We start from the raw sequence: 346,538 nt of genomic DNA, 5'->3' as shown, positions 1-346,538 counted from the left end.
CCGCCGAGCCGATGGTACTGCGGTCACACGCGGGAGAGTAGGTCGCCGCCAACCCCCCTTTATAAAGACGCCCCCCTTCAGAAACGAAGAGGGGCGCTCTGCGTTTAGGGGTCCTTGGAATTACAATTTGTATTTTATATTCCTTTGTGTTTATGGGCTATTTTGGTAAAATCATCTATAAACTAGTTTTCATGAAGGTTGATTATTGTCCCTGAGCTGAATGCTAAACGAATGCTGTAATAATAGATACTGCCTATTGCCATAGCTAGTAAAATTGATCAAGCCCTGAAACAAAAAAGGGAGAGCTAAACTGGCTCTCCCTTTTTTGTTTCAGGGCTTGATTATTAGTAAAGGTCTACACCTGTGTAAGTAGACGGAGTAATTACACGGAGCTCGGCTTTTATCTCTTCGCTCACATTCAAGGTTTCTATAAAGTCCTTAATAGATTCTGCGGTAATGTGTGTATTGGTACGTGTGAGGCTCTTTAACGCTTCATAGGGTGAAGGGTATGCCTCTCGTCTCAAGATTGTTTGGATTGCCTCTGCAACTACTGCCCAGTTCTCTTCTAAGTGTTTGTTTAGGGCATGTTGGTTAAGTTGGAGCTTACCGATTCCTTTCTGCAGTGATTTTGTCGCTAGCAAGGTATGAGACAGAGGTACACCAAGGTTTCTAAGCACTGTTGAATCTGTTAAGTCTCTTTGTAGCCTTGAAACCGGAAGCTTCTCTGATAAGAAATGTAAAAGAGCATTCGCCATCCCTAAGTTACCCTCTGCATTCTCAAAGTCAATTGGGTTTACTTTATGCGGCATGGCAGAAGATCCTACCTCTCCTTCTTTGATCTTCTGTTTGAAATAACCCATTGAGATGTATTGCCACACGTCTCTCGCAAAATCAATCAGAATAGTGTTTAGGCGTTTGATATTGTCAAACAATGCTGCTAAATGATCATAATGCTCTATTTGTGTGGTGACCTGGCTTCTGGTAAGACCAAGTTTCTCACTTAGGAACCTGTTACCGAAGGCAACCCAGTCCAACGGTGGATACGCCACATGGTGCGCGTTGAAATTACCCGTGGCTCCCCCAAACTTTCCTGCATAAGGCACCTGGTTCAGTAAGAGTAACTGCTGCTCTAATCTTTCCACAAAAACCTGTACTTCTTTCCCCAATTTAGTGGGTGAAGCTGGCTGGCCATGGGTATGGGCAAGCATGGGAATATCTTTCCAGGTTTGAGCCAGGTCAGAAAGGGTATTCTTCAATCCTTCAAAGGCAGGTACAATGTGGTTCTGTACAGCTTCTTTTAAAGACAGTGGAATAGCTGTATTGTTTATGTCTTGAGAAGTCAATCCAAAGTGGATAAACTCCTTCTGTTTACTTAAACCTAAAGCATCAAATTTATCCTTAAGAAAATACTCAACTGCTTTTACATCATGATTGGTAACCTTCTCAATTTCCTTTATAGCTTGGGCGTCTGCTTCTGTGAAGGCTTCATAGATGTTTCTCATAGAGGAGAATAAAGAAGCATCTACGCTGGTTAATTGAGGTAAGGGGAGTTCGCAAAGCGCAATAAAGTATTCAACTTCTACCAGAACCCGGTAGCGTATCAAACCAAATTCAGAGAAATAAGGAGCCAGTTCCTGTACTTGTGAACGGTATCTTCCGTCTATAGGTGAAATAGCTGTAAGCGCAGATAAATTCATAGAAATAGATTTTACTCAAAGATATAAAGGAACTTCATATCCTCTAGGAAAGCGAACTTAAACCCAGTTTTCTTGTGTTTGATAGGTTGAACTTTACTTTATACTTCACGTATTTACCCAGTTGCATTCCCCGCTGTTTTTATGTGTCAGGGAATGCATTACTTTTGCAAGTTGGAGTAAAGTTATCAACAGGCTCCATGTTACAACTAACATAGAATTGTACCTTGTCTAAGTTCACAGATTTCTTTGTAAGGAATAAAAAGAAGTTTTTTATCGGGGGGGGAGTGTTTGCTACCCTGCTGGTAATTGGTTTCGTTGCTTTCCTGCTTAACCGCGAGCGAATACTTAAATATGCGGTAGCAAAAGTCATTAAGAAGGTAGAAACTAAGTATCCGGCTAAACTGCAGATTGGAAATGCTCAGTTTGTTGACCTGAATACTGTTCTGGTGACCAATATTGCTCTACAGCCAATTGACCAACCTAAACTGTTGCAGATTGATACTGTAGAAGCAACCGTGAGTTTCCGGTCTCTTTTCCTAGGAAGAATGGTTTTTAAGCAGTTTGACATGGCTAATGGCTCCATCACTGCTTTCAAACAAGACAGTACCGATAACTTTTCCTTTCTGTACCGGAAGAAGGCCAGTGACGAACCTGCCGACACAACAGCTGAAAAGCCTAACTATGGTACTCTGCTGAACCGTTTGATTGAAACTGCTTTTGAGAATGTACCCGATGGGGTAAACTTCCGGGATCTTGGAATCGTGTTCAAGAGCGATGGTCGTCTTATTGACATGCAGTTACCCACCATGGTAATGGAGGATGGGGAAATAGATGCCCGTATGACCATTACCACCGAAGCGGTCACTAACACCATGTTTGTAAAAGGCTTGATTGATCCAGACGAGTATTTGTTATCGGCTAAGATGTATGGTGATGGCAAGTCTGCGGGCATAGAGGTACCCTACATTGAGCAGAAGTTTGGAGCCACCATGCGGTTTGATACGCTTAGCCTCAGTATCACCGATAAAGAGTACAAGAACAATCAACTTACCATCAAAGGGGAGTCTAGCGCCTATGGCCTAGTTTTGAATCACCCTAAAATCGCTGATGAGAATGTTACCGTTCAGAACGGGGCAATGAAGTATAAAATCACCTTGGGGGATCATTATTATGCACTTGAGCCTGAATCTGAGGTGCGCATTAATAAAGCGGTATTCTATCCCCAACTGACGTACGAAACTCGGCCAAATCGGAAAATAGGGATAAAAATTGACTCACCTGAGATTCCGGCAAATGACCTGTTTGCCTCCATGCCTCCAGGCCTATTTGACACGTTCCAGGGAGTGAAGGCAACCGGTAGCTTTAAGTACCACATGAATTTCTATGTGGATATGGCGCAGGTAGACAGCCTGAGGTTTGAATCAGATCTGGATGCCACTAATTTCAACATCACTGATTTCGGACCGAATGACCTGCGTAAACTGAACCAGGAATTCACGCACTCGGTGTACGAAAAGGGAAAAGTGGTAAGAACCTTCCAGGTGGGTCCTTCTAACCCTAATTTCACTCCGTACAACCAGATACCTGACCATCTGAAATATGCTATCATGACCGCCGAGGACCCTCGGTTCCTTACCCACAAAGGGTTCCATGACGGGGCGTTCAGGCATTCGCTTATCACCAACATCAAAGAGAATTCCTTTGTACGGGGTGGTAGTACCATTTCCATGCAGCTGGTGAAGAATGCGTTCCTGACCAGAAAGAAAACCATCACCAGAAAGGTGGAGGAAGCCCTGATTGTATGGATTATTGAGAACCTGCGGCTCACGCCGAAAGAACGGATGTACGAGGTATACCTGAACATCATTGAGTGGGGACCAAACGTCTACGGGGTTAAGGAAGCGGCCAGGTTCTATTTCTCAAAAGAGCCAAGTGAGCTTACGTTTGAAGAAAGCCTCTTCTTGGCGAGTATTGTACCTAAACCAAAGCAGTATAGAACTTACTTCAACTCCTACGGTGAACTCAGAGCCTATCCGCGCTACTTCTTTAAGCTGATCAGCGGGAATATGTTGAAGCGGGGCTTGATTTCTCCATCTGAGCATGCCAGCGTGTCGCCGTATGTTAATCTGAACGGTAGAGCAGGAAGCTTCATCATCCCTAAACCGGATACCACTACCCAGGTTGCCGATACCATGGAAATGCTCGCTCCTATAGATTTACTTGATTTTTAAAAAATAGCATAAAAACAGAAAAGGCCGCCTTTGTAAAAAGGCGGCCTTTTTCTTTATAGCGTGAATGGATTCAAGGTGATGATAAGATACTTCACCTTCTCTACTCAATGAGGGATAAACCTTACCAATTATCTAAAGCCTTTAAAGCGAATTATTGAAGTAGATTTAAAAGTATAGCTACTAGATAGGCTAACCCATTTCTATTGAAACTAATTAGCCAGTTAAAAAAGAACGCCTCCCTTGTTTTAGGTCTGTTTTCATGAAACGAGCCTTAAAACAAGGGAGGCGTTCTGTTGAGTGCTAGAACTAAGCCTGGGTTTCTTCTTCCTGGCCTGGTAAAGGAAGTACCTTAGAGTCTTTCTTAGGAAAGACAAGAGACAGAATTACAGAAGCCGTGAGAATAAAGGCAACCACTCCCAGAGCAAGGAGCATGTTCATGTGGTAGAATTCTGAGATAACCAGCTTCACGCCAATAAACACCAGAATCAGGGAAAGGCCATAATGCAGGTAATGGAATAACTGCATGATACCAGCCAAGGCAAAATAGAGTGCCCGTAAGCCCAGCAAAGCAAACACGTTGGACGTGTACACAATGAACGGGTCTTTTGAAATGGCCAGAATTGCTGGGATAGAGTCAGCGGCAAATACAATATCGGTGGTTTCCACCATGATAAGCACCAGGAAGAGAGGAGTTGCAAAAACTGTTTTATCCAGTTTCACGAAGAACTTGTCTTCATGATGCTTGTTGGTGATGGGCATGTAACGGCTCACGAATTTCACCACCGGGTTCGCCTCCGGGTCAATTTCATCATCTCCAGAGGAAGTAGCCATCTTAATACCGGTGAAGATCAGAAACCCTCCCAGGATATACACAATGAAGTGGAATTTGGCTAGTAGCGCAACCCCCACCAAAATGAATACCGCCCTGAAGAACAAAGCCCCCAGTACTCCCCAAAACAGAATTTTATGCTGGTATTTGGAAGGTACCTTGAAGTAGCTGAAGATCATGATAAACACGAAGAGGTTATCAACGCTCAGCGACTTCTCAATAAGATAAGCGGTAAGGAATTCCAGGGCTGGTCCGCTGCCTCTCCAATAGTAGATAAAAACGTTGAAGACCAAAGACAGCGCGATCCAGAAGCAGCTCCAAAGAAGCGCTTCTTTTATTTTAACTACGTGCGTTTTACGGTGGAACACAAAGAGATCCAACGCCAGCAGGATCAGGACGAAGGCGTTGAAACCCACCCAGAACATGATATCTGTTTTCACTATGCTTACGGAATTTTTAGGTGTTAGCAGTACTTGATTGCTGCAGTTGTTTTCATGCAAAACCTACGTACTGCCTTGAAGTAAAAGTTGAAAGATACACCTAAACAACCGCAAAACCATGAAAAAGCTGGGGAACTGAGTCCCCGTTTTGCCGCTATTCTCCTGAAAGTAGCTCAGAAACAGGAGCTAAGCCTTAGCGGGAAAACTGACGGAAATAGCTTCCCAGTTTCATCTGAATCACGCCCAGAAAAGCTTCTTTGATGATTCCTTTGCTCATCTTGGATTGGCCTTTGGTCCGGTCAGTGAAGATGATGGGAACTTCCTTGATCCTGAACCCATATTTAAAAGTCAGGAACTTCATCTCAATCTGGAAAGCATAGCCAATGAACCGAATCCTATCCAGGTTGATGGTTTCCAGAACCCGACGGGTATAGCACTTGAATCCGGCGGTGGCATCATGGATAGGCATGCCCGTAATCAGGCGTACGTACCGGCTGGCAAAGTAGGAGAGGAGCACCCGGCTCATGGGCCAGTTCACCACGTTCACCCCGCTGCTGTACCGGCTCCCAATAGCCAGGTCATAGCCTTCATCCGCGCAGGCATGGTACAAGTGCATCAGGTCATTGGGGTTGTGGGAGAAATCGGCGTCCATCTCAAAGATGTATTGATAGCCGTTACGCAGGGCGTATTTGAAACCGTGTATGTAGGCAGTGCCTAGTCCTAGTTTGCCTTTACGTTGCTCCAGAAAAAGACGATCGGTGAATTCGGTCTGCAGACGCATTACTTCCTGGGCAGTGCCGTCTGGGGAGTTATCGTCAACAATAAGAAGGTGGAAAGGGTGTGGAAGGGAGAAAACAGCTCTAATAATTGCTTCAATGTTTTCTATTTCATTGTAGGTCGGGATGACCACCACAGACTCTTTCATCCCCCAAATATAACCGATAAGGCTTTAAAGGAGAGAAATCCGCCTCGAATATATTTTTTGCGCAAGTTGTTTGGCGTACTTCACACAGTCTGGCACAGAGGTGCCGGCAATCCAGTTGGAGCAGGAGTAGAGACAGTCCTCTTCCACAATTTCGGCCAGTTGATGCACATCGGTGATGAACATATCTGCCTGTGGCAACCCGGTGGGCCACCGGTAGCAATGCTGAAACACCGGCATATTGGAAGAAATGGAATAGTTCTCTTTCAGTTCCTGGTGCACCTGAAGGAAAATGTCGGCATCAGGTAGGTTGGCCAGTTCCGGGGCCTGGCTTCCTCCCACAAAGGAGGAAAACAGCACCTCGTCATCCGGGCAGGTTCTGGGGAAAAGAGAACTGTTCCAGATGTTGCCAGAACTGAAAGGCTGATCTTTCTGCGGATGCAAAGCGCCAAACCCATCCAACGGGAACCCTACCGAATGCTTCCTGTAAGCCGTATGCACAACGGTCAAAGGCGCGTAAGTCACGTTCTGGAGAGCAGCCGCAAAACCAGGCATGGTGTAGTCCAATAATTCTGCAGCAGCGTGGGCAGGTAGAGCGACAACTACGGCATCAAATTCCACATCGGCCAAGCCTTCCACGTCATGCTGGATGCTCAGCAGGTATTTGCCTTTGGTTTTGTGGATCATCTCCACCTTATGGTCAAGGTGCAGGGAAATGAGCTTGGATCCAATGGCTTTAGGAAGCGACTGTAAGCCCTGTTCTAAGGAAAAGATCTGCCCGCGGGGAATATCCTTATGCAGGTCCAGCCCTTTCAGTACCGAGCCGTGCGTTCGCTCCAGTTCTTTCAACGCCGGAAAGGTTTTCTCCAGCAGCAGCTTGTCTGGGTCACCGGCGCAGATTCCGGCCACCATGGGCTTTACCAGGTAATCCACTACTTCCTGCCCAAACCTTCGCTTGAAAAAATGGCTGACCGTTTCCTCGGGGATTTCCTGGGGCGGCAGAGTGGTTTCCTGAGTTATTTTAAGTTTGGTACGCCAATGGAAAAAATCGTTCAGGAGCAGCCGGCGGGGAGAAGAGGGGATGCAGTAATATTCTCCGTCTTTCCTGATGTAACGGTCCTGGCTTTTGGTGGCAGGCCTGATGACCTGGTCCTCTAGTTTGAGTTCCTCTATCAGTTCCTGCAGTTCCTCGTTCATTTGCAGCGAGTGCGGACCAAACTCCAGTTGGTAGGCTCCCTGGCGTCTGCTTTTGATCACCCCGCCCACTTCGGTGTTACATTCAAAAAGGTCATAGCGTACCCCTAGCTTCTGGAGATAGTAAGCCAATGCCAATCCTGAAATACCTGCTCCAATAATGGCTACGCGCATGGGGGGGACAATATGTGTGATGAAACTAGTACGCAGAACAAGCCAACTCGTTTTACACCTGTTCAGGAGAAAATAGGTAAAAAACACTTTTAGGTGCATTGCCTGTCTCTTTCTACGTATTTTTGAACAATGCAAAGCCAAAACTCACTTATAAAAAACAAGGCGGTTTTCCTGGACCGCGATGGGGTATTGAATGTGGAAAGAGGGGATTACACCTGGAAAACCCTGGATTTTGAGGTGTGCCCCGGTGTACCAGAAGCGTTGAAGCTCCTGAAGCAGCATGGCTATCACCTGATTGTAGTCACCAACCAGGCGGGCATCACAAAAGGATTGTACACCAAAGCAGATGTCCTGGCCTGTCATGAGAAACTGCAGGCCGCCTGCGGAAACGCCCTAGATGCCCTCTACATGGCTCCCGGTCATCCCTCGCATTCAGAGTCGCTCTCAAGAAAACCTAACAGCCTGATGCTGGAAAGGGCCATTGCAAGATTTAACCTGGAACCTGCTGCCTGTTGGCTGGTAGGTGATCAACCCCGCGATATTGAAGCAGCGGCTAAATGCGGTGTTACGGGAGTTTTGGTGGGGCCTCACCCAGCAGGAACGTATATTCACCAACAACAAGATCTTTTGGCCGCCGCCGAGTGGATTATTAACAGCCAGGTAAAAGTCTAGGGCGTGGTTGCTTTCAAAAGAAAACCAAAAGCTGTTTTCTGGCTCTTTTACCCAAAACACCACCGAAACGGAGGAGAAACCCTCTTTCAGTTGCTTATCTGAAACGCTGCTGAAAGCGCAAAAAAAGAACCGGAAGTAAGCTTCCGGTTCCCAAGGTAGGTTTTTATGGTTCAGAAGAACGTTATCCGTTCACTCTGCTGGCTGCAGGAGCATTGGCATCAGCTTTCACCATTACTTTTTGCTCCGCCGAGCGGTCAGATTTTTGTGAGTACGCAGGGCAAGTAGAGGATTTACAGGATGCAAAGCCCAACATACAAATAGAAGCTAGTAGGAATAGGTTCTTCATATAATTATTGTACAACATTTGAGGTATTCTACTTCAAATCTACGGTTTTTGTTTAGGATTGATGAATATTTAGAAAAATATTTCTTAACCCTTGTACCCTAGTATTTGTAGCATAGATTCCACGTCCTGTTCTTCGGCAAATACCCAAGATTTCAGGGAACCATCTTCCTCACGGTCAATAATCACATGCTTAGGCGCCGGAATAAGGCAGTGCTTGATTCCGCCGTATCCGCTTAAGCTTTCCTGGTACGCTCCTGTATGGAAGAACCCAATGTACTGCGGCTCTTCCTGCTCTTTCTGGATCTTGGGCAAGAACACCTGGAACGAGTGCATCTCAGAGTTATAGTAGTCCTGGCTGTCGCAGGTGAGACCGCCCAGGTTCAAACGCTGGTAGTTCTTGTCCCAGTTATTCAAAGCCAACAGAATATACCGCTGGTTCAGAGCCCAGGTATCTGGCAGGTTGGTGATGAACGAACCGTCAATCATGTACCACAGCTCTTTGTCGTTCTGCAGCTTGGTGTCCAGAATAGAGTAGATGTGTGCGCCACTTTCACCCACGGTGTAGATCCCGAACTCGGTGAAGATGTTGGGCTCCTGCACGCCTTCCTCCTTACAGATACGTTGGATGGTGCGCAGAATCTCCTCAATCATGTACCGGTAGTTGTAATCAAACTGGATAGACGTTTTGATTGGGAAACCGCCCCCAATATCAATGGTATCCAGCTCAGGGCACAGCTTCTTCACTTCGCAGTACTTGTGCACAAAACGGCTCAGTTCAGACCAGTAGTAAGAAGTATCCTTGATACCCGTGTTAATGAAGTAGTGAAGCATCTTCAGCTTGAACTTAGGATTGTTCTTGATCCGGTTCTCGTAAAGACTTACTACATCATTGTAGTTCACGCCCAGACGGGAGGTGTAGAACTGGAATTTAGGCTCTTCGTCAGACGCTAACCTGATTCCAACCTGGCACTCGCCGTTCACAAATTGCTCGTAGTGGTCAATCTCACCCAAGTGATCCAAAACCGGTGTCACGTTTCTGAAACCGTCATTGATCATGGAGGTGATATGGTCACGGTACAATTCCCGCTTGAACCCGTTGCACACCACAAATACATCTTTGTCTACCTTGCCTTTTTCGTATAAAGCCCTGATGATAGGCATGTCATACGAAGACGAGGTTTCTATATGGATGTCATTCTTGAGCGCCTCTTCCAGTACAAAAGAGAAGTGGGAAGATTTGGTGCAGTAGCAATACGTATATGTGCCCTGGTAATTCAGCTTCTCCATTGACTCCTTGAACAGGATCTTGGCTTTCTGAATCTGGGAGCTGATTTTAGGAAGGTAGGTAAGGCGCAACGGAGTTCCGTATTGCTTTACCAGGTCCATCATGGGGATGCCGTTGAAAAAGAGTTCGTTGTTTACTACGTTGAATTCCTCGGTTGGGAAATCAAAGGTTTGGTGAATGAGATCGGTGTATTTATCCATTAGAATGTAAAGGCTTACCCAAAGCGGGTAACGTGCAATATTGCTTGTATTTTACCATCTTTGCAAAAACTAGTTTCCGTTTCGCATGAAAAAGATCCGACTGATAGAAGTAAAATCCGAGCTAGGGGCAGGTAAGCGAGGAGCTAGTTTGGGCGTGGACGCCCTCAAGATCGCATGCCTGAACAAAGGTTCAGACTACTTCAAACGCTTCACCTCTGTAGAAGTGCCTAATTTCAATGACGTTATGTTTGAGAAGAACCTCTTCCCACATGCCAAGTACATTGACAGCATTCTGCAGACGTATAAACGCATCAGCAACACTGTTGAACAAACATTAGAGCTAGGAATGTTCCCGTTGGTGTTAGCAGGAGATCATTCTAATGCCGGGGGCACTATTGCGGGCATCAAGGCCATGTACCCAGACAAAACGCTGGGTGTTATTTGGGTAGACGCGCACGCCGATATCCACTCGCCCTACACTACCCCGTCTGGGAACATGCACGGTATGCCGCTGGCAGCTTCCCTGGCCGAGGACAATCTGGACTGCAAAACCAACGATCCGGACCCCGAAACCATTTTCTTCTGGGAAGCCCTCAAACGCGTGGGTACCGATGAACCCAAAATCACCCACAACCACATTGTCTATATTGTAACCCGCAGCTACGAGAAGCCTGAGGTGTACCTGTTTGACAAGCACAATATCAAGAACTTCACGTACCCCGAGGTGCTTGCCAAAGGAGTGGAGCAGGTAGCAGAAGAAGCCCTTTACCGCCTGCGTGACTGCGATATCATATATGTGTCCTTTGACGTGGACAGCCTGGACTCCAAGTTCTCTATGGGAACTGGCACCCCGGTAGAAGTGGGCTTGAACGTAGAACAGGCCAGGCAGCTGTGCTACCACCTGGTAAGCAGCCCCAAAGTAGTGTGCTTTGAGATGGTAGAAATCAACCCTACCCTGGATGCGGAGAACACCATGGCGCAAAACGCCTTTGATATATTAGAATACACCACTGAAGCTATTCAGAACCGTTTGGCCCAGGAGGCTCAGACGGCGCCTACTGCTTAATTACAGATGAAACAACTTGAATCCCAGATAGCCCAGGCGCTGAGCCAGGCCTTACAAGATACTTTTCAGCATGCCCTCCCGGCAGAACAGATAAACCTGCAGCCAACCCGCAAGGAGTTTGCCGGTACCTTTACGTTTGTCACTTTCCCGCTGACCAAAGCCCTGGGCAAAGGTCCTGAGCAGATTGGCCAGGCCATTGGGGAGTCTTTGGTGCAGAATGCGCCGCAGGTAGCGGGCTTTAACGTGGTAAAAGGCTTCCTGAACATTGAGATCAAAGACAGCGTGTGGCTGCAGCAGTTCGCGGAGCAGGTTTCTGGTTCTGCGGCTGATTTGGCAGAAACAGGCCAGAAACAGCGCGTGGTGGTGGAGTACTCTTCCCCCAACACAAACAAACCCCTGCACCTGGGTCACCTGCGGAACAACTTCTTAGGTTTCTCGGTGGCCGAGATCCTGAAAGCAGCCGGGTACGATGTGGTTAAAGCCAACCTGGTGAACGACCGCGGTATCCATATCTGTAAGTCCATGATTGCTTACGAGAAGTTTGGGAACGGCGAAACCCCGGAAAGCTCCGGCGTCAAAGGCGACCATTTGGTGGGCAAGTACTACGTGGAGTTTGACAAAGCCTATAAGCAGGAGATTGACCAACTGGTAGCCCAGGGCGTGGACAAAGAGCAGGCGAAAAAGCAGGCCCCGCTTATGCTGGAAGCCCAGGAGATGCTCCAGAAATGGGAGCAGCATGACCCGGTTACCATCGCGCTGTGGGAGAAAATGAACGGCTGGGTGTACGAGGGCTTCAACGCCACCTATAAAAACATAGGCGTAGACTTTGACAAGTTCTACTATGAGTCAGGCACCTATCTGCTAGGCAAGGACCGCGTGGAGGAAGGCCTGGAAAAAGGCGTGTTTTTCAAAAAGCCTGACGGATCAATTTGGATTGACCTCACAGAGGAAGGCCTGGACGAGAAACTGGTGCTCCGCGCCGATGGAACCTCGGTGTACATCACGCAAGACTTAGGCACCGCCGAACTCAAATACCAGGATTTCCACTACGATCAGTCTGTTTACGTGGTGGCCGATGAACAGAATTACCATTTCCAGGTGCTTAAAGCCATCCTGAAGAAGCTGCAGAAACCGTACGCCGACGGCATTTACCACTTGTCTTATGGCATGGTAGACCTGCCCAGCGGCAAAATGAAATCGCGGGAGGGAACGGTGGTGGACGCCGATGAACTGGTGGACGAGATGATTGACACCGCCCACCAGAAAACAGATGAACTGGGTAAGATTGAAGGCTTTACACCGGAAGAGGCGCAGAAACTCTACCATACCCTGGCTATGGGCGCGTTGAAGTACTTCCTGTTGAAAGTGGATCCAAAGAAACGGATGCTTTTCAATCCCGAGGAGTCCATCGATTTCAAAGGCAACACCGGTCCTTTCATTCAGTACACCCACGCCCGGATTGCGGCCATTCTGCGGAAAGCCAATGAATTGAACATCGGTTCTACCGTAGAAACCTTTGCCGGAGTGGAGAACCTGCACGAGACAGAGCGCGAGGCATTGGTTCTGCTCAACTATGCAGACACTATTATTGCCGATGCGGCCCGTAACTATGCTCCGTCTATCATTGCGCAGTATGCTTTTGACGTGGCGAAAGCCTACAACCGTTTCTACACCGAGGTGCCCATATTCCAGGAGGCAAATCCACAGGTATTGAGCTTCCGGATTGCCTTGTCGGCGCAGGTAGCCAGAACCCTGAAGCTGATGATGGGCTTGCTGGGCATTGAGGTTCCGGAAAGAATGTAGGCAAACAGGTTTCTGAGTAGAAGGAAAAGCACGTGAGAGAGGATTGTTTTTAGGCTGGTTTTCAGTAAACTGGCCTAAATCGCTTTCCGAAGTTGCTTTGGAAGTAAAGTAAAAACAAAAAAAGTAAAACGCGGTTAAGAAAGATCTAACCTCTTATAAGTATGCTACAGCTCTTTACCTATTGCTCTTTGTCCTTGTTACTGGCCTGCTCTACACCGGCAGCCCCCACAAAAGACACTCAAACTTCTACCACCATGGAAACAGCTACCGCCTCTTCTATCTATGACATTCCGTTGAAAACCATTGACGGAAAAGATACCAGTCTCCAGAAATTCAAAGGCAAGAAACTGCTTATTGTGAACGTGGCGTCTGAGTGCGGCTACACGCCGCAGTACGCAGACCTGGAGAAACTCCACAAACTGCACGGCGACAAAGTAGTGGTGTTGGGTTTCCCGGCCAACGACTTCGGGAACCAGGAAAAAGGCTCCAATGAAGAGATCGCGCAATTCTGCCAGAAGAATTTTGGGGTAACCTTCCCGCTGTTCCAGAAAGCATCAGTGATAGGGGCAGAGCAGCAACCTTTGTACAAGTGGCTCACCAGCAAAGAAAACAACGGAACCAACACCCAGGCACCCACCTGGAATTTCTGCAAATACCTGATCAGCGAAGACGGAAAACTCCTGAAGTTCTATCCTTCTAAAGTTTCTCCTCTGGGCGAGGAGTTGCTGCGTGACATTAATAGCTAATAGTTGTAAGTGAATCTAAAAGTAACGGCTCAGAAAAAGCCAACAGCGGGCACGTGGGTATCGACTTTCCGGTTACGCACGCTGCCCCTTTCTTTGTCTTGCATAGGCATGGGCGGTTTCCTGGCCGCCGCCGATCATCTTTCCCGGTGGCCGGTGCTGCTGCTCTGCGTACTCACCACCCTGTTCCTGCAAATCCTTTCTAACCTGGCCAACGATTACGGCGACAGCAAGCACGGCGCCGACAGTCAGCACCGCGAAGGACCCAAACGTGCCGTGCAGGCCGGGCAGATCTCGCCGGGGCAGATGCGGGCCGCCATCATCGTTTTCAGCCTCCTTTCTCTCATTTCAGGCATAAGCCTGCTGTGGATAGCCTTGGGTACCTCGGGGCTGTACCTGTTTCTGTTTTTCCTGGCGTTAGGAATTGGAGCCATCTGGGCAGCCATTGGCTATACCAACGGAAGCAAACCCTACGGGTACGCCGGCCTAGGCGATATCTCGGTGTTCTTTTTCTTTGGTTGGGTTGGCGTTTTAGGTACTTATTTCCTGCAAACGGAGCGTGTCTTCTCTGAATTGCTGCTGCCGGCATCCAGCCTGGGTTTCTTCTCAGCGGCAGTATTGAACGTGAACAACATCCGGGACATGAAATCTGATGAACTGGCCGGAAAACGCTCAGTTCCCGTGCGCCTGGGTGCGCTCAGAGCCCGCAGGTACCATTGGTTACTGCTGCTCTCGGGGATAGCCTGCACGGTGGTGTTTGTCTGGGTGCGCGAGAATGCCACCTATTGGCCCTGGCTTTTCCTGGGCTCCGCGCCTTTGCTGTTCTTCAACGGCAAGGAAGTGAAGCGCCGCCAAACCCCCGCTGAGCTGGACCCTCTCCTAAAGCAAATGGCACTTTCTACGCTGTGCTTTGTTCTGCTACTGGGAATAGGCCTTTTGTTGGATAGATAATTCTCTAAAGCCATCCTGTAGGTTTCCTGAATTCTCCGGATAAAAGACGAAAGCCGTTTTCAAGTTAGTTTCTCTGAAACAGCTTGAAAACGGCTTTCGTCTTTTCTGCCCTAGTTGGAAGAAGGAGTCAAGGGTAGGGGCGGAAGGGAAGTAGGGGCGGCAATTGTCTCCCTGAACTGTTTGTATTTCTTCCAGTTGAACGCTCTCAGGAAATCGGCGGCGCCCTGCACCCCAATCTCAAAAAGCCTGATCTTATCGGTCTTGCTCATGTTGAAATCCAGCCAATTGAAGCCTCCGGTGGGTAAGAACTGGACCAACTGCCTGTAATCTGGGTGGCGCAGGATAAAATCAAAGTCATGTACCTGCCGGGTAGAGCCCATAAGGGCAGAGACAAAATCGGTTACCTTGTGGATGACCTGGGGAGAATTGCGGTCTACGCCTGGCTTAACTCCAAAAGTGGGCGCCACGGGGACTTTGCCGTGCTCATGGAAGAGATCAATGGGAAAAGCTGACATCATGCTTCCATCTACCATGATGACTTCATCTGGCACGTTGCCGTAGTAACCAACCTTTCGCCATCGTTCCAGGGCCTTGTCACCAAAAGGAAGTTGCCTTACCCGGAAGGGCTCAAAGAAGAGGGGAGCCGACATGGAAGCCCGCACAAAATCGGCTGGGTTTACTTCCTCTGGGTTAGCCCAGTACAGATCGGCCATTTCAGGGAACACCGCTTTAGTTTGGGTTGTCACCTCAAAAGCAATGAACGCGAGCCGCTCAGCCTTCAATTTCTTGTACGGGCGGGTTGAGTTCCGGAGATGTAGATCAGCTACCCCTTCCTTGCGGCGCTCTTTTAGTTTCTTCAGCGAATCTATTTTCTTCTTGGCGAGTAACGATTTGAGCCACTGGTGCAAGGCATTGCCGGGATTCAGCCCGAAATCTTCCCGGATACTTTCCAGCAACTGGGGAGTTTTGAGCAGTTGCGTGTACCAGTTTCTATTCTGAGCAAGAGATGCCAGAAAGTCTTTGGCCTCAGAGTCGCCGTCAATGAGTTGGCAGAAGTCAAAATTGGCTATTTCCTCCAGTATCCAGGTGCTTGTTTTCTCGCTTCGGTGACAGGCCGCGGCCATCAGGAGCGCCTGCATGGCCCCAACTGAGGTGCCGCCTAGTTGCAGAAACCGGATACCCATCTCTTCCAAAGCATACACATACCCAAGCAGCACTATGCCCTGCAGGCCGCTTCCTTCCATGACTAGGTCTACATATTGCAGGCCCTGGCTATCTACCACATCAGAGAATTCTTTGCCCTCTATGTTTTCTTTCAGTTGAGCCAGAATAGCTCGTATCCGGTTGTTTCCGGTAGTGAATTCACGTGCATTGACAGTTGTTCGGTTTCCGGGCATGGTATCTTTTCGTTAAGTATCAAACAAACATTGCAACCAGGGTGGTGTTGGTTTACTGGCGATTGTTGATGCGTGTATGCTGTCTTCAGGTTTCTACACAAATACAATGGGTTAGCAGTTGAGTCGATTGCCTTTATGCAGGTAATTTGCCTGCATGCTATGTCAGAGAAAGCCTAAACACAAAGTCCCTTCAGGTGAAAGGAAAGTAGGTTAGCTAAGTGTTTTTTATGAACAGACTCCATAGATAAGGTTGGTTCGTGGCACAACAAACGCAAGCAGCCGAGATGCAAACTGGTTGGAAGCCAGTACCTGTGGAGTAGGAAAGAGGGAGTTGTTCTAAAATACTTTTTTTAATTCAGTTATCAAATTTTAGTAAAAACTGTAGGTGGTGGCATAGAACGTACTCAGGTAGTTCCTTAAGCCCGTAAGAATGTGGACTTTTCCTGTTTTAGGTCCGGTTTTGGAAAACAGGGCAGAAAATAGATATGCCTCGCAGTTGAGGAGGCAAAGCAGCCGTAAGCAGGCTGAAGGCCATAATAGCTTGTTTTTAGTTTTCTGAAGGATGTGTAGTGTTTCCCTTGATGCTTCTTTAAGGGATGTGATAGGTGAAGTTTTGTATCGAGAGGTGCAGAAAACTTGAGGGCCGTTTTGAGGCTACTTATTGTAAAGTAGCTTCAAAACGGCCCTCAAGCTTAAGAATTGATGTTTAGTTACTCAGCAGGGGAAGCAGCTGCGGCTGGTTGGCTCCCTTCGGAAGGCTTTCTGTTAGTCGGTTTTTTGCGGCGTTTCTTTTTCCGCTTTACTTCTCCGTCTGGGGCTGAGGTAGCTTGGGGCTGACCTTCCGTTCTGGGTGGGCGAGGAGCGGTAGCTGCCTCCGGGGAAGTACCCTCTTGATTTTCGCCACGGGGTTTATCGCTTCTTCTCCTGTTTCGGTCTTTGCTGCGGGTGCCTTCTTTTTTGCGGCCTTCGGTTCTTTCACCGCCTGGTCGGCCTCCTCTGCCGGAGGAGGCGCCACCCCGGTTACGGCCACCTCTGCGGCTATTGGCAACAGGATCAAACGCCGGGCCTTCTCCTATTCCTTCGGGTAAAGGGAGTTTGGGCAGTTCGCGCTCAATCAGTTTCTCTATTTTCACCAAGCGCTCCTGGTCCTGCTCGTTCACAAAGGTGATAGCGGTACCTGAGGTAGCGGCGCGGGCGGTACGTCCAATGCGGTGCACGTAGTCTTCGGCGTCTTGTGGCACGTCAAAGTTTACCACGTGACTGATGCCCTCTACATCAATCCCGCGGGACATCACATCTGTGGCAACCAATACCTGTAATTGTTTGTTCCGGAACCGCTGCAGGGTGGCTTCGCGCTCTTCCTGGGTGCGGTCAGAGCTGATTCCTTCGGCCTCAAATCCCATTTTCTGCAGTGCCCGCACAATCTCGTTTACGGCGTTTTTGCGGGAGGTGAACAGAATCATAGACTGTACCTGGGCATCCTTGAGAATGTATTGCAGCACTTTCAGCTTCTGGTTATCATACACCAGGTAAATGCGCTGGTCTATGTTGGCGGCAGGCTTGGAGATAGAAAGGCTTATTTCTTCGGGTTCCTGCAGGATCTGCTTGGCAAATGTCCGGATCTTGGGCGGCATGGTAGCCGAGAACAAAAGCGTTTGCCGCTCTTTAGGGAGTTGCGAGATGATCTTCATGAGATCATCCATGAAACCCATGTCCAGCATTTTGTCTGCCTCGTCCAGGATCAGGTATTTCAGTTTATCCAGCTTTACGTAGCCCATCTGCATGTGAGCAATCAAACGGCCGGGAGTTGCAATAATGATATCGGCCCCGCTGGTGAGCGCTTTTTTCTGCTGGTCCCAGTTTTGGGCGTTGTTACCGCCATAGATTGCAATGGAAGTGGCGCCGGTAAAATAGCTGAGCCCTTCTACCTGGTCATCAATCTGCTTCGCCAATTCACGGGTAGGTACCAGAATAAGAGTGCTGGTGAAGTCATACCTGGCCTCGGCAATCTTACTAAGGGTAGGAACCAGAAAAGCCGCGGTTTTACCTGTACCGGTTTGGGCGCAGGCAATCAAATCTTTTGACTCTAGAATATGTGGAATGGCCTGAGACTGAATTGGGGTAGCTTGCTTATAACCCATAGACCGGATTCCGTCTAGCAAGTCGGGCTGCAGGTTAAAATCGTCAAATGTAACGCTCATTGTTATAAATTCTTCTTAGAGTGTAAACCAGTGAAAATTAGTTACTGGCTTTCGCACATGGGTTTGTAAAGATAGGCTTTTATGCCAAACTATCTCTTTTGTAGGGGGCATCACTCCCCTTAAAACATGGTTTTCCTATAAATAAGTATCTATATTCTTGCTTATATAAATTGCACTATATATTAATCTTTGATAGAATATTAGATTGAATGTAGTAGTAAAAATGCAATATAGTAAAACGGCTAAATTGATAGTAAAAGCTATATAAACGCAGATTTGATACAAAAACAAGCTTGTTTATTGTATTTATAAAGGAATATGTTTGTAACTTTTTTCTAAAATACAATTGCGTGAAACCGCAAAGTAGGTGCCTCGTTAAAGCCTATAGAAACAGAAATTGAAATTAACTAAGTTGTTGAACTGAAAACAAGATAAGAAACTATGAAGCTAACTATACTACCTGTCTTCCTTGAGAAAGTTTAGCCAAAGCGCTAAATAAGCTAATTACCAAGCTTACATTCTTCTTCCAAACCTAATCCCTGCGTGCGGGGACCCGGGCAAAATACGCCCAAACTCAATCCAATTACCTTAAAATAATCCTATCATGAAAAAATCTGTACTTTCATGGGCTGGCACCCTTATGCTCATACTTTTCGCATTCATAAGTCAGGCACAGGCGCAATGTGCTGGTACTAAGTCAGATGAGTGCTTTGATTTCAACTTCAAAGGCGTAACCCGTAACGGCAATGGTACAGTTACTCTTGCCTTCGCCATCAAGGTAAACTGCAACCGAGACCTGAGCCATGCTTCCTTTGAGTTGCCAAGCGGCGCCAAGGCTATCTCTGCTACTGGCCCGTCTGGGTACGAGAACGGCACCAACAATCCGTTCTACTCCATTAAGTTCAATACCGGGTCTGGCTACAAAAACGGCAAAACTGCAGAGTTTTCCTACACTATCACAGAGGCTGATTTTAATAGAATGACCACCCTCAGAGCAGAAGCCAAAGCTTCTACCACGGTAGGAATGGTGTCTTTTGATCCTAAAGCCTGTGGCACTACAGACGGCGGAAACAACGGCGGAGGAAACGACAATGACAACGGCGGTGGTAACAATGGTGGAGGAAACAACGGCGGAGGCAACAACGGTGGCGGAAATAATGGCGGTTCTAACTGCAGTGATTCCCAGCCAAGACCAATCTCAGGAAACGCCAATCCTTGCCCTGGTTCAGTAGAGACCTACTGCATTTCTAATGACCGCAACTACACTTCCTTTGAGTGGGATGTACCAAGAGCACAAGCAGGTGAGCCGCCAGTAGGCTGGGTGATTTTATCAGGACAAGGTACAAACTGTGTAACCGTATTGGTGGGTCAGAAAAGCGGTACCATGAAAGTGAAAGTGAATGATCCGGTGTGCGGCACCAAAGTAGCAACACTGCCGGTGAAACCAGGAAAAGACCTTGCGGTATCTATTGAAGGAGATTCTAAGTTCTGCGCCGGAGATGTACTTGTTTTCAAGGCGAAAGTTGGAAAAAACAACGGAAACGGAAACGGTAAAAACAACGGAAACGGCAATAACAAATCGTATGACTTCGCCTGGGCTGTACCAACCGGCTGGACCATTGTATCAGGACAAGGCACCAGCACAATGATTGTAAAAGCAGGATCAGCAACCGGAAACGTATCTGTGGTAGTTGCCAGCAATCCTAAAAAGAACAAAGCCCTATGCGAAGCAGGTGAAGCCACCTTGCCGGTGACTCAAAAACCAAACTGCAGCCCATGCGCTAAGCCTGACCTGAATGTAGACGCGCCATCTGTTGTTTGTGATGCCAGCGATAAGGTCTACAAATTCGCGGTGAGAAAGCCAGATCCATCCGGAAGAGTGAAATATCAGTTCTTCCTGCCAGAAGAGTTCCAGATTGTTTCTCAAGGCTATGGCTACGTGAACATCAAAGTGAACAACGCGAAACCAGATTCAACCCTGTATGTGACAGTGGTAGCGGTAAATGGAAACAATTGCGGTGCCGAGGCGGTTTGCCTGCCAGTTAAAGTGGAAGATTGCCCAACTGGTCCTTGTGAATTGCCAACCGTAAGACTGATTGCTCCTGACACCGTGTGTAACCTGGCCGATGAGCCTACCACCTTTAGAGTAGAGAATATGCAGGAAGGAGTGACGTACACCTTTGACGTACCAGAGAGTTTCATAGTACTGGAAGAAGGCCCTGGATACGTGACCGTGGTAGCAGTGTTTGAGGAAGAGCAACTTGGCCAGCCACAAACCATCAGAGTAACTGCTTCTAATAATTGCGGAAGCCAAAGTGCCGAAGCCAGAGTAGTAGTAGCTGACTGTGGACCAGGTAACCCGCTTCCGGTAACATTGACCAGATTTGAAGGCGCGTCACGCAACGGTTCTGTAGAGTTAGCCTGGAGTACTGCCTCAGAAATCAACAACGACCGCTTTGAGATTGAGCGCAGCGCTAACGGTAAGACCTTTACCAAAGTAGGAGAAGTGAAAGGAGCCGGTAACTCTTCTGCCCTGATTGACTACGCTTACACAGACCGCACCGCAGTATCAGGAACCGTGTACTACCGCCTGAAACAAGTTGACACCGATAACACTTCTGAGTACTCTAAAGTGATCGCGGTGAACCACAGTGCCGCCGCCAGCAGTAACGCGGCAGCCATGAGTGTGTACCCTAACCCGGTGACAGATGGAAACGTGACAATTCGCTTCCAGAAACAAATAGAAGGTCCGGCAACCATTAAGCTGGTTGACATGAGCGGAAGAGTGCTACATGCACAGGATTTGAGCAGCGTGAACTCTGAAGTAAGCATGAACCTGAACGGTCTGGGTCTGAGAGCAGGGGTGTACATGATCTCAGTATCTGCAAACGGACAAAACACTACCCAGCGGGTAATGGTAAGATAAAAAAGAGTTGGATTGATAGGAGGATGACAGGGGGCACCAGATTGGTGCTCCCTGTTTCCTTTTATATAAAACCTGAAGTATATAAAATGTTGGTTAAGAGCCTTGGTTGTTTAGGTGCTTCGGGTAAGCCGGTAACCAGGTTAGTCTTCAACTCCCAGGAAACAGGAGTGGTAAATCTTGTTGATCTCAACTCCTGCAGAATGAAACAGTTCTACGCTTTAGAATTGAACGTATAGAATAGACAAACACCTGATAGGTGGCCTAAGTCTGAGAAGCGGATTATTAGATGAATTATATATTCTGAAAGCCTTATCTAAGAAAAAGATGGACTCAGGCCGAAGAAAACCAAGAATTATGTGAGAAGTATGGTATTAAAACAAGATTGTTCTTGTGTTGTATTTTGAAAGTGCAATTTATGTGAAACCGGCCAAAATTGCTGTCGTTAAATAAAGTATAGTAAGAAAAAGGAACTTACTAAGGTTGTAAACAGCAAATAACCAGTATCATATGACAAGAATTATACTAACTCTTCTCTTACAGTCGGGATAATAAGATTACCACAATCGCTTTGTAGTTCATCCCACTTCATCTCACTCCCTCCCGGCCTGTATTCTCCATTACAGGATAGTTGCATCTTATTTCAATCCAAATCTGCCTAAATAATCCTGTCATCATGAAAAGACCTATACTTTCATGGGGTGTCACCCTTGTGCTTATACTTTTGAGTTTCTCACAAATAGTGCAAGCTCAAAACAAGAATAAAAATAAAATAGCAACTGCAGACGGTTGCTTTGAAGTTGAGTTCTTCGGGGCTAAAAGCAAAGCTAAAGGTACTGTAAGCCTTAGCTTTGATGTCAAATCAATCTGTGCTCCTAACATTGAAGCAGTTTACTTTGAGCTTCCTGCTAAAGCAGGAGCCCTTTCCCCAGTCAGGTACTTTAACTCCCGCGATAAGAAATATACCGTAGAAGCTGCCGTGAAAAAGCCTTTCCATGCAGTGGAGTTTGTTGGAATAGGGGGAAATAAAGAAAAAAGTAAAAAGAAAGTTAATGAAGAGACATTTACATATGAGATAAGTGAAGCAGAGTTTGCTTCCATGAAAAGTCTGAAAGTAAATGTAAAAGCGGGCGGTAAATCTGGGGAAGTAACGTTCGCACTTGATAAAATTTCAGATTCAAAATCAGTATCTGCCTTAGCTGAATGTTCTACTCCACTTCCGGTGATCAGCGGTAGCCCAGATCTGTGCGCCGGTGAAATTGTGAAGTTTGCCATCCAGCAAGACATGGACTACAGCGACATTACCTGGCAGGTGCCTACTGTTGGGTCAGATGGAAAACCCTCCAACTGGCAAATTTTGTCTGGCCAGAATACCAATGTGGTAGAAGTGAGAGTAGGAGATGTGTCTGGTACTGTATCGGCCAGTGTGAATGTGGCAGATTGCGGAACCAAGGTAGTGAGTATGGCTACTTACATTGGTGATGAAATTCCTGTCACTATTACTACGGTAAACGGAGATGGCGGCAATGAAGAAGTGTATGAGCCTAAAGACATCATGATCTTCAATGCGCATGCCAACCAGGGCCGTGATAAAAGAGAATATGTGTACAACTGGGAAGTTCCAGCAGGCTGGACCATCTACTCCGGACAAGGAACCAGTCAGTTGATCGTGATTGCCGGATCTCAGGAAGGTTTTGTTGAGCTGCACGTAAAAACCAAAGCCGACAGAGAATTCAGATACTGCGGTCTTGGATACGCATACGTAGAAGTAATCCAAGAGCAGGATGGTTGTACACCTCCAAACTTTGATGAAGACGAGGTAGCTACCCCAGATGAGATTTGTACCACAGGTGGTCAGACCTACCGGTACTCCATCAAGAACCCTAAACCAAATATCAAATATGCCTTCTTCCTGCCAGATGAATTCCAGGAAGTGGCCAAAGGCAATGACTACATTGATTTCAAAGTGGTAGCCGGTACAAAACCAGGTCCGCTGTTTGTAACTGTGGTAGCCGTGAACGAGAACAACTGTGGTGCTGAAACAGTGTGCATCCCGGCGGAAGTGGTAGATTGCCAGGAAGGGCCTTGCGACAAGCCAGTAGTTGCCCTGGTAGCCCCAGATACCGTCTGCAACCTGGCAGACGAGCCAACAACCTTCAGAGTGGCGCAATTGCAGGAGGGTGTTACCTACACTTTCCAACTGCCAGAAGGACTCCTGGTACTGGATGAGGGCCCTGGATACGTAACCGTGGTGGCCGTGTTTGAGGAAGATCAACTGGGGCAAGCTGCTGCTATCAGTGTAACCGCCACTAATGATTGTGGCACCACTACCGCCCAGGAGTCTGTAGTAGTGACTGAGTGTGGTCCTGGTAACCCGCTACCGGTAACATTGACCAGGTTTGACGGAGTGTCCCGTAACGGAGCCGTGGAACTGACCTGGAGTACTGCCTCAGAAATCAACAACGACCGCTTTGAGATTGAGCGCAGCACCAACGGTAAGGCCTTTGCCAAAGTAGGGGAAGTGAAAGGAGCCGGTAACTCTTCTGCCCTGATCGACTACGCTTACACAGACCGCACTGCAGCCGCCGGAACCGTGTACTACCGCCTGAAACAAGTTGACACTGATAACACTTCTGAGTACTCTAAAGTGATTGCGGTGAACCACAGTGCCACCGCCAGCAATGCCGCCTCAGTGAGTGTGTACCCTAACCCGGTAACCAACGGCAATGTGAGCATCAGATTCCAGGAGCAGGTAAAAGGGAATGCCACTATTCGCCTGGTAGACTTGAATGGTAGAGTGCTTCACACCCAGGAACTGAGCAGTGCAGACTCTGAAGTTAGCATGAACCTGAATGGTCTGGGCTTGAGAGCAGGGGTGTACATGATCTCAGTAACCGCTAATGGCCGCAATACTAACCAAAGAATCATGGTTAGATAAAAAGAAATGGATTGATAGGATGCCGAGCAGGCAGCGACCATTGGTTGCTGCCTGCTTTTTTATGCGGCTATGATGAAACCTACCAAGTTTTCATTTCTCTGTTTTTTGCCCATTTTTGAGAAAACTGCTAGAAAACAAATGACAGAAGAAAAAGGGTTGTTCCATGATTTGTTGGTAATTGAGTTGGCAAGCGTTTTGGCCGGGCCAAGCGTAGGGCAGTTCTTTGCCGAAATGGGTGCCCGGGTCCTTAAGATAGAGAACCTGAAAACAGCCGGTGATGTGACGCGCCGCTGGAAACTAGCCTCCGAGGAATCAACTCAAACCGTTTCAGCGTACTTTGCCTCTGCTAACTGGGGAAAGCAGTCTGTTTGCGTTGACCTATCCTCTGAGGAGGTCCAGCAACTGGTGTACCGCATGGTGAAGAAAGCCGATGTGGTGCTGGCCAGTTTCAAGCCCGGCGACGCCGAGAAACTGAAAATGGATTATGCCGCGCTTTCCTCCGTGAACCCAAGATTGCTCTACGGCCAGATTACTGGCTATGGGAGCGATGTGCCCCGCGCCGGGTATGATGCCGTCTTGCAGGCCGAGGCCGGGTTTATGTACCTGAACGGCGAGAAAGGTGGCCCGCCCGTTAAAATGCCGGTTGCCCTGATTGATCTCATGGCGGCTCATCAGTTAAAGGAAGGTTTGTTGGCAGCCTTGTACGCCCGGGAAAAGTACGGGAAAGGTCAGTACGTGGAGGTTTCCTTGCTGCAGGCGGCCATTTCTTCATTGGCCAACCAGGCTACCAACTATCTGGTGGCTGGTGTGGCTCCGCAGCGCATAGGGTCAGAACACCCCAATATTGTGCCTTACGGAACGGTGTTCAAGACCGCAGACCAGAAAGAAATAGTGCTAGCCATCGGCGATGATCGGCAGTTCAGATCCTTGTGCAGCATCTTAGGCCATCCGGAACTGGCCCATCAACCCCAATACGTCACCAATGCCCAGCGCGTACAGCACAGGGAGAGCCTGAACAAAAAGCTGGCTGACCTGATCAGGAATCACCCTCGGGCAGATCTGCTGCATGCTTTGATTGAGCAGCATGTGCCGGCTGGCGCGGTGAATGATATCCCCGAGGCACTATCCCAACCCCTTGTGCAGCCGCGGTTATTGCCAGATGAAACGGGTGAGCCCAGGGGAGTACGGCAGGTGGCGTTTACCGGTAACGGTTTTCCGGCCCTGTCACTTACCACACCACCAGCGTTGGGCGTGCATACCTGGCAGGTCTTGCAGGAGTGGGCCGATGCCTCAGCAGAAGAGTTAGAGAAAATGGCCTCCTATGGCGTGGTTTTTAAGCCTAATTTTTAAAAATGATAACCAAAACGCCTTGGGGTGGGTACTAATAAAGTTATCTCCTGCCACTGGCGCAGAAAGCATGTTTTACGAAACAGTGAATTATGGAAGATAGAATTGAGTCAATCTTTGAGGGGTTACGGCAAAAGTCTACCACTAAACAAGAGATCTTCAGGAATACCAAAGATACCTTTGAGAAGCTCAGAGCCTGCTCCGTTGAGTTAGTAAAGAACCTGAAGAACCGCATTACCGAGGTAGACGAAAACGTGGTGATTGAATACCGGAGCGTGAATGAGTTTGAATTCCATGTCAAGTTCTCCGGAGATTTGCTCATTTTTGTCATGCACTCCAACGTGATCACCCTGCCGGAAGACCATGAACTGATGAAAAGCCGGTACGTGGAAGAAGACTTCCGGAGACGCTTCTTCGGGCATATCATGGCCTACAACTTCATGGCCGATTCCATCAAGTACAATCGCCTGAACGATCCCGGGTACCTGTTGGGCCGGGTGCTCATCAACATAGACAACCATTTTTACCTGGAAGGGGTGAAACAGCTGGATTTGACTTACCATGACATGGCCAAAAACAAAATCACGGAGAAAACCCTGAAGTTGTTTGTGGAAAGCGCCATGGTGGCCTCGGTGAACAATGACCTGGTGGCGCCAGACGTAGACGAAATCCGGAAAATCACCGTGAAGCAGAAATTGGAGGAGCAGCAGGTAAGTACGCCACAGAAAGTAGGGTTTACCTTCAGTTACCAGCGCAAACCAAACGTGTACTAAGGCTTAAAGCAGCATGGAATGGCAGAATGAGCTAACCCGGCTTCTAAGAGTAACTTACCCCATCATTCAAGCCCCCTGCTGGGCGTTACCACGCCTGCCATGGTAGCGGCAGTTTCCAGCGCGGGTGGGCTGGGTTCCTTGCCGGTGGGTGGCCAAAGCCCTGACCGTACCAGAACCTTGATCAGGGAAGTGAAAGCCCTTACCTCAAAGCCCTTTGCGGTTAACCTGTTCGCGCACCAGCTCCCGGCCCAGGTAGATCCCGGGCAATTTGCCAGGATGCACCAGATACTCCGGCAGATAGGCGCTGCATACGGGATGCAATGGGAGCAGCCTTCGCTGGAAAACCTGAAGTTCTTTTTGGCCCAGGACCAGATTCCTGTTTTGTTAGAGGAAAAGATACCCGTTGTGAGCTTCACATTCGGGGCGTTGGGCAGTGAGGTGATCCAGGCTTTCAGCAATGAAGGAATCGTTACGATTGGTACTTCAACTTGCCTGGAAGAGGCACTTTTCCTGCAGGGGCAAGGCGTTTCTGCCGTGGTGGCACAAGGGATTGAAGCCGGTGGACATCGTGGTACCTTTCTTACACCTGAGCAGCCCCCGCAGATTGGTCTTGCCGCGTTGGTGAGAGGAATAGCAAAACAAGTGCAGATTCCGGTAATCGCGGCCGGTGGTATTATGGATGGTGCCGGTATTTCAGCGACCTTTTCTTTAGGGGCCCAGGGAGTGCAATTAGGGAGTGCTTTTCTCCGCTGCGCAGAAAGCGCGGGTGCTCCCGGTTATAAAGCCGCTGTAGCGGCAAGTGCCGATACCTCTACGGTGTTGACCAGAGCTTTTACCGGTCGATGGGCCCGGGGCATCCGGAATGAGTTTATCCAGAAGATGGAAGAGCATACTGCTGCTGTTTGCCCGTACCCCCGTTCAGGAAAGCCTGACAAGACCCATGCGGGAGCAGGTGAAACCAGAAAATGCGCATCGGTTATACCCGTTGTGGGCAGGCCAGGCAGCCTACCTTGCCCGCGAATTGCCCGCAGAGCAAATTGTGCAGAAACTGATTCAGGAAACAGAACTATCTGGAAGCACTGAGGATTTGTAAGGGCTTAATAATCGAAAAGGTCCGTTTCCGGGCTGATTCTTTGAAATCAGCTCAGAAACGGACCTTTTTTATGGGAGTGCCTTGCTTAAACGATTTCGGCCAATTCCAGCCAGCGTTCGGTTTTGGTTTCCACGGCATCGTTTATTTCCTGGATACGCTGAGCCAGCTCCGCCAGGCGTACGTGGTTGGCTGTGCCGCCGTTCATTTCAGTCACTAGGATTTCTTTTTCGGCTTCCAGGTCTTCAATCTCTTTTTCCAGACGCTCGTATTCCTGCTTTTCCTTGAAGGAGGCCTTACGCTTGTTGCCAGCCTCTGCGGTTGCGGCGGTGGCTGGAGTAGGAGCGGGAGCAGTTGCGACTGTGGCTTGTTTTACAGAACCCTTCGCTTCTTCCTCAGCTTTCAGGCTTTCCTGTTCTTTGGCCCACTCACGGTAATCTGTGTAATTTCCGGGGAAATCGCGCAGGTTGCCCTCGCCTTCAAAAACAAACAGGTGGTCTACCAGTCGGTCCATGAAGTACCGGTCGTGCGAAACGATCAGCAAAGAGCCACCGAAGTTCAGCAGGAAATCTTCCAGGATGTTGAGCGTGGGGATGTCCAGATCGTTGGTGGGCTCATCCAGGATCAGGAAGTTAGGGTTCTTGATCAGGACGCGCAGTAGTTGTAGGCGTCTTTTCTCGCCGCCGCTCAGTTTGCTCACAAAGGTGTATTGCTGCGCCGGCGGGAACTGGAAGTGCTGCAAAAACTGGCTGGCAGTGATCACCTCGCCATCGCCGGTTTCCACTACCTCGGCCACCTCTTTTACCACGTCAATTACCCGCTGGTCATCATTGAAGGTGAGTTCGCTCTGGGTATAGTAGCCAAAAACGGTGGTCTGACCCGGAATGATTTGGCCGCTGTCTGGCGCAAGTTTGCCGGTAAGCATGTTCAGGAAGGTGGTCTTTCCCGCGCCGTTCGGCCCCACAATACCAACGCGGTCTTTCTTCCGGAACACGTAGCTGAAATCGTTCAGCACCACTTTATCCCCGAAGCGCTTGCTCAGGTGGTCAATCTCCAGGATCTGGTTTCCCTGGCGGGTGCTTTTCACCGATAGCTCCAGCTGGGTGCGGGTGTCTTTCTGGGTAGCCTTATCCTTGAGGTCATAAAACGCATCAATGCGGGATTTGGACTTGGTGCCCCGGGCTTTGGGTTGGCGGCGCATCCATTCCAGTTCCTTGCGCATAAGGTTGCGGGCTTTCTCCGTTTCCGCCACCATGGCCTCCTCGCGCTCGGCTTTCTTTTCTACGTAGTAGCTGTAATTGCCTTTGTAGGTATAGATCTGGCCCCGGTCCAGTTCGGATATTTCGTTGGCTACCTGGTCCAGGAAGTAACGGTCGTGCGTGACCATCAGGAGCGTGGTTTGCTCTGTGGTGAGCAGGCTTTCAAACCATTCAATGGTTTCCAGGTCCAGGTGGTTGGTAGGTTCGTCCAGAATGAGCAGGTCTGGTTCTTCAATGAGCACGCGGGCCATGGCCACGCGCTTTTTCTGCCCGCCAGAAAGGTGCTCTACCTTTACATCCAGGTTCTGAATGTCCAATCGGCCCAGAATCTGCTTTGTGCGCACTTCATACTCCCAGGCGTGCAGGGTCTCCATGCGTTCCATTACCTGTTGCATTCTGGCATCTGAGGTGTTGGGGTCTGCCACGCAGGCTTCGTATTCTCTAATGGCATCCAGTACTTCGGTTTGGCCCGAGAAAATAGCCTCCTGCACCGTGGCACCCGCCGGGAATTCCGGTTGCTGCCACAAATACCCTACCCTGATGCCGCGGCGTAAACTTACGGTGCCGTTGTCTGGCGGAATAGAGCCTGCCAGTACTTGCAACAAGGTGGTTTTACCGGCTCCGTTGGCGCCAATAAGGGCCACGCGTTGCCCGCGGTTAATGCCAAAGGTAAGGTTCTGGAAAAGCCAGCGATCGCCGAAGCTTTTGGAGATAGAATCTGCTGAAAGGTAATTCATAGGGCAAAGGTACGCAAACAGAAAGGCGTATGCCAGAAGGGCTGGCAAAAACAAGAGGGCACAAAAAAAGGCCGGGGAGTACCCGGCCTTCTTTCTTTGTCTTTAACTCAAAGTGATGGTTACCCTTAGTGGGTATGACCATGGTTCATGGTACCTCTGTTATAGGGCTGACGAGTGGCAGCACCGTGCTCGGGCACAACACGAGTAATCATGGCTTCCAGAATAAGGGCAATACCAGCAATTAAGTGAGGTAAATACACATATTCATCAAAATTGAAGATCCATGGAGACACGGCTAAGAACGCACCAATTAAATAGTCCATGTTCAAGTGCATGTTCATAGACATCACGCGGAACATACCAACCTCAAAGTTGGTCATCAGAGCCTGAAGCAAGATCACGATACCTACAATCACAGGTACCCATGTTTCAGCTCCACCTCTGTCAAAACCTAAGATAAATGGAGCTGCGATTAACAATACACCCGCAAGATAATCTAATATCCCGTGGGCACGGGTTGATAATACTTTCATTTTTTTTCCTCCTATTTTAGTATCAACTTGTAGGGTCTTTTACGCCCCCTGAAAAGCGGATGTTGCGGAAAAGTGCATTTTAATTTTGTATTTTAAGAATATAGGTGTTTTTACGGATGGTGCCTGAGGTCTCCTTCCTGAGAACTAATAGAGAGATGAGACAGGCTGATAAACGGGAACGGCCCATTGGGGTGTTTGATAGTGGAATTGGCGGTTTAACCGTTGCTAAGGCCATAAAAGCGCATTTGCCGGAAGAACAACTAATCTATTTCGGGGATACCGCGCACCTGCCGTACGGCGATAAATCTACCGCTGCCATTCAGGCGTACTCGGTTAAAATATGCGATCTGTTAATAAGGCAGAATTGTAAAATAATTTTGATAGCATGCAATTCTGCCTCGGCGGCGGCCTATGAGTTGGTGCGGGAGTATGTAGGCAGCAAAGCGCACGTCCTGAACGTGATTGATCCGGTGGTGGCCCATGTGGCAGACCGCTATGCCGGTAAAACGGTGGGCCTCATAGGAACCAAGCAAACGGTTAATTCCAATGTCTATAAAAAGAAGATAGATGCCCTGGACCAGGGGATTGAACTGAGGTCTCTGGCCACGCCTTTGCTGGCTCCCATGATTGAGGAAGGCTTCTTTAATAATACCATTTCTGAGAGCGTTATCCAGACCTACCTTTCAGATCCCACGTTAGAGAACATTGAGGCGCTTATTTTAGGCTGTACCCATTACCCCTTGATCAAAGAGCAGATTGCCAGGTTTTACCAGGGCAGGGTAGAAGTGCTGGACGCCTCAGAACTGGTGGCGCGGCACGTAGGCAAAGTGCTTACGCAATTAGAGATAGCCGCGGAGCGTTTAAAAGGAGCGCCCCACTTCTATGTTTCTGATTACACGGCTTCGTTTGAGGCCTCTACTCAGCTCTTCTTCCACCAGAAAGTAAACCTGGAGCATTATCCGCTTTGGGAGTAAGAAACTGGATGGTTCAGCGACTAATCCTTTGGTTTGGCTTTAGGCTTACTTTTATAAAAACAAGCCAGAAATGGCTTTCGTATCTCATATCATGAAAAAGCGTTACTTCCTCATTGGTGATTTCTCACGCAACGTTTTGTTGGTGAGCGCCGCCGCCTGTCTTGGCCTCACTTCCTGTTCAGATAACCGCTCTGCCCAAAACGAAACGTCCACTGAGTGGAACGCTGGTGCTTCTGCTCCCGGCTACAGCCAGGGAGTGATCACGGAGATGACTGAGGTTAGCCCCGATAACTGGAAAATCACAGATGAGCGCCCAGCCCCCGCAGGACAGGTAATGGCCATTCTGCGCCATAACAACGGCAAGGTAGATACCCTGCAAGGCCTGGAGTTGGAGCGGCAGGTGCAGCAATACACGCAGGCCAATCCGCATAACGGTTCGGGTTTCGGGCTGATGAATGTGCTCATGTGGAGCGGTATCGGGTACATGGCGGGCCGCATGATGTCACCCAACCCGGCTTATTACGCCAATCCAAGCACCATGCAGCGCACCGAGGCCTGGCGTCAGCAGACAGCCGTGGAGCGGAGCCGGGGAGCCCAGGCTTTTAGAGGTGCCACCGGTACCTACAGCCGTCCTGCCGCCTCAGGCAACGTCCGTTCTTCCCGGCCAAGCAACAGCCGTTCCGGTACCTTCGGGAGCAGCAGATCAGGTGGCTTCAGCGGCCGTAGCGGCTTCGGAAGCTAATCTTTCTGATAGGCCAGCAGATAGTTTCCTGAGAAGCAGTATAATAGAAAAGAAGACTTACCCTTTTGCCATTCGGCAGAAGGGGCATACCATGCGGTGCGCCGTTTCTGGTCTTGTTTTCTGAAATTCATTTGAAAAACACCTTTCACCCAATCAATCTACCAACCCTCTCAAACCTGACGTTTCTATGCCAGATCAAACGCTACCAGTAAAATTGATGCCGCATCACGGCGATGTTACCAGAATGGTTCACCAAATGGGTTGGGAGTGGGTAGTGGAAGAAGAATGCCAGACATACCTGTCGGGCGAAGCGGTGGTGTTGAACCAGGATGCCGCCGATGATCTGATTGAGGCTGCCTCTACGCTGTACCAGATGATGGTGGAAGCCGTGCCCGAGGATGTGCCCGATGATTTCCTGCGCAAAATAGGCATCCCAGAGAAACTGTGGCGGGCCGTGCGCCATTCCTGGAACGATGAGCGCCACTGGCACATCTACGGCCGGTTTGATTTTGCGCAGACCCCGGAAGGAGTGAAGTTGCTGGAATTCAACGCCGATACCGCTACGTCCATCCCCGAGACGGCTGTGGTGCAGTGGGCCAGCCTGGCCGCTGCCGGGAAAAACGAGAGCCAGCAGGCTAACGGTTTGTACGAGGCCCTGGTAGAGCAGTTCCGTACCTGGAAAGGCCTGAACCCCGAGCTGGAGCCCGCCTTGCTGTTGGTTTACCTGGGCGAAAGCCGCGAAGACTACACCAACTGCGAGGTGCTGGCCGAAGCCGCCCGCGAGGCTGGTTTTGATACCCACCTTTGCCCCGCCGAGGAGATGCAGGTTTCTACCCTGGGTGCTGAGCGCGGCATCTGGGCCCAGGTAGGATCAGAGCAGTGGCGCCGGTTCCCGTTCCTGTTCAAGCTGGTACCCTGGGAGCTGTTCCTGCAACTGGAACCAGATCTCTGCGCCGATGTCATTGACCTGCAGTTCAGCCGTACGGTAGTTATCGCCAACCCGGCGTATTCGCTCATCTTCCAGAGCAAAGGCTTCCTGGCCTGGCTGTGGCAGCAGTTCCCGTACCATCCGCTGTTGCTGCGTACCGAGTTTGAGGCTTTTTCTGGAAAAGCAGTGGAAAAACCGTTCTTCGGGCGGGAAGGGCAAAACATCCAGGTGCGGGAAACCTCAGACGTTTCCTCCACCCACGGCGAGTACGGAAACCAGCCGCACGTGTACCAGGCCTGGGCCGAGTTACCGCAGGATACCAAAGGCTACCGCTACCAGGCAGGCGTTTTCTGGGCGGGCGAAGGTTGCGCCATTGGGTTCCGGCGGGAGCGGGGCATCATCACTAACTTGTCTCAGTTTGTAGCTCACGTGGTAGAATAGGCCAACAGGTATGAAAAAGAAGTCTTTGGGCCTGCTTTCGTTTGCGGTGCTGCTGACCTCAGGGATCTGGAGCTGTGAACAGCAGATTCAGGAAAAACAGCCCGTAAACCAAACCACGGCAGAAAACGCATCGGAGCAAACGGTGGCCGTAACCCCGGCCAGTTTGGAGAAGGCAGAAAGCAAACCTGCCACTCCGCCTAAGTGGGCACTCACCCAATTCCAGGACCTGGATCTTGATGCATTGTACCAGTTTTCGGCGTTCACCAAACCCGCCTTCCTGGAGGGAGATTTTAATGGCGATACCCTTTCTGATGTTGCGTTTTTAGTGCAGAATTTGAAAACGGAGGAGAAAGGCTTGTTGATTCTGCACCAAAAGCTGCCCAAGGAGTATTTCGTTCTGGGTGCCGGCTCAGAGGTAGACGGAATGACGAATTTAGACTGGATTGAAATATTTGAGAAAATACCCAAAGGGGAGTCTGTAACCAGCACCTTGGTAGATGAAGAAACCGGCGACATCATTGGCCCTGATTCCTTGCATGCCGTGACGTTGAAAGGCGAGGGGATTTACACCCACCTGGCCGAGGCTTGTGGCGGCGGAATTGCGTACTGGAACAAGAACCGCTATGAATGGTTGCACCTGGAGTAGAGTAGATTCTTAATTCCCATGAACCAGCATCCTTTAATCCTTCTGGCCAGCTCCCGCAGAGAAAGCGATACCCGGCTGTTTGTCCAGAGGGTATTCCAGGATACGCCCCACCAGATCCTGGATCTGCTGGATCATACCATCAGCCCTTATTCGTACGAAAACGACTACCCACCCGAGGACGAATTCCAGGCAGTGATAGAAAAGGTACTGCAACACCAGGTGCTGGTGATGGCCACGCCGGTGTATTGGTACGCCATGAGCGGCCTGCTGAAAACATTCTTTGACCGCCTCACCGATCTGGTGACGGTGCACAAACCCTTGGGCAGGAAACTGAAAGGCAAAAGCCTGTTTCTTCTGGCGGTAGGCGCAGATTCTGAGCTGCCCGATGGCTTTGAGGTGCCGTTTAAGCTGACGGCCAAGTACCTGGACATGGTCTTTGGCCGCAGCCTTTATGCCTCCACCGAGGAAGTGGAAACCGATATTAACCACCTGGGCGACCACCGGGAGTTCCTGCGCGAAATCAGGGACAGCTACCAGAAAGATTAACTGAATTTCTTGCCCTCGGCAACGCGCTCCACGGTTTTCTGGATGCGGTTTTCCCGGGTTTCTGTGCGTTTGGCCTCGTTCACCCAGCGCACATATTCTTTCCGGTGCGTGTACGCCAGCTTCTCAAATTTCTCCAGTTGCTGCCCCTCGGCCAGGGCTTGTTTCAGGTCTTCGGGGATTTCAATCACATCGCGCTCAGCAGATTTGGCAACGGTGCCGGCCTTTATCTGCGTGGCGGCTCTAATGTATTCTGCCAACACGTCTTCGTTCACCTCCTCTGCTTTTGTGAACTTGATGCTGCGCATGGCTTTGGCGTCCTGGCTGCTTGTGAGCAAACCGTGGGGGTCTTCCAACAAGGCGCCCTGAAAGAAAGCCAGGTTCACGTGCTGCTTGAAATAGGCCAACGCACACACCAGACCCGGACCTGCTTTCTCGTACACCGTAGCGCTCCATTTCCAGGTGGCTTTCAGCTCCGGATCAGCGTTGGCAATGGCCGTCCTGATTTTCTCGCAGATGGGTTGGGCAAAGGCAGGCGCATTGCTGAAGTAAGTGTCTATTTTCAGGTCAATCTGCTCGGATGTCAGTTTAGCGGTGGCCATTGGGTTGTTTGTTGGTGGATAAGGGTCAATGAAAGTAATTATCTGTTTTAAACCTCTTTTCAGGAAATCTGCCGGAAAATGTACTACCAGCGCGAGGTCTTGAAGCCGGCTACGGTAAAGATTTCTGCCGGAAGTGTTTTAGGGAATTTCATGTTGTAGTACACCTCGTGCAGGGTTTTTCTGTTATCCTGAAAGAAAGTTAGATCGGTGGCAATCCAGTTGCCCTGCACGTTTTTATAGCCATTCAGGTCTACTACGCTCTGGCGCTCCCCGTCTTGCCGCACAGATTGTAGCAGCCAAAGTTTCTCGCGGTCAATAATGAAGTGGCTGGCTTTTTCTTCCAGGGAAGTGACGCCCACTACGTACACTTTCCGGTTGTTCCAGGTAGTTTCCAGTACTTTGGAAAGATCAATGCCTGCTTCCTGTAACTGCGCCACGGTGCGGTCTACGGGTTGGTGGTACACGTCAAACCCCAGCACCAGCACCTCATGGATGCGCCGGCGGCGGTTTTGCAAGGTATGGTCTTTGAACACGTATTGGCTGTCCTGGGCGTAAATGGCCCCGTTGCCAGCCGCAAAATCATCGAACTTAATGGTCAGTTTACCCGGGAACGCAATGGCCTCGTGCCACACCTGCACCGTGGAGTCAGTAGAGGATTTATACAGCACGGCGGTTTGGTCAAAGGTAAAGTAAGGGTTAAACTTTCCTTTGTACTTTTGGTGCATCTTCTGCAAGACCTCTTTCCCGGTTAAGGAAAGCGCTGGGGCAAATAAGTGGGACCAGGATAAAAGAAGTGGCCAAAGAAGGTGCAACAACATAGGGTTCTGGGTAAATTGGAGGCCTAAAATAGAGAGATATTCTGATTCCTGAAATGGGGAGTATCTCTCGGGCTGCAGACCGTCCTGGTAAACCGGAAAGAACCAGCCCGATGGGCATATTTCTTGCTGGACCTTGGGTGAGCAGAGCGTTAGATGAAAGTAAACTATGAAAGTAGAACAGATTTATACCGGCTGCCTGGCGCAGGGAGCGTATTACATTGAAAGCAACGGCGAAGCAGCCATTATTGACCCGCTCCGCGAGATAAAACCGTACCTGCAGAAGGCCGAAAAAGATCAGGCCCAAATCAAATACGTGCTGGAAACCCACTTCCACGCCGATTTTGTCTCGGGCCACGTAGATTTAGCCAAGGCCACCGGGGCGCAGATTGTGTACGGGGCCGCTGCCCAACCCAACTTTGCCGCTTACCTGGCGAAAGACGGAGAAGTGCTAACAGTAGGCAACGTGACCTTTCAGGTGCTGCACACGCCCGGTCACACACTGGAATCTGTCACTTACCTGCTCAAAGACGAAACCGGAAAAGACTTCGCCATTTTCACCGGCGATACGCTCTTCATCGGTGATGTCGGTCGTCCTGATCTGGCCGCTAAATCTGATCTCACCCAGGAACAACTGGCCGGCATGCTCTATGATTCGCTGCGGAACAAGATCATGCCCTTGGCCGATGAGGTGCTGGTGTACCCTGCGCACGGAGCCGGATCTGCCTGCGGAAAGAACATGAGCAAAGAGACCTTTGACACGTTGGGGCACCAGAAACAAACGAACTACGCCCTGCGCGCTGATATGACCAAAGAGGAGTTCATCAAAGAAGTGACCGACGGGTTACTTCCGCCCCCGGGTTATTTCCCCCTGAATGTGCAGTTGAACAAGCAAGGCTACGCCAGCATTGAAAACGTGCTGACCCAAGGCCTGCAGGGGCTTTCCCCGGGTGCATTAGAAGCCCTTGTGAACGAAACCGGTGCCTTGGTGCTGGATACCCGCAAAGCCGTGGACTTCTCCGCGGGGCACATCCCCAATGCCATCAACATTGGCATAGACGGCAGCTTTGCCCCTTGGGTGGGTGAACTCATTCCAGACATCCAGCAGCCCATTGTCTTCATTTCTGATGCCGCCCGCGAGGAAGAGGTAGTCACCAGATTAGCCCGCGTAGGCTATGACAACACCTTGGGATACCTGCAAGGCGGAATGGAAGCCTGGCAAGCTGCCGGAAAAGAATTGGAGACCCTGGCATCAATCTCCGCCCAGGAGTTTGCGCAGCGTGTGAAAGAAACCTCAGGTGTGATAGTAGACGTGCGCAAACCCAGCGAATTCGACGCCGAGCACCTGGAAGGAGCCGTCAACATGCCGCTGAGCAACCTGAACGAGTACCTGGCTGAGATCCCCCGCGATAAAACCGTCTTCATCCACTGCGCCGGTGGTTACCGCTCCATGGTGGCGGCCTCCATCCTGAAAGCGCGGGGCTTTGATAACCTGGTAGACGTAGCGGGTGGCTTTAAGGCCATTGCAGAAACTGATCTTCCCAGAACAACCTTTGCGTGTTCCAAAGCATAATCTGCAACATTATCTGATCCCTCGCTCGCCTCTGGCGAGTGTGAGAAATAGGGCGGCCTCTGGCCGCTATGCGGGAATTTTGTTTAATGTAGTAAAATGTGCCTAGCGGCGAGACGCCGCCCAATAACTCACACTCGCCAGAGGCGAGCGAGGAAAATGTGAAAAGTAAATCTGATATGAGATGCGTTTCAGGGCAGTTTTGTTTAGAATAGCCCTGAAACTGCTCACTGGCTTTGCCGGTATTCTTTCCTCGCTAAAAAGTAGCCTGCTCCTAAACCGGCCAGCATCAGCAGCGAGAAGGGCCCTTCGTTCAGTTTGAGTTTGCCGATGGAGGGTATCTTTTCGGGGAATTCCGCATCCATGCCTTTGGCTCCAGGGAAGGCGAAACTTCCCGCCTGGGCGGCAAAAAAGAAGGCAGGCAGTAGGGCACCGGCTTTCAGTTGCAAATCCTGATCTCCGTTCTTTCTGTTGAGCAGATACAGGCTGCTTCCTCCCAGCATGGTGCCCAGTAGAATGGTCATGGCATCATGGAATTTGGCGTGCGGCGTCCAGTTGGGGTTGAAGAGGTGCGTTTTGTTCCAATCCATCAGGTAGCCGCCTACCGTGGTGAAACCGGCAATTGACGTGAGAATAACCCGGCCTGCGTTTGTCTTTTGCATCTGATCAGGAAGTTAAGAAGGTTCTTTCCTAAGGCGTACGCACAGGTTTTTGCGGTAGTTGGGAAAAACAGGGCTAAAACCAACACCGGGACTTTCCCGAAGGGAACCAAGCGCTTCGGTGTTTTGGGCCCAGTTTCAGGAAAACAGTCAGAAAACAATGCCGGAAAGAAAGTAAATTAGCCTTTTGTTTCAGCCTCGGCAGAACCGAAGGCTTTCCTCAGAAACCAGCGTACCATGTTCCAGTCAACTAAGGCTCCGCTACCGGAGCGCATGCGTCCCAACAACTTAGACCAATACGCCGGCCAGCAGCACCTGGTGGGCCCCAAAGGCGTGCTCAGGCGGTACATTGAAGCCGGCATGGTGCCTTCCATGATCTTCTGGGGACCGCCGGGCGTAGGTAAAACCACCCTGGCCAACATCATTGCCGGTCAACTGAAAGTGCCGTTTGTAGCGCTCAGCGCCATCAATGCCGGGGTGAAAGACGTGCGCGAGGTGATTGAACACGCCCGCAAGCGGCAGGGAACGGTCTTGTTCATTGACGAGATCCACCGGTTCAACAAATCACAGCAGGATGCTTTGTTAGGGGCCGTGGAGAAAGGGATTGTTACCCTGATTGGCGCCACCACCGAGAACCCTTCTTTTGAGGTGATTCCCGCTCTGTTGTCCCGCTGCCAGGTGTACATTCTTAAATCGCTGGAAAAGCAGGAACTCATTGACCTGGTTCAGAAGGCGCTCACGGAGGATGAGATACTTAAAAAGCGCGACATTGAGGTGCAGGAGTACGAGGCGCTGCTCACCATCTCGGGCGGCGATGCCCGCAAACTGCTCAACCTGCTGGAGATTGTGATTGACGGCAGCGGCCAGGCCAACGGCAAAGTGGTTATCACCAATGACGTGGTAAAGCAGATTGCCCAGCAGAACCTGGCCCTGTACGACAAAGGCGGTGAGGCGCATTATGACATCATCTCGGCGTTCATCAAATCCATGCGCGGCTCAGATCCTAATGCCACGGTGTACTGGCTGGCCCGCATGATTGAAGGCGGGGAAGATCCCAAGTTCATCGCCCGCCGGATGTTGATTATGGCCTCGGAGGACATAGGCAACGCCAACCCTACCGCCATGATCATGGCCAGTGAGTGTTTCCAGGCGGTGCAGGTGATTGGGTACCCAGAGTGTGATATCATTCTCTCGCAAACGGCCATTTACCTGGCTACTTCACCCAAGAGCAATGCCGCTTACAAGGCAATCAGGGCAGCCAGAGCGTATGTGCGGGAGCAGGGCAGTCCGCCGGTGCCGCTGCACTTGCGCAATGCGCCAACCAAGCTCATGAAGGAGATTGGGTACGGCCAGGAGTACAAATACGCGCATGACTACGAAGGAAACTTCGTGCCCCAGAACTTCCTCCCTGATGAGCTGAAAGGCACCATGTTCTTCAATCCGGGCAACAACGCCCGCGAGAACGAGATGCGCAAGAACCTGCGTAACCAGTGGGAAGGGTGGTACCGGTACTAGAACAGCAATCATCATTTAGTTCCTAAAGAAATCCGTTTTGAGGTTCGTTTGCTAAAAGCGACCATAAAACGGATTTTTCTGTTTGTCCCTCCCTGATTGTATTAAGCCTGTACACCCCGCCTATGAGGGTGTCCTGCCCATTGGTTTAAGGTAAATCTCTGAGGGAAGGCTCCTTTTTATAGTTCTAAAATTGCTGAAGAAGCTCTGGTTTAAGGTACCTAACCTTTCTTTGAAATTTTCCTCTTCAACGGAAATCCGGAAAACCAGCTTAATCTCAATTGAGTTTAGAAGGAGTAAGTCTCTCTAAATCAGATTACAGGCAGCGAGTACCTGTAGTTTATCAAAAAAGTTAAAAATACCTATCAAATTCAGCTTAACTACGGGGTGTTTTATAGATAAGTACTATTTCTTTGGTGTAGATACTTGAATTCTTCCAGTTTCTAAACTATGCCTCTACCTACCCGTAATTTTTTCAACCAGTACTTAATTACAATCTAAGACTGGGAAAAAATCTTATTAATTCTACAACCAGCTTTGACTGATTGCCCGGTGGGTAGATAGGAATTGTACCATAATCCTTCACGCATCAGGCAAAGACAAGTTTATAATTGGCTAATAGTAAACCTGTCAGGAGCTCAGAGCCTAACACTACAGATATGGAGAAAAGTGATAACCTGAACCCCGCTTACCCCGAAGTGTGGGCCGGTCTGGAATGTACCGTGAACCGGGTGGGCGATGAGTACATGGACCAAATGCAGCTCAATGGCCACGCCATCCGTGAAGAAGACATCGCCCTTTTTGCCTCCATTGGCGTTAGTAAAATGCGCTACCCGTTGCTGTGGGAACTAACGGCTCCCAATGGGCCTGCCACCGCTGACTGGTCTTGGGGAGACAGACGGCTGAAACTGCTGCAGGAACATAACATCACCCCGATTCTTGGCCTGGTGCATCACGGCAGCGGACCGCGCCACACCAACCTGGCAGACCCTAAATTCCCCGAGGGAGTGGCCGAGTACGCTCGCGCCGTGGCGGAAAGATATCCCTGGCTGGAATACTTCACGCCGGTAAATGAACCTTTGACAACCGCCCGGTTCAGCGGGTTGTACGGCGTCTGGTACCCACACGGCCGCGATGGCTACACTTTCGGTTTAACCTTGCTGCACCAGTGCAAAGCCACGGTTCTGGCCATGCGCGCCATTAGGGAGGTGATCCCCCATGCCAAACTGGTGCAGACCGAAGACCTGGGCAAAACCTATAGCACGCCTTTGTTGGCTTACCAGGCCGCCGCCGATAACGAGCGCCGCTGGGTGAGCCTGGATTTGCTTACCGGGAACCTGTCGTCGGAAGATTCCATGTGGAAGTACTTTGTAGACAGCGGCATTCCGGAAGAGGACCTGCAGTGGTTCCGGGATAATCCCTGCCCGCCAGATATCATTGGCATCAACCATTACCCTACCAGCGAGCGCTACTTGGATGAGAAGATGGAAGGTTTTCCGGAGTGGTCGCACGGCGGAAACGGTATTCACCAGTACGCCGATGTGGAGGCCCTGCGGGTAAAGACAGATGATCCGGCTGGTTTCTACTCGGGCCACAAGGTACTGCTGCGCGAGACCTGGGAACGCTACGGACTGCCTATTTCCGTGACCGAGGTGCATATCTGCGGAGCCCGTGAAGAGCAGATCCAGTGGTTCAAGCACGTGTGGGATTCCTGTACTGAGCTGAAGAAGAACGGAGTGAACATAGTGGGCGTGGCTGCCTGGTCTTTGCTGGGCACTTTTGACTGGGTGAACCTGGTTACCCGTGCCGATGGCTTCTACGAACCGGGCGTGTTTGACGTGCGCGGGCCTAAACCAAGGCCTACCGCCCTGGCTAAGATGTTGACCCAACTTGCCCAGGGCAAAAACTACGAGCACCCACTCTTTCAACTGCCGGGTTGGTGGCAGCGGCCCGACCGGTATTTCTATCCGTTCACCCCAGAAAACCTGGAGGAACACTCCCAGATTTTCCTGCGGCGCGAGGAAAGCCGATTCGGGCGGGGCACCAAAGCCTACTGGCGCCTGAACTGGAACCCCATCTATGAAACCGAGACCATACCAGACGGTACCGGCCTCACCGAGGAACAGGTACACCACCTGGAAAACACTACCCGTCCCATTCTCATCACCGGGGCAACCGGCACGTTAGGCAGTGCATTTGCCCGTTTGTGCGGAGACAGGCACATCCCGTACCGGTTGGTAGGCCGCAAGCAGATGAACATCACCGATCCGTTTTCTATTGAGCGGGCCATCAACTACTACCAGCCCTGGGCAGTGATCAACGCGGCCGGCTACGTGAAAGTGGATGACGCCGAGGACAATGCCGAAGCCTGCGATCTGGTAAACTCGCACGGGGCTATGCTGCTGGCGGCCACCTGCCAGAAGCGGGGCATCCAGTACCTGACCTTCTCCTCTGACCTGGTGTTTGATGGCCTCAAACAGCAGCCGTACCTGGAAAGTGACGCCGTGAACCCCCTGAACGTGTATGGCAAAAGCAAAGCTTTGTCTGAGAAGTACGTGCTGGACATGCACCCCAAGGCTTTGGTGGTACGCACCAGTTCTTTCTTCGGGCCGTGGGACGAATCCAACTTCCTGACCTTAATGCTCCAGCAACTGCTGGCAGGTAATTCCTTCCTGGCGCCGGAAGACATCATCATATCACCCACCTACGTGCCTGATTTGGTGAACGCCTGCCTGGATTTGCTGGTAGACGAAGAATCTGGTATCTGGCACCTGACCAACGAGGGCGAGCTCTCCTGGGCAGATTTCGCCCGGAAAGGAGCAGAACTGGCAGGACTCAACCCAAGCCTTATCCAGGGTTTTTCAGCCAATGAATTGCAAGGGCAACAGGCACCCAGACCGCGCTACAGCGCCTTAAGCAGTGAGCGGGGCCAATTGCTACCGTCCTTGGAAGACGCGCTCATGCGCTATGCCAACCGGATGAAGCTCTCCCGCCGCATAGCGCTGAAGACAGCCTAGGCTTGTACCCAAGAAAATAGCGTTTGTATATATCCCCCGCGGATGAGGCACCCCTTCACTAAAAGAAGGGGTGTTTCTTTTGCCGGGTAAAGCGTACGGAAAATGCCCGGTGTTTTTATGCCTGTTTAACAGAATTAGACCTGAAAACAGAAAGGAACAAGGTGTTACTCTTTTTCTTTCAGCCAGTACCGTACCCCAAAAGACAAGCTCATGATATTAGGATAGCCCGGCACAAATGCGGTGGAGAAGTCCACGCGGTCAGAGAGTTGGTAGTTGTATTCAAATTCGCCGGCGTACCAGATCATGCGGTATTGCCATTTGTCGTCTGGGTCGCCACCAAAAAAGGAGGTAGACAGGTTATAGCCTTCCAGCTCAGACCAATTGCGGCGGTACACCAGGGTGGGGCCCAGGCCACCGTTTAAAGAGTGCCGCCCAATGTTGAAAATAACGGCCCGTACGCCAAAATGAGTGAACCCGGCAAACCGCATGGCGCAATCGGCATAGAAGGCTTGTATGGCTTTGAAGGAGAATTTATCCGGTACAAAGAACTGCTCGTAGCCCACGCTGGCGCCTACGTTAACCACAAAGTAGCCCTTGCCGTCTGGGTTCAGCGGCATCAGGTCGGCGTTGTCATCTCCTTTGGGGTGCAGCGTCAGGCCAAAATACTTAATGTTAAGATTCCGCCTGTGCTGCGCCGGGGCGGTGAATGAACCAAGAACCAGGAGCGCTAATACTATCCATTTATTCATGTAAGCCTATATACGGCAGCTTTTTCATTTGGCTATCTTTCTGGCAAACCTTTGTCTTTGAGCAAGAACGCGGTTTTAAAGGTAAATATGGGAAAATAGCCAGGAAATAGGTGCTAATCGGCAGCAGGAATAAAAGTTATGTGGCGGGTTGGGGTGCGCTACCCGTTCTGCGTTAGAGAAGACAAAGAAGTTTGTTTAATTGTAAGTATTCTCACTACATTACGACTAATGTACCAACAGGGCTGGCAAACGCCCAGGCTGTGTTTTGATTAACATTATCTATGCGTCAATTTTTTAAGTTCGTACTGGCCACCGTGGTGGGCCTGATTGTATTTTCAGTGGTGGGCTTCCTGATTTTGTTAGGGATAGCCGCGGCGGTTTCATCGGAGGATACCGTCACCATTGCCGAGGGTTCTGTGCTGGAAATCAAACTGAGCCAGCCGGTAGTAGAGCGTTCGCCGCGTGATCCGTTCTCAGAGCTTGGTTTCGGCGGGATGTTCGGGGAGCAGGGAATAGGGTTGGATGAAATCAAAGCCTCCATCCGGAAGGCCAAAGCCGATGACAACATCAAAGGGATTTTCCTGAACCTGGATTACCTGCAAGCCGGGATGGCCTCGGTGGAGGAAATCCGCGATGCGCTGCTGGATTTCAAGAAGTCTAAGAAATTTGTGGTAGCGTACAGTGAGTTCTGCACTGAGAAGTCGTATTACCTGGCCTCGGTAGCCGATCGGTTTTACCTGAATCCGCAGGGAACGCTGGAACTGAACGGCCTCAGTTCTGAGGTGATGTTCTTCAAAGGAGCGTTGGAGAAGCTGGATCTGCAGCCGTATATCTTCAAGGTAGGAGAGTATAAGAGCGCGGTTGAGCCCTTCATCCTGGACAAAATGAGTGATCCTAGCCGGGAGCAAACCCAATCGTTCCTGAACTCTATTAATGACTTCATGCTCAAGAACATTGCCACTGCCCGCAAGAAGGATTTTGCCTACCTCAAGAACGTGTCTGACTCTATGCTGGTGCATAATGCCCAGGATGCGCTGCGCTTAGGCATTGTTACCCACCTGGGATACTTTGACGAAGCCAATGACTTCATGAAGAGCAAAACCGGCGTGAAGAAAGACAAAGAACTGAAACTGGTGAACCTGGGCACGTACCGCAAAGCCGCAGACCCAGAGAAAAAAGAAGGTTCTTCCTCAAACAAAATTGCCGTGATCTACGCCACCGGCGACATTGTGACCGGCAAAGGCGACAACGAAACCATTGGCGGCCAAAGCATGTCAGAAGCCATCCGTAAGGCCCGTCTGGATAAGAACGTGAAAGCCGTGGTACTTCGCATCAACTCCCCAGGCGGCAGCTCGCTGGCCTCAGATGTGATCTGGCGCGAAGTCATGCTCACCAAGAAAGTAAAACCCATTATTGCCTCCATGTCTGATGTGGCAGCTTCTGGGGGGTACTACATTGCCATGGCCTGCGATACCATTGTGGCGCACCCTAACACCATTACCGGTAGCATTGGCGTCTTTGGCATGATGGTAAACTCTGAGAACTTCCTGAAAAACAAACTGGGCATTACCACAGACCGCGTGAAAACCGGTAAGTTCTCTGATATCCCATCGGTGACCAGAGCCATGACGCCGTACGAGAAAATGCACATCCAACGCGAGGTGGAGCGTATCTATGAGGACTTTACCACCAAAGCCGCTAAATCCAGAAGAATGCCATTAGCCGAACTGAAGAAAATAGCCTCGGGTAGAGTGTGGTCTGGTATTGAGGCCAAGCAGCGCGGCCTGGTAGACGTGCTGGGCGGCATGGAAGATGCCATTGCCCTTGCCGCTAAAAGAGCGAAACTCAAGGAAGGCGATTACCGCCTGCGCCAGCTGCCGGCCCAGAAAACGTTCATGGAAGAACTGCTTTCAGATACCCAGACCCAGATGAAAACCTACACGCTGCGCCAGGAACTGGGCGATCTGTTCCCGTATTACCAGCAGTACAACCGCCTTATGCAGTTGCAGGGAATCCAGGCGCGTCTGCCATTTGAATTGGATATTCAGTAAACACATCAAAAGCGTATTTCCGGAAGGACTGCCCCACGGCAGTCCTTTTTTGTTTTAGCCCACAGCACTTTCCCGCTTTTGCTGATTTTTTCCGACCTTGGGGCCGCCTTCGGGTACCCTGTTTTTGGGTTGATTTCCGTACAACAGGCCTGAAAACCGTATTTAACAGAAACCATCATGATGCAAACCCTGCAAGAAGCCTCCGCCTACATCCGTGAACAAATAAATTCCTATACCCCAGATTTCGGGATTGTACTGGGTACCGGCCTGGGTGCCCTGGTGCAAGACCTCCAGATCGCCTATAGCCTGAACTATTCAGACATTCCGCATTTCCCGGTTTCTACCGTGGAGAGCCACTCAGGCAAGCTGATTTTTGGGGAGCTAGGTGGCCGTAAGGTGGTGGTCATGCAGGGCCGCTTCCACTACTATGAGGGCTATTCCATGGAACAGGTGGTATTCCCCATCAGGGTGATGAAGCTGTTGGGCGTGCAGAAGCTGTTTGTTTCTAATGCCGCCGGCGGTCTGGATCCTGAGTTCAATACCTCTGAACTGATGGTGATCACAGATCACATTAACCTGCAGCCTACCAATCCGCTCATCGGGAAAAACCTGGATGAACTGGGGCCGCGCTTCCCGGATATGAGCGAGCCGTATGACGAGCAAATGATTGAGCAGGCGCTGGAGATTTCCAGCCAGCATGGTTTGAACGTGCGCACCGGCGTGTACGCCAGCGTGCCCGGCCCCATGCTGGAAACCAAAGCCGAGTACCACTACATCAGAATCATTGGTGCCGATGCCGTGGGCATGAGCACCGTACCCGAGGTGATTGCCGCCGTACACATGAACCTGCCCGTTTTCGCGGTTTCCGTGATCACCGATCTGTGTGTGCCCGGCAAGATCAAGAAAGTAGTGTTGAAAGACATCCTGGACGCGGCCGCCAAAGCAGAGCCTAACATGACCTTATTGATCAAAGAACTGATCAAGCGCCAATAGGTAGTTTAACGAAAGAAGATAAAAAAGCCTGTGCCCCGGAAGTATTTTCCGGGGCACAGGCTTTTTAGGCATAGCTCTGAATCTGGCCTGAATTCTGGAAAACAGGCCTGAAACAAAACCAGACCTTACTTAATGATAAGTTCTTTGGGGGCGTAGTTCAAATGCGTGAAAACCCCAAAACCTCCCACCACGGTAGACTTAATAGTGACAGGTTGGGCAAACGGGTTTCCGTTTGCGCGGCGGGCATCTTCTACGCTGGAGATAAAGTTATAGTACGCTTCATCAACGTGGTAGAGTTTGAGGGTTAATGTATCGCCGCGGTCAAAGCGGTAGGTGGTGGTGTAGGTGATTTTCTGCCCGTTGCGCAGGCGGTCGTTTACCTCGGCATCTAATTGGCTGTCAACGCCCACGCTGTCTTTTTTGTGGGCCAACAGGCGGTAAAAGTTTCTGACGCTGGCATCATCCTGCCAGCGGGCCATGAGGTAGGCTTCCTGGTTTTCCTCGGGCTTGTCGTTGAATTTATAGCCAACACTGTCAAACGGAACGGTTTTCAAAACAGTGGTGGTGCCGGTGAGCCGGCGGCCTTTGGTGTCGGTAATCACCAGGGTGAAAACATCGCCGGGTTTGGTGCTCACGTTGGTGCGGTTGTAATGGGTGTACACCTTCTCGTTTTCCTCGTCTACCACTACGCTGTCCTTTAAGACAATAGGCGTTTCATTGTTCTTGGTGATGGTCACGGTGGCGCCCGTCACAATAGGAGCCTCTGGCGGCGAAAAGTATCCCGCCGACTCTGACAGGGCCAACCGGTAAGGCTTGCCGTCTTCCAGGTAGCACTCCACCACCAATTGCGGAGGAATAGTGGGCAGTTCCACCTCAATTTCCTGCTCCATGTCACAGGAAGAAACCATGGCCCCCAGCAGGAGCAACAGCATCAAAGGCTTGGAAAGTACTTTATGAATGGGCATTAGAATTTGAAGTTATATGTCACCGAAGGAATAACCGGGAACAAAGACACCTGTTTAGCCACAAAGCCGGTGATCTGGTCAGATTCTTCGTCCCGGATGGTTTCAAAGAACACGAAGTACGGGTTACGGCGGTTGTACACGTTATACACGCTGAACGTTAAGTCTGAGCTGCCGCGCTTAGGCCGAAGCTTGTATACCAAGCCCAGATCCAAGCGGTGGTAGGCTGCCAACCGGAAAGAATTTCGTTCTGGATACACCGGAATAACCGTATAGTCTTCGCCTTCCACATCCTGGAAAATGAACCGCTGAACCGGCAAAGAATAGGCGTTTCCGGTACCGTACACAAACGTGGCGGTGGCGTTGATGCGCTTATTGAGCTGATGGATGGCCACCACCGATAAGTCATGCCGGCGGTCAAAGCGGGTAGGGAAGGTTTTCCCGTTATTAATGTCTGGGAAGGTGCGGTTGCTCCAGGAAAGCGTGTAGCCAATCCAGCCGGTGGTTTTGCCGTCTTTCTTCTCCACGTAGAATTCCTGGCCGTAGCTGTCGCCGGTACCAAACACAAATTCCTTTTCCAGTTCCGTATTGGCGAAAATCTCGGCCCCGTCCCGCAAATCTAATTGGCGGGTCATCTTTTTGTAATAAGCCTCGGTGCTCAGCAGGTACTTGTCTTTGATGAGTTTAGTAAGGCCTAAGGCGAACTGGTCTGAACGCTGCGGATTCACCCCGGGCGTAGACGGATACCAGATATCGGTAGGCAGGGAGGCCCCGGAGTTGGAGATCAGGTGCACGTACTGGTACATGCGGGTGAAGTTGCCCTTGAGGGTGAGCGACTCTGAGAACCGGTAGCTGGCCGCGGCCCGGGGCTCCAGGCCCAGAAAGTTCTTGCCGCTGTTCAGGAAGCCAGACAGGCGCAGGCCGTAGCTTACCGTAAACACCGGGCTGAGGGTCCAGTCATCTGAGGCGTACACGCCGTATTCCTGGCCGCGGTACGTATTGCCGGTTCCCACATTCACAGATCCATCCTGGCTGTTGGCTTCTATGCGGCCCACCACAAAACGGTGATCGGTTACGGCAGCCCCAAACCGCAGGTGGTGCTTTTCTGAGGTAATGTACTCAAAGTCTGTTTTAGCCGTGAGATCGGTGATGTTGGAGGTCAGGTTGAAGGTGTAGATGTCCAGTTCGTTTTTGATCTGGTATTCATAATTTGACGCCGAAAACGTGGTGTTCACAAAGAAACGCGGCGAGAACTGGTGCATCCAGCGGGCCGAGGCCACCCGGTTGCCCCAGTTGAAATTGAAATCAAAGTTCTCGTCATAGAACTTGAAGAAATCGCGGCCATAGTACCCGCTGATGAACAGCCTGTCATTCTCGCTCAGGTCAAAGCTGGCTTTGGCGTTGAAATCATAGAAGTAATAGTCGGGGATGGGGCTCCAGTCTGGGTCGCTTTCCTTGGCTTTGTTGATCATGCGGGTGAAAACATCCACGTAGGTGCGCCGCCCCGATACCAGGTAAGAAGATTTCCCTTTCTGAATGGGTCCCTCCAGGGTAAGCCGCGAGGCAATGAGCCCTACACCGCCGCTCACGTCGTTTTCGTTTCGGTTGCCTTCCCGCAATTTCACGTCTAAAACGCTGGACAGCCTGCCCCCGAACTGCGCCGGAAAACCGCCTTTGTACAGTTCCACGCCGCGCACCGCGTCTGGGTTGAACACACTGAAAAACCCGAACAAGTGGCTGGGGTTGTACACCAGGGCATCGTCTAGCAACACCAGGTTCTGGTCATTGCTACCGCCCCGCACAAAAAGACCGCTGCTGCCCTCGCCACCAGACTGGATACCGGGTTTCAACTGCAGGGTTTTAATGATGTCCACCTCACCAAACAAGGCAGGCAACAGCTTTGCCTCGCGGGTGGTAAGGGTTTCCATGCTCATCTGCGGCGTGGTCAGGCGCTCCTGGAAGGAATTCCGCTGCGATTCTACCACTACCTCGTTCAGCCTGTTGGTGGTTTCCTGTAACTGCACGTTCAGGCGGGTGTTCTTTTTGAGGGTGATCTCGCGGGTGAGCGTTTCAAAGCCCAGGTAGGAAAACTGGATTTGGTGGGTACCGGCCGCCACTCTCAGCATGTAAGCCCCGTTCACGTCGGTTTCAACTCCCGTGGTGGTACCCGCCACCGAAACACTGGCCCCAATCAAAGGCTCTCCACTGGCGGCAGACCGCAGCGTGCCCGTTAGCGTGACCCGGTTCTGGGCCTCAGCCGGCAGAGCCAGGGACAGGATGAACAAAAAGAAAAGAGTGAAAGGCCAGGCGAACGGCCGCGGAAGCTCACTATGTCTGGTATGAGGATGCACGCTTGCTGTTATCAGATTTGAAACATAACGCCTGAACCGCCAATATGTTTTTCTTGATAGTACTTATAAATGTCTTGGTACTATTCAGATAAGCGTATTGGGCAGACGAAGGAGATAGTCTTAAAGATAGTGCAAAAAATAGTTTCAGGCACCTGGCAGACCCGTAATTCTGCACCGCTTGGGTATTCTGCTTCAGAGTTGATTCTGAATACAGGCTCTTTTGTAAGAAAAAGAGGAAAAGTGAGAACGCGTAACTCCAAAGGTTGCCGGCTTAGGATAAGCTGAAATTACGTACTTCCATCAGCGCGAAACCCAATAAGTTTAACCCTCGCCAGTGATAAGGGTTTTCAATCTGGCCATAATCCTTAGGCAGGCCAATGCCCCAAATGAAGTCTACCGGGCTGGCTTCCACCAGTATTCTGGATTTGGTAGACAGCAGGTATTCTTTCAGGGCTGGGTGCTGGCTGAACTTATGCAGGTTGCCTTCCTTCACAATCTCAAACCTGTTCTCCTCCCAAACCTCCTGGTCAAAGTTTTTGACCATTCTGCCTAATTCCTTTGCCTCGCCGGGTGAAGCACAAGAGATAATGGATTCATAGGTTTCTACGTCCTCAAACAGCAGAGCTTTATGCGCCATCATCCAGTGCTCGGTGGTTTTATACTCAATTCCGTCTACCTTGAACGGAGCCACATACCATTGGCTGAAGCAGTGTTTACCAACGGGCTGGTTAATGGCACCTTTCTGCCCCCAAAAGAAAATGTATTTCAGAGAATCGCCTGCTTCGTATTTCTCCAGCAGCCAATCAAGGTGGTATTCCATTGTTCTGATTCTAATTGCAAGCCTGAATTTTATATGGGTGAACTTAAAAAGAAAAACCCGTTTCAGAGCCATTTCCTGAGAAACAGCCCTAAAACGGGTGACAGGTTCTAGAAACCAATTACAGGTTAGAATACAACCAGGCCTGTCTTAAGGCAAGTTGCTCTGGCGTGGCATTGGGGTCTGGGGTGAGCAGGTGAGACACCGTTTCGTCTGAGGCTACCAACTTCGCTTTCAGTTCTACGGGTTTCACGGTGCTATTGGCGTCTTTGCGCCCCACGGTAACGGTAAGCTGGCTGCCTTCTTTGCCGTTGATTACGTGTTTGTTGAACAGTTCTGTGGCGTTGCGCAGGTTCAGGTCTTCGCCGTTGATTTGCCAGATCTGGTCACCGGCTTTCCAGCCCAACTGCTTCCCGAAGGCGTTCAGGTTCTCGGTGCTGGCTACAATCAAGTGCCCCGAGGCCTGGTCATACCCCAGGGTAGGTTTCCCCAGCGACAGGCGTTTCATGGTACCCGATGGCTGGTAGGTGATGCCCACTTTCCTGAAAAGCTCGGCATAGGGCAGACGCTCGGTTCCTTCCACGTATCTGCTGAAGAAATCCCGGATCTGGGGGTAGGTCAACGACGTGATTTTGTCAAACAGCTCCTCGTCTTTGAACGACTTGTCTTTGCCGTAGGTCTGGCTAAGGTCCTTCATCATGTTCCGGATGCCGTACTTGCCACCGGAAAGCTCCCGCAGCCTGATGTCCAGAGCCATGCCAATGAGGGCGCCTTTCTGGTACACGTTGCCGTACTCTTTCTCGTGCTTGTCCAGGGCACCCAGGCTCAGCTCAGTGAACGCCAGGGCATCGTTGTACTGCTGCTGCGAGGCAATGATCTTGTTTCTGATCTCGGTCAGGAAGTCCGGCAGTTCAATCAAGCGTTGATTTACCTGCACGTGGTGCGCAAAGTATTCGGTAACACCCTCGTACATCCAGAGGTGCTTAGACATCTTAGGGTTGCTGAAGTCAAAGTTCCCGATCTCCTCAGAGTGGATGTTGAGCGGCGTCACAATATGGAAGAACTCGTGGGCCGAGATGTTCCGGACCTGCTCAGCCAGCATGGGCGGTGGCATCTCCGGGAAATAATACACAGATGAGTAAGAATGCTCCAGCGCGCCGTAGGCTCCCGTACGGTTTGGTTTGTTGTCAATGTAAATCAGGAACGCGTATTTGTCTACCGGCAAGGTTCCGCCCAGGTAGTTCTTCTGCGCCTCCAGTATGGTTCTGATGTTCTCGGCCAGGTTTTTGGAGCGGGCTCCGCCACCGGCCGCGTAAGTAGAGATCAGCACATCGGCGTTGCCTACTTTGAGCATGGCCGTGTCTGGGCGGCTGTAGAGCATGGGCGCATCTACCAGGTCATTGTAGTTCTGCAGCAGGTACGTGTCTGAGGTAGGCGTTGAACTGGCGGCTCTAAGCGCTGTGGCGCCGTAGAAATCCTGCGGTTTGTTAATGGTGATCTGGTACGGGGCCTTGGTCATGTTGGCGAAGTACCCAAAGAACCCGTGGGTGTTGATCAGGAACACCTTGCCTTCCTCAATGTCTGTGGCGGCGGGCTCAAACACGATGTCTTCTTTCTTTGGCGTGTCCCAGGTGTCATCTACCAGGTACTCAAGGCGGGCCAGTTTATCTGCTTTCTTGATCTTCCAGGTATTCTGGTCCAGGCGCTCTACCGGCAGGGCACGGCCTTTTTTGTCTAAGGCTTTGAACGTTGAAACAAACTTTCCGAAATCATAGACCGCATAGGTGCCCGGTACCATTTTAGGCAAATGGTACAGAACTTCGTCTTCTTTGAAGTTGGGGGTAAGGAGGGTCACCTGCAATTTATCATCTTTCGCTTGGCCCAGATCAACCGAGAACCGGTACGTTGGTGTCTGGTTGTTCTGTGCCAGCAGGGGAAAATGCAGGGAAGCGGCAAAAGCCAGGGCCGCCAGGGATTTTTTAAGCATAGTTTTATTTTATCTGAGAATGCTAAGAAAACGAAAGTTATTGGGTTTAGGTGCTTATACGGGAAGATTGTCTTGGTTGCTTTTCTGCCCAGGGTACTTCCGGTTTCTACTTCTTTGTCGAAAAGTAAGCCGAAAACTTACAACCAGCCGCTCTCCGGATTGTCATTTAACTTTCAAACCTTGGTTTTTTGGCCTCTTTTCCTTAAAACTGCCTTAAAACAGCTACTCACTCCGCAGAGCTTTCACCGGATTCAGCAGGGCCACTTTGGCGGCCTGGAAACTCACCGTGGCAATTGCAATGACCAAGGAGGTCAGGCCCGCCAGGCAGAAAAGCCACGGACTCAGGTTCACGCGGTAAGCAAAGTCCTGCAGCCAGTTTTTCATGCCGTACCAGGCCAGCGGCGAAGCAATCAGAATAGCCACTACCACCAGCAGCGCAAAGTCTTTGGAAAGCAACAGCACAATCTCCATCACCGAGGAGCCCAGCACTTTCCTGATCCCAATCTCTTTGGTGCGCTGCTCAGCGGTATAAGACGCCAACCCAAACAGACCCAGACAGGCAATCAGGATGGTCAAGGCAGCGAAGTAGCCAAACACGGCCAGCATTTTCTCCTCGGCCTGGTACTGCTTGTTGAAGTAATCGTCCAGGAAAAAGTACTCCATGGGGTGTTTGGGGTCAAAGGCGCGCCAGTTCTGTTCCAGAAAATGCAGGGTGCTTTCCAGATTCTGGGTGCTGACCTTGGCCAGTACGTAACCGTTGGAATGCTGAACCGGCACAATCATGAGCGGTTCCACGGCGCTGTGCAAAGAAGCATAGTTGAAATTCTGGGTAACCCCAATCACTTTAGTGTCATAGTCCAGGAACTGCACGCGCTTGCCCAGGGGTTTGCTCCAGCCCAGCCAGTTGGCAGCGGCTTCGTTCACCAGCACAGCACCTTTGACGTCTGTGGGAATGCTTTTCTGGAACGTCCGGCCTTCTTTCAGGTGTACGCCCATTACCTCCAGCGCGCCGGCCTCCACAAACAGCACATTCATGGTTTTGTCTTTCTCACCACCTGCTTCCTCCTCCACAATCATGAACAGGCGGGACAACGGTTCCCCGGGAATATTGCCGGTGGCGGCCACCTCCAGAATGGCGGGGTTCCCCCTAAGTTCCTGCATGACCACCGGTAACCTTCGGGTAAGGGTAGAATCGGCGGTGGGGATGTCAATGGCCACCACCTGCTCTTTGTTGAAACCCAGGTTCTTGTTTTTCAGGAACTGCAGCTGGCTGTACACCACGGCCGTGCCGATGATCAAAACCAGGGAAATGGTGAACTGCACCACCACCAGGCTTCGGCGCAGCCAGGCATTGGAGCCCCTGGGGTTGTTATCAGATTTGAGGACCTCCACCGGTTTAAAGCCAGAAAGGAAAAACGCCGGATAACTGCCCGCCGCCACTCCTACAAACAACAGAATGGCCAACAGGGCCAGCACAAAAGGCCCCGTAAAGAACGAGCCAGATTCAAATTCTTTCCCCGTCAGGGAATTGAAAAGCGGCAAAGACAGCTCCACCAGCGCCAGAGCCAGCACCAACGCCAAGCCCGTAATCAACACCGATTCGCTCAGGAACTGGCGGATGATCTGCAGCCGGTGCGCGCCTACCACTTTGCGCAAGCCCACCTCACGGGCCCGTTTGGCCGAGCGGGCCGTAGCCAGGTTCATGTAGTTGATACAGGCAATGACCAGAATAAAAATGGCCACCAGGCTGAAAATGTACACGTAGGATTTATTGCCGGGCGGGCTCACGTCATGCTGGAACTCGGCGTTCAGGTGAATGTCTGAAAGGGGTTGCACAATCAGGTCCAGAGCCCCGCTGACCTGGTTTTCCTTCATCCAGGGCACAGCCCGGCGGTTGATCAGGTCCGTTAGTTTCTGCTGGAAAGCATGCCGCGCCTCAGGATGGTAGAGCGTGAAATACGTGTAATAACTGAAATTGAGCCATTCGTTTGCCCGCTCGGCGTAAGTAGAGTCGCCTAGCCTTTCTTTCTCCATTTGCTCGCGGGTAACCATGGAAAGAAACGCATCGGCTTTGAGGTGAGAATGCTTCTCGGCTTGGTAGACGCCCGTTACCTTGTGCTGATTTTTGGTGAAGGCAACCACCTGGCCCAGGGCTTTCTCGGGGCTTCCGAAGTATTTCCGGGCCAGTTCTTCAGAAATCACGATGGTCTTGGGCTCACGAAGGGCAGTGACCGGGTTGCCCGCCAGGAACTGATAAGGAATGACTTCAAAAAAGGTGCTATCGGCAAAGAAAAGGTTTTCTTCCAGAAAGGATTGCCGCTCTATCCAGACGGTTTGCTTACCGGCGGCGGCAATGCGGGCAATCTTTTTCACCTCCGGGATCTCCCGCCGGACATAATCGGCCAGCGGCCGGGGCGAAAGCGAGAATCTGTCTTCCTTGCCGTGGAAGTTCAATCTGCCCACCACCCTGAAAATGCTCTCTGCCTGAGGGTAATGCCGGTCATAGGTGAGCTCATGCGATACAAACAGAAAAATGAGCAGGCACGCCGAGATACCGGTAGCCAGCCCAATGATGTTGATAGCCGAGTACGCCTTGTGCCGCAGCAGATTTCGCCACGCTATTTTAAAATAGTTCTTCAGCATTCGCCAGAAATATGCTCTCTCCTGAGAGGTAAAAATGTTGATCTGTTTTGGGTTTCGGGGCTGATTTACAGAAAACAGCCCCGAAACCCAAACCAGTGTTATTCAGTTCTGAGGGCTTTGACCGGGTTCAGTAAAGCCGCCTTGGCCGCGTGGAAGCTGACCGTGAGCATGGCAATGGTCATGGCAATGAGGCCCGTCAGGAAGAAGGTGCTCCAATTCAGCGGTACGCGGTAGGCAAAATCCTGCAGCCATTTGTTCATGCCGTACCAGGCAATGGGCGAGGCCAGCACAATGGAAATCACCACCAGCCAGGCAAAGTCTTTGGATAGCAGCAACACAATCTCCTGCACCGAGGAGCCCAGCACTTTCCGGATGCCGATCTCTTTGGTGCGCTGCTCGGCGGTGTAAGAAGCCAACCCAAACAAGCCCAGGCAGGCAATGAAAATTGCGATGGCCGAGAAGATGGTGAAGATGCGCTGCTTCAGGACCTCAGACTCATAGAGCTGCCCAAACATATCATCCATGAACTGGTACTCAAACGGTTTGTTGGGCAGGAATTTCTTCCAGGTGGCCTGCAGGTGCGCCAGGGCCTCCTGCGGATCACCGGTGAATTTCACCGAGATCTTGCTGTATTGATCGCCGGACGGCAGCAAGTACACCATGGGTGAGATCTCCTCGTGCATGGATTCAAAGTGAAAGTCTTTCACTACGCCAATCACGCGGCCTTTTCTGCCGCCGTACTGAAACGGTTGCCCCAAGGCTTCCTGCGCGTTCTTCCAGCCAATCATCTTCACCGATGACTCATTCAGGACATAACTTGCAGTATCAGTGGGGTGGTCTTTCAGGAAATTTCGGCCCGCGGCCAGTTGCACGCCATACGTGGAGAACAGGTCGTGGTCAACGTTCACAAACCGGATGGGCAAACTGGTCTGCTCCATGGAATCGCCTTTCTGTACGGCCGCGCCCATAGAGTTGAGCAGACGCTCAGAAGGCACCAGCAGGGACCGGCCTACTTTCTGGATGCTGGCCGATGAAAGCAATTCATTTCTGTAGGCTTCAAACTGGTCAGACAAGTCATTATCATAATCAAACACCACCAGGCGTTCTTTGTCAAAACCCAGTGATTTGGTTTGCATGTAGTCTAACTGCTGCGAGATTACCCCGGTGGCAATGATGAGCACAATGGAAATGGAGAACTGTGTTACCACCAGCGTTTTGCGCAGGAACGGATTGCGCGCGCCGCTGCTCAAAGAGCCTTTGAGTACCAGCACCGGCCGGAATTTGGAGAGGTACAGCGCCGGATACAACCCTGCCAGTCCGCCCACCACCAGCGGTAACAGCAGCACCAGCACCAGTAAAGAAGGCTGTGAAATCAGGTCAAGGTCCATGGCTTTGCCGGTGAAGGTGTTAAGCCAGGGCAGCAGTACCTCGGCCAGGCCCAGCGCCAGCACCGTTGACAAGACCGCCACCAGAACGGATTCCATCAGGAACTGCCCCACCAGGGTTTGCTGGTACGCGCCCACCACTTTCCTGATGCCTATTTCCTTGGCGCGGCTGGTAGACCGGGCGGTGCACAGGTTGATATAGTTGATGCAGGCAATGAGCAGGATGAACACGGCTACCGCACCCAGAATCATCACGGAGGTAATATCACCGTTGGGTTCCTCCTCAGAGTCCAGGTGGGAGCGCAGGTGAATGTCGGTGAGCTTTTGCAGGTACAGGTGCGTAAAATCAGAGGGCTTACGGCCCCGGGCGTGGTCAGAGCCGCCCAAATGCCGGTCCAGAAAGGCCGGGAACTGGGCCTGAAGTTTATCTGCGGGGTAGTTTTCTGGCAACAGCAAATACGTGCCAAAGGAGTTGTTTCCGAAGTTGGTGGCCAGTGCCTCGGCTCCATACACGGCCGTATCGGCGAGGGAAGCGAATGACATCAGAAAGTCTGGGTGAAAGTGAGAATTGGCAGGCAAGGGTTCAAAAACGCCCGCTACTTTCACCGGAAACTGGTTGTAGACCTGCAGCACCTTGCCCACCGGATCGGCCCCGGGGAAATATTTCTCGGCCATGTCTTCGCTCAAGAGCATGGTGAACGGCTCAGATAAGGCCTTTTTCCCGTCGCCTTTGGTCACTGGAATGGTGAAAATATCCAGCAACTCCGGCTCCGCGAAGTACAGGTTCTGCTCGTTAAAGGCTTTCTGCTGCTCTTTGTCCTCTACCAGCAGCTCGGTGTTCAGGGTGCGGGCCACCTTTTCAATATCTGGGAAGTCCTGCTCAATCAAAGGACCGAATGGCGGGGCCACGTGGCCCAGGTGCAAGCTCACGGTGCCGTCTTGGGCCGTGAAATCGCGGGTGACACGGTAAATGCGGTCTGCGTTGGCGTGGAAGCGGTCATAGCTGAGCTCGTCCACCACGTACAGCGAGATGAGGATACAGGCCGTTAACCCAATGGTAAGCCCCGCAATGTTGATGGAAGAGTAAACCTTCTGCCGGATCAGGTTCCGCCAGGCCACTTTCAAATAGTTCTTGAACATGGTAGTATAGTTCTATGTCTGGAGTTCTGAGTCTTGAGTTATGAGTCCTGAGTCAGGGAAAGCACGGGTATTTTTAGCTCGATTTTCTAAAAATAGGCGCTAAACAGCCCGTTCGAAATTCTAAAAGAGAGCGCTTCTAAGCAATTCTGAGATGGTTAATTCTCTTTGTTCCGCTGGCGCGAGCGTCCCGCTCGTGCCACACGCATTCTGGATGATTCTCACTCCTCTCTGTCATCTTGGAAAGATCTTGTGGGCGAACTAGAAAGGCGTTGAAGAAACGACGCTACCGTTGGTCCACAAGATCCTTTCAGGATGACAAAATAAATAAGAGCGTTCGGCAATTTGCGCGGACACGAGCGGGACGCTCGCGCCAGCGGCATCATTTCTTATCGTCTACAATTCGTTTACCAGCACTTTCTCGCTTTGCCGTTGGGTAATGCTCTCCGTTACAATCTGGCCGTCTAGCAGGCGGATGATGCGGTGGGCGTAATCGGCATCGGAAGGGGAGTGGGTCACCATTACTACGGTAGTACCGGCTTCGTTCAGGGCGCTGAGCAGTTCCATCACTTCGCGGCCGTGGGCCGAGTCCAGGTTACCAGTGGGCTCATCGGCCAGGAGCAAAGCCGGTTTTCCTACTACTGCCCGGGCAATGGCCACGCGCTGCTGCTGCCCGCCCGAAAGCTGCTGCGGGAAGTGGTTGCGGCGGTGGGCAATCTGCATCTGTTCCATCACCTGTTCCACCCTTGCTTTCACCTCAGAAGAAGGTAATTTCTGGTACAGCAGCGGCAGTTCAATGTTTTCCTGCACGGTGAGCTCGTCAATCAGGTTAAAGCTCTGAAATACAAACCCGATGTGCTTTTTCCGCAGATCGGCGCGCTGGCGCTCGGTGCACCGTGAAACTTCCTGGTCCAGAAACCAGAACTCGCCGCCGTTGGGGTTGTCCAGCAGCCCTATGATGTTCAGGAGCGTGGATTTGCCGCAGCCCGAGGGACCCATAATGGCCACAAACTCACCTGCTTTGATCTCAAAGGAAAGGCCGTTCAAAGCCGTGGTTTCCACTTCATCGGTGGTGTATTTCTTCTGGAGTTGTACAGTTTTCAGCATAGGATTCAAGGAGTGAATGTCTGATTGAGTGACTGAGTGAATGAAGTACTAAATGGATTTCCTGTTTATAGGCCGATTTTCTGGAAATCAGCCCGGAAACAGGTAGCTCATCGCTGTGTAGCTCTCCAAACGGAATGCCAAAATTGGTAAATTGCTGTAAGATAGGTTTTTACCAAGGTGGCGTGGTCTGAACTTGTGCCAAAGTGCACGGTTTCGTACATTTATTCGTCTGCAAGCGTACACCGCGGTTTTGAGCCAGTTTTCCCGGTTTTTCCTAAGTTTTTGGAAAACAGGCAGTAAACGGCGGTTTCTGTGCGGTTCCGGACAACTGGCACCTTCCTTGTAGACCATCGGCGTAGCCAACCCTCAATTACTTTGCCTTATGAGCAAAATGAACTGCCGCATTCTCATTGTGGACGACCAAGAAGACATTCTCACGGCCGGACGTATCTTCCTGAAGCAGCACTTCTCGCATGTGCGCACGGAGATTAACCCGCAGAAACTCCCCGATCTGCTCCTGAAAGAGCCCTATGACGTGATTTTGCTGGACATGAACTACACGGCCGGGGCCACCTCCAGCCGCGAGGGTCTGGAACTGTTGCAGAAGATTCTGGAAGTAGACCCGCAGGCCGTAGTGGTGATGATGACCGCCTACGGCGATATTGACCTGGCCGTGCAGGCTCTGAAACTGGGCGCGATGGATTTTGTGGTGAAGCCCTGGCATAATGAGAAATTGCTGGCTACCATGATCTCGGCGTGTAAGCTCAAGGAGTCTACCAATGAGGTGCAAAACCTGCGATCCAAGCAACAGCAGTTGAGCCAGGTCCTGAACCAGGCGGGCGTGGAACTGATTGGCAACTCGCCGGCCATGCAGCGCGTGTACCAGACCCTGGAGAAAGTAGCCGCCACCGATGCCAACGTGCTTATTCTGGGCGAAAACGGCACCGGCAAGGAAGTTGCCGCCCGTCTGCTGCACCGGCTCTCCTTGCGGGCCAAAGAGGTGTTCATTCCCGTAGATCTTGGCGCCGTAACCGAGACCTTGTTTGAGAGCGAACTGTTTGGGCACGTGAAAGGCGCCTTCACCGATGCCAAGGAAGACCGTGCCGGCCGCTTTGAGGTAGCCTCCGGCGGTACGCTGTTCCTGGACGAGATAGGCAACCTGAGTTTGCCGCTGCAGGCCAAACTGCTTACCGCCCTCCAAAGCCGCCAGGTAACGCCGGTAGGCTCCAATCGGCCGCGGCCGGTGAACATCCGGTTGGTGAGCGCCACCAACATGCCGCTGTACGAGATGGTGAAACAAGGCCGCTTCCGGCAGGATTTGCTCTACCGCATCAATACCGTAGAGATTCAATTGCCGCCGCTGCGCGAACGCAAAGAAGACATTCAGCCGCTGGCCGAGCACTTTCTGGCTTCTTTTTCCAAAAAGTACCAGAAACCGAATCTGAAGCTGGACAAGCAGGTCTTGCAGAAACTCATGGGCTATTCCTGGCCGGGCAACATCCGGGAACTGGAGCACACCATGGAACGGGCGGTGATCATGTCTGAGCCCGGCAAGCTGCTGCCTTCAGATGTATATTTGGCCGAGCCATCGGCGGGGGCTTCGGTCTCGCTGGATGTGGAGCCTACGTTAGGCAACGTGGAGAAAACGCTGGTGCAGCAGGCGCTGCTCAAACACAACGGCAACATCACGCACGCCTCCAAAGAACTGGGAATCACGCGCACTGCTTTGTACCGTCGCATAGAAAAGCATGGTCTATAACTACTTCAATGTACGGGTAGCCCTGCGGGTGCTGCTGCTGGCGCTTACGTTGTTGGCGGCGGTGTACGTGGGGTTTGTGCACCGCTGGTATATTTCGTTGTTCTGCCTTTTGGTGCTGGCCACAGGTCAGGTGCTGGAGCTGATTGAATACGTGCAACGCACTAACCGTGACCTCATCCGGTTTTTGCTGGCCATCCGGCACTCAGATTTCACCCAACGCTTTACCGTGGAAGGCGCTCCGCCCCAGTACCGGGAGCTGCACCGCATGTTCAACGACATCACCGGGGCGTTCGGGCGCATCAAAGCCGAAAAAGAAGCCCATCACCAGTACCTGCAGGGCGTGGTGGAGCACCTTCGCATTGGCCTGATCACCTTTGATGCCGATGGCCACATCCAGCTCATGAACAAAGCTGCCCACCGGTTGCTGGATCTGCCGTTTCTGCAGAACATCCACACCGTGGAACGTTTGTATCCGGCCCTGGCCGAGGTGGCTTTCGCGGAGCCTACCAATGAAGCCAAATTGATCCGTCTGCGGCAACTCACCGAAGAAGTCTTGCTCACGGTGCACGTGACCAGTCTGCGTCTGCAGAACCAGGAAGTCAGGATTATGTCTTTCCAGAACATCCGGTCAGAGATGGAAGCGCAGGAGCTGGAATCTTGGAAAAAGCTCATCAGCGTGCTCACCCACGAGATTATGAACTCCGTGACGCCCATTATCTCGCTCACCTCCTCTATCAGTGATCTGGTGAAAGCCGAGCTAGCCCCCGTCACCGAGGCCGGAAACCTGGACGAAGACACCATGGAAGACCTGCAACTGGGGCTGCGCACCATTGAAAACCGTACCCGGGGCATGCAGCGCTTCGTGGAAAATTACCGCCGCTTAACACGGGTTCCGCCCCCGCACGTAGAAGAACTTTCTTTGCAGGCACTCTGCGGACACGTAGGCCGCTTGATGGAGGCCCAGGTGAAAAACACCAATATCTCGTTTACCCTGCAGTTACCGGATGAACAACTCTGGCTTTCCGCCGATGCAGAGCAGTTGGAGCAGGTTTTGTTGAATTTGCTGAAAAACGCCATGGAATCCTGCGCCACAGTAGCCGAGCCCAAAATGATTTTGCGCGCTTTGCAGGACCATAAACAGCCGCACACCGTCAGGATAGAAGTTTCAGACAACGGGCCAGGAATACCACAGGAATTGCAGGAGCAGATCTTCATCCCGTTCTACACCACCAAACCCGATGGTTCCGGTATCGGGCTAAGCTTATCCCGGCAGATCATCCGGCAGCACGGCGGCGCTTTGCACGCCACCTCCACGCCCTTCGTGCAAACCACCTTCTATCTGACTTTGCCCCTGGTAAAGGAAGAGAAGCAGGATTAACCAGTAGCAGGATTGCCCAGGATTGAAAGGATGAACAGGATTGTAAGTACAATTCTTAACCAGAAGGATTGTGCAAGATTCTGGAATGTTAGTGGGGATTTAGAGCTAAACTGGTTGTATAAAGAGGATTTAACCGCTTAATACAAAAAGATATAAAAAGATGGCGCGAGTCTCCAGACTCGTGCCTATGGATGTGGGTAGTCTCCAGACTACCCTCGCTGCTTTTGCAGCGAAAACGGATTTGCTAATCCTCACTTTTTAGTTGAGGTTCCCGCGAGTCTGGAGACTCGCCTCATCCGCAGGGCACGAGTTTGGAGACTCGCGCCAGAAATACCAGAAATCTCTAAAGTGGGCCTGTTTACATCCTGTTTTCAGAAAAACAAGCCGTAAATCTCTCTTTACCGTAAATGCTGTTGCACTACCTGACTGAGCATGTGCGCGGGAACTACCCCAGACTGACGCCAGAGTTGCTTGCCCTGGTGGAAAAGTAACAGCGTAGGAATGCCTTGGATGCGATATTGCTGGGCCACGGCTGGGTTCTTGTCTACATCAATCTTAATCACTTTCAGTTTTCCGGCGTACTGCTGGGCTACCTGCTGCAGAATGGGAGCCATGGTTTTGCAGGGCCCGCACCAATCGGCGTAAAAGTCTACCAGAACCGGCATGCCCGGGCTACTAATCAGTTCCTGAAATGATTTCTTGGCCATAGTCTTGCAAAGATGTTGGATGGTTGCAAGCAAGTATACGGAAAAGGACAATTCCGGGTGGGCACCTGCCCGTATAATCAAATTCGTTTCAGTTGTGTTTAAGAGAAAACAAGCTGAAAACGTGTGGGTTAATCGGAACTTTAGCACATCCCAGAACCTTTCTATTTATATCTTACCAATGACAATCAACGCTTTGAAAACTATATTTTTTTCTGTCTTACTAGCTTTTACCTCCTGGTTCTCTTCCTGCAAAGAGTCTGAGGTATTAGAGGAAAAACAGATACAAGCTCCCGAGAAAGACTTGCTGGTGTCGGTGGAGAAACTGACCATCATTCCGGCAGCCGGTCTTCAGGAGATTGCCAATACCAACGGCCGGTCTGAGCTGGCCGCCCTCATCAAATATGACGTGGATGTATACCGGATGGTGTACCTCACGCAATACAACGGGCAGGAAATCCAGGCCTCGGGGCTGATGGTGGTGCCGTTGAACATGTCGGCTCCGGGGCCAATCCTGAGTGCCCATCACGGAACCACGTTTGATCAGAAATACGCTCCCAGCAACTTCCAGATCAATTCCCTAACCGGTTTTGAGCCTTTTGGCGCGGCCGGTTACCTAACCCTGGTGCCAGACTTTATTGGCTATGGCGTTTCCCGGCAGATACTGCACCCGTACTATGACCTGAAACACTCCGGCACCGCCGTGGTAGACATGATCAAAGCGGGTAAATCGTTTTTCTCGAAAAACAACATCAAAACTACTGGTCAGTTGTTCCTGGCGGGTTACTCAGAGGGTGGCTATGTAACCTTGGCGGCCCAGAAAGAGATTGAGGAGAATCCGGATCATGGCTTAACGGTGACGGCTTCTGGCGCGGGAGCCGGGGGTTATGACCTGGAAGGCATGTTGAGCCGGGTAATAGGTGGGCAGCCGTATGAATACCCGGCTAACCTAGCGTTCATTCTACAGGCGTATAATACCACCTACGGCTGGAACCGCCCGCTCACCGATTTCTTCCAGGAGCCTTATGCCACCCGTATTCAGGAACTCATTGACGGAACCCGCACCAGTAGCTCTATCAACAGCGCGCTGGCCAAAGATCCGGCGAAGTTGTTCAATCCGGCTTTCCTGACCGCTCTGCGCGGAAACGGCGAGCAAGCCCTGAAAGAAGCCCTGAAACGCAACAGCCTGAAGAACTTCGTGCCCAAGAGCCCAACCCGTCTGTACCACGGTACCGCGGATATCATGGTGCCGTATGACAACACCGTGAGCACCTACAATGCCATGAAAGCGGCGGGTGCCCCTGACCTGAAGTTCATTTCCATACCGGGTGGTGGCCACGGCAGCAGTCTGGAGCCTATGATCAGGGATTTGATTCCCTGGATTGAAGGCTTCAGGAACCAATAAAATACTTTTTCTTACCCAAAGAAGTTATTATAAACCCAGCCTCTGAGGAGGCTGGGTTATTTTTTCTTTTACTCCTGAGCACCCTCTTTTCAGCAACATTTTTTACAGTCTTACTGGGCAGGTGCAACTCCCTGGCAGGGAGAGGAATCACTAGTATAGACAAGCACTGAAGAGAAGGTAAAAGGGCAGACCAAATATTTTTCATCTTTCACCCTAATGCTTCGTAGAAAGAACCATGGAACACTTACAAACAACAATCAAAGAAGCACTTACTCTTCAATACATAGATTACCAAATCAAAGATCGGGTTGGGTTTATCACGTTGAACAGGCCAGAGAAACGGAATGCGCTGAACGCCCAGATGGTATCTGAGCTGAAACTGGCCTTTGATCATGCAGAGAACGAGGAGGAATGTAAGGTAATAGTGCTCAGGGCAGCCGGACCGGTATTCTGCTCCGGCGTAGACCTGGAATACCTGCACGAACTGCACCATGATTCTTACCACGAGAACCTGGAAGACTCTGCCCACCTCATGCAGCTTTTCTACCTCATTTACACCCTCAAGAAAGTAGTCATTGCCGAGGTTCAGGGGCACGCCATTGCGGGCGGCTGCGGGTTGGCCACGGTGTGTGATTTTGCCTACACGGTGAATTCGGCCAAATTTGGCTATACCGAGGTGAAAATAGGTTTTCTGCCTGCTTTGGTAAAAGTGTTCCTGCTGCGCAAGATAGGGGAGGCCCGGGCCAAAGAACTGCTCTTGACCGGCGACTTGATCTCGGCCGAAAAAGCTAAATCTTTTGGGTTGGTGAACGAGGTGGTGCCAGAAGAGCAGTTAAGCGAGCGCGTTGCTGCCTTAGCCCAGCGGCTTTGCGTGGAAAACTCTGGCAACGCCATGGAAGTAACCAAGGAAATGATTGCCCATGTGCAGGAACTGCCTTTAAGAGATGCCCTGGAGTACGCCACGGAGCGGAACGCCCTGGCCCGTGCCACCGGTGACAGCCAGCGTGGCATCCAGTCGTTTCTTGCCAAGCAACCCATTACCTGGTAAAAGAGAGGAAAACTGTGCGGGAGGTGCTTCCGTTTAAAAGTGCTGTTAGCGGAAAGCGCCAGAAAGTAGTAGATTTCTGGCGCTTTTTGTAAGCTGCAACCCCTACGTAAGGAGTTCTTACACCACTTTTCTGATTTCTTAAAAAACAATTAGCCAACCTGTTGGTTGAGAGAATATGCTGACGAACGCGGCGATAGTAATAGGAACCTTTGTTACCATGGAGCTGGTGGCGTGGAGTGTGCACAAATACGTGTTGCACGGTTTCTTGTGGAGCATCCATAAGTCACACCACACCAAGCACAACCACATCTTTGAGCTGAACGATGTCTCGTTCATGTTCTACGGCGTGATTGCTGCTCTGTGCTTCATTTATGGGACGGAGACGCTGGACTATCGGTTCTGGATTGGCGTAGGTATCTCGCTGTACGGCGCGGCTTACTTCCTGGTGCATGATTTGTTTATCCATCGGCGGCTCAAGCTGTTCGGGAAAACAAAGAACACCTACTTCAGGGCCTTAGACATAGCGCACAAAGTCCACCATAAAACCAAAGGGAAAGACGGCTCAGAGTCATTTGGCATGCTCTGGGTGCATCCTAAGTTCTTTCGTATTGCCCGGAAGCGTTAACTTTACGTTTCGTTTCTAAACTCTCTCCTGTGGCGCATTACTCTATTAAAGAGTTAGAGCATTTGTCGGGTATAAAGGCCCACACTATTCGTATTTGGGAGCAACGGTACCAACTGTTGGCCCCAAAGCGGACTACTACCAATATCCGGTACTACGATGATGCAGACCTGAAGAACCTGCTCAACGTGGCTTTGCTGTACCAGGAAGGATATAAGATCTCCAAAATAGCCAGATTGATGCCCGAGCAGGTGGCCCGTGAGGTCCTGAAACTGACCGAGGCCGATCTGGGCAAGGACCAGTTCATCAGTCAGTTGATTGTGGCCATGGTGGAGATGGACGAAGGGCTCTTTGAGCGGGTGTTGGGCAGAGCCGTGCTGCAACTGGGGTTTCCCGCCTCGGTAAAACAGATCATCTATCCTTTCCTGAACAAAATTGGCTTGCTGTGGCAGACCGGAAACATTACGCCGGCCCATGAGCATTTCATCAGCCAGCTGATCCGGCAGAAAATGCTGGTGGCTATTGACGGGCAGGTTCTCAGCCGCACGTCAGACGCTCCCAAAGTGCTGTTGTATTTGCCAGAGGGTGAGTTGCATGAGCTTTCGCTGCTCTATTCGCATTACCAGTTTAGGGCAGCGGGCTGCCGTACCTTATACCTTGGCCAGCATTTGCCCTTGTCTGATCTGGTGAAAGCTGCCCAGCAGTTCAACCCAGATTATATCTGCTCTGCCTTTACCACCACGCCGCCCCGCTCAGAAGTAGAAGAATACCTGCAGCAGTTACTCAAAGAAGTACCAGGCACAGAGTTATTGATAAGCGGCTATATTTTGCATAGCATGAAAGATAGCTTGCCTAAGCGGGTTATGTATTTTGAGAAGATGGAGGAATTTGAAAAGTGGCTGGCCCGTTTCAACACCGCCCATGCTTAAACCAGGTAATCGTTTTGTTTCAATTTTCCTGCGCAATCCTTCAACAGTCAACGCTATTTAATCTTCCATAAACTGGTTATGGATTGTTTTTAAGGTGTTTCCCTGAAAACAGCCTCAAAACCGCCGCTGGGTGAATCTCATTCTTTAAGTTGCTCTGCAAAAAGCAGCTATCCTTTCCTAAAATCCTGTTTAAAACGCCTGCAGGTGGTTCCTGCCTCATTTTTGTCCTCTCGCCCAAACTTTTACAGGTGGTGCTTGGGGGTGAGCGCTTCTGCTATGGCTTCTTAATTCAGCCTTGTTTCAGCTTAGAATATTAATATGCTTCTTTAGGAGTGTTTATTCTTAAGAAAAAAAGTTTGAACAAAGATGGCTTTAATAAATTTGTTTGCGTAAAATTGTTTAACGTTTGATATTAAAGGTTAAACAAAATGACTGCACTAGAATTTACCTCCGTAGTAGAGCGCATGGCGCCCACCCTCCGTCCGGCCGCGTACAACCTGACTCGTGATAGTGATGATGCGAAGGATTTAGTGCAGGAAACCCTGCTGAAGGCTTTCGTGAACAGAGACAAGTTCAAGGCAGGGACAAACCTGAAAGCGTGGTTGTACACCATCATGCGCAACACGTTCATCAACCATTACAACAAAATCACCAAGCGTAGCAGCAATGTGGATACAACTGAGTATATTCAGTTCCACCCTTCAGATGAGCGCATGATCGCTGTGAATGGTGCCGCTGGTGAGTTCGCCTTGAAAGACATCAATGATGCCATTGAGAAGCTGCCCGAGGAATTGCGTTCGCCTTTCATGATGTACTATGTGGGCTACAAGTACTTGGAGATTGCTGATCAATTGAAACTGCCCATTGGAACCGTGAAAAACCGGATTCACCTGGCCCGCAAAGAATTGAAACAGGAACTGAAGGTGTACGCCTTCGCTGACTAGTTCCTGAACCTATACCTTAAAGCCTTGCCGCCCAACAGGGGAAGCTTGCTTTAGACAGAAACCGGAGAAATTCTAGTATTTAGTTTCTACTATATTCTAGTTTTTACGTATCTGTACTGACCTCTACAATTTGACACACCTTTACCATGCATGATTCTCCCAAAACCAAAGCAATTGTCATAGGAGCCGGATTCGCCGGGTTAGCCGCCGCTGCAAGTCTGGCCCAGGCAGGTTATGCCGTGACACTGCTGGAGAAAAATGACGTGGCCGGGGGAAGAGCTCGGGTGTTTCAAGCCGAGGGGTTCACCTTTGACATGGGCCCCAGTTGGTACTGGATGCCAGACGTTTTTGAGCAGTTTTTCCAGAAATTCGGGAAAAGCACCTCAGATTACTACCAGTTGCTTCGGCTAGATCCATCGTACCAGGTGCTGTATGGCAAGGGAGATGCCATTGAACTGCCCGCCAGCATGCCAGAACTGGAGGCCCTGTTTGAGTCTTTAGAGCCTGGTTCTGCCGAGAAACTAAGGTTATTCCTGAAACAAGCGGCCTATAAATATGAAGTGGGCATCAATAACCTGGTTTACAAACCCAGCCGGTCGTTCACGGAGTTTATAGATGTAAAGCTGCTGGTAGACGTTCTGCGCCTAGACGTGTTTCAGTCTATGCACAAGCACGTGCGCAAGTACTTCAAGCATCCGCGGCTCATCCAGTTGATGGAGTTTCCCATTCTGTTTCTGGGGGCTTTGCCCGAAAATACGCCGGCCCTGTACAGCCTTATGAACTACGCAGACATGGCCTTGGGCACCTGGTACCCCATGGGAGGCATGCACAAGATTGTGGAGGGCATGGTAGCCTTGGCAAAGGAGCAAGGGGTAGACATTAGGCTGGGGGAGGAGGTGCAGAAGTTGGAACTACAGAACGGACTTATCTCTAAGGTAGTGACGGCCAAAGGCACCTACGAGCCAGAAGTGGTGATTGGCGGATCAGATTACCACCACGTAGAAACACAACTGTTACCCGCCGAAGCGCGTAGTTATACGGAAAAATACTGGGATACCCGTGTGATGGCACCTTCGTCGCTCATTTATTACCTGGGCGTAGACAAAAAGCTACAGGGCCTTCGCCACCACAACCTGTTTTTTGACGAGGATTTTGGGCCGCACGCCCATGAGATTTACACCCAACCTGCCTGGCCCAAGAAACCCTTGTTTTACGTGTCTGCCCCTTCTATAACAGATGCCTCTGTGGCGCCTGAAGGAAAAGAAAATTTGTTTATCTTAATACCCGTTGCCCCTGACCTTCAAGACACTGAAGAGATGCGGGAACATTATTACCAGATGGTGATGGAGCGACTGGAGCGAATCATGGGGCAGGACATCCGGCGCCATGTTGTCTTTAAGCGTTCTTACGCCCACCAGGATTTCATGAAAGATTACCATGCGTTCAAAGGGAATGCGTACGGGCTGGCCAATACCTTGCTGCAAACGGCAATGCTTAAGCCCAGCCTTAAAAGCAAAAAAGTACGCAACCTGTTTTACACCGGGCAATTAACCGTACCGGGCCCCGGGGTGCCGCCTTCCCTTATCTCCGGGCAGGTAGTGGCCTCAGAAGTCCAGAAAGAGTTTGCCCCGCAGGAAACCACTTTAACCGTTTGAAGATGACGCAGTCGCCCATGAACTTGTTTGATACCACCACCCTGGAGTGCAGTAAGCTTATTACGCAGCGGTACAGCACTTCCTTCACGCTGGGGATCAAAACCATGCATCCGCGCTTTCATGACCCCATTTACGCCATTTATGGGTTTGTGCGCTTCGCCGATGAGATAGTGGATACCTTCCACACCCATGACAAGGCCGCCCTGCTGGAGCGTTTCAGACAAGAAACCTACCAGGCCATTGAAGAAAGAATCAGCCTGAACCCGGTACTGCATGCCTTTCAGATAGTGGTGAACCAGTATGGCATTGATTTGGAGTACATAGATGCCTTTCTGCACAGTATGGAAATGGACCTGCTGGACCACAAATATGACTGCGATTTGTATGATGAGTACATCTACGGCTCGGCCGAAGTAGTAGGGCTGATGTGTTTGCGGGTGTTCTGTGAAGGCGACGAGGCGATGTTTGAGCGTTTGAAAGCCCCCGCCTGTTCTTTGGGTGCTGCATTCCAGAAAGTGAACTTCCTGCGCGACATCCGCAGTGATTTCCATGACCGGGGCCGTGTGTATTTTCCGCAGGTAGATTTCATCTCCTTCTGTAACAAAGACAAAGAAGAGATTGAAGCCGATATTCAGAAAGACTTTGACGATGCCTACCAAGGCATTCTAGGCCTGCCGAAGGGCGCACGATTGGGAGTTTACCTGGCGTACATCTACTATTTGAAGTTATTTAAAAAAATTAAGGAACTCCCGGCTGCCCATATTATGGCAGAACGCGTAAGAGTGCCTGATAATACGAAACTAGCCCTATTGCTGGGTTCGTACATTAGGTACCAGTTTAATACAATCTAATGCAGATACTCGCTACTCTTATATCGCTTTGCCTTGTATTTGTTCCGTTTTCCCAAAAAACGGATCCGTACGCCCATTCAACTCTGTTGAATTATTACCAGACAGCAGCCAAGGACGAAGCAATTGCCAAGAAGTTTATCAGCCTCATGGACAAGTACCAGGGGAATGATCCACTCAAACTGGGCTATAAGGCTGTATCACATGCTATTATGGCCAAGCACGTCTGGAGCCCAATCAATAAAATCAAATACCTGCGGCAAAGCGCAGCGGTTTTTGAGCAGGCCGTGGCCCTGGACAAACAAGACCCTGAGGTACGCTTTCTGCGGTTTTCCATTGAAAATTACATTCCGCGCTACCTGAACATGAGCCCGAACCTGGAAGAGGATAAAAAGGTGTTCATGGCCGCCATCCTGAAACACCCACGCTCAGGAATCTCTTCTGAGACCGTTAAAATCATGCGAGACTTCCTGTTACGCAAAGACCTGCTTACGGAGCAGGAGCAAAAGCAGGTGGCTAAATTGAATTTATGAGCTATCTCCTTTTGGACTTGTGTTTCATGGTTTGACCGTTGATATCTTTTGGCAAACTAGGGTATGCCATGCTAACTGGCAGTACTTGTGTTAGGAAAATCTGAGCAGGCGGTAAGTGGCGTATGTTGCAGTGCCCATGAGCTTACAGTTGAATATCATTCTGTTGGGTGAATATTTTAAGCAAAAATCACAAGTGCGTGCAAACAAACCGATGAGGGAATTTGTTTAACAGATATGCGTCAGCTACAGGTACATATTGATTCAAATTCGGGCTTCTGCTTTGGGGTGATCTACGCCATCCAGATGGCCGAGGACTTGCTGGAAGAACAGGATTACCTGTACTGCCTGGGCGATATTGTACATAATGACGAAGAGGTGGAACGCCTCCAGAAAAAAGGCTTGCGCATCATCACCCACGACACGCTGAAAACGCTCCAAAACGAATCGGTGTTGATCAGGGCCCACGGGGAGCCGCCCTCCACCTACCAGACCGCCCTGGAGAACAATCTGACCTTGGTTGATGCTTCCTGCCCGGTGGTACTGAAACTTCAGAATCGCATCAAAACCTCCTTCGACAAAAAAGACAAGATTTTTATCTACGGAAAGCATGGCCACGCTGAGGTGGTGGGTTTGTTGGGCCAGACCAACAATGAGGCAGTAGTGTTTGAGAACCTGGACGAACTGCTCCGCCATGAGTTACCCCAAAACATCACGCTCTACAGCCAAACCACCAAAAGCACCGATAATTTCTACCGTATCAAAGGCGAGTTGGAAAGCCGTGGGTACTCAGTAGACGCCAATGATACCATTTGCCGGCAGGTTTCTAACCGTGACAAGGAATTGCGCTTGTTTGCCCGCAGGTTTGACAAGGTGGTGTTTGTGTCCGGTACCAAATCCTCTAACGGCAGGGTGTTGTACCAGGTCTGCAAAGACACCAATCCTAACACGTACTTCGTATCAAAAGTAGAAGAACTGAATCCAGAGTGGTTTTCTGAGGGAGATACCATTGGGGTTTGCGGGGCCACTTCTACGCCCATGTGGCTGATGGAAGAAGTACGGGAGGCGCTTTTGACCTTTTAAGGGCACCCGGTACTTTCCGTTCAGCCTTCCCTTCGGTCCACACCAAAAGATTCGATACCTTCGTAATCAGAGAGCACACCAAGTAGTATCCGTTTTGAGCCAGTTTTTTAGAAAACACACCGGAATCATCATCGCGCTGGTTATCCTGCTGGCTTGGAGTAGTACGCTGTGGGTTCTGCTGCACTGGAAGGTGGATTTTGCTTCGCCGTTCACTTATCTGGCCGTGCTGGTGATGATGCATTTGTACACCGGCCTTTTCATTACGGCCCATGATGCCATGCATGGGGTAGTAGCGCCCGGAAACAAAAAGCTCAATACCATCATCGGTACCATTACCGCCGGGCTTTTCGCGTACAATTATTACGGACGCCTTTACCCCAAACACCACCTGCACCATCGGCACGTCGCCACCGAGGAGGACCCCGATTACCACGGCGGCAACTTCTTTCTTTGGTTCTTCAGTTTTGCCAGCCAGTACATAACAGTATTTCAGGTGCTTTTGATGGCGGGCACGTATCACTTGCTGCAACTGTGGTTTCCGGTGGAGAACATCATCCTTTTCTGGATGGTCCCCTCGGTATTGGCTACGTTCCAGTTGTTTTACTTCGGGACCTATCTTCCGCACCGCGGAGAGCATGAGCCTGACAACAAACACAAATCCGGCACCCAGAGCCGAAACCATCTTTGGGCCTTCCTGAGCTGCTACTTCTTCGGGTACCATTATGAGCACCATGACAAGCCCTATCTTCCCTGGTGGAAGCTCTACCAGGAGAAAGACCGGCTGGTGAAAGGGAAGTAGAGATTTTGGTCTGGTTTCTGAGAAACAGGCCAAAAACAAAAATCGGGGTAAGAGAGCGTCTTTTCTCTTACCCCGATTTTGTTTTGAAGCGGATTGACTGCGATCTTCTTGAATTGACATCGATCTTCCTTTTCTGTCATCCTGGAAGGATCTTGTGGGCGAACTAGAAAGGCTCTGAATTAGCGCTACTAAGGTTTGTTCACAAGATCTTTCCAAGATGACAAGGTGAGGGTGTATAAAGTTGAGGGTGTATAATAATCCTTATTTCACCACATACACATTATCAGCGCGGTTGGCGTCTGAGGTGTGGGTGTGTTTCAGTTCCAGCTTTTTCACCGGCTTCTGGGCTGTAAATTCCAGTTGAGTGGTTTTAACGCCGGTTTCCCAAACGGCAATGGTTTTGTGCACGGTGGAGGTGGAATTATCGGCGTAGGTGATGACCAAATCCACCGGTACGGGTTTGGTGCCCTTGGATTCCACGGTGACCTGATACGCGCCGTTCTGCTGCTGTACGTTGGCGATGGCCAGATCGGGAACTCCGTTGTCAAAGAACCAGCGCTGCCAGAACCAATTCAGGTCTCGGCCGGCCCCGGCGTTCATGGCGTTGAAGAAATCCCAGGGCAGCGGGTGCTTGCCGTTCCATTGGGTGATGTAGTGGTGCAGCGCCTTGGTGAACAATTCATCGCCCAACAGGTCTTTCACATACAAATACCCAAAGGCCGGTTTAGGATACGAATTCAAAAAGAACGCCGTGCCGGATTGCTGGGTGGAAAGCGTGGTGATGGGTAAGTCAATCTCGGTGCCGGCCATCATGGAGTAAGGCTCCACGCCGTAATCGTCTACCATCTTGGGCTCGATCATGGGCGAGATAAGCCATTCCCCGATGGTGGCCCAGCCTTCGTCCATCCAGCCGTACTTGGTCTCGTTGGTGCCCATGTAGAAGGGGAACATGGTATGGAAGATCTCGTGGTCGGTGAGGGTGATGGCGTCTTCGCGGGTTTCCACGGGGTTGTCGTTCACCATCATGGGGTATTCCATCTGGTCCAACCCATCGAACACGGTTTCATGCGAGTAGGGGAAAGGCCACTTAGGGAACGAGTAGCTCATGGCTTCCACCGTTTTCCGGGCGAAGTGAATCACCTCATAGAAATCTCTGTGCGCCGGATTGAAGGCCACATCTACCCGGGTGCGGCGTTTGGTTTTTGGGTCTACTACCAGGCTGGTGGAGTTCCAGAGATAATGATTAGAGGTGGCGAAGGCGAAATCCACCACGTTATCGGCCTCAAACTTCCAGGTGTTGCGGGCGTTCTGGGCGGTGATGTTGCCGCGCTTCAGATCCACGCTGTCAATGATGGCCACAATGGCGTCTTTCTTCTCCGCGTCCTGCAGGCGCTTCGCGAATTTCTTCGTGAATACCTCGGAGGCATTTCTAAGGTCGCCGGTAGCCCACACCACGAAGTCTTTGGGAACGGTGATCTCAGTGTTGAAACGGCAGAAATCGTTGTAAAACTCCTGCGGACCCAGGTACGGAATGCGGTTCCAGCCTTCCACATCGTCATACACGGCAATGCGGGGGAAGAAGTAAGCCACAAACGCGGCGCCCTGCGGATCTACCTGCCCGGTGCGCATGTGCGAGCCCTCGTTCAAGGTGTAGTGATAGGCAATATTGAATCTGGCTTTCTGCTTGGGTGCCAGCGGTTTGATGCGCATGGTCAGGTTGGTGGCGTCTATCCTGAGTTTCTGCACGTCCTGGCCTTCGCCGTTCACGCTCAGGCGCTCAATCTGCACGCCTTCGCTCACGTCTTTGGAGTCAATGCTGCTAGCCCGCGGCGCACCTTTCTGGTACAGGTTGGGGTACAGTTTGAAGACAATCTGCTTGAGCGTGTCTGGGCTGTTGTTGGTGTAGTCAATGTCCACGGTACCGGCCAGGAGGCGGGAGGTGGGGTTGTAGTCAATCTTGATGGTGTAATCGGCGGTGTTCTGCCAGTAGTTCTGGCCGGGTGCGCCGCTCATGCTGCGGGTGCCTTTCTGGTAGGCGGCGGCAATGTTGCGGGGCATGGGCAATTGCTGTTGGGCAAATGTACTACTGCTCAACGCCAGCAACGCCAGCGCAATGAGTGGTTTCGGGAATCGCATTAAGAATAAGGTCAGAAGCTGATGATTTTCTATTCGCTTCTAAAAGTAATGCTTTCCGCGGTTTGTTGAAGGCTTGGCTGAAATTATAGGGCTATAAAAAGAAATGAGAGGCGTTTTGGGGCTATTTTCCAAAAACTCGCACCAAACGCCTCTCCAATTGATAGGTCAGACTACAGCGCGATGTTACCACCGGCCGTGTAGGAAGCCTGGGTGACGCCAGTAGTGTTGGTCTGGAGCCACTGGTAAACGGTTTCGGCTACTTCTTCCCAGCCGGGTTCGCCGCAGATGAAGTGGCTCCGGTTCGGGAATTCTTTGAGGTCTACCACGCCGGTCTCCTGGTCATAGGCTTTCACGTTTTTGCTGATGAGGTCGGCAGGACAGATTTTGTCTTCCGAGCCCGAGATGAACAGCAGCGGAACGTGGGGTTTGTCCAGGACCACTCTTCCGGCCGAGCCCATGCAGTCGCGGAAAACGTTGCGGCTGTCGTGGGTGGCAGTGCGTTCGTAGGCCTCACGTACTTCTGCTTCGCTCAGGGTATTGGCAAAGGAGGCATGGAAAGTCTCCAAATCCATGAACACGGGCTCGTCGCCTTTCAGCGGATTGGCAATGGTGGCGCTGTTCTTGAAAAATGCCAGGTCAAAATCGATCATGCCGTTAGGAGCCACCGAGCTGATGGGTACTCCGGCCTCAATCAGGCCCCGGTTGGCGAACACCTGGGTCAGCAACCCGCCCACCGAGTGGCCGATCACAATGGGTTTGGTGCCTTGGTTCAGGATAAGGGTTTCAATGGCCGTGGTTACCTCGTCTAGCCCCAACTCACCTAACCCCGCCGGCGGGTTGGCGCGCAGTTGCGCTGGTTCGCCTTCGTGCAGGGGCCAGGAAGGCGCTAAACAGTTGTAGCCACGTTGGGTGAAGTACGCCACCCAGTTATCCCAGCTTTTGGAGTTCTGGAACATGCCGTGGATAAAAATGATTGTTTTCATAGTGTGAGTATTTGTACGGATTGTACTTACGGGGTAAATACTGGATTAGATTTCCTGAAAAGTAAATCAGTGAAAAAACAAATAGTTCAGCATCAGGATGTTTAAATCAGAAGCAGCCCGTAAGTGCAAAGTTTTACCTGGGTTCAGTTTTCAAGCAGCGCTGGATTGAAACAAAAAAAGCCCGCTCAGGAGCGGGCTTTTCAAGGAAGGTCTGATATTCTTATTTGTGGTTTCCAGCGTCTTTTTTGCAGCAGGCATCTAAACGGTCATAGGCCCGCGGAGTGGCTGGAGCGTCATCGGCGTCATAGCCTAATTCGTTCACGGCTTTTTTCAGCTTGTCCACAGACGTTTTCTGCGGATTGTATGTAACCGTCAGGATTTTGCTGTCCACATCCAGGGTGGCTTTCTCTACGCCTTTCTCATAGGCCATGCCTTTTTCAATGGTGGCTTTGCACATGCCGCACACCGCCGAGGTTTTGATTTTCACTTCCTCGCCTTTTTTGCCGCCCTGGGCAAACCCGAAAGAAGCTACACTGATCAGCATGAAAGAAAGCATCCAGATTTTGAGGGTTTTCATATGTTTTGGTTTGAGGTTGATGGTATTCGTTAAAAGTTAATTTCTGTTTTAAGGCTGATTTACCAAAATCAGGCCAAAATGGGTGGGTTGTTGATTGTTCGTTGCTAATTGTTTGCTCTAAAATCAGATTGAATCTTAAAACCAGCAATCAACAATGAACAACCAACAATCAAATTATTTAATGGTAAACCGCATGCCGGCGTAAATCACGCGCCCAATGACCGGAGCCCACACCATGCTGGCGTCAAAGTTCTGGCTGAAGGGTTGGTCAGCGGCAATAATCGGGTCTTTTTGCTTGTAATCCAACAGGTTTTCGCCGCCCAGGTACACCTCCCAGCGTTTGAAAGCGCGGGTGATCTGTCCATTAAACACCGCGTAGGGGTGAACAGTTCTGGTCATGATGGAGCTTTCGTGCTGGTTCATGTCATGCTCCATGGAAGGAACTTCGCGCTTCCCAAACCATTGGGCGGTCAGGTCGGCGCGCCACTTGTCAAAAGGTGTCGCGAAACCCAGGTTCAGGAACGCCCGGTGGTTGGGGATGAACGGCCGACGCAGCAATTGGTCATTGTAGGTAGTGCGCACGTCAAAATACTTGTAGGCCGCCTTGATGTCCAGCATGGAGGTGAGTTCATACTGCAGCTCGGCCTGGAAGCTTTTGGAGAACGAGCGGCCGTTCAGGTTGGTAAACGCTACCTGGTACGGGCTGCTGTACATATCGGGCACAATCTGGTTCTGGAACGTGGTGTAGTAGTAGTCTGTGATGAAAGCGCCTTTGCGCTCGCCCACCTCAAAGTACTGCGTAAAGCTTCCGCCCAGGTTCCAGGCTTTCTCGGGCTGCAGATCGTTCTGGAAGTAGAAAGCCCGGTTACTGATGAGGGAGGCCACGTTCTCGGCAATCGGGTTAGCAACCCTGAAGCCTTTCCCAGCCGCTAAACGCAGAATAGAGTTCGGGTTTAAATCGTACTTCACGTTGAACCGTGGCGTGTACACCCAGCCGTACAGGTTGTGATGATCGGCGCGGATGCCGCCCACCAACGTCAGATTGGCGCTGTTTTGGTAAATGTACTCGAAAAACGCCCCCGGCACGCGCTCTTTGCGGCTCAGTTTCTGTCCGGCCAGGTTCTCTTTGTAATCTTCGTACTGGTAGCTCAAGCCGGTTTTGTAGGTGTGGGCCGTGTTCCCAAACGCCGACTGGAAGATTAAGTTAGCCAAGCCGCTGTTCTGGTGCCCGTCATAGTTCCGGACGCCATAATGCGAGTCAAACACGTGCCGCGTCCCGGATAAAATCAGCCCGATGCTCTGGTACGGTTTGTTTTTGAACGTGTAAGAAGTCTTGGAAAAGCCGCTCACCCGGTCGGTCTCTGACTCAGTGCCGTAGAAACTGCCTTCGCGCTGCGGCATGCCAGAACGGTAGCCCACCTGCCCACCGGTGCGGGTTTCGCGGAGGGCCTGGAAGCCAATTTCCGCCACCCACTGCTTGCCGGTATTGTACTTCCATTTGTTGAACACATTGTAGTGCTTGCCCAGCGGAAGGTCCAGGAAGCCGTCATTGTTGCGGTCCACGCGGTTGCTGATCTGGTCGGTGTGCAGCATGAGCACGGTGCTCAGTTTTGGGGTGAGCGTGAATGAGGTGTTCACGTTGGCGTCCCACTTGGCCAGGCTGTTGCCGTACAGGTTCACGTACAAACGATCCGATTTCTCGGGATCTTTCAGCCGCACGTTCACCTGACCCGAGATAGACTCATAGCCGTTCAGCACCGAGCCGGTTCCTTTAATAATGTCAATGGCCTCAATATACGTACCAGACAGGTAGTTCAACCGGTAAGGTGTAGCCAAACCGCGCAGAGCCGGTACGTTGTCGGTGGTCATGAGGGTGTAGGCGCCATCCAGTCCCAGCATCTGGATCTGCTTGGCCCCGGAAACCGCATCGGAGGTAGAAACCTCCACGGAGGCGTTCGTCTCGAAGCTTTCGGCCAGGTTACAGCACGCGGATTTGGTCAGGTCCTTGGCCGTGATCACCTGCGAGTTGGTGGGTGTAAGGGCTGAGTAGCGGTCTTGCTTGCCGGTTACGGTCACTTCCTGCAAGGCGGTGAGGGCTTTCAGCTTCACCACCGGGTTTTCATGGCCTTGTACCTGGACGGTATCAGATTTGTACCCAATGTAACTGACCACCACCGCGGTTTGGCCCGCGGGAGCAGGTTTAAGGGAAAAGAAGCCGGTACCATCGGTGCTGGTGGCCTGGCTGGTGCCTAGCCACACCACAGAGGCGCCAATCAAAGGAGTTGCGTTGGCGGCGTCTACCACGCGGCCCGAGAGGTTCTGGGCCCAACCCAGGAAAGGAGTGAGGAGCCCTAGAAGAGTCAATGCCCAGAAAGCACGACTATTATAAGAAGACATAAGTTGAATTCATTTAGGTATAACATCTTTTCTGGAAAAGCGGAAGCGCAGGTAATGCTGCTTCAACTCTATAGAGCGAAGAGACGGGTAGCCTAAATGTTAAGGATGTGCAGACGGTGCAGGAGTTCTCTTCCGGCAACCGGCGGAGACGTGTCAGAATAGAGTGGCCACGCCTTGGTTTGGATTGAAGTGGGAGTTGGTGGGAGGAGGAACGTATTGACCAGCATGGGCGGCAGCGCCACCATTTCCACCTTGTCAAACTTAAGGGCAGACTGAACGTCCAGCTTATGGTGCGTCACAGAAATGGAGCAGCATTTGGCTTTGTCCACTTTAGCCGTGGTTTCAGGGCAGGCGGGTTTCTGCTTTTTGGTGCAGCAGTTCATTTTCTGCCCCTTTTCCCCAGAATCCGGCGAAACGGGCATGCCCAGCATGGCGCAGAAACGCTGAGTGGCCGCCACCCCAACGGAGCCCGTCAGGAGGCAAAATGCCAAGGCTAGCAGCACAATATTTCTGGTTTTCCACGCCATGCTGCAAAGTTACGGAATTTTGCTCCACTTTCCTCCACTTTCCCTCCATCAGTGAAGTTGTAGCTGTGTTTAAGGATTAAAAATGATGTAAGTATTTGTTTATCAAATCATTGCTTAAGTATTCACGTGTTATTTAGCAAATATTTTTGAATGGTTTTCCAAAAGTTATCCCAAAGTGGCAGAGGAAAAATGTGGATAATGTGTATAAGTGGGGTGGATAACCATGATTTATCCACAATGTGGGAAAAAGTGGGAGACCGTGGTTGACTTTGCCTCACCCTTTAGTACTTTTGTTTTGTACCAAAGACTGTAGTCGCTGCTTGTACCGTCATGAACTTCCTCTCCGGCGAATATGAATGTAAGCTAGACCCGAAGGGGAGGTTGGTACTGCCTGCCAAAATCAAGGCGAATCTGCCTGATGAGTGCGGCAACCAGGTGGTGCTGACACGTGGTTTTGAACCTTGCCTGGTGTTATACCCCAGAACCGAGTGGAAAGCCATCTATGACAAAGTAGCCAGTCTGAATGAGTTCAATGAGGAGTACCGCCATTTCCAGCGGAACTTCTTTAGGGGTAACACCGAGATTGAGCTTGACAATGCCGGCCGTTTCATCTTACCGCGCACCATGGTGCGCTACGCCGAGATTGAGAAGGAGGCCATTGTGGTAGGATTGGGGAACCGGGTGGAAATCTGGAACCCGGAAAAGTATGACGCATTTTTGATTAAGGACCAGCAAAACTTCTCCCAATTGGCGCAGAAGTACCTCGGGGACCAACCGAGTGCAACTAACTTAGAATAGAAGCCTATGCAGTACCACCAGCCCGTTTTGCTACAGGAATCGGTAGATGCGTTGGCCATTAAACCCGGCGGCATTTACGTAGACGTCACCTTTGGGGGAGGCGGCCACTCTGCGTACATCTTAGAGAAAATGCAAGGCGGGCAGCTTTATTCCTTTGACCAGGATACCGATGCCGAGAAGCAATCGGAGAAGCTCATCTCAGACAAATTCACGTTCGTGAAGGCCAATTTCCGCTACCTTAAAAAGTACCTGCGTCTGTACGGCGTGCGTCAGGTAGACGGCATTCTGGCCGATTTAGGTGTTTCTTCCCACCAGTTCAATACCGCTGAGCGCGGTTTTTCCACCCGCTTTGACGGCCCGCTGGACATGCGCATGGACAACGAAAGCCCATTGACTGCGCGGGAGGTGGTGAACACCTACCCAGAAGAGCAACTGCATAAAATCTTTGGGCTGTACGGCGAGGTGAAGAACGCCAAAACCCTTGCCCGAGAGCTGGTGTCTGCCCGCAATGTGCAGCCCATCGAAACCATCGCTGATTTTAAGCAGGCCATCGCCGGCTGTACCCCCAAAGGGAAAGAGAACAAGTACCTGGCGCAGGTGTTCCAGGCACTTCGCATTGAGGTGAACGATGAGCTCAAAGCCCTGGAGGAAATGCTGGAGCAAGCGGTGGAGGTTCTGAAGCCGGGCGGAAGATTGTCTGTCATCTCTTACCATTCTTTGGAGGACCGCCTGGTAAAAAACTACATCGCCAAAGGCAAGTTCTTTGGGGAAGTGGAGAAAGACTTCTTCGGGAATGAGATCAAGCCCCTGGATTCTGTCACGCGCAAGCCTATTGTGCCCACCGCGCAGGAATTGCAGGAAAACAACCGCTCACGCAGCGCCAAGTTGCGGGTGGCAGAGAAACGAAAGACGCAGGAATCGTCAAAATAAAAAGAGAAAAGAGAGAGAAGGGAGAGGTTTAACTTTTTACGATTTTGATTATGGCAGTTAACACTGTACGTCCGCAAGTGAATCGACCTAAGGCCAACACCGTACGGGAGGTGCCTCAGGTAGAGAAACCGCGTCCGGCAAGACCGCCGCGTCAGAAGGGGACCAGCTTGTTTGAGCTGCTGGACCGCTATACCAAAGTAGACTGGTTTTTCGCCGAGGGGCTGCCGGTGCGTTACCTGCCCAAGGTGTTGTTCCTGATGGCAGTAGTGCTGTTTTACATCGGCAACACGCATTACGCAGAGCGCACGCTTCGGCAGATTGACAAAACCAAGGCAGAAACGGAAGACCTGCGGGCCGATTACACCACCCTGAAATCTGATTACATGGAGGCCAGTAAGCAGTCTGAAGTAGCCCGCAATGTGGCTCCTTACGGCATTGTTGAAAGCTCCACCCCACCTATTCAAGTAGTTCTGAAAAAAGATGAATATTAAGAGGTCCATCGTCACGCGAGTGCGGCTGGCCTTTTTGGCTATCTGTCTTTTTGCATTCGCCATTATTTACAAGGTAGGTTACATCCAGTTTAAGGATGGGGATCGTTGGCGCGAGATCGCCAATGAGAAGCGTTTCCATTATCAGCCTGTTTTCGCCACCCGGGGCAATATCTACTCCAACGATGACCGCATCATGGCCACGTCATTGCCGTTCTACCGCGTGGCCTTTGACCCTACCATTACCCCAGACGATGTGTTCGCCAAGGGAATAGACTCCTTGAGTATCCTGTTGTCTCGATTCTACGGTGACCGTTCGCCGGACTATTACAAGCGCAAGATCAAAAACGCCCGTAGCGCAGACCGCAAATACGTGCGCCTGAACAGCCGACTGATCAACTACCAGGACAAAAAAATGATGGCCAGGTGGCCTATTTTCAGAGCCGGTAAAAACCGCGGAGGCGTGATCTTTGAAAAACTGGACCGCAGGTTCTTGCCGTTCGGGTCATTGGCGCGCCGTACCATCGGGTTCATCAACGAGGATAAGAAAGGAGCGGGCCTTGAATACAGCTTCAATCGGCACCTGGCGGGTAAAGACGGCGAGGCCTTGTTTGAGCGCATGGCCGGCGGTAACAAGCCCATCAACGACGGCACTGAGGTAAAACCGATGCCTGGCTTCGATATCCAGACCACCATTGACATTAACCTGCAAGACGTGGCGGAGAGTGCCCTGAGAAAGGCGCTTACCCTGAATGATGCCCACCACGGCTGCGTGATCCTGATGGAAGTAAGCACCGGCCACATCAAAGCCATTGCTAACCTGGGGAAAGCGGGAGAAGGCGTGTATGTGGAGGATTACAATTATGCCGTAGGTAACCAGGGCCGCACTGAGCCGGGCTCCACCTTTAAGCTGGCCTCCATGATGGCCCTGCTGGAAGAAACGAACATGCAACTAACCGATACCGTGGATACCGGAGTAGGATCTGAGCGCATTGGGGGAGCGGTGAAGACAGATACCCACGGTTACGGTAGAATCACGCTGCAGCAGGTGTTTGAGAAGTCTTCTAACGTGGGGGTTGCCAAGCTCATTCAGCAGACCTTTGAGAAAAATCCGCAGAAGTACGTGGATTACCTGCACAAATTTGGATTGCACAAGCCCTTGGGCTTTCAGATGAACGGGGAGGCCGTTCCTTACATCAAAACCCCTAAAGACCGCAGCTGGAGCCGTCCATCTCTTTCTACCATGTCCATCGGGTATGAGCTGAAGATCTCACCTTTGCAGACATTGGCGTTCTACAACGCGGTGGCTAACAACGGCGTGAAAGTGCAGCCCATGATTGTGAAGAGCATCAAACGGGCCGACCATATTCTGGAGTCTTTTGAAACCAAGGTGCTGAACCCGAAAATCTGCTCAGACGCTACGTTGGCGCAGTTAAAGCAAATGATGGAGGGCGTGGTGGAAAACGGAACCGGTAAGAACGTGCGCAGCACAGACTACAAAGTGGCCGGCAAAACCGGTACGGCCCGTAAGGTGATCAACGGCCAGTACACCAGAAAATACTCTACTTCCTTTGTGGGGTACTTCCCCGCCAACCGGCCTAAGTACAGCTGCATTGTGATCATTGACAGTCCGCAGAAAGGTGCCCAGTACGGGGGCGATGTGGCGGCACCGGTATTCCGGGAACTGGCCGACAAAGCCTACGCCCAGGACTTAGCCATCCATGCGCCAATGGTACGCCGGGCGCCTAACGTCCAGCCCAAATTGCCGGTTCTGCACGCGGGCAGTCAGGAAGAACTCACCGTGCTTTGCAACAAATTAGGAATCAGTGCCCATCCGCTCAGCCCCGAGGAAGACTGGGTGCGGGTAGATACGCAGAAACACTCAGTAGCCCTGAAACCGGTGCCGGTTAAAATGGGCCGGGTGCCCGACGTCACCGACATGACCATGAAAGATGCCCTCTACCTGCTGGGGAACCACGGGTTGAAGGTGCGGGCCATCGGCCTCGGTCGGGTTGAAAGCCAGAGCCTTCCACCCGGAGAGCCCGTGGCGAAAGGAACAATCATTACCATTACATTGACAAGACATGGCGCAACTAGAACACCTGCTACAGGTACTCCAGCCAACGCAATTGCTCGGGCCCACTAACCCCGAGCTTTCTGCGTTAACAATGGATTCTCGTCAGGCAGGACCTGGCGTGGCTTTCTTTGCTATCAGGGGAACCCTCCGGGACGGCCATGATTTCATTGAGGCTGCCGTTGGGCAGGGCGTTTCGGTGGTGTTTTGCGAGAAACTGCCCCAAAACACCCCGGAGAACGTGACGTTTGTGCAGGTGCCTAACGCCGCTGAGGCCATGGGCTACGTGGCCGCTGAGTTCTACGGCAATCCTTCTAAAAAACTGAAACTGGTGGGTGTCACCGGTACCAACGGCAAAACCACCTGCGTTACCCTGCTGCACAAACTTTACCGTGACTTGGGCTACAATGCCGGGTTGCTCTCTACCGTGCAGAACCAGATCAACGAGACGGTTATCCCGGCTTCGCATACCACCCCAGATGCCATCACGCTGCAGAGCCTGTTGGCGCAGATGGTGAAAGCCGGCTGTACGCACGCGTTCATGGAAGTGAGTTCGCACGCGTTGGTGCAGCACCGCGTTACTGGGGTGCAGTTCACCGGCGCCGTTTTCACCAACATCACCCATGACCACCTGGACTACCACGGCACCTTTGACGAGTACATCCGGGCCAAGAAGCTGTTTTTTGACAACCTGAGCAAGAAAGCCTTCGCCCTGGTGAACGCCGATGACAAGCGCGCCATGGTAATGCTGCAGAATACCAAAGCCACTAAATACACCTACGCCCTCCGCAAAGAAGCCGATTTCAAAGCCCGTTTGCTGGATAACTCCATTCAGGGCTTGCAACTGGAGCTGGAAGGGCAGGAGGTGTGGTTTAGATTAATCGGGACGTTTAACGCCTACAATTTGCTGGCCGTGTACGGCGCAGCTACGCTTCTGGGCGAGGACAAGCAGGAAGTGCTGGCCAGCCTTTCTAGCCTCACCTCAGCGGCCGGCCGGTTCGATTACGTGGTGTCGCCGGGGCAGATCACCGGGATTGTGGATTATGCCCACACGCCGGATGCCCTGGAGAACGTACTGCAAACCATTCAGCAGATCCGGAAACCGGAGCAGAAAGTCATCACCATTGTGGGCTGCGGCGGAAACCGCGATGCGGCCAAGCGCCCCGTGATGGCCGACATTGCCGCCCGCATGAGCGACCGAGTGATTCTGACCTCAGACAACCCGCGCGACGAAGATCCGCAGGATATCCTGAACCAGATGCAGACCGGCCTGAAAGCCACTGATCTGAAAAAGGCGTTATCGGTGGTGGACCGGCGGGAGGCCATCAAAACCGCGGTATTGTTAGCTGAAGCCGATGACATCATTCTGGTAGCGGGCAAAGGCCACGAAACCTACCAGGAGGTGAAGGGCGTGCGCTCGCCGTTTGATGATAAGCAGGTGCTCCAGGAATCGTTTGCCCTGCTGCAGAAATAACACAGGGCTTTAAAAGAATTGAAGTTGAATTGAAGAGGGCTTGAGTTCAGGCTTTCTTCTCTCGATAAAAAGAAACGAATGCTTTATTACCTTTTTGACTTTTTAGACAGACAATTTGACCTGTACGGCGCCGGCGTAATGCGCTATATCTCGTTTAGGGCGGGATTGGCCGCGCTGTTGTCGCTGTTGATTGCCATGATCTTTGGAGGGCGCCTGATCCGGTTGCTGCACCGCAAGCAAGTGGGCGAGACCATCCGGGATCTGGGCTTGGAAGGGCAGTTGGAGAAAAAAGGAACGCCTACCATGGGCGGGCTTATCATCTTGCTGGCCATTCTGCTTCCTACGGTGCTGTTTGCCCGCCTGAACAACGTGTACATCATCCTGATGATCGTGTCTACGGTTTGGTTGGGGGCCATCGGGTTCCTGGATGACTATATCAAGGTGTTCCGCAAAAACAAAGAAGGGCTGGCCGGGAAGTTCAAGGTGATGGGGCAAATTGGATTGGGCTTGTTTGTGGGGTTGACCCTGTTTTTCTCTGAGGATGTGGTGGTGCGCCAATACCTGACCGCCAAAGGACTCACGGCCATTGACGTGTCCAGCACCTTCACCGATGTGCGCAAAATGATCACCACGGTGCCTTTTACCAAGAACAACGAGCTGGATTACCACCACTTCTTCAGCTTCGCGAGTCCGCTTTTGGGTTCGTATGCGCGCTTCCTGTACATCCCGCTGGTGATCATCATCATCACAGCGGTATCCAACGGGGCCAACATCACCGACGGTATCGACGGATTAGCGGCTGGTACTTCGGCCATCATCGGGACTACTTTGGCCGTGTTCGCCTGGGTGTCTGGTAACTCCATCTTCGCCGATTACTTTGATATTATGTACATCCCTAATACCGGGGAGCTGGTGATTTTCTGTACCGCCTTTGTGGGGGCTTGTGTGGGCTTTTTGTGGTACAACTCCTACCCGGCGCAGGTGTTCATGGGCGATACGGGCAGCTTGTCTATTGGCGGGATTATTGCCGTTTTAGCCCTCATTTTGAGAAAAGAGCTCTTAATCCCCATCCTGTGCGGGATCTTCCTGGTGGAGAACCTCTCGGTGATGCTGCAGGTGAGCTACTTCAAATACACCAAAAAGAAATACGGCGAGGGCCGACGCATCTTCAAAATGTCGCCGCTGCACCACCACTACCAGAAACTGGGCTACCATGAATCCAAGATCGTGTCAAGGTTCTGGACCGTGGGCATCATGCTGGCCATTCTGACGCTGGTGACCTTGAAATTGAGATAATATGTTTCGGGTCTCTTTTTTAAAAAACTGACTTGAAACGAAGCACATAAAAACCAAAGCAATGCAGAAAATAGCCATACTAGGAGCAGGGGAGAGCGGCGTGGGAGCAGCCTTGTTGGCGCAGGCCAAGGGCTATGACGTGTTCGTCTCAGACCGCGGTTCCATTGCCGAGAAGTACCGGCAGCAACTGACCCAGGCGCAGATTCCTTTTGAGGAAGGCACGCACACGCTGGAGCAGATCTATGCCGCCCAGGAAATTATCAAGAGTCCGGGTATCCCGGACAAGGCGCCGGTGATCCAAGGTGCGGTGGAAAGAAACATCCCCGTGATCTCGGAGATTGAGTTTGCGGGGCGGTACGCCTCGGGCAAGTTCATCTGCATCACAGGCACCAACGGCAAAACCACCACTACTCTGCTGACTTACCACCTGTTGAAAAGCGCAGGCTTGAACGTGGCGCTGGCCGGAAACGTGGGCGAAAGCCTGGCCGGAAAAGTCATGGAAGATGCCTATGACTACTACGTGGTGGAGCTGAGCAGCTTTCAGCTGGACAACATGTACCAGTTCAAGGCGCACGTGGGCATTCTGCTGAACATCACCCCCGACCACCTGGACCGCTACGAGTACCAGATGGAAAAGTATGCCGCCTCTAAGTTCCGGATTGCCCAGAACATGACGGCTGGCGATTTCTTCCTGTTCAACCAGGATGATGCCGAGATCCAGAAATACCGGGCTTCGCACGAAGTGCCTGGGATGCAACTGGCATTCGGGTTGAGAGAGGCAGAAGGCTTGGCTCTGAAATTTGAAGGACAAGCGATTCTGGCTTCTTTCTCAGGAAACACCACTAAAATAGATACCTCGGCTTCGCCGCTCATCGGGCAGCACAACCAGTACAACACCATGGCCGCGGTGGGAGCTGCGTTGCTGGCAGGCATTGCGCCGAGCCAGATAGAAGAAGCTCTGGGCACGTTCCGGAACGCCGATCATCGCCTGCAACCAGTAGGGGAAATTGATGGCGTTCGGTTCATCAATGACTCCAAGGCGACTAACGTGGAAGCGGTGTGGTACGCGCTGGACGGAATCAACGAACCCATTGTGTGGGTAGTAGGCGGCACCGACAAAGGCAATGACTATACCCCATTGCTCCCCTTGGTGCGCCAGAAGGTGAAAGCCATTGTGTGCCTGGGCGTGGACAACAGCAAGATTTTGGCCGCTTTTCCAGATTTCGGCCCAAAAATGGTGGAGACGCAGGATGTGAACGAGGCGGTGCAACTGGCCAAAGATTTCGCGGAGGCGGGAGATGTGGTGTTGCTTTCCCCGGCCTGTGCCAGCTTTGACTTATTCAACAATTATGAACACCGGGGTAGGGCATTTGCCCAGGCAGTCGCCGCCCTTAAAAGTATCGTAGCATGACACCTATCAAGAACTGGCTTCGCGACAATCTGAAAGGCGACCCGATCTTGTGGGGGATTGTCTTGTCTTTCGGGCTCATTAGTATTGCCGTGGTGTATTCGGCCACGGGTACGCTGGCGTACAAAAAAATGGGCGGTAACACAGAGTACTACCTGTTCAAGCACTCCAGCCTCATCTTTATTGGTCTGGCCTTTGTGTGGCTGGCGCACAAAATCAATTACCGCTATTACGCTAAGTTAAGCCTGGTGGCTTTGATTTTCTCGGTGCCGCTGTTGATCTATACCTACCTCAAAGGGTCTAACATCAACGAGGCTTCCCGTTGGCTGACCATTCCCATTATCAACCAGACATTCCAGCCTTCGGATTTGGCTAAACTGGCTTTGATCTCGTATCTGGCCAGCATTCTGAGTAAGCGCCAGATGGAAATTGATTCCAAGCAGACGCTGATTCCGCTGTTCCTGTGGAGTGGTTTGATCTGCGGACTCATTGCCATGAGTAATATTTCCACTGGGTTGCTCCTGTTTCTGACGTGTCTGTTGCTGATGTTCATCGGCCGTATTCCTATGAAGTCCATCGTAACTATGATTGCGATCGGTGTTCTTTTCGGGGGCATCGGGATTACGTTTGGGCAAAGGGCAGAGACCGCAATGAGCCGGATCAGGAACTTTATGGATGAAGAACAGACGGTTTTCCAGTTGGAGCAGTCGTACATCGCCATTGCTACGGGTGGGGTGCTGGGCAAAGGTCCGGGTAACTCAGACCAGCGGAATGTGCTGCCGCACCCGTACTCAGACTTTATCTACGCCATCATCATTGAAGAATACGGCATGGTGGGCGGAGCCGTGATTCTGTTCCTGTACTTGGCCTTCCTGTACCGGGGCATGATGGCGGTGACCAACAGTTTAGGGGCCTTCGGGGGCTTGCTCTCCGCGGGGCTGAGTTTCAGTCTGGTCATTCAGGCCATGGTGAACATGGGGGTGGCTGTTGGGCTGGGGCCTATCACCGGTTTGCCGTTGCCCCTGCTGAGTATGGGAGGTACCTCTTTGATTTTTACCGGTATTTCCATTGGAATTATTTTGAGTGTGAGCCGCAGTGAGCATGAGGCCAAGCAAGCCTCGGCGCCGGCGGTGAACAAACCCGTAAATGTAGCTGCGCATGCCTAACAAGGAGTATAGATTCATCATCAGCGGAGGTGGCACCGGCGGACACATTTATCCGGCTATTGCCATTGCAAACGAGATTAAGCGCTTGCACCCCAAGGCAGAGATCCTGTTTGTGGGGGCGCAGGGCCGCATGGAGATGACGCGCGTTCCTGAGGCTGGTTACAAAATCATTGGTCTCTGGATCAGTGGTTTGCAGCGCCGGCTCACCATGGACAACCTGTCTTTCCCGCTGAAGGTGATTTCCAGCATCCGGAAATCTTATAAAATCATCAAAGACTTTAAGCCCGATGCCGTGGTGGGTGTGGGCGGTTATGCCAGCGGGCCTTTGCTCTACGCCGCTACCAAGCTGGAGATTCCATCTCTCATTCAGGAGCAGAACTCGCACGCAGGTATTACCAATAAGCTGCTGGCCGACAAAGTGGACAAAGTCTGCGTGGCCTATGACAGCATGTACAAGTATTTTCCCAGTTCCAAAATTGTGCTCACCGGTAACCCCGTGCGGCGCGATATCACCGAACTGGACGGAAAACGCGAGGAGGCCATGACGCACTTCGGGTTGAACCCTAATCGGTTGACTTTCCTGGTGATTGGCGGAAGTTTAGGCGCCCGTACCTTGAACCAGAGCACTGAACTGGCCTTGCAGAAGATTCAGCAGGCAGGCTATAACCTCATCTGGCAAACCGGGAAGGCCTATTTCCCTACTGCTGAAGCGGCAGTGAAAGGGTTTCCCATCGATCAGATCAAAGCCTCTGATTTTATAAAACGCATGGACCTGGCCTACGCCGCCGCCGATGTGGTGATTTCCCGCGCCGGGGCGCTGTCTATCTCGGAGCTGTGTCTGGCTAAAAAGCCGTCTATTCTGGTGCCTTCGCCCAATGTGGCTGAGGACCACCAGACCAAAAACGCGATGGCGCTGGTGCAGAAAGAGGCCGCCGTTCTGGTGAAAGACATTGAAGCCTCCCAGAAATTGTGGGATGCTGCGTTTGAGTTGGCTAATGACCCGGCTAAGCAAAAAACACTGAGTGTAAATATTGGGCAGTTGGGGAAACCGCAGGCCGCCGAAGCAATTGTACAAGAACTATTGAAGTTGATCAAATGAACCTGAGTCAGTACCGTCATATCTACTTTCTAGGCATTGGAGGCATTGGAATGAGTGCCTTGGCCCGTTGGTTTTTGGCCAAAGGCTTTGCCGTGGCCGGGTATGACCGTACACCCACCCCGCTCACCCAACGGTTAGGAGAGGAGGGAGCCAGCATCCATTTTGAGGATGACGTGCAGCTAATTCCGGCTTCTTTTCGGGAAAACAAGGCAGAAACGCTGGTGGTGTTGACTCCGGCCGTTCCGGCTACCCATGCTGAGCGGCAGTACCTGGAGCGGGAAGGGTTTACCATCATGAAAAGGTCTCAGGTGCTGGGCCTGTTAACCCAGGACCAGTACCTCATTGCGGTGGCGGGCACCCACGGTAAAACCACCACTTCCAGCATGGTAGCGCACTTGTTGCATCATGCCGGCGTATCCACTTCCGCTTTCCTGGGAGGCATCTCTACTGATTTGGGCTCTAACCTGCTGTTGCCGCACCAGGAAGAAGACCGGGCTTTGTGCGTAGTAGAGGCCGATGAATATGACCGCTCTTTTCTGACCCTGCACCCAGACATTGCCATTGTCACTTCTACAGATCCCGACCATCTGGATATTTATGGTCAGAAAGAAGCCTTGGTAGAGTCGTTCCGGCAGTTTGTGAGTCAGATCAAACCCAATGGATACTTGATTTTGAATCATACCGCTGACCAGAGTATTGCAGAGGCGGTGCATGAAACCGTGCAAGTAATCAGGTACGGGCTGGAAGAAGAGGAGCTGATTGCTTCTGAAGTGAGGATTGCAGAGGGGGCCATGAAATTTTCAGCCAAGGGCCGGAACTTACTTCTCCCCGAGACTGCTTTGCAGGTGCCTGGCTTCCACAACGTAGAGAATGCGTTGGCGGCGGCCCAAGCTGTATCCTTGGTAGACGTTCCGGGGGAGACCATCAGGTCCGGAATTGAAAAATATACCGGGGTAAAAAGACGGTTTGAGAAGGTATTTATTTCAGAAAATAAAGTATATTTAGATGATTATGCGCATCACCCCCGTGAGATTGAAGCTTTCCTTCGTTCGGTTAGGGCATTGTACCCGGGGAAAACGTTACGCGTAATTTTCCAACCCCATTTATTCACCCGCACCCGCGACTTTTTAGATGGATTTTCCCAAAGCCTGAGCATCGCAGATGACGTCTGGCTTTTAGATATCTACCCCGCCCGTGAGTTACCCCTTCCCGGAGTTACTTCGGCACTGCTATATGACCTGTTGCCGGGTCAGAGAAAGCGCCTGATGGCCAAGGAAGAGGTACTGGAAGCTTTAAGTAAAGATTTGGATTTTAATGTGTTAGCCACGGTAGGGGCTGGAGACATTGATACGTTGGTTCCGGAGATAAAAAGAATATTGGATAAAAAGAGCCATGTATTGGAATAGAAAGGTAAAAGCGCTTCTTTTTGCGGCTTTTTGTATTGGAGGATTTGTTTTTTTGGCAGGATTTTCTAAAGCTAGACAGGAGGAAAAAATATGCAAAAAAGTCAATATTAAAATTGATAATGAGTATAACAATTACTTTCTTAGTGAATCGGAAGTGATGGCATTGCTGACCCGTAATGGAAGTCGGCCGCTCGCAGGTACGAAAACGGAAGAGATTGATCTCAAGCGACTGGAAATGCGGATTAAATCGCATAAATTTGTGCGCGAAGCGGAGGTCTCTCGTGATCTGGAAGGAAATATAAATGTCACCATAAAGCAGAACAGGCCAATTGCCCGGCTGCTTAGTACTGAGAAGGACGTGTATTTAGACGAGGAAGGCAATCAACTTCCCTTGTCTTCCCTTTATACGGCCCATGTCATTCCTGTGACAAACTCATTGGTGGCCCCCTCCAGAGCAAACTCCTTTTTCCAGGACTCAGTAGGCACAGCGTATCTGTCTTTGCTGCGGTACATAGAGAAAGATCCCTTTTGGAACGCCCAGCTTGCCCACATGGACATTGACCAGAAAGGCAAAGTAAGCTTTCTGACACAGGTGGGAGACCAACAGATAGAATTTGGGAAGCCGGTTTACGTGGAGGAGAAATTCAGGAAGCTTTTCATTTTCTACAAAGAAGTAATGCCAGTGGTAGGCTGGGATAAGTACAGTAGAGTGAACGTAGAGTACAAGGATCAGATTATTTGTGAATAGTTATTGATATGACGCAGAACGACAAAATTGTTGTAGGCTTAGACATTGGGACAACCAAAATTTGCGCGCTGGTAGGTAGAAAGAATGAGTACGGCAAGCTAGAGATCCTTGGCTTAGGCAAAGCTGTTTCTGAGGGGGTAGTGAGAGGCATGGTCAGCAACATTGACAAAACTGTTGAAGCCATTCGCAAAGCAATAAGACAAGCAGAAGAGCAGTCTGGTATTGACATCAAGGTTGTGAACGTGGGTATTGCCGGGCAGCATATCAAAAGCTTGCAGCACAATGGCAGCATCACCCGCACTTCCCTGGACAGCGAGATCACGGTAGAGGACGTAAACCGGCTCACCAATGACATGTACCGTCTGGTGACCCCTCCGGGCAGCGAGATCATCCACGTAATGCCACAAGACTACAAAGTGGACTACGAAGATGGCATCATGGACCCTGTGGGTATGTCTGGCGTGCGGCTGGAAGGAAACTTCCACATCATCACGGCCCAATCTAATGCGGTGAACAACATCACCAAATGTATCTCCCGCGCCGGTCTTGAAATTGACCAACTCATTCTGGAGCCGTTGGCTTCCTGCATGTCTGTGCTGAGCGAAGAAGAGCGCGAAGCCGGAGTAGCCCTGATTGACATTGGAGGCGGAACCACAGACCTGGCTATCTTCAAAGACAATATTATCCGCCATACGGCAGTTCTTCCATTCGGGGGGAACATTATCACCTCAGACATCAAGCAGGGCTGCATGGTAATGCAAAACCAGGCAGAACAGCTGAAGGTGCGGTTTGGGAAAGCAATTGCGGACGAAGCCTCTGAAAATGAGATCGTTTCTATCCCGGGATTGCGTGACCGGACCCCTAAAGAGATTTCCTTGAAGAACCTTGCTTTCATTATTGAAGCAAGAATGGAGGAAATTGTTGAACTCGTTTACTCAGAAATTGTTAGAAGCGGGTATGCCAACCAATTGGCGGCAGGCGTTGTGATCACCGGAGGCGGTGCGCAACTGCAGAATCTGGTGCAATTAGTAGAGTACTTGACAGGCCTTGATGCCCGTATCGGATACCCGAACGAGCATTTGGGTAAGAGCAAGATAGACTCTGTGAAAAGCCCGATGTATGCAACTACCGTTGGTTTAGTTTTGGCAGGTTACCAGGCGCTGGATGAGCGGATCAACCGTTACACCCAGATGGCGGCTAACAATACTACTGTAGAAAACAGGGTGATAAATGAAGTCAAACCAGTACAGAAATCTAGCGGCGGCAGCGACTTCTTCAAGAGGATCTTTGAACGCACCAAAGGTATGCTGATCGATGATTTTGACGACAAGCAACAAAACTATTAACGCGTAATTTCAGGAGAGATAACATGAGTGTTTCATCGTACAAGTTTGATGTGCCATCGCACTCTAAGTCCATCATCAAAGTGATTGGTGTTGGCGGAGGAGGAAGTAATGCCGTGAACCACATGTTCAACCAAGGCATTAAGGACGTGGAGTTTGTGGTGTGCAATACCGATGAACAAGCCCTAAAAAGCAGCAGCGTTCCTAACAAGCTCCAGATTGGTACTAACCTGACCGAAGGTCTGGGAGCCGGTGCTAACCCCGAGCGTGGAAAGCAGGCTGCCTTGGAAAGCAAAGAGGAGATCAGAGAGTTACTTGGTGCCCATACCAAAATGGTGTTCATCACCGCGGGGATGGGTGGTGGTACCGGTACTGGTGCTGCTCCGGTAATTGCCAAAGTAGCCAAGGAACTAGACATCCTTACCGTAGGAATTGTAACTGCGCCTTTTGCTTTTGAAGGAAAGAAAAAGCGGGTTGCTGCTGACAACGGGATCAAGGAACTCAGCGAGAACTGTGACACCGTTCTTGTTATCTTGAATGACAGGCTGCGCGAGATGTTCGGGAACCTGCCAATCAGAGCTGCGTTTGCCAAAGCTGATAACGTGTTGACCACTGCCGCTAAGAGTATCGCCGAGATCATCACGGTAACCTCAGACGTGAACGTGGACTTTGAAGACGTGAAAACGGTAATGAAAGATTCTGGTGTTGCCGTGATGGGTTCTGCTATCACAGAAGGCGAGAACCGTGCCTTGCGTGCCGCCGAAGAATCACTATCTTCTCCATTGCTGAACAACACCGATATTCACGGAGCGCAGAAAATCCTTCTTTCCATCATGTCTGGTGATCAGGCTGAGTTGGAGATGGACGAACTGACCGAGATTACGGAGTACATCCAGGATAAAGCGGGTGACGAAGCCGAAGTAATCTTTGGTCACGGTATTGACTCTTCTCTGGGTGCCAGCATTAGAGTAACCGTTATCGCTACTGGTTTTGCACGGGAAATAGTAACCTTGCCCCCTGCAAAAAAGTCTATTGAGGCCGGACCCGTTGGAGCAACTGCGCCTCAGGCAGTAACTGAAGTAGTTGCCGAACCAGTCGCTCCAGTTGCTACTTATTCTGTGACTCCTCCAGCCAGTGCTACGCAATTGGTTGCCAATGACCCAGTGCGTAAGCCAGCACCAGCAGCTCCTGTAGCAGAGAACAACAAGATCATCTTCGATCTGGATTCCAGCAATGAGATTTTCACTCCGTCAGTAGAGGAAGAGACCGTTGAGGCCCCAGCCGTTCAGGACCCAAGACCATACTCTCTGCATGACAAGATGAGCGAGCGCAGAGAGCGCCTCCGCAAACTGAGCGCTGATGCGTACACAGACGCTTCCATCAAAGAGAAATTAGAAGTACCTGCTTATTTACGCAGAAATGTTCAGTTAGAGAATGTATCCCCATCTGCCGAGCAGAAAATCTCCCGCTTCAACCTGAACGATGACAATGAGTTACTAGGAGACAACCGTTTCCTGCACGATAATGTAGACTAGTCAGTTTTGACCTGTTTACCAAAAAGAAGCCCGAAAACGGATTGCGTTTTCGGGCTTCTTTTTTCAATTCATTTTCTATTCAAGAGTTGTTATTACCAAATCAGCTTGATCAAAAGACAAGCAGTTCGTCAATCTGCTCTTCCAGAAGTTGTTTGTACAAGGGATTGGTGAACTGCCCTTCCTGCATGTGTTTGTGGATGTAGGGAAACCGGGGCTTTTGGGCCAACACGTGCAGTCCGCAATAGTGCAGTACATCGGTTAAGTGGCTTAAAGCAATGTTACCGCCCTGGCTTCCTGTGGAAAGACCTACCAAAGCTCCCTTTTTCCGGCGCAACGCTTCTGGGTACTCCAATCCATCAATAAACGCTTTCAGAACGCCAGGGTAGGAGCAGTTATATTCCGGCACAATAAACACCATCTTCTGGGCTTCCGCTACCCGCTTACGCAATTCTAGGAATTCCTGTGAGTAGAGCTCGCTTTTGTATAAAGAAGGAGAAGCAAAATCAATGGGAAGATCTTGTAAATCCAAGATGTCAGAGGCCTGGCCCCGGGTTTCAAGCAACTGCTGGTACAGTTTCGCAACTTTAAGGGTGATAGAGTTAGGACGGTTGGTGCCGGAAATGATCAGAATCATCAGAGACTAGTTTTAGCCAGTGAAACAGGTAAGTGCGGTTAAAGTTACGGGTATTTAGCTTCAAAGGGTATGGGTGAAGCTCTTTTGGGCTGTTCTAAGCTTGATTTCAGCAAAGCAGGCCTAAAACAAAAAAGCGAAGCCTCTTGTAAGAAGCTTCGCTTTCTGCTGGTTTAAGCTTACTTATACGTTTTCTGACGTGAAAGTAGCGTTGATGTACTCGCGGTTCAACATAGCGATGTTCTCCAAAGAGATCCCAACCGGGCACTCAGCGGCGCAGGAACCAATGTTGGTGCAAGCTCCAAAGCCTTCTTTGTCCATTTGGGCCACCATGTTTTCCACGCGGGTTTTGCGCTCTACTTTCCCCTGAGGCAACATGGCCAACTGAGAAACCTTCGCACTCACGAACAACATGGCAGAACCGTTTTTACAAGCCGCCACGCAGGCCCCGCACTGGATACAGGTTGCCGCGTCAAACGCTTTGTCAGCGATTGCTTTAGGAATTGGAATCTCGTTCGCGTCTGGAACCCCACCGGTGTTCACTGAGATGTAACCACCTGCTTGTTGGATACGGTCCATGGCAGAACGGTCCACGCAAAGGTCTTTCAGAACCGGGAACGGACCCGCTCTCCAAGGCTCAATGGTGATGGTGTCGCCATCGTTGAATTTGCGCATGTGTAGCTGGCAAGTGGTAGTGCCACGCTCAGGACCGTGGGCCCGACCGTTGATGTACAAGCTGCACATACCGCAAATACCTTCGCGGCAGTCATGGTCAAATGCAACGGGGTCAATGCCTTGGCGGAGAAGATCTTCGTTCAACACGTCCATCATCTCCAGGAAAGACATCTCCGGGGATATATCTTTTACTTGGTAGGTCTCCATTTTACCTGCTGATTGGAAGTTCTTCTGTCTCCAAATCTTCAGCGTCAGGTTCATTGGTTTGCTGTTAGGATTATTACCAGCCATTATCTTTTCAATTAAGAATTTAGAATTTAGAATCAGGAATTGAAGAAAGAAGCGGCTTGCAGTAATTCACTGGGCTTGCTCAACCATTCTTAATTCCTAATTCTCAATTATTCATTATTTATAGCTTCGCTGCGTCAATTTCACGTTCTCGAACTTCAGTTCCTCTTTGTGCAGCACGGCTGGTTGGTTAGCACCAGTATATTCCCAAGCGGCAACGTAGGTATAGTTCTCATCGTCACGAAGGGCCTCGTTCTCTGGGGTTTGGTATTCTTCCCGGAAGTGACCACCGCAAGACTCGTTACGGTTAAGAGCGTCGTCTACCATCAGTTCACCCAACTCCAGGAAGTCTGCCACGCGGGCGGCTTTCTCCAGGGTCACGTTCAGTTCTTCGTTCACGCCCACAATTTTCACGTCTTTCCAGAACTCCTCGCGCAGCTTTCTGATTTCCTGCTTGGCAAACTGCAGACCTTCGGCGTTACGGGCCATTCCACAGTAATCCCACATGATGTGACCTAGCGCTTTGTGGAAATCATCCACGGTACGGGAACCGTTGATGTTCAACAAACGATCCACATCGGCGCGAACCGCAGTTTCAGCTTCTTTGAAGGCAGGGTGGGTGGTTTCCACTCTGGCGGCTGGCATTTGCGCCAGGTAATCACCAATGGTGTAAGGAATCACAAAGTAACCATCGGCCAGACCTTGCATCAGGGCAGAAGCACCCAAACGGTTAGCGCCGTGGTCTGAGAAGTTACACTCGCCGGTGGCGTACAGACCAGGAATAGTAGTCATGAGGTTGTAGTCCACCCACAGACCGCCCATGGTATAGTGCACCGCCGGGTAGATGCGCATTGGTTGCGTGTACGGGTTCTCACCGGTGATCTTCTCGTACATCTCAAACAGGTTCCCGTATTTCTGGCTCACCGTGTTCACTCCGTCGCGTTTGATCACATCGGCGAAGTCAAGGTAAACGGCCAGTTTAGTGGTTCCTACGCCGCGTCCTTCATCGCAGGCCAGTTTGGCGTTACGGGAAGCCACGTCACGAGGTACCAGGTTACCGAAAGATGGGTATTTACGTTCCAGGAAGTAATCACGCTCGTCTTCCGGAATGTCGTTCGGGTTACGGTTATCGCCAACAGCTTTCGGTACCCAAACGCGTCCGTCGTTACGGAGCGACTCAGACATCAACGTCAGTTTAGACTGATACCCGCCGGAAACCGGAATACAGGTAGGGTGAATCTGAGTGAAGCATGGGTTGGCGAACAACGCCCCTTTCTTGTGGGCTCTCCAAGCAGCGGTAGCGTTAGAGCCCATGGCGTTGGTAGAAAGGTAGAACACGTTACCGTAACCACCGGTGGCCAGAATCACTGCGTGGGCGCTGTGCGATTCAATTTTACCAGTTACCAGGTGACGGGTGATGATACCGCGGGCTTTGCCGTCTACCATTACCAGGTCCAGCATCTCGGTGCGTGGGTACATCTTCACTTTACCGTACGCAATTTGGCGGTTCAGGGCAGAGTAGGCACCCAGCAACAGCTGCTGTCCGGTTTGGCCACGGGCGTAGAACGTACGGCTTACCTGCGCACCCCCGAAGGAACGGTTCGCCAGCAATCCACCGTACTCACGCGCGAAAGGAACCCCTTGCGCGACGCACTGGTCAATGATGTTCACACTGACCTGGGCCAGGCGGTACACGTTTGCCTCACGGGCACGGTAGTCACCTCCTTTGATGGTGTCATAGAACAGACGGAACACGCTGTCACCGTCGTTCTGGTAGTTTTTAGCGGCGTTGATACCCCCCTGAGCAGCGATGGAGTGCGCACGACGCGGGCTGTCCTGGTAGCAGAACGCCTTTACGTTGTAGCCCAACTCCGCCAGAGTGGCGGCGGCAGAAGCACCGGCCAAACCGGTTCCCACCACAATGATATCGTATTTACGCTTGTTGGCTGGGTTCACCAGCTTCACATTGAATTTATGCCTGTCCCATTTTTCGGCCAATGGCCCGTCAGGAATTTTTGAATCTAGAATCATATTGATCAGCTTAGCTCAAAACAACGTCTTTGATAAAAAAGTAAAGTGGCATTGCGGCAAAACCGGCAGGTACCACAATGGAAAAGAAGGCGCCAAACTTCTGGATGGCAGGAGTGTACTTTTTGTGGTTCAGACCCAGTGTATGGAAAGCGCTGGAGAACCCATGGTACAAGTGGTACCCCAGGGCAATCTGGCCCAATACATAGATCAGCACATACCACCACAAATGGAAAGACTGGACTACTACTGAGTACAGGTCATCGTACTCGGTGCCTTCAATTGGAATCATGTTAGGCTCCCCAAACCGGGCACGCCAGAAGAAATTGTACAAGTGAATAATCAGGAACACTAAAATAACGGTTCCCAGCAGTCCCATATTGCGGGAAGACCAGTTGCTGTTGTCTTGCGGACGGTTGTACGCATAAGCCACCGGACGCACGCTTTTGTTACGGCGGGTAAGCACCACTGCCTCATAGATGTGGAAGATGAAGCCTAAAGCCAGCACAATCTCCATGGTACGGATGATGGGATTGGTAGCCATAAAGTGGGAGTAGATGTTGAAGGATGCCCCTCCATCACCTTTGAACAATTGCAAGTTGCCCACCAGGTGCACCACTAAAAAAGAGCAGAGAAACAAACCAGTGACGGCTACCAGAAGTTTCCGGCCGATGCTACTGGAAAACGTTTTAGAAAACCAACTCATTTTGTTGTGTTAAGGTTGATAAATAAGGTGTGTAAAGGTTTGGTAAAATCTTTCCAAAGGTACATGCCGCGCCTTTCTCAAACAATTCAAGAAGCTATTTTGATTGAATCTAAATTGGAAGATTAGAGGGGCTTTTTCCTGAGGCATTGGGTACAGTTTTGGGGCTGTTTCTCTGAAAATACTCTAAAAACAGCAAATGGTTCTAAAGACTACAACAGTAGAACAGGTATTTCGTTATAGCCATAAACCCGTTCTACTATACCCATGGTACAATAGATTTGTTGTAATTGTCCATGGTCAAGCATCAGATTCTTCTATATTTGTTTTTGCATGCAAAACGCTACTATATGCCTCTAGTTTTACAGAAAGTGAGAGCCTTGCTATTTGTGCTCTGTGGGGTGTTATTGTTCTCTTTGGTAAATACTCAGCAGGCGCAGGCCACACACTTGCGCGCCGGGAATATTTTCATTAAAAGTGATACCACTGCCGCCCGCAATCCCCTGCGGTTCTTTTTCACGTTGATCACCTACAGTGTTGCCCCGCCACCTTTTGAGGACCTGGAGGCAACCCTTTATTTTGGTGATTGTACGAGCCAGAAAGTGCCGCGCGAATCCAGAACTCTGCTCAATAACGGCCAGAATAACACATTCGTAAACATTTACCGGTTTGAGCACATCTACTCAGGGCCGGGCACGTTCACCGTGACATTTGTGGGCGAGAACCGGAACGGTGGAGTAGTGAACATATCCTCTTCTGTACAGCAAACCTTCTTCCTGCAAAGTACCCTTACGGTAGATCCCTTCCTGGGCATCAACCGTTCTCCCGTTTTGCAGTATGCCCCCGTTGACGTAGCCGTGCGAAACCAGGTGTTTGTGCATAACCCTGGAGGCTATGACCCAGACGGAGACAGCCTTTCTTATAAGCTTTTGGAGTCTAGGGTAGCAAATGGCTTTGATGCCTGTGGAAACCCCCTGGGTAGAACTGCTCCGGGGTTCCGGGGATTAGAGAATTACCTGGGAGTAAACCTTCCTCCTGATCCTGCGGGGTTGACACTGGACCGTTTCACCGGTCAATTGACCTGGAACACTCCTGGGGTATTAGGGGAGTTCAACATGGCCATTGTGGTTGAAGAGTGGCGGAATGGACGCCTCATAGGGCAGGTGATCCGGGATATGCAGATTTTCGTGCGGGAAGATCCCAACAAACCGCCGGTGCTCATTGTACCCCGGGATACCTGTATAGTAGCGGGAACGCTTTTGCGGGATACCATCAGAGCCACAGACCCCAACCGGGACCCTATCCTGATTTCAGCCATCGGGAGCATGCTTCCACCGGCTACTTTCCCAAAACTTAATGATACCACCCATATCTTCAACTGGCAGACTAGTTGTAATGATGTTCGCCGGGAGCCGTACCAGGTATTGTTCAGGGCAGAGGACCAACCGCCTGCGGGGAGAATCAAACTGGTAGACTTGCAGCCCTGGCGGATCACCGTAGTGGGGCCACCTCCGGTATTGGTATCAGCGGTGCCGCAGTCCAGCAGTAGTATTCGGCTAACCTGGAATCCCTATACCTGCCCTAATGCCAACAAGATGTACATCTACCGTAAGGAGGGCCCTTCAGATTTTGTGCCGGATACCTGTGAAACCGGTATTCCCAGCTCTGCGGGCTATGTTTTAGTTGGGGAGGTGAGCGCCGGGGTAATCACGTTCCTGGACAACAACAACGGACAGGGCCTGGAGCGCAACAAAACCTACTGCTATAGAATCTACGCTGGTTTCCCTGAGCCTGGCGGGGGAGAGAGTATTGCCTCTAATGAAGTGTGCGCTACCCTGGAATCTATTTCCATTACCAAGGTGAGCGTTACTGAGACTAACCCAACTACCGGTAAAATACGGGTGGAATGGAGCAAACCAAGACCTGCTAACCTGGCGAACCTGACAGCTCCGTTCCAATACAGATTGTTCCGGGCGCAAGGCCAGGCAAGAAGTAACAACACCTTCAGCCCGGTGACCACCTACAATTTCACTAGCCTGAACGATACTGTCTTCACCGATAATAACCTGAACACAGAGGATACCTCTTACACCTACCGGGTGGAGTTCTATCATGCAGGTAACACCGGATCGCCTACGGTGCTGGTAGATTCATCTTCGGCTTCCAGCGTCTTCTTAAGAGGAAGGGCCAATGGGCCGACTATGGAGTTGAACTGGACCTATAATGTGCCCTGGAACAATGCCAGCGTCGCCAATGATCCGCAGTGGCACATTATCTTCCTGGATGAGAACGGAGGTAGGAACTTTGTGCGCTATGACAGCGTGCAGGCAACCGCTACCTCAGGTACGTATACCAAGAACATCCCCTTAGAGCCGGGCAGAAATTACAGGGTTTATGTGCAGACCGAAGGCTCATTCAACAACCCATTCCTGCCTGACCCAATACTGAACAACAGCCAGGAAGTAACCATCAACCGCTTGTGCGTTCCTATCCTAGCCATTGACCAGTTGCCATGCGATGAGAGCTTTGTGCCAACTCCGCCTCCGTTCTCTAACAGGCTCACCTGGACCTTGCCTACCGGATGCAATCCAAGCGCCATTGATTTCTTCACCCTGTACTACCGCGAGACAGATGACGGGGAGTTTGTGCAGGTTGCCACGATTGATAACACCGGGCAAGCCGTTTATGAATACACCCATCAGGGGCTTCCGTCTTATGCGGGCTGTTACCTGGTAACTGCCACAGATTTCACCGGACAGGAAGGCGAGCAAAGCAACATTGTCTGCAACGAGAACTGTATTGTGTTCATGTTGCCTAACATCTTCACGCCTAACAATGACGGTAAGAATGATGTGTTTACGCCAAAGCAGGGAGCCACTTTCATCCGCAGGGCTACCCTCAAAGTGTACAACCGGTGGGGCAACAAGGTGTTTGAAGGCAGCGGAGATCCTGCTTTGAACTGGGCCGGAGTTGACAACAATGGCAAAGCGCTTTCAGACGCTACCTACTTCTACCAGGTGGAAGTTGAGTTCTACGGTAGAACCCCAGACGTACGTACCTTTAAAGGCTGGGTAGAAATTGTCCGCTAGAATTGGACTGATATTCCTATAAGTTTAGAAGTGTAAGATGGTGCCTGTTCTAAGAATGGGCACCATTTTTATATATTTGCCATCACCTTAAAACTAACCGTACGTTTTGGGCTTGTTTTTCCTGAATCAGGCCTGAAACGGAACTCAACACGCAACGAATGAAAGCATATGTATTTCCAGGCCAGGGCTCTCAGTTTGTAGGCATGGGCAAAGACCTGTATGAGCAGCACCAGACCGCCAAAGACATGTTTGAGAAAGCCAATGAGATCCTGGGCTTCCGCATCACAGACATCATGTTCAGTGGCACCGATGAAGAATTAAAGCAAACCAAAGTTACCCAGCCGGCAATTTTCCTGCATTCAGTGATCCAGGCTGACGTAGCTAAGGATTTCGCGCCGGAGATGGTGGCGGGGCACTCCTTGGGCGAGTTCTCGGCATTAGTAGCCAACAAAGTATTGGCGTTTGAAGATGCGCTGCGCCTGGTGTCTAAACGTGCCTTGGCCATGCAGAAAGCCTGTGAGGAACAGCCTTCTACCATGGCCGCCATTTTAGGCCTGGAAGATGAAAAAGTGGAGCAAATCTGCGCCGAGGTAGAAGATGTGGTGGTAGCCGCCAATTACAACTGCCCGGGCCAGCTGGTAATCTCCGGTTCCATTGCGGGCGTTGAGGAAGCCTGTGAGCGCATGAAAGCCGCCGGGGCCAAGCGTGCCTTGGTATTGCCGGTAGGGGGCGCTTTTCACTCACCGCTCATGAAATCAGCCGAAGCCGAACTGGAAGAAGCCATCAAGCAAACCGAGTTCAAGCAAGGCATCTGCCCGGTGTACCAGAACGTAGATGCCAAGCCGCACACTGATCCTCAGGAAATCCAACAGAACCTGATCAAACAATTGACGGCTCCTGTTCGTTGGACTCAGTCAGTACAGCAAATGATTGCCGATGGTGCCACTATCTTTATTGAGTGTGGTCCGGGCAAAGTGTTGCAAGGCTTGGTGAAGAAGATTGACAAAACCGCCGAGGTAGGCCAGGTAAGCTAATCCGGTTTCCGGGCTTCTTTTTCAGATTTTGATTTACCACGTAGATGGGGCACATGCAACAGTTTTTTAATCAGAAAATGCCAAAACAGCTTGTTTTTGGGATTGATCTCTGTTTGTGTGCCCTGTCTTTTCTGATGGCTTATTCGCTCAGGTTCAATTTTGACCTGCGTAAATACACTGAACTTTCCGTGGCCCAGATGCTGCCCATTGTGCTGGCAGTGCGGGCCACGGCTTTTTTTTACACCAGAACCTATGCCGGTATTCTGCACTATACCAGTTTAGATGACCTGCGTAAACTGTTTGTAGCCCTGTCGTCCAGCTCTCTACTGCTGGTGCTGGCCCAGCTTTTTTACAACAAGGTGCTTGGCTATCAGAACTTCATTCCTATCTCGGTTCTGTTGATTGATTATTTCCTGTGTATGGTCGTGCTGTCATTGGTGCGCGGTTGGGCAAAGATTGTGCATTATGAATGGGGCCATACTTCCTCCCAGAAGGTGAACGTAGTCATATTTGGGGCAGGGGAGGTAGGTAGTATCACCCTCCGCACCTTGCAACAAGACATGGGAACTTACTATCGGTTTGTCTCATTCCTGGACGATGATCCCAATAAACAGAACCGGGAAATCAACGGCGTTCCTATTACGCTACCGAGCGACGATGTGGTTAATCAGCTGAAGGCATTAGAGGCAGATCTGCTTATTGTGGCCGTACAGCAACTTCCTCTCTTAAGAAGAAGGCAATTGGTGGAAGCATGTCTGGCCGCCGGCGTGCAGGTACTGGTAGTGCCCCCCATGTACAAGTGGATTAACGGAGAGCTGAGTTTTAAGCAGATCAGGGAAGTCAGAATTGAAGATATCTTGGGCAGACCTGCTGCTGAGATAGACTCGCCTTTGCTGCATACAGAACTGCAGAACCGCACCATTCTGGTCACGGGAGCGGCTGGTTCTATTGGCAGTGAATTGGTGAGGCAATTGATTCAGTTCAAGCCCAAACAATTGGTTCTGCTAGATCAAGCCGAGTCTGCGCTGTATGATCTGGAGCTGGAACTGACGGAGTTGTACGTAAAACTGAACTTTGAGGTAGTGCTGGGCGACATCTGCAATAAAGACCGGATGGAGGCGGTGTTCCGTACCTTCCAACCCGAGCTGGTGTTCCATTGCGCGGCCTACAAGCACGTACCCGTAATGGAGGAAAACCCTTCTGAGTCGCTGAATACCAATATTCTTGGAACCAAGGTGCTGGCAGATCTGGCAGTGAAGTACCAGGTACAGAAATTTGTGCTTCTTTCAACGGATAAAGCCGTAAACCCCACCAGTGTGATGGGGGCTTCCAAAAGGCTCTGCGAAATGTACGTGCAGGCCATGGACCATTACCTCAGAGATTCCGGGAAGATGCGTACCCGCTTTATCACCACTAGGTTCGGGAATGTGCTAGGAAGTACTGGTTCAGTGATTCCGCGCTTCCGGAAACAGATTGCGGAGGGAGGACCAGTCACGGTTACTCATCCTGATATCTCCCGTTATTTCATGTCCATCATAGAAGCTTGCCAACTGGTGCTGGAAGCCGCTGCCATGGGAAATGGCGGCGAGATCTACATTTTTGACATGGGCGATTCCATCAAGATTGTAGACCTGGCCAAGAAGATGATCAAACTCTCTGGCTTAACTTTAGGCAAAGACATCCAACTGGTGTATACCGGCTTGCGCCCCGGCGAAAAGCTGGAGGAAGAACTGTTCCATGAAAACGAAGCCGTGCAAGCCACTGATCACCCGAAGATTAGATTAGCCAACGTACCTTCTCCCCACAGTGAACAAATTCTGAAAGAGATTCAGGTTCTGATTGACCTGTTCGTTACTCAGGACAATGCAGCGGTGATCAAGAAAATGAAGCAGTTGGTGCCAGAGTACGTAAGCCAGAACTCGGTTTACCAGAAATTTGACGTGCGCCCCTAGGAGCATATTTCAGAAGCAGGATTTTCTGGATTAAATTAATTTTCAGGATTTGAAATGTTGGGCCAATGACTATGTGGACAGCTTCATCCTAGCTTCCCGGTTTTTGGGTGAGACCAAAGTTAACTAGTGCCGTTTTACGTCTATTTTCATGAAAGCAGACCCAAAACCCACTTCCTAATCATCAGTTTTCCTCCTCTAATCCAATCCTGAAAATCGACCTAATCCTGATAATTCTGCTTCAGGAACTCCTTCACCTCCAATGGATCAGGACATTCTTCTAGTAATTGAGAAATGGTTTTCTGGAGTACCGGATGCACTAGCTCAGGAGCAACTTCTGCCAGGGGAGCTAAGGTAAACCGCCGGAGATGCAGTTGCGGGTGGGGCAGGTGCAGTAGATCGGTTTCGATGACCTGCGGCCCGTAGAAAAGTATATCAATATCAATGACGCGGGCGCCCCAACGCTCTTTTCTGATGCGGCCCAGTTCCTGCTCTATGCGTTGGGTAAGTGCCAGTACTACCCGAGGAGAAAATCCGGTACGGTAAACCAGCACTTGGTTCAGGAACGAAGGTTGGTCTTCCAAGCCCCACGCGGCGGTTTCGTAGAGCTTCGATTTTTGGATTGTTTTCCCGAAAAGAGCCGATAAACGGCGTTCCGCTTCAGTTAGGTAGAAGACGCGGTCGCCCAGGTTGCTGCCCAGAAGAAGATAAAGGTTATTCATCAGAGGCGTTCCAGGGTGGCTTGAAAGAATTGGATGGTTTTATCGGCGGCGGCTTTGGCCAGGGCGGGCAGTTCCTGGTGCTCGTACGGATGCCGTCCGCCGAAGGAATGATCACCGTTGGGCAACAGGTACAGCTCCGCGTACGGGTTTCGGGCGTGCAGGTCATGGGCCATCTGCACAGGCAGGGTTTCATCGCTCTCGCCGTGCAGAATAAGCAGCGGTATCTGGAGTTTCTCTACTGCTTTAGGAATGTTCAGCCTTTCTTTATTGGCCAGATAATTCTCCGCTAATTGATAATAAAGCGGCATCTGCTGACCGGTGCGCGCGTTAGGAATGTATTGCACGCCGTCTTGCTTCCACTTCTCCATCGCCTCCGGTGACCAGCGCTGGTCTATGTCACTGATGGCTGACCAGGTGGCAATGCCCGTTACGTGTGCGTTCTCTGCGGCTTTCAGCAACACCAATCCGCCACCTCGGCTGTGCCCGATGAGGAAAATGTACTCAGCATCCATTTCCTGGGCGGGAATCTCTGCGGGGGAGTTTTTCAGGTGCGAGAGCAGGGTTTCCACATCGTCCAGCTCAATGCAGAAATTGTTGTTCCCGAAGGCCTCCATGTTGGTGAGGTCATGGCCGTCTGGCTCCACGCCGTTGTGGGAGAGGTTGAGTTTCACGAACACAAAGCCGTGTTGGGCAAAGTAATCGGCGAGCAGATTGAAGTGCCCCCAGTCCTTAAAGCCTTTGAACCCATGCACAAATACAACCACTGGCTTAGCCTGCGCATCTTGCAACCAGCGAGCGTCCACGGCAAAGTCGCGGCCGTGCGGAGAGGAGAGAAGGAAGTCTGTACGTTGTAGCATAGGCACTATTATCTGAAAAGCCGACGAAGTAACGCCTCATTAACGGGAATTCCAAACCCAGCGTTTGCTTCTGAGGGCGCAGGCTCGTAATATTGCGCCCGAGAGATGAGCAGCCCCTTAAACCAGATACAGGCCCCGATTGCAGTGGAGATGCAGGAGTTCGAGAAGAAGTTCCGCCAGTCTATGCAATCCAACGTTTTGCTCCTGGACAAGATCATGGGCTACATTGTGAAACGCAAGGGGAAGCAGATGCGCCCCATGTTCGTGTTTTTCATGGCCAAACTCATCCAGGAGCAGATTCCCGATGCCACTTACCGCGGCGCCGCTCTCATTGAACTGCTCCACACCGCCACCCTGGTGCACGATGACGTGGTAGATGACTCCAACTACCGCCGTGGCTTCTTCTCGGTGAACGCCCTCTGGAAAAACAAAATAGCGGTGTTGGTGGGCGATTACCTGCTCTCCAAAGGCTTGCTGCTGTCTTTGAACCATGATGATTTCGGGCTGCTGAAGATTGTGAGCAACGCCGTGCGCGAGATGAGCGAAGGCGAACTCCTGCAGATGGAAAAAGCCCGCCGCCTGGACATCACTGAGGACGTCTATTTCGAGATCATCCGCCAGAAAACGGCTTCTTTGATTGCCTCGTGCTGCGCCGTAGGCGTGGCCTCCGTGGGTGCCGATGCTGAAACCGTGGAGCGCGCCCGCCTGTTCGGCGAGAAAGTGGGCCTGGCTTTCCAGATCAAAGACGATTTGTTTGACTACGGCACCGCTGAGATTGGCAAACCCGTGGGCATTGACATCAAGGAAAAGAAGATGACGCTGCCCCTCATCTACGCCTTGCAGCAAGCCGATTGGCTCACCAAACGCCGTCTCATCTACAACGTCAAAAACAACAACGGCAAAGCCGATAAAATCAACGCGGTTATTGACTTCGTGAAAAAGTCCGGCGGATTGGAATACTCCATCAACTGCATGAACAACCTCCACGCCGAGGCCCTGAAACTGCTGCACACCTTTCCCGCCTCACCCTCAAGAGACTCCCTGGAGCAACTCATCCGCTATACCATTGAGCGGGAGAAATAGCTTCTTCCTGTTTTAGGCTTGTTTTGGTGAAAATAGATTGAAAAATTGCTTTAATTAGTATATTAATGCCTGCTTAATTAGGCAGGCGTCTGGAAGGTGCTTTTATCGTCTATTGGTTATAATTAGATTGCATCATAAGGCATTCAATTTCCTTATTTAATATTTTTTTGATACATTCTTAAATGAATAAGAAGGTAATAGCTCTGTTTCTGATCATACTATTATCTACCCTAATTGCTAGCATATATGGTGTAATCCATAATCAGATCACGTATTCTGTTTCTTCCGAGTTCTTTACTAAGGATCTGTTTTATCGATTCGGGTTAGATGAATATTTCATGGAGGCCCCACGCCTGGGAGCTGCCATCATTGGGGTTTGGTCTAGTTGGTGGATGGGGCTACTAATTGGGATAATGTTTGGTATTGTTGGTTGCTTGTATCAGAGTACTAAAATGATGCTTCGGCAAACACTTAAAGCGATTTCCATAGCAATTGTGGTTGCCTTTTTTACTCCATTTATAGTAGTGTCTTATCTATTTCTACCAGAATATTTGAACTCTACATCACTTATGCAATACGAGGTAATGCGATCAAGTGAAGTGCCTCAAAATATGCTTATCCAAAATGACTATCTATTTTACTTAGCTGCTCAAATTCATAATTATAGCTATATAGGTGGATTGTTGGGGTTAATTGCTGGAGTGGCTTCCATGATTTGGAAATACAAGAAAAGTGAGATCACCATGAAATTAGCGAATAATTAGTTAAGGCTTAAATTTAATTTTGTACGAAGTTTTAACATGTCAATTCTCTTCTTTGATTCAAGGCTATTTTCTCAAAAACAGCCATAAAACAGAAGCGGCGCTGATTAAAAAATCAGCGCCGCTTCTGTTTTATGGCTATACGTAGTCTATTTCTCTGCTACTAACTCATCAATAGTTTTGTTGAACTCCTGCACAAACTCTTCATAATATTTGCCGGTACCTGGGCCGGAAAACCCGGTATGGATTTTTCTTACTTTGCCCTGCTTGTCAATGAAGATGGTGGTAGGGAAAGAGAGTACATGGTTCAACGCCGGCAGTGATTTTGCCACCAGTTCTTTGTCTTTGGTGCCACCAATTAATAAGGTGTAGGGTACGTTAAGGCGGTCGCGCATTTTCTGTACGCGTTCTTTGGCTTTGTCAATCTCGGGGCTTACTTCGTAGCCAAGGCCTACTACCTCTACGCCGCGGCTCTTGTTTTTCTCGTACCAGGGCGCCAGGAATTTGGTCTCGTCCATGCAGTTGGGGCACCAGGACCCAAAGATCTGCGCCACCACTACTTTGCCCTTGAACTGCGGATCTGAGAGCGATACTTTCTTGCCGTTCAGGTCAGGGAAAGAGAAATCCAGGCGCTCATAGCCGGGTTTCAGATAGGTGAGGGTATCGGCGGAGGCTAGTTTGAAAGCATCGTTGCGTTTGGCGGTCCAGGTTTCGTGACCAGATTGGCCGGCGTAGAAATCACCCGCCAGGGTGCCGTCCTCTTTGCCGGTGGCGGTGAAAAGAAACGCGTGGGCGCCGTCAAAGGCAGACAACTTGAGTTCGTTGCCGTTTACTTCGCCTTGCAGATAGCGGTAGTCTCCGGTGGTGGTCAGGAAAGTGCCGGTCAGTTGATTGCCTTTCTGCACAAACTCGCCAATGGCGGGGTAGGTTTTGCCTTCTTCCTCTGTGAAATGCACTTCCCATTTGCCAGTTACCTCCAACGCTGGTTTGGCCGGGTTTTGCGAAAAACGGCTTGTATTCCCAAGCTCGGCGCGGAAAGGTAGGCTGTACGGCTGGGCCTGGTCTTTACGCTCCCAACGTCCAGAAAGCTTGTCGCCTTCTACTTTGGCAATGAGTGCCGCATCAAAAATATGCATCTGCAGGCGCACACTGTCCTGAGAATGAGAAATTTCATTAATCAAAATTTTCTCTTCTCCGTTAATTAAATGCGCCACCTGTTTTCCGCCTTGTTCAGAGACGGTGAAATTGAAGGGCATCTCCTGGCCACTTACCTCAATGATACCACGCCAGGTGCCAGGTTTCAATTCTCCGGACGTTGAAGAAGAGGAGCAGGCTTGCAAGCCCCCGGCTACTGAGAAAAGGGATAAAAGGGAATATCTGAAAAAGGCATTTTTGATCATGCGGCAAAAGTAAGTGACGCCTCTTGAATTTCCCTTCTCGGCCTGGTAAAAACCTTTAGGAAGGGTAACATTTTAAAAGTTTGTGTAAAAGTGTTCTGTTTGCGACATTTGTGCGCGACGTTAGCACTGAACTTAAATAATACAAAGCAGATCTATGGCATTTGATGTAGACATGATCAAGGCGGTGTATGCGCAACTGGGCGACCGGATTGCGGCAGCACGTACGGCGGTAGGCCGGCCTTTAACTCAGACTGAGAAAATTCTTTACGCTCACTTATACAACGGTCCCGCCACTGAGGGGTATGAGCGGGGTAAATCTTACGTAGACTTCGCGCCAGACCGTGTAGCTATGCAGGATGCAACAGCTCAGATGGCTTTGCTTCAGTTCATGCAGGCGGGCCGTCCTACGGTAGCCGTACCTTCTTCTGTTCACTGCGACCACTTGATCCAGGCCCGCGTGGGTGCTGACCAGGATTTGGCCGAGGCGTATGCCGAGAACAAAGAAGTGTATGATTTCTTAGCTTCTGTTTCAAATAAATATGGTATCGGGTTCTGGAAGCCAGGTGCGGGTATTATCCACACCGTGGTGTTTGAGAACTACGCCTTCCCGGGTGGTATGATGATTGGTACCGACTCTCACACGCCTAACGCGGGTGGTTTGGGTATGATCGCCATTGGGGTTGGTGGTGCCGATGCCGTTGACGTAATGGCCGGTATGGCGTGGGAACTGAAATTCCCTAGAGTAATCGGGGTGAAACTGACCGGTAAAATGAGCGGTTGGACTGCACCTAAAGACGTGATCCTGAAAGTGGCTGGTATCCTTACCGTAAAAGGCGGTACAGGTGCTATTGTTGAATACTTTGGCGAAGGTGCCAAAACGATCTCTTGCTCTGGTAAATCTACCATCTGTAACATGGGTGCCGAAATTGGGGCTACTACCTCGGTTTTCGCCTATGATGACACCATGGCTGACTACCTGAGAGGCACTGAGCGCGGCGAGATTGCTGACCTGGCGAGCGGCGTGGCCGAGCACCTGCGTGCCGATGATGAAGTGTATGCTAACCCAGAGGCTTTCTATGATCAATTGATCGAGATCAACCTGAGCGAGTTGGAGCCGCACGTAAACGGTCCTTTCACACCAGATGCTGCCTGGCCAATTTCTCAGTTTGCTGCGGCAGTGCGTGAGCACGGCTGGCCTTCTAAACTGGAAGTAGGTCTGATCGGGTCTTGTACCAACTCTTCTTACGAAGATCTTACCCGCGCCGCTTCTTTGGCGAAACAAGCCGTTGACAAAGGCCTGGTGGTAAATGCGGAATACACCATCACCCCAGGTTCTGAGGTTGTGCGTTACACCGCTGAGCGCGATGGTATCCTGGAGACTTTCTCTGAGATTGGTGGCGTGGTACTGGCGAATGCTTGCGGTCCCTGCATCGGGCAGTGGGCGCGTCATACAGATGATCCAAAACGCAAAAACTCCATCATCACTTCGTTCAATCGTAACTTCGCCAAGCGTAACGATGGTAACCCGAACACCCACGCTTTCGTGGCTTCGCCTGAGATCGTAACAGCGTTCGCAATTGCCGGTGATTTAACGTTCAACCCTCTGACTGACACCCTTACCAACAAAAACGGTGAGCAGGTGAAACTGGATGAGCCGCAAGGTATCCAATTCCCGGCTAACGGTTTCGCGGTAGAAGATGCCGGTTATGTAGCGCCTGCAGTAGATGGCAGCGCAGTTGAAGTGGTGGTAGACCCAACTTCAGACCGTCTGCAGTTGTTGGCTGGTTTTGAGCCTTGGAACGGTGAAGACTTCAAAGGACTGAGACTGTTGATCAAAGCCCAGGGTAAGTGTACTACTGACCATATCTCTATGGCTGGTCCTTGGTTGAGATACCGTGGTCACTTGGACAACATCTCTAATAACATGCTGATTGGTGCCGTGAACGCTTTCAACGGCGAGACCAATAAAGTGAAAAACCACCTGGTAGTTGGCGAAGGATACGACGAAGTGCCTAAAGTAGCCCGTACTTACAAAGCTGCCGGTATTGGTTCAGTAGTTGTGGGTGATGAGAACTACGGTGAAGGTTCTTCCCGTGAGCACGCCGCTATGGAGCCTCGTCACTTAGGGGTGAAAGTGGTATTGGTGAAGTCTTTTGCCCGTATTCACGAAACCAACCTGAAAAAACAAGGTATGTTGGCCCTTACCTTCGCGAACAAAGAAGACTACGATCGCGTGGAAGAGGACGATGTAATCGACGTAATTGGGTTGACGAGCTTCGCTCCTGGTGTTCCGTTGCAAGTGGTGCTGCACCACAAAGATGGTACTTCCTACACCTTAGAAGCTAACCATACCTACAACCAAGGCCAGATTGAGTGGTTCAAAGCCGGTTCTGCCCTGAACTTGATTCGCTTCCAGCAAAATGCGTAATCACTAATTTAATTTCCTATAAACAGCAGCGGCGGCCCTTGGGTCGCCGCTGCTGTTTATATTTGGGTTCTTTTCTGGAAAGTAGGCCCAAAACAGATGGTTACTTTGCGATGGATAGTTTCTGGGTGATTACGCCTTCTTTAGAAGCCAGCCGCAGGTAGTAAATTCCAGATGCCAGGTTGCTGAAGTCAAATTCCAGCCGATCTTTCTTCTGGAACTGGCCAAGTGGCGTCACCAGGCCTCTTGTATCAACCAACTGCACCGTTAACGCAGTTTGCTGCAAAGCAGAAGGTAACGTAACAATTATCCGTCCTTGGGTTGGGTTAGGGTAAAGCACAACTGCCTTTTTATCAATGCCGCCGGGAACCGAGGTTACCGTTCTACCTACTTTCAAACTGTTGTATTTCTGCAAAGCGGCGGTAGCATTCTTCTTTAAATCTGCCAAAGATTCCCCCGCAACCAAGGCAAAAGCAACGGTGTCAGATTCAGTTGGGGCTAACGTCTTTAATGCCGAAGAAATCACAAAGTACACGTCTTTGCCGCCCTCAAACCCCGCGCTGTCCCGCTGAATTCCCCCAGACAGAGCTTGGTACTTCTCTTGAGTTGAAAACCCGTCGGCAAGGTTGATCACCCCAGTGCCCACTGTGTTATCCAAAGCGTAAAATCCGGGCGCACCACCTGACAATAATTGGATACCGGTCATCAGGCTGTGGTCAGAGATGTGCCTTGTGATTCCTAAATTCAAATCACGGTCCCATTCTACCACGTTTTTGGAAGCTGCAATTAGATCCCAGTCTGCAAACATCCCGGCAAAGGCTTTCTCAATCGTCTCCGTAGAACGATTTGTTAGGATATACTCCAGCAAAACAAATTCTTGGTTGGGAGAGTTAGCCCAGGCAAAAACGTTCTGCTGAATCCGCAGGCTCTTGGTCTTGGTTTGGGTAAGCGAGTCCTCCATGATGTTGGATGCATGGAAATCAGCGTAAGGGGAGTTTACTTTCCGCTGGAGGTTGGTAATAGCGTAGAAATCATGGTCGGTGCTGCCCTTCTCATTTCTGATATTATCAGAAACATGGGTAGGAGAGTAGCCAATGAGCAATCCTCCCTCTGCCAGCAATGGATTGCTTCCTTTGAATGTCACTCCCCGGCCTTGGTTGTAGTTCAGTCCGTCATATCCAATGTTGCCGGTGCTCATAATAGAGGCAGCAAGGTTATTGACATCCGTGGTAAGAAAATCAGGATTCAAAACCAGTTTGATGTACTGGTAATCTGTATAAGAACCGCTGGCAAACCCGAACCGCACCGTTACCTGTGTGTTGGCCGGTGTGTTTTCGGCAATTTTGAAGTTGAAAGGAGTGGATTCGTTATTTGTATTGCCGAGGGTTTCCAGGCTGTTTATGGTAAAACTGCCCTGAACAACCTGCAGGTAAGGACTACTGGTTGATACAGTTACTTGCAATCCTGTTATAGGAGATAGGTAGTTCTTAAAGTTGGCAAGGAGTTGTAATACCGCTCCGGGCTCATAACTTGAAGAACCGGTGAAATTCCAGGTAGTTACTCTAACTGATTTGGGAGAGTTTTCTGACAACGCGCGGTATACGTTGAGTCTGCCCTTGCCTAGTTTCTCAAGGTATTTCGTGTTTCCGGCTAAGGTATAGATATCATCCGCAGTGGTTCGTAACCGCTCGGCAATCTGTTGGGCATTGAGGCCTGGGAAGTAGCTTCTAAGCAAGGCCGCCGCACCGGCTACCATGGGAGAGGAGTAGGAAGAACCAGAACCACCGGTTATATATGCATTATCACTGGAATTGTTAGTGGTGTAAACCCCTATTCCTAATGCCCCCAAATCTACATTGTAGCTGAAAGTATGCGCTGACCCTTTTACATCATTTTTATCCAGGGCAGCCACAGATAGTACATTGTCATAAGAAGCCGGGTAAAAATCAAGCTCATCATTGGTATTGCCGGCAGCGGCAACAATAACAACATCTTTATTTATCACGGCATAGTTTATAACATCCTGCTCAAAAGCAGAGTAGAAACTGGCCGCACCCCAGGATAGATTGATGACTTTGCAGCCATGATCAGCAGCATACACAATTGCCTCATATCCTTTAAAGGATCCAGTGGAGGAAGATGAAAAAATTTTGATGGGTAAAAATTTACACTTGTATCCTATGCCGGCAATACCCAGCTCGTTATTAGCCTGCGCGGATACAATGCCCGTTACCAAAGTACCATGTCCGTTGGCATCAGCAGTGGGGTCATTATCACCATCTGCCATGTCCCATCCTCTGTAATTGTCTATGAATCCATCTCCATCGTTGTCTGCTCCATCTATTGGGTCATTGTAATTGTACTTGAGGTTATTTTTTAGATCCTCGTGGGTAAGCCTTACGCCCGTATCTAAAATCCCAATGACAACGCTGGTATCTCCCTGGGTGAGGTCCCAGGCTTTGTAAGCACTGATTTGCTTTAGGTAGGTTTGGGAGCCCGAAACAGAATCTGCTTTCGGGTCATTGGGCATTTGCAATGGTTCGTATAGATAGAGGGGCTCCACGTACTCAACCAAGCCCGTATTAAGTAACTCCTTTTTAACCTGCTCAAATGTTTGCCCAGGGGTGTACCGCAATTCATAGATGAGGGAAAGATCAACCGCATTCTTCAGGGAGGTTCTGGCGGATGAAGTAGGTGCAGCATTCGGGAATTTCTGAATGGCCTTTTTGGTTGCTACGCGTTGCACCACTTGCTGTAAAGTAGAGGTAGCAGAAGATCGGTTTGCGTTACCAGAGGCAGTTGCCTTCAATTTGTAAACCAAAGTATTAGGTTCTGTTTTGGGCACATTCTGGGCAACAGCACTGGTGGCCCAACAGATCAGTAGTATTGGGAGCAGGAGCAGGGAGCGGTAGTGACTATATTTCATTGATGGGAAAGTAAATATTTTATCAAAGGCAAACAGGTTTTCTCGTTGAAATAAGGTATTGGCAAGTTCAGCCTATAATGGCAAGAGTTGGATTTTTCTTCCCTGCGGCTTTAATCTGGTTTAGTATATCGTAATATCCTGCACAAGGTTGTATATAAGATATATTATATCAAAATACAGTTTTCACCCTGATTATATGAGGTGAGCACCATCTTACAATCTCATTAGGATCGGTATTCAGTAAACTTTGCCTTCAAGATAAATTAGTCCTTCAAGGGGATATGGTACTCAATTCAAAGACTTATTGGTTAAGGTTGTGGCTATCACGTATCTACCTCTTTGGCAGGATGAATAGAGTGAGTTTATCCAGAGTCTTGTAATAAATAAATAGTATAAACCCTTTATGTTAGAAACGCCAAATATGGTGAACATAACGGTAAAGGTATATGACTGTTTCTAAAAATTTGCTCTTAATGTTATTTCAGCGTAACTTTCTGAGGATAGGTGCTAGGGAAAGGTAAACTTGTGGCTGGTGGCCTGTTGGTTGTCTTATTTTGTATTTAACTTATAAGAGCTTAGTAAGATAGTCCTGTTGTCTATTGAAAACTGAACTGGAGAATAGAATTTCATGATTGGTGGTTCTACGGATGAGAGAATCTTGCTTCACCACATAGACGATTACCGTTTACTCTTTGATCACAATCCGCTTCCCATGTGGGTTTTTGATACCGAGAGCCTGCGGTTCCTGATGGTGAACTCATCTGCCCTTAAATTGTATGGTTACTCAAGAGAAGAGTTCCTGCAGATGACAATCAAAGACATCAGGCCGGGTAGCGAGCTCCCGGGTTTGTTGCGCATGACTTCCAGTATGCGGGATGACCTTAACTACGCCGGAGAATGGATGCATCTGAAAAAAGACAAAACGCCCATCTACGTAGAGATTGTCTCGCATCTTTTACCTTCAAGTGAGGAAAGCGATAGACGCTTGGTGGTGGTGCATGACATTACTGCCCGCAAGTTAGCTGAGCAGCAATTAGCTGAGGTTGAGCGATACGCCCAATCCATTTTGAACAACATTGTGGAGGTCGTTTTCTCGTTCAATGAGAAAATGGAGGTAATATACATGAGTCCGCAATGTGAGGCCATTGTGGGCTTTAAACCGAAAGACTTTTACCAGGACAAGTATCTTTGGTTCAACTTGGTGCATCCAGAGGATAGAGCCTATTTTGAGAAAACCCTGCCTAAAATCAAAGTCTCCAGCGAACAGTTTCAGATTGAATACAGAATAAAGACCTCAGCAGGTGAAGAGAAATGGCTTATCACGCGGTGCACGGCGCAATTAGATAGTCTTGGCAAGATGGTGCGCATTGACGGAAGCGCCAATGACATCACACAGCGGAAAAAAGTGGAGGAAAAGCTACGGTTTGCCAACTTCTCCATTGAACGGGCCTCGGAAGCTTTTCTCTGGACCCGACCCGATGGCCGCATCATTCGGGTAAATAGGGCGGCCTGCTCCATGTTGGGCTACTCAGAGAAAGAACTCCTCCAACTGAAACTGGCTGACTTGGTGCAGGGGTATGCAGAAGACGCGTGGCAAAGCCATTGGGGCCAACTAGAAGCCCTCAAGAGCCTGGAGTTTGAAACTTCTGTGCTGACTAAGAAGGGGCAGGTTCAGCCGGTAGAGTTACACCTCAACTACTTCAGGTTTGAGCATCATAGCTATAGTTTTACTTCCATCAGGCAGATAGCAGAGCGTAAGCAGGCCGAGGCGGAAAAGGCAAGGCTGACGGAAGAAATGGCCAAGCAGAATGAGCATTTGCGCCAGTTTGCCTATATCGTTTCCCACAACCTAAAGGCTCCGGTGGCAAATATTCTGGGCTTAACCAGTTTGTATAACCGGCAAGATGCCGCAGATCCTGTCAATGCGCTTCTGATGCCAAAACTGGAGCGTACCATTCACTTGCTAGATTCTACCATCAATGATTTGAATGATATCCTGACCGTTAAGAGCAAGGCTGCTTTGGAATTAGAGAGTGTCAATCTGGAGCAGGTATTTTCTGATGTGAAGGAAAGTGTGGTTGGTCAGCTGAGAAAGCATTCGGTGAAGATTGCTGCTGATTTTACCTCCGGGGCCACCGTTTTAGGAGTGAAAGGCTATATTCATAGTATTTTTTTGAACCTGATGACCAACGCCATCAAGTACCAATCGCCTGGGCGTAATTTGGAAATTCATATTAATACAGTATTTTCAAACGGCTTTTTGTGTTTTCAGATCCAGGACAACGGATTAGGCATTGATCTTAGAAAGCAAGGATCCAAGATATTTGGCCTTTACCGCAGATTCCACCCTCAAATTGAAGGAAAGGGATTGGGGCTGTACATGATCAAAACCCAAGCAGAAACCATGGGCGGTTGGGTTGATGTAGAAAGCGAAGTGGAAAAAGGATCCACATTTAAAGTATTTTTTCAAGTACCACCAAAAAATGACTAAGTACCGGAAAGTATTTTTGATTGATGATGATGAAATACACAACTTTCTGTGTGAAAGTGTGATCAAAACTCAGGAGTTCGCGGATAACGTGAACAGTTATCTATGGGCAGAGGAAGCGCTCAACTCCCTGGACAGCATTGTGAAGGAAGCTCCGCAGGAATTTCCGGAGATAATTTTCCTGGACATCAACATGCCCGGGATGGACGGATGGGAGTTCATTGAGGAATATCGTAAACTGCCCAAGGAACTGACAGAGAAGTGCCTGCTTTTTGTGCTTTCCTCTGCGGTGGATAAGAACGATATCACCCATGCCCGCAACTTATCTGAGGTCAATGACTTTTTCTCCAAGCCATTGACCAATGATATTCTGAACATTATTTCAGAGCAGTATCCCCATTCCTGATTATCTGGCATTTTCCTTAGGGAAGTTAAACGTACCTTAAAATCGAAGCCGGAAGCGTTTCGGGGCAGTTTCTATGAAAACTGCCCCGAAACGCTTCCGGCTTTCTAAGTAAAGGATGATGTCCTGGTTTTCTGAGGGTGCTTCCGGGGTGTATTCGGTTTCCTTCAATCAGAAGATCTTTTTGATTCCATCGGTCAGGTCATCCAGGCCTTTTTTGATCTCGCTCCAGGTGCCTTCTGTATGGCCGGAAGTGTTCTCCAGTTTCTTCGCAATCAGGGCACGTTTGGCTTCCAGGGCGGCTATGTGCTCATGGTAGGTATTGTTGGAGTCTGCGGTGGTGGCATTTGCACGGCCCTGCAAAATTTTTATCTTAGAGTCCAGTTCATCCAGACTTTTGCGTATCTCATTCTCATTCAGGTGCTCAGGAGCTCGCATGTGTTCGGGCTTAAGGTTATACGTATCCATAGTAGTCTGTTTTTATGGTTTCTATCCGCTTTAAAGTACTTTGGTGAGCAGAAAATGTTCCGCCATAGCTGCTTTTGTTTCGTACAAAGGGGCGCTATGACCCAAATTGACCTGATGAGGCTTGCGCTGGGTGCCATAAAATGAATCAACCAAGGAAATCAATCCACATTTCTCCACTGCGGGAAACGTTCAAAAACACCCCTCGGGTAGCTGCTCTGATAGACACCTTTCTGCTTTACCTGAGCAGTCTGGGCCTGGTTGCCTTTATCTATGACATAGGGTTCAACCATCCGCAGGTAGAAACCAGGATTCTGCATTTCTTCTATCATGCCTTCTTCCTGACGGTACTGGGAGCGGTCACCCTCCGGATACTGGTGTTACTGAAGGAAAAGGTAAGAAGGCCCTCGCTCATCTTTGAGGGGCTACTGCTCTCCTTTATGGTGGTGGAGCTGGTTTCCAGATTTCTGTTAAGGAACAACGTCACCAGTGCCAGCACCCTGTTAAGGTTCTTTGACAGTGAGCAGCCCGTTTACCTGATCATTTTATACGTCTTTTTTATAGAAGTCTCTAAAAAGACATTGTTGTTCTATAGAAGCACGGTGCACCCCGCGCTCCTGTTTGTGCTGAGTTTCGTGTTTCTGGTGTTGGTGGGTACCTTGCTGTTGTTGTTGCCTCAGTCTACGTTTCAGGGGATCAGCTTTATTGATGCCCTGTTCACGGCCACAAGCGCCGTTTGCGTTACCGGTTTGGTTACCTTAGACACCGCCACTGTTTTTACGCCTACCGGCAAAGTAATCATCCTGACCCTGATACAGGTAGGCGGGCTTGGCATTATGACCTTCGCCAGTTTCTTCGGGATATTCTTTCAGGGAGGCTCTCTGAGGAGTTCCCTGTTTATGAAAGACTGGATCAATGAAGAAAACCTGGGTCAGATTACCAGCTCGCTTTTTAAAATTGTGAGTTTTACGCTGGGGATAGAGTTATTGGGAGCGTTGCTGGTGTGGGGAACCCTCCAGGAAATACCAGACCAGATTCTGCCTGATAAGTTCAGCTTTGCCTTATTCCATTCCGTGTCGGCGTTCTGTAATGCCGGGTTCTCCACCTTGACATTAGGCCTGTATGACCCCATGGTCAGGTTTAACTATCCGCTGCAATTGATCATTGCTTTCCTGATTATTGTAGGCGGGTTAGGCTTTCCCATAGTTTTCAACTTGTACAAGTACATACGGTACAAGGTCTTGGCTTTAGCTGATAGAATGATTACCTCGCGTAAAATCAAACACACGCCCCGATTGCTGAACGTAAACACCCGTTTGGTGCTCATCACCACTTTGGTCTTGCTGGCTTTGGGCATGGTGCTTTACTATCTGCTGGAGTACAACAACACCCTGGCAGAGCACGGGCAGGTTGGAAAAGTAGTAGGCGCATTCTTTGGCTCGGTGACTCCCAGAACCGCGGGCTTCAATACCGTGAACATGGCGGCGCTCACGGCACCTACCGTGCTGCTGTATTTATTGCTGATGTGGATTGGTGCCTCGCCGGCCTCCGTGGGCGGAGGTATCAAAACCACTACTGTTGCGGTGGCTTTCCTGAATATCTTGAGTCTAGCCCGTGGCAAAAACAGGGTAGAAGTCTTCCGGAGGGAAATAGAGGAGGAATCTGTGTACAAGGCATTTGCAATTATCATGCTTTCCTTGCTAGTGATTGGGTTAGCCGTTTTCCTGATTACCATTTTTGATCCAAAGATGCACCTGGCGGCTGTGGCCTTTGAGTGTTTCTCGGGGTTCAGTACTGTGGGCTTATCGGTGGGCATCACGGGTTTGCTGAGCGTGCCCAGCAAGGTGGTTCTGATTATCACCATGTTTTTAGGGCGGGTAGGCACGCTTACTCTCATTATAGGGCTGTTCCGGAAAGTGTCTACGCTGCGTTACCGCTATCCTAAAGAAACCATTATCATCACGTAATTAATTTTATATGCGATACATTGTCATTGGGTTGGGCTACTTCGGGTCTTCGCTCTCTATTAAGTTAACCGAAATGGGGCATGAGGTCATTGCCGTGGACAAAGACATGCAGAAAGTAGAGAACTACAAAGATAACGTTACCCATACCGTCTGCATGGACGCCAGTGATTTCCAGGCGCTTTCCACGCTGCCCACCGCGGAGACCGATGTGGTGGTAGTGGGGATTGGCGAAGACTTCGGGGCATCGGTAATGGCTACGGCTATTTTCAAGCAATTAGGCGTGAAGCGGTTGATGAGCCGGGCCATTTCGCCACTCCACCAGACGGTACTGGAAGCTATTGGGGTAGACCAGATCATCCGCCCGGAACAGGAAAGCGCCGAGCGGTTGGCCAAAAAGCTGGAGATGCGGGGCGTGATAGATTCCTTTGACCTGACCGAAGATTACAACATCATTGAAGCTACCGTGCCAGACCGCTACATTGGCCAGACCATCGCCGAGGCTAACTTCCGGGCCAAGTACCAGGTAAACGTTTTGACAATCTTGCGGCATAAGGAAACCAGAAACCTGTTTGGCAAAGTGCAGCAGAAACCCGCGGTGTTAGGTGTAGTGAAAGCCGAGACTGTCTTTGAAAAAGGCGACATTCTGGTGGTGTTCGGGAAGATTCAGGACATTGACAAGCTCCTCCATTCTGCCTAGTGAAGCACAAGATAAGGCTGAAATCTCCTATTCGTTTTCAGGCTTGATTTGCTAAAATGGCCTGAAAACAGCTTTAGTCGGAACGCAAAGGTCTTCGGCTGCAGGATGGACCTATGTATCCTTTTGCATTTGCTTCTGCGTAAAGAAAGGGAATTGAATCAATTTCCTTTCTGATGAAGAACGCATATTCCCGCTCAGCTTCTGATCTTATTCCCTACCGCTTTCTGCTTCTCCTGCTTTGCCTCTGGGCTTGCATTGGAAGCACACAAGCGCAGTACAGGCCGCATGAACAGCTAGGCGATTTGTTCAAGCAAGTGCAGATGGCGCCTGTTTTCCCAGATTCCAAGACGTTCCCAGATTGTATTCCTAAATCATCGCCGGAGCAAATCATGCAGGCGTATGCCCGGGAAAAAGGGAAGGCCAGCTTTAACCTGAAGGCGTTTGTGCTGCGGCACTTTCACCTGCCTCCTGAACCTGCCAATGAGTTCAGGTCAGATTCTACGTTGGGGGTTGCAGGGCATATCAACCGTTTATGGCCTGTTCTCACGCGCCAACCCGTGCCTGAGAAGAGTTCTCTTATTCCCTTGCCCAATGCCTATGTGGTACCGGGCGGGCGCTTCCGGGAGATTTACTACTGGGACAGTTACTTCACCATGCTGGGGCTGCAGCAAGCCAACCAAGTGGAGTTAATCCAGAACATGATTGATAACTTCACTTACCTCATCAACACGGTAGGGCATATCCCTAACGGGAACCGCAGCTATTACGTGAGCCGCTCGCAACCGCCTTTCTACGCCCTTATGTTGCGGATTCTGGCCAAGGAGAAAGGGCAGGAGGTGCTCAAGCAATATGCGCCCGCTTTGCGGAAAGAGTATGACTTCTGGATGAGCGGGCAGGAGACCCTCTCAGCCGCGCACCCGGCCCACCGCAGGGTGGTGCGCATGCCCGATGGCAGTTACCTGAACCGGTACTGGGATGATGATCCCTGGCCCCGCCCCGAGGCCTACAAAGAAGACGTAGAGGTGGCCCATGCCTCCGGCCGAAATCCGCAGGAAGTGTACCGTGATCTCAGAGCCGCCGCCGAGTCTGGCTGGGACTTCAGCAGCCGCTGGTTTTCAGACCAGAAATCGCTGGAGACTATCAGGACCACCCAGTTGATTCCCGTAGACCTCAATGCCTTGCTGTACAACGTAGAGGTTACGCTGGCAGACATGGCCCAACTGGAGGGGAGCAAAGAACAGGAACAAAACTTCAGGCAAAAAGCCGAGCAGCGAAAAAAAGCGCTGCTTGCGTATTGCTGGAGCGCCAAAGATCAGTTCTTCTATGACTATGACTTCACGCGCCAGCAAACCACCAACATTCCTACCCTGGCAGCAGTAGCGCCCCTGTTTTTCAGCATGGCTACCAAAGCCCAGGCCAAAGCTGTGGCCCAGAAACTGGAACGTGATTTCCTGAAACAAGGCGGTCTAGTGACTACCCTTACCCATTCTGGCCAGCAGTGGGACGCACCCAACGGATGGGCTCCCTTGCAGTGGATGAGCATCCAGGGGCTGCGCGCCTACAAGCAAAACAAACTAGCCGATGCCGTTGCCGCCAACTGGACCAAGCAGAACGTGGAGGTTTTCCGGCTCTCGGGCAAGTTAACCGAGAAATACAACGTGGAGAGGCCCGGGGCGGAAGGAGGCGGCGGGGAGTACCCCAATCAGGATGGCTTCGGATGGACCAACGGAGTATTGCTGAGATTACTGATGCAGCCCAAGAAATAGCTTAACGCAGTTATATACCTGTTTAGGGGCTGTTTTCCAGAAAACAGCCCCTAAACGGTCGCTTTAGACCAGCCATTTACCACCATAACCAATTGCCCATGATCCATCGCCTTATCAACCTAAGGGTGTTCAGGTCCTTTTTCAAGTCAGCCTCAGCGGGAGGTTTTCTGCTCATGTTTTTTGTGGCGCTGTCACTGCTGGTGGCAAATTCTCCGCTGGGCGATGATTTAGAGCTGTTTTTAGCAAAAGAGGTCGGATACGCCTCTGCGAGCATCGGGCTGAGATACCCTATTTTGCTGTGGGTAAATGATGGATTGATGGCTGTGTTCTTTTTGCTGGTGGGCTTGGAAATTAAGCGGGAGTTGCTGGAAGGCGAACTGTCTTCCCTGAAGCAAGCGGCACTCCCCATTTTCGGGGCGCTGGGGGGAGTCCTAGCGCCGGCTCTTATCTTCTATGGCATCAATGCCGGAGAGCCTACCGCCAGCGGTTGGGGTATTCCCATGGCCACTGACATCGCCTTTGCCATTGGCATACTTTCCATTTTAGGCAACCGCTTACCCCTGGGCCTGAAGATTTTCCTGACTGCTTTGGCCATTGTGGATGACCTGATGGCCATTCTGGTGATTGCTGTTTTCTACTCCACCGAGCTGCATCTGGATTATCTGCTCTACGCCGGCGGAATCATGGTGCTTCTGATTGCCCTGAATCGGTTTGGGGTCACTTCGTTGCTGTTTTACCTCGTTCCCGGTTTGGTGATGTGGTACTGCATTCACCATTCGGGCGTGCATGCCACCCTGGCCGGGGTACTGACTGCGTTCACCATCCCCACAAATCAAACTTCAAAGGAGTCGCCGCTGGAGAAACTGGAGCATGCCCTGGTGAACCCGGTTAACTTTGTGATCATGCCCATCTTCGCTTTTGTGAACACCAACATCAGGTTTGAGGCAGGAATGGTGGAAGGGCTGGTGAGTCCGTTGGGTTTGGGTATTCTTTTGGGGCTTTTCCTGGGCAAGCCCCTTGGTATTCTGCTTTTTTCCTGGGTGTCGGTACGGTTTCGGCTGAGCAGTTTGCCTGCGCACGTGTCATGGGGTCAGATGGCTGGGGTAGGGATGTTGGCCGGGATTGGCTTTACCATGTCTATCTTCATCGCCTTGCTTTCTTTTCAGGAGGAAGCCTACCAGACTAACGCCAAATTTGCCATTTTAATGGCCTCGCTCCTGAGTGGGATGGCAGGGTACCTGGTGTTGAGCAGATATGCCCGGAAACGGAGTAAACCAGCAAGTAGTAGGTTCTGAGGAAAATGATGCGGGTAGGTGGTTGTATTTGCTTTTTATTGATAATGAGAATGTTATAGTGGAAAAATCTTAATATTTTTACCTCTCAAACAATTTCTTAGATAAGAAATACGTATTTATTCATTGGTTTGCATTTATTTTACCATCACAAACCGAATACCCCCACCCTGAAATTGGATTACCTGTGAAGAAAATTAAATCGATTCTACTGATAGAGGATGATGAGATCACAAACTTTCTCAATCAGACTGTTATCGAAGAAACCGGGATAGCAGAACACATCTCCGTTGCCCTCAACGGCTTGGAAGGTTTGGCGTATCTTCAGAAACTTACCTCCGCCGAGGATTACCCTGAACTGATCCTGCTGGATATCAACATGCCCGTTCTGGACGGTTTCTCTTTTCTGGAAGAATATAAAAAGCTCCCGTTGTCTAAAGAAGCCTCTACCAAGATTGTGGTGTTGTCTACGTCTTCCAATTCTTCAGACATGAACCAGATGCGGTCTCTGGGCATCACTACCAGCCTGATCAAGCCCCTGAATGAATTTGACTTCAAAAAGGTGGTAGCCGAACTGTAGCCACTTTCACAAACTCGTTTCACCAGCCCGCTCAGATGTAAATCCTACAGGAGCGGGTTTTTTATGCCTTCTTTCTTCATAGTCATCTTGCTGCGCTCTTTTCATCTCATCTGTTTTAAGCCTGTTTTTCTGTTTTCGCCCTGAAAACAAGTTGATGTTCTTTTAACCCTTGAGCTATGGAATGCCAGAGTGTAGGTTATAGTAGCTCCTTCTCTTTGATAAATTATAAATCCACCCAATATTTAATAAGTTTCAATGCGTTTTTAAATTATTTAAAGATGTATATCGTTTGGTGATGTTGAGTACTTGTCATCTGGGTGAGAATAGTTATAGTTTAGTATGATTTGGTCTTGATGATGTCCTGCAGAAGATTTTAATAGATGTCCTATTATGGAGAGTGAAGTTGTTTTCTTAGTCTCTATTTCAGGTGATTAAAAGATGATTGTTGTCACTTTTTACCTAAAAAGAATTAAATACTTGAATAATTTGAATGAGTTTTTGCCTTGTGGTAATAATACTATTTATTAATTTTTTTAAAGTAGTAACTTGCAGTATAAAATTGTTGAGATAATACGTGGAATCTAAGGAGGTTGAGTTAGATTGGGATAAACGGATTGTAGAGAAGGTGATGGAAAAAGCACCGGATCTGCTTTGTGCGTTGGATGTAACAGGTAAGATTATTTATATCAATGATGTCTGCGAGCAAATACTAGGGTACAGAAGCGAACAGCTTTTGGGGCAGGACTTCATTGACTTAGTTTCACCCAAAGACAGAGCCCAAACCAAAGAGGCGTTTCGGGAGGTATTTGGCGGTTTTCCATGTAAGAACTTCATAAACCACTACACTCACCTGAGTGGGCAGGAGATAGCTATTTCCTGGTCTGCGGTCTGGTCTGCAGATGAAAACATCATGTATGGCATTGGCAGAGATGCCTCTGACCACCTGGCAGCCAATCAAAAGCTGCAAGAGAAGGATGAATGGCATAAAGTGCTGGTGCAGCACGGCTCTGATATGATGGGGCTGCTCAACGAAGCAGGGGAATACATCTATTTAGGGGAAACTGTGCAGAAAGCGCTGGGCTATACTGTAGAAGAACTGAAAGGCCGCAATGTATTTGAATTCATTCATCCTGACGATTCCAAAATGGCCGAAGAGTTCTGGAATGTTCTGCAGCACAGTGACGTAGTGCAGGTGCCAGATGTCAGGTTCAGGAATAAGAAGGGAGAGTGGAGATGGATTGATGCCATTGTAAGCAACCAGCTCAGAAACCCGGCCATCAGGGCATTTGTGATAAGTTCCCGGGATATCACAGACCGTAAACTTGCCACCTTACAGGTTGAAGAAAGCGAACGGCGGTTCAGGTCCTTGTTCGATAACAACCCCGACCTGGTACTTTATGAAAAACAGGATGGAACCATACTGGATGCCAACCCGGGTTTCCTGTCTCTGGTCAATTTGCCTAAAGAAGAAGTAATCTCAAGAAACCTGCTCGAGTTTCTGCCTGAAGGCTTAGGCGAGCAATGTTTAGATGCCCTTGATAAAGCGTATCAGGGGAACATCGTCAACTTAAACCTGGAGATTCCTGTAGAAGATAACCCAAGTGTGCACCTCAGCATCACCAAGATTCCTGTTCGGGTGAATGAAAAAGTAGTAGGGGTACACTCAGTAGGTAAAAACATAAGTGAGGTAACCAGGGCCAATGCCATCATCCAAAAGCAGGCAGAAACCTTAAGTACCATTTTTGAGAGCATCAAAGATGCTTTCTACATGCTTGATAAAGAGTGGCGGTTCAGGTTAATCAACACAGAATTTGAGCGTATTCTTCAGCTGAGCAGAGAAGAGTGCCTGGGTGGGACTATTTGGGAGTTGTTTCCCGAGCTGGCCACCGGGCCCTTTTATGAGCACTTCACGCAAGCCATGCAGACGGGGCAACCCGTAAACTTTGGCATTTACCTGGATAGGTTTAACAAATGGTTTGATATAAAGGCTTACCCGTCTGAAGAAGGGCTTTCGGTTTATTTTTCTGATTCCACGGCCAAAGTGGAAGCCCAGCGAGAACTGGAAAAACTTTCTCTGGTGGCAAGCAAAATCACCAACGGGGTAATCATCACCGATGCCCAGGGAAGAGTGGAATGGGTGAATGAGGCTTTCAGCCAAATCACGGGTTACACCAAGGAAGAAGTAATTGGGCTGAAACCTAGCAGCATCCTTACCGGGCCGGAGTCTGACCCCGGAAGAATCCTGCAGGTTGAGCAGGATTTGCGCAAAGGTGTGCCATTCAACGTGATTTTCCAGGCCTACGTAAAGGGGCAGGACAGGGTATGGGTATCTGCGGATGTGGCTCCGGTTTTTGATGAGCAGGGCGCCATTGTGCAGCACGTTGCTATTCTGAAAGACATTTCCCAGCGGAAGGATGCCGAAGATAAGCAGTTGCAGATGACCAATGACCTGTATCGGCAGAACCGCGACTTGCAACAGTTTACCTACATAGTCTCCCACAACCTGAGGGCCCCGGTGGCCAATGCCATGGGCTTGTCAGAGTTGCTTACTAAACTGGACAAGAACTCCAAGGAGTATGACACCTCTCTGAGCTACCTGAAAACCAGTATCTTCAAACTAGACACAGTGCTGCGTGACCTGAACCTGATTCTCTCGGTGAGAGACAAGCAGGACGTGATGGACCGTGAAACCGTGGTGCTAAGCGAAGTGTGCGAACAGGTACTGCAGTTCTTCCAGGAATCGCTGGCCAACCATAACGGGAAGGTAAATCTGAACCTGGATGCCAGTATAAAACTGCATGCCAACAGGGCCTACATCTACAGTATTTTCTATAACCTGCTGTCTAACGCCATTAAGTACCGGGCTGAGAGCAGACCCCTGGAGGTGAACATCAGTTGTGAATTCTGCAGCAAGGGAGTAGCCCATCTGGTGTTCTCAGACAACGGCTCGGGGTTTGACATGAGCAAGGCCGGAGGAAACGTCTTCAAGCTCTATAAACGCTTCCACATGAATAAGAAGGGGCGGGGAGTAGGCTTGTTCCTGGTCAAAACCCACGTAGAAAGCATGGGCGGAACCATTGAAATGACCAGTCAGGTAAACAAAGGTACCCAGGTTTCCATCTTCTTGCCGGGAGCGGCTACTTCACCTAAATAAGTAAAAAAACAAAGAGAGGCGTTTTAAGGCTGATTTCTGCAATTCAGCCCTAAAACGCCTCTCTTTGTTTCTGCTTAAGTTAGAAAACCGGCTTCCTGAATGATTCAGAATTAATCCTTTGACTTAGGTGGTTTGCTCTGATTCCACCTTCCCGAAGTTCAGTAGAAAGCAGGCACCGGCTTTGCCGTCGTTGCGGTCGGTGATGCAGACAGAGCCGCCCAGCTTTTTGGTAATGGATTGAACCGTTGCCAAGCCAATGCCCATGCTGCCGTCCTGGCATTCTTTCTTGCTACCCAAGGTTTCAAACAAACGGAAAGCCTTTTCCCGCTGCGTTGCCGGAATGCCCGGGCCATTATCGGTTACCCGTAACATGAAACCCTTTGGGTGGATCTGGTATTCAATCTCCAGCTCTCCCGTAGGTTTGTCATTGTATTTCACCGAGTTGGTCACCAGGTTCTGCAGAATCTGGTAAAGCCCGATGCGGGAAGAATTTACAACGGCGGTTTCCTGAGGGTACCATACCTTAAAATGGCCGGGTACTTCGCAATGGTCTAACACCTGTTCCAGTAGTTCTTTCAGGTCAATTTCCTGGGTTTGGTCTTCCTTCAGAGAGGTGTTTTTAGCAAAGAGTAGAATTCCTTCAATAAGATGCTGTAATTGGTCTGCGCGTTTATTTATGAGTTGCAGGTAATGGGTGCCCTGGGAGTCTAATCTGGTGGCGTACTCTTCGCTGAGCCACGCAGATAAACTGCTGATTCCGCGTAAAGGGGCTTTCAAGTCATGTGAAACCCGGTACGAGAACTCAGACAGGCTGTGGTTCAGTTGCGTTACTTCCTGATTTAGCTTTTCTAATTCCCTGTTTTTCTTCCGGAGCTCTAATTGGCTTACTACCTGGTTTGCCAATGCCTTCAACGCCTCCAGTTGGGTAGCGGAAAGCGCGTGAGGCTTGGAGTCAATGACGCAGAGGGTACCCATGGCGTACCCCTCAGGCGAGCACAGCGGAACCCCCGCGTAGAAGGTCACATTAGGTTCGCCGGTTACAAAGGGGTTGTCGTGGAACCGCTCGTCCTTAGAGGCATCTGGTACAATCAAAGGTTGGGTTGGTTCTTTGATGGCATGGGCGCAAAAAGCCAATTCCCGCGGGGTTTCGGTTCCTTCAATCCCCAGGGTTGACTTAAACCATTGCCGGTTGGCGTCAATGAACGTGATCAGGGAAATAGGGGTCTGGCAAATGGCGGACGCCATCTTGGTAAGATCATCGAAATCTTTCTCCGGTAACGAATCTAAGATCTGGTATTGCTCCAGTGCTTTCAACCGTTCTGCTTCATTCTCGGGGAGGCCAGGGTCAATCATGTCAGTAGGGGGCTTATATAAAATTTATAAGTTGTTGTTTGTCGTTTGCAAAGGTAACAGATTGCCCTAAAATGTGCTGTTGCCATGAGTGTTTAAAATAAGGAAATTAGCGTGAATACTATAAAATCTCTTGTCAGCAATAGTTTAGCAGGGAATAAGTGAATTGTGGTTCAGGTGCATCAAAGAAGAGAGTTGGGTTAAAGAGATATTTGATTAATGGCCATACAGGTTTGTTTATAAGAAAGGAATATGAATATATCTATGTTGCAGAAGAGGTTTGAAGCGAAGGAAGCTATTCCTTGTTCTTAAAATATAACTTCTTTAGCATGGCTGATGGCATGTTGTTTCATCTTCTTTACCAAGGCATGTATGGGTACTAGTTCACACCACATTCTCATTTAGAAGTGCCTTGTGCAGTGCAGTTATTTAGGAGTAGGAGCGACCTCTCAGGCTACTTCATTTTAGGTATAAAATCTTTTTGATCTATGCCCAATATCAAAAATGTATAACTAATTATAGATAAGTATAGTATTAAGGTGGGTGGGCTAAGGTAGCCTTATTTTCTAGGTGAAGGGGGAGAAGACAGCTGTAGGTGAAGGAAAATACCAATAGAGAACTTTTTCTTTTAACATAATTCTCAATACTATGAAGTTTAAAAGTTTACTGCAGCTTGTACTTGTTTTCCTGGTTGGCCAGTTCTTGCTGGCCTGTAGCTCCACAGAGTATTATCGGTTTTCTTCTGTAAAGCCAGAATCATATCAAAAATCCGTCGCGAAGGTTGATCCTGCCGCGGCTCCGGTAGAAACAACGGTTACTGAAGGAACGGTGAGCGTGCCAGCGGATATAACACCGGTTGAGGCAAAGGCAGAGCCGGTGTTGGAGGCCAATGCGGGGAAAGCTGAACCGGTTTTATTTGAAACCAAAAGGATAGCAGAAGTAAACACGCCCACCGCTGCCAAGCCCTCTTTAACGTTGAAGGAGAACTTGGTTTTGGAGTCTGCCAAAAGCCGTCTGGAAAGCATGACCAAGGCCGAGAAAAAGGAGTTTAAGAAAGAGGTTAAGAATGCCATTAGAGGTACCAACGAGGTAGGCACGGTGCTGAAAATCATTCTGGCTATTTTACTGCCTCCGTTAGCCGTTTTCCTGCATGAGGGCTTAGGAAGCAGGTTCTGGATAAGCGTACTGTTGACCTTGCTCTTCATCTTGCCAGGTATCATTTACGCGCTCCTGGTGGTGACAGACTCCATTTAACCATAACACCACCCAACAAGAAAGCCTCTGCCTTAACGGGCAGGGGCTTTCTTGTTGGGTGCCACTAAGGATTGCTTTCTGGCAGGTAAAACCTGAGGTTGTGCAAGGTTATTTGAGCCAGGCCAGGGCAGACGAACGATCAGCAAAGTTCTGCATCTCATAATGCAGGTCAAGGCTGGTCTGAATCCGGAGACGGGTTTCCTCTGCTTCGCTTTCCCTTCGCAGGTCTGTAGACTCTAACCTGGCTATTTTCTGCAATCGGGTGGAGTTCAGGTCCTGCGCCAGCTTCAGCGATAAAGACGTACTCTCCTCTTTTGAGATGGTGATGCTGGCTTTGCTGCCATCTATCAGCACTTTTTTGACATCATAATTCCGGATAGTTTCCACCATGGTTTGCATGGCTTGCCGCACTTCAGGGAGCAGGTCGGGATCAATGTCTGGCCACGTCATCTCCAGGATGTCTGTCGCCGGATCATATTCTAGCTTGAGAATGCTGTCCTGATGAAGTAACATAAGATTCCTTGTTAATGGAAAGCTGGATCAAAGCGGAAGCTAAAGTCCTGTCTCAAATAGGAGAAAAAGGGAAAGGAGCAGCGTGGGTCATGCAAGACCTTGAAGATAGGCCCAAGCTTCTCTGACTAGAAGGGATGCTTTTGACTTAAACCTAAGGTACGGAATTAAATATAGTAAACCATATGTTCTTGAGGATTATTTTACCAGTCAAACAGGCTCACTTGTATCTTTTCATTTTAGAGCAGTTTTTATTAAATCTGCCCTAAAACCGCAATCCCCTCCAGAAACACTGAAGGGGATTGCGGTAAGGTAAAACGTTGTAAAAGAAAGCTAGTTCAGCAGAACCGGTTTCCCGAAGCCTAGTTGCTCCAGTTTTTTCAGCTGGGTGGCGGCATCGCCTACCACCAGGTAGTACATCTTGTTAGCGTTCACGTACTGCTGGGCCAGTTCCTTTATCTTGGCTACGGTCATGCCTTGTACCAGGGCTTCGCGGCGCTTGGCGTAGTCATATGGCCAACCATAGGTGCTGATGTTGTTGAGCATGCCCAGCTTGGCTCCCATGGTCTCAAAAGCCCGGGCGTTGCTCTTGATCAGGAAGCCTTTGGTCACCTCCAGGTCCTGGGCTGAGTAGTTAGGGCCGTAGTTCTGCAGAATCTGTTTGATGAGATCGGCAGATTCAAAGGTCACGTTAGACCGCACCCCGCTCTGGATCACGAACGGACCCGGAAGAACCGAGCCTGAGAAGTTTGAGCCAATGCCGTAGGTATAGCCTTTGCCTTCGCGCAGTTGCTGCGTGAGCTGCGACGCGAAGCCTCCGCCGCCTAGAATATAGTTCATCACCTGGGCCGGGTAGAAGTCTGGGTGCGTGGCCGGCAAGGCCAGGTACCCAAACCGCAACACCGACTGCTTGGCGCCCGGCACATCATAGAAGTACACCGTAGAGTTGGTTGGGGCTGCCGGTGTAGGATACTGCGGCAAGCGCACCTCTTTGGCTTTCCAGTTCTGGTTAAGGCCGGCCAGTGAGTTGATTACTTCCTGCTGGTCTACGGCACCCACAATCTGGAAGGAGGCCAAAGACGGAGACAGGTTGGCGGTGTAGTAGTTCTTCAGGTCTTCCAGCGTAATCGCTTTCACCGAGCCCTCTGAGCCCAGGATGTTGCGGGACAGAATGTGGTTTTTGCCGTACAGCAGCTTTCTGAAGTTGTTATCGGCGATGGAGTTAGGGTTGGCTTTCTGCTGCTTTATCTGGCTTTCTACCTGTTGTTTGATCAGGCTGAATTCCTTTGCATCCCAGCGGGGCTCCAACAGAATCTCCTGCACCAGCGCCATGGTAGGCTGGTAATTTCTGGCCAGCGTGCGGCCGCTGATGTTGAAGCTCTCTTCACTGGCGTTGATGCCGATGGAAGCGCCCAAAGCCTCTATGGCTTCCTCCAGTTCCTCGGTGGTTTTGTTTTTGGTGCCTTTTAGCAATAACTCAGACAAAAGGTTAGAAACGCCCACTTTGGCTGTGTCCTCCAGCAGCAAGCCCCCGGCAATGCGCAGGTTAAATTGCACCAGCGGCACTTCACGGTCGGTGATGCCTACCAGTTTCAGGTTGTTGCCCAGTTTGCTTTCCCACACGTTGGGCACGCGGGTCTCAGGGGTTTTGCCGTATGGTGGCTCTTTGGTGCGGTCAAAGCTGGAAGGCGTGCGGGTGTAAGAAGCCTGGGTAGAGGCATCGAATTTCTCCTCGGCACCTTCCACAATTTTCTCTTCCACCACGCTGGCCTTCTGCGATCCGGCCAGAATCAGGTTGGTCTGCCCTTTAGGGACAAAGCTGGTGGCTACGTAGTTTTTGCCTTTAATATATTTCTGGTATACACGCATCACATCCTCGCGGGTCACGGCCAGCATGTTCTGGATGTCTTTGCTGATGAAGCCCGGATCTCCGGCAAAAATGGCGTACTGGGCCAACTGGAAACCTTTGCCTTGTGCGCTGGACAATCCGTTGTAGAAACCCACTTCCTGGGCGGTCTTGATGCGGTTCAGGTCGGCATCAGAGAAGCCTTCTTTCTCAAAGCGCTGGAACGCTTCTTCCACGGCAGCGTGCAGGTTGTTCAGGTCCACTTTCTCGTAGCCCCGGATGCTCATGGTAAACTGACCCGCCAGCTCAGACCCGTACTGCGACATGTTCACGCGGCCTGCCAGTTGCTTCTCGTCTACAATCACTTTATTGAACGGAGCCTTTTTGCCGTCGCTCAGCAAGGTGGCCAGTGTGCGCAGCGCGTAAGAATCTGGGTGGTACATGTACACGCTCGGCCAGGTCATGGTCAGCTCAGGCAAGCGGGCGAAGTTGTCTTCGTGGTACAGTTTCTTGGTTTGGGCCAGCGTCACGGGCTTTTTCTCCAGCGCCGGGATTTTCTCGCCTTTCTTGATCTCGCCAAAGTATTTCTCCACCCACGCTTTTGCCTGGGCCGGATCAAAGTCGCCGGAGATGGTCAGTATCACGTTGTTGGGCACGTACCAGCGGCGGTAGAACTCCTTCACGTCTTCCAGGGTGGCGTTCTGCAAATCTTCCAGAGAACCAATCACCTGCCAGTTATACGGGTGGCCTTTGGGGTACAGGTTCTGGTCAATCACGTAGGAAGTGTGGCCGTACGGAGCATTGTCATAGCTCTGGCGCTTTTCGTTTTTCACCACCTGCTTTTCTTTGGACAACACCTGCTCGGTTACGGTGTTAATGAAGAAGCCCAGTTTGTCGGCCTCGGCCCAGATCATTTTCTCCAGGGCATCGTTGGGCACGGTCTGGTAATAGTTGGTGCGGTCGCGGGAGGTGGAACCGTTGGCGCCGGAGCCGCCAATGCGGGCGCTCATCTTGTCTAGGCCACCTTTGCCCAGGTTCTCAGACTCCAGGAACAAAAGGTGTTCAAACAAGTGGGCGAACCCGGTACGGCCTTCTTTTTCGCGAGCCGAGCCCACGTGGCTAGTGAGGGCCACAGCTACTACCGGGTCAGATTTGTCCACGTGGAAAACCACGGTAAGTCCGTTGTCCAGAGTGAACTTCTCAAAATCTACCTGAAAAGCCTGTTTCTCGGTTTTGGATTTGCTCTGCCGCTGACAAGCTAGCAAGGATACGGAGAGGCACAAGAGCAAGGTGAGGTGTCTGTAAAATCGCATGAATGTTAATTGTGGTGTACTAAAAATATTGCGTGTAACAGGAACAGCAGCAAGTAATGACAAAAGCTGCTCTAACAAAGGTAACAGTGCAGTTCTGAATTTGCATGGCCCTTCCAGAACCAGGAGGAAAATCCAGTGCCACAGCAAGGGTAATCCTTTTGAAATAAGGTGCCTACTGGTTGCCCGATAGCCTGAAAATAGAGCGATAAACCAACGTTTCTTTAGTGTTAAGGCCGCTCAGGAAAGTTAATAAAAGCATTACCAGAAGTACCAAAAGAGACTAGAAGCTTCCCGCTATCTTGGGTATATACCAAGCCCAAAGATGGAAAAGAAAAACCTAAACCTACTTAGCCGCAGAAGCTTCCTCCGAAACTCAGTGATTGCGACTGCCGGGGTGACCTTGCTGCCTTCTGCCCTGATCAGCTGCTCAGATGATGACGCAGGAACTACCCCCGAGGGCAATTTCGGCTTTTATGAAGGAGTGGCCAGTTTTGATCCTACCCAGGACCGGGTCATTCTGTGGACCCGCTACACGCCCGCCGTCAATGAAAGCGGAAAACCCGTTATTCTGCTGGATGTGGCAAAAGACCCGGGATTCACCTCTGCCGTGGTGAGCCAAACCGTGGAGGTTGATACCGCCAGCGACTACACGGTGAACGTAGATGTAAGCAACTTATCTTCATATACCCGGTACTACTACCGGTTCAGAAACGAGAAAACCGGGGCAGTATCTGTGGTAGGGGAAACCAGGACCTTGCCTAAAGCCGGGGAAGCCAACGAGGTAAAACTGGTCGTGGTGTCCTGCGCCAACTTCCAGTCAGGGCTGTTCAACGTGTATGGCGCCGTGGCTGAGTCTGAAGCAGATGTGGTGGTGCACCTGGGAGACTATATCTATGAATATGGGGCAGGTGGCTACGGCACCAACACCACCACCGCCACCTTGGGGAGAGCGCATGTGCCTGCCGGCGAAATCACCAGGCTGGAAGATTACCGTGCACGCTACCGGCAATACCGAAGCGATGAGCAACTGCAGAAAGCTCATCAGTTAAAGCCTTTCATCTGCGTGTGGGATGATCATGAAATCACCAACGATGCCTATAAAGACGGAGCCGAAAACCACCAGCCCAATGAGGGAGATTATAACACCCGTAAAATGTACGCCCTGCAGGTGTGGCATGAGTACCTACCCGCCCGCGTAACTGACAACTCCAAAATCTACCGCAATTTTGAGATAGCGGGCCTTGTTAACCTCATGATGCTGGACACCAGAATTATTGGAAGAGACAAACAACTGGAGTACAGTGCCTATATCACGCCATCGGGGTTAAATGCGGCCGCTTTCCTGGCAGATTGGCAAAACCCGGGCAGAACCATCCTGGGTACCGAACAACGCAACTGGCTCATGTCTCGCTTAGGAGCCAGTACCGCAAAGTGGCAGGTGTTGGGCAGCCAGGTCTTGATGAGTAAGATCTTCATCCCGGCTGAGCTGCTGCTCATGACCGCCCAGATAGCCTCGGGAAATCCCACGCCCGAACTACTGCTTCAATTCAATACGCTGGTAACCCAACTGGTTTCCATCAAAACCAGGATTCTACAGGGAGATACCACTGTCACGGCTGCCGAAAGGGCAAGGGTTGAAACGGTGCTGCCCTACAACCTGGATGCCTGGGACGGTTACCCGGTAGAGCGGGAGATGGTGTTTGCGGCGGCCGCTGGCAAAAAGCTGGTTTCATTGGCCGGTGACACGCACAATGCCTGGGGTTCCACTTTGGCAGACGCCTCTGGTAATGAAGTAGGAACGGAGTTCGCGACGGCATCAGTAACCTCGCCGGGTTTGGAAGCTATTTTTGGTAATAGCCTCCAGGTCATTGCGGGCGTGGAGCAAGCCTTTACCTTGCTGATTGATCGTTTGAATTACCTCAATGCCTCACAGCGGGGGTACGTGTTGGCAACCTTCACCAATTCCAATGCCCACGCAGATTGGCGGTATGTAAGTACCATTGCCACCAGAAACACCGCCACCACATCCGGTAAAAAGCTTACTACGGCATAAGTTAATGCTGCCAACCTTTTAGCCGAGGGACTGTCTGAGGAAGGCAGTCCCTTTTCTGTTTTTTAGGAGAGGGATTTGTAAAGCCTGGGCAGTTCTGGGCGTCTTACCTGTGCTTTCAAATAAAAGAGGCAGCCATCTGGCCGCCTCTTTTGATACTATTCCTAACAGCAAACATTGCAAAGCTAAGCCCCAGCCACCTGGTACTCTACACCCAAAGCAAACCTTAACCAAATGATAATCCCTGGTCAATGTGCTGGTAGGGCCGCCTTCTAAAGCAGAAGGAGAACCGTCTTCCCTCAGTAAAAGTAAGGCAGCCTACGCTAGTCGGGCTGCAATCTTCTTCAGATCTGGCAGCACCCGGTCCCCGAAGAACTCAATGTATTGTTCCTGCTCCAGGTTCACGTTGTGCAGGTGCAGGTGCGTGAAGCCCAGTTCCAGGTCTTTGGCCAGCAGGTCAATGTGTTCCTGGGCACTGTCTGAGATGCGCACGTGCGGCTCTAGTTCATCTGGTTTCACCATGGTGCCGGCAGCATCAAAGCCTTTCACCGTGGGGATGTCTGAGAGCAGGGCCGAGGGGAACACGTTGTTTTTCCATTGCTCGTGGGCCGTCTGGCGAGCCTTCTCCTTGGTGGTATGGTAAGAAAGCTGCACTTTCAGGTGCATGGGCTTGCCCTCGCCACCACCCCGGTGAAAAGCCTCTACCATCTTCTGCAGTTCATCTGCCGGTTTAGAGATGGTGATCATGCCATCAGCCCAACTGCCCACCCATTCGGCGGTTTCCGGGGTGATGGCGGCACCTATGACCGGCGGCATGTAGTCGGGGCGGGTGTAGAGCTTGGCGTTCTCCACTTCAACCAGGCCCTTATGCGACACCGTTTCGCCGCGCCAGAGCGCCCGCATGATGTCTACGCAGAGTTTCAGGCGCTCATTGCGCTCCTGTTTGTTGGGCCATTTCTGTCCCGTGATGCGCTCATTGAGGAACTGCCCGCTGCCGGCGCAGAGGAAAAACCGGTGCGGAAACATCTCGCAAAGCGTGGCTACTTTCTGCGCCGCAATGGCCGGATGGTACCGCTGTCCCGGCGCTGAAACCACGCCAAACGGCAGTGACGTGGCCTGCATGGCTGCGCCAAGCCAGCTCCACGCGTACCCGCTTTCGCCCTGGTTTTCGCTCCAGGGGTAGAAATGGTCTGAGGAGAGGGCGTTAGTAAAACCGGCCTGCTCGGCTTTCTGCACCAGCGCTAACAGGTGGCTCGGTTTAAACTGCTCATGAGAGTTGTGGTAGCCAATGGTGATGTTCTTGTTGTCCATAGGATATAGCTTGTTTCGGGAAGACCCGTGAGGTTCCCTTCCTTGTTTCCGTTGCGTTTTACAGGTGAAATCTTGAATAGGTAAACAGATCAGGATCAGCTTGCTCTGACAGGAAAAGCCACTGCTCTGTTTGCTCAGAAGGTGTACGGGGAGTACCAATTGGAGTTATAGGAACCCACCTTTCCGGCAAGCCGATTTTAACCTGTTTTCAGCAAAACCGGGTGAAAACAGCTACTTATGCACTAACAGGATGTATTGGGCAACTAGAATGCATCAGGCGGGCGCCTGGTCCAGGTCTTTGATCTGCTTTTTGTAGGCATCGGGCAGAATCACCGATTTCAGAAACCAATCCAGTTTGAGGTACCGCGACACCTTGTAGCTCTGCAGAAGCGGCGAGATCAGGGAAATCTTCCGGAAGCCCAGCAACTGTTTCACGCGGTCTGGCACTACCATGATCTGAGCCTCCAGCAGCAGCCGGTACCTGATGTTGCCCAGATGCTTCTGGTACTGCTTGAACAGATCCTGGGTGTAATGGCTCCAAGCCAGGTCCTGCTGCAGGTGCTCCTCGCGGGAAATCAGCCATTGCTCATAGGTTTGCGGCAGGCCCTGCAAGCCCATGCGGTAGCCCACGCGGTAAAACACATCAAAGACTTCGGCCTTCTCAGAAAGGGTAAGTTCGCGCTCCAGCACCTCGTAAGACCGGATGGAATAATCAATGAGCATGAACAGGACGTCGCGGTAGGCCCAGTCGGGGATTTTGGCGCCTCTCTTGGATTCAACCCCGGCATGGATGTGGGCCATCTTGTCAATGGTTTTATTGGCCGCCTCCAAGGGAGAGAACACAATCTGGCGGGCGTAGGCCACCGTGGAGAAAAGTCGGCCCAGGGGATCGGCGGGCAACCTGCCGGTGAAGTAAAGCCAATCCACCGCTTTGTTCAAGGCGAACTCGGCCGCCGAGCCTGCGAAGATAAAGAGGATGGTATCGCCTTTACCCCAGATTTCCCGTACCACTGAGTCCTTCTCAACAAAGAATTGCATGACTTGTCTCTCGTCTGATGAATGTTTTCAGGCCCGTTTTCTTAAAGTAGCCGCTAAACAGAAAACGCGGATCCTGAAACGGAATTGCCTGGCGGGCGCTGCGGTAAAGTAACGCTTTTCTGCTTTCATCTGGAAAGCAACGCCCGGGATTGCTGAAGAAACTGGTTTAAGGCAGGTTTACCCATGCCATGGCCTCTGCCCGTTGGGTGGCAGGAAAGAACTGAACCTCGGCGGTGGTGAACGGTTTGATGAATTTGGTGATTGTGTTCTCCCAGGTTTCATCGCCCACAATGGCCACTTTCCTGAAGCTGTTCACGTGCTTTACATCAAACTTGATGTCTTCCCACACGGCCCCGGCTGACCAGCCTTCAAAGTCGGTCATTTCCCAGTAGAGGTCAATCTTGCCTTGCTGGGCAATCTGGGCCTCCAGGGCGGGCACAATCAGGTCATATTCCTCTTTGCCCACTTTCCCGCTCAGGCGGGCGGCAAATAAATCTGGTTTCTCGGTGTTCAGGATCTCTACCATGGTGAACTGATTTTTAAGGATAGGTACGTGCCTGCTTTATTGGAAGTTAACGGTGCCGGATTACAGGTGCTTTGTGAGCTGAGGCCTGGGGCAGGGTTTTGTCTGGCCAGGCCTGAAAACAAGAAAGCCGTTTTAAGCCTAATTTCAGGAATTCAGGCTTAAAACGGCTTTTATAGTGGCTACTGTTAGCTAGACAGTTCTTTTGTTTTGTCTGCCCAGGATGTATCCGTAAATCAGGAGCCCGGCACCGGCGGCATAAGCTACGTATTGTTTATCTCTGTTAGAAAGAGACCGGTAGATGTCCATGCCTGCTTTGCCCGGGTTAGATACTAAGGCCATGATCTGAGAAGGATCTTTCAACAGGTTAGAAAGTCTTTGGGTGGTTTCGTTAGATTTCATAGTTTTATTTTTAAAGTCAGCCTTACCTACGTCTTTTAAGGTAGGTGGTTTACCTCAATCTGCAATTCGCACGGTAAATGCGGGCCGAGCTGTTTTTCTTGCTGCGTCAGGAACCGGGTGCGGTTTACCTGAATCCATTATTTCAGAAAATACCTGCCTACCAGAACCCCGTTTACATAGACCTTCCACAGGCGTTTGGTTTTGGAAGACCGCAGAATGGTGACCAGGTAATAGGCCGAGGCAAGGCAAACCGCTGCCAGCACAATAATAGTAAAGACCGTCACCAGGTTGCCCAGGTTCTTTTGGTGCCAGGAAAGCAGCAGGCAATTCAGATGCAGGGTGATAAAACCAATCACCGTGGCGCAGCCAAGCAGTAATTTGTCTTTCAGGGAGATTCTGCCGGCGGTGCTTTCTTTTTCCTCCCACAACAGCAGCAGGACCGTGGCCGCCACCGTAAGCAGAAGAACGAAAAGGTAAATGGATAACAGTAGTTGCATGTAGTAAATATGCTTGCCAGTTATTACATGAAGGTAAAGCCAATGTTACCCTTTTATGAAGGATGTACCGGGTGGACGAATACCAGAAGCAAGAGCCACGAGGCCGGTTAAGTTGGCGGTCTGCCCAGGGTGTCTCCTAGTTTAGTACAATTCTAAATTACAGAGAAAGGCTGTTTTTGTGTAACATAACTGCTGCAAGGGGCGGTATAATTCATATACAAACTTCATGTTGAACTTAACCAACTAATGATATGGAAGCTACTTGCAATCACTGTAACCACTGGATCCAGGACCAGAAAATTGTAGAGGTACAAAGCGACCAGTTTGGGGTTTGCGATGAACTCTCCGGCAAACCAGCCATGAACCCCGAGTTTGTGCTACCCGTGGTACATGAGCCCGGAATGCCCGCCAGCCAGCCTAAACCATTTGAGATGGTAACCGGCGCCCAGTTTGGCTGCAACCACTTTGAGGTGCGCAATACCTGGATTAAGTAAAGTCCTGAACTACGAATTGATTTCGGGTCACCTAATCTGTGATTGGGTGACCGGAAAATATGACCAAGATTAAACGAAAAGCCGCTGTAACGTTTGTTGCAGCGGCTTTTCGTTTTGGGCTTGATTTTAAAAAAATGCCCTGAAACTATATTGAAGGACCATGGCTATTTCTTCTTCCACTTCTGCGCCAGGCTGATGGCGGTTTCCAGCATTGCAGGTTCCCACTGTTCTACCTGCCAGGCAGAATGGGCCAATGTGGAAGTACGGAGTTTCTGTTGGGCTTCTTCATAGGAGCCGGCAGTTTCCAGAATGGAAGAAAGCTCTACCTGCTGTGCATACAGGGCTTCATCTTCTACCAACTCCGCAGAAAAAGTAGCCTGGGGTGGTAAAAAACGCTCTGGTTCCGGTATCGGGTTCAGGTGCGTAGCGTTGAAATCCCGCACTATCGCTTCCATGCGCAGGTAATCCTGGTAAAACTGGGTTTTGCTTTGCTCTGTTTTGAGGCTGTTGCCCAGTTGCTCCAGCACCACGTACTTCAGGTTAGGGCAGAGGGGCAGCGTTTGAGTGAGCAGGTTAAATACCTCTTCCGGTACCCCGTTGTCATGCGTGTCTCTTCTGATTTTTTTGGCAGGCGTGGTGAGAGAGTCTTCCCAGCTTCCGCCGGAGATATGGATCTCCCGTACCCGTTCGAGCGGGTAGAACGGAATGAGTTCCTCAAACGAAACCGAGAAATTGTGGAGCTGGCAGTACAGGTTATGCAGATCCAGAATGATGAAACCGTTCACCGGCTCAATCAGCTTCTCCAGGAATTCGCCATGTCTTTTCACGTCTTCCACAGAATAGGAGAAGGCCAGGTTCTCCAGGCCTACCGGGCATTGAGCCGCTTCCTGGATACGTGCCAGTCGGTCTTGCCCAATGGCCAGGGTGGTGGCGGTGTAAGGAATGGCCAACGGAGCCCCGTGGTGGAAGTTCTGCCCCGTCATGAACCCGAAGTGCTCAGTTACATGGTCAAACCGATAGCGCTGAGAGGCTTCGGACAGGGTTTTGAGCCATTGACGCTGCCCCTCAGACCATTTCCCCGAAAACAGCGAGAAGAATACCCCGTGTGCCACCAACCGCTTTTCCTGACCAAAAGCCGTGAGCAAATCCAGAAACCAGGCCGGTACCTGCCTGGTCTGGAAAAGCGCGTCAAAAGACCACTCCAGGCCATCTACCCGGGCTTCCTCCAGCAAGGGCAAAGCGGCCGCCAGCAAGTCCAGGTCCAGGTTGCAGGCCAAAGAGGGCAGGAGGTTCGGCATCGGTTCTACTTCTGGTTAAAAGTGTAGACCATCACCCCATTCCGCAGGCGGGGCAGTTATCAGGAACAGAGGGCAGGTTGGCAGCATTGTTGGCTTCCTGCTCGGTGTTGGGGGCCGGCAGGTTTTCCTCGTCAACGCAGCTGGTGGTCTGCACGGTAATTCCCAGCAGAATGGCACTGAGTACTGATTTTGGAATATTCATCTTCAGTAAAGATTAGTGGATAAAACAAACAGAATCAGGTAGCCTCCTTTTCCGAGGTTCAAATAGAAGACCCAGCTCGGTGGTTGAAGGTTGCATGAGGTCTTGCCCTTCCTTGACCTTTTAGAATCCGTTTCAGGCCTATTTTAGCAGAATTAGGTAGAAAACAGAAAGAGAGTTCAGGCAAAATGGCGCTTGCTTACGGGTACAAACTATATGAATGTTTCCCTCGGACCGTGGGCTGTGGATCTAGTCTGGAATTTAGCGGATATGTTAAGCAAAGATTTTAGGCATTGTCAAAAGGTATGCTTATACAGTTCTTGCATTTAAAATGCTTCGCGCTGAAATGAGTTTTTGTTGAGGATTCATGAAAATTTAGGGAGAGTTGCCTCAGGATATATGCGATACATTATGTATACTTATAGGCTGTTTTCAATATTCCATCATGAATTTGTTTAGAAGTGCGTCCCTTTGGGGAGTTGCCCTGTTGGTACTGGGCACCCTGGGCTGTGAGAAAAAGAGGTCAGTTCAGGAAACTGAGCCAGAAACTGCCGCCACAAGCCAACCAACGCTGTTTACCCTTTTGGGCACTGAGAGTACCCGCATCAGTTTCAACAACACCCTCACAGAAACGCCCTACGCCAACATCATTGCCTACCAGTATTTCTATAACGGGGGCGGAGTGGCCATTGGCGATGTAAACCAGGACGGTCTGCAGGACATCTATTTCTCCGGGAACATGGTGCCTAACAAGCTGTACCTGAACAAAGGCCAGATGCGGTTTGAAGACATTACCACGGCCGCCGGGGTGGAGGGGAACCCCAATACCTGGAAAACCGGCACCACCATTGCCGACGTGAACGGCGACGGCCTGCCCGATATCTACCAGTGCTATTCCGGCCCTATGCGCGGCAAAGCGCGCGTGAACCAGCTGTTCATCAACCAGGGACCGGGCAAGAACGGGGTGCCTACTTTTGTGGACAAAGCCAGGGAAATGGGGCTGGACGATTCTTCTTACAGCACCCACGCCGCCTTCTTTGATTATGACCGCGACCATGACCTGGACATGTTCCTGCTCAACCATAACCCCATTCAGTTCAACAACCTGGACGATGTCACCATTCAGGAAATCAAGAAGAAACCGGCCCGGGACATGCAAGCCAAGTTGTTCCAGAACAACAACGGCACGTTCAAAGATTTGTCAGACAAAGCGGGGCTGCACAAATCGGCGTTCTCGTACGGTCTGGGGGCAGGCATCGCCGATATCAACCAGGACGGCTGGCAAGACATCTATGTCTCCAATGACTACTCTGCGCCAGATTTCCTGCTGATCAACAACAAAAACGGCACCTTCACTGATCAGTCCAGGGACGCCATCCAGCATACCTCCATCTATTCCATGGGCAATGACATCGCAGACATCAACAACGATGGCCTGCATGACATCATGACCCTGGACATGCTGCCCGAGGACAACAAACGCCAGAAACTGCTCTTCGGGCCAGATAACTATGAGTACTTTGATATGCTGGTCCGCGCCGGGTTCAACTACCAATACATGCGCAACATGCTGCAGGTGAACAACGGCAACGGCACGTTCAGCGAGGTGGGCCAACTGAGCGGTGTCTCTAATACTGACTGGAGCTGGGCCCCCCTTTTAGCCGATTATGACAACGATGGCTTAAAAGACCTGTTCGTGAGCAACGGTTTCCTGCGCGATTTCACCAACATGGACTTCATCAAGTTCCGGAGCGCCTACTTCCAGTACCTGCGGGGCAAGGTAACGCCGGAGAGTGTCATGAACCTGCTCTCCAAAATGCCCGCCTCTAACGTGAATAACTACATGTTCAAGAACAACGGGAACCTGCAGTTCAGCAACATGGACAAAAACTGGGGCTTTGACAAACCCTCTAACAGCAACGGAGCCGCCTACGCAGACCTGGACAATGACGGCGACCTGGACCTGATCACCAACAACGTGAACCAATCTGCCTTTGTGTACCAGAACCAGGCCCAGAAACAACTGAAACACCAGTACCTGCAGGTAAAACTGGTAGGCACCGGCAAAAACACCGACGGCCTGGGCGCAAAGGTAACGCTCTACCACCAAGGCCAGCAGCAGTTCCAGGAGCAGATGACCTCACGGGGTTACCAGTCCAGCGTGTCGCCCGTTCTGCATTTCGGGGTGGGAGGGAATGCCTCCATTGACTCGGTGCGGGTGGTTTGGTTAGGAGGCAAGCAGCAAATGGTGCGCAATGTCAAGCCTAACCAGGTGCTCACCTTAGAGGAAAAGAACGCCACCGCTACCTACGTGGCACCCAAACCCGGCAAGCCTTTCTTCACCGAGACAACCTCGCCGGTCACGTTTGCGCATCAGAAAAGCAACATCAATGATTTCAAGCGCCAGCCGCTCATGATAAACCCTATGTCGTTCTCCGGCCCTTGCTTGGTGAAAGGCGATGTGAACGCAGATGGCTTGGAGGACCTATTTGTGGGTGGTGCGGCTGGTCAGGCCGGGGCGCTCTATTTACAGGCTAAAAACGGAAAATTTGCCCTGAAACAAACACCAGCTTTTACCGCCGATAAAGCCAGCGAAGACGTGGATGCCCTGTTCTTTGACGCCAACAATGACAAGGCCCTGGATCTGTACGTGGTGAGCGGCGGTTACCACAATTTCATGCCCGAGGATGCCGCCTTGCAAGACCGCTTGTATTTAAACGATGGCAAAGGCAACTTCACCAAAAGTGCGCAAGCACTGCCCGCCATGCTTACCAGCAAAAGCTGCGTGCGGGCCTACGACATCAACGGCGATGGTTTCCAGGATTTGTTTGTGGGTGGCCGCGTGATTCCGGGCCGGTACCCAGAAGCTCCCAGAAGCTACGTGCTGCTTAACAACGGAAAAGGCCAGTTTACAGATAAAACCGCCCAGGTAGCCCCAAAACTGCAGAACCTTGGCATGGTGACCGATGCCGCCTGGCATGATCTGAACGGCGATAAAAAAGCCGAACTGGTGGTGGTAGGCGAGTGGATGCCCATTACCGTTTTCAGCCTTTCTTCCGGAAAACTAACCGAAAACACCAAAGCCTTCTTCTCAAGGAACTACAGTGGCTGGTGGAACAAGCTGTTCATCGGGGACTTCAACAAAGACAATCGGCCGGACCTGATTGTGGGGAACCAGGGCCTGAACACCCAGTGCAAAGCCTCAGACAAAGAACCCGCCGAACTGGTGTACAAAGACTTTGACGACAACGGCGCCATTGACCCTATCCTGTGCTTCTACATGCAGGGCAAAAGTTACCCGTATGTGACCCGCGATGAGTTGCTGGATCAGGTGAGCATGATGCGCACCCGCTTCCAGGATTACAGCACGTATGCTAACGCCTCGCTGGAAAACATCTTCTCGCCGGAGGAACTTAAGGGAGCCAGTCGTTTGTCTTGCAATTACTTGCAAACGGCTTATTTTCAGGGAGGTACAAACGGGAGGTTCAAAGAAATGAAATTGCCTTTAGAGGCGCAGTTCTCGCCGGTGTTTGCCCTGGCTTCCCTGGATTACAATCGAGACGGAGCGGCAGATCTGCTGCTGGGCGGGAACGTCAACAAAGCCCGCTTGCGCTTTGGGAAAACCGATGCCAATTACGGGCTGCTACTGCAGAACGACGGCAAAGGAAACTTCACTTGTGTGCCTCAGCAGAAATCTGGGCTCCGCCTCACCGGCGATGTGCGGAGTATCCTGCCGGTGAAAAATACGGTGCTGTTTGGGGTTAATCAGATGCCAATAAAAGCTTACAATTTACAGTAATGAGAAAGTTTTTACCGGTTATCCTCCTCCTGAGTGTGCTTTGGGGATGTACGGGCCCTGCTCAGGAGAAAAAACAGAACCTGGACTTCAGCTCAGGGCAGATCAGTCAGGTGATCAATAAAATGACGGACATCATGGTGAACGACGTCACCAATCCGCCCCTGGCTTCCCGCTTTTTTTCCTATGCTACCTTGGCCGGCTATGAAGTGGTGTCGCAGAACGACAGCAGCTACCAGAGCATGCACGGCATCCTGAAAAAGTATCCCCAGATTGCCAGACCTAAAGACGTGACCGGATATTCCACGGAACTGGCGGCAGTGCTGGCCATGATGGAAACCGCCCGGAAAATGCAGCCCTCCGGCGTGCTGCTGGATACCCTGAAAACCAGGTTCCTGGATTCCTGCCGCCGCGAAGGACTAGCCGAAGAAGTGATCACGGCCTCTCTGAAATACGCCCAATCGGTGAGCAAGGAAATTCTGGCCTACGCCAAAGCCGATAAATACAACCGCATCAGTAACTATCCGCGCTATACGCCCAAAGAAGGTGAGGGGAACTGGTATCCCACGCCACCCGCTTATTTTGCCCCGGTTGAGCCGTACTTTAGCACCGTGCGCTCCTTTACCCTGGATACCTGCACCCAGTTTAAGCCGGTTCCTCCGGTGGCGTTCTCTACCAACAAGAAGTCTGAGTTCTTCCAGTTACTGCAGCAGAATTATTACGTAAGCACCCACTTAACGAAGGAGCAGGAACAAATTGCCGCTTTCTGGGACTGCAACCCTTTTGCCCTTCAGGACAATGGCCATTTGCAGGCGGGCTTGAAAAAGATCTCGCCGGGTGCACACTGGCTGGGTATTACGGGTATTGTCTGTAAACAAGCCAAAGCCGATTTCAGAAAATCCATGAAGGTGCACATGCTGGTATCTGTGGCGCTCATGGATGGGTTTATTTCCTGCTGGGACGAGAAATTCCGCAGCAACCGCATCCGCCCGGAAACCGCCATCCGCAAGTACATTGACCCGTCGTACAAGCCTATGCTGCAGACTCCGCCGTTCCCCGAGTACCTGAGCGGGCACTCCACTATATCCGCCGCCTCGGCCGTCATTCTGAGTTATTACTTCGGAGACCAGTTCCAATACGTTGACACCGTAGAAGAGCGGTTCGGTTTGCCCGGTCGCAAGTTCAATTCTTTCCAGGAAGCAGCGATAGAAGCGGGCCTCTCCCGGTTTTATGGGGGTATTCACTTCATGGATGCCATTGACAACGGCCGTAAACAAGGCCTGGAAGTAGGAGAGTGGGTGTTGCGGAAAGTAGAGGGAGCTCCGCAGGTGTTGGCTTCTGTTCAGAAGAAGAAATAAGGTTTATCTGTTGTAAGCTTTGCCTTGCGGCAGGCTGTTAGATTCAAGTGTCAGGTGTTTTCGCCTGACACTTTTTGTTTTATGTAGGCTTGTGGTTGCTGGCGTAGCTTCTGCTTGCCTATGGAATTATGGGCTGCTTTTTTCATAGTTAGCGATATGCGCTCACGGCCGTGGGGCCCCGTCTTCCGCGCTCGCGCTGTACCAGCTTCCTTTGCTCCCTTTCGGTCGCAATGCCTGGCGGCACCGGAACCTGCTAAGGCGCTCGCCCGAAAGACTGGAATAGGGGAAAGTAGCAGAAACATTGAAGGTGATGGTGATGATGGAATTGTGGGATGGTGGAACCCTGTAGAGACAAGGCACTGCCTTGTCTCTTACTATTACTGCCTTCCCTTTCCATGGTTCAAGTCTGTGACTTGGACCTACTATGAGGGCAGTTTGTAACTGCCGTGAAGTACTAGCCCTAAACTCATACTCTTGATCATTTTATCTTATCTCAGCTGTTTGTCATAAAACAGAAAAGCCGCTCTTACATCTGCAAGAGCGGCTTTTCTAATGTGTGAATTATCCAGATTAGTTACCTGGCCAGGCGTTCCATGGAATGCGGCTGAGGATAAGAACCAAACCAATGCCGTAGAAAATGGCAATGGTTTTGAAGCCACGGGTGGTACCCACCTGGCGTTTTGCTTTAGAGTAGCCTATGGTGATCAGGACTACGGCAAGCACCATCATGAGCGGGTGCTCCAGAACGTACAAACGAGTGGTAGAGTCTTTCATCGCATCGCCGGAGGCGCTGGCCATTCCCAGTGGTGATACAAAGTATAAGATCAGGCCGATCAACCACTGCAGGTGGGTAGGGATAAGCCCTAACAAGCCTAATTTTCTGTTTTTGTCTGTAAAGGTTTTCCCTCCGAAAAGTCCGGCCAGGGCTGCCAACAGAGAGATGGCTACGCCTAAAAGCACCAGATACGCCAAGCCCGAGTGTGCGTGCTGTAATCCTGTATACATTGTTTCATTAATTGGTTGCGGTGGTAAAGATAGGCAATAGCAGCTTACGGGCAGTATGTTGCCGGGAATGCAAATAGCAAAACTTACCAGTCTGGTAGCCTGGCCCAAGGAAAGACCAGCTGTTTTAATCCTTATTTTCTGAAAGAAGGGCAAAACCTTATTACGGAAGCTTTACATTCAGTTTCCTTTTAAGCCAACCTTAAGGCGGAACACATCAGGATACGCACAACAAAAGCTCCAGCGCTAACAACTAAGGCGAGTCCTTTTGCCTTTCAGGTATAAAAAACGGGTGCGGGAGATATCCCGGCACCCGTTGGTAAGGAGAATAGATAAGGAGGGCAGGGCGTTTATCCGTTGTGTTGGTTGTAATCACCGCCTCCCTGGTAGTCGCCGGTAGAGTAATCGCCACTGGCTCCGGTCATGTCTGGGGTAGTGCCGGTTGGGGTACCGGTGATAGCATCGGTGGTCATGTGATCGGCAGTGCCATGGGCTGCGCCGGTTGCGCTGCCACCTGTAGCACTACCGGTTTGTCCCGCACCCAGATGGCCTGAGGCGCCATGCCCGTGGTGCGTTTTATGGCTGGATGATCTCAGATAAAAGCCGTACGCAATAAGCCCCAAGCCCGCGGCAAAGGCTACAAATTGCTTGTCTCTGTCCCGAAGCGCCTTATAAAACCTCATACCACCATCTGCCGGATCAGCTACAATGGCGGCAATCTCTTTGGGGTTTTCTATTAAATCTGTCAGTGCTTTTGTTTTTTGGTTCTGTTCCATAGTGGTTATAGAAGTTTATGTCAAACTAGGTACGGCTTTTGTGGTGCTAAGATGCTGGATTGGCTAATTAAAATTGTGATAATCAGTATTTTGGTAAGGGAAGCTGCGTGTTTTACGCAATTCAGCTTAGCAGAAGGGTAGAAACAGGCTTCTGCGGTGCCTGCCCGTTAGAAGCAGCCCAAGCTTTTGATGCGCATACAATCGTATCCAGTAGGGTAGCTAGATGCCAGTTGTAAGGGGATAAACTATATCCCGACATTGGGTTTTAGCAGTGTTTCCACCAATTTAGTTGAGTTGTTCTTCAAGGTGAGAAGATCAAGCAAACAGCAGGAGTGAGCCAAATTGATTTCAGCCATCTATAAATGAAGACCCGGCTATAAACAATAGAGCAGAAATTGATAGAAAGGGGAGTACTCTTTAATAAATAAGAGTAGTGATCTGAAATAGGCTTCCGTTTTGGAGATGTCTTATAGAATTGTACCCCAAAACGCCTTACATGGGTTTAAATAAGAAGAGTGCGTTCAGTTGATTGGCCGAACGCACTCTTTATGTCAGGTGAAACTTGAACCAGCAAAGTAAACTACCGCCACTTCACATTGGCAAAACGGTTCACCAGCATCGGCTTTAGGCGGGGGTATTCTTCCTGCCAGAAGGTATGCAGGTCGTACACGGTGGCCAGGGATTTCAGACTTGGAGACACTAGGTGCAGCACCACGTTTACATCGCCGTTGTCTACGGTGGGGTTCTGTTCCCAGCCTAGCACGTCTTGCAGGCGGATTTCCAGCAAAGGCGGTTGGCCGTTGGCACGGTAGGCCAGTTCCATCTCGTGGCCGTCTGGCAAAGTGATGGTAGCTGGGGCCAGTTCTTCCAGCCGCTGCTTCTGTTCAGCGTTCAGCATGCCTTGCAGCAGGGGCAGCAGGTCAATTTCAAACAGATCCTCGCCAATTTCCACGTCTTCCAGGTGGTAGGCCAGCCACTCGTTACAGGTCATGAGCAGAGTAGGGGTACTGATATCAGGGAAGCCTTCAGTAGGATGCCACTTGCGTAAGCACAGCACTCGGTTCTGGAACTGGACTATTTCCTCAGAGAAATTGAGCAGTTGCTCGCCTTCGCGTTTGATGGTTTCGCAGATGGCCTGGATCAGGAAGCGGTCGTCGGGTGGGGGCAGCGGCTTGGATTGCAGCACAATGTTCCCGATGCGCATATCGCGGGAAGCGGTGAGTTCACCTTCTTCCGGGTCCCAGGAAACCACATCCTTCTGCTTCACCAGCGGTGCCAGGTCTTTGGGGTTCAGCGGCGAGGCCAGGAAAATACGTCCCGGGCCATCGCCGCCGGCGTGTAAATGGGCAATGGCCAGCCAAGGGTCATGGGCCAGGTCGTCGCGGTGGCCGGCGCTGGCGTATTTGCCGTTCGCCAGCTGGAACTGAGCATTGTTGCCGGGGCGGGCGTACGCAATCCGCTCGGGGTAACAGTTGGCCAGCAGCAAGCCGGTCTCGTAGGGGTCTACCACGGTATTCTCCGGGGCCATGTCAAACATACGGCGGTACTGGGCAGCAATCTTGTCAATCTTGAAGAAGCGCTTGTTGTGCATCTGCTCCTTCCGGAACCGCCGCAGCGCCTCTATGCGCAGGTTTATGTCAATACCCGCCTCGCGGGGCAGCGGGTCGCGCTCTTCCAGGATGGCGGCAATATCGGTGGCCAACGCCAGTTGGTTTGTTTCCTGGGCGGCCAGCAGCATGTGCGCAATACGCGGGTGCGTAGGCAGGGCGTGCATCTTGCGGCCGTGCTCCGTAATGCGGCCATCTTCCAGGGCGTTGAGCTGGTGCAGGGTTTCCTGGGCCTGTAGCAAAGCGGCTTTGGGCGGAGGCGTGAGCCAGGTGAGCTGCCGGATGTCAATAATGCCCCAGGCGGCCATGTCCAGCACCAGCGGGGCCAGGTCGGCTTCCTGAATCTCAGGGGTGCGGTGCGGCGCCAGGCGGGCATGCAGGTTCTCGGTCCAGAGGCGGTAACAGGTACCCGGACCCAAACGACCGGCCCGTCCGGCGCGCTGGTCGGCGGCGTCTTTGGAGATGCGAACCGTCTCCAGTCGGCTCAGGCCGGTGGCGGGGTCAAAGCGCGAGGTCTTCCCGAAGCCGCTGTCTACCACCACGCTCACGCCTTCAATGGTTAAGCTGGTCTCGGCTATGGAGGTAGCCAGCACCACTTTGCGCTTGCCGTTACGGTCGGGCATAATGGCGGCGTATTGCTTGCCCGGGGGCAGCATACCGTACAACGGGTGAATGGCTATGTCACGCAGGTCGCGGCGCAGCATAGACTCCACCTTTCTAATGTCGTTCTCGCCGGGCAGGAACACCAGCACATCGCCTTTCTGGTCTTTGAGCGCCTGCTTTACGGTGCGGGTAGTCATCTCGGGCAGCAGGTGCGGATCGGCTTCGCCGGGGGCGTAGTGCACGTCTATGGGGTATTGACGGCCCTGGCTGGTGACCGCCGGAGCATTGAGCAGGCGGGTGAGCTGAGGCATATTGAGGGTGGCACTCATGACCAGGATGCGCAGATCTGGACGCTGGGTGGCCTGGGCCTCGCGGCTGAGGGCCATCGCTACATCGGCGTGGATGCTGCGCTCATGGAACTCGTCAAAAATAACCAGCCCCACGCCTTTCAGGGCATTGTCTGAGTGCAGCATGCGGGTGAGAATCCCCTCGGTGACCACCTCCAGGCGGGTCTTTTCTGAGATGCGGGTTTCAAACCGGATGCGATAGCCTATCGTATGTCCTACTTCTTCGCCTAACAGTTGCGCCAATCGCTCGGCGATGGTGCGGGCGGCCAGCCTGCGGGGCTCCAGCATGATGATCTTCTGCCCCGCCAGCCAGTCCTGGTCCAGCAGAGCCAGCGGCAGCAGGGTACTCTTTCCTGCACCGGGTGGTGCGTTCACAATGAGCGTGTTCTGGGCGGCAAGATGCTCTCTTACTGCCGGTATGATTTCCCTTACGGGAAGGTCTATGTTGAATGGATTGAAAGACAAGGAATGTGATTTTGAAGGTACTAACCGGTTGTATTTACTACGTTTAGGGGCCTCAAAGTTACGGGAAATTACAAGCCCCCGAAAACCACCCGTTTTATAGGGCATTGGTCTGTTTTATCACTGAAGAAAGGAGCGGGGTGCAATCAGACTTATGTTAAGCTGAAATTAGACTAGTAAACATAATCATGTCCTTGGTTTTAAGGCAGTTTTAATAGAAAGGCCTGCAAAACGGAAATTCACTTAAAGCAAATCACTCTGGAGTCACCCATCTTAGCCAAGCCTGAATACTGCTTAGAAAAGCGGATTTGAGGAGTTTCGGGGAAAATGGGCGTGAAACGTGCTTGCCATCAGAGAGCCTGGCGGGGCAGGGAGGGGAAACTCAGTGCAAAACCAGATTAAAAAAAGCATTAAAATTATGTTGAATATCAGTTAGTTAAGAAAGGTTGCATCTAAAGCAGAAAAAAAGAAAGAATTTATAGAAATAAAGTAATAAAAAATGTGGGATTATTTACAAAAGCTACGTAAATAGCACTTAAATAATAATAAATATAAACCACATCTAATATTTATTCTCAATTCAACCAATTTTTTAATTATGAAAGTAAAATTACTGAAGTACAGCACGTTGCTTGCGGCAGCGGCTGTCATGTTTGGGTGTAATCCAGAGGAAGAAGAGCTGGTAAACCAGGAAATTTCGAGCAGTGGCCTGGCCATGCCGGCGGTGGGGACCTGTGAAACCATCACCTTTGACAAAGTGATGCGCGGCAAAGACGGCTTTGTGTCTGCCGTGATGAGCGACGTGGCCACCACGCCTATTATGGTTAGTGCGTACCGCAGAACCGCTCCTAACACGTACAGCAAAATCAGCAGCGCCAACATCTTTGACTCCGGCCAGAAAGGTCCGCTGGGCAATGACGTAGACGACCTGCTCACGCCGCACAAAGAATACGGCGGATGGGGCGTGGGAGACGGTGGCCGTGCCGGCAAGCCTTACAAGAACGACACTGCCCTGGGCAGCCTCATGATCATTAACCGCACCGACAGCCCAACCCCGGCCTATGACACCAACGACGGTGGTAAAATGGTGTTTGACTTCTCGGGCTACGGTACTGTGACCTTAAGCTCTATCACAGTGCTGGACATTGACTCTTATGAAAGAGGATCGCGTGTACTGTTGTATGGTTTAGGTGATAAGCGCCTGAAAACCATTGAACTGGCTGTAAGCGGCAATAACGGAAAGCAGATCGTGAACCTGGGCAACACCGCCGGGGTGGTAAGAATGGAAGTGTACCTGGGACCAAGCGGTATCTCGCCGCAGAACGGCAAGCTGAGCGGCTCCGGTGCCATTGACAACATTGTGTTCAACTGCCCTCAGCAAGAGGCTTGTGAGAACATTACCTTTAACCGGTACACCCGCGGTGCCGATGGCTTTGTGGCCGAGGTAACCAGCAACCAGTCTTCTACGCCAATCCTGGTGAGCGCCTACCGCAGAACCGCTGCTAACCTGTACAGCAAAGTGAACGCTGCCAACATCTTCAACTCTGGCCAGCCTTCTTCTATTGGTAACCAGGTAACCGATATCCTAACCCCGCACATGAACTTTGGCGGCGGCGGTATTGGCGACGGTGGCGCTTCCGGTGCATTCGTGAACAACACTGCCCTGGGTAACATGCTGATTGTGAACCGCACCACCGATCCTCTGAAACCGTTTGACTACAACGGCGGCGGTAAACTGGTGTTTGACTTTTCCAGATTTGGTTCTGTAAGCATGGGTTCTGTCACCGTTATGGACATTGACGACTATGAGTCTGGGGCTAAGATTGTGCTGTTTGGCGCTGGCAATACCGTGCTTAAAACCGTGACGCTGGCCATCAGCAATAACAACGGCAAGCAGATGGTAGACCTGGGCAACACCATGGGCGTTACCAAAATGGAGATCCACCTGGGAGCCACGAACAAACTGACCGGCTCCGGTGCTATTGACAACATCGCCTTCAACTGCGTGCCTTCTCTGCCTTCTCTTTAGGGGTTGAAAGAAGCGCCTTTGAATAGGCTTCCTAGTAAAACGCCGTTGGTAGAACTTCTACCAACGGCGTTTCCTTTTTCCTTTCCCAGGTTACACATCAATCCACTGCATACCGGAAAGCTTCTATACGCTGGCGCGAGTCTCCGGCTCGTACCTTCTCTTTCAATCAGAAGAAAAGATTACCTGCCTCATACGGGCATCTGGCATACGTACGGACACGAGCCGGAGGATCGCGCCAGCAGGGAGAGGGGTAAAGTTAGCGGTTCCTGCTTCCTTTTCATGCCGCAAGTTTGAGCGAAGCGGTAAATGTGGAAAGGTTTGATGCTAGTTTGTAAAGGCGAAGTACGTGATCAGATAAAGTGTAAAACGCCAGTTGCAAACTGGCGATCATTGCTACTCCATTTACCGCTGCGCTCAAACTTGAAGTATGGGCTACATGTTTCGGGCTTGTTTCTTGAAAGTAGCCCCTAAACCATTGGGTGCATTGAGCAAGGTGTTGGCTGTAAGGAGGTTATGCCATGCAAAGAGAACGTGCTGTACGGGTAAGTTCTGGTGGTCAATGGTTCTTTTTCTTCTGCGCGGATAGAACCAACGAAACAGCGGTTCTATTGTGCCTGTTCATAGGCTTTTTCAATGCGTCGGTCTGGAATAAGCCACAGGAAAGCCACTAGTACGTACACCGCATTGGCAGCCAAAGAATTCCAGAAAGACAAAGCAATACCCACCAGGTACAACAAGGGCGAAATCTTTCCTTTCAAGTCATTGCCAATAGCTTTGGACAGCAAAGAATCTTTCCCGTTTTTTCTAACAATCGTCTGCTCCAGGATCCAATAGGCGATAGAGCAGAACAGCAACACCAACCCGTACAAGGCCGCAGCTGCCGGCGCAAAACTGTTCTCGCCCATCCAGCCGGTGGTAAAGGGAATTAAGGATAACCAGAAGAGCAGGTGCAGGTTGGCCCACAAGATGGCGCCGTTCACTTTGCCGGTGCTGTGCAGCATGTGGTGGTGGTTGTTCCAGTAAATGCCTATGTAAATAAAACTAAGTACATAGCTCAGGAACACAGGCAAGAGCGGGCGTAGCGCTTCCCAATCTGTACCGTGCGGTACTTTTATCTCCAGCACCATAATGGTAATGATGATGGCTAAAACGCCGTCACTAAATGCTTCTAACCTTCCTTTATTCATAATGGTGCAGGGTCACTTTGTTAAGTGCGGGGTGTTTGCAGGCGGAAATATAACAGAAAAAATGAATGGGAAGCAGAAGCCAGGTGCGGCACACTCTGTAACCCTTCAAGAAGGAACTCCTAGGCACCACCCCTATTGGTAAGCCTTCTCATGCCGCAAGTTTGAGCGCAGCGGTAACTTGTGGCTAGGCTTGATGCCAGTTTGCAACTGGCTTAACACATAATTAGAAAAAGAACCACGCCAGTTGCAAACTGGCGATCATTGCTACTCCAAGTTCCCGCTGCGCTCAAACTTGAAGTATAGATTTCTACTGTTTATAAGCAGATGCTACAGATAACTTAACCACTTCTTCTCTGGGTGGGCAGCTTTGTAGCGGCTGTACCAGCGGCAGGCGGGGTAGAGCACCAGTACCACCATGATCCAGACCAGGTACACATAGGGCAGTTCTACACCCACGCCGGTTTTGGGGCGGCCAAACTCCAGAGAACCGAAGGGCAGTTGCTGCCAGGTGAGGCCCTGCCAGAGCATGAGCAGCAGCATGCCGGTGTGAATGAGGTACCAATGCGCTAGGTAGAAGAACAGCGGCACCCGGCCGTACACGATGAGGAAGCGGGTCACCGCGTTTTGGGCGTGTTCCAGCAACACCAGCGCTACAAACATAAGGCCCAGAAACAAGGCCGCGTACAGCAAAGACGGCGGGTACTTGGTCACGTTCAGGAAAGATAGCACCGAGAACACCGTGGTTTTCTGCACCGCCCAGGGGCTGGGGTCACCGTACACCTGCACCCACCGCAGCACTGCAAACACGCCCAGGGCCACCGCCGCCGAGATGCCCAGCAGTTTCCGGCGTTCTGAGGCCGTTTTCCGGAAAACAGGCCCAAACCCGAAGCCCAGCAGCAGAATACCCAGCCACGGAATAACGGGGTAGGCCACCAGCAGCGACAGCCCCTCAGTGGGTTGGAAGAACCCCGGCCGGAACAGGAGGGAATAGGCAAATTGACCTACCATCCCCTCGGCCGGACCTGCTTGCGGCAGCAGGTTGTGTAATAGCAGAATGGCCAGCCCGATGCCACCCACAACCCGGACCGGGAGCCGCAGCAGCCCCGCCAGCACCACAAACCCGAACCCAATGGCAAAGATCACCTGGAACATAATGGTTCTAAAGAAGATGTCAAACCAGATACCGAAGCCCACTACCGTGACCTCCAGCACCATGAGCCAGACCCCGCGCGAGAGCAGGAACCGTTGGGCGCGCCCGTAGTCTCCGTCCCGCATCAGGGAGAGGTACGCCGAGGTGCCCGCCAGGAACACAAAGGTGGGCGCGCAGAAATGCGTGACCCAGCGCGTCAGGAACAGGGCCGGGGTAGTGGTGTCAAACGACAGCGGGTCCTGCACCAGCGCCGTGGTGTGCCACAGATCGCGCACGTGGTCCAGCGCCATGAGGACAATGGCCAAGCCCCGCACCACATCAATGGAGGAAACCCGGGTCTGGCGGGCATGCGCCAGCGGTGTAGAAGCTTCGGTGCGGAGCATGGGCGGAAGTTGGTGGATGTTGTTCTAAGTTAGAATTCCATATTTTATTTTACAACTTACAAAAAATTATAAATAAAAATTTTATATGAAATAAATTATATTTTCAATGAGATATGTTTAAAAATTATGTCATTATTAGATAAGCTATCTTTGAAATAAAAAAGAAACTCAAATAATATAAATGAAGTGTCAATAATTTAATCAAAGGCTGATTTATTATTCTTATTTGTCCTTTCTTGCGACCCATTGTGTATGTTCTCTCGAAAATGCATTTTCGGAATCTTTAACAAAATCGGAGAACTCTCTTTCATTTGTGCAGTAATCAATGTTCTGCCTGAAAAGGTTTATTTCATGAGCTGTTAGATTGTAAGATGAACCTAATTCTTGAAACCTTTTGATCTGCATCCAAGAAAGTATAGAACTGGCTATCACAATAAGAGGTTCAATTGGAAAACCTTCTTTTTTGGGGTGAAGGATTTTAATAAAAGAAAAAATAATAGCAATTGAATTGGTTGCTATTAAAAGCGTGAACCAAATTTTAGCGTTTCTGTTATTCAAGTTTGCTTTAGTAATGTACCAGTTTTTTTGGTCTTCAAGGCGATCAGTTTTGTATAATGATTTACGATCATTCAAACTAAGAGACCGGATTTCAACCATTTTTTTAGTTATACTATCAGAGTCGTAGGTGTTATCAAGGTAATTACCTAGGCTTTTGTTTTCTTTTAATATTTCACTTATATCATTATTGAATTTTTTTGCTTTATCACTGTAATCACCTAAATCCTGATAAGGCTCAGTTTGCATAATAAACCTCCAAGTTCTAGTCTTTACAGATTCTGCAACTGCCCTGCCGTTATACCAGATATTGTCAAATCTTTTTACACCATTGAATATTGTAAGTAATAAAGTGATAATCAACAAAATAGTAGAAACAATAGACCATTCAGCTTCTTTAGGAGCATATTGTGTTACTATGCTGCTTAGAACTAAAGAGCAGATGAAAGTTCCTAAAGAAATTAAATAGTATTTCTGTGTTCTTTTAGATGCTCTGTCAGCTGATTGGTATAAACTTGGATAATCTGCTTCTTCCATCGATTTTATATGCCTAATCTAGTATAAACTTCATCAGGATAGTGCCACCGAGTTTCATTACCCTTGTAATTCCTTATAAAAGATGGAAAGTTGTCTAATGCATATTGAATTATTTTACTCCTAAATGCTACATAAACTGTTTTGGGGTAAGTGCGGATTATAGCAGGACATAAAGAAGGATTTTGAACTCGAGTCTTATCTAAGTTGACTGCTATAATTGGTAAATTTAACTCTATAGCTAATTCCAACTCCCATCTAACATATTTGTATAAAAATTTAGTTGATTCTCCAATCAATAGTATTACCTGATCTGTTTGCTTAAGACGCTCTCGAAGTCTTGTTTTTATATAAATTTCATCTTGAGCTCTATATGTTAATGGCTTTAATTCATGGGCATCATCAAAATTAAAATCTATATTTCGATTATTATTCCAACCTCTCATATATCGATATGCCCATTGGTCTTTGTCGCCATCAAATATTACGTATGTCCTATCCTTGTGTCCCATTAATATCAAATGTTAATTATAAATTGAAAAAAAATCAATAATTATTTTTTGCGTTATTTAGTGCTGTGATAATTTTGTCTTGTGTGAATGAGGTTGCGAATGAAGTCCCAGTATTTAGTAAACCTGATGGTGTAGTGTTGTAGTAGTCGATCTTAACAGCCGCTAATTTTAATTTAATATCACTTTGCTTAGCCCTTTCAATTTCCCAATTCATCCAATTACTTTGCCAAGATTTTCTTCCAATTATCACAAATAGGTATTCTGCATCCATCATCATTCTTGTTAGTGATTGTTTGATCCGTGCAGAATCTGTACTGTTAATTGCAATGTTAGGAGATCTTTGGTCGAATTCGAAACTAAAGGCACTGTTAGCATCCCATGCTCTTAACAACTCTTTGTAAATTTTATCTTCGCTATGGTCATAGCTTATAAATACTTTTTTTGCCATATCAATAAAGTTAATAATTTAAAATTTCTTCTTTTGTTTTATTAAATGTGTCTATCTCCCAATTTACTGGGTTTAAATTTAAAAAATTTGTTTCATGAATTAACGCATTCTCACTATCGTTGATTGCTAGAAAACAATTTGAAAGCGTTGCATACAGCCATTTTTGATCTACTCTTTCCTCTATATTGTTCTCTAATATTTCTGAAATGGATCGGATAATAGACTTTCTTGTATTTCGGGCTTCAACTTTGGCGTAAACTTTTTCCTCTTCATCTTGAATAGCTTTTCTTTTCAACTCAAGGCAATGTGCATAGTTTTCGCCTGTATAATAATCACTCCTAACAAGATAGCACTTCCTGTAGTAAGTAATAGCCCTATTTATATATTCGATGTCACCATTGTTTCTGTATAAATTCTTATATATAGCACCAGTTATACCCAATGTTTCTGGATCAGTAGTATCACCGTCTGGATTGAGCTTATTAATGATTACTAATGCATCATTTAGTGCTGTATTAGGGGAAGGAAATTTGCTTTTATAAGTACATAATGCTTGCTGTTGAATAAAGTAAGTTTCATTAGGTGCTAATGAACTTGCTTTTTCCCAAGCTTTTGCAGCAGCTGTGAAGTCATTATTTTGCATTGCATCTAATGCCTTTTCCCTCAAAGCGAAGATGTATTTTTCTTCTTTAGCTAATTTTTCTATCAAATAAGAATATTCGTCTTCAGGCAATTTAGGAGCATTTACCCCACTTAAAAATGAATATAAGGGACTATCTGTTTCATTAGTGGCTAGAACCGTTGTAATCAAAGAAGATAGTTCTTTTCTACAGCGGTCTGCTTCTGTTGCTGATATATCGTCTCCCATATGATCATAGTGGAATATTCTACTATGGTCTAAGTCGAAAGGTATCTTACCCTTTCGTTCTTTTATGATTATTGTTGCATATGGTTTTACAGCGTGTCTTATACCCAATTCGTAGATTGCATTGGGATTGTAAGTTGTAATATCAGCAATTACAAGATCTGCATGCATCAGTAATGCATACATACTTTTATCAATCAAACCCGCTTCTTGAATCTCATCAGCCCTAATGCATTCTAACCCGCTAGCCCTAACAGCGGGTTGAATAATATTTAAATATGTCTTATCTAAATCGAGGGTTTTCCCAGTATAAGGGTCTGATTTAGAACCAAATCCCATTATAACAAAACAAATCATATTAAATTTTTTTTCAATATATAGATTTATATTATTTAATGCTAAACTTTAATTTTTATTTAAATAAGACTCATTTATTATGTAAAGTAAATGAATGGTTTTATTTTAATCTATGATTATACACCTTATTACTTTATCAGGAGTATGATTGTTTATAGCTTAATATTATAAAATTTTATTTACTACGTGGTACAAGATTTTATTTCTCCCTCAACTACTCTCTTCCCCGGCTTCGTCACCGTACGTGGGGCACGCGAGCATAACCTGAAGAACGTAGACCTCACCATTCCCCGAGACGCGCTGGTGGTGTTCACGGGCGTGTCGGGGTCGGGGAAGTCGTCGCTGGCGTTCGGGACGCTGTACGCCGAGGCCCAGCGCCGCTACCTGGAGAGTGTGAGCCCTTACGCGCGGCGGCTGTTCCACCAGATGGCCGTGCCCGAGGTAGACGCCATTGAGGGCCTGCCTCCGGCCGTGGCCCTGCAGCAGCAACGCGGCACGCCCACCACCCGCTCCAGCGTGGGCAGCGTAACCACCCTTTCTAACCTGGTGCGCATGCTGTATAGCCGGGCCGGAGACTATCCGCCAGGCCAACCCATCATCTACGCCGAGGCGTTCTCGCCCAACACCCCCGAGGGCGCTTGCCCCACCTGCCACGGCCTGGGCCGCATCTACGAGGTCACCGAGGAAAGCATGGTGCCAGACCCATCGCTCACCATCCGGGAACGGGCCATTGCCGCCTGGCCTACCGCCTGGGGCGGCCAGAACCAGCGCGACATCCTGGTGACCCTGGGCTATGACGTAGACACCCCCTGGCGCGAGCTGCCCCAGAAAGACCGTGATTGGATCTTGTTCACCGAGGAGCAACCCGTGGTGCCCGTGTACCCCGGCTATACCCCCGAGCAAACCCGCCGTGCCCTGCAGCGCAACGAGGAACCTAACTACATGGGCACCTTCACCAGCGCCCGGCGGCACGTGTTCCATACCTTCGCCAATACCAACAGCCCTCAGATGAAAAAGCGGGTCATGCAGTACATGCTCCACACAGACTGCCCCACCTGCCATGGCAAACGCCTGAACCCCGCGGCACTCTCCGTCACCTTCGCGGGCTATGACATCACCGAGCTGTCGCGTCTGCCCCTGCAACGTGTGGCCCAGACCCTGCAACCGTACGTGAACGCCTCGGCCCCCGGCCCCGCCACCCAAAACGAGGCTCACCCCGAGCAACAGATCGCCAAACAGTGCATTGCGCAGGACCTGGTGGCCCGCATTAAGGTGCTGTTGGATCTGGGCCTCGGGTACCTGTCTTTGGAGCGAAGCACTCCTACCTTGTCGCCCGGTGAGTTGCAGCGCCTGCGGCTGGCCACGCAGCTGTACTCGCACCTGTTTGGCGTGGTGTACGTGCTGGACGAACCCTCGGCGGGCCTGCACCCCAGTGATACCGTAGCCCTGCTCACCGCCCTGGCCAACCTGAAGAAAGCGGGCAACTCGCTGTTTGTGGTAGAGCATAACCTGGACGTGATCCGGCAAGCCGATTGGCTCGTGGACGTTGGCCCCGCCGCCGGCGAGAAAGGCGGCGAAATCCTCTACAGCGGTCCACCCGAGGGCCTGCAACAGATTACCCACTCCCAAACCGCCGCCTACCTGTTCGGCACGGCCCCGGTGCAAATGCGTCCGCGCCGCACGCCCACCGGCTGGCTCCAACTGAGCGGCGTCACCCGCAACAACCTGCAGAACCTGAGTGCCGAATTTCCGCTGGGCGTGTTCACCACCGTCACCGGCGTATCGGGCTCGGGCAAGAGCAGCCTGGTGAGCCAGGTGCTGGTAGAACTGGTAGCCGAACACCTAGGCCAGGAACTCCAACCCGAGGAAGAAGAAAGAGATGCGCTGGAAAGCCCCGCCCCGCAGACCCTGGGCGGTCGAATCGTGAGCGGCATGGAGCATATCAAGCGGCTGGTGCGGGTAGACCAGAAAGCCATCGGCCGCACGCCCCGCTCTAACATGGCCACCTACACCGGCCTCTTCGACCACGTCCGCAAACTCTTCGCCGATACCCCGCTGGCCAAAAAGCGCCGCTATGACGCCGGCCGCTTCTCGTTCAACGTGGCCAAAGGCCGCTGCGAGAACTGCCAGGGAGAAGGCTTCGTGATGGTGGAACTGCTGTTTCTGCCCAGCGTGTACGCGCCCTGTCCTGTCTGCCATGGTGCCCGCTATAACGCCCAAACCCTGGAAGTGACCTACCGCGACCTCAACATCGCCCAAGTCCTGGACCTCACCGTAGACGCCGCCCATGCGTTTTTTGACGAAGAACCCACGCTCCACCGCATCCTCACCGTGCTGCGCGAAGTAGGCCTGGGCTACCTGCGCCTCGGCCAGCCCGCCACCGAGCTCTCCGGCGGCGAAGCCCAGCGCATCAAACTCGCCACCGAACTCCAACGTCTCAGCCGCGGCAACACCCTGTATGTGCTAGACGAGCCCACCACAGGCCTGCACCCCTCAGACGTTGACAAACTCATGGCCCAGCTGGAGCGGTTAGTAGAAGCCGGTAACACGGTCATTGTGGTAGAACACACCATGCGCGTTGCCGCCGGCTCCGACTGGGTCATTGACATTGGCCCGGGAGCAGGGGAGGAGGGCGGCCAGATTGTGGCGGCTGGTACGCCAGAGGAAGTGGTTTCCGCCTTAGGCAGCAAGACCGCTCCGTTTCTGGCAGAAGCGTTGAGGCGGGAATTATGAATTGAGAATTAAGAATTAGGAATGGGTGTGGTTTCGGACTGATTTTGGAAAAACAGACCAAAAAGGCTATTTGACAAAAGAGCTGCTCCGCTGGCGCGAGCCTCCGGCTCGTGTCCGAACGCATTCCAGATGCCCTTTTGCTGAATTTTCCTCGATTCTATGATCTGTAAGAGAAGGCACGAGCCAGAGGCTCGCGCCAGCGAAGGTAACAAGAGAAGTCCTACCCACTAGCCCTGTGTCTCTAATGCTGCAAGTCACCACTGTGCCCAAATTTGATGTAGGTTCGCTTAAGGGGTTATTTTTTGAAATTCACCTTATTCCGCTAGCGCGAGCCTCCGGCCCGTGTCCGCACGCATTCCTGATCTACAATAGGTTGGTCACAGCATGAATTTGCTATTTAAATCAATCTTTCCTTATCTGAGCCGAACCTGAGATAAACATATGATGGTTTCAGCAACAGAGGATCAGGAATGCGTGCGGACACGAGCCGGAGGCTCGCGCCAGCGGTTCTAGCAGGCTCGCAGGTACAGCAGAGAGAAAAAGAAGATCATTTTCGGTGAATTCTTTCGTATAAATGCCGGTCTATTCAGTCTCTAAAAGAAACCCCATGAGCCGGAAGTATAAGTTCCACAACAAAGAAGGTTTGTACTTTGTGAGCTTTGCGGTGGTGTATTGGATAGATGTTTTTACGCGGGAAGAGTATTTCAACATTATCACAGAAAACCTTGATTTCTGCCGAAAGAACAAGGGCATGGAAATTTATGCCTGGTGCGTGATGCCTAGTCACCTACATCTGCTATTCCGAGCCAAGGACAATAACCCCGGAGAAGTGTTGCGGGATTTCAAGTCTTTTACTTCCAAACAGCTGTTGAAAGCCATTGCCGAAAACATACAGGAAAGCCGGAAAGAATGGATGTTGTGGTTGATGGAACGAGCTGGTTTGAAGAATGGCAATGTGCAAAAGTGCCAGTTTTGGCAGCAGCATAATCAACCCATTGAAGTATGGAGCCCAGCAGTGATTGAACAGAAAGTGGAGTACATTCACCAAAATCCGGTGGAAGCTGGGTTTGTTGCTGAGCCACATCATTGGAAGTATAGCAGCGCCCTTGATTACTGCGGAGGCAGGGGAGTGTTGGAGATAGATCTCGTTTAGGAGAAGCTTACAGATCAAAGAAAACAAATTAGTACCTTTTAGTTACTTCATCCCCGCTCAGGGCCAACCTCCCGCTCCCGCCCAATATCTGCTTGCCTCGCCTCTCCCTTTTCATAGATCTTCTCTTCCAGAGAAAAGGTACTGCAAAACCTATTTGTAGAGCACACCAAAGACTGCATTTCAGGGAAAATGGGTAGGCAATACCAGCCTAACGCATAGAAAATCTCCTACAGCAACGGGCAACCGGACAACAGCAGGTTTAAAGTAGAAGCTCCACGCTTTAAAGTTGTATTTTTGGTGCAAAGTGCTTACTTAGAATCCTGATTTAAATTCTTCTATATGATAAAAACTTTACGCCTTGGTGTCGTTCTGTTTGCTCTTTCCTTCCTGACGGTGAATTGTAGCAAAGACAAAGAAAAGGATCCTGAACCTGTGGTAGAGGAGGAGAGCGCCTGTTACATCACCCGGGAGGTATTCAACAACCCTAGTACTGGCTTTGCGCAAACCCGCGAGTTTGTCTATGGCGATGACCGCCTGTTGGTGATCAATGAAACCACCAACCTGCCCACGCCCACTACCCTGAACATTGTAGCCGAGTATGATGCCCGGGGCAGGGTATCCAGAACGCTTTTCCTGGATAAAGGCAAAGAGGTGCAGTACTATACCTTTGAGTATGATGACCAGGACCTGCTGAGAAAAATCAACTGGTACATGGAAAGGCCCGATGGTACCCTGCGCCTCCATTCTGCCCGGGAGTTGGGCTACAATGCGCAAAAGCAGATCATCACGGTCAGGAACTACCTCCTGGTAACCCAGACGCCCCTGTTGATTGGCGATGCAACCTACATCTATGATGAGAAAGACAACCTGGTCAGGAGCCGGGAGTACCGCGTGCTTTCTTCCAGAGAGTCGGAAATCCTGAATGACATTGTGATCAATGTGCGGTATACCCATGATGATAAAATCAATCCGCTGCACGAAATCCCGTATCTGCTTTACACCAATCCTAACTCCCTGGCCGCAACCTTGTCCAAGAATAACTCGGTAACGGTCACCTCCGAAACCACCCTGGAAGGTACCCAGAAAGGACCCGGAACCTTCAATCTGGCCAGCTTCAATTTCTCCCGTAGTTACACCCATACCTACTCAGACCAGAACCGACCCGTGATACGGACCGGGGCCGATGGTACCACTACCGTCTTTGACTATGTCTGCGAGTAAGTAGCTGATCTTTATGTTGTTCACAGGTGATTTCAGCCTGTTTCTCTTAAACTAACCTGAAAACAGAGGTTAGCAAAGCTTCACCTGAAAGCTAAAGACAAAGCCCGTTTTTACTCCTGTTGGTACAAACGGGCTTTGCTGTTAAAACGGGTTTTACACCGATGTTGGCAGCAGAAACCCCCTTGCGCTAAGCAGCAGAGTGGAGGATTCTTATGAAACGATTTGCCTTTCTAGTACCAATACCTTCTTGCAGAAGGGTCGTGGATTCTCTGTTGTCCTCAACCCTTTTCGGGACTGTTTTTCAGAAAACAGGAGAGAAACAGCGGGTGCGTTTAGAGGGATTTTCAGCACAAAGAAGGCGTGGGTGTTACCGGTTATATCCTTTCTAAGGTAACGTTTGAGGCGGGTTAGTACGTAACCTATGGGAGAGAACCAAAAGCGGCCACGCCGTTTTCAGACCATTCTGCCATTCTTTTAACCTCAAAAGCATTCCATGACCCTTCAAATGCCTTTGTCTATCCGCTTAGTGAACTTTAAAAATCAACGTGCTGGCCTGGCCAGAATCTTTTTCCTGGCGCTGTTCCTGACAAGCCTGTGCACCGTGCCTGATCAAGCTTTGGCCCAGGCGCAAACCCAGGAGCAGGCCAGCGACACCACCGCAGCCGTAGAACCCCAGTGGCCCCAGGACTCCCTGGGAAGAAGAACGCCCCGGGGAACTGTGCAGGGGTTCATCAGGGCTATCTCCGAGGAAGATTACAACAAAGCCGCCCTGTACCTGAACCTGGACAGCACCCTGCAACAAGAGCAGCAGGGCGCCAAGTTGGCCCATGCCTTGCAGCGCCTGCTGGACCAGGGCGGTGAGATTGTGCCGTATGCCCTCATCAATGATACTCCCGGCGGGGCCGAGGATGATAACCTGGGTCCCAACCTGGAGCGGGTGGGGAACGCCACCATCAACGGTGAGACCTTTGACCTGATCCTGGAAAAAACCGAAGGACCCGAAGGCGGCCCCATCTGGCTGTTTTCCTCGCAAACGGTGCAGCGCATTCCGGTGGTCATTGAGCAGGCCTCCAAGCCCCTCGCCGATAGGGTGATGCCCAACGTAGTGGTAGAGAAGAAGTGGGAGGGGGTGCCTATTGGCCATTGGCTGGCGGTGCTCATCATTGCGGTAGGAGCCTATGCTTTGGCCTGGCTCATCATTCGGTTGGGGGTGTTTTTGCTGAAGACAACCTGGCACCGGGCGCGGGAAGAGCACATCGCTCACCTCATCAGCGCATTTACCTTACCGTTCCAGTTGTACCTGGCCGTGTGGATCTTTGTGGCTACTAACCAATGGGTAGGTATCTCCATCATTGTGCGGCAGCGATTCAGCCAGTTAACCATCATTGTGGGCATGGTGGCCGTTCTGTTGCTCCTCTGGCGATTGATTGATGTCATGACCCAGTTCTTTGAGCGGAGCTTAACCCGCCGCGGAAACATGGCCGGACTCTCGGCGGTGCTGTTCCTGCGGCGCGGGGCCAAAATTGCGGTGATCGCCTTCGGGGTGATCGGTTTCCTGAGCACCCTCGGTTTTGACGTAACCACCGGTTTGGCCGCCCTGGGGATTGGTGGTATCGCCCTGGCCCTGGGTGCGCAGAAAACCGTGGAGAACTTTGTGGGCAGCGTGACGCTCATCGCCGATCAGCCCATTAGGGTGGGCGATTTCTGTAAGGTAGGCGAAACGGTGGGGACGGTAGAGTCCATTGGCATGCGTTCTACCCGCATCCGCACCAATGACCGCACGGTGGTCACCATTCCCAACGGCGATTTCTCCTCCCAGCGCATTGAGAACTACGCCCACCGCGACCGCGTCTGGTTCCATCCCACGTTTGGCATCCGCTGCGATACCACGCCAGAGCAGATCCGGTATCTGCTGGTGGAGCTTAGGTCTATCCTGTACGCGCATCCCAAAATTGACCCTGAGTCGGCGAGGGTGCGGTTTGTAGGAATCGGAGCTTCGGCCTTCAACCTGGAAGTGTTCTCCTACGTGATGACCGCCGATTATAATGAATTCCTTGAGATTCAGGAGGACCTGCTGCTGCGCATGATGGACGTGGTAGAAGCCAGCGGAACCGGTTTCGCTTATCCTTCTCAAACCATTTACCTGGGGCGTGATACTGGTAAATCAGAAGAAAAAACGCAGGCCGCTGAGGAGAAGGTAAAGCAATGGCGCGCCGCCAATGACCTGCAACTGCCCAGTTTCAAGCCAGAGCGCATCCAAAGCCTGAGGAATACCATTCAGTACCCGTCCAGGGAGTCTTAACCAGTACCTGCCATTCTTCTTATGAAAGCCCGTTTGCCTGACCGTTTGGGCAAACGGGCTTCTTTTTTACTTTGGAAGTAGAAGGCTATTTCCTGAAAAGAGGTTTCTACCTCAGGGCATGGAAACCCACCAGAATATCATTATTCTTGTAGAATCTACCCTGACCAAACTTCTATGAAACCCAGATACGCTCTCCTGGCAGCCGTCCTGTTTGCTTTTACCGGTGGCTGTACCACCATGAAAACCGAGACCGGAACTCCGTTCCAGGAACTGCCCGCCAACGCCTTGCAGCCGGTGGGAAGATACCAGGTGAACAACGCCCAAAACCTGGAACTGATCACGTCTGCGGCACACGTGGGGTTCAGTTTTGAAGGCCCCGAGGCCCGCGTAATTGCCTCTGCTCCCTGGGCCGGCGGGCACACCTATCTGCAGTATGAAGTAGACGGAGCGTACCAGAAACGGGTACGGATTGATGGCCTGCAAGACACCGTGGTGATTTCTGCCCCTGCCGGAGGCAAGCACACCGTATGGCTGTACAAAACCACCGAGGCGCATACTGGTGCCCTGGTGCTTGAGAAGGTGCTTGGGCCCAACTTGACCGCTGTGAAAAGACAGGAAGCCCCCTTGATTGAGTTTATCGGGAACAGCATTACCTGCGGAGCCGCCGCCGATCCCTCTGAGGTGCCCTGCGGTACCGGGGAGTACCACGACCAGCACAACGCCTACATGGCCTACGGCCCGCGCGTAGCCCGTGCCGTAAAAGCGAATTTTGTGTTAAGCAGCGTGAGCGGGTACGGCGCTTACCGCAACTGGAACAACAACGGACCCGCTCTACCCCAAGTGTTTGAGAAAATAGATTTCCAGGCCAAAAACACCCAACGTTGGGATTTCACTAAGTTCACGCCCCAGATTGTGAGCATTGCCCTGGGCACCAACGACTTCAGCGATGGAGACGGCAAGAACCCCCGCCTACCCTTCGACAGTGCCAGCTTTGTGCAGGCTTACGTTAGTTTTGTGAAGAACGTGAAGTCACACTACCCAAAAGCCAGAATTACCCTGTTGAGCAGCCCCATGCTGAACGGCCCCAAAAGGCAGAAACTGGAAAACTGCCTTACGGCCATCAAACAACAGGTAGATGCCTCTTACCTAGCAGACAAACCAGTTGCCGTGTTCTTCTTCAAACCCATGCAAGCCACCGGCTGCACCGGTCACCCCAGCGTGGCAGAACATGGCGTCATGGCCCAGGAAGTAACACCTTTCTTTCAGGGCTTGTTGAAACAGTAAGGGATGAGTCTTGGCCTACAGGCAAGTATTTTATTTGGTGGTGCTTACAACAATTGCTGCTACAAGTTACAAGCTTGCTAAATAGTTAATTTGGCTTGGTTTATAGCTGCTCTGATTATCTGGCATCATTTATAAGGAGAAAGTACGTTTTATGCCCTTTTTCTGAAAATGAGGCTTAAAAGAACCTTCTTCCAGGCTTTGTCGCTGGCGCGAGCCTCCGGCTCGTGTCCGCACGCATTCAGAATCTCATTAAGTTCCAGCTTACGTATTCTGGTTCATTCCGAAAGAGACTCTCCTCCTGTTTGTCATCCTGAAAGGATCTTGTGAACAAACGGTAGAGCCGTTTGTTCACAAGATCCTTTCAGGATGACAACTAAGTGTTAAGCTTTATAATCGCAGCACGTGCGGACACGAGCCGGAGGCTCGCGCCAGCGGTGGGGATTACTGATTTGATCTGAAAATGAAATCCGTTTATCGGCTGTTTACGTGAAAACAGCCGATAAACGGATTCCTTCAATTTGTGGCCAATACATACCCCAAGTTTAAAATTGTGGCTCAACTTAGTAGCCAGTTTGTAACTGGCGCCAGTTACAAACTGGAAAAAAACATGCCGCAAGTTGCAAACTTGCGGCATGTTTGGAGGGCAGGTTTGAGAGCGCCACCAGTTATGTGAAGCTAGGCAAGTTTATAACCGAGTTGAATTTATAACTAAACTGAATGCCTGAAGGCTACTTATGCTTCCTGTTCCGTTGAATGAGGCGGTGGATGTAGGTCAGCTTTTCTACGACCGGTTCTGAGAAGGTTTCGGGTAGTAGGTCTGGGAGGCCCAGGGAGCGGTTTACTTCGTTCACTTTCAGGCTTAGGTCTGCGTAGCGGCTGAGCATGGTTTCCAGCTGGGAGTCTACCAGGTCTTCGGAGGGTAGTTCCAGGAGGTCATGGTTCTCGGCGGTGTCCAGCACGGCCATCATGTCCAGGTAGGTACCCCAGGTCTCGGCGAAGTCTTCCCAGGAGTGCATGGTGGCGTATGCGCTGATGTAGCTTTTCTGCCAGTCGGGTTTAGGGCCATTCTTGTAGTACTGGTCCATGGCCTCGCTGTACGTGGGGTTTTCATGGTCCCCAAATACCGCCTTGTAGGCTTCCTCGTCTTTGCCCTGCACCAGCAACTGCCAGTAGTAATGGCCTACCTCGTGCCGGAAGTGCCCGATGAGCGTGCGGTGGGTCTCCCCAAAAGAAACGCGAAGCTTTTCCCGCTCTACAGGGTCTGCCTCGCTTAAGTTGATGGTGATCTTGCCATCGGCGTGGCCGGTAAACACTTTTTCTCCTTTCTCCAGCCCAATCCAGCCTAAGACCGGCGAGGCTTTTATGTCTTCTTTGAAGTCAAAGGAGAGGGGCAGTTCAAATTTCTCGGCTTTGGACCCGTAGGGTAGGCCCAGTTCATCCAGCAAATAAAGCAGACGTCTTTTGGCGGCCTCCAGGCTGTACCATTTCTGGGGATTGCCCTCCACAGATAGATCAGGGATGGTTTCTGTAAGCTGGCAGTAGCTGCACAATTGCTCAAAGTTAGGCTGCTGTGACTGGGGTACCTCAATCATGCGGTTACACACGTTGTAGGTAGCGTAGTTATAGCATTTTACTACATGCGCCTGACAGCTGGGATTGGTGCAGTGGTAGGCTCCTTTGCCATCCAGTTCCATGGCGTGCATGCCCTCGCAGACGGGGCACCAGCCCACCTCCCGGCTGCAGTTCAGACAGAAAGAGTTCTCAAAAAATAATTTATTGCCGCACGTACAGTGGTAAGTCTTCATGGATTTGGGTTTAAGCAGAAAGCCTTTGTTTTTGAAACGCCTGAGGTATGGCCAGGTTAGGCACTAGAGGGTGGTTTGCAGTTGCTGTTGCTGGGCCGGTTCTGCCTCCTGCAGCGGATGCACCTGCACCCCGTACCTGGTTTTTTGCTTTCCGTTGGTTTTAAGCGTGCCCTTTAATGGGCTACAGTCTGAGTAATCTGACCCATGCGTGGCTTTGATGTAGTGCATATCAGCCAGCAGGTTGTTGGTGGGGTCAAAGCCCTGCCACCCGAAACCCGGAATGTAGGCTTCGGCCCAGGCGTGCATCACCGCCGATCCGGCCAGGTCAAGCCCCTGGTTCAGGTAGCCAGATACATACCGGCACGGGATTTTGTTCAGGCGCGCAATGCCAATAAACAAATGGGTGTAATCCTGGCACACGCCGCGACCTAACTTGAGCACCTCGTTGGCCGATGTACACACATGCGTAGGCTCGGGGTCAAACTCAAGCAGTTCATAGGTGAAGGTGCACAGTTTCTGCAGGTAATCATACACAGTTTGCTGGGGCTCGCGCATCAGCAGTTTGCTGCGGTATTCCTCCTGTATGCGGGTGTAGTGGGCAAACCCCAGGTATAGGTGGTTTTCCAGGTAAAACAAGTGGTCCTGGAGCTGGCGCTGCTCTTCCTCTACAGGCAAAAGGCCGTCTATGGGAAACCAGGTCATGCGCTTCTCCACAATGGCCCGCATCTGAAACTCAAAGGCATTGAAAGGCTCTACCGTATGCAGGTTAATCGCCTCAAACCCGAATGGGTTGGTATGCTGAAAGGTTTCTGCCTCCAGTGAGTTGCTCCAGGACACGCTGCGCACTACCTGGCTTTCATTCTGGCAGGGTAGAATTAAAAAAGAAAAGAAGGCCTCCCTCACATTTTCTTCATACGTGTTGTGGGTTTTGTATACCACCTCGTAATCTGTTTTCATACATGAAAGACCAAAACTGGCATCAATGGTACTTAAGATATTTAACGTCTAGTAGGTTGGCCAGCTCATAAATATTGCCCAGTGTCCGGCTCAGGAACTGGGTGGCCCGGTCATCTACTTCTTCAATGGTTAAGTACTGGAAGCGGCAGGCCAGTTTTCCGGCCATAAACTCCAGGGACTCCTTGCGGCTTTCTTCCTGCTGAAAAGAGATTCCCTCAATGCATTTCTTAATCCACTCCATGCTATACGCAACAGACTTAGGAAACTGGGTATCAAAAAGCAAAAAATCTAACACATGAGACCGGGTAGGACTGGTTTTGTGGCAGCGCATGAACATGTCAAAGGCCTCGGTGCTTTTGAGGGTAGTGCTCCACTGGTAGTTTTCCAGGGCGCTGCCCTGCTTCAGGAACTCAAACTTTTCAATGTCACTGAGTTTGGTTTGCAAAATGCGGATCACCTGGATGGCGCGCTCCAGGTGCATGCCCAGGGAGATAAGCATCCATACATCATTGTGGAGCAGCGTGTTTTCAATGTAGCCCTTGGTAATGTAGCTGTTCTCCTCAACCCTGCGCGAAAAGAACTCTATCTCCTCGGCGGCCATTTCTGAGGTCAGCAGCTCGTTTGCCTTGTGGTAAAACCGGTTGATAGCTTCCCATAATTCAATGGAAATGCTGTCACGGGACCCGCGGGCATTCTCGCGTATGCGGCCTATGTAACTGTGAACAGAGAACTGGTTTGATTCTGAAATGGTGATGAAATCAATGACCTTATCGTCTTCCAGCTTGTCATGCACCCCAAAATACGCCTCTTTGCTGCCCGCCATTTCCAGGATGGATTCCAAAATCAATTCCCGGCTCTGGCCCAGCGGCGCATCTACAGAAGACACATATTGTACCCGCGTGTACCGGGCAATGTGTTCGGCCCGCTCAATGTAGCGCCCCATCCAAAACAAGCTGTTTCCAATTCTTGAAAGCATGTATCGTTTTTTGTTTGTGTTCGTGTTTAATTTGAATTCCTGAGGTCTGCGTCAGGAATGAGATTTGATTTCGTTTTACTAAATCTGATGGTCCCCCTTTGAAGGGGGTAGGGGGATGACTTTCTTTTGCTGATCAACTTCCCTCTGGTCACGTCTGTTATTTTCAAGCCTTTTGTTTAGGGCTTATTTTCCCCAATCCAGTGTTCAACTGACCTTTGCACATTAGTGATGTCTTTTCTCACCTCTTCATCGGTAAACCTTAAGACCGTGAATCCTAACTCTGCTAAAACTTTGTCTCGCACTTTGTCTTCCTCTGTTTTGAAGTGATGAGAGTACCCGTCTACTTCAATAATCAATTTCAGTTCCCGGCACATGAAGTCAGCGATGAACCTGTCTACCGGGCGCTGCCTTAAAAAGGTGTATCCCAATCTGCCTTTGCTCAGCACCTCACACCATAACCTAACTTCTGCCTTAGTAGAATCTGACCAATTTGCTCTGGCAAATGGCTTCAGGTTCTTGTTGTAATGGTGGTTCAAAGGCATGCAATTCTTAGTTTATGAAGTTCATAAGTTTCATAGTTGCTGCTTTACGCTAATGTGTGCTGCTTTGTCATCCCCCTACCCCCTTCAAAGGGGGACCATCTTCTTTCCCGGGTTCTTTCAAGTATCCTTCAAAAACTTTAGCTGATAAGTCCCCCTTTGAAGGGGGTAGGGGGATGACTTACTTTTGCTGATCATTCCCCTGCATTTCTATTCCGTGCCGGGTTTGCCCATAGACACGGTGCCTTGGGTGCCTATAGACATGCCTTGCGGACCCATGGTCATGGTTTGGCCGTCCATGGTCATGCTTTGTTCCATAGAGCCGTTCTGCTGCATAGACATGCCGTAGTTATCTTCCGTCATGACCCAGGTGTCTTTAGAACCGCCGCCCTGGGAGGAGTTCACAATCAAGCTCCCTTTTCTGAGGGCCACACGCGAAAGGCCTCCTTTCAACACATATTGCCGATCTTTGCCCAGCAGCGTGAACGACCTTAAATCCACGTGGCGGGGTTCAAACTGGTCTTCGCCCTCAATGAAGGTGGCGTGCATAGACAGGTTCATGACCGGTTGAGCAATGTACTTGCGCCGGTTTGCTGCAATAAGGGTTTTGAACTCGCTGATCTGCTCTTGGGTGGCTTTGCTGCCGATGAGGATGCCGTACCCGCCGCTTTCGTCCACGGGCTTGATCACCAGCTTGTCCATGTTCTCCAGCACGTACTTGTAATCATCGTCTTTCTCGCAGCGGTAGGTGTGCACGTTGTTCAGGATGGGTTCTTCCTGCAGGTAGTACTTGATAATGTCGGGCACATAGGTGTACACGGCTTTGTCATCGGCGAAGCCGGTACCGGGAGCATTGAGCAGGGTAACGTTGCCTTTTTTGTAGGCCGCCATAATACCCGGTACACCCAGCATGGAGTCTGGCTTGAATTCCATGGGGTCCAGGAAGTCATCGTCCAGGCGGCGGTACACCACATCTACCCGTTTAGGACCGTTGATGGTCTTCATGTACACAAAATTTTTGTCTACGTACAGGTCGCGGCCTTCTACCAGCGGCACGCCCATGGTGAGGGCCAGGAACGCGTGCTCAAAGTAGGCCGAGTTGTACACGCCCGGGGTAAGCACCACGCAGGTAGGAGCGTCTATACCGTTGGGTGCCACAGACTGCATGGTAGCCAGCAGTTCCTGCGGGTATTCGCCCACCGTTCGCACGTTGAACTGCCGGAACATCTGGAACAGGGTACGTTTCATGGCCACCCGGTTAGAAAGCACGTAGCTGATACCAGACGGGCAGCGCAGGTTGTCTTCAAGCACGTAATACTCGCCGTCGCTGTGCTTGATCAGGTCTGTGCCGGAGATATGGGTATAGATGCCGCCCACCGGTTTAAAATCCAACATGGCCTTGAAGTAGTTCTTGGACGAGAAGATCAGCTCAGCCGGTACCACCTTGTCTTTGAGGATGTGCTGGTCTGAGTAAATGTCCTGGATGAAGAGGTTAAGAGCCACGCACCGTTGCAGAATGCCTTTTTCCACTTTGGCCCACTCTGCGGCCGGAATGATGCGGGGGAACAGGTCAAAGGGGAAAATGCGCTCCACCCCTTTGGACTTGTCTGAGTACACCGAGAAGGTAATGCCCTGGTTGAAGAAAGACATCTTGGCGTGTTCATTCAGGGCCTTGAACTCTTCTTTGGAGAACTCCAGAAACTGCTGATACACCGCCTGGTAATGCGGATGAACCTGACCGGGAGCCCGGAATACTTCATCTAAAAAATTAGGCGGAATCTGGTAATTAGCGAATACTTCACTTGTCTGGTTCTGGCGCACAGCTGCATCCATATCTGTAGGTCTAAAAAAATTGTTAATGCAATAGAGGTAAACCAACCAGCGGGAAGGCTTTGGTATACACCTGGGCATTGCCCGCTTAACGCGAATTGAAAGGTAGTTGCCCTGAAAGAAGTTGCTTTACAGCCCTTGGATTCCTGGTTTGGCAGGTTTCCGGGGGTAGGGCAAAATGTTCACCTGACTAGTTCCTGGGGGTATCTCAGGCGCTGACTGGTTCCTTCTAAAGTTGCACTTTACGCAAAAACGATGGGTGTTTGTTCGCTGAAATGAGTAATTAGAAAGGCGTAAATAGGAAATTCCGTATTTACCTGCCGGGTAGGTAGTAGTTGCCGCAATCAGCGGAAAGTTGTGTTTTAGGCCTGTTTTAAGAAAAGTAGTTCAAAATCAATCTCTTGCGAACGGCCGGAAGCGGGTGCAAATTTTAAGCCTGTTTTCAGGAAATCAGCCTTAAAACGCAAAACGGAAGGGGAGCAGGAGGTGGTGGGTTTTCATCAAGGCCGCTTTCAGGAGGAATGCCAGCTATTGGTTTCTCTGCCCTGAGTGCTGCCCGCTGGGCAAGGAGTACCGGTTGCGCGAAATGCCAGTAACAGCCTATGACCAACATTGCCTTCTCTGCCGGGAGTAGAACGGGTCACGCAACACCAGCAGAACCCTTCGTGCCTCTATTTCCTTTTGATCTGGCCTTTGCATTTGTTCTTTGCTGCAGGCGCTGTGCCTACTTCTTTCCTCTGACACTTGGACTTCCAAATGGCGATGCTGTTTTGTCTGTGATTTCAGGAAAACAGGTGAAAAACAAGCGGGTCTGCTTCTCCTAAAAGTCTGGTAACTTGGAGTAATTTTTAATATATGAAAGTTATATATTTCTAATAATTATTTTAAATATATTTTTTGTTAAAATATTGACATTTAACATAATAACATCTTATCTTCCATTATCAATTTAATAATTTATCTTTTAACCTTAACAGTAAGCTATTATGAAAACACGTTTATCGAAATTCAGCTGGTTGCTGGCTGTGGCTACTGTGTTATTTGGGTGTAACCCAGAGGAAGAAGAGCTGACCGAACAGCAGATTCGGGGTGAGTTGAGCGAGAATACAACTACTGGTGGAACTTGTGAAACGGTGACTTTTGATAAGTATACCGTTGGTAAAGATGGCTTTGTGAATGCTGTGATGAGTGACCAGGCCTCCACACCAATTTATGTGAGCGCCTACCGCAGAACCGCGCCCAATACCTACGCTTCAACTAACGTAGCGAACATCTTTAATTCTGCCCAGCCTACTCCTATTCCAGATGTGAATGAGATAGACGACATCCTTACCCCACACAAAGATTTTGGTGGCGGTGGTGTAGGTGCCGGGGGAGCAAAAGGCAGTGCTTACGCCAACAACGCTCCTTTGGGTAACCTCATGATTATTAACCGCACCAATGACGCTTCTAAAGCATATGACAGCAACAGCGGCGGTAAAATGGTGTTTGATTTCTCCGGTTACGGTACCGTTACGTTGAGTTACATCACCGTTTTAGACGTTGATTCCTATGAAAAAGGCGGAAAAGTAGTTTTGTACGGCCTTGGCGGAAAGGTACTGAAAACCGTAGAGCTGCAGGTGAGCGGTGATAACGGTAAGCAGGTTGTAAACCTTGGCAATACCGCTGGCGTGGTAAAAATGGAGGTATACCTTGGCCCGGGCGGCATCTCGCCCAATGGCAAGCTGAGCGGTTCAGGGGCTATTGATAACATTGTGTTCAACTGCATGCCTCCGCAGGAATGTGAAACCATCACTTTCAACCGGTATGTAAGAGGCACCGATGGCTTCATTTCCTATGTCACCAGTGACCAGTCTACCAAACCAATCTACGTGAGCGCCTACCGCAGAACCGCGCCTAATACCTACAACTCTCCAGATGTAGCCAATATCTTCAATTCTGGCCAGCCAACTCCAATTCCGGACGTGAACCAGATAGACGATATCTTAACACCTAACCAGGACTTTAGCGGCGGCGGTGTTGGCGAAGGCGGTGAGGCCGGAAGCAAGTACGCCAATGACATGCCCCTGGGCAACACCTTCATCATTAACCGCACCAACAATCCGGCCCAGGCCTATGACTCCAACACCGGGGGCAAAATGGAGTTTAACTTCTCCTCTTACGGAACCGTATCGCTTACTTCTGTGACCGTGATTGACGTAGATTCCTATGAGGCTGGCGGTAGGGTAGTTCTGTACGGATCTGGCGGAAACGTGCTGAAAACCGTGATGTTCCAGGTAAGCGGCGACAACGGAAAACAGATTGTAGACCTGGGCGGAACCAGTGGCGTAGCCCGTATGGTGATCTACCTGGGACCAGACGGAATCTCGCCAAACGGAAACCTGAGCGGTTCTGGTACCATAGACAACATCGTCTTCAACTGTCCTCCACCGCCACCAACCCACTACGGCTGTACTTACACCCAAGGGTACTGGAAAAACCACGCCACCGGCAAGAAACGCGATGCCACTTGGGGTGATTTAGCTGATACTTACTTCTACGGCAGCGGCTTGACCTACCTGCAATTGCTGAACACTCCGCCTAAAGGAGGCAATGCTTACATCATTTTGGCTCACCAATACATTGCGGCCAAGCTGAACATGATGCAGGCTTCTTCCACACCTGAAGTGGATGCCGCCTTTGCTGCCGCCACCGCCTACTTCTCTGCCACTGCTGGCGGAAACTACCGCAACACCATCTCTAACCCGTACGTGACCGTGCAAAGAAGTACCCTCATTAGTTGGTCTGAGCTATTTACCAGATACAACGAAGGGCACATAGGCCCAGGCCATTGCGACAAAGATGATAACGGTGGCGGTGGTAAGGATGATGATAAGAAAGACAAGGATAAAGGTAAAAAAGACAAAAAAGACAAAAAGTAAAATAATGCGTTAAAACCAGAAGAATAGAAAATTGAATTAAAAATTTAATTGAATCTTCCATCCCTTACCACAAAGCCGCTTCCAGGTACCCTGGCAGCGGCTTTGCTTTTATACCAGAAGTAATGCCCGTTTCACGCCTGTTTTCCAGGAAAAAGGTCAGAAACAAAAGAAGGTACTGAAGAGGCAGAAAGAAACAAACGTACTGTGCCAGGTGGGTTGCTGTAAAGCTTGGATGACTGATTGATTAATCACTGTAGGGCAAGGTAAAACCTGAATATCTTGAGATACCACTAGACGCAGAAAAGCCTCCAGGTCTGGGCAACTTCTTCCCAGACCTGGAGGCTTTTTTGGGTTTGAAAACGGACTTACCGGTTAAAGCCGCCTAGCTCACTGCTGCCCCGGCTGGAGTTCTGGGACGAAGAAGTATCCCCGAAACTGCCGCGTCCGCTACCGTAAGTGCTGCCGCCCATGGGACCGTAGCCACCCAGGTTACCGGAAGTGGTGCCGTAAGAATTATCGCCCCAGGTGCCGCCCTGGTGACCGCCCACGTAGCCGGTGCCAGCACCGTAATTGGTGCCTCCGTAAGAACTGCCTAACCCGGAACCGTAGCGGTCTGGGTACGAACGGATGCCGTAATTGGGAATACCGCGGTCTGAGTGCATACCAGATTCTCCCAACCCGCCGCCAAACTGCGACCGGTTATAGCCGTCGCGGTCATTGGAATAGTAGGCCTGCTCGTCTTGGTTAGAGCCATATCGGTGTTCGCTGTTGAGGGTGTTGAACCGGTCTGAAGTGCCGTCATAGCTGGAAATGCCGTAACCCTGCCGGATGTTCCCCATCAAATCCTCGTCCTCAGAAACCCGTGGCAGAGTAGGATCATGGCGGAAATCATCCTGGTAATTGTCTCCAAACCGGTCCTGATCCCGGCTGTAGTTACTCTGGTACGGATGGTGGCCCTCCCGGTCATGCCGGTAATGGTTATCAGAATTCCGGTAATCAGTAGGGGAGGAGTACCGGTGTTGGTCATGGTGCCGACCACGGTCCTGCTCAAACCGGTCAAAGTCATTTCTGGGATAGTGGTGCAGGTGCTGGTAATCGCGGCTCATGTCACGGCCGGGCCAATCCTGCTGGTGGTCGTCATGGTGTCGGTTATGAGGTCGGTAATCGCCGTAGAAATCACGGTCTCGGTCATATCTTTCCATAGGTACCTTGGATTTAAGTTGTCAATGCATACCCCTAGTTTAACGAGTGCTTTGCCGCACGGTTTTCTCTCGGGTGCCCAGGAAGGCAAGGGTACGACAAATCATCAACACTCCCTGTATGTTCTTTTTGCGGTCAGAAGGCGTTCCAGCCTCGGGCTGTGATGGCGGAAACCAAGCCGGTAATCTGCCCTGGTTTTATTTCTTCAGAAACCAATCTATCGCCTTCCTGGAAATGTGTTCAGGGATTTCGTGCTCTCCCTCAAACTCCAGGTAAGTCGGCTCCACTTCCTGGTCTCTTAGATTGCGCACCAGGCGTCGGCTGCAGGAGTCAATAGGCAGAACGCCGTCCTTGGTACCATGCGAAATGAAGATGTTGGGCACGCCGTGCGATTCCATGTTGTAGGCGAAACCCGGGGAGAAAGCAATGATGTGCGTGAACAAGTCGCCGTTGGTGAGCCCCAGGCACAGCGCGTACGAGGCACCGTCTGAGAACCCGCCAATTGCAATGCGCGCAGGGTCTATCACGTAGTGGGCAAAGACCTGCGTAATTGCCTGGTCAATGAAGATGACGTCTGGGCCAAAGTTGTTGCTGGCAATGATGTCCCAGCTGTACTTGCGCGAGACCGGGGCAATGAGAATGAGGTTGTGGGCATCAGCGTACCGTTGCAGCAGCCACATGCCCTGGTCTGCGTTCCCGCCCGAGCCGTGCAGCATAACCGCCAGAGCCGCTGGTTTGCCGGGAGAATAAGCGCGGGGAACGTACAGCAGGCCGTCTTTGAGGGAGTCCAGGCCCAGAGGCTGGGTACCGGTTTTTGCTTCCTGCTCTGCTGTTGGCAATCTGTAGGTAACTGCTAACCGACCGGTTTTGTAGGTGTTCCTGCTTACTTTCATGCTACCTCCTTCTTTACAGCTAGACAAAATGATGCATACGGCAAAAAGCCCGAGGGTTTTACAGAAGAAGCCGGTAAATTTCATAGTGCCAGCAGGTTAAGGGAGCAGAAACCCTTTGGTGTACCTGTTAAAAGGGGCCTGGGTTTATAGAAGAAAGGCAGAAGATAGAAGAAAGCACCGCGGTAATCTTTATACTTCGTTTAGGCCCTGTTTTCTTAAAATCTGCCTTAAAACTGGTTTGCCTGTTTTCACCGCGGGCAGGTGGTTTGTTTCGATAGGTTCTAAATAGGCTTTGCGGCGCTTCATTTTACCGTAGATGGTCTTCTATAATGGGCAGGTTTCTTTAACTTAAAGGCAAGGAAAAGTGGTAGGAATGAGGGACTTTCATGGAGGTGAAAGAATATCTGAGTTCCTGGGGCTAAACCTAACAGGGAACTTGCGTATGTAAGGGATTGCAGTCATAGGCTGAGATCTGCTTAAAAAGGAAATAAAATGAAGGTGCTCATTGAAAATAAGGATACCAAACTGTTCGCCATTGGGCAGCTTAAACCAGGAAGAGAAGCCGTTATTCTGCTGCACGGCGGGCCGGGGGTGCCAGATGGCTTAACGTTCCTTTTCGATTTCCTGTCCCGGCATTATCAGGTGATCACGTTCCACCAGCGCGGTACCGCCAAGTCACCCACCACCGGGCACGACTTTTCCATGGATAGCTACGTCTCAGACCTGAACCGCATTGCGGCGTACTTCAAACTAGACAAGTTTCATTTGTTCGGGCATTCCTGGGGTGGCTTGTACGCCCAGATCTACGCCCAGAAACACCCCGAGAAACTCTCCAGCCTCTTTCTCTGCAGCCCGGCCTCTGGTACGGGCCGTCAGTGGAAAGACACCATGCTGGAGATTGCCCGCTACAACAAAGCCAAGTGCAGCAGCTTTGAATGGATTACCATGAACCTGAACTCGGCGCTGGGTTTGCTGGGGCGCGACACCGGGTATAAGAACTTTTTCTGGCAGGCGCTGGAGAATTTCAGCCGTGGTTTCAAAGAATCGCACCCAGAGAAGTTCTCGGTAGAGTGCGTCAAAGCCTCGGCCATTAACCAGACAGTGAAATCTATTCTGGCGGCCCCGTTGCTCCCCAAAGAGATGCACCCGGGGTGTAAAACCACCATTACGTACGGCGACCAGGATATTTTTGGAGACAGCAAAAACTACGTGCTGCAGCGGTACCCCTCGGCCGATGTCCGGTTTATTCCCGGGAGCGGGCACATTCCGTGGTCACACAATCAGAAAGGGTTTGTGAAGGTGCTCAAAGAGCATTTCCAGGTGTAAGCAAGAGCGCGGCAGGCATCAGCAAATCTTGAAGTGGCATAAGCGGAAACCGGTGGGCTGATTTTCGTATACGCAGTGTACAAAAACAACCGGACTTTGCCTATGAACACCCCCGATGCTCCGCACCACATCATCGTGATTGGTTCCTCCGCCGGCGGTTGGGACGCGCTTCCCATGATCCTGGAGAATTTACCGGCCGATCTGCCTGCCTCCGTTTTTGTGGTGCAGCACCTGTCCAGTGTCTCCATGGGGAACGGTTTCAGGACGCATCTGGCGGGCAGAAGCCTCCTGCCCTGCGACTTTGGCGTAGACAATGAACCCATTAAGCCCGGCCGGGTGTACCTGGCGCCACCAGATCATCATCTTTTACTTACCCAGGACCGCATCCGCATCACCCACGGGCCGCGCGAGAACGGGTTCAGGCCCGCGGTAGATACCCTGTTCAGGTCAGCGGCTGCTTACTTTAACGCCAACGTGATCGGGATCATTCTGTCTGGCATGCGCGACGATGGGGTAGAGGGGCTCTCGGCTATTTCACGCAGCGGCGGAGTCACCATGGTGCAGGATCCGGCCACGGCACCTTTCCCGGATATGCCCCAGGCCGCCATTAACCAGATAGAGGTAGATTACGTGGTGCCGGTCATTGAAATGGGCCTGGTGCTGTCTGGTCTGGTCAGCCAACCCAGACAGCAGAAAAAAGAAGTACCGCTGGATGTCCTGAATGAAGCAACCATTGCCGAGCGGGTACTTACTTCCATCAATTCCGTTGAAAGAACCGCAGAGCTTACAGAGTTTACCTGCCCCTCCTGCGGCGGGGTATTGTGGGATGTAAACCACGGGAACCAGGTGCACAGTTACAGGTGCCACGCCGGGCACGCGTTCAGCCCAGACAGTTTGTTCCAATTCAAAACCACCGAGATAGAAGAAACCCTGTGGGCCTCCCTGCGGCTGCTGGAGGAACAGAAGCGGATGCTGGAGAAATTCTCTTCCCACAACAGCCTGCTGGGCCGAGAACAGGAAGCTTCCCTGGAAAAGCGCCTGGAAGAAAACCAACGATACATTGACCGGCTCCGGAGCTTGCTGCTAGCCGGCAAGTTTGGCAACGGGAACGGCACCAAGACCTCGCCAGATTATTAGTTTTCTAGTTGAGTGAACAGGTGTTTCAGGCCTGTTTTTCTTACATCTCGCTTAAAACAAAAGGCAAGCTCCTGGGGAACAATTATTTTTTAGCCGATTGACATTCCTGGAAGTAAGGGGTTTTGCGGAAAACGGGCTAAAATCAGAGGTGTTGCATGCTGGTTTAATGGCTTAGCTTGGAACATCACCACACTAGAAAAGAGCCAGAAATGGTTAACTTGCAGGCCGTATTCTGCAGGTTTTGGTTGCCATTTACGATGAAGTTTCAAGTGTTTCCCATACTTCCGGAGCTACAGTATTGCCTGCGCAAGGTGTGGGTGTTTGAAAGCCGGCATGATGTGGCCCTTACCGATATTAAAACCGTGGTGCCCTCGGGGCATTTAACCCTCACGTTTACCTGCAGGGGAAATTACAGTACCCTGGTGCAGGGTTCTGAGCTGTACCACACCAAAGAAGCCACCTTGAGCCTGATAGGGCTCCAGAGCGGACCGGTGCTGCTGGACGGAGGCGGCGATGTGCTTACTCTAGGCGTCAGTTTCCAGCCATTTTCTGCCTACCGGTTTTTCCCGTTCCCGTTGCAGGAGACCGCCAACAGGTTAGTGACCGGCGAAGAACTGTGGGGCAACGAAGCCAACCGCCTCACCGACCAACTCCTGACTCTTAACGAACCAGCCCTGATGGCCCGGCGCTTGCAGGAGTTCCTGCTTGCAAAGCTTATCCCGGCGAAAAGCCTGGAAGAGATGGCCCGCTTTTCTGTTGAGGCGCTGTTTCGGGAGCGGGGAGGAGTGCCTATTCACGTACTGGCCCAGAAAACAGGCTATTCGCAGCGGCACCTTCACCGTATCTTCCATGAAATGGTAGGTATATCGCCTAAGAGTTTCGCACGCATTGTCAGGATCAAACACCTGCTCTCGGTAGCGCCTCCTTTGCAAAAGCCTCATTTGCAGATGTTCCATGAAGCCTTCTTTGATCAGGCCCACTGCATCAAAGAGTTCAAGGCTTTCACCGGCTACACGCCCCATCAGTATGCCCAGAAAGACAACTCGTTCGGAACGCTGTTTAACCAACTGAAGTAGCCCAGGGGTTTGTCCATTTTTTACAATACAAGAGGCCACCGCCGCTCTAGTTTTGTGCCATAGTTTACGTTTTTAGAACAATGGACAATACCAGAGATTACACCACCATTAGCCCTTCGGCAGCAGCATTGCTCCTGTTGAAAGCCCAGACCAACCTGCCCTACGCGTATGCCGCGGCTAGTCATTTCTTTACCCCACAGGAACTGGAAACCTCCTTTGACCGCACCAGTTTTGGGGCCTGGGCCAGCGTGGTGCATTTTGAAAACCGTTCCGCCACCGTTCAGCAACTTATCCTGGACAGCAACCTGGACCAACTGCTGGAGCTTTCCTCGGGGTTCTCGTTCAGAGGACAGGCACTGGTGCAGCAAGGCCATATCCGGCACTGCATTGACACCGATCTGCCCCACCTCATAGAACAGAAAGCTCAACTCTGCGAAGACCTGCAACTGACCTTCCCGGCCGGTAGCCGGATAGAGATGCTGGGCCTCAACGTAATGGACCGGGAACAATTCCTGACCACCGTGGATCAGTTTGCTCCCGGCCCTTTAAGCATCGTCACCGAAGGGTTACTCATGTACCTGAACCTTCCAGAGAAAGAACAGTTGTGCCAGACCATTCATGCCGTTCTCAAAGCCCGCGGCGGCTACTGGATTACCACAGACATTTACCTGAAACACGCCTTTGTGCAGCGCAACACCCAACAAGCCAAAGCTTGGGAAGCATTCTTTCAACAGGAAAACGTGCAGAACCAATTGTTCTCCACCTTTGCAGAAGCCGAGCAGTTCTTTCGAGCCAACAGCTTTGTCATAGACAAGGTGGCCGAGCCAGCCTATGAAACGCTGAGCTCTACCCCGCACCTGTTGGCCGTAGCCAATGAACAGCAACTGCAAACCCTCCGCACCGGCGGACAAATCCAAGCCACCTGGCGGCTGAGTTGTAAGTAAGGGCAGTAAGTGCTCTGTTAGGGTTCAATGGTTAAAGCAGGAGCATAGAGAATTCTATTTGAATGTAGTAAGAAAGCAGCACGTATGTCGTCCCCCTTTGAAGGGGGTAGGGGGATGACAAGTGTTTACTCTTTCACTAGAGCTCTGGCTGCAAGGTGAGTTGGTAGATGTTGCACAGCCTCATTCAACCGCGTTACGTTTGTTTTCTGTTGACTTTTATCCGCTAGATGGTGATTGTAGTTCAGGAACAGGTAATAAAGTAGAATTCTGTTGTAATCATCCAGTTGCTTGTCTTTGATCATGGTCAGGAGTTGGCTCTCGATTGTTGTGGCATGCTGCGATTCTGATAAGGCGCGGCCTAACCTGCCTATGTTGCCGTAATAGTGGTTTTCGCCGGAGTTTTCAAGGCGAAGGCTAATGCCTATGAGCAGGTCTGGCACATTGATATCTAACACTTCCAGTTCCCGGATGTAGGTTTTTCTGCCAGCCCAGGCATAACTTCCATCAGAAGCGCGGTCAAATCTGTCGTTCATAATGTCCAAGTGGGCGCGCAGGAAAGTCTCCCAATTGACCGTTTCCGCCGAGAGCTGAGCAATGGCCACGGCGTGTTCCCTGGGAGCAGTGTCCTGGCTGCAACTGCCTACTACCTGGCGTTTTCTTTTCAATTCCAGCTCTGTCTTTTTAGAAATGTATTGGCCAACGTATTCTTCAAACTCCTCGTCATAGCCGCCTTCCTGCAAGGCAACGGGTAAAGCCGCTGCTAACAGAGACGTAAATTCCTTTCTATTTGACAGATCGTTTTGCACTTTGTTCTTTCTGGTGACATGATACCAATGGTAGTAGTCTTCATAATAAGATTCGTTTTTTTCATCATACACAGGCATATTGGTTGCCTGATGTACATAGTTCATGAAGCGGTCTAAAGCAGCCGGAGTTTTTTCTGGTCTACTGGCTCTGCCCCAGTCAGATTCCAGGTAAATCTGTGCAGTGGTGTCAATCATGCAGTCTGCATACTGCACCATGCGGGCATACTTTATAGGGAGGGAAGGTGCCTTGAATTCCTCTGGGAAGTAGAAAGCCTCAAGCTTTTCATCTGAATAGGCGGTTTTATCCCAATACTCGAAAATCCATTTACCTTTCAAAGGCTGCTCGTACGCTGTGGTGGTGGCTTCCACCTCAAGAGTAAAGTCTCCCTTCCCGTTCAGGGGCAAACTAAAGAACTCTACTGTTTTCTTTCCATCGTAGCTTTCGCTTTGGGTTTTTGCCACCAGCAGGTCCTTCACACAAGTGGTATGGGCATACTTCTTTACAAATTCCTCAAAGGAAATATTCTGCTTTAAATCCCTTACCGCGGCTGAGATATTGCCTTTTTCCAGCCGCACATAGTGACCCTTGGTCTGTGGTAAGGCTCTATAGTCTTTGTGCAGTTCACAGACCTTGAATTTCAGGCTCAGGGAATCTACAATGCCTTTGAGTTGGGAGATGGTTGTTGTGCTGTAGATCAGTCCATTTGGGTGGGTTTTAAATTCAGAATCCTGCTCCTCCTGGGCTTGGCTTTGTTGGGCATACGTGAAAGGCGTGATCAAAAAGATGGGAAGCAGCACGACTAAAACGGTGCAGGTAGCCACTATACCCGGCAAGCTGGCATACATTCTTTTTCTTGGTTTCATGGTGGAGGTGTTAAGGTGGAAGAATGCTTTCCAACTCATGATGCCAGATTCAGGTGAATTCCACAGTGCTTTTACTATATTCCTCTCACCTGAAAAGATGAGCAATGGTATATAGACCTGTTTGTTCTGAAATAGTGAGTGTGAGTGAAAGCACTTAAGCCAGAAGCAAAGCGGAATATGTTTTAAGTTTGAACTTTACAAAAGGTAAAAGGACACCCTAAGGCGCAAGGCGCGGTTGTAACTTTGGTATTTACCTAAATAGAGCAAGGCACGGAAGTAATTCCGCGCCATAGTGGGGTCGCATAAATCCCAGGGATAAGGCGTTTTAGGGTAGTTTTCTCTAAATCAGCCCTAAAAGCCTTATCGCAACAACGCCAGCAAATCCTGCTTGCTCATGTTCTTCAGCATGCCGCCATCGGTTTTCACCAGATCCTCTACCAGTTCCTTTTTGGTGGTTTGTAGCTTGCGGATTTTCTCTTCCACGGTGTTGGGGCATATGAGCCGGACGGCCACCACGTGCTTGTCCTGGCCGATGCGGTAGGTGCGGTCAATGGCCTGGTTTTCCACGGCAGGGTTCCACCACGGGTCAACCAGGTACACATAGTCGGCGCGGGTGAGGTTGAGGCCGGTGCCGCCCGCTTTGAGGCTGATGAGGAATACCCGCACGTCTTCCTGCTCCTGGAACGCCGCCACGGCGCCCTGCCGGTCTTTGGTCTGGCCGGTGAGGGTCTCGTAGCCGATGCCGCGCTGCTGCAGAGCCTTCTCAATAAGGTGCAGCATGGACACAAACTGCGAGAACACCAGAATTTTGTGGTGGGGCGCCTTGCTTTCTATCTGTTCCAGCAGCACCTCCAGCTTGGCCGAGGGTTCGCCTATGCCGGCGTCGTCGGGGAGCAGGGCGGGGGAGTTGCAGATCTGGCGCAGGCGCGTAAGTCCGCGTAGCACGTACATGGGGTGCTTCTGGATTTCGGCCTCGTCCTGAGCCGAGATAAACTCTCTGATTTCACGTTCATGAGCGGCGTAGAGTTCGCGCTGCGCATCGCCCATCTGGCAGTACAGCACCATCTCGGTTTTGGGCGGAAGTTCCTGCGCCACCTGCTCTTTGGTGCGCCGCAGCAGGAACGGGCTTATCTTGCGCTGCAGTTCCTTGGCCTTTCTGAAGTCTTTGAACTGGTCAATGGGCTTGGCGTAGATGTCCCGGAAGTAGCGCTTGTTGCCCAGCAGCCCGGGACAGGCGAACGATAGCTGCCCGTAAAGATCATAAGTGTTGTTTTCCAGCGGAGTACCCGTAAGTACCAGTCGATTACGGGCTTGTAGCAGGCGCACTGCGCGGTACCGTTGGCTCTCGGGGTTCTTGATGTTCTGGCTCTCGTCCAGCACCACGTAATTGAAACGGTAGTTTTTGAGCAGCGCAATATCAGTGAGCAGGGTGCCGTAAGTGGTAAGTACCAGTTCATAGGCATCCAGTTGGGCCAGATCCTGCACGCGCTGGTTCCCATACAGCGTAATTAGCTTAAGCGAAGGCGCAAATTTGGCCACCTCTTCCTGCCAGTTGAACAGCAGAGACGTAGGCACCACCACGAAGTTGGTATTACGGGCTACTTTGCCGCGCTGCCCCAGCAGAAACGCCAATACCTGCACGGTTTTTCCCAGCCCCATGTCATCTGCCAGGCAGCCCCCAAAGTTGAATTGGTCCAGGAAGTTGAGCCAGTTGAGGCCCTGCCGCTGGTAGGTTCTAAGGGTGGCCTGCAGACCATCGGGCACCGGTACTTCTTCTATGTGGGTGAAATGGGCCAGCTTCTGGCGGTACAAGGCCAGTTCTTCGCGCACTTCCTGGCTCAGTACCTCGGTTTCGTACAGGTCTTCAATGGCGCTGAAGTTCATCTTGGGCGTGCGTAGTTGGTTGCCTACCACATCGCCGGCGGCGAAGTATTTCTGCAATCGCTCCAGCCACTCCTGCGGCAGAATGCCCTGGGTACCATCGTCCAGCGGCACGAAGCGTTGTTTGTTGCGCAGGGCGCGATGCAGGTCTTTGAGGCCCGCCCGCTGCTTGCCAAACTGCACGTCCAGTGAGGTGTCAAACCAGTTGATACCGCTGCTCACCAGAATAGAAATCCTGGCCTTGTGCGGATTGACCTTGGTCACGGTGAGGTCCTTGAAGCCCAGCAGCGTAATGCCTTGTCCGCGCCAGCTTTCAAAAGCCTCCAAGAACCAATCATTTAACAGAAAGCGGCTTTTGTGCAGGTAAAAGCTATCCAGGTGCAGTTGCTCCCTGAACTGGGGGTGCTCCCGCATGATAGCGGCCGAGAATTTATGTTCCGCCTCCCGGTCGCGCACTACCGTGAAGCTCTGCCCCAGCGTGTCTTTGGCGTAAATCTGCTTCTGGGTGAACACCGGAATTTCCACGTGCCCGTACCGCATCACGGGCGTGAACAAGATGAAATCCTGCGACTCTGAAATGTACAGAATGCGCTCCACTTCCAGGTCAAAGCCCTGCTCTTCCAGTTGCTGTGGGGTAGCGGGCTTCAGGAAGGCGTAGGAGATTTTAATGCGCGTCTCCAGGTTGGCCAGAATGTTGTCCCGGAACTCCTCAAACTTAGACGCGTGAATGAGTAGCCGGTGGCCCCGCTTCTGGAAGAACTCCACCACCCGGCGCAAATCCGGGTTAGAGAGCAGGTACAGGCAGCGCTCCGCCTCCAGGAAATGCCCTAACCTGAGGGGGAGTTGCCTCAAAGGGAACGGCTGCCCTTCTATCTGCAGTTGCGGCGTAATGTAGTAGAAGTTATCCTGCGCTTCCACCTCCAGGGTTAGGTCCAGCGAGGAGTGCCGTACCTCTACCGGCTCCAGCGTACTCGCCGAGAGTTTGCCCTGGGCTTCGGGCTTTTGCAGGTACACGGGAAGGCCCAGCGGGTTCTGCACCAAAGCCTTGAGGGCCTCAAGATCGGTATCAGAGACTTCTGCGTTGTAGTTGTTCTGGAAACGGGAGAGACCGGTGAAGAACTTCAGCTCTTCGGGTTTATCGGTTTGCCAGACAAAATCCAGCGGATTCAGTTGCTTGAGCGGGTTCTTGATCTTGCCCGTCTGGGCCACCGCCGCCTCCAGCAGTTCTACGTTCAGATGCTTGTAGTATTTGTGTTCGGCCAGCACCAGAATGCGTTGGGTAGCCTGGTTCACCTGGGCCGATGGGGTAGACGTCTGGAACGGTAACCTGGGTTGTTCCGGCAGCAGTTTTTCCTTCAGAAAGGCCTGGGTCTCGGGGGTAATGGGCAGCAGTTCCGGTGAGGCAGGCGAAATCTGCAGTCCTTTGGAGGTGTAGTCAAGGGTGAAGTACTGGTCCAGGTTAGGTTCATCGGTTAAGCCGTATTCCTCGGCTTTGGCCAGTAGTTTTTCTCTTCTGAGTTGGGCGTCAAAGAACACCCGCAGATCCTGACGGTTCAGCAGCAACTGTAGCACCTGGGCCTGGTGCGTACACAAAGCCCGTTTAAGTGCCGGGCAGTCGCAGGAGAGCAGCAAGCCGTTTTCCTGCTGCACCACGGCCACCGCGGGGAACCTGCCATACGACGAGGTGCCTGAGATGGAGGCGGCATTGATTTCAATGTGAACAGGGGCAAGACCGCTCACAAATCCTCCGGCCATGGCTTCGGCTGAGGAGTGGTGGGCAATGGTGGCGTAGGTCAGTTGGGGGACGGAAATACCCGGCAGAAGATAATTGGTGGGGTGTACGCGGGGTACGGGTTGCGTTTCGCCTTTCTCCATCTTGCCGGTAGGTGCTTCCATGGCCTGAAATTACACATTTTACAGGAGGTGCAGCGCATGTTTTCCTTTCAAGGGTCTGGTTTGTGTCTGATCAATCCTAAGCGGTTTTTCAGGTAGTTTTAGAAAAAGGAGACTAAAACCGGAGCCTATAGGAAGTTGCCGAATTATGCGTAGATTTCACCATCAATCTAGTTGAACCTCACGTGTAAACCTTCTGCTGTATGAAAAAATGGTCTGCTCTCTGTTTCGCTTCGTTCTGTGCTTTTGCGGTTGCCTCCACTCCCTTGGCTGCGCAAACCAAACCGGCAAAAGCGGTAAGCAAAGCAAAACCCGCTACGGCAGGCAATCCCATTTTTGAGGGCTGGTACGCTGATCCGGAGGGCATCATCTTTGGCAAGAAGTACTGGGTGTATCCTACGTTTTCGGCCCGTTATCACCAGCAGACCCATTTTGATGCCTTCTCCTCGCCGGACCTCCTCACCTGGACCAAGCATGCACGCATCCTGGACACCACGCAGGTGAAATGGGCGAAGAAGGCGATGTGGGCCCCGGCGGTGGTAGAGAAAGGAAACAAGTATTACCTGTTCTTCGGGGCGAATGATATTCAGAACAACCAGGAACAGGGCGGCATTGGGGTGGCCGTCGCCGATAAACCCGAGGGACCGTTCAAAGATTACCTGGGCAAGCCGCTGATAGATAAATTCCATAACGGTGCCCAGCCCATTGACCAGTTTGTGTTCAAAGACAAAGACGGGCAACATTACCTTATTTACGGCGGTTGGCGGCACTGCAACATTGCCAAACTGAACGATGATTTCACAGGTTTTCTCCCGTTCCCCGATGGCACCACCTTCAAAGAGATCACCCCGAACAATTATGTGGAAGGACCCTTTATGTTCATCCGGAACGGGAAATACTACTTCATGTGGTCTGAAGGCGGCTGGACCGGACCCGATTACTCCGTGGCCTACGCCGTGGCCGACTCGCCGTTCGGGCCGTTTGAGCGGGTGGGCAAGATTCTGCAGCAAGACCCCGCCATCGCAACCGGAGCCGGGCACCACTCGGTGATTCAGGTACCCAACAAAGACAAATGGTACATTGTGTACCACCGCCGCCCCCTCACCGAAACCGACCGTGATCACCGCGTTACCTGCATAGAGGAAATGTTCTTTGATGAGAAGGGCTTCATTAAGCCGGTGAAACTCACCAACGAAGGCGTGGCCAAGAACAAGTTGTAAGCTGCAAAGCCTTTAAACTTCATTTTACCAAAGCATTCAAACTATTTCCGGGCTCTTTTCTGAAAAAGGGGCCGGAAACAGTTTTATTTATGTGGGCTGATTCTCCAGCAAAACTTGGAGTTAATGTCCATTTTGCGGAAGGCCAACTAAATTCCTTCTTGAAACCATTTCTTGTCTGTTTTCCTCAAAGCAGGCCAAAATCAACCCTTTTCTTCTGGCGGCATATTCAACCTTCAGGCTGGGTTATGCATGGAGCGGTGTTTTGGTGAAGGTGCAATCTTATATAAGCTGCTTTTCTGTTGTTCCTTATTCTTCGGCAAAGACTTAAGGGGATGTGGCAAATACTTAATTCTTCTTTTTGTCCTAACTAATCGGATGGGTGGGGCGTACCCATAGGATGAGTTAAGGTGTTGAAAAGATCCAACTATGGTAATTGTCATAACAGGAGCATCCAGTGGAATTGGCCGGGCAACTGCCTTACGGTTTGCCAAAAAAGGCCATGATTTAGTTTTAGCCGCCCGGTTTCAGGCAGGTCTGGAGCAAGTGGTGGAAGAGTGTGCAAGCCTGGGGGCGCGGGCCATTGCCGTGCCAACCAATGTGGCCGTGGAAGACGAAGTAAACGCGCTGGCAGACCGGGCCCGAACCGCCTTCGGTGGGTTTGACGTCTGGGTGAATAATGCCGCGGTAGGCTTGTTTGGGCACTTTGAGGAAATCCCTACGGAAGACATCCGGCAGTTGATGGACATTAACCTGTTTGGGTACATCTACGGAGCGCGCGCCGCCATCCGGCAGTTCAAAAACCAGGGCTACGGAAACCTGATCAATGTTTCCTCCATGGTGGCCCTGGTGGGGCAGCCGTTCTCCCTGCCGTACACCATCAGCAAGTTCGCCATCAGGGGCATGAGCATCAGCCTGGCCCAGGAGCTGGCCGATGAAGAAAACATTCATGTGTGCTGCGTGTTACCGGCCGTCATAGACACCCCCATTTTCCAGCATGCCGGAAACTACATGGGCAGGTCTGTGAAGCCTCCTAAACCTATCATCCACGCAGACCAGGTGGCGAAAGCCATTGTCGGGCTCACTAAAAATCCGCAGGAACAGGTAACGGTGGGCAACATGTCGCGCATGATGCGGTTCCAGCGCCTGGTAATGCCGGCTAAGCTGTTTGATAAGTTCCAGCAGAAGATGATTGCCTCCCAGCACTTCAAGAAGAAGCCATCGGGGCCGTACCAGGGCAATCTGTATGGGCCTATGACAAACTGGAACAAGGTGAACGGCGGCTGGTTAGCCGAAGATTCTGGCAAAGACAAGAAAAAGACCTTCTCCATTCTTGGAGGGGTATTGCTCGCCGGGGCTTTGGGCGCTGCCTACTATGCGCAGCAAAGAAAAAAATCCTCTTCCACCTTCACGAAGAAAGATCATCTGCTGCCTGTGCCGGTTGATTCTCCCACCACCGGTGGCGTGGAGGTGATCAGCAGCAGAAACAGTGCGCTTGGTGGAAGGCACGGAGGAAGTATCATCATAGACCACGGAACAGACCAGGACAACGGAGAGGATTTGTATCAAGGTCCATTGGGTGGCAGTTGAAATAGAAGGACATAGCCTGAAAAGGAAGAGAAGGGCAGGAGGAAGTCTGCAACGACAGACTTCCTCTGGGTGAGAATGGAAGAGTATTCAGGATAACTCCGGAAGCAGATTGCTGCTTTCCTCAAAAAACTACTGCCAAAAAGGGATGTGCTGTATGAATAAATGGAAGAAACAAACCCGATGCTGCTGGTTTCTGCTACTGTTTGCCCTGTTCTGGGTTGGCTGCAAACAGGCCTCTCCGCAGCAAGCCGCAGCCCAGGGAAACAAGAAGAATGACAAAGCCGTCACCCTCAGGATTCCCAATCACCCTTTGCGGAGCGAGAAAGACCTGGATGTGCTGCTGCAGCAGATTGGTGACGCCCGCATAGTGTTGCTGGGGGAAGCCTCGCACGGCACATCGGAGTACTATACCTGGCGCGCGGCCATTACCAGACGGCTCATGCAGGAGAAAGGCTTTGACTTTGTGGCCGTGGAAGGAGAGTGGGCCGATTCTTACCGGGTAAACCAGTTCATCAAGGGACCTAAACGGGATAGTACGGCGGCCGTGATCTTGCTGGAGCAATACAACCGCTGGCCTACCTGGATGTGGGGCAATTACGAGGTGGCTTCTCTGGTGACCTGGCTCAATGGCTACAACCAGAACAAACCCGCCGCCGAGAAGGTAGGCTTCTTTGGGTTGGATGTGTATTGCCTGTGGGAATCTATGACCGAGCTGATGCCGCACGTGAAAAACGATCCCTCGCTGGTGAAAGCCGCCCGCGAGGTGCACCAGTGTTTCCAGCCTTTCAGTGCCGATGCCATGCAGTACGCCGAAGCCGTAGCCCGGGCGAGCGCCAACTGCCGTTCCGAAACCAGCCGGCTTTGGCGTGAGATTCAGAAAAAGAGCCAGGGAACCGAAACACCCCAGACCGAAGCCCAGTTTGTAGCCGAGCAAAACGCGTTGGTGGCTTTGAACGGGGAGCGGTACTACCGGGCCGCCGTGAGCAGCAACACCGACTCCTGGAACATTCGTGACAACCACATGGCCCAAACCCTCAAACGCCTGCTGGACTTTCACGGGCCTACTTCCAAAGCCATTATCTGGGAACACAACACCCACGTAGGAGACGCCCGGTATACCGATATGGCGAGCACCGGCGAGGTGAACGTGGGCCAGTTGGTCCGGAAGGAATACGGCGAGGAGAACGTGTTTATTGTGGGGTTCGGGTCGCATCGGGGAACGGTGATTGCCGCCGGCAGCTGGGGAGCACCCCTGAAAACTATCCAGGTGCCACCGGCCACGCCGGGCAGCTGGGAGCATATCCTGCACCAGTTAAGCCCCACAGACAAAATCATTTTCTCAAAAGACCTGGCCCAGAACAAAGTCCTGAGCCGTCCGGTAGGGCATAGGGCCATTGGCGTAGTGTACAATCCTAAACTGGAGCATCTGGGCAACTACGTGCCCTCTGTGATTCCTAAGCGCTACGATGCCTTTATTTACCTGGACAGTACCCGGGCGCTGCGTCCTATTGAGACCATCACAGTCCGGAATGAGCCGCCCGATCTGTATCCATCGGGCACTTGACAGACAGTTACATCCCTCATAATTCAGTTTTGGGCAACCAAATGTTCCGGTTCAGGTACGAACAAAGGAGTTCGTACCTGAACCGGACATAAAATCGCGCATATTTGCGTCCTTACTTTACCATCATGCAGTCACTTCAGAACCAACGGGTATCCCTGAGCCTGTTCTTCTTTTTATCCGGGTTTAACTTCTCCAGTTGGGCTTCCAGAATACCTACCATCAAATCTGCCCTTGACCTGAACGAGGCTGAGTTAGGCACCATTCTTTTGACCATGCCGGTGAGTTCCTTAATAGGGCTTCCTCTCTCAGGCTGGCTGGTCTCAAAGTTTGAAACCCGGATTCCACTCACCATCGGGTTCCTTATCAATTCTATCTGCCTTTCGTTTATCGGGCTTGCTACTACCTCGGCTACGTTAGTTATGGCTTTGTTCCTGTTCTCGCTGAGCATGCGCATCTTCAACATCTCGGTGAACACCCAGGCCATTACCTTGCAGAAGCAGTTTGAGAAGAAAATCAATGGTTCTTTCCACGGCTTATGGAGCACCGGCGGCATTGTGGGGGTAGGATTCTCTACTTTGTTGATTTCAATGGAGGTGCCCATCACCACGCACCTGATTGTTGTATCGGTGATCAGTGTGGTGGCTACGGTGTTCTCTTTCCGGCACCTGCTCCGGAACGATACCTCTGCCTCGGGTAACAAACTGGCCCTGGGCAAACCAGATCCGTTTATCCTGTTTTTAGGCTTGCTGGTGTTCTTTGCGGCCGTGTGCGAGGGAGGCATGTTTGACTGGAGCGGCATTTACTTCCAGCAAGTAGTGAAAGAAGAGGTATTTACCGCCGGTTATCTCATTTTCATGGCATTTATGGCGCTTTCCAGGTTTATGTCTGACCGTATCATTGAACGGCTGGGCATGCCCACTACCTACATTCTGAGTGCCCTGCTGATTTTTTCCGGCATCAGCCTGGCCATCCTGTTCCCAAGCTTTTGGCCCGCCATGCTGGGGTTCTCCCTGGTGGGTTTCGGTACCGCCGCCGTAATCCCCATGACCTACACCCTGGCCGGAACCTCCAAGAAATACTCCCCGGGCATTGCTATTTCATTAATCGCCACCTTCGGGATTGTGGGCATGCTGATCGGACCACCCATGATCGGGTACCTGGCGCACGCGTTCAGCCTAAAGGTGTCTTTTATGGCGTTCGCCTTGGCCGGGATTATGCTGATTCCTATTTCCCGCCTGTTTTTCAAAATGGACCGCTCTTCTGAAGAAGCCTACGCCGTTACCAGCGAGGAAGCGGCCTGAGGTTGAGTTGAAGTGGTTGGTAGCTTTGGGGCTGCTTTCTGAATGGATTAAAATGGACTTTTTCTACTCCCCCTTCGCTCGCCTCTGGCGAGTGTAAGTTATCTGGCGGCGTCTCGCCGCTAGGCACTTATTACAAGCAAAGTTCTTCCCCAACGCGGCCAGAGGCCGCCCTATTTCTCACACTCGCCAGAGGCGAGCGAGGTAAAAGAGGGTAGTTGACTTTGAAAGTAAGTCAATCAGGTTTTAAGGCTTTTTCCTGGAAAGTAGCCCTAAAACCCAGCCGCTGCATCATCTCCCCGGGGATCTGCACCGCCTTCTAATCTTCCGTCGGGCAAAACCAGGATACCAGCTGCCCGACCGATGCCGCCGTATTTGGGGGCAATCTTATGCCCTTTGACCCAGAGACCCACACCGGTGCCCGGGCCAAGTGCGCCCCACTCGGCCAATACCCAATCCGGGAGCCACTGGTGGTGGAACCGGCCGGCGCTGACAGCTCCCTGCATGGTGAACCCAAACCTTGTCACGTTCTGGATGATCTGGTACACGGTGGTGATGATGGTAGAACCGCCCATGGCCCCGATGACCATGTACAGCTTGCCGTCTTTCTCCAGAATGGTGGGAGTCATGGAACTGAGCATGCGTTTGCCGGGGGCAATGGCGTTGGCTTCTTCGCCCACCAGCCCGTAGGTGTTGGGATAACCGGGTTTGGCGCTGAAATCATCCATCTCGTTGTTGAGCAGGAACCCGGCCCCGGCCACAAATACTTTGCACCCAAAACTGCTGTTCAAGGTGGTAGTCACGGAGACTGCGTTTCCCTGGGTGTCTACAATGGAATAGTGGGTGGTGTGGGGGCTTTCGGGTGGAGCGGGAATGCCAGGGTACACATCGTCGCTGTCGGTGGCTTCGCCGGGGGAGTATCCGTACATTCTCCGGCGGATGTAGGCCGTGTCCAGCAGTCCAGCTACGGGAACCTTGTAAAAATCAGGATCGCCTAGATGCTTGGCCCGGTCTGCGTATACCCGCCGCTCGGCCTCAATCATGAGGTGCGCCGATTTTACCGAGTTCCAGCCCCAGGCTGGGAGAGGATAGTCCTGGGCAATGGTGAGCAGTTGGATGAGGGCGATGCCGCCGCTGGATGGAGGAGGCATGGAAATGATTCTGTACTTACCTACCTGGCCCGAGATAGGAGTTCTCCAGACGGATTGGTAGGCGGCTAAATCGGCTTTGGTGATAAGGCCTTTGCCGCGTTTCATTTCCGCCTCCAGCAGATTAGCGGTGGGGCCTTCGTAGAAGCCCGCTCTGCCTTTGTCTCTGATCAGCTCCAGGGTGCGCGCCAGATCCTTGAAGTAGAGAGAATCGCCTTCGTGCCAGCGGTGCTGCAAGATAAACGAGGGTCTTTGAGTGTTGTACTTCAGGAAATCGGCTCGTTGCTGGTTCAGCTTTTTGGCTTCTTTTTTGGTGAGGGGGAAACCCTTGGCCGCTAGTACAATGGCGGGCTGCACCAGGTCTCGCCAGGGCATGCTGCCGTATTTTTCGTGGGCCTTCACCATACCATCTACCGTGCCGGGCACCCCGGCGGCCAGATGCCCCTTCACGCTAAGGTCCTCTATCACGTTTTTCTCCTGGTCCAGGTACATGTCCCGGTGCGCCGCGGCGGGAGCTTTCTCGCGGTAATCCAGGGCATCTACCGAGCCGTCCTTCTGCCGTAGCACCAGGAACCCACCCCCACCAATGTTGCCCGCATCTGGGTACACCACGGCTAGCGCAAACTGAACCGCAATGGCTGCGTCAATGGCATTGCCGCCGCGGCTGAGAATCTCGGCTCCCACCTGGGAAGCTAAGGGATGGGCGGAAACCACCATCGCTTTGCTGGTGATGAGACCGGGAGTTTTGTGGCTTTTCTGGCTACAGCCAACCACAGTGATGAAGACAAGGAGAAACGTAAGACTTCTGGAAACCAATGCTCTGCTAGTTAGGTGGTGAAACCGGTGAGTTTGGTTTTACTTTTTTGGGGCACCTCAGGTTATTGCCTACGGGTACCAAAGCCAGAACTTCTGCCCGAAAACCTGTGAAGGGCTCCTGCTTTTTGCCCGAAATGTTACTCTAACCTTCCTCCATCATGGAATTGTAAAGGAATGAGTGAGCCCTGAACTTGTATAAAAGCGAGGGGTTGGCTATCTTCATACAATAGATTTCTGGAAGTGGAGGCAGGGGCGTTGGAAAGATGGGCCTTCCAGGCGTGCTCCGGTTGACCTCCCTTCTTTTTTGGAGTCCAGCATTATCAGATTAGTCCCCCGGTACTATCCGCCCTCCTCCGGTCAGGAGCCTTGCCTTCCTCTTCAGACGTGTCTGTGCGTCCTGCATTTGCCTCCATTGAACAGGGTTGCTGCCAATTCTTACAATGCCACTTCTGAAGGTGTTAAGGCATAGGTGCATCCTTCCATCAAGTGAAAATCTCAAACATGAAACAAATGCTTACTTTCACCGAAACGGTGCTCAGAGCATCCTTTCTGGCAGCCTTATTTTTGTTTTCTTCCTGCAGTGACGATGACGAGGAGGAGGACCTGGCGGGCACGCATTATGGGATGCCTGTTACCGTTGGGCAAGGCACCGGCAGAGCCTGGGTAACCACCAACGATGCCGGGGTGCCTACCTCTGTGGGCATCACCCTCTCAGAGGGAGCGGTCACCAACCTGGGGAACGGCATGCGGATGTACACCTTGCCTTTGCCAGCGCAGGCAGACCAGACCCTGTATGACCACGTGATGCTGGACTGGAACCCTGAGGGGCACCCGCCCTTCGGTAATTATGATGTGCCCCACTTTGACGCCCACTTCTACATGCTCTCTGAGGATGAAGTTTCTGACATTGAAGGGGACGTTGCCATGGATGAACAGCCAGCTTCTCAGTTTATCCCACCCAATTACATCTTAACCCCAGGGATTGTGCCGGCCATGGGGGCCCACTGGATTGATGTCACCGACCAGAACAATGCACCGGGCCAGTTTGCCAGAAACTTCCTGTACGGATCACTGGATGGGACCTTTATTTTCCATGAGCCCATGTTCACCCTGGCGTATCTCAATAGCCTGAAAACCATGAACTCAGAAACCATCAGCATTCCGCAACCTACGGCTTACCAGAAATCGGGATTGTACCCCATGAAATACAGCTTTTCCTACAACAGCTCTACTAAAGAATACACCATCTCCTTGCTGGAACTCACCGCGCGGCAATAGTTACCTTCTTCTCTGCGGCACTGTAAAGGGTGTTTTGCGGCTGGTTTTAAGAAACGAGCTTCAAAACACCCTTTTTGATGCACCGCTACCAAGCCTTCTTCTCAGGTGGGCTAGATCACTCATGGCTAGTAATGCTGAACAACAGCTCGTTTACCTTTTTGCCGGTTACTTCCAGGGCGCCCATCTTTCGGAGACAATACGTGATCTGGCGACAACGGTGCAACGGCAACAAAAGGGCTTTTGCCAGGTCTTTGTTGGAGAAGGGCTGCGGCAGGTGCGGCGGGAGAAATTGCAGGAAATCCTGGGCGCAGGTAAAGGTATGCGTGCTCACCACCTCCAGTAGTTTGCGGTCTTTGATGCTCACCTTTTTACGCCATTTGCTGCCCTTACCGTCGCGGCACCTGATTTCCTCTTCCCTGATAAACGGGAACTCCAGGGTGAAGGCCGCATGCGTCACCAGTTCGGGGATGCGGACCAGTTCCTCAAAAATATCAGTCAGGGCACCGCGGTACGTGGATTTTCGGCGGGAGAGGACGGAGGTTCCCTTGGCATCTACCTGCACCACCCATTTCTCGAAAGTGATGGGATGCACCAGGTGCACTGGATGTTCTTTCAGGAGGGATTGCAGCTTGGGCCTGATGGCCGTAAAGTTGCGGGTCTGGAATTCGACTAACTGCTGACCCCGCACCAGGTCAATGATGAACCCACCAACAGGTACCTCAAACCTATCGTGCGGCTGGGCGTACCATTGCTTCAGGCCCGCGTGCAGTGAGCGCTCGTTCTTGATGTTAATGCCGTTCCGTTCGGCAACGGTCAGGTTCTTTCCCTCTTCTCCTACCAACTTCTCCGGTGTTTGCTTTGTGCTAAATTATCTTAAAGGTGTTTTCAGGCCGGTTTTTCAGTTTTCGGCTTAAACTAATTCATGTAGCCGCGTACTTTGCTCTTCAGCGGCATTGAATTAGCGGCGAATGCTCAAATGTGCTGATACTACTTGCCAGGTGCCGTTCAGGCGGGCATACACGTTGGTGTAGCGCACCGGCAGTCTGAAAGCGTTGTCCTTCCAGGTGCCCGCGTATTCCGTTTTGCCCGTGGAGACTACCGTTTGGCCATAGGCCTTAAATTGCCGGTCTTCCAGTTTCAGGGGCTGCAGGTTTCTGGTAGGCATAGCCGATGTTTGCAGGTACTGCTCTCGGGTTTCCCTTTCCTCGCTGCTGCCGCTCAGGGTGAATTCCGGCGCCAGAATTTTAGACAATGCGGCGGTGTCTTTGCTTACCAGATCTTGCATCCAGGCATCTTCCAGTTTCTCAACCGCCTGGGTACTTTGCGTGTCCTGGCTTCCGGAGGAAGTGGTCCTGACACAAGCCGAAGAAACAAACAAGAGCAAACAAACCGAAACCAGAACCTTCATGGCTTTGTGCATTGAACCAGATTAAACTTTCGTTTCTGAAAGGCGGTTTTGAGCCCCCTTTCAGAAAACAACCCTTAAAACGGCGGCAAAGCTACAGATTCTTTCTTCTCAGGCAACCAAGGGCGAGAGAGTGGCAAGACCTAAAAGAACATAGACGGAGTTTTGTTTCTGGGGTGTTTTTTATGAATTCTCTTAAAACTAAGGAGGACCTGAGAGCTTAAATGGCTGGTACGTACTTTCAGTAGAAACCCATAAACTGGCCTAGGTAAGTACGTGATTTTGGCGGAGGGCAAAACTAGCGGCAGAATCTTCCGTTCCCGTGGAAAAAGAGCATACCTATGATTATACCTCCGTTCCTGCAAGCAGGTGATAAAGTTGGCGTGTTAAGTACCAGTAACTTCACCGAGCAGGAGTACATTGACAAACTGGTGGAGATTCTCAAAGAGTGGAAACTGGAACCGGTTCTGGGTCAAACCGTGGGGCCCCGGTCAGGCAGTTTCGCGGGGCCAGATGAACTCCGCCAGAAAGATCTGCAGCACATGCTGGATAACCCTGAGCTCAAAGCCGTATTGCAGACCATGGGCGGGTACGGAATCCTTCGGATCATAGACAAAGTGAACTTCAACCAATTCAAGTATCAGCCCAAATGGTTGGTGGGATACAGTGACACCACGTTCCTGCACAGCCACGTGCAGGGCATGTTAGGGACCGCTTCCATCCACGCTACCATGGCCGCCGATCTGGAAGCCGGATACCAGGCCTCTTCTTGGGAAAGCCTCCGGAAAGCCTTGTTTGGGGAAGAACTGAAATACACGGTAAAACCCCATCCGCTGAACCGGTTGGGCTCGTCAGAGGGAACGCTGGTGGGCGGCACTACCAGTGTGCTGTGCAATGCCAAGGGTACCATCTCTGAGGTGAACACCAACGGCAAAATCCTGTTCCTGGAAGAAGTGGGCGAACACAAATTCCGGCTAGACAGCTATCTCACCTCCATGAAAAAAGCCCAGAAATTTGAGTATGTGAAAGGACTGGTGGTGGGCCATTTGATTGACATTGAAGAAGACGAGCCGCCGTTTGGCAAAACCCCCGAGGAGATTGTGCTGGATGCGGTAAAAGAGTACGATTTCCCGGTTTGTTTCGGGTTTCCGGCCGGGCACGGGAAAATAAACAAGGCACTTATTCTGGGGGCTTTTGTGCAGTTGAACGTTACGGAAGAGGGCAGTACCCTTGCCTTTTCCACCTAAGTCCAACCCTGCTTCAGAAATCACGTCAAACTATTCGTTTCAGAGCCGTTTTCTATAAAACAGCCCTGAAACAGGCCTCACCTTGACTCCCTTGCCATGGCTATTTTCTGTCTTCTTTCCTGCGAGCACGCCGGCAACGTAATCCCTGAGGAGTACCTGCACCTTTTCAAAGGAAAGGAAGAGGTGCTGTTCTCCCACAAAGCCATTGATTTTGGTGCCTTGCGCCTGGCCAGGCACCTGGCCAAAGAATTGGAAGTGCCTCTTTCTATCATGACCACTTCCCGCCTGCTGGTAGAAGGCAACCGCTCTCTGGGAACCGATGAGCTTTTCTCTGAGTACACCCGGCACCTTCCAGACCAGGAGAAACAGGCTATTCTGGAAGAGTACTATTTCGCGCATCGGCAAAAAGTAGAGCAAAGAATACAGGATAGAATCAAGGCGGGGTACCAGGTCTTGCACCTGGCGGTACACTCGTTTACCCCGGCCCTGGAAGGGGAGGTGCGCGAGGTAGAGATTGGGATTCTGTTTGACCCCGATAGGGCCCTGGAGGAAACGTTTGCCCGGGAACTGAAAAACAGTCTGCATGACTTGAACCCTGAGCGGAAGGTGATGTACAATGAACCTTACCCCGGCGTGGCCGATGGGTTTCCTACGTACCTAAGAGGCAAGTTTGGCCCGGACCAATACGCGGGTTTTGAGCTGGAGGTAAACCAGAAGTTCTTTCTGGATGGGGAGGAAAGGGTATGGCAGCAGGTAGTTTGGGAAATCACCGAAGCCTTGAAATCGGTTCTGAAAGCTGGTGATTAGCCTCTTACCAGCTTGCCTGATGGGGTTCTGTAGACCAATTACTGGCATCAACTTACCGCTTTTCCACAATTTTTCAGTAATTTGAGGGTTTGTTACATGAGCAGAAGCAAAAAGAAATCTTCTGCTGAGACTAACCCCTATCATGAGTAAACAATTTTTACCAGTTGGCAAGGCGCCCAGTTTCATGGTGATGCTGGCCATGGTGGGCTGTACCTCCACGCAGCCGCAGCAAACCGCCACCACCACCGCTACACCTGCTCCTGCCGCTACCCAAATGAAAGAGACTTTGGATAATCCCCTGCTAGCCGAGTGGACGGGTCCTTACGGCGGAGTTCCGGCGTTCGATAAAATGAACCTGGCCGAGCTGAAGCCTGCTATGGAGAAAGGCATGGCCTTGCACTTAGCAGATATTGACGCCATCACTAATAACCCCGCCGCGCCCACGTTTGAGAACACCATTGTGCCTTATGAGAAAGCTGGCGAGGCCCTGAGCAGAGCCTTCATTTACTACGGCATCTGGGGCAGCAACATGTCTACGCCGGAGTTCCGCAGGATCCAGGCCGAGTTGGCCCCGCAGATCTCTGATTTCCGGTCTAAGATCTCGCAGAACACCAAGCTGTTTGAGCGCATCAAAACGGTGTATGACCAGTCGCAGAAAACGCCTTTGGCCGCCGATCAGCAGCGCGTGGTGCAGTTGATCTACGAAGACTTCGCCATGGAAGGCGCCGGCCTGAGCCCTGAGGCCAAGCAGCGCTACGCCGCTATCAACAAAGAACTTTCTTCTTTGTACACGGCCTACGGCAACAACGTGCTGGCCGATGAGGAGAAGTACGTGACCTATTTCACCAAAGACCAACTGAGCGGTTTGCCCGAGTCTTTCGTGAAAGCCGCCGCCAAAGCCGCTGCGGACCACGGCCAGCCCGATAAGTACGCCGTGACCAACACCCGCTCGTCTATGGACCAGTTCCTGACCTATTCTGATAACCGGGCCCTGCGCGAGAAAGTCTGGAACACCTATTACTCACGCGGCGACAACGGCGATGCGAACGACAACAACAAGAACATCACCCGTATTCTGGAGCTGCGCGATGAACGCGTGAAACTGCTAGGCTACGAAACTTACGCCGATTGGCGTCTGCAGAACCGCATGGCCAAGAACCCCAAAAACGCCATGGCCTTGATGGAAGCCGTTTGGCCTGCAGCCCTGGCTCGCGTGAAGGAAGAGGTGAAAGACATGCAGGCCATTGCCAACTCCAGCGGCGCCAAGATCACCATCGCGCCCTGGGATTACCGCTACTACGCCGAGAAAGTGCGCAAGAAAAAGTACGCCCTGGATTCTGACGAAGTAAAGCAGTACCTGGAACTGGGCAACCTGACGCAGGCCATCTTCTACACCGCCGGGGAGCTGTTCAATTTCGCGTTCAAACCAGTGCCAGCCGGTTCGGTGCCGGTCTTCCATGAGGACGTGAAAGTGTGGGAAGTGACGGATAAAACCACCGGCGAGCACATCGGGTTGTGGTATCTGGATCCGTTCGCGCGTACGGGCAAGCGTTCCGGGGCCTGGGCGTCGCCGTACCGCAGCCACACCACCTTCAACGGCAAACAAACGGTATTGGCGTCTAACAACTCCAACTTCATTAAGCCCGCGCCGGGTGAGCCCGTACTGGTTTCCTGGGACGATGCCACCACGTTTTTCCACGAATTTGGTCACGCGCTGCACTTTCTGGCGTCTAACGTGAAGTACCCAACGCTTAACGGCGGCGTGCGCGATTACACTGAGTTCCACTCGCAGTTGCTGGAACGCTGGCTGTCTACAGACCGGGTGATCAACCAGTTCCTGAAACACCACAAAACCGGCAAGGTGATGCCGCCGGAGTTGGTAGCCAAAATCAAGAAAGCGGCCACCTTCAACCAAGGCTTCGAGACGACCGAGTTCCTGGCCTCCGCGCTGATGGACATGAAGTTCCACACCGTGCCAGACCCAACCGGCCTGGACCCCGACAAGTTTGAACGCGAAACGCTGGCCGCCCTGAACATGCCTAAGGAGATTGTGATGCGCCACCGCTCACCACACTTCACGCACGTGTTCTCCGGCGAAGGCTACGCCACCGGCTACTACGGTTACCTGTGGGCCGATGTACTGACCTCAGACGCTTCAGAAGCCTTTGAAGAAGCCCCGGGCGGATTCTATGACAAAGAAGTGGCCGCCAAACTGGTGAAATACCTGTTTGCCCCGCGTAACTCCATGGACCCCGCCGAGGCGTACCGTCTGTTCCGCGGCCGTGACGCCAAGATTGACGCCCTCATGCGCGACCGTGGTTTCCCGGTACCGGGCCAGAAAGCCACCGGTGCTAAAGCCAGCACCAAGAAATAAGCTTAAAGCGTTTTAGGCTCTATTAGTTAAAATCGGGCTTGAAACAGATGAAAGAAGAATCCCCATGTTCACCGGTGAGGTGGCGCATGGGGATTTTTGTTTTTATAGGACCTATTTGAGTTGTGAGTGTCATATTCCCCTCGCTCGCCTCTGGCGAGTGTGGGTTATAGGGCGGCGTCTCGCCGCTATGGGGGAATTGTTTTGCCACAAGTACCTAGCGGCCAGAGGCCGCACCATGACGCACACTCGCCAGAGGCGAGCGAGGGTTTGGGTTATATCCCATCCTAAGGATATTGGAGGTCTGGTGCACCTGGTGGCTTGCGTAAGTAGGCCCTTCCCAGAAGGAAGTCAAGCTTTATCGCCTATAGCTTCCGTAGTATTCTCTAGCCTGAGCATACTTTCAGAATTGATGCAGTACCGCAGGCCGCTGGGTTCTGGACCGTCCTGGAAAACGTGGCCCAGGTGGCCATCGCAGGCGTTGCACTGCACCTCTATCCGCTGCATGCGATGGCTGTCATCGAAGAGATATTTGATAGCGCCTTTGGAGATGGGTTGGGTAAAGCTGGGCCAGCCGGAAATGGCGTGGTATTTCTCGGTGGAGTTGAACAGCGGGGTGCCGCAACCGGCACAGACATACACCCCCGGTTCATAGGATTTGCAATAGGCGTTCCGGTAAGGCGACTCGGTGCCTTTCAGGCGTAGGATCTGGTATTGCTTCGGGGTGAGTTGCTGCTGCCATTCTCTCTCGGTTTTCTCCACCCGCAGGTGCGGCTCGGGGTTGCTGTATTTGGCATATTTGATTACATCTATCCAGCGAAGCATACAAGGCATAGTAGGTTTGCCAGAACAACAAACAGGCGTAAACCGGGGTTCATTGCTGAGGTAGCTCGGCTTAATTGTAGGCTGGAATAAACTGTTTGTTTTGGAGCTATTTTCCTGAAAATAAGATTAAAACAGGTTTGTAGGTAGTAAAACTAGAGTTGTTTGCCTGAGGAGTGCCTTCGGAAAGTACCACTTTTCTGTAGGTTTTGCCGTATGACGCGTGTAGGTACAGAGACATACGCTGGAAGTGCCCCATTATTGAGGCAATTCACCCCTTCCGCTCTGGCACCTGTTTAGGCAAACCATGAGATACATCTATACCGTTTTCTTCTGCCTGTGGTCGGTAAGCTTGCTACAGGCCCAGGTGATCACTGCTCCAGACTCAGTTAAACCCGGTAGGGGCACCCGGGAGGAGCAATTGCAACGCATCAAAGAACGCAAAGCAAACCTGTTCAGGGATTCTCTGGGCGGAACCGAACCCACCAACTCCTTTTTGCTGGACACCACTTTGTTCAACAAGTACGGCGACCTGCTTAACGATGACACCGAGTACAACAAACGGCAGCCCATCTGGAAACCCGCTGCTCAGGTGGTGGGCATCAACGCCGTGTTCATGGGCTTCAACAGATATGTTGCCAAGGCAGAGTACGGCTACGTGAGCCCCAGCACCTGGAAAACAAACCTGCGCTCTAAACCCGAGTGGGACACCGATGAGTTTGGCATCAACTTCATTGGGCACCCGTACCAGGGAACTCTGTATTTCAACGCCGCGCGCAGCCAGGGCTACAGTTACTGGCAGTCGTTGCCTTTTGCGGTGGGCGGAAGTCTTACCTGGGAATACTTCGGGGAGAATACCTTGCCCTCTTACAATGACATGGTATACACGCCGCTCAACGGAGCTGCCCTGGGCGAAATCCTGTACCGGCTGAGTTCCAACATTCTGGATGATCGCACCCGCGGCCGGGAGCGCGTGGTAAGGGAAATAGCGGCTGGTTTGGTGAACCCGGTGCGGGGACTGAACCGCCTGCTACAGGGCAAAACCTTTCAGGTCACCAACAAAGAAGTGTACGAGAAAGAACCGGTCAACATCACCTTGTTTGCCGGGGTGCACCGCCTGAACGACCAGCAGGACGATGTCTTTGGTTTGGGGCGCAACAAGGCCATGCTGAATGTGCAGTTAGACTACGGCAATCCGTTTGAAAAGCAGCGCCGCAAGCCGTTTGACATTTTCAGGGTACGCGCCGAGTTCAGCAAAGGCGCCAATGACACCGTTGGAGGTACCATCAACAACATTACCGGGTACGGCATCCTGTTCGGGAAGAATGGGCAGTTGGGTAAGCTGTCGGTGCTGACTGGTTTGTTCCAGTACTATGACTACTGGAACACCCGCAACTTTGACTTAGGGGCGCTGGGCTTTGGCGGAGGTTTGTTCACGCGTTTGCCGCTTACCAAGCAACTGAACTTCTACAATAACGTGCACCTGGGCGTGATTCCGTTGGCGGGCAACAGCACCCGTTTTGCGCCAGACCAGAACGGCCTGCGCGATTACGTGTACACCACGGGTTTGCACGCCAAACTGGAAAGCACCCTGAGCCTGAGCCGCTACGCTTCCCTGGCGTTTGTGTATTACCATTACTGGCTCAACACCTTTGAAGGGCTGGAAGGAAATAACTCCATCGGTATTGTGCGGCCGCGGGTGACGGTCAGGCTGTTCAAGAACGTGAGTTTGGGCTATGAGCACTTCGGCTACACCACCAACCGCAGACTGGAGGAATATCCTACCCAACGCTCCGTGATCACCGACCAGAAGATTTTCCTGCAACTGTTCCTGGAAGACCCACAGCGGAGAGGCCGGTACAACTAATTGGCTTAGGTGCTGTTTAAAGGCTGTATTTCAGGAATTAGCCTCAAAACGGAAAGGGTGGTTTTGGTGAGAATCAGCGGCGGGTCACTTAATTTCCGCCTGATCGCTTACCTTTACGCGCAATAGACCAGCCTTTGGTATGCACTGGTATCACCAAGAGGCTAAAACAAGCGTAAGAAGAGTATGAAAGTTGTAGGCAATATTCTGGGCATCGGGACAAAGCAAGACAGTAAGCATAAAGACGTGGAGGTGTACCTGGACACCGTGGAATACCTCACCAGCCGAAAAGATGGAAAGTACTTTCAGGAGTTTTCCTACGAAGAAGAGCTGGAAACGCCTTTGGTGATCACCGGCGATTGCCTGGCCCGCGCCAGCGCCAAACCTACTCCGGATGGAGAATACGAATTCCAGGTGTTTGACAAAGTAGGCGAGGAGTATGTGCTCAACCCCAACAAGCATCTGAGTTTGAATCTGGAGTATGACTTTGACGAAAACCTGACCATTCTGTCCTCGGCGTATTACGCCATTTCCCTGCCCGATGCCGAGTTCACCAAGCTGAAAACCGAGAAGGAAAAAGAGAAAGCGGTGAAAAAGTGGAAGGGGAAAAAGAATAAGTAGAAAAATAGCTTAGAATTGCCGTTTTCAGCCTATTTTAGGTAAAATCAAGGGAAACTTTTGCCCAAAGCGGGAGTACAGGTAAGTATCTAACCTTGTTCTAGAAAGGAGTAAAGGCATGGAATTGTCGGGAGCCGAAAAACTGATGACGCTCACCCTGGAAACCGTCTACGAGGAGGAGGTGGTCCAGATTAAACTGAGCAAGGAGGCTGCCGTGCTGCAGCTCTCTTTTCTGCAGCACCCCGCCAGTGAGCAATTCCGGAACGCTTACCGCCTGGCCATTGATCTGGCTCAGATGAAAGGAGTGAGGTATTGGCTCACCGATGCCCAGCGGATCAAGTCCATGCTGCCAGAAAACCAGGCCTGGTTGGTTCAGAACATGGCTCCTTTGTTCAGCTCCCAGCAACTCAAGAAATTCGCAATTGTGATGGCTCCTGAGTGCTTTGTCATGACCAACCCTACCAAGGTGTATGAAAAGCCCGTGGCGCCAGAGGCCCCATCGGCCAAGCCCATCAAAGTCCATTTTGACAAAGACGCCGCCTACCAGTGGCTCTTAGAAGACTAATTCCCGTAAAAGGCCCTACAGGTTCAGGAGAATCGGCTACCTTTGCCTCGCCCTTTGAGGCTGGGGTGAGATTGCTCCGCCTATGCCGCCGGGAATGAGTTACAACCTCTTTCCCTGGCTCTTGAAAACAGAGGAATTACCAGTTATGAAGGATACCCAACCCGAACTCAGGGCTGTCAATGTGGTACGGTATGTCACTCCGCTGCGCGAGGGTGGTTCTTTGCCCGCCATAATTGAGGCCGATGATGAGTTTCTGTATGTACTTAAGTTCCGGGGAGCCGGGCAGGGCGTAAAGGCGCTCATTGCCGAGTTGGTGGCCGGGGAGATTGCCCGCCTGCTGGGCTTCCGGATTCCCGAGATTGTGTTCGCGCAACTGGATGAGAGCTTTGGCAGGGCCGAACCCGATGAGGAAATCCAGGATCTGCTGCAGTTCAGCGTAGGGCTCAACCTGGGGCTGCATTACCTTTCCCGTGCCATCACCTTTGACGCCATCGTGAACACCGTTGATTCAAGATTGGCCTCCCAGGTTGTCTGGCTGGATTGCCTCATCACCAACGTAGACCGCACGGCCCGCAACACCAACATGCTTGTCTGGCACAAAGAACTGTGGCTTATTGACCACGGGGCGTCCTTTTACTTCCACCATAACTGGCAGAACTGGCAGGAGCAGGCCAAGCGCCCGTTTGTGCAGGTGAAAGACCACGTGCTGCTGCCCCGCGCCACCGAGCTGGAAACCGTAGACGCAGAATTCAAATCTATTCTAACTTCGGATCGGATTCAATCCATTGTATCTTTGATCCCGGAGGACTGGTTAACCGGTGACTCGCCGTTTGCCACAGTAGAGGAGCATCGGCAGGTGTATGCCCAATTCCTGGAAACCCGCTTGGCCCATTCAGAAATTTTTGTCAAAGAAGCACAGAATGCAAGAAAAGCACTTATTTGAGTACGCCGTTCTAAGGGTGGTGCCGTGCGTAGAACGCGAAGAGTTTCTCAATGTGGGTGTCATTCTTTATTGCCCGGCCCAGCGTTTCCTCAAGACTACCTTTCACCTGAACCAGGACCGGCTCCGTTCCTTCAACTGCGACCTGGACCTAACTGAGTTATACGAAAGGCTGGAAGCGTTTGAACGGGTCTGCGCCGGTGGGAAGAACGGGGGCACTATCGGGCAACTGCCATTGGCCTCTCGTTTCCGGTGGCTCACCGCTACCCGCAGCACCGTGGTACAAACCTCGGCCGTACACCCCGGTCTCTGCACCGATGCCCAGGAAACCCTTCAGCGGCTGCATACCCAACTGGTGCTTTAGGCCCGGTTTCAGGAAAACAGGCCTGAAACAGCGTTGAGGTGCATTACATGAGTTGGGGAAATACTACCGGAAAACCGGAGTTAAAGATCTTCTCCTCCAAGGCCCAGAATCCGCAGGGTTTCGGCCTTGAAGCCTGCTTGCGCTACTGCGTTCTCAATGCTTTGTGGGTTTAAGTTCTCCCCAGACACGCTCAGGATTTTGTCGGCACTGTCTGTATCCACTTCCCAGCGGCTGATGCCTTTTTCTTCTTCCAGCAGGGGAGCAAGTTTAGCGACTGCTTCCTGGTTGGGGAGGTTGGTTTTGAATTTCAGTAGTTCCATGAAATGATACCTTTTCTGTTTTTATACTGAATCCAGCGGGTCAGGTTTTAGTTGGCGTGATGTCCAGGTCTGTAGTACAAAAACAAAAAAGCCTCTTGCTTTCAGAAGCAAGAGGCTTTTTTACTGAGCTAGGAAAGGTTATCTCTTCAGTACACGTAAGGTTTGTACCTTGGAGCCAGTGGTTAACCGGATGATGTACATTCCCACATTGGCGGATCTGGCATCCCACTTGGCTTGAACGGTTTCGCCCGCTACGGCTTCCCCTTGCTGCAGACGTTTTACTAAGGCGCCTTTCAGGTCATACACATCCAGGGTGTACTCCTCATCCTGGGCCACACTAAACTCAACGGAAGCTTCGTCTGTGAGTGGGTTAGGATAGGTAGTGAACCGGGCTTCTTTCACCTCAACTTCTTGCGCCACAGAGGCAGAAGTAGCAGTTGTTGTAACCGTTGCAGTTGAACCAAAAGAACTGTTGCTACTTACTTTCAGGTTGCCTTTTGTAACCAGCTGTTCCGTTGTTTTCACGCCGTTCCAGCTTCCGGAGAACCATAAGCCACCCGATTTATTCCAAACGGTAATGCCAATTTTATCAGAGGTGCCCGGTTCTCCGGCATCCGTCATGGTTACCTGTAAGGTGGCATTGCCGTCTATGGCTATTGGAGCAGCAGGGTTTGTGATATCCTGGATATTTGCCTTGCCATTGAAAACAGCGGTGGGGTAAGGGTGCGCCGTTGTTTTGCTGATGTCCACCGCCAGGGAAGTCATCACATTTCCTTTCACCTGGTACACTCTTCCGTCTTCTCCTCTTACAATGGTATTAATGTTCCCCTGCAAGTTGGTGCCTCCTTTGTTGTACTTCACGTTGAACCCGAAGTTGTTCTTGGTGCCTTGTTTCGGTTTTATAAGCCCGGTTGCATTGGTGAGGGTGGAGAATCCGCCACCGGTGATAAAGTCACTAAGCGGTTTGGAGACAGTCACCACAGTGTTATCCTCGGAGCTGTTGCGATTGTAATAGTTGTTCACAATGATTCCGATGGTAAAGGTGGCAGAATTAGCACTGCCGGTGCTTAAGGAAACATTGGCAGTTGCTGTTCCTGTTTTGGTATCCCCTGAAGATACAAGACCTACCGGAGCGGTGGCCAAAACAACGCCAGTTTCTCTGTTTACAAAGGAAACGGTTGCATTACGGATATCACCGGGGTTAGTATCTGAGTTATCTACTGCCGAGATATCCTGAATGGTAGCACTCAATGTAACCGTAGCAGAATTACTTGTTGCGCTGGAAGTGGAGGCAAATACAGCACCTGTATAGGTTGCAATTGCATCTTCCTTGGTGATGGTTAAAGTAGCATTGTTTAGATTGCTAAACGTCAATGCATAATTGGTGCTCAAAGCAAGGTTACCCTGGGTGATGGTGTATGTAGCTGGAGCCTCACCGGTAGTTCTACCTAGTTTACCTGTAAAGGCATCACCGGATAGAATAGCCGGAGAAACTACATATTCAAACACCGGATCAAGGTCGCTGTATTGTTTCGAGTAGGATTGTTTAGGCGTAACCACAACCGCCAAGGCCGTGATATTGGCAGAGGTTACCGTTTCTGTATTGCTTAGAGCATAGTTAAGGGCATCAGCTCCTCCCGTCACAGAAATTCCACTCACACTTACCGGCTTGTTGGTGCCTTTGTTGGCATCATTAAAGGAGGCAGAGGTATAAGCAGTGTTCAAGACATCTCCTTCTACTCTGTTGTCAGATAAAGTAACCGTGGCCGCTGTGGTGCCATCGTATACTTTATTGATTCCAGTGGCAGATACCGTCAGTGAACGAGCCTGGATTTCTGCTTCATCTGTGGCAGTAGCTCCTTCTGCCAGCATGTAATTTGACGCTTGCGTTCCGCTCAGGGTAAGATTACGCGCGGTAGCAGTACGAATACCCACCTTTTTGGAATCGAAGGAAACGTTTCCTACTACCAGATCAACGGCCGTCTCCTCATTCACTAATCCACTTACAGATTTGCTGCTTAACGTAGCGGAGGTGCCTCCATCGTAGATTTTGTTTTCAGCGATGATGTGCGGAGTCAATAGTTTGGCCGTGATGGCAAAGGTGTTTGTTTCTGCCAAGCTTAAGGTATAGTTGTCTCCTGCGGAAAGGGTTCCCATTTTGTAATCATAGGTAGCCACGTTTTCCCCGCTAGTTCTGGACAAAGCACCAGAGAAACTGTTGCCCTGCAAGAGCTTTTCGCTTGGAGTATAGGAGTACACGGGATCAGGTGAACCGTATACCTTGGATTGATCAGGGTTGGCTGTGATGGTGATTGCCTTTGGTGTGATGGCGAATGTATTTTCACCTGCTAAGCTAAGACTGTAGTTGCCTCCGGCAGATAGGGTACCTAAGCCATAACTATAGTTACCCACATTTACTCCTTCTTCTCTGCTTAACTCACCGGTAAAGATATTACCTGGTAGTAAGGCTTCACTTGGTGTGAAGGCGAAGGAAGGATCTTTAGAACCGTATACCTTTTGCTGACCAGCATTGGCTGAGACTGTTATGGATCTCTGCTGGATGGTGACATTGGCAGTACCGTTTTCATCATGGTAATTTGTGCCCCCGTCAAAGGACCAAGAAGTGGTGCCGCCTGGTACATTGGTGTAGCCAGCTGCAAAGCTTAGGTTTTCTGTGAGGTCCTCTCCGATTACGCCTGTTGCGGTTCCTGTAGCTGTGTGCGCTATGCCATCATAAGTTCCACTGAACTCTTTGATGGCAATGGTAGCTTTTGCTTTGTCAATGGTCACCTTTGCAGTTCCGGAAGCATCATGATAGTTGGTACCTCCCTGGAAATTCCAGGCGGTGGAACCTCCTGGCGCGTTGGTGTAGCTGGTTAAAAAGGCAAGTTGTTTGCTTAGGTCCACTCCCCCTACACCTGTTGCGTTTCCGCTTGCAGTGTGAGAAGCCCCGTCATAGATACCCTTATAGTCTTCAACAGCGATAATGGCCGCAGCTTTATTGATCACGAGAGTACCCAGCTTTTGATCGGCAGCTTCATAGTTGGTGCTAGCAGCGTAGTCAGCGGTTACTTCATAGGTACCTGCATCCGTTGGATTCTCAATGGTGTTAGCATCCTGCTTGTAGATTACCGTGGCGTTTCCTAAAACTGTACCGTTAACTCCTTTCACCAAGGCACTTTCAACATAATGGGCTTGGCCGTCATAGGTTGGTGCTTTGCCTGCTATAAGCGTTATTTCTGGTTTAGCTTTAAGGATGGTAATTTCTACACTGCCCTCTGCATCCTGGTAGTTTTTGCCTCCTTTAAACGTCCAGTTTGCCATACCACCTGGTGCATTGGTAAAGCTTTCACCTAAGTTTAAGCCGGACAGTTCCTCCCCGTTCACGTCTAGTGCCTCGCCGGAAGCGCCATGTGCCTGACCATCGTAAGTGACGGTTTTGCCCACAACCGAGATTTTGGCTTCTGCTTGAGCAATTTTGAGGATATCATTGATTGGTTCGGCTTCATAGTTATCATTCTTCAAACTGGCGGAAACCGCATAATCACCGGCATCTGTACCGGACCCGCTCACTGTTACACCGCTTACACTAGGTTTTGCAACTGCGGTAGCTTCTTTCACTTTTCCGTCATAGGTGAACTCAAGTTGGCCAAATTCAAGTGCTATTTTGGCTTTGTCTACAAACAGATTAACTGTTTTAGAGGCGGCATGGTGGTTGTCGGTTTCTTCAGCAGTAACAGATAATGATTGAAGACCGGCATTCAATACAGTTCCTAAAGCAGGAGAGTATTTTAAGGTTGCTCCTCCTAAAGCTTCGGCATTTAACTGAGTATCAGATAAAGCGGTTCCGTATACTATATTCTTGGGGTTAGCCCAGTTAATCACTTGTTCAGCTTTAGAAATTACTAGTGTACCAGTAGCATTGATAGCTTCGTAATTGTTGTTAGTGATTGAAGCCTGAACTATGTAAGAGCCTGCATTAATTGGTGAAGTAACTGCAATGTCATTTTGACTATAATTTATACTTACACCACTTAGTCCAGCAGGGCTGATGCTGTACCCCACAGTCTTAGGTGAACCATCAAAGGTCTGTTCTAAATCATCTACCACTAAAGAGAGGGAAGCTGTTGCTTTGCCAACAGTTAAACTTCCAGCAGCAGAACTAGCAGCATAACTTGCCTCTGCCGCGAACGTTGCCTCAGTAGAATAGCCGGTTGTTGCAGCATTAATACCAGCAATAGAAACGGTTTTACTGGCTATACCCTCACTGTTTGTGGTTGCTGATCCTACTGGTGTGCCATCAATTGAGAAATTAATGGTCTTACCGCCCAACAATGTTGAGCCTGATTTAAGAGTGGCAGAAAGTGTCGTTGTTTCACCATACGTTCCTGAAGCATGTGCTATGGTAAGAATTGTTGGGCTGATGATAGTTACACTTACTGTGCCTGCTAAACTTGTACATCCATTTACAGTGGCAGTGACTGAGTAGGTGCCAGTGGCTGCAACAGTGACATTTGAAATAGATGGGTTTTGCAGAGATGATGTAAAACCATTTGGCCCAGTCCAGTTATAAGTTGCCCCTGGTATTGAAGAAGCAGTTAAATTTAATGTACCCCCTGCAAGTAAGGGACCATTACTTGAAACTGTAGGGGATATTGGTAAAGGCTGAACAGTGACAACAAAAGCAAGAGAAGTGATTGAGCAGCCTTTGTTATTTGTTATGGTGACTGAATAACTACCCGCATTTGAAACTGTGTAATTAGGTTGTTTTGCAGGATTTCCGTTGATGGCGGTGCCGTTCAAATTCCATTGGTAACTGCTGATGGTTTCAACACCTGCTGTAGAATTTACAGTAAGAGTTGTATTCCCTCCACTACAAAAAGATGAATTACCAGTAATTGTAGCAGTTGGTAGGGCATTCTCGGTAACTGCTGTAATTGCAGAAGTAGCAGAGCAACCACTTGTATTGGTGACAGTTACATTATAGTTGCCGGTCTCTGTGGCTGTATAAGTTCTAGAAGTTGCTCCGCTAATAGGTTGGCCATTCTTATTCCATTGATAACTAGTAGCGGTTGAAGCAGTCAGTAATACACTTCCACCTTCACAGAATGTAGTGGAAGAGTTAACAGAAATCACAGGGATAGAAGGTACCACTATCGTTTTTAATCCACTTGGATTTGAACTGCCTGTTTTGGTGTCTTTACTGTCGTTTGTTGTTATATCTGATGGCTGGGTTCCATTGACACTTATTGTGCTTCCATTTGTAGCTGTATTAGCAACATCCATGGTAATCCAATAGTATCGAAAGTTATTACCTGTGTTATGATTAAGTCCAGTAAAGCTTTTCGGCCCAGCACTTGAGATTGAAGTTATAGTGCCAAGGGGGTTGTTTGTTTGAAATGTAGGAGAGCTAGTCCAATATAATTTAAAATTGATTATATCTGATGCTTTATAATTCCCAAAAGTTGTAAAACTAATACTTGTAACAGTTCCACCGCTACTTGTGCCATTGAGGGAAAAGCTATGGATTGGAACATTTATGGAGTTTAAACATACACTACTAGCAGTTACTGAATTGCTACTTATAGCAATTCCTCCATCTGTAAAAGTTGTAAATTCTTTAAAAGAAGATGTTTTACCTTCTGCACTAACCGTAAACTTTACTCCCCAATGCCTTTCTTCTACTTGGTAATCAATCTTCCAATTACCATCGGCATCTACAACCACATCATAGACATGGTAATCAGGATAGTCTGGTTCTTCTTTGAATTCCACATGTACTTGTTGGTCTAAAGTCCATCCGGTACCCGTAATGTGGGCGATCTCACCTGGGGCGTAATCATCCTTGTCTGATGTCACTGTTGGCAGTGGTAATCCAGCCTCAGTATAGGCGTTTTGGGCAAACGCGCCTCCGGTTAGGAAGAGGCTGAAGAAAAGGAAGAGCAGGAGCCCGTAGCACCTGGAGTTTTCCTTTACAACATTAGGTAAGAGTACATTCATAGATTTTGATTTAAGATTAGATAGAAAAGATTAATACTAGCCGCGCCAATACTCTTCAGGAGAAAGTTGGTTTAAGCAGGGCAGCGACTCTGATAGGGATTTTCATAATATTATGTAAAGCTAATCCTAGTTTTAAAGGGGATAGTTACATTTCGTTGAACAAGCTGTTATTCCTGTTGAAATAGGTATATAGTTAGATTAAATTTTAACTTTCGAAGTCAAAGTATAGACTGGACTTATTGTAGTGTAAGGTTAATTAATTATTAATGAGTGGGTTATGTGAGCGTTTGATGCACAGATGAAGTGGTTGCACTTGTTGAGCTCTAATCAATTTTCATATGTAAGCATTACTGGTTTTTTTGTGAAGGCAAGATTGAATGAGAGGGCCTCTGCTGTTGCCTGTTTATGGCATTGTTTTCTACATAGCACACAATTCATCAATGCTTTACAGAAACTATGCAAAAGACGGGTATGCTCCCTTTAGTGACAATTGAAAGAATCAGAAATCTAAATAGGAATAGGGCTTTCCACTCTGAAAGAACCAATCGCCATTCTTGTTCTCTCAAAAAGTTTCCGCTTCCAATTTTGGTTTTAAAGGAGTACAGAGAAGAATCAGTGAATACCTGACAGATGGAAAAGATGGATTGAGTGGGATAGATTTAAAGGAACTAACATTATCAGAACTTTTCCCTTAATGGGGCAGAGGGTTACTCAGTGAGGTCTTGTATCAGCCTGTGGCTTACTCTTATACCTTTACTTTACTTCATTCATTGATGCTGTAAAGTGTTGAAGTTGAACCACCGGAAGAGAATTGTCAGTAGGCAATAATCATGTAGTTTGGAGGAGTATTTGCAACAATTAAAACCAGTGTTGAGACACTTACCAAATCATTCTATCCCTAACTAGCAAGATCAGTCTATAGGAAGTAATTTGAAAATCCTGCAAAAGAGCGTACTTTAGAGGTGATATTATTGAGATTTATTTGGGAGAGAACAAACTTTTTGAAGGATTCAGATTATTATCCACTGAAAAATTCACAAACACAGGTTACATGAAAGAGAAGGCATTTGAGAAGTGGGTTTTTGGACTCTTTCTATTGGTTAGCTCCCTTTTTGTTTCCTGTAACCAGGCAGAGGAAACCAAAGAGTTTACCATCGGTTTTTCCCAGTGTACCGAGGGAGATGCCTGGCGCAAAGCCATGCACAAAGAAATGCTGCGCGAGGCTTCTTTCCACCCAGAGTTTGACCTGCAAATCAAAGACGCCCGGAACAGCAACGCAGAGCAGGTAAAGCACATCCGTGAATTCATTGACCAGAAGGTTGATTTGCTTATTGTCTCTCCCAATGAGGCTGAGCCCATCACACCGGTAGTGGAGGAGGCGTTCGAAAAAGGAATTCCGGTGATTCTGGTAGACCGCAAAATCAGTTCTTCTTCCTATAGTGCTTACGTGGGAGCCGATAATTTTCAGATCGGGAAACTGGCTGGTGAGTACATCGCCAACCTGCTGAACGGGAAAGGGAAGATCATTGAGGTGTGGGGGCTGAAAGGAACATCGGCCGCGGTGGAGCGCCATAGAGGCTTTCAGGAGGCTACCAAGAATTTCCAAGACATTCAAGTGGTGGCCGAGGTGGAAGGCGAGTGGGAGAAGGAAGTCGCCAAAAAGCGTTTTCCGGCCGTTTTTCAGAAACAACCCCAAATTGATCTGGTATTCGCCCATAACGATGTCATGGCGTTAGGGGCTTACGAAAGCCTGCAGGGGCATCCGGCCCAACAGCAGTTGAAGTTCACCGGTTTTGATGGACTTGCCGGGCCTAACGGTGGACTCCAATTCATTGAAGATGGCATTTTAGATGCTACGTTCCTCTATCCTACCGGAGGGGAGGAGATTATGCAATCGGCCTACAACATTCTGCATAACCGGCCTTACCAGAAAGAGAATATCCTGAACACTACTGTCATTGATGGGCGTAATGTGCACATCATGAAGCAGCAGGCCAACAAAATCCTGAGCCAGGAAGAGAACATCAACCGGCAGCAGCACAAGATCAATGAGCAGATCAAGATCTATAACAACCAACGCATGCTGTTGTATATCCTTATCGGCAGTTTGACCGGTGTGGTAGTGCTGGGGGCGTATGCCTTGTATTCCCTTCGGTTGAGGCATGAAACCAACCGGGCCCTGATGGCCAAGAACCGGGAGATCCTGGAGCAGCGCAATGAAATAGCCGAGATGGCCAAGAAAGCCGAGAAGGCCAACGAAGCCAAACTTAAGTTTTTCACAAATGTATCGCATGAGTTCCGCACGCCCCTCACTTTGATCCTGGGTCCGGTGGAAGACGCTTTGCAAAGCAATATTCCCATGGGCCTGAAAAAAGACATGCTCCTGGTGAGGCAAAATGCCATGCGCCTGCTTAAACTGGTGAACCAGCTGATGGATTTCAGGAAGGTAGAGCGCAAGAAGATGCGTTTGCAGGCCTCTGAATCTGATCTGGTCAGGTTTGTGGAGGAGGTTGCCCAGTCTTTTGAACGGCTGGCCCGCAAGCGCCACATCCAACTGAAGGTAATCTCCCGGCTGAGGGAAATCAACGTCTACTTCGATAAGGACAAGGTAGACAAGGTCCTGTTCAATCTGCTTTCCAATTCTTTCAAATTCACGAGGGAAAACGGGAAAGTCACCATCCTGCTGGAGTTGTCTGAGGACAGGAACCACGTGCTGGTCACCGTGGAAGACACCGGAAAAGGGATGACTCCTGCTCAGGTAGCCAACGCCTTTGACCGTTTTTACACCGCCGAGGACAATACCAGCCTGGGAACAGGCTTAGGACTGGCTCTGTCTAAAGAGTTTATCAAACTGCACCATGGTGAAATCTCGGTGGTAAGCAAAGAGCGGGAAGGAACCCGTTTTACGTTTAGCCTACCGTTAGGCAAAGAACACCTCAAAGAAGAGGAGATTGTGCTGGAGACCCCCAAAGCGGAACAGAATGCCCCGCTGGTGGCCGGCGTGTTAGACGCTGACCTGGAGTTGTTTAACGGTCAGTCAGCCCCGGAAAATGCTTCAGTGGTCAAGGAGCACACCATTTTGGTCATAGAAGACAACAAAGAGCTCCGGGAGTTTCTTTCCTCCAGGCTCATGGCCGATTTCAATGTGGTAGAGGCTCCGCAGGGGAATTATGGCCTGCAACAAGCCTTCGACCTTGTGCCAGACCTTATCATCTGCGATGTCACCCTGCCGCAGAAGAACGGGCTGGAAATCACGGCTGCCCTCAAGACTGATGTCAGGACCTCGCACATTCCCGTCATATTGCTCACCGCCAAAGACAGCCTTGAGTACAAAATTGACGGCATCCAAGCCGGCGCCGATTTGTATGTGACCAAGCCTTTCAGTTACCTCTATCTGCTGGAGCGGGTAAAAGGCCTGATCAGAAACCGCGAACTGCTCAAGGTCTACTACAACAGCGCGATTGCAGTTGACACCAAAGTCCATACGTCCCAGCCTAAACAGTTAGACAAGAAGTTTATCAATGAGGTAGCCGCCCTGGTGGAGCAAAACCTGCAGAACCCAGACCTGAGCGCCAATGACATTGCGGCTGGCCTGGGCATGTCTAGGGTGCACGTGTACCGTAAGATGAAGGCTCTCCTAGGTTACTCCCTCAATGATTACATTGTCAATTCCCGCCTGAAGAAAGCCCGGCACCTGCTGCTGAACAGCCAGATGAATATCTCCGAGATTGCCTATGAGGTAGGCTTTTCGTCGCCGGCCTATTTCTCCACCGCGTTCAAGAATCATTTCAACATGAGCCCTTCAGATTTTAAAGCCTCCAAACCTGGCAAGGAGAAGAAGACTGTATAAGAAGTAAGTTTACTGAGTTGTCAGACACCCCGTTTATAGATTGTTTTTTAGAAAACAGCCTATAAATGGGGTTCTTTGCTTTCGCAGGAACTGAAGTGATGGATGATGCCCATCATCTATAATATGCTTTCCCCTGCATCTGCTGTAGCAACTCCAAACTTACGTTTCTAAAGCGATCTGGTAGGTTCTGGGTTCATCGGTCTTTTGTCACAAGTGGGTTCTTCCAAAAACAATCAAACGCATTGATATACAGCCTAAAACTCAAGCAATAATGGTATTGCTTCCACTTCATTTTGAGCCCGCTTTTGTGAAATAGGCCTTAAAACAACATTCACTTCCCTTATAGAACTAAGCTTCCTGTGTTATCAGCCCTGTATGTTTGGGATTTTAAAGTAGGTTCTGCAGTGGGAATATAAAGCTGTCTTTTTGAAGAACTTCTAAAATGGGTTTAGATATGGTTTCGCTTTCTGTCTGTTTTTCAAAAAACAGAGCAAAAACGAGCAAACATGATTTTGCCTCTTAAGCTAACCTTTAGAAAATGTATCAAAAATGTAACACCGGTTACAATTGTGAAAGAACAGGTAAAGATTTATGAATATCAATTAGCTGATAATCAATTATTTATTAAGCAAATCTTAGCAGGTATCAAAATGAGTGCTTTTTGAAAAACAAGTGAAATTGAGTGGTTCTGGAGGTAGATACCTTTGAGAAAAACATTCAAGATTCATGGCTAGCAAAAAAGTATTCTTCTGGTCCATCGTGGTTGCGCTGGGCGGATTCTTATTCGGGTTTGATACTGCGGTAATCTCTGGTGCTGAGAAGGCCATCCAGAAACTGTGGCAATTAACCGTATTTGAGCATGGCCTCACCGTAGCCATTGCCCTCATTGGAACAGTGCTGGGTTCGCTGACCGGCGGTATTCCCTCAGACAAGTTCGGGCGCAAGAACACCTTGTTCGGAATTGCGGTGCTGTACTTATTATCTTCCCTGGGGACCGCCCTGGCCCCGGATTGGTACACCTTTCTCATCTTCCGTTTTCTGGGCGGTATTGGGGTTGGGGTTTCGTCCGTAACTGCTCCCTTATATATATCAGAGATCTCGCCGGCTAAATCAAGGGGCAAACTGGTGGCCTTGTTCCAGTTCAACATCGTGTTCGGGATTCTGGTAGCCTATCTTTCCAACTACCTTTTTGCCGGCATGGGCGAGCATGACTGGCGCTGGATGCTGGGAATACAGACCGTACCTTCCCTCATTTTCCTGGTGACAGTTTTAATGGTGCCTGAGAGCCCGAGATGGTTACTGCTCAAAAGAGCGGGTAGAGCCGAGGAAGCCAAAAGAACCCTGCAGATTGCCAACCCAGAAGCCAATATCAACCAAATGGTCACCGACATTCTGCTGTCTGCCCAGGAGCGTGACGATGACGGCAAAAAGCCTGCTTTGTTCTCCAGAAAACACTCTTTGCCTATTACGTTGGCGGTATTATTTGCCTTTTTCAACCAGGTATCGGGCATCAACGCCATCATCTATTACGCTCCGCGCATTTTTGAGATGGTAGGCCTCGGTCAGGAATCAGCGTTGCTTTCCTCGGCCGGAATAGGCTTGGTCAACTTCCTGTTCACCCTGCTTGCCATGAACGTGATTGACCGTTTTGGGCGTCGTACCTTGATGTTCATCGGGTCCTTAGGTTTGATCGTGACGCTGGGCCTGGTGGCAAAAGCCTTCTATTTGGAGGAGTTCAACAGCCTAGCGGTTCCTATTTACCTGTTCGTGTACATCGCCTTCTTCGCCTTCTCCCAGGGAGCGGTGATCTGGGTGTTTATTTCAGAAATCTTCCCAAATCAGGTGAGAGCGTCAGGCCAGGCTCTGGGCAGCTTCACCCACTGGATCATGGCCGCCGCCATCGCTTTCAGCTTCCCTTACATCGCTGAGACGCTGGGCGGGGGCAATACCTTCATGATCTTTACCGGCATGATGGTGCTGCAACTGCTGTTTGTGTGGCGCCTGATGCCAGAGACTAAAGGAACCTCCCTGGAGAAAATTGAAAAAAGTGTTGTCTTCCACTAAGCCAAAACCCTTTATGCAGCATAAGATAGTTTGTTTCGGAGAAACCTTGTGGGACATCCTGCCCAGCGGAAAACTGCCCGGCGGAGCCCCTATGAACGTGGCCATTCACCTGCGCCGCAACGGATTTGATCCCGCGGTGGTGAGTAGGGTGGGCAACGATGACTTGGGAAAAGAACTGGTTTCTTTCCTGAAGGAACAGGAAGTCAATACCGATTGGATACAAACCGGCCAAACCCACCTCACCGGCGTGGTAAAGGCCAACATATCGGACCGCAACGAGGTCACCTACAAGATTGTGGAACCGGTTGCCTGGGACTACATCCAGTTTGAAGAGAGAACCGCCGAGTTGATTTCCCAGAGCGATGTCTTCATTTACGGTAGCCTGGTAGCACGCAATACCACCTCACAGGAGACTTTGTTCCAGTACCTGCCGTTGGCAAACCTCAAAATCTTTGACGTGAACCTTCGGCCGCCGCACTACACCCCAGAGCGGGTCTTGACCCTGCTGGAATTTGCCGACATAGTGAAAATGAACCACCAGGAACTGGCGGAGATCTGCGAGTGGCTGGGAGCAGAGGGAGACCCAAAACAACAGATGCATTTCCTCAAGGACCGCTTTAACCTGGAACTGGTGATTGTGACCCGCGGTGACAAAGGCGCTGCCGCCCTGAATGAGACCGGCTACTTTGAACATGAAGGATTTCAAGTGGAAGTAGAAGATACCATTGGCAGCGGTGATGCCTTCCTGGCTACGTTCCTCACCAACTACCTCCAAAAAAAGCCACTGGAGCATACCCTGGAGAGAGCCTGCCTGATTGGGGCATTCCTGGCCACGCAGCGAGGGGCTACCCCGGCTTATGTACCCAAGGAGATTACCCCTGCGTCGCTTAATCCTTCCAATAAGAATTCTATTCTTCATCCTTAACAGACAGACAAAAGCACATGAAAAAAATTTTACACCTACTCCTTGTCTTGCTTTGCCTAGCGCAGGCCGTGCAGGGGCAAAACACCGGAGAAATCACAGGGCAAGTGGTTTCTTTCGATAAAAACGAACCCTTGATAGGTGTTTCGGTGGTGGTGAAAGGCACTACCATTGGTGCTACTACCGATGTAGAGGGTAAGTTCTCCCTGAGAGCCTCCGGTGAGGCCACTTTGGTAATTACCTACATCGGTTTTCTTCCCCAGGAGGTGTCGGTGGGAGGCAGAAGTACCCTCCAGGTGAGATTGCAACCTGATACCAAGGTGTTGGATGAAGTAGTAGTGACAGGGTACCAAACCGAACGGAAGAAGGATTTAACCGGTGCTGTGTCTGTGGTGGATACCGATGAGATGAAGAAGCAAGCCGTAGCAAACCCCATCAAGGCCCTGCAGGGGCAAGTAGCAGGAATGGTAGTGACCGGGAACGGTTCACCCAGTGCCCCCGCTACTGTAAGGATCAGAGGGATTGGTACTCTAAACAACAATGATCCGCTTTACATCATAGATGGGGTGCCTACCAAGGCCGGAATGCATGAGTTAAACCCAGCCGATATTGAATCCTTGCAAGTGTTAAAGGATGCCTCTGCCGCCAGTATCTACGGGTCACGGGCTGCCAATGGTGTCATCATCATCACCACTAAAAGAGGAAAAGCCGGGCAGACGCAGCTAAGTGCCAATGTGTATTCTTCTGTATCCCGCTATACTAACCGAACTAAAATGTTAGATACGGAAGGGTACGGAAGGGCTTTATGGCAGGCGCACATTAACAACGGCAGTGATCCTAACAGCAACAGTGTACAATATTTGTTTGACTGGGGTGTTGACCCTCAAACAGGAACCCCGGTTCTGAACAAAGTCCTGGTTCCTGAATATTTAGATGCGGCCCGCACCATGCGTGCCTCCAACACCGATTGGTTCGATGAGATTTCCCGCACGGGAGTTATCCAAAACTATGATGTGTCCCTCTCTAACGGTACTGAAAACGGAAGCTACCTTTTGTCCCTGGGCTATTTTGACAACCAAGGAGTCATCAAAACCTCAGAGTTCAATCGGTTATCAGCTCGCCTGAATTCAGATTACCGTTTCTTCAAAGACCGGGTAACCGTTGGGCAGAACCTGAGCTTAACCAAGACCAAGGAAGTAGGGGCAAACCCCATGAATGAAGCCATGCAGGCACTTCCCCTGGTACCCGTAAGAACCGAAGATGGCAGAGGCTGGGGAGGACCCGTTGGGGGGATGAATGACCGGCAGAACCCGGTGCGGGTAATTGAAGACAACAAGCAGAACGGGTATGATTTCCTGCGCCTGTTTGGTAACTTCTTTGCCGATGTAAAGCTGGTGGAAGGATTGGTGTTCAGGACCAATGTAGGGATTGATTACGGCAACTATTCTCACCGGAGATACCGCAAAAGATATGTTTCCGGGTACCTGAACAACCCAGAAAACAGGTTAGAAACAAACCAGAGCCACAGTATCAAGACTACCTGGAGTAACACCCTTAACTATAGCTATGCGGCCGGAGACCACCGGGTAGATGCCGTGGTGGGTACAGAATACTATGTAGACAATTCAAATTCTTTCTGGGCATCAAGAGAAGGATTTGTGGTGGAAGATGATGATTTCATGTACCTGGATGCCGGGGTAGGCGACAAAGACAATGGCGGCAGCGGGGCCAAACACGTGCTGTTCTCTTACTTCGGGAAGGCCAGCTACTCGTTCAAAGACAAATACCTGGCGTCGGTAACGGTGCGGAGAGATGGTTCCTCCCGCTTTGGGCAGAACAACCGGTTTGGAACGTTCCCAGCTTTCTCCCTGGGGTGGCGGTTAAGCGAGGAAAGCTTTATCAAGAACAACACCACGTTCTTTGATGACTTGAAACTGAGGTTTGGCTGGGGTAAGACCGGTAACCAGGAAATCAACAACAACGCTATTTTCAACCTCTATTACACAGATTACGCCAATACCTCATATGACATTTCCGGGAGAAAAAGCGGGGTGTTGCCCTCGGGTTTTGTGCTCCGGCAGAACGCCAACCCTAACCTGAAATGGGAAGCAAGCACCATGACCAACTTTGGTCTTGACTTTGAAATCCTGAACCAACGGTTCTACGGAAGCGCAGAATACTACATCCGGAAAACTTCTGATATTTTGTTGCTGCCTCCTTACATAGGTACCTTGGGCGAAGGCGGAAACCAATGGGTGAACGGGGCCTCCATGGAGAACAAAGGTTTTGAGTTGTCTTTGGGAAACCGCACCAATATCGGGAATGACCTCTCTCTGGATATCAATGCCAACATCAGCACCTACCGCAACAAAGTAACGGAACTCCCGGCCGAAGTAGTGAATGCCTATGGCGGTGACGGAAGAGGCCAGAACATCCTGGGCAGACCTATCAACTCCTTCTTCGGGTATGTGGCAGATGGATTGTTCCGCAGCCAGGAGGAACTGGATGCTCATGCAGCCCAGAACGGGAAAGGCTTAGGCCGGATCCGGTACAGGGACCTGAACGAGGACGGGGTAATCAATGATTTTGACCGCACCTGGATTGGCTCCCCGCACCCAGATTACACCTACGGCTTCAATGCTTCCCTGGCCTACAAAGGCTTTGACTTCTCTTTCCTGTTGCAGGGCGTGGCCGGGATTGACGTAGTGAACGACTTTAAATACTCCACAGATTTCTGGAGTGTCTCTGAAACCGGTTCCAACAAAGGAGAACGGCTGCTGGGTGCCTGGTCACCTTCTAATCCTAACTCAGACATACCGGCCATTGCCTTAACAGATGCCAACTGGGAAGCCCGCTTCTCTACCTACTACGTGGAAAACGGCTCTTACCTCAAGTTAAGAAATGCCCAGGCGGGGTACACCTTCAGCGGTGCGCTGTTGCAAAAAGCCCGGGTTCAGTCGCTGAGAGTATATGTGGGCGGAGACAACTTAGGCATTCTGCTCAAAAGCAAATCGTTTACCGGGGTTGATCCTGAAAACCCAGGCTTTGGCTACCCAAACCCTACGGTGTTGACGACAGGTCTTAATGTTAGATTCTAACCCTCACTTAGAAAGAATTTCTATGAAAAAGATAGCAGTCCTATTAGTAGGAACATTGATAAGCATTTCCGCTTGCGAAGATAAATTGGATGTCAATCCGCGCGGGGTGTTGAACGAAGGGCAGATCAGTAACCCGGAGCAGGCCGAAGGCTTTGTGATTGCGGCTTACTCGCATCTGGGAAACGACGAGATTAACCGGGGGAACAGCCTTTGGCAATACGGGAACGTGCGGGCAGATGATGCCTACAAGGGCGGGAGAGACCCGGGCGACGGGCAGGGCTTCCACTTTATGGAAACCTTTGTGAACACCCGGCCAGACATGTGGGAACTGGATGGAATGTGGTTCCAGCAATACGTGGGCGTACGGCGTACCAATGAAGGGCTCAGGATTCTGAACACTATGACCCAGGAGCAATTCCCGCTGCTGAATGTTCGGAAAGCTGAGTTGAGATTTCTGCGGGCGCACTACTACTTCCAGCTGAAAATCTTGTTCAACCGCATTCCCTACATGGATGAAAATGTACCCGCCGACCAGTACAAGTACATCACCAATGTAGAGCTGACCAGTGACCAACTGTGGGAAAAAATTGCTCAGGACTTTGAGTTCGCGGCAGCTAATCTGCCCGCTACCCAACCCGAGATAGGCCGTGCCAACCAAACGGCGGCTTACGCTTATCTTGCTAAAACCAGGCTGTACCAGGCTTATGAGCAGAATGAGCAGCACGCCGTGGTGAACATCAACCAACAGCGTCTGCAGCAGGTGATTGAGGCCGCTGATAAAGTAATTGCCTCCAAGTACAGTCTACAGCCAGACTTTGCTAATAACTTTCTTACCGGGTCTTATGAAAATGGCGTAGAGTCCATCTTTGCGGTACAGTTCTCCAAAGGCGATGGTACCGCCAATGGCCGGTTGAATTGGGGCGACATGCTGACCGTGCCGCAGGGGCTGGGCTGCTGTGATTTCCAGAAACCCTCTCAGAACCTGGTCAATGCCTACCGGACCAATGAGGCGGGTGTACCGCTTTTGGAAACCTACAACCAAACCAACGTAGATTTCGGGCAGAACACGGTAGACCCAAGGTTAGATCATACCGTGGCGCGCCCCGGCAATCCCTGGAAATACGAGCCTACCCGGGTGTTTACTGAGAGCTGGAGCCGTACGCCGCAGATCTATGGCTACTACAACTCAATGAAAGAGAACGTGTCGCCAACTGATCCGGGGTTTACCAACGTGGATCCCTTTTACGGCAACACCAAGCCCAGAATTGTGCTGCGCTACGCCGATGTTCTTTTATTCAAAGCAGAGGCCCTCATAGAGTTGGGCCGGCATAATGAAGCCTTGCCGCTGATCAACCAAATCCGGGCCCGTGCGGCCACCAGTACAGCCAGGTTGAAAAATGAGGAGGGCGCCTTCACTGCCAAATATTTGGTGCGACCCTATGAAGCGGGTGTAAACATAGATTGGAGCCAGGAAAATGCGCGCCAGGCACTCAGGTTTGAGCGCCGCCTGGAGATGGCCTTGGAAGGCAGTCGGTTCTTTGACTTAGTGCGCTGGGGCGTGGCAGACCAGGTGATGAACAGCTACCTCACCGTGGAGAAAACCCGGCGGGAGTTCTACAAAGACGGTTTCTTCACCAAAGGCAAGCATGAATACCTGCCCATCCCGCAGAACCAAATCTTTTGGAGCGAGAACCGCTATGTCCAGAATCCAGGGTATTGATTCTGAGGTGGCGTGAGCTACAATTTGAGAAGCCTATGTTTTCTGTTTCTGGTCTGATTGTTCAAAACTAGGACAGAAACAGAAAACATCCACCAAGTACATCATGCGCTCTGAATCATCCATCCGCTGTGATTTGGTGCCGCTTTCAGGAAAACGCGTCCAAAACAGGTTCAAGCCGTCAAGAATAGAACTTAAAATGAGAGGTAAAGGAAAACTACTGCGTTTGTGTTTCTTGTCCCTGATGCTGCTGTGCGGGTTTATGACTCAGGCACAGTACCAGGAGAAATACCGGCCCCAGTTCCATTTCAGTCCGCAGAAAGGCTGGATAGGAGACCCAGACGGACTGATCTTCACCGAAGGCAAGTACCATCTGTTCTGGTGGGGGCATGCCGTCTCCGAGGATCTGGTGTACTGGAAAGAACTGCCTTACCCCATGAAAGGCGATGATGGTTCCTTCTCTTACTTCTCCGGGTCTGTGGTGGTGGACAAGAACAACACCTCGGGGTTTGGGGCCAAAAGCATGATAGCGGTGTACACCCGGCATTTGCCCGGCGATTCCCTACCAGAAACCCAGGCCCTCTCAGTGAGCAATGATGGAATCTACTTCCACTATTACCAACACAACCCCGTGCTGGATATCAAGAAAGTGTTCTTCAGAGATCCGCAGGTGTTTTGGTATGAGCCGGAGCAGAAATGGGTGATGGCCGTGGTGTTGCCGGATGCGCAAAAAATCCATCTCTATGACTCAAAAGACCTCAAACACTGGAATTATCTGAGTGAATTTGCGGGCTTAGGCGCCCAAAGTGCATTTTGGGAGTGCCCAGACCTGTTTGAACTTCCCGTAGAAGGCAATGCCAAGCAGAAAAAGTGGGTATTGCTCATAGGACGAGGACCCAACCGGGTGCAGTATTTTCTAGGGTCTTTTGACGGAAAAACCTTTAAAGCAGACGAAGAAACCACGGCATACCTACGCCAAGGAAAAGGTTTGCCAGGGCGATTATTTGCTGGTTTTGATGAAACGGCCCTAAAGAACTGGAAGCAATCTGGCACGGCATTCAATACTCAACCAACAAACCTGGATTCAGTGGTGCATCTGGGAAATGGGTTTGCTTCTTCGTTCAAAAAATCTGGAGAAGGGGTAGGAACCCTTACTTCACCCGCTTTTACTATCCGCGAGAGTGCCATTAATTTCCTGATTGCAGGTGGAAATCACCCTGAAAAGGCTTCCATAAACTTGCTGGTAGATGGTAAAACGGTAAGAACTACCACCGCAGATAACAGCTCTGTCTTTAAATGGAAAGGCTGGGACGTAAGCGAATTCAAGGGAAAAAAAGCGTCCATCCAATTGGTTGACGAGGTGACAGGCGGCAAATGGGACTACATATCAGTGGACCACATTCTGTTTTCAGATGTGCTGATGAATCAGAACCTGGAACACGCTCTGTGGTTAGACTACGGCCCCGATTTTTACGCCGCCAGAACCTGGCGCGACATTGATCAGAAGAGTAAGCGTACCACCATGCTGGGTTGGCTGGGCAACTGGGATTACGCAAGAGATGTACCCACCACCTGGGGCAAAGGGTTTGAATCTGTTCCGCGTGAACTTGCTTTGATAAAACAGGGCAGCGGGATAAGAATGGTGCAACAACCCATTCCAGAGTTGCAGAAGCTCCGCAAGGCCCTGCACCAATTCTCTAACCGGGAGATCAGTGGCACAGCTGAGATGAAGGAGTTCAAGCCTGCTAAAAACACCTATGAACTGGAGGTGACATTTGATACCAGAACCTCCGCCACCTTCGGGTTGAATCTGCTGGTAGGAGAGGACCGGAAACTGGTGGTACAATACAATCCCACTACCTCCAGCCTCACAGTTGACAGAACCAACTGTACTGATTTTGCCTCTAACCAGGAGTTCAATCAGAAGTTTCCGCTCAAGTGGCAAGCGCCAGTTATCCCAATCCATCATCAGCTCCGGCTACACATATTGGTGGATCAATCATCAGTGGAAATTTTCACGAACCAAGGGGAAGTAGTGGTCAGCGCGCTCACCTTCCCGGCAGAATCGCAAACCGGAATAGAGTTGTTTGCAGAAAACGGCAAAGTGACAGTGCTGGACCTTAAAGCATGGGAGTTGTCCTCTATCTGGGCAATCACTTCCAAACCATAATGACCAATTCAGAAAAACTTTCTTGTAAACCTAAAAGAAACTAAGGAGACATGTTTATGATAAAAGCTTCTACCATCTGTACCTACAGGTATCTGGCAAGCCTGGCCTTTGCCATGCTCTTTGTATTGTTCTCCTGTGAGGAGGATAATGAAAACCCCGACTTCGTCTTAAGTGCTCCGGTACAGATTGCCTCTTTTCAGATAAATGGGGTGAACGGTACCATTGACCAGAAATCAGGGGCTATTGTTTTTTCGCTGCCTTACAACAGTAATGTATCGGCGGTAACCCCAACGGTGGAGTTACCGGCAGGCGCCACTATCAGCCCGGCAATTACTACGCCTACCAATTTCGGTCAGGAGGTGGAATACACAGTAGTGAACGGTAACTTGTACAAGAAATACAAGGTGCGGGTACAGATTCTGCAGCCTATCCTAAGGTTTGCCTTGAATGGGGTTGAGGGAGCCATTGACCACGCCAATAAAACCATTTCGGTGGTGCTGCCTTCGGGTACCAACGTGTCGGCGCTCACGCCGGAGATTGAGGTATCAACAGGTGTTTCCATCAACCCTGCATCAGGTGCGCCTCAGGATTTCTCCTCGCCTAAAGTCTACACCATTACCGCCGGCAACCGCAGCGAAGAATACACCGTGACCGTTAGCTTGCAGACCGTTGGGCTGAACGTTGCTTTTCTGGGGGTAGCCGCCAATAGAGGTGCCCTTACCAACCCCGATGAGAAGGCTGCGGCAGACTGGCTTTTCTCCAAGTTCTCAGACGCGGCATACCTCTCCTTTGATGAAATAATTGGCGGAAGAGACCTCAACCAGTTTGATGTCATCTGGTGGCACCATGATGCCGCCATGGAATTGCCCGGGGTGGCCTTGGAAGCAAAAGCCGTGAACGCATTGAAAAACTACCGGGCCGCCGGTGGAAACCTGTTGCTGACCACGTTTGCCGCCCGTTACTTGGAAACTCTGAACGTGATCCCACAAGGCAAAGGACCCAATAACGTGTTCGGGGATTTCCCGCCGGCCGGGTTTGTAGACCAGAACAGTTCCTGGGGCATTTCCTTCAAAGGGCATGAAGATCATCCCATCTTTGCCGGATTGCAGACCTATGAAACTGGCAAAGCTTATCTGTTAGAGAAAGGTACCTTTAGGTTAAACCACGTGGCGTGGTGGTTCCTGCCCGAATGGGGTGGCTATGGCAACGGAGCGGGTTGGAGACAGCAGACGGGTGGTGTGAACCTGGCCAGTGAGGCATGGGATGACCAGTTGAATGGCCGAGTGGGCATTGCCGAGTTCCCCGGCAACGGAACATCAGACGGAAATGTGGTGGTGATTGTCTTTGGGGCATATGACTGGTTCAATGAGCCAGACGCAAACGGTACCCCTAGCCAGGCCAATGCCTTCAGATCCAACATTGAGCGTTTGACGGAGAACTCCATTAAATACCTGGCAGAGTAACAGAACGTGGGCAGTCCGAAGCTGTTTTAAGCTTTCTTTTCAAAAAGAGGCCGCAAACCAGCTTCGCGGGCTCCTACCAAACGATTTTCTTTCAATTCATAGAAAATGGACTTAAAACAGTATGGTTCTTTTTCAATGTAAAAAACAAATAACACCCTGGTAGCTAATTGAATCTCAGCAATCAGGTAAGATTGAACAAACTAGTACAATTATGAAGATAAGCACCATGATTAAGGCCCTGGTATTTGTTGGGGTAACGGCTTGTGGGAGCAATGATGACCCAGTTCCCGTTGACCCGAGAACAGGCGGGGAAACAAAAGAGGTAACGGTTTACCCCCAACCACCCGCCGGTTGGATGGGCACTACCAATCCTTACAACACCACCGGTTGGGTAGGAGACATCATGCCTTACTATGACAATGGCAAATTTCATGTTTTCTTTTTGCATGATGCCCAGAACAAGCCTGCCGGCCAGGGTTTCCATGACATCCACAAGTTTGAGACTTCTAACCTGGTAGACTTCTCCTACGCGGGTAGGATGATTCCATACGGTACCGCCAATCAGCCGGATTTTGCCATAGGCACGGGTTCCACGGTGAAAGTGGGCAATACGTACTACATGTACTATACCGGGCATAATGGCAATACTGCTTTTACCCATGGAAACCCGAGGGAGAGCGTGCTTTATGCTACCAGCCAGGACTTAAAAACCTGGACCAAGAACACTACTTTCAAGCTGACTGCCCCGGCGGGCTACTATGACTTTGATTTCCGGGACCCTCAGGTCTTCTTCAACTCAGAGAAAAATGAGTACTGGATGCTGGTGAGTACTCAAACCAGCGCCCGCAAGGCCGTGGTGTTGCTTTTCACTACCCAAGACCCCGCCTCAAATAACTGGACTTCCCGGGGGCCGCTTTACACAACCACTCCTGAAGAGAACTTCCTGATGCTGGAGTGTGCCGATGTGTTCAAGATGGGCAATTACTGGTACCTGTTTTTCTCAGAAAACTGGAGTGGCATGACCGGCACCCGGTACCGGATGGCCACCTCCTCTGAGGGACCTTGGGTGAAGCCCACCCATGACATGCTGGACGGCCAGTTCTTTTATGCCGCTAAAACCGCTTCTGATGGCAACAAACGCTACCTATTTGGCTGGACCGCCAGAAGAATGCCTGAAACCGATACAGGTAACAAAGAATGGGCGGGAAACATGGTCACACATGAGCTGACCCAGGCAGCCGACGGCACCTTGGGAGTCAAAGTCCCCGAAAATGTGGCTAACCTGTTCACCAAAGAAATACCTTTGCAGGTGAAAAACACCGTTGGTTCTGTGACTGTGACTGGTGCTACCTATCAGTTAAATGGATCTCCTTCTGCCGCTTTCAACCTCTTCAGCCCATTAACCGGAACAAGAAAGATTACCGCCAAGCTAAATATTGCCGCAGCTTCTGGAGCGGCTGGTTTTGTGTTCAATTCTGATAATGTAATCCAGCAGTACTACAAAGTTGTGGTAGAACCCGGCAATGGCAGAATAGCGGCATATCAGGTCTCGGGCACCAATGAACAGCTCATTTCCCGGGTACCGGTTACCTTACAAACCGGTACAACTTATGATGTAGCTGTGGTGGTGGATGGTTCAGTGTGCGTAGTGTACCTGAATGGCAAAGCAGCCTTGAGTAATCGGATTTATGGCTTACAAGGTAAGGCTTGGGGCATCACGGCTACCGGTACGCAAGCTACTTTCTCTGAGGTAAAACTTCAAAGCTCTCAGAAATAGACACACAACTACACTTGTGTTAGACGAACTATTTCCGGGCTGATTTCTACAAATCGGCCCGGAAATGAGGCGATAAAATCATTGCTCATAGACATTAAAACCATGAAAAAAATCTCAATTCCTGCTTTAGCAGCTGGCGCTTTTCTCGCAGTTAGCTGTGCAACTATCAAGAATACTGATCAGGCAGTAGCAGTTTCCCAAGAACAACACCGCCCGCAATACCATTTCACGCCGCCGGCCAAATGGATGAACGACCCCAACGGCATGGTGTACCACAAAGGCGAGTACCACCTGTTCTACCAGCACCACCCCGGCGGCACAACCTGGGGACCCATGCACTGGGGCCACGCTGTCAGCAAAGACATGGTGAACTGGGAGCATTTGCCCATCGCGTTATACCCAGATGAAAACGGGACCATTTTCTCGGGCAGCGCGGTGGTGGACGTGAACAACACCTCGGGGTTGGGTACCAAAGAGAACCCGCCCATGGTAGCCATCTTTACTTACCACAATGAAAAACTAGAGAAAGGCGGTAGAAATGATTTCCAAACGCAAGGGATTGCCTACAGCCTGGACAACGGTCGCACTTGGAAGAAGTACGAGCAGAACCCGGTGCTGAAAAACCCGGGTATCCGCGATTTCAGGGACCCTAAGGTGGCCTGGAACGAGAAAGCGGGGCAGTGGGTGATGACCCTGGCCGTTCTGGATCATATTGAGTTCTACGGCTCCAAGAACCTGAAGGACTGGTCTAAGCTAAGTGAGTTCGGGCAAGCCATTGGAGCGCACGGTGGAGTGTGGGAGTGCCCGGATCTGTTCCCGCTTCAGGTAAACGGGCAGGAAAAGTGGGTACTGTTGGTGAGCATCAATCCTGGTGGGCCAAACGGCGGTTCTGCCACCCAGTATTTTGTGGGAGACTTTGACGGAACCCGGTTTATCCTGGATAAGCAGTTTGAACAAGCACTCACCAGTGGTAGAAGCGTGCCGAACGGAAAACTGCTTTCCGGCTTTGAAGGAGGAACTTATGGTACTTGGAAGGTAGAAGGGGATGCTTTTGGCAGTGCGCCCGCCACCGGAGCCTTGGCGAATCAGCAGAAGGTAAGTGGCTTTGAAGGGAGCGGGGTAGTCAACAGCTACCAGAACGGGGATCAGGGCACCGGTAAACTGACCTCTCCCGAATTCACCATTGATTCTGACTACATCAACCTGTTGGTAGGAGGAGGGAAGCACTCCCGGGGCACAGCCGTTAATCTGTTTGTTGGCAATGAGCTGGTAAAGAGCGTAACCGGCAACAACAGCGAAAGCCTGAATTGGGTAGCCATGGATACCAAAGCCTTAAAAGGCAAAAAAGGGAGGATAGAGATTGTGGACAATGTGAAAGGTGGCTGGGGGCATATTCTGGTAGACCAGATCCTTCTTTCTGTGCAACCAGCTACCCCTAGAGTGGAAGGTTTCTGGATAGACTATGGCACCGATAACTATGCCGGTGTCACCTGGGCCAACATCCCGAAAACGGATGGTAGACGTTTGTTCCTGGGATGGATGAGCAATTGGCTGTACGCCAATGAAGTGCCTACCGCCTCGTGGCGGAGTGCTACCACAGTTCCTCGTGAACTCACCCTGCGGCAAACAAAAGAGGGCATTAAGCTAGTGAGTACCCCGGTGAAGGAGCTTCAGAAACTTAGAACCGGTTCTATTGCCCTCAAACCCGAGGACATCAACGGTACGCTTGATCTGAGCAGTAAGTATAATCTGAACACTCCCTTGCTGGAACTGGACCTGAACCTGGACGTGAATCAGGCGCAACAGACCGTGGTGAGGTTCTCCAATGCCAAAGGCGAGCAGGTAGAAATAGGGTATTCCGCAGCTGATAATGAGCTGTTCATTGACCGTACCAAAGCTGGCAAGACTACGTTTAAAACCGATTTCCCGGGGAGACATACTGCTCCGGTAACCTTGGAAAACGGCAAGCTCAAACTACACCTCTTGCTGGATGTCGCTTCCGTAGAGGTATTCGCGAATGATGGTACTACCGTGATGACGGATATCTTCTTCCCGAATGAAGATTTCACCAAAGTAGAGCTCGTCTCCACCGGCCTCTCCAAACTTGAGAACAGCAGGGCTTATAAGTTGAAGGCAGCAGAAATCAAGGGGCAAGGGCTTTCTTTAGTGAACCAATAGTTTCCCGTCATTTGATAAGAATTGTATAGGCTGTGTTTTGGAGCTGTTTTATGAAAAGCAGCTCCAAAACCGCTTTTATCCTTTATAACTAGGATTTAAGCCGATGAGAATGCCACCAAGCTTTCTGCATTTGCCTCCCGTAGATCTGCCCGAATAAAAAGCCTGAAGCTTTACAATCTTTCGCAACCAGCCTTATAGATTGTTCAGATTAGGAGAACATAGTACTCTATCTGAAATCAGGCTCATCTTCTCCTTAACCAGGGAACCTTTAGAGCCGATGTTATCAGACTTTACTTCCACAAAGGGCTAAACTCATTGCCATTTATTAACTTGTTTCTTCTAATAGGCTCTGTTCATTGAAAAAAATAAAATTTATGTTGTTAATTAATCGTTTAACTATATATTTACGCAAGTATTTCCTCTTAGCCAGTTAAGGCTACCTCTCTTTACTTTTTAGTGTATAGTTAAACGATTAAAATTTAAGCCTCTTATTGGCAGTTTGCAGGCGTTCACCTTCTGTGGAAGGGCATCCATAGGAAAGAGGGTACTGCATACAACCAAAGGCAGAGTTGTAAGAAGAGGTGAGGTACATACCACTGCACGTTTGGGTGCAGAAATGCAAGTGCTTCAGGATATTTTAAGCACTAAGGAAGTTGGGAGGGGCAGGGAAGGTGTCTACTAATGTTCATTCAATTAAAATATTCATTAGATATATTCAACTCAGATGAAAGAAGAAAATAACCGCCGATCCTTCCTGAAAAACCTGGGAGTGAGTGGTTTGGCCGCCGTCACTATGCCCGGAGCTTTGCTGGCTTCTCCCACTATTCCTGAAAAGAAGAACGAAAACCCAACCAGTGCCGAAGATAGTAAGAAAGACGTTGTTCAAAGGCGAAATTTCAATGAATCATATAAGGGTGAATATCTGAATAGAGTTGCCTTCCCCATTGGGGGGATGGGGGCTGGTATGTTTTGCCTGGAAGGTACGGGCGCTATCTCGCATATGTCTATCCGGCACAGACCCGAGATCTTTCACGAGCCCAACATGTTTGCTGCCGTAGCCGTGAAGGGACTGGAAAAGGGTGCCAAGGTGGTGGAAGGCCCCGTCCCCGACTGGAAGATTTTTGGTCAGCGGGGTACCGGTAATGGTGCCCATGGTGCTACTTTTGGGTTGCCCAGGTACAGCAGTGCAGAGTTTCTGGCCCGTTTTCCCTTTTCTACTATCAATCTGAAAGATCAGGATTTACCGCTGGAAGTACAGTTGGTGGGTTGGAGTCCTTTCACGCCAACAGATGAAGACAATTCCAGTCTTCCGGTAGGGGCTCTGGAGTACAGAATCGTGAACAAGGGAAACAACCCGGTGGAGGGTGTTTTCTCTTACAACTCCAGAAACTTCATTCCCCAGCACGGTGGTGGAAAAGCCTCTATCAAGGGCATTCAGAACGGGTTTGTGCTTTCGCAGGAGGGCACCAAGGAAAAACCACATTTCAGCGGTGACTTTGCCATCTTCACCAATGATCCTAACACCGTAGTGGACCATTGCTGGTTCAGGGGAGGCTGGTTTGACCCGCTTACCATGGTTTGGAACACCATCAAAGAAGGCAATGTGAAAACCAATGCTCCGGTTGAAAAGGATGCGCCCGGTGCCTCTCTGTATGTTCCGTTTTCCCTGCAACCAGGTGCTGAGAAGAGCATTAACGTAATGATGGCCTGGTATGTGCCGGATTCTGATCTGCGTTTCGGGGACAAAGTGGACGGATCAGGTTCCTGTTTAACTACCGCCGATCTGGGAATCGAGATCAACAAGAACTATACCTCGGCTCACTATAAGCCCTGGTACAGCAGCAAATTCAAAGATGTGCAGGAGGTGGCAGCCTACTGGCGAAACAATTATGCTGATCTTCGGAAAAAGACGGAGGCTTTTACAACTGCTTTTTATTCCAGCACCCTTCCGGCCGAGGTAATGGAGGCAGTGGCTGCCAACCTTACCATCCTGAAATCGCCCACCGTCATGCGGCAGTATGACGGCAGAATGTGGAGTTGGGAGGGCTGCAGCGATGATTGGGGTTGCTGCCATGGTTCCTGCACCCACGTCTGGAATTATGCGCAGGCTGTGCCGCATCTCTTCCCCGGCCTGGAAAGGACTCTGCGCCACACCGAATTCTGCGAGAACCAGAACGCCGACGGGCACCAGGCGTTTCGGGCTAATTTACCAATTTCACCCCTGAAACACGATTTCCACGCTGCGGCAGACGGTCAGTTGGGAGGCATCATGAAAGTGTACCGCGACTGGCGCATCAGTGGTGATAATACTTGGGTAAAGAAAATGTACCCAATGGTGAAAACCAGTATGGACTACAGCATCCGTACCTGGGATCCTAAAAAGAAGGGAGTAGTAGAAGAGCCCCACCACAATACCTACGATATTGAGTTCTGGGGCCCCAACGGCATGATCACCAGCTTCTATCTGGGAGCTTTGAAGGCCACCTCCGAAATAGGAAAATTCCTGAAGCAGGATGTTGCTGAGTATACTTCCCTTTATAACAAAGGAAAGAAATACATGGAGGAGAAGCTTTATGATGGAGAATACTTCATCCAGGACATCCAGTGGACAGGGTTGAATGCCCCGGATCCCGTAAAAGCCCAATCCTTTCACACGCAGTATACCGAAGAGGCCCTGGAGGTGCTCAAAAAAGAAGGACCGAAGTACCAGTACGGGTCAGGTTGCTTATCAGACGGGGTGCTAGGTGGTTGGATGGCAAGAATGTGCGGACTGGAGGAGCCGGTTGATGCGCAGAAAACCAGGAACCATTTGCTGGCCGTTCATAAATACAACCTTAAAAACGACTTAAGCGACCACGTCAACCCCCAACGACCTACTTACGCAATGGGGAATGAAGCAGGCTTGCTTTTATGCTCCTGGCCCAAAGGCGGTATGTTATCCCTACCCTTCGTGTATAGCAATGAAGTCTGGACCGGAATAGAGTACCAGGTTGCCTCACACTTAATGCTGCAAGGCCAGGTAAAAGAGGGGCTCGATATTGTCAAAGCCTGCCGGAACAGGTACGACGGGCGGGTCCGGAATCCTTTCAATGAGTATGAATGCGGTAGCTGGTACGCAAGAGCCATGTCTAGCTACGGGATGCTACAGGGACTCACAGGCGTGCGCTACGATGCCGTTGATGACACCTTGTACATTGATTCTAAAGTAGGGGATTTCACTTCCTTTATCTCCACCAACACGGGTTACGGCACAGTTAGTCTGAAAGGAGGCAAGCCTACCCTTTCAGTGGTGCACGGCAAGATTCCCGTGAAGAAAGTGCTTGTTTCCGGTAAGTCCGCCAGATTAGGATAAGTTATTCCAATGCCTCGTGCTTGGGCTATAACTTAAAGTTTAAGCCTTTGTGGTTAAAGTGGGTTTTGGGGCTGTTTTTTTCAAGTTAGCCATAAAACACATCTGAACCCAAGCGTGTTGTACTAATAATTAATTCAGGATATTCTCCTGTGCTTCTCAACAGAGGTGCAGGAGAATATCTTGGATAACTTCCTTCAGCTTAATAACCTTCTCATTTGCATCTATTATTTACAAGTTATTAAAGCAGGATCTTTGTCTTTTAGATAGCTTTTGGTTAATCGATAAATAAAGTAGTAAAACATTAGGAATTTAATTTTAAGGCGTTTAAATTTCCTGTGTTAATTAAGGGTTTGCCAATGTAGAGGCGGCTGTGCTAACTGTACCTTAGAATACACAACTACATTTTTGCAGAAATTGAGTGTTTAAGCAGTACAAGGCTAAAAAGCCACTTCTAATCAATCAGATTCTTGCATTACAGATCAAGGATTTGCAAGCTAATGCTCTGCTTGGCTGATTATCTATTACTATTCATTTCCACTTTATAGTTCATTTAAAATTCAAAATGTAGGCTTTAAACCGAATATTTTAGTTAAACGATTAAAAAGATAAAGTTATAATTCGAATAAGATTTATATAAGTATGAAGGCTCCCTAAAGTGCTGTGTGGGGAGCTTTAAGGCTTACCCCAACTAAGTAGCTTGAATATTAGAGTGGAGTAAATCCAGCGAGATGGGAAGGAGTGCATTTGATAAAGGTAAAGTTCCTGTGGGGAAGGGTGCCGGCTATCTAACTGGAAGCATAGTTTTCTTAAGTATTTGCTTAGGTAGTATTTAAATAATCTAAAAAGTTTATATGGGATACATTTACAAACGCTTTTCAAAACCGCTGGGTAAGAAGCTTCTAAAATTGATATTGTTGTACCCCTGTGTGGGTATTGTAACAGTACAGGCCGAAAGCTTATCCACTAAAACCCTCTCTGAATCTAAGTTAGAAAATCCTTATCTGTCAAAGGCCGCCAGTGAAAACGCAGATCTTCACTCAAAAACCGGGGCTGTTGCAGCTCCAATCTCCATTACCGGCAAAGTAACAGATGAGAAAGGCGGACCACTTCCCGGGGTTACTGTGTTGTTGAAAGGTTCTACTATTGCTACTGCCACAGATGCCAATGGCAGCTTTGAATTATCGGTTCCAGATGAGAAAGGGGTCTTGATTATCACCATGATCGGGTACGAGCCTCAGGAAGTTCCTATTGCTTCCAGCGTTGTAAGAAACCAGGCTGTTCTCAATGTAACCATGCGTCCTGATGCAAAAGCCTTAGAGGAAGTAGTGGTAGTAGGGTTTGGTACCCAGAAGAAAGTATCTGTAACAGGCGCAGTTTCCACAGTTAGCACCACAGAGTTGCAGCAAACGGCCACGCCCTCTTTATCCAATGCCATAGGAGGGCGGCTACCTGGTATTGTAACCCGGCAGGCTTCTGGCGAACCAGGCTTTGATGCAGCCCAAATCTACATTAGAGGCCTGGGAACCTGGGTGAATCGTGCTCCCTTAATCCTGATTGATGGGGTGGAAAGGGATATTAACAGTATCAATGCGCAAGAGGTGGAGAGCTTTTCCATCTTGAAAGATGCCTCTGCCACTGCCGTTTACGGGGTACGGGGAGCTAACGGAGTAATTCTCATTACTACCAAAAGAGGAGTGAAGGGTAAACCAAAGATCACCTTCAGAACCGAGTCTGCCATGCTCACCGCCATGAGACTTCCAGACTATATCACTGGTCCTGAATATGCAAACCTCATCAATGAGGCTTTGGTTAATGAAGGTAAGGCTCCACGTTATTCAGAGGCAGAGTTAGACAAGTTTCGTACCGGATCAGATCCTTATTTGTATCCAAATGTAGATTGGGTAGATCAGGTTCTGAAGAAGAATACTTTTCAAACTATCAATAACTTAAGCATAGTAGGAGGGGGAGATGTGGTAAGGTATTATACCAACGTAGGGTACACCTTACAGAATGGTATCTACAAAGAAGATGAACGAAATACCTACCAGACAAATGCTCAGATCAAGAGGTACAACTTTCGCTCTAATGTAGATATTACCCTTTCAAAAAGCCTCAGTATGGAACTGGGGTTAGGAGGAATCATTAGACATGGGAATTATCCGGGGGTACCCGCAGGAGGAATATTCAATGCGTTGAGAATAATATCACCTATCCAGTATCCGGTGTTTAATCCAGATGGATCACTTGGAGGAGGGGCCGCCTGGCTAGGGGAAAACCCTTATGGCCAATCTACCCAATCTGGGTACACGGTGCAGGACCACAACACCTTACAAGGAACTTTTGGAACACGTTGGGATCTATCTTCTTTAGTAACCCCGGGGCTTTCTGTACAGGGTAGGTTCGCCTATGACCATTATTACCAGGCTGCAATTGATCGGTTCAAAGCTTATGAATTGCGCCAATACAGAGGTAAAGACGACCAGGGGAATGACCTTTATACCACTATCAGAGAAGAATCTCCTCTTGGTTTCAATGTTTTGAACTACGCTAACAGGGCAGTTTATTATGAAGCTTCGGCTAATTATGACAGAAGCTTTGGGAAACATGCTTTGACAGGTTTAGCCCTGTACAACCGGCGGGAATACATAGACCTTATTCGTCCTGGTATTACATCAACCGCTAATCTTCCTTACAGACGTGAAGGCTTTGCAGGTAGATTTACTTATGGATTTGATGAAAGATACTTGCTGGAGTTCAACATGGGCTATAACGGTTCTGAGAACTTCCCAAGAGGTAAACGGTTTGGGTTTTTCCCCTCTGTGGCTGCAGGCTGGATTGTTTCAGGAGAAAAGTTCTGGAAACTTGATTTCGTTAATCACCTAAAATTCCGGGCCTCACACGGGCAGGTTGGAAACGATCAAATTGGTCCACGGTTTATTTACAACACAACCATCAACCGCGCAGGGCAAAGCTACCTGTTTGGGGAGAATATGGCTTTTTTCCAGGGGTTTGATGAGGCATTGATTGGTAACCCAAATGTGACTTGGGAGGTCTCTACCAAAACAAACCTGGGAATGGATCTGGAGCTGTTCAATGGAAAGGTGGCCCTACAAGTTGATGCATTTAGAGAAAACAGGGAAGGAATTCTTCTTCAGAGAAGAGACGTGCTGCAAGTAGTAGGTATTTACCCCTGGATTGTTCCTTTCGCGAATATCGGGAAAGTGAAAAACCAAGGGTTTGATGCCCAGTTGACCATCAGGAACTCCACCACCAATGGCTTCTACTATTCATTGAATTCAAATTTCACCTTTTCCAGAAACAAGGTGATAGAAAATGATGAACCCACTCCTAAGTATCCTTACCTGGCTAGAGAAGGGCAAAGAATAGACCAGCCCTTCGGGTTGATATCCCTTGGCTTGTTTAGAGATCAGGAAGACATAGCCAACAGCCCAAGACAGACCTTTATGGATGTTGTAAGGCCTGGTGATATCAAATACAAAGATGTAAACGAAGATGGCGTGATTGACACCTACGACCAGGTTGCTATTGGTCACCCTAGAACGCCGGAAATTATGTATGGAATGGGAGGAACCCTGGGGTACAAAGCCTTTGAAATCAGCGTGTTTTTCTCAGGAGTAGCCAATACCAGTCTCTTCGTGGATGGCCCTTCTATGTACGCCTTTGAACTGGGAATGGGTACCTACAATATCTTGCGGGAGTACTATGATAACCGTTGGACTCCGCAGAACCCAAATGCAAAATATCCAGGCGTGATTACCGCTGAAAACAGAAACAACTATCGTAGTAGCACCCATTATCTGCAGGATGCCAGCTATTTAAGGCTGAAGAATGCCGAAGTAGCTTACAATGTTCCAAAACCTTTCCTGGATAAGATTAAGCTAAGCGATGCCAGAATCTTTATAAACGGTACTAACCTGTACACCTGGGATAAAATAAAGGTGATTGATCCTGAGTCAAATTATGGAACAGGTGGCTATCCGCTACAGAGAGTGATAAATTTTGGTGCACAGGTGACCTTCTAGTACAATCATTAAGAAATCAGACATGAAAAGTAAAATCATATCGCTTGCTCTTTCTTTGTTGATACTTCTGGCAATGTCCTGTGAGCAAGACTTTTTAGATAAAGGACCGGAGGAAGATTTAACCTTAGATGAGGTTTTTGCTGAAAGACAGTACGCTGAGAGTTTTCTTACCTCGGCCTACTTCAATCTGCCAGAAATGATGAACCCTGCCGATTGGCCCGCCAGAAATCCTTTTACCGGCGCTTCAGATGAGATGGAGATAACCTATAAGGGTGCTTATGCTCATTTGCTGAATTCAGGGGCCTGGAACTCTGACTATACCGTGCCAGATATCTGGGGATTCAACTATGAAGGAATCAGAAAGCTGAACATCTTTTTAGATAATGTGCATAAGGTGCCCTTGGTACAGGGGTTCACCGAGGAAGACCGGCAACGGTGGATAGGAGAAGCCACATTCCTGCGTGCCTTCTACCATTTCTTCATCATGCGGATCCATGGACCAATTCCAATCATGAACCGCACTTGGGGAGTAGATGAAGAATTTGATGCCATCCGCCGTCAGCCTTTAGAGGAGGTGGTCAACTTCATCGCCCAGGAATGTGATAAAGCTGCTCAAACTTTACCTATGCGCAACACAGGCCCAATGGTGGGACGGGCAACCAAAGCCGCCGCAGTGGCCTTGAAAGCCAGAGTTTTATTGTATGCAGCAAGTCCGCTGTACAATGAGAATGTTCCTGCTGAGTTCAGAGCCCTGAAAAATGATGACGGTACGCTCCTGTTCCCCCAGGCATACAAACCTGAGAAGTGGAATGCCGCCGCACAGGCCGCCAAAGAAGCGATTGATATGGTGGAAGGAGGAGGGTACACCCTATACAAGGCAGCCAACAATGATCCGGTAACCAGTTACCTGGAACTGTTCATGCGCAATTGGAATGATGAAGTGCTTTTTGCCCGTAACCTGGGTTTCTATGGTCACTTTGAACGGCAAGCCAACCCATTGAGCCACGGCGGGTTTTCCATCCTGTGCCCAACCCAGGAGCATGTGGATGCCTATCAGATGGCTAACGGAGAATCGCCCATCCTGGGCTATAACCCAGATGGTTCACCAAACATCAACCCTAACTCAGGTTATACAGAACAGGGTTTTTCCACTACTGCTCACCCCAAAGGCTATTATCCAACAGATGTGAGCAACATGTATGTAAACAGAGAGCCCCGTTTCTACGCCAATATCAGCTTCAGCGGCTCTATGTGGAAAGGCAGAAGACTGGAATTCTGGAACACGGGGCTTGACGGACGATCAAGAGGAGGTTCTGACTACAACATTTCAGGTTACCTGATGAGAAAAATGGTAGATCCTAACTCCGTTACCTTCCAGGATAGGTTTGCATTAAGATCCTGGATCTTCTTTAGAGTAGGAGAGCTTTACCTGAACTATGCCGAAGCCCTAAACGAAGCCCAAGGCCCGGTAGCCGATGTGTATACGTATGTAAACCGCATCCGGGAACGGGCCGGGTTGCCAGGACTACCTGCAGGGTTGTCTAAAGAGCAAATGCGTGAACGGATCAGGCATGAAAGAAGAATTGAGTTAGCCTTTGAAGCTCATCGGTACTTTGATACCAGAAGGTGGAAAATAGCCGAAAATATTGACAATAAACCAATCCATGGGATGAACATCCTGGCCGGGAATAACCTTAAAGATCCTGCTTTCTATAACAGGGTGATTATTGAAAACAGGGTATTCCAAGCCCCTAAGCACTATCTGTGGCCATTACAAATTGCAGAGATCAACAAGAACTTTGAGCTTGTGCAAAACCCTGGCTGGTAAGTTTAATCTTAGTGTTGGAAGTTAATCATTGAATCAGAAGCTGAGCGATACATAGCTTTATCATAAGAGATGGTCGCTTAGCTTCTAAAAAGAAACTGTAGGTATGAAACTGTATCTGGTTGGCGGATTTCTAGGCAGCGGAAAAACAACCGCAATTCAAAAAGCCTGTTCTGAGTTGCTTAGCAATGGCATAAAAGTAGGGGTAATCACCAATGACCAGGGAGATCAGTTGGTGGATAGTGGGTTCATGAAAGGAGCAAACGTGCCTACTCTGGAAGTGACCAACGGCTGTTTCTGTTGTAATTATGACCAACTTGACTCAAACCTTTATTCCCTGAAAGAGGAGAACAGTGCAGAAATAATTTTCGCCGAATCGGTAGGTTCATGTACCGATCTGATCGCCACCATTGTAAAACCCTTGTCTCAATACCGCCCAGAAATAGAAGTGGTGGTATCGGTTTTTGCAGATGCCCGGGTCTTGCCAACGTTGCTTCAAAGCTCAAGGCTTTTTGCCGATAGTGTGAGTTATATCTACAAAAAGCAACTGGAAGAAGCTGATCTTTTGGTAATCAATAAAGTGGATCTCCTTTCCCCCACCCAGCTGCAGGAACTGAAACAGCTGGTAGAGAAAAAGTACCAGCACAAGCAGATTCTTTATCAGAATTCACTAGACAGTAAAAGTATCCAGAATTGGTTGAGAGGGCTTCTGGAGTTTGAGCTTACCAGTAAACGCACCTCGCTTGATATTGATTATGAGGTATATGGAGCAGGAGAAGCGCTACTGGCGTGGGTAGATCAGGAGATTGAAATCTTTTCAACTGAAAGCAATGCCGTTGAAATTGGAATTGGGTTAATTTACAGAATCCATGCCGGAATCAAAGAAAATGAGCTTTCCATTGGGCATCTTAAATTCTTGATCAATACCGGTCTTGCGCAAGAGAAGATAAGTTTTACAACCGCTTCTGTTGCTCAAACTCAAATCAGTACAGCTTTACCAGAAACCAGGCATCTATCTATTCTGATAAATGCGCGGGTTCAGGCCGAACCGGATTTCCTGGAAGCCATTATCTCAGATGCCATCCAGGAAACGCAAGAACTATCTGGTTGTACCATCCTGGAACAGAAGAAGAACTCATTTCAACCAGGGTTTCCTACGCCAACTCATAGAATTCTGGAATAACTTTTTTGACCTGGAGGTATGCGAGTGAACTACAGGAAATGGCTGGCAGAGTATGTGGGTACTTTTGCACTGGTATTTGTTGGTACCGGGGCCATCATTGTGAACCAGGAGTCAAACGGAATGATAACCCATGCTGGGGTTTCAATTACCTTTGGAGCCATTGTGATGGGCATGATCCTGGTTTTCTCAAAGGCCTCCGGGGCGCATCTTAACCCTGCAGTAAGTTGTGCTTTCTTTATAAGCGGAAGTTTACCAGCCAGGCAATTCCTGTTATATGCTGCAAGCCAGTTTCTGGGTGCGTTATCGGCCAGCCTGAGTTTGAGGCTTTTATTCCCCTTGAATCCGTCACTAGGAGTAACTCAGCCCTCCATTAGCCCTATGCAAACCATTGCTTTGGAGTTCTTTTTGACTTTCCTGTTAATGGCTGTAATACTGAAAGTAGCCGAAAAACGGGAAAGCAGCCTTCTCGCAAATAGCTTTATAATAGGTCTGGTGATAGCCTTAGAAGCTCTGTTGGCAGGTCCCTTAACTGGGGCTTCTATGAACCCAGCCCGCTCTTTTGGCCCTGCCCTGGTCTCTGGTCATATGGAGCATCTGTGGATTTACCTGGTGCCCACTACCCTGGGGGCAGTAGGTGCAGTGCTTTTATGGAAACTTGTTGGTTCAAGATTTAAAACAGCATTACAGGCCTAAAGTATTAACAACAACAAAGTGTCAATTTCTTTACAACATGCAGGTAGCTTTCAAGACGGTAGTTTCATTACGGTACCTAATGAAGAACAGTAAAGGTGAAGTCCTAGAAGACACTATGAGTGGTGAGCCTATTCAGTACATCCATGGTTTCGGGAACATACTGCCTGCCTTGGAAGCCAACCTGATTGGCTTAAGAGCCGGGGACACCAGAAATGTGTCTATTTGCCAAGAGGATGGCTATCAAGACCTGGATGACAGTTTTACCCTGGAACTGGTTGTGGAGGAGGTACGTGCCGCCACTAAAGAGGAACTGGAAGTAGGGTTATTGGTCCAGAAAATCAAGGAAGAAAGTTGTGGGCCCGAAGGCTGCTGTTAAGGTGGGGGCTTCGCCTAAGCTTCACTGAACAATCTTTTCGCTTGAATGATTCTTCCCGGTACTGGTAAGGCCAAGTAGCTCTATGCCAATGCTGTATCACGCTTGCTTTCTTACAATTATTCATAATCACATCATTTATCATGAAGCATAAAATTCTACTTCTATTTGCTGCCTTCCTATTGCTGGTAGAAAATAGCAATGCCCAGGAGTTGATGGGTTTGTCACAGATTAAGCAAGATGTGAAGTCCAGAAGGGTAAGCAGCCATGACCGGACCGGAGGTAACAATGACCGTTTTGAGAATATTCCTGACGGACAGAAACGCACGCTGTTTGATGTAAAAGGGGCTGGTATTATCAATCATATCTGGATCACCATCGCGCCCGGACCAGATCACTTAAACCGCAACGATATCATCCTTAGAATGTACTGGGATGGAAATGACTATCCATCGGTGGAGTCACCTATAGGTCCGTTTTTTGGCCAGGGTTGGAACGAGTCCTATAACTATGCTTCTCTGCCCCTGGCAGCGGGTCCGGTAGATGGAAGTGGACTGGTGAGTTACTTTTCTATGCCCTTTGCCAAAGGAGCCCGGATTGAGATAGAAAACCAGACCGGAAGGAACATTGAGGCCTTCTACTATTTCGTGGATTATGTAGAGATGCCCAGCCTTCCTAAAAACACCGGCCGGTTCCATGCCTGGTACAACAAAGAATTGACCGAGGCACCGGCAGAAGGAGAGAACGAATGGGCTGCATTGGGTCCACAGGGCAACAATACCTCTGGCAAAGACAACTACCTTATTGCAGACATCAAAGGGAAAGGTCATTTTGTGGGGGTAAACTACTACGTTCACTCTCCAACCCCAATGTGGTATGGCGAAGGCGATGATATGATCTTTATTGATGGAGCAACTCAGCCCACTATCAACGGAACGGGTACCGAAGACTACTTCAACACTGCCTGGTGCCCTAAAGATGTTTACGCACATCCTTACTACGGGTATGCCAGGGTGAACAATGATGTAGGTTGGTTAGGACGTACCCATGTTTACCGGTTCCACATATCTGATCCAGTCTATTTTGATAAGTCGCTAAGGTTTACCATTGAACACGGGCACAACAATGTCCTTACCTTGGATCTGGCCAGTGTTGCGTATTGGTACCAGAGTGAGGCAGCAAGAATTCCCGCCATTCCAAACAAAGAAGCCAGAAAATTCCTGCCGTTCATTGGCCCAGTGGAGATGCACAAATGGCGGAACGAGTGGCGGAAAAGCAAAGGCAACGGGGCGCAACTTTGGGGAAATTGATTCCTTTCAAGCACTGCTATTTCTAACCAAGAGTGCTGAAGTGAAAGTGCATTTTAAAGGTGTTTTTGCTAAAATAGCCTCAAATCAGGAGTAAGGGGAGTAGTACAATTCTCCTTATTCCTGGTTAATGTGGTTTGCAGTAGCCGTTGGGAGATTTGTATTGCATTCTGTGACAATAACTAAGGTAAAACCATGAAAAGTAAGTTAATGGCCATTCTCTTTTCAATTGTATCCCTTAGTGGTTGGGCTCAGAAGACCATGAACCCGGTGATTGACCAGGATTTCCCCGATCCTACAGTGGTAAGGGTAGGAGACACCTACTATGCCTATGCCACTAACAGCGATGTAGAGGGCAAAACGTTGAATATCCAGGTGGCTTCTTCCAAAGACTTGCAGAACTGGAAAATTGAAGGCGATGCACTTCCCAATAAACCTACCTGGGCCGCTACAGATTTCTGGGCGCCCCATGTACTTTATGATGATAGCTTAAAGCAGTACGTGCTGTTCTACTCCGGTGAGTCCAATGATCAAAACGTGGGGAAATGCATGGGAGTAGCCTTTTCAGACAACCCGCTTGGCCCTTTTGTTGACATGGGAAACCCTCTGTTGTGCGGAGACACCTTCATCAACATTGACCCGATGGCTTTCATTGACCCTAAAACCGGCAAGAAGCTTTTGTATTGGGGATCAGGGCATGAACCTATCAAAGTGCAGGAGCTCTCTTCAGATTGGAAGTCTTTCAAAAATGGGACAAGTCCCAAACCGGTTATCCTACCAAGACAAGAAAAGAAGTATGACCAATTGGTTGAAGGAGCATGGGTAGATTACTATAAAGGAAAATATTACCTCTACTATTCGGGAGATAACTGTTGCGGCGAAAAGGCCAGTTACGCGGTATTGGTTGCCCGCTCAGAAGATCCTTTTGGCCCTTTCACCAGGTTGGGGGAAGAAAGGAAGAACGGCACCAGCGTCATCTTAGAGAAAGATGATTCCTAGCTTGCCCCCGGGCATAATTCCATTTTCAAAGACAAAAATGGGAAGCGTCATATAGCCTATCATGCTATAAAAATCCAGAAAGACGGTAAAGTAGATATGAATGCGGGTAGGGTAATGTTGATAAAGCCGATCCGGTATAAGAGTGGATGGCCTCAGATCAAGTAAGTGCCTTACAGAAGGCAGGAGAGCAGTGTTTAAATCTAAGCAGAGTCAATGGTTTAATAGGATACAGGGAATTGCCTGACCTATTTATGGGAATTACTATCCTATGCTTTTACCAATCCGTCTGTTTAGTTCTGAAAACTTTCTGTTTTAAGTCTAATTTCTGGAAAGAAGGTGTAAAATGAAAAGAAAGGTCCTTGCAGTGGTGTTATCATCAAGTGCTTAAACAGAAAATGCAATTCTTATAAAGTCAGGATATAAACCAATTTGCTGCTTTCGTAACGTCAAGGGTTCTAGCTACTTGTACTTTTGCCTTAACCATGAGGAAAAAGAAAAAATAAATAATCGTATTTTAAACGATTAACTATTTATATACTTGTGAAAAGTATCGTAGAAGTTAACATATTATGTGTTTACACCCACCAATGCTTTTGATTTAGGTTATGAGGAACAAAGTCTCTTTGAAGGATATTGCGCAGAAAGTGGGGGTGTCTACAGCTGCTGTCTCCTATGCGCTTAACAAGGGCAAGGAAGGAAAAGTGAGCGATGAAATGGCAGCCAAAATAAGAGCGGCCGCAAAGGAGCTTAATTACCAGCCCAACCAGATTGCCAAAAGCCTGAAGATGGGCAGAACAAACACCTTGGGCCTGATTCTGGCAGATGTTTCCAACCCTTTCTTTTCATCCATTGCGAGAGTGATAGAAGATGAAGCAAAAGAACACGGGTATACAGTGATTTTTGGTAGTTCAGACGAAAAGCCTGAGCGTTCCTGGGACCTGATCAACGTATTGCTGAACCGCCAGGTAGATGGGGTAATCATTGTCCCTTCTGAATCTTCTGAGGAGCAGATTTTATATTTAAAGGAGCAAAAAGTGCCCTTTGTGCTTATTGACCGCTATTTCCCGGAGATCCCCTCCAGTTTTGTGGCTTTGGATAATCACAGGGCAGCTTATGAGGCCGTAATGCATCTGGCTAGAATGGGAAGAAGACGCATTGGGATGCTGGCCTATAAAACCAACCTGTACCACATGCAGGAAAGAAAAAGAGGTTATCAGGAAGCCCTTCTTGATGTTGGGTTAACCATGAGCAAAAACTGGTTAAAAGAAGTAAAATACGGGGATATCAAAAACGGGGTTAAAAACGCAATTGACGGCATGCTTTCCAACGGTGAGCCAATAGATGCCCTGTTTTTTGCAACCAATACCTTAGCCATCAATGGGTTGAAATACATTGATAAGCTAAAGCTGAAGGTTCCGGATGATTTGGCCATTGTCAGCTTTGACGAAGGCGAGGCTTTTGATTTTTACTACTGCCCACTTACCTATGTAAGACAACCGGTATATGAAATCGGGAAAGGGGCTGTTCAGTTGCTCTTAGACCAGATTGAGAGCAGTAACGGCAGAATTGGGCAGATTCAGTTTGATCCGGAATTAATTATCCGCAAGTCTAGTGGTGCTTAGAATTTTTTTAATTTTAAGCCCGCTTTTTTTTGGATTTAATATTTAATCGATTAACTTGACATCGCATCAGAGATGGTCTGATATCCTAAGCAGAAAGAAACATACCTGTTAAGTAGCTAAAGCAGCCACCAAAACGGGTCATAACGCAAGCTTTTCTTCAATGCATGTGAGATGGTGGGGGTACTTGGCTACCGGTTATTTTAACCTGGGTAAGCCAAAGTGTAAAGCGAGCAGAGGATGTTGATTCCATTAACCGCCAGTTGACCAGTTGGGCTAAGATGGTTTGTCTAAACGCAAGTATCAAATGTGATCCATACCAGAAATATGAAAAAATGTAATCCTTTATTAGCAATACTAGTCGCGATGAGTATGCAGGCATGTCAGACCACAGGAAAAGAATCCACATCAAATGAAAAAGCAGAGCAATTTGCCTCCGGTAGCTTTGGGTACGATATCAACTTCCTGAAAAGCAAAGATGACAGCCTGATTGTTTTAACAGATGGCAGCGGGGAAAGTCAGGTAATTGTATCTGCAAAATACCAGGGCAAGGTGTTTACCTCCACCGCTGAAGGTTTGCAGGGAAGAAGCTTCGGGTGGATAAATTACAAAGCGTTTGATGCTGAAAAGGACCCGCACATGAATGCCTATGGCGGGGAAAACAGGTTTTGGTTAGGACCGGAGGGCGGTAAGTTCTCGGTTTTCTTTAAACCTAAAACTCAGATGGTATTTGAAAACTGGGTGACGCCTGCGTCGGTAGATACAGAAAACTGGAAAGTTGTATCAAGTGACCAGTCCAAGGTGGCGCTAGAAAAAGAGACCTCGTTGACCAATTACCTCGGCTCGCCCTTACAGATAAAAATCAACCGGGATGTTCAGATCTTAACGGATGCCGAAATTGCCAGGTTGTTGGGGATAAAAGGAAATGAAAGCGTAAAGGCAGTTGGTTACAAAACCCAGAATGCCATCACTAACACCGGGCAGAATGCCTGGACCAAAGAAACCGGTGCCCCTTGTATCTGGATCCTGGATATGTTTAATCCTTCGCCTGAGACGGTGATTGTAGTCCCTTACAATGAAAAGGCAACTGGTAAAGTAGCTACCACAGATTACTTCGGGCAGATTCCGGCTGATCGGGTGAAGCATGAAAAGGGCATCCTTTACTTCAAAGCCGATGGCAAATCAAGAGGTAAATTAGGTTTGTCGCCAGAAAGGGCCAGACCGGTGGCGGGTAGCTATGATCCTGCCAATAATGTACTTACGGTGACCACCTTTGATGTGGAAAACAAGGGTACTTACTTGAATCAGGAATGGACCGCCGAAAAAGACCCATTGAAAGGCGATGCGGTCAATGCCTACAACGATGGCCCTTTGGAAGACGGAAGTCAGATGGGGCCTTTCTATGAAATTGAGAGTGTTTCGCCGGCAGCTTTCTTAAAACCAGGCCAAACCCTGACTCACCAGCACAATGTCTTCCATTTCACCGGAGACAAAGCCGCCTTAGATGCCATCTCGCAGAAGGTGTTGGGAGTTTCTCTAGCCACTATTCAGGGCTCCTTCAAAAAGTAAAATTTTTATCAGGTAGACTTATCACGCGTTCTCGGTTTATTGAATATGAAAATTACTACAGAAGATTATCCTAAAATTGGAATACGTCCTATCATAGATGGAAGACTTGGTGGTGTACGTGAGTCATTGGAAGACACCACCATGAACATGGCCCGCAACGTGGCAGCCTTATTTGAGCAGGAACTCAGATACCCAGATGGTACCCCGGTGCAGTGCGTTATCGCCGATTCTACTATTGGTGGGGTGAAAGAGGCAGCAGATTGCGCCAAGAAATTTGAAAGAGAAAACGTGGGGGTGTCTTTGTCTGTAACGCCGTGCTGGTGCTACGGAACAGAAACCATTGATATGAACCCGCATCTGCCAAAAGCCATTTGGGGTTTTAACGGTACCGAAAGACCAGGGGCCGTTTACCTGGCTGCTGCGCTGGCAGGGCATAACCAAAAAGGCTTACCTGCCTTCGGGATCTACGGCAAGGATGTGCAGGATGTGGGAGATCCTTTTATCCCCGAGGATGTAAAATCAAAATTGCTGAGTTTCGCAAAAGCCGGGTTAGCCGTGTCGCTCATGCGTGGAAAGTCTTACCTGAGCATTGGCTCGGTTTCCATGGGCATTGCAGGCTCTATTGTAGATGCCGATTTCTTCCAGAATTACCTGGGCATGCGTAATGAGTACGTGGATTCCACGGAGGTACTGAGAAGGATTGAGCACAATATCTTTGACCAGGAAGAGTATGCCAGAGCATTAACTTGGACAAAGGAAAACTGCAAAGAAGGCGAAGACTACAATCCTGACGAGAAACAAAGCTCCCGGGAGCAGAAAGACAAAGACTGGGAGTTTGTCGTCAAGATGACCTTGATCATCAGGGACCTGATGATGGGCAATGAGAAGCTGGCCGAGATGGGTTTTGGAGAAGAAGCCTTTGGCCACAACGCCATTGTATCTGGTTTCCAGGGACAACGCCAGTGGACGGACTTCCTACCCAATGGAGATTTCTCTGAGGCCATCCTGAATTCTTCCTTTGATTGGAACGGAATCAGGGCACCCTACATGGTTGCCACCGAAAACGACTCCCTGAATGGGGTTCCCATGCTGTTTGGCCATCTGCTCACCAACACCGCCCAGATTTTTGCGGATGTGAGAACTTACTGGAGCCCTGAGGCGGTGGAGAGAGTTTCTGGCTGGAAACCCACCGACCAGGCTGCCAATGGTTTCATCCACTTGATCAACTCCGGTTCCTGTACCCTGGATGGTACCGGCCAGCAATCAATAGATGGTAAACCGGCCATGAAGCCTTTCTGGGATATCAGCGAAGAGGAGGCGCAAGCCTGTTTAGACGCCACTACCTGGTATCCGGCCAACAATGGTTATTTCAGAGGCGGCGGATACTCTTCTAAATTTTTGACCAAGGGCGGCATGCCGGTGACCATGAGCCGGATCAACCTGATCAAAGGAATTGGACCAGTGCTGCAGATTGCTGAAGGTTGGACGATTGATGTCCCCGAGAATGTGCATCAAGTCTTAGACGAGCGCACGGATAAAACTTGGCCCACCACTTGGTTTGTGCCCAAAACTACCGGCGAAGGAGCGTTCAGAGATGTCTATTCGGTGATGGCAAACTGGGGATCTAACCATGGTTCTATCAGCTACGGCCATGTTGGGTCTGATCTCATCACGCTGGCCTCTATGCTTCGTATTCCAGTTTGCATGCACAACGTGGAAGAAGAGAGAATCTTCAGACCCTCGGCCTGGAGCGCTTTCGGGATGGATCCAGAAGGTTCTGATTACCGCGCCTGCCAAACCTACGGCCCTTTATACAAATAGGACTTCGCTCCTTAAATCAAGCAATCCACACTTAGTACGGCATTGAAATGCCAGCCCAACGCTCTGTCTGTTTTAAGCTTATTTTCCTGAAATCAGCCTTAAAACAGACAGAGTTTATTCCGCTCACCTTCAAGGGAGCTTCCTCGCTCCGGTATTCAGTTCGCTTCCACCAATGAAAATGTAATAATCTCAATTTCATATTTCAATTACCATGGCAACCAGCAATCGCACGTCTCTCTTTAAAGCACCAAATGGTAGAAGTTTCTTGATTCCCTTCATCTTCATCTGCAGTCTTTTTTTGCTATGGGGGTTTGCGCACGGGTTACTGGATGTGCTTGATAAACATTTTCAGGATACTTTGCACGTTACCAAGGCGCAGTCTGGGTTTGTGCAGTTTTCATTGTACATCGGGTACCTGGTGATGGCGCTGCCCGCGGGCTTGTTCATGAAAAAGTATGGCTACCAACGGGGTATTATTTTGGGGCTTGTGTTGTTTGCGGTGGGGGCCTTCCTTTTTTATCCGGCGGCAAAGTTTGAGGCTTTTATCCCTTTCCTGTTAGCCTTGTTTGTGCTTGCCTGTGGGCTGGCGTGTCTGGAAACCGCCGCGAACCCATATTCCACGGTGCTGGGCCCTCAGGAAGGCGCCGCCAGACGCATCAACATTTCCCAATCGTTCAATGGACTGGGTTGGATTCTTGGCCCTTTGATGGGTGGATTGCTCATTTTTGGCGCGGATGTGAAAGAAGGAGCCGAAAAGTTTGACTCGCTGGTACAGCCTTACATGTGGGTAGGATGCATTGTGGTGGTGGTTGCTTTGATCTTCATGATCATCAAATTGCCCGAGATCAAAGAAGAAAGCGCTTCTGAGCATGAGGAGAACCCACCTATGCGCAATTTATTGAAACACCCGGCCTTTGTGGTGGCCGTAATTGCCCAGTTTCTTTATGTGGCCGCCCAAACGGGTACCAACTCTTTCTTCATCAATTATGTAACCGATGCCATACCTGACCTGAAAACCCCCATTGGAGGGATGATGGAGAACCTGGGACTGTTTGGCGAGATTTTTATGCCCCGAAACCATGAGCAGGCAGCCTCTTTGATTCTGGCCATTGGCGGGATGGGTGCCTTCTGGATTGGCCGTTTGAGTGGTTCTTACCTCATGAAGTTTGTGTCTCCTCAGCGGTTATTGGCTATCTACGCGGTCATGAATTCGCTTCTGGTCTTTGTGGTGATTATGGATTGGGGTTGGTTTTCGGTTATCTCACTTTTCACCACCTACTTTTTCATGTCTGTGATGTTCCCTACCATCTTCGCGCTAGGAATTGCAGACCTGGGTTCCTTAACCAAAAAAGGTGCTTCTTTCCTGGTAATGGCAGTGGCTGGCGGGGCTTTTTGCCCACCCATCATGGGACTGATTGCCGATAACTCCAGTATGTCTTTTGCCTTCATTATTCCGCTGTTCTGCTTTGTCTTCATCGCCTGGTATGCCATCTGGGGAATCGGGAAAAAGGTAGAGGTAAAGGAATTGACCTTGGTTCACCACTAAAATGATGAAAATGGACGAAAAACATTATGTCATTGGGGTTGATTACGGGACCGATTCTGTCCGGGCCATCATTGTAGACGCCATTTCAGGAGTGGAGGTAGCCTCCTCCACATTCTCTTACCCCAGGTGGAAAGAGGGCCTGTACTGCAATGCAACAACTAACCAATTCAGGCAGCACCCCCTGGATTACGTAGAAGGGCTGGAAAACACCATTACGGATTGTCTCCGGTTGGCTGGTGCTTCGGTACAGCAAAATATAAGAGCGATTTCCATTGATACCACCGGTTCTACGCCGGTAGCGGTTGATGCAGCTGGCATTCCCTTGGCGCTTCACCCGGCCTTTCAGGAGAACCCCAATGCCATGTTTGTGCTCTGGAAAGACCATACCTCGGTACAAGAAGCCGCCGAAATAAACGCGCACGCCCAACATTTTGAAACCAACTACCTGCAGTATGTGGGCGGGATTTACTCTTCGGAGTGGTTTTGGGCAAAGTTGCTTCATGTGTTGCGCGAAGACCCTGCCGTAAGAGATGCTAGCTACACCTGGGTGGAACACTGCGACTGGATGCCGTTTTTGCTCACAGGTGGAAAAAACGCTTCAGAAATAAAACGGAATATCTGTTCCGCAGGGCACAAAGCCTTGTGGGCCGAAGAGTTTGGGGGCTTTCCGCCGGAGGACTTCTTTGCTTCCTTAGATCCGCTTTTGGCCGGGTTTGCAGCCAGAATGCAAGGTCCGGTATATACCTCTGACAAGCCAGCCGGTCAACTTTGCCAGAAATGGGCCGAGCGTTTAGGCCTTTCCACAGACGTGTTGGTGGGAATAGGAGCAATGGATGCGCACATGGGAGCCGTGGGCGGAGAAATTGAGCCATTCTATCTGTCAAAAGTCATGGGTACTTCTACCTGTGACATGTTGGTAGCGCCAACCCAGACCATAGGCAACATGACTGTAAAAGGGATTTGCGGACAGGTGAACGGTTCCATCATACCAGGGTTGATAGGGATGGAGGCTGGTCAGTCTGCTTTTGGAGATATATATGCCTGGTTTGCTAAACTACTCGCGTGGCCTTTGCAGAACTTGCTGAAGCAATCTGAACTGATTGATGCAGATACCGCAACCAAATTGGTGAAGGAAGCCTCTGAGAGAATGCTTTCAGTGTTAAACCAGCAAGCCGCCCAGGTACCATTTGACATAAACAGCGAGTTAGCCATTGATTGGTTTAACGGCCGGCGGACGCCAGATGCCAATCAAACGTTGAAGGGAGCTATTCAAAACCTGAGTCTAGGAAGCGATGCGCCGCGCGTTTTTAGAGCCCTGGTGGAAGCTACCTGCTTTGGTGCCAAAAAGATCATAGACAGGTTTGTGGAGGAAGGCGTACCGGTCAAGGGACTGATTGGGGTAGGGGGAGTGGCTAAAAAGTCGCCTTTCATTATGCAGATGATGGCCGATGTCACAGGCATGCCTATCAAGATCCATAAGTCTGAACAAACCTGTGCCTTGGGAGCCGCCATGTTCGCGGCCACGGTAGCTGGTCTGTATCCATCGGTACAAGATGCCATGCAGGCCATTGGCCAGGGATTTGACAAAGAATACTATCCTGATCCACAGAAAACCGAACTATTTGCTGCCAGGTACCAGAAATACAATGAGCTATGCCGGTATGTGGAGTTTTCCCATTCTGTTGAGGTTGAAACCCCTGTTTCTACCTGATAGCAGATTGGATTTGTTCCTTACCAAAATCTAAATCTTTACTAGTACATTCTCTGGTAGTAGCAGAAGACTAGGGTGTCTTTAAAGCATCAACAAACTAGAATCTCCTGTATCAACTTATTCTATCAGTTATTAGTCAGCCGGTAACTGGACCATGTGCCTGAATATAACCAGGCGCAGGGTCCAGTTAATTTAGTTTGGGCTTGTGTTGGGGATAATGATATTCTTTAGTGATAGTTTTTGGAAAATAAGCTATAAACGCCTGAAAGCATTGTAGACATAATTTACTACCTTCTAATTTTAAGGCTTTCCTTGTGCTTAGACAATTCTTCGTTGGTAAATCAGGGTAGATATTATATAGTGTAATTTTAATATTCAGATAATGAGTTTTGGTTTACCTCCCTATTAATTTAGCCATTGTTGAAATTCATAAGTTTTGCAAGTCTCTAAAAAATAGATTGATTCGATTTGCTTAAATGAATTATATTAGCTATTATTATCTAATCAATTTCAATATTGATAATAAAGTATTCTGGCATCCACAACTGATTTACTTTGAGATATAAGTTGTGCTGCTTAAGCAGTGTTCCAGATAAAAGTAAGTAAGATATTCTAACCTTCATTTCTTTCGTACAGTACCTCTAATATGCTGAACGAAGTAATGGAAAGGACTCGTGACTTTTGCAGTATTGGTTCTGAAAATCTAAGGTTCCAATGTCATGACATAGATCTAGGTCAGTGCTTAAGTTTTGTTTTCTTCAATTATACCTCCACTCCCATTAAGTAAAATATAGGGAATCAATCTATTGCCTTTTATTTAGTTGAATTCCTCCTTGTGTAAAGCGGATGATGCTCGTTGATTTTAACCCTATTTCTTCAAAATAGCCTGAAATCAAGTTAGAGGTTCAATGCTTATAGCATATTCTCATTCGAGGGATTTACAAGCTTTTACTTTTCCTGCGAACCACGAATTTATCAGGCTACAAAGTCAATCAGAATAAAGAATTGCTAATGAAGTTATTCCTGTTTTTAAGTGTTTGATAAGGTTAATCGATTAACTGAAATTTTATATACCTTAGTCCTATGATCAAGAAGGTGTTCTCTAGAATTGGTTTGGTTTGCCTGCTCCTTTGTGGAAGTAGTGTAGCCTCTTGGGGGAATCTGTTGAAGGAGTTGCAGATGCTGTCAAAGATAGATCTGCTGCCCAGATTCAGGGAGAATACGGTGGTAAAACAAGTTTCCAGCTACGACAGAACAGGAAATAACGACGATGGCTTTTCGGGGAAGTATTCCTTTATAAGGAAAGAGCAAGACGGCCTGGTGATAGCAGATCTTAAAGGTCCGGGAGTGATTCACCGGATCTGGACACCCACGCCAACAGAAGATATTATTCAGTTTTACTTCGATGGAGAGTCGCAACCCAGAATCAGTGTAAAGTTTATTGACCTGTTTACCGGTGGGGTTTACCCCTTCATAAAACCAGTGGTAGGCAATGAGGTTGGAGGGTATTACTGCTATATTCCCATACCCTACCAGAAATCATGCAAGGTGGTCTTCAAGGGCCCCCGGATGCAGTTCTACCAGATCCAATACCGGGAATACCCCCCTGAAGAAAACGTCACCTCGTTTCCAAAAAGGCTTTCTGCGGATGAAAAGCAGGCATTAGACAAGGTGGCGGGCCTATGGGGCAACTACGGGAACAACATCATAGATCAGATTACGGATAAATCGTCCAAAATACAGGTTAAAGAGAAGAGCATCGTCTTGAAGCCGGGAAGTACTGCCAACTTGTTCGAGTTAAAAAAAGGGGGCAGAATCATTGGCTTTGAGCTTACTCCCCAGGGTTCCCTGGAAAGCACATCTAAAAATATTGTCCTCAAAGCCACCTGGGACGGAGAACAAGTCCATTCAATCAATAGCCCGGTAACAGACTTTTTCGGGTATTCTTATGGCAAACCCGCCATGAAATCTTTACTGATGGGTGTCAATAACAACACCCATTACTGCTATCTCCCAATGCCCTTTGAAAAGAGGGCCAGCATTGATCTTGAATATTTGAAAACAGCCAGACAGCCAGAAAATGAGCTACATTTCAAGGCAAAGGTGTACTACCTGGAGGAGAAGTTAAGGCCAGATGAAGGTAAGCTTTACGTAAAGTGGCGAAGAGAAATCAGGCCAGAGAATGGCAAGCCTTACCTGATGCTGGAGGCAGAAGGAAAAGGGCATCAGGTTGGTACTATCCTCCAGGCGCAAGGCCTGAACACGGGCATGACCTTGTTTTTTGAAGGAGATGATTCTGTTGTGGTAGATGGCGAACTGCGCATCCACGGTACTGGTTCTGAGGACTACTTTAACGGAGGTTGGTATGCCTTGGCAGATAGGTGGGACCAGGGCTACAGCCTTCCCTTGCATGGGGCCCTTACGTATTCCATTTCCCTGTCACAGACCGGCGGCTACAGATTCAATGTCTCTGACAAGGTTTCCTTTGAGAAAAGCTTTCTCCTAACAATTGAACATGGGCCTGAAGGAAACAAACTGCCAGTAGATTATACTTCCGTCGCCTTTTACTATAGTGATACTGCTCCCAAACAAAATCCAGCTCCTTCTGCTGATCTTCTGGAAGTAAACCATCCAGTTAAAATGGAATACTGGACAGATCTGTTGCCGGTAAAAGCGCTAGGCTTTAACTCCAGTCTGGTTTATGAAAACCTGGAAAATAAGAAGGATAAAAACCGATATAATGTATACAGAATTACTGCCGCAAACGGCGGGTTTGCCAAGCTGGAGTTAGAAGTTCCTTCTGAGGGAGAGTACCTATTATACATGTCCTACTTCAAATGTTCCTCCTGCGGCTCATTTGAAGTGAATCAGCGCCAAAACCCAATCAAAGAGCTAATTCAAGCTAAATCAGGAGAGAATGTATTGGTGGTGAAAGAACTCCTAGGCACAGTGAACATAAGAAAAGGTACCAATACCATTACACTTAAGGTTAAGAACAATCCCGATAATAACGCTAAAACAGATGTAGTGCTGCATAAGCTTTTCCTGGAGAAAAAGCAGCAGGAGCTTTAAAGCTAGTTAAATATATTAATGAAAGTTGTTGATTGATCATAAATGTAATTAAGGTCTTTGTATTTGTAGAATGCACTTACATAGTACTTAATATTATTGTTCTCCTGAGTTAAATATAATGGCTTACAAGATGCTAGTTAGTTTATTAATGTTGAAGAAAGGAGGAGTTAATCTGATATGATTTAAGGTGAGATATCAGCTTTGCTATGGCTTTAAGGGAGTATAAAAATCTATTTTATGCAGCTAAAATTGGTCTATTTATGAGAAAAAATTACAGTGCTTTATGTAGTTGGAGAAGTTTGAAGTTGCCTCAACTAATAAAACTTACCATTGTGATTCTTGGCCCTGGGATTATGGAAGTGAAAGCAATGAACCATACCGCTGTTTCAACGCCTTCTCTATCCATTGTAGCTACTAGCACAGCTGATATCTCTATTTCAGGAAGAATAGTTGACGAGAAAGGGGATGGTATGCCTGGGGTGACAATTTCTTTAAAAGGTACCACCATTGCTACTTCCACTGATGCAACAGGTTATTACAGTTTATCTATTCCCGAGGGGCAGCAAAACGGAACCCTCCTGGTTTCTTTTATTGGCTACACCACCAAGGAGGTAAAGATTGGAAACCAGACGGTTCTAAATGTAACCCTGGAACCGGACACGAAAGCCCTGGATGAGGTAATCGTGACGGGGTACATGACGCAAAGAAAAGCCGATTTAACCGGAGCTGTTTCAGTGGTTACCTCTGATGTCATTGAAAAGAACAGCTATGCGAATGTGCTGCAGGGATTACAGGGAAGAATACCTGGAGTGCAAATCACCACAGACGGAAACCCGGTTGGCAATGCAGGCATTCAGATCAGGGGATTAACCTCCTTTAGATCTGCCCCGCCTTTGATTGTAGTAGATGGTTTACCCACCAATATCAACCTCCGGGACATCAACCCCAATGACATTGCCTCCATTCAGGTGTTAAGGGATGCGGCCTCTGCCAGTATCTATGGTTCCAGGGCGGCAAGCGGGGTAATCCTTATTGAAACCAAAAAGGGGAAAACGGGCGAAACCAAAATCACCTACAGCGGGCAATTTGGGGTCTCCAGCTTCATGAACCAGGAAGATATGCTCAACACCCAGCAGTATGGGCAGGCTTACTGGCAGGCAGCGGTGAACGATGGGCAGGATCCTAACGCCCGAACCCAGATATTTGATTTTGATTGGCACCGAGATGAAAACGGCATCCCAGTTTTAGACAGGGTAACGCCCGTTGAGTGGCTTAATGCGGCTAAAACCATGAGATCCGCTGACACTGATTGGTTTAAGGAAGGCACCCGTTTAGGTATTCAGAACAACCATCAGATCACTCTCACCAACGGAACGGAAAAATCCAGAACCCTGCTTTCCCTGAATTACTATGAGAACAAGGGTACTCAGATTCATACTTATTTCAGAAGGTATGCGGTGCGGTTGAATTCCGATTATAGCTTTTTGAACAACAGGCTCACCATTGGGGAAAACCTTTCCTTGTCTAATGTCAATTTCGTGGATCAAAACCATGCTTTCTCCATGCTTACCATGCCGCCTATTGTGCCGGTTTATACAACCGATGGGGGATGGGGAGGAAGCGCCATGGCCATGGGTATGGATGATTACAACAATCCCATCAGAATGCTGACCCTTGGCAAGGACAATGATCAGAACTTTTACAAGGTACTGGGGAATGCCTATGCAAACCTGAGGCTTTTCAAGAACCTGAATCTAAAAACCTTATACGGCGTCGATTACACCACTGGTAACTACCGGCATATTGATTTTACCTGGGAAGAAGGGGGCGGTAAAAAAGATGAGAACAACGGCGTGGTAAGTAACCGCTTCCACAATATTACCACCACCTGGACCAATACCCTGACCTATGGCCTGGAACTAGGAAAGCATAAGCTGGACATTTTGGGTGGTATAGAAACCGTGCGCTACCAGTTTGAGGACCTGAACGGATACCGTCGGGATATTGAATTAGAAGATTATGATTATGCGTACTTAAATGCTGCCACTGGAACCCAGGAAGTACAAGGTGGGGGAGATGAATGGACCTTGTTATCTTACTTCTCAAAGTTCAACTATGTTTACAATGAGAAGTATCTGTTATCGGCTACTTTAAGGTATGATGGTTCTTCTAAATTCGGAAGGAATAACCGCTTTGGATTCTTCCCTGCTGTGTCTGCGGGTTGGAGATTGAGTGAAGAAAACTTCTTAAGAAACAACGGTTTCCTTTCTGAACTGAAATTAAGGGCTAGTTGGGGAAGAAACGGAAACTCCAACATTCCTATCGGAGCATTGGTAGATACGTATGATGCCGCTTATCATGCAGGTTTGCACGGCACCAGTTACGGCTTGGGAGGCAATGAAACCGGAACCCTCTTTTCTGGATACCGGAAACTGCACACCGGGAACCCTAATTTGAAATGGGAAACCACCGAGCAGACAGACATTGGGCTTGATTTTGGATTCTTTAATGGAGCTCTGTCAGGTTCTATCGATTTCTTTCATAAGTACACCTACGGCATGTTGTATGAGCCACCCTACCTGGCCGCCATTGGTGAAGGGGGATACAGATGGGTGAACACGGCAAATATGACAAACCGGGGAGCTGAATTTGCGCTGTCCTACGCAGGGCAACCAACCGGAAGTTTCTCCTACTCTGTAACGGGTAACCTGAGCTTCTATAGAAACAAGATCAATGACCTGCCGGAGTCTGTTAAATACACCTTCGGGGGAAATGGATTGGATGATGACATCCTTGGCAGACCTCGCAACTCTCATTACGGATTCATCGCAGATGGGCTTTTCAGAAGCCAGGAAGAGGTTGATAATTCCCCTGAGCAGCCCGGTAAAGGCCTTGGACGGATCAGGTACAAAGACCTGAACAACGATGGCCGTATTACCTGGGAACATGACAGAACCTGGCTGGGAGACAGCGATCCTGATTTTGCCTATGGTTTAGAATTCCAGGCCAAATACAAAAACTTTGACTTCTCTATGTTCTGGCAAGGCGTTGTAGGAAACACCGTCTGGAATGACTGGAAAACCTTCAGTGATTTCTGGAATGTCCATGTACAGAAAGACTTCAATCACCCGGTTCGCATCCTGGATGCCTGGTCACCTTCAAACCCAGATTCTGACATTCCGGCCTTGTCAATGACCAACCCCAATGATGAATTAAGGCCTTCCACTTACTTTCTGGAATCTGGCTCTTACCTAAAGCTTAGACACATTGAGCTTGGCTATAACCTTCCGCAAGGGATCTTGTCTGCGGTACGCCTGCAGAATGCCCGGCTTTATGTAAACGCCCAGAATATAGTCAATCTAAGAAAATGGTGGGGAGATGATGCCTATACAGGCATTGATCCGGAAAGCCCCGGGGCTAGTTCTTATGTAAGACCTCAGATGTTTTTTGTTGGGGTGAATGTATCATTTTAATCTCTGTTAATATGATCAAAATATTCAAAAGCATAGCAATTACCGGGGTATTGGCGGTTTCTCTGGCAAGTTGCCAGGATATCCTGGACGTGAGCCCCAAAGGCATTCTTACCGAGGATCAATTAGTAGAGCCAGAACATGTAGATGGCTTAGTGACGGCGGCCTACGCTTTCATGCCCAAAACCCACGCCTTTGAAACCTATAACCCTTGGTTGGAGAGTGTGCGCTCTGATGATGCCTATAAAGGCGGTGGTGGATTGAATGACCAGTCGCCCTGGTACCAGATGGAAGTGTTTTCATTGGTAACGCCAGCAGTTGGCAACAATGATGGATCATGGTACCGGGGGTACCAAGGCATTTCAAGAACAAACAGTGCCATCAGAGCTATTCAGAGAATTGATGAAGCAAGATACCCACAAAAGCAGAGTCGGCTTGCCGAGATGCGCTTTCTAAGGGGATGGATTCACTTTAAAATGAAAAGGCGTTGGAAATGGATTCCCTACATTGACGAAACGGCCACGCCAGATGACATCGTGCGTATTTCCAACCACCCAGATGACATGCCCAATGATTTACCACTATGGCAGAAAATACATGATGACTTTAAGTTCGCCGCTGACAACCTGCCACCTATTCAGCAGGAAGTTGGCCGGGCTAATCAATATGCGGCAAAAGCTTACCTAGCGCAAACCCTGCTCTGGATGGCCTATCCGCAGAACGACAGACATCAGGTAACCGGCATTGACAGACAGAAGTTGGAGCAGGCCCTGGTGCAGATTGATGAAATCATCCAATCCGGAAGATTTAGCCTGGCGGCAGACTACGCTAATAACTTTTTGCCTGAGTTTGATAACAGATCGCCGGAGTCTATCTGGGAACTTCAGTTTACCAGGAGTGACGGTACGCCCCGGGGGAATCTGAACGAGGGCAACGGACTCACCGCACCCTGGTGGAACCCCCATTACAGCTGCTGTGACTTCCATAAAGCCACCTATGACATGGTGAATGCCTTTAGGGTAGATGCCAACGGCTTGCCGCTTTTTGATACATACAATGAGGCAGAAATAGTGGATTCTGACAACGCCAGACATTCCTATGATCTTCCCTATTTCGCCAACAATACCTGGGACCCTAGGCTAAATCACACCGTTGGAATTCCGGGTTTTCCGTGGAAGTATCAGCCAATCATGTATGACAGCGCGGGGTCCAGAGATCCGGGAACCTATGGGTACATGCACTCCATGAAAGAGAACGTGCCCACCGATGATCCTGGGCTTTGGGATGAATTCTGGATGTTCAACTCTATGAATCAGATTGAGGTACGGTATGCCGAAGTCTTGTTATGGAAAGCCGAGATCCTCATTCAACTGGACCGGCACCCAGAGGCATTGCCCATCATAAACCAGATACGGGAACGGGCCGCCAACAGCGTAGGCAGATTGAAGTTGCCCAATGGTACGTATCCTGTCACCTATAAAGTAGAACCTTATCAGGATGGTGTCAATATCACCTGGACAAAGCAGAACGCCTGGGAAGCGCTCATTTGGGAAAACAGGCTGGAAATGGCCATGGAAGGACGCCGGTTCTATGATCTTGTGCGCTGGGGAATTGCGGAAGAGGTCATGAACGCGCATTTTGAAAAAGAAAGGCAACGCCGCCCCTGGATGAACGTGGCCCGGTTCAACTCTGGTAGAGATGAATATCTGCCCATCCCGCAAGCCCAGATAAACTGGGGTCAAGGTGTTTACAAACAGAATCCGGGTTATTGATTTTAAACTCCTAAATGCTGGTGTTATGAGAAATTGTATTTTCTATCTCTCAATTCTAGGCCTTCTGCTTTGTTACAGCTGCAAAGACGATGACATCTTAACCTCCAAGCCCGGGGAGCCCATTGCTCCTGTGACTAATTTGAAACATACCATCACAGATAACAATGTTACGCTCACCTGGGACCTTCCGGCAAATTACCCGTCAGACATTATCCAGCCCATCTCGGTGTTGGTGATTAAATGGGAAGACGGAAGAAGCCTCGGTTCTCAAGTGTTGCCCGATGCGCCCGAAACTGTTTCTTTCCCCTATAGTACGGGTAAAAAATACAAGTACACGGTGAAAGTCCAGGGGGCGGTGAATTCAGAAGACCCGTACGTTTCAAAACTGCGGATTTCACCGGGCCAGACTATATCATTCTAGCTTCATTTTAAGAGGGAGCAGCCTGCCTCAGGAGCACTGAAGGCTGGCTGCTCTTACCTTTCTGTCAAAACTGTAGAATGTTCTTCAAAGGAACCTGGTTCATCTTCAGCCATGTGGTTGGACAGAAGAATCAGATAAGTTTTATCTTAACCTTTCATGAAACGCTTTCTGGTATCGTGCTCGTTTTTGGTGTGTTTTTCGGCCTGCAAGCAAAAAACGTTTGCTGAAAAGGTTACTATTTGGCCCGGCTACAACCAGGTAGAAAATCTGGATAGTAACAACGGGTTCAAAAACCTGAAGTTGAACCGGCATATCAGCGCCTATAAAGCTTACCTGGTCAAAAGCAATACCTCAGAGAGCTTACCCTATGCCGTGTACTCCGTAAAGCCAGATTCCTTGACCAGGTTTTACATGGAGGATATCAAAATTAAGTCTATCGAAGCCCATTTCTACAAAGATTTACTCTTAAGGATTAAAATAGACCTGGAAGGGGAGAAGAACTCCTTTCCGTTCTATCTTCAGTTGATAGAGGCGTATGGGGGCGCTTACCCAGAAGAGAATCTGCAGCCCGAAACCTACGTCTGGAACGGGAACACCGTAAACCTGAGGTATTCAGTAGCCAACAACCGCAATGCCACAGCAGACATTACGAGTAACATTCTGTTAAAAGACATGAACAAGTAACGCCTGATTGCTGCAGTCCTGAAGCAGGTGGTAATCTTAGTAGCTTTTTGTCATCCGATGATTTTACAGGTTTGTAAAAGTACTGCAGAACTTAATTCACAGAGTTGGCAGAAAGCTCCTGAATTGTCAAAATCTGCCCGGAAACGATAATGGAACTGAGCGTGACGTTGATGTCATCGGCAAGCTGGTGCGGTGAGTCATTGACTCTGGTGTTGGCCAGTACCACAAAGCTGTACTCATCGTTCAGCCTGGTGATAACGGAGGTAGTACCAGCCATGGAGCCATAGTGGGTCCAGTTGGTGTATCCAAAATAACCGGTCCTTAGCAAACCACTGTCAATGAGATCGGGCTCTCCGGGGTTCCGGTCAATCACAGCCATAAAATGCGCCAGATCCTCAGCCGTAGCAATCCAACCGCCGTGTGAATCCATGCGCGCCATGTTGTAGGAGTAAGGATCAAACTCATTCTGGTAATATACCACCTCATCTTTTGCCCGCTGCCGGTGGGTGCTGCCCGCAATCCGCATTCCGGAAACACCCGCGGGCATCAGGATTTCTTCCTTTACAAAATCAGAATACTTTTTGCCGGTCACTTTCTCAATGACTCTGCCCAGTATGCAGTACCCTATGTTAGAGTAAAAGAACGTGGTTCCTGGTTTGTAATCCAGGGGTCTGTGGAGGATTTGGTTCTCGATGATCTTTTCGGCGGTAAAGGAATAATCGCCGAACATAGGATCATTGGGGTTGTTCGCCCAACCGGCTGTATGGTCAATGAGGTTCCGCACGGTGATCTGCCCAATGGCAGACTTAGCCGGGGGAGATGGATACGTACCGCCCAAAATACCCCCTGCGCCAAAAACCTTGTCTGAAAGGGATAGCTTTCCGTCCTGCACCAGTTTGAGGATGGCGGCGTGCGTAACCGGTTTAGAGAGGCTGGCTACTCTAAACATGCTCTGGTTATTTACCAAATCACCGGTTGTTTTGTCAGCGTACCCGTAGCCTTTGGAAAATACGATCTTTCCGTTTCTGGTAATGGCCACCGACATGCCTGGCACCTTGTAGCGCTGTCTGAGGGCTTCTAAGGCTTCGTCTATCGCCTCAGTAACCGGATTTATCTCCACATGGTAACTGTAACGCTTTCCATCTTCTGAGACGGCTTTGTAAATGATGTCAGAAGAGAAGTCATTGACATTGGTCCTACTGGTCTGCTCCAATTCGCCAATAAACACTTTGGTGCCTTTGGATTTGGTGGAGAAAGAGGCTACCAAAGAACCTTTTGTAACACCCGGTGGCAGATTCAGCTTTATCCTGGTACCGGATATTACCGCGTTGACATCTTCGGTCAGGCTGCTGTTATCTTCTTTCAGGAAACTGAACGAGGTTAGCCCTTCTTCAAGAAGGTACTGGGGAGGGGTAGGATCTTCGTCCTGGCATGAGAAAATGAGAAACAGAAATAAAGCCACGCAAAGCTTTCCTGCGCTTACCATGAAAATAGAAAATAAGAATATGTAATATGATTAACATGGTAAATAGGAAAAACCATATTCTACCAAGGTTTTCTTTTTCATAGTTTAGGAGAGAGGAGCAGAAAGTATTTGCCGTATAGCTACGGTTTAAATACGATTGCAAAGTAAAATAAAATCAGAGGACGAAACAAAAGTAAATCTAAATCGTGGTTGTATTATTCCTTTAAATATATATTGAAGTAGCTGTATTGATTGTATTTGTTAATGGTGCTATGTCTCGCTTCAGAGTAAGTGGTATAGGACTATAGAAAAACTTTCAACTTTAAGTTTATGTGTGTTGCTTTAATGTAAAGATTGTTGCGAGTTGTGGCTCGTATTTAAATAGTTAAAATTAAATGCTAGGTGTGTTTTGCAAGGATTTGAAGTGGTATTAGCTTCTAAAAGCATTTCTACTAAAAGATGTACAGCACTTGCTTAAAAAAGGAAGGGCTGCAAAAGGTTAAAGCGGGTAGTTTCAGCAGGAAGCTTTCAGTGAACTGATCTCTTTGGCTTTGAGCAGTTTTTCTATCTCGTCAGTAGCCGTTTTCAGGCCGTTTTCCTGATTCAAGGCCGAAGCTACCTGCATGGCTTTGTGGGTGTAGTAAGAAGTTGAGAGAAGCTCCTGTAGCCCTCTTTTCAGGGTGCGGATACTTACCCTCTGCATGGGAATGCCGCAGGCAATCCCTAGTCTCTTGGTTCTTTCCAGGTTGTCGTGCTGGTCATTGCACTCGGGTAGGATAATCATGGGTTTTCCGCTGTGCATGGCTTGCCCGGTAGTTCCAATGCCGCCCTGGTGGACAATGCAGGACGCATGAGGAAACAACTGGGAGTAAGGGGCATAGCTGTCAAAAAGGATTTTATCGTCACTCAGGCCTTTGAACTTGGCATAGTTTGCCTCGCCCGTCAGGATAACAGAGCGGGAGTTGAGTTGCTGGGCCACCTCATAGAACAGGTTGAAGAGGCAACGGTGCTTCATCACACTGTTAGAGCCCAGGGTAAACACAACGGGTGGTTTCCCTTTCTGCAGGAAGTTCCTGAGTCTGGGGGATAGTTCCTGGTGATTCAGGTGCTGGTCAAACAACACAAAGCCCGTCAAAAGAGAATTGGCCGGAAAATCAGGCTGTATTTCTCCCAGAAGTGGGGAGTACAGACCAAGGTTCAAGTACTCAGAAGCGGCTCCATCAGTTAAGGGGTTTGATTCATCCCATATCCCTTCCTGCAATTTCAATTCCTGAACCGGCTTGGTCCACTCCTTTGAAACCCTGAAAATCTCCCTAAACAGAAAACGGTTGAAATCTGGGCCAAAACGGTAGGCGTACTTCATAAACTCCATGGTAGGAATCACCGGCGGATCATAAATGGACCAGAACGTCATGGGCGAAAGCATCACTGATACCCACCGTTTCTGCAGTTTTTTTGCGCAAAGAGGCGCAAAATAGGAGAGTATGCCACTGATAATCAGATCAGCTTTGTCTGCTACTTTCAAAAAAGATCTGTAGCTCTCCGTAATGTGTGGGAAGATGATGTTCCGGTGAAAACGTTCCGGTCCCCGCTTGGGGTCAAGCACCGTCTGAATGATTTCGCTGTTGTTTGGGTCCAGGTTGGGTTTCACTTCATGGAAAGTAAGACCGTGCTTCTCTATGTAGGGCTGAAAGTATTTTGAGGTAGAAAAGCTGATGTGGTGCCCCCGGCGTTTAAGCTCTAAGGCAAGTCCTAGCATAGGGTTGATATCCCCCAAAGTGCCCAGAGTAGTGATCGCTATCTTCTTCCCCATTTACAGCTGATTTCGGGTACGTGGTGGCTCCGCCTCAAGGCTCTGAGGTCAACTCCAGAGCCGAAGCAAACAATTACCTCAAACGGCAAATGGGAAGCGGCAGTTACTTCGCCTGTGGGCATAATACCTTTAATCCCAGGTGTCGGCGAACTCCACCCCAAAAGAAAATCCCGAAAGAAAGGTGCCTTTTTTGACAACCTTCCCTTCGGGATTTCTGGGGTGTTTTCCTGAAAATAGACCTAAAATAGCCTTGCTTCTTCGTGAGCACTTCAGGGTTGAATTTGGCTAATGCTTAGTTTGGTAAGCTGAAGTTTATTAGCCTTAAGCCGTTTTGGCAGAAGATTTAAAGGAACTGCGAATGAGGGCTACCACTTTCTCTATGATACCGCCCAGTATAAGGCCCCCAATAGCACAGGCCAATGCTTTCGCTAACCAGGCCAGCACGGGAACGCTGGCAAGGGAGTGCTCCAGTGCCTCAAGGTAATGGTGCAGGAAAGGAATGCCGTGCACAATGATCTCGGCGCCTACCCATAGCATGGCGGCTGTTCCTATGTAGCCCAGAATCTTCAAGAAGTGTGGCATGAATTTCACTAGTCCGTACCCAAACCGTCTAACCTGAAGGGGCCGGTTCTCCTTAGCCAGGTGAACCCCAAAGTCATCGGCTTTTACCAGCAAGGCAACAAACCCGTAAACCGCAGCGGTGATTACAATTGCCACCGAAAACATAACGGCAAGTTGCGTGACAAAGGGCTTGTCTGACACCGTGCCGTAGGTAATGGCAATGATTTCTGAGGAAAGAATAAAATCGGTTCGTACCGCCCCCGTAATCCTGATCTTTTCCAGTTCTTCTGGGGTGATCACCTTTACCTGGTCGGCTTGCTCATCGTCATGGGCATGCTTGCTAAACATTGAGTGTACTTTCTCATAGCCTTCAAAGCAAAGGTAAGCGCCTCCAATCATCAGGATGGGCGTGATGATCCAGGGCAGGAAAAAGCCTAACACCAGTGCCGCCGGAGTTAAAATCAGCACCTTGTTAATCAAGGATTTCTTGGCGATCTGGTAAATGATGGAGATTTCGCGGGAGGGATCAAGCCCAACCACGTATTTGGGGGTTACCGCCGTGTCATCAATCACCACCCCAGATACTTTCCCGGTGGTTTTGGCCACTTGGGTAGGAACGTCGTCAAGGCTTGCCGCGCTGGCTTTCACCAGGGCTGCCACATCATCCAAAAGTGCGAGAAGACCTGATGCCATTATCTTCCCTCCGGGTTTAGGTACGAAATAATTTCTGCGCTCATTTTACTTGTAGAACGTTTGGTTGACTTTGTAAGGCTGCTTATGAAAAGGCAACTGCCAAAGTAATCATTTTATTCAGCCTAAAGGTAAACCAAAGTAATCAGACTCAAAATAGAATTTATCAGGGCAAGCGCTGATGAATGGGTTCGGTGGCAGCCCGGTTCCTTGTGGTCAGGCAAGCGGCGGCGGGCAATAATTTATCTCCCTCAACCGTCTATATATTCAGAGAATTATGTTATATTCCATTGTAAATCAACAGGGAAGAATGTTATGGGATGGGCCTACACTTTTAGCCTGAAAGCGAAGATAACACTGGCGTTGATCACTGCTTTCGTTTTCATATTTATCAATGATTGGTTGGAGAAAAGAAGCGTTTCTGAGCTGGGAACCTCTTTCTCTTCTGTCTACGAAGACCGACTCCTGGCCGAGAGCTACATCTACAAGCTCTCAGACCATCTGTTCCGGAAGAAGATGATGATTGATGACAATAGCACTGCCTCAAAACTGAGCCAATTGCGCACCGAAGTTGATAAGTACAACCTGGCAATGGACCAGATCATCCATGACTATGAGAAAACGAAACTGACGGCGGAAGAACAAAACCTGTTCGAGAGCCTGAAGGGTAACCTTAACGTCATAGAATCTAAGGAATCAGGTTATCTGGAAGCAATCTCGCATGGAAAGCTGACCGAAGCCGATAAGGCTTTGTTCGAAAAGCAGTATACAAGCGCGTTAGAGAACTTACAGCAACTTTCAGGTATCCAGGTGTCTGAGGGGAAGGCGTTGAACGATAGATCCCAGAGGATAATGTCTGGATACGCGGTCTCCACTTATTTAGAAACCGGCTTGTTGTTAGGGATAGCAGTACTGGTGCAAGCCCTTATTCTTGCAAAGAAATCAGTCTTATCCAGAATCTCTCAAAAACCTAGTTTAAACTAACATTGCTAAAATTGGCGGTGGTTGGCCCTTAAATTAAGGGAGCATACTACAGAGTTTTTGCTAATTATATTAACATTTGTAGCTTCTAAACGGCTAAACTCATAACCTTTAAACCTGTTTTGCGTAAAATATTAGCAAAATATGTAACTAAAGAGTATGAAACTGAATATAGAAGAAAAGCCATTTCTACCCGAAGGCCGTCACATAGTAACAGTGACCGAAGTAGAAGAAGGAAAGAGTGAAAACAAGGACATACCATTCATCAACTGCCGGCTGGAGAACGAGGACGGTTTTGTGAACCAACGTTTCTACCTAAGCGAGCCCGGGCAACCTATTCTGGCCTCTTTTCTGAGGGCGCTTGGAATAGATAAATCAGAGGTGGACACCAAAGAGTTGAAGGGCAAAACCCTCTCGGTGGAAGTAGAGGAACGCTCCTATGAAGACGCCGAAGGGAAAGGAAAAACCATCAAACAGGCGACGCACTTTGAACAAGTGGGCAAAGCAAATACCTCCGATAGGTTCTGACGGAACCTCCTCCTTAAGCGTACACTCCTTAGATTTCTGCGTGTATCATAGGAATTTTAAATCCAATGAGATTGGCTAAGCGGCACTGGGCACTCGCGCGCGCGTATAAAGCTGCCAGGCAATTATCGTGAGCAAGAGGAAGCCCGCCGTTAAGCCAATCATCGGCGGAACAACTGCCTGCAGAAGCCATCCGCTGAGAAAGGCGCCAATCACATCAGACAAGTTGATCAGGGCCATATAGGCGGTGAACTGTGAGCCCGCAACTCTATGGTCGCAGATCGCCATGAGTAATGGAAAGCTGCAGACGCTGAAGAGCGGGTCGGCCAGTCCCCAGAACACCAACCCGAACTTTACCCATCCATCACTGCTATACCCCAGCAGGTAGCCGTTGAAAAGAACCAGGAACACAGCTAGTCCTGTAATGGTGCAATAGTACATCTTTCTCAGGTGCACTCTGTCGGCAAGGTAACCACCGCCCAGTACCACTACAAGGGTTATTGCGGCTCCCCAGCCTCCCTGGAAAAGGGACAGTTGCCTGTCTTCCCAACCTAGCAACTGGATCAGGTGGAACGACAGAGACCGCGTAAATAAGCTGAAGCAGAGATACGAGAAGAACACCAGCCCGAACACCGCGAGTGACTCCCTGCTCAGCAGGCTCCGGAAGAGGCGGGTGAACACCAGCCGGAACTCAGGGTTTGAGTCTGTTTGTCCCTGGATTGATATTCTAAGAGCTTCTTTGCCTTGCATGGGAGTGGCAATAAAGAGGAGCGTGAACAGAAGCAGCACCGCCGACATGGTACCGGCCGCGATAGCAAATCCATAGGCGTGCAGCAGGTAGGAGAGGCCTGCTGCGCCAAAGCTGATTCCCAGCAGCAATCCTCCCCGCATAAAACCGTTAACTCGTCCTTTCTCGCGGTCCGATACCAAGGAAATCGCCAAAGCGTCTACGCTGGCATCCTGCACGGAGGCGAATAGGCTATGGGTGAAGAAGAGAGCGGCGAGTAGACCGGTTTGCCGGGTGGGGTCCTGAATGGCCTGCAGCGGCAGAGAGGCTGCAAAAGCAAGCAACTGCGTGAAGACCACCCAGCGTTTGTAGGGTCCCAAGGCAGAGGAACTGAACCTATCAATTAGCGGCCCCCAAGCCATCTGGACTACCCAGGGGAGCCCCACCGTACTGGCAAATGCTCCCACCGTAGCAGGCGGTACATCTTGCCCGATCAGGTAATTGGCAAGCGCCGTTAGGGCGAAACCCGAAGGAACCCCCTGCATGAAGTACAGGTAAAAGAAGGTGAAGTACCTCAGGGGAGCATTCTGTTGTACGGAAGGCAGCATGGCAGGCTAAAAACAAGCCAAGTGCTTGTTTTGTTATGTCAACACTCCATTGGTTTGGTGCATCTCAAAAAAATACTTGTCTCTTTCAATCATTACTGGTAGTTGATGGCGCAGCTTCCTCTGCTACCCTAAAACCCTAATCATCTTTTCTGTTAGAAAAAAGGCCACTCAATCAGAGAGGCCCGGAAAAGGGGAAGTCCAACAAAATCATTGATTGCTTTCCTATGGGGCAATCGCGTTCACGCCGGCCTGAGCCACTGTATGGTCGTTCTCCACCGTGCTGCCAGACACGCCAATGGCCCCGATTATCTCACCATTTCCTCCCGTGATAGGAAGTCCACCCGGGAAGGTGATCAGCCCGCCGTTGGAGTGTTCAATGTTGTAGAGCGGGCCGCCCGGTTGTGAGGCCTGCCCCAGATCGCCAGTGGGCATGTCAAAGAAACGGGCCGTTCTGGCCTTCCGGATGGCGATGTCAATGGAGCCTAGCCACGCGCCGTCCATGCGGGCGAAAGCCGTCAGGTTGGCCCCGGCATCCACCACAGCGATGTTCATCTTCAGGTTAAGCTCCCTGGCTTTCTCCAGCGCAGCCTGAATTGCCTTATCGGCTTGTTCCAGTGTTATTCCCATTTGTTTTGAAATTAATAGGTTAAATATGAGATATTTATAATGTATTTTTATTGATACTAAAGGGAGCGGGAAAAGTTGACTGCACTTGGAGTGAACGAGGCAAATGCAACCCACCGCTCCAAACAAGGATCTGGAAGTAATAAAGCAGATGCAAAAGGGAGAAAAGGCGTCGGTTGCTTTTGGGCAGCCCCTGTATTTTCAGGAGTCCAATACCTTTTACCCCGCCAAGTACAATATCTACGTAGATGAAACTAACCCTCAACTCCACCACGTCACGTTGAGTGATTTTGTGTTGAGGTGAAATTTCCTGCCTGTGTAATCAACCTGTATTGGCCTTCCGTGAAGATAAAGTTTCACTTGGGGGTGGCCTATATGTCATCCATTAGTCAGTGTCTGAACTGGTGCTTGTGAACTAAGGGGTAATCAAACCCAAATAAACAGGAAAGGAAAGTTGTACGTTGGTTTGAGCGATGAAAAATAAAACGCCTCTCAGTCTGCTCTGGGAGGCGTTTTGGTCGTCCTTATGAATGAATTATTGAACCGTATCCACAAAGATATATTAGTTCCAGGAGACTACTTATGGTAAGAGCTAGCAGGTATAACCTTCTAAAGGAAACTTGATGAACAAAAGATCCATTATAAAGCCAGTTTAATATAAATTGGTTACCTATTTGAACTAGCTTTTAGTGCCTAGTAATGGCCTGCGAGAACAGTATAGATGCGTGACTCAGGCCGGAATCCCTTCCCTGTACCCGGCTGTTGTCAGTCACTGTGCCCAACTCCTGCTTAAGTTTTTCCCGCCAAGGTGTGATTTTTCCTCTTGAAGTCGGACATCAATCCGGAACGAAACCGGTACAGACACATTGAGCAAAAGGGAAGCATTTACCGCCCCAATAAAGTAAAACGGGCGGCTTCATCCACAGGAACGCCTACACCGATACCCGGGAGAACCTGGTGCAAGATAATAATAGGCCAGTTACTGCTTTAGTTTGACAAGGAGTCCGTCTCCTATTTCATCTCTTTCCAAAACACCCTTAATCATGCCCTGAGTGTGTCCTGCCACTATTATATCCCCTTCATTGGTTTTTGTTAAATCGTATGCCCTGTCATGCTTTGACCCGCCTGCTGATTTCTGCCAAAGCATATTACCAGCCTCGTTTATTTTGATAATCCAGAAGTCATTCGCCCCATTGCTTGGCTCCAAACCTGCATGGCTACTGTTGCTGGATCCTGCGATGATATACCCGTCCGGATCAGATACAATGGAATGTGCCTCATCCTGACCTGAGCCTCCATACATTTTTACCCATAGCTTATTACCGTTCTGATCCACTTTAGCTACCCAGTAATCTGTCTGTCCCGTGTTGAATGCCATATCACCATCAACACTCTGAGAATGACCTGCTACAATATACCCTCCATCCTTAGAGGTAGTGATTGACTGCGCCTGCTCGCTCCTTGAGCCTTTGATAATAGTTTGCCACTGTTCATTTCCAGCTCCATCAAGTTTTACAAGCAATGCGTCATTATAGGCGTTAGCACTTCCTGATTCAGTAGTATTAGGCATTGTCTCGCCGGCTAGCACGCATCCACCATCCGGACTAGCTGTTATGCCATACACTCTGTCTCTGTAAGAGCTAGTGTTAACAATCGTCTTTTCCCAAACAATATTCCCACTGCCATCAAACTTTACAGCATAAAAGTCATCATCGTTAAAGCCATAGGAAACAGTTTTTGTTGTGGCGCCTGCTACTATATACTTTCCATCCGTTGAGGCAGTGATAGCATGTGCTAAGTCAATATTGGAGGTGCCAAAGGTTTTTTGCCAAACAATATTACCGCTGGCGTCTAGCCGCACTAACCAAATATTGGTAGAACCTAAGTTTGTGATTACCTGCTGGTCCCTACTTGTTGTAGTAGCGCTGAAGATACATCCCCCATCCTGCGTTGCCACTATGCCGCTAACGCTTTCAGCCCCAGAGCCTCCATACACTTTTTGCCATACCTTGTTGCCATTGGCGTCTACCTTGACAACCCATGCATCTGCTGAGCCGTGATTCCCTGAAAGCTCACCGTCTTTACTTGAGGAACCACCTCCTGCGAAAAAGCCACCGTCTGAGGAGCGTGCTACTGCATTGAAGGATTCCTCGGACTGGCCTCCGAAGGTCTTTACCCAGTTAGAGGAAGCTGTTTGAGCCACAGTTACTATAATAGGCTTTGCCGATGTATTCCCCGGTGAGGTGATCGATACAGTAGCATTCCTGGTTGTGCCTGTCAGGTTATTCTCCACGACAGTGAGGACAATCTTGTCATTCCCTTCACCCTTCGTTTTGCTAAGATGTAGCCAGGCCGCTGTTGCAGGTGTCACTGTTGCTGTCCAACTCAACCCGGTTTTAATAGAGATGGAGTCTTTGCTGCTTACATTACCTTCAAGGGAAATGCTTGTTCTGTCAGATTCAAATTGCACAGTTGGAGCCTCCTCCTCGCTATTGTCACATGATACAAAGACAATAAGCAAGCATACAAAGAGTAAAAGGTGTTTCATAGAATGATGATATTGAGTTGTTGATTTGCAATGAAATAGAAAGGAACAATGTTATATAGTTTCAATCGTTTTTCAAATATTCGTAATATGATTTTTCTGTCATCCTACTTGTAGTTTTTCTTCAACTTGACCACTTTCTTATTTAGTCCCTGGGCTAGTTCATGCTGTTCTGCTTCTGTTTTGCCCTTTACTGACCTTCTATTTTCCTTTTCTTGGTTAGAGTAAGGTTTAGGCTGTTTGTACAGCTTTTATTCCCTTATTACTTCTATATGATGCAGGATAATGTCTACCCACCTTTTCCTGTATTTCTAAAAACAATAGCTGGTTCAGGGGGGGCCTCTGTTTTGATCTTGCTAGTGCCCATATTTGCTAGCCCCACCTTGTGTATTGCTCCATATTCGCTGCGCCAACAATCTATCATATTCCTATAAGACCGTTCGCTAGTCAAAATGCCGGGAGCTAATACCGCTTGATTGGTTTGCTTAGGCAGTCAAACCGTCAAGAAGCAGATACAGGCACTTCTTGGCCAACCTGTGTGAACGAGCTCATAGCCGGTAATCACCAGGTGTTACTTGAAATCAGATCGGTTATTCGGTGAAATTGTGGGGGAGATAAATCAAAAAGGTAAGTAGTTTGATAAATCACTTAAAAATAATCCCTGCTTCAAATTCTTTCTGTATGCTTGCCATCCTAGTCCGATTAATTCCTTGCCAGACCTATGAAATTCAAACTTAGCATTAATAGCTAGGCATAACAGGAGTAAAGGTCACTAGCATTGCAGATGGATATAATCACCGTTACGTGAGGGTTGCTCTTCATTGGTTCAAACAAAAGGCTGTTTGAATAGAAGTCTATCTGTAGTCTAAGTGCGAAATATTGGGTTATTGGTGTCCGAATAGTGTCCGATGGGAAATAAAAAAAGCCTCTCAGTTTGCACTGAGAGGCTTTTAGTAGTCCGTAGGGGAATCGAACCCCTGTTACCAGAATGAAAATCTGGTGTCCTAACCCCTAGACGAACGGACCATCTGTCGGTTTTGATGGTGCAAATATAGAGGGCGCTTTTTGATTTGCAAAAGGTCTGGAGAAAAAAAGTTAAAATAAATTTTGTGCTTTTTAGCTATCGACTGTAAATCAAGTTGTTTGAATTTAGAATCTGCGATAAAAATTTTCTGTAGCAAACCTTGATTAGCCGCTGCCAGAGGCTTTCACGTCTTATTTCCTTACTTAAAGTGTCCCAAAGCAGGAGAGAAGTGAGGTAGAAAGCAGAGTAGAAGGTGAAATTTAATGTAGGTGCGGGCTTAATCACCGCACAGGCAACAGGAGCCTTAACAATCATTTTCTTAGAGCAATAGCCATTTTATGCCTGTATTGAAAAGAACAGGCGTAAAACGGCTCTTGTATGAGGCAATGATCTCAAATACTAGAATGCTTCATGCAACACATTCGTCAGAGATCGTAAAGCGGTTTAATTTAACTGCTGTGCTTCTCCAGATTGTATAGGATCTTGCCTAGTTCAAATAGAGTAGGGTTGTCAAGGCCGCTCTGCTGGCGGGCGTCTTCCTCGCTTGAGCCTTCAAACAAGTGCCGGATATACACGTGGTACGATTGTAATACCTGGGTGAGGATGCTCTGAAGCGAGGCTTTGGTAGAACCCACCTGGGCCTCGTGGTAGGTAGCTTTCTCCAATACTTCGTCTACCAGGTAGAACTCTTCTTCCATGACCCGGTGATTTCCTTCCTCATCCAGATACAGCGGTTTGTAGACCTTGAAATAGTGCTGGTCTGCCACAAACGTACTGCCGGTGGTGTCCTTCAGGTCAATGATGTGAGGAGAGTCGGGCAACTGTTTCTGGGCAAATTGCCGGAAAATGTCAACAATGTGCTGTCCCTGGTCCTCGTAGTGCATGAGCATGGCAAAAAGCTCTTCCATCACAAACCCCAGGGAGATGTTTTGGGCCCCAGAGTCTGAGCGCAGTTTCCCGTTGATGGTCACGGCGGTATCCTCGTCATAGACAATCTCTTCTATCTCAAGGGTGTCGGTGAGTAACACAACCTCCGGGGTGTAGGAGTTGGGATCTATAACGCCCGGTTTCTGGGTCTGAACCTCCTGTTTTGGGGCTGGTTTTTCAGCTTCAGATAAAAAGGAAGACACAAAAGTAGTGTGCTCAGTGCTATCGCCTAAGGATCTCAGCTGCTGCAGATAAGTATCCAGGAAGTGAAGGGTTGGCTTTAGCTTCTTGTAGATCTTGGTTCTGCGGTAAGATTTCCGGTGATGGTAAAGCAAGGTGGCTACCTCGCCGTAGCAATCCAGTTCTTTCACCGTTTCCATCTCCCTGAGCACTTCCTCGGGGCTGGCTTTGCCTTTCAGGAGCAGTTCCTCATACAGGAAAATAGGATAATCATGGGTGGGCTGACCAATCTCGGGCAGCACATTGAAGGCGCTTTCCTTTTCCTCTTTGGCTTCCAGCAGCACTTCCAGGTTCGTCTTTACCGGTGCGGTTAGGTGCGCGGTGGCCGCCTCCTGCAGGTTTTCCTGTACTTCCTGCAACACTTCCTCTGAAAGGTCGGTGGCCTCGGTGAACTGCCAAAGCAGTTGCAGGTGATCATGAGAGGGAGGAAGGCCATAGGCAGCCATAATCTCTTCCTCCAGCTCTATTACCGCCTCAAACAACCTGGTGTTCTCTTCCGGCCCGCCTTTCTCTTTCAGTTCCTGGTAGTGCTGGTAATACTTCTTAAGTTTATCCTTCACCTGCATATCCTGTAGATTTCCTCCTCTGGTTTAAGTGGTTTTGTATAGCTCAAAGGTTGAGCAATAAGGTATCATCAATTTCCGGGGATCTTGCTTCTAAAACAAACGTGCTGACAGATTGCTGCCAACACGTTGCCAATGAATGGTCCTATTTCCGGCTTGTTTTGTTGTACGCAAAAGAACTCGGCAAGATGCTTCCCGGCTTAGGGGAACAAACCAAAATACTACTTATTTTAATTTCCAGGGAAGGCTTGTCCTGAAGATGGAAAATTCAAAGAAGCAAAAAACCACTTTGGAGCATAAGCAATTTTCACTTGCATGGCTCCAAAGCGGTTTTCTGGGTGTTTTTCAGAAATCAACCCTAAAATAGGGTCGCTTAGGTTACCGGGTCAGTAGTTTCTCGGCCCGGAACAGATCATCGGTGGCTTGTAATATTTTGGCTTTGAGTTTGGGGTTGTAATCTGGATGGCTTTGCAGGAAATTACGCACGGTTTGGGCCGCCGTTGGGGTTTGGTACGATCCGAACGTAGCCGATAGCCAGTTATAGGGGAAGAAAATATCGCCGGTGAGCTGGATTTCCTGCAGCAGGTCCAGGCTGGGAGCCAGGTATTTTTCTGAAGTGGTTGCCCGCAAAGGATGGTGCAGGTAACCCAAGGCAGAAATAACCCAGGCTTCCTTTTCCCGGTTTTCTTCATTTTTCAACGAGGCGAAAAAGGCATCCCGGACAGACGCCTGGCCCGACAAGGCTGGCATCAGGAACTCCAGTCTCTTCTTGCGGTCTGGGTTGGCGATGCGGGCCTGCTGCGCTTTCAAGATTGGCTCCGGGGCGGCGTAATCACGCAGCGCCAATGCCAAAGCCAGCGACGTGTAGTCTTCCTCGGTCAGGATTACCTTTGCCGGTGCCTGCTGGTTCTGCCAGATTTGGTAAAGCCGGTCCTGGGCAGGCTGGGAGAGAGCCACATTCTGGTAAGCCTTGAACAGCAGTTTCTTGGAGTTAGGGTCTGGGTTTTGCTCCAGCGCTGCCCAGATTTCCTGTTCCAGCGCCGGGGCCAGCTGGGCTCTTTCGGCTGGCCGCAGAAATTTCCAGAAAATATCGGCTACCTGGCCGGTAAGCAGTTTCAGGTTTAATTCTTCAGTTTCCCTGGTAAGGCCGCTGCGGTAAAGCTCCAATAGCTGGGTAGGGGGCAGGTACCGGCCATTCAGCATGTTCTCATACAAACTGATGTACGCCGAGGCCCGGGCCACAGGATCTTTCGCCGTAAACAAAGCGGCCGTCAATTTCTCATCTACTGGAAACACTCCGTAGCCGTGGCCCTGGGTGTTGAAGAGGATAAACAGGGGAGCGGCCTGGCCGGAAACCTCTGGCACTTCAACTTCCCGCTCCTTCATCTGCACCATCACCTCCTTCACCCGGTCTGGGTACACCAGGCTGATTTCAAAGAACTGCGGCCACAGACGGTCAGCGCCTGCTTCCGGCCTCTGGATGAGGCTCAGTTTCTGAACCTTGTTGCCGTTGGTTTGCAGGGAATAGTCAAAGATTGGTCTGCCGGGCTCGTTTACCCAAACCTGGTTCCAGGCTTGTAAATCGGCGGGGGTGTAGTTATCCAGGATCTGGATGAGGTCTGGCCAGGTGGCGTTGCTGAACGAGTACTTTTTCAGGTATTCCTGCAGGCCTTTCTGGAAAGCGGCTTCGCCCATGAGTTGCTCTAATTGCCGCATCATGACGGGCGCTTTGTGGTAGATGATGTTGCCGTACATGGAACCGGCATCCTGCAAATTATCCAATTGCTGCCTGATGGGGTTGGCACCGGCCGTGCGGTCCACGCTGTAGGCGGCGGGTAGGTGGTCAATCAGGAATTTGAGATCAAAGTTAGAATTGGCTAGGGAAACCTGGGTGATCTTATCGGCCATGAAATTGGCGAAGACTTCTTTGGTCCAGACATCGTTGAACCACTGCATGGTCACCAGGTCCCCGAACCACATATGCGCCGTTTCATGGGCGATTAGGCTAGAACGGGCAATTTTCTGGTCTTGTGTGGCACCTTTGTCCAGGAACAGGGTAGAGGCCTTGTACTGAATGGCGCCCACGTGTTCCATGCCGCCGTACTGGAAATCAGGGATGGCTACAAAATCGAACTTCTGGAAAGGGTACGGAATTTGGGTGTATTGCTCCAAAAACGCCAGCGCATCCTTGTGGTGCCGGAAGATGGGTTCTACGCTTTCCTGTAATTTGGTTTGGTCGGTTTCGCGGTGCAGAAACCGCATGGTGCGCTGGTTTGCTTCCTTTTCTATGGTCTGAAACTTACCGGCGGCAAAAGAGAACAGATAGGTGGGAATAACGTCTGATTTCCGGAAACGAAGGGTTTTCCGGTCTCCCGAGATGGACTCCGCCACCACCTCGCCGTTAGCAATGGCGCTCCAATCCTGTGGCAGAGCCAGGGTGAGCTCAAACGTGGCTTTCAGGTCGGGTTGGTCAAAACAAGGAAAAACCGTTCGGGCCCGGTCTGGCACCAGCAGGGTGTACAGGTAATCCTCACTGCGGTTCAGCGACAGATTGCCGGCAATAAACTGAATCTCTATCTGGTTGGAGCCTTTTTGCAGGTACCTGGCCGGGATTAGCACATGCTCTTTCACCAAACCTACCGGTACCGCCTTATTGTTCACCTCAACCTGAATCAGGTGGTTTGCTTTTTCTTTGAAATCCAGCGGCAGGGGCTGTGAGTTGTCTTTGAGGTGAAAAATGATGGTTTCGGTGGCCGGAATGGGCTCCTGCTTTTTAGCCGGGATGTTCAGCGTGAGTTGGTAGGCAAGGTCAGAAATGATGGCCTTCCTGAACTCGGCTAACCGCTGGGGAACTCCCGCTTCTATCATAACGGCTGTTTGCTTAGGAACTATGTGGCTGCGGGTACAGGAAAAAGAAGCCGCCGCCACCCCCAGAAGAAGGGTGCTCTTAAAGCAGCTGATAAGAAAGTTAGTTTTCATGCTTTTCAAAAATACAAACTTCTCCTTTCTTGCAGGGAGATATGCTCTCCAGAGTTTCGGTTTTAAGCCTGTTTTTCTAGAAACAGTTTCAAACCAAAGAAGTAGAACGGTTTAGCCCCCTCTTCCATAAGGTTCTGGAAAGCGCAATGTTTGATGTATGATTGAAAAGAAAGTAGTGGTAGCCTCTACCAATCCGGTGAAAGTACAGGCCGCCTTGGCGGGGCTGCAGCGCATGTTCCCAGATGTAACCTTTACCGCAGAACCAGTATCTGTGCCTTCAGAGGTAGCCGACCAGCCGTTTTCAGATGAAGAAACGCTGCAAGGTGCCTTGAACCGGGTAAAGAACGCCCGAACCTTACAACCTGAGGCTGATTTCTGGGTAGGGCTGGAAGGCGGAGTAGACGTGATGGGCCAGGACCTGACCACCTTTGCCTGGATTGTGGTGCAGGCCGGAGAGAAAGTGGGGCAGGCCCGGTCGGGCACTTTTTTCTTGCCCAAGGCGGTGGCTGAGCTGGTAGCGCAGGGAGTGGAGTTGGGTCCTGCCAATGACCAGATCTTCGGCCAGGTCAATTCCAAACAGAAAGGCGGAGCCATTGGCATTCTCTCGCAGGGGGTGGTGGACCGGAAAGAGCTTTATGAGCAGGCGGTAGTGCTGGCCCTTGTGCCCTTCAAGAGTCCGGAACTGTACTAAGCCAATTAAACACCTCTGAGAAATGACATCCAGTTTAACCGCATCAGGCCAGGAGCAACCCTGCAGGCTGTACCCCATGGGTGAGGCTGCCTTGGTGGTGCAGTTTGGCGACGTTATTTCTCCTGAGATCTTTTCCCGGGTACAAGCCTTGTCCTGCTTACTGGAGCAACATCCTTTTCCGGGTTTTGTGGAGCAGGTACCGGCTTTCACCACAGTTACGGTGTATTACAACCCCAAGGAGCATAAACTGTCCGTAGGAGGTTCTACGCCCTTTCAGCAGGTAGCCCGTTTGGTGAAGGGATTGCTGGAGCACCTGCCCGCACCCTTTGAACTTACTGCCCCCGAAATCAAAAGAATACCCGTTTGCTACGGCGGCGATTTTGGCCCCGATTTACAATTTGTGGCCCAAACCAATGGACTTACCCCCGAGGAAGTAGTTGCCCTGCATACCCAAGCAGAGTACCTGGTGTACATGATCGGGTTTGCGCCGGGTTTCCCTTACCTGGGCGGGATGAACGAGCGAATTGCCGCTCCCAGAAAAGCATCGCCCAGAGCTTCCATTCCTGCTGGTTCTGTAGGGATTGCGGGAAACCAGACCGGCATCTATCCGCTGGAAACGCCGGGTGGCTGGCAACTCATTGGCCGAACTCCGGTACCGCTGTTCAATCCCAATGCGGCATCGCCTAGCTTGTTGAAGGCCGGGGATGTCATCAAATTTTATCCCATCACCGCATCTGAGTTCAAAAACTGGAAGGAGACTGGCATTGATGAGTCTTAAGGTAGAGAAAGCGGGATTACTTACCACCGTGCAGGACTTGGGTCGGGTTGGGTACCAGAAAGTAGGCGTGGTGGTAAGCGGGGCCATGGATACCGTGGCGCACCGGGTTGCCAATTTGTTGGTGGGCAATGAAGAAGGTGCCGCCACGCTGGAATTTACCTTACTGGGTCCTACGCTTCGGTTTGAGGCCGATCATCTGATTTGCATGACGGGCGCATCGTTTTCCTCCCGAATCAATGGCAAACCAGCCGCTTCCTGGCGGCCTGTCTGGGTCAAAGAAGGAGCGGTGCTGGAAATAGGCCGAGCGAAAAACGGCGCCAGGGGTTACCTGGCTTTGGCAGGCGGAATACAGGTGCCTGAAAGTATGAACAGTGCCTCTACTTATCTGCGGGCGGGCATTGGGGGACTAAACGGGAAAGCGCTGCAGGAGGGGGCACTTATTCCCTGTGGCAATGCAGCTTTTACGGGGAGCAGTTATCTCTTGAAAGACCGTTCTGATCAGGAAGGTTTTGCCCAAGTAAATTGGTACCCCGCCCCGGAACTGCTGCCCGCCTATCAGGAGAATCCCACTATCCGGGTTGTGAAGGGACCGGAATATGATTGGTTTACTTCGGAAAGCCAGAAAGCGTTTTGGGAGCAGCCCTTCAACCTAACGTCCCAATCAGACAGAATGGGCTACCGGGTAGAAGGGCCGGAAATTGTTTTGAAAGAAAAGCGAGAGTTGCTGTCAACGGCGGTTACCTTCGGGACGATACAGGTTCCGGCCCAGGGAAATCCCATTGTGCTCATGGCCGATCACCAAACAACGGGTGGTTACCCCAGAATAGCCCAGGTGATCTCCGCGGACCTCCCGATTTTGGCACAGACCTTACCCGGGAAACAAATCAAATTCCAGGAAGTAAGCCTGGAGGAAGCGTACCAGCTCTACTTCCGGCAGGAGCAAAACATAGAGCAGATAAAAAGAGCCATTTCTGTAAAGCTTATCAGATGACACTACCCCAAACCGTTGATTTAAACTGCGACTTAGGCGAAAGCTACGGTGCTTACCGCATGGGAAATGACGAAGCCATTCTGCCGTACGTCACCTCCGCCAACATTGCCTGCGGCTTCCATGCCGGCGATCCTTCGGTCATGAAAAAGACTGTGCGGAATGCCCTGGAATTACAGGTAGCCATAGGCGCACACCCTGGTTTGCCTGATTTGGTGGGCTTTGGGCGCCGGGAAATGGCGGTGTCTCCGGAGGAAGCCTATGATATGACCGTTTACCAGATTGGGGCTTTAGGAGCTTTCGTGACGGCAGAGGGAGGGCGGTTACACCATGTAAAACCGCATGGGGCCCTTTACAACATGGCGGCCGTTAACCCCGCGTTAGCTGAATCTCTTGCCGAAGCGGTCTACAAGGTAAATCCCAGCCTTGTGCTGTACGGGTTAGCCGGAAGCGAACTGATCAAAGCCGGAGAGAAACTTGGCCTTCAAACCGCCCAGGAAGTCTTCGCCGACCGCACCTACCAACAAGATGGAACCTTGACCTCCAGAAGGCAGTCAGATGCTCTGATCTCTGATCCTGAGCTAGCCTTACAACAAGTAGTCAGGATGGTGCGGGAAGGCAAAGTCCTGTCGCTGCAGGGGATGGAGGTACCCATCAAAGCCGATACTATCTGCCTGCACGGCGATGGTCCGCACGCCCTTTCCTTCGCCCGGCAGATCAGGGAAGCTTTTCAGGCTGAAGGAATTTCGGTGCAAGCGGTACCTGCTCTATAACCCATCACCCAATCGCTTATTCACTCAATCACTCATTCACTCATTCAAAAAATATGTCCCCGAAAAGAAACTGGAGTGTTTTACTGGGAGCGGCGTTTCTGATGGCCACCTCGGCGGTAGGGCCGGGCTTTCTCACCCAAACCACCGTCTTTACCCAGAGCTTGGGTGCCAGTTTCGGGTTTGTGATCCTGCTTTCCATTGTATTGGATATTGGCGTGCAGCTGAACGTATGGCGCGTGATTTCGATCTCTGAGAAACGGGCTCAGGACATTGCCAATGCCGTGCTGCCTGGTTTGGGAGCATTTATCTCTTTCCTGATTGTGCTGGGTGGTTTGGCCTTCAATATTGGGAATGTGGGTGGCGCCGGGTTGGGCCTCAATGTGCTCTCAGGCATGTCGGTGGAAATGGGAGCGGTGCTTTCAGCCGCGGTAGCCATCGGGATTTTCCTGGTCCGCGAAGCCGGTCAGCTCATGGACCGGTTTGCTCAGCTTCTGGGGGTGGTCATGATTGGGTTGATTGTGTACGTAGCCTGGATTTCTTCGCCTCCTTTAGCCGAGGCAGCCATCAGAACATTTGCCCCGGAGCAAGTCAGTTTCTCGGCCATCATTACGTTGGTGGGCGGAACCGTGGGTGGGTATATCACCTTTGCGGGCGGACACCGGTTGCTGGATGCCGGCGTGAAAGGGAAAGAATCGCTGGGGCAGGTGACCACCAGCGCAGTGTCCGGGATTACCCTGGCCTCCATCATTCGGGTGTTTCTGTTCCTGGCTACGCTGGGAGTGCTGCAGCAGGGAATGACCCTGAATCCCGAGAACCCGCCGGCCTCGGTATTTGAGTTGGCCGTCGGGAATTTGGGCTACAAATTGTTTGGGGTGATGATGCTGGCCGCGGCCATTACCTCGGTGGTAGGTTCTGCCTATACCTCGGTTTCCTTTATCAAGTCTTTTCATCCGCGCATCGCCCGGAACGAGAACTGGTTTATCATCGGGTTCATCGTGATCTCCACGGTCATTTTTGTGTCCATCGGGAAGCCGGTGGCGTTGTTGGTGTGGGCCGGATTGCTGAATGGCTTTGTACTCCCCATCACCCTGGGCACCATGCTCATTGCGGCGCAAAAGAAAACCTTGATGGGAGAGTACCGGCACCCACGGTTGCTTACTTTTTTTGGGGTGGTGGTAGTGCTCCTGATGACCTGGATGGCCGGCGATACGCTGGTGCAGCAGATGAAAGATTTGTTCTAGAAAGTGCCGGTTCCGTTTTGGAGGCGTTTTGAGGAAAATAGGTTGAAAACAGAAGCGAAGGCGGTCGGCAATTGATTAAGCTTTCATTAAAATCATTATATTCCTGCCGCTAAACGCTTCCCAAATGAAACAACTGTCTGGCCTGTTTCTGGTCATACTACTAGGAGCCTGTGGTCAACCCCAGAAAAAGGAATATGTGGTACAGGTTGCCAGTGAGCCCTTGCCGGAGAAAGACTTCTACCATCCCGAAATAGTCTATGACGTGGTCTTTGATTCTGAAGAACTGGCTTCAGATTCTGTTAAGCGCCAAAGCCGTCAATTGTTTCTGGAAGCTATTGACTTTGCAAAAAACAAGAAAAATCCGGCCGAGGCTATTCCCTTGTTCAAGCAATCCATCCGCCTGTTTCCTGAGGCAAAAACCTACTATGAGTTAGGCTATGCCCTGCTGGAGGTTCAGCACAAAGATGAGGAAGCTCTCAAGGCGTTTGAAGTGGCAGAGTATCTGCAGTTTAAGCCGGTAGCGGGAATTTATTTCGGGAAAGCCTTGGCACATAGCCGACTGTACCGCGCCAGGAACCCCGGCAGTCAAGAAAGATACAACTCAGAACTCATGCAGGCCCTGAACGCGGGTTTCTCAGATACAGCCCAAATCCTGAGGTACCCAACCCTGCGGCAAGACTTCCAATCAGCCGATTTCCAGTATGCCCTGGCCCAGGTGAAGATCAGCAGGGTGAAGGAAAAAGCCGGTGATTTGTACTCGCTTTTCCTGAAATCCTTCCAAAGCGTGAAGCAGCCGTTTGAGATAGCGGTAGAAAAGGTTGATATGAAACAGTATAACCGCTCCATCAGCTATGACTTTGCCAAGTACATACCGGAAATGCAGAATACCAGCTTCGGCCGTGATGTTTCCCATGATTTCTTCTTTGTGGGCAAAGTGGCCGAAACTCCGGCTTACACCGCCGTGGTTTATTCCTCGGTGAATTTCTATGGGGAAGAAATGCAGCCGGTTTTAACCAAACTGGTCACGTATGATCCTAAAGGCAAACTCATCAGTAACCTGTTGTTCAGCTGCCAGTGCTCGGCGGAGAAAGTGAAAAAGGGCAGAGTTGAGAATAACCTGATTACCCTGGAGGATTTCAAACGGATTTGGAAGCACCCCATTGATAAGGTTGGGTTTGAAAACAATCAGGTACTCAAGTATGAACCTTTGGCTACGGCCACCTACCGGATCACCGAAACCGGGACGATTGTGGAAGAAGCCGTTCCCGCCAATTACAAAGATTCAGGAATACTCGCCAGCCGTCATTAATCATCATGAAGAAGCCTTTAAAACTACTTTGGGCAGGCGCTTGCTGGCTGATGCTTTCCGGTTGCTCAAAAGAACCAAAAACCGAGGTGATCATCCAGAAGGTACCGGTTCTGAAAGCCAGCAGCCTCTACAAACCCGAGATGGTGTACGATTACCGCGAAGCCCACGGTGATTTCCATGAAGAAATGGCTACCTCTTACCTGGCCAAAGCCAAAGAAGCAGAAGCCACCAACCTGCAGAAAGCCATTTACTTCACCAAGCGGGCCATCACTTTGCAGCCTACTTTAGATTACTACAAACAGTTGGCGGCTTTGCTGCACAAAACGGAACAGTATGATGAGTTGATGAGCTTGTATGAGCTGCTGGTTTTTGACCAGGCAGACAAAACCACCAAGAAGGATACTCCCATGTATATCTTCGGGAAACCTGACGAAGAGTTGGTGTATGAATTTCTGGTGGTTAACCTGCTTGTCAACTCCTACCACACGGGCCAGATAGTTGAGGAAGCCAAAAAGCAGGGAGTTTCCCTGGAGAACCTTAAGAAAAGGCTTTTGGCAGATCAACGGCTGCAGTTTACGCCCACCTCCAGTGGCTACCAGCAGGTGCTGTTTTACTTCTTCACCGAAAAGGGAAAAGAGGCATACATCAGGAGCGAAGCCAACTTCAAGCAATTACTGGCCTCCATTCAGGATAGCAGCAGCTCTTTTGAGATTGGACAGAAAGACGTTCCTCAATTCAACTATGAAAAGTTTTACCAGGATGATTACGCCGATTTTTCTTCGCCGCACTTCTTCATGTATTTCCTCCCGGAGAAAAAGGAAAAACCCGATGAGTGGGTGGTCTTTGATTTAAAGCGTAAGGTAAAAATCAGTCCTGAGGTCAATGCTATTGTGTATGCCATTGATTCTTCAGAACTGGGTTGCCCCGAAGAAATGCGTGATCTCTATTACAGGTTGGTTACCTATGGTAAAAAAGGAGAGGTGCTGCAATCTATGATTGTAGCAAGGCAAAGCGGGGAAAGTCTTTCTACGCTGTCGTATGACAAGGGTAAGTTTACCGTAACAGACCATAAACGGACCTGGAAAAAGCCCTACGCCAAGAATGATTTCGATAATTACCTGGTGAAAACGGAGAAAACCGGGGAACACCGGTTTGAGATTCAGCCGACCGGGAAAATCATACCGGTTGTTGCTCCATCACCGGAAACGCCTGATTCAACCTCTAACCACTCTATTTCGCCAGAATAACACTAGTTCAACAAAGAAAAGATTGGGCACCCAACTGAGCCACGCTACCCACACGTACATCTCGCGGCCGTGCAGTCCGTGCCAATGCGCAAAAAGAGGCAAAACCCAGACGTAAGTACGCAAGGTGATGGCGCTGAGGGTTAAAGCAAAGCTCCGGTACATGAACTGTTTATGCCTGGTAAAATCACCTTGTACCGCTTTCCTGAACGCTACCCAGGTAAAATACCACCATAGCAGCGAAATAAGGACAAAGGAGATCTTCGCCCAAAAGCCTCCGTTCGCGTACACTGCCATTACCAATCCAGAGGGCGCACTGACCAGCAGAATCAGAAGCACGTACATCTTGCCAAGTTGCCGGTGAACACGGGGGTAATACACCAATACAGGCTTTACCAACTGTATAATACCAGCCAGTAAAACAAGTAAACTTGAGGTGATGTGGGTATAGAATGCTACCCGCCAGGCAGAAAGGTGCAATACATTCTGTTTCGTGAGCAGGAAATCTACATCATACCGGAACGAGAGGTAAGGAAGGGTGGTCTTGCCCATCAAAAACACAAAGAAGAAGCCCAGAAGCAGAAGAATGCCATAAAGGAAGCGGGCCGCAATTGTGTACATAGTGGGGTGGGGAAGTGAATTGTTGGTAAAAGTTGTTTTGGGCTTACTTCCTTAAATTAAGCTTAAAAAAGGAAAACTGCTCATTTAGTTACTTGATGAGAATCAGATTCCCTTAACCTCCGTACACCTCTAGATACTGCGGAGCCACAAAATCCGTAAGCCACACCCCGTTCTCAGATAAGTAAAAGACCTCGCCGTTCCGGTGCATTTCGCCGCTTTTCACCAGAAAGAGAAAGGGCTTGCCATGGCGGCTACCAACCTGCGTGGCAGTTTGGGCATCTGCGGAAAGGTGCACGTGTAGCCGGGACCGTTTAGTGATTCCTTCCCGCAAAATGGCCTCGGCGTTGGTGGTGGAGGTGCCGTGAAACAGGAGCTCCGGCGGAGTAGCGGGAAGAAGCTCTACATCTACCTGCACTGAATGTCCTTGGTTGGCTCTTATTTTGGTCTGGTCTGCATTAAAGGCGAAGCGCTGTTTGTTATTGGTGGCAACAACCCGTTGTAGCTGCTCCAGATCCACCGGCATTCCCTTTTGCTGCATTTTGTTTAGCAGTTCCTCAACATTAGCCCAGCCGTTTGGGTCCAGGGTAATCCCTAATTTTTCAGGTTTGTGCCGAAGCACCAGGCTCAGGAATTTGCTTACGTCTTTGTCATTCATACATCAATAATACGCAAAAAAGCCCCAGCTTTAGGGCTGAGGCTTTTCTGTAGGGGTTATAGAAGGTTATTTTACTTCTTTCAGCAGTTCCTGCACGGCTACTTCCAATTGCTGGTCTTTGCCTTTGCTTACCTGCTCAAACTCGTTCATCACTTTCACGTCTGGCTCGGTTTGCAGGTTCTCCAGGTAACGGCCCTGTACGTCTTTCACGCCCAGTGGTGGCACGCCCCAGCGCACGCTGTTGTCCTGGAGAGATTCCCATCCGGCGAAGGTACAGGTGCCCGGCACCGGCATGCCTACCAGTTTGCCCAGTTTCAGGTCCTGGTAGCTGAACGCGAAGCAGTGACCGTCTGAGTAGTTGGCTTCGTTGGCCAGGGCAATGCTTGGTTTGGTCCACCGGAAGGATGGCTCAATACCGGTAGAGCGGTTATCGGTGGTGTAGTTCAGGAACATTTTGCCGCTCAGGAACATGGCCAGATCAGCTACCAGGTCACCGCCGCCGTTGTTGCGGGAGTCTACCACCATGCCTTTGCGGTTGGCGTATTTACCCATTACTTCCTCGTACACGGTACGGTAGCTAGGGTCGTTCATGCTGGGGATGTGCACGTAGCCCAACTGGCCGTTGCTCAAACGGTCCACTTCCTCGGCGTTGCGGCGTACCCAACGCTTGTACAGCAGGCTGCTTTCCTCGCCGGCTGAGATTGGCTTCACGGTGATTTCGCGGCGTTTTCTGGAATTTGGGTCAAAAACGGTGAGCAGCACATTCTTGCCGGCTTTGCGGTTCAGGAACTGTGCGTAGTCCTTGTCTGGGGTGAGTGTTTCGCCGTCAATTTTCTCAATGATCATCCCGGCTTTCACGTCCAGACCGGCTTTCTGCAAGGGGCCTTCCAGTATGACCTCGTCTATTTTGAGGCCGTTTCCGGTAAAGTTCTGGTCATAGAAAATACCCAGGGAGGCGGTAGCATCGGCGTTGGACGGTACGTTGGAGAAGCTGGAGCCGGAGTGCGACACGTTCAACTCACCCAGCAACTCGCTCAGCATCTCAGAGAATTCGTAGTTGTTGCTGATGTGCGGCAGGTAACGCTCGTAATCGGGTTTCAGCTCGGCCCACTTGGCCCCGTGGAAACCGGCGGTGTAGAAGGTCTTCTGGGTGCGGCGCCACACGTGCTCCAGCATGAAGGCGCGCTCGGCGGCCACGTTCAGGTTCATGTCGCCGCTGATGGCCAAGTTCTCCTGTTTGTTGGAGGCGGGGTCCAGCTTGATCACCCTTCCATCGGCCATCAGGAAGATGTTTTTCAGGTCTTTGTCCCAGTCCATGCTGGCGCGGTTGGCGTTCAGCGTCACGGCCATTTTGGTTTCCTTGGTGCGCAGGTTGGTGCTCCAGAGGTTGTAGCCCCGCTCAAAGCGGGCCAGGTAGTACAGCGTTTCGCCGTCTTTGGAGATCAGGGCATCGGCCAGGTTGGAAGAGTGCAGCGTGAGGCGTGCCTTGCGGGTTTTCAGGCCTTCCCAGTCAATGGGCATCGGCTCGTTTTCCTTCTTCTTTTTGTCTTTCTCCTTTTCTTTGGCGGCTTTCTCTTCCTGCTCTTTGATGAGCGCGTAGTCTTCTTTGCTCAGCCGGTATTTGTCAAAGGCGTCTTGCGTCATGAACATGGCGTAGACATCTGACTGGGCGCCGCCGCTGTTGGCCTGGGCGCGCATGCCCTCGCGGGTGCTTTGCCAGATGAGCATTTTGCCACCCAGCATCCACTGTGGTTCAGAATCCTGGTAGCCGCTCTCGGTGAGGTTGATTTTCTTGCTCTTGCCATCCACGGAAATCACGCCAATCTCGCCGTTGGCGAAACCCGGCTCCGAGAACTCAAACGAGATCCATTTGCTGTCTGGGCTCCAGGTGAAGTACTGGTCGTTGTCGCGCATAGAGAAAAGCTCATTGGTGGTGAGCAGCGTGCGTACCTGTTTGTCTTTGATGTTGTAGACTTTCAGGGTCATGCGGTCTTCCACGAAGGCAATCTCTTTGCCGTCCGGCGAAAACTGGGGCTGGTAGTTCTCTTTGTCGTTGTCAATGAGGGCCGTTTCCTTGAGCAGGGTAGAGGCATAAAAATACGGCTCCTCTTTGCGCTCCATCTGAGTCTGGTAGATTTTCCAGCCTTTGCCGCGCTCGCTGGAGTACAGCAGGGTTTTGCCATCGGGGGAGAAGCTTACGTTGCGTTCCTGCTCGGGCGTATCAGTGATGCGCTTGGTGGCGTTGCCTTCCACCGCCGAGACAAACACCTCGCCGCGGTAAATGAAGGCTACTTCCTTGCCATTAGGCGATACCGCCAGGTCCTGCACGCCGCTACCGGCTACCTGTACGATGCGCTCATTGTTGGTTTTGGCATCTGAGGCGATGACCACGTTCACTTTCTGCGGTTGCCCGTTGGACTGCATGGTGTACAGATCGCCGTCAAAGCTGAAGCACAACACGCCGTTGTTGGAGCCGCTCAGGAAACGCACGGGGTGTTTAGTGAACTTGGTTACCTGAGAAGCCGAGGCCGGATTGTCGGCGGCCATTTTGTGCACGTTGAATGTTCCGCTGGCTTCACTCAGATAATAGATGGTTTTCTCGTTGTCGGCGAAAACGGGGTTGCGGTCCTCGCCGGCGTAGTTAGTCAGTTTGGTGTGCTTACCAGATTTAGTGTCAAAGCTCCACAGGTCGCGGGCCACGGATGACACATGGTGCTTGCGCCACTGGTTCTCGCCGCCTTTTTTGTCATGGTACAACATGATCTGGCCGTTCTGGCTCAGCTTCACGTCTTCGGCGGGAGTGGTCAAGACCTGCTGCACCCGTCCGCCGGTGGTGGCCACTTTGTACAGCTCGGGCTGGGCGAACGTAGGGAACTGGCGGTTTGGCGCGGCATCCATGCGGGTAGACCCAAAATACACCGTTTTGTTGTCTGGCCCGAACTCATATGGATACTCATTGGCCGAGTGGAACGTCATGCGCTGCGCCTCGCCGCCAGTTGCCGGAATCTGGAACAAGTCAAAGTTGCCGTAACGGTCAGAGGCAAACACAATAGTTTTACCGTCTTTGCTCCAAACGGGCATGAAATCGTGCGCCTCGTGGGCAGTGAGCGGAATGGCGTTTCCGCCGCTGGCCGGTACGCGGTACAGATCGCCTTTGTAGGTGAAGACGATGGTTTGCCCGTCTGGCGAAATGGAAGGGTAACGCAACCAGGAAGGCGCGTTCTGGGCATTTGCCGAGATCAAAGAACTAGTCAGCAAAGCCCCTGAGAAGAGTAATTTTCTAAGCATAGGGTTGTAGGAATGCGCAGTAAGTTACGGAGAGAGAAGGGGAATTAAAAGATGCGCTCCTCGCCAGAAGATTTCCCTCACCCGTTTATTGGCTGGTTTTGCCAAATCCTTCTAAAACCGCCTTCCTTTTATTTAACAGAAAGAAACAATGCCTTCTATGGATTGGCGGCGATTACGGGAAAGAAGGCTGGAAACACAGATTTAATAAAAGACCTGTTTGTAAGGCTTAGGGAAAAGTTCCTTGAGAATTTAAATATTTTAGATTTCTATTTGGAATTAATCTAAATAGGGAGTTAGTTTGCCACTGTTTAGAAGAAGTCTAAATAGAATTGGTGTCCGGCTGACGAGTCTTTCTCACCAAAATTTATTTCAGACATCCCCCATGTTCCTATAAACCCACACCATGTTTAAAAAGATTACTGTTTATACTCTGCTCTTCTTCCTGGCTCAGTTTGCCTTTGCTCAGCGCCACACCTCCTTAGTAAGAGGAACCATTACGCAAGAGAACGGATCACCTTTAGCCTACGCTACCGTTGCCCTGGTAGGCACAGCGTACGGCACTTCCACCACCGAAACGGGTGCCTATGAAATAAAGCCTTTGGCCGAGGGGACTTACCAGATAAGAGTTTCCATGATCGGTTTCCAGACGGTTGACCATAAATTCCAACTGCAGAGCAATCAGGATCTGGAGCTTTCTTTTGTCCTGAAGCCTGTTTCCAACCAGATAAAACAAGTAGAGGTGTTTGGCGAGCGCGAGAAACAGCCCGATAAACTAGACGCCATCACCCGCCTTCCTTTGAAACCCATTGACCAGATCCAGTCTATTTCGGTGATTTCTGATAGATTGATTGAGCAACAAGGGGCTTTAACGGTCATGGAAGCGGCCCGCAACGTACCGGGCGTGTACACCTACGCTACCTACGGCGGCGTGCGCGAAAGTATCTCCTCCCGCGGTTTCCGGGGAATTCCAACCCTGAAAAACGGCGTGCGGGTCATGACCGATTTCAGGGGCATGGGCTTCTCCACCGACATGCAAGGCGTGGAAAGCATTCAGGTATTGAAAGGTGCTTCCTCCATCACCATGGGTACAGCCACTGACCTGGGCGGCCCCGGCGGAATTGTGAACATCGTGACCAAAACCCCAAAATTTGAAAACGCCGGCCAAGCTTCTTTGCGGGTAGGTAGCTTTGGGTTGGTACGTCCTACGTTTGACATACAAGGTGTCCTGAACGAAAGCAATACCCTGGCCTTCAGATTAGACGGAGCCTATGAAACCGGCGGCAAGTTCCGCGATCACATGACCAAGGAGTCATTCTACATCAACCCGTCCTTAGCCTGGCGACCAGATGCCAAAACATCGGTGATCCTGGAGATGGATTACTACAACAACAACCAAACCATTGACGCCGGTACCGTGAACCTGAGCGTGGGCAACAAAGAAAATCAGATCTATGACCTTCCGCTGGACCGTTTCTTGGGTTTTGAATCTGATATCTCCACGGTAAAACACACCACCTTTGCGGCTAGAGTTAAGCGCGACTTGAATGACAAAATCTACCTGCGGGCCGCTTACTTCCGGTCTAACTATGACTCAGACGCCATCCGGACCTCTTTAGCCGCGGCAAGAATCGATGCCAGCAAAGGCATCAACGTAGACCAGGTGAACATCTACAACCGTTCCATTGCCCACAACCAAGCCCGCTTTGACAAGAGCAGCGTGTTTCAGGTAGACCTGGTAGGGGCAGATGTGCAATCAGGCTTCCTGAAACATACGTTCCAGGTTGGGTTTGACTACCGCACCATTGATCTGGAAGAGCCCGTGTTTAACTCAATTGCCATTGACCAGATCAACGTGCTGGATCCTTCCACCATCACCAATACCTTACCGGCCGCAACACCAGACTTCCAGAGAACCGGCGGTACGCATTCGTTTGATACCCGTTTGGGCTTGACTTTCCAGGATGTGATCCAACTGACGCCTTGGGCCAGAGTGTACGGCGGGGTACGATACAGCACCACCCAGACCAGCACCCCAGAAGGAGCAGGCATTGAGCGCTCAGACTTCTGGAATCCGTTGGCGGGCCTTATGCTTACCGTAAGAGAAGGCATCAATGTGTTTGGTTCTTACACCAATAGCACCAACCCAAGATCAGCCTCAGTAGTGGATGTGAACGGCAACGTGTTAGGCGCAGAGCGGATTGACCAGTTTGAAGCCGGCGTGAAGTCTTCCTGGTTCCAGGATCGTCTGAGATTTAACCTCACCCTGTTCCAGATCAACAACAAAGACATGAACCTGCAGGTGTTCAGGGTAGATGAAAGCGGCTCAGTGGTAGCAGCGGGCTACTACACCAAAGGCGGAAACGATGAGCGCAAAGGAGCCGAGGTTGAATTAACCGGCCGTATATTGCCTAACCTGGAAATTGTGGCGGGCTACTCTTACATTGATGCCCAGTACAAGGAGCACACTACCTTTGTGCCAGGCTCGGCCCCAAACAACACGCCAAAACACACCTTTAATGCCTGGGCCAACTACTCAGTACATGAAGGCATCCTGAGAGGCCTGAACGTAGGGGTAGGTACCTACTACCTGGGTGAGCGTCCTTACAATGACTGGACCCTGGCTGGCGTACAGTACCACAACATTGACCCGAATACCGCCCCCTGGTACAACAAAGCCTATACCTTAGTGAATGCGCAGTTAGGGTACGAGTTCCAGGAGCATTGGGGCGTACGGGTGCTGTTCAACAACATCTTTGATAAAGTAGGATACGATGCCTACCGCTCCAACTTTATTGACCGGATTCAGCCTAGAAATTTTTCTGGTACAGTTACTTACCGCTTTTAGGTAACTTTGCAAAATATGAACCTAAAGCTGCTGGCCTCTGCGCTGGTGGCTTTGAGGTAAAAAGGAAATAACTACCCAAAAACCATATGAAAAAAGAGTTCACCTGGCGTAAATTGTTCACTGACATCCACCTTTGGCTGGGGCTGGCCAGCGGATTGGTGTTGTTTGTGGTGTGTTTGACAGGCACCATCTTCACGTTCCACACCGAAATTGAAGAGATGCTGGAGCCGCAGAAGTATGAAGTGCAGGTGCCCGCCAACGCCGTAGCCCTGTCGCCGGATGAACTTATTTCCAAACTCCAGAGTGCCCACAAAGGCAAAGTAACCGCCCTGCAGATACCACAGGACCCAGCCAAGCCTTACCGGTTAACCCTCAAGAAAGAAGGAGGTGACAAAGGCGGAAAAGGCGGCGGCGAGAAAGCCAAAGCCGCTGCCGGCCCTCAAGCCATAGCTGGTGGCCCGGCGGCCGGAGCAGGCGGTGAAGGTAAAAAAGGCGGCAAAGGTGGCCCTGGCGGACCCGGTGGCGGAGGCCGTGGTACCACGTACCTGGTGAATCAGTACACCGGCGAGATCAAAGGCACCACCGAAGGCCCGGCCCATGGCTTCTTTGAAGTAGTGGAAGGCCTGCACCGTACCCTCATGGTGAAAGGCGAGCCTGGTGCCCTGAATCCCGGTAAGATCATTGTAGGTGGCTCTACCATTATCTTCGTGTTTATCATCCTGACCGGTTTAGTGATCTGGTTCCCTAAAAAACTGAAGAACTGGAAACAAGGATTGATGGTGAAGACCAGCGGCAACTGGAAACGCATCAACCATGATCTGCACAACTCACTGGGCTTCTATTCTTCTTTCTTCCTGCTGATCATGGCCCTGACCGGTCTTTGCTGGTCATTTGAATGGTACCGGGACGGAGCCAGCGCCGTTTTAGGAGACAAAATCTTCAAGCAGCGCAATGAGAAGCCTTTGAACTCTGATCTGGCCGGAATGGAAGGCCAGAAGCCAACCTTGGCGGAGTTCATCAAGATCTCTGACGGAATTCTGCCCTACGAAGGCAACTACCGTATCTCCTTGCCTGCTGATTCTACATCAGCTTTGGTGCTGAACAAATCCAAAAGCGGATTCTTCGCCCTTTCGGCCTCAGACAAAGTGCAGTTAGACCAGTACACCGGCAAAACCCTGAAGGTAGAGAAGTTTGAAGACAAGAAGCTGAATGAGCAAATAGCCGCCTCCGTGAGAGGGCTGCACCTGGGAGAAATCTTCGGAACGTTCTCCAAGATCGTTTACTTCATTGTCTGCCTTATTGCCACCAGCTTACCTATTACCGGTACTTTGATCTGGTGGAATAAACTAAAGAAAAAGTCAAAGAAGCAGGTAGGCGCCTCCAGACCAGCCGTCTCCAGAGCCTAGTCCTTCTTGTCTGTTTTGGGGCTGATTCAATTAAAACAGCTTCAATACAAATACTGCTGATGAAAGTACATTACCCAGCAGCTAGTTCAGTTTAACGTCAAATGCAAACGGGCTTGAACATTATGTTCAAGCCCGTTTTATTTGGGGTGAAGTCACCTATGAAAGACTATTCCTTATCTTTTGGATGACTAGCCCTTATTTATGATTGCCCCTCTTGTCATCAATTGCCCCTCCTTTGTCATCCTGAAAGGATCTTGTGTGCGAACGGTACTAGCGCTTCCTTTTAGCCTTTCCGGTTCGCCCACAAGATCTTTCCAAGGTGACAAAAGGAGAGATAATAAACGTAGGAAGATGGTTACTTGTTACCTGCATTACATTTTAGAGCCGGTTTTCAGAAATCAGGCCTGAAATAGGAATTAAGAAGGATTGGTCGTTTTCAGGAATTTAGGGGCGGTACGGTTCTTGGAAATCTGCTCGTAAGCATAGGCTATTTTAAGCAGTTCAGGCTCTGAATACGCTCTCCCGAAGAACGAAATGCCTACCGGTAACCCTTGTACCAAGCCCAACGGAACGGTGATGTGTGGATACCCCGAGATAGCCGCCGGAGTGGACATGCCGTAACCAGTGAAAGAATCACCATTCACCAGGTCAATGCACCAGGAAGGGCCATAGGTAGGTCCGGTAATGGCATCAAGTTTATGTTCCTTCATGATGTTGTCAATGGCGGCCCGGGAACCGGAAAGCTGTTTGGCCACGGCATCTTTATACTCCTTGGTGTTCAGGTCACCCAGTTTGTTGGACATCTCCAGAATCTCCTGCTTGAAGAACGGCATAGATTGCGCCTCGTTCTTCTTGTTGAATTCAATCACGTCGGCCAGGGTTTTCACCGGCGCGTTGGCGGTGGCCAGGTACTTGTTCACGCCGTCTTTGAATTCATATTGCAGAATCTTGAAGCTGTTGCCAGACACCTCCCTGATCTTCTTCATCATCTCCACTTCAACAATGGTAGCGCCTTTGCTTCTGAGTTGGTCTAGGGCTTTCTGTAGCAATGCATCAATGGCTACGTGGCCCTCCAGGAAAGATTTCTCCACGCCAATCCGTTTGCCTTGCAGTCCGTTGGCGTCCAGGAATTTAGTGTAATCTGGTTGGGCTTTGCCGGTGCTTTCTTTTGTCACGGCGTCGGCGGGGTCCACAGAAGCCAGGGTGCCCAGCAGGATAGCCACATCAGTCACAGTACGACCGATAGGTCCGGCAGTGTCCTGCGTATGCGAAATGGGAATGATACCCGAGCGGCTCACCAGCCCCACGGTTGGTTTCAAGCCTACTACGCCGCTCACCGCCGACGGGCACACCACTGAACCGTTGGTCTCGGTACCCACTGATACGGCGCAAAGGTTAGCCGAAACAGCCACGCCCGACCCTGAACTGGAACCGCAAGGCGTACGATCCAGCACATAGGCGTTTCTGGTTTGTCCACCGCGTCCGCTCCAGCCGCTGGAGGAGTTGGTAGACCTGAAATTTGCCCATTCGCTCAAGTTGGTTTTGCCAATGATCACCGCCCCGGCATTGCGGAGTTGTTTTACTATAAAGGCATCTTTAGACGCTTTGTTGTTGGCCAGTGCCAGGGCTCCGGCCGAGGTGGACATTTTATCAGCGGTGTCAACGTTGTCTTTCACCATCACCGGAATGCCGTGCAACGGTCCGCGAACCTTGCCGGCTTTGCGCTCCTGGTCCAAGGCATCGGCAATCTGCAGGGCATCTGGGTTCACCTCAATCACTGATTTCAGTTTAGGGCCGTTCTGGTCCACCGCCTGAATGCGGTCCAGGTACAGTTGGGTAATGGCTCTGGAAGTGAGTTCTCCAGACTGCATTTTGCGCTGCAGCTCCTGAATGGTTACCTCATTCAACTGAAACTCCTCGGGAGAAGCGCTGGTGCTGGCCGAAGCAGTAGCAGGAGCCGGGGCAGCGGAACTGGCATTGTTGGTCTGGGCTGCTGGCGCGGAAGTAGCACAGGCCCCCAACCCGAAAGCAGATAAAGTAATACCGGCCAGAGAGCCGTTTTTTAAGAAATTGCGTCTGTTCATTAGTGTGGAATTTGTAGAAATATACTCTAAAACACGCTGAAAACGAAATTTACCCTTGGCCATTCGGTAAAGCTCCGGGTCACCGGTGAGGTAAATTCCAACAGAACAGATAGATTTAGTACCGTAAACACTTTTTGCGTATGAGAAATCTCCTTCTGGTAGGCTGCTTTTTAATTCTGGCAACCCAACTTATGGCTCAGAACCGAAAAAGATTGCGTGAGTACGGAATCAAGATAGGAGTGCTGCCCACGGGGCAGTTGAACGCCATCACCGATGTGGCCGGGGTGCGCGTAGGGCAGGTGACGCTGAGCAAAGGAGAGCGCATCAGAACCGGGGTAACGGCAATTCTTCCGCACGGCGGCAATCTGTTTCAGGAGAAAGTACCCGCGGCGGTGTTTGTGGGCAACGGCTTCGGGAAGTTGGCGGGCAGCACGCAGGTGCAGGAACTGGGCAACCTTGAAACACCCATCATCCTCACCAACACCTTGAGCGTGGGCACTGCCATGAACGCCGTGGTAGACTACACTCTGAAGCTGCCTGGTAATGAGCAGGTACAATCAGTGAACGCGCTGGTGGGCGAAACCAATGACGGCGGCCTGAACGACATTAGGGGAAGACACGTAACCGAGAAAAACGTGGTGGACGCCATCCAGAATGCCAGGGCGGGAGTAGTGGAAGAAGGCAACGTGGGTGCGGGCACCGGAACTATCTGCTTCGGGTTTAAGGGCGGTATCGGGACCTCGTCGCGTAAACTGCCCCAGAATTTAGGTGGTTATACCGTGGGGGTGCTGGTGCAGTCCAATTTCGGGGGCGTGCTGCAGGTGGCCGGGGCTCCGGTAGGAGAGGAGCTGGAACGCTTTTCTTTCCGGCAGCAGATTCTGGAGAAAGCCGATGGGTCCTGCATGATTGTGGTGGCCACCGATGCGCCCTTAGATGCCCGCAATCTGGAGCGCATGGCCAGCCGGGCCATGCTGGGCCTGGGGAAAACGGGTGGCATTGCCTCCAACGGCAGCGGCGATTACGTCATTGCGTTTTCCACCCACCCAGAGTTGCGAGTTGCGTATGAAGGTAAGCAGAAAACCCAAACCGTGCCCTTGCTGCGAAATGATGAGATGTCGCCGTTGTTTATGGCCACCATTGAAGCCACCGAAGAAGCCATCCTGAACTCCCTGTTCAAAGCCGAAACCACCGTAGGAAAAGACAAAAACCAAGTGGTGGCGCTGCCTCTGGATAAAACCCTTGACATTTTAAGAAAACACCATGTTATCAGACCATAAGACTTACGCCTACCTGATTGATGATTTCCTGCCGCTGGAAAGTGCTTTTCTGCATATTAGTGACCTTTCCATCCAGCGCGGATACGGCGTGTTTGATTTCTTTAAAGTTCGGGAAAACCAGCCCCTTTTCCTGGACCAATACCTGAACCGTTTCTATGGGTCTGCCCTGATGATGGACCTGCCGGTACCCTTGTCTGAGGAGAGAATGAAGTCTGTTCTAGAACAGCTCATCCAAATGAACAACCTGCCGGAATCTGGGATCAAAATGATTTTGACCGGCGGATACTCACCCAACGGGTACGAACTAGCCGAGCCTAACCTGATCATCACCCAGCAGGAACTGACCTTACCCAGCCCCGAGCAGATTGAAACCGGCATCCGGATCATCACCCATGAGTACGTGCGGGAATTGCCCCGCGCCAAGACCATTAATTACTCCATGGGCATCCGGCTGATGCAACAGGTCAAGGCTCAGAAAGCCGATGATGTGTTATACCACAAAGATGGCATTGTGACCGAGTTTCCGCGCAGCAACTTTTTCCTGGTAACGCAAGACGAGGTGGTGGTTACCCCGGCCAAAGATATCCTGCACGGCATCACCCGGTCTAACGTGCTGCATCTGGCTGGTAAGCACTACAAAGCCGAGGAACGCGATGTGACCTTGCAGGACATTGCCCAGGCCAAAGAAGCTTTCATGACCAGCACCACCAAACGGATTCTGCCCATTGTGGAAGTAAACGGCGAGCCCGTGGGCACCGGTAAACCCGGCCCGGTAACCCTGCACCTGCTACAGGAACTGCTGGCTCTGGAAGAAACCCAACTGAGGGTTCGGCAATAAAAGGAACCAATCATAATCAAATCGGTCCGTTTACAGGCAGTTATTCTATAAACTGCCTGTAAACGGACCGATCTGTATTTTATATAAAGGTATTCTACCGGGTACTTACTACGATTTTTCCTTTTTCACTGCCTGCACAATGGCTTGTAGGGCTGGTTTAGGCTGGTAGTTGCGGTCAAAGATCAGCGGGTAGCTAGTGCGGCCTTTGATAGGCCAGTCGTTCAACCAGGAGTCGGCATCGGTTACGCCCCAGAACGTTACGCGGGTGATTTTGTCGCGGTGTTTATGGAACAGCGTGAAGATATCGGCGTAGCGCTTGGCCAGTTTCTGCTGCACCTCGTTGGGCAGTCCGTTGGTGTATACGTTGTATTTCTGATCAAACTCAAAGGTAGCGTCAATGTCGGCGCCGGCGCGGTTGCTGGGGTTCGGCAGCACGTCAATGTCCAGCTCGGTAATCATCACGTTCCCCAGTTTAGAGAAGGCCACAATGCTTTCCTCAATCTGCTGGATAGACGGAGATTCCAGTCCCCAGTGGCCCTGCATGCCAATACCGGTCACCTTCAAGCCTTTGGCCTGAAGGCTTTTCACCAATTTAATGGCACCATCGCGCTTGGCCGGTTTCCACAGGTTATAGTCATTGTAGTACAGCTCGGCTTTGGGATCTGCTTTCTGGGCGGTCTGGTAGGCGTTCGCCAGGAAGTCATCACCGGCAATCTTGTACCATTTGCTTTGGCGCATGGTACCGTCATCGTTCAGGGCCTCGTTCACTACATCCCATCCGTTGATCTGGCCTTTATATCGTCCGGCAACCGCCATGATGTGCTCGGTCTGTCTTTTCAGAAGCTGTTCTTTAATAGCGGGTTGCCCGGCTTCGTCTTCAAACACCCACTTGGGCGTTTGCTGGTGCCAAACTAGGGCGTGCCCCACAATGAACTGCTTGTGTTTCTTGCCCAGGGCCACGTAAGCATCGGCGGGCTTATAATTGAACGTAGTGGGTTGCGGATGCACCGATTCCCATTTCAGCAGGTTTTCCGGCGAAATAGTGCTGAAATGCTGCGCAATAATGGCTTCGGCTTTGGGGTCTTGCCCGGTGGCTTGTCTGTGGTTAAGGGCCGCACCAATGTAGAAATCGTCCTTGAAGATTTTCTTCAGCGAGGTTTCCTCCGCCAGATTGGTGCTGGCCACGGAGCCGAAGGTAGCCAACGCCACGCCAGCCGCTACCAGAATTCTGTTTTTTCTCATCTTATCTTCTGTCTGAATTTGTTTACTAGAAAAGCGAAATTGAAAGCGGCGGCAGGCCGAAGCTGCCAGGGTAATCCTTTCGTTTCAGGCCTGTTTTGCAGAATTCAGGCCTGAAACGAAAGGGAAATTTTGTCTTTAGTTTGATGGGGCAGGGGCCGATTTTAGAACCCGATGGAATTACCGCCATCTACGGGCAGCACGGTTCCGGTCACATATTTGGCGCCCTCGGTGGTGAAGAAGTACACCGCCTCGGCCACATCGGCCGGGGTACCAAACTCGCCCATGGGGGTACGGCTCAGGGCACGGTTCATGCGCTCAGGATCGCTTTCCATCGCTTTGGCCGACATAGCCGTTCTGATGAAACCAGGCGCCACGCAGTTGGTCCGGATACCGGAGGCTGACAGTTCGGTGGCCATGGCTTTGGTCATGCCCTCAATTCCGGCCTTGGAAGCGGTGTAGGATATCACCTTCGGGATGCCGTACTGTGAGGCCATGGAGCTGATGTTCACAATGCTGCCCCCGCCGTTGGGCAACATCGCCTTCACCACCTCGCGGCTCATCACGAACACCGAGGTAAGATTGGTCTGGATGATGCGGAGGAAATCCTCATCGGTTACTTCTACAAACGGTTTCTTCTGGTTTATGCCGGCGTTGTTCACCAGAATATCAATTTTGCCGTGCTCCTGCACAATCTGCTCAATCAAAGCCGGAATGCCGGTTAAATCGCTCAGATCATACGAGATGGTGATGCATAGTTCGCCAAAGTTTTCCTTCGCGCTTTGTAGTTTCTGTTCATCGCGGCCAATGACAATGGTCTTGATGTTTTCATTGATAAACTTCTCTACAATGGCCAGGCCAATACCTGAGGCGCCGCCCGTTACGATGGCAACTTTGGTGGCAGGGGTGGTGGTTTGCGTCATGATTAAATGTAATTCAAAATATTAGATACCGGGTACAAACTTTGGATCAAGGCTCATGTAGTAGTCCAGAGTATTAGCCGGTTTTTCAAGTTCTTGTGGGATAGGACGCTTAGAGAAGGTCTGGAAGTACAGCAAACAGGCATCTCTCCAAAGCTTGGCGTCTTTCTCCTGCATGCTTAATAACATCTGTACTTGTTTGAATCTTTCCTGGTCTACCTGGCCCTGCAAGCCATTCCAGGTTTTCTGCATGGCGCGCACGGAGTCAACCCCACCAGAATAGCGGTAGCACAGTTCATTCCATAACTCCCGGCCAGATTTGGTTTTGTAGTCCCACGGCAAGTGGTGGAACCACAGCAGGAACTCTTCTGGGCAGGTAGCCGGGTTTTCCCATTGGGCCTGCACCTGAGGGGCGTATTGCGCCAGGGCGTTGCTGCCGGTTTTGGTACGGTCAAACCCTATTCCTTTCTCGGTGGCTCTGTGGTAGTACACAGAGGTCCAGTCGGCGCGGGGTTTGTCTTTGATCCAGGGTCCGGGTCCGTAATGGTGGTTCCAGCCCATGATATGGTGTAAGCCCAGTGGGGTCATGTAATTCACTACCGCCTCGCGGGAGCCCATCATCATCTGCTTTACTTTAGACACAAAGGTTGGATCATGCGAGAAGGTCATTTTGATCCACTCGTCGGCAATGTCTTCTGAGGACAACGCGTGGTCCCAGGCCAGGCGCCCGAAGGCATACCAGTTGGCCTGCCCGAACGGATGGCTGGTCCAGTTACGGTCAGTCCCGATGTTAGATACTCCCGCAATGCCGGTCTGGGAATAGTTGTGCAAACTGCCGTCAATGACTTTGGCCACGCTGGAGCCTTTGCCGTTGGCGTACGTATCGCCGGCCAAAGTTTCCTTGAACATAGGTGCCAGATACGCCAGGTTGGTGCCCTGGCCCAGGTACTCCTGCGTGATCTGGAACTCCATCATAAGCGGCGTTTTGGGCATAGCCCCAAACAGCGGATGGAAAGGTTCCCGTGGCTGAAAGTCAATAGCTCCGTTTTTCACCTGCACCATTACGTTGGAGCGGAACGTGCCATCCAGCGGTTTGAACTCGGTGTAGGCTTGCTTGGCGCGGTCTTCGGGTACGTTGTTGTCATACACAAAGGCGCGCCACATCACAATACCGCCTTTAGGGGCTAGGGCATCGGCCAGCATGTTGGCACCGTCGGCGTGGGTGCGCTTGTAGTTCTGCGGACCGGGTTGGCCTTCAGAGTTCGCTTTCACCAGAAATCCCCCAAAATCAGGAATATAGGTGTAAATCTCATTTACTTTCTTTTGCCACCAGGCTTTCACCTCATCGTTCAAAGGATCGGCGGTTTTCAGTTTCCCGATCTCGATGGGCGAGCTGAAGCGGGCGGTCAGATACACTTTGATGCCGTAGGGGCGGAAAGCATCGGCTAAGGCTTTCACTTTCACCAGGTACTCCGGCGTAAGGACCAGGGAGTTGGCGTTCACGTTGGTGAGCACGGTGCCGTTGATCCCGATGGAGGCGTTGGCCCGGGCGTAATCAAGGTATCGTTGGTCAATGTACTCGGGCAGTTTGTGCCAGTCCCACAGTGAGAAACCGGCATAGCCGCGCTCCACGGTGCGGTCCAGGTTGTCCCAGTGGTTAAGGATACGGTGCTGAATCTTAGGGCTGTTGCTTACCTGCAGTTGGCTGATGTCTTGTTTGGTTTGCAGCATCCGCAACAAATGGAAGGTGCCGTACAGCACGCCCACCTCTGAATTGGCCGCAATGGCGGTGTAGCGTTTCCCGCCCGATTTTCTGGAAACAAGCAAGAAACCCTCTTTCCCCACTGATTTTAGTTGCTCGTCTAATCCAAGGCTTTTGATGAGGGGAGAGGTAGCGGGAGTTCCGGCCACCAGCACGTCTTTCTTGCGGGCCTGATCTGTCACCTGCACCGGTTGGCCCAGCAATCCGCCCAAAGCCATTTGCAGTTCTTCTTTCACCACGGTCAGCGTAGGGGAGGAGCCCTGCACCACTACTTCGCCCAGGGCTTGCCGGTATTGTTTCAGGGTTCCTTTGTCCTGAAGTAGATCATAGCGTTGCCACAAGCGGTAACCGTCCTCGGCCCAGGCCGTTGTTTGGGTGCTTAGAAAGACAAACAGTAAAAGGAGGCTGTAAATAGATTTCTTACCTATCATAGAGTCTAAACTGATTCAGTAAAAGAGAGTACAGATAGCCTCCCGTTTGAGAGACTTTGTTCTGTTTCAGGGCTGGTTTTATGAAAACAGCCCTGAAACAGGGTATCAGCAGGGAAGACGCAGGCAGTATTGCTGCCGCAGAACCTCCGCTACTTGGATTCCTTACGTTGCAACCGATTTCTTTTTAGTGGTGGCTTTGCTTTTCAGCGATGATTCCCGAATGATCAGATCAGACCGCAGATTGATGGTGTTGCTGGGAATGCCCTCGCTGCTGCCGTTTATCTGCATCAAAAGCACTTTCACGGCCACTTCGCCCATTTCCTGCCCCGGGTAATTGATGGTAGTAAGGTTAGGTTCCACCACCCGGGAGGTCAGATCATTGTTGAACCCAATCACCGCCATGTCTTTAGGGATAGAAACGCCCGCCTGCTTCAACGTTTTGAGGCAGCTCACGGCGCAGGTATCGTTGGAGACGAAGATCCCATCCGGCAAAGGATCCATAGCCAGGATCTGCTCGGCGGCTAGTTTCCCGGCCTCTTCGGTCATCTGGCCGGTAATGACATTGTTCTCGGTGAACGGCAGGTCATGGTCAATCAAGGCGTATTTATATCCCTTAAGCCGATCTGCGTACACGTTCCGTTTCAGGTTACCGGTAATATGGACAATGTTGGTGCAGCCCTGCTCAATCAGGTGCGAGGTAGCTTTGTAGGCTGCCTGCAGGTTGTCAATGACAATGCTGGTGCAGTTCCTGTGTTCGGCCACGCGGTCATAGAAAATCACCGGAATGCCCTTGTTGAAGAAGCGCTCAAAGTGGTCCAGGTTCTCAGTTTCAAAGGAGAGGGAAACCAACAGCCCGTCTACCCGGCTGTCAAACATTGTCCTGGCGTTTGCCACCTCTTTCTGAATGGTTTCCAGGGACTGGCTGATGATCAGGTTGTATCCTTCCTCATTAGCCACCTTCTCTATACCCGCGATAACGGCAGAGTGAAAAGGGCTGTCCAGCCTTGGCACAATCAGCCCGATGGTGTTAGTGCGCTGCTTTCTGAGGTTACTGGCAAACATATTAGACCGATACCCCATCTGCGCCGCCGCATCAGAGATCCGCTGCTTTGTCTTCTGGTTCACCGCCGGATGGTCGTTCAGAGCCCGGCTGATGGTGGTAGGCGACAAGTCCAGTTCTCTTGCTATATCATATATGGTAATTTCCTTCTCCATGCTGTAAATGTCTAGCAGTCCAAATGTATGAAATCGGTTTCAGAGTCTATGTGCAACTCCCTTTTAATATAGGAACTAAATACCGGGTAAACAGTTCCTGTTTCATTGAAATTTTAACAAATCTTCAAAGAAACAGGAATTTCAGGCTTTTTGGGTGTCATGTTGCTGAAACCTTTTCTGTTTGCTCTACGTCAAGCGTCATTTTTTAGCCTTAATGTTGCTCTAAAATTACCAATGTTTCACATATTTCAAAAATATGGGTTCTTTAATCAGAAAATTATTTGAAAAAATGTATGAAATCGGTTGTAATATTTGAAAATAATATTCAAGTTTGTAGAGCCACTTGAGGCGAAAGAAAGCTTTGGTTTGCTGCAGAACTGCCTAAAACGCGTCTAAAGCTGGTTTTTAGCCTAAATTTCCTGATTTACGGCTAAAAACGGGAGCTCCGGTGATGGGGTGTCGTTTTGAAGTTTTGGCAATTTTAGACGGCAGCCTCTTTAAAGAAGCCAGGGATTTGTTGAAAGGCTTGCTGCAATCGGTTGGGGTAGGAGAGTGACAGGAGCCTACAAGGTTTGATGGTTCATACAGTTTTACAGAACTCACCAATTAACATATACAACTACTTAACACTTACTAGCTCTACACTTCAAATCAATTTTGTATGAAAGGTAATATTACCCAAAATCCCAGGTCAACGATTTCCCTGCTGCGGAAGTCGGGTACCATGAAACTGGCCTTGATGCTGGTGGTTGCTCTCGTGGCGAGCTTACAGGCTTTTGCCCAAGGCAATGTGACAGTGAGTGGCCGGGTGACCGATGCCGCCGGAGCAGGGTTGCCAGGTGTGACGGTCATGCTGAAAGGTACTTCTACCGCTGCCCCTACAGATGTGGAAGGGAACTACTCTATTTCAGTGCCTAACCCCGCCGGAACGCTGGTGTTCTCCTATATTGGCTACCTGCCGCAAGAGGTTCCTATCAATAACAGAACCTCTATCAACGTGACGCTGGCCTCTGATCAGCAGACCATTGACGAGGTAGTGGTAGTGGGGTACGGTACTCAGAAAGCGGAAGCAGTAACTGGTTCAGTAGCCTCTATCAGTGGAGATGCCCTCCGTGAGGTGCCTTCTGCAAACATCTCACAGGCCTTGCAAGGTCGTCTGCCAGGTGTGGAGTTTTCCCAGTCTTCGTCTCAGCCGGGCGCCAACATGCAGATCCGTATTCGCGGTACGCGCTCGCTGTCAGCCAGCAATGATCCATTGATCGTATTAGATGGTATCCCTTTCCCCGGATCTATCAGCGACATCAACCCCAATGATATTCAGAGTGTGGATATCTTGAAAGATGCCTCGGCTACCGCCATCTACGGATCTCGTGGAGCCAACGGGGTAGTGTTGATCACCACCAAAGGAGGTAAAGCAGGGCAGAAGCCGCAAATCAGCTATGATAGCTTTGTTGGCGTTAAAACTGTATTTGCCAAATACCCAATGATGAATGGCGCTGAGTTTGTTGCCCTGCGTAAAGCAGCCGGCATTTACACAAACTCACTGGATGAAGCCGATGATGTAAATACAGACTGGCAGGATCTATTGTATAGAAAAGGTATCCAGACAAACCACAACTTAGGTGTTTCTGGGGGTACCGAAAATGGCCGTTATAACTTCAATGCGGGTTATTATAAGGAGCAAGGCGTCATTCCTAGCCAGCAGTTCACCCGTTACTCTGTGCGCGGAACGCTTGACCAGGGCGTAGGTAAATATATTCGCGTTGGTTTCACTACCAACAATACCTACAATCGTTCTGAAGGTTCCAACGTGGGCTTGTACGGCGTGCTGAGCATGTCGCCTATCGCCAATCCATACAATGCTGATGGAACCTTGAAAAGAACCGTTAGAATGCCGCTGGATGAGCAATGGGTTTATACCAGAGATGTGGTAGAAGATTTACAAGATAGCTGGTTAAGCCAAACCAGAACTATGGCTACTTACAACACCCTCTATGGAGAAGCCAAAATACCAGGCGTGGAAGGGTTGAAGTATAGAATCAATCTGGGCTTGAATTACCGTCAAAGCCAAGGGGGCGCTTACACAGGCCAGGGGGTTACCTCTGCTACGCCAACAACTCCTTCTACGGCATCGGTTAGCAATTCAGTAACTACTGACTGGACGGTTGAAAATCTGTTAACCTATGACCGCACCTTTGCTGATAAACATAACATCAATGCGGTGGCCTTGTATTCAGCTTCGGAAACAAGCTTCAACAGATCCCGCATTGCGGCAAGAGATATCCCTTCAGACGCCTTCCAGTTCTACAATCTTGGCTTGGCTGCGGGCGAAATCACCGTGAACCCAGGAGACCAACAGTATCGGAAAACAGGTTTAATGTCATGGATGGGGCGTGTGATGTACTCCTACGATGACCGTTACATGTTAACCGCTACGGTTCGTTCAGATGGAGCTTCTGTGTTAGCGCCTGGTTATAAATGGCATACCTATCCAGCTGTGTCTGTTGGCTGGAACGTGGCAAGAGAATCGTTTATGGAAGGAATTTCTGCGATTAACATGCTGAAACTGCGTGTTGGATACGGAAGAACCTCTAACCAATCAATTCAACCGTATGCCACTCTTGGGTTGTTAGCCTCTCGTCCTTACAACTTTGGTCCTACCAATTACCAGACTGGTTTGTATGTTAGTGAAGTGCCTAACCCTAATTTAGGTTGGGAATTCTCTAAAACATGGAATTATGGTTTAGATTTCGCGGTACTGAACAACCGACTGTCTGGTACAATTGAGTACTATGTAACCAATACGGAAGATATCTTATTGGCGCTTCCATTGCCTCCAACTTCTGGGGTGAACAGCTATACTGCCAACATTGGAGCAACCCAAAACAAAGGTATAGAGCTTTCCCTGAATGGCGTGATCCTGGACAACCTTAACGGCTGGACCTGGGAAGCGGGTGTCAATTTCTACCGCAACCGCAACAAGATTGTATCCCTGGCGGGAGAGCAAGACAGAGATGAGGGCAACTGGTGGTTTGTTGGGCAACCAATCAACGTGATCTATGACTACGAGAGAATAGGTCTCTGGCAGGAAGAAGATCCTTACAGAAATATTTTGGAGCCAGGTGGAAACGTAGGGATGATCAAAGTGAAATACACTGGCGAATACAACCCAGATGGTACCCCAACCAGAGCCATTGGTCCTCAGGATCGTCAAATCCTGGACGTGAATCCTAATTTCCAGGGTGGTTTCAATACCCGCGTATCTTACAAAGGATTTGATTTAAGCGCAGTAGGTGCTTACCAGAACGGAGGTATCCTTATCAGTACCCTTTACGGAAGTTCAGGTTACCTTAATATGATGAGCGGTCGCCGGGGGAACGTGAAAGTAGACTACTGGACACCAGAGAATACTGACGCCAGATACCCTAAACCAGGAGGCCTCATGAGCGGTGACAACCCTAAGTATGGCAGTACCCTTGGGTATTTTGATGCCTCTTACCTGAAAATTCGCACTATTTCCCTGGGGTATAACTTTGATAACAACGCCTGGCTGAAAGGCGTGGGTGTGAACAGACTGCGGCTTTACGTAACGGCCCAGAACCCATTTGTGATGTTCTCGCCTTATCACAGAGAATCTGGAATGGATCCGGAAACTAACTCCTATGCAAATGAGAATGCGGCCGTAACGGATGCTTACAGACCGCGCTTACTGACGATTGGTACTAACGCGCCTGCCACCCGCAGCTACTTAGTGGGCTTAAACGTTACATTCTAAAGAAGAGAAAAATGAAGAGTCTAAAAATAAAATTTTTGATTGGGGCAGCCGTGATCTCTATGTCAGCGGTGAGTTGCTCTGATATTCTGGAAGAAGAGCCACGTAGCACGTATACACCCGAGTTTTTCAAAACGGAGAGAGGTGTTCAAGGTGGACTAACATCCATGTACGCCCACCTGCGCTATATTTACGGTGATGCTTACTTTTATAACACCACCCTTACCGGTACTGATGAAGTAACTTATGGAAGGGATGCCGACGAGAACTTCCTGGTAATGGATCTCTCAGGCAGAGGGGTGATCAACTCCAACAACAGCCGGGCTGATAGATTGTGGGGAGCTGCTTTCCCTAATATCAATACCGCCAGTGGTGTGATTGAAAATGCGGCTTTGGTAGGCACCATTTCCCCCGCTTTGATTGCTGAAGCCAGATTCTTCCGGGCGTTCGATTACTTCATGCTGGTACAAACCTTTGGAGGGGTTCCCCTGGATCTGGGTTCCGGTGAATTGAAGTTCAACACAAACCCTATCAGAACTTCTGTGCGCAACACAGTGCCTGAGGTCTACACCAAAGCCGTTTTCCCAGATTTACTCAAAGCGATAGAAGATTTGCCAACTACCAGTCGGGTTACCGGGGCAGTAAACAAAACGGTTGCCCGTCTTTACCTGGCAAAAGCGTATCTGACATATGCCTGGTGGCTTGAAAACCCCAATAACATTCCAACTTATCCTGAGACTCCCCGCACTGATCCTAACGGCCATAATGCCCAATGGTATTTCCAGCAGGCGTATGACATTGCAGCAGCTGCCATTGACAACCCTGGTACTTACGGATTAATGCCGACCTACTATGACGTTAACCTGGCACAGAATGACCGCAACAAGGAAATTCTGTTATATGCCGATCACACCGAGACAAGTGAGTTATACAACGGGGGTAGTTTAACCTTTGGCTCAGGAGGTGCTCCAGATAACTTTGCCAGCTGGATGTTGACCTGGAACTATACTAACATCAGGAGCGCCCTTAATGCAGACGGAACCAATCCTGTGTCTTCTGTTCAGCGGGAAGCGGCACAAGCTTTAGGGCGTCCGTGGAATCGTATGGCACCCACCATTGGGGCAGTTCAGAACACCTTTGCCGACAAGACAAACGATTCCCGTTACGATGGTACCTTTACCACTACTTACCGTGGAAACTGGCCTAAAGGCGGTGTGAACGCACAGGTGGTATATAACGCAAACAACTTGCCCGTTAGACCAGGAGAACCTATCCTGACCTTCCTGAACGAGGATCCAGCTACCGGTATCGCTTATCCAAACGGAGCAGGAAAGAGCAACATTGGGGCAGGAGAAATGCCTGGTAGAGCAGATTACGTGATTGCCCCTAGCGGCATCAGCCGTATTGTTTATCCTGGTATTTGGAAGCTTGGTCCTTACCGTACCGACAATGGCAACGGCTTAGGACAGCCAAACGCCGGCAGTACCCGTCCGTTCAACATTGCTAAATTCTCTGAGCTGTACTTTATTGCAGCTGAAGCAGCAGTGAAAGGTGCCACCACCCAGCCAGGTAAAAGCGCCAGAGACCTGATAAATGTGATCCGTGCCCGTGCCGGCAAGTGGCGTTGGGATAACAACGGCAATACCGCCAAAGTGGAGGACAATAGCGCTGCCATGGTTGCTGCCACCCCAGCCACCATTGACATCAACTATATTTTGGCAGAGCGGTCCCGCGAATACTTTGGCGAAGGATACCGCTGGTATGATCTGGTTCGTACTCAGAAATGGAATGAGCTTGCTTCCACGTATCAGATTGCGGGAACTGCTTATGGAGACCATACCGCTGTCACCGTAACTCGTACCATTCAGCCGCATCACTACTTGCGTCCTATCCCGCAAAGTCAGCTTGACCGCATGGATGTACCAGCGTCAGTGAAAGCTGCTTACCAAAACCCTGGTTATTTATAATCTTGTATTTTCCTTATGAAAAGATTGGCTGCCCCTTAAGAGCAGCCAATCTTTTTAGTGCGTTGCTCAACTGCGTTTCGGGGGCTTTTTCATAAAACCTTGGTAAAACCAGTCTGCTAAGGTGATGTTTGGGTATTTTGGCGTGCCAACGCTGTCAAAGATTGGCCAACCCTTAAGGATGGCCTACACCATTCCACACTTTATAGGCTGCAGTTTCATAAAAGAAGGTGACTGGACGCTAATGCCAGACAACGTAGACGGAACCTTCCTTAGCACGCGTGCGGCTGGCGGGTTTGTGAGTGTGACCCTGGGTATGTACGCCACCTTCCAGGGAAAACCCTCCACCGGAAAAGCCACCTTTGACTGGTTCCATTACGAAGGCAAAGACCCTATTTACCAAAACACTGCATCGGTAAAAACAAAGTAGCTGAAAGCGGGTGCTTTTAGGCTATTTTCCTGAAAACACCGGCAAAACAAAAAGTGCTACATTACCCTAGTTTTACCACAAACAGGTAAGATTAAATCATATTTAAAGAACCATTCTATGTCATTACTTCAAAGCTGGAGATGGTACGGACCCAATGATCCAGTGACTCTGCAGGATGTGAAACAAGCCGGGGCTACCGGTATTGTGAGTGCCTTACACCATGTTCCCCACGGTGCCGTTTGGCCCCTGGAGGAAATCCAGGAGCGGAAACGCATTATTGAGGAAAGCGGCCTTACCTGGGCCGTGGTGGAAAGCGTGCCGGTACATGAATCCATCAAAACCCGCACCGGCGATTATGAGCAGTATTTAGAAAACTACCGCCAATCGCTACGCAACCTGGCTGCCTGCGGCCTGAAGACCATCTGCTACAACTTCATGCCCGTGCTGGACTGGACCAGAACCAACCTGGCGCTGGAGATGTGGAACGGGGCCAAAGCCCTCTACTTTGACTGGTCTGACCTGGCCGTTTTTGACCTGTTTATCTTAAAAAGAGAAGGAGCCGAGCAAGACTACGCGCCAGAAGTGGTGCAACAGGCCAAGGAAAGGTTCAACACATACTCCCAGCAGCAACTGGATGAGCTGAGCGAGATCATCCGGATGGGCGTTCCCATGGAAGGCTACATTGAGCTGGAGCACCTAACCCAGAGCATCGGGATCTATAAGAACATCGGCCATGCCGGTTTGCGCGAGAACCTGGCGTACTTTCTGGAATCAATTATGGACGTTTGTGAGGAAAACGGCCTTAAAATGACCATTCACCCAGATGATCCGCCTTATCCAATTCTGGGCTTGCCGCGCATCGCCTCCAACAAAGAAGACCTGGAGTTTATCATCAAGCGGGTAGACCGCGAACCCAACGGCATCTGTTTCTGCACGGGTTCCCTGGGTGCCGGGCCGCACAACAACCCGGTGGAAATCCTGAAATCAGTGGGGCACCGCGTGTACTTTGCGCACCTGCGCAACGTGAAGAAAGACGCTATGGGCAACTTCTATGAGTCTGACCACCTGGCCGGTGATGTAGACATGTATGGCGTGATGCGTGAGCTGGTGGCCATTAACCGCGAGAGAACCGAACCCATTCCGTTCCGTCCGGATCACGGGCACCAGATGCTGGATGACCTGCACAAAGTCACCAACCCGGGTTACTCGGCCATCGGTCGCCTGAGAGGTTTGGCAGAGCTGCGCGGATTAGAGATGGGTATTGAAAGAACTATTTACGGTAACAGCTAATTTCTTATGCAAGAGAGCTTCATTCTCCCGTCTTCCGTTGCTCCTCGTAGTCCGCAGCCTTCATTGAACACGTTTCTGAATGAAGATTTCCTCTTGCAGACCGAAACCAGCAAGCAACTGTACCATGGGTATGCCAAAGGCCTGCCCATCATTGATTACCACTGTCACCTGTCGCCAGAGGCCATCGCGGCCAATGCCAATTACGCCAACATGACCCAGATCTGGCTGGCAGGTGACCATTACAAGTGGCGGGCGCTGCGCACGCTGGGCCTGGAGGAAAAGTACATCACCGGCAAGGCCACAGACGAAGAGAAGTTTCTGAAGTGGGCCTCGGCGGTGCCGTATACCGTTCGCAATCCCTTGTACCACTGGACCCACATGGAACTGCAGAACCCGTTTGGGGTAGACGAGCTGCTCACTGAGTTCAACGCCCTTGAGGTGTACGAGCACTGCAACGGGCTGCTGCAGAAACCAGAATTTACCCCGCAAGGCCTCCTGACGCACTTTGGGGTAGAGATGGTGGGTACCACCGATGACCCCACCGATGATCTGGCGTACCATGAGCAATTGGCGGAGTCTTCTTTCCAGACCAAAGTATTGCCTTCCTTCCGCCCCGATAAAGTCCTGAATCTTTCCGGCGGAGAGGCGTTCCGCGACTACATCCGGCTACTCGCTAGCGTCACCGGCTCTGAGATCTTCAACCTGGACAGCCTGCTGGAAGCCCTTGAAAACCGGGTCAACTACTTCCACGCGCACGGCTGCCGCATCTCAGACCACGGCCTCACGAACCTACCTATGGGGCAGGTATCGCTGCACCAATTGAACAAGGTGTTTACTGATGTGCTGCAGGGCGATGACCGGGAAGCAGTTCAGTACCACGATGCCTTCGCCCGATTCTTATTGGTGGAGTTGGGCCGCATGTACTACCAGAAAGGGTGGGTGCAGCAATTCCACGTAGGAGCCATCCGGAACAACAACCGCCGCATGCTGCAGGTGAACGGCCCCGATACCGGGTATGACTCCATCGGGGACTATCCGCAGATCCCCGCCATGGCCGATTTCTTCAACCAACTGGAACAGGAAAACTGCCTCACCAAAACCATCATCTACAACCTGAACCCCGCCGATAACGCCGCTTTCGCTACCATGATCGGGAATTTCCAAGGGGGCGGCATCAAAGGCAAGATGCAGTTCGGTTCGGCATGGTGGTTCCTGGATAACCTGGATGGCATGAAGCAGCAGCTAGATGCTTTGTCTAACATGGGGCTCATCAGCTGTTTTGTGGGCATGCTTACAGATTCGCGCAGCTTCCTCTCGTACTCCCGCCACGAGTATTTTCGGCGCTTGGTGTGCAATATGCTGGGCGAGGAGATGGAGCGCGGTTTGCTGCCTATGGACCTGCCCTGGATAGGTAAAATGGTGCAGGATATCTGCTACTACAACGCCAAAAACTACTTTCCCTCCTAATTGATTTCCCCGCATGAATTACGTCACTTTTACTCAAAACAGGTCAGAAACGCAGATCAGGCCAAAAGCCAATTGGCGAAAGCTGGTTCTGGTGCTACTTATTTTGTTGGTGGCTCCGGCCGCTTTCGCGCTGGACGATGTTTCCTATGTCTCCAGCCAGAAGAAGGGCAATGCTTTTCCGTTGGCAGAAGCCGGAAAGCCAGCTTCTTTCTTCATCCATGAATCAGATTTTCCGGGTGTTATCAGAGCCCTGAAAGACCTGCAAGCCGATGTGCAGCGCGTCACTAAAACCGAACCCTCGCTGACGGTTGGGAAGAAGACCCCCAAAGTCAAGACGCTGGTGCTGGTGGGAACGCTGGGCAAAAGCCCGCTCATAGACCAACTGGTGAAAAGCAAAAAGCTGGACGTGAAAGACCTGACCGGCAAGTGGGAGACCTTTGTGGTGCAGACCGTGAAGAAACCCATGAAAGGGGTAGACGAGGCGCTGGTGATTGTGGGCAGCGACAAACGCGGCACCATCTACGGCATCTATGACGTGTCTCAGCAGATTGGCGTATCGCCGTGGTACTGGTGGGCCGATGTGCCAGTAAAGCAGCAGCAGAACCTGTACGTGCAGGAAGGTCGCCACACCAAAGGAACACCCGCCGTGAAATACCGCGGCATCTTCATCAACGATGAAGCCCCGGCATTGTCCAACTGGGCTAAGCAGCAGTTTGGTGGGTTCAACCACAAGTTTTACGAGAAGGTGTTTGAGCTGATTTTACGCATGAAAGGCAATTACCTGTGGCCGGCCATGTGGGGCAGCGCCTTCAGCGACGATGACAAGATCAACCCGCAAACCGCCGATCTGTACGGCGTGGTGATGGGTACCTCGCACCACGAGCCGCTCGCGCGCGCGCATGACGAGTGGCGCCGGAACGGGGGCGGACCGTGGAACTACAACACCAACGCCGAGAAACTGCGCGAGTTCTGGACTGGTGGCATCAAACGCATGAACGGCTTTGAGAACATTGTGACCGTGGGGATGCGCGGTGACGGCGATGAACCCATGAGCGAGGAAAGCAACATCGGGTTGCTGGAGCGCATCGTGGCCGACCAACGCAAGATCATCTCTGAAGTAACCGGCAAAGATGCTTCGCAAACGCCGCAGCTGTGGGCCCTGTACAAAGAGGTGCAGGACTACTATGACAAAGGCATGCGCGTGCCTGATGATGTGACCCTGTTGCTGGCCGATGACAACTGGGGAAACATCCGCAAATTGCCAAAACCAGGCGAAAAACAGCATTCCGGCGGCTACGGCATCTATTACCACTTTGACTACGTGGGCGGCCCCCGTAATTACAAATGGCTCAACACGAACCCAATTCCCAGAATCTGGGAGCAGATGCACCTGGCCTACCAGCACAAAGCCGACCGTATCTGGATTGTGAACGTGGGCGACATCAAACCTATGGAATTACCCACCGAGTTCTTCCTGGACTATGCCTGGAACCCGGAGAAATGGCCTGCTGAGAGCCTGGAAGAATACACCAGACTTTGGGCCGAGCGCCAGTTTGGAGCGGAGCATGCCCCGTCCATTGCGCAAATGCTTTCTAAATATACCAAATACAACAGCCGCCGTAAGCCAGAGCTGCTGTCTCCTGACACCTACAGCCTTACCAATTACCAGGAAGCCGAAAGGGTAGTAGCCGATTATAACCGTCTTGCTCAGGAAGCGGAGCGCATCAACGCCGCCCTCCCGGCCGAGTACCGTGATGCGTATTATCAATTGGTATTGTTCCCCATTAAAGCCTGCGCGAATTTGAACGAGCTGCACGTGACCACAGGGCTTAATCGGTTTTACGCCAGCCAGGGCAGAAACACTACCAATGACATGGCCGCCCGAGTAAAGCGCTTGTTTGAGAAAGACGCTGAACTCACAGAGTATTTCCACAAGAACATTGCCGGCGGTAAGTGGAACCACATGATGTCACAAACGCACATCAGCTACACCTACTGGCAACAGCCCGAAAAAGACGTGATGCCGGAGGTGAAGCAACTCTCGGTACCTGCCGCCGCAGACATGGGCGTGACTGTGGAAGGCTCCGCGCAATGGTGGCCTCAGGCGAAAGAAGCCGCTGTGCTGCCGGCTTTCTCGCCGTACCAGAAACAAGGCCATTACCTGGAAATCTTTAACCGCGGTCTGCAACCGTTTGATTACACCATCAAAGCCAGCGCTCCGTGGCTTAAAATATCGCAGGAGAAAGGCACCATAGCCAAAGAGCAGCGCCTGTGGGTAAGCGTAGATTGGGCCAACGTACCAGCCGGTCCGCAACGCGCCTCGTTGACCATCACCGGTCCTAAAGGAAAAAGCGTGACAGTGCAGGCTCCTGTGGAACCAGCGTTAACCGCAGCCATCTCCACCGAAGGCTTTGTAGAGAGCAACGGCTACGTTTCCATGGAGGCAGAGCACTTCACCCGCGCCGTGAACGGAGACAACATCCAATGGCAACTGATCCCGGATCTGGGTCGTACCGCATCGGCTATGACCACCGAACCGGTTATTGCTCCTAGCCAGACACCCGGCGGAAACACTCCGCACCTGCAGTACAAAGTGTACCTGCAGAAAGGTGGTGAGGTAAACGTGCAGGTGATGCTGGCCCCCACGCTCAATTTCCACAATACCCAAGGGCTGCGCTATGCCATCTCCTTTGATGATGAAAAGCCGCAGATCATCAACATTCACGCAGATAAGTCTGAGCGGGAGTGGAACAAGAACGTAGCCAACAACATCAACCTGACCATCTCCAAACACCAGCTAACCAAGCCAGGCGAGCACGTGCTCAAGTTCTGGATGGTAGACTCGGGCGTGGTGCTGCAGAAAATTGTAGTAGATGCCGGCGGACTTAAACCCAGCTACTTGGGACCACCAGAGAGCGCCAACTTATCTGCCAAGCAGGTGAAGTAATTCTGTTTCGGGTCTGTTTTCTTGTAAACAGGCCCGAATCAGATTTTTCCTCTCAGAGCCTATTGCATCTCATCAAGTTCTTTACTCTGGTGTAGAAACTCAAGCAGTAAAAGCCAAGCCCTCCAACTGCAGTAGTTTTTACAACTTATTTTTAGGATATTTCTACTAAAAGTACCTCAAACCAAAGTGCAGTTCTCCGTTCTATAGCAGTGGTAACACCTTACTTATGATCAAAAATCTACCTTTAATTAAGAAAAGCATCCTCATTGGGCTGTGTCTGTTTGTAATGCTGTTCAGGATTGGTTTTGCCCAGCAGAAGAAACCAATGTTCCAGAACCCAATTTTACCTGGCTTTTATCCTGATCCCAGTATCTGCCGGGTGGGGGAGGATTACTACCTCATTACGTCCACCTTTGCCTATTTTCCGGGAGTGCCCATCTTCCACAGCAAGGACCTGGTGAACTGGACCCAAATCGGCAACATTCTGGACCGGCCCGAGCAATTGAATTTGGATGGCCATGATGTCTCCCGAGGGATTTTCGCACCTACTATCTCTTACAAAAACGGCACGTTTTACATGGTTACCACTCTCATTGATAAGGGAGGAAACTTTGTGGTAACCGCCACCAACCCCGCAGGACCTTGGTCCAATCCTTATTGGTTGCCCAATGTAAACGGCATAGACCCCTCGCTCTTTCATGACGAGGATGGCAAAACCTATGTCATATACAATTCAGATGCCCCGGATAATAAGCCGCTGTATGATGGGCACCGCACCATCAGGATGTACGAACTTGATCTTAACACCATGAAAACCGTGGGTCCCCAGCATTTGCTGGTGAACGGCGGGGTAGACCTTTCCAAGAAGCCCGTCTGGATTGAAGGACCGCATATCTACAAGGTGAATGGCTACTATTACCTCATGGCCGCTGAGGGCGGAACCAGCGTGAACCATTCTGAGGTGATTCTGCGCAGCAAAAGTGTGGCGGGGCCTTACGTACCGTATGAGAAGAACCCCATCCTTACCCAGCGCCACTTGCCGGCAAACAGAACTAATCCAGTTTCAGCGACGGGCCACGCCGATTTGGTACAGACGCAAAAGGGTGAGTGGTGGGCCGTTTTCCTGGCAACCAGACCTTATGACGGACCCGGGGATCACTACAACATCGGGCGCGAGACCTTTCTGGCTCCCGTGACCTGGAAAGAGGGCTGGCCTATCATCAACCCGAACCATGAAGAAGTGCAGTATGCGTATCCGGTGCCCAACCTGCCGGCGCAGAAGAAACCTGCGTTTCCGCTCTCTGGCAATTTCACGTACCGCGAGGAGTTTACCGGCAATACCTTGCCCATGTACTGGCTGCAACTAAGAACGCCTCGTACTCTCTGGTACAGCCTGAGCCAACCTGCCGGCAAGTTAACCCTGAACGTTCGGCCTGAGAGCTTTTCCCAGAAAGTGAATGTCTCTTACGTAGCCCGCCGGCAGCAGCACGTACGCGGAAGTGCCAGTACCATTCTGGAGTTTGTGCCTCAGAAAGAAAATGAATTTGCGGGGCTGGTGGCTTTCCAGAACAGTGGGCATTATTACGCCCTTGGGAAAACCTTGAAAGGGGATGCACCGGTGGTGCGTCTTCTGAAAGCGGATAATTCCGTTCTGGCGGAAAAAGCTTTGACCACCGCTGAAAGTAAGCAACCGCTCTACCTGAAAGTTGAATTCAATGGCGCCGATTATTCCTTTTACTACGGCACCAAAAAAGGCAACTGGCAACTGCTGCAAGACAAAGTAGACGGCAAATACCTGAGCACCCGTGTGGCCGGCGGTTTTGTGGGCGTAACCCTGGGCATATACGCTACTTCCAACGGGCAGCCTTCCACCAATAAAGCTTCTTTTGACTGGTTTGACTACCAGGGCAAAGATTCTATTTATGATTCCTCGGTTAGCCTCAAAAAGTAGCTGCTGTATAAATTTTAAACTATTTACTTCTTAATTGTTTTAATTTCTTAATAATTGTTAAATTGACATTTAATTAATCCGCCTTGATTATTTAACCTAAAGAAACCAAACAACATCAACCATAAACCTATTCAACCATGAAATTTTTCATTGACACCGCCAATCTGGCGCACATCAAGGAAGCCCATGATCTGGGGATTCTGGACGGCGTAACCACCAACCCTTCTCTGATGGCAAAAGAAGGCATCAAAGGAGAGCAGGCCACCCTGGATCATTATAAGGCCATTTGCGAGATTGTGGACGGAGACATCAGCGCCGAAGTGCTTTCCACCGACTTTGAAACCATGGTAGAAGAAGGTAAAATTCTGGCGGGGCTGCACCCTAACATTGTAGTAAAGGTGCCTATGATCAAAGACGGCCTTAAAGCCATCAAGTGGTTCACCGATAACGGCATCAAAACCAACTGTACCCTGGTGTTCTCGGCGGGTCAGGCTATTCTGGCGGCTAAAGCCGGGGCTACCTACGTGTCGCCTTTCTTAGGGCGTCTGGATGATATTGGCTGGGACGGAGTACAGCTGATTGAGCAGATTGCTAACATTTACTCCATCCAGGGGTATGAAACCCAGATTCTGGCGGCCTCTATCCGCAGTTCCATCCACATTGTAAAATGTGCCGAGGCCGGGGCGCATGTCTGCACCTGTCCGCTGGAGCCAATCCTTAGCCTCCTCAAGCACCCGCTCACCGATAACGGTTTGGCTAAGTTCATTGCCGATGCCGATAAGATGAAAGAAGTAATAGAAGACGCTCTGTAACAATTTCATCTTTTCAGGAAAGCACTGCTACCAGAGACTTTCCCCAGTGGGATAGTCTTTTTCTCAAGCAGTTCCTTCCAATCTAAATCCTTATCAGAAAGCAAATCAGAACATATGCAGATAGAAGAAAAAGAAGCCGTGCAGGTAGAGGAACTGGAGCAGATTGCCAAACAGGTGCGGCGAGACGTTGTACGCATGGTGCACGGTTGCCAATCTGGTCACCCCGGCGGTTCCCTTGGTTGTACCGATTTTCTGGTGGCCCTGTATTTCCGGATCATGAACCACAACAAAGAGTTCAGCATGGATGCAGTGGGAGAGGACCTGTTTTTCCTTTCCAACGGACACATCTCACCGGTATGGTACAGTGTGCTGGCCCGCGCCGGTTACTTTGACGTAAGCGAACTCAAGACCTTCCGCAAGCTGAACTCCCGCTTGCAGGGGCACCCCACCACCCATGAGGGCTTGCCAGGCGTACGGATTGCCTCCGGTTCCCTGGGGCAGGGTTTATCGGTTGCCATTGGAGCGGCGCTCTCCAAGAAACTGAACGGCGATAACAGCCTGGTATTCACACTTCACGGTGACGGTGAATTGCAGGAAGGCCAGATTTGGGAAGCAGCCATGTTTGCTCCGCACCACAAAGTAGATAACCTGATCTCCACCATTGATGTGAACGGCCAGCAGATAGACGGACCTACCGATAAGGTCATGTCTCTGGGGAACCTGCGCGCCAAATGGGAAGCCTTTGGGTGGGATGTACTGGAAATGAACGGCAACAATTTTGAAGACGTGATCAGGGGGCTGGAGCTAGCTAAAAGCAGAGCCTTCCAGGGGAAACCTATCATGATCCTGATGCAGACCAACATGGGCCACGGGGTGGATTTCATGATGGGATCTCACAAGTGGCACGGGGTGGCCCCAAATGATGCCCAGTTAGAGCAGGCATTGGCGCAGCTTACCTGTAACATGCAGGACTATTAAGCCCGCGGTTGTTGATCATTTTCTTTTGGGCTTCTTTTCCAAAAAGTGGCCTGTAAACGCATCAATCAAATTCCTGCAATGGGGCAGGTTTCAAAAGAAATCATCTACATGAAAAAATATACTTATACAGAGTCTAAAGATACCCGCTCTGGCTTTGGCGCGGGGTTGCTGGAGGTAGGCCGCAAAAACGAGAATGTGGTAGCACTCTGCGCTGACCTGGTGGGCTCCCTTAAAATGGCAGACTTCATCAAGGAGTTTCCTGAGCGCTTTTTCCAGGTGGGAATTGCCGAGGCTAACATGATGGGCATTGCCGCCGGTATGACCATTGGCGGAAAAATCCCTTACACTGGTACTTTCGCCAATTTCTCCACGGGCCGGGTGTACGACCAGATCCGGCAGTCCATTGCCTATTCAGACAAAAACGTGAAGATCTGCGCCTCGCACGCGGGTCTGACCTTGGGCGAAGACGGAGCCACGCACCAGATTCTGGAAGACATAGGCATGATGAAAATGCTACCGGGCATGACCGTCATTAACCCCTGTGACTACAACCAGACTAAGGCCGCTACCATTGCCATCGCTGATCATCACGGGCCGGTGTACCTGCGCTTCGGGCGTCCGGTCATTCCGGTGTTTACCCCAGCCGATCAGGAGTTTGTGATCGGGAAAGCCTGGATGGTGAACGAAGGAACCGATGTGAGCATTTTCGCGACGGGTCACCTGGTGTGGGAAGCCATCAAAGCCGGTGAGAAACTAGCTGAAATGGGCATTTCCGCCGAGATCATCAATATTCACACCATTAAACCGCTGGATGAGGAAGCCGTTCTTGCTTCGGTAGCCAAGACCGGCTGCGTGGTAAGTGCCGAGGAGCATAACCGCCTTGGTGGTTTAGGCGACAGCATTGCCCAGCTTCTGGTGAAACACAATCCGGTGCCCATGGAGTACGTGGCCGTGAACGATACCTTCGGGGAAAGCGGTACACCAGAGCAGCTCATGAAAAAGTACGGTCTGGATGACGAGCACATCATCAAGGCTGTGCAAGCTGTGATGGAGCGGAAAAAGGTGCTGGTAGGATAGGCATGTTTGCTGATCCTTTTTCGGCTTAGTTTTCAAAAAGAACCATAAAAAAGATTAGGATATAGGAGAAAGGCGGGCTCTACTGGAGCCCGTTTTTTTTTTGCCTGGTTTTCTAAAAAGAAGGCAAAACAAGTATTTCGAAATGAAAAAGTGAGCGCCAACCAAAATAAAAAGGCTGCCTCTAGCAGAGGCAGCCTTTCCCATTTATGCATGAAAAAAAAACTACAATTTTGAAAAGCTGAACTTACGCAGGAGCTTAGATGAACCGGTTGATCAGGTTCTCCAGGTACTCCTGACGGCCGCTTTGCAGGGTTGGCTCACCTTGCTCAATGGCGTAGGCGCGCAGGTCTTCCAGAGACAGTTTGCCTTGCTCAAACTCCTGACCTTTGCCGCTGTCAAAAGAAGCGTAACGCTCCTTGCGGATTTTGAGGTAGTCAGAGTTCTGCAGGATGTTGTCAGCGGTGATCAGGGCGCGGGCAAACGTATCGGCACCACCAATGTGGGCGTAGAACAGGTCAGCTGGGTCAGTGGAGTTTCTTCTGATTTTGGCATCGAAGTTCACGCCACCGCCTTGCAGGCCACCGGCCTCCAGGAAGATCAGCATGGCCTCGGTCAGTTCGTTCAGGTTGTTCGGGAACTGGTCAGTATCCCAGCCGTTCTGGTAGTCACCGCGGTTGGCATCTACTGAACCCAGTACCCCGGCATCAGCGGCAACCTGCAGCTCGTGCTGGAAGGTGTGGCCCGCCAGAGTAGCGTGGTTTACCTCGATGTTGATTTTGAAATCACCTAATAAATCGTGCTGACGCAGGAACCCGATCACGGTAGCGCAGTCGTAGTCGTACTGGTGCTTGGTTGGTTCCATTGGCTTAGGCTCAATGAAGAATGTACCTTTGAAGCCTTGCGCACGGGCGTAGTCTTTGGCTGAGTGCAGGAAGCGGGCCAGGTGTTCTTGCTCACGCTTCATGTTGGTGTTCAGCAAAGTCATGTAACCTTCGCGGCCTCCCCAGAACACGTAGTTTTCACCACCCAGGGCAATAGTGGCATCCAACGCACCTTTCACCTGCGCAGCTGCGTGCGATAACACATGGAAATCTGGGTTAGTAGAGGCACCGTTCATGTAACGCTCGTGCGAGAATACGTTGGCAGTTCCCCACAGCAGTTTCACACCGGTTTCGGCTTGCTTCTGCTTCGCGTATTCCACCATGGTCTGCAAACGACGCTCGTTTTCCACAACGTCATTGCCAAAGTCTACCACGTCCACATCATGGAAGCAGTAGTAAGGCATGCCCAATTTAGTGATGAACTCAAACGCGGCATCCATTTTGGCTTTGGCACGCTCAATTACATCTGAACTCTGGTCCCAGGCGAAGTTCAACGTTGGGCCTCCGAATGGATCAGAGCCGTTCGCGTTGAATGAGTGCCAATAGGCCACTGAAAACTTAAGATGCTCTTTCAGGGTTTTGCCCGCCACTACACGGTTTTCGTCATACCAACGGTACGCCAACGGGTTGTCAGACTCCGGACCTTCAAACTTTATCTGTCCTATTCCTTTGAAGTATTCTGTGTCTACTAAGGTGTGATTTGCCATGGCTTTGAATGTATGGTGTTAAAAAATTAGTTACTCAGTTGTTTTAATAGCAATGCTTTCCAGTCCTGGTAAGCGGTTTCGAAGGCATCGGTCTGGGTTGGTTCCACCACTCGCAGGCGCTCAAACCGGCTGAACGCTTCCTGCGCGGAGCTGAAAACCTTGGCACCAATTCCGGCCCCCAGGGCAGCGCCTACGCTACCGTCGTTCTGGTACAATTCTACCGGTACGTGGGTGGCGTTCACAAAGGCTTCGGCGAACAGATCGCTCAGGAACATGTTGGCGTTGCCCGCCCGTATCACCTGCGGATTCATGCCGTTCTCACGCATGATGTCCAGCCCGTAGCGGAACGTGAACGCGATTCCTTCCTGCACCGCCCGGAACACGTGGGCTTTGGAATGCAGGTTGAAATCAAGATGATGGAATTGTGCGCCAATGATGCGGTTGTTGAATACCCGCTCCGCTCCGTTCCCGAAAGGGAAAATGCGCAAGCCCTGGCTACCCACCGGGGTTTTCCGGGCTTCTTCGTTCATCTGCGGATAGCTCAAGCCCTGGCCCATGTTTTCTTTTAACCAGCTGTTCATGATGCCGGTACCGTTGATGTTCATGAGCACGCCCACGCGCTTAGATTCTGGGGTGTAGTTCACGTGCGCGAAGGTGTTCACCCGTGATTGGGGGTCATACACCAATTGATCGCTCACGCCGTAAATTACGCCCGAGGTACCTGCCGTAGCGGCCACTTCACCGGGATGGAGCACGTTCAACGAAAGCGCGTTGTTAGGCTGGTCGCCTGATTTATAAGCTACCGGTATGCCTGCTTTCAGAGAAAGGGTAGAGGCAACTTCTGGTTTCACTTCGCCGTGCGATGAAAACAGCGGTCGCACCTCCGGGATAATGTCTGCGCTGAACCCAAAGAAGTTCATGACATCGGCAGAAACCTCGTCTTTCTGGAAATCCCAGAAAATCCCCTCAGACAAAGCCGAGACGCTGGTAGTGATTTCGCCCGTCAGTTTCATGGCGATGTAGTCGCCGGGCAGCATGATTTTATAGATTCTGCTGAACGTTTCCGGCTCGTTTCCCTTTACCCAGGCCAATTTGGCGGCGGTGAAGTTACCCGGAGAATTTAACAGGCGAGAAAGACTCTGCTCTTTGCCAATGTGCTCAAACGCCTGATTTCCGTAAGGCACGGCGCGGCTATCGCACCAGATAATAGATTCGCGCAGCACGTTCTGGTCTTGGTCTACCACCACCAGGCCGTGCATCTGGTAGGCAATGCCTATGGCGCCAATGTCCTGGGGGTTGTACTTGCCCGTGGCGTTTACCTTGGCAATGGCTTTCTGGGTATGCTCCCACCACATCTCGGGCGACTGCTCGGCCCAACCCGGCTGCAGGGAGTTGATTTTGGATTCCGTGTCGGGATACTGAGCCGAAGCCAAGCTTTTCTGGGTGTCGGCGTCCACAACAGAGACTTTGATAGAAGAAGTACCTACGTCTATTCCTAATAAGAGCATACTGGGCGTTGTTTCTTAATGAGCACTGTACGCGGGCAAACGGCTGATTTAATGGTACGAAATACTTTCAATTCAGATTTATGCCAACGTTGGCATAAGTTTAAGGGAAAATTTTTAGAATAGAAAATTTATTGACTTTAATTACTGAAATTTTAGGAATAAAGGCGAAAAATACCTCGGTTTGAAGAGAAGTTTTTATTTTATTGCTGCTTATTCTTCAGAGAAGGAAAAAGGCAAGATTCGTCAATCTTGAATCAGAAAGGCCAAGTGGTTGCACGGTTTCCTGGTTGATTTTCTAAAAAGAAGCCAGAATCATATTGGTTAAAGCTATTTGTTGAAAATTTTTAAATGAGCATTGGGTATATTTATGCCCAATCCCCGAGAAGTTGAAGAAGACCACCATACATGATATTGCCCGTGAGTTAGATGTAACGTTCTCTACCGTAGCCCGGGCCCTGAATGACCATCCGGCCATCAGCGCAGCCACCAAGGCCGCCGTGCTGGAAACCGCCAAACGTCTGAACTACCAGCAGAACAAACTCGCATCCTCGCTCCGTTCTGGCCGCACCAACGTGATTGGTATTATTGTGCCCAGCCTAGATACCAGTTTCTTCAGTTCGGTGGTGCACGGCATTGAGAAGGTGATGAACGAGAACGGCTACAACATTCTGCTGTACCAGACCGGCGAATCCCTTTTGCAGGAGCAGAAGGGGATTGAGACGTTTTTGCAGTCCCGGGTGGATGGCATTATCTCCTCGGTGTCCAATGAGGCCGAAGGAAATGAGGTGTATTCCGAAATCAGGAAACGCCAGGTGCCGCTTCTGTTTTTTGACCGGGCCATCAAAGATCTGGGCGTACCCTCAGTGACCATCAATGACTACCAGGGCGGTTATGCCGCTACGGAGCATTTGATTCAGCAGGGCTATCAGCGCATCGTGCACATTACCTCAGACCAGAACCTGACCATCTTCAACGAACGCTACCGAGGCTACCGCGACGCCTTGCAGGAGCACGGCTTATCGGTTTCCCGAAAACTGATCTTCAAAAAACGGATTGCCCTGGAATCTGGCAAAGCCGCGGTACAGCAATTGCTCAAAGATAAAACCCCGTTTGACGCCGTTTTCGCCGCCGAAGATTATACCGCCATGGGCGCGCTTCAGCAACTGTTGGAATCGGGTGTCAGGGTGCCCGAGGAGGTAGGCGTGGTAGGATTCGCGAATGAAGCCTTCGGAGCCTTTGTGACGCCATCACTTTCCACCATTGACCAACAGACCGTAAAGATGGGGGAGGAAACCGCCCGATTATTCCTGAAGCTAAGCTCCAGCACGCAGGATTTCTACGGCACCGCCCCAGAGCGCATTGTCTTAGACCCCATCCTGGTTCCCCGCAAGTCCTCTCAGCCAAACTAAACCTTTTGCCTTGCTTCTGTTTCAGGTTTGTTTTTCAGGAAATAGGCCTAAAATAAGTGGTGGGTTGAAAATGATGTCAGGTTTAGGCTCTTTGTAGTTGCTTATACACTCCCTCGCTCGCCTCTGGCGAGTGTGCGTTATTGGGCGGCGTCCCGCCGCTATGCGGGCAAAATCCCTAGTTCATTATTTGTTTTTATAAAGTGCATAGCGGCCAGAGGCCACATGATAACGCACACTCGCCAGAGGCGAGCGAGGGAGAAATGACTAACCATTAATGGTAACTTAGCCTGATAAGCAGTTCCAAAAGGCAGCAAACCAGGATGTATGTTCTTAGCTAAATTAATATGTAAAGTAAAAGAGCTTTGCCTCAAATCTTTTCTACTTATCTTATAGTAACCCACATAAAATTATTCCCCCTCATCCGTTAATTTTGTAGTATGGGATTGAGCATAGCATCATTGGCATCGGGGAGTAACGGCAATTGCTATTACGTGGGGAATGAGAAGGAAGCAGTGTTGGTGGATGTGGGCATTTCTTGCCGCGAAACTGAGCGGCGGATGAACCGACTGGGGCTTTCCCTGGAGAAAGTAAAGGCTATTTTCATTTCCCATGAGCACTCAGACCATATCAAAGGCCTGACCGTCTTAGCCAAGAAGTACCGTATTCCGGTGTACATTACTCCGGCCACGTTGCGGGGGCTACGGTTTGGGGTGGAGGCGCAGCTGGTAAGATCCTTCCAAGCCTATGAGCCGGTAGATATCGGGGAGCTGGCCATCACCGGTTTTCCCAAACTGCACGATGCCGCTGATCCGCACAGCTTCGTGGTTTCCGGAGGGGGCATCAACATAGGCGTTTTTACAGATATCGGGACGCCTTGTGACCATGTCATCCAGAACTTCCGTCAGTGCCATGCTGCTTTCCTGGAAACCAATTATGATGAGGAGATGCTGGACCGCGGGTACTATCCTTACCACCTGAAAGCCAGGATCAAGGGAAACCATGGCCATCTTTCCAACCGGCAGGCTTTGAATCTGTTCACCGGGTACAAACCCGATTTCATGAGCCATGTGCTGCTGGGGCACCTTTCCCGGGATAACAACAATCCTGCGTTAGTGAAAGAATTGTTTTCTACCCATGCGGGTGGTACGCAGGTGGTAGTAGCCTCCAGGTTTGAGGAAACGCCTGTGTATTATATTGATGGCGCGCCTGTTAGTCCAATTCTAGCACCTCCTGCTAAACCGAAGGTAATTTCCCCGGCAGAGCAATTGTCTCTGGAGCTGTTTTAGGGTTTTTCTGCCTGGCAGATAGGAGCGCACTTGTGCAAAGTGGAAGTAGTTTTAGGCTGGTAAGAGGGAAGCAAAATTTGCCTTCTGAAAGGAATTAAATCTGTGAGAGAGGAGCTACTATCAGTGATAAACTCAATTCTTTCTCCGCATCTTTTGATTTTTTGCTAACCTTAGAAAAGCTTCCTACGTTTTGATACCCATATACCAACTTATTAACCCAAATAAAGCTATGGACGTATCAAACTTAAAAGAAAAAGCCGACAACTTTAACCCAGATCATAAAGAAGGACCAGTAGCCCGTGCTATTGAAGAGTATACCGCTAAATTGCCTTCTGATCTGTTCCTGTGGGCAGCCCTTGGCTCAATGGCTGTATCTGCTACCCTGAAAGTGATGAAAAAAGACGATGAAGCTCTGTTTGTAGGGCAATGGCCAGCGCCATTCTTGCTTTTAGGGCTTTACAATAAACTTGTAAAAGTAAAAGGCTCAGATGGCGAGAAAGACGGCCCAAATCGTCCGGCCGGCGCTAATGCTGAAATCAGAGGCTATTAATGTAGCCCGCCTTTAAAACAACAAAGGGGAAGCCATGGCTTCCCCTTTGTTGTTTTTACCCCATTTTCTGCGAAACAGCACTGAAACAGAGAACAGCTTTTATCAGGCGGGACATCTGAGTGCTAGACAACTTATGGCTGAGGTCTTTTCTTGGTACCTCTTGTAGGTGGCGCCGAGAGCGGATCATCGGGCCAATGGTGTTTGGGGTAGCGGCCGCGCAGGTCTTTTCTGACATCAAAGTAGCCGGTGCTCCAGAAACTACGCAGATCGCGGGTAACCTGAACGGGCCGGGAAGCCGGAGAGAGCAGGTGCATGAGCACCGGAACCTTGCCGCCGCCAATCCGGGGCGTGTCCAACATCCCGAAGACTTCCTGCAATCGCACGGCCAGCACCGGGGCGTTCACGTCTGAATAATCTAAGGTAATACGAGAACCGCTGGGCACCTCCAGGTGGGATGGGGCCATCCGGTCCATTTCCTGCCGCTGTTCCCAGGTAAGATCGGCCAGCAGAATCTCCTTGAAATCTAATCTGGACACCTGGTCCAGGTTTCTCAACCCAACCAAGTGTGGCAGCAGCCATTCTTCCATGGTAGCCTCCAGGTGCGGTTCCGACACATCAGGCCATTGCTCAGGCAGGAGGTGGTGCAGAAACGCCAATCGCCTAAGCGTTTTTTGGGCATCCTCCGACCACGGCAACCGTTGAATTCCTTTTTCCTGCAAACCCTGCAAGAGCGCTCGGGCAACGGTCTCCTGGTCTGGGTTCTGTAGTATATTTTCTTCTAGGGTCAACGCTCCCAAACGGGTAATCTGGCGGGCAATCACTTTTTCAGTAGCGGCATCCCAGCGCACCTCTTGTATTTTCTCCAGTTGACCGGAGAATTGTTTGAGTAATTCTTCCTTGGAAACAGGCGCGGCGGTGAGTACCCGGGGCTTGTTGCCTAGTTCCAGGTGTGCTACCGCGTAGAACTCCGCCTCGCCGAACAACTCGGTTTGCAAAGAAGCCCGCTGCCCTGAGACCAGACGTATTCTGCCGGATGCTTCGCGTTGGGCAAGCCGGTCTGGGTACGCCAGGGCAGTGAGCAGTCCGGTTGCATCCAAATTGATAGGTGCTCGTTTCTCTTTGATCCGCTGCCGAAGGTTCTGGGCTTGTTCCCGTATTTTCCTGACGGTGTTAGCGTCTACCGTGTACCCTGGCGTGGGAGGGGACTGGCCGTCTAAGATCTCCAGCCGCAAAGACAAATCGGGCAGCGGGTCTGACCACGATATCTGCAGGGGTTTGAGAATGTCGCGGTCTGATAAAAGGGCAGCCAAGTCACAGGCGGTGGTGCCCAGGCCTAGTGCATGGCCGAGCATGACCAAATGGCCTAAACGGGGAGATAAGCCCAAAGCGGCCAGGGCTTTTCCGTGGGCGGTGGCTTTCCCGTTCTGATCAAGGGCTTCCAGCCGAACCAGCAGGTCACGGGCCAGGGCCAGCGCGGCAGCGGGCGGAGTGTCCAACCATTTGAGGTCGGTGGCTTCCTGGGCACCCCAGATGGAGAGTTCCAGGGCCAGGCCGGTTAAGTCGGCCTCGCAGATCTCAGGCGTCTGGCGGTCGGCTAATTGCAGTTGATCCGCCGAGGACCACATGCGGTAGCAGACGCCCGGTCCTAAACGTCCTGCCCGGCCCCGGCGTTGATCAGCCGCCGCCAGGGAGACCGGGATAGTGGCTAATGTGGTGAGTCCAATACGCGGCACAAACTTGGGGACGCGGGCGTAGCCGCCGTCAATCACCACTTTCACACCCTCTATGGTCAAACTGGTCTCGGCGATGCTGGTGGCCAGTACCACTTTGCGCCTTCCTGCCGGAGCAGGCCGGATAGCGGCTAGTTGCTGCGACAGGTTCAAATCTCCGTGTAGCAGGTGCAGGTCAACCGTGGAGGGCAGTTTCTCTTCCAGTGCTTGGGCCACGCGGCGCATCTCGCCCATGCCAGGCAAAAAGACCAGCACATCTCCCTCGGGTTCCTGCGTTAGGGCCTGCCGGATTGCTTTCGGCACTAAGTTGTTCAGGCGTTCTGCCGGACGGTGGCCTGCCGAGGCAACTTCGGCGGGAGAAAGGTACTTTGTTTCTACGGGGAATTGGCGGCCCTCGCTTTTCACCACGGGCGCTTCCAGCCAGGTTGCCACCGATTTCGCATCCAGGGTAGCACTCATCACCAATAGCCGCAAGTCGGGACGCAGCACGGCTTGGGCATCCAAAGCTAAGGCAAGCCCTACATCGGCCTGCAGGCTGCGTTCGTGGAATTCATCGAAGATAATGGCGGCAATGCCTTCTAGGGCCGGGTCGCTCTGCAGCAGCCGCGTGAGAATACCCTCGGTAACCACCTCAATCTGGGTTTTCTCCGAGACAATGTGCTCCATGCGTACCCAATACCCTACCGTTTGGCCCACTTCCTCGCCCAGCAGATCAGACATGCGCTGAGCGGCGGCCCGGGCGGCTAACCTACGGGGCTCCAGCATGATGATCTTTCCGCCGGCGCGCCAATCTGCCTCTAACAAGGCCAAGGGCACCAACGTGGTTTTACCGGCTCCGGGAGGCGCCTCCAACACGGCGCGGGAGTTTGTTTCTAAAGCGGAGACCAGCCGCGGAAGCGCTTCCTTGACCGGTAACTCGGGTAAACTGGATAGGATAGAGGTACGTGACATGCAACCGCAAATTTCCGGAATCTAAGCCGAAAGTCATCTGCGCTGTTGTACAATTTTCAATCTTCGGCTTTCTCTAAGTCCAACTTGATTTGGGCTTCTTTCAGGAAAACAAGATTAAAACGTAGCTTAACTAAGAAGGAGACTAAGTCTGTTTGACGCATATCCAATCACATTTGTCATCCTGGAAGGATCTTGTGAGCAAACTAGAAAAGCTGTGAATAAACGCTATTACCGCTCGTAACCAAGATCCTTTCAGGATGACAAAAGAGGAGGGGGTAGTTCAGTCTCTCTTATTAGGAAAGGTAGTAAAACAGAAGAGCCCGCTACGTTGAGCAGGCTCTTTTGAAAGCGAATGACTTTAATTTAAAACTATTCTGCTTTTTCGTTGATGTAGCTTTTCGCCAGATCGTTCAGGAGCGTGTCGGTTTTTTGCTCTTCTTCCAGGGTTTGTCTCAGAAGTTGGGCAGCCTCTGTGTGGCCTAAACGCTCTGCGAAGTGAGCGGCAGTACCGTAACCGGCAATCTCGTAGTGCTCCATGCGCTGGATGGAAGCGATCAAACCGGCGTCTTTTACTTCCGGGGTCGCATCTTCTTCAATGGTTTCTTCGCCTTCTTCTACCAGGCCTTCCATGGCTTTACACTTCATGCGTCCTGGGCTGGTACCTACCAACTCGCACACTTTCTCCAGGCGGTCTTTCTGCGCTCTGGTTTCTTCCAGGTGCGTCTCAATCATCTGCTTCAGTTTCTCGTCCTCAGTGGCTTTGATCATTTTAGTGAGGGCAGCAATGCCTTGCTTTTCGGCACTGTATAGGTCTTTTAGTTGGTGCTCAAACAGGTCTTCTAATGTCTTTAACTTAGCCATAGTGGTATAGGTTCTTTTGGTTAGTATTTGTACTAGCTATACGAGGCGGTATTTAAAGGGTTGAAAAATTACCGGCCTTATGGCGTTATCGAATTGAATTGACAAATGCTCTTAGCAAAAGTGGACAAGGGCAAGTTCTTTGTACTGAATAAGAAAAGAGTATTAGAGGAATGATACATTAGTCATTCCAAACAGAGGCTGACAACTATTCTGTTCTTGAACTTATCTCAAGCTATATGTTAAGCAAATTTGATTGATTTGGTAAGAAGCGATTGACAGGTGTACTAGAACTTGCAGAGACGTAACCCGATTTTTGGTTTGAAGTTTGAGGTGTTTTTCTGCCGCTTTCTTAAATTTTGATACTAAAACTGCACTCAGAAAAAGGGAATATGCGTAAGAAAAAGGCTGAAGGATTTCTGAGGTAGAATAAAAAGCGCTTAAATGCGGTTATACTTTCCGAGGAACCAGCCAGAAAGGAGGAGAACATGAATCATAACATTTGGAAATACTTCGGCGCGTTGGGGTTTATTGCGGTGACCGTGCAACTTTGTAGCCAGCAACCCTTGCAAGTGGTGAGTTCGAGCGAAAGCGGCTCGGGACCTGCCTTGGTGCGGGAAGGAGTGGTAAGAGCACCGGTGCTGCCCACCTCATTATCTTTTGCCGGAGAACCTGTTCCTTTGGAGGTGCCCGATGTAGCCGAGCGGCTGGACCGGGAGCTACTGGTAAATTCCTATCTGCAAGCCACCACCTTGCTGGGACTGAAGCGCATGCAGCGGTACCAACCCGAGATTGAGCGCCTGCTCCGCGAAAATGACATCCCGCAGGATTTTGTGTACCTCTCCCTGGCCGAAAGCCTGTTCAGCCCGGTGACGTCCCCGGCCGGAGCTTCCGGTTTCTGGCAACTCATGCCCGACACTGCCCGCGGTTATGGCTTGCTGGTGAACGCCGAGGTAGACGAACGTTTCCATGTGGAGAAGGCTACCCTAGCAGCCTGTCGGTACCTGAAATCGGCGAAGAAGCGGTTCGGTAACTGGACCAACGCAGCCGCCGCCTACAACCGGGGAATGAACGGCATTGGAGATGCCTTGGAGCGGCAGCGGGTGAGTTCCTACTATGACCTATACCTCAACGACGAGACCTCGCGGTACATGTTCCGCATTCTGGCCTTGAAAGAAGTGTTGGGCAACCCGCAGAAGTATGGCTTTGAACTACCGAAAGAACAGGGCTATGATCCTCTGCCAACGCGTACCTACCGCGTGACTTCTTCTATTCCAGATCTGCCTCAATTCGCGGTGGAACAGGGCATCAATTATAAGACCCTTCGGCTGCTCAACCCCTGGATCAAAGCCTACAAGCTCACGGTTGTTCCCGGGAAGGAGTTTGAGTTGCTTCTGCCTGAGAAATCATAGACTCTTATACTTTTCTAACAGCATCTAACAAGAACTTACCGATAAATTTGGAAGGCAGGAAACAGGCTGAACCGGATTTTCTTCTTTGTTGATAGGGGCAGGTTAATAAGTAATTGGATTCGTTTCGATCAGTTTTCTGGAAAATAGGTCAGAAACACTTTTATCTCAAAGCTAAACCTAAGTCTTTCCTCAGCACTATGGATACATAGAAAAGTGAGGTGAGTTCCGCGCTAAATAGATATAGAAGAATAGTTTTGCCAATCGTCTTGATAAGTGAACAATCGCCAGGACAATTGTTCTCATACAAGGCCTTTTTGGTTTGCCTATCTGATCCTTCCAGAATGGACTAAGGAATAGTTGATTTCAGGCTTACTTCATATCAGAGATCTGACAATACGTTTCGGGACTGTTTTGAGGAAAACAGACCCGAAACGTTTTTACTTTCAGCGTACGTCTACTTCTTTCCCACGGCATTGCTGGGCTTCATGAGCTTTCGTTGGAAAAAATCGGCGGTAGCCAAGCCTACTTTGAGGGCATTGGCATGGCTCATCCAATGGTGGGTATCATCTACAATCACCAGGGACTCGTAGGGCACACCTTTGGCCTCCAGGCGCTGCACCAGATCGGTGCTTTGGCTGAATTGTACGTTACGGTCATCATCGCCGTGAATGATCAGAACGGGGGAGGTCCATCCATTTACGTGGGCGGTTACCGATGACTGCCAGGCTACTTTGGAGGCCAGGTCCGCATCTGGGGCTCGCTCGTAACGGTCTGGAGCGGTGATGCCCAAGGTTCTGGTAATGGTGCGGTCATGTACGCCGTGAATGTCAACGCCGGCCGCGAAAAGTTTGGAATCTTTTGCCAGGGCCATGGCGGCCAGGTACCCGCCGTAGGAGCCGCCGTAAATCCCGATGCGGGAGGCGTCTACCTGCGGCTGCTGAGCCAGCCATTCACCGGCGGCTTTGATGTCCTGGTACTCAGAATTGCCTTTGGTGTTGGCGTTCTCGGGATTCTGGAAGTCGTAGCCGTACCCAATGCCCAAGCGGTAGTTCACCGAAAGCACCACAAACCCCAGGTTGGTCAAATATTGGTTCAAGGCGTACACGTTGGAATAGTACTCTGAGTAGTTCCAGCCCAGTAACATCTGCCGGGAGGGTCCGCCGTGCACATACACAATGGCTGGTTTCTTGCCGCCGCCTTTGGGCTCAAAAAGCTGCCCGTGGATAGTTGTGCCATCCGGGGCTTTGAAGGTGACCTGTTTGGGGGTGACCAGTTGTTTGATGGGCAGTTGAGCAGGAAGCAGGCTTTCTCCCAGCAACGTGGGTTTCCCTTTTTTGAAAGGCATCATGGCAGGCAGGGGCGCGCGCTGGGCTGTAGCACAGAAGTATACAATTGAATTTCCGTCACCCGTAACCACCGGAGTCCATTCCTGGCCAGTTCCTGGCGTCAGCACTTCCATGGCTGCTTTGTCTACGGGTACCCGCACCAAGTGCCTCCGGTCTATGTCTTGCTTGTCTGGGCCGGAATTGGCACTGAATACCAGCCATTTTTTATCGGGGCTCAGGCAAATGTGCTCGGCCATGAAGGTACCGGGCGTGAGCAGCAGCGGCTTTCCGCCGGTTGCCGGGATAGAGTAGAGGTGGGGCCAGTTGTCCTGATAAGAGAGGAACACAATGCGGTCATTCGCGGCCCAGTGCAGGTTAGCACCCCCGTGGGTGCCGGGAAACGAACCAGCCAGGGTTTTGGGAGCTTCCCACAGTTTAAATGCTTTGCCGGTAGAGACTTCGGCCGTCCAGATAGACCAGGGCTGGTGTCTGCGGGCCAATACCGAGTCTGGGGCTCCGCCCAGGCCCGGAGTGCGTACAAACACTATCTGCTTTCCGTCTGGCGACCAGCGTGGATTTCGGTCGCGGGTGAAGGACGGGGCAATCCAATTAATGGGAGTTTCTGCGTTGGTGAAGACTCCAATGAACGCATGGTCTCCGCGATTAGAAATAAACACCAACTGTTCTCCGTTGGGCGACCATTCCAGGGAACCGTTCGTGCCTCTCGCCGAAAACAACTGCTTGGCCGGTGCAGAGGCATCCAATGGCGCTCCCCACACCTGTCCGTTTTTGGTGAAAGCAAGGGATTCTCCCTTAGGTGAGATGGCTGGGTTTTCGCCATCCCCTAAAGCTTTCGGTTCGCCTCCGGTAAAAGGCACACTCCAGATCTGCACCTTAGGAGTGACCGGACTGAAGGAAGCGTTCACGGGCGCCTCCTCGTTCCAGCTTGATCCATGGTCCCCACCTCGTACATACACCACCCATTTCCCGTCTGGCGAAAGCGAAACACTGGTGAGTTCCTGCCCATCGTCCTGCAAATAATTGGTGAGCCTACGGGGAACGAAATCCGGCCCCTCGGCCACGTAGATGTTCCGTTTGCCCTGCTCATCAACCGCCCAGGCAACTCTGGAGCCCTGTGCTGAGGCGGTGAGTGCGGTAGGAAAAGGATAGGCTTTTACTGCCTCAAAAGAGAACTTCTGAGCAAACGAAGGGAGGGCTGTTAAAAGCAGAAGACAGCAGGCGAGCAAAGGGGGAAGGTGTTTTCTCATAGGATGAAACTGAACGGGGGTTATAAATTATCAGTCCTAAATCTAAAATAGATTTTTATTTTCCGGCTTATTCTTAAAAGGTTAGCGGAAAATAATCTAAAGACGGTAACTGGCCGGTACATGTAAAATTAGTTTTATTTGGTATATACTAATTGAATTGAGAAGGGCACCAAGCCCGTTAGGTATTACAGGCGGGGTTAGTTATCTTAGGCAAGAGTTAAGAGGGTTGGCAAGCGGAAAACGTTAGGGGAAGATAAAGAAGATTATATGGCACCATTGACCCTGCAGAGAGAAGCAGAAGAACGACTGATAGAGGCAATCCGGGAGGGGAAACAGGAAGCCTTCGGGCTGCTGTATGATGCCTACGCGCCGGTGCTCTTAGGGCTGATCTCGCGCATTGTGCAAAATACCGAGGTAGCGGAAGAGGTGCTGAAAGAGACGTTTCTGGCCATCTGGTCCCGCATCCATATTTTTGACCCTACCCAAAGCCGGTTTCTAACCTGGGGTTTGGCCATGGCCCGGGGAATAGCGCTGGAGGCACATAAAACGGGCAAATACGCGCACCTTACCTTCGGCAAAAAAGACGAAGACCCTGTTACACCAGAGGCAACCAGGGAAACAGATCAACTGGAGGAGAGCCAAACAAAAGAAGTTTTCTGCCAATTGCAGCCCCAGGAAAATGCCATCCTTGATTTAATTTACCACAAAGGCTATACCTGCCAGCAGGCGGCCGAAGCCTTGAATATCTCTCAGGAAGAACTCAAAAGCCAGTTAAAATCGGCTTTCAAACACATAGGAGCGGAAAGAACAGCATGAACCCCATCATAGACTATATAGAATCCGGGATTTTAGAGCTGTACGTCATGGGAGTTACCACCCCAGGTGAAACCCAGGAGGTGGAGCAGATGGCTTCCGCACATCCTGAAATCCGAGAAGAGATTGAGACCATTCGCCAGACTATTGAAGCCTATGCGCTAGCGCATGCCGTAGCGCCTAAAAGTACGGTAAAGCCCCTTGTATTGGCTACCATTGACTACATGGTGCGGCTGCAGCAGGGAGAACCCGTTACCTTTCCGCCGGTACTTTCCCCCGAATCCCGCCAGGAAGACTATGCCGCCTGGTTAGAGCGCGAAGACCTGCAAACTCCTTCAGAGTTAGAGTACATTTACGTGAAGATCATCGGCTACTCGCCCAATGCCACCACCGCCATTGTCTGGATCAAAGGCGTGGCCGAGGAAGAAATCCACCACGATGAACAAGAGCGGTTCCTTATCTTAGAGGGCACCTGTGACATTACCGTTGATGGAGAGGTCAACCACCTTTCTCCCGGCGATTTCTTTTCCATTCCCCTGCATCAAACACATAAAGTGAAGGTGACTTCTGAGGTGGCATGTAAGGTGATATTGCAGCGATTGGCGGTGTAGGGGAAAGTCAGTTCTTATTTGAAAAGGTTAGTTCCCACTTTTATGCTAAACAATCCATATTTTATAAATTATTGGAGTATATCTGCTATACAGACATTCCACTACTAGTTATATTTAAGAACTGTCTTATCAATTTTTCCTAAAGGGTGCATTTTAAGTGATATATACTTAATTATAGGTATTGATTATTGAAAATTTAAATCCTATCTTGTTATTATAAAAAAAAGTAAAAGTATTTTAGACTTTTTTATACTATAATTTATGATTAATTATTGAATAAAAAAAATAGTTAAATATATTGTAAAGCCTGCATGATAATGGCTGAAGCAGCCTGTCAAATTTTATAATTTACTTCTTCACAATACGGAAAACTTATAACTAGTTAAGCCGCCCCCTCTCTGTTGCCAAAATTGTATAATACCAATCTAATCTAGTTGTGGTTACATAATGAGTGTGGCTGAAATACTAAATAGTGTCCTTGCCTGGTCTAGTCAGCGCATAACATATCTGACTAAAAGAGTAGAAGTTCAGGAGTCATATAACTCATTGCTGCAGTCCTTCATAGAAGCAGAGCAAAAACGTCATATCGCTGAACTAAAGGCTCTGCAATTAGAAAAAGAATTGCAGGGGCAGCGTGAAAAGCTAGGGCGGGATCTACATGATGGTTTTGGCTCACAATTAACTCACCTAATTTCCAGATTGGAATTGCTAGCCTATCATAAATGGCCTGATTCTGGTCAACTTCTCCGATTAAGTGAATTCACCCGTGGGATGAACCACACCCTCCGTGAAACTATCTGGCTGCTTGATCAAGAAGAAATAACTGTAAAAGCTTTAGGGGCACGTGTGCATAATTTACTTCTTAAAATTTGGGAAGACCGTGAGTTACCTGTTTTAAATTGGGAATTTATAAATATCGATAGCAACTATGTTGTACAGCCTATAATTGCGATGCACCTTATCCGAATAGCACAGGAAGGAACAATCAATGCATTAAAATATGCAATTGCCTCACAAGTGAAAGTAACATTAGAGATTTCCCAAACAGATACTTCGCTTACCATCACAGATGACGGCCAAGGTTTTCATGATGTATCTTATACAAAGGGTTTTGGGCTAATTAACATGCGTAAGCGTACTGAGGAAGTTCAAGGTACTTTTTTATTAAATTCTACTACTTCAGGTACTTGTATTAAAGTAGTATTACCTATTTAAGTTTAAAAATACGTCATTTGACGTATTTACAAGCTGTTTTTCACATTGTACCTTTCAAATATCAAGTAAATCTAACTTTTGGCTTGAATGCAAAAGATAACCATCGGCATAGTTGAAGACAATGTCCAACTGGGGCAGGATATTCGTGATAAGCTAGCGCTTAGCGAAGAGGCAGAGGTGCTATTTGAAGTAAGAAGCGGACATTTGCTCCTCAAGACGTTACAGGCAGGAACTGTGCCTAAAGTGCTGTTGATGGATATTCTAATGTCTGAAATGGATGGTATAGAAGCAACGAGGCAGGTTAAACAGCATTACCCGGACCTAAAGATTATAATGCTAACGGTAATGGATTATGAGCAAAAATTATTTGAAGCACTGCAAGCCGGAGCATCTGGGTACATGCTCAAAGATGCCAAGCCACATCAATTGTTCAATGCCATTGACGAAGTACTTGAAGGTGGGCTGCCGCTATCACCTAGCTTGGCTAGTCGTGTATTGAAATATTTGCTGGGTGTAAAATTAATACCAAGTCCTTCATTACCAGGAATAGAATATTTGACTAAACGAGAACAGGAGATACTAGAATTATTTAAGAGAGGAATGACGGGAAAACAGATTGGTGAAAAGTTATTTGTTGCAGATAAAACTGTAAGAAAGCATTTAGAACACATTTATGAGAAGTTACAAGTTCATTCATATAAAGAACTTGTTGCAAAGTTGAATGGTCATTAGGGGTAGTTTATACTATTTATAATTTAATTTGTAATATTTAAGCTAAATTATTGTTTTTTATCATTAAAATATATCAAAAATAGTTTTTATATAGATGTGTTTTAGATATAATTTATATACTTTTTAAAGGGTTAGTGTAAATTATTATTAATTACATCTAAATAAATATGTATTTATATAAAACATTAATAAGTTAAAAATAATGTTGGTGTTTTTATATATAGAAAAAAAGTATGGTAGGGAAAAATTTATGAATTCTATAATTATTTAACATATGGCAGCGGATCTGAATTTATTAGTTCCTGAATTTAGGGATAAGGTTTTAGAACTACTTGATAAGTGTTTAGAGAGGGGAATTGAAATGCGTCCTAATGAAGGTATACGTGACCCCTTTAAGCAAGGAATATACTGGAGACAGTCTAGAACAAAGGAGCAAGTTTATAAAGAAATAAATAGACTCAAGGATCAAGGTGCCGACTTTTTAGCGTACTGTATAGAAAGCGTAGGGCCTAGGAGTGGGAGACATGTCACAAATACTATTCCTGGGGTATCTTGGCACCAGTGGGGTGAAGCTCTAGATTGTTTTTGGGTTTTGGATGGGAAAGCAGAATGGTCTTTAAAGAAAACGGTTGGTGGTTTGAATGGTTATATGGTTTATGCTTCTGAAGCTAAGAAATTGGGCTTAGATGCTGGGCTTTATTGGACATTTGTTGACGGGCCTCATGTGCAATTAAGATCAGTTTCAAATGCTAGTCATGTGTATTCAATTCAGAGGATAAATAACGAAATGCAAATCAGATTCGGTGAGAGTTAGTTTTAGGAAATAAATAAAAAGGATTTAAAGAATGTGTGCTTCAATATTATTATAATGTTTCGAAAGTAATATTTATGGGTGAAAGTATTGGTAAAATTATAATTGTTTTTGTATAATAATAAAAATAAATTTTTTATTCGCTTCTGCTATAGTTAATTTAGGTTATTTTTTGAGAAGATAAGTTATTAAAAAAAATAATCTTTGGGGTTAAATAGCTTTGAATGGGTGCTTGTAATAGAATATTGACTATATGTATTTTGTAGATATAATGACTGATATTAAGCCCGTTGTTATAAATGTTATATGGGTGTTTTTAATTATTTACTTGATTGTTATTGTTATGTATGTTCTGTGTTCTTTTTTTGTTGAAAAGTCAATTGTTAAATCTTTTTCAAAGAATAATGTAGATAAGTTCAATGAGGCTGACCTGATTTACTATCTTCCAATCGCTACATTACAAGTTACAGCCACTGCCAAAGTCTTAATTAAAAGACAAATAAAACTGCCCAAAGTTAGTTCGGAACTCATTGACTTAACAATGCAAGCAACCACACAAAATGTGCCAGATACTTCAAATCCCTATGCTCTTAAATATCAAGGGTCCTCTTTTTCAAGCGACACTTTCAAGGTAAGTGTAAATTCATTGGGGCTTATCGAAGGCATTAACGTGACGGCCGAAGATCGTATTACTTCTATTATTAACTCTATTTCTGACTCTCCAAAAACAATTTTCTCAAAAGATAATCTTGTGCAGACAGCTCCGCCCGAAAATGGTTTCACAACAGAGGAAGATGGTTTCACCACTGAGGTAAAAGAAGTTTCGAAAATATTTTATATTTCTTCAGATGAGCTAAAAATTGGAAAAGCAGATTGCTTATGGCGAATTCATATAGAGGATGTTAACTATTGTGATGCTTCTTTTTACTTAAAGTTTGATCAACCAACTATAAATATTGGAGAAAATGTAAATAGTCAAAGTAATGAAATAAAAGGTATTTTTACAAGACCACTAAGCCGTACTATGATGTGCGTATTTTTTGAAAAAGACAAACGTGATAGTAGTAATGAAGAAGTATTTAAAAATGAATTAATAATTCCTGATTATTCGAAAGTTACTGGTATTGTTATTGACAGGTCTTCTTTTATTAAGAAAACTTATGCCTTAAAAGTTAGTAATGGAATTCTAATTGAAAATTCCATCGATAAACCTAGTGAAGTAGAAAGTTTTATTAGTATGCCTATAGCTGTTGCAAAGGCGATAGTATCAATTCCCGCTCAGTTGATTCAATTAAGGGTAGTTAAAATTAAGAATGAAACTACTTTAGAGACTACTGAGCAAGCTTTAAGAACAGCTAAATTGGCCACAATTAAAAATGAGATATCACTTGAGACAGAAATCATAAAGGCTAAATTTGAAGCTCATAAAGGATTACTAGAGGCAGAGAAAAATTTAATAAATGAACAAAAGGCTTTGGCTACCGCAAGAAAGGCATTTGAGGATGAGATTAAGAAGCTTAAAGAATCATAAAAAGATGTAAATACAGCTTAAAAGATGTATATGGTAGAATAATTTAAAATGCATTTATTAAACAAATATAGAATGTTGTATTTGTTCAATTGTGTGTGTTGTTTATGGGTAGAAGCTAAATGTTAGTTTGTTAAGTATAATTCATTTTAGTTTTATAATAAAACTATATTTAAAATAGTTTGAAATTAATTACAATAGAAAAAATACAGAGATTGTTCAAATAAGCACTAGTAATATGGCAACACCATTCTTCAATCAAGAATTTACTTTTACTCAGCCGGACGGTACAACGTTGCAAGTAAAAGGTTCAGGAAATCAATTCCATGCTACATTTGAAACATTAGACGGGTTTACAGTTATTAAAGATCCGGTATCCGGCTTTTTTCAATACGCAAATTTAGAATTTGATGAACTCAAACCTTCTGGGATAATACCTGAAAAGGCAAACCCAAATTTACTAGGTTTCTCTAAGAAACTAAGAAGCAGCCCTGAGGTAAATCGCTCTATGGTCTATTCTTCTACTGGGTTAACGCCCGGTAAAACCCGCTGGCAAACCCGTATTGAAGAAAGAAAAGCACAGTTAGTAAAATCTGCATTGTCTGATGGGCCACTTCTAGCGCCACCAACAAGGGAAACAGTAGGTAAATTTATAGGTCTGTGTTTATTGATTCAGTTTCCTGATGTACCAGGAACTATAACTGCTAAAGAGGTCGATGATTTTTGTAACAAAAGAGGCTATAGCAACTATGGAAATAATGGGTCTGTTTATGATTATTTTTATGATGTTTCAGCAAAGAAGTTAGAGTACAATAATATCATAGCTCCATATTATACAGCAAAAAATCCCCGCAGCTATTATACTGATCCGAAAGTCAATCAAAGTATAAGAGCAAGAGAGTTAATTCTAGAAGCTTTGAACCATCATAAAAATAATGGTTTTGATTTCAAAAGGTTGACTTCAGATTCCCAAAATTATGTCTATGCCATAAATGTGTTTTATTCTGGGGAAGTTGTAAATAATTGGGCAGAAGGATTATGGCCCCATTGTTATAGTTTAAGCAGTCCTTTTCAGCTGGCCTCTGGCAAGAACGCGTATGATTATCAAATCACTAACATGGGGCAACAGCTTAGTCTAGGAACTTTTTGCCATGAAAATGGCCATATGATTTGCGATTTTCCAGATTTATATGACTATGGTAACGAGTCGTCTGGAATTGGTCATTTTTGTTTGATGTGCGGAGGGAATAATGCTGATCCCAAAAATCCTGTAGAAGTTGGAGGGTATTTAAAGTATAAAGCAGGCTGGACGGATATACTCCACCATTTAGATAATGGCATGAAAGGAAAATTTTCTTCCAAAAATGAGTTTTATATAAAGCGAAAGAATAATGCTGAATATTTTATTATTGAAAATAGAGTACAATCAGCACGAGATAAGGCTTTGCCTGATGAAGGTTTAGCTGTTTGGCATATTGATGAATTAGGTAGCAATCATAATGAACAAATGCTTCCTGATTATCATTATGAATGTTCTTTAATCCAAGCGGATAACCGATTTGATTTGGAGAGTAGAAAATGGCATCCCGGAGATAAAGATGATCTCTTTAAAACAGGTTCCTTTGGCCCGTCTACTTCCCCTGATAGTAATTGGTGGGATGGATCATCTAGCCAGCTTGAGATTAAAAATATTAAAAAGGTTGGCTCCAATATTGATTTTGATGTTACAATTCATCCTCTAACTTAGATTGTATTTTATACATTTCATTCACTATAAAAAAAACGGTTGTATGC

The 346,538-nt window shown here is 50.0% G+C and carries 244 protein-coding genes, 1 tRNA gene and 1 pseudogene (1 of these 246 running past the window's edge); 155 read left to right on the top strand and 91 right to left on the bottom strand.

Annotation, left to right across the window (positions count from 1 at the left end):
* Positions 1 to 344: 344 nt before the first annotated feature.
* Entirely contained in the window at positions 345 to 1,697 is a 1,353-nt protein-coding gene (gene purB, locus JT719_RS18155; protein ID WP_207435103.1) for an adenylosuccinate lyase, read from the bottom strand.
* 284 nt (positions 1,698 to 1,981) lie between these two features.
* On the opposite strand from purB, the gene JT719_RS25570 reads away from it, so the two are divergent.
* Positions 1,982 to 3,928, top strand: coding sequence for a transglycosylase domain-containing protein (locus JT719_RS25570; RefSeq protein WP_207435101.1), 1,947 nt, complete (start codon positions 1,982 to 1,984; stop codon positions 3,926 to 3,928).
* A 306-nt stretch (positions 3,929 to 4,234) separates the two neighbouring features.
* Here the strand turns inward: JT719_RS25570 and JT719_RS18145 are convergent, their stop codons facing one another.
* The 3 genes from JT719_RS18145 to hemG form a co-directional block, all read right to left on the bottom strand.
* Positions 4,235 to 5,197 carry a TerC family protein gene (locus JT719_RS18145; RefSeq protein WP_341350778.1) on the bottom strand — a complete coding sequence of 321 codons (963 nt, stop codon included), beginning with the start codon at positions 5,195 to 5,197 and terminating at the stop codon, positions 4,235 to 4,237.
* Positions 5,198 to 5,390: 193 nt separating this feature from the next.
* Positions 5,391 to 6,122 carry a polyprenol monophosphomannose synthase gene (locus JT719_RS18140; protein ID WP_207435099.1) on the bottom strand — a complete coding sequence of 244 codons (732 nt, stop codon included), beginning with the start codon at positions 6,120 to 6,122 and terminating at the stop codon, positions 5,391 to 5,393.
* A 24-nt stretch (positions 6,123 to 6,146) separates the two neighbouring features.
* A complete protein-coding gene (gene hemG / locus JT719_RS18135; RefSeq protein ID WP_207435097.1) occupies positions 6,147 to 7,487 on the bottom strand; it encodes a protoporphyrinogen oxidase in 1,341 nt (446 codons plus the stop codon).
* A 129-nt stretch (positions 7,488 to 7,616) separates the two neighbouring features.
* Here hemG and JT719_RS18130 point away from each other — a divergent pair, with 129 nt between their 5' ends.
* Positions 7,617 to 8,159 carry a D-glycero-alpha-D-manno-heptose-1,7-bisphosphate 7-phosphatase gene (locus tag JT719_RS18130; RefSeq protein WP_242693330.1) on the top strand — a complete coding sequence of 181 codons (543 nt, stop codon included), beginning with the start codon at positions 7,617 to 7,619 and terminating at the stop codon, positions 8,157 to 8,159.
* 430 nt (positions 8,160 to 8,589) lie between these two features.
* Here the strand turns inward: JT719_RS18130 and JT719_RS18125 are convergent, their stop codons facing one another.
* A complete protein-coding gene (locus tag JT719_RS18125; RefSeq protein ID WP_207435094.1) occupies positions 8,590 to 9,990 on the bottom strand; it encodes a type III PLP-dependent enzyme domain-containing protein in 1,401 nt (466 codons plus the stop codon).
* Positions 9,991 to 10,075: 85 nt separating this feature from the next.
* Here JT719_RS18125 and JT719_RS18120 point away from each other — a divergent pair, with 85 nt between their 5' ends.
* The 4 genes from JT719_RS18120 to JT719_RS18105 all read left to right on the top strand — a co-directional run bounded on the left by JT719_RS18120 (position 10,076) and on the right by JT719_RS18105 (position 14,553).
* On the top strand, positions 10,076 to 11,056 hold the full coding sequence (locus JT719_RS18120; RefSeq protein ID WP_207435093.1) for an arginase: 981 nt from the start codon (positions 10,076 to 10,078) through the stop codon (positions 11,054 to 11,056).
* 6 nt (positions 11,057 to 11,062) lie between these two features.
* Entirely contained in the window at positions 11,063 to 12,859 is a 1,797-nt protein-coding gene (gene argS, locus JT719_RS18115; RefSeq protein ID WP_207435092.1) for an arginine--tRNA ligase, read from the top strand.
* A gap of 161 nt (positions 12,860 to 13,020) precedes the next feature.
* Positions 13,021 to 13,605, top strand: a complete 585-nt coding sequence (locus JT719_RS18110; RefSeq protein ID WP_207435091.1) for a glutathione peroxidase — start codon at positions 13,021 to 13,023, stop codon at positions 13,603 to 13,605.
* A gap of 9 nt (positions 13,606 to 13,614) precedes the next feature.
* A complete protein-coding gene (locus JT719_RS18105; protein WP_207435090.1) occupies positions 13,615 to 14,553 on the top strand; it encodes a 1,4-dihydroxy-2-naphthoate polyprenyltransferase in 939 nt (312 codons plus the stop codon).
* 110 nt (positions 14,554 to 14,663) lie between these two features.
* Here JT719_RS18105 and JT719_RS18100 read toward each other — a convergent pair whose 3' ends face one another.
* Positions 14,664 to 15,950, bottom strand: coding sequence for a patatin-like phospholipase family protein (locus JT719_RS18100; protein WP_207435089.1), 1,287 nt, complete (start codon positions 15,948 to 15,950; stop codon positions 14,664 to 14,666).
* Between the two features lie 710 nt (positions 15,951 to 16,660).
* Positions 16,661 to 18,151 (bottom strand): DEAD/DEAH box helicase, encoded by a 1,491-nt coding sequence (locus JT719_RS18095; protein WP_242693329.1) that lies wholly within the window; start codon positions 18,149 to 18,151, stop codon positions 16,661 to 16,663.
* A gap of 604 nt (positions 18,152 to 18,755) precedes the next feature.
* Between JT719_RS18095 and JT719_RS18090 the strand changes: the two genes are divergently transcribed.
* The 5 genes and pseudogenes from JT719_RS18090 to JT719_RS18070 form a co-directional block, all read left to right on the top strand.
* Positions 18,756 to 21,077, top strand: coding sequence for a T9SS type A sorting domain-containing protein (locus tag JT719_RS18090; RefSeq protein WP_207435087.1), 2,322 nt, complete (start codon positions 18,756 to 18,758; stop codon positions 21,075 to 21,077).
* A 1,096-nt stretch (positions 21,078 to 22,173) separates the two neighbouring features.
* Positions 22,174 to 24,012, top strand: a complete 1,839-nt coding sequence (locus tag JT719_RS18085) for a T9SS type A sorting domain-containing protein (RefSeq protein WP_207435084.1) — start codon at positions 22,174 to 22,176, stop codon at positions 24,010 to 24,012.
* Positions 24,013 to 24,150: 138 nt separating this feature from the next.
* Positions 24,151 to 25,362: a CaiB/BaiF CoA transferase family protein gene (locus JT719_RS18080; protein WP_207435082.1), complete on the top strand. Its 1,212-nt coding sequence runs from the start codon at positions 24,151 to 24,153 to the stop codon at positions 25,360 to 25,362.
* Positions 25,363 to 25,451: 89 nt separating this feature from the next.
* On the top strand, positions 25,452 to 26,132 hold the full coding sequence (locus JT719_RS18075; RefSeq protein WP_207435076.1) for a hypothetical protein: 681 nt from the start codon (positions 25,452 to 25,454) through the stop codon (positions 26,130 to 26,132).
* 63 nt (positions 26,133 to 26,195) lie between these two features.
* Positions 26,196 to 27,215 (top strand): annotated as a pseudogene (locus JT719_RS18070) (NAD(P)H-dependent flavin oxidoreductase); the annotation flags it as partial.
* Positions 27,216 to 27,310: 95 nt separating this feature from the next.
* Here JT719_RS18070 and JT719_RS18065 read toward each other — a convergent pair.
* Positions 27,311 to 29,218: an ABC-F family ATP-binding cassette domain-containing protein gene (locus JT719_RS18065; protein ID WP_207435073.1), complete on the bottom strand. Its 1,908-nt coding sequence runs from the start codon at positions 29,216 to 29,218 to the stop codon at positions 27,311 to 27,313.
* 125 nt (positions 29,219 to 29,343) lie between these two features.
* Positions 29,344 to 29,751 carry an SPW repeat protein gene (locus JT719_RS18060; protein ID WP_207435072.1) on the bottom strand — a complete coding sequence of 136 codons (408 nt, stop codon included), beginning with the start codon at positions 29,749 to 29,751 and terminating at the stop codon, positions 29,344 to 29,346.
* 155 nt (positions 29,752 to 29,906) lie between these two features.
* Between JT719_RS18060 and murI the strand changes: the two genes are divergently transcribed.
* The 5 genes from murI to JT719_RS18035 all read left to right on the top strand — a co-directional run bounded on the left by murI (position 29,907) and on the right by JT719_RS18035 (position 34,028).
* A complete protein-coding gene (murI, locus tag JT719_RS18055) occupies positions 29,907 to 30,725 on the top strand; it encodes a glutamate racemase (protein WP_207435069.1) in 819 nt (272 codons plus the stop codon).
* A 70-nt stretch (positions 30,726 to 30,795) separates the two neighbouring features.
* Positions 30,796 to 31,467, top strand: a complete 672-nt coding sequence (locus JT719_RS18050; RefSeq protein ID WP_207435067.1) for a Cj0371 family chemotaxis-regulating polar lipoprotein — start codon at positions 30,796 to 30,798, stop codon at positions 31,465 to 31,467.
* Between the two features lie 187 nt (positions 31,468 to 31,654).
* On the top strand, positions 31,655 to 32,836 hold the full coding sequence (locus JT719_RS18045; RefSeq protein WP_207435066.1) for a glutathionylspermidine synthase family protein: 1,182 nt from the start codon (positions 31,655 to 31,657) through the stop codon (positions 32,834 to 32,836).
* 10 nt (positions 32,837 to 32,846) lie between these two features.
* On the top strand, positions 32,847 to 33,482 hold the full coding sequence (locus JT719_RS18040; RefSeq protein ID WP_207435065.1) for a BTB/POZ domain-containing protein: 636 nt from the start codon (positions 32,847 to 32,849) through the stop codon (positions 33,480 to 33,482).
* 18 nt (positions 33,483 to 33,500) lie between these two features.
* Positions 33,501 to 34,028: a flavodoxin family protein gene (locus tag JT719_RS18035; protein ID WP_207435064.1), complete on the top strand. Its 528-nt coding sequence runs from the start codon at positions 33,501 to 33,503 to the stop codon at positions 34,026 to 34,028.
* Here JT719_RS18035 and JT719_RS25315 read toward each other — a convergent pair.
* Positions 34,025 to 34,627 carry a DUF1801 domain-containing protein gene (locus JT719_RS25315; RefSeq protein ID WP_242693328.1) on the bottom strand — a complete coding sequence of 201 codons (603 nt, stop codon included), beginning with the start codon at positions 34,625 to 34,627 and terminating at the stop codon, positions 34,025 to 34,027. The two genes, JT719_RS18035 and JT719_RS25315, sit on opposite strands and share 4 nt — an antisense overlap.
* Before the next feature lie 83 nt (positions 34,628 to 34,710).
* The gene (locus tag JT719_RS18025; protein ID WP_207435063.1) at positions 34,711 to 35,361 is read right to left on the bottom strand and encodes a LolA-like protein; all 651 of its coding nucleotides are present in this window, start codon (positions 35,359 to 35,361) and stop codon (positions 34,711 to 34,713) included.
* 250 nt (positions 35,362 to 35,611) lie between these two features.
* Here JT719_RS18025 and JT719_RS18020 point away from each other — a divergent pair, with 250 nt between their 5' ends.
* Positions 35,612 to 37,015, top strand: a complete 1,404-nt coding sequence (locus tag JT719_RS18020; RefSeq protein WP_207435062.1) for an MBL fold metallo-hydrolase — start codon at positions 35,612 to 35,614, stop codon at positions 37,013 to 37,015.
* Between the two features lie 224 nt (positions 37,016 to 37,239).
* On the opposite strand, the gene JT719_RS18015 is transcribed toward JT719_RS18020, so the two are convergent.
* Positions 37,240 to 37,674, bottom strand: a complete 435-nt coding sequence (locus JT719_RS18015; protein ID WP_207435061.1) for a DUF6640 family protein — start codon at positions 37,672 to 37,674, stop codon at positions 37,240 to 37,242.
* Between the two features lie 234 nt (positions 37,675 to 37,908).
* On the opposite strand from JT719_RS18015, the gene JT719_RS18010 reads away from it, so the two are divergent.
* On the top strand, positions 37,909 to 39,186 hold the full coding sequence (locus tag JT719_RS18010; protein WP_207435060.1) for a replication-associated recombination protein A: 1,278 nt from the start codon (positions 37,909 to 37,911) through the stop codon (positions 39,184 to 39,186).
* Between the two features lie 656 nt (positions 39,187 to 39,842).
* Positions 39,843 to 42,200, top strand: a complete 2,358-nt coding sequence (locus JT719_RS18005; protein ID WP_207435059.1) for a family 1 glycosylhydrolase — start codon at positions 39,843 to 39,845, stop codon at positions 42,198 to 42,200.
* A 164-nt stretch (positions 42,201 to 42,364) separates the two neighbouring features.
* Here JT719_RS18005 and JT719_RS18000 read toward each other — a convergent pair whose 3' ends face one another.
* Positions 42,365 to 42,949, bottom strand: a complete 585-nt coding sequence (locus JT719_RS18000) for a hypothetical protein (RefSeq protein ID WP_207435057.1) — start codon at positions 42,947 to 42,949, stop codon at positions 42,365 to 42,367.
* 281 nt (positions 42,950 to 43,230) lie between these two features.
* On the opposite strand from JT719_RS18000, the gene sppA reads away from it, so the two are divergent.
* Together sppA and JT719_RS17990 are read left to right on the top strand one after the other, a co-directional pair.
* Positions 43,231 to 45,000 carry a signal peptide peptidase SppA gene (gene sppA / locus JT719_RS17995; protein WP_207435056.1) on the top strand — a complete coding sequence of 590 codons (1,770 nt, stop codon included), beginning with the start codon at positions 43,231 to 43,233 and terminating at the stop codon, positions 44,998 to 45,000.
* A 180-nt stretch (positions 45,001 to 45,180) separates the two neighbouring features.
* Positions 45,181 to 45,993, top strand: a complete 813-nt coding sequence (locus tag JT719_RS17990; protein WP_207435132.1) for a purine-nucleoside phosphorylase — start codon at positions 45,181 to 45,183, stop codon at positions 45,991 to 45,993.
* Between the two features lie 125 nt (positions 45,994 to 46,118).
* Here JT719_RS17990 and JT719_RS17985 read toward each other — a convergent pair whose 3' ends face one another.
* From JT719_RS17985 to JT719_RS17955, 7 genes are all read right to left on the bottom strand, one after another.
* Entirely contained in the window at positions 46,119 to 46,958 is an 840-nt protein-coding gene (locus tag JT719_RS17985; protein WP_207435046.1) for a DUF4249 domain-containing protein, read from the bottom strand.
* Complete coding sequence (locus JT719_RS17980; RefSeq protein ID WP_242693327.1) at positions 46,958 to 49,240, bottom strand: TonB-dependent receptor; 2,283 nt, start codon at positions 49,238 to 49,240, stop codon at positions 46,958 to 46,960. Before JT719_RS17980 ends, JT719_RS17985 begins: the two co-directional genes overlap by 1 nt.
* Before the next feature lie 337 nt (positions 49,241 to 49,577).
* Positions 49,578 to 50,126, bottom strand: coding sequence for an NADAR family protein (locus tag JT719_RS17975; protein ID WP_207435042.1), 549 nt, complete (start codon positions 50,124 to 50,126; stop codon positions 49,578 to 49,580).
* 118 nt (positions 50,127 to 50,244) lie between these two features.
* Positions 50,245 to 52,110, bottom strand: coding sequence for a M61 family metallopeptidase (locus JT719_RS17970; RefSeq protein WP_207435039.1), 1,866 nt, complete (start codon positions 52,108 to 52,110; stop codon positions 50,245 to 50,247).
* Positions 52,111 to 52,332: 222 nt separating this feature from the next.
* Positions 52,333 to 54,753 (bottom strand): ABC transporter permease, encoded by a 2,421-nt coding sequence (locus JT719_RS17965; RefSeq protein WP_207435037.1) that lies wholly within the window; start codon positions 54,751 to 54,753, stop codon positions 52,333 to 52,335.
* Between the two features lie 98 nt (positions 54,754 to 54,851).
* Complete coding sequence (locus JT719_RS17960) at positions 54,852 to 57,278, bottom strand: ABC transporter permease (protein ID WP_207435035.1); 2,427 nt, start codon at positions 57,276 to 57,278, stop codon at positions 54,852 to 54,854.
* Positions 57,279 to 57,671: 393 nt separating this feature from the next.
* Entirely contained in the window at positions 57,672 to 58,382 is a 711-nt protein-coding gene (locus JT719_RS17955) for an ABC transporter ATP-binding protein (protein WP_207435034.1), read from the bottom strand.
* A gap of 382 nt (positions 58,383 to 58,764) precedes the next feature.
* Here JT719_RS17955 and JT719_RS17950 point away from each other — a divergent pair, with 382 nt between their 5' ends.
* Together JT719_RS17950 and JT719_RS17945 are read left to right on the top strand one after the other, a co-directional pair.
* Entirely contained in the window at positions 58,765 to 60,141 is a 1,377-nt protein-coding gene (locus JT719_RS17950) for a sigma-54-dependent transcriptional regulator (protein WP_207435033.1), read from the top strand.
* Positions 60,131 to 61,519, top strand: a complete 1,389-nt coding sequence (locus JT719_RS17945) for a sensor histidine kinase (RefSeq protein ID WP_207435032.1) — start codon at positions 60,131 to 60,133, stop codon at positions 61,517 to 61,519. The genes JT719_RS17950 and JT719_RS17945 overlap by 11 nt, the downstream gene beginning before the upstream one ends.
* A 398-nt stretch (positions 61,520 to 61,917) precedes the next feature.
* Here JT719_RS17945 and trxA read toward each other — a convergent pair whose 3' ends face one another.
* Positions 61,918 to 62,226, bottom strand: coding sequence for a thioredoxin (gene trxA / locus JT719_RS17940; protein ID WP_207435031.1), 309 nt, complete (start codon positions 62,224 to 62,226; stop codon positions 61,918 to 61,920).
* Between the two features lie 193 nt (positions 62,227 to 62,419).
* Between trxA and JT719_RS17935 the strand changes: the two genes are divergently transcribed.
* From JT719_RS17935 to JT719_RS17890, 10 genes are all read left to right on the top strand, one after another.
* Positions 62,420 to 63,628 carry an alpha/beta fold hydrolase gene (locus tag JT719_RS17935; protein WP_207435030.1) on the top strand — a complete coding sequence of 403 codons (1,209 nt, stop codon included), beginning with the start codon at positions 62,420 to 62,422 and terminating at the stop codon, positions 63,626 to 63,628.
* 235 nt (positions 63,629 to 63,863) lie between these two features.
* Positions 63,864 to 64,676 carry an enoyl-CoA hydratase/isomerase family protein gene (locus JT719_RS17930; RefSeq protein WP_207435029.1) on the top strand — a complete coding sequence of 271 codons (813 nt, stop codon included), beginning with the start codon at positions 63,864 to 63,866 and terminating at the stop codon, positions 64,674 to 64,676.
* A gap of 175 nt (positions 64,677 to 64,851) precedes the next feature.
* Positions 64,852 to 65,301: a sterol desaturase family protein gene (locus tag JT719_RS17925; RefSeq protein WP_207435028.1), complete on the top strand. Its 450-nt coding sequence runs from the start codon at positions 64,852 to 64,854 to the stop codon at positions 65,299 to 65,301.
* A 29-nt stretch (positions 65,302 to 65,330) separates the two neighbouring features.
* Positions 65,331 to 66,227 carry a MerR family transcriptional regulator gene (locus tag JT719_RS17920; RefSeq protein ID WP_207435024.1) on the top strand — a complete coding sequence of 299 codons (897 nt, stop codon included), beginning with the start codon at positions 65,331 to 65,333 and terminating at the stop codon, positions 66,225 to 66,227.
* A 428-nt stretch (positions 66,228 to 66,655) separates the two neighbouring features.
* Positions 66,656 to 67,171 carry an RNA polymerase sigma factor gene (locus tag JT719_RS17915; RefSeq protein WP_207435021.1) on the top strand — a complete coding sequence of 172 codons (516 nt, stop codon included), beginning with the start codon at positions 66,656 to 66,658 and terminating at the stop codon, positions 67,169 to 67,171.
* 146 nt (positions 67,172 to 67,317) lie between these two features.
* Positions 67,318 to 68,826 (top strand): phytoene desaturase family protein, encoded by a 1,509-nt coding sequence (locus tag JT719_RS17910; protein WP_207435020.1) that lies wholly within the window; start codon positions 67,318 to 67,320, stop codon positions 68,824 to 68,826.
* 2 nt (positions 68,827 to 68,828) lie between these two features.
* Positions 68,829 to 69,677, top strand: a complete 849-nt coding sequence (locus JT719_RS17905) for a phytoene/squalene synthase family protein (protein ID WP_423227980.1) — start codon at positions 68,829 to 68,831, stop codon at positions 69,675 to 69,677.
* 86 nt (positions 69,678 to 69,763) lie between these two features.
* Positions 69,764 to 70,207: a hypothetical protein gene (locus JT719_RS17900; RefSeq protein WP_207435019.1), complete on the top strand. Its 444-nt coding sequence runs from the start codon at positions 69,764 to 69,766 to the stop codon at positions 70,205 to 70,207.
* A gap of 234 nt (positions 70,208 to 70,441) precedes the next feature.
* Positions 70,442 to 71,287: a 4-hydroxy-3-methylbut-2-enyl diphosphate reductase gene (locus JT719_RS17895; RefSeq protein ID WP_207435017.1), complete on the top strand. Its 846-nt coding sequence runs from the start codon at positions 70,442 to 70,444 to the stop codon at positions 71,285 to 71,287.
* A 94-nt stretch (positions 71,288 to 71,381) separates the two neighbouring features.
* Complete coding sequence (locus tag JT719_RS17890; protein ID WP_207435016.1) at positions 71,382 to 72,086, top strand: fatty acid desaturase; 705 nt, start codon at positions 71,382 to 71,384, stop codon at positions 72,084 to 72,086.
* A 261-nt stretch (positions 72,087 to 72,347) separates the two neighbouring features.
* Here the strand turns inward: JT719_RS17890 and JT719_RS17885 are convergent, their stop codons facing one another.
* The 5 genes from JT719_RS17885 to JT719_RS17865 all read right to left on the bottom strand — a co-directional run bounded on the left by JT719_RS17885 (position 72,348) and on the right by JT719_RS17865 (position 78,706).
* On the bottom strand, positions 72,348 to 74,222 hold the full coding sequence (locus JT719_RS17885; RefSeq protein WP_207435015.1) for a M1 family metallopeptidase: 1,875 nt from the start codon (positions 74,220 to 74,222) through the stop codon (positions 72,348 to 72,350).
* 170 nt (positions 74,223 to 74,392) lie between these two features.
* Entirely contained in the window at positions 74,393 to 75,205 is an 813-nt protein-coding gene (locus tag JT719_RS17880) for an alpha/beta hydrolase (RefSeq protein WP_207435014.1), read from the bottom strand.
* Between the two features lie 220 nt (positions 75,206 to 75,425).
* Positions 75,426 to 75,782, bottom strand: coding sequence for a heavy-metal-associated domain-containing protein (locus JT719_RS17875; protein ID WP_207435013.1), 357 nt, complete (start codon positions 75,780 to 75,782; stop codon positions 75,426 to 75,428).
* Between the two features lie 174 nt (positions 75,783 to 75,956).
* A complete protein-coding gene (locus JT719_RS17870) occupies positions 75,957 to 78,179 on the bottom strand; it encodes a TonB-dependent receptor (RefSeq protein WP_207435012.1) in 2,223 nt (740 codons plus the stop codon).
* Between the two features lie 92 nt (positions 78,180 to 78,271).
* Positions 78,272 to 78,706, bottom strand: a complete 435-nt coding sequence (locus JT719_RS17865; RefSeq protein WP_207435011.1) for an HYC_CC_PP family protein — start codon at positions 78,704 to 78,706, stop codon at positions 78,272 to 78,274.
* 330 nt (positions 78,707 to 79,036) lie between these two features.
* Here JT719_RS17865 and mraZ point away from each other — a divergent pair, with 330 nt between their 5' ends.
* The 13 genes from mraZ (at position 79,037) to ftsZ (ending at position 94,471) form a co-directional block, all read left to right on the top strand.
* A complete protein-coding gene (mraZ, locus tag JT719_RS17860) occupies positions 79,037 to 79,504 on the top strand; it encodes a division/cell wall cluster transcriptional repressor MraZ (protein WP_207435010.1) in 468 nt (155 codons plus the stop codon).
* 6 nt (positions 79,505 to 79,510) lie between these two features.
* A complete protein-coding gene (gene rsmH / locus JT719_RS17855) occupies positions 79,511 to 80,434 on the top strand; it encodes a 16S rRNA (cytosine(1402)-N(4))-methyltransferase RsmH (RefSeq protein WP_207435008.1) in 924 nt (307 codons plus the stop codon).
* A gap of 50 nt (positions 80,435 to 80,484) precedes the next feature.
* The gene (locus JT719_RS17850; protein WP_207434999.1) at positions 80,485 to 80,925 is read left to right on the top strand and encodes an FtsL-like putative cell division protein; all 441 of its coding nucleotides are present in this window, start codon (positions 80,485 to 80,487) and stop codon (positions 80,923 to 80,925) included.
* Positions 80,915 to 83,068 (top strand): penicillin-binding protein, encoded by a 2,154-nt coding sequence (locus JT719_RS17845; RefSeq protein ID WP_207434997.1) that lies wholly within the window; start codon positions 80,915 to 80,917, stop codon positions 83,066 to 83,068. Before JT719_RS17850 ends, JT719_RS17845 begins: the two co-directional genes overlap by 11 nt.
* Positions 83,007 to 84,470 carry a UDP-N-acetylmuramoyl-L-alanyl-D-glutamate--2,6-diaminopimelate ligase gene (locus JT719_RS17840; RefSeq protein ID WP_207434995.1) on the top strand — a complete coding sequence of 488 codons (1,464 nt, stop codon included), beginning with the start codon at positions 83,007 to 83,009 and terminating at the stop codon, positions 84,468 to 84,470. Before JT719_RS17845 ends, JT719_RS17840 begins: the two co-directional genes overlap by 62 nt.
* A gap of 78 nt (positions 84,471 to 84,548) precedes the next feature.
* Positions 84,549 to 85,766, top strand: coding sequence for a phospho-N-acetylmuramoyl-pentapeptide-transferase (gene mraY, locus JT719_RS17835; RefSeq protein WP_207434993.1), 1,218 nt, complete (start codon positions 84,549 to 84,551; stop codon positions 85,764 to 85,766).
* Positions 85,767 to 85,827: 61 nt separating this feature from the next.
* Complete coding sequence (murD, locus tag JT719_RS17830) at positions 85,828 to 87,177, top strand: UDP-N-acetylmuramoyl-L-alanine--D-glutamate ligase (RefSeq protein WP_207434991.1); 1,350 nt, start codon at positions 85,828 to 85,830, stop codon at positions 87,175 to 87,177.
* A complete protein-coding gene (locus JT719_RS17825; protein WP_207434989.1) occupies positions 87,174 to 88,340 on the top strand; it encodes an FtsW/RodA/SpoVE family cell cycle protein in 1,167 nt (388 codons plus the stop codon). The genes murD and JT719_RS17825 overlap by 4 nt, the downstream gene beginning before the upstream one ends.
* Entirely contained in the window at positions 88,333 to 89,439 is a 1,107-nt protein-coding gene (gene murG / locus JT719_RS17820; RefSeq protein ID WP_207434987.1) for an undecaprenyldiphospho-muramoylpentapeptide beta-N-acetylglucosaminyltransferase, read from the top strand. The genes JT719_RS17825 and murG overlap by 8 nt, the downstream gene beginning before the upstream one ends.
* A complete protein-coding gene (gene murC / locus JT719_RS17815; protein ID WP_207434985.1) occupies positions 89,436 to 90,845 on the top strand; it encodes a UDP-N-acetylmuramate--L-alanine ligase in 1,410 nt (469 codons plus the stop codon). The genes murG and murC overlap by 4 nt, the downstream gene beginning before the upstream one ends.
* Positions 90,846 to 91,002: 157 nt before the next feature.
* Positions 91,003 to 91,593, top strand: a complete 591-nt coding sequence (locus tag JT719_RS17810) for a cell division protein FtsQ/DivIB (protein WP_242693326.1) — start codon at positions 91,003 to 91,005, stop codon at positions 91,591 to 91,593.
* An 8-nt stretch (positions 91,594 to 91,601) separates the two neighbouring features.
* Entirely contained in the window at positions 91,602 to 92,939 is a 1,338-nt protein-coding gene (ftsA, locus tag JT719_RS17805; protein ID WP_207434981.1) for a cell division protein FtsA, read from the top strand.
* A 23-nt stretch (positions 92,940 to 92,962) separates the two neighbouring features.
* A complete protein-coding gene (ftsZ, locus tag JT719_RS17800) occupies positions 92,963 to 94,471 on the top strand; it encodes a cell division protein FtsZ (protein WP_207434979.1) in 1,509 nt (502 codons plus the stop codon).
* Positions 94,472 to 94,580: 109 nt separating this feature from the next.
* Here the strand turns inward: ftsZ and JT719_RS17795 are convergent, their stop codons facing one another.
* The 4 genes from JT719_RS17795 to JT719_RS17780 all read right to left on the bottom strand — a co-directional run bounded on the left by JT719_RS17795 (position 94,581) and on the right by JT719_RS17780 (position 98,799).
* Positions 94,581 to 95,105, bottom strand: a complete 525-nt coding sequence (locus JT719_RS17795) for an NADPH-dependent FMN reductase (RefSeq protein WP_207434977.1) — start codon at positions 95,103 to 95,105, stop codon at positions 94,581 to 94,583.
* A gap of 180 nt (positions 95,106 to 95,285) precedes the next feature.
* Complete coding sequence (locus JT719_RS17790; RefSeq protein WP_207434975.1) at positions 95,286 to 96,038, bottom strand: succinate dehydrogenase/fumarate reductase iron-sulfur subunit; 753 nt, start codon at positions 96,036 to 96,038, stop codon at positions 95,286 to 95,288.
* Between the two features lie 144 nt (positions 96,039 to 96,182).
* Complete coding sequence (locus tag JT719_RS17785) at positions 96,183 to 98,096, bottom strand: fumarate reductase/succinate dehydrogenase flavoprotein subunit (protein WP_207434974.1); 1,914 nt, start codon at positions 98,094 to 98,096, stop codon at positions 96,183 to 96,185.
* Between the two features lie 10 nt (positions 98,097 to 98,106).
* Positions 98,107 to 98,799 (bottom strand): succinate dehydrogenase cytochrome b subunit, encoded by a 693-nt coding sequence (locus JT719_RS17780; protein WP_207434973.1) that lies wholly within the window; start codon positions 98,797 to 98,799, stop codon positions 98,107 to 98,109.
* Between the two features lie 347 nt (positions 98,800 to 99,146).
* On the opposite strand from JT719_RS17780, the gene JT719_RS17775 reads away from it, so the two are divergent.
* The 3 genes from JT719_RS17775 (at position 99,147) to JT719_RS17765 (ending at position 104,871) form a co-directional block, all read left to right on the top strand.
* A complete protein-coding gene (locus tag JT719_RS17775; RefSeq protein ID WP_207434972.1) occupies positions 99,147 to 101,885 on the top strand; it encodes a T9SS type B sorting domain-containing protein in 2,739 nt (912 codons plus the stop codon).
* Positions 101,886 to 102,043: 158 nt separating this feature from the next.
* Complete coding sequence (gene fabD / locus JT719_RS17770; protein WP_207434971.1) at positions 102,044 to 102,919, top strand: ACP S-malonyltransferase; 876 nt, start codon at positions 102,044 to 102,046, stop codon at positions 102,917 to 102,919.
* A 77-nt stretch (positions 102,920 to 102,996) separates the two neighbouring features.
* Positions 102,997 to 104,871 carry a polysaccharide biosynthesis protein gene (locus JT719_RS17765; protein ID WP_207434970.1) on the top strand — a complete coding sequence of 625 codons (1,875 nt, stop codon included), beginning with the start codon at positions 102,997 to 102,999 and terminating at the stop codon, positions 104,869 to 104,871.
* 218 nt (positions 104,872 to 105,089) lie between these two features.
* On the opposite strand, the gene folK is transcribed toward JT719_RS17765, so the two are convergent.
* Positions 105,090 to 105,590: a 2-amino-4-hydroxy-6-hydroxymethyldihydropteridine diphosphokinase gene (folK, locus tag JT719_RS17760; protein WP_207434969.1), complete on the bottom strand. Its 501-nt coding sequence runs from the start codon at positions 105,588 to 105,590 to the stop codon at positions 105,090 to 105,092.
* Positions 105,590 to 106,447, bottom strand: coding sequence for an alpha/beta hydrolase family protein (locus JT719_RS17755; protein WP_207434968.1), 858 nt, complete (start codon positions 106,445 to 106,447; stop codon positions 105,590 to 105,592). Before JT719_RS17755 ends, folK begins: the two co-directional genes overlap by 1 nt.
* 105 nt (positions 106,448 to 106,552) lie before the next feature.
* Between JT719_RS17755 and JT719_RS17750 the strand changes: the two genes are divergently transcribed.
* Positions 106,553 to 107,530 carry a polyprenyl synthetase family protein gene (locus JT719_RS17750; RefSeq protein ID WP_207434966.1) on the top strand — a complete coding sequence of 326 codons (978 nt, stop codon included), beginning with the start codon at positions 106,553 to 106,555 and terminating at the stop codon, positions 107,528 to 107,530.
* A gap of 182 nt (positions 107,531 to 107,712) precedes the next feature.
* Entirely contained in the window at positions 107,713 to 108,294 is a 582-nt protein-coding gene (locus JT719_RS17745; RefSeq protein ID WP_207434964.1) for a hypothetical protein, read from the top strand.
* A 146-nt stretch (positions 108,295 to 108,440) separates the two neighbouring features.
* Here the strand turns inward: JT719_RS17745 and JT719_RS17740 are convergent, their stop codons facing one another.
* A complete protein-coding gene (locus tag JT719_RS17740; protein ID WP_242693325.1) occupies positions 108,441 to 109,595 on the bottom strand; it encodes a peroxiredoxin family protein in 1,155 nt (384 codons plus the stop codon).
* A 250-nt stretch (positions 109,596 to 109,845) separates the two neighbouring features.
* Here JT719_RS17740 and JT719_RS17735 point away from each other — a divergent pair, with 250 nt between their 5' ends.
* A complete protein-coding gene (locus JT719_RS17735; protein ID WP_207434961.1) occupies positions 109,846 to 112,119 on the top strand; it encodes an aconitate hydratase in 2,274 nt (757 codons plus the stop codon).
* A 100-nt stretch (positions 112,120 to 112,219) separates the two neighbouring features.
* Here the strand turns inward: JT719_RS17735 and JT719_RS17730 are convergent, their stop codons facing one another.
* Positions 112,220 to 115,042, bottom strand: coding sequence for a S8 family serine peptidase (locus JT719_RS17730; protein ID WP_207434959.1), 2,823 nt, complete (start codon positions 115,040 to 115,042; stop codon positions 112,220 to 112,222).
* Between the two features lie 658 nt (positions 115,043 to 115,700).
* On the opposite strand from JT719_RS17730, the gene JT719_RS17725 reads away from it, so the two are divergent.
* Complete coding sequence (locus JT719_RS17725; protein WP_207434957.1) at positions 115,701 to 117,533, top strand: PAS domain S-box protein; 1,833 nt, start codon at positions 115,701 to 115,703, stop codon at positions 117,531 to 117,533.
* A complete protein-coding gene (locus tag JT719_RS17720) occupies positions 117,526 to 117,936 on the top strand; it encodes a response regulator (RefSeq protein WP_207434955.1) in 411 nt (136 codons plus the stop codon). The genes JT719_RS17725 and JT719_RS17720 overlap by 8 nt, the downstream gene beginning before the upstream one ends.
* A 168-nt stretch (positions 117,937 to 118,104) precedes the next feature.
* Here the strand turns inward: JT719_RS17720 and JT719_RS17715 are convergent, their stop codons facing one another.
* Positions 118,105 to 118,401, bottom strand: coding sequence for a sll1863 family stress response protein (locus JT719_RS17715; protein WP_207434953.1), 297 nt, complete (start codon positions 118,399 to 118,401; stop codon positions 118,105 to 118,107).
* Between the two features lie 140 nt (positions 118,402 to 118,541).
* Here JT719_RS17715 and JT719_RS17710 point away from each other — a divergent pair, with 140 nt between their 5' ends.
* From JT719_RS17710 to JT719_RS17685, 6 genes are all read left to right on the top strand, one after another.
* Positions 118,542 to 120,365, top strand: coding sequence for a TrkH family potassium uptake protein (locus JT719_RS17710; protein WP_207434952.1), 1,824 nt, complete (start codon positions 118,542 to 118,544; stop codon positions 120,363 to 120,365).
* A gap of 10 nt (positions 120,366 to 120,375) precedes the next feature.
* Positions 120,376 to 121,062 carry a potassium channel family protein gene (locus JT719_RS17705; RefSeq protein ID WP_207434951.1) on the top strand — a complete coding sequence of 229 codons (687 nt, stop codon included), beginning with the start codon at positions 120,376 to 120,378 and terminating at the stop codon, positions 121,060 to 121,062.
* A 173-nt stretch (positions 121,063 to 121,235) separates the two neighbouring features.
* On the top strand, positions 121,236 to 122,828 hold the full coding sequence (gene treF, locus JT719_RS17700) for an alpha,alpha-trehalase TreF (RefSeq protein ID WP_207434950.1): 1,593 nt from the start codon (positions 121,236 to 121,238) through the stop codon (positions 122,826 to 122,828).
* Positions 122,829 to 122,926: 98 nt separating this feature from the next.
* On the top strand, positions 122,927 to 124,123 hold the full coding sequence (gene nhaA, locus JT719_RS17695) for a Na+/H+ antiporter NhaA (protein ID WP_207434949.1): 1,197 nt from the start codon (positions 122,927 to 122,929) through the stop codon (positions 124,121 to 124,123).
* A 184-nt stretch (positions 124,124 to 124,307) separates the two neighbouring features.
* Positions 124,308 to 124,700 (top strand): response regulator, encoded by a 393-nt coding sequence (locus JT719_RS17690; RefSeq protein ID WP_207434948.1) that lies wholly within the window; start codon positions 124,308 to 124,310, stop codon positions 124,698 to 124,700.
* A 574-nt stretch (positions 124,701 to 125,274) separates the two neighbouring features.
* Complete coding sequence (locus JT719_RS17685; RefSeq protein ID WP_207434947.1) at positions 125,275 to 127,854, top strand: PAS domain S-box protein; 2,580 nt, start codon at positions 125,275 to 125,277, stop codon at positions 127,852 to 127,854.
* 123 nt (positions 127,855 to 127,977) lie between these two features.
* Here JT719_RS17685 and JT719_RS17680 read toward each other — a convergent pair whose 3' ends face one another.
* Positions 127,978 to 129,207 (bottom strand): sensor histidine kinase, encoded by a 1,230-nt coding sequence (locus JT719_RS17680; RefSeq protein WP_207434946.1) that lies wholly within the window; start codon positions 129,205 to 129,207, stop codon positions 127,978 to 127,980.
* A gap of 645 nt (positions 129,208 to 129,852) precedes the next feature.
* Between JT719_RS17680 and JT719_RS25310 the strand changes: the two genes are divergently transcribed.
* Entirely contained in the window at positions 129,853 to 130,458 is a 606-nt protein-coding gene (locus tag JT719_RS25310; RefSeq protein ID WP_242693324.1) for a YqaE/Pmp3 family membrane protein, read from the top strand.
* 108 nt (positions 130,459 to 130,566) lie between these two features.
* On the opposite strand, the gene JT719_RS17670 is transcribed toward JT719_RS25310, so the two are convergent.
* Positions 130,567 to 130,971: a hypothetical protein gene (locus JT719_RS17670; RefSeq protein ID WP_207434945.1), complete on the bottom strand. Its 405-nt coding sequence runs from the start codon at positions 130,969 to 130,971 to the stop codon at positions 130,567 to 130,569.
* A gap of 330 nt (positions 130,972 to 131,301) precedes the next feature.
* The gene (locus JT719_RS17665; protein ID WP_207434944.1) at positions 131,302 to 134,127 is read right to left on the bottom strand and encodes a M16 family metallopeptidase; all 2,826 of its coding nucleotides are present in this window, start codon (positions 134,125 to 134,127) and stop codon (positions 131,302 to 131,304) included.
* Positions 134,128 to 134,449: 322 nt separating this feature from the next.
* Between JT719_RS17665 and JT719_RS17660 the strand changes: the two genes are divergently transcribed.
* Positions 134,450 to 136,180: an alkaline phosphatase D family protein gene (locus tag JT719_RS17660; protein WP_207434942.1), complete on the top strand. Its 1,731-nt coding sequence runs from the start codon at positions 134,450 to 134,452 to the stop codon at positions 136,178 to 136,180.
* A gap of 315 nt (positions 136,181 to 136,495) precedes the next feature.
* Here the strand turns inward: JT719_RS17660 and JT719_RS17655 are convergent, their stop codons facing one another.
* The 5 genes from JT719_RS17655 to JT719_RS17635 form a co-directional block, all read right to left on the bottom strand.
* Entirely contained in the window at positions 136,496 to 137,488 is a 993-nt protein-coding gene (locus tag JT719_RS17655) for a TIGR03885 family FMN-dependent LLM class oxidoreductase (protein ID WP_207434935.1), read from the bottom strand.
* 273 nt (positions 137,489 to 137,761) lie between these two features.
* Positions 137,762 to 138,526, bottom strand: coding sequence for an oxygenase MpaB family protein (locus JT719_RS17650; protein ID WP_207434933.1), 765 nt, complete (start codon positions 138,524 to 138,526; stop codon positions 137,762 to 137,764).
* Between the two features lie 166 nt (positions 138,527 to 138,692).
* Positions 138,693 to 139,052, bottom strand: coding sequence for a SpoIIAA family protein (locus JT719_RS17645; RefSeq protein WP_207434932.1), 360 nt, complete (start codon positions 139,050 to 139,052; stop codon positions 138,693 to 138,695).
* Between the two features lie 189 nt (positions 139,053 to 139,241).
* Positions 139,242 to 139,451, bottom strand: coding sequence for a hypothetical protein (locus tag JT719_RS17640; RefSeq protein WP_207434931.1), 210 nt, complete (start codon positions 139,449 to 139,451; stop codon positions 139,242 to 139,244).
* A gap of 137 nt (positions 139,452 to 139,588) precedes the next feature.
* Entirely contained in the window at positions 139,589 to 139,948 is a 360-nt protein-coding gene (locus tag JT719_RS17635; protein ID WP_207434930.1) for a hypothetical protein, read from the bottom strand.
* A 251-nt stretch (positions 139,949 to 140,199) separates the two neighbouring features.
* On the opposite strand from JT719_RS17635, the gene JT719_RS17630 reads away from it, so the two are divergent.
* Positions 140,200 to 140,442, top strand: coding sequence for a hypothetical protein (locus JT719_RS17630; RefSeq protein ID WP_207434929.1), 243 nt, complete (start codon positions 140,200 to 140,202; stop codon positions 140,440 to 140,442).
* A 164-nt stretch (positions 140,443 to 140,606) separates the two neighbouring features.
* Here JT719_RS17630 and JT719_RS17625 read toward each other — a convergent pair whose 3' ends face one another.
* Together JT719_RS17625 and JT719_RS17620 are read right to left on the bottom strand one after the other, a co-directional pair.
* Positions 140,607 to 141,740 carry a multinuclear nonheme iron-dependent oxidase gene (locus JT719_RS17625; RefSeq protein ID WP_207434928.1) on the bottom strand — a complete coding sequence of 378 codons (1,134 nt, stop codon included), beginning with the start codon at positions 141,738 to 141,740 and terminating at the stop codon, positions 140,607 to 140,609.
* 31 nt (positions 141,741 to 141,771) lie between these two features.
* Entirely contained in the window at positions 141,772 to 141,942 is a 171-nt protein-coding gene (locus JT719_RS17620) for a chryseobasin-related MNIO class RiPP peptide (RefSeq protein WP_207434927.1), read from the bottom strand.
* A 442-nt stretch (positions 141,943 to 142,384) separates the two neighbouring features.
* Here JT719_RS17620 and JT719_RS17615 point away from each other — a divergent pair, with 442 nt between their 5' ends.
* Both JT719_RS17615 and JT719_RS17610 read left to right on the top strand, forming a co-directional pair.
* Positions 142,385 to 145,738, top strand: coding sequence for a VCBS repeat-containing protein (locus JT719_RS17615; RefSeq protein WP_207434925.1), 3,354 nt, complete (start codon positions 142,385 to 142,387; stop codon positions 145,736 to 145,738).
* On the top strand, positions 145,738 to 147,093 hold the full coding sequence (locus tag JT719_RS17610) for a vanadium-dependent haloperoxidase (protein WP_242693323.1): 1,356 nt from the start codon (positions 145,738 to 145,740) through the stop codon (positions 147,091 to 147,093). Before JT719_RS17615 ends, JT719_RS17610 begins: the two co-directional genes overlap by 1 nt.
* 570 nt (positions 147,094 to 147,663) lie before the next feature.
* On the opposite strand, the gene JT719_RS17605 is transcribed toward JT719_RS17610, so the two are convergent.
* The 3 genes from JT719_RS17605 to hrpB (JT719_RS17595) form a co-directional block, all read right to left on the bottom strand.
* Positions 147,664 to 148,098 (bottom strand): hypothetical protein, encoded by a 435-nt coding sequence (locus JT719_RS17605; protein WP_207434924.1) that lies wholly within the window; start codon positions 148,096 to 148,098, stop codon positions 147,664 to 147,666.
* A 347-nt stretch (positions 148,099 to 148,445) separates the two neighbouring features.
* On the bottom strand, positions 148,446 to 148,871 hold the full coding sequence (locus tag JT719_RS17600; protein ID WP_207434923.1) for a hypothetical protein: 426 nt from the start codon (positions 148,869 to 148,871) through the stop codon (positions 148,446 to 148,448).
* 580 nt (positions 148,872 to 149,451) lie between these two features.
* Entirely contained in the window at positions 149,452 to 151,998 is a 2,547-nt protein-coding gene (gene hrpB, locus JT719_RS17595; protein WP_242693322.1) for an ATP-dependent helicase HrpB, read from the bottom strand.
* A gap of 490 nt (positions 151,999 to 152,488) precedes the next feature.
* On the opposite strand from hrpB (JT719_RS17595), the gene JT719_RS17590 reads away from it, so the two are divergent.
* A complete protein-coding gene (locus JT719_RS17590) occupies positions 152,489 to 153,919 on the top strand; it encodes a hypothetical protein (RefSeq protein WP_207434922.1) in 1,431 nt (476 codons plus the stop codon).
* 605 nt (positions 153,920 to 154,524) lie between these two features.
* On the opposite strand, the gene JT719_RS17585 is transcribed toward JT719_RS17590, so the two are convergent.
* The 6 genes from JT719_RS17585 to JT719_RS17560 form a co-directional block, all read right to left on the bottom strand.
* On the bottom strand, positions 154,525 to 155,106 hold the full coding sequence (locus JT719_RS17585; protein WP_207434921.1) for a TMEM175 family protein: 582 nt from the start codon (positions 155,104 to 155,106) through the stop codon (positions 154,525 to 154,527).
* Between the two features lie 327 nt (positions 155,107 to 155,433).
* The gene (locus JT719_RS17580) at positions 155,434 to 156,639 is read right to left on the bottom strand and encodes an acetyltransferase domain-containing protein (protein ID WP_207434920.1); all 1,206 of its coding nucleotides are present in this window, start codon (positions 156,637 to 156,639) and stop codon (positions 155,434 to 155,436) included.
* 222 nt (positions 156,640 to 156,861) lie between these two features.
* Positions 156,862 to 157,731, bottom strand: a complete 870-nt coding sequence (locus JT719_RS17575; protein ID WP_207434918.1) for a DUF4231 domain-containing protein — start codon at positions 157,729 to 157,731, stop codon at positions 156,862 to 156,864.
* Between the two features lie 5 nt (positions 157,732 to 157,736).
* Positions 157,737 to 158,240 (bottom strand): TIR domain-containing protein, encoded by a 504-nt coding sequence (locus JT719_RS17570; protein ID WP_207434916.1) that lies wholly within the window; start codon positions 158,238 to 158,240, stop codon positions 157,737 to 157,739.
* 34 nt (positions 158,241 to 158,274) lie between these two features.
* Positions 158,275 to 158,688, bottom strand: a complete 414-nt coding sequence (locus JT719_RS17565) for a TIR domain-containing protein (protein ID WP_207434914.1) — start codon at positions 158,686 to 158,688, stop codon at positions 158,275 to 158,277.
* A 10-nt stretch (positions 158,689 to 158,698) separates the two neighbouring features.
* A complete protein-coding gene (locus tag JT719_RS17560) occupies positions 158,699 to 159,910 on the bottom strand; it encodes a tetratricopeptide repeat-containing protein (protein ID WP_207434912.1) in 1,212 nt (403 codons plus the stop codon).
* A 186-nt stretch (positions 159,911 to 160,096) separates the two neighbouring features.
* Here JT719_RS17560 and uvrA point away from each other — a divergent pair, with 186 nt between their 5' ends.
* The 5 genes from uvrA (at position 160,097) to JT719_RS17535 (ending at position 168,603) form a co-directional block, all read left to right on the top strand.
* The gene (gene uvrA, locus JT719_RS17555) at positions 160,097 to 162,643 is read left to right on the top strand and encodes an excinuclease ABC subunit UvrA (RefSeq protein WP_341350777.1); all 2,547 of its coding nucleotides are present in this window, start codon (positions 160,097 to 160,099) and stop codon (positions 162,641 to 162,643) included.
* A 574-nt stretch (positions 162,644 to 163,217) separates the two neighbouring features.
* Entirely contained in the window at positions 163,218 to 163,796 is a 579-nt protein-coding gene (locus tag JT719_RS17550; RefSeq protein WP_423227979.1) for an REP-associated tyrosine transposase, read from the top strand.
* 339 nt (positions 163,797 to 164,135) lie between these two features.
* A complete protein-coding gene (locus tag JT719_RS17545; protein ID WP_207434905.1) occupies positions 164,136 to 165,017 on the top strand; it encodes a hypothetical protein in 882 nt (293 codons plus the stop codon).
* A gap of 493 nt (positions 165,018 to 165,510) precedes the next feature.
* Positions 165,511 to 167,319: a mechanosensitive ion channel family protein gene (locus tag JT719_RS17540; protein WP_242693321.1), complete on the top strand. Its 1,809-nt coding sequence runs from the start codon at positions 165,511 to 165,513 to the stop codon at positions 167,317 to 167,319.
* Between the two features lie 174 nt (positions 167,320 to 167,493).
* Positions 167,494 to 168,603: an SGNH/GDSL hydrolase family protein gene (locus JT719_RS17535; RefSeq protein ID WP_207434903.1), complete on the top strand. Its 1,110-nt coding sequence runs from the start codon at positions 167,494 to 167,496 to the stop codon at positions 168,601 to 168,603.
* Positions 168,604 to 169,331: 728 nt separating this feature from the next.
* Here the strand turns inward: JT719_RS17535 and JT719_RS17530 are convergent.
* The 5 genes from JT719_RS17530 to JT719_RS17510 form a co-directional block, all read right to left on the bottom strand.
* Positions 169,332 to 170,408: a zinc-binding metallopeptidase family protein gene (locus JT719_RS17530; protein ID WP_207434901.1), complete on the bottom strand. Its 1,077-nt coding sequence runs from the start codon at positions 170,406 to 170,408 to the stop codon at positions 169,332 to 169,334.
* A gap of 63 nt (positions 170,409 to 170,471) precedes the next feature.
* Entirely contained in the window at positions 170,472 to 171,365 is an 894-nt protein-coding gene (locus JT719_RS17525) for a transglutaminase-like domain-containing protein (RefSeq protein ID WP_207434899.1), read from the bottom strand.
* A 22-nt stretch (positions 171,366 to 171,387) separates the two neighbouring features.
* Positions 171,388 to 172,341: an alpha-E domain-containing protein gene (locus JT719_RS17520; RefSeq protein ID WP_207434897.1), complete on the bottom strand. Its 954-nt coding sequence runs from the start codon at positions 172,339 to 172,341 to the stop codon at positions 171,388 to 171,390.
* Positions 172,342 to 172,517: 176 nt separating this feature from the next.
* Positions 172,518 to 172,883, bottom strand: coding sequence for an endonuclease domain-containing protein (locus JT719_RS17515; RefSeq protein WP_207434895.1), 366 nt, complete (start codon positions 172,881 to 172,883; stop codon positions 172,518 to 172,520).
* A 207-nt stretch (positions 172,884 to 173,090) separates the two neighbouring features.
* Positions 173,091 to 174,713 carry a circularly permuted type 2 ATP-grasp protein gene (locus JT719_RS17510; protein WP_207434893.1) on the bottom strand — a complete coding sequence of 541 codons (1,623 nt, stop codon included), beginning with the start codon at positions 174,711 to 174,713 and terminating at the stop codon, positions 173,091 to 173,093.
* 599 nt (positions 174,714 to 175,312) lie between these two features.
* Between JT719_RS17510 and JT719_RS17505 the strand changes: the two genes are divergently transcribed.
* A complete protein-coding gene (locus tag JT719_RS17505) occupies positions 175,313 to 175,534 on the top strand; it encodes a hypothetical protein (RefSeq protein ID WP_207434891.1) in 222 nt (73 codons plus the stop codon).
* Positions 175,535 to 175,696: 162 nt separating this feature from the next.
* Positions 175,697 to 177,631, top strand: a complete 1,935-nt coding sequence (locus JT719_RS17500; RefSeq protein ID WP_207434889.1) for a hypothetical protein — start codon at positions 175,697 to 175,699, stop codon at positions 177,629 to 177,631.
* 365 nt (positions 177,632 to 177,996) lie between these two features.
* Here the strand turns inward: JT719_RS17500 and JT719_RS17495 are convergent, their stop codons facing one another.
* Both JT719_RS17495 and JT719_RS17490 read right to left on the bottom strand, forming a co-directional pair.
* The gene (locus JT719_RS17495; protein ID WP_207434887.1) at positions 177,997 to 178,833 is read right to left on the bottom strand and encodes a hypothetical protein; all 837 of its coding nucleotides are present in this window, start codon (positions 178,831 to 178,833) and stop codon (positions 177,997 to 177,999) included.
* A 195-nt stretch (positions 178,834 to 179,028) separates the two neighbouring features.
* Positions 179,029 to 179,724, bottom strand: a complete 696-nt coding sequence (locus JT719_RS17490) for an alpha/beta hydrolase (RefSeq protein WP_207434886.1) — start codon at positions 179,722 to 179,724, stop codon at positions 179,029 to 179,031.
* 492 nt (positions 179,725 to 180,216) lie between these two features.
* On the opposite strand from JT719_RS17490, the gene JT719_RS17485 reads away from it, so the two are divergent.
* The 4 genes from JT719_RS17485 to JT719_RS17470 all read left to right on the top strand — a co-directional run bounded on the left by JT719_RS17485 (position 180,217) and on the right by JT719_RS17470 (position 184,207).
* The gene (locus JT719_RS17485) at positions 180,217 to 181,050 is read left to right on the top strand and encodes an alpha/beta fold hydrolase (RefSeq protein WP_207434883.1); all 834 of its coding nucleotides are present in this window, start codon (positions 180,217 to 180,219) and stop codon (positions 181,048 to 181,050) included.
* A gap of 102 nt (positions 181,051 to 181,152) precedes the next feature.
* Positions 181,153 to 182,187, top strand: a complete 1,035-nt coding sequence (locus JT719_RS17480; RefSeq protein ID WP_207434881.1) for a chemotaxis protein CheB — start codon at positions 181,153 to 181,155, stop codon at positions 182,185 to 182,187.
* Positions 182,188 to 182,456: 269 nt separating this feature from the next.
* Positions 182,457 to 183,263: a helix-turn-helix domain-containing protein gene (locus tag JT719_RS25565; RefSeq protein WP_207434879.1), complete on the top strand. Its 807-nt coding sequence runs from the start codon at positions 182,457 to 182,459 to the stop codon at positions 183,261 to 183,263.
* An 80-nt stretch (positions 183,264 to 183,343) separates the two neighbouring features.
* Positions 183,344 to 184,207, top strand: coding sequence for a hypothetical protein (locus JT719_RS17470; RefSeq protein ID WP_207434877.1), 864 nt, complete (start codon positions 183,344 to 183,346; stop codon positions 184,205 to 184,207).
* 125 nt (positions 184,208 to 184,332) lie between these two features.
* Here JT719_RS17470 and JT719_RS17465 read toward each other — a convergent pair whose 3' ends face one another.
* Entirely contained in the window at positions 184,333 to 185,877 is a 1,545-nt protein-coding gene (locus JT719_RS17465; RefSeq protein WP_207434875.1) for a hypothetical protein, read from the bottom strand.
* Between the two features lie 360 nt (positions 185,878 to 186,237).
* Positions 186,238 to 189,654 carry a DEAD/DEAH box helicase gene (locus JT719_RS17460; RefSeq protein ID WP_242693320.1) on the bottom strand — a complete coding sequence of 1,139 codons (3,417 nt, stop codon included), beginning with the start codon at positions 189,652 to 189,654 and terminating at the stop codon, positions 186,238 to 186,240.
* 200 nt (positions 189,655 to 189,854) lie between these two features.
* Here JT719_RS17460 and JT719_RS17455 point away from each other — a divergent pair, with 200 nt between their 5' ends.
* The 4 genes from JT719_RS17455 to JT719_RS17440 all read left to right on the top strand — a co-directional run bounded on the left by JT719_RS17455 (position 189,855) and on the right by JT719_RS17440 (position 195,323).
* On the top strand, positions 189,855 to 190,871 hold the full coding sequence (locus tag JT719_RS17455) for a glycoside hydrolase family 43 protein (RefSeq protein ID WP_207434874.1): 1,017 nt from the start codon (positions 189,855 to 189,857) through the stop codon (positions 190,869 to 190,871).
* Positions 190,872 to 191,297: 426 nt separating this feature from the next.
* Positions 191,298 to 192,458 carry an SDR family oxidoreductase gene (locus tag JT719_RS17450; protein WP_207434873.1) on the top strand — a complete coding sequence of 387 codons (1,161 nt, stop codon included), beginning with the start codon at positions 191,298 to 191,300 and terminating at the stop codon, positions 192,456 to 192,458.
* A gap of 154 nt (positions 192,459 to 192,612) precedes the next feature.
* Complete coding sequence (locus JT719_RS17445; protein WP_207434872.1) at positions 192,613 to 194,022, top strand: erythromycin esterase family protein; 1,410 nt, start codon at positions 192,613 to 192,615, stop codon at positions 194,020 to 194,022.
* Between the two features lie 125 nt (positions 194,023 to 194,147).
* On the top strand, positions 194,148 to 195,323 hold the full coding sequence (locus JT719_RS17440; RefSeq protein WP_207434870.1) for an MFS transporter: 1,176 nt from the start codon (positions 194,148 to 194,150) through the stop codon (positions 195,321 to 195,323).
* A gap of 269 nt (positions 195,324 to 195,592) precedes the next feature.
* Here JT719_RS17440 and ggt read toward each other — a convergent pair whose 3' ends face one another.
* Positions 195,593 to 197,185 (bottom strand): gamma-glutamyltransferase, encoded by a 1,593-nt coding sequence (gene ggt, locus JT719_RS17435; RefSeq protein WP_207435120.1) that lies wholly within the window; start codon positions 197,183 to 197,185, stop codon positions 195,593 to 195,595.
* 600 nt (positions 197,186 to 197,785) lie between these two features.
* Between ggt and JT719_RS17430 the strand changes: the two genes are divergently transcribed.
* Positions 197,786 to 198,562, top strand: a complete 777-nt coding sequence (locus JT719_RS17430; RefSeq protein ID WP_207434868.1) for a DUF5602 domain-containing protein — start codon at positions 197,786 to 197,788, stop codon at positions 198,560 to 198,562.
* Positions 198,563 to 198,677: 115 nt separating this feature from the next.
* Here JT719_RS17430 and JT719_RS17425 read toward each other — a convergent pair whose 3' ends face one another.
* Positions 198,678 to 199,403 carry a DUF8091 domain-containing protein gene (locus tag JT719_RS17425; protein ID WP_207434858.1) on the bottom strand — a complete coding sequence of 242 codons (726 nt, stop codon included), beginning with the start codon at positions 199,401 to 199,403 and terminating at the stop codon, positions 198,678 to 198,680.
* A 117-nt stretch (positions 199,404 to 199,520) separates the two neighbouring features.
* Positions 199,521 to 199,970: a nuclear transport factor 2 family protein gene (locus tag JT719_RS17420; protein WP_207434855.1), complete on the bottom strand. Its 450-nt coding sequence runs from the start codon at positions 199,968 to 199,970 to the stop codon at positions 199,521 to 199,523.
* A 338-nt stretch (positions 199,971 to 200,308) separates the two neighbouring features.
* Here JT719_RS17420 and JT719_RS17415 point away from each other — a divergent pair, with 338 nt between their 5' ends.
* The 3 genes from JT719_RS17415 (at position 200,309) to JT719_RS17405 (ending at position 204,395) form a co-directional block, all read left to right on the top strand.
* Positions 200,309 to 201,214, top strand: a complete 906-nt coding sequence (locus tag JT719_RS17415) for a S66 peptidase family protein (protein ID WP_207434853.1) — start codon at positions 200,309 to 200,311, stop codon at positions 201,212 to 201,214.
* A gap of 96 nt (positions 201,215 to 201,310) precedes the next feature.
* Positions 201,311 to 202,021, top strand: a complete 711-nt coding sequence (locus JT719_RS17410) for an N-formylglutamate amidohydrolase (RefSeq protein ID WP_207434851.1) — start codon at positions 201,311 to 201,313, stop codon at positions 202,019 to 202,021.
* A 142-nt stretch (positions 202,022 to 202,163) separates the two neighbouring features.
* A complete protein-coding gene (locus tag JT719_RS17405) occupies positions 202,164 to 204,395 on the top strand; it encodes a M3 family metallopeptidase (RefSeq protein ID WP_207434849.1) in 2,232 nt (743 codons plus the stop codon).
* A 348-nt stretch (positions 204,396 to 204,743) separates the two neighbouring features.
* Here JT719_RS17405 and msrB read toward each other — a convergent pair whose 3' ends face one another.
* Entirely contained in the window at positions 204,744 to 205,217 is a 474-nt protein-coding gene (msrB, locus tag JT719_RS17400; protein ID WP_207434848.1) for a peptide-methionine (R)-S-oxide reductase MsrB, read from the bottom strand.
* A gap of 304 nt (positions 205,218 to 205,521) precedes the next feature.
* Between msrB and JT719_RS17395 the strand changes: the two genes are divergently transcribed.
* From JT719_RS17395 to JT719_RS17375, 5 genes are all read left to right on the top strand, one after another.
* Entirely contained in the window at positions 205,522 to 207,081 is a 1,560-nt protein-coding gene (locus JT719_RS17395; RefSeq protein ID WP_207434847.1) for a DUF3943 domain-containing protein, read from the top strand.
* A gap of 183 nt (positions 207,082 to 207,264) precedes the next feature.
* A complete protein-coding gene (locus tag JT719_RS17390) occupies positions 207,265 to 207,699 on the top strand; it encodes a hypothetical protein (protein ID WP_207434846.1) in 435 nt (144 codons plus the stop codon).
* Between the two features lie 115 nt (positions 207,700 to 207,814).
* Positions 207,815 to 208,261, top strand: coding sequence for a hypothetical protein (locus tag JT719_RS17385; protein WP_207434844.1), 447 nt, complete (start codon positions 207,815 to 207,817; stop codon positions 208,259 to 208,261).
* A gap of 145 nt (positions 208,262 to 208,406) precedes the next feature.
* A complete protein-coding gene (locus JT719_RS17380) occupies positions 208,407 to 209,204 on the top strand; it encodes a HipA family kinase (protein WP_207434842.1) in 798 nt (265 codons plus the stop codon).
* Positions 209,182 to 209,565 (top strand): DUF3037 domain-containing protein, encoded by a 384-nt coding sequence (locus JT719_RS17375; RefSeq protein WP_207434840.1) that lies wholly within the window; start codon positions 209,182 to 209,184, stop codon positions 209,563 to 209,565. Before JT719_RS17380 ends, JT719_RS17375 begins: the two co-directional genes overlap by 23 nt.
* An 80-nt stretch (positions 209,566 to 209,645) precedes the next feature.
* Here the strand turns inward: JT719_RS17375 and JT719_RS17370 are convergent, their stop codons facing one another.
* Positions 209,646 to 209,885, bottom strand: a complete 240-nt coding sequence (locus JT719_RS17370) for a heavy-metal-associated domain-containing protein (protein WP_207434838.1) — start codon at positions 209,883 to 209,885, stop codon at positions 209,646 to 209,648.
* 138 nt (positions 209,886 to 210,023) lie between these two features.
* The gene (locus JT719_RS17365) at positions 210,024 to 215,885 is read right to left on the bottom strand and encodes an MBG domain-containing protein (RefSeq protein WP_207434836.1); all 5,862 of its coding nucleotides are present in this window, start codon (positions 215,883 to 215,885) and stop codon (positions 210,024 to 210,026) included.
* A 1,051-nt stretch (positions 215,886 to 216,936) separates the two neighbouring features.
* Between JT719_RS17365 and JT719_RS17360 the strand changes: the two genes are divergently transcribed.
* The 28 genes from JT719_RS17360 (at position 216,937) to JT719_RS17225 (ending at position 266,584) form a co-directional block, all read left to right on the top strand.
* Positions 216,937 to 219,735 (top strand): hybrid sensor histidine kinase/response regulator transcription factor, encoded by a 2,799-nt coding sequence (locus JT719_RS17360; RefSeq protein WP_207434830.1) that lies wholly within the window; start codon positions 216,937 to 216,939, stop codon positions 219,733 to 219,735.
* Positions 219,736 to 220,241: 506 nt separating this feature from the next.
* Positions 220,242 to 220,400 (top strand): hypothetical protein, encoded by a 159-nt coding sequence (locus tag JT719_RS17355; RefSeq protein WP_207434829.1) that lies wholly within the window; start codon positions 220,242 to 220,244, stop codon positions 220,398 to 220,400.
* Positions 220,401 to 220,461: 61 nt separating this feature from the next.
* Complete coding sequence (locus tag JT719_RS17350; protein WP_207434828.1) at positions 220,462 to 221,799, top strand: sugar porter family MFS transporter; 1,338 nt, start codon at positions 220,462 to 220,464, stop codon at positions 221,797 to 221,799.
* 13 nt (positions 221,800 to 221,812) lie between these two features.
* Positions 221,813 to 222,724: a carbohydrate kinase family protein gene (locus JT719_RS17345; RefSeq protein WP_207434827.1), complete on the top strand. Its 912-nt coding sequence runs from the start codon at positions 221,813 to 221,815 to the stop codon at positions 222,722 to 222,724.
* A 17-nt stretch (positions 222,725 to 222,741) separates the two neighbouring features.
* Positions 222,742 to 225,819 carry a SusC/RagA family TonB-linked outer membrane protein gene (locus JT719_RS17340; RefSeq protein WP_207434826.1) on the top strand — a complete coding sequence of 1,026 codons (3,078 nt, stop codon included), beginning with the start codon at positions 222,742 to 222,744 and terminating at the stop codon, positions 225,817 to 225,819.
* A 22-nt stretch (positions 225,820 to 225,841) separates the two neighbouring features.
* Positions 225,842 to 227,539, top strand: coding sequence for a RagB/SusD family nutrient uptake outer membrane protein (locus JT719_RS17335; RefSeq protein WP_207434825.1), 1,698 nt, complete (start codon positions 225,842 to 225,844; stop codon positions 227,537 to 227,539).
* Between the two features lie 259 nt (positions 227,540 to 227,798).
* On the top strand, positions 227,799 to 229,706 hold the full coding sequence (locus JT719_RS17330) for a glycoside hydrolase family 32 protein (RefSeq protein ID WP_207434824.1): 1,908 nt from the start codon (positions 227,799 to 227,801) through the stop codon (positions 229,704 to 229,706).
* Between the two features lie 56 nt (positions 229,707 to 229,762).
* Positions 229,763 to 231,169: a DUF4960 domain-containing protein gene (locus JT719_RS17325; protein ID WP_207434818.1), complete on the top strand. Its 1,407-nt coding sequence runs from the start codon at positions 229,763 to 229,765 to the stop codon at positions 231,167 to 231,169.
* A 211-nt stretch (positions 231,170 to 231,380) separates the two neighbouring features.
* Entirely contained in the window at positions 231,381 to 232,946 is a 1,566-nt protein-coding gene (locus JT719_RS17320; protein ID WP_207434816.1) for a glycoside hydrolase family 32 protein, read from the top strand.
* 102 nt (positions 232,947 to 233,048) lie between these two features.
* The gene (locus JT719_RS25435; protein ID WP_207434814.1) at positions 233,049 to 235,124 is read left to right on the top strand and encodes a glycoside hydrolase family 32 protein; all 2,076 of its coding nucleotides are present in this window, start codon (positions 233,049 to 233,051) and stop codon (positions 235,122 to 235,124) included.
* 724 nt (positions 235,125 to 235,848) lie between these two features.
* Positions 235,849 to 238,476, top strand: coding sequence for a GH116 family glycosyl hydrolase (locus JT719_RS17310; RefSeq protein ID WP_207434812.1), 2,628 nt, complete (start codon positions 235,849 to 235,851; stop codon positions 238,474 to 238,476).
* Positions 238,477 to 239,402: 926 nt separating this feature from the next.
* On the top strand, positions 239,403 to 242,519 hold the full coding sequence (locus JT719_RS17305; RefSeq protein ID WP_207434810.1) for a SusC/RagA family TonB-linked outer membrane protein: 3,117 nt from the start codon (positions 239,403 to 239,405) through the stop codon (positions 242,517 to 242,519).
* Positions 242,520 to 242,541: 22 nt separating this feature from the next.
* The gene (locus JT719_RS17300; RefSeq protein WP_207434809.1) at positions 242,542 to 244,347 is read left to right on the top strand and encodes a RagB/SusD family nutrient uptake outer membrane protein; all 1,806 of its coding nucleotides are present in this window, start codon (positions 242,542 to 242,544) and stop codon (positions 244,345 to 244,347) included.
* Positions 244,348 to 244,450: 103 nt separating this feature from the next.
* The gene (locus JT719_RS17295) at positions 244,451 to 245,527 is read left to right on the top strand and encodes a GTP-binding protein (protein ID WP_207434808.1); all 1,077 of its coding nucleotides are present in this window, start codon (positions 244,451 to 244,453) and stop codon (positions 245,525 to 245,527) included.
* Positions 245,528 to 245,545: 18 nt separating this feature from the next.
* Positions 245,546 to 246,220, top strand: a complete 675-nt coding sequence (locus JT719_RS17290; RefSeq protein WP_207434805.1) for an MIP/aquaporin family protein — start codon at positions 245,546 to 245,548, stop codon at positions 246,218 to 246,220.
* Positions 246,221 to 246,257: 37 nt separating this feature from the next.
* A complete protein-coding gene (locus JT719_RS17285; protein WP_278251883.1) occupies positions 246,258 to 246,596 on the top strand; it encodes an FKBP-type peptidyl-prolyl cis-trans isomerase in 339 nt (112 codons plus the stop codon).
* Between the two features lie 140 nt (positions 246,597 to 246,736).
* On the top strand, positions 246,737 to 247,903 hold the full coding sequence (locus JT719_RS17280; protein ID WP_207434801.1) for a glycoside hydrolase family 172 protein: 1,167 nt from the start codon (positions 246,737 to 246,739) through the stop codon (positions 247,901 to 247,903).
* 192 nt (positions 247,904 to 248,095) lie between these two features.
* The gene (locus JT719_RS17275; protein ID WP_207434800.1) at positions 248,096 to 248,899 is read left to right on the top strand and encodes a glycoside hydrolase family 43 protein; all 804 of its coding nucleotides are present in this window, start codon (positions 248,096 to 248,098) and stop codon (positions 248,897 to 248,899) included.
* 605 nt (positions 248,900 to 249,504) lie between these two features.
* Positions 249,505 to 250,521, top strand: a complete 1,017-nt coding sequence (locus JT719_RS17270; RefSeq protein WP_207434797.1) for a LacI family DNA-binding transcriptional regulator — start codon at positions 249,505 to 249,507, stop codon at positions 250,519 to 250,521.
* Between the two features lie 369 nt (positions 250,522 to 250,890).
* Entirely contained in the window at positions 250,891 to 252,087 is a 1,197-nt protein-coding gene (locus JT719_RS17265; protein WP_242693318.1) for a DUF6786 family protein, read from the top strand.
* A 45-nt stretch (positions 252,088 to 252,132) separates the two neighbouring features.
* Positions 252,133 to 253,908, top strand: coding sequence for an L-fucose isomerase (locus tag JT719_RS17260; RefSeq protein WP_207434792.1), 1,776 nt, complete (start codon positions 252,133 to 252,135; stop codon positions 253,906 to 253,908).
* Between the two features lie 211 nt (positions 253,909 to 254,119).
* Positions 254,120 to 255,454, top strand: a complete 1,335-nt coding sequence (fucP, locus tag JT719_RS17255; RefSeq protein WP_207434791.1) for an L-fucose:H+ symporter permease — start codon at positions 254,120 to 254,122, stop codon at positions 255,452 to 255,454.
* A 10-nt stretch (positions 255,455 to 255,464) separates the two neighbouring features.
* Positions 255,465 to 257,165, top strand: a complete 1,701-nt coding sequence (locus JT719_RS17250; RefSeq protein WP_341350775.1) for a ribulokinase — start codon at positions 255,465 to 255,467, stop codon at positions 257,163 to 257,165.
* Between the two features lie 1,083 nt (positions 257,166 to 258,248).
* On the top strand, positions 258,249 to 260,237 hold the full coding sequence (locus JT719_RS17245; RefSeq protein ID WP_207434790.1) for a glycoside hydrolase family 172 protein: 1,989 nt from the start codon (positions 258,249 to 258,251) through the stop codon (positions 260,235 to 260,237).
* 368 nt (positions 260,238 to 260,605) lie between these two features.
* Positions 260,606 to 263,710 (top strand): SusC/RagA family TonB-linked outer membrane protein, encoded by a 3,105-nt coding sequence (locus JT719_RS17240; RefSeq protein WP_207434789.1) that lies wholly within the window; start codon positions 260,606 to 260,608, stop codon positions 263,708 to 263,710.
* Between the two features lie 11 nt (positions 263,711 to 263,721).
* Positions 263,722 to 265,479 (top strand): RagB/SusD family nutrient uptake outer membrane protein, encoded by a 1,758-nt coding sequence (locus tag JT719_RS17235; protein ID WP_207434788.1) that lies wholly within the window; start codon positions 263,722 to 263,724, stop codon positions 265,477 to 265,479.
* A gap of 25 nt (positions 265,480 to 265,504) precedes the next feature.
* Positions 265,505 to 265,900 (top strand): fibronectin type III domain-containing protein, encoded by a 396-nt coding sequence (locus JT719_RS17230; RefSeq protein ID WP_207434787.1) that lies wholly within the window; start codon positions 265,505 to 265,507, stop codon positions 265,898 to 265,900.
* A 156-nt stretch (positions 265,901 to 266,056) separates the two neighbouring features.
* Entirely contained in the window at positions 266,057 to 266,584 is a 528-nt protein-coding gene (locus JT719_RS17225; RefSeq protein WP_207434785.1) for a hypothetical protein, read from the top strand.
* Positions 266,585 to 266,675: 91 nt separating this feature from the next.
* Here JT719_RS17225 and JT719_RS17220 read toward each other — a convergent pair whose 3' ends face one another.
* The 3 genes from JT719_RS17220 to JT719_RS17210 form a co-directional block, all read right to left on the bottom strand.
* Positions 266,676 to 268,046: a serine hydrolase gene (locus JT719_RS17220; RefSeq protein WP_207434781.1), complete on the bottom strand. Its 1,371-nt coding sequence runs from the start codon at positions 268,044 to 268,046 to the stop codon at positions 266,676 to 266,678.
* 517 nt (positions 268,047 to 268,563) lie between these two features.
* Positions 268,564 to 269,862: a glycosyltransferase gene (locus JT719_RS17215; protein WP_207434780.1), complete on the bottom strand. Its 1,299-nt coding sequence runs from the start codon at positions 269,860 to 269,862 to the stop codon at positions 268,564 to 268,566.
* 321 nt (positions 269,863 to 270,183) lie between these two features.
* A complete protein-coding gene (locus JT719_RS17210) occupies positions 270,184 to 271,116 on the bottom strand; it encodes a DUF808 domain-containing protein (RefSeq protein ID WP_207434778.1) in 933 nt (310 codons plus the stop codon).
* A gap of 312 nt (positions 271,117 to 271,428) precedes the next feature.
* On the opposite strand from JT719_RS17210, the gene JT719_RS17205 reads away from it, so the two are divergent.
* Complete coding sequence (locus JT719_RS17205; protein WP_207434775.1) at positions 271,429 to 272,097, top strand: MCP four helix bundle domain-containing protein; 669 nt, start codon at positions 271,429 to 271,431, stop codon at positions 272,095 to 272,097.
* 156 nt (positions 272,098 to 272,253) lie between these two features.
* Entirely contained in the window at positions 272,254 to 272,622 is a 369-nt protein-coding gene (locus JT719_RS17200; protein ID WP_207434773.1) for a hypothetical protein, read from the top strand.
* Between the two features lie 75 nt (positions 272,623 to 272,697).
* On the opposite strand, the gene JT719_RS17195 is transcribed toward JT719_RS17200, so the two are convergent.
* Together JT719_RS17195 and JT719_RS17190 are read right to left on the bottom strand one after the other, a co-directional pair.
* On the bottom strand, positions 272,698 to 273,954 hold the full coding sequence (locus JT719_RS17195) for an MFS transporter (protein ID WP_207434772.1): 1,257 nt from the start codon (positions 273,952 to 273,954) through the stop codon (positions 272,698 to 272,700).
* A 222-nt stretch (positions 273,955 to 274,176) separates the two neighbouring features.
* Entirely contained in the window at positions 274,177 to 274,581 is a 405-nt protein-coding gene (locus JT719_RS17190) for a GlcG/HbpS family heme-binding protein (protein WP_207434771.1), read from the bottom strand.
* A gap of 148 nt (positions 274,582 to 274,729) precedes the next feature.
* On the opposite strand from JT719_RS17190, the gene JT719_RS17185 reads away from it, so the two are divergent.
* On the top strand, positions 274,730 to 274,882 hold the full coding sequence (locus tag JT719_RS17185) for a hypothetical protein (protein ID WP_207434770.1): 153 nt from the start codon (positions 274,730 to 274,732) through the stop codon (positions 274,880 to 274,882).
* A 675-nt stretch (positions 274,883 to 275,557) separates the two neighbouring features.
* Here JT719_RS17185 and JT719_RS17180 read toward each other — a convergent pair.
* The 4 genes from JT719_RS17180 to JT719_RS17165 all read right to left on the bottom strand — a co-directional run bounded on the left by JT719_RS17180 (position 275,558) and on the right by JT719_RS17165 (position 282,856).
* Positions 275,558 to 277,126: a BACON domain-containing protein gene (locus JT719_RS17180; RefSeq protein WP_207434765.1), complete on the bottom strand. Its 1,569-nt coding sequence runs from the start codon at positions 277,124 to 277,126 to the stop codon at positions 275,558 to 275,560.
* Positions 277,127 to 278,077: 951 nt separating this feature from the next.
* Positions 278,078 to 278,149, bottom strand: a tRNA-Glu gene (locus tag JT719_RS17175).
* Between the two features lie 447 nt (positions 278,150 to 278,596).
* Positions 278,597 to 279,880 (bottom strand): hypothetical protein, encoded by a 1,284-nt coding sequence (locus JT719_RS17170; RefSeq protein WP_207434763.1) that lies wholly within the window; start codon positions 279,878 to 279,880, stop codon positions 278,597 to 278,599.
* Positions 279,881 to 280,255: 375 nt separating this feature from the next.
* Positions 280,256 to 282,856, bottom strand: coding sequence for a M1 family metallopeptidase (locus JT719_RS17165; protein ID WP_207434761.1), 2,601 nt, complete (start codon positions 282,854 to 282,856; stop codon positions 280,256 to 280,258).
* Between the two features lie 157 nt (positions 282,857 to 283,013).
* Between JT719_RS17165 and yjjX the strand changes: the two genes are divergently transcribed.
* From yjjX to JT719_RS17130, 7 genes are all read left to right on the top strand, one after another.
* Positions 283,014 to 283,547, top strand: coding sequence for an inosine/xanthosine triphosphatase (gene yjjX / locus JT719_RS17160; protein ID WP_207434760.1), 534 nt, complete (start codon positions 283,014 to 283,016; stop codon positions 283,545 to 283,547).
* Positions 283,548 to 283,569: 22 nt separating this feature from the next.
* Positions 283,570 to 284,325, top strand: coding sequence for a 5-oxoprolinase subunit PxpB (gene pxpB, locus JT719_RS17155; protein ID WP_207434759.1), 756 nt, complete (start codon positions 283,570 to 283,572; stop codon positions 284,323 to 284,325).
* On the top strand, positions 284,315 to 285,316 hold the full coding sequence (locus tag JT719_RS17150) for a 5-oxoprolinase subunit C family protein (RefSeq protein WP_207434755.1): 1,002 nt from the start codon (positions 284,315 to 284,317) through the stop codon (positions 285,314 to 285,316). The genes pxpB and JT719_RS17150 overlap by 11 nt, the downstream gene beginning before the upstream one ends.
* Positions 285,313 to 286,086: a 5-oxoprolinase subunit PxpA gene (gene pxpA, locus JT719_RS17145; protein ID WP_207434753.1), complete on the top strand. Its 774-nt coding sequence runs from the start codon at positions 285,313 to 285,315 to the stop codon at positions 286,084 to 286,086. Before JT719_RS17150 ends, pxpA begins: the two co-directional genes overlap by 4 nt.
* A gap of 53 nt (positions 286,087 to 286,139) precedes the next feature.
* Complete coding sequence (locus JT719_RS17140) at positions 286,140 to 287,327, top strand: NRAMP family divalent metal transporter (protein ID WP_207434751.1); 1,188 nt, start codon at positions 286,140 to 286,142, stop codon at positions 287,325 to 287,327.
* 124 nt (positions 287,328 to 287,451) lie between these two features.
* Positions 287,452 to 288,636 carry a tetratricopeptide repeat protein gene (locus JT719_RS17135; protein WP_207434749.1) on the top strand — a complete coding sequence of 395 codons (1,185 nt, stop codon included), beginning with the start codon at positions 287,452 to 287,454 and terminating at the stop codon, positions 288,634 to 288,636.
* Positions 288,637 to 288,641: 5 nt separating this feature from the next.
* Positions 288,642 to 289,883 (top strand): hypothetical protein, encoded by a 1,242-nt coding sequence (locus JT719_RS17130; protein ID WP_207434748.1) that lies wholly within the window; start codon positions 288,642 to 288,644, stop codon positions 289,881 to 289,883.
* Here JT719_RS17130 and JT719_RS17125 read toward each other — a convergent pair.
* The 3 genes from JT719_RS17125 to JT719_RS17115 all read right to left on the bottom strand — a co-directional run bounded on the left by JT719_RS17125 (position 289,851) and on the right by JT719_RS17115 (position 294,444).
* A complete protein-coding gene (locus JT719_RS17125; RefSeq protein WP_207434745.1) occupies positions 289,851 to 290,501 on the bottom strand; it encodes a DUF2306 domain-containing protein in 651 nt (216 codons plus the stop codon). The genes JT719_RS17130 and JT719_RS17125 overlap by 33 nt on opposite strands.
* Before the next feature lie 112 nt (positions 290,502 to 290,613).
* Positions 290,614 to 291,156, bottom strand: coding sequence for an RNA 2'-phosphotransferase (locus tag JT719_RS17120; protein ID WP_207434743.1), 543 nt, complete (start codon positions 291,154 to 291,156; stop codon positions 290,614 to 290,616).
* A 66-nt stretch (positions 291,157 to 291,222) separates the two neighbouring features.
* A complete protein-coding gene (locus tag JT719_RS17115) occupies positions 291,223 to 294,444 on the bottom strand; it encodes a S41 family peptidase (protein ID WP_207434741.1) in 3,222 nt (1,073 codons plus the stop codon).
* Positions 294,445 to 294,495: 51 nt separating this feature from the next.
* Here JT719_RS17115 and JT719_RS17110 point away from each other — a divergent pair, with 51 nt between their 5' ends.
* From JT719_RS17110 to JT719_RS17100, 3 genes are all read left to right on the top strand, one after another.
* The gene (locus JT719_RS17110) at positions 294,496 to 294,729 is read left to right on the top strand and encodes a hypothetical protein (protein WP_207434737.1); all 234 of its coding nucleotides are present in this window, start codon (positions 294,496 to 294,498) and stop codon (positions 294,727 to 294,729) included.
* Positions 294,730 to 294,847: 118 nt separating this feature from the next.
* A complete protein-coding gene (locus JT719_RS17105; protein ID WP_207434735.1) occupies positions 294,848 to 297,289 on the top strand; it encodes a TonB-dependent receptor in 2,442 nt (813 codons plus the stop codon).
* A gap of 86 nt (positions 297,290 to 297,375) precedes the next feature.
* Positions 297,376 to 298,695, top strand: coding sequence for a PepSY-associated TM helix domain-containing protein (locus tag JT719_RS17100; protein WP_207434733.1), 1,320 nt, complete (start codon positions 297,376 to 297,378; stop codon positions 298,693 to 298,695).
* Positions 298,696 to 299,111: 416 nt separating this feature from the next.
* On the opposite strand, the gene JT719_RS17095 is transcribed toward JT719_RS17100, so the two are convergent.
* Positions 299,112 to 300,779 (bottom strand): amidase, encoded by a 1,668-nt coding sequence (locus JT719_RS17095; RefSeq protein ID WP_207434731.1) that lies wholly within the window; start codon positions 300,777 to 300,779, stop codon positions 299,112 to 299,114.
* A 140-nt stretch (positions 300,780 to 300,919) separates the two neighbouring features.
* Here JT719_RS17095 and JT719_RS17090 point away from each other — a divergent pair, with 140 nt between their 5' ends.
* Entirely contained in the window at positions 300,920 to 302,056 is a 1,137-nt protein-coding gene (locus tag JT719_RS17090; RefSeq protein WP_207434729.1) for a DmpA family aminopeptidase, read from the top strand.
* Positions 302,040 to 302,894: an aminotransferase class IV gene (locus JT719_RS17085; RefSeq protein WP_207434727.1), complete on the top strand. Its 855-nt coding sequence runs from the start codon at positions 302,040 to 302,042 to the stop codon at positions 302,892 to 302,894. Before JT719_RS17090 ends, JT719_RS17085 begins: the two co-directional genes overlap by 17 nt.
* Before the next feature lie 108 nt (positions 302,895 to 303,002).
* Here JT719_RS17085 and JT719_RS17080 read toward each other — a convergent pair whose 3' ends face one another.
* The 4 genes from JT719_RS17080 to JT719_RS17065 all read right to left on the bottom strand — a co-directional run bounded on the left by JT719_RS17080 (position 303,003) and on the right by JT719_RS17065 (position 308,461).
* Positions 303,003 to 304,136 carry an endo-1,4-beta-xylanase gene (locus JT719_RS17080; RefSeq protein ID WP_207434720.1) on the bottom strand — a complete coding sequence of 378 codons (1,134 nt, stop codon included), beginning with the start codon at positions 304,134 to 304,136 and terminating at the stop codon, positions 303,003 to 303,005.
* A gap of 161 nt (positions 304,137 to 304,297) precedes the next feature.
* The gene (locus JT719_RS17075; protein ID WP_207434719.1) at positions 304,298 to 305,056 is read right to left on the bottom strand and encodes an SDR family NAD(P)-dependent oxidoreductase; all 759 of its coding nucleotides are present in this window, start codon (positions 305,054 to 305,056) and stop codon (positions 304,298 to 304,300) included.
* A gap of 21 nt (positions 305,057 to 305,077) precedes the next feature.
* A complete protein-coding gene (locus JT719_RS17070) occupies positions 305,078 to 307,246 on the bottom strand; it encodes an alpha-glucuronidase family glycosyl hydrolase (RefSeq protein WP_207434718.1) in 2,169 nt (722 codons plus the stop codon).
* A 162-nt stretch (positions 307,247 to 307,408) separates the two neighbouring features.
* A complete protein-coding gene (locus JT719_RS17065; RefSeq protein WP_207434717.1) occupies positions 307,409 to 308,461 on the bottom strand; it encodes a LacI family DNA-binding transcriptional regulator in 1,053 nt (350 codons plus the stop codon).
* 661 nt (positions 308,462 to 309,122) lie between these two features.
* Here JT719_RS17065 and JT719_RS17060 point away from each other — a divergent pair.
* From JT719_RS17060 to JT719_RS17015, 10 genes are all read left to right on the top strand, one after another.
* Positions 309,123 to 312,236, top strand: a complete 3,114-nt coding sequence (locus JT719_RS17060; RefSeq protein ID WP_207434716.1) for a SusC/RagA family TonB-linked outer membrane protein — start codon at positions 309,123 to 309,125, stop codon at positions 312,234 to 312,236.
* Positions 312,237 to 312,247: 11 nt separating this feature from the next.
* Positions 312,248 to 314,200 carry a RagB/SusD family nutrient uptake outer membrane protein gene (locus JT719_RS17055; RefSeq protein WP_207434715.1) on the top strand — a complete coding sequence of 651 codons (1,953 nt, stop codon included), beginning with the start codon at positions 312,248 to 312,250 and terminating at the stop codon, positions 314,198 to 314,200.
* Positions 314,201 to 314,378: 178 nt separating this feature from the next.
* Positions 314,379 to 314,627, top strand: coding sequence for a beta-xylosidase family glycoside hydrolase (locus tag JT719_RS17050; RefSeq protein ID WP_242693317.1), 249 nt, complete (start codon positions 314,379 to 314,381; stop codon positions 314,625 to 314,627).
* Positions 314,628 to 314,744: 117 nt separating this feature from the next.
* A complete protein-coding gene (uxuA, locus tag JT719_RS17045) occupies positions 314,745 to 315,917 on the top strand; it encodes a mannonate dehydratase (RefSeq protein ID WP_207434711.1) in 1,173 nt (390 codons plus the stop codon).
* A gap of 6 nt (positions 315,918 to 315,923) precedes the next feature.
* Complete coding sequence (gene uxaC / locus JT719_RS17040) at positions 315,924 to 317,384, top strand: glucuronate isomerase (protein ID WP_207434707.1); 1,461 nt, start codon at positions 315,924 to 315,926, stop codon at positions 317,382 to 317,384.
* Positions 317,385 to 317,397: 13 nt separating this feature from the next.
* On the top strand, positions 317,398 to 320,331 hold the full coding sequence (locus JT719_RS17035; RefSeq protein ID WP_207434704.1) for a glycosyl hydrolase 115 family protein: 2,934 nt from the start codon (positions 317,398 to 317,400) through the stop codon (positions 320,329 to 320,331).
* Between the two features lie 226 nt (positions 320,332 to 320,557).
* Positions 320,558 to 322,282: a glycoside hydrolase family 43 protein gene (locus tag JT719_RS17030; protein WP_242693316.1), complete on the top strand. Its 1,725-nt coding sequence runs from the start codon at positions 320,558 to 320,560 to the stop codon at positions 322,280 to 322,282.
* 137 nt (positions 322,283 to 322,419) lie between these two features.
* Positions 322,420 to 323,094, top strand: a complete 675-nt coding sequence (fsa, locus tag JT719_RS17025) for a fructose-6-phosphate aldolase (RefSeq protein ID WP_207434703.1) — start codon at positions 322,420 to 322,422, stop codon at positions 323,092 to 323,094.
* 114 nt (positions 323,095 to 323,208) lie between these two features.
* A complete protein-coding gene (locus JT719_RS17020; RefSeq protein ID WP_207434702.1) occupies positions 323,209 to 324,072 on the top strand; it encodes a transketolase in 864 nt (287 codons plus the stop codon).
* 108 nt (positions 324,073 to 324,180) lie between these two features.
* Positions 324,181 to 325,149: a transketolase family protein gene (locus JT719_RS17015; RefSeq protein ID WP_207434700.1), complete on the top strand. Its 969-nt coding sequence runs from the start codon at positions 324,181 to 324,183 to the stop codon at positions 325,147 to 325,149.
* A gap of 256 nt (positions 325,150 to 325,405) precedes the next feature.
* Here JT719_RS17015 and xylA read toward each other — a convergent pair whose 3' ends face one another.
* Positions 325,406 to 326,737 carry a xylose isomerase gene (gene xylA / locus JT719_RS17010; RefSeq protein ID WP_207434698.1) on the bottom strand — a complete coding sequence of 444 codons (1,332 nt, stop codon included), beginning with the start codon at positions 326,735 to 326,737 and terminating at the stop codon, positions 325,406 to 325,408.
* Positions 326,738 to 326,763: 26 nt separating this feature from the next.
* Positions 326,764 to 328,245, bottom strand: coding sequence for a xylulokinase (locus JT719_RS17005; RefSeq protein WP_207434696.1), 1,482 nt, complete (start codon positions 328,243 to 328,245; stop codon positions 326,764 to 326,766).
* A gap of 386 nt (positions 328,246 to 328,631) precedes the next feature.
* On the opposite strand from JT719_RS17005, the gene JT719_RS17000 reads away from it, so the two are divergent.
* From JT719_RS17000 to JT719_RS16990, 3 genes are all read left to right on the top strand, one after another.
* Complete coding sequence (locus JT719_RS17000; protein WP_207434695.1) at positions 328,632 to 329,654, top strand: LacI family DNA-binding transcriptional regulator; 1,023 nt, start codon at positions 328,632 to 328,634, stop codon at positions 329,652 to 329,654.
* A gap of 437 nt (positions 329,655 to 330,091) precedes the next feature.
* Entirely contained in the window at positions 330,092 to 330,940 is an 849-nt protein-coding gene (locus tag JT719_RS16995) for an MBL fold metallo-hydrolase (protein ID WP_207434694.1), read from the top strand.
* 229 nt (positions 330,941 to 331,169) lie between these two features.
* Entirely contained in the window at positions 331,170 to 331,490 is a 321-nt protein-coding gene (locus JT719_RS16990; protein WP_207435117.1) for a hypothetical protein, read from the top strand.
* A 131-nt stretch (positions 331,491 to 331,621) separates the two neighbouring features.
* Here the strand turns inward: JT719_RS16990 and hrpB (JT719_RS16985) are convergent, their stop codons facing one another.
* Positions 331,622 to 334,171 (bottom strand): ATP-dependent helicase HrpB, encoded by a 2,550-nt coding sequence (gene hrpB, locus JT719_RS16985; protein ID WP_207434690.1) that lies wholly within the window; start codon positions 334,169 to 334,171, stop codon positions 331,622 to 331,624.
* A gap of 369 nt (positions 334,172 to 334,540) precedes the next feature.
* A complete protein-coding gene (locus tag JT719_RS16980) occupies positions 334,541 to 335,032 on the bottom strand; it encodes a YciE/YciF ferroxidase family protein (RefSeq protein WP_207434688.1) in 492 nt (163 codons plus the stop codon).
* 485 nt (positions 335,033 to 335,517) lie between these two features.
* Here JT719_RS16980 and JT719_RS16975 point away from each other — a divergent pair, with 485 nt between their 5' ends.
* Complete coding sequence (locus JT719_RS16975) at positions 335,518 to 336,441, top strand: lytic transglycosylase domain-containing protein (RefSeq protein WP_207434685.1); 924 nt, start codon at positions 335,518 to 335,520, stop codon at positions 336,439 to 336,441.
* Positions 336,442 to 336,895: 454 nt separating this feature from the next.
* Here the strand turns inward: JT719_RS16975 and JT719_RS16970 are convergent, their stop codons facing one another.
* On the bottom strand, positions 336,896 to 339,034 hold the full coding sequence (locus tag JT719_RS16970; protein ID WP_207434684.1) for a S9 family peptidase: 2,139 nt from the start codon (positions 339,032 to 339,034) through the stop codon (positions 336,896 to 336,898).
* 267 nt (positions 339,035 to 339,301) lie between these two features.
* Between JT719_RS16970 and JT719_RS16965 the strand changes: the two genes are divergently transcribed.
* From JT719_RS16965 to JT719_RS16930, 8 genes are all read left to right on the top strand, one after another.
* Positions 339,302 to 339,850 (top strand): RNA polymerase sigma factor, encoded by a 549-nt coding sequence (locus tag JT719_RS16965; protein ID WP_207434682.1) that lies wholly within the window; start codon positions 339,302 to 339,304, stop codon positions 339,848 to 339,850.
* Entirely contained in the window at positions 339,847 to 340,458 is a 612-nt protein-coding gene (locus JT719_RS16960; protein WP_207434679.1) for a cupin domain-containing protein, read from the top strand. Before JT719_RS16965 ends, JT719_RS16960 begins: the two co-directional genes overlap by 4 nt.
* A gap of 453 nt (positions 340,459 to 340,911) precedes the next feature.
* Complete coding sequence (locus tag JT719_RS16955) at positions 340,912 to 341,673, top strand: ATP-binding protein (protein ID WP_207434670.1); 762 nt, start codon at positions 340,912 to 340,914, stop codon at positions 341,671 to 341,673.
* An 87-nt stretch (positions 341,674 to 341,760) separates the two neighbouring features.
* On the top strand, positions 341,761 to 342,405 hold the full coding sequence (locus JT719_RS16950; RefSeq protein WP_207434668.1) for a response regulator: 645 nt from the start codon (positions 341,761 to 341,763) through the stop codon (positions 342,403 to 342,405).
* A gap of 274 nt (positions 342,406 to 342,679) precedes the next feature.
* The gene (locus JT719_RS16945) at positions 342,680 to 343,219 is read left to right on the top strand and encodes a M15 family metallopeptidase (RefSeq protein ID WP_207434667.1); all 540 of its coding nucleotides are present in this window, start codon (positions 342,680 to 342,682) and stop codon (positions 343,217 to 343,219) included.
* Between the two features lie 250 nt (positions 343,220 to 343,469).
* A complete protein-coding gene (locus tag JT719_RS16940) occupies positions 343,470 to 344,747 on the top strand; it encodes a hypothetical protein (RefSeq protein ID WP_207434665.1) in 1,278 nt (425 codons plus the stop codon).
* 235 nt (positions 344,748 to 344,982) lie between these two features.
* Positions 344,983 to 346,491, top strand: a complete 1,509-nt coding sequence (locus JT719_RS16935; protein WP_207434663.1) for a M6 family metalloprotease domain-containing protein — start codon at positions 344,983 to 344,985, stop codon at positions 346,489 to 346,491.
* A 43-nt stretch (positions 346,492 to 346,534) separates the two neighbouring features.
* A protein-coding gene (locus JT719_RS16930) for a hypothetical protein (RefSeq protein WP_207434661.1) crosses the window boundary here: on the top strand, positions 346,535 to 346,538 show its beginning. It continues 1,436 nt past the right edge of the window; only the first 4 of its 1,440 coding nucleotides appear in the window; it begins with the start codon at positions 346,535 to 346,537; its stop codon lies beyond the right edge, outside the window.

The organism is Sabulibacter ruber (genome assembly GCF_017355955.1).
In the GTDB taxonomy this organism is placed as follows: domain Bacteria; phylum Bacteroidota; class Bacteroidia; order Cytophagales; family Hymenobacteraceae; genus Nibribacter; species Nibribacter ruber_A.
Note: the sequence above shows the minus strand (reverse complement) of the source record. Positions and strands in the feature narration are given on the sequence as shown.

Excerpts from the sequence above, each read along its gene's own strand:
- JT719_RS17460 (WP_242693320.1), bottom strand. The coding sequence starts at position 189,654 with ATGGAAGCACCTACCGGCAAGATGGAGAAAGGCGAAACGCAACCCGTA.
- uxaC (WP_207434707.1), top strand. The coding sequence starts at position 315,924 with ATGCAAGAGAGCTTCATTCTCCCGTCTTCCGTTGCTCCTCGTAGTCCG.
- JT719_RS17785 (WP_207434974.1), bottom strand. The coding sequence starts at position 98,096 with ATGATTCTAGATTCAAAAATTCCTGACGGGCCATTGGCCGAAAAATGG.
- argS (WP_207435092.1), top strand. The coding sequence starts at position 11,063 with ATGAAACAACTTGAATCCCAGATAGCCCAGGCGCTGAGCCAGGCCTTA.
- JT719_RS17990 (WP_207435132.1), top strand. The coding sequence starts at position 45,181 with ATGCAAACCCTGCAAGAAGCCTCCGCCTACATCCGTGAACAAATAAAT.
- JT719_RS17190 (WP_207434771.1), bottom strand. The coding sequence starts at position 274,581 with ATGGGAATAACACTGGAACAAGCCGATAAGGCAATTCAGGCTGCGCTG.
- JT719_RS18015 (WP_207435061.1), bottom strand. The coding sequence starts at position 37,674 with ATGCAAAAGACAAACGCAGGCCGGGTTATTCTCACGTCAATTGCCGGT.
- JT719_RS17925 (WP_207435028.1), top strand. The coding sequence starts at position 64,852 with ATGCTGACGAACGCGGCGATAGTAATAGGAACCTTTGTTACCATGGAG.
- trxA (WP_207435031.1), bottom strand. The coding sequence starts at position 62,226 with ATGGCCAAGAAATCATTTCAGGAACTGATTAGTAGCCCGGGCATGCCG.
- JT719_RS18120 (WP_207435093.1), top strand. The coding sequence starts at position 10,076 with ATGAAAAAGATCCGACTGATAGAAGTAAAATCCGAGCTAGGGGCAGGT.
- JT719_RS17585 (WP_207434921.1), bottom strand. The coding sequence starts at position 155,106 with ATGAATAAAGGAAGGTTAGAAGCATTTAGTGACGGCGTTTTAGCCATC.
- JT719_RS17110 (WP_207434737.1), top strand. The coding sequence starts at position 294,496 with ATGCGCTCCTCGCCAGAAGATTTCCCTCACCCGTTTATTGGCTGGTTT.
- JT719_RS17765 (WP_207434970.1), top strand. The coding sequence starts at position 102,997 with ATGCCAAAACAGCTTGTTTTTGGGATTGATCTCTGTTTGTGTGCCCTG.
- nhaA (WP_207434949.1), top strand. The coding sequence starts at position 122,927 with ATGATCCATCGCCTTATCAACCTAAGGGTGTTCAGGTCCTTTTTCAAG.
- JT719_RS17445 (WP_207434872.1), top strand. The coding sequence starts at position 192,613 with ATGAATAAATGGAAGAAACAAACCCGATGCTGCTGGTTTCTGCTACTG.
- JT719_RS17560 (WP_207434912.1), bottom strand. The coding sequence starts at position 159,910 with ATGATTTGTTTTGTTATAATGGGATTTGGTTCTAAATCAGACCCTTAT.
- JT719_RS17335 (WP_207434825.1), top strand. The coding sequence starts at position 225,842 with ATGAAAAAGATAGCAGTCCTATTAGTAGGAACATTGATAAGCATTTCC.
- JT719_RS18010 (WP_207435060.1), top strand. The coding sequence starts at position 37,909 with ATGTTCCAGTCAACTAAGGCTCCGCTACCGGAGCGCATGCGTCCCAAC.
- JT719_RS17620 (WP_207434927.1), bottom strand. The coding sequence starts at position 141,942 with ATGAATATTCCAAAATCAGTACTCAGTGCCATTCTGCTGGGAATTACC.
- JT719_RS17545 (WP_207434905.1), top strand. The coding sequence starts at position 164,136 with ATGATAAAAACTTTACGCCTTGGTGTCGTTCTGTTTGCTCTTTCCTTC.
- ftsZ (WP_207434979.1), top strand. The coding sequence starts at position 92,963 with ATGAGTGTTTCATCGTACAAGTTTGATGTGCCATCGCACTCTAAGTCC.
- murD (WP_207434991.1), top strand. The coding sequence starts at position 85,828 with ATGCAGAAAATAGCCATACTAGGAGCAGGGGAGAGCGGCGTGGGAGCA.
- JT719_RS17390 (WP_207434846.1), top strand. The coding sequence starts at position 207,265 with ATGAAAGTTGTAGGCAATATTCTGGGCATCGGGACAAAGCAAGACAGT.
- JT719_RS17540 (WP_242693321.1), top strand. The coding sequence starts at position 165,511 with ATGACCCTTCAAATGCCTTTGTCTATCCGCTTAGTGAACTTTAAAAAT.
- xylA (WP_207434698.1), bottom strand. The coding sequence starts at position 326,737 with ATGGCAAATCACACCTTAGTAGACACAGAATACTTCAAAGGAATAGGA.
- JT719_RS18040 (WP_207435065.1), top strand. The coding sequence starts at position 32,847 with ATGAAAAAGAAGTCTTTGGGCCTGCTTTCGTTTGCGGTGCTGCTGACC.
- JT719_RS17370 (WP_207434838.1), bottom strand. The coding sequence starts at position 209,885 with ATGGAACTACTGAAATTCAAAACCAACCTCCCCAACCAGGAAGCAGTC.
- JT719_RS16935 (WP_207434663.1), top strand. The coding sequence starts at position 344,983 with ATGGCAACACCATTCTTCAATCAAGAATTTACTTTTACTCAGCCGGAC.
- JT719_RS17735 (WP_207434961.1), top strand. The coding sequence starts at position 109,846 with ATGGCATTTGATGTAGACATGATCAAGGCGGTGTATGCGCAACTGGGC.
- sppA (WP_207435056.1), top strand. The coding sequence starts at position 43,231 with ATGCGTCAATTTTTTAAGTTCGTACTGGCCACCGTGGTGGGCCTGATT.
- JT719_RS17895 (WP_207435017.1), top strand. The coding sequence starts at position 70,442 with ATGCGTCAGCTACAGGTACATATTGATTCAAATTCGGGCTTCTGCTTT.
- JT719_RS17455 (WP_207434874.1), top strand. The coding sequence starts at position 189,855 with ATGAAAAAATGGTCTGCTCTCTGTTTCGCTTCGTTCTGTGCTTTTGCG.
- JT719_RS17580 (WP_207434920.1), bottom strand. The coding sequence starts at position 156,639 with ATGCTCCGCACCGAAGCTTCTACACCGCTGGCGCATGCCCGCCAGACC.
- JT719_RS16950 (WP_207434668.1), top strand. The coding sequence starts at position 341,761 with ATGCAAAAGATAACCATCGGCATAGTTGAAGACAATGTCCAACTGGGG.
- JT719_RS17030 (WP_242693316.1), top strand. The coding sequence starts at position 320,558 with ATGATCAAAAATCTACCTTTAATTAAGAAAAGCATCCTCATTGGGCTG.
- JT719_RS17270 (WP_207434797.1), top strand. The coding sequence starts at position 249,505 with ATGAGGAACAAAGTCTCTTTGAAGGATATTGCGCAGAAAGTGGGGGTG.
- JT719_RS17975 (WP_207435042.1), bottom strand. The coding sequence starts at position 50,126 with ATGGAATACCACCTTGATTGGCTGCTGGAGAAATACGAAGCAGGCGAT.
- JT719_RS17605 (WP_207434924.1), bottom strand. The coding sequence starts at position 148,098 with ATGTATACAGGATTACAGCACGCACACTCGGGCTTGGCGTATCTGGTG.
- JT719_RS17440 (WP_207434870.1), top strand. The coding sequence starts at position 194,148 with ATGCAGTCACTTCAGAACCAACGGGTATCCCTGAGCCTGTTCTTCTTT.
- JT719_RS17635 (WP_207434930.1), bottom strand. The coding sequence starts at position 139,948 with ATGCAACTACTGTTATCCATTTACCTTTTCGTTCTTCTGCTTACGGTG.
- JT719_RS17215 (WP_207434780.1), bottom strand. The coding sequence starts at position 269,862 with ATGGGGAAGAAGATAGCGATCACTACTCTGGGCACTTTGGGGGATATC.
- JT719_RS17265 (WP_242693318.1), top strand. The coding sequence starts at position 250,891 with ATGCAGGCATGTCAGACCACAGGAAAAGAATCCACATCAAATGAAAAA.
- JT719_RS17505 (WP_207434891.1), top strand. The coding sequence starts at position 175,313 with ATGACCAACATTGCCTTCTCTGCCGGGAGTAGAACGGGTCACGCAACA.
- JT719_RS18005 (WP_207435059.1), top strand. The coding sequence starts at position 39,843 with ATGGAGAAAAGTGATAACCTGAACCCCGCTTACCCCGAAGTGTGGGCC.
- JT719_RS17320 (WP_207434816.1), top strand. The coding sequence starts at position 231,381 with ATGAAGATAAGCACCATGATTAAGGCCCTGGTATTTGTTGGGGTAACG.
- JT719_RS17470 (WP_207434877.1), top strand. The coding sequence starts at position 183,344 with ATGGACAATACCAGAGATTACACCACCATTAGCCCTTCGGCAGCAGCA.
- JT719_RS17055 (WP_207434715.1), top strand. The coding sequence starts at position 312,248 with ATGAAGAGTCTAAAAATAAAATTTTTGATTGGGGCAGCCGTGATCTCT.
- JT719_RS16940 (WP_207434665.1), top strand. The coding sequence starts at position 343,470 with ATGTATTTTGTAGATATAATGACTGATATTAAGCCCGTTGTTATAAAT.
- JT719_RS17005 (WP_207434696.1), bottom strand. The coding sequence starts at position 328,245 with ATGCTCTTATTAGGAATAGACGTAGGTACTTCTTCTATCAAAGTCTCT.
- JT719_RS16990 (WP_207435117.1), top strand. The coding sequence starts at position 331,170 with ATGGACGTATCAAACTTAAAAGAAAAAGCCGACAACTTTAACCCAGAT.
- JT719_RS17080 (WP_207434720.1), bottom strand. The coding sequence starts at position 304,136 with ATGAGAAAAAACAGAATTCTGGTAGCGGCTGGCGTGGCGTTGGCTACC.
- JT719_RS17550 (WP_423227979.1), top strand. The coding sequence starts at position 163,218 with ATGCCGGTCTATTCAGTCTCTAAAAGAAACCCCATGAGCCGGAAGTAT.
- JT719_RS17865 (WP_207435011.1), bottom strand. The coding sequence starts at position 78,706 with ATGGCGTGGAAAACCAGAAATATTGTGCTGCTAGCCTTGGCATTTTGC.
- JT719_RS17230 (WP_207434787.1), top strand. The coding sequence starts at position 265,505 with ATGAGAAATTGTATTTTCTATCTCTCAATTCTAGGCCTTCTGCTTTGT.
- fsa (WP_207434703.1), top strand. The coding sequence starts at position 322,420 with ATGAAATTTTTCATTGACACCGCCAATCTGGCGCACATCAAGGAAGCC.
- JT719_RS17625 (WP_207434928.1), bottom strand. The coding sequence starts at position 141,740 with ATGCCGAACCTCCTGCCCTCTTTGGCCTGCAACCTGGACCTGGACTTG.
- JT719_RS17340 (WP_207434826.1), top strand. The coding sequence starts at position 222,742 with ATGAAAAAAATTTTACACCTACTCCTTGTCTTGCTTTGCCTAGCGCAG.
- JT719_RS17355 (WP_207434829.1), top strand. The coding sequence starts at position 220,242 with ATGATTTTGCCTCTTAAGCTAACCTTTAGAAAATGTATCAAAAATGTA.
- JT719_RS16980 (WP_207434688.1), bottom strand. The coding sequence starts at position 335,032 with ATGGCTAAGTTAAAGACATTAGAAGACCTGTTTGAGCACCAACTAAAA.
- uxuA (WP_207434711.1), top strand. The coding sequence starts at position 314,745 with ATGTCATTACTTCAAAGCTGGAGATGGTACGGACCCAATGATCCAGTG.
- treF (WP_207434950.1), top strand. The coding sequence starts at position 121,236 with ATGAAGAACGCATATTCCCGCTCAGCTTCTGATCTTATTCCCTACCGC.
- JT719_RS17490 (WP_207434886.1), bottom strand. The coding sequence starts at position 179,724 with ATGAAAGTAAGCAGGAACACCTACAAAACCGGTCGGTTAGCAGTTACC.
- JT719_RS17530 (WP_207434901.1), bottom strand. The coding sequence starts at position 170,408 with ATGAAGACTTACCACTGTACGTGCGGCAATAAATTATTTTTTGAGAAC.
- JT719_RS17510 (WP_207434893.1), bottom strand. The coding sequence starts at position 174,713 with ATGGATGCAGCTGTGCGCCAGAACCAGACAAGTGAAGTATTCGCTAAT.
- JT719_RS17360 (WP_207434830.1), top strand. The coding sequence starts at position 216,937 with ATGAAAGAGAAGGCATTTGAGAAGTGGGTTTTTGGACTCTTTCTATTG.
- pxpA (WP_207434753.1), top strand. The coding sequence starts at position 285,313 with ATGACACTACCCCAAACCGTTGATTTAAACTGCGACTTAGGCGAAAGC.
- JT719_RS17020 (WP_207434702.1), top strand. The coding sequence starts at position 323,209 with ATGCAGATAGAAGAAAAAGAAGCCGTGCAGGTAGAGGAACTGGAGCAG.
- JT719_RS25315 (WP_242693328.1), bottom strand. The coding sequence starts at position 34,627 with ATGGCCACCGCTAAACTGACATCCGAGCAGATTGACCTGAAAATAGAC.
- JT719_RS17200 (WP_207434773.1), top strand. The coding sequence starts at position 272,254 with ATGAAACTGAATATAGAAGAAAAGCCATTTCTACCCGAAGGCCGTCAC.
- JT719_RS17590 (WP_207434922.1), top strand. The coding sequence starts at position 152,489 with ATGAAAGTAAAATTACTGAAGTACAGCACGTTGCTTGCGGCAGCGGCT.
- JT719_RS17670 (WP_207434945.1), bottom strand. The coding sequence starts at position 130,971 with ATGTTACTTCATCAGGACAGCATTCTCAAGCTAGAATATGATCCGGCG.
- JT719_RS17115 (WP_207434741.1), bottom strand. The coding sequence starts at position 294,444 with ATGCTTAGAAAATTACTCTTCTCAGGGGCTTTGCTGACTAGTTCTTTG.
- JT719_RS18090 (WP_207435087.1), top strand. The coding sequence starts at position 18,756 with ATGAAAAAATCTGTACTTTCATGGGCTGGCACCCTTATGCTCATACTT.
- mraY (WP_207434993.1), top strand. The coding sequence starts at position 84,549 with ATGCTTTATTACCTTTTTGACTTTTTAGACAGACAATTTGACCTGTAC.
- JT719_RS17755 (WP_207434968.1), bottom strand. The coding sequence starts at position 106,447 with ATGCTACAACGTACAGACTTCCTTCTCTCCTCTCCGCACGGCCGCGAC.
- JT719_RS17645 (WP_207434932.1), bottom strand. The coding sequence starts at position 139,052 with ATGGTAGAGATCCTGAACACCGAGAAACCAGATTTATTTGCCGCCCGC.
- JT719_RS17225 (WP_207434785.1), top strand. The coding sequence starts at position 266,057 with ATGAAACGCTTTCTGGTATCGTGCTCGTTTTTGGTGTGTTTTTCGGCC.
- JT719_RS17465 (WP_207434875.1), bottom strand. The coding sequence starts at position 185,877 with ATGAAACCAAGAAAAAGAATGTATGCCAGCTTGCCGGGTATAGTGGCT.
- JT719_RS17430 (WP_207434868.1), top strand. The coding sequence starts at position 197,786 with ATGAAACAAATGCTTACTTTCACCGAAACGGTGCTCAGAGCATCCTTT.
- JT719_RS17325 (WP_207434818.1), top strand. The coding sequence starts at position 229,763 with ATGATAAAAGCTTCTACCATCTGTACCTACAGGTATCTGGCAAGCCTG.
- JT719_RS17525 (WP_207434899.1), bottom strand. The coding sequence starts at position 171,365 with ATGAAAACAGATTACGAGGTGGTATACAAAACCCACAACACGTATGAA.
- JT719_RS17165 (WP_207434761.1), bottom strand. The coding sequence starts at position 282,856 with ATGAAAACTAACTTTCTTATCAGCTGCTTTAAGAGCACCCTTCTTCTG.
- JT719_RS17330 (WP_207434824.1), top strand. The coding sequence starts at position 227,799 with ATGACTCAGGCACAGTACCAGGAGAAATACCGGCCCCAGTTCCATTTC.
- JT719_RS17240 (WP_207434789.1), top strand. The coding sequence starts at position 260,606 with ATGAACCATACCGCTGTTTCAACGCCTTCTCTATCCATTGTAGCTACT.
- ftsA (WP_207434981.1), top strand. The coding sequence starts at position 91,602 with ATGACGCAGAACGACAAAATTGTTGTAGGCTTAGACATTGGGACAACC.
- JT719_RS17310 (WP_207434812.1), top strand. The coding sequence starts at position 235,849 with ATGAAAGAAGAAAATAACCGCCGATCCTTCCTGAAAAACCTGGGAGTG.
- JT719_RS17180 (WP_207434765.1), bottom strand. The coding sequence starts at position 277,126 with ATGAAACACCTTTTACTCTTTGTATGCTTGCTTATTGTCTTTGTATCA.
- JT719_RS17945 (WP_207435032.1), top strand. The coding sequence starts at position 60,131 with ATGGTCTATAACTACTTCAATGTACGGGTAGCCCTGCGGGTGCTGCTG.
- JT719_RS17485 (WP_207434883.1), top strand. The coding sequence starts at position 180,217 with ATGAAGGTGCTCATTGAAAATAAGGATACCAAACTGTTCGCCATTGGG.
- JT719_RS17875 (WP_207435013.1), bottom strand. The coding sequence starts at position 75,782 with ATGAAAACCCTCAAAATCTGGATGCTTTCTTTCATGCTGATCAGTGTA.
- JT719_RS17050 (WP_242693317.1), top strand. The coding sequence starts at position 314,379 with ATGGCCTACACCATTCCACACTTTATAGGCTGCAGTTTCATAAAAGAA.
- JT719_RS17730 (WP_207434959.1), bottom strand. The coding sequence starts at position 115,042 with ATGAAATATAGTCACTACCGCTCCCTGCTCCTGCTCCCAATACTACTG.
- JT719_RS17250 (WP_341350775.1), top strand. The coding sequence starts at position 255,465 with ATGGACGAAAAACATTATGTCATTGGGGTTGATTACGGGACCGATTCT.
- JT719_RS17075 (WP_207434719.1), bottom strand. The coding sequence starts at position 305,056 with ATGACGCAAACCACCACCCCTGCCACCAAAGTTGCCATCGTAACGGGC.
- JT719_RS17245 (WP_207434790.1), top strand. The coding sequence starts at position 258,249 with ATGATCAAGAAGGTGTTCTCTAGAATTGGTTTGGTTTGCCTGCTCCTT.
- JT719_RS17170 (WP_207434763.1), bottom strand. The coding sequence starts at position 279,880 with ATGCAGGTGAAGGATAAACTTAAGAAGTATTACCAGCACTACCAGGAA.
- JT719_RS17385 (WP_207434844.1), top strand. The coding sequence starts at position 207,815 with ATGGAATTGTCGGGAGCCGAAAAACTGATGACGCTCACCCTGGAAACC.
- JT719_RS17915 (WP_207435021.1), top strand. The coding sequence starts at position 66,656 with ATGACTGCACTAGAATTTACCTCCGTAGTAGAGCGCATGGCGCCCACC.
- JT719_RS17640 (WP_207434931.1), bottom strand. The coding sequence starts at position 139,451 with ATGAAATCTAACGAAACCACCCAAAGACTTTCTAACCTGTTGAAAGAT.
- JT719_RS17630 (WP_207434929.1), top strand. The coding sequence starts at position 140,200 with ATGGAAGCTACTTGCAATCACTGTAACCACTGGATCCAGGACCAGAAA.
- yjjX (WP_207434760.1), top strand. The coding sequence starts at position 283,014 with ATGATTGAAAAGAAAGTAGTGGTAGCCTCTACCAATCCGGTGAAAGTA.
- JT719_RS17065 (WP_207434717.1), bottom strand. The coding sequence starts at position 308,461 with ATGGAGAAGGAAATTACCATATATGATATAGCAAGAGAACTGGACTTG.
- JT719_RS17570 (WP_207434916.1), bottom strand. The coding sequence starts at position 158,240 with ATGGGACACAAGGATAGGACATACGTAATATTTGATGGCGACAAAGAC.
- JT719_RS17665 (WP_207434944.1), bottom strand. The coding sequence starts at position 134,127 with ATGCGATTTTACAGACACCTCACCTTGCTCTTGTGCCTCTCCGTATCC.
- JT719_RS16965 (WP_207434682.1), top strand. The coding sequence starts at position 339,302 with ATGGCACCATTGACCCTGCAGAGAGAAGCAGAAGAACGACTGATAGAG.
- JT719_RS16960 (WP_207434679.1), top strand. The coding sequence starts at position 339,847 with ATGAACCCCATCATAGACTATATAGAATCCGGGATTTTAGAGCTGTAC.
- JT719_RS17260 (WP_207434792.1), top strand. The coding sequence starts at position 252,133 with ATGAAAATTACTACAGAAGATTATCCTAAAATTGGAATACGTCCTATC.
- JT719_RS17380 (WP_207434842.1), top strand. The coding sequence starts at position 208,407 with ATGAAGGATACCCAACCCGAACTCAGGGCTGTCAATGTGGTACGGTAT.
- JT719_RS17105 (WP_207434735.1), top strand. The coding sequence starts at position 294,848 with ATGTTTAAAAAGATTACTGTTTATACTCTGCTCTTCTTCCTGGCTCAG.
- JT719_RS17655 (WP_207434935.1), bottom strand. The coding sequence starts at position 137,488 with ATGGACAACAAGAACATCACCATTGGCTACCACAACTCTCATGAGCAG.
- JT719_RS16995 (WP_207434694.1), top strand. The coding sequence starts at position 330,092 with ATGGGATTGAGCATAGCATCATTGGCATCGGGGAGTAACGGCAATTGC.
- JT719_RS17845 (WP_207434997.1), top strand. The coding sequence starts at position 80,915 with ATGAATATTAAGAGGTCCATCGTCACGCGAGTGCGGCTGGCCTTTTTG.
- JT719_RS17210 (WP_207434778.1), bottom strand. The coding sequence starts at position 271,116 with ATGGCATCAGGTCTTCTCGCACTTTTGGATGATGTGGCAGCCCTGGTG.
- hemG (WP_207435097.1), bottom strand. The coding sequence starts at position 7,487 with ATGCGCGTAGCCATTATTGGAGCAGGTATTTCAGGATTGGCATTGGCT.
- JT719_RS17790 (WP_207434975.1), bottom strand. The coding sequence starts at position 96,038 with ATGAACCTGACGCTGAAGATTTGGAGACAGAAGAACTTCCAATCAGCA.
- JT719_RS18035 (WP_207435064.1), top strand. The coding sequence starts at position 33,501 with ATGAACCAGCATCCTTTAATCCTTCTGGCCAGCTCCCGCAGAGAAAGC.
- folK (WP_207434969.1), bottom strand. The coding sequence starts at position 105,590 with ATGAATAACCTTTATCTTCTTCTGGGCAGCAACCTGGGCGACCGCGTC.
- JT719_RS17135 (WP_207434749.1), top strand. The coding sequence starts at position 287,452 with ATGAAACAACTGTCTGGCCTGTTTCTGGTCATACTACTAGGAGCCTGT.
- JT719_RS17880 (WP_207435014.1), bottom strand. The coding sequence starts at position 75,205 with ATGAAAACAATCATTTTTATCCACGGCATGTTCCAGAACTCCAAAAGC.
- JT719_RS17825 (WP_207434989.1), top strand. The coding sequence starts at position 87,174 with ATGACACCTATCAAGAACTGGCTTCGCGACAATCTGAAAGGCGACCCG.
- JT719_RS18130 (WP_242693330.1), top strand. The coding sequence starts at position 7,617 with ATGCAAAGCCAAAACTCACTTATAAAAAACAAGGCGGTTTTCCTGGAC.
- JT719_RS16945 (WP_207434667.1), top strand. The coding sequence starts at position 342,680 with ATGGCAGCGGATCTGAATTTATTAGTTCCTGAATTTAGGGATAAGGTT.
- msrB (WP_207434848.1), bottom strand. The coding sequence starts at position 205,217 with ATGCTTCGCTGGATAGATGTAATCAAATATGCCAAATACAGCAACCCC.
- murC (WP_207434985.1), top strand. The coding sequence starts at position 89,436 with ATGAACCTGAGTCAGTACCGTCATATCTACTTTCTAGGCATTGGAGGC.
- JT719_RS17705 (WP_207434951.1), top strand. The coding sequence starts at position 120,376 with ATGCGATACATTGTCATTGGGTTGGGCTACTTCGGGTCTTCGCTCTCT.
- JT719_RS17715 (WP_207434953.1), bottom strand. The coding sequence starts at position 118,401 with ATGGATACGTATAACCTTAAGCCCGAACACATGCGAGCTCCTGAGCAC.
- JT719_RS18020 (WP_207435062.1), top strand. The coding sequence starts at position 35,612 with ATGAAAGTAGAACAGATTTATACCGGCTGCCTGGCGCAGGGAGCGTAT.
- pxpB (WP_207434759.1), top strand. The coding sequence starts at position 283,570 with ATGACATCCAGTTTAACCGCATCAGGCCAGGAGCAACCCTGCAGGCTG.
- JT719_RS17480 (WP_207434881.1), top strand. The coding sequence starts at position 181,153 with ATGAACACCCCCGATGCTCCGCACCACATCATCGTGATTGGTTCCTCC.
- JT719_RS17840 (WP_207434995.1), top strand. The coding sequence starts at position 83,007 with ATGGCGCAACTAGAACACCTGCTACAGGTACTCCAGCCAACGCAATTG.
- JT719_RS17615 (WP_207434925.1), top strand. The coding sequence starts at position 142,385 with ATGAATTTGTTTAGAAGTGCGTCCCTTTGGGGAGTTGCCCTGTTGGTA.
- JT719_RS17365 (WP_207434836.1), bottom strand. The coding sequence starts at position 215,885 with ATGAATGTACTCTTACCTAATGTTGTAAAGGAAAACTCCAGGTGCTAC.
- ggt (WP_207435120.1), bottom strand. The coding sequence starts at position 197,185 with ATGGTGGTTTCCGCCCATCCCTTAGCTTCCCAGGTGGGAGCCGAGATT.
- JT719_RS17085 (WP_207434727.1), top strand. The coding sequence starts at position 302,040 with ATGTTATCAGACCATAAGACTTACGCCTACCTGATTGATGATTTCCTG.
- murI (WP_207435069.1), top strand. The coding sequence starts at position 29,907 with ATGAGACAGGCTGATAAACGGGAACGGCCCATTGGGGTGTTTGATAGT.
- JT719_RS18065 (WP_207435073.1), bottom strand. The coding sequence starts at position 29,218 with ATGAATTACCTTTCAGCAGATTCTATCTCCAAAAGCTTCGGCGATCGC.
- JT719_RS17275 (WP_207434800.1), top strand. The coding sequence starts at position 248,096 with ATGAAAAGTAAGTTAATGGCCATTCTCTTTTCAATTGTATCCCTTAGT.
- JT719_RS17575 (WP_207434918.1), bottom strand. The coding sequence starts at position 157,731 with ATGGAAGAAGCAGATTATCCAAGTTTATACCAATCAGCTGACAGAGCA.
- JT719_RS17120 (WP_207434743.1), bottom strand. The coding sequence starts at position 291,156 with ATGAATGACAAAGACGTAAGCAAATTCCTGAGCCTGGTGCTTCGGCAC.
- JT719_RS17090 (WP_207434729.1), top strand. The coding sequence starts at position 300,920 with ATGAGAAATCTCCTTCTGGTAGGCTGCTTTTTAATTCTGGCAACCCAA.
- rsmH (WP_207435008.1), top strand. The coding sequence starts at position 79,511 with ATGCAGTACCACCAGCCCGTTTTGCTACAGGAATCGGTAGATGCGTTG.
- JT719_RS17070 (WP_207434718.1), bottom strand. The coding sequence starts at position 307,246 with ATGATAGGTAAGAAATCTATTTACAGCCTCCTTTTACTGTTTGTCTTT.
- JT719_RS17905 (WP_423227980.1), top strand. The coding sequence starts at position 68,829 with ATGACGCAGTCGCCCATGAACTTGTTTGATACCACCACCCTGGAGTGC.
- JT719_RS17600 (WP_207434923.1), bottom strand. The coding sequence starts at position 148,871 with ATGGAACAGAACCAAAAAACAAAAGCACTGACAGATTTAATAGAAAAC.
- JT719_RS17520 (WP_207434897.1), bottom strand. The coding sequence starts at position 172,341 with ATGCTTTCAAGAATTGGAAACAGCTTGTTTTGGATGGGGCGCTACATT.
- JT719_RS17035 (WP_207434704.1), top strand. The coding sequence starts at position 317,398 with ATGAATTACGTCACTTTTACTCAAAACAGGTCAGAAACGCAGATCAGG.
- JT719_RS17420 (WP_207434855.1), bottom strand. The coding sequence starts at position 199,970 with ATGAAGGTTCTGGTTTCGGTTTGTTTGCTCTTGTTTGTTTCTTCGGCT.
- purB (WP_207435103.1), bottom strand. The coding sequence starts at position 1,697 with ATGAATTTATCTGCGCTTACAGCTATTTCACCTATAGACGGAAGATAC.
- JT719_RS17885 (WP_207435015.1), bottom strand. The coding sequence starts at position 74,222 with ATGCGATTCCCGAAACCACTCATTGCGCTGGCGTTGCTGGCGTTGAGC.
- JT719_RS17125 (WP_207434745.1), bottom strand. The coding sequence starts at position 290,501 with ATGTACACAATTGCGGCCCGCTTCCTTTATGGCATTCTTCTGCTTCTG.
- JT719_RS17610 (WP_242693323.1), top strand. The coding sequence starts at position 145,738 with ATGAGAAAGTTTTTACCGGTTATCCTCCTCCTGAGTGTGCTTTGGGGA.
- JT719_RS18060 (WP_207435072.1), bottom strand. The coding sequence starts at position 29,751 with ATGAAAGTATTATCAACCCGTGCCCACGGGATATTAGATTATCTTGCG.
- JT719_RS17745 (WP_207434964.1), top strand. The coding sequence starts at position 107,713 with ATGAATAAGAAGGTAATAGCTCTGTTTCTGATCATACTATTATCTACC.
- JT719_RS17660 (WP_207434942.1), top strand. The coding sequence starts at position 134,450 with ATGGAAAAGAAAAACCTAAACCTACTTAGCCGCAGAAGCTTCCTCCGA.
- JT719_RS16970 (WP_207434684.1), bottom strand. The coding sequence starts at position 339,034 with ATGAGAAAACACCTTCCCCCTTTGCTCGCCTGCTGTCTTCTGCTTTTA.
- JT719_RS17350 (WP_207434828.1), top strand. The coding sequence starts at position 220,462 with ATGGCTAGCAAAAAAGTATTCTTCTGGTCCATCGTGGTTGCGCTGGGC.
- JT719_RS17955 (WP_207435034.1), bottom strand. The coding sequence starts at position 58,382 with ATGCTGAAAACTGTACAACTCCAGAAGAAATACACCACCGATGAAGTG.
- JT719_RS17100 (WP_207434733.1), top strand. The coding sequence starts at position 297,376 with ATGAAAAAAGAGTTCACCTGGCGTAAATTGTTCACTGACATCCACCTT.
- JT719_RS18095 (WP_242693329.1), bottom strand. The coding sequence starts at position 18,151 with ATGAGCGTTACATTTGACGATTTTAACCTGCAGCCCGACTTGCTAGAC.
- JT719_RS17930 (WP_207435029.1), top strand. The coding sequence starts at position 63,864 with ATGGAACACTTACAAACAACAATCAAAGAAGCACTTACTCTTCAATAC.
- JT719_RS25310 (WP_242693324.1), top strand. The coding sequence starts at position 129,853 with ATGAAGTTTAAAAGTTTACTGCAGCTTGTACTTGTTTTCCTGGTTGGC.
- JT719_RS17410 (WP_207434851.1), top strand. The coding sequence starts at position 201,311 with ATGGCTATTTTCTGTCTTCTTTCCTGCGAGCACGCCGGCAACGTAATC.
- JT719_RS17295 (WP_207434808.1), top strand. The coding sequence starts at position 244,451 with ATGAAACTGTATCTGGTTGGCGGATTTCTAGGCAGCGGAAAAACAACC.
- JT719_RS17970 (WP_207435039.1), bottom strand. The coding sequence starts at position 52,110 with ATGCTTAAAAAATCCCTGGCGGCCCTGGCTTTTGCCGCTTCCCTGCAT.
- JT719_RS16975 (WP_207434685.1), top strand. The coding sequence starts at position 335,518 with ATGAATCATAACATTTGGAAATACTTCGGCGCGTTGGGGTTTATTGCG.
- JT719_RS18075 (WP_207435076.1), top strand. The coding sequence starts at position 25,452 with ATGGAAGATAGAATTGAGTCAATCTTTGAGGGGTTACGGCAAAAGTCT.
- JT719_RS17650 (WP_207434933.1), bottom strand. The coding sequence starts at position 138,526 with ATGCAATTCTTTGTTGAGAAGGACTCAGTGGTACGGGAAATCTGGGGT.
- JT719_RS17140 (WP_207434751.1), top strand. The coding sequence starts at position 286,140 with ATGTCCCCGAAAAGAAACTGGAGTGTTTTACTGGGAGCGGCGTTTCTG.
- JT719_RS17290 (WP_207434805.1), top strand. The coding sequence starts at position 245,546 with ATGCGAGTGAACTACAGGAAATGGCTGGCAGAGTATGTGGGTACTTTT.
- hrpB (WP_242693322.1), bottom strand. The coding sequence starts at position 151,998 with ATGCCCTATAAAACGGGTGGTTTTCGGGGGCTTGTAATTTCCCGTAAC.
- JT719_RS18110 (WP_207435091.1), top strand. The coding sequence starts at position 13,021 with ATGCTACAGCTCTTTACCTATTGCTCTTTGTCCTTGTTACTGGCCTGC.
- JT719_RS17015 (WP_207434700.1), top strand. The coding sequence starts at position 324,181 with ATGAAAAAATATACTTATACAGAGTCTAAAGATACCCGCTCTGGCTTT.
- hrpB (WP_207434690.1), bottom strand. The coding sequence starts at position 334,171 with ATGTCACGTACCTCTATCCTATCCAGTTTACCCGAGTTACCGGTCAAG.
- JT719_RS17375 (WP_207434840.1), top strand. The coding sequence starts at position 209,182 with ATGCAAGAAAAGCACTTATTTGAGTACGCCGTTCTAAGGGTGGTGCCG.
- JT719_RS17515 (WP_207434895.1), bottom strand. The coding sequence starts at position 172,883 with ATGCCTTTGAACCACCATTACAACAAGAACCTGAAGCCATTTGCCAGA.
- JT719_RS18100 (WP_207435089.1), bottom strand. The coding sequence starts at position 15,950 with ATGCCCGGAAACCGAACAACTGTCAATGCACGTGAATTCACTACCGGA.
- JT719_RS17150 (WP_207434755.1), top strand. The coding sequence starts at position 284,315 with ATGAGTCTTAAGGTAGAGAAAGCGGGATTACTTACCACCGTGCAGGAC.
- JT719_RS17185 (WP_207434770.1), top strand. The coding sequence starts at position 274,730 with ATGCAAAAGGGAGAAAAGGCGTCGGTTGCTTTTGGGCAGCCCCTGTAT.
- JT719_RS17195 (WP_207434772.1), bottom strand. The coding sequence starts at position 273,954 with ATGCTGCCTTCCGTACAACAGAATGCTCCCCTGAGGTACTTCACCTTC.
- JT719_RS25435 (WP_207434814.1), top strand. The coding sequence starts at position 233,049 with ATGAAAAAAATCTCAATTCCTGCTTTAGCAGCTGGCGCTTTTCTCGCA.
- fabD (WP_207434971.1), top strand. The coding sequence starts at position 102,044 with ATGAAAGCATATGTATTTCCAGGCCAGGGCTCTCAGTTTGTAGGCATG.
- JT719_RS17060 (WP_207434716.1), top strand. The coding sequence starts at position 309,123 with ATGAAAGGTAATATTACCCAAAATCCCAGGTCAACGATTTCCCTGCTG.
- JT719_RS17345 (WP_207434827.1), top strand. The coding sequence starts at position 221,813 with ATGCAGCATAAGATAGTTTGTTTCGGAGAAACCTTGTGGGACATCCTG.
- JT719_RS17870 (WP_207435012.1), bottom strand. The coding sequence starts at position 78,179 with ATGTCTTCTTATAATAGTCGTGCTTTCTGGGCATTGACTCTTCTAGGG.
- JT719_RS18085 (WP_207435084.1), top strand. The coding sequence starts at position 22,174 with ATGAAAAGTCTGAAAGTAAATGTAAAAGCGGGCGGTAAATCTGGGGAA.
- JT719_RS17405 (WP_207434849.1), top strand. The coding sequence starts at position 202,164 with ATGAGTAAACAATTTTTACCAGTTGGCAAGGCGCCCAGTTTCATGGTG.
- murG (WP_207434987.1), top strand. The coding sequence starts at position 88,333 with ATGCCTAACAAGGAGTATAGATTCATCATCAGCGGAGGTGGCACCGGC.
- JT719_RS17500 (WP_207434889.1), top strand. The coding sequence starts at position 175,697 with ATGAAAACACGTTTATCGAAATTCAGCTGGTTGCTGGCTGTGGCTACT.
- JT719_RS17960 (WP_207435035.1), bottom strand. The coding sequence starts at position 57,278 with ATGTTCAAGAACTATTTGAAAGTGGCCTGGCGGAACCTGATCCGGCAG.
- JT719_RS17450 (WP_207434873.1), top strand. The coding sequence starts at position 191,298 with ATGGTAATTGTCATAACAGGAGCATCCAGTGGAATTGGCCGGGCAACT.
- JT719_RS17720 (WP_207434955.1), top strand. The coding sequence starts at position 117,526 with ATGACTAAGTACCGGAAAGTATTTTTGATTGATGATGATGAAATACAC.
- JT719_RS17710 (WP_207434952.1), top strand. The coding sequence starts at position 118,542 with ATGAATCAACCAAGGAAATCAATCCACATTTCTCCACTGCGGGAAACG.
- JT719_RS17395 (WP_207434847.1), top strand. The coding sequence starts at position 205,522 with ATGAGATACATCTATACCGTTTTCTTCTGCCTGTGGTCGGTAAGCTTG.
- JT719_RS17235 (WP_207434788.1), top strand. The coding sequence starts at position 263,722 with ATGATCAAAATATTCAAAAGCATAGCAATTACCGGGGTATTGGCGGTT.
- JT719_RS17775 (WP_207434972.1), top strand. The coding sequence starts at position 99,147 with ATGCCTCTAGTTTTACAGAAAGTGAGAGCCTTGCTATTTGTGCTCTGT.
- JT719_RS17415 (WP_207434853.1), top strand. The coding sequence starts at position 200,309 with ATGATTATACCTCCGTTCCTGCAAGCAGGTGATAAAGTTGGCGTGTTA.
- JT719_RS17965 (WP_207435037.1), bottom strand. The coding sequence starts at position 54,753 with ATGCTGAAGAACTATTTTAAAATAGCGTGGCGAAATCTGCTGCGGCAC.
- JT719_RS17985 (WP_207435046.1), bottom strand. The coding sequence starts at position 46,958 with ATGCCCATTCATAAAGTACTTTCCAAGCCTTTGATGCTGTTGCTCCTG.
- JT719_RS17750 (WP_207434966.1), top strand. The coding sequence starts at position 106,553 with ATGAGCAGCCCCTTAAACCAGATACAGGCCCCGATTGCAGTGGAGATG.
- JT719_RS17850 (WP_207434999.1), top strand. The coding sequence starts at position 80,485 with ATGGCAGTTAACACTGTACGTCCGCAAGTGAATCGACCTAAGGCCAAC.
- JT719_RS17780 (WP_207434973.1), bottom strand. The coding sequence starts at position 98,799 with ATGAGTTGGTTTTCTAAAACGTTTTCCAGTAGCATCGGCCGGAAACTT.
- JT719_RS18080 (WP_207435082.1), top strand. The coding sequence starts at position 24,151 with ATGACAGAAGAAAAAGGGTTGTTCCATGATTTGTTGGTAATTGAGTTG.
- JT719_RS17810 (WP_242693326.1), top strand. The coding sequence starts at position 91,003 with ATGGCATTGCTGACCCGTAATGGAAGTCGGCCGCTCGCAGGTACGAAA.
- JT719_RS17300 (WP_207434809.1), top strand. The coding sequence starts at position 242,542 with ATGAAAAGTAAAATCATATCGCTTGCTCTTTCTTTGTTGATACTTCTG.
- JT719_RS17130 (WP_207434748.1), top strand. The coding sequence starts at position 288,642 with ATGAAGAAGCCTTTAAAACTACTTTGGGCAGGCGCTTGCTGGCTGATG.
- mraZ (WP_207435010.1), top strand. The coding sequence starts at position 79,037 with ATGAACTTCCTCTCCGGCGAATATGAATGTAAGCTAGACCCGAAGGGG.
- JT719_RS18045 (WP_207435066.1), top strand. The coding sequence starts at position 31,655 with ATGCCAGATCAAACGCTACCAGTAAAATTGATGCCGCATCACGGCGAT.
- JT719_RS17680 (WP_207434946.1), bottom strand. The coding sequence starts at position 129,207 with ATGATTGACCCTGGCCTCCCCGAGAATGAAGCAGAACGGTTGAAAGCA.
- JT719_RS17205 (WP_207434775.1), top strand. The coding sequence starts at position 271,429 with ATGGGATGGGCCTACACTTTTAGCCTGAAAGCGAAGATAACACTGGCG.
- JT719_RS18050 (WP_207435067.1), top strand. The coding sequence starts at position 30,796 with ATGGCTTTCGTATCTCATATCATGAAAAAGCGTTACTTCCTCATTGGT.
- JT719_RS17535 (WP_207434903.1), top strand. The coding sequence starts at position 167,494 with ATGAAACCCAGATACGCTCTCCTGGCAGCCGTCCTGTTTGCTTTTACC.
- JT719_RS17095 (WP_207434731.1), bottom strand. The coding sequence starts at position 300,779 with ATGAACAGACGCAATTTCTTAAAAAACGGCTCTCTGGCCGGTATTACT.
- JT719_RS17910 (WP_207435020.1), top strand. The coding sequence starts at position 67,318 with ATGCATGATTCTCCCAAAACCAAAGCAATTGTCATAGGAGCCGGATTC.
- JT719_RS17950 (WP_207435033.1), top strand. The coding sequence starts at position 58,765 with ATGAGCAAAATGAACTGCCGCATTCTCATTGTGGACGACCAAGAAGAC.
- JT719_RS17795 (WP_207434977.1), bottom strand. The coding sequence starts at position 95,105 with ATGATTCTGATCATTTCCGGCACCAACCGTCCTAACTCTATCACCCTT.
- JT719_RS18125 (WP_207435094.1), bottom strand. The coding sequence starts at position 9,990 with ATGGATAAATACACCGATCTCATTCACCAAACCTTTGATTTCCCAACC.
- JT719_RS18000 (WP_207435057.1), bottom strand. The coding sequence starts at position 42,949 with ATGAATAAATGGATAGTATTAGCGCTCCTGGTTCTTGGTTCATTCACC.
- JT719_RS18140 (WP_207435099.1), bottom strand. The coding sequence starts at position 6,122 with ATGAAAGAGTCTGTGGTGGTCATCCCGACCTACAATGAAATAGAAAAC.
- JT719_RS17285 (WP_278251883.1), top strand. The coding sequence starts at position 246,258 with ATGCAGGTAGCTTTCAAGACGGTAGTTTCATTACGGTACCTAATGAAG.
- fucP (WP_207434791.1), top strand. The coding sequence starts at position 254,120 with ATGGCAACCAGCAATCGCACGTCTCTCTTTAAAGCACCAAATGGTAGA.
- JT719_RS17280 (WP_207434801.1), top strand. The coding sequence starts at position 246,737 with ATGAAGCATAAAATTCTACTTCTATTTGCTGCCTTCCTATTGCTGGTA.
- JT719_RS17565 (WP_207434914.1), bottom strand. The coding sequence starts at position 158,688 with ATGGCAAAAAAAGTATTTATAAGCTATGACCATAGCGAAGATAAAATT.
- JT719_RS17495 (WP_207434887.1), bottom strand. The coding sequence starts at position 178,833 with ATGGAAAGATATGACCGAGACCGTGATTTCTACGGCGATTACCGACCT.